The organism is Bacillus sp. AR4-2 (genome assembly GCF_008274865.1).
In the GTDB taxonomy this organism is placed as follows: domain Bacteria; phylum Bacillota; class Bacilli; order Bacillales; family Bacillaceae_G; genus Bacillus_A; species Bacillus_A cereus.
The window spans coordinates 3,264,518-3,725,890 of sequence record NZ_CP031062.1; the positions used below are offsets into that span (position 1 = coordinate 3,264,518).

A 461,373-nucleotide genomic window follows, 5' to 3' on the forward strand; every position below is an offset into this window, starting at 1 on the left:
TGTTAAATAGTTTTCTTTCTTTTTTGAATTTGCTACAATATATTTTATCCCGTATTATTGCAGCGAGATACATTTCGACAATTGAATACATAATTTAAAGAAGGTGACATGATTGGAACAGTCAGCACATGAAGTAGCAAATTGGCAATATTATTTTGCAATTGCCGTATTTTTAATCACGTACGGATTTATTATTTCTGAGAAATTGAATCGTGCTGTAATCGCACTATTCGGTGCTGCTATTATGATTATTTTTGGAGTTGTAGATTTACATACTGCTTTCACATCACATATTCAATGGGAAACGATTACCCTTTTAATTGGGATGATGATTCTCGTACATATTACGAGTCAATCAGGCGTCTTTGAATTTGTGGCCATTAAAGCGGCAAAAGCAGCTGGCGGAAAACCGATTCGCATTTTATTATTACTATCCCTATTAACTGCCGTCGGATCAGCATTTTTGGACAATGTAACGACTGTTTTATTAATCGTTCCTGTTACATTATCCATTACACGTATTTTAAAAGTAAATCCTGTACCTTATTTGATTTCAGAAGTGCTGTTTTCAAATATAGGCGGAACAGCAACATTAATCGGTGATCCACCTAATATTATGATTGGATCAGCAAACAAGCATTTAGACTTTAACGCCTTTTTAATTAACTTAGCTCCAATCGTAATTATTATTTCTATCGTGACACTTGGCATTATTTACTTCATGTATCGTAACAAACTAAAAACAACACCTGAACAAATCGAAAAACTAATGGCATTAAACGAAAAAGATTACATTAAAGATCAAAGCCTCCTTTTAAAATCTATTTCGATTTTAGGACTCACTATTTTAGGCTTCGTACTTCATTCGATTATTCATGTAGACGCTGCCGTTATAGCGATGACAGGCGCTACACTTCTTATGTTAATCGGCGTGAAAGAACATGATATTGAAGATGTATTTGCCCACGTTGAATGGGTAACCATTTTCTTCTTCGCCGGACTATTCGTTCTCGTTGGCGGGTTAATTGATATCGGACTTATCTCTTCACTTGCAAAAGAAGTAATCGACGTAACAAACGGTGACATCGGATTCGCAGCTATACTTATTTTATGGGTATCTGGCATCGCATCTGCGACAATCGACAACATCCCTTTTGTCGCTACGATGATTCCTCTTATTCAAGACTTAGCTACAGGACTCGGACTATCTGTCGATTCTCCGCAAATCGAAGTACTATGGTGGGCGTTATCTCTTGGAGCTTGCTTAGGAGGAAATGGAACGCTAATCGGAGCATCTGCAAACGTAGTCGTTGCTGGTATTGCAAAACGTGAAGGACATGGCTTCTCTTATATGGACTTCTTAAAAATTGGTTTACCATTAACTATTGTTGCACTCTTGTTATCACATGCTTATATATATTTACGTTATTTAATGTAAAAGTTGTATTGCATGACATTATATCGTCAAATACAAAAGGTTTGCAGCATCGTGCTGCAAACCTTTTTTCATCACCAAAATATACCGATAATTGCTAAACCACCTAAAATCATACCACCAATTTGTCCGATAATTGTTGGTGATAATTGAACACCTTTTCTCACTTCAACAACTGGTCTTTCGTGCCTTAGTTGCTGCACTTCACTTTGAAGTTGGTGCACACTTCCGTGTAACTCTTTAATAAGTTCTTTTAATTCGGCGACCTCTTCATTTACTGGTTTTTCCTTTTCTAAATTCATTTTGCATGACTCCTTATAAATTCAATCAGCACACTGTAAATTTTCGCCAATTACCATTATATCTCCTGCATACTACATATATAATTTCGAATGTACTTTCTAAACTTGCCGCTCTATCCATTCATCCCGCAATATCCCCATAATGATACGGTCAAAACACTTCCCATCTCTTTGAACCGCTTCTCTCATACAGCCTTCCATTTCAAAACCCATCTTTTTATACAATGCAATGGCAGGTTTATTATACGAAATAACATCGAGACCGATGCGGTGTAAATTCAATTCATAGAAAGCATACTTTAGAATAAGATGTATTGCTTCTTTCCCATATCCTTTTCCTCTATCATTCGCATCTCCTATACCAATGGCTAATAAACCTGTTCTGTTATTCCACTCTATACCATGAATCGCCACAAAACCAATTAAGCGATCTTCTTGAACTGTCCTTACCATGAAAGAAACACTATTCGATCTCCGTCCTTTTAATAACCCATCACTTGCTATTTCATTTAAAGATTGCGGGAATGCTACATCTGTATCAACATTTCTTAAATACTCACTATCTTCTTGCCACATAGCCATTACTTCAGCATCTGTTTCTCTCATAGCTGATAATTTAATCGTTTTATTTCGAAAAAGATTCATTGTCATTTCAAACTCCCCCTTTTAAATAACAGGGATACTTATTTTAGCCTATTTATCCCCTTGTTCCATAAACTGTTTCATAAACGGGATACTTACAATAAGCACTGACATTGGCACATCTCCTCCATATTGAATTAACTTCATTGTATAATTTTTTATTTATTCTAACAATAATAGAAAGGCCCTTCAAATTTAGAGGGCCTTTCCTAATAACAAAACTATATTATTTCGTAAACATTTTCTCCGCTTCATCCATTGCCATTTTGTTTCCTAAAGCAGAATAGTCAAGCCATGGTTGATCATTGATAATGTATACATGCTTGCCTTTAACTGCTTTTAAGTCTTTCCAAATTGGCGTTTCTTGAAGTTGTTTAAATGCTGCTTTTGCTTTATCATCTCTATTTACAACAACGAAAATCGCATCTGCATCAAAGTCAGGTAATACTTCTTGTGAAATGACTTCGAAAGGGCGGTTTCCATCAATTTTCTCTACACCATTTGCAGGCTGTAACTCTAAGTCTTGGAATAAAATTGGTCCCATCGGTCTTTTCGTACTAAATACACGCAATTCTTTTGCAGTAACGCGAATTGCCATTACTTTTTCGTTATTACCTAGCTCTTTATCTATTAAACCTTTTACTCGTTTTGATTGCTCTTCGTAATCTAGAATATATTTATCTGCTTCTTTCTCACGGTTTACAAGTTTACCAACTTGTTTTAAATGCTCTCTCCACGTACCTTCATCTAAATTGAAAGAATGTGTTTTTGCAATTTTTTCGTATTTCGCTACATCTTTACCAGCATATTTTTCATCAACATAAATGTCAGTTGGCTTTAATTGAAGTAACGCTTCCATATTCGGATCTGTTACAACACCAAGCTTCTTCGTATCTTTCAACTTCTCTTTAGCGTGCGGTAAGAAATCTTTTAAATCTCCACCAATAACAGAACCTACTGGTGTAATTCCTAATGCAAGTAAATCATTTGTTAAATGAATAGACATTGAAGCAATTTTTGGATCATTACTTTTTTCCGTTTTTTTCGTTGCCTCTTCATTAGCTTTCGTTTGACCACATGCTGCTAATACTAAAATACACATCATGCTAAATAAAATAGTAAGTTTCTTTTTCATATGTTCTCCTCTTTGAAGTATTTATTTTGTTTTTGTAAGTAAATAAAGAAAATACGGTGCTCCTAAAGCTGCCACTACTACACCAGCCGGAATAGAGTTTGGCTCAAATATAGAACGACCTATCGTATCTGCTAGCACTAAAATAATCATTCCGATAATGCCAGCTAAAGGAAGAAAGTGTTGATATGTAGTACCTACTAACTTCCTTGCGATATGCGGAGCAACTAAACCGATAAAACCAATTCCTCCTGCCATCGATACACTTGTGCAAGATAATCCAACCGCTGTAGCTAAAAGTAATAACCGTTCTTTTTGAACAGAAACACCAAGTCCTGCTGCTACACTATCACCTAGTGACAATGCATTTAACGTTTTAGATTTTAGCCACGCATAAGGGGTTAGTATGAAAATCCAAGGTAATAATGCAAAGACATGAATCCAATCCCTTCCCCACACGTTACCAACTAGCCATCTAGAAGCGAATGTATACGTCTCATCATTTAACTTGAGAGAGAAAAATAACGAAATTGCACTAAAGCCAGCTGAAACTGCAATACCAACGAGAATAAGTCTAATGGGAAGTAAACCTTTTGACCGATCACTCGCAAGTAAAATAATAAGAAATGCAGCTAATACTCCTCCGCCAAATGTAAATAACGGTATTAAAATGGATGCACTCTCATTAATAGAATGAAAGAGAGTAACAAATACGATAAGACCGAAAGATGCACCTGAATGCAACCCTAAAATCCCAGGATCTGCAAGTGTATTACGTGATAACCCTTGCAAAATCGCACCGGAAATACCAAGACCAATACCGGCTAACATCGTGATTATTATTCTTGGCATACGATAATCATATAGCACGGTTGCACTCTCAAAATCACCATAACCCAAAAGTGTTTCAATTACTCTAAGTGGTGCTATACTCAGTGTCCCTGTATTTAAACTAATTAAAATTACAGCGATACTTATACATCCGAAGATTGTAGTTACAGTAATAGCTCTCTTTTTATCCGTGTTAAAAAGATCTTTCACTTATAACTCCCTCCCAACTTTACGTGCTATATAGAGGAAGAACGGAACTCCAACAAGAGCTACCATAATCCCTATCGCAAGTTCCTTAGGAGGATTTACTGTTCTTGCCCCTAAATCAGCTACAACTAATAACATAGCTCCTAATAATGCTGCCATAGGAATAATGAGTCTATAATTAACACCAACTAATTTTCTAGCAATGTGTGGGATAACTAGTCCCACAAATCCAATAGAACCAACAGCTGAAACAGAAACACCTGCCAGAATAACTACTATAATCATCCCTAGTATTCTCGTTCGGTTCGTTTTCACTCCTAAATTTGTAGCAACATCATCCCCCATTGATATGAGTGAAATAGATTTCCCTAACACTATTGCAAAAATAATCGTTATAAGAATAATAGGGACTAAAAATTTCAAGTGTTCCCACTTAACCCCTGCAACACCACCAGCATACCAAAACGCTAAATCTTGGCTTAAATCATAATAAATCGCAACACCTGAACTTAATGAATGTAAAAGCGCTGCCATAACAGCTCCAGCAATCGTTAACCTCATTGGTGTTAACCCACCTGATGTTGCTGATCCAATAACAAAAATAAGTACTGTACTTAAGACTGCTCCAATAAAGGAAACAATCATTAAATAGGAATACGGCATATGCGGAAAAAAAGCAAAACTAAGTGCTACTACAAACATCGCACCTGCATTTATTCCGAGTACACCTGCATCAGCTAAAGGGTTTCGTGTTACACCTTGCATAACAGCACCAGCAACCGCAAAAGCTGCCCCTACAACTGCTGCTCCAATTACTCTCGGGAGCCTTAATTCATAAATAATTTGGTGCTGTGTTAATTTCGGATCGTAATTCAAAACCGCTGCCCACACCGTTTGTAAATGAATATCCTTTGCACCAAATGAAATGGCTAAAAATATAGATCCAATTAAACATAAAATTGTTAAGCTCATGAAACATATGAACTTAATATGTATCCAGCGGTTACTACCAGCATGTACAGTAGACTTATGTAACATGTTTCATTTCATCCTTTATATTCAGTTGTTTTTTATAATTATTTTTTATTTGTAATTATTATTGATAATAATTATCATTTTCATTTAGATATTATATCCCCACTTTTTTTAAATAGCAAACTATTTTTTCACTTCGCTAAATATTAAAATACTCATTACAATTCCCTTCCAAGACTTACAAATACACGCAAAATAGACTACTGAATTATTTTTTAAATTGTAGTATACTTATTAATTATTTTGATTTTTCTAATAAAAACCCCAAAGGTGACACAATGTTCTATATAAAACAACTACTACACTTCACTTACGAGCAAGCATTATCTTGCTTATTCCCAGTCGTTATTTTCTTAACACTAGCCCTTTCAAAAATCGTTTCTATTCCAGGGTTATATCGCTATGATTTCATACTCATCGCATGTCTTCTTATGCAGTGGATTATGTACAAGACTGGACTTGAGACGAAAGACGAATTAAAAGTAATTACTGTCTTTCACCTCATCGGCCTTTTACTAGAAATATATAAAGTTCATTTCGGTTCATGGAGTTATCCTGAAGAGGCGTATTCAAAGATTTTTGGAGTTCCGCTTTACAGCGGCTTTATGTACGCAAGTGTCGCAAGTTACATATGTCAAGCGTGGAGAAGGTTGCATTTACAAATGCATTATTGGCCGAAAGCTATTTTTACCGTGCCATTAGGAGCAATGATTTACTTCAATTTTTTTACGCATCATTTTCTATACGATTTTAGATGGTTCTTAACTTTACTTCTATTCATCGTTTTCTTTCAGACATTTGTGGAATTTTCATTACGAGGCGTTACATATAAAATACCACTCGTTCTCTCCTTTTTCCTTATCGGATTTTTCATTTGGATTGCAGAGAACATCGCAACATTTTTCGGTGCATGGCAATATCCAAATCAACGGGAAGCATGGAACCTCGTTCACTTAAGCAAAATTAGCTCATGGTTTTTATTAGTTGTTATTAGCATTATGATTGTCACGCAGCTCAAACATTTGAAGGAATCAAAAAGATAATGCTGATTATGTAAAATCAATTAGCCCATCACTCATTAGAGAGTGATGGGCTTTTTTTAGTAATATTTTTTAAACCGACCTTATCAAAGGAGTTATAATTTACAAGAGCATAAGCAGTTGCACATTATGAACCACTACTAGCAGAAGATGTTGCTGCAGATGAAGCAGCAATCGTTGCCATCATGGCTGCCTGTTGTGCTTGTATGAGGACTTCTATCATTGTTTGTAAACCTGTGTTGGTAGCTTTACTTTCCTCACCTTTCTGACTTACGAACAGTTGAATAGCAATAAGAATATTTGTATCTGTATGCCAACGGAACAATTTATCCCCCTGCAATTTTTCAATAAATGCTCGAATAGAATGAATCTCTTTTTCTCCGTCCTCGAGTAACGCTAGTAGCCCAATAGCTGGGTAATGCATCTGTTTTACTTTTACCTTTTCTTGCTTTAACAAATTCCATATGTTTGTGCATTTTGCAACTAATAGTTCTTCCCTGACCTCCTTCTTTAGTGAAAGAATATGACTCAAAAATTGAAGATCATTCCCTTTACGCAAACCAGCTGTCGCTAGTTTCTGATAAAGACGTTCCACTCGGTCCATAAGTGTTTCTACATGCTCTGATTGTCCTGCTAATAAAACTGCGAGCGGATAATCATTTGTACTTGTAAGAAAGAGATGATTCTTTTTCATGCGTTTATATACTTGCATCGAACGCTGAATGTGCGCGCCATGCTGTTCATCTTCTTCTGTCAAAAGCACAGCTGCTGCGAGATAAGTAAATATACTCCGGCTAAAGCCACCAGTGACCAATTGTTCATATAAATCTAAAAACGTCCGAAAAGCTTTCTTGTAATCTGTAAAGTGAATATCTAATGTTGCGGCCACTACAAAACGATGATAAGACTTTAAGTATGAAAACATCCCTACCTGATTCTTAATATAACTACTAATTTCTAAAAAACGTCCGAGATTAAACAATTTATCACTACCTGCATACATAGCAGCAATCATCATTCCTGTTCGAGAATCACTCGTTTTCCATTTTAGTTCTCCCTTTAACTGTACATATGTATGTTTATATTGCTCCAACTTTTGCTCTAATGTAATCATAGTATTCACTCCTATTTCTAGTTCTTCTCTATCATTATACGTATATTCCATATTTAGGAATACTATAATTAATAATCACAACATAAAAAATTATAAAATTCTCTAATCCTTCAAGAAGTTATACAAAAAAGGTAGATAATAATTTATCTACCTTTTTTGTATATATTATTTAACATTACAACTGTATTGCTTGTTATATGCAATTAAGACTAAAGAGCTTTAATAATACGTTCCATCGCCTTCATTTGCCCAATATGATCAGCTTCATGATAAAGCATCATACCGTAAAGCTCCCCTACTGTTTCCAATCCTAGGAATGGCTCTGGCAGTTTATTTTCAAATGCTTCTGCTGGAATTTCGTTAATACGTTTTGCTTGTTCTTTTAATTGAGCCGTTAACACTTCTAACGATGGTCCTTCTGTCGTCCATTTAGATGGTCTTGATCCATATCCAAACATACCTGGATATTCAGTTGGCAATTGTTTAAATTCTCTTCCGAACATGAAAGTCTCTGCTGCTGTTAACACGTGTCCAATATGCCAACGAATTGTATTGTTAAAACCCTCTGGCTGCGTATCCACAGTTTTATCATCTAACGTTTCCATAAATTTAAGTAACGCCCCGCGCGTTATTTCAAATTGTTTTAAACCCACTAGTCTATTCATTTTATCGTTCCCCTTCTTGATGTACAATTTATTATGAACTAAGAATGTTCAACTTATTAAAGTTTCACCTTGTTTAATCTATCAGAAACAAATAAGAAATACATCTAATATGCTTATTAAAAATAATAAAAAGGTTCACTCCTCGTAAATATAGAATTACTTACTATGTTAATAAAAGAGGAGTGTACTTGCATGTTACATATTTTAAAACAACAATATAATCTTATTAGTGCTACAAGAGAAACTCTATTTTCGTTTTTGGAAGAAATCCCAGTAGAGAAATTACATAGCACAGTTTCTAATTTCGGAAGCGGTAGCATTATAAAGACTCATATTCATGTAGCCGATTGCTATCGATACTGGCTTGGATCATTCGCATTCAAGCAAAAAAGAGCAGATTTTTCATTTGCTAGCGATTACGAAATTGAGCATGCAGATGTGGAAAAAGTTCGCGCTAGATTTAAGTTAGTAGATGAGACTGTACAACGTTTTTTAGATGAATACAATGACCGTTGGCTCGAAAATATAGCAAATGAAGTGAAATGGCAAAAAGAACCTTGGAGCACAACTCCGCTATGGCTTTTAACTCATACGGAGACGCATGAATTTCACCATAAAGGACAAATTGTATCTATGGCTCGTCACCTTGGATATACTCCTCCTGATACAGACCTTAGTTAATACATTCGTGTTCATTTAAAAGCGGAATGAGCAGCAAGAATAATAGTATGATCAAAAAACTCGTTGATACATTTTGTTGTGTATAAAACTTTTATTATTTGTTTTAGGTATACCATACCATTATAAAATTCATGTAACATCGAATTAAGATTCATATTTTTTATGTAACTCATTGAAGAAAGTTTAAGTATTTATACATTCAATTACTAACTAAAGGAGAAAATTATAATGAGATTAGAGAGCGAAAGAATTTATTTAAGGCCTCTTTGTCAGCTAGATGCTCCTATTATATTAGAAAGTACAATGGATGATGAAATAAGATATATGACTGGAACTAAGTCCACTTTTTCATTGGAGCAAATTACAAAACATATAGATCATATAAATAATGATTCAAGTCGCTATGATTTCGCTATTTGTTTACAAAGTACTGACGAGATGATTGGAGAGTTGTCGATTTTAGATATCGATGAGGAGAACAAAAGAGCAGGATTCAGAATATCAATGATTTCAATAGCATTAACAGGACAAGGCTATGGAACTGAAGCTATTAAAATAGTTTTAAGTTTTACTTTTGAACAACTATCATTAAATCGTTTAGAGTTAGAAGTATTTAGCCATAATTTACGCGGAATTAAAGCTTATGAAAAAGTTGGTTTTGTAAAAGAAGGAACCTTACGTCAATCTTTATTTTATAACGATACATACTCAGATGAAATTATTATGGCCATACTTAAAAGCGATTATATAGACAGACCTTTGTAAATGGATGTACTTAATCTATTAAACAATTTTAAAGAACCTTACCACAATAAAATGCAGTAAGGCTCTTTCTTTTTTTATATCAAATAACAGCTCTTAAAACATGTATAATCGTATCAATACCAAATAGTCTCCGCATAATTATATGCATCACTATTCGGAATGGCATGTTTCCCTTGTGCTTGTGCCTTTCTTGGATCTAAATCATATACCATTGGCGTATAGCATGATGTTTGCCCTTTATTTACAACACCATTTCCTCCAGCACTTCCGCAAGTGTATGCCTTTCCATCTGTTTTTCTAACAATCCTTGCATCAGCTTCATTATTATAAATTGCCAGGCGAGTTACAGTAACTTTCGCCCATGCTGTCTTACATGTCGTGCTAAATTTTAATTCTACATAAGAATTTGAATCAATCCACTTCTTTTCTTTCGTTACTGCGGATTGATCACAGCTATTATAATAAGGACTTTTCCTATCATATGAATGGTCTTCTGCGTATGCTTTATCATTGTTGGTCGTACTAAACACACTAGTTACGATGAGCAATGCCAGACAAAGACATGCGCTTACCTTTTTAAAAAGCTTCATAGAATTCCACTCCTTTATTAATAACGTCCAGTTTTCCCGTAGCCGTTATTAATCGTCACCGCTTCGGCATCAGCTGTATAACCAAAATCAGCAGTTAAATCAAACACCATTCCTGTATACGTACTCGTTTGTCCTGTTTTTATTGCTCCATTGCCACTATTAGAGTCTACTGATTTTTGGAATACACCATTTTTATATTTATTAATAACAGCGTAAGCATATACCCCTCCAGAAACAGAAGGAGCTGGTTGATCTAAAACAAGCTTAGACCATGCTGCATGACATTTATTACTGTAACGTAAATACACTGTTCCTACTTTTTTACTACCTTCATAAACTGCTGTAGACTTTGCATTAAATCCATCTGCATCACACGTCGTACTTCCCCCGTATACTTTCGTTGTTGCTGGATTTTTCCCGTCATAATAACTGCTTAAATCAGTAGCTGCAAATGTACTTCCTTGGAAACTAAATAATACACCTATACTTGCCGCACTTAACACGCATACTTTCATTAACTTTTTAAACATTTTAAATTCCCCCTCAAAATGATTATATATACTAAAGACAACCTATACTGCTATGTAAGCCCTCCTTTCACGCTTCCTAGATGCATCTTACAGAAACGAATAAATGTTGTAAATTCCCTTATGATTATTGGAATATACGAAGAATTTTACTTATCCTTGTAAGAAAAAAGTTGAGAAATACACATTTTATAGCATCCTTTATTTAAAACATAAAAGAACCGATACTTGTTATATTCAAGCATCGGTTCTTTATACAAAATTGCCATTGTTTCTTTTATATAAAATAAATATTTCTCCACTTAATCCGTTGTAAAAAACTCCCTCGTTACATCAATAAATTGTCGCAGTGGCACTGTCATCCATTTGTCTTTATGCCAAGCGATTTGCGTATAAATCGGAGAGATTGTATTTTCTAAATGTAACTCTTTTATCGTCCCCTCTCGTATATCTTTTTCTACTACTATTGCTGGTAAAACGGCTATGCCTAAATCTGCAATAACACATTGTTTAATTGCTTCAACACTAACAAACTCAATTTTATTTGCTGGATATACATCTTCCCAGCGAAATAGCTCTTCAAATAAAGTCCGATACGAGCAGCCTAATTCTGTTAGTAACAGTGTTTCACTCTCTAAATCTTTTATAGAAACTGAAGGTTGTTCAAGTAAACGATGCGTAGGAGCAGCTACTACTTTTAATTCTTCTTTCATAAGTGGTTCCACATGTAAAACATCTTCTGTTTTACATTCGTCCAAAATAAATGCAAGATCTACTTTCCCCTCCATCAATTGTTCCTTCGCATCTTTATTGGAGTGTGCTGGTTTAAATATAAGTTTTATTTTTGGGAATTGTATTTTAAACCTCTTTAATATAGAAGGCAGTCTGTATGTACATTGACTTTCTTGTGCACCAATTATTAACGTACCTGCTATTTCTTCATCATCTTTCACAGCCATTTTCGCTTCGTTACTGAGTGCAATCATCTTGTCGGCATATAGTTGAAACTTCCTACCTGCTTCAGTTAAGAAAAGACGTTTCCCTAATCTCTCAAATAGTGGTGTACCGAGCTCAGCCTCTAATGTTTTAATTTGTGCTGTAACGCTCGATTGGGCAAAGTTTAATTTCTTCGCAGTTTGTGTAAAGTTCAAAGTATGTGCCGCTACTTTAAATGTAATTAACTGTTTTATTTCCATTTATCATCCCTCTTTTCAATCGATATTTCCGATTGATTCCATCGAAATAATCCTCTTTGTCTATTGATATTTGTATTGTATGATAAAGAACATCTATAAACAATATAAATGGAGGTATTCCATATGAAAGCACTTTGTTTCGAAACATTCGGAGACGCTAATGTTCTACACTATAAAGAAATACACGATCCAATCATAAGTCCAAATGAAATTCTTGTCCGCACGAAAGCAATCGGATTAAACTTCGCTGATATTTATAGACGCCGCGGCGATTATCATCTTGCTGGCAATCCGCCTTATGTATTAGGTTATGAAGGAGCTGGAATTGTTGAAAAAGTAGGAGCTGACGTTACTACTATCAACCTAGGAGACCGTATTGCATTTGCGGACGTCCCATTTGCAAATGCAGAACTAGTTGCCGTTCCATCTGAAAAAGTAATCCCACTACCAGATTCTATTTCTTTTGAAACAGCCGCTTCTGTCTTATTACAAGGATTAACTGCACATTATTTAACGCACGATAGCTATCAACTAAAACAAGGTGATATAGCTTTAGTACACGCTGCAGCTGGTGGCGTCGGTCAACTTCTTATTCAAATGATTAAACTACAGGGCGGAACAGTAATTGGTCTTACATCATCAAAAGAAAAAGCAAAGATAGCTACATTAGCTGGTGCCGATCACGTATTTTTATATAACGAAGAATGGCATACGAAAGTACTTGAAATGACTAATGGAACTGGAGTAAATGTTGTGTATGAATCAGTAGGTTCTACATTAGGGGAAAGTTTTAACGCTACTAAAATTGGCGGTACTGTCGTATTTTACGGAATGGCTGGTGGTAATCCTGCGCCAGTTGATCCGCGTATGCTTATGGATACTTCAAAAACTTTAACTGGTGGAGACCTTTGGAACGTGCTTACTACTTTTGAAGAACGTAAGCAGCGCTCTACTCAATTATTCGATTGGATCACTAGTGGAAAAGTAAACATCGCGAGTCCTACTACATTCGCCTTACAAGATGGTGCTCTTGCACATAAATTATTAGAGAGCAGAAAAAGTACTGGGAAGATTTTATTGATTCCATAATCGTTCCAATAAGAAAAGGAAGCTAGATTTCTCTACCTTCCTTTTCTTATATCTATTGGAGATTTAATTATATTTCAACACTTTCTTTCCCTTTTGCAACGTAACTCATATCTCCAACAGACTCGACTGTGTATGTTCCATCTTGATATACAATTTTCGTCACACTAGCATTTTCCACTCCAAGTTTTGTTTTGCTACTGTCTAACATTTCTATTAAGGTAGTAATCAAAAGCCCATGAACGACAACTAAAACGTTACCGCCACCATTTCCAGCAGCTTCTTCACTAATTTTATCTATCTCTGTTTTTATACGAGTAGAAAATAAGTCCCAATCTTCCGCCTGTTTCGTAGGATCTGCTACTCTAATAAGATTAATCACTTCTTGAATAGAAAACTTCATAAGTTCTTCTGGTGATGCAACGCCTGCAGCTTTTCCAACCACATCCCACATATTCTCAAGTTTTTCACCTTCAAAAATACCGAAATTTAATTCTCGCAAATCTTTTCTTTGCTCAAGTTTTAATTTTGATTGCTCACTATATTTTAATACTAAATTAGCAGTTTCAATTGCGCGGCCGCTATCACTACTATATGCATTCATAAAATGAATATCTTTTAATCCTGTCCCTAAATTTGTGGCAACTTCAACACCTTTTTCTACTAATGGAGAATCAGCCCAACCTTGCGCGCGATGATTCGTATTTAATATTGTTTTACCGTGTCTTGTAACATATAACGTAACTGCATTCTCATTGCTATCTGTTTCTCGCTTATTCATTTCATTCTCTCCCTTTACGTTTCTATATCAATTTTACCACCTCAATTATTCATTGAGCAAAATATACGTCAGTAGATCCGCTTAATAAAAAAAGCTATCTTTCTGTATATCCATACAAAAAGATAGCACCTTTTATGATTACATTTCTTAACCGGTACTCCTACTCAGCAAAAGCACTCGAATATTGTACAATTCCTTCTACACCTCGAAGGGCATTTTCTGTTAATTCCATTATCATAAATACCTCTTCAGGCACTTCAAACGGTGCATTTACATTCCACTCACTTGCTTTCTTAAAACCAAATTTCGGGTAGTACTCTGGATGTCCTAATACTACAACTGATCCGTATCCAAGTTCTTTCGCTTTTTCTAAAGCAGCCGTGATCAGTTTTCCGCCAATGCCTTTCTTCTGATGGCCCCTAGCAACTGAAACTGGTGCAAGCGCTAACGATTCTACAGAAGTTCCATCTTGTTCTATTGTAATTTTCGATAACATAATGTGACCAACTATATCTTCATCTACCGCAACAATTGATAACTCCGGAACAAACGCGTCACATTCTCTAATACGTTTTACAAGTTCATGTTCTGTTTTATCACTAAATTCTTCCTTTAAAAATGCTTCTTTTACGACTTCTTCTGTTTTTCTATAATCATTTTTTTGTTCTTGTCTAATCGTTACCATTTTAACTTATCCTCTATTCTTTCTTATTTCTTTTTGAATTTTACGCAGTGCTTTTTTCGATCCGCGCTCAATATCGTGTTGCATTTTTCTTTCTTTATAATCAACAAATAGTGTATTTAAATCATATCCTTCTGGATATAACTCCTTCGCTGCTACTTCTAAAGTAATACGTTTTACATTTACTTCAACGAATTCACCGTTATAATATACAACAACGTTATAAAAATTATCTTTTTCCTTATAGATGATACCAAAATCATCATGATCCAATAAATTAACACGATCGCCGATTTTGTACTCATAATGAGATTCTCTTTTTTCTTGTACGAATTTCGGTTTTCTAATTTTACTTTCATTCACTTTTTCTAAAGCGTACTCTTTATTTCCCATGTACTCTTTCGCCCTTTTCAGTACATGTTCTTTTACGTTCATTTTATTCGCAATCCAAAGTGCATTACTTTCTCCTGATTTTCCGATAACTAATTTATAAAGCGGCTCTAACGTTTCACTATTAAACTGCATCGCTGCATTCATAAAGTCATCATGCATTTCTGAGAATCGTTTAATTTCTCCGTAATGCGTACTCGCAACGGTAATACATCCCGCAAAGTACAACTCTTCTAAAATAGAAATTGCAAGTGCTGCACCTTCATTTGGTTCTGTACCGCTCCCTATTTCATCAAATAAAAGTAACGTATTATTATTTGACATCCTCATAATCTCAGAAAGATTTTTCATATGAGACGAAAATGTACTTAGTGCATTTTCAATACTTTGATTATCACCAATATCTACGAATACATTTTCGAAAATAGCGATTTCTGTACCTTTATCTCCTGCAATATGAAGACCTGACATTGTAGCTAATGTTAACAATCCAATTGTTTTTAACACAATTGTCTTTCCGCCCGCATTCGGCCCTGTAATAATTAAACTACGATACTCTTGACCAATTTTAAAATGTAACGGTACAACTTGCCCTGTTAAAAGCGGATGCTTACAATTCACTAAATGAATGTAGCCATGATCGTTTAACTTCGGTTCTATTCCGTCAATCGATTTACTAAACTTCGCTTTCGCAAATACCATATCATACTGACTAATTAGCTCCATGTTAATCTTTATACTATAAATGTTTTCTAACACCATTCCTGATAAAGTCGCTAAAATCTGATACTCTTCAACCGCTTCTTCTGCTTTCAAACCTGCTAATTCTGCATTCAATTTCGTAACCGTATGCGGTTCTATAAATACAGTAGAACCTTTTGCCGAGGCTTCAATAATACTTCCAGCAACTTGATTTTTATAGGAAGATTTAATTGGAATCGTATAACGGTCATCCTTTTTACTAATAAAGAATTCCTGAATGAATTTCTTATTTGCACTACTATTTAAAAACTTCGTTAAACGTTCTTTTATTTTCCCATCTACAGAATCGATATTATTTCGAATTCGTTTTAACTCTTTACTTGCAGCTGCATCAATACTATTTCCTTTAACTGAAAAGTTAATTTCCTCTTCAATACTTTTATATTCAGTCATTGAATTTGCATAAGAAGCTAATACTGGTGCAAAAAATTCTTTATCTAACATAAACTTTTTAATCTTTCTACATCCACGTAAAAAGTCTGAAACACTCACTAATTCTTCTGGATCTAAAATCATACCTTTTTCTAATTTTTGAATTGTACTAGCAATATTAGAAATGCCGAAGAAAGGAACATGCCCTTCTGCATCTAATATAGCTCGTGCTTCTGTCGTTTCATTCAACCGATTTCTCACTACTTTTATACTCGTACTCGGCTCTAATTTGTTTAATAATTCCTTACCTAATCCACTTACACAATAAGATTTCACTATATCCTTTAATTCGTTATATTGTAACTTTTCAAAAGTCATCGTATTCATTTTGTTTCTCCTCACTATGATTGATTTTTATCATAAATGAAGATACCTACTCATTAGATTCCAATGAGTCATATATAAAATTCCATAATTATACAATAAAAACATATACAAAAAAGCTGCGGGGATACCGCAGCTTTTACATTTACAAGGCATGTGTAATAACGTATGAGGAAATAAGCCATAAAAAATAGATGGCAGTCCCTTATTACACGCTTTATAAAGTATTGTAGGTATCTTCATAGGTTTTGAAATAAATGCATGACAAAATTAGGGGTATGATGTACATAAAAATCCCCTGGTCTTATCCGATTTATTTCATTAAATTTTTCCTATTTAATACCTACCGCACTCACAAAAAGCACCTCTCATTAATTTATATTATAGTCATTGAAATCTAATTTATTGAAATCATCATACTATATGTTACGTGAGAAGTAAAGGTGTCATACTTTTATAACTATACAGAATGTAAAAAGGAAGAGGAAAACTTATATTTCAGTCTACCTCTTCTTTTTCATCACCAAATTATTGTTGAACATATATGGAAACTGATCCTCCACTTACTTGGAACTGCCCCCATCCGTCCTTATTAATTGTTACAGTATTTGTTTGATTACCCGTAATATCGTACCATACTTCCCCTGCGTTATTCTTTCCAACATCCATCCACTTCGCCCCTCCTGGTCCATCAGAGATTAATGTTGCTAAACCAGAATTAGCATGTACACTATCACCTTCTCTTGTCCAGCCAATCACATCTGGATGATCAAAATAATCACGTTGCGTACCATATGCAAAGTTTTTTCGTGCCGTCAAAATCGGATCAATTTTGTCCTTTAACGCTGGAATTTCATAGTTACTATTTCCTTTTGTACCATAGTAATCACCATAGAAAACAGAAGGATACCCCTCTGCACGCGTTAAAATAAATGCATATGCCAGCGGTTTGAACCAAGGGCTCACTACAGATTCCAATGACTGACCAGGCTGTGAATCATGATTTTCAACTAGAGTAACCGCAAGTGTAGGATGATTCGCAACTACCGTTCCTTTTAAAATATTTCTCATATCATAATTTCCATTTCCTGTTGAAGCATAATGAAAATTATAATGAAGTGGTGCATCGAACACAGATTGATTATAATTAACCTTTGCTAAATAATTATTTAAAGTCTGGATATCATTTTGCCAATATTCAGCTACTGTAAACATTTCTTTCCCTGTTTGCTGTCTAACGTGATTTACCCAATCGCGCAAATATTCATGATCAATATGTTTAACAGCATCTAAACGAAAACCATCTAAATTTAATTCATTCGCATACCACGTTCCCCATTTTTTCATTTCATTCGCAACATCTGGATGATCAAAATCAAGATCCGCATACATCAAATAATCATAATTCCCATTCTCGCTAGACACTTCCCAGTCCCATGCTTTACCTATGCCCCTAAATTTATAAATTCGGTTTAATTTCCTTCCTTCATCCCAATCCGTTCCGTCAAAATGATACCATTTCCATTTGAAATTAGAATAAGAATCTCCACGCCCTGGAAAGTTAAATCCCGTCCACGCACTAATTTCATAATCACCTGATACTTCATTATTTCGATTGCTCGGGTCTACCTCAACTGCTGTGACAGTTTCTGTATAATCAGCCCCACCTTTATGATTCATAACTACATCACCGTATACATCGATGTTTTTCTTATGTAAAGCGTCAATTGCAGATTTCAATTGTGCTTTCGTCCCATATTTCGTCCGCACTGTGCCCTTTTGATTGAATTCCCCCAGATCATATAAATCATATGCTCCATATCCTACGTCATTTTGCATAGTTCCTTTATATGCAGGTGGTATCCAAACAGATGTAATTCCTTTTTCCGCTAAATTTTCAGCATCAGTACGCAAACGATTCCAATGATTCCCATCATTCGGAGCATACCACTCAAAATACTGCATTAACGTTCCATTGTTAACTGTGTCTGCATATGCCTTACTCCCCTCATATATACTAGGTAAAAACATAACAACTGACAATCCGACTATTGTTATTCTTTTAAACATCTGTACACCATCTCCTTCCAAGAAAGCGTTTGCATAGTTTATCAGAATTATTATAATATTCGTCCCACCGCTAGTAAAGTAGCAATCTCTCACTCTCCCATATTATTTTTAATCTAATTTCAAATATTCAACGTAGTTTTCATTTCACATCCTATTCAAGATTGTTTACAATTTACCTATAAAAGCATAACGGAGGGATTTCGATGACAGACTTTCAAAAACAATTTTTCGCACGATTACATATAGAAGAAAAAGACACAGTTTCATTTGAAGATTTATCTAACATTATGTACGCAATGGCACAAACTGTTCCTTTTGAAAACTTAAATATTCTCGAAAAGAATTTTAAAGAAATATCAAAAGAAAATTTGAAAGAGAAAATTTTAGTAAATAACCGTGGCGGTCTTTGTTATGAACTCAATCCTACTATGTATTACTTCCTGAAAGATTCTGGATTCGATGTTCACCTCGTTTCAGGAACAGTTTATAACGCTGCAAACTCCATATGGGCTGTTGATTCTGGCCATATCGCAACCGTTTTAACACATCATAATGAACTTTATTTAATTGAAGTAGGATTCGGATCATACTTACCTCTTGCCCCTGTCCCTTTCTCAGGTGAAGTCATTCACTCTGCTACAGGAGATTATCGTATTCGTAAAGAAATGACCGAAAAGGGAAACTACATTTTAGAGATGCGGAAAAACAATGAGTTCTTGGATCAATCTTCTGCTGATGATTGGACGTTAGGCTATGCATTTTATATAGAAGAAGTGGATGAAGAAAAAACAAATACAGCACAAAAAATTATCGTTGAACATGAAGGATCACCCTTTAATAAAGTACCTCTTATTGTAAAACTAACTGAAGATGGGCATGCCTCTTTAACGAAAGATAGCCTTACAGTAGCGAAAAATGGTAAAAAAACGAAAGAAACCGTTACAGACATGCAATATACAAACCTTTTACATTCAAAATTCGGAATTACACTATAAGTAAGTAAGCCTTGTTATTTTAGCAAGGCTTTTCAATTTTCAGCAGGGATTTTTTGCAATTTGTTGTATTTCATAGTTATATAGAAATATAACTACATGTTTAGAAAGGAAATGATTATGACAGAACTTAAAGATCGATTACAAGTAGCTGATATAGAAAAATGGGATTTAACAGACATTTACCATACAATTGAAGATTGGGAAAGTGATTTTCATAAAATTGAAGTATTAACGAAGGAATTACACGAATTTAATGGCAATATTCACGATGGCAATAGTTTATTAGCTTATTTAACGAAGAGTGAAGAAATTTCTAGCATAATATCTTTAATGTTCGCTTATGCACGATTACAATCTGACCTTGATACACGCGATACTGACGCGCAATCTCTTGTCGATAAAGTATCACAATTACACGTGAAAGTAAGTGCAGCGAAATCTTTCTTTTCCCCCTTCTTACTTAGCATAGACGAAAACACATTACATTCTTACATAGAAGAAACAGAAGGCTTACAATATTATAAAGAAGACTTATTTGAATTATATCGTTATAAAAAACACGTATTGAATCAGGACCAAGAAGCAATTTTATCACAAATGGGTGAAGCTCTTTCTTCTCCACAGCACACATTTGGTATGTTAAATAATGCAGATATATTATTTGGTGAAGTGACGACTGACGATGGAGAAAAAGTGAACTTAACACGCGGAATGTATGCAAAGTTAATAGAAGATACGAATCGTGAAAAGCGTAAAGAAGCTTATAAAGCATATTACAAACCATATGTTCAGTTAAAGAATTCCATCGCATCTACTTTATCCGCTGCTATTAAAAATAATGTTACTGTTTCGAAATTAAGAAACTATCCATCAGCGCTAGAGAAATCATTATTTGGCGATATGGTTCCGAAAGAAGTATACGAAAACCTAATTGATACAACGAAAAAAAACATTCAAACATTACATACATACAATGAAATTCGAAAAGAAAAATTAAACGTAGATGAACTAAGACAATACGACTTAGGCGTCGATTTAGTAGCAGGTGCAAAACAAGACATCCCATATAGTGAAGCATTTGACATTATGATTGCATCACTAGCTCCTTTAGGAGAAGAATATATTGAGACATTAAAAAGTTTTAAAGATAAAAGATATATAGACGTAAGAGAAACACCAGGAAAACGTTCTGGTGCTTATAACTTTGGTGTATACGGCGTTCATCCTTTCATTCTTTTAAATCATCACGATGATTTAAACAGCCTGTTCACTCTTACTCATGAATGCGGTCACGGTATGCATACGCACTATTCACATGGATACCAACCAAGAATTTCTGCACATTATTCTATCTTTGTCGCAGAAGTCGCTTCTACAGTAAATGAAGTGTTATTAATTCACTATTTATTAAAAGAAGCAAAAGATACGGACGTGCGTAACCATTTAATTAACCATTTTATTGAGAAATTTAAAGGTACTTTCTTTACACAAATTATGTTTGCAGAATTTGAAAAAATCACACATGAAATGGCTGAACAAGGTAAACCATTAAATGCACAAGTCTTCAGTGAAATTTATGAAAAGCTATTTAAAGAATATAACGGTGATTCACTTGTATTTGATGAAGAAGTAAAATACGGATGGGCTAGAATCCCTCATTTCTATCGCCCGTTTTACGTATACAAATATGCAACTGGATTCGCATCTGCCATTCAAATCGCTGATAAACTATTAAGTGATGATCCGAATGCTCAGAAAAATTATATTGAATTCCTGAAAGGTGGAAGTTCTGACTATCCACTAAACCTATTGAAAAAAGCTGGTGTTGATTTAACTACGCCAGAACCGATTGAAAGTGCATTGAAACAATTCACTCAACTTGTTGAGGAGTTTTCAACATTATAAAAAGCATGCAGAGTATATGCTCTGCATGCTTTTTATTTGAATTACTCTATTCTATATGCTGCTGCGTCACACAATGAATCATACCACCGTATGCATACAATTCGTTAACATATATACCGACAATTCTTCTCCCTGGAAATTGACCTTCAATGATTTGAAGCCCTAATTTATCATGTTCATCACCGTATATAGGTACCAATACAACTTCATTACCAATGTAAAAATTTAAGTACGATCCTTTACAATCTGCTTCTTTTGCCAATTTTCTTGTTACTGGTACTGGAATGAGCTGAAATGGCTTGCCATCTATATTTCTTGCTTGTCGCAATTCTTGATAATGCTTTTCGTACGCCTCCAAAAGATATGACTCTCCTTCACCGAAAGGATCATATTCATACAATATCGTATTTTTATTTACAAACCGTGCCGCGCCATCAATATGATAATCTGTATCTTCATCATAATTATCCTCTCCGCGTATACCAGTTATCCATATAAAATTCGTTACTCCTAAATATTTCGTTAACTCCATTTCAATTTCTTTCTGACTTAGTGTAGGATTTCGATTTTCATTTATAATAGACGTTTCCGCCGCCATTAAGGTCCCGTTTCCGTTTATCTCAATTCCCCCGCCCTCTAAACAGACACTAGATTCAACTTTTGGAATGCGATACATTTCACTTATTTTATTCGGAATATTAGCGTCGTTTTCGTACGGATATTTATCTCCCCAACCATTAAATATCCAGTGCGTTAGATAGCGGTTCCCTTCTTTATCTTTTACAAAGATTGGTCCGTTATCTCTTATCCAAATATCATCAGTTTCTTGAATTAAGAAATCAATTTTATTCATATTCACGTTAGCTTCCATTAACTTCGATTGGACATGTATTTTTTCTTCTTCATCACATACAACAATATGGACATTTTCTCCATAGTGAAGCTCCTTTGCCATCGATATCCAAATATCATCTAACTTAGCTCTGTAACCTTCACCCCTATGTGTTTTATCATGTGGCCATTGGAGCCATGTACCTTCATGTTTCTCCCATTCCGCAGGCATATAATACAAACTATTTTCTATATTTCTCATACGTGTTCACCCCTTATATGAATGTATGTCCAGTCTATACTTTGACATCGTGTTAAGGTCAACAGGAATATATTCATTTACTTGTAGCAACTTTATAAGGTGACTCTTTATTTCTCCTTGTGATGCACTACTTCTCCTTGTAAAACCGTCACTAAAACTTTCGCATTCGGAATCTTATCGGCACTCATTTTAGTAATATCTTCATTTAGTAATACCATATCAGCTGATTTGCCTACTTCAATCGAACCTGTAATGTTATCAAGACCTAGCGCTTTAGCTGGCTTAATTGTATAGGCATCAATAGCTGCGTATACATCAGACAAGCCCTTTTCATCAATGCTTAATGCATTTGAAATCGTCACAAGTGGATTCAGTTCGTTTACATCCCAATCACTACTAAGTGATACATTCGCACCGGTTTTCCAAATTCGCCCTAACGGCATAATTCGTTTCATTTGCTGATTTGTAAAATACGTACTTGCCCAGCTTTGTTTTGGATCTTCCGCAAAATCATGACCTACTTGAAAATCAGCGCTAATACCTAACTTAGCAAAACGATCTATATCACTATCTTCTACCATTTCCACATGCGTAAGTGTATAAGGCTGGTTTGCACCTTCTTTTTTCGCTGCTTCAATCGCATTTAAACTCTCTCTTACCCCAGCATCTCCAATTGTATGAATAAGTGCACCGTAACCAATTTTATTTAATTCGGTTAACCACCATTTCATTTTTTCTTCTGGAATATAATTCAACCCATACGGAGTTCCTGTAAACCATTCAAATTTATATTTTTCTAGTGTTTTAGCAGTGCTATTAATACTAATTCCATCACTATACATTTTCACTTGATTAATAAGCATACGGGATGACACATCATCACGCTTAATTTTTTTGAAATACTCCATTTGTTCTGCTTCGTTTAAATTTGGATATACCCATGGTCGAAGTACTACGCGTGACGTTAGCTTTTTTTCGTCATTTACTTTATTCCAAACGTCTAACCAGCCTCGCTTCCAATAAAGACGTCCATCACCAACTGTAGTAATACCATTCTTTGCAACCTCATCTAAACCGTCTAATAAACCTTCATAATTTTTTTCAAACAGATTTGGTTGAGAATTCCATGCTTTTTCCATCACGATATCTCCTGCTGTATCATAAAGAATACCAAACGGTTCTCCTGTCTCGGAATCCCGAATAATCCTTCCACCTTGTGGATCTTTTGTATCTTTATTTATTCCAGCTAACTCGAGTGCCTTTGAATTAACCCATACAGAATGGGAGGTTCTTTCCATAATTAATACTGGATTATTAGGAAATAACTCATCAAGAACTTGTAATGGGGTTTGTTGCTCTGATTTTTCGTCCATATCTTTTAACAACGCTTCCAAACTGAACCCCGTTCCACTTATCCATTCGCCATCTTTCACACCTTTTTTACAAGCCTTTAAATACGAGCGTTGTTTTTGCAGAGAAGCATCTGGTGAGACACTACAATTTCCTGCTGCTGGTGATTTTGCTTCAAATATATGATTATGATTGTCCACAAAACCAGGAAGGATAAAACGTCCTTGTAAATCCACCACTTTCGTATCTTCATTTATAAATTCCTCTACATCCTTGTTTGAACCAACAAATATAATTTTCCCCTCTTTAACGGCTACAGCCTCTACGATGTCTTGCTTTTCATTTGAAGTATAGATTGTACCATTTTTAAACACTACATTTTTAGGTAGCTGATTAGGTAGAACAGCGCTACCACTCTCACCTTCTCCTACTCCAGAAGTACATGCGGAAATCCATACCATACTTAGAATCAGACAAATAATCATGATTATTCTTCTCATATTCTCTCTCCTTTTTATTATGATAAATTGCTTTCATACATAGAATAAGGATTGACATAATGTTAATGTCAATCCTTATTCTCATTCTATTTTCGTAACTAAAAAACAAATTTGTGTCACATACTCTTCTGCTAAACAATCACATTCAGGTCCCTTTATATAAACCTCATATGGCGAATTAATTATCACATACCCATTTCTTTCAATCCATTCTTCTAACGCTATATAAGCGTAACCTATATAGTCGTAACTTCCATAATGCATAGTAGTAACGATATGATGTGGACTTAGTTGTTTCATTTCATACTCTTGTGCTACGTCTTCATCATTCCCCTGCATAACCGGGATTCTTAATTCAATATCACTGTTACTTGGAATATATTCTTCATCATAAAAGACTGCAGATGGTGAACCGACTATTTGAAAATTATTTTTTTGTACCTCTTCATATAAGTCATAAAAATAATCATCCATATCATCTATATCTATTTTTACTCTTTGAGTAATTATCGTTACTTCATTCCTCATTCCCATTAATATATCGTAATTTCTATGACGAGCAATATTTAGACTACTATTCACCTTTACCATTTCATTCATTTCTGAAATAACCTGTAAATTTTGCTTCACTTCCTGAGACAACTCGATAATTTGTGATTGTATATGTTGAACAAACGAATCTTGATCCGATGACTGCAAAACAATTTTAATTTTTGGAAGAGGAAATTTATACTCCCTTAGCTTTTTTATTTTCAACGCTACTTCCAGCTGCTCTTGTTCATAATACCTATACCCATTAACCGGATTCACATATGCCGGTTTTAATATCTCCTCTTTGTCATAATGTCTTAACATCCGCGTACTCATTTTACAAATCCGAGAAAATTCAGCGATGGTATACATATTAATACTCCTTGAATATATTTTCTTTTCATTACTTATTTCTTAAAACCAATCAAAAATCTTCTTCATTGAAAAATTCCCATTCTGATTTTTCAATCTTCTCATTTTTGAAGGTAACAAATGACTTGGACAATACCATGTTAAACAATTCATTGCGCCTCCCATTGTTGATATTTCTCCTACATGAATTTGAATAACTTGTTTCTCCGTATACTGTTGAATATAACGTAAAACTTCCTCATCTTTAGCTAGTCCAAACTTAGGAACATAAAGAGCATCACATGATTCTAACATATTTATATACAACCCTTTTGCCGATGCTATCTCTTGATCATATTGTCCTTTCTCTGTATATGATGAGGGAACAACTATAAATTCAGCTTCTGGCATTTGTTCTTGAATAATCTCTTGAACACTATATCTAAATTCATGATCCCCTAAAAAATCACTAATAAACATTGTATGTTCATCAATAAATTTAACCATTCCGTCTGCGTGTGCTAGTACATCCCCTTCTTCAGCAGGAATAATAATAACTCGGCTCACATCTAAATCCCATTCTAACTGCTCAATAATTTCCTCTTCTGTCCAATCATCGTTATCATCAAATATGCGTTCTGTTAATATTACAGTATCTTTTTTATTCCAAATAAGATTACCGCCATCTAATATTAATGGGGATTTTTCATATTCAAAGTCATTCTTTTTCAACCATTTATTAAATTGTTGATCTAAATATCGCCCTTGATCATCTGGTAAATAATTTGGTCGATATTTAAATTTAACTAGATGATTTGTGACAACCGGTGCAACATCTCTTAGCCAAATATCATCATACTCAAAACAGCTCGTATGAAAGTCTTGTTCTTCAGCAGATAAAGATATAAGTTGATCCGCAATTGATTTCTTTTCATTTAAACATTCATTAAAGTAAATCAAGTCTTCATAAAATGGTTGATAATATTCATTTGATTCGTCTGGTATTGCAGTAAAAATAATTCCATTATGTTTTTGTTCCATATTATTTACCTCGCTTTTTAATAGTAGTTACATAATTGATTTCACAAAGCCAACTAATCCTCAATTCATGTCTTTTTCATTCCAACTCATGCAACATGTACATTTCATGAATGGATTATAGCATGGAGGAATATTATATATTTATATAAAAAATATAAAGCTGACGTTAAGCCTTAAATTGACTCTTGACAAGTTTTTAAATAACCTATTTTAAAACAACAATAAATGATTAAATGATTTTTTTATCAAGATTCAAACCCATTACTTCTAATAGATCATTTTGATTATATAGATTCACCAAATGCGCTTCTACTCCTATACAAATTCCTTCTAGCGGAAGATCATTTGGATCCTGACCAAAGGGATCTTCAATTTCAACCCCTATTGCTTCAATACCTATGAATGCAAAACTTATAAACGTAGTCGCAAGTACTGTAAACCATCCGAGACTATCAACAAGACCAATCGGTAAAGTTGCACAAAATATAATCAATAAAATTTTTATATGAGCAAAATATGCAAAAGGAATAGGTGTTGTTTTGATACGATCACATCCACCCACAGATGTAAGTAACGTATTCAAATCTGTTTCCATACTAATTATCGCATTTGGATGAATTTGCCCCGTTTTCAAACCTTTTGATAGTATAGTTTTCAACATAAAAACTATACTAATCGGTAAATGATTGGACTCAACCAAAAATGCTTTTTCCTTCTCAGAACAGACAGCAAGCAATGATTTCACTTCAGATAAATCTTTTTCCTCTCTCAAGTGTCCTTTCGCTAACTTTGGAAATGCAATTAATAGATGTAAAAATTTTATTTTTTCCTGCTCCATACTCTTCCCTTTATAATCCCAATGACACAAAAAACTAATTGCTAAATTTCTAGTACAAGCACCAATCGTGCCAAACAGCTTTCTACCTTCCCAGTACCGATCATAGGCAGTATTCGTACGAAACACTAATAGTAATCCTAAAGCTCCTCCGACGATTACCCAAGGAGTCTGATTTATATTTATTTCTGTATAGTAATAATTAATCACAGCTACTATCGTTGAAATACACGTATATAATACGATTTGTGGGAAAATATCTCTTATAATTGTCCCTTTTAATGTAAATATTTGATGTAAACTATTTTGATTATTGTAATGAATCATATTTACAAAAACCTCTTTCTCTATTAACCTTTTATTCTTTTAAATCATGAAAGTATACAATTAAATAATAGAATCATAAACCCTATCATTATGAGGCTGGTTAAGATTATTCCTTTCAATACCGTTACTCCTTTTTTGCAAAAAGATAAAATATCTTATTTAATTCAACAACAAATGTCACTATTCTAAATCCCGACGCATCATTTTAGAATTCGCAATGAACAATGCACTAATTAATACAAAGATTGCACAGGCATATAACAATAAATCTAACGGACTATCGTGATCTATAATGATGAGACGCACAATAGCTGTTATACCTATATATATAAAATATCGTAATGGAAAATGAAAATTCATTTGAAAATACTTTATAATCATTACGATGAATTCAAAGTACAGAAAGAATACGACGATACTATCAATTAAATGATAACTCGATTCATTACCATCCAATTTCAGTTCTTGTATAAACTGAATGACTTCTTTCATAAGAAACACACTTAGAATAAACCCTAAGCAAATTAAAGCTACATTTAAAATGTACTGTAAAACGATAGGGAAATACGAAAACACTATTTTAAAATTTTTTAACACAAACATTTTTCTCCTTTACCATATAAAACGAAAAGTGAATATACACTATAATTCTTTTATCATTATATTAAAATTTTATTATTATAAATAATAAGGAACGACAAAATAGGTAATAAGATTCCACCTATTTTGTCTATATAGCAGAACAACGAAATTACAATCAATTACTTCAATGCAATGGGTTGTTGTTGTGTCACACAATGAATCATACCGCCGTTTTTATACAACTCTCTCACATCAATACCGACTACTTTACGATCTGGGTATAACTTCTGAATCGTATCGTTTGCAATTTTATCATTCGGATCATTATAATTAGGCACTAATACAACTGTATTTCCGATATAATAATTGATATACGACCCCTTATAATCGAGAGTTTTTCCATTTTCTAAAGCAACCTTTTCTTTACTAAGCGGCAAGTATTCATACTTATATTTCTGTCCTGAAGCATTTTTTGCATCTAACAATGTATCCATATCTTTATTAGATAAACCCCATTCGGCTAGGTCATCTTCTTTCATCGTTACAATGGTAGATTTATTATGGAATTTAGCAAATCCATCAATATGAAAGTCCGTAATATCTAAATTAGGTACTCCGTCTAACCAAATAAAGTTTGATACCCCAAGGTCACTTATATATTTTTCAATTTCCTTTTCTGATAAATCAGGATTTCTATTTTTATTCGTTACTGCACTTCGAGTTAATAAAGCAGTCCCATTGCTGTCTAATTCAATTGCGCCGCCTTCAAGGACAAATTTCCCCCAATCAACTCTTTCAATTCCTGATTGTTTACTAACATTCTTACGTATTTGAGCATCATTTTTATAAGGTGTTTTCTTCCCCCAACCATTAAATGCTGGATCTAATATTTTGAGATTTTTATTGCTGTCATAAACAAAAATTGGTCCACTGTCCCTTGCCCATACATCATCAGTAGGCGCGATAAAGAAATCAATCTTCTCCATATTTAACCCTTCATCTGTTAAAAGGTTATTGATTCTTTCTTTTTCTTCCTGGTCATATGCAACAATGTGGACTTTCTCACCCTCAGTTAAAGCACTTGCCATCTTAACCCAAATAGGTTCAACTTCCTTCTTATACTCTTCACCATATGTGTATTCATGTGGCCATTGCAGCCATGTACCTTCATGTTTATCTTTTTCATCTGGCATCGTATATTTCCCAGCATTTTTCTGTACCTCTACTTTTTCCCCTTCTTTCCCTTTAACATTTTCATTGTTACCCTCAAAAGAGCATCCACTAATAATTGTTGTAGATAATGTAGCTATTAAACAAAACTTTATTGCTTTTTTCATTTTTTCAACCTCCTGTTCTTGTCTCCAATAATATAAAGCTTCACATAGTGTGAAGCTCAAGCTTTTTTATCAATGTAAAAATTACCAATTGTTCTTTGCATTACTTAGCATTTAACTACCTATTTAGATTTATTCATATGTCAATCACCTTTCTTACCTATTTATCCCGCTATTTATGGGCAGTAAGACCCTCACCTCAAAATTCAGCGGAAGCAAAAAAGTTAGGTGGGGGCCCTGCTGTCCGTAAAAGCCTGATTGATGAGGGCTTCTACTCAGTGGGGATGAACAAAGCCCCTCCACTGAATAAAGTTTCACTTTATTCAGTAAGTAAAACTTTACAAAATAAAAAAATCGGTATTGATAATTACATATCCATACCGATTTTTTATAATTATTTTCCTTCTATTAAATCATTCGCCATTTTCCTAAATTCTTGATTAAATGCGTCATTCATACCATTTTGGACGTTAGAAAATAATATGACAAACGTTCGTTTATCCCAGTTAAAATTATTAAAAGTGTTCCAGCCAGCTAATACACCGTGGTTATGATAATAATCTGGGTAAATATAGAAACTAAATCCATATTTTCTTGCAGGTGATGCAGAAAACATATCTGATACACTTTGTTTAGAAAGTAGTTTACCATCCATAATAGCTTCATCTAACTTTTTCATATCTTCAACAGTCGTATACATTTCACCACAACCATACAGCCAGTTCATTTTTAAGCGCGGCGTGGCTATTAACTTATTATCTTTTTTCGTATACCCTTCTGCTAAGAAAATATCTTCTGGAAGTGTTGCGCCCATTCCAGATTCATTCATTTCAACGGGAGTCAAAATATTTTCTTTCACATATTCAGCAAGTGGTTTATTCGATATTTTTTCTACAATATATGCAAGCACCATATAATTATAATCTGTATATTTCCATCCTGTCCCTGCTGGAAATTGTAACGTTTGTGCCCCAATCCACGTTACTAATTTTAACCGTGATGCTGCGTCAACACTACCTTGTCCCTGTTCTGGTAATCCAGACGTATGTGTTAACAAGTTTCGTAACGTAATGTTTTTATCTGCCGGAAACGATGGGATATATTTATTTACATTGTCTTCAATGTTCAACTTCCCTTTTTCTTTTAGTTGCATAATAGATATTGCAACAACTGTTTTCGTAATAGAACCAATGCGATATTTCGTTCTTGGCGTTGTTAATACTTGATCTTTCACATTCGCATAACCGTAGCCTTTTCGTAAAATTACATGACCTTTACTTGCTACAAGAACACTCCCATTAAATCCTTTATCTTTTAAGTACTGATCTAGTTTTCCAGCTGTAATTTCATAACGCTTTTTCTCATTCGCATCAATTTCCTGCTTAACATCTTTTTGCTTACTATTTACATTAGAAAATGCCTTTGCATCATATTTTTTCCCTTTATTTGCATGTATTAGTGTAACAATACTTCCACAAAAAACTGCAAAAATAAAGAAAACGATTAACCATTTCTTTAACATACTAGGAACCCTCTTTTATCTAGTTTCACTTAACGTACATCCATTCTATTTTATATCTTTTAATTATCAAGTATATTATAATATTATTTAATATTCACTCTGTTAAAACTAGATTCCTTTTTCTCATTTTCAATTTTGACTACTCTCTATTGTATTTCTTTCTTGCAAAATTTCCAACATACAATCGGATGCATTACACTATAATTTCAAATTCTTTTGTAACATTTGTTACATACTAAAAAGAATGGAGATGTAATATGAAAAACACCGATAAACGCAATCGTTTAGATGATAAGATGTTTCATTATCGGATAACAAAAAATAACATGGTATTAATTGAATATTACGGAAAACAGATTATGGTATTAAAAGGAAATGATGCTGAAAAATTTTTAAATAAAATAAATCATGCAAATAACGATAAAGAAAAACAGCTAATTATGGCTAAAATTACAGGTAATTTCAAAAGAGGTAATGAACGAAATTGAAAACGAATCTCATTTACATTTTGATTATACAACAAATAAAAAAAGAAATGTCGCTCATTCAACATTTCTTTAGACTTTCTTCATAAAAAATTTACATTGCCAACATTCCTTCATTTTCTATAATTCCTATATAAGCTAACCGCTGAAATAGTTAGTAATACAACTATGCATAACCACGCATACGTATATCCCTTCTTATCTACAATATAACCAAATAAAGCAGGCGCAGCCATAATGGCAATTTGATTTAATGTAAGTGCAAAACTCACTGTCATCCCTACCGATTCTTCACTTGCTGATTCCGCAACTTCAGTTATAAAAAGACTAAACCATCCAATTGAAAAGAATCCTAACAACGCACTTACACCATACAATACATTCGTTATTGTATGTATGCTCATTACTAATATTAGAATGAAGAAAATAGAAATACAAACAGTTATAAATAAGAGGGTACGCCTATTCCCCTTATAAAATAAATCACTAGTAGCTGCTAATATAACCCTACCAACCATTCCAGAAAAGAACATAACGGAAAATACTTTTCCAGCTAAAATTGGCGTGATTGATTGTTCCAATACTAAAAATTTTATAAAGTGCGCAACTAACACCATTTGCAATGAAATCATACAAATGCCAGTTATATAAATTGCATACAACTCTTTTTTACACATCACTTCTTTTAACTGCATCCAAAAAGAAAGTTTACTACGTTCTTGTTTAACTTTCTCTTGAATATATGGTTCCTTATAAAATATAAAAAATAAAAACCCTCCAATTATACAAATACATGCAATACTATTTACCGCATAGGCCATATTATATTTTATTGTAAGAAACGGGATCAATACTCCCGCTAATGTACCACCAATCGGTATACCGGCTTGTCTAATCCCCATCGCTAACCCGCGATTTTCTTTTGAGAACCACTTCATTATCACCTTACTTCCTCCTGGCTGCGAAACACTATAAAACGTTCCTACTAATAAAAGTACAAAGAGTAACCCATTAAATCCATTGACCATATTAGTCAGTAAAAACGAACCTCCTAGTAAAAATGAACCTATCGAAATTAACAACTTTTCATTGTATTGATCAAGTAGCCGCCCGACAAAAAGCATACAAAATAGCGGTCCTATATTTACAACACTTACTAACAATCCAATCTCCGTATTCGTAAGTGCATATTCTTCTTTCCAAAATAAAGCAAACGCTCCAACACCATACGTTATAAGTGTCGCTGTTGTTTGAGCAACCGTCGCAAAAATTAACATAACCCACTTATAAGTACTATTCACCCTTTCTTCCATTAACACAATAATCCCTCCATCCCCTTCCATTGTATGAAAGTTCTGATATCATATAAAATAAAGATTTATCATGTAATTCATCAAAAAAAATGATACCTTTTCTGGAGGGATGATACTTGGATATAAAAGATTTAACTGTATTTTACGAAGTTGCGAAAGAAAAAAACATATCTCACGCAGCTAAAAATTTAAACTATGTACAGTCTGGCGTAACAATGCGTATGAAACAACTAGAAAACGAATTAGGTGTGCCTTTATTTTACCGAAACGGAAAAGGTGTAACTTTAACTTCTAACGGTGAGATTTTATTAACATACGCCAAACAAATTATCTACTTAATGGATCAATCTGTTAAAGCAGTTCAAAGTAATGGGATCGAACCAAGAGGCACTTTAAAAATTGGATGTACAGAATCTACAACCGCTGTAAGACTTCCATCTATATTAACGGCCTATTATGAGAAATACTCAAAAGTCGAATTGATTTTAGAATCAAATACGACGGAACAATTGATTAGGCTTGTACTAGAACGAAAACTGGACGGAGCGTTTATAGCTGGCTCTACTCAGCATGCTGAACTTCATACAAATATATTTCGTGAAGAAGAATTAGTTCTCATTAGCAAAAAGCCTTTATCTTCCTTTAAAGACATAGGAGACATGAATTTACTTGCATTTAGTCATGGGTGCTATTATAGAAATTTATTAGAAGATTGGCTTCAAGAAGAAGGAATTTCACCTAAGCGAGTATTAGAGTTTGGAACAATTGAAGCGATTCTCGCATGTGTAAAATCAGGTATGGGCATAGCAATTATGATGAAGTCTATTTTAAGTGGTCATAAACATGACATATCATTCAATCCTTTACCAAATAGCTTCAAAAAAGTTCCTACTACTTTTATTACTAGAAAAGATATATATCACTCTGCTGCATTACAAAAATTTATGGAGATGACTCACAATGCGTGAAAAGAAAATACGTGGTATGAACCGAAAAACAAACACTATGATAAAGCGAATTGAGGAACATACAAAAACGTTCCCTTCTACTTTCTATAACGATGAATATTGGAATATGCTATTGCCAGTTTCGCAAGCTTTTATTGACTCTCGTAAAACACCTAGAAAAGTAAAACGGTTATGTATTCAAACCTTATTAAATCAAGCAAATCATTTAATAAATATGAAACCGAGCGATACACATACATATCGAGTTGTTGTTTTGATTTCTATAAATAATTTGTGGGATTCGCAAATCATTATATTTAAAAATGAGGACTACTTTCATAATTTCTTTAATAGAGATAGTGAATTTCAAAAATGGATTCTTCTTTCAAATGAAATTGATTTTTGGGAGACATGGGAAATGTCAGTTTGTCATTCCTTCAAAACGCTTCACTTTCAAGAAATTATTTATGATGCAGATGAATGCTATAAAAAAGAGATTCTGTTTATCGGAGAGTTAGATTAAAAAGGGTATACCTAAAACACTGGTATACCCTGTTCCACTTATTTTTCCTTCAATACACTATGTAATCGATCCGGATAATTTGTAAACATTCCTGTAGCACCCCATTTGATTAACAGTCTCATATCTGGTTTCTCATTAATTGTATAAGGGTGAATTAACAGTCCATTTTTCCTAGCCATTTTCATATAGGACTCATCAATAATTAGTTCCCCGTTATCATTACGTAAGTTTGGTCCAATACCCGCTGCATACTTTTTAATTTCTTGAAAATCATCATTTGTTACACTTTTCGGTTCATGTGTAATGCCAGACCATTCAACAATTTCATTGTTTTCATTTGGATAATACCAAAGCAATTGAACTAACGGAATATTTTCATTCATACTATGAATCTTTTTCAAACTATCTTTACTAAATGATTGAATCATAACACGACTAGAAGACATGTTTTGGCCTACTAAATTATATTTTTGTAACAACGCCAACAATTTCTCTTCCATTCCTGGATACACATCTGGTGATTTTGTTTCAATATAATACTTCATACTTCTTCCATACTTTTGGAAGATTTCTTCAAGAGTTGGAACCTTTTGCCCAACATACTCTTGCTTAGCCTTTTCTGGATACGCTTTATTAAACCATGATCCAGCATCTAAACTCTTTATTTCGCTTAACGTTTTATCGCGTACTTCGCCTGTTCCATTTGTAGTGCGATCAACTGCTGTATCATGCATTGCAATTAATTGGCCATCCTTTGTTAATTGAATATCTAATTCTAAATAATCCGCTTTCATTTTTTTCACTAAATCATAAGAAGCAAAAGTGTGCTCAGGTGCATGCCCACTTGCTCCGCGATGTGCAATATTTAAAAACTTATTCGTATTCCATTCATGCTTTCCTTCTGCTTTCGCATGAACAGCTCCCCCAGCAAAGATACTTCCAGTCATAAAGAAAATAACTAAAACGCTAATAATCTTTCTCATTCTTCTAACCCTTCCTACGTTGCAAATTTCAACAAGCTAATGAGATTTACACGAAACAGAAGACACACTTTCATTATTTTTATAAACCTATATTAAAATTCCAATCTTACAAATGTTTTCTATATTATTAATATAGAAAACTAGTATTATCCTATTTAATTTCTATAACCCTCCTTTTCACATGTAACTCCCTATTTTGTACGGTTCATTCAATAAAAAAAGCCATAAATTATTTAGGCTACACTCCTGTGTCCCTAAATAAATTTATGGCTTTTCTCAAATATCTCCGGCCTCTATTAACTTGTCGAATTTAATCATATCAAACCTATTGAAATTTGTGAATATTTTTTTCAGTAGAGTGAAGCACATAAAACAATATTTCTGTAGTTACTTAAAAATCACATAATAAATTTCTCATTACCTCTTCCAATACTATATCTGGATTTACTACCGTTTTTTCCGAACGCCATCCGATAAAGCCATCTGGTCTAATTAATACAGCACCTCCATTCTCTATACCATATAATTTGCTAAAAATATCTTCTGGAACAACAAAGTCTCCACTTAAGCCAACACGATACCCTTTTATATGTATTCCTAATTTAGCTGAAACAGCATGTGCTGCCTCAGCCCAAGAACTATTTTCTACTCCTGTAAGTAATACAAAACTGTTACCGAATAAGTCTAATGTAGAAACTTTCTTCCCTTCATACGTTCCCCATAAATGTGGCGCTCGCGTTCCAGGTCTTCCGTTCAACTCTATGCTATCCATTCTATGCGGAGTGACTGAATCATCTATAATTGCCTCTGAACAATACTGATATCCAACTGTAACAGCTAAACCATCCATATTATTCAAACTGCCTTCCTCTCTATTCGCAGCACGAAACAGTAAACTACTTGCATAAGCTGTCGTTAATTTTGCAACAGAGTGTCTCTCCTCATGATATGTTTCTAACAGTTTTGGTTTTGCCTTCCCTTTTATAACAGCTGCTAATTTCCAAGCTAAGTTATGCGCATCTTGTATTCCTGTATTTGAACCAAATCCTCCTGTTGGCGGCATAATATGTGCTGAATCTCCAACTAAAAAGGTTCGATTCCCTTGAAATTTCACCGCTGTACTTTCGGCCGCTTCCCACGGTAAAACACTTAATATTTTTGATTCAACATTTGTACTTCCAATTGCTATTTGAATAATTTGTTTACAACGTTCTATAGTGAAGTCCTCTAGCCCCTCTCCTTTTAATGGATCGTAGGCTACATGATAAATCCATTTTTTTACGTTATCAACCGGGATAAGTGCACCAAGAACCTCCGGATGAAGTACCATCGAAAAACCGAATGCGTCTCCTTGTATAAACTCTCTTAAATCAGCTTCAAAATAAATATTCATATAATAGCCACCAATGGTTCCACGACCCTCAGTTTTAATCCCTAACTGCTCACGTATTTTACTTTTCGCTCCATCCGCTGCAATTACATAGTCACAATGTATGACACTTTCTTTTTCTGTTTCACGATTTCGAATCTTTGCTTTTACCCCGTTTTCACTTTGTTCAAATGAAACTAATTCATGATAAAAAGATAGTTGCCCGCCTAGCGTTTTTGCCTCTTGTAACATCATCTCTTCTAAAATAATTTGATAACATGCAGTTTGTTTTGATGGACTAATCTTTTCTATTTTTTGAAGTAACTCTTCATCGTTTCTGTATTGCGTCGCTCTCATTTGTTCCAAGTCTTCTTTATTCGCTTCAGCTATTGTATGAACCGCTATTCTTCCTCGGCAGTTCTCTAATGCTTTACCTGCCAATTTAATTCTTTGTTCCAAGCCTAATTCTCGAAATAACTCCATTGTACGTAAAGTAAGACCACCTGCTTTCGGATGAATGGCAGTAGACGGATGCCTTTCAATAAGTAAGTACTCAATGTTATGTTTTGCAAGAAATAACGCAGACGCTAACCCAGATAATCCCCCTCCAACAATTAAAACTGGTACATAATTCGATTTCATATATTTACCCTCCACATCATTGTTCTGAGCTCAGTGACATAAATATAATCAAAAAAAACATTAAAATATAGACTTATATTTCATTTTGAATTATCATATAGATAGATTACGCCCCAAAATTCCTTTTACCTTTTCATACATCTATAATCCACCTGAATTGTGTCTGTATGAAAGTGTAAAACAAAAGAACTTACTTTACGTTGAACCATGTTCTATCGTAAAAATCAAAAATAATATAAACATTATAAGCGGTCGTAACCTTATGGATTATACAAGGTTACGACCGCTTATTTTATTGTTACATCATTTTTTGTTTTTAAAACTTCATCTATTGTGTTATGTAATCCTTCCAATCCCTTTTCTATCTCCCTATAATTTTCAACAATAAAAAATTCATTCGTCTTGATTTTCTTTCCCAATATTGCACCTCATGCAACAATCATGTAGCATTACCGTATCGAAGTAATGGTTCATCATCTTAAACCTTTCGACTAATTACCTGGAGGCAAAGTGATTGAAATGAATAAACAAGAACAATTAAATATTATAAAAAAAGATTTTATTGATTCTCAAAAAGTATTATTGGCAATTGGTGATGAAACACGTCAAGCTATTTTATTAGTGCTAATGGAAACGGAATGTCAAACAGGATTACGTGTAGGAGAAATTACGAAGCAAACACACCTTTCCCGTCCAGCAGTATCACATCACCTTAAGATTTTACGAGAAGCTGGCATTATTTTAATGAGAAAAGAAGGTACAAAGAATTTTTATTATATTGATATACGTACAAAATTAGGTTTATTAAAAAATCTTGTATTAGATATTGAGAAACTATTGCAAAACTTTTATTAAAACTTGGAGGTATAAGAAATGAAAGCAATGATAATTGATAGATATGGAAAAATCCCAATGCGTATGGCAGAGGTACCTACTCCTGAAATTAATGAGTATGAAGTGCTCGCAGAAATTCATGCAGCTAGTATTAACCCAATTGATTTTAAAATACGTGATGGAAAAGTTAAAATGTTACTGAAATATGAAATGCCTCTAATCCTTGGGAATGACTTTTCCGGTGTCATCACGAAGGTTGGATCAAAAGTGACTCGTTTTAAAGTCGGTGATGAAATATATGCTCGTCCAAGAAAAAATAAGATTGGTACTTTCGCGGAGTATATAGCCATTCATGAAGATGATATTGCTTTAAAACCAAAAAATCTAAGTTTTGAGGAAGCGGCTTCGATTCCACTCGTTGGCTTAACTTCCTATCAAGCTTTACATGACATCATGCAATTACAAAAAGGACAAAAGATTTTAATTCACGCTGGATCCGGTGGTGTTGGTACTTTCGCTATTCAGTTAGCAAAAATAATGGGTGCTACTGTTACAACGACTGCTAGTGAAGCTGGTGCAAATTTAGTAACGTCTCTTGGCGCAGATGAAATTATTAATTACAAAACAGAAAAATTTGAAGATATACTAAAAAATTATGATGCGGTATTTGATACAATCGGCGGTGCAACACTTGAAAAATCATTCAATATTATAAAAAGCGGAGGAAACATTGTTTCCGTTTCAGGTATGCCGAATGCTCGCTTCGGTAAAGAATTTGGTTCAGGATTCTTTAAAACTCTCTTATTTTCATTAGCCAGCAAAAAACTTACTGCACTTGAAAAAAAGCATAATGCTCAATATTCATTTTTATTTATGAAGCCAAGCGGGGATCAATTACGTACTATTGCAAACTATATTGAAGCCGGAAAAATTAAACCGGTAATCGATCGAGTTTTCCCTTTTGAAGATGCGCAAAAAGCAATGGAATATTCAGAGTCTGGAAGAGCAAAAGGGAAAATAATTGTAAAAATTAAATAATAATAAAACCTCCATTTTCTTAAAATGGAGGTTTTAAATTTGCTGTTAAATAGACATAGTGCAATGAAGTCCTTACAATAGATTGCAAGGGGAAATATTATATTATACTTTTAGTTAACTTTACAAAGAATACATACGTACAAATACATAACTTAAAATACAAAAAGGAGGAGATACAATGACTAAAAATAATGAAACAGGTTGGAATTTAGATAATAGTTATACGACTTTACCACAATCATTTTATACAGAAATCCCCCCTACTCCCGTAAGTTCACCGGAGTTAGTTAAACTAAACCATTCATTAGCGATATCTCTTGGCTTGACCCCTGAAGAACTGAAAAAGGAAGCTGAAATTGCTATTTTCGCTGGTAATGCACTCCCAGAAGGAGCTCATCCATTAGCTCAAGCATATGCTGGTCATCAATTCGGACATTTTAATATGTTAGGCGACGGTCGTGCTCTTTTAATTGGCGAACAAATTACTCCTTCCGGTGAGCGTTTCGATATTCAACTGAAAGGTTCTGGCCCTACTCCCTATTCACGCCGAGGAGATGGCCGTGCTGCACTCGGTCCGATGCTACGTGAATATATTATTAGCGAAGCAATGTATGCACTCGATATTCCAACTACCCGCAGTTTAGCAGTTGTCACAACCGGTGAACCAACCTATCGTGAAACAAAGTTACCTGGAGCAATTTTAACTAGAGTAGCTAGTAGCCATATTCGCGTCGGTACATTTCAATATGCTGCAGCTCGTGGTTCAATAGAGGACCTGAAATCACTAGCTGACTATACGATAAAAAGGCATTACCCAGAAATTGAATCTCATGAAAACCGATATACTGCATTACTACAAGAAGTCATTAAAAGACAAGCCAGTCTTATCGCAAAATGGCAACTTGTTGGATTTATTCACGGCGTAATGAACACTGACAATATAACGATCAGTGGCGAAACAATTGATTACGGTCCTTGTGCATTTATGGACAATTACGACCAAGGAACTGTATTTAGCTCTATTGACACACAAGGTCGTTATGCATATGGAAATCAACCATATATGGCCGCATGGGATCTAGCACGACTAGCTGAATCTTTAATACCAATTCTGCACGAAGATGAAGAAGAAGCATTAAAAATCGCTCAAGACGAAATTTCGAAATTTAGCGTACAGTATGAAAAACAGTGGTTCCTTGGAATGAAAAAGAAATTAGGACTATTTAGCAACGAAGAACAAGATCACTCATTTATTGAGCAACTTTTAAAAATGATGGAGAAATATAAAGCGGATTACACAAATACATTCCGTTCATTAACTCTTGATGCTATCGAAAATACAGCTCTATTTGAAAGTCCTGAATTTAAAGAATGGTACAAACTGTGGCAATCTCGATTAGACAGACAAGAACAATCGAAAGAAAACGCCTACGAGATGATGAAAAATAATAACCCATCAATCATCCCGAGGAACCACCGTGTAGAAGAAGCATTAGAAGCAGCTGTTACAAATGACGACTATAGCGTAATGGAGAAACTTCTTGAAGCTTTATCAAACCCTTATGCGTATTCTACAGATCAAGAAGAATACTGCGCTCCGCCTGCACCGACGAATCGCCCTTATCGTACTTTTTGTGGCACTTGATTAAAAATTTGTTTTTATTTTAACCCAAAAATTTATTAAGTTAACTATTAATCACAAACTTAAAAGTTGCTTTCAATATTGAAAGCAACACATTTAGTATCCAACCTTAAACAAGTCACAAATTATAATTTGTGACTTGTTTAATTACCCACGTTCAATAGAAGATTTGTTTTGCAGGCATCGTTGTATCTTCAGAGACAGCATATGGATTTTCATTAGGTTTTATAATTATAAACGTTCCACCATATCCACTTTGAGCTAATTTATTACAAAGACCTTCTACCATAAAACCCCATAACTCCAGCTGCTATTCCCATTATAGATAATCCAAGTTTTTTCTTTATTTCAATGCTTCTTTTTCAAGTATTCTCTTTTTTATTTCATAACTCATAAAAAAATACTTTTCTGCTTTTTCTATATTACCTACTTTATGAAACTCTAATGCCAGACTTTCAGTATATTCGTGAATATACTCCGATAAATTTTTTCTTTCAAAGTAAGAAAAACCTTCGAGAATAATTTTTTCTATTTTTTCTACCTCTAAATGCTGACAAAATCCCTTTAGAATTAAAAAGTGATATCTATATTCATCATTTTTTAATTCCTCACAAACCTTCAATCCACTTTCAATTAATTCCTTCGCTTTTTCTATTTCACCTAATTTATAATATTCTCTTGCCTCTAAAAAGATTGCCTTATAATGAGTAGGCATTTTTTTAGAAACCTCAGATAAGTGTCTAATTGCTAAAACTGAAAGATTTTGACTCGCATACAATAAACCTAAATTATGTCTGATTCTTAATACTAACATTTCAGCATCATTTTTTTGTAAAATGTTTATTGCTGACGCAATATATTCCTCACCTTTATCATGCTGCTTTAATTCCGAAAAAGATAATCCTAATATATTTTCGCACAGCGCTATGTTCACTTCATACCCTGCTTGTTTAACAAAGATATCTCTTGCTTTTGAAGCGTATTCAATAGCTGAATATGCGTAATGCAAGTGGTATTTTAATATAGCAACTCTATAATTAAACTCTGCATATTCAATTTCATCTGAAATATGCTCTAATAACCCTTCAGCTTTTTCAAAATAGTTGCTAGCTTCACTATAATTAGTAAGAATTGTATAATGAATGGCTTTGAATAAATAATAATAATAATTAGAATATTCATCATTTGGTTTAGGCAATGCATCTATTTTATCAAAAGCTTTTTTCAAATTACCTAAACCATCTATTAACACTTTATATCGAAATTCTAACAGATAATAGTGAAATGAAACCTTTACATCTGATTCGATAATATAAAGCTTTTTATCGATCTCCCCTTTTAATTTTTTTGCTTCACTTATACGTTGAGCTCTAATATCTCGATACCAATCATTCAGCATCTTAGTAATTAATTCATTGCCAGTGATTTGTATATTCATCAAATCCACTCTCCTTCTTTTAATTATCATAAAAATAACATAATTCGATTTTTTATATCTATCTATATATATATTTCTCAACAATTGAACGAAATTCATTCACTGAATTTCGTTCAATATTTTAATAAATCCGCTGTAAATATGAATACTTTTTCTTATAACCTCTGAATATGAGTATCCTTAAAACCCGTCTCATATTTCAATCCATATCCAAACATTCGATCCATTCCAATATGTGCTGTCCATATTAAGCCAATCATTATAACGGTATCTATCTTAAAATAGACACCTATTAGAACAATTAATATGGATATGATATATGTGTGACATACATTATATATTTTCGCACCAACGTGATTATTAATCCCATATGCTAACATTGATAGATCCGGCGCTAAAAGGAATACAAAAAATATAATCCAACTAAACTCATATATCGAATACATATAAATCGTGGCTAAAAATACAACCATTCCTTCAAAATGTACAATACGTTTTTGCATTATTTATCATTCCTATTTTTCTATATTTATTAATACATTTTCATCGCTAAAAGTATTCTTTTCATTTTTTGCATTTTTTGACCAGATGGTTGCTAATATTGGCCCTGCAATGTTATGCCATACTGCCGCTAATACACTTGGGAGTGCAGCAGCCGGTCCAAAATGCAAAATACATTCCAGCTACATTACTTATCGCTTCTAGTACTTTCATCCACTCAGCCCCTATCTTTTAATTGAAACACCTTATTCGGATTCAAAATATTTTGCGGATCAAGAGCTTTCTTTATTTTCTCCATTACAAATAATGCTGCCCCATGCTCTTCTTCTTGATACTTTCGTTTTCCGATTCCAACGCCATGTTCTCCTGTACACGTTCCTCCTCGTTTAAGAGCATACTGAACGATACTTTCATTTATTTCGTCTGCCTTCTTCACTTCCTCTTTATCATTTGTATCAATCATTAAGAGTACATGGAAATTCCCATCCCCAACATGACCGAGAATACCGCCAATAAGCCCTACTTTATCTAATACCTCTTTTGCATGTTGAATCGCTCCAGCTAATTCCGAAATTGGCACACATACGTCTGTACTCATTAGCTTTTTACCAGGATAACTATGCACGTAAGAGTACGCTAAGTTATGTCTTGCATCCCACAGTTTATTTCTCGCTGCTGTTTCCATCTCAAATGCAATTTCTATACATTTATGATCAAGAACGATTTCTTTCGTAAATTCAATATCTTGCTTTAACCCTGCTTCATTACCGTGAAACTCTAAAAACAGTGTCGGTTCTTCTCTGTAACTTGTTTCATTGTAATGATTTACTTGTTTCATAGATAATTCATCAACGAGTTCAATTCTCGCGATTGGAATACCTGCCTGTAATATGTTAATTACAGCTTCTACTGCATCATTTATAGTTGGAAACGATGCCCTCGCAGCCATAACATGTTCTGGTATACCGTATACTTTTAAAGTTAACTCCGTGAAACATCCAAGTGTTCCTTCTGAGCCTACGAAAATACCATTTAAATGATAACCTGATGATGACTTCGCCGCTAAATTCCCGGTATGTATTACTTCTCCATCAGCAAGAACGACTTCTAAATCTCGGACTTGATCACGCATTACCCCATACTTTACCGCTGTCGTTCCGCTCGCATTTGTAGCAGCCATTCCTCCTAACGTTGCATCAGCTCCTGGGTCTACACTAAAAAATAATCCATACTTTTTCAATTCTTTATTAAGCTGAGAGCGCGTCACCCCTGGCTGTACTCTCACAAGAAAATCCTTTTCTCTTATTTCAAGTATTTTGTTCATAAGAGAAAAGTCCATTGTAATTCCTTTTTCGTAAGGAATTACATGTCCCTCTAAACTGGACCCTACTCCAAATGGAACGACAGCTGTTCCGTGCTGACTCGCTATTTTCATTATCGCGCTAACTTCTTCGGTCGTTTTTGGAAAAACAACTACATCAGGTAAACTACTAACATGGTAAGATTCATCTTTACTATGTAACTCTCGTACTGTCATATTTATTACTACTCGATCTTCAGGAAGTATGCCTTTTAATTCATTTACTACATGTTCAATTGTTATTTCCATAATCAACTCTCCTTTTTAAATTTAAAACAAGTATACCATCTTTATGCAAAATAATTAGAAAAATGAGATTTTTAAACCTAAACATACAAAAAAGAACCTGCAGCACACGCTACAAGTTCTTTTCCACTACATTTTAAACGATTTCTTTATTAACAACATAAACCAAATTAAAGTAACTGCCATCAACGAATGAGAAAATCCTACAATATAAGTTAACCCTTTAAAGTCAGCTCCATTTAACTGAAGAAGCCCTCTCGCTGCTAGCGAACCTAACATTAATGTTAATGCAATGTTATGTAAAACAAACCACTTATTAAACCCTTGCACTTCATGAAACGCGAATACTTTTGCTAATCCTAAAGCAATTAAAAAGAAGAAAAAGCCAAGTACAAGTGTATGTGTATGCAAAAGATTTAACAAAGTAGATCCTAAAATCCCTTTATACTTACCATACTCCCTAGCGAAAATCCCTGATAATAAACCGATAATCAAATACGTAAACGATGCATTATATAATTTCTTCATTATGTACCTCCTTGAGTAGAATGTGTAGTGTGTCATATTTAGTAATAATGATAGTTATATAGTAAAAACTCCTAGTCACCTAGGAGTCATTGTATAAGCATCTCACTCTTTACAATCAATCCTAATTATAAAATATCTCTCTATACAAAACAAACGAACTTTATGTGAACAAACAAAGCTCCTTTAAAATATGTTGCACTTTTGTTTTACACAATCCATACTAATTGTTATAACTTTTTAAAGGTGGTGTAATAATTGATAGTTCTTGAAACCGAACGTCTTAACCTTCGTTGGTTTGATATAAAAGACGCTCCTTTTATTCTTGAGTTAGTAAACGATCCTGCATGGATTCAGTTTATCGGTGACAAAGGAGTTAGAAACTTAGAAGATGCAAAAAATTATATTGTAAACGGTCCCATCGATATGTATAACAAACTCGGATTTGGCCTTTACTTAGTAGAACGAAAAGAAGATCTCACTCCACTTGGTATGTGTGGCCTTATTAAAAGAGATTCATTAGAAGATGTTGATATCGGATTTGCCTTTTTAGAGACATTCCGTTCACAAGGATACGGCTACGAGTCAGCTTCTGCGATAATCGAATACGGTGTACAAAAGCTCAGCATGAAACGAATTGTAGCAATTACTTCTATAGATAACATCGCCTCAGGAAAGCTTTTAGAAAAAGTAGGATTACGATTTGAGAAAATCATTTCAGATTCAGGAGAAGATTTAAAATTATTTGGGTATAACGCATAGTAAAGAAGGTCGCCGTGAATGGTGACCTTCTTTACTATTTTACTGATCTCGTCATAATACTTTTATTTCCATTATAGTTTTGCAGTAATTCTTGTGATTACTACTATGCCTTTCATATCACATTTTTTGGAAATTCATAGAAATAAAACTTTCACATTTAAATAAATTATATTAATATATCAAATAAAGAAAGTGAGAATAAATGGAACAACCGCTATTTTTATTAGTTCTTCAATTCATTGCATTCATATTAATCATTTGTATCGTATATGGAATGTTGTACAATACCGTATTAAATTTAAATATGCCTAAATGGACTGCACATATAGTAGCTACGGTCTTTTCCCTTGGTATTACCTATCAAGCTTTTATAAATTTTATTTGAAAAACTTTTGTAGCAATTACTTCTATTGTTGATGCAGTAAAGCTTTTAGAAAAAGCAGGATTGCAATTTGAGAGGGTTATTTCAAGATCAGAAAACGTAACCATTTTTTATAAAGTCTTTCCAGCGCAAAATAGTGAAGAAGTTAGTTCCGCTGAAAGTGTGTTTGCATAAAAAGAAATGAATTTAATTGATGCTACAAAAATTTTATTTTAATTCTGGTTCTATTGTTTGGAATCGTTCTAGGGTACCATTTGTGTGGACTTTAAAAATTTTCATTTGCGCACCAAAATGTTGCGTTAAGTAAAATGTATCACCAGTTATTAAATTTCCAATCTTCCAATCAGGTTGATATGTACTTTCCATGGAACTTTCTAAATCCCCAATCATTATTAAATTGATATATAATGAAGATGAACTACTCAACATTTTCGTTAAAGATAGTCTATCAACCTCTAACTACCTAATGAACTCAAGTAAACACATCTTCAGTCATTTTAAGAGGTACAAAAGGCACCCTTTCGGGTGATTTTTGTATAAAAATTCTATTTTTTTATATTCGATACCAACCACGAACCTTTTTAAAATAATAGTATCATTATGTCTCCTTTTTAGAGATTATTTTTAATTACCTTGAATTTTTTGCACCAGAACCGGAAAATCCCTGACTACTCGAAATATCAACTATCAGGTGCTAATATTCAATAACGCGTACTGAAAATGATTAAACATTTTTATAAACCAGTGGAACATTTAAGAAATCAATTTTTCTCTTATCGAAATTTAATTAGCTTACAGTAATACAGTGGTCATATATTTTTAAGAATAACGGAAGAATATATAGAAATTGCTACAGAAATGTGAAGTTTAATTAATTTAGGAGGAACAAACTTGTTTAATCAGCTTGTAAAAGTTATACCGAATTTATTTACGATTGGAAATTTATTGTGCGGTGTTTTCTCAATCACCTTGAATATGAGTGAATATTTAGGAGCAGCCTCCATTCTCATTTTCTTTTCAGCTGTTTTAGATTTTCTTGATGGAAGAATTGCAAGAAAATTAAAAGTGAACAGTGAGTTTGGCGTAGAATTGGATTCCTTAGCTGATATTGTTAGTTTCGGCGTCGCTCCTGCGCTTTTATTTCATACGATAGCAACACCTTCTATTTTAACTTCTTTGGCATTTATCCTATTCCCAACAATGGGTGCTTTAAGATTAGCTAAATTTAGTATTAAACCAACTATTGGATATTTTAAGGGATTACCTATTCCAGCTGCAGGATTATCATTGGCTGGTATGGCATTGTTTTCATATAGTAATGCATGGATTACTTTAATCCTCGCCCTCTTAATGGTAAGTCCCATTAGGTTTAAAAAATTTTAATGAAGGTCACGCCCAACGCCATTAAGGAGCATTTTAAATGGATTTAACGCGTCAATAAGTATAAAAAAGCGGGACAATAATATTAAATTAGGTGCCCTTCGAAAAATTAAAACCTTGTATTTATGGCTATTGGGTTAATCCATCGATATGTTATTCTGAAACGTCAGTCCACTTTTAACAGGAGCTCCCTTTATCAAGAGAGCTCCTGTTCTTATTTCTTCTTCTTTTCTGTCGGTTGGCTTTGTTTAGCAAAATTAGATGAATCATCAAAATTTGGTTGCTTTTTACCAGCATTATTACTTCTACCTTTTCCCATATGTAATGCACCTCCCCTCCCCCTTACTATTCCCAATAAAAAAATTCTCTTGCATCCAAGAGAATTTTAAATTAGGTTCTTATTGATAATACCTAAGTACTTCCAACACTGCCATTCCATAAAAGATGGATCCAATGTTAAATTATTTAATGCTAAAACAAATATTACATTTTCATATTTAACTGGATAATCAATTAATAATCCTAATGTATTTCCTGAATCTGCGACAATTATGATTCCCTTTTCTAACACGTCATCTATAACTTCTTTTAATTATTCTTACCTAGCATATAATATTTTCCTACACATTGAGATTGCATGTTGTATAAGGAAGCCCTTCTTCTTTCCATGCAAGAAATCCTCCCTTTAAATTCACTACTTCCTTTATACCAGCTCTTTGTAAAATACTAGCTGCTATAGCGGAACGTAATCCGGTTCGACATTGCAAAACTATTGGAAAATCTTTCGGTATATAATCTAGTTGTTCAAATAGATTACCTAAAGTGATATGTATTGCATCATGAAGGTGTCCTTCCTCCCACTCTTTTTTACTACGCACATCGATAACCTTAACGCTTCCACCTTTTATATGCGGATATAATTCAATCGATGTTTTTTCTTTGTAACTTTCAAATCTATCAAGTCTTTGTATTACTTTTAAGGGTGCAAAAGCAATAATATTATCTAACCCAATAGATTCAAATTCTCTAATAACTGCCTCTACTTTAACCTTTTCCTCATCTAGAATTATTAAAGTTTCTTTTTTATAATCTAATAACCATCCACACCAAGTTGTGAAAGAATTGTTATAAGGTATGTTAATTGACTTCTCGATATGACCTGCAGCAAAACTCTCTACATCCCTTATATCAACTATTTGATAAACGCTCTTCAAAATTTCTTGAAGTTCTTCTACTGTATTAATAGCAGTACTTTTTCTCTTCTTACGAATTGGCGGACCATACTTATTTAAATTCTTCATTAATGAAAAATACTTTGGAGGCTCTGGCTGTCCCGTCAATAAAGTCGATATAAAATCACTTTCTTCATTACACCGAAATGCCCAATTGAACATCTTTTCATAACCTAATGTAGAAGTTGGAATTGCTCCTAATGCTTTTCCACATGCGCTTCCCGCACCATGTGATGGCCATATTTGCAAATAATCAGGAAGTATTTTTATTTTTTGTATAGAATCAAATAATTGTTTCGCTCCTATTTTTGCAGTATCTTTAATACCGACTGCAGTTTCTAATAAATCCGGTCTTCCTATATCTCCTACAAATATAAAATCACCTGTGAATATTCCTATCGGTTTATCATTCGTATAATTATTTTGACTTGTATCAGTTACTAAAAAAGAAATACTTTCAGGCGTATGCCCTGGGGTGTGAATTACATTAAATTTTATATGACCTACTTTAAACTCTGTGCCCTCTCTAACCAATTTGTATCGACCTTCGTTAAGATATTGATATTTCCAATCACAATCTCCTTCATCAGATACATATAAATTTGCATGGTAAAGATTAGAAAGTTCTCTAGACCCAGAAAGAAAATCAGCATGAATATGAGTCTCAGCCGCAGCAATTACTTCCATCCCCTCTTTCTTAGCAAATTCTATATATTGTTCTATATAGCGACTAGGATCAATAACGATTGCTACGCCTTCTTTCTGACAACCGACTAAATAGGAAGCATGTGCTAATTTTTCATCATAAAAATATTTTAAAAGCATAGCTATTCCCTCCAATTAGTTATTTCAAATTAATTTTCAATTTTTGTAACCACTTTTTATCTTCTCCTATAGAATCCCTTTCAACATTAAATTCCAATACATATATGGCAACATATATCTTTTAAGTAAAAACATACTATACCGTTCTTTCGCTTGATTAAATGGAAACGTTTCTTGAGGCTCATGTTCATAGTTAAATTCAGCAAGTATAAGACTTTTATATCCTGTAACAATCGGACATGATGTATATCCATCATATTTAGCCTGTAAATCTCTTCCGCTAAGTACGTCCATAATATTTTGTTTTAAGACGGGTATTTGTTTTCGAATTGCTGCTCCAGTTTTAGAGGTAGGTAAATTGGTACAATCTCCAAGTCCAAAAATATTTTTATATTGCACATGCTGCAAAGTATAAGGGCTTATATCTACCCACCCCTGATGATCACTTATCTCACTCTCTTTAATAAAATTAGGTGGCCCCATTGGCGGAACAACATGTATCATACTATATGGTACGGTTTCTCTTTTTAGTGTTTGCGTATCTTCAAAAATTGCCTCTCTCTTTTCGGCGATAATTTCCACTAGATTTTTATTATAATTCGTTATAATTTGCTTTCTTTCTAGTACTTGTTCTAAAGTATTTGCATATCGTGGAACCTGAAATATGTTATTGTTTGCAGAATAAAATATTACTTTACTTCTGTTTCTTACACCACTATTACAAAAATACTCCTCTGCTAAGTACATAATTTTTTGTGGAGCACCACCGCATTTAATAGGAGTATTAGGGTGGGTAAAAAGCGCATTTCCTCCTTTAAATTTTTCGATTTCTCTCCAAGTAGAATCAACATATGTATAAGAATAATTGCTACATACCCCATTAGTGCCAATAGACTCTTTTAAGCCTTTAATACTGTCCCAATTTATTTGGATACCAGCTGCTACAATAAGAATTTCATACTCAAGTAGCAGTCCGTCATCTAAAAGTATCTTATTTTCAGATGGAAATAACTCAACAACACTTTTAGGGATCCACGTTGCCCCTTTTGGAATAAGCGATTCCTGATTACGCATCGTACTTTCCTTTGAAACAATTCCTCCCCCCACTAAACTCCATAGTGGCTGAAAGTAATGTTTTTTTGATGGATCAATAATTGCTATACTTTCTTTCAATAGGGGTACATTTCGTAATAAATGTGCAGTAGAAGATAGTCCTGCTGTCCCAGCACCAATTACAATAATTTTATAACTATCTCTGGTCTTCATTATCCTCTTCCTATCTAAAATTGATTTTTAAATTAACTAATTAGTAGCCATTTTTTCATCGTAGTAACATGATTATAAGTTAAAAACATCATAGTTTTATCTGATTTAAATGAAAATTTTGTTAATTTTACCATCAACATTACTATATGCGTAAATCCCCTATGTTACTTCCATATTTTAGTTTTAATATTAAAACTAAATATTATTATATAAAATAAAAATAATTCATTAAAATACTTTTCATGAATCCGGATAAGTAATGTTTAAAAAACAACATCTAACATCTTAGATGTTAAAATAAACAAATTCACATACTTCACAAATATGAAAAGTATTAAATATCGCTTAAGTTTCGTTACCTTTTTCTGTATATATTGATAAAAAATTGTGAAATTTTATCGCATTATGCAAGACATTTAATATTAAATATATTACTTTTACTATGAACTAAATGGTTTATAGGGCTTTTCTAAATAAACAAGGTGCTAAATTAATTCTTAAGAAGCCATTATCATTGCATTTATCTAAAAATTTAAAAAAATACACGCAGATGGATATCATCTTAAATACATATATAATTACCTTTAATTTTTTGACACGATTTCACATAATTCTTAAACTGATTTTTTTGCGTGCATTATGAAAAAAAATGCACCGTGTCAGTCTTTAAAAGATTATATATCATAACTTTAAGAGAGGCAGGAAAACTATGAAGATGAAAAGAAAAATCTACTGGTTAAATGCTAGCCAATAGATTTTTCTTTTTTATCTAAGGATTCTTTTAAAAGAACAACAATTTTACTACAGTAATCAAGAACAGGTTTCTAAATTAAGTTACTGGAGAATATATAACTCTGGCGCAATATCCCTACCAGCTTTCATTCCAATAATAACTCCATGATATAACGTCAAAGATGAAATCCCTCAACTTAGGTATTTGACTTTTTAAATTTATACAAATGTCTTAGCTCTATGTACTGTGATATATAGGTCCACATCAATATGTTATTGCATCATATACTGAACAGATAATTTAAATTACTTTTATAAAGGATGATGAGGATGAACCTAGAAGATATACAAAAATCCTATGGCGTAATTGTAAGTTTAGGAGGATTGTGTCAAGTCACCAACCAAATCAAAAGACACAATTTAAGAACATTTTCTGGACCTTTAGATTGGTTTTATTATCCATCACTTTCAGATGTAAACAGATTACTTCAAAATCGATTTAAAAAATTCATGAAGTTGGAAAATATGGTTATAGAAGGTTCAGAAAGTTACGGTCTTATTGAATCAGAATTTGATAATCAAATTAAATGGGCAGAACGAATTACCTACTGTATAAAGGACACTTATTATAATTGTTTTTCAATGCATGATTTTCCTATTAATTCCGAAAAGGATTTGAAATCAACCTATCCTTCTTTTAAAGCTAAATTAGACACTAGAATTAATCGATTCCTTGAAAAAATAAATAGTAGTGAATCCATTTTATTCATTAGAATTTGGGGAAATCGAGATGAAGCGGTTGAATTACAAAACGTATTATCTAAAATTACAAATAAGGATTTTAATATTCTTATTGTTAATTTCAAGGAGGGTATATCTAATATTGTTGAACAAAATTGGGGAATATCGAGGGTTTGTTCAATTGAACTCCCACGTTATCAGGATAGATGGGAAGGTGATGATTCCGATTGGGATGTTATTTTAAACAAAATAACATTAACTTAATAATTTTCTTCTTACTTTTAACATGATTTGGCCCGTAAAATCAAATAGGTGTAGAAAAATAAAATTCCTGTCTAATTGATACACACTTAATTAACAAAACGTTCATATAATAATTCGTAAGTCCTTCTTTATTGAATAAATAGTTCTTTACAAAATTAGTTCCATCACTAGAGCACCTTTATGCGGTGCTCTTTTTTGAATTTATAAAATGTAAAAATAGTTGTTCCATTTTCCTTTAAATGGCTAATTCCCTTTGTTATTCTTCTATTGATTTCTGTATAATCATTTATGCGATCAGCATATTCTGCTTATGTAGTGCATTCACGACTACTTACTTCCATACTTTATCTTATATTTTGTCTTCTTGGATATTTCATTATAAGCTTCTTCAATTCCCTTGATTTCCTTCCCCTTCTTTTATCTTAAGAACAAGCAATTTCTTTCATTAATATTAAATAAACTAAAGCATAGATTTTAAAAGAACCTAATTTACATATAATTAATGATAAACTACAGTGTATATTCTCCACGTTTAATCAGCATCTGAATTATAAATCTAACATATTTTTTTTAGTTGATTGTCATTATGGTACAACCGTGTATACATTTACCAAACAAACTACATAGTTTAAATTAGTAAAATATATAGAGAGGAAGGAAATAAATCTATGAAAGTCATAATTTTGTGTGGCGGAAAAGGGCTTCGGATGCAAGGAATTTTAGAGGACATTCCCAAACCATTAGTTCGAGTTCAAGGAAAGCCTCTCCTCTTGCATATAATGAATTGGTATAGAAAATATGGACATTCTGATTTCATTTTACCCTTAGGATATAAAGGTGAGAAAATTAAGGAATATTTTATGGACTTTAGCTGGAAAGAGAATGACTTTAGTTTGAATTTTAAAACCAGTCAATATACGCTACTTCAGAAATTAGAAAATTGGAATATACACTTTATAGATACAGGAATTGATACAATGACCGGGGCAAGACTAAAAAAACTTGAATCCTTTGTACAGGGTGAAACCTTTTTATTAACTTATGGTGACGGATTAGCCAATATAGATATTGATCAACTAATAGCATTCCATAAAGAAAAAGGAAAAATTGCTACATTAACTGGAATTAAAAAAAATAGTCAATACGGCCTATTGGCGGTCGAAGATGGAATTGCTATTGATTTTAAAGAAAAACCATTACTTGATGAAGTAATTAATGGCGGTTTTTTTGTATTTAACAAAGAAATATTCAATTATTTAAGTAATAATGATGATTGTGTTCTAGAAGAAGATCCTCTTCGAAATTTAATAAAAGACAATGAGCTCGCCGTCTATGAACACAATGACTTTTGGGCTAGTGTCGATACACCTAAAGATTTAAAAACTGTAAATGAAAGTTGGAATCCAAATAAATTTTAGTGGAGAGGACTGAATAAGCATTGAACTCTAATGATAAAAAAATAAGTTTACCTCGATTGTACATCCCCTCTAATGAGAAAATAGTTAACCCACTTTCAACAGGAATTAAAGCTTCAAATCTCTCCAAAAAAAATACTCAAAAAAGAATTAATCCCCAATTCTATAATCAACAACATGATCTAAATAATCATTTCTGCGTCATTGTAGGTAGTGAGTATGTCTTGAAAATTATTGCTTTACAGCAATCATTAATGCAGTACTCAGAAAAATTCACATTGTGGATTTGTTGTATAGATCCTTTTGCATATTCACTATTAAAAGAAATGAGTTTAACTAATGTAAACCTTTTACAAGTTGAAGAATTAGAAGATCGTGAACTAAAAGCAATTAAGAGAAAAAGAAAAGTAAATGAATATTGTTGGACTTTAAAATCTGTCTTGATAGAATATTTATTGGTCAATTATGATTTACCATCTATTCTATATTGTGATGGTGATTTATGCTTTTTCTCTGACCCTAATATTATTTTTGAGGAATGGGGTGACCATTCTATCTTCCTAACCCCCCAAAGAGATCGTGATTGGGTAGAAAAAATGTACGGAAAATATCAGGCTGGTCTAATTGGATTTAAGAATGATCTCTATGGACTAAAAAGTGTAAGATGGTGGAAAAATAAATGTATAGATTGGTGCAGTGCCGAGGCTGAAGAGGGGAAATTTGGAGACCAAAAGTATTTAGATTATATCCCTATATATTTTCCAAAAGTAAAAATTTCAAATAACTTAGGTATAAATGCTGCGCCTTGGAACTGTATATATAATAACGATTATAAAATTGACAAGACTAAAAATGATATATTTATTGAAAACGACAAACTAGTTGTTTACCATTTTGCATGTATTACTATCTTTACTGAAAATGATTTTGATCTTTGGTCTTTGGGAGAAATTTCAATACCCAATAATATATTAAACCATATTTACACTCCGTATTTAGAGAGAATTCAATTTGTTTTAAAGCAATTAAAGGATAAATTCAATAAAGATACTAAACAATTTTTAAGTAAAAAAGATATAAATAAAGCTCAAACTTTATATAAAGATTCACAATTAAGAAGAAAAATGAATCAATCCAATCATTTTATGAACTTTTCCATGATTATAAGTAAAGAACGATTAATTCAAGGATTGACCTCTTATTATTCCTTAGAAAATTTCAACGCTAAATTTACTGTATGGATCTGTTGTATGGATGATCTAACTTATCAAATATTAGAGAAATTAAAATTAAAGCACGCCATACTAATTCCGGTAAAAGAAATTGAAAATCATGAACTCCTCAGTATAAAAAATGATAGAAGTTTACAAGAGTATTGTTGGACATTAAAAGCGCCCCTATGTCTACATGTCCTTAGTCTTTATCCGGAAGTTGATCACATTATATATTGTGATGCTGATATGTATTTCTTTACAGCACCTAATATCATTCTTGATGAGTGGTGGAAATACTCTGTATTCCTTTGCCCTCAAAGAAGCTCTACTGAAATTGAAAGCATACACGGTATATACCAAGCTGGTTTAGTAGGCTTCAAAAACGATCAAAATAGTAAAGAAATTTTAACATGGTGGAAAGATAAATGCCTAGAATATTGTAATAATCATTATGATGTTGAAATGGATAGATGGGGTGATCAAAAATATTTAAATCACATTCCTAACATCTTTTCTAATATAAAAATCATGACTCATAGAGGTATTGATGCAGCACCTTGGAATGTCATTTTAAATAGCAGTTCTATATCCAAAACAGATAATAAAGTTTTTATTGATCAAGATGAATTAATAGCTTTTCATTTTGGAAGTATGCAAATTATTAATCCAAATGAGTTCGATTTATGGAAACACGAAACTTTAGAATTACCTCCAGCAGTTTTAGATTATATATACATTCCTTATATTGAACAATTGAATAAGACATGTCATACCCTTCATAATACCTTTCAAAAACCTTCCTCCTCTTTATTTGCTGATCAAATTGATACAACAACAATAAAAAATTATTTTAAATACCCCTCCCCTCATCACAATTAAGACTGATACTTTCCTTATTTAAAAATAAATCTATTTATTTCAGCAACTAAAAATACATCTTAATAAAGGATAGATTATCACTATGATTGCTTCATTTAAAAATAAAACTTTCCTTATTACTGGTGGATACGGTTTTATTGGTTCTCACTTGGCACGAAGACTTTTAAATTTACAAGCAAAAATTGTTCTTTTCATAAGAACACCATCAAACTCTTGGAGACTAAAGGATATTCTAAAATATATTGAAACCTATGAAATAGATATACGAGATAAAAAACAAGTACAAGATGCAATAAAGAAAATTAATCCCGATTATATCTTTCACCTGGCAGCCTATGGTGTAAATTCTGCCCATACAGATTACATCCATGCTATAGAAACAAATGTTATAGGGACTTGTAACATTATTCAAGCAGCAAAATTGGTGAATTGTAAAAAAATCATCAATTTTGGGAGTAGTTCTGAATACGGTAACAAGATGGAACCTATTCATGAAAATATGTTACTAACTCCTGTGGATATCTATGGAAGTACCAAAGCTGCTGCTACTATACTCGCCCATCAAATTGCTAGCGAAAACAATATTAATCTTATAACATTAAGACCTTTTGGCATATTCGGAGAAGGCGAAGAGCCGCATAAAATTTTTAGCTATATAATCTTGCGAGTATTACAAAACAAAGATGTAAATTTAACTTTATGTAATCAATTAAGAGATTATTGTTATATAGAAAATGTAATAGATGCCTGTATCCTAGCAGTAGAAAATACTACTGTACAAAATGAAATTTTTAATATTGGGAGCGGCACTATTCACCCCTTGAAACATTATGTAGAATTATTATTCAAACATTTGAAAACCAATTCCAGACCAAATTACGGTGCAATTTCCTCTAGAACAAATGAAAGATGGGTTCCTGAAGCGGATGTGCAAAAAATAAAAAACTCTCTTTCCTGGGAACCTAGAATTAATATTGAAGAAGGAATTATAAAAACTGTTAATTGGTATAAAAATAATAAACATTTATACCTAACCCCCTAAAAATAGGGTACTAAAGGAGGTGGACTAATTGTTAAACCAAAACTTTAATAATGCTTTTTACGGAAAAACAATTTTAATTACTGGACATACTGGTTTTAAAGGTTCTTGGTTATCCCTATGGTTGAATGAATTAGGTGCTACTGTAATCGGATATTCATTAGATCCTAAAAATAAGAATGATAACTTTAACATTACTAACCTTCAAAATAATATAATTGATATTCGTGGAGACATTAGAGATTTTAATAAATTAAATAAGGTTTTTACAGATTATAAACCTGAAATTGTATTCCATTTAGCTGCCCAACCTCTAGTTAAGTATTCATATGAATATCCTAGAGAAACATACGAGGTAAACGTTGTAGGAACTATGAATGTACTAGAGGCAATTCGATTACATGAATCAGCTAAAATAGGAATCATGGTGACAAGTGACAAGTGCTATGAAAATAAAGAATGGCCTTGGGGTTATCGTGAAATTGACCCTATGGGCGGCCATGACATATATAGCTCAAGCAAAGGATGCTGCGAACTTTTAATTTCTTCCTATCGAAATTCTTACTTTTCAGAAGAAAACTTTTCTCAACACAAGAAAATAATTGCAAGCGTTCGAGCTGGTAATGTAATTGGTGGTGGTGATTGGTCAATAGATAGAATTATTCCTGATTGTATACGAGCATTAGAATCAAACAAAAACATTATTATTAGAAACCCTACTGCTATTAGACCCTGGCAACATGTACTAGAACCCTTAAGCGGGTATTTACTCCTTACAGAAAAAATTATAAATAATGGTATCCTTTATTCAGGAGCATGGAACTTCGGGCCATCCCTAAGCAATATTGTTTCAGTAGAAAAATTAGTGACCAGTTTACTAGATATTTGGGGCTGCGGGGATTGGACAGCAGAAAATATAGATCCAATAAATTTTCATGAAGCAAATTTACTAAACCTTGACATTAGCAAAGCAAAATTCAATCTTAATTGGCAGCCAAAATGGTCCCTACAACAGACTTTAGAAAATACAATAGAATGGTATAAACATTATAATTCTTACACCAGTTCTGAGATGAGAAATCTATGTATTAGCCAAATCAAACAATATTGCATGCTTTGAACTACTCCCACTTACCCATACTTGCTGTGAGTTCCTTATGGAGGGAGTCTTCTTGGTTAAAATAATAAAAGATACATTAATTTTTATAGTCTAAATTATAAACCTACTATACCTAAAATTATGTGATTGTCCATTAACAAAAATTTTATTTCTTCGGTTATTTCAAATCAACTATTGACATTATATTGAAGAATAAAGGAATCACGTATTTTTCTAGTGATTCCCTTGTTCTGAGAAAATAATGTCTTGCTTTAACGACAATACAGTATATGTGATTATTAATTTATTTGTTCTAGTTATGAAAAAATCTATTCCTGTCAAAAGAGCTTTCTTCAAAGAAAAACTTCCTTTTTTTCTACTTATCCTACTCGAAAAGTAAATAATGTTATTTTTCAGATAATTTCATCTACTATTTATAGAATTACACTGAGCTTTAACAAGTTTATGCTTATATATTGATTCTCTTATTTATTATCACCAATGTTGATGAATTTATGCATAGCTTATTCTATACACAAATAGCTTTTTGAATTATCTTTTCAGAATAAATAAAGGAGACTTTCTCTTTTATGCACTTTCCCCTTACCAGTCTTAAATTTCCCTTTAATCAACAATAAGAACAAATCTTCAATATAGTACATCTTCTTTGAACTACCCCCACTTTCACTTCGTTTAGAAGTGAGGGATTCCTAAGTAAAGAGTTCTATCGAACTCTAATTGATTAGGCTAACCCCGCAGTCCTTGCGGTTAGAAGCCTTATCGCTTCACTCTTTAGATTGATACTTGCGTTAATATCCCTATCATGGTGTGTACGACAAGAAGGACAGTCCCATTCACGTAGGTTTAGATTTTTAACGTCTTTATTTTGATATCCACAACAAGAACATAATTGGCTAGAAGCAAATGTTTTCGATACGACAATGACTTGTTTGCCATACCATTTTGCTTTGTATTCTAACATTGATCGAAATTGCAACCAAGATACCTCACTAATTGCTTTTGCTAACTTATGATTCTTTAACATATTCGATACTTGCAAATCCTCTATACCGATAACATCGTGGTTTTTGATGATTTCAGTTGAAATTTTGTCCAAGTAATCTTTTCTAGTATTTGATATGTATTCATGAATTCTAGCTACCTTTACTCGTTGTTTATTCCAGCGAGAAGATCCTTTCATTCTTCTAGAAAGAACACGCTGTGCTTTCGCCAACTTATCTTCTAATGATCGGAAAAATTTCGGATTTTCATAGTGTGTTCCATCTGACAAAATAGCGAAATCTTTTAGTCCTACATCTATTCCAATGTAAGAATGTGTTTTTGGAAGTTCTTGTACTTCTGTTTCAACTAATAGTGACACAAAATATCTACCAGAAGGGTTCTGTCTAACTGTAGCATTTACAATACGCCCCTCTACTTCGCGACTTTTGGCAAATCGAACAAGGCCTAGTTTCGGCAACTTTATTTTGTTCCCTACAACGGCAATGTTTTCATTTGTTTGTTTTGTGGTATAAGATTGTACGTTGTTCTTCTTAGATTTAAAGCGCGGTGCGCTGTTTTGTTTTTTGAAAAAGCGCGTATAAGCATCCGCAAGGTTGCGAACAGACGACTGAATCGCAATACTATCCACTTCTTTTAGCCAAACAAGCTCTTTCTTCATGGCAGGTAGTTTGGCAGAGCATATACCATAGGTCAAGCCTTTTCCTGTCTCTTTGTATGCGTGATCCCATAAGGATAAAAAATGATTGAATACAAAGCGAGAACACCCAATCGTTTTGTTGATTAGAATTGCTTGTGCTTGATTTGGATAGATACGAAACTTATAGGCTTTATTAATCATTATTTGATTCACCTCCATTTCGGTATATGACTATTATACACCAAACGTACATTCGATAGATAGTAGAGTAATACTTTCTATATGTCGAACAATTAAGATGGCTTCCTGCCATCTCTTGTTCGAGGCCAATTCATCTCCCACCTACTCACTGGACTGTGGCCCTTCACGCCCCTTGAGGAAGGAGTCTTCTTGGCTAAAATGATAAAATAAAATAAAACAAAACCATACGTAAGATAATTTTACTATTACAAATAATGACATAGTCTGTTTCACCTTTTACATTATCTAAAAAAGAACTTGTAGGAATTCTTACAAGTTCTTTTTTGTTTTCTTTATTGTCTTCTTATTTACATACGCAAGATTTATATATTTTATCGGATACATACTATATGTATCCGATAAAATAATTTAAAAATTAATATGTAATTGATCCGTTTTAAGAAAAGGAAATTTCATAAATCTTCAATCACAGTTTCTAAGTCCACCTGATAGAACGTATAAAGACTCATATCATCTTTTGATAATTTTTTGGATGTTTTATTCTAAGTATATTCGACACAAATTGATTGTTTTTTATGAATTTTCTTGAAAAATATTGTAATATCACTCCATTTTTTCTTCTATTTTGTTATGATGTTTATAATTAAATTGGATTAGGATTTTTTTAGAAAATGGGGGCGTATATTATGAGTGTTTCAGTAAAGGGAAATGAGCAATTAACCTCTCTATTGAACGACTGGTATCGAGCTATGCTATCTCAACAAGTTATAAAAGCTACTAATCTAAAAAAGAAAATTGATGAAAAAATTAATAAGTTAAGCATTGAGCCGGATCAAGAACATCAGGATCAAAATTTGTTACTATACTATTCACTACTCGAATTTCGTTACAAGGTCTTAACAGATAGCCTTGGTATTCAACAAAATAGTTTTGATACTATTAGCGATTATGATATGCCTACAGATCAATTTCTACAATTCTATTATCATTTTTTCAAATCCATTCATTCCACTTTTATATCTAATTATACTGAGGCAGAGGAACATTATAAACTAGCAGAAAAAATATTGGTAGCTATACCAGATGAAATTGAACATGCTGAATTTTACTATAGAATTGCTACTTTCTATCACCATACCTATAACAATCTCGCTTCTATCGAGTACGCAAATAAATCGAGAGCAATCTTTTCAAAGTACGAAGGTTATGAAGTAAAAACAGCCTTTTGTAATAGTTTGCTAGGTGGTTGCTGCATCTATTTAAAACAGTACGAACAAGCAGAAGAATATCTACATTGCGCAATTGATTTACTACAAAAAAATAGGGAAGAAGATTCCTTGTTATACGTAAAAAATACTATGGGGTGGCTGTATTCTGATCAAAGTATGTCTACTTTAGCTATTCGTCACCTTTCAGAAGTAACAGAGAAAATCCCTACACACTTCAAGGCCATCTTCCTACAAGCTAAGGAACATTATAAGTTAGGAGAACAATCAACGGCCAGCCAACTCATTGATAAGGGACTACAGATTTGTAGAGAAATTCATAACGAAGAATACACACACCACTTCTCTATTTTAAAAAAATTAAACGAAAATATTCCATTGGAAGAATTAGAAAAAATCATTCAAGAAGGAATCTTATACTTTGAGGAAGAAGAATTATGGGAATATGTTGTCGAATACGCCGAATTATTTGCCACAAAATGCAGACAATTAGAGAACCACCAAAAAGTAAGTGACTATTTCCATATTTGTTATCAAGCAAGACAAAAATCAATCGCAAAAGGAGTGTTAAAATAATGAAAAAAATTAGCTTATTATTATCAGGCATTGCTTTTATTGGGGTATTAACGGTGGGAATTTTTCAGTTTTCTAAAACAGATCAGCTTGCTACTCATGGGCATTATCCTGCTCCTTCATATAGTGTTGGCGATTATGGTGGTGCACCACCACAAATTTAATGTAAATGTATTTAAAAACCCTCCAAATGGAGGGTTTTTAAATGGCTTATCTGCCTGTTCAATACGCATAGAGAGTACATATTATACTTATTTACTATGTTATAAGATTTTTCATTTCCACTCTGTAACAAGATTCTAGCATTCTCTCCTAGAATCTCAACTTAAATCTTAAATCCACCAATTAACTCTTGAAGTTCTTCCGCCATCTGTGCTAATTGTATTGCTGAAGAATTTATCTCTTCCATAGAAGCATGTTGTTCCTCAGATGAACCAGCTATCGTTTGCATACTTGAAGAATTTTCTTTTACAGCCATAGCTATTTGATCAATCGATGTATCAACTTTCATTGCATCAGTTGTCATTTTATTTGATAGTTCTACCATACCATGCACTTTTGATACAATATCATTTGCAGATTTTGAAATCTCATAAAAACTTTGTTTTGTATCATTCGCAACCTTAATTCCCGACTGTACTTCTACGCCTACTTCATTCATAGCTTTTACAGTCTCATGTACGTCTGCTTGTATTTCCTTAATTAAACTTCCAATTTCCATTGAAGATTCGGATGATTGCTCCGCCAACTTTCTAACTTCATCAGCAACAATTGCAAACCCTCTCCCCTGTTCCCCAGCTCTAGCTGCTTCAATCGCTGCATTTAATGCTAATAAATTTGTTTGTTCCGCAATATTTTGAATCGCTTCTAATATACTGCCAATTTGCTGTGATTTCTTATCTAATAATTTTATGACATTATCGGATTGAGAAACAGAGTGATGGATAGACTGCATTTGTGTTACAGTTTGTTCTACTAATTGTTCACCTTCATTGGCTTTTTGTTTAGTGTATATGGATGAAGCCGATACTTCAGAAGCATTCTCAGCTACGTATTGAATATTTCGTGTTACCTCACCAATTAATTCAGCTCCAGACTCAACTTCATTATTTTGAACCTCTGCACTGTTCGAGATTTCTTCCATCTCTTTTGTAATTTGTTCTGTCGCAACACTTGCTTGCTCTACACTAGCAGTTAGTTCCTCAGAAGACGCAGCTACATGTCCTGCAGATGTGTTAATTTGAGAAATAATATTACGTAACGACTCTGCCATTGTATTGAAACTACCACCTAATTGACCAAGTTCATCCTTTGAACGAATATCTATTTTCTCGGTTAAATCTCCTTGACTAATTCTTTGAGCTGAAATGACTAATTGTCTTAGTGGAGTAATTATAGATTTGAGTATGAATAAAATTACAATTCCACCTAACAATAATGAAGCACCTATTATAGTGAGCGTTTTATAAAAAATAGGATTGGTAGCTTCTTCAATTTCTTTCGTAGGCATTACGCCAGCTATTTTCCAACCTGTTTTTTTATTTGTCTTAAAGCTTATGTTTCGATCTTCACCATTGAGGCTATAAGTAATTACTCCATCTTCTGTCTTGTACAATTCATCCACTAAAGTTTTATCTAATTTCTCTCCAGGTTTTAGTGATGGATGAACAACTATAGTTTTATCTTGACTAACTATAGATACAAATCCTTGCTTCCCAATTTTTATCATTTTGGATGTTTTTACGATATCTTTAATATTCAAATCTACGCCAATGACACCACTTTTATCTGCATTCTGCTTTGCAATTGCAATTACCATATTTCCTGTAGACTTTGATTTATATGGAGATGAAACAATAATCTCTCCATCTGCTTTTACTGCATCCTTATACCAACTGCTTTCTAGCGGATTAAACCCTTCTGGTATTTTTCCAACAGGTGCATGAATAAATTGATTGTTACTGGATGCCGTATAAATCGTTTCTATCTCTGGATGTAACTGTATATATTGATCAAATTTATTCTGTACATTTTGCGATTGTTCAGGATTATAATCCCCTTGTGTGAGTACCTTTGCAAAATGAGTGATATCTGTATGCTTATTTTCTAATTCATCATCAACAATCTTATCTAAAATACTTATATTATCTTTTGCTGATTGTAGAATTGTTTCATTAAGATCTGTTTTTGATTTATTATAAGATGATACTCCTACGATAAGGCTTGGTATAATTAATATTGCTATAAATGCCATAGACAACTTCGTTTTAAGCTTTATTTGCCCCAATCTTTCTTTTATATTAAACACTAGCTACTTCTCCTTTTCATTTTTACTACTTATATAGTTTATTTAAATTTTTCTCCTTTACTTTTCCACATTCATTTATGGTACCATTCGAAATGAAACCACAATTACATCCTATTATCCATACTTTATAATTTAGAGATTTAATTTTCACAGACAGAGTTTTATCTGTCCTCCTTTCGAATATGTTATTTTTCTAGATTCAGCAATTATTAGACTACGAATTATTCCAAATAAACTTGATGCAACATATACTTCATTTAAAAAATAATTATTGGATTTGTTTGGATAAAAATCTAGTTTAGCGCTAATCCAATCGGATGAAATTCTTACCATAATACATTCACTAAACATAAATAAGTAAATTTATTTCTTTTAATACTTATATTTAACTGCCTTTTAACCATTCTAACTGTATTATTTCATCGTTTTATCTATTTATTACAACCACTTTTGTTTTATTGAATCACTAAACTATAAATTCTAAATAGGAGAATAAAATAAATTAGAGAATTACATTGTAACACATATATATAAGTTGTTAATATTAAAATTTAAAACTTTACTATTTTTCATATGCAATATTACATGCGAAAAGCCATAATTTTTTTGTTATACTATGCATGTGGATTTTTCATCCAAAATCCACCCAAACGCATATTTATGTATATGCCACCCTAATTGATGAAAGTGAGAAGAGTGTTTATCATTTTTCTCACTTTTTTATTTAGGCTCTGTTAATATTGATTATTGATAAAAAGTATTAAATAAGGGAAGACACCTTAGAGTTGGTGCTTCCCTTATTTGTTGATTATTCAAATCTAAAATAGGTATTTTCTAAACCTATTCTTTGCTTTAATGTTCTGCCCAAAGCATAATTATTTGGTAATTCTTTTTCAATGACACAAATAATATAACCTGCTTTTCCTGTTGTTAAATTAGTTAGTTGTAAGTAGTTAGTGTTGTCGTAGATATAAGAAATAATATATTCATAGAAATTATTTTCTTTATCTTCTCTATTCATACCAACATTGTACAACCTAACTCTTGCTCCTACCCAAATTTCCTCATCATCATCAACATTACTTAAAGGCATCCATTTCGAGTTATCCAATATTTCACCCTTTTCTTAATTCATTCGTTTATACACGAATGTTGCTAGACACAAACTATCATAAGCATCCGTCATTTCATTGATTAGACGACCACCAACAGAGAAAAAAGACTCAACATAGCTTTTTACCCATTGAAACACTTGCTCTTTTAGTTATTTTTACATTTTGAATCTACGAAAATGAATTCCCTTATAAAAACTCTAACAGAGAATGTTCCCTCCAAATTTCACCTAGGGAATTATTTGTTTTCCAAAAAACCTGCCAACATCTTTATCAACTCATTTTAGAATATTTAAACAATAATTCCATATACATTACCTGCATAAATTATTCATTTTCTTTTATATAAGACCTACCTTTTTACTTTTGGTAGATTATTAGACATTGGATTATTATACATAAACCCGAAAAACATGCGGTATTTTGTAGAATTTTGTCTATCAATATGTATGTACACCCTTTTGTAGTGGATATAGACTGTGAGGTGTAAGGAGATACCTTACAAAATAATAAAAAGGAGATTATAGAATGAGTAGATTAACAAAATTCTCAAAGTTAGTATTTGCAACTTTAATCGCGGGAAGTAGTCTAAGCACCTTTGTTTCGTCACACAGTGTACAAGCTGACACCTTAGATCCTAATTACCAAGACAATGTAAAATTCATACCACCTTCTAGTGCTAGGCCAAAATTGGAACAAAAAAACACTATTGTTCCAGAAGCAAAAGTTGTTAAAAACCATTATGTAAAGTACTCTAAAGCACATTTCCAAACTAAAGAAAGTATACCAAAAGAGATTTATTATTCTTCAGAAGGCTTTAAGGGCTATATACAGGCAAGTACCGTTTGGGATATGGGAGATCATTTCGCAACACTATATTCCGGAACCGTTATTCGATGTTAGACTTTTAATCCATTCTCCCCTAATGCTTAAAATGATTAATAACTCACTGCCAATACTTTAATATCTATTGTTCATAAAATAAACCACAAAATCTTTCGATTTCATGGTTTATCAAATATAAAGATAATGCTAAACGAATACTCTAACATTACCTTCCCCAAAGTTAATTATAGAGTATTTTCAAAAAAAAGACACTCTTGTAGTGTCTTTTTTATAGTATTTTAAAAAGAATTCCACCTACTAACACCTTTTTGTTGCGCCTATTCGTTTATTTCAATATGATACTTTTCCATCTCGTATATGCAATAGACAATGATAGCTAAACTCCAACTGACACTATAATAATTATGTGTGTAGAAGTCATAGCCCGCTTTAATACCTTTCTCTATTACAACTAATGTAAATCCTAAAGCCACCCATCTGTTAATTTTCATCTTTATAAACGTTAAAGAGATAATTATTAAAAATAAAATATTTGTAAGATGATTTATCATTAGCTCATATTTTTGAATGGATACTGCCATTATACAAGCAACGATATTAGTCGCAATGCCAAAGGCAATCACCGCTCCCCAAACCCTGTCCGAAAGTCCCACTCCTGAGTCAGTCCCTTCCTAAACAAATATCCCTTTCTTTAATTCGTTCCTACACCCTATTCAAGATATGCTAAATTATCCTTGTCTGATGAATATCTATTTATCTTTTCATATAGAGCAAACAAAATTTCTACTCATAATTTTTTCTTTATTAGACAAACTATGTCTAAGCCGTTTGAACTAGCGGCTTCACTCTTCTGGTAATGGGATAGCACAATTTATTGAATTGACTAACTCATTCAACCCACTGGCACCGGCAGGCAACAAAATAGTTGTCTGCCATTTTCATGTATACTTTTTCTAATTTCATTTCAAACCAAGTGTGTGCTGTACTGATTTCAAAAGGACAGAATTTCATTTTTTAAAATGTAAAAAAGATAAGGTCCTGTCTACTTTTGGTATAGGACTTTTTCTTTTCACACATACTATTTTTGAACCTGTTTACCAATACGTGTCCTAATGGTGTCTTGAATTCCTCCTAAAAAGGGTTGCAGATACGACTGCATGCCCTTTTATTTACGTTGCTTCTCTATATTGAATAAAATAATTAAAAACTAAAAATGTAATATTACATATTTTTTCTGTTCAGATTATGTTAGGATTTACTTCGTAGTCGAATTATAGTTTCGTATCTAATTCAGCAATATGTGAACTGTTTACTTAAAGAAAAGACACCCAAAAGGTGTCTTTTCTTTTAATCTAAAAAACATTTTTCTTTTCAGTAAGATCCAATTATCCCTCTAACCTAAACCTCATAATTAAAGGCAATTTAATCATGGTACTCAAGAGTTTTCATCCATTTCAATATACCTATAGCTTAATTTAAAATCACATTTCCAGCACTATATTTGCTTTCCTACAGATTTTCTGTCTTGTTCTTAATTCTGTCAAAATCCTCATGTAGCTATACAAAGAATATATGCTACTATGATATTAAGAAACTATGCGTTCCCTTAACCCTGTATCCGGCCCTGTATTTATTACAGGGTCTTTGTTTATTTTATTTACTTTTATTGGCTTATAAGGGTTAATACACAACCAATTTCAATTAAAATTGTTTAAATGTTAGTTAGAATTTGAAATAATATATCTATTAACTTTTTTAACAAATGTAATCTAATATTAAATTTCTAAATCTATACTGTACTATACACCAGTTAACACTATATAAATAGTATTAACTATCTTAATTGAATATTAGTAATAGTAAGTATAAATATTATCAATTTACTACATCTTACATTTATGTAAAAATAAATACATGTTAAGCTTTTTCAAAATCTTTCCCTAATAAAGATTTGAAGTAGCATTTCATGATTCTCCTTACTGTTAATATGCCTTGAAAAAGAACCCTATAGGGTTCTTTTTCTTCTCATTATAACCTCAGTAAGTCCATGCAAAAAGGACTGCTAATTATTAGAACATTGCTTCATTTTCAAAGAAACAAAAAAAGGAATCCTTTACGGATTCCTTTTTGCAATGCACTCTTTTTCAAATGGTACATTTTGTACCTACTTTTAGTATAACTTATAATCCCTATAAGATAAATAAGATTAAATTGAATTTACTTCATTTATTTTCATAAAAGTATATAAATCTATAAATTAATACTACTAGGTTCACTTCCAAAAGGTTTGTATTTTTTCAATAAAAAGAATACATTATACTTCTTTATAATTTTACACTTTAGGTTTATCTGTTAATGCAGTAACAATCCTGTCCACTAAGTCTTCTGGCATCCATTCATGATTTGTATCATTCGTTTCATTTGGCCCTAAAGAATCAATAAACTTTTTAAACTTTGGAAATAAAACAATAGAAGTGATCCAATGTATCGTATGATTTATGGAGAAGAAATGAAAAACTCCTTGCTTTTCACCCTCCTGTAATATTTCTTTTAACTGTTCAAAATTACCTATGAAATACGGTTTAATCTTTTCTAATCGTGCACTTTCCTTAATAATCTCCTCATATGCCAATGATCCAATTTCAGGGTTCTCTTTTATATGTGTAGTAAAAACCGTTAAATAGTCTCTAAGGGCATTGATAGGATTAAATTGATTCTTCTCAAGAAAATTGGGTAGCTCATTAGCAAGACCATATTTCTTAAACACCTCATAATATAGGTTTTCTTTCCCGTTAAAATAGTAAGAGGCCATAGCAACATTCACTTTCGCTTCTTTTGCAATTTCTTGTATGCTCGTACCTTCGTAGCCACGCTCTCCAAATTTTTTCTTAGCAGCCTTTAAAATATTTTCCATCGTCTGCTCTCGAGATTTCCCCATTTCACACACCTCAAATAGTATATATTTCACTTCAAAAGCCCAATAAGGACTTTGAATAGAGTATCTTTTTAATGAAATTTAATTATATATTTAAAGTGGTAACTTAACAACCGATGAAGTTCTGATTACTTTAAACAATATCCCCTTGCGTAATATCAATAGCTTTCAAATACTTTACGCTCTTTTCTAATCGAGTGAAAGTCTGGACAAAAAACATCTAATATTATCTTAACTTCGTGTGCAAACAAAAAAATAATAAGGACCAAAGTTTATCTATTTTATAGATAAACTTTGGTCCTTTCATTACATTATACAGATTTAAAATAAACTCGTATATTGATGAGATAATTATCCATCAATCGGCCATCATTTACTGACTAGATCTGTTTAATCTCGATATAAGGTCCTTTAATGTTTAATTTGTTAATATCATTAGAGATATTGCCTACAGTTGATTTTTCATTAAAAGTATAGACCTTTTCACCATTTACAAAGATACCCCAATCTTTATCTTCGTAACTGATACCATAACCAGCATTGCTAGATGTAGCTTTAAGTTGATTTCCATTCATTGAAAGAGATAATTTCCCTTTTCCTTTGTTAAGTTTATCATTCACGCTGTTGATACTATTCATTTGTTCTTCAAGGGCTTTTTGGTTATCAAGAGTAACTTGATGGTTTTTCCAGTCTAATTTATAGTGGTTCGTAAAGAATTCATTATATGTATCTTTATTATTTGTTCCCCACCATTTTGAACTTACCCATTCGATATTGTACTGATCTGAAATTCTACGATTTGTTATTTTTAAATCTGATGTAGTTTCTGTTTTATCAGCAGTAATAACCGCTACTACGTTTGGAGAAAAACCATATCCTGTTAAAGCTGGTACTGTATCTTTTGAAACAAAATTATTCGTTCCTTCATTATAACTACGTGATTTCATAAATAGTTGATTACCATAGAAAGTATTGAATGAATCACGATTATAAATTCCCCACTCTGGGAAGTTAAATGATTGGAATCCTACTTTCCAATTTAATTTTTTATCTGTGTGAGTCTCTAATACCGTTTTATAATCTACTTGATCATAAGATACACTTTCTTTCCAAGCAAAGCTACCTGTGATACTTGCATCGGCATTTGGCCCTTTATCATTTACTCCTACTTTAACACTTCCACCAAGTGTATACCCTACCTCCGAAGTGACCTTTGCTGAAGTCATTGTATTAACTGGGGCAGCTTTATGGAATTGAGCACTATCACCACTTGTTATTTCTGCTTCAGTATGATAGGCTGATGGCCATTTTAAACCTGCGTTATAGTATCCGCTATTAATTGTATATTTAGCATCTATATTACTACCATCAGTGGTAACAATTGCAATCTTTTTATCTGCGTAAGGATCCTCAATAAAAGAAACCTTTATTGAATTTTTGATATTTTGCTTCATGTCATAAGTAGTTTTAAAACTATTATAGACCTTCCCACCATTTTGAAGATTTTCTACAGTTCCTTTAGAATCTGCAAATGCAGATGTTGCTTGTAAACCAAATGATCCAGACATAATAACGGACGCTACCGCAACGCATTTAGCTATTTCTTTTGCTTTTTTCATACAGACAGCCACTCCTTCTTAAACATTTAAAAGATATAAATATATTATTTCTAGTTCACAAAAATAGAGATATATTCATAGCCATACAATATAGAAATTCATTAACTTTTATGACACTAACTAAAAACACATATTTCACTAATCTTCCTCTCACTATTATTGATAACTATTATCAACATTATTAAAACATAAAATAACGATTTAAACAACAATTTTAAATGCAAATTTAAAATTGTTGTTTAAAAAATTTTAAAAAAATTATAGAATTCTTCATTTCGAGAATTACTATATTTTCAATTACTTATTACAGCCTATATTCAGATACATTATTTCCTTTCCATTCATAATAATCTAAAATTCCTTCATAAATGGCTTCTGCTGCAATTTGTCTGCCATTTTCCGTAGATAATTTACTGTAATCAATACCATTATCTATAAATGCCAGTTCCGTCAACACAGCTGGCATGTCATTTTCCCTTATAACATGAAGGTCTCCATGTTTAACTCCTCTGTCTCGTGTTTGAAGTGCCTCTACTAAACGTGTTTGAATTTTTTCCGCTAAAACACGACTTTCTTCCACATGAGGATTTGTTTTTTCAGATTTAGAAGATTTATAGTAATATGTTTCTGTCCCTTTTGCATTACCATTAAAAGCATTTGCATGTACGCTTATAAAGATATCACCCCGATTTTTCTTAGCAAATTTAACACGTTCCTGTAAAGAACTTTTTTGATCATGTCCTGGTCTATTATCAGATTGACGAGTTAATAAAACTGTAAATGGTGTATGCTTTTCAAGTAATTGTTGTAGACGTAAAGAAGTGTCTAGTACAATCTTACTTTCAGGTAATCCCTTTGTGGATTTCCCAGGATCTTCGCCACCATGTCCAGGATCAATAATAATTGTTTTGCTTTCTAATGGGTTTTTTTGACGATGTTGCATCATATCTGTTTTTGCAGTAAGTTGAGCAGCTTCAGCACGTGTTATAAATCTATTTGGTTGCCAACCGTTCTCAGTACCATTGGAAATTTTCAAACCGATTAAAATATTGGCATATTTTTCTCCCCAATGCCCTTTTAAATCTTCAAATTTAACCTGCTCATTATGATTTGGTGTGCTTTGTAGTTTATATGCATTTACTAGCATCGTAGCCATAGCAGCGCGAGTTACTTTTCCGGATGGATTGAAGATTCCATTACCCTCACCTTTAACAATACCAGCTTTTTCAGCAGCAGCAATATACGGAGTCGCCCAGTGGTTTTGTGAATCTGTAAATGATGGTTTTTCATTAGAGTCAATTTGTAGACCTAAAACTTTTGTCATAATTTTTGTAGCCGAAGCTCTGTCTAATGAGTCATTTGAACCGAAAGTTCCGTCTGGATAGCCATTCAATACCTGTTTATCAACTAAATAATTAACGGATTTGTCCGCCCATGCAGGAACATCTGGGAACTTATGAGTATTTGCAAATGTATTAGATGAGTAGGATAATAGACTTCCAGCAAGAATTCCTGTAGCAATTAATTTGTATTTCAAAATGTAACACCTCTATCAAGTTATTACAATTTGGTAAATATATCATTTATAATTAATCTTTAAATAATACGACCTTGAATAAAGAATAGATTAAATTGTTCGCATTACTATATAGCAGATAACGAATTTAAAATAGAACTATTACTCCAAAATAATCCTCGGACACACACTTATAGATAGAGATTATTAAATATACTCACCAACATTGCGTAACCAGTATAGTTACTTATACATACGAGTGTCAATTAAAATAACCTTACACTTTTGTAAGATAACCACCTTAATAGTAAACCAAGTAATTATTAAATAATATAAACAGTTACTTGATATAATAAAATAGCAGTCTTAAATTTTGAGCAAAGACTAATTATTTTGATAGGAGAATAACTTATAACAACCACATTTTTAACAATGCTTTTGAATCCCACTTTACTCTATAATTCTCTGTTATATCCCAACGTGAATGCTCCTATAATATAGTCAATTGCTGCAATGAATACTACAACTTATAATATTGTATTCCCCCAAAAAACATCTCTAGAAGTCACCGAAAGTGGCCTTTATTAATACACCCACACAATCCATCTTTTCACTCCCTTAGGACATCCTCAAATTTTACAAGGAACGAAAAAAGAAGAGGGATACCTTCCCTCCTCACCAATGAAATTAAAAAACACCTTAATTTATATCCCCTACCTTTTACAATCTCACTTCTATTGCTAGCCAGTTTAATTCTTCAATTCTATTTTCATAGATTCATATATTCTTCTAAGGTCTGCTTTTGTTTATATAGTTCTTAACAGAAAGAATGTATATCCTTCTATTTGTTTGACATCATTAAGATGCTCACAAATAAAAATAAATTCTATTCCTATATATAGATAAACAATCTAAAAATTTATATAATAAGATTAGAAGTGTAGCATATTATTATTGAAGGGTCTTGGTATAATGCTAGGCATTAATGTAAAAAAAACAAATGAAGAATTAATTATTTCATGGCAATTGGCGGAGATTACAATTCCATTACGTGATGTGATTGAGGTTACCGAAGATGCTACCTATGCTGGTGTTGAAGAAGTAGATGTAATACGTATTGGAACATCTTATGGGACAACAGACCGTATTTTAATTAAAACAGTAAAACAAAATTATGTATTGTTTACTACAAATAAAGTTGCTATTTTAAATGCCATTCACGCTTAAATATAGGAGTCTTCTTGGCTAAAATGATAAAAATAAGCACATCTTGTTATAAAAACAGATGTGCTTATTTTTTAATTTCTATGCATTTTTACGTTTTAAGAAAATCACTCCACCAACAATTAACAGTAATGCTCCTGCAGCCATAGAGAACCAACTTGTAAGATTAGTACCTGTTTGCGGTAACCATCCAATTTTAGATTGAATTTCTTTCTTAGGTTGTGGTTGTTCTTTTACTTGCTCGTTAGGTTGCTCTGGTGTTGGCGTATTTTTATCTGAATTTGGCTGTTCTGGTTTAGGTTGTTCCGGCTTTACCTCTTTAAATTTCACTGTTTGTCCCTTATCTTCAATTTCAGCGTGAATAGCTACTAATATATTATCTTGATACAGTTCTTCAAATACTACTACTTCTTTACCTTGTAATGCAGAAGCATTAAATGTGAAATCTAGTGTGATAGAACCATTCTTCTCTTTAGCAATAAACTTAGATTCTACTGTTACTTCTTTACCCTCAACTAATAATGGCTTGTTTGTTGCTTTATCCATCAGTTTACCTTTTACAACATACTCTTTACCCGCGATTAAGTCTTTGTATTCCACTTTATCTTGGATTGTTACAGATTTAGAAGCGTCTAACTCTTTAGAACCATCAGCTTTGTTTGTTGCTGTCGTTTTTACTGATGGCTTAACGAACTTAACTGTTTGACCTTTATCATTGATATCAGCATGTGTCGTAACAACTTTTCCGTCTTTCAGTAACTCTTCGAATACTACTACTTCTTTTTCTTCTAAACCAGTTGCATCAAAAGTGAAATCTAGTGTAATAGAACCATTTGCTTCTTTTGGTGTAAACTTCGTTTCAGCAGTTACTTCTTTACCATTTACAACTAATGGTTTATTAGTCTCTTTATTCATTAATTTACCTTTTAAAGTGTACTCTTTACCTACTTGTAGGTCTTTGTATTCCACTTTATCTTGGATTGTTACAGACTTAGACGTGTGCATTTCTTTTGTACCATCTGTTTTATCAGTAGCTGTTGTTTTTATTGAAGGAATCTTTTCATCTTTGACAATGTGTTTAATGATTTGACCATTCTCTTTAATTTCAAAAGAGAACGTTTCTTCATTTAATACATAACCTTTTGGTGCAACAGTTTCTTTATATGTGTATTTTCCAAATGGTAACTTTTCAAATTTAGCGATTCCTTTATCGTCTGTTTTTCCTTTTACTACTTCTTTTCCTGCTTCGTTATAAATCGTAAATTCTGCATTTGGAAGCTTGTTATTTCCATCAGCTACATCTACCTTTGTAATTTCTAGATCACCTTTGATAAGATGATTAACTGCCAATAGCTCAATAATCTTTCCATGTTCCTTTATTTCGAACATAATTGGTTCTTTAACAAGAACGTAACCATTTGGAGAAGCCTTTTCTACAAATGAATATTTACCATACGCTAAATCTTTGACGTTAATCTCACCATTTTTATCTGTCTTATATTCCCCAACTACTTTTCCACTTTCATCTTTCAATTCAAATACTGCACCTTCTAATTTTTTACTAATATCTTCATTATCTACTTTTAGTAATTTTACACTACCTTTCACTTCGGTATTTTCCACTGTAAAAGTAAGTGTTTTATTGTGCTCTTTAATTTCAAAAGGATACTTTGTTTTATTTCCAATATATCCATTAGGTGTTTTTGTCTCTAAGAAATAATATTTACCATACGTAAGACCTTCAACGTTTGCAATTCCATTTTCTTTTGTTACTACTTTTTTCACTTCTTTTCCATCTTCAGTGAAGACTGTGAATTCAACATTTGGTAAAATCTTTCCTGAATCACTAAGCTTTTTAATTTCGATGCTACCTTTTACTTTGTTATTTACTATTTGGACAGCTCCTGTTTCTCCTGTCTTAACTTCAATAGTTTGTGGTTTATCATCTGAAACATAGCCTGTTGGTGCTTTAATTTCTTTTAATGTGTAAGTACCAATTGGTAAGTTGTTTAATTCTGCCATACCATCAGCACCAGTCGTGATTTTTCCGACTGATTCATTATTTGCATTAAAGACCTCAAATACTGCACCAGCTAAAACTTCTTCATTTTCTCCAACCTTTTTAATTTTTAAAGAACCAGCTGCTTCCCAATTTACTGCAAGATCACTACTAAGCTTTTCTTCATTTCTCTCTAATAGTACTGTAGCATTCTGAACAGTATCCGTACCACGGTAAGCAATTGCTTGAACTTTAGTTAAATTAGCAGCAACACTTAAATTAAATTCACCCGTTTTTGTATTCTTAGGAATTTGGATACGAAATTTTTCTCCAACTGAAAGCTGATCTTTCACTTCTCCACTTTCACTAACAATTCTAACTCCATTAGGTGCATTTTTCGCTACTACCTTATAAGAACCACTCTTAGCATTTGTTTGTACTGAATATAGATTTGTTTCGAAGAATTCACCCTTTAATTCTGCTTTTTGCTTTTCAGCAGGAATCACATTCATAAAAACATCTTGAGTCTCTTCACTATTATTAGCATTACTAATAATAGCCTTAGCTGCTTTTTCAACATTTTTATTCTCATGTTTTAATTCATTTACATCGAGTTGACCTAATGCATTCCAAACCGCAAGTTGCGTTGCATAATGCGCTTCATTTTTATTAGCTACTCCCAGCTGTTCAGCACTTTTTTGCGGGAAACCATTTAATAAGACTCTATATACTACATTATCTGTTTTCCCCATTTCAGGAAGATCTTCACCATTTGGTGATTTTAATCCAAGGGTTAAGCAATAAGCAATTTGACCACTTGAATTTTTAATCATTTCAGTGCGAATGTACTTACCTAGACTATTACTATAACTCCAGTCCATTGAATATTTCTCATGCGTCATAACCTCTGCACTAGCCCTAGATAAAAATACATTAAGGAATAATGCCAGTACTGATAATAATGTAAAAACTCTTATAATGACTCTCTTACCCAATTTTGTAACCTCCCTAGAATAAATTAATCCGAGTATATATCGCAATATCTAAAACATTCACGATCGACCCAATTATCATTATAAAACAATAAATTACAAATATTAAATAATTTTAATAAAATAGTCAAAAAATTTACACATTTTATTATTTATCAAGTTTTTTAACGAATTTACTATATACAAATTCTAAAACACGCCTACAATTTAAAAGACAAATATGTATGTTAAATATATAAATAGCAATTCCTTTACTCCAGTTATTAAGCTTTCCCCTATTTAAAATAGCCTTTTCATTTTCTTGTTAACCTGAGTAATTTATATACCTCTTTTAATCTATTACACTCCTCCATTTAAATATACAGGTGAGTTCTCGTTCAAAGAATAAAGTGAAACTTTAATCTGCCCGATTCCCACCTAACTTCTTTGCTTTCATTGAATTTTTGGGCGGGAGTCTTACTCCCCAAAAATAGTGGGATATATTATGCAATATTGCATTTGATAATCATTTTCACTGTAACTATAATGATTACAGGGTTACTATTAATCCAATATTCTATATGGAGGTTTTATTATGTTTAAAAAAATTATTGTATCTTCTATGGCGCTTACTATGTTCGGTGGAGCTGCAACTATGCTAGAGGCACCTACTGCTCAAGCAGCTTCTTATAACTCAACGTCATCCTCTTACTTTGATGTCACTCCTGAAGAGGCCGTGGCTTTCTATCAATCTCAAGACTATAAAAAATTAAAAGTATTTTTGGATGACTTTGAAGCTAGAAACCCTTATACTCCAGGTGGAGGCTACGCTCAAGGGAGTGTACGTATGCAAAAATTCAACGATGCTCTTAGAGATGCCAAATTAACAAATGTCTACCAAGAATTTATTAGAATCTCATACTACAATCATTATCCAGAACCAAAATAATAACAACGGATTAAATGTTTATTATTTCTATAACTTAGCCTAATTTTAAATGTATAACCTAAAAATAATTACTAAAACCACTCATATAAGGGTGGTTTTTCTATTTCCCCATATAATTTAGCGGAATGTTACATCATCTTTATTTTAATATGTTTTATAGTAGACATTCTCTAGTTGACACAATCTAGTAGGTTAGCAATGGGAATATCAAAATATATTTATAATTATTTTCTGTTTAATAGCAAAAAACGAACACCCTCTCACAATTAGATAAGGTGCTCGTTTTCATTTTTATCGGTAATTCTCAATTCATTTTAGCTTCTTTCCAATAAGCAAAGATTAAATTAATTTAAAAACAAAGCGTTTTAAATTTAATTCATAGATCTTACTGAAACTTGGAATTGCCCCTTAGAACCATCATCATTTGAAACGTAAATTTTATATGTTCCATTCGGTAATGGAGATACAGCATTCCGTACATTTGTAACATTAATTTGTTGTTCTCCAGGTTTTATATAACCACCAACAATTAGCTCTGTATTTGGACCTTTTACACTATATCCCATTGTATTTTGACCATTATTTTTCATAGAGAAGCTTAAGTCAGCACTCCCATCATATACGAAAGAAGTTACAGCCTCGCCACTATAATCCATTGTTTGGGTTAATAATAAGTCTGCAGAAACATGTTCAACTACATGAATTGGATCGTTCGTTTTGTGTACTTCTTCAGCATAAGTATTATTCCCTAACACACCAAGTGTTAATGCTGAAACTACTCCACAACTAAGCACTAGTTTATTTAACTTCATTTTAAGTTCCCCCTTGATGTTTGTATTCTATTACCATCATACATCCTTTTTTAAGTGCGTTTTTATGTAATAATTCATATCTATAAACCTATATATTTTAACTTTCCGCCTTAATAGTTATTGAGAAAGCCACATAGATAAAGCTACAATATTACACTTCATAAAAAACATGTAAATTTTAAAATCTTTTTCTAACAAAGTTTTCTACGATTAAGTACCAAAATACTCAAATAAATAGCATTTCTATTTCAGATAAAATGTACTAATAAAATTTTTCTAAAATTTCACTTTGTAATTTGATATATTCCATGTTAATATAACGAAGGCTACAAAACAGGAGTCACCACGCATATCATTTTCACAGAATATTCATACTTAAAAAACCTTATTTTATCAGTAACTCAATCCCAATTTTACCTATACAAAAGTTAGTTTATAATTTCATATATACATAAATTTAAATAGATTTTTTATCTATTATTTTTTCTATTTTCCTTATCAATTTTAATACGAGTAATATAACAGCACTTTTCAAGTACCCTTCCTTTTTTAGATAAAAAGTCTACTAATACTAAACATCTATGTCCAACTCATACATAATTCTACTTACAAACTATCGGAGATGCAAAACTATGGGAATTTCTACTCTTTTATTAAATACCTTTATTATAATAATTTGTATCCTTAGCTATCACGTATTTTGGCTAGAGTTTAAAGAAAAAATAACATGTAATAATATGTTATTTTCTATCCTTTCCTCCATTGCTATTATTTTTTGTATGACTTTTCCTTTTCATTTACATGTGGGATTTATTTATGATTTACGTTTTATTCCTATAATATTAGTTTTTCTATATGGAAATACAAAAAACATTGTTTTTATAGGGATTTTATATCTTTCTTACCGGTTTTACTTAGGCGGAAATGGCGTTCTTCCATCATTTATTATCTTTACTATCATTTCTGTTATAACAATGCTCTTTCGTTACTTATTACCTATGTATTTTAAAGAAAAAAAGATATTATTAAGCTTACTTCTTATTTTAGTATGTACAGCTTCCCTTTCTATTTGCGGTATTGTAACTCAAATAAATACAGGAGGTAAAATAGACTCTACTCTCATAGAATTTTTATTAAATTATATAATCATTAATATTTTCACAGTATTATTATCAGTTTATTTTATAGAGGAAATGATTGAGAAATATAAAATGAAAGAAAAACTGCAACGGGCTGAAAAATTTTATATAGCTAGCGAACTAGCAGCGTCAATTGCACACGAAATCCACAATCCACTAACCACGGTACATGGATTCACTCAATTATTAAATGAAAAACATGCCTCTAAGCTATCTCAGGATCAATACTTAGAAATCATGTTAATTGAAATGCAGCAAATACAATCTACTATTAATAACTATTTATCTTTAACCAAACCACAGAATACCCTAAAAGAAAAAATAGATATTAATCACATTTTAAATCAGGTGAAAGATACTATTTCACCACTCGCTTTATCATACAAAGTTGAAATCAAACAAAATAGTACAGATTCCTTTTATATAAATGGGGACCCCGAAAAATTCAAACTCTGTCTAAACAACATCATCCAAAACGGAATTGAGGCTATGAAAAATGGTGGATTATTACAAATAAATATACAAAAAGTAAAAGGAAATATCATAATTGATATTATTGATTCAGGAATTGGGATGTCATCTCAACAAATAAAACGAATTGCTTTGCCATTCTATTCAACAACAGAAAAAGGAACTGGGCTTGGTACTATGATTGCTTATAGTATTATTAGAGAATTAAACGGAGATATAGAAATAGAGAGTGAATTAGGTAAAGGGACACGCTTTTCTATTAGTATCCCTTGCTAATGTGATAACAATTTTCTGTTTAGTTAATTACATAAATGAATTTTAAGAATCCCGCTAGCTAGCTTATTTATTAATTATCTTAAATTCATATGCGTTAATTAAATATAATAAGGATCAGAGCTTATCTATTGTTACAGATACACTCTGATCCTTTAGTTTAACTACATTAAACGCACTTAATATTTATAACTTTTCTTACATCGTGATGAAATACTAGTTCATCGATTTTATCTCATTTACTGATTAGATTTGTTTAATGTAAATATAATATCTCGCGACACTTAATTTGTTATTATCACTAGTGATATTTCCTGCAGTTGTTTTTTCATTAAAGTACAGACCTTTTTCCATTCATTGAAAAAGACAACTCCCCTTTTACTACTTTACTTCCACCGTATAATTCCCTGTCCCCCCGCCATACTGATACACATGTAAATAATACTTCCCTGGATACGTGTAGTAGCTACCTACTAATTTATTCCCTTGTTGCTGAGCATACGTAACATAATTATTTAAATCTGCTTCAGAATAAAGTACCCAGTTCATTCCAATATTATTTTCATTCGTTACGTTAATTTGAAGGTTTTTAGCAGTTTCCACATTAATTTCAAAGAAATCACTTGTATCGCCATTTCCTAAACTAGCACGTAAGACTTGATTTAACTGCAGTTTGTTTGCTGTTTGGAATGAGTTATTCGGTTCTTTTTCTACACTGTTATCTTCTTTCTTTTGAACAGCTACAGTCGCTGTAGCAGTATTAGTTGCTCCTTTATCGTCTGTTACTGTTAATTTAGCCGTATACGTTCCTTCTTTTGTATATACGTGAGTTGGATTTTGCTCATTACTTACTGCTCCATCACCAAACTCCCATTTATATGAAATAATTTTCCCATCTTCATCTTTTGATCCGTTGCTTGTAAATGAAATTGCTTCATTTACATTTCCACTATACGGACCGTTTATAACCGCAACTGGTGCTTTATTCTCTGCCCCTTCTTCCGTATTAATACCATGGAACACAACATCATATTCAAATTGTCCTGGTGCATTCACGCGATAATTTACGAAGTATGCTGTTACTGTTTTATAGCCTGTCCATTCCTTTGCACTTAAACGTTTTAACGTATCATTAACGTTTTGTGTAATTGTTTTCCAATCTTCATATTCTCCTTTTGCTGCAGTTCCTGTATATGTTCCTTGTAGTGTGAATGTATTAAAGAACTGTGATTTATTTTTCTTCACTGATACATTTTTCAATTTTGCTTCCGCTGTTATTTCTGCTGCAATATCTGAAACTGGCTTCGATGCATGATTCGCTAAATAATCGTCTGATACTAATGGCACATTATATTTCTCACGATTATCAACTAACATTTGCATATAGTCTTGATATTCTTTATTTAAATTCGCATCTTTACTTAATGTAGAGCGATATGCATCATATGCTGTTACATCATTTTTCCTAATAAGATCATGTATTTTATCAAACATATCATATCTCTTATTGTACATATACGATTGTAAAGCAAAGGAATAATTATAGAAATCCCACGTTCCATACTTTGCATTTAACGTTCGCTCTGCCGTATAACGCTCTGCTGGGTTTGAAGATAACCCTCCTATAATACTCTTTCTCGGTACAACATTATCCGTTCTCGTTGCCCCTGCAAAAAATTCAGCATTTCCTTCTTCAAACCAAGATAATCTTTCATTTTCATATATTTTTCCTTGTCCCCATAACCCTGGTACTTCATATCTACCTTGTAAATAATGCGTGAACTCGTGCCGGAATAATTCTTCTAAACTATAAATACTTTCTTCTGGCGTACGCTCATAAGTAAAGAACGTACCTGTTCCTTCTATATAAAGACCACCGTTATTCGTTTCATATCCGTACAATTGACGATTAAATTGATATTCCGCTGGGCTATTATAAATAACCATCGTTAATACATCATCAGGATTTCCTTTTTCTAAAGGTTGATCACTTTCAACCGTACGATGGAATTGTGCCTTCACTTCTTTTGCCGCCCAATATAAACGTTTTACTTTTTCTTCTGTCACTTTATCTCCAGCTTTTAAAACAATTGTCCCATCATCAAACGTATACGTTTTTGGCAAATATTTTTTCTTTCCATCTTCTCTTATTTGATCTAAATTCACCACTTTACCATTTGCATCTTTCCCGCCATAATTCGTTGCAATTTGCTCAGCAGCTACGAAATATTGCTCCCCTAAATATGGATATATTTTCATCGCATCTGTTACAACTTGTAACCCTTTCGTTCCTGTACTATGGAACGTACCGAGTCTACCTGTATAATAAATGCCATTATTAATAAGCCAACCGGTTTTTGCTGTAATCGTTCCCATTAATGCAAAACGACTTAATTCATTAATATAACTATCTATTTTCTGATACCATACTGTATCTTTCGGTGCTTTCCTCGTATCGTACAAATACGATTGAATATCATAATCAACACCTTGCATAATATCGTAAATAGCATTTCCAGCTGAAAGATTATCTACTAATGTAGAAAAATTATCATTATATTGTTTAAAAATCTTTGCAGCTGATGTTATCGTTTCCACATCACTCGAAGCGTTTCCTATTAACTTTCCGTATGATGATACCACTCTATTTTGCTCTAATGTACCCAGCTTGAAATTTGAATTGTTAGCTATCGCTTTTAATGCAGGTAAGCATTTATCATGATAACTCCGTTCATTTAATTTACTAAGTTCCGAATTATAAAATCCTAAATAAAATCCTGAACGTAATACCTCCACTAATGTCTCAATCCCTTTTGAATCATCCTTCGTATAGGCTTGTCCTTGCTGCTTCAATTTATCAATAATCGCCTGCATCCTACTATCATTTTGATAGAATGCTAGACTGTCTGTATTAAACTGAAATAGCCCCGTAATTTGCTCCCAATCAATTGTTACAAGTAAATCTACTAACTGCTGATTGCTTAATTGATTTAATTCAGCAATTGTATAAGTTTTCGCTACAGCTAATTGCTTACTTTCTTTTTTCACCTCAGGTGGTCTTTGTGATAAATCGGCAAATTGTAGCCTTTTCTCAAAAGACTTGCTTTCGAGCACTTTCGATGAATGAGCTAATTCTTGTACTGGTAGTTGTACACCGACTGGCTCCATTTTGAGCACATTTCGATAAGAAACTTGCTCTCCCTTAGTATCTTCTGCCAAACTTCCCCCTTGAAAACTCCCTAACATTAAACTAGCAAAACTTACCCCTACTAACATTTTCTTTGAATAGCCTTTCATGCTCTCCCCTACCTTACATTTTTAGTGTCCCGCTCCATTATTTTACTATTTTTACTTTTTGTCCTGTATTGAGAAAAAATAAGGTAACGTTCACACATGTATCCATTCCATGTAAAATTAACGCTTGACTTTCCGTGCATTTTATATCAAAAAAAGATAGATAATAGCAAAATTTCTGCTACATCTATCCTCGTTTTCAACACTATGATTTTAACTTTATAAACGTAACTTCCGGTAATGTTTGCATATGCTGAATAAACTCATTCTTTTCTTCTGACGATATATTTTTCAGTTGCATTCCTACCTTATAAACAGTTTCTGTACCTTGCTGTGAAGCTTCCACCTCATATGAGAGTATTGGGATGCCTTTCACTTGTAGTGTTTCTAATATTTGTTGTATCGCTTCATGTTTATTTACAAACATTTGCACTGTTATATTTTGTGGAAATAAAAATTGCACCTTAAAAATACGACTTACAATTTCTAAACCAATTAAAACGAGAATCGTCGCTCCAATGCCTACTACATACATTCCCGCTCCAATTGCTAATCCTATACCGGCAGTAGCCCATAAACCAGCCGCGGTCGTTAATCCTTTCACCGCCTGCTTTTGAATAATAATTGTGCCTGCACCTAAAAAACCAACTCCACTAACGACTTGTGCTGCAATACGACTTGGGTCTAGAGACATATGCTCTTCAAACACAATATCTGAAAAGGCATATTTCGAAACAACCATTATTAACGCACTTCCTACCGCTACGAGGAAATGAGTCTTTAATCCAGCTTCTTTCGATCGAATTTCTCTTTCAATACCAATCATTGCTCCTAACAAGCCAGCAACACCGATTCGTATAATAAAATCAAAATCTACACTCACGGGCACTTCCCCCTTTCATTCATTATAGATAGATAAAACAAAAAATATCACAAACATCCATTTATCAACATGAAGGAATACCACTAAAATACACTTAATACTCCGGCCGTTTTATGTTAATATTTAAAATATTAACATAAAATAAATAACTTCTAATTTTAAACCTTCACTAATTTTCTAAAAAATAAAAGGTGAATTACATGAAATTAGGTTGAGAAACTTCGGAAAACGCTTTCATTTTGTATCATAATTTTTTATAAATACTACATAAACAAAGGAGCTTACTAACAATGAACGTCTCGTTACTTACACCTACTACTGATTTACAAGAAGAATACTTAGATTTCTATAACGAATGGAAAGATAGCGGTGAAACAATGATCCCGTGGGTTATCTCAAAAAATCCTGCTAACTTCCCAGCTATGGTTCAAGAACTTCTCGATGCGCATAACGGAATAAATACCCCTGAAACTTGGGTACCAGATTCTACATATTGGCTCGTTACAAATAATAATAGAATTGTCGGAGCTGTTAATATACGTCATAGTTTAACTGAACATCTATTTAACGCTGGCGGTCATATCGGTTATGGCATTCGCCCTTCTGAAAGAAGAAAAGGTTATGCTACGAAATTACTAGCATTATCATTAGAAAAAACGAAGGAATTAGACATCACGAAAGTACTTGTCGTTTGCGACGCAGTGAATACCGCTTCTGAAAAAACGATTTTACATAACGGCGGGCTTCGTGATCATGATTTCACTGAGGAAGATGGGAATGTAGTAAGAAGATATTGGATTGAGCTATGAATGATCACAAATAAGCGAGAAAGTGATTATACACTTTCTCGCTTATTTTACACTGCTTCTATTTCAAATTGTACTGTAATACCGCTTGGATCTACCACCACAAACCCATTTGTAGTTTCATTTATTTCATGTTGTTTTTCTATTAATCTTTCTTTCACTTCATCTAACGCCTCTTTATACGGTAGTACAATCGTATACACCTTTAGCCCAGTTGCATGTACTGGTGGGTGTGGATTGTTTACTCCGTTCCACGTATTTGCACCAATATGGTGATGATATCCCCCTGCTGAAATAAATAAGCAATCCTCTTCACGCTGTTGTACTTCAAAACCTACTGTTTCCACATAAAATTCATGTGATTTCTCTACATCAGCTATTCGTAAATGTACGTGCCCAACGACAGTATTAGCAGGCAAACCATCAAACTCATAATCAACAAGTGTTGCCAATTCTTTTAAATCAAGTGGTGTACTTCCTCCTGGCCCTTCTCCCCATTGATCACGCGGACGGTCTGCATAAATTTCAATACCATTCCCCTCTAAATCTTGCAAATAAAAAGCTTCGCTATATGTATGATCACTTGCACTATTAAACCTTGAAATTGGTAAAATTTCATTTGAATATGTATAACGCCCTTCTTGCTCATCCGGGCTGTCAATTACATTTTTATTACGAAGAACCCCAAATAGCGCAGAAGCAAAAGCTTCACGAGTCGGAACTAAAAAGGCTACATGATATATACCAGTCGTACGCGGTTCTTGCAGTACCCCGTCCTCTAACCTTTCAAGAACAAGTAACGCGTTCTTTCCACCTTTTCCAGATAAATATGCTTTATTCCCCTCTTGCTTAATTACCTCTAATCCTACAACATTCTCATAAAAAGCAATTTGACGCTCTAAATCTTTCACTTTAAATTCAACATGGCCAATACGTGTTTTCGGATGAATTTTTACCATGAATAACTTCATCTCCTTATCCCTATATTTTCCCATTACATATAACCGTTACTATGAAGGATACAACTAAAATCATCCTATGTAAATAAGAAAAGTCAGAATTCACATGCATTTTTATTTTCATAATAAAAATGCCACCTTTTCTAACTTTTAGAAAAGGTGGCATTTTAACTCTTATCTCATTTTATGTACTTCAGCAACTAGCTTTCCACCCTGAATGCCCATATAAAGCTTCACAGGTGCATCATTCGTATTTTCAAATACTAAATCTAAATATGGATATGCAATTGTAGCATCTCTTCCTTGTGGAACATAACCTACCGTTTTAGAATGTGTAGTTCTCTCCACCATTTTCAGGCCAGCTTGATCTGCTGCATTGTATAAAGTTGAAGATGTTTGACAAACACCACCGCCATATCCATCTACTAATTTACCATCAACTATTTCTTTCCCTAATTGATATCCTTTATCTGGTGTTGTATCACCGATTAATGAATTAAAAGAGAAACGGTCTCCTTTTGCTAACACAACTCCATTTATGCTCGCTGCTGACAAACGAATATTCTCAATACGGCCACCTGTTGAACCACCTAAGTTCGTTTCATATCTACCAATTACCGTACCATTTCCTTGCGCATCACTTAATGTTGCGACTGGTTTTTTCTCCACGATCGGCAACTGATACGTAGCATCCCACATACCAACATTTAACAATTTATCTACTAATTCTTTTTCCATTAATTCATAAGAAGGTTTTCCTTCTTGCCAACTTCCATCAGGTGCTATACGTGAAGGAACCATTTTTTTGTCGACGCTTTTTCCAACCTCACCAACAACCTTTGTTACAGACTTTTTAAATTTCGCTTCATCTTCAAAATAGCCTAAACTAGATAAATCTAATTTTTTCACTTCAGTACCAGTTCGACCATCAACTAAACTAATAGTATCCTGCACTTCTGCTTTAGCCTCTACAGTATGCCCACCAATATCACTTACCAATGCAACATCACTTACTTTTGCACCACAGCCACTCATTATAGCTACACATAACACCCCAACCAATATACCCTTTACTTTACGGAACAATATACTCTCTCCCTTTCCCCAACATCACTATTATGTATTTATTTCATTTTTATGTATGTTTTGTTACAATCATTTTACAATATGTTTATAAAATGTTACAAGTTATTTTTCACTCTATATAAATTACTCTTTTCTTTTATAAATGTCTATACATATTTACATAAAAGTTTGAGTTTGATAGAATTGTAACTTTTATGTAAACTCTCTCTTTTATCCAGTATATACCATTAAGCAAAAGAAATACAAATCAAAAACCCTCAAGCTATTTTTTATAAAGTGAAACTGTAATCAGCGGGGGTTTTACGGGCATCCCGACCTTCTTTGTTTCTGCTGAATTTTGACATGAGGGTCTTATTGCCCAGCAAATAGCGGGATAAAGAGAAATCCCGTCAACATAAATAGGTATTTGCCGTGCCACCACTCCGCTTTTGCACATACATTATGGTGAATTCAACCTATTTTAAAGAAATGGAGGATGTTATTATGTATCCCTACAATCCATATGATCCATATAATCAATATGCGTACCAACAACCACAGTATGACTTACAAACACAATATCAATCTTATATAGATCAAGCAGAGCACACGAATCCATATGACCAAAATAGACAATTCCAACTTCCAATCTCTTTTCCTGGCACTGGAAATCGTCAATTAGAAAGACGCGTAAATGAGCTTGAACAAAGAGTTCGTCAACTAGAAAATACAGTTGAGCGCCATACACGTAGACTAAACCGCTTAAACCAACGTTTACGCACAGTAGAAAACAGACTAAACATTCCATTCGCAGCATTAGAAGACGGATTTTAATCGAGAAAATAAAGATTATATAAAGGAAGGGGCTTCCCCTTCCTTATATAAATTGACGAAAGTTTTTTCCATCTCTATACTGATAAGAGTTAATGAAATGAAACAAGGTGATAAATATGGATTTTGAAATAAATTATCTTTCCTTTTATGTTGTACAAGTAGAAGGAAAAGGTGAAGCAGTTGATAAACGCTACAAACATTTTCAAACTTTAGACGCTGAAGAATATGAAGATAGTTCCTTAAAAGAATTTTTGAATGGTGAGTTATTAAAAATATCGAAGCGAAAAGTAGAACGTCATGCAAAAACAGAACAAGCCCCAACAAAAATTGGTCGCTTTATTGTAGAAGAAGGGCACGAACTTGATTCAAACCCTCATTACAACCTTTTTAATCGTATTCGCTTTGCAGAAACAAAAGAAAACTTTAAAGATATGAGCGAACCTCTCGTTTATACATATCTTGACACAAGCGCTGTACGTGGTGGTGTATTTTTAATTGCTCAGGCAAAACTACGCAAATACTTTGATGATCCATTCGTATTCGTAATGAAATGCGACTTTGAACCAAAGGTTGCTTCTATTTCTGATGAATCAACACTGATTCGTAACGTTGAAATGGCCATCACAACAAAGAATATGAAATCTATCCAATATCCGTACATGCCTGAAGAAGGTATGGTTGAAGTAGGCGAACTAAAAATACACCAAGCATCACATGCCCGCTACTTTGAAGACTTCTTAAAATTCGTCGAATACGAACGCTCTATGCCTGAAATTATGAAAACACAAGTAATGGACATGGTATACGACCAAATTGAAGATGTATTTGAAGAAGGTACGGAAGAACGCGAACAATTCGACCAAGCGATGGAAGTATGGGCTGCCAGTCCGAAACGCGAAATTATGGAACAATTTTCAACCGAAGAAGTAATGGAAGCAACTGCTCAAATCGTCGAGCATGCTCCTGAAGTCGAATTAAAACTAAAAGCAGATCATATCTCTGTGAAGGCCCTGCTTGCTGATTTCGGGGATCAAATACATATTGCGAAGGTAAATGATCGATATGTACTTATGATTGAAGCAGACACACTTACATTTGAAAAAGGCTTCTCTCCTATTGAGTTTCTGAAGCCAGATGAGCTGCAAGATGTGATTGAGCGGATTGAGAATAAGCAGCAGTATTCGTTTGATCCGAGCGGTATTGAATAAAGTGAAACTTTAATCAGTGGGGTTTTGTTCATCCCCCACTAATTATTAACCCTCACCAATCGGGCTTTTACGGGATAAATACTTCCATATAACTGTTGTTACTGGGCGCTTTTAATAAGCGCTCTTTTGTTTATATTAAAAACCGATTCTACTAAGAATCGATTTTTCTGCTTTATAATAAAACATGTTTATTTTCAAATTTTTTTGATGCACGATGACATTTGTTGCAGAATCAAATACATCCCTTCCTTGTTATACAAGCTTATTTCCATTAGAAATATCTACTTCAATATTTCTAGTTGACCAAGTCCTTCTATAAGTTGTTAAGATGCAAATTTCACTTTACTACCTCAAATTTATTGTACTCGTAAAAAGATAATTGAAAACGATATTCCGGATGTTCTCTCACCCAATCGTAGGCTTCTTCTAAAATTTCCATTTTGTTTTGCAAGTCATTAAGTTCACTACATTCGTCCCTTTTCTGTTTGCACAGAGGGCAGAATCCATTCACTATTTCCGCACTCGTCGCCCTAATAGTTTTACTTTCTAAATCAACTACTAGACGAAGAATAACAGAATGCTCTTCTTTTGTAGTCACCTTCATTTCAGCAATCCGATCCTCATTCCAAAAGACACCGTTTAATTCCATCTTTACTGTGACATCTTTAATATCCAAGTCTACCACTATCACACCTCCCTTGTACAAAACTCAATCTTACTCTTCTATTTTAAACTTTAATACACCACAACTTAAAGAGATATTAAGTTTTTTCCAATTCTTCTTTACTATGAAAGAAAGTGTAGTTAATGCTAATTGTGTGGTAAATATTATCCCAAAAACTAAAACAGTTAAAATGTTAAAGATTGTTTCCATTAAACTACACTCTTTTCTTTATATATATTTTTATTTTATTAATACGGTTTAAAACGCTTATTACGTCTTAACAATCCCAAAACAATTATAATGCACAATCACAACAACAAATTGATGCCTATTTAATATCAATACGCTGTTATTACATGTATGTAGTTAGAGGTGGAGGAGAAATTCATTTAACCTCTGTATTCTCCTCCATCTCAGCCAAATACCTAATCTGCCGTTCCGCTTTTCTCACTGCTGTACGAAAATGTTTTTTCAGGAGTTCTACTGTATTTTCACTTATATAATATCTTTCCGTTATACTTTCCCACGTGTCACCACTTTCAAATGTACTCCATTCAAAAGGGCGTTCTGTATTTTTCTTTAGTTCTTTAAACACCCATTTTCGCATCTTTTTTTTCGCTTTTTCTGTTAGTTTTCCGTTTTTTACAAGTTCAAGTTCACCATGTCTTTTGTATCGCTTATTAATATCTCTCTCGCTATATACTTTAAGAAGTATATTTGCTGTATTTTCAGCATCTGCTAAAGCACGGTGCTGTTTTCCTTCCCACGTTAAAGCGAGCTGTTCTACCGCAAATTGTAAACTTGGCGTATGTTCAAACAATTCCTCATATGCTTGGAAAACAAATTTTTGCAAATCAATTCTATTTTCTTTTTCTATACTTGGGCATTCAACACCATATAATGTACAATCATGAGATAGAAAGCGATAATCTTCTTTTCCCCATGAAACAAATATAGAACCTTCGCCGATGAACTGAATAAATTTCTCTATAATTTGAGGGAATTTTTCTACACCCATTAAATCTTTTTTCGTAATACCGGTTAATTTTGTTGTATGACGAGTTAATCGTGCACTTGGTTTTACTAACTCCGAAAATTCTTCAATTATCTTCATTGTACCTATTTCTATTTTTACAGCTCCGATATCAACTATTTCTGATGGATCTTCTGATTTATACGGTCTGAAATTCCTTTCAATATCAAACACAATGAAATGTGTAGCGTTTTTCAATTTATTTACCTCTTTCTAAATTCCTTTTCACACAAACACTTTATTTTCAGTATTTATTTATTCATGTACTTTATACAAAAATACTCCGAATAAATGAATGAAAATTCAGTCTTGTTATGATATGTAAGTAGGAGGACATCTATAAAAATGCAAAAAAAAAGAAGGGCGAGCCCTTCTTTTTTCAAAAATTACTTCTTGTTTACGTTAGTAGCTTGAGGTCCACGGTTACCTTGTTCTACTTCGAAAGTAACTTCTTGACCTTCTTCTAAAGTTTTGAAGCCTTCGCCTTGGATAGCTGAGAAATGAACGAATACGTCTTCTCCGCCTTCAACTTCGATGAAACCGAAACCTTTTTCTGAGTTAAACCATTTTACTTTACCGTTTTGCATGAAAAAAATCCTCCTACAATGTACCTATATGTACATATTCATTTTCAACCACCTTACAATAATAAGCCAGATATTAAAAAACTGCAACCCCTGAGGAGATTTAACATTGCTATCCTCCTCGGAAGTTACAGCTCATTTAAATCTCTATATTATTAAAAGTAAAATGGTTTAAATATACTATATCATATCAATATAATAAAAGTAAAGTTTTTTTCTTAAATTATTTTTTGTTCCCACTGCATTGCTTTTAATTCACCTGATCCGGCTACTACATAACCATCTTTTTGATTAACAATGCGCCATCCGTGCCCTTTAACTGAATCACATACTGTAACAATACCTTCTTCAAGAAGCACACGGCACACACTACTAATCCCCGCCTTATTTTGCGTTGAAGTTGTATATAAAACATGTTGATCTACACTTAAGTCTAAATAACTACTTGCTTTCTGCTCACTTTGACATGTATGCCAATATATTTTTTCACTTGCAATACTTTCATCTATTTTACAATAAGAAATATTCCCGCTAACTCCCTTGCACGATCCACTTGCCGCTACTAAATAAGAATTGTGTAAAGTCAACGCGGAGATCATTTGATTCATCGCAATTTTAATCCTCTTTAATTTACGTGTCTTCAAATCAAAGAGCCAAACACCACCATATTTAGCATGTATTTTCGTACCAATAAATAAGTAATGTTTATATAAAAATAATGATCGAATAGACGGTGCCGCACTGCCATACTCAAGAAACGGATGAATAGTTTCCCATGTCAAACCGAAATTATGAGAAAGATACAGCGTTTTTTCTCCATGAGCAACAACAGTTCCTTGTACAGTGCTACATACATTCCAACTCGTTGCTTTTGTTGGAAAACGCTGAATTGTCCAGTTCTCTCCACCATTCATACTGCGAATAAAAATCCCTTCGTCACCTACACCATAAACTACATTATCTTCGCTATGTAAATCCCTAATTCGTTTTTGAAAACCATTTAAAATTCGTTTCCATTCTCCGTCTTGTTCAACAAATAAGCCATTATATGTAGTAGCTAACAACAGTTTTCCATCTCTTAACTTTGTAATAGCAGTTGCACTTAACATTGTCTCCACGTTGACACTCCCATTCTTAGAACTTCTCAGCAAATGCAATTGCAAAATTACTGCATTTTTCAACATCCTCTTCATCTTCTGGAGCTAATTCAATTTTCAGCCCTTCTTGTACAAGCTCTGCACCGCGTTCCACAAGACGTTCTTCAAATATCGTTACCGCTTCACAAAACAGTTCATACGCCGTATCACCCGATCCGAATACCGCTACCTTTTTCCCAGCTAAATCTATATTTTCTAAGTCATCATGAAAATCTTCCGCTTCAAATGGTAATTCACCATCGCCCCACGTATAAGATCCTAAAATGATTCCATCATAAGCTAATAATTCTTCAGCATCCATGCCTTCCATTTCTTGCAATACTACTTCATGATCAAAAGCATCTAAACTAACTTTAATTAAATCAGCAATACTCTCTGTATTTCCTGACATACTTGCATAAGCTATTAAAATTTTTGCCACTTTGGCATCCCCCTCTAACGATAAATGATTCTCATTCTCATTATATTAATAATGAGAATCAATTTCAATTGATTTTTTCTACTTTTATTTACATTTCACATTACTTATTTCAAATAAAGTGAGGGTATTCATCTCCCACCTAACTTCTTTGTTTCCGCTGAATTTTGAGGCGGGGGGGCTTACTGCCCAGCAAATAGCAGGATAAAGTGAAAGTTTAATGAGTCCTCACCAATCAGGCTTTTTCAGACAGCCCACAAAGAGCGGAATAAATAAAAAAGCACAGATGACTATACAATCATCTGTGCTTTTTTATTATTTTTTAAAAATACCAAAAGGCTTTCCTACTGGTAAAACAACTTTTCCGAAGTGTGTATTTAACACTGCTGCTGCTGAACCGTAGAAAGATAATAACGAAATAAGAAGTTCAGAATATGCTGCTAAATTATGCATTGCATGCGGCATAACACCTAAAGTACTTAATGAAAGACCGATAAATAAGAAATCAATAAGGACGAAAATCATAAATAATACTTTATGTGTTTCCATTGCACCAATTGTCATAAAGATTGTGAAAATCAAATATCCGATAAAGGCTACACCAAGCTGTTTTGAATCTGCAGCTTGTGCTAATTTTTCGCCAAATACTCCAAGTTGAATTAACCAAGTCATTCCAACACCTAGCCAAAATAGACCGTACGCACCGAATGCTGTTGTACCGAATGTATTGTTATGCTTTGCATCATGAATGCAAGCAAAGATTTGTGCAAATCCTCCTAAAAAGATTGCCCACGGTAATACAAGTGAAACGCCATCTGTTAAGCCTAACTTTTGAGATGATGCTACAAGTGTTACCATCGCTAATCCAAATAGACCAATTCCAGATGGATCCGCTGTTGTCATTTTCACATGATGTGTAGTAGTTTGATTGCTCATATAAACCTCCTGATTATAAACATACTCGAATACAATACTTAAATCAGAAGACTATGTCAATGGTTTTTTTTGTATGTTGTCAGACGTTATATTTTATAATGATTAAATATATTTCTGACCACTTCATAAGGTTTTATATTCACTTTTTCCAACTCGTTTATCGGTAGCCATAACGGAATATAATTTCCCCTACCTTCCAGCTGAAATTCCTCAGCTGTTCCGCTTCCGAACACTCCGCCTGTAATATAGGCAGCATAATAATATTCATTTCCTTTATATTTTACCTTTGCAATAAGGTGCTCCACTTGTATATGTACCCCTAATTCTTCGTATACCTCTCTTTTCGTTGCCTCTTCAGGCGTTTCACCTTCCTCAATCCCTCCGCCAGGAAAAACATAATATGTTTCCTCTTCTCGAATACGTTTTATAAGAGCGATTTTTCCTTCCTGTACAATGATAGCGGCTCCGCGATTTCTTATCATTTTATTACCTCAATACGAATCGCAACTGTTCCCCACTCTTTTTCTTGTTCTTTCGTATATATTTTGTATGTACTTTCTAACATTTCCTCTAAACTATCATTTTCACAATCCAATAATTTTTTATCAATTTGTTCATACATAGATTTAAAGCTCTCGTATCGCTTTATTTCCGTTACTTTTACCGTCATCATTTCTGTTGTCGTAAGATTCGTAAATACGATTTCATCGTCTTTGTTTATTAGTTGACGTTTTTTATCGTATAGGCGTACTTCATATACTTTTTTCCCTGATTGAATTGACTGAAACGGTTTATTATATAAACCCATTTCGTATCGCATACATCCCACTCCCTTTTGTTCATTTCACCTATTAATACAGTTCACATTACTACATCCTGCATATAATATTCCATACGTATCGCTTAATTGAGAAAGGAGGCTGAAGAAGCATGTTATATTTAAATCAAAAACCTGAATATAATAAATATGATATTGGTGATTATACTTATAGTAAAGTAGGGCCAACCATTTTTTCTTGGAACGATGAAACAAAATTAAAAATAGGTAAGTTTTGTTCATTAGCAGAAGAAGTCGTTTTCATACTTGGCGGTGAACATCGCGCAGACTGGATAACAACTTATCCATTTAATGCACTTTTTGATGAAGGAGCACATATTACTGGTCACCCTTCTTCAAAAGGTGATATCGTAGTTGGCAATGATGTATGGATTGGTTATCAATCCTGCATTTTATCTGGTGTTACAATTAGTAACGGTGCCATTATTGGTGCAAAAAGTGTTGTTACAAAAGACGTCCCTCCATATGCAATTGTGGCTGGTAATCCAGCAAAATTTATTCGATATCGTTTCCCGCAAGAAACAATTGACAAACTAGAGAATCTTGCATGGTGGGACTGGGACATTTCTGTTATAAAAGGAGCTATTCCATTACTACTTTCCGACAAAATCGACGAATTTTTCACCTCGCCCGAAAAAGAATCTACATGATTAATGAAGAAAGAGCATCCTTCTCTTACAGGATGCTCTTTCTTCATTTATTTTTTCTTTATTTACAAATGATCACACGGAGAACATTGAAAAGGAATTTTCCCTAAGCAATTAAGATTCGTTTCGCAAATTTGTTCAATTGTTGGAACAAATGGAATGACAACTATGTTACTTTCTACTATTTGTGTAACAGGTGGCAACACTGTGCCTACTTGATGTTCAAAACGAATACTCGCTTGATTTATATAATTTCCTGAACCATTTGGCGCGCTCTGTACTGCTACTTGGAACGAAACTGTCCTTGCTTCACCAGGATTTAAACTTCCTATAATAAATCCTGATACTGGGTTTACATTTGGCACTGGCGTATTATCAACCGTTACAGTTCCAAGAACAAATTGAACACTACTATCTAACATATCTTGAAAACGAATATTTTGTATTGCTGTATCCCCCGTATTTGTAATAACTGTCGTAAACGTAATAACATCTCCAATTGTTGCTGCCTGTAAATTTGCCGTTTTTACGACTGTCGTTGAGACATTTTGAGGAATAAACGGGATAACAACTGTATTACTATCACCTTCAACTACTAATGGCGGCTCATTCGGATTTACAGTTGCAAGCCCATTCGCTGTAGCAGTATTTGTAACTAAATTATTTATTTGCCCTCCTATTATTACAACTTGGAAATTAATAATTGCTGCATCATTTGGCTGAAAATCACCTAACGGAATACCAGTATTCGGGTTAGCGAATGGAAAAGATACATCATTTACCGTTACCGTGCCATTTATAAATAGCGTATTCGGATCAATGATATCTGTTAACACAATGTTGGTCACAGGAACTGTACTATCATTTATAACAGCGATTCCGTAAGTGACAACATCCCCTATCATTGCTACTTCAAAGTTTGCTCCTTTTGCAACAAATAAGATTGCAGTATTTACCGTCACTATAACGGTATTGCTCGTATCCATCACTGTAACTGGCGGCTCCCCTGGTACTAAAATATATTCTGCTAACGCCCCAGCAACGTTCACTACTGTACCACCATCTGGAAAACTTGTAATCGTAGCTTCATATGTTACAATCGCCGTCTCACCGACTGGAATGTCTACAATCGTAAATCCAACCTGCGGATTTACTCCCGGACGAGCTACTCCATTTACAGTTACACTATTTGGTACAAAAACAGCTTCCTGAGATAGGACATCGATAAATTGAATATTCATCGCATCAGCAGTACCAGTATTTAATATTCGAACCGTATACTTTACTGTTTCTCCTACTCCAACAATTGAATGATCTACTTCTTTTTGCATATCTAAACTGCCTCTATTTACTGGTGTGACTGTCGTATTACTTGAATTCGTAATTGTAAACGGAGGTTCTCCTGGAATTAATTCAAAATCACCCGTTACTCTTGCTGTATTCATAATGCTACTAGAAGGCGGAACTGCGATTACATTTACTTCAAATGTAATTAATACGCTATCCCCTACTGCAAGATTAGGCAATACAAAGCCTACAAATGGATCTAAACCTACTTGCGGAATCCCATTTATTTGTACACTTCCAGGAACGAATTCTAAACTAGGTGATGGAACATCGCTAAACTGAACGTTCGTCGCTGTTACCGTTCCCGTATTTGTAACTTGCACACTATACGTTAACGTATCTCCTAATCGTGTCGCTTCTTTATTTACAGATTTTATAACGCTGAATCGTCCTCTATTCACTCTAGTTATCGTCGTATTACTCGGCTCTGTTATTACAACCGGTGGCTCTCCTGGCACTAAAGTAAAGCTTCCTGTTATATTTGCAACGTTCGTAATTGTTCCTGATGACGGGATGTTTGTAACTGTCGCTTGAAACGTCACTATAACTGTTTCACCAACTGGGATATCTCCAACTCCAAATCCAGTAATCGGATTTAAGTTTGGTTGCGGAGCTCCATTTATCGTTACACTATTTGGTACAAATGACGCACCTGTTGAAATCGTATCAATAAACTGAACATTGTTAGCTGTTACTGTTCCTGTATTCGTTATTTGCACTGTATACGTCAATACATCTCCAACTAGAGTAGCGGCTCTATTTACTTGTTTAATAACATTAAAGCGTCCTCTATTTACAGTTGTGAGTGTTGTATTACTTGGCTGATTTACTATAACTGGTGGTTCTCCTGGTACTAAAATAAAGCTTCCGGTAACATTTGCCGTATTGGCAATTGTTCCGTTTGACGGAACGCTAACAACTGTTACTTGGAATGTGACTTCTACACTTTCACCTGGAATTATATCCGGAAGTGAGAAGTCAGTGTTAGGGTCTAATCCAGGCTGTAACGCACCGTTTATCGTTACACTATTCGGTACGAATGTTATAGAGGATGGTAATACATCACTATATTGAACATTCGTCGCTATCACTGTTCCCGTATTTTGAACTACTGTTGTATATGTGATTGTATCGCCTACTGCAACAACCGGCTGACTTACTGATTTTAAAACATTCAAACCAGATTCATTTATTTCTGTTAATGTCGTGTTACTTGTCGTCGTTTCCGTAATAGGCGGCTCTGTTTCACTTACAGCAAACGTAGCTGTAACATCTACAAAGTTAACAATCGTTCCACCTTCTGGTATGCTCGTAACCACTTCCTGATATGTGACGAGTACAAAATCATCTACAGGTATATCTGGAACTGTAAAACCAATGAAAGGATCTAATCCTGGTGCTGGTACCCCGTTTATACTCACGCTTCCTGGTACGAATGCTACACCGGCGGAAGTAGTATCGATAAATTGAACATTCGTCGCTGGCACTGTTCCGAAATTAAAAATCAATACATCATACGTTAATATTTCTCCTACAGTCGCTACTTCCTTATCTACTATTTTCACTGGAAAAATAAACGCTATATTAATTGTCGTAACGACTAAATTCGTTAATATCGTTTCCGTAATCGGTGGTTCCTGCGGATTTGGTTGTGAAGTAAATGTAACGTCTGCATCATTTAATATGACTTCATTATCTGGAATTTCTGTAATCGTCACTTGGAATGTGACCTCAATACTTCCACCAGCGATTAATAATGGCGTAACTGTAAATCCTATTTCTGGATTTAAACCAAGTTGCTGCACTCCACCTATCGTTACACTATTGTCAACAAACGTCGTTCCTTCTGGTATGACATCTTGGAAGAACACATCTGTAACAGGGATAATTCCTACGTTTGAAATGAGCACGGTATACGTTAATACATCCCCAACAGCCCCAGTTGCAACATCAACTGTTTTTGTTGCTGTTACTTCACCAGGAGGAGGTAACGGTATTGTAACTACCGTTGTATTACTTGAATTCGTTGTTGTTACAGGTGGTTGTAAAGGATTTAATAAGAAAGTGGCTGTAGCAGATGCTGTATTTAATACTGCTCCACGTGTAGACGGTGCAACTACCGTAACTTGGAACGTTACTGTCAATGCTGTTCCAGCTGCAATATTAGGAAGCGGGAAACCAACATTTGGGTCAAATCCAGGTTGTGGCGTTCCATTTATCGTTACACTATTTGCTACAAATGTTGTTTCTGGAGAAACTGGATCAAGGAAAGAGACATTCGTTGCTGTTACTGTACCGTTATTTCGAATGACAACAGAATACGTGTAAGTTTCTCCAAGTGCTGCTTGTTGTACAGATGAAGATTTTTGTATATTTAACTGTGCTGTGTTTACTTGCGTCACTACAAAATTACTATTTGTAACAGTCGTTATTGGAGGGTTTGCTGGATTTATAAGAAAACTTGCAGTAACGTTCGATTGGTTTCTTATATTTCCACCGCTCGGAACACCCGTCACTGTAACTTGAAACGTAATGGTAGCCGTTTGCCCGACCGGAATATTTGGTACCGGGAATCCTGCCATAGGATCCGCGCCTTGCTGTACGACTCCATTTATCGTCACACTATTTGCTACAAAGGCAGTACCAGACGGAATTGGATCTTGAAAAACAATATTCGTTGCAGGAACAGTTCCTGTATTTTGAATAAGAATCGTATACGTTAACGTATCTCCTACACCGGCTTGTGGTGTATTTACACTCTTCATTACATTAAGTGATCCTACATTCACTCGCGTCACAACAATATTACTAATCGTTACAATTGTAATTGGTGGCTGGAGAGGACTTACTTGGAAATCAGCAGTGACATTCGCATTATTCGGAAGAACTCTATTTGGTGGTACACTCGTGATTGTCACTTGAAAAGTGACCGTCACCATACCTCCTACTGGAATATTAGCAAGTGGAAATCCAGTTGTCGGGTTTAAACCTGGTTGAGGTGTCCCGTTTATCGTTACACTATTCGCTACAAAAGTGGTTCCAGCTGGAATCGGATCAAGGAATGATACATTTGTCGCTACTACCGTTCCACTATTTTGTATAGCAACTGTATATGTTAGTGTATCTCCTACACCTGCTTCAGTAGCGCTTACACTCTTCATTACATTTAACCCTGAGGAATTCACAACTGTCATAACAGTATTACTTGGAACCGTCACAGTAATTGGTGGCTCTGTTGGATTTACAAGAAAATCTCCAGTTACATTCGCGTTATTTACAACATTATTCCCTGGTGGAATTTCATCAATTAATACCTCAAATGAAATAATTACACTCGCGCCAGTAGGTAAATCATTTAATGGGAATCCTAGTCCTGGATCTGCCCCCTCTTGTAAAACACCATCAACCAATACACTATTTTCAATAAATAATGTCCCTTGTGGAATTGAATCTTGGAAAAATACATTTGCAGCTGGTACACTACCTGCATTTATAACTTCGATTGTATATACTAAAACATCTCCTACCGTTGCAACATCCGTATTGACTGCTTTCACAACTTCAAAGTTTCCTGATTGTACTGTCGTATTCACAACATTACTCGGTACATTGATTGTTACTGGTGGTTCATTCGGATTCACTTGAAAGCTTGCTGTTACATTTGCTTGATTTAAAATATCTTCATTTTCTGGATTCTGTACAATTACTACGTCAAATGTGACTACAACCGTTTGAGCCGCAGGAATATTCGGAAGAGAGAATCCTGTATTCGGATTTAGTCCACTTTGCTGTACTCCATTAATTGTTACAGAATTTGCAACAAATGAAACAGCAGAAGAAATAGGGTCTTGGAAAAATACATTTGTTAACGGAACGTTCCCTGTATTTTGGACGGCAATTGTGTACGTTAAAGTATCCCCTACCGCCGCTTGCGTTGTATTTACTTCTTTTATTACATTTAAACCGCCTGTATTAACTTGTGTCACAACTGTATTCGTTTGTCTATTAATTGTTATCGGTGGCTGATTCGGAATAACGACGAAATTAGCAGATACATTTCCGCGATTCGCAATCGTACCTCCCGATGGTGTAGATGTTACTCGTACTTGAAATGTAACAGTCCTACTTCCGCCAGGAGATATATTAGCTACTGTAAACCCAGTCGCTGGATTTACCCCAGGTTGTGAAACCCCATCCACAGTCACACTATTTACGATAAATGTCGTTCCAATTGGGATCGGATCTTGAAAAATAACGTTCGTTGCAAGTACATTTCCTGTATTTTGAATTGTTACCGTGTACGTAAGAACGTCGTTAACCGTTGCAAAAGCTTTATCCACTGTTTTTCTCGTTGCTATATCAGCTATATTAATTGTCGTAACTGCAGTATTACTTGTCGCTTGCCCTGAAACTGGTTGTTGACCAGGCACTGGAGTAAAGGTAAATGTTACACTCGCACGGTTTGGAATTGGATTGACAAGAGGGTTCGATGTTACTCGAACTTGAAAGCGCACTACAGTCGTTTGCGATGCATTAATACTTCCAAGATTAATACTACTTGCTGGATTCGCTCCTGGACGCGCTACTCCATTTACCGTAACGCTATTTGCGACAAATGTTGTTCCAGCAGGGATACTATCAACAAAAATAACATTGTTCGCAGTGACGTTTCCATTATTTGTGACATTAACTGTGTACGTTAATACATCATTAAGCGTTGCCGTCTGTAAATCTACAGATTTCTGCATACTTATAGTTGCTTGATTCACTGTCGTTTGTACTGTGTTTGAAGAAGACGTACTTGTAATAGGAGGACTACCAACGAAGGGACGGAATTGATATGACACCATTGCACGATTTAAAATAGGATTGGGATTCGGGAATGATGTTATTCGAACTTGAAATGTAACAATTCTTTGCGTGTTATTTGGGATTGTGCCTAAATTAATTCCATTAGCAGGGTTTGCATTCGGCTGTGTTACTCCCCCTACCGTAACACTACCTGCAACAAACGTCGTTCCGCTCGGAATACTATCACGTAATACAACGTTTTCTGCACTTCCTGTTCCTGTATTTGGGACCGTAATTGTATAAGTGAGAGTATCCCCTACCCCCGCGACTGTTCTATTAACTGATTTAACAGGATTAATAATTGGACCTGTTGCATCAATTTGAACACCAAAACCAGCTGCAGCGTATCCATCTCCATTTGTAACAAATCGAACCGTTGCTGATGTTTGACTGTTTACTAAAGATGAGGAGGCATCTACATTCGTAATATCCCACCCCTGTCTTCGGACGGCCAAAGCTACCCCTAACGGCTGATTCAAATCTCCAAACGTGCCGCTCGTATCTAAATTTCCACTGTCATTACAAATTTGTGACTGAAAGAAATTATTCGCAGGATTTCTCGGTCCGAATAATGCAACTGTAGCATTTGCATTCGGCCCAAAGCGAAGTTGATCTCCAACAATGTTAGAATCACCTTCTTGAGCAGTTACGAGCACTCTTCCTGTAACAGCTCCTGTTGCCGGCGTAGCAAAACCTGAAATTGTAGCATCAACTGGCGGGGATGAAGCATCGATAATTTCTTGACCTGCATATACTGACAAATTTCGAAGTGGTAAACTTGCATTTTGATACACAACCTCAAGCGTCCATCCAGCTGAACGACTGATTGTTGGGTCGGCTGAAGTTCTTGCAGCTGGCACAGCACCCGTTGTATATGTGCCTGCCCCACCTGCACTAACAAGATTCGTTACATTGGCAGAGCGAGCATAATAAAACTGATTTCCTACTGAACCTTGCTGCGCGGTAGCAGGATCTGGCGTAACAGAAAACGTCCCTGCTGGCGTTGTAAATGTAATGTTATCATTTAAAAATGGTAACACATCTTCCGTATCAGTCCGGAAAGTACCAGCCCAAACTAATTCTGCATATAATACACTGCTTCCCGCTGGAAGATTTAAAATTGCACTTGAAGAATTCAATTGCCATTCATCTGTTGTCCCTGCTGGGAACCCTGGTACTTGCAATGCTGTATTTACTGTCGTAAACACAGCAAGTGTACCAAAAATATTACCTGGTGCAGGTGATGTAGGGCTAAGTCCCAGCGTATTCCCAGTAAACGTGACGGCACCAGGTACTGTTGTCGTAAACCTATTTATAAAAGGCACACAATCATCTCATTTCAATTATAGTAAAAAGTGCTCTATACTATAAAATGTAGACAAACTATACAATGTACGTTGTCCAACAAAATTCCGCACATATGAGAGGGGTTTATAAAACTATGCGCTACGTTATCATAACAGGAACTTCACAAGGTTTAGGTGAGGCAATCGCTACGCAATTATTAGAAAAAAATACAACTGTCATCTCTATTTCTAGAAGAGAAAATAAAGAGCTTACGAAACTTGCAGAGCAATATAACAGCAATTGCATTTTTCATTCCCTAGATCTTCAAGATGTACATAACTTAGAAACTAACTTTAAAGAGATCATTTCATCTATTAAAAAAGACAATGTATCCTCTATTCATTTAATTAATAATGCGGGTACAGTTGCACCTATGAAGCCAATCGAAAAAGCTGAAAGCGAACAATTCATTACGAACGTTCACATTAATTTACTTGCACCTATGATTCTTACATCTACATTTATGAAACATACGAAAGACTGGAAAGTAGATAAACGCGTTATTAACATTTCATCTGGTGCAGGAAAAAATCCTTACTTTGGCTGGGGCGCTTATTGTACAACGAAAGCTGGTGTAAATATGTTTACACAGTGCGTAGCAACTGAAGAAGCAGAAAAAGAATATCCAGTAAAAATCGTCGCTTTTGCACCTGGCGTTGTTGATACTAATATGCAATCACAAATTCGTGAAACAAATAAAGAAGATTTCATAAACTTGGACCGCTTCATTGCATTAAAAGAAGAAGGAAAACTATTATCACCTGAATATGTTGCGAAAGCTATTCGTAACTTACTAGAAACTGAGGACTTCCCTCAAGGCGAGATTATTAGAATTGATGAATAACAAAAAGGTGTGCTAAAATAGCACACCTTTTTGTTTTACTTCTCTAAAAATATAAGCACAGACTCCGCAATTTTCTCATAACCAATTTCTTGATAAATTTTATTCGATATCGGATTCGCTAAATCAGTATATAACGTAGTCGTCTTATACCCTTCATCTAACATACGTTGACTAAGTGCTGCTACACACTTAGATGCGTATCCCTTTTTCCTTGCTTCTTTCGGCGTATATACAAAATTAACTGTTATATTATTTTTAGTTGGTCTCGTTTTTGCAGCTACAGAAACGAGTTTCCCATCCACTTCCAAACCAAACAGTCGATTTGTAGTTATTAATGTATACGCAGTTTGTTTTGCTTCTTCTTTCGTAGTAGGAAGCTTTACGTCTTCACAAAATTGATATATCCACTGTTCTATTAATGGTAATTCATCATTATTTACCGCTCGAAAAAGTCCATTCGCATTACACTTCTTCTTTACTCTGTTCAACTCATACACACCTTGCTCCATTGCAACATGCGTTTTTTTATTTTCTAATACTGCAATCTCTTCCGCTAATTTCTGTACAATTTTCTTATTACCGATCAATCCAGGAATATCCGGATATACTTTCGTTAATTCTTTTGCAAGTTCCTCAATAGTTACTCCCGCAATTTCAGAAGTTGCAACAATGATTTGTTTCTTCTCTTCTGTTTGCAGAAATACAACCGCAATTTCTTCTCCTTGTTTCGCTATCCCCATAAATGTTGGTTGTTGGACCATTTGTAATACACCTAATATGAGATTGTTTTCCTGCTCATTCTTTTCTAGAAATGGTGTAACATCTTCTTTAAAATGAAAAATCTCTTCATATACATGTAATTGAATCATCGACAATCTCTTCTCTCTATTTATATTTTAATTAAGTATTGGCGATTAATTCATTAAATCCCTCTTTTACGATTCAATAATATTCAAAGCTAATGTATTCAAAGCATTTTCAGCTTGTAAAATTCTCTGTTTTTCCTTTTCAAATACATCTTCTTCTTTTCGAAATGACTCTTGTCGATTTTTAATCATACGATTCATTTCTTTTTTACTCGGTCCACCGTATACATTTCTTTTTTGAATAAAAGCTTCTGGCGATATAATTTCTTTCCACTCTTTTTCTAATAAATTTATTTTAAAATGTTCTTGCAAGTACATATTTACCTCTTTGAAGTGTAATTCATGTAGTTCTTTTTTCTGCTCCAATAACATATTTGCAATAGCACTTGCTGCATGATGAGCATGCCGAAATGGAATTTCATAGTTTTTTGTTAAAACATCGGCGAAATCCGTTATCGTTATTGCATGTTTATAGGAACGACTTTTTAACGTTTCTTCTTCTACTTTCATCGTTCGGATCACTGCATTCATCATACAAAAAACACGAATTGCCTTTTCAATCCCTTTATATAAATATGGCTGCAAGTCATCTTCCGTATCGACAATATCACCAAATGGTGTATTATGAATCATTTGAAATACTGTAAATGCTTCTCCTAAAGCACTACTCGTAATTGCACGAGCGTGTTCAATTGAAACCGGATTTCGTTTTTGCGGCATAATACTACTGATTTGTACATAAGGCTTTGCAACAGTAATACCTTCATATTCTTTCGTTGCTAACAACAAAAAGTCATGAATCCATCTACTCGTATTCGTCATCATTACCATAAGTAGCGAGCTAACTTCTAATAAATAATCCGCTCCAGCAACAGCATCATATGAGTTCTCAATTACATTTGTAAATCCAAGTAGATGAGCAACTCGTTCTCGTTTAATCGGGAAACTTGTTGTAGAGAGTGCAGCTGCCCCCATTGGAGACTGATTTAAAAGCTGGTACGTTTTTTTCATTCGTTCTAAATCTCTTTGCATCGTATCATAAATTGCTAACGTATAATGACCAAATGTTGTTGGCTGTGCTGGTTGTGTATGTGTATAAGCTGGCATGATCGTTTCCTTATGATCAACGGCAAGTTGCAGTACACTTTCTTGCAATAACAAATGATGTTCTATTAATCGTAATACATATCGCCTTAAACTCATGCGATACATCGTTACGCCCATATCATTTCTACTTCTACCAATATGCATATTACTTACAAAATCGCATTTCGCTTCTTGAGAAATTAAATGTTCGACTAAAAAAAAGAGATCTTCATGCTGCTCTGTATAGAGCAATTGCTCTTCTGGAATTCCCTCTACCTTTTTTAATGCGTGTAATATAACTTTAGCTTCTTCCTTTTTCATTAAATTTTCTTCCGTCAGCATCGTAATATGTGCTTTATGCACTTGAAACATATCTTTCAATAAGTAATTTCTTTGAAAATGAAATACATGTTGTAATACACAATCCACATATGTTTTCCCAGGGAAATCAGCGCCTTCACTCTTTATAAACTCTTCTTTACTTTGTTTCATCACCTTTTCCCCTCTCACCTAAGTATTACTACCCATCATACCCAGAGATAGAAAAAAAGTGCTTGTACATAAAAATAAACTCGGTGCTCTCTGCACCGAGTTTATTTAATAAAAGTCGCATCATACTTATCACTTTGCAACACTTGGAAATGTAAGTTTGCTAAATGTTTCCGTATTTCTGCACTATCGTCTTCATTTAAATTATTCGCCAAAAACACAATCTCCGTACAGTTTCCACGTTTATCCATAGCGTAAACTGCTTTTGTAACCGTCCATGGTGTGTAACCATTCTTTTGCCCCGCATGTCTGAATGTTTTACGGTATTTCTTGGCACTCATGTCTGTTTCAACGATATTTGCCCACACTTTTTCTTCAGCCTCTGTCAAGCCACCTTTATGGTTTGCCTTTTGAAGTAATACCATATAATCATTTGCAGAAGCTGCTGGTAATCTATCTGACCAAATTTTGTCGTAACGTTCCTCTAAATAAAGCGGAATTTCCTTCTGTAGTAATGGTCCCTTCTTCTTTAAGCGTTCATGAATAATCATCGCATATTCACGATATTGCTCTTGAGACATTTCTTTTAACTTTTTCTCTATTTTATATTTTGGAACATGTAATTCTTTATGCAAATATCCCGGGATATACAAAGATGAAACGATTGGAAATAGTGGTTGATGTGCAGGAAGTGATAAACTTTGTAAATTTCGATTGATGTTATCTAATCCTAACAATTCCATTAAGTATTCAGCATTTGCATTCGAACTAAACTTAACCATTCCTTTTGCCACTTCTTCTAAAGAAACCGCTCCTTCAGTTATCTTGCCCGTCTTCTCCAAATACTTTTGCCATCTATCTTGTGCACCACCATCTGTATTCGGCACATAATAACGATTCACATCATTAATCGACACGAAACTAGAAGAATCAATTTTCCCTTCAGTAACTTGTTTCGTATATTCAAGCGCCACAATTAATTTCATCGTACTAGCAACTGGCAATACAACATTTGGGTTTACAGAATAAACAACTTTATCATTTCTCTTTACTAGAAGCGCACTATTTTTTTCATCTTTATGTTCTTCAATAAAAGATGCAATATACTGTGCATCATCATTATTTGAACTCCACACTTTTTTCACTAAAAAGTTACCCGATATTAGCAAAACAAAAATACCCACAATTACTGCGCATACTATAGTTTTTTTCAAGTAAAATTCCTCTCCTATTGTGTAACTCTTCTCTATTTATCATTTAAAAACAAAATAATGGAGATGGTCATTTAAATAACCATCTCCATTATTTTAACTTGTATGCTCCTATTATGTCTACGTCATAAATTTCACAAAATCCTCAAGAAACTTTTTATAATGTAACGACCAACCAATTCGCACCCAATTTTTTAATGCTTTTGCATCAGGTTGAGGCCGAAAATCAGCAATACTCTCTCCTTTTGCAATTCCAACTGTATCTACATCGACACGACGATATACATAATCTAAAATGGATGGATTTGCCGCAACCATCATTGTAACGACGTCATGTACTGGACTACCTGTTATTTTCGGGTTTAACTTTTTATATGCTTTATAATAATACGTAAATATCGGCTCGATTAACTTATTAAAACTCGTTTTAGAGTGTTTCGTAATATATTTTACCATTTCCGGTGTAATAATTGCTTCAGATGTAACGTTAAGTGGCACTAATGTCACATTTTTGGCATTTTGCATAACTAATTGTGACGCAATGGGATCACCATGAAAATTCGCCTCTGCGACTGGTGTTACATTGCCAGGCATTAAGAAAGCACCGCCCATTATATAATATTCTTTCACATACTTCATCATCGGCTTTTCTAAAATAAATGCTGTCGCTAATGTTGTTGATCTACCAGCATCGACTATTATTAATTCTCCTTTATATTTTTCAAGAAGATCAAAAAATGTACAAAAAGGCTTTATATTTGGTGAAAAAGTTTTTGGAGGTTTAATTGGCCCTAAACCGTCTGTCCCATGAATTTCTGGATAATACGTCGTAATATCTCCGGATAAAGGAATTTTCGCACCATTAATAACAGGTATATCTTCCCGTCCTGCCATTTGCAATAAATATGCGGCATTACTTGTCGCCTTTTCTTGTGTTACATTTCCATATCCCGTTACTACACCAACAATATCAATATCAGGATGCAACAATCCATACATAATTGCTAAAGAGTCATCAATTCCTGGGTCTCCTAAAAATAACACTTTTTTCATCGACCTCAACTCCATCCCCTCAGTTGTTATTAATTTATGAATAACCGTGGATATACAGAATAAAAAAAGAACAAATTCATAAGAAAAAACGCAGTCTTATAAGGACTACGTTCTTCAGCTAACCTATACTGTTTTTTTTACAGCACTCATACTTCCAATAACATAAGCGATAAACGCAAAACAAATCGGGAAGACAACTGTATGTATACCGAATGGATTTGGATAGAAAAGATGAATACACATATATGAGCCTACCCCAACTAAAATAGACGCAAGCGCTCCTGTAGCATTTCCTTTCCTCCAATATAACCCTAATACGATTGGCCAAATGAATGCTGCTTCTAATCCACCGAAAGAAAATAAATTTAGCCATATTAAAAAATCTGGTGGTTTAATCGCCGCTGCATAAACGAGTAGTCCTACAATACCAGTAATCCATAAACTTCCTTTTTTTATCGTACTGTCTGCTGCATCTTTATTTATGTAATTTACGTATATATCTTTAATAATTGACGAGCTTACAAGTAATAATAAAGAGTTTACTGTAGACATAATCGCTGCCATCGGTGCAGCTAAGAAAACTCCAGCTAACCAAGGAGGTAACACTTCCATCGCAAGTAGCGGCATTACTTTATCTGGTACCGTTATACCTGGAAGTACTACTCTTGCAAATACACCAGTTAAATGCATACCGATCATAATTGTGCCAACGACAACGGTTCCAATTATTAAAGCTTGATGCATCGCTTTTGAATTTTTATAAGACATGGCACGCACGCTAATTTGCGGTAAGCCGACAACGCCAATTCCAATTAAAATCCAAAATGATGTAACATATGATTTCGTTAAACTGCCATCTGCTCCGAATGGTGTAATTAACTTTGGATTAATTTGAACAAGTTCCTGCATAATCTTTTCAATTCCACCACCAGCAATGACAGTAGCAATTAAAATGATTGTCGTTCCAACTAACATAATGATTCCTAATAATGTATCTGATAGAGCAACTGCACGAAATCCACCAATTAATACGTACACAAGTACAGAAAAAGTAAATAAAAATAGTGCTGTTGTATACGATAGACCCGTTAGTGACTCGATTAATCGTCCCCCGCCGACCCACTGGGCTACTGTCGCTGAAAATAAAAAGATAATAATACATAACGCAGAAAGTATAACAACTGCTTTATTATTGTATCTCCCTTTTAAATAATCGATAAGAGTAATTGCTTCCATCTTCCTAGCGATAATTGCAAACTTTTTACCGATAACCGTTAAAACGATATAGCCTGTTACAACTTGAATCGCAGATAACAGTACCCATCCAAGCCCCATATTGTAAGCAATACCAGGGCCACCAATAAAGCTACTTGCACTACCGTACGTAGCAATCATTGTCATCGCTAATAATAAACCGCCTAGCTCACGCCCACCAAGAAAATATTCTTGTAAAAATTTATTATGAGCAGTTGCTTGCACACGTTTTGAAGCATATACACCAATTAAAAATACAACGATAAACGAAATTATCATTGGAATGATTACATACCAATTCATCTATTATTCCTCACTTTTTTCTTCCTCATCGAGTGAAATATCTTGAAATACAAAACGAACAACTAAACTAAGTAAAATAACCATAACGATAAATCCAACGATACAGCTATAAAAAAACCATGCGGGAAAACCTAATACATATGTATATTCATTCGGATTTTTACTACCAAGCCCATAAGCAAATCCGTACCATATTATAAAATTAATAATAGCAAGTCCAAGACCAATTAACGCTTCTCTATGGGCTATTCGAAAGCGTGGATCATCATGATAATCTTTCATTTTTCCCCCTCCTCTCACGATGTATTATTGTACCATTGTTCTTCTAGTTTTTCCTACTAGAAAGCAAAAACAAGCAGGATTTTTTATAATCATATAGAAGCTTCTCTTACATTACATATTTTTTACAATTGTAACACAAATGAAATTTGAATTTTCAGTATTTATTAATTATGATTTTAATTAGAGGCTTTCCATCTAGTTTCCACATCCTTGATTTCGGAATAAACGCCGTCTCGTACTGCGTTTACATTATATTTTCAAGGGGGTTATACAATGAGTCAACTAGCTGTAAATCTTCATGAAAAGGTAGAAAAGTTTCTTCAAGGTACAAAAAAGTTATATGTGAATGGATCTTTCATTGAAAGCGCTTCCGGAAAAACATTTAAAACACCTAACCCAGCAACTGGTGAAACACTTGCCGTCGTTTCTGAAGCTGGTCGCGAAGATATTCATAAAGCTGTAGTCGCAGCTCGTATGGCTTTTGACGAAGGTCCTTGGTCTCGTATGAGCACTGCTGAGCGAAGCCGTCTCATGTACAAGTTAGCTGATTTAATGGATGAACATAAAGAAGAGCTTGCACAGCTCGAAACATTAGATAACGGAAAGCCAATCCGTGAAACAATGGCAGCAGACATACCACTTGCAATTGAGCATATGCGCTATTACGCTGGTTGGGCTACGAAAATCGTTGGTCAAACAATTCCTGTTTCTGGTGATTACTTTAACTATACACGCCATGAAGCTGTTGGTGTCGTTGGTCAAATTATCCCTTGGAACTTCCCGCTTCTTATGGCAATGTGGAAAATGGGAGCAGCGCTTGCTACAGGATGTACAATCGTTTTAAAACCTGCAGAACAAACTCCACTATCTGCTCTATACTTAGCTGAATTAATTGAAGAAGCTGGATTCCCGAAAGGTGTTATTAATATCGTACCTGGATTCGGTGAATCGGCTGGACAAGCTCTCGTTAATCATCCACTCGTTGACAAAATTGCATTTACCGGTTCTACTCCTGTCGGTAAACAAATTATGCGACAAGCATCCGAAACATTAAAACGCGTTACACTTGAATTAGGCGGTAAATCACCAAATATCATATTGCCAGATGCTGATTTATCTCGCGCGATTCCTGGTGCACTTTCTGGTGTTATGTTTAACCAAGGACAAGTATGCTCTGCTGGATCACGCTTATTTGTTCCGAAGAAAATGTATGATAATGTCATGGCTGATCTCGTCCTCTATTCTAAAAAACTAAATCAAGGTGTCGGTCTTAACCCTGAAACAACAATTGGCCCTCTCGTTTCCGAAGAACAACAAAAACGTGTAATGGGCTACATTGAAAAAGGGATTGAAGAAGGCGCTGAAGTACTTTGCGGAGGAAGTAATCCATTCGATCAAGGCTACTTCGTTTCTCCTACAGTATTCGCTGACGTAAATGATGAAATGACGATCGCAAAAGAAGAAATTTTCGGTCCAGTTATTTCTGCAATACCGTTTAACGATATTGACGAAGTAATTGAACGTGCAAATAAATCACAATTCGGCTTAGCGGCTGGTGTGTGGACAGAAAATGTTAAAACAGCACACTATGTTGCAAGTAAAGTACGTGCAGGTACAGTATGGGTAAACTGTTATAACGTCTTTGATGCAGCATCTCCATTTGGAGGATTTAAACAATCTGGTCTTGGTCGTGAAATGGGATCTTACGCATTAAATAACTATACAGAAGTAAAGAGCGTTTGGCTTAACTTAAATTAATGAGAAAGAACCTGACCTACCTGGTCAGGTTCTTTTCATTATGTATTCCTTTAAACTTGCAGTCCTCCGCTCACATTTAATACTTCACCTGTAATATAAGATGCGTATTCTGATGCTAAAAAGGCTGCTGCGTTCGCAATATCTTCTGGCGTTCCAATTCTACCAACTGGAATAGCGCCAACCATCTTTTCTTTCACTTTATCTGGTATCGTTTTGGTCATATCTGTATCCATAAACCCCGGACAAATCGCATTACAAGTAATACCGAAACTTCCAACTTCTTTCGCTGCTGTTTTCGTTAATCCTACAACTCCTGCCTTTGTAGCCGCATAATTTGCTTGACCTATGTTTCCTTCTCTACTAATTGAAGATATATTAATAATGCGTCCATACCCTTGTTGTCTCATGTAAAGAAGCGCGGGTTGCATACAATAAAAAACTCCAGTTAAATTCACTTGTAATACTTGTTCCCAGGCAGACTTCTCCATTTTATGTAACATTGCGTCTCTTGTAATTCCAGCATTATTCACCAAAATATGTAACGTACCAAATTTTTGAACCGCATATTCAATTAACGACTTTGCTTCATTTTGATTACTCACATCACATCGATATGAGCACACTTCATATCCTTCATCTGATAACTCGTGTGTCGTTTTTTGTAGATTCTCTTCATTTACATCGCTAATTAATACTTTCGCCCCTAGTTTTGCATAAACCCTTGCAATCTCTTTTCCAATTCCCTGTGCAGCTCCTGTTACAACAGCTGTTTTCCCATTTAAAAACTCCATTCCTATCCCCCATTTCTATTACTTATACTGTATATTTCGGCTCCTTGCTTTCCAATTCCTCTTTGTATAAAAAAGTCTATTTGTGTCAAACTAACTTTGCAACGTCGCATAAACGCAAGGAGATTGTGTCGAATGAACAAAAAGAATTTCAAACAAAGCAAAGCAACGGATGGCATTGATGTTGAGTTCTCTCGCGAACTCGCTGACCACAATGACTTAGAAGCAAACGCACGTGCAAATGCCGCTGATGCACGTCAAAAGCGCCAATCAACCGAAAAATAAGGTACATCACAACCTTATTCTTTTCAAAAGGGACCTACTACCCAACAAAATAAACCGAGAGACATCTCTCGGTTTATTTTCTATATTTTTTTGCATAATGAGCCAAAGTAAGCAACGGATATATATGAGCATAACTATGATAACGAATATAAAACCCACCTGGTAAACCTGTTCCAGTAGGATATTTTTCATTTATATAAGAGTTGGAGAGCAAATATGAAATACCTTTTCGAATAACTGGCGTTTCTTTATCATAGTAAGAAATGAGGGCATCTAACGCCCATGCTGTTTGGGATGGTGTACTAAATGGCAAAGTAACAAATCTTTTTTCCACACTACTTTGGCAAGATTCTCCCCAGCCACCATCTTCATGCTGTATATGTTCAAGCCATAAAGCTGCTCGTTTCACTGATGGATCGCTAGATGGTATTCCTAGTGACCGTAAACCAGTCAACACTGCCCACGTACCATATATATAACAAATTCCCCATTTCCCATACCACGATCCATTTTCCTCTTGTACATTCATTAACCAATTTATCGCACTTTGTTTTTGTTTCTCGGGCAATTCATTTTGCGTATACGTTCCGAAAAATTCTAATACTCTTCCTGTAATATCTGGTGTAGAAGGATCTGTAATCATATCACTTGCATTTTCGATTGGTAAATTTGCTAATATACGGCTCGTTACCCCTTTTTCAAAAGCCCCCCAACCACCATCATTATTTTGCAATCCTTTAACCCAATTAACCGCTCGCTTCCAAGCAGTGTCTACATTTTCGTTCCCTCTACTTCGCGCCAATGCTCTTAACGCAGCAGTTGTATCATCAATATCTGGAATCGTCGTATTCACATCCGAAAAGCCCCAACCACCTGGGAAGAGATCCGGTGCATGTACACTCCAATCTACTTTCTTTGTTTGCTGTTTTCTTAGTAAATACGCTGATGCATTTTGAATCACTTTACTTGCTTTCGGAACTTGAGCTTCTTGCAAAGCATAACTGAGTAAAGCTGTATCCCATATAGTTGACGGAGAGTTTTGCAAATGGCTCCCTCTCTCCATCTTCCATATATAAGATGTGATTCCCATTATAGCCTTCTGAATAATTGGTGAGTGAATAGAATGTCCTAATGCAAGTAAAGCATAAATCATATAAAACGAGGCAGTTGCGTAACTATATAATGTTCCATTTTCATCAATACGCTCTTTCATAAAACGTTCTACTTCCTCATATCCTTTATGATGCAAAGAAAGTGGATACGTTATAATTTTCTTCACGTCACTTACTAACGTTTGAAAAACTGGAGACCGATCCTCCCGAAACCATTCTCCGCCCCCGCCTGCAATATGATTTAAATTTGGCAATAACTTTTTCCCTACTCGAAATCTTTTATTTAAACACAACATCATCGGAATTAAATGAATACGTGCTGAGCTACTCAGTTCAAAAATACTGAGAGGGGAATCATTCTGCAGAAACATAATTGGTGTTGGCAAATGAAAGAGAGAAGGATATTCATATTCTCCATGAATCGCTAATAAAAACTTCGTCATAAAATGAGCACGCGCTACCCCACCGCGCTCATTTATAAACATTTCCGCTCGCTTCATATTCGCATCTTCTTTTGTATATTTTTCCGATGCAAGTAAGGCAGCATAAGATTGAATTGTAGCAGATAAATTACCACCCATTTCATCTTCATACAATTTCCATGTTCCTTCATTTGTTTGAAGTGATGCTAATCTTTTTACAAACGGTTCTATCTCTTTATCTCTACCTAATAATTTTAATAAAAAAATCATATGACAATCTGTTAGTGGCGCTCCTTCAAAACAAAACTGCCACGTACCATCTTGCCGTTGCATTGTTTGAAGTGCAGTTGTTCTTCTCGCTATTTCTTCATGCACTTTTTCATATAATAACAAGTTACTCACCCACCCTTTCGAAATCCGTATAACGATATTCAAAAAGGTAGCTGAATATGTATAAAAACAAAGAAAAGCAGAACATATAAAATGTTCCGCTCATAAACAATATCCTACTCCGACAATAATCCCTAATAAAGCACCAACTACTACTTCATACGGTGTATGCCCAACAAGTTCATTTAACTTCTTATATTCTGTTTGTCTACCGTGAAAAAACTCATTCAATATTTTTGCTTGTTTACTTACTGCAAGCCTTACTCCTGAAGCATCATACATAACAATAATGGCAAAAATAGTAGCAACCGCAAACATCGAGCTTTCCACACCTTCTACTACCCCAACTCCTGTAGCAAGTGCTGTAACAGTTGAAGCATGAGAACTCGGCATCCCACCTGAAGCGAAAAACTTTGCAAAATCAAATTCACCCGTTTTGACTAATTTAAAGACTACTTTCGTTAATTGTGCTAAAAACCATGAAATTACAGCGGCCATAAGCGGATCATTATGTAAAATTGTTTCCACGTTCTCAGCTCCCTACTAGCTATGATGGAAATCCTATATAGTATCAGTATAAAGAAAAATGCGTAGAAAATACTACGCATTATGATACTTTTGCTGATTTATTTTTTATAAATTTCGGTTGTTTCTGCACTAAAAACTTTGTCTTCGCTACCGAGAATACAAATAAAGCAACCCATATACAGAAAAATGCAATCATATGTGTAGATGTGAAATGTTCACCAAATACAAATACACCTAAAATTAAGCTAATTGTTGGCGCAATATATTGTAAAAATCCCACCATATAAAGCGGAATAAGTTGTGCTCCTTTTGCAAAATAAAATAGTGGTAATGCCGTTACAATACCTGCTCCTATTAAAAGTAACGTTGATAACATTGAAATAGATCCAAATGAGCCGAAACCATGTGCTCCTGTCATAACAAGATAAATGATTGCAAACGGCGTCACTAACATCGTTTCCATCGTAAGTCCAATTGTGGCATCATAGTTTAACAGTTTTTTTGTTAATCCGTATAATCCAAATGAAAAGGCAAGTGAAAGAGAAACCCACGGAATAGATCCGAAACGTACTGTTAAAATGACAACCCCTACTCCTGCTAAACCAACTGCAACATATTGCCAAAAGTTTAACTTTTCCTTTAAAACGACTGTACCAAGTAAAATACTAATAAGCGGATTAATATAATAGCCAAGACTCGCTTCAATAACATGATTATGATTAACGGCCCATATGTAAACAAACCAGTTTCCGCTAATCAAGACTGAAGCTATTGTTAATGACATTAATAATTTAGGTCGTTTAAAAAGATTCACAAATTCCCCAATAAACTGGCGAAACCTCTTCGTAACACCTAATACAAGTAACATAAAAACAAATGCCCAAACGATGCGGTGTGCTAATATTTCATCTGCTGGAACTTCCTCAACCCATTTCCAATAAATCGGTAGAATTCCCCACATCGTATAAGCACCAGCCGCATATAGTATCCCTTTTTTTTGCTCTGCTGATTGACTCCCCATCTTCCTTTTTCTCCTCTTCTCATTTTTTCTCCATTATACGGTCTCACATGCTCACTTTACCAATAATCAATCTGCATTTCTTTCGACATTTCTCATACAACGAATAATAAACATACCGTTATTACAACGAGTAACGGTATGCCGAAAACAAATTTCTTTTTATGAGTTTTATGATGAAACATATACATACCGATCCAAGCTCCAACTGCTCCTCCAGCTGCCGCCGATAAAAACAACGTACTTTCTGGCGTTCTCCACTGTTTCTTCTTTGCTTTTCGTTTATCAAGCCCCATAAGGCTAAAAGCTATAACGTTAATAATAAGAAAATAAATCCATTTCATCGCTTTCTCTCCTTATGAAAAATTCGATTAATAGTAACACGAAAAAACGACGGAAACAACTGAAGAACTCTTTTTATCCAACTAGTTTCATTCCTTTTTCTTAATTAGTTACCTTCATATTTACATAACCAACTAAAATCGCAGTTAAAGCATCTAATATAGAAAAATGTTATGAGTAGAATCTTATATTTCATTACATTCATCCACTACCATATCATCAAAAAAATTGCTCTCAATCACTTTCTCATCAAAACGAAGAACTACAATTAGCCCTACATATAAAGAAACAAAATTTAGAAACCATTCCCCATTCTCATCTTTCTTAGCTAAGCATTTAAATATCTCTTGAAATTGCACCCGCTCGTCTGCAGCAACAATGTGACGTACACCAAAATATTTCAATACAAGATTCAGCTTCAGCTGTACGGATAATGATAAAATATATTTTAATAGCTTCGTATACTCTGCACTATCTTTTTGACTATACAACTTCACAAGCTTTGGATGTAAATTCGAAAGCGATAATTCCTCGTCAGTCACTCTAGTTACTTCTATCGTTTCAATCATCTTTTTCATATCCATCACATTCACCCCTTCTGAAAAAATTCTAAAGCCAAAGAGTACTTAATTCAAAATGTACAACAATTGTGCGTTTCTCGTCTCTCGTTCTTCCTCACTGACTAAATCATACTTTTTTAGGAGGTGAAAAACATCATTTAATAATTTCTGTGAATGAATACCTTGCAAAAAACTCTTTAACTCTTTAAAGATCCCTTCAGGTAAAAAATTCTTTTGACTTTCAAGCTTATTCATCACATCTTCAATAGAATGATCAATGTTACATACCATACTAAACTTCCCCCTCTATCCTCTATAAATAATATCCTCAGCTAACGATGTAAACACTTCTCCAACAAGAGAATCTTCATCATATACAGATGAACCATTATTTTCTTCACGTTTCGCAAAAGGTATTTTGGCAATTACTTCTGTTTGCAATTGTTTTGCAAGCATTTCGCCGCCGCCTTTTCCGAAGAGATAATTTTTCGATCCATCTTGTTCTTCATAATAAGCCATATTTTCCACAATACCTAAAATCTCATGCTTCGTATGTTTTGCCATTACACCAACTCTTGAAGCAACGAATGAAGCTATATTGTGCGGAGTTGTAACAATTATTTCTTTCGCTTGCGGAATCATCGCTGCAACATCAATCGCAACATCTCCTGTACCTGGTGGTAAATCAAGTAATAAATAATCTAATTCTCCCCAGTGCGTATTCGCAAGGAAATTTTGAATCCATTTATTTAGCATCGGTCCGCGCCACATCACTGGGTTATTTCCTTCTGTAAAGAATCCCATCGACATGATTTTAACACCGTGACTAATGACTGGAATTGCCGTTTGATCAATCATCGTTGGTTTCTTATTCGTTTCCATCATAGCCGGAATACTAAAACCATATATATCTGCATCTAATATCCCCACTTTTTTGCCCATACGAGCTAGTGCAGTTGCAAGATTAATTGTCACCGTTGATTTTCCAACTCCGCCTTTTCCGCTCGTTACAGTAATAAAACGTACTCCTGAATCCGGGCGAAGCATGCTCGGCATACCAGTTTCTGTTCTAGTATTTCGCTTTAACTTCTCTGTTAAAGCTGCACGTTCTTCTTGTGTCATAGAACCAAATGTTACCTCCACTTTAGAGGCACCAATTGCGTGAAGCGATTCTTCAATATCTTGTTGAATTTTTGCTTTTAACGGACAACCTTGGATTGTTAGTACTACTTCAAGTTTAACCTCTGTTCCGTTCATTTGTATATTTCTAACCATATTTAATTCTACAACACTTTTGTGTAACTCTGGATCCTCTACATGTTTTAATGCATTCATTATTTGTTCTTGAGTAAGCATAGAACTCATCCCTTCTCTTATTCTAATTTATATACAACATTTTCTTGGCACTTCATCTGGTGAAAAAGCTTATTATCCCCCGCTAACGGGTGGGATTAATGCGACTATATCTCCGGCTTTTATCATCTCTTCATTTATTACAAACTCTTCATTAACAGCCACCATCACTTTATCCAGCGATTGTAAACAATAGCTGGCTTTGAGCCATTCTTTTAATTGCTGCACTGTCATTTCTTGCTTTTCTGAAATTACTAATCGATCCGATCCAACTTCCTCACGCAAATTTGCAAACAGTAAAATTGTAATCATTTTCTCATTCTTCCTTCTTTGGTTTTCCTTCTGGATAAGGTGTGTTTTCAAGTTGATCTCCAACCCACATCGTTCCATCTTCCCAAAATTCTTTTTTCCAAATTGGAACGATTCGTTTTATACGTTCAATCGCGTACTCATTCGCTTCATAAGCTACTTTACGATGCGGTGATGAAACTGCAATGACTACCGCAATATCCATTATTTCTAGCCGCCCTACACGGTGCGTAATTGCTACTTTTGCATCCAGCCATCTTTCACTAATTTCTTCACCAATTCTCATAAGTTGTTTTACTGCCATCGGTTTATATGCTTCATACTCTAAATGTAGCGTTCGTTTTCCTTTTGTTAATTCTCTCACCGTACCAATAAATGTTGTAATCGCACCTGCTTCCCTTCTTGCGACTTTATTCGTTACTTCTTCAACTAAAATCGGTTTATCTACAATCTCAAATAGCACTTGTCCCATTAAAACCACCTCTCACTTTATGAAATGTCCAAGGCCATTCACTACCTTCGTTATCTTCTAATAAAAGAACATCGACAAACATATCTTTTTTATATCCTCTTGTCCCGCCCGGCAATACGATAAACGCGTTGGATTCTGCCAATGAAGAAACTGAGCTAGATTTATCAAACCCTGATGGATAAGCGATTAATTTCCCCTCATCATATTGCAATTTTGCTCGTACAAATCTTGTAAATGGATTCGGTTTTAGAAAATCTTCTCCTAATAACGCTTTTTCTCTTTTTAAATGTACTTTTTCACTAAACATATACGTCCGAATACACGGTCTTACGAATAATTCAAACCCTACGTAACAAGCTGATGGATTCCCTGATAAACCAAATAATAACTTGCCATTTAATTGTGCTACAGTCGTAACACTTCCTGGTCGCATTGCAACTTTATTAAAAAGAACAGATGCACCTAACTTTTCGTAAATAGCTGGTAAATAATCATAATCTCCTACTGATACACCGCCCGTTGTAATTAACATATCTACTTGGCCAAGCGCTTCTTTCACAGCTGTAAAACACGTATTAAAATCATCACTAAACTTCCCAAAATATTTTACTCTTCCGCCCGCTCTTCGAATTTGAGACAATATCATGTACGTATTACTGTTTTGGATTTTCCCTGGCTGTAATGAATCATTGACATCCAGTAATTCACTCCCAGTCGCTAACAGTCCAATTACAGGCTTTCTCGCAACTGGTACTTCACTATAACCGAATGTAGCAAGAAGAGCTGAAATACCTGGATTAATGTACGATCCCTTCTTTGCAAGAACTGTTCCTTTACGAGCATCTTCACCTTGAAAAGAAATATTGTCGCCCGTTTTGAATGATCGCTTCACTTCCATATAATTGTTGCCATTCTTCTCATATTGACGAGTCAGCTCTAACATAACAACCGCATCACACCCATTCGGAATTTGTGCTCCTGTCATAATTCGAACTGCTTGAAATGGACCTACTTTCTCATGGAATAGCGATCCTGCACCAATTTCACCCACTACTTCAAATACAATTGGCGTTTCATAACTTGCTAAATTAGTATCTTCTGCTCGAATAGCAAATCCGTCATACGGCGAACGATTAAATGACGGTACATCATGGTCAGCTACTAAATCCTCTGCTAATATACGTCCATAAGCTAATTCAATTGGTAATAGCTCCTTTAAGCCCTTATCAGCAAATCCCATCACTTTACGAACAGCTTCTTCAACCGTAATTGGCACTCTTCTTTCCATTGTTGACACCCTCTCTATTAACCGAATACGCGATAATATAGTTGTTTCGCTTTCGAAATATCATTTGTACCATGAATAAAAACACGACCATCCCGAAAAAAAACGATGCGGTAATCATCGAATTGGCAAGATAGTAAATACGGATTCCGATCTACTTTTCCCAGTTTTTTTAATACTTTTTCTATATCATCAAAATTGTATTTCCTATTGTCTACTGTTCTAATTTGAACTGTATTTCTTCCGCATAAAACAGCTGCTTTCGTTTGATTTTCGTATGATAAATAAGGATAAGTTCGATTCAAACCGCATGAGAGACAAGCGTCTGTTTTTATTTTCCCTAATTTTATAAAATGATTTTGATTACTCCATATATCAAACATGAAAAATGTTTTTCTAATTGCTGAGAAATCTTCCACTAAAATTTTGAGCGCTTCTGCCACTTGATATGCTGCGACGATTTGAACAGTCGGGCTAATAATCCCAGCAGTATCACACGTCACACCTGTAACAGGGATATTTTTCAGCATACAATGTAAACACGGTGTCTCTTGCGGAATAATTATATAACTCATACCATATGATCCAACGCAAGAACCATATACCCACGGAATATTATGTTTTTGTGATAAATCATTTATTACAAATCGAATATCAAAATTATCTGTTGCATCAATGATTATATCTACATTTTTTAATAGACCTTCCATATTTTCTGAAGTTGCATCCATTACGAAAGCATGTATTTGTACTTCCGAATTAATTTGTTCTAGCCGATTTTTTGCAGCAATTGCTTTCGGCATTTTCTCTCTCGCATCTTGTTCAGAGTACAATTGTTGCCTTTGTAAATTACTCCATTCAACGTAGTCACGATCAATAATCGTCAACTTGCCAACACCTGCACGTACGAAACTTTCGGCACTTGCACTTCCTAATGCGCCTGCCCCTACAATTAACACATGTTTATTTCGAATTTTTTCTTGTCCTTTACTCCCAATTGGTTTGAACAACTGTTGTCGTGAATACCGATCAGCCATTACATACCCTTCCTCTCAAGAACTCTATTTCATATTAGAATGTTGTTTCTGATAACAAGCAAAGTAAGCAAAACCAACAAACCCAGCTCCTCCAATTACATTTCCGATAAAAACAGGAACAAAATTTTTAGCCAGATCCATCCACGTTAGATGACCAGCAAAAATAACAGCGGAAATGACAAACATATTTGCTACTACTTGCTGAAATCCAATCACTACAAATGCCATAATTGGAATCCAAATTCCGATGATTTTCCCGACAAAATCACTCGTCCCGTAAGCGAGCCAAAGAGCAAGACAAACGAGCCAATTACAACCAATTGCTAAAATCAAAGTTCTCCCAAATGATTCATGTAACTTCCCTTCCGCTATCGCTACCGTTTTATTTAAATACTCTCCCTCTGTTAATCCGCCAAGATGTCCAAAGCAATACGCAACGAAAATTGCCCCAATAAAGTTCATGAGAGTAATCCAAACCCAGTTATTCAGTACACTTATCAATGTAATTTTCTTTGCATAAAGCGCCATAGACAGTGACATCATATTTCCCGTAATTAATTCTCCTCCTGCTAATACTACGAGCATGAGTCCAACAGGAAATACTGCTCCTCCTAAAACATTCACTAGACTTCCCCAGCGCTCAGGTAAATTCCCTAAAACTCGAATGTTAAGTAAAAAACCTATCGCAATAAACGCTCCTCCTAAAAAACCGAGAATAAGCATCGCTGGCAATGTCTGTCTTACTTTTTGAACACCGGCCTCAATGACAAGCTCAGCAATTTGTTCCGGCTTATGAAATGCCATTACCCATTCCTCCATTTTCTCTAAATAAAAAAGCAGCTTCAAAAAACCTTCTCAAAATAAAGGTTTTTGAATGCTGCTTAATTTCTCTGCACATCTTTTACAGAGATATCAATCATCACTTTTACTATAAAATAGAAAATCCACAACTCTTGTAAATTTTCCATTTTTCACTATGACGCTAGCTTTATATATTAACCACCGATATGTGACATTTCAATTTTAGGTATTGTTTTCTTATTTGTATGATTTAAGCGTTCATCTGAATAACGATCTTCCCTATTATTCCATATATCGCGTACTACATCTGTAATGTCCTCATCTGTATGTTCAGAACGAAGCAATTCTCTTAAATCACTTCCTTTAGAAGCAAATAAGCAAGTATATAATTTTCCTTCTGCAGAAATACGAGCTCTCGTACATGATGAGCAAAAAGAATCTGTTACTGATGAAATAATACCTATTTCCTCATCGCTTCCTATATAACGATACCTAGTAGCCACTTCACCAGAATAATTTGCTTCTATCCGTTCTAACGGCATAACTTGATGAATCGTATCTACTATTTCTTGTTTAGAGACGACCTCTTTTAAATCCCAACCATTATAATTTCCAACATCCATATACTCAATAAAACGAAGAATATGCTTATTTTCCTTAAAATATTGCGCCATCTGCAAAATGTCCTGTTCGTTTTTTCCCTTTTGAACGACCATGTTTATTTTAATTTTCATTCCAACTTCAGCTGCAGCCTGTATTCCTTCCAGAACCCTTTGCACTTTGCTCCTATTACCATTTAAATAGAAAAACCGCTCTTCTTCTAAGGAATCTAAGCTAACTGTTACACGTGATAGTCCCGCCTTATATAAATCAGGAGCAAACTTTTTAAGTAACGATCCATTGGTTGTTAAACCGATATCTTCTACACCATCAATTTTATTAAGACGCTCAATAAGCTTTGGAAGCCCTCTTCGAAGTAACGGTTCTCCGCCTGTAATCCGTAATTTTCTCACACCTAAAGAAACGAAAATACGTGTTATCCTTTCAATTTCATCAAAAGATAAAATTTTATCATTAGACAAAAACGAGTAATCAGGACCAAATATTTCTTCTGGCATACAATATCGGCAGCGAAAATTACAGCGATCAGTAACTGAAATACGTAAATCCTTTAACGGACGTTGCAACTTGTCTAATGTAACTGATTTCATCTTCATTGCCTCACTTTTATTTTATATTTAAAACACGTTCTGGATGGGTATATACATTTAAGGAGTGATTACGAATAAATCCTATTGTCGTAATACCTAAATCTTCCGCTAGTTGCAAAGCTAACTCAGTTGGAGCTGATTTTGATAGTATAATTTCACAACCGATTTTTGCAACTTTCAATAATATTTCCGAAGAAATACGACCACTAAAAACAATGATTTTATCTTTTATAGAAATATCGTTTCTTAAACAATAACCGTAAATTTTGTCTAGTGCATTATGCCTACCAATATCCATTCGGCTTAAAATAATACCATTCACATCACATAAAGCTGCATTATGAACCCCACCAGTACGATGAAACGTATCCGCAGATTGCTGCATTTCTTTCATTAACCGAAAACAATCATCGGCAGCAACCTGTACATGGACACCCTTCATTTTTTTTGCACTTAGTGCATCATTTGCAAAAACAAACCCTTGCCTACTCATACCACAACAAGACGTAATATAGCGTTTATTTTGCATTTGTTCATAATACGGATTTACTTTTGTCGTTGTTACATGCACAAATCCTTCTTTCTCCTGCACCCATACACTATCAATATCTTCATACTTCCGAATGATTCCTTCAGACGCTAAGAAGCCTATTACCATATCTTCTATATATTCTGGAGTACTAACCATTGTAACAAACTCCTGTCCGTTCATTTTAATGGTGACAGGAAACTCTGTTACAATGCTGTCCTCTATATGTTTAAATGCTCCTTGTTCATAACGAAAGATTTCTCTTTCTACCTGTATCGGTTTCACGATCAGTATCCTTCTCTCACGTTATATTTTTATCAAAAACAAATACAGAAACTGCAATATCTTCTTCTACTTTCATATCTGAAAACAAATTCACTAATTTCGCTCCAACAAGTTCCTCCAAATGTTCACGGGAATTCGCAGCATACACTTCTTGAATCATTTTCGTTCTAGCCATATGAACCATTTCCGCACCGTCCATCGTACTTGAAATAAATTTTTCAGTAGGTGTTAAGTTTCCATAAAGAGTCGCTATAGCCATATTTTCCGCAAAAACAGTATGAATTCGTTCTGGTCCTTTTCCGAAAAGTTCCTTTCGAAGTTTTCGTATCATATCATTAAATTCATGTACTTTTTTTGACATACAATTATACCTCCCAAAAGCCTTATTTTACTCTATTATATATTTTACCAAAATGAGCCTTCCGCCCAAACTATTTCCTACAAATATTTGGGCGGAAAAGTTCACTTCATGAAGTTTATTCGTCTTTTAACCCTTTCCCCATACCTTTTAAGAAATGAAGCCCAAACCCGATAGCACGGTTAATATCTGGGTCTTTCAATACTTTCATAAGATCGAATACCCCTACTTTTTTATTACTTTCTAGATGTTCATTACCTTCTTCTAGCCCGACTAATAAACTACCTATAAGCTTTTTCGTAAGTTCTGGGTCAAGTTCAGTTAACGCACCTGCAACGCCCATCATATTATTAATTAAATTTGTAACAGGCTCACGAGTTACTTGACCTAGAACAATTTTCGCAATTGGTTCTTTCGCTTTTAGTATTGAATTTGCAGCTTCTAGCATTCCAATGTCATTTAATTCCCCTACTATATTAAACATCTGATTTAGAGCTTCTTCATTATTAGTTAGAAGCTCTTTTAAATCATCTAACTTTTGCTGTTTTATTTCTTCCTCAGTTAATTCTTGTTTTTGAATCATTTTTATAGGTGCAGCCATAGTTTTCTCCTCCTACTTATCCGTTAAATGCACATACCCTGGACGTGCCCACTTACGATGTACCTCAATTCCAGCTTGAGGGTGACGTTTTTTATTGCGTGGGTTCGCTTTTGGCATCGGATTTTCGCCATCAACTTCTAATACTTCCATACGTACTTTTGTTTGTTTATACGCAGGTGTATTCGTACGTACATCCACAGCAGGACCTGTTAAGAAATTAATTGCCGTTTCGTTATCTGTAGAGTTCATCGGTAAATATAACTCATTCGCTTTTACACGATCTGTAACGAGTGCACGTAATTTTAATGCTCCAAAAGGAGAGACAAGACGAACTAACGAACCTGTTTTTACGCCACGTTCTTTTGCAAGGTCTGGAGAGATTTCAACGAAAACACCAGGTACTTTCGTTTGAATACCTGTTGATTTATTTGTCATATTCCCTTCATGGAAATGCTCAAGCATACGACCGTTGTTAATGTGAAGGTCAAACTCAGCTGGAAATTCAGCTGGACGTACCCAGTCAGCAATCGCAAAACGAGCTTTTTTATCTGGGAAGTTAAATCCGTCTTGGAACAGAAGTGGTGTATTCGTTCCATCAAAACTTCCCCAATGGAAACTGTTCCATCCTTCAAGCACTTCATAGTTCGCTTGCGAGAACAATGGTGATAAACTTGCCATCTCAGCAAAGATTTCACTTGGGTGGCTATAATTCCAGTTTGCACCTAGTTTATTCGCAACTTCCTGGACGATCCACCAGTCTGGTTTCGCATCTCCTAGCGTAGGAAGAACTTGATATAATCTTTGGACACGGCGCTCTGTATTTGTGAAAGTACCTTCTTTCTCAAGAGATGGCGCTGCTGGTAATACAACATCTGCATATTGAGCAGTTTTAGAAAGGAAAACATCTTGCACAACGAAGAAATCAAGGCTCGATAACACTTCATGTACATGATTTGCATTAGAATCTACAAGAGCCATATCTTCTCCTACAAGATACATTGCTTTCATTTTTCCTTCGTCAATTGCGTGAAGCATTTCGATATTATTAAGACCTGGTTCACTATCAATTTTCACTCCGTAAGCAGTTTCAAATTTTGCACGTTCCATTTCGTTAGTAACGTGCTGATATCCTGGAAGCCATCCTGGTAAAGTCCCCATATCACAAGCACCTTGTACGTTATTGTGGCCTCGAAGTGGGTATGCACCTGCTCCTGGACGACGATAGTTCCCTGTTGCAAGAAGTAAGTTTGAAATTGCAGCGGAAGTATCAGAACCACCTGTATTTTGCGTTACCCCCATACCCCAAAGGATACATGTACCATCTGCATCATGAATCATTTCAGCCATTTGAATAAGTGTTTCTTTTGAAATGCCTGTTACTTCTTCTGCATATTCAAGTGTATATTCCTCTAGGCTTTCTTTGAAATCTTCAAAGAAGTTTACATTCTCATTAATGAATTCCTGATCATGCCAACCTTGATCGATCATATATTTCGTAACAGCCATTAACCAAACTTGATCTGTTCCTTGTTTTGGACTAATAAAGACATCTGATCGCTCTGCCATTTCGGTTTTACGAAGATCAGCTACAATTAACTTTTGTCCGTGTAATTTATGTGCACGTTTAATACGTGTAGCTAGAACAGGATGACCTTCTGTCGGATTACATCCTACAATAATAACAAGACCAGATTGCGCAATATCTTTAATCGTTCCGGCATCACCGCCCATACCAATTGTACGGAACAAACCATCCGTTGCTGGTGATTGGCAATAACGTGAGCAGTTATCAATATTATTCGTTCCAAATACTTGTCGAGCTAATTTTTGAATTACATAATTGTCTTCATTTGTAATTTTAGAGGAAGAAATGAATCCGATAGAACCTTTACCGTACTCTTCTTTAATAGCGCCTAATTTATTTGCAACTACATTCAGTGCTTCTTCCCATGTAGATTCAACAAACGTTCCATTTTTACGAATTAAAGGTTTTGTTATTCGTTCTTTAGAATTTACGAAATCCCAACCAAATTTCCCTTTTACACAAGTGGAAATTGCGTTAACTGGTGCATCTGAAGATGGCTGTACTTTAAGAATTTTACGCCCCTTCGTCCACACTTCAAACGAACAACCTACACCACAAAATGTACATACTGTTTTCGTTTTCTTCGTACGAGTATCACGCATGGCCGCTTCCACTTCTGATACCGCAAAAATACCGCTATATCCAGGCTCAACTTCTTTAATTAAATCTACCATCGGTTCAAGAATATCTGGTTTTAATCCCGTCATAAATCCAGCTTCACCGAGCATCGTTTTCTCCATTAAAGCGTTACAAGGACAAATCGTTACACATTGACCACAGCTAACGCATGAAGAATCATTAATATTTACTCCTTCATCCCAAATAACTCGTGGGCGTTCCGCTTCCCAGTCTATCGATAACGTTTCATTTACTTGTAAGTTTTGACACACCTCAACGCATTGACCGCATGCAATACATTGATTAGGATCATAGCGATAAAACGGATGCGTCATATCAACTTCACTTACATCTACTTTCGGTTCATACGGATATTTTTGATGTTCAATTTCCATTAATTCTGCTGTATTATGCAGTTTACAGTTCCCATTGTTGTTGTCACATACTGTACAGTATAATAAATGATTTTCTAGTAACCGATCCATCGCCTCTGTTTGTGCTTCTTTTGCGCGAACAGAAGCACGTTCAATGTTCATACCTTCCGTTGCTATCGTCGAACAAGAACGCATTAACTTTCCGTCAACTTCTACAATACAAGTGTCACATGTTTGAATAGGATCTACTTCTGGCACGTAACAAATTTGCGGATGTTCAATCCCGTTCTCATTAATAACACCCAATATCGTTGAACCGGGCTCCGCTGTATACTTTTTTCCGTCAATTGTAATATGAACCATGTTGTTATTCATGGTCTTTCCCCCTTTTTGAGAATAAAAAAAACTCCACCACGAAAATATACGCACCACATTTCGGCACGTTATTATCATGGTGGAGTAGTTTATTAGCACATCTTGCTAAAATACCAATCCATTTATTCATAAATAAAACGATAGAGTCATAACAGGTCATATCACGATTCCATCTTTAACACTATAATTATAGCGTTAAAGTTAAAAATATACAATATAAAATTTAAACTACGCATATGTCAGCTTGTAACTATCCATAATAACCCATATAAAGTGAAACTTTAATCAGTGGGGGGTTTTCTTCATCCCCCACTGATTATCAGCCCTCACCAATCGGGCTTTTATGGGCAGCCCGACCCCTACCTAACTTCTTCTGAATTTTGAGGGGGTCTTACTGCCCATTAAAGCGGGATAAAACATAACAAGGAGTAAGCGAACAAATGGGGTCTTTTAATAAATGGATTCGTGGTGAAAAATCTCTTTCTACCCAAGAGCAAGCTGATTACGCATTAAATAAATCTATCTCTTCTTCCCTTTCCCTTAATTTAAAGCACTTGTCCAAACTGTTTAGCGGTATTCCAGAATTAATAACACGCACTTTTCCATTAAAAAACGGACAGGAAGCTGCACTCATATATATGGAAGGACTTGTAGACAAAACTGTTATTAACGTAAACATTCTTCGTCCTCTCTTATTTAAAGAGTGGAATGAAGACGATTTTTGGAAAGCCTCTGTTTCTATCGGAAATATTAAAAAAGTTCAACAGTGGACAGACATTGAACAATCTCTTTTACACGGCAAAAGTATTTTATTTATAAACGGACAACTATCCGCTTTAGAGCTCGATACGCAAGCGGCACCAAAAAGGAGTATTGAAGAACCTACAACAGAGAGCTCCATAAAAAGCTCACACGAAGGATTTAATGAAGTAGCGAGCGACAGCCTTGCACTTATTCGTCGATATATTCCAAATCGCGAATTGAAAGTGAAGGAATTCACTGTTGGTGAACGAGCTACTTCAAAGGTTTTTTTGCTTTATCTAGCAGATGTTGCGAACGAAAATGTCGTAAAAGAAATGGCATCCCGTATCGAGTCAGTAAAAGTTGATGCGATTCTTACTACTGGTGAATTAGAGGGGTTTGTTGAAGATAATTCCTTTACTCTCTTTCCGCAATTATCAATAACTGAACGTCCTGACACAACAGCACATCATATTCTAGATGGGCGAATTGCCGTTATTGTAGATCGCTCACCAGGCGTATTAATAGGACCTATGACCTTTTCATCCTTTTTTCAGACGATAGATGATTACAGCTTCAGACCTATAATTCCATCTTTTATACGAATCCTTCGTTTCACTGGACTATTTATTGCAATATTTGCTCCTGCTCTTTATATTGCTATGATTTCCTTTCATTATGAAGTAATTCCACTTAAATTATTGTTAACAATTGGAGAATCTCGAGCCAAAATTCCTTTTCCGCCTATATTAGAAGCACTTTTGATGGAATTAGTACTTGAAATGCTACGCGAAGCTGCAGTTCGACTTCCCGGTCCCGTCGGACAAACAATTGGCGTCGTAGGAGGGATTGTCATTGGACAAGCTGCAGTTCAAGCAGGAATCGTAAGTAATGTTATGGTTATCGTCGTATCTATTACCGCAGTCGCTTCTTTTATCATTCCCAATCTGGAAATGTCAGCAGGAGTTCGGATTCTTCGCTTTCCAATGATGATAATCGCTTCTTTATTCGGAGTCATTGGAATTATGGTTGGAATGTCAGTTATCATCATCCATATTCTTTCTATAGAATCACTTGGTGTTCCTTACGGTAGTCCTTTTTCTCCATCATTTGCTACGGATTTAAAAGACGTTCTTGTGCGTTTGCCATGGAAACTAATGAAGAAACGACCACTATCCCTTAACTTAAAACAAGAAAATCGACAACCGGATATAGAAGAAAAGGAGGAAGATAAGTGACAAAGCGTGTAAAGCGGGAGATTAGTTTATTTCAATACATTTTAACGATTAGTGGTGTTCAAGTAGGATTCGGTGTACTTACACTGCCACGTGAAGTGGCCCAAGGGGCGAATACAGATGGCTGGATGTCTATTATTATAGGATGCGCTATCACTACTTTGGTCAGTCTATGTATTGTAAAAATCATGGAGAAGCATCCTGGTTACCATTTACTTGATGTGCTAACTCGTTATCTTGGAAAATGGTTAGGAAGAGTAGGAATGATTTTTTGGATTTTATATGCTGTTCTTGCAGCGGTTTCTTTAATTTTTTCCCTCTTATACGTTATTCACATTTGGATTTTGCCTAGATCTCCAATGTTTTTAATCATGATGCTATTATCTATTCCAATGGTAATGCTCGCATGTAAAGGTGTTCTTATTATTAGCCGCTATGCTGTTTTTACTGTCTTATTTACACTCTGGATGCCATTACTATTATTTATCCCACTTAAAGATGGGCATTGGATCTATCTTCTTCCTCTCCTTAAAGAGGGATGGATACCAGTTTTCAACACAGTAAAATCAACTATTATTGCCTTTCTCGGATTTGAGTTTGCATTCGTCCTTTATCCTTACCTCAGTAATAAATCATCTGCAAAAAAAGGGATTGTTATTGCAAATATGATTACTTTATTCGTTTACCTGCAAGTGACGTTCGTTTCTTTCCTTTATTTTAGCCCAGATGGTATAACTAAGTTTTTATGGCCTACCCTTTCTCTCGTTACACCATTTCACTTTTCTTTTCTGGAACGATTTGAAATTATCTTTTTGTCATTTTATCTCTTTATCATTTTTGATTCTTGCATTCCTTATATTTTTACTGCTTCAGATGGAATCAATCAATTACTTAACAAAAAAGGGAGTTCATTACCTATTTGGTTTTTATTATTCGGTTGTACTTTCATTCTGTTCTTTTATATCCCTTCCTCTTATCAAATAAGTGCGTTGCGAGAATTTTGGGGAACTGCAAGTTATTTTATCGTTTTTCTATTCCCAGTCGTATTTCTCTTATACATGACACTTTATCAGCATTGGAAAAGGAGAAGAGTTTAAATGAGGCGCTTTATTCATTTCACTATACTTTACTTTCTCATAACCTTTTTAACAGGCTGTGGAGATCGACTCGACTTAGAAAAACAATCGATTTCATTAATTTACGGCTTTGACGCAAAAGCAAAAGGAAAATTAATTGTGTACCACGTAAATCCTGTTTTTAATGAAGACGTAGAAAAAAAGTACGAAACACATGAAGCGAAAGTACGTACACCTCGAGAAGCAAAAGCAACGTTTAATAGTTCAAGTGGCGGTTTAGTATCTACAGAAAAGTTACAGCTCATTTTATTTAGCACAAATTTTTTAAAACAAGAAGGGGCTATGCCTTACCTTGATGTTTGGTATCGTGATCCTAAAAACACTGGAAACATGCGCATGGTTGCAGTAGACGGTCCAATTTCTTCAGTTATATATAATAACTTTAAAGATAAGCCTGCCCTTCCCGAGTATTTAACAGATTTAATTAACACGAACAAACTGTACAATCGGACCGTTTTTACGACATTCCATGAATTTCACAGGCAAACGTTTAATAAAGGTATAACACCTGCTATTTCAGAAATAAAAAAAGGTAAAAAGGATGTTATCGTTACTGGTTCCGCGCTATTAACTTCTCGCGGAATTTATAAAATGTCATTAAATCGTTATGAAAGCGCCCTTCTTCTTTTGTTACAAAAGAAAGCGAATACACCGGTTTCGCTTACATTGAAAATCCCTTCTACTTCAGTTGAAAGTAATAGTGATTTAAAAGATACCGATGGCCGCGATTTCGTAACAATAAATGTTCTTAGCATGAATCGTGATATCCATACAGATTATAGCGATAACCACTTCAAATTTCATGTTAAAATGGATTTGAAAATTGCTGTCTCTGAACTTACATTCAATATGGATATAGACAAAGATAGAAAGAAATTAACTTCTCTTATTACAAAACAACTAAACAAAGATTTGAACGATTTAATCCACAACATTCAAAAACAGCAACTTGATCCATTCGGATTTGGTGATTATGCGAGAGCGTTTCAATATAAAGAATGGAAACAAGTCGAAGATGATTGGCCGAGTGCCTTTTCAAAAGCTAATGTGAAAGTGGCACCAACTATTAAAATTTTAGAAAATGGGATTATTAAATAGAAAAAACACGCTACTTGTTCTTATATGAATAAGTAGCGTGTTTTCATTTCCATTACAAGTATTATTTCAATGGACTATACTTTATTTCTATTTCTAACATTACTATGTTTTTTAGCATATACAAAATATATGAAAACCCCTATTATAATCCATGCCACAAAACTAATTAAAGTAAGCTTAGAAAGGTTCAAAGCTAAATATATACAACTTACTATCGAAACGATAGGTAAAAAAGGTACTAGAGGAGCACGGAATGGCCTCTTCATATTAGGATGTGTCTTTCTTAATACAATGACAGCTATAGATACAAACACAAATGCTGTTATCGTTCCCATATTCACTAAATTAGCTAATAAATTCAAATCCACTAATCCCGCTAATAAAGCTGCTAGTATACCTGTAACCCATGTATTAAAAAATGGAGTTTGTAAACGTTTATGGACACTTGAAAGTCTTTTTGGTAACAATCCATCTCGACTCATCGAGTAAGATACACGAACAAATGCAAACATAGCTACTAACAGAACTGTTGTTAGCCCTGCTATCGCTCCCACCGATAACAACCCAGCAATTCTATCTTCTCCTACAGTGCGCAACGCATATGCAACCGGATCAGCAACATTTAATTCCGTAAACGGAACCATTCCAGTTAACACGAATGAAACACCTACATATAGAACCGTACAAATGAACAAGGAAACAAGTAGCCCAATTGGCACGTTACGTTGTGGACGCTTCACTTCTTCTGCGGCTGTTGCAACTGCATCAAATCCTAAAAAAGCAAAAAATACAGTAGCAGCGCCTCCTACCACACCGTGAAAACCAAACGGTAGAAATGGTTGCCAATTCTCTGGTCTTACATATTGTGTCCCTACAACAATAAATCCTACAATAACAGCCAGTTTAATAATAACCATTATATTATTTATTCGTGCACTTTCTTTTGCACCACGGCTTAATAAAAATGTAACAACTAAAATAATAAGAACTGCTGGTAAATCAATGATTCCACCCTTCCCCATTCCTGGTGCCGAAGCAAAAATCGTAGGAATGTGAATATTAAAACCTAGTAGCAATGACTGAAAATATGCTGACCAGCCTGCTGCAACCGCAGAAGTCGCTAATAAATACTCCAGCATAACACACCAGCCAACTATAAATGCAAAAATCTCACCTAGTGTCATATATGTATATGAATATACACTTCCCGAAACTGGAACTGTAGATGCAAATTCAGCATAACAGAAAGCTACACATGCACATATAATTGCCGCCAATACAAAAGATAATACAATCGCCGGACCAGCATGTTTCGCTGCTACAATACCAGTTAATACGAAAATACCTGTACCAATAATTGCTCCAATCCCTAAAAGAGTTAGATCAATCGCTCCTAAAGTTTGATTCAATACTTTTTTCTTTTCTTCATCCATTGCTTTCTTTATGAAAAGACTCATTCTTTGAAACCTCTTTTTCAAGTTTATCTCTTACTTGTTACATTCTTTATTACTGTTCTATTTTAAAAATAAAAATATACATAGTTCACTTCCCCTATAGACTTAGTAACCCACCTCAAAAAAAAAAACAGAAAAATCAATCTCCTTATGACATATTGAATTTTCAAAATATTAATGGTACAAAAAAAACATTAAGAATGCTGATTGAATTTATCATACAATTAATTATATTGTCAATAATAAATCAATCAAAAATAATCGGTTGATTATGTATCAAATGTTATTTTTATACATAATTATTTTCTCAAAAACATTGTTGTTTTCCACCTTAATATTCATACACATTTTATTACATTGATTTTCATACAATTTTCATTGCATACAATGCAATGAAAATCATAATAACCTCAAATGAATTATTATTTAAAAATAATAATTCATTTGAGGTTATTTTACCATTTTAATACTAACAAAAAAGTGCAGATTTTCATCTGCACTTTTTTTATTCTTCCGCTTCAGCTTCTGCACTACTATTTTCAAGATGCTCCTTCTGAGCTTCCTCTTGCAGCTCCGCTGAAATCATCCCATAATAAAGTTCCGGATATAACCCAAATATTTGATATACACTTCCTAAAAACGGCATCAGAATCCCTCTTTTCTAAAGTTGTATTGCCACTTTTAAGGATTCCCTTTTCTTTCATTATACATTCGTTTTTGACGTTTCTTCTTCATCTTGAACACCTAATAAATTTTGCCATTTTTTATACGGAGCGCTATTTGGATCTACATATCCTTTTGCATGCGAGCGATCCCACAATTGTTTAATAAACATTTCTTTCTCTTTCTTTGCCACCATATCGGCACCTGTACCGTAATAGTTCTGGAAATACAACTCGATTTCATCAAGGAATAGTCTTAATAATTCATCTGATGTTTCTTCTAACGTCGGATCATACTTCGCTTCACGGTCATACATTAAAATCATATCTAAAAGATTGTGGACATGTTCTTTTCTAAGCCATCTTACATCTTGGGCTCCTAATACGAACGGATGTGTATATAAATGTCCACCTTGTATCATCGCCTTTTCTTGCTCTTCTTCAAATCGTGACAAGATGTTTTCATAAATAAACGGATTATGAAGCAACGCTCTGTGTAATTTATAACTTTCGCTTGAAATATTTTTCCCCATCGACTGAATTAAAAAGCTACGTCCTACACCGTTATATTGATACACAAACTGTCCATCAACAGCAACTAAACTAATCCAGCGATACATATATGCGTATAGTAATGCACGATTACATTTATCATAATCTAATTTTGTTTGAGTCGCGTTTAAATCTGGCATAAAGGCTGGTAAGTGCCAATACTTATCTAAATGCGGCGTTAAACTAGATTTTTTACTATTTAATTTGTTTACACGGCGATAATATGATTGGAAATAGTCACCTTTATCATTCATAAATCCATTTGAAATATGTCCTGATGATAATTTAGGAAAGTCTTGCAGCGATAAGCCGTAATGCGCTCGATAACAGATCACTTCAAATGGCGAAAAGGCTTCATGTACTGTATCTTTTTCTTTAAACATTTCTTGAATTAATTCCTCTTGCAACTCTTTCTTTAAAGAAGGATGTATACCCCAATATTGTAATTCCCTATGATGAGCAACTTTCGGAACGAATGGACTCGCTAAATGGAACAGGTCTTCAATTTTTTCACGAACGTATTCATCGCGATCACGTTTCTTATAATCTGCTTCTTTTCGCAACGCTTCAATAATATTCAGTTCTAATTTATCACGATAGCGTACTTGCAGTTCGTCATAACAATAGCTCAGTATATGTTCTCGGTAGAAATCCTCTACCTTTTTCGACTGAATCTCTTCTGTTTTCGCATCACGACAATATTCCCCGTACAAACTCATATAAATTTCCGCTGATATATCTTTCGGTAGTACACCTAAATTTAAATGTTGCTGCATATCTTGCCATATCTTTTCTTGCAGCTGTTCCTCAGCTAATACATATACATTCGTCGGGTTTGTTTTCCCTTCAAATTCCTTACTGCGCTTTTGGATTTCAAACAATAAATTTTCACGTGTTTCATGTAAATTATCAAAAAATCTTTCCCAATATTGAATCATTTTATTAACTGCTTGATATAGCGATTGATATACAAGTTCTAATAGCATTTCTTTTCGATATTCATTTAATTTGTGTACATATTGCGTTACGATGTCTTCAAATTCTCTTTTGAATAAACGTTGCTGATTATTAATCATTTTTCCGAACCAGCCTTGTTGTTGAGCAATTTCTACTCGGCGTACAGCCGTTACCGTTCCATCAATATTACCCACATTAAATTTTTTATCGTAATTTTGAATTACATTACGCTTTTGTTCATTATTTTCATGTAGTCGATTCATTTTTTCTACTAACTGCTTTCGAATTTCATATAACATAAAACGTGCTGCTACTGGGTGAACAGGATCTGTTTTCTTTAAAAACCATGTATTTAATTGATAGGACTGCCCTTCAGAACCACTTGGTGAAAAGCGGTCTGATTCAATCATGTCATATAAAAGTGTCGTTACATGTTCATGTACCCGGCTCGGAATCGCATACGCATATAAACGAACCGCATGATCCACTCTTGCCACTTCACCCTTCATTTGTTCCATCATTTTCAGTTTCGTAGCTGAAATTTTACACTCATGTTGCAGACGATTTAATTCCTCATCTTTTTGCACCGTTCGTTGTACATAACTTTCTACAGCTTCTAAAAAAAGTTTTGATTTCGCAACTCCGAGCTTACCACCCTCTGCTCCTTCACGTGTTTCATTGTACATTTGTCTATAGAAAATATGAGCTTGCTCTGGACGGGTAGCAAGATGCTCCAAGTCCTCTAAATAACTTTTACCTCTCTCCGGCTTTTCACGTTGCATCCCACGTTTTACATCTTGATCGTATCTTTGCTTCTTCTCTTGAAACAGTTGATCTAAATGAAGCCACGATTCATCTAAACCTTGCACAGCCCATTTTAAAGCACAATATTTTAACACATGTTCATATGGATAAATGAGTTTTGCCGTTCCTGCCCCGCAATATCGTCCTTTTCCGCTTGATTCTGCTAATTGCTGAATTTGATTGTCTTCCTGTGCAAAATGACTTGTGGACATCGGGCTAAATAACTGTAAATAAATTGTATTTGCCATCTGTTCCATATAGTCTGATAAATTGTGTAAATGGTGTCCATGTAGGTTTTCGTAATCGTATAAGAAACAATAATTGTACGGTAAATGATGTTGTTTAATTGTATGATTCGTTCTTCCGTCTTCATCTACTTGATCAGGGCGATACTCTAATTCAATTGTTACACCGCCGCGTTTTGATAATTCTCCAGTAGACCCGAGCGTAATAGCATGTAATTCTTTTAACGATGCATAGCCATTTGCTTGCACCGTTTCAAATTCTTTCGCGCTAACCGTTCTCGTCTTTACTAAAACATCCGGCATTAAAAACGCACCGCGTATTAAAATGTTATGATGCTGCAATTTCTTCCGAAGCATTTCACGTAAATATAAAGCAATTTGCAAAAACATCCCTGAACCTGTTCCGCCTGCTAGTGATGTTACTATAATGACACGCACACCATATTCCGTTTGATCACTTGTAACCGGAAAAATCTTCTCGATTTCTTGCCAAAAAGACGTCAATTTATCTTCTTTCATCGCAGCACGTAACGCTAAACGTGAAATGACGCGTAACTGTCCTGCTCCTTCTGTTAATGGTTTATCAAGTATAGTCGGATCCATCGGAAACCACTCTGGGATCGTTGGATCTCCCGCAATATACTCCCTAGGCGTTTTACTAGAACTTGTTTGTGTCTTAAACTTTCGAATATGATCGAATTTACTTAATGTATTCACATCTGTATCAAATACGTGCATTGCTACCTTTTTCCGGCGCTCTTCAGGCAGTTTTTCATATATTTGATGCGTCACAGTACTACCGATTCCACCTAAACCAATTAATATTGTTGGAACTTGTAATGTCATGTGAACCACCTTCCTATTCTTGCTTGTTTGAAAAAAGGGAAAGAGGATCAATACTCCATCCCCTTCTTATCCCTACCTACTATTCACATTCGTACTTGTAAATCTCTTTACCATATCCCCTATCAATTAGTAAAAGTTCATTTGGATATAGTGTCTTATGTTCCATTCCTACTTCATCCTCTGCTATAAACATTCCATCAATAATCATTCCAACTACTTGTGATTCTTTCGCTACAAAGACAGATTTCGAACCTTTCTTCGCTATAAACGTAACGGATTGCACGGTTTTTCTTTCTGCTCTAAATGGGATACCAAAATAATGGTTCCACCATTTATTTCGAAGTAATTCTGGTTCAGATTGATATAGCCAATCTTTCGCTACCTCTTGATCCCATTCATAATACAGTAGTGCTTTCCGGTGAAATCTTGGCCGAACAATCCATCCTAAAACAATGATTCCTACTGCTAGCAGTAATAAAGTGATAGGAATGACAAACTTAAAAATAAGCGCATATTTTTCATAAAACGGAGCATCTTGAATATGGAATGTTATGTTTTTCTTTACTTCTTGTAACTTTGAATCCTGCATTACGATGGTAGCTTCTACGGTGCCGGTATCTGTAAAATTAAATGTGTCGGAGTAATAGGGACGAGGATAAACATAGATTTGATTTCCATGTTGCTTTATTTCATAATTGATTGATTGTTTAGATGTGACACCAGTAGATTTTAATAGTTTTTTTACAGCTTCTTCTGTCATTAACTTACCATCTAACTGTGGTTGTAAAACAAATGGTTTACTATTCTCTAAATTTGTCACTTTTTCTTCATAATCTTTTGTAACAGTTTGAAGTGATAATTTCGGTTTCTCAGCTGTTTCAATTTTAAATTCTTTCGTCTGTCTATAAAACCCCTTTATATTCATATGAACTTTCCCGCGTACTAACCCTTTACCAAGCTTCGTTTCGTAATAAAACACATGCCTTTTATCGTTCCACTTCATTGCATATTGTTTTCCATCTATTTCTACTTCTGCCTGAAAGTAAGAAGACTGAACTGGCAACTCCGTAGGCTTTGCTTCAATAACAGCAGTAACACCTTCGTACATGTTCTCTACATTTTTTTGACTACTATCATCTTTGTCATAAGTAGAAACCGTATAATTAAGCGCTGGTTCAACTAATACTTGTAGTCCTTCTTTCTCAATGTCCTGATCCACTTCTATCGTATAAGTTCCTGGTTTAATAACTTCCTCATTTTCCGTACTTATATGAACTATATTTCCGAACAATTTTGCTTCTCCTGGTGCATGTATGGAAAAAGAAGATTGTAATTGTAATGGTTTAGAAATTTGTGTGACCTGATAATCGGGCAGAGAAGGCGATTGTCGTACAAGCGTCATACGCTTTAACGGAAATGGTGTTGTAATCTCTACTCTTTTCCCCACTACTTTCGTTTTTACAATCGATTCAACAGAGGAGAATGGATCACGATTTGCAACTAATGCTGCCACTTGATTTACACTTTTTACAATGCCATCTTCTCCGCTTGACGGCATCGTAACACCATTTATCTCTTTCTTCCATATTTCCTTGAACGTATTTAGTTGTTCTTTTTCTTGTTGTCCTAAATCTTCTTCCATCGTAATTAAGACTGGATGTAACGATATCTTTTTTGTATCCATTTCTTTCTTAAACTGGGCTAATTTCTGCAAAATTTGTTCTTTTCCGCCAACCTTATCTTTCTCTAAATCATTAAATGCCCCGTCAGTTAATACAATAAGCCAAAATTCACGTTTTCCATCTATATCTGCTTCCTTTTTTATAGATTGCATCGCCGTTTCTACCGCGCTAAATGGAGTATTTAAATACGTTTTCCACGCTCCAATTCCCTCAATTTCTGTTTGCCTTTTATCCTTCGTTAACGAAATGTTTAATGGATCATTCGGCTTACTCATTGGAACGTAAGAAAATTTATCTTTTTCATCCAATAGCGCAACTAAACTTTGCAAAGCATAATTGGCATATTTCCAGCGATCGTTATTTCTCATGCTGCCCGAATCGTCATATACAAGTGAAACGACCCTTTCCTTTGCCTCCTCTCCTTTTGCAAAAGCTGATAAAGGTAAACATATAAATAGAAACAACATGAACGTGGCACAAATTCGGATTTTCATGATGAGGCTTCGCCACCTTTGTAGACAAATTCCTATGTTTAAATTTATGAGAGGAAACAAGATATATGACTTGTATTTTAGGACAACTAACCCACCATAACCTTATTATGTAAACAGATCATACACTTGGTAATATTCCTTCTAGCATTCTCTATCCAATTATATAAGTAAAAAAGCCTGTTTAAGCTCCACGCTTAAAACAGACTTTTCCTACTTTTTATTTTAAAAACACATAACAAAAAGTTTGATTTTTGACTTAACACATCACTTCTATTGTAAATCCACCAGGTGCTTCAATATAAAACGTATACGCATGGGCATGCTTAGGAGGCTCGACCAAAAATCCATCTTCCTTCAATCTTCGATTTATCTTGTCTACTTGTTCTTCACTTTCTTGTGGAAATCCTACATGAAATGTTTTTGGATACTGAACTTCTTTCCCTTTCATTAACGTTAGTATAAATCCATCATTATCACGCATAACTGCAAAGGCATTCCCCCTTGTTCCACTACAAGTTAAGCCAAAATACTTTTCTAAAAACTCTCTTGCAGCTACTACATCTGCAACTGTTAAATTAAGATGTTTAATTCCCAACTCATCACCTTCTTTCTTAATTTTCTAACATTTTATCATACAATTAAAAAACACGCCTTTCACAGCGTGTTTCATTGCTTTACATACACTTCAACAATCGGATTCTCTTTATGATCCGCATGCAAGCGTATATTCTCTTCACCTGTATTATAAATACTAGCTAATAACATTATCGTTAACACATTAGGTGTCTTCGCATCACTTCCGTATTTTCTCTCAAGCGCTTCCTTATATTCAAAATCTAAATCCCCCTGCACATATGTATACACTTCAAAACCATCTTCTAAATTGCAAACTACTGTATCAATAATATCTGTCCCTACTTGCTTCTTCATTTCCTCTCGTAACGCTTCAATAAAATCTTCCCATGGTACTTCGTATGTCTGAAACTGATCTGTAGATTTCATGCCTTTTCCTCCTTATATATCCTCTTCTTATATTTCCCCTTTCCTATAACAATTATGATAGATAGGGCATTCGTACAAGCCGCACTTGTCCCCCTTACATATCGTATTACTGTAATGCGGAAGGAGGAAAGAATATGCATAGACAAAAATGTTATCATACATGCCAACGTTATTTCGGAAAAGTTGTTCGGATTGAAGACCGTGATGGCCGTATACATTTAGGTAAAATAATCGATGTGACACAAAACTCTGTATGGATCGAACCGGTGCAACAGCGCTCATCTTTTGATTCAGGGTTCGGATACTACGACGCTTATGCAAACGGTGGTTGTGACCTTTGTGGAGGCCTTAGCAGGTGTGATAGTTGTGGATTCGGATGCGGTGGTGGATTCAGCAGCTGCGGATGTGGTGGTCGTGGTTGTAGTAGTTGTGGTTGCGGCGGCTGGGGAGGCGGCGGTTGTGGCTGGGGTGTTGAACTCGGATTTGGTTTCATCTTCGGAATTACATTAGCTGCATTATTTTTCATTTAACATAGTAAAGAGTTGGCTACCTTTAGCCAACTCTTTTTCTTTATTTTTCACATATAAAAATACGATGCCCTAAAATGTGCTGGTACATAAGCCGTACATTTTCATGCTGTGCCCACGCCTCATATAACTCATTCGGAATATGTGAGGATACATTCCATTCTGGCTCTTCTACAGAGCCAGAGATTGTTTCTGCAATCGTGCCACCACCCGCAATTGTAATTCTTTTAAAATTTGCTTTCTGAAATAATTGTACCCACTCATTCTCAGTTAACAGTTCTTTCATACCATATAATTGGGCGATTTTTTCTTCCTCACCCTTATCAATGTGCCTATCAATAATCATTTCAATGACAACAAGCTTACCGTCCTGCTGTAATACACGATAACACTCCGAGATAACCCTTTCTTTGTCTGTAAAAGCGATGATTGATTCTCCAAGTACGAACTCAAATGAGTTATTCAAACACGGTAAATTCTCTACATTTCCTTCAATTAATTGTATATCTAACCCTTCAAACAACCATCTATCTTTTGCCTTTTGAATCATAATTTCATTCTTTTCAACCGCTGTTACTTTATAACCAAATTCCCTTGTCATATATGCCGCTGTTTTCCCCGTACCGCAACCTATCTCAAGGACATTCGCTCCATATTTAAAAGGCAGTTGTGCTAACAATTGTTTTGTTAACGTAAAACCACCAGGATGAGCACTTCCTATTCCGTAATAAGCTAGGAAATCGATGTATGTGTTTCGTTTCATGGGATTCTCCCTTTTTTATTTTATATATTCGAGGACGGAAGAAAAGTGCATAGAAAAAGGGGGCGTATTGTACGCCCCTCATCTTACTTATCCTCTGTAATATATGCCCATTTATAGCTGTGGTCTCCACCAACTGGATGGTGAACAATACCTTTTACTTTCTGTCTTTGAACGATAGCATCACCACGTTGATATAATGGTGCAATTACAGCATCATCAAGTAACATTTTCTCAGCTTTTAGTAAGCTATCCCAACGTTCTTTCGTTTTCGTTAATAGCTCGCCTTTACCTTTTTCTACAATTTCATCATATTTTGGATTTGAATATCCAGTTTGGTTATGAGGACCATTTGTAACGAACATATCAATGAATGTCATTGGATCTAAGTAATCAGGGCCCCAACCAGCGTAAGATAAATCATAATCTAAATCTGATTCTAATTTTAACTTTTGTTTAAACGGTTGATTTTTCAAGTTCACTGTTAACCCTGGTAAGTTTTTCTCAAGTTCTCCTTTTAAGAACTCCCCTACTTTTTTCGCATTATCGCTATCGTAGTTTAATAGCTCAATCGTTACTTGCTCTTTTCCAAGTTCTTTTTTCGCTTTTTCCCAATGCTCTTTTGCTTTTTTCACATCTGTTTTTAAAATATCTCCGTTATCTTTACGGAAGTCTTTTCCATCTGGACTCTTCGCAAATTCTTTTGGTACTAAGTAATCTGCCGGTGTAGATCCGTCATTTAAAATAACGTTCGTTAAGCCTTTTTTATCATATGCCTTTGCAATCGCTAAACGTAAATCTTTGTTTTTTAATACTGTATCTTGCCCACCACGTTTTTGGTTTAAACGTAAGAAGAACGTTGATGGTGTTTTTTGTGTATAGAAGTCTGGATTTGATTTATATTTGTCAACCATTTCAGATGTAAGTCCCGCACGATCGATTTGTCCACTTTCATATAAGTTTACACGTGTACCGCTATCTTTTACTACGTTAAAGTTGATTTCATCTAACTTAACTGTTTTATTATCCCAATATTGTGCATTTTTCTTTAATTTCCATCCTTCTTCATGTTTCCAGTCTGTTAATGTAAATGGTCCGTTGTATAACGTTGTATCTGCTTCTAAACCAAATTTTTCACCTTTTTCTTTTACGAATTTTTCATTTAACGGATAGAATGTTCCGAATGAAGTTAATTCTACAAAGTAAGGAACTGGATTTTCTAATTCTACCTCTAATGTGTAATCATCTACAGCTTTTACACCTAACGTATCAAGTGGTGCTTTCCCATCATTAATTGCTTTTGCGTTCTTTAAATCAAACATAATGTATGCATATTCCGCTGCTGTATTTTTATCTACCGCACGTTTCCAAGCAAACACGAAATCCTTCGCTGTTACAGGGTCTCCATTTGACCATTTTGCATTTTTATTTAATGTAAATGTATACTTTTTACCATCATCACTCTTTTTATATGATTCAGCAACCCCTGGAGCTGCCTTATTATCTTTATCAAGTCGATATAAACCTTCCATTACGTTGTTTAAAGCTAGAAACGATACTTGGTCTGTCGCTTTAGCAGAGTCCATAGATGGAATCTCTTGAGACTCTGTTAAATTAAGCACTTGCTTCGCCGCTAACTTTCCGCCTTCTTTTTCACCACTTTTCGGTGTTGTGCTTGCCTTCTCTTTATCTCCTGATCCAGAGCAAGCTGTTAATGCCATACTCATTACTAAAACTGGTGCTACGACCGCTGTCAATTTTTTCATCTTTTTTCTCTTCATTTTTTTGTACCCTCCCCAATTATATGTACGATATTAACATTTAGAAATTCTCTACTAACTTTCGTTATCAGAAAATTCTTATTAATTAATATTCTACTGTTTTTTTAGATTTTGTAAAGTATTTTTGTAAATTTCTAAATATTTATTTTTTTATTATAGTAACTTGCTGTTTTAACTACTATATGAATTATCCCCCGTCTACTATATGTAAACATCCCTTCCCTTATTCCAATCTATTACTACGTTCTATATTTTTCTTATTAGCATGAGGTCTCTTACTATCATTCATCTGTCTTACTACTTACTGACCTCTCTATTTTCCTCCGATAGAACCTTCCTAATTACCTACCCGATTCTCAATAGGCTAACGAGATTTATTCCCTTATGCATACTAAAAAGCATTTCAAAAGCAGCTCAGCCACTTTTGAAATGCTTTCACTTTATTTTTTTCCGCCATCCTCAGTTACATACGCCCACTTAAAGCTATATTCTGGACTGATGTTATGTTTCACAATTCCTTTTACATTCGGTTTCATTACGTACGATCTTCCTGTTTGATATAAAGGAACTAACCCTGCATCTTCTTCAAGGAATAACTTTTCAGCTTTCCCTAACGTTTCCCAGCGTTTTTTCGCATCACTCATTAATTCATTACCTGCTTTTCCTACCATTTCATCGTATTTTAGATTTGAATAACTCATTTGGTTGTACGGGCTCTTCGATTCAAACATATCAATAAATGTCATTGGATCCGCATAGTCTGGACTCCAACCTGCATAAGAAATTTCATAATCTTGCGCAGTTTCTAATTTTAATTTTTGTTTGAACGGCTGAATTTTTGTATTAATCGTTACACCTTTTAAATTTTTCTCAATTTGATCTTTTACATAGTCAGCAATCTTTTTCGCAGTTCCATCATCATAACTTAGCAATTCAATTGTAACTTGATCTTTTCCAAGTTCTTTTTTCGCTTCTTCCCACGCTGCTGCTCCTTTTTTCGGATTATATTTCAGACCATTTTTAAATGTATCTTGATAATCTTTACCATCTGGCCCTGTTGCAAGTCCTTTTGGAACCAATTGATCTGTTGCTTTTGATCCATTATTTAAAATTACATTTGCCAATCCTTTTTTATCAACTGATAATGCAATTGCTTCACGAAGTTTTTTGCTCTTTAAAGGCGTGTCTTGTCCGTTACGTTTTTGATTTAAACGTAAGAAGAATGTACTTGATTCCGCATACTCACCATATTCTTCTTTGTTCGATTTATATTTATCTACAAACTCTCCTGATAGTAATGTAAAATCAATTGATCCTGTATCATATAAGTTTACTTTCGTTGCAACCTCTTTTACTACACTATAGTTAATTTCTTCTAATTTCACAGTCTTTTTATCCCAGTACTTATCATTTTTCTTCAGCTGCCAACCTTGTTCATGTTTCCATGAAGACATAACGAATGGACCGTTATACACAGTTGTATCTGCTTCTAAACCGTACTTATCACCTTTTTCTTTTACGAATTTTTCATTTAATGGATAGTATGATGGGAATGCTAATAAATTTAAGAAATACGGTACCGGTTTTTCTAATTCTACTTCCAGCGTGTAATCATCTACCGCCTTCGCTCCTAATTCAGTTACAGGTTTTTCTCCTTTATTAATCGCTTCCGCATTTTTAATATAGTAAGCAATAAATGCATATTCTGCCGCAGTATCCTTATCAAGTAAGCGCTGCCATGCGAAAACGAAATCTTTCGCTGTTACAGGATCACCATTTGACCATTTTGCATCTTTTCGCAGTTTAAACGTATACTTTTTACCATCTTCACTTTTCGTACTAGACTCTGCCGCAGCAGGAATTGGCTTGTTATCTTTATCAAGGCGATATAGGCCTTCCATCGTGTTCCCTAAAATTTGCGCACCTAATGTATCAGTAGATTTAGAAGTATCCATCGTCGGAATTTCTTGGTTTTCCGTACGATTTAATACTTGTTTCGCTGCATATTTAATATCAGATTTTTTTTCTTCCCCACTATTTGATGTAGTAGTCGTTTTCTTTTCCCCACCTGACCCAGAACATGCTGTCAATGCAACACTCATCGCTAAAACTGGTACTACAACTGCCGTTAACTTTTTCATCTTTTTTCTCTTCATTTTTGTACCCTCCCTAATTATATGTACATTACCAACCCTTGAGAGACCCCTTACTAAAGATTCGTTTTTCAGAAAATTACAACTAATGTTATTCTACTCTTTTTTTCGCATTTGTAAATAGTTTAATTTTAAATATTCTGACTTTTTATTCTAGTAGGATTTATCCCCCATCTACTATATGTACATACTATACACCTTATTCTCCTCTATTTAACCATACTAAAAATTAGTATTTTAAGCTCACAAAAAAAGCATTTCAAAGTAGCTAAGCTACTTTGAAATGCTTTTTTAACTCTATTATTTTTCAGTTACATATGCCCATTTAAAGCTAAATTCTGGACTGATATTATGTTTTACTACTCCCTTTACATTTGGTTGTAAAACATAAGAATCTCCACGTTGATATAAAGGTACAATCGCTACATCTTCTTCAAGTAATGTTTTTTCAGCTTTTCCTAACTCTTCCCAACGTTTTTTCGCATCGCTCATTAATTCCGTTCCAGCTTTTTTCACCATGCCATCATATTTAGGGTCAGAGAAGCTCATTTGGTTATGAGAATGTCCAGTCTCAAACATATCTAAGAACGTCATTGGATCTGCATAATCCGGATTCCATCCGCCATACGAAATATCATATTGTTGTTCAGTTTCTAATTTTAGTTTTTGCTTAAATGGTTGAAGTTTAATATTAACTGTTACACCTTTTAGGTTTTTCTCAATCTGATCTTTAATATATTCGCCAACTTTTTTCGCATTACCAGTATCGTAGTTTAAGAATTCAATCGTAACTTGATCTTTTCCAAGTTCTTTTTTCGCTTCTTCCCAAGCTGCAGCAGCTTTTTTAGGATTTGGTTTCAAACCGTTTTTAAATGTTTCTTGGAAATCTTTACCGTCCGGTCCAGTTGCTAACCCTTTTGGTACTAAGAAGTCAGCTTCTTTTGATCCATCATTTAAAATTACATTTGCTAAATTCTTTTTATCAATTGATAGCGCAATTGCTTCACGTAATTTTTTGCTCTTTAATGGCGTGTCTTGTCCATCACGTTTTTGGTTCATACGAATGAAATACGTACTCACTTGTGAATATGTGCCAAATTCATCTTTCTTGCTTCTATATTTATCAACGAACTCTCCATTTAATAAAGCAAAGTCAACTTGACCGCTATCATATAGATTGACTAAAGTCGCAGCCTCTTTAACAACACTAAAGTTAACTTCTTCCAGTTTCACAGTCTTTTTATCCCAATATTGATCATTTTTCTTTAATTGCCATCCTTGTTCATGCTTCCAATCTTTAAGAACGAACGGTCCGTTATAGACAGTTGTATCAGACTCTAAACCGAACTTCTCGCCCTTTTCTTTTACGAACTTTTCATTTAATGGATAATATGATGGGAATGCTACTAAGTTTAAGAAGTACGGTACTGCTTGCTCTAACTCAACTTCAAGCGTAAGATCATCTACTGCTTTTACTCCTAATTCAGTTACAGGTTTTTCTCCTTTATTTACTACTTCTGCATTTTTAATCGGGAATGCGATAAATGCATACTCAGCAGCTGTTTTTGGATCTAATAGACGTTGCCAAGCGTATACGAAATCTTTCGCAGTTACTGGATCTCCATTTGACCATTTTGCATCTTTGCGTAGTTTGAACGTATATTTTTTACCATCTTCACTTTTCGTGCTAGATTCTGCTGCTGCTGGAATCGGCTTATTATCTTTATCAAGACGATATAACCCTTCCATCGTATTACCTAGCATTTGTGAAGATACTGTATCAGTTGATTTTGAAGAGTCCATCGTCGGAATCTCTTGTGTTACTGTTCGATTTAACACTTGTTTTGCTGCTAATTTTTCCCCTGATTTACTATCTCCACTAGAGCTAGAATTTGTGCTTGTCTTCTTATCTCCACCTGATGTAGAACATGCTGTTAACGCCATGCTCATTGCTAAAACCGGTGCTACAACTGCTGTTAGTTTTTTCATTTGTTTCTTTTTCATTTTGTACCCTCCCTAATTCTTAACGATAGCTATTAAAGAATTTTCTGATAATTCTGTTTTTCTCTATATATTTATCAGACGATTCTTACTAATTCTTATTCTACTAATTTTTTAATTTTTGTAAAGTATTATTATTGAAAATTTTTAAAAAATTATTTTTTTACAGTAATATTCATAAAAATTCCATATTTTGTTCAAACCTTATTTCGCATTCATACACATTCGTTGTTTTAATCACTTTCATCTCATTTACCACTTGAATACTTGTTAATTATTGCTAATAAATAATGCATATATCTAAAAACATCTTTTCTACAAAAATAAAAAAGTCAGCAAAGCTGACTTTTTACCCGACCATTTTCTCTCTTTTCATTTCCTCTACTACTCTCGTATACTTCTCATCATCAAATTCATTTTCACTTTTCGCAACAACTACAGTTGCAATACCGTTACCAATTAAATTAACGATAGCACGTGCTTCTGACATGAAACGATCTACACCAAGTAATAACGCTAAACCTTCTAATGGGATAACATTCATTGCAGATAGAGTAGATGCTAGTACAATGAATCCCCCGCCGGTTACTGCTGCTGCTCCTTTAGATGTAACTAACAAAATAGCTATTATAGTTAATTGTTGACCTAGTGAAAGATCGACGTGAAAAACTTGCGCTAAAAATATAGTTGCCATTGATAAATAAATCGTTGTTCCATCTAAGTTAAAAGAGTAACCTGTTGGAATGACTAAACCTACTACCGGCTTCGAACACCCGAAGTCTTCCATCTTTGTCATCATCCGCGGCAGTACTGATTCTGACGATGATGTCCCGAGAACAATAAGTAATTCTTCTTTAATATGCGCTAAATATTTCCACAAACTAAATTTGTACAGTTTACAAATAAAATTTAAAACAATAAAAACAAATAATGCCATTGTCGCATATACACAAATCATTAATTTACCAAGTGGTATGAGCGTGCTTAAACCATACTTCCCAATTGTAAATGCCATCCCACCGAATGCTCCAACCGGTGCTAATTTCATTACAATTGATAAAATGTTAAAAAATACTTTCGATAATCTTTCAAAAAAGTCAATAACCGGTTGTCCATTTTTCCCTAACATCGTTAACCCTGCGCCGAATAAAATGGAGAAGAACAGAACTTGTAAAATATCACCTTTGGCAAATGCTTCAAACATGTTAGACGGCACGATATGTAAAAAGAAATCCATCCATTTCATTTCTTGTCCGCTTTGAACATATTGTGAAACATCTCCGCCCTTTAGTTTTGAGGGATCTAATCCATCTCCTGGACGTACAACATTCGCTACGATGATACCAATAATTAAAGCCGCTGTTGTAACAATTTCAAAATATAATAGTGCCTTCCCACCAACACGGCCTACCTTTTTCATACTTCCCATACTTGCAATACCTAGCACAATTGTTAAAAAGATAATCGGTGCAATAACCATTTTAATCATATTGATGAATGTTTCACCAATTGGCTTCATTTGTTGTCCAACACTCGGCCAAATTGCCCCTACTGCAATACCACAAATAATAGCCACAATAACTTGGAATGTTAAATTCTTTACGATTCTCATTTTTGATACTCCCCTGTATTTTCATTTCTCCCATACTATTTCAATAATTGCTAATGATATATTCTATGTAATAGCCCCCCTGTTATTTAACTTAAACTATAATTTATGTTACACTATTATCTTAAACTTGAAAATAGCATATAACATTTAAGGATAAAAGACATACTATTTAACATAATAAAAAAGCAGACATTACATCTGCTTTAATTCTCCTCAATCTGTTTTTCACTTAATCCTAGATGTGTTCTAAGAGTATTACTCAAACTCTGTAGATCTTTTTTATTAGGATTATAATAATATACACGTTGCCCGTTTGGGCCATTAGGTAAGTATAAATCATCACCAGCTAATTGTATTTTTTCAACTGAACCGTTTAAACCGTATTTATAAAAAGATAAAATATCATCCATTACTAAATTTGTTTTAAAATCACCATCAACCGCCTCAACTATTTTTTCTAGCTTCGTAACCGATCCTACACTTTTTAATTTACTTAAAATCGCTTCAATAACCAGTTGTTGGCGCTGTCCTCTCATTGCATCACTATCAATATGGCGCGTTCTTGCTAGTGCAAGTGCTTCTTCCCCATTTAATTTTTGTAATCCTTTTTTCAAATGAATCGCATCAGGTTCATCTTTACTATTTTGCTCCGTAAATTCAACTGGGACATCCACTTCAATACCATCTAACCCATCAACAATTTTAGTAAAGGAACCAAAATTAAATTTCACAAAGTAATCAACAGGCACCTGTAACAATTTCTCTACCGCTTCCACAGAAGCTTGCGGTCCTCCATCTTTACCATTTTTAACGAAACCACTTCCATATGCATGGGTTATTTTATCTTTTTTCTTTTCAACTGGAACATATGTATATGTATCACGCGGTATGCTCGTTAATTTCACTGTTTTATCGTCTTTATTAAAAGTCGCTAACAATAATGCATCTGTATGAAATGCACCATTATATTCCTTTTGTCGTTCTTGATTTTCATCAATTCCCATAATTAAAAGTGAAACATGATTTGCAATTGGCTTTACAGATTTCTCACGTAAATTGGATTTTTCACCTCGTGCTAAATTCAAATTAGATTTTTGTACAAGACTAGAAGTTTTCATATATACATAGGCTCCATAGCCAATTCCACCAAATAGTAATACCGCCAGTAGTAAACTTATTATCTTTTTCTTTTTATATTTTTGCTTATTTTTCTCTTCTCTTAAAAATGAATGATTCCCCATTTACTCTCCTCCTGTTTCTATTCATCCAATATGTTTTTCATTTTTTCATATTTAGCGCTATCCTTTTGAAACATACTTTCTTTCAATCCCTTATCTATTTGTATCCATTCAGTCGTAACTGAATATTGAATCAAGCCTTCTTGAAAACTAAGAAATTTCAACATAATCCCTGTATTTTTCTCCACAACCATTTCGAATTTCCCTCTTAAATCTTCAGAGGTGCTAACAGGCATCTCTATGTTTATAACTCCTTCAATTTTGTAGCAATCTAATCCAAGATATTTCGTTTCTTTATAATTCCAATCTTTATATCGAATTAATAAATCTGCGAATTCTGATTGAATACTATATTTAGCTAGCCCTACATATTCATCATCATATCTCTTTTTCTCATCTGATTTTCTCACTAACCTTTCCGTAGGATTTAATTTTAATAGTTCATTGTTTCTTTCTTTCGGGTTCCATTTTGTCTCTTTATAGGTATACTTCTCATCATCAAACTCTTTTTTCTTGCCCTCGTTATATATAATTGTTCGTTTTTTGGCTAGTTTATCTTCTTTCGAAGAGATACCTCTTTGTTTCTCCGTATCAATCGCATACTTATATGTTGTAGCAATTCTTGATGAGCTAGAATATTCCTCAAATTGTCCTGAAATATTTTTAAAATAATCAATAGAATCTAGCATTTTTTGATGAATCTTTTCTTTATCTGGATAATGTACATTCGATTTTATTTCTTCTTCATTTTCATAATCAGAAAACGCTTTTTTCTTTACATATTCAAATACTCCACCATTTTGCGCAAAACTTTGTATAGAAAACTCAGACATAGATACCACTGAAAGTATACAAACCGCTGCACTAATTATCATCATATGAATTTTGTAACTCTTCTTTTTTACCTTAAGATTATGTAGCGTGCCATTAATCTTTTCATTTAACTCTGGAGGTACTATAACATTTTCATCTTTTATTCTCTTTTTTAATTTCTCATCAAATAATTTTTCATTATCCATCCTTTACACCCCCTATTCCATCTTTAATCGTTTTTGTAGTTGTTCCCTCGCACGTGATAATCTTGATTTCACTGTTCCTTTCGGTATTTCTAACAGCTTTGCTACACTCTCTTGATTCATGTCTTCATAGTAATAAAGCACCGTAACAGCTCTTAATTCTTCATGTAACGATTGAATCGCATTACACAAATCTATATCTTCATACTGATCACACGCACTCATAATATAATCATTCTCTTCTGTCACAATTACATTTTTATACGCTCTAATAATATTGTTACACTCATTTATTAGTATTCGAATTAACCAGGTTTGAAAAAATTCTTCTTTTTTTAATTTTTTTATATTTTCATAGGCTTTTAAAATTGTTGTCTGTATCGCATCCTCTATATTTGTCTCATCACGTAACATCGCCTTTGCTATTCGATACATCTTCGCTTTTTCTGTATGTATAAGCGCTATAAAGGCTTCATGATCACCTTTTTTCGCTAAAGAAACATCCGTTTCTTCTTTTACAATCATTTTATATAAAGGGATTACTTTCACAATTGCTCCTCCTGTTTCATCCTCACTTCATCACTTCCAATTTAACTTTACATATATTAGACGTATGAACCTAGAAAAAGGTTCACTTTTTTGAATATTTTTGTAACTAAAAAGATAAATATCCTTTATAAGGATGCAATAAACATACTAGTTTAAATTTACAAATAAAAAAAGCCCACTTTCTCAGTGGACTTTCTACTCTATAACGGTAAATCCCTCTTCCTAAATACTACAATCGCTACGATAAAAATACAAAGCGCTACAGTAGTTAAACCTATACTTACCGGCCATATATTATATGATCCTTCAGCAATTTCTTTCGGACGAAACAGCGTGAATAATGATAGGTTTTTCATCCATTCTAACTTATCACTTAACTTCCCTACCATATCCAATACGAAAAATAAGATAGTTAAACTCGCTGAATAACTTAGTGCTTTTCTTTCGTCATTACATATACAAGAAAAGAAAAATGAATACGCACTAATGACTAAAAATATGAGCCCTCCGACTACATTTATCTTCAAAAATAATTCTTTATTTAAGTTATTATCTTGTAAAAACCATTCTGCACCTACTAACCCAGCTACATACGTAACAGATACAATAATTAGAAGTCCCAATATGAGAACAGCAGCTTGTGTAATCGCAATTTGCACTCTAGATACAGGTGTTGCTAGCAAGTATGCCATTGCGCCTTTATCTACATGACGAGCAATTAAATGTGTCGCAACTGTTACGCAAAAAATTGTTAAAATGATAATAAATAATAGACTATAGTATTCGCCCGCTAGAAAATCCATTACGTTTTGAATCGGACTTTCCATACCAACGATTTTTTTCACGCTATCAGGCATGGCAGCTATTAATTCATTTAGCCCTTTCGCTGATACCATTGACGGGAATATCCAAATTAATAACCACAGATATAAAGCTGCACCAGACGCATAACTCAAAATATTTTTTTGTGTTTCTTTCAAACTAGCTAAAAATAATTGCTTATTCATGCGTTACCCCTTCTTTCTTATCGTAATAATGCATAAATAAATGTTCTAAATCCATCGCTCTCGTTTGAAGTGCCGTTACATTATAGTTTGAAAGTGTTTGTAAAACAGTTTGATAGTTTCCTTGTACAATGATAGATGCCTCTCTGCCTTTTACCGCTTCAAATTGCAAATTACACTTTGTAAGGGACTCAATCTCTTCTTGTGATGATACTGTTACATCTATCACCTGTCTTCTCATACTTTGTAAATCGTGAATATTTTCAACCGTTACGAGTCGACCATCTTTAATAATAGCTACTCTATCACAAGTTCTCTCAATTTCAGTAAAAATATGTGATGACATTAGGATTGTTTTTCCTCTTTGCTTTTCCTCTAATATTAAATCTATAAATACTTGCTGCATAAGTGGATCAAGTCCAGATGTTGGTTCATCTAAAATTAACACCTCTGGATCGTGCATAAATGCAGCGACTATCCCTACTTTTTGCTTCATTCCTTTAGACATTTTGCGAATCGGTGTTTTCACATCAAATTGCAGACGCTCTATCAGTTCATCTCGTCTTTTCGTATCCTTTAATCCTCGCATTCCTTGCATTAATTTTAAAAACTCTAATCCGTTCATTCCTTCAATAAAAGAAATTTCACCCGGTAAGTAACCAACTTCCCTTTGAATTTTCGCCGCTTCATTCCAACAATCTAATCCAAAAATTGTCGCTTTACCAGTTGTCGGTTTTATAAATCCCATTAAATTACGAATCGTCGTTGATTTCCCGGCACCATTCGGTCCTAAATAACCAAATACTTCTCCCTCTTTTACATCAAATGTAATATGAAACAAACCTTTTCCGTTCGAAAACTGTTTTGTGACATCTTGAACTGAAATCATAATTCCACCTCATTTTTTGAAATATTTAATGTGTGATATTTCAAAATTATTGTACTCCTCATCTTCCATATTCGCAACAACTTTTTGAAATATTTATTAGTCCATATTTCAAAATTATTGTTTTCCATTATTTTTTCTTGTATATTTTAAGTGAGGTGATTGCATTGAACGGCTTTGAAAGAGTAAAAGAAAAGAAAAAGCGTGCCATTAAAGAAGCAGCATTCGTATTATTTTCAGAACGTGGATTTAATGAAGTGAAAATAGAACATATCGCAAAAGAAGCAAACGTTTCTCAAGTTACAATTTATAATCATTTCGGAAGTAAAGATGCGTTATTTAGGGAGCTTATACAAGAATTTATCATATCTGAATTTCAATATTATAAAGAGCTTGCAGAAGAAAAATTACCTTTTCATGATATGATGCAAAAAATGATTGTAAGAAAAATGAATACTGGCGGATTATTTCAACCTGATATGTTACTACAAATGATGCAAAGAGACGAAGAACTCCGTAAGTTTATTTATAGTTATCAAAATGAAAAAATCCTACCCTGGTATTTAGAAATATTAGAACGAGCTCAGCGCAAAAACGAAATTAATCCACACCTTACTAAAGAAATGATGTTACTTTACATTCAAATGTTTACAAAATTAGGTGATGAATTTGGAGCACAACTTCTTGAAGGAGATCGGGAAAAACATATAAAAGATATCGTTACGATGTTCTTCTATGGTCTTTCTGTTCCACAAAAATAAAAAGACACGAATTTCGTGTCTTTTTTATTTTATAGAAATGACTCTACCCTTTTCACTACTTTCAATCGCTAATTGAATCAGTTTAATAACATCTAAACCTTCTTTTGCTGTTACAGGTAGTTCCTCACCATTTAATATACTATCTCGTACACCTTTATAATAATTGTCATAACAACCGACTTCTGTTGGAATACGCTCTAAGCTTTCTTCTGTTTCTAAAGTAGCAAAATTCTCTTCATCGTCTACTCCATAACCGTTATCACCTGGCTTCATTCCATTTTTTAATTGCTCTTCCTGCGAATCCATACCGTACTTCACGATAGAACCTTTCTCTCCATGCACTATAAAATGCGGTCCAGCTTTTTTCACATAACTGCTACTACGTAAAATGACACGTTTAACTCCGTAATGAAGTACTATGTGGAAATAATCATCCACCTCTGCACCTGGTCGTTGTTTTATTACATCCGCACTTATCGCATCTGGTTTCCCGAATATTGATAACGCTTGGTCAATTAAATGCGATCCTAAATCGTATAATATACCGGATCCTGGTAGATTTTTTTCTCTCCATCGATCACGTACATGTGGACGGAAACGATCAAAATTCGATTCATATGCGTATACATTCCCTACTCTGTTTTCTCCTAACAATTTCTTAATTGTTAAGAAATCATTATCAAAACGACGATTATGATATACGCTTAACATTACATTATGCTGCTCTGCTAATGAAATAAGCTCTTCTCCTTCTTCAATTGAGACAACAAATGGTTTTTCTACAACAACATGCTTACCTTTTAAAATTGCTTCTTTTACATATGGAAAATGAGTTGTATTAGGTGATGTAATAACAACTAAGTCAACATCAGCTCGCTTCACCAATTCATCAATTGTACTAACAACATTAGCGTTTGGTAATGTTTCTTTTACTACCTCTTCTTTTGAGGATAATACAGCACGAATATCATATTCTTCTATTGTTTGTAATAGTGGGATATGAAATGTCGTACTAGAAAAACCATATCCTACAATCCCTACACCTATTTTTTTCATGTTGCCCCTCCATTTGTCCCGCTTTAACGGGCAGTAAGATTCCTAACTCAAAATTCAGTGAAAGCTAAGGCATTAGGTGAGGAATCAACTGCTTGTTAAAGCCCGATTGGTTCAACTAATAATCAGTGAGGATGAAGAAACTCCCCATTGATTAAAGTTTCACTTTATGAGAACGATTTCATTCAGTTATTATAACAAGATTATTATTATTTACATAATAAATTGCCTAGAAAAAAGCATCTTGCTACTATTCATAGCAAGATGCCCTCTTTATTCTGGTCTTTTCTTCGTCCACGTTTCTACTACTTCACCAGTATCATTAACATCTAGCACAAGGCTACCATTACTATACCGGTCTTTATTTCGATACGCTTTCGGATCAATCTCTTCTACAATGTTTTTCTCTGTCTTCATGTAAACTAATTCATCGTCCCGAACAATTTCAATACCGACAATGCGGTACGGATTACGTTTTAATTCTTTGAAAATAACAAGACCGCGTTTCGCCCTCGTTGACTTTTCAATTTCTGATGCTTTTAGACGTTTTACAGCACCGCGCTGTGTTACGAGAATAAGTTGATCTTTGTCACCATTTAACGGTTTACCAGAAGCGACATAGTCATCTTCTTTTAAATTAATTGCTTTAACACCAGCAGCTCTTACACCGACTGGACTTACTTCATCTTCATGGAAAATAAGTGCATATGCACCGTGTGTAGCAAGAACAATATCACTCGTTCCATCTGTCGCAAATATATCGACAACTTCATCATCTTTTTTCAAGTTTACAGCAACGAATGCCCTTGAATAACGCTGAACTTTATATTGATTTAATTCTGTTTTCTTTATCATACCATTTCGTGTTACAAATACGATAAATCGTTTTTCTTCCTCAAAGTTCGGTACAACCGTTGCCCAAATGATTGTTTCATCCCGGTCGAGTGAAACGATATTAGCAACGTGCTGACCTAAATCTTTCCAACGAATATCTGGCATTTCGTATACTGGCAGATATATATAGTTTCCTTTATTCGTAAATAAGAGGACTGTCTCTGTCGTATTCGTATCGAATCGTTCAAGTAAGATGTCACCCTCTTTCATACCGAAGTCTTTGCCGTTTGAGGCATTATGTGAGCGCCATCCAGTACGTTTCACATATCCTTCTTTCGTTACAGTAACGATGACATCTTCTTGTGGGATCATCACTTCTACATCGATTTTAATTTCCTCGATTTGATCTTCAATAATCGCGCGTCGATCATCACTATATGTTTTCTTAACTCTCTTTAAATCTGTTTTAATTACTTGAAGTAATCTTTTTTCACTTTGTAAAATTGCCTGTAGCTCAATAATTTTCTTATTAAGCTCATCTGCTTCTTCTTGTAACGCCGTAATGTCTGTATTCGTTAAGCGATATAATTGCAAGGAAACAATTGCTTCTGCCTGTGCTTCTGTAAAGCCAAATTTTGCACTTAAATTATCTTTCGCGTTACGTTTATCTTTTGAAGCTCGAATTGTCTCAATTACTTGGTCTAAAATCGATAATGCTTTCTTTAAACCTTCTACAATATGTTGACGATTTTCTGCTTTTCTTAATTCATATTGCGAACGTCTCGTAATAACCTCTTTTTGATGTCCAATATAAGCATCTAAAATTTTCGGTAATGTCATAAGTGTTGGACGACGATTATTGATCGCTACCATATTAAAGTTATATGGAATTTGCAAATCTGTATTTTTATATAAATAATTTAAAATACCTTCGGAGTTTGCTTCTTTCTTTAATTCAACAACAATTCGTAAACCAGTACGATCTGTCTCATCACGCACTTCAGCAATACCATCTAACTTTTTATCTAGACGTAATTCATCCATTTTCTTTACAAGGTTTGCCTTATTCACTTCGTAAGGAATTTCAGTGATTACAATTTGTTGTTTCCCACCGCGCACTGTTTCAACTTCTGCTTTTCCGCGAATAATAATTTTACCTTTACCTGTTTCATACGCCTTTTTAATACCATCAATCCCCTGAATAATACCGCCTGTTGGGAAATCTGGTCCTTTCATAACTGTTAATAAATCGTCAACAGTACTATTTGGCTTATCGATACGCATCATTGTAGCATCAATAACTTCTCCAAGATGATGCGGAGGAATTTCTGTTGCATAACCAGCGGAAATCCCTGTAGATCCGTTCACTAATAAATTCGGGAACGCTGCTGGTAATACAACTGGTTCTTCACTCGTATCATCAAAGTTTGACACGAATTCAACTGTTTCTTTATCAAGATCACGTAATAATTCAGATGCGATTGGTGATAAACGAGCTTCCGTATAACGCATCGCTGCCGCTGGGTCCCCATCAACACTACCGTTATTACCATGCATTTCAACTAAAACATTACGTACTTTCCAAGTTTGGCTTAAGCGTACCATTGCTTCATATACAGAGGAATCTCCATGTGGATGATAATTACCGATAACATTACCTACTGTTTTAGCTGATTTACGAAACGCTTTATCATGTACATTACCTTCTACATACATAGAATATAAAATACGTCTTTGTACTGGCTTTAAGCCATCACGTGCATCTGGAAGTGCACGATCTTGAATAATATATTTACTATAACGTGCAAAGCGATCACCTAACACGTCTTCAAGCGGGAGGTCATGAAACTTCTCTGCTTGCATGTTATTCCACCTCCGTCTCCATAATCATTTCATTTTCTAAAATATTTCCTTCTTCTTGCATACCAAACTGTACATTACGTTCAATCCATTTACGGCGCGGTTCTACTTTATCGCCCATTAATGTTGTAACGCGACGCTCTGCTCTTGCTGCATCATCAATTTTCACGCGAATTAATGTACGCGTTTCAGGATTCATTGTTGTTTCCCATAATTGATCCGCATTCATTTCACCAAGTCCTTTATAACGTTGTAACATATAGCCTTTTCCAACTTTTTTCGTTACACCGTCTAATTCCTCATCTGACCAAGCGTATTCAATTACCTCACTCTTACCTTTTCCTTTACTTACTTTGTATAAAGGAGGAAGTGCGATAAATACTTTACCAGCTTCGATAAGTGGCTTCATATATCTGTAGAAGAACGTTAATAACAATACTTGAATATGAGCCCCATCCGTATCGGCATCGGTCATAATTACAACTTTATCGTAGTTAATATCTTCAACATCAAATTCATTTCCTACACCGCCGCCAATCGCATAAATGATTGTATTAATCTCTTCATTTTTAAAGATATCAGCAAGCTTTGCTTTTTCTGTATTAATTACTTTACCACGTAACGGTAATACGGCCTGGAAACGTCGGTCTCGTCCTTGTTTCGCAGAACCACCGGCAGAGTCACCCTCTACTAGGTACAGTTCATTTTTTTGCGGGTTACGTGATTGTGCAGGTGTTAATTTCCCGCTTAACGTACCTTCTGATTTTTTCTTTTTCTTACCACTACGCGCTTCTTCTCTTGCTTTACGGGCTGCTTCACGGGCTTGTGCTGCTTTAATTGCTTTTCTCACAAGAAGTGTAGCTACATCAGGGTTTTCTTCTAAAAAGTATGCTAAATGCTCAGATACAATGGCATCAATTGAAGAACGCGCTTCACTTGTACCTAGTTTCCCCTTCGTTTGCCCTTCAAACTGAAGCACTTCTTCTGGTACACGTACCGAAACGATAGCCGCTACACCTTCACGAATATCTGTACCTTCTAAGTTTTTATCTTTTTCTTTTAATAGTGCTACTTTACGAGCATACTCGTTAAACACACGCGTCATCGCTGTTTTAAATCCAGCTTCGTGTGTTCCACCATCTTTTGTACGTACGTTATTTACAAACGAAAGAATATTTTCTGAGTAACCATCATTAAACTGGAATGCTAGTTCTGCTTCAATCCCGTTTTGTTCACCAGTGAAATATACAACCGGGTGAATTGAATCTTTTTCTTCGTTTAAATATGAAACGAAAGCTTCGATTCCTGTTTCATAATGAAATATATCTTCTAAATCATTACGTTCGTCTTTTATCGAGATTTTCATTCCTTTTAATAAGAATGCAGATTCACGTAATCTCTCACATAATGTTTCATAATTGTAATTTGTCGTGCTGAAAATCGTTGTATCTGGTTTGAAATGCATCGTAGTACCAGACTCTTTCGTCTTCCCGATTTTCTCAAGCGTCGTTACAGGAACACCGCCATTTTCAAAGCGTTGTTCGTAAATATTTCCGTCACGCTTAATCGTTACGACTAACCATTCTGATAAGGCATTTACAACCGATGCCCCAACACCGTGCAAACCACCACTCGTTTTGTAACCACCTTGACCAAACTTACCACCTGCATGAAGTACAGTTAAAATAACTTCAGGTGTAGGTTTCCCAAGTTTATGCATTCCCGTAGGCATTCCTCGCCCTTTATCTATAACGCTAATACTATTATCTTTATGTATTACGACTGAAATTTCGTCGCCAAATCCCGCTAACGCTTCGTCAACGGAGTTATCTACTATTTCATATACTAAATGATGCAATCCACGGCTATCCGTACTCCCGATATACATACCCGGGCGTTTTCGAACGGCTTCAAGTCCTTCTAACACTTGAATCGCATCTTCATTATATTGGAACTGATGCTTCGCCAAACTCCTTGCCCCTTTCCTAATTCAAAATCAGAACATATGTTTCTATTATAGAATAACGCCTCGACTATAGTTTTGGCAAGTTATCTTATCTCTTTTATATACCATCTTCAATAGAAAAATCCTTGTTTTCTCACAAGGATTCCTCTAGGCTACTATTTCAGAAAAATAATCGTTTGTCAACGAGAAATGGATATGTATTCCAAGATTACACATTCCAAACCTTTATTATGATCCAAATGATCAAGATCCAAAATGGGATTACAAATAACAATCCCCAAAAACAGCCTTTAAAAAATCTCATGATGAACACCTCGTTCATCGGCCCTACTTATCTATAATGAGGGCTGAATCAATCTTTCTACCTTTAAATCTATACTATTTTGTCATCGCATGTTCTACTTTAATACAACGATCCATTATTACAGTATAGTCTTTTTCTTTTAAAAGTTTATATGTATCCTCATCTTGTACTCCTAATTGTGCCCAAAAAACATCTGCATCAATCTCTACAAATTCTTTTGCAACATCCATTAAAAACTCTGAGCGACGAAATACATTTACAATGTCAACGTGTTCCTTAATATCCTTTAGTGAAGAAACTGCCTTTTCTCCGAGCACCTCATCTACTGTTGGATTAACTGGAATAATGCGGTATCCAGCATCTTGCATTGCTTTTGAAACCATATACGATGTACGTTCTGGCTTATCTGATAATCCAACAACCGCAATTGTTTTGCTTTTCTTTAACACTTCACCAATTTCCGTACGAGTTGGGTTTTCAATTGTCATAATTAATCCCTCCTATTCCTTTAGTATAGCCGATAAAGAAAGTCTCTTTCAATATGAAAGAGACTTTCTTTTATTTCGATTATTGATTCTTTGTAGCTGAATTATCTGCTAAAGTAGCCGATTTCGTCATTTTTTGACCGTTACGGTAGAATGTAACTTCTACTTTCTCGCCTACTTTTTTCTTTTCATATAAATATTTACGGAATTGAAGAGCATTCTCTACTTTTTGATTATCTAATGCTACTACAATATCATATTGCTCTAAACCAGCTTTTTCAGCTGGTGATATTGGGTAAATTTTACCTAATACAACGCCGTTTGTTACTTCTTTCGGTACTTTCAATTGATTGACTGCATAAGCTTGCACATCTTCTAGTGAAACAACACCTACTCCAAGAGCTGGACGTTTTACTACTCCATCTTTTTCAAGAGATTCAATAACTGGTTTTGCGATGTTAATTGGAATAGCAAATCCAATTCCTTCAACTTCTTGTTGTGCAATTTTACTTGAATTAATCCCAATTATTTCACCATTTTGGTTAAATAATGCACCACCACTATTACCTGGATTAATCGCTGCATCCGTTTGAATAACTTGTGCTTGCCAATCTGGTCGTTTATCCCCATCAATATCAACCGGAATTTCGCGTTCTTTACTACTGATTATACCTTCCGTTACACTTCCATCAAATCCAAGTGGATTACCGATTGCAATGGCTTTTTCACCCGCACGAAGTTTACTTGAATCACCTAAAGTGGCAACTTTATTTACATTAGATCCATCAATTTCAACAACCGCTAAGTCTAACCAAGGGTCCTTACCAACTAATTTCGCATCAACTTGCTTTCCGTCGCTCAGCTTCACAGCAAGTTTATTTGCTCCATCTACTACGTGGTTGTTTGTTACAATATATGCTTTATTTCCTGCTTTTTTATAAATAACACCTGATCCTGAACCGGCTTGTTGTTCTTGACCTGTCGGTTGCATTGCAAATGGATCAACACTTTGTTGCATATTAATAACACCTACAACAACATCTTTCGCCCCTTCAATCATACCAGGTAAATCAGTTTCATTTTTCGCTTTATTTACAACAGGAACTACAGTACCTTCTACTTTTGAATCCGAACTAAATGATGATACTGGCGCTCCATTATTTTGAGCCCATGGCATATATGGTGCTGCAAAACTAATCGAAACCGCTCCGACTACAGCTCCCACTAAACCTGTGAAGAAATAGCCTTTTTTACTACCTGATTTTCTCACTTCTCTCGTTTCACTATGCTCTTCATTTAAATTTGGTCCGTCGTAATATCCCATGTTTTATTTCCCCTCTCTGGTGAATTCGTATTTTCAGTATAGTCACGTTTTGTGTCCTTCTTGTGAACTCATCGTGAAATCCAATTAAAAAAATACACTTATCTAACATTGTAGACAAAAAAAGTATTTTTTGTACATTTTACCTTCAAAAGAGAGTATAAAATTACCATTTCCCTAGGCTAAATTACACAAATCGTTCTAGATTATTCTTCAAATTTATAACCAACTCGAATAACAGTACCGATATGCTTCGCTTTATCTCCTAGCTTATTTCGAAGTTTTTTAATATGGGTATCAACCGTTCGGTCATCACCGTAATAGTCATATCCCCATAACTGGTCTAATAAATGTTGACGTGATAACACAATTCCTTTGTTCTCCATTAAATACACAAGAAGTTCAAATTCTTTATGTGTCAATATAATTTCTTCTCCATCTACTAAAACAGTTCTAGATAGACGATTCACTTCTATTCCAGCTAAAGACATAGCATTTTCTTCCGCTACTCCTACCGCACCATCCGCACGTTTCAATAACGTCTTTGCGCGAGCTACTAATACTTTCGGGCTAAATGGTTTCGTTACATACTCGTCTGCACCTAATTCGAAACCTAGCAATGTATCATCCTCATCCGAACGTGCTGTCAACATAATAATTGGTACTGCTGATTCTTTTCTAATTCTTCTACAAACAGACCATCCATCTATTTCCGGTAACATAATATCTAACATAATTAAATCAATTTCATGCTCTGCAAATAACTCTAACGCTTTTTTTCCATCTTCTGCTTCGATTACTTCAAAGCCTTCATTACGAAAATAATCACTAACAATTTCACGTAATCTTCTTTCATCTTCAACAAGCAATACTGTTTTATTCATATAATCTATCCCGCCTTTTTACTCTTTCAATCGAATAATACGTTGATTGGAGCTTCCGCGAAATGGAAGTGTTAAATCTTTTTCCTCAATTTCAAACCTTCCATCGACTAAAACATCCCCATAATGTAACAACTCTATCATATCATTATTTTGAGAACTCTGTATCTCTTCTAACGTATAACCTGTATACATCCATAGGTTTTTTTTCAAATCTTTCACGATTTTTGCTACCATTTTCACTTCAGCAGCTTGAAAAAATGGATCTCCACCTGAAAATGTTACATCAGTTAATGGATTACTTGCAATCTCTTTCACAATTTCTTCTACTGTCATTTCCGTTCCGTTGCAAATATTCCACGATTTCGGATTGTGGCAACCAACGCAACGATGCGGACAGCCCGCAAAAAACACGACTGTCCGCAATCCTTCTCCATCTACTACACTATCATGAATAATATTCATCACTTTCATTTATGTTTCACCCGATCTATCTCTTCACTACGTTTCGCACTATTCCACTTTGACATATCTCCTACAAGATAGCCTGTTATACGGCGAATTCTTTCTATATTAGCCTCATCTTCATTCCCGCAACTTGGACATTCATTCCCAATAACCCCGTGATAACTACAGCACTTACAACGGTCAACAGGATGATTAATTGAACCGTATCCAACGCCATGTTCTGCCATGGCTTGTACAATTTGTTTTAATGCCTTTTTGTTATGCATTGCTGCTCCGTCTAGTTCAATATAAGTAATATGTCCCCCGTTACATAGAGCATGAAACGGGCCTTCTAAACGGATTTTATTTATCGCTTGAATGTTATAATAAACTGGAATATGGAATGAATTCGTATAGTAATTATGGTTCGTTATACCGCTAATCACGCCAAATTCTTTTCTATCTTTTTTCACAAACTTCCCTGATAATCCTTCTGCTGGAGTTGCAATTACTGAGAAATTCAGTTGATGTTCTTCTGTCGCTTTATCCATTCTATCTCTCATAAAGGAAATAATTTCATACCCAAGTTTCCATGATTCTTCATCTTCCCCATGATGCTTTCCTGTTAAAGCTACTAAACATTCCGCAAGACCGATAAAACCAATACTTAACGTCCCTTGTTTTAAAATCGAGGCTACGGAGTCTTCAGGCTGCAACGTTTCTCCACCACGCCATACACCTTGTGAATATAAAAACTGAAAATCTCTTGCTCGCTTCGTACATTGATACGCAAATCTTTCTAATAACTGCTTAATTCCTAAATCTAAATAATAGTTTAGCGCTTCAAAAAACGCTTCTTTTGAACCACTAATTAACGCTAATTTCACTAAATTAATAGACGTAAATGATAAATTCCCTCTACCAATCGCTGTTTCTTCTCCATGTATATTAGACATAACACGGGTACGACATCCCATGTAACATACTTCACTTTCTGGTCTTCCATCATAATGTACTGCATTAAACGGAGCATCTAAAAATGAAAAGTTAGGGAACAATCGTTCAGCCGTTGTCTCTAATGCTAATTCAAATAAATCGTAGTTCGGATCACTTTCTTCAAAATTCACACCTTTTTTCATCTTGAAAATTTGAATCGGAAAAATCGGTGTCTCCCCTTTACCAAGTCCAGCTTGTGTCGCTTTTAAAAGTTGTTTAATTAACATTCTTCCTTCTTTTGATGTATCTGTTCCATAATTAATAGAAATAAACGGTACTTGTCCTCCGCCCCTACTATGCATACTATTCGAATTATGAACGAAAGCCTCACACGCTTGATACGTATCATTTTCCGTTTCTTCCCATGCAAATTCTTCTATTTGTTCTTTCGTAAGCGGATATGATTGTAATCGTTTTTTATGTCTCTCAATTGTTTTTCGTACATAAGGTGCTAAATCAATATCAAAGAGTGCAAACGATTGACCACCATGCTGCATATTTTGATTCGCTTGAAAAATAATAGACGAAAGAGCCAATGCACTTTTAATGTCTTGCGGTTGTCTCATATGTCCATGTCCAGTATGAAAACCATTAGCAAGCATTTGCGCTAACGGAATTTGTGAACAAGTCGTCGTTCCTGTTGCATAAAAATCTAAATCATGTGGATATAATATATTTTCATTTATGGCTTTTTTCACTTGATCTGACAATAAATTCTCAACAGCATAATATTTTGCACTCTCAGATGCGAATGTTCCCATTACGCCCATTGGAGAGCGGCCGTCTACATTTGCATTTTCTTGCATCAAATCTTGTTCATTGCCGTGGACTATTGTCTCAAACACTTTCATTAATTCTTCTTCTCCACGTGTATTATTTTGTAACATTTATAACCCTCCACCAATATGTTGTTATCTTTTGATTAAAATGTTACTACATATAGTCTTACTGTTTCTGTGAGAAATGTAACATTACTGTGAAATTTTTTTCACGAAATAATGAATTTTTCATTTACAAAAAAGAAATGTGCTCTTTACAAATGTATGGTACAATATACGGGAAAAACTCTTTTTACCCTTTATCAACACATTTGAATAAAGGAGACTGAACTTATGGTTACTACATATCTTTTATTTATCGTTGCCTACTTACTTGGCTCGATTCCATTTGCACTAGTTGTTGGAAAAATCGGCTACGGAATCGATATTCGTGAGCACGGGAGCGGTAATCTAGGCGGAACAAACACATTCCGCACATTAGGGAAAAAAGCAGGTTTTACCGTTACAATTGCTGACATTTTAAAAGGGACATTAGCAACAAGTCTACCAATGATTTTCGGGTTAGATATTCATCCACTATGGTTCGGGTTAGCGGCTGTTCTTGGACATGTCTATCCAATCTTCGCGAAATTCCGCGGTGGTAAAGCAGTTGCAACTTCTGCTGGGGTGCTATTATGCTATTCACCAGTTGTTTTTGCAATATTGGCTGTTGTATTTTTCACCCTTTTATTTACAACAAGATACGTATCACTTTCTTCTATGGTAACAGCAGTTGTTGCTGTTATTGCATCCATTGTTAGCGGGGATAAAATCTTCATTATTGCGATGTGTTTATTAGCAGGTATGGTTATTTATAAACACCGTGCAAATATCGGACGAATTATAAATAAAACTGAACCAAAAGCAAACTTTTCAAAAAAGCAAAAATAAGATCGTAACCCACATAACGCAAAAAGAAAACGTGAAGCATATTAATAGCGTCTTTTTGCGTTATTTTTTATACTAAAGAAAAAGCAACATAATTTGGAGGAACTATACATGAATCTTTCCGTAACAAAAGAAGCAGCACAATGGTATAAAACTGAATTAAACTTACAATCAAATGAAACACTACGCTTTTTCGTACAATACGGTGGTTGCAGTACTGTGCAAAAAGGACTTTCTTTAGGTATTCGTAAAGATGATCCTGCACATCCTGCTGTTCAAATTCAAGAAGAAGGTATTAATTTCTTTATTGAAGGCGATGATGAATGGTTCTTCGATGGACATAATTTATCTGTTACACTTAACGAAGGTGACGACTTCCCACAATTTAATTATGAAAAATAAAAAAACGTGGCTTCTGCCACGCTTTTTTATTTTTTCTTAATTTCCTCATATTTCGCATACCACTCAGGATATAACTTTTTAAATGATACAGGGCGGAACCCTTCTTTTTTCGCACAAATATTCGTTGTGCTTGCAGTAATACACAGTTCACCATCACCATTATATATTTCATAACCATATACAACGCGAAGTGGGCTCACAGTATCTACCCATGTTTTTACGATTGCTTTTTCTCCGTAACGCATCGCTTTACGGTATGAAATTTGTAAATCTAACACAGGAGAAATAATTCCTTCTTTCTCCATTTCAACATATGAAAAACCTAAATCTTGTATAAGTTTCGTGCGACCTAACTCAAGCCACACTAAGTAGTTTGAATGGTAAACAACACCCATTTGATCTGTTTCCGCATAACGGATTTCAACTTCATGTTCTGCTACAAACATATGTATTCGCCTTCTTTCACTTCTGCTACCTTGCATACATTTAATCATAATACAGTGACATCAAAAATAAAATAAAAATAGTGAATCTTTTCCCGAAAGGAGCCAGCATATGATTCAAATTGTAACGGTTCGTAGTGGTGATAGCGTATATAGCTTGGCATCAAAATATGGATCAACACCTGACGAAATAGTAAAAGACAATGGATTAAATCCAGCTGAAACGCTCGTTGTTGGTCAGGCACTTATCGTTAATACGAAAGGGAATAATTATTATGTACAGCCTGGTGACAGCCTATATCGAATTTCTCAAACATATAATGTCCCCCTCGCTAGTTTAGCTAAAGTTAATAATTTATCTTTAAAATCTATTCTCCATGTCGGACAACAATTATATGTACCAAAAGGCACAAAACGAGCTGTAGAATCCATCGCTTATTTACAACCTTCAACTATACCGATTAAAGAGAGTTTAGTTAATGCGACACGCGCCATCAATCCATTTTTAACATACTTAGCCTATTTTAGTTTTGAGGCAAAAAGAGATGGCACATTAAAAGAACCTACTGAAACAGCTAAAATTGCTAATATTGCAACGCAAGGTAAAACAATCCCTATGCTCGTTATTACAAATATTGAAAATGGTAATTTCAGTGCCGATCTAACATCAGTTATTTTACGCGACGCAACGATTCAAAACAAATTTATTACTAACATTTTGCAAACAGCTCAAAAATATGGCATGCGAGACATTCATTTCGATTTCGAGAGTGTAGCACCTGAAGACCGCGAGGCGTATAATCGCTTTTTACGAAATGTAAAAACACGCTTACCTAGCGGGTACACATTGAGCACAACTCTCGTACCGAAAACAAGTTCAAATCAAAAGGGAAAATTTTTCGAAGCTCACGATTATAAAGCGCAAGGGCAAATTGTTGATTTCGTCGTCATTATGACATATGACTGGGGATGGCAAGGCGGTCCACCGATGGCGATTTCTCCTATCGGTCCAGTGAAAGAAGTACTTCAATATGCAAAATCTCAAATGCCTCCACAAAAAATTATGATGGGGCAAAATTTATACGGGTTTGATTGGAAGCTTCCATTTAAACAAGGAAATCCACCCGCAAAAGCAATTAGCTCTGTCGCAGCTGTTGCACTAGCTCGTAAATATAATGTCCCTATTCGTTATGATTTCACAGCCCAAGCTCCTCATTTTAATTATTTTGATGAAAACGGCGTGCAACACGAAGTTTGGTTTGAAGATTCACGGTCTGTTCAAAGTAAATTCAATTTAATGAAAGAACAAGGTATAGGTGGTATTAGTTACTGGAAAATCGGTTTACCATTCCCACAAAATTGGCGTTTACTCGTTGAAAATTTTACGATTACGAAAAAGGGCTGACAAAAGTCAGCCCTTTTTGTACATTTTGTTAAGATTCATCTTTGATTTCACTTTTTAATGAGTCAATACTTTCTAAACGTCTTTGATTTTTTGCTTCAATAGCAGCACGATCTTTTTCATTAGAAAGTTCCGCTGTTTCTTTTGCTTCATTAAAGTTATCAACTGTATTTTGCACCATTTCTTGTAACTTTTCAGCGTTGTCACTTCGATTATCTGGATTTGGCATGTACTTCCCTCCTAATATTGTATATACACACCATCTTAAATTACCTATCTTTCCTCAAATTTATACATAAAAAAGGAGAATGTAATATTCTCCTTTTCTTTAACCATTATCAACAATCGGTTGTTTACCTGTTTGATCTTGCATTTGCTTTCCTTTATTTCCACCAGCTTTTTTCGATTGTGTTCCAATATGATTTGGTGCAAAGTCTTTTGAATTTTTTTTCGGATTACCCATTACTATCGCCTCCTTAACACTAGTATCGTACTAGTGTTAAGAATTATTCAGCTTGCTTAAAAAGTTTCATTTCATAACGTTTTTCAATGCGCTCTTCAATGCGATCAATTGCATCACGATCGCTTAATAATTGTTGTTTATTTTCATTTACAAGTTCTTCAAACGATTTACGGCGACTTCTTCTCATGTTGTTCACCCTCTCTCCTTCGCTTTCTTATTACATAGTATGAGCAAACAAAAAACTCTTTAATCAGATTTGCAAGAAAATTTTATGTTTTAGTACTCCTAAAAAAACTCCGTGTACAATATATTGCACACGGAGTTTTTTATACCATAATATTTAAATACTCTTTCAACTTTTCATCTGCATTCATTTCATTTTCTTTATAATCATGAAGCGCCTGTAATACAAAATCATACTGCTCTAAAATATAACTTTCTAATTTCATAACATCCTCTAAGCTATTAAGCATAATTCTCGTATTACCAACTTCACTTTTTAACGCCGGTTCACATTTTAAACTTGTACATATTTCTTTCACATCTTCTTCTAATATCTCTGTTAATACATATTTCTTTCGCCCTTTTACCTTTAATCTCATAACTGGATAAAAAGCTTTTATATCTAAATAACTTCCTACGTTCATACAACGTAGCCATTCTACATTACGTTTATTACATGCAAGTATTTCTTTCACCGCTTCATATACCGCAGTTTCATCAAGCATAGCCTTATTTACTTTTCGTTTCCCTTCTTCTTCAATAGCTGCACACTTTTGATAAACAGCAGCACACGTAATGCAATCGTCAAATGCATTATGAGAGCTTAAACGAATTCCAAGCATTCGTTTTAACGTTTCAAGTTTATGATTAGGCGCATGCTTCATGTATTTCTTCGCTAAAAATACAGTATCAATTACTTTATTTTTAGGTTCAGGCAACCCAAGCATATTTACATTACTTTTCAAAAAGCGCATATCAAAAGAAGCATTATGAGCCACAATAACATTTGTATGTAAAAATGCTAAAAATAAAGGTAACACTTCTTCAATCGTCGGTGCATCTGAAACACGATAATTGGTAATACCTGTTAAACTCGTTATTCGGTCCGGAATTGGCCGCTCTGGATTCACGTATGAAACAAATTGATCTACCAGTTCATGATTACGATATTTCACCGCTGCAACTTGAATAATTTTATCATTATAAGGGTTAAATCCTGTTGTTTCAAAATCAATTACAACATAATCTAACGGTAAGGATACATTCCCCACTCCATACACTCCTTTATCTCTAAACGTTTATATTTCTTACATCATATCATGAAGTTATTACTACTTGAAAAAGAAAAGGCAGAAATGGGAACTCTCCACCTCTACCTTTTTACCATTATTTTAATTTAGCAACCCTTTTCTCCATCTCTTTTTGCGTCATCGGCCCAATAAACTTATCTTGAATGACACCTTTTGTATCTATAAAATACGAAGTTGGAATCGTAATTACTTTATACGCTGTTGTCACATCAATGTTCTTGTCCAATAAAACAGGAAAAGTAATTCCTTTTTCTTTAATAAAATTGCTTACCTTTTCTTCCCCCCCACCTTTTTCTGAAGGCGTATAATTGATTGCTAAAATTTCTACGTTTTCTTTATGTTCTTTATAGAAAGCCTCCATATCAGGCATTTCTTGCTGACATGGTCCACACCACGTAGCCCAAAAGTTTAAAATTACTTTCTTTCCTTTTAAATCCGATAACTTTACATTTGTCCCATCTAACTTAGTTAATTCAAAGTCTGGTGCGCTCTTCCCTATCTCAATACCATTCCTTGCGATAATCTCTTTCATCGCAGCTTCACTTTTTTCTTGCTTCACTTTTACCGCCTGCTCTTTATTACCAAACTGTTCATAAGCTGCATATCCCGCTAAACAAAGTAACACTACAATAATCGTAAGCTTCCGCCACATTTTATATCACCCTAACGTATTATCTTCTTTTAACACATTCATCAAAATACTATATACCTTATTTTAGCTTATACGGACAAGCTTGGAAATATTCAGAGTCGAAATAATTAGAATATTCTCATTTGAAGTGTAATCTTTTCCTTTTTATCATATAATTAGAAAAACAGATGAAGTGTTGTTTATCTTCTTATGGGCCCATTCACCTTTTTACTTTCGTAGTTATATAAACTTCAACAAAAGGGGGATTTTTTATGAATTCATTCGAAAAAATAACATTATATATTCTTAGTTTTCTTTTATACCCAATCGGTATTATTACATGGATCATTTCACTCTTTAGTAACGATCTTGAAAAAAAGAAAGTAGGGCGTATTTGTCTTTACATCTCTCTAGTCTCATTCGTCCTTTTCTTAATCCTTGGAATTGCAACTTTCCTTATGACTGCTACTTTTAACGTAGATCTAAATCATTCAGAATCTATCCAATATCAAATAAATGATGTTGAATAAAGATAAGGGCACTGCTCTTATCTTTATTCACATCTCTTTCAAAATGAATGACTATTTATTAATTTTTCAGGACTTCCACATGCAACAATACTTCCTTCTCTCATTATGACAACACGATCCGCTAGTATCACTTTCTCTACATCATGTGTTGCCACAATTCTCGTTACATCTATTCCCAGTCCTTCAATCATATTCCAAACAGTTTCTTGATTACTCGGATCTAACCCCGCAGTCGGTTCATCTAAAATAATAAGATTCGGATTTGAACCAATTGCTCGTAATAATGCAAGACGTTTTCTTTCGCCTCCTGAAAACTCTTCACCGCTTTTATGTAGCACAGTTTGACTCCCTTCAGGTAACCCTCTAATAATCGGCGTTACATTTATAAGTTCACTATTTTTTTCTAACTGATTTTCTAAACACTCTTCCCCGAAATACATATTCTCTGTTACCGTCGTTCGGAAAAAACGTGGTTCTTGCCAAACTGTAGTCATACGAGCTTCATTACCATAATAAGCAATGCTACCGTTAGATGGTTTATACAAGCCCGTTATTAACTTTAAAAGCGTTGTTTTTCCTGCACCGCTTTCTCCCACAATAATAACGAGTTCACCAGGACGAATTTGCAAATCAATATTACGAATTCTGCATTTCTCTTCGTCATTCTCCTGAAATGAAACATTTGTTATCCTGATACCCATCGCTCTTTCTACATTGTTATCTGCTGCTCGTTTATTTAAAAAGCAAAAAGTTCTATTTGCCGAAGCGACTGCAACTTGTGTCATTATTAATAAATCGCCCACATAACGGACAGGGAAAAAGAGCATCTCAATTGTCGCTAACACTGCAATGAGTGAACCAACTTCTATTTCTCCCCTCATTATTTTTTGTGCACCTATAATGAGAACAAGGATATATGCTCCTGTTTCAATCACCGTTCCAACTACTCCAATACAATGTTGCATCATCGTCTTCTTTACTTCCGATTTATACGATTGTGCCGTTACTCTTTTAAATAAGCGAATTGCCCATTTTTCTTTTTGTAAACTCCGTAAATCTTGTATCCCCTTTACAAACTGTGACACCATCTCTACAACACTTGAGTGATTTTTTTGAGCAACGCTTGCAATATCTCTTACCTTTTCTCCCATCAGTATTGGAACAATTGTACTTAAAAATAAAAACGGAGTTACCCACAATATAAACTGTATATCTATATGTTGTAGTGCTATGAAAGCTCCAATAAATTGGGCAATAGCGTGTATATATTCTATTAATATAGAGCCATATAATCTGACCCAGTTCGGAATATCAGACACGACCAAAGTTTCTAACTCTCCTTGCTTAATCTTCTCACTCTCTTCAAACGGTAATGAGAAATAGTGACGCAATAATTCTATACGTTTCGTTTGTAATATACGTTGACTCGCTTTTGAACTTATATAATCAAATAAAAGATTGTTCGCCCACATTAAAAAGCGACTACCCGCAAATAAAGCTATATATAAATACGCACCTTTTAGCTCTCTTTGAATAAGATTGTCTACAATTAATCCCATGAAAATTGGGCGTGATAAATTTAAAATGGCAGCAATTATCCCACTACATACAGCTACTATTACTAATATTTTCTCTTGTCGTAACGGCAACAATATTCTTTTATACTCTGTCATGACGTTTCCTCCATTTTTATAGTAAAAAGAAAGGGATGAAACCAAATGGTTTCATCCCTTTCCATAAAATAAGGAAGCTAACTATTGTTAGCTTCCTTATTGTTCATTTCAATTATTTAGTTCGACACTTTTGATTCTTCAATTTTCTCACGAAGAACCATTTGCAGAATACCACCGTGACGGTAGTAATCAATTTCAACTTCACTATCGAAACGAGCTACTACTTCAAATTGTTTTTCGTTGCCATCTAAATCAGTTGCAACTACTTTTACAAGATCACGTGGTCTAACTGATTTGTCGATTTGAATTTCAAATGACTCGTTACCAACAAGACCTAACGTTTCAGCACTTTCGCCATCTTTAAATTGAAGTGGTAATACACCCATTAACACTAAGTTACTGCGGTGAATACGTTCGAAGCTTTCTGCGATTACTGCTTTAATACCTAATAAGTTAGTACCTTTCGCAGCCCAGTCACGAGAACTTCCCATACCATAATCTTTACCAGCAACAACTAGAAGACCTGTGCCATCTTCTTTATATTTCATAGCAGCATCATAGATTGATGTTACTTCACCAGTCGGCCAGTATGTTGTATATCCGCCTTCTGTTCCTGGTGCAATTTGGTTTTTAATACGGATGTTCGCGAATGTACCACGCATCATAACTTCATGGTTACCACGACGAGAACCGTAAGAGTTAAAGTCAACTGGTTGTACGCCGTTTTCTAATAAGTAGCGTCCAGCTGGTGTGTGCTTACCGATTGAACCTGCTGGTGAAATGTGGTCTGTCGTTACAGAGTCACCAAATTTACCAACTACACGTAAGCCTGATAACGTTTCAACTTCACCTGGTTCTTTAGATAAACCTTCAAAGAATGGTGGGTTTTGAATGTATGTTGAATCATTATCCCAAGTATATAAAGCTTCGTTTGAAGTTTGGATTTCATTCCAACGCTCATTGCTGTTAAATACTTGTGCATATTCTTTCTTGAACAGTTCAGATGTAACAACGCTTTGAACTACATCTTCAATTTCTTTAGCTGATGGCCAAATATCGTTGAAGTAAACAGCATTGCCATTTGCATCTTTACCGATTTCATCATTTTTCAGGTCAATATCAACAGTACCTGCAAGTGCATATGCCACAACAAGTGGTGGTGATGCTAAGTAGTTTGCTTTTACAAGTGGATGAATACGACCTTCAAAGTTACGGTTACCAGATAAAACAGATGTTACTAGTAAGTCGTTTGCTGCGATTGCTTCTTCTAATTCTGGCGCTAATGGACCAGAGTTACCGATACAAGTCGTACAGCCGTAACCAACTGTTTGGAAACCTAATTGATCTAAATATGTTGTTAAACCAGACTTATCTAAGTACTCTGTAACAACTTTAGATCCTGGTGCTAATGATGTTTTTACATACTCAGGTACTACAAGTCCTTTTTCAATTGCTTTCTTCGCAACTAGACCTGCTCCAATTAATACGTATGGGTTTGATGTATTTGTACAGCTTGTAATTGCTGCGATTGCAATTGCACCTGTTTTCATCGTTACTTCTTTATCTTCTAATGTAACCTTCACTTCTTTATCGAACTCTTGCTCATTAAATCCAAGTCCTTGTGTTCCAACTGGTGCTACAACAGCTTTATGGAACGCATCTTTCATATCTGAAAGTGGAATTAAATCTTGTGGGCGTTTCGGTCCAGAAAGGTTAGATTCAATTGTATTTAAATCAATTTCAACAAGATCAGTATAGATTGGATCTTTACTGTCTGCTGTATAGAATAAACCGTTCGCTTTACAGTATTCTTCAACAACGCGAATTTGTTCTTCATCTCTACCTGTTAAACGTAAGTATTCTAATGAAATATCATCGATTGGGAAGAATCCACAAGTTGCGCCGTATTCTGGTGCCATATTTGAAATTGTTGCACGGTCAGCTAAAGGCATGCTCTTTAGTCCATTACCGAAGAACTCAACAAATTTACCAACTACACCTTTTTGACGTAATACTTGTGTTACTTTTAATGCAACGTCTGTCGCTGTAGTACCACTTGGAAGTGTACCAGTTAATTTCACACCGATTACTTCAGGTACTGGGAAGTATGAAGGCTGTCCAAGCATTCCTGCTTCTGCTTCAATACCACCAACGCCCCATCCAAGAACGCCGATACCGTTAATCATTGTTGTATGTGAGTCTGTTCCAACTAATGAATCTGGGTATGCAACTAAGTCACCTTCAGCATTTTTCACAGCATGAACAACTGGTGCTAAATATTCAAGGTTTACTTGGTGTACAATACCTGTAGCTGGTGGAACCGCACGGTAGTTATCAAATGATTTCTGTGCCCAGCTTAAAAATTTATAACGTTCTTCATTACGTTTAAACTCTAAGTCCATGTTGAATGCAAGCGCGTCTGCCGTACCCGCTCTATCAACCTGTACAGAGTGGTCAATTACAAGGTCTACAGTAATTTCAGGATTAATTTTGTCAGGATCTCCGCCCATGTCTGCCATTGCTTTACGAAGCGAAGCCAAATCAACAACAGCTGGAACACCAGTGAAATCTTGTAAAATTACACGAGATGGTTTAAATGGAACATCGATATCTTGAACATCTTTCGTTCCCCATTTCGCTAAATTTGTAACATGCTCTTCTGTGATTACACGTCCGTCTACTTGACGAAGTACTGATTCAAGTAAAACTTTCACGGAATATGGTAATTGAGATACGTTGCCAACCCCTGCATTTTCAAGCGCTTTCAAATCATAATAATGATACGTTTTTCCATCTACTTCAAAAGTTGCACGTGATTGAAATGGATTATGTTTGACCATTATGTTTCCCCCCTGTTAAACGTGACTAAGTTGTCTGAATATAAAATGTAGACAAACTTTTCAATACCTTACGATAATATCTTATTACAACTTTCTAAATAAGTAAATAATAAGAAACTTATAGATTATCATAAGTTTTCTTTATGTTTCTAAATTTGAATAGCTTTCATGCTCCTTATGAATACTATTACCATAAAGTAAAGTGCTCTATCCGCGGTTTACTTACAGTTCGTACATACTATGAACTGCTCATCATTCAACATACAAAAAATGTTATAGAGGTGAAATAAAATGGGTAAAAGAAAAGCAAATCATACTATTTCAGGAATGAATGCTGCATCTGCACAAGGACAAGGAACTGGTTACAATGAAGAATTTGCAAACGAGCCTTTAACTCCAGCAGAGCGACAAAATAATAAGAAACGTAAAAAGAACCAGTAAAGAAAAATCCCAAAAGGTCTATTTTCCTTTTGGGATTTTTTCTAATGTTTATAACGTAGTAATTCCGAAACCGTTACAAATCGATAACCCTGCTTTTTCAGTTCAGGTAAAATTTTTGCTAGTGCCGCTACCGTTTGACTACGATCATTTCCTCCATCATGTAACAATACAATATCGCCACTTTTAGCATTTTTCACTACATGATTTACAATGGATTCAACCCCTGGATTTGCCCAATCACGTGGATCTTGATGCCACGACCATAGAACAGTTTGATAACCAGCTTCTTTCGCTGTTTTAAATACAGCGTCGTTAATATATCCGCCAGGAGGACGGAATAACAAAGGTTCTTTCACCCATTTTTCAAAAAATTTCTTTCCATCTAAAATATCATTTTCTAATTTTTCATCTGATGAATTACTCGCATACAAATGATTCATCGTATGATTTCCAATTTCATGTCCCTCTTTTAACACTTGTTTCACTAAATATGGATTGCGCTGAACTCGAAATCCAATCATAAAAAATGTCGCTTCAGCCTTATATTGACGTAATAAATCTAAAACTTGTGGTGTATACGTTGGATCTGGTCCATCATCAAATGTAATTGCAATAATTTTTTCATTATTAGGTACTTCCCATGTTACATAACCAGTTGGTTCTAACTCTTTTCTGAGCAACATTTTCGCTTCCACTTTTTCCACTTGAAATATATGTACTGTACATAGCAAAGAAAAAACTAATAGAAAAATTTTCTGTTTTAGCATAACGTTTACTAAAGCAGCAAGGTTGTCGAATAAACAACAACCTCATTTACTTTTCTAATTGATCTACATTTCGCATTATATTTTGGAGATTATTTTCATATTGCTCAAGTTGTGGACGTTGTGTTTCTGAAGCTACCTCTAGTGCATTTTGAATTTGTTCATATGCTTCCTGAACCTCTTGGCGTAATTCTTTTAAATCATGACCGTAGTTTGGATCATTTTTCACAATGTTGTTAAATGCATTTTCTGCTTGTGTAACGCCTTGCTGCGCTGCTTGAAACGCTTGTTGTTTATCTTTATGATATGGCATTATATAATCCCCTTTCTGTAATAGTTAGTCCCAATTATCTTTACCTTTTTTTCTAAAAACATTCTCGTATAAATTTGCAAACTTCTCTCATTCTAAAGAGGAAGAGGAGGTGTCACATACAATGGGAAAAAACAATCGTGAAGCGAAAGAAAAAAAAGGACAACCTGAACCATTAAGCGGATCTCATAAAGTAAAAAACCGTAACCATTCACGCCAAAAACATCATGCGCATCATGATATGTAAAACAAAAAATGCACACTAGCTATCTTTTCCACATACAATGTTTATATTTTTCCATTTATTCTTCACCCCTAATTCATTCATGCATAACATAGTATGAATTGAGATTTTACGGAGGGTGTCTTACATGGGCAAGAAAAAGAAGGATTGTCTTTTTCATGTTGATGGTTTCGAAGAATGGATGGATCAATTTTGTTCTGACTCTTGTAGTAACTTTAGTTTCCCAAATCAAATTCATATTGACCTTTGCGAAACGGAACAAGAATACATTTTGGAAACAGATGTACCAAATGTAACTGAACAAAATGTAGTCATTAAAAAGATGAAGACAGGCCTAACCATTTGCATACTTCATAATAATATTTCTTTACAGCGGATCATTCCTTTACCCGATAATATTATTTATAAGAAGATGCTAGCCTGCTTAGAAAATGGATATTTAGCCATTCATATTTCCAAAAATGAAGTTGCTGATAAGCATGAAAAGAAAGTTCTTTTTTCAAATTAAGAGTTAATATAATACACACTAAGCCCCAGTTGGTTACTGGGGCTTATGTTATTTCGCATGCATTTCTATATTAGAATTTCTATCATATCTTTTTTTCGATAAACCTTTTGTAACTAAAAGCACAGGAAATGCCACAGTTGAAAATATAGCTAGTGCTGAAAATACTGCAAACCCATTTTGGTACCCGTAGTAATCGAGAAGTACTCCTCCAAACCACGGACCTATTACTGCTCCAATTCCCGAAAAACCCATCGCACCGAAGTATGTTCCTTTTAGATGCGCAACAGCAATATCATCAATAAATACATCCGTCATCGAAAACATTAAGACTTCTCCAATTGTAAAAATAATTGTACAAACGGCAGCACCTAGCATAGATTCTACTATTCCAAAGCCAAATAATCCCCCGCTCACAAATAAAGTCCCAACCATAATTGATGTTAACGGTGTATACTTTTTGCACATTTGAATAACAGGGTATTGGATAATCACTACAACAATTGCATTTAAAGCGAGCATATATGAGAATAGCTTCACCCCATCCTCAAATATATGTGCATTTGCAAAATATTGAGATACTGTCGTCGTTAAATGTGAAAAACCGCAATTACTCAAAATAATACCGACTAAAGCAACTAAAAATACTATATCTTTTCGCAATATACGCATTGCATTTAACATTGTAACAGGTTTTTCTGTACTCACTTTCTTTTTTTCCATTGGATACTTCTTAAATTGGAACGCTAATATAGCTGTATATAGAATATATACCCCAGCTGCTACTAAAAAAGGAATTGTTGATTTTGCACTTCCAATCTGTAATCCAACAATTGGTCCAATAGCAACTCCAACATTTATTGCACCGTATCGTAAGTTATAGACGAGTAACCGATACTCAGGCTTTGTTAAATCTGATAATAATGCTCTTGATGTTGGCTCAAAAAACGACCTACATAATCCATTTAAAGCGTTTAATAAAAAGAAACTTAAAACATGATCCGCAAGTGAAAAACCTATAAACACAAAAATCCAAACGATCATGGACCAGAGCATAATTGTTTTCCGGCCAAATCGATCTGATAAATTCCCTCCGATAAAACTAGCAAAAACACCAACAAGTGCACTCGTTCCGATAATAGCACCAGTCATTCCAGCTGATACACCTTTAACAGTCGTTAAATAAATCGCTAAAAAAGGGATACTCATTGAAGTTGCAAACCTAGCAAACAATGTCCCTAAAATAATACTCATTCCAAGCGGATGAATATGCTGTAGCTTCCCCTTCATCGTTAAACCTACTCTCTCTATTTTCACAAAAAAAAGAAAGCAAAGGATCTGCTTTCTTTTCCTTTTTCTATACTTGAGCTGTTGATACCCGAGTTGTTCTCGTTATGTCCATATCAATTCCATATGTGAACTGTAATTCTTTACACACATCTTTAATTAAGATTGCGACATTATACTTTTCATTAAATTGTAAAACTATGTTTTCTACTTCTTCATATGTATACTTATATTCCCCTGTAATGACACTTTTTAGATCAAAGCATTCGTTAATACAAAGTTGTACAAGTAGCTGGTCATATTTCTCTATTACATCTTCTTTCTTCCAAAGTAACTCTTTTACATATAACCGATCAAACTTCACACTTTCTCGATTACAATCCGTTAAAATCCGGGTCATTTCATTTAATTCTCGATATAATTCAGAAATATTTCTGCTTAAACTAAGCAGTTTATCTACGCCGTTTTCATATAACATATTCATTCCACCCCCGCATTTTCTTTTTCTTATTATAGCAAGAAAATTCTAAAAATAGTTTCTTTCTTCTGAAATATTAGGAAACTAATTTCAATTGCTTTACAATGAAACTAGTTAATGCGGGAGGAGAAAGAAAATTGGAGCACAAATTATATTACACTGACGCTTATAAGCAAGACTTTACTACTAAAATTATAAAGCAAGATTATGATAAAGACGGTAACTTATACGTTGTTTTGAATGAAACAGCATTTTATCCGACAGGTGGCGGACAACCATATGATACTGGTACATTAAATGATATCAATGTAATCAATGTAGAAGAGATAAACGGAGAAATTCGTCACTACATTGCAGAACAATTACATACAGAAGACGTAGAAGGTAAAATCAATTGGGATCGCCGTTTTGATCATATGCAACAACATGCAGCTCAGCACATTTTATCTGCTGCTTTTTGGGACCATTTTAACATGCCTACAATTGGATTCCATCTTGGTAAAGAAACAGTAACAATTGATTTAGAAACAGAAAATCTTCATGCAGAAACGGTTGAAAAAGCAATACAAATTGCAAACAAAATTGTTTTTGAAAACCATCCAATCCGCATCCAGTGGATGAACTTAGAAGAAGCGAAAAGGTTGCCCCTTCGTAAAGAACCGACTATGACAGAAAATATACGCGTTGTTATGATCGAAAACTTTGACTACAACGGCTGTGGTGGAACGCATCCGAAACGAACTGGTGAAGTTGGTCCTATTCAAGTACTAGGATGGGAGCGCAATAAAGGTGGTATACGCTTAACGTTTATCGCTGGTTGGCGTACACTTAAATTAATGGGACAACAGCAACAAATTATGAAAAATGTTTCTAAACAATTAAACAGTAGCGAAACTGATATTCCAGCAAAAGTGGCGCAACTGCTTACTTCTCAAAAAGAAAACGAAAAAGCAATACAAACAATGAATGAAAAATTATTATTTGCAGAGGCAAATGAACTACTTCTACAACCTATAAAAATTCATGCCGGCATACTTATTTCTAAAGTATTTACAAATCGTTCTATGCAAGAAATCGCAAAGCTTTCCGCTATTATTACAGAACAACGAGAGCATGCAATTACGTATTTCGTCATCGAAAATGATGACAAACTACAATGTATTCTCGCTTGCGGAAAATCAGTATCGCTCGATATGAATGCTCTTTTAAAAGATGCTCTTCCTACAATCGAAGGAAAAGGTGGCGGAAATAAAAAGAGTGCCCGCGGTGGCGGGAAAGCAATTATGAGTGGAGATGAATTTTTAAATCAGCTTGTTTCTTCTTTACAGTCAGCAGTTTAAAACATGTTATGAAGGATAGCGAAAGGCTATCCTTCCCCTATATTTACAGACCTATATTTTGTTTCAAACCTTGATAACTCCCTGCATTTACAAAACCTTCACTTATAAGATTGATAAAAGTTTCCGAAAAACCATAATGACTTAAATCTTTAATCGGCACCATTTGCACATCATGAATTGGATTATGATCAAACTCGTTAGAAGGTAGCATAATTTCACCTTCAATCCTTTTAAGCAAAAACGTTATATGTAATAAAGACGGGCGAGCATCTGGTTTATCACAAACATAGAGTAGCTTCTGAATGTTAACTTCTAACCCTGTCTCTTCTCTCATTTCTCGAATCATTGCTTCCTCTAACGTTTCGCTATTCTCCACTCTTCCTCCAGGTAAAGACCAATTCCTATTAGCAACTTTTTGCTTTACTAGCAATAATTTTTCACCTTCAATTAAAATTCCCGTAACACGAACTTGCATTACATTTTCCATATGTAATCTCCTCTTCCCATTATATTTACAAATTAACCCTTCCATAAAAAGAACATACGTTTTATAATTAAAGAAAATTATGGAAGAAAGTAGTTGTTACATTCATGCGTCCACCTTTAACAAAGTCTATATCAATTGAAGATTTCCAAAACTATTATTGGTTAAAAGCAGAACTCCAAACATTTTGTCGTGAGAATGGGTTGCCAGCTAGTGGCTCTAAGATCGAAATAACCGAGCGTATCTCACATTATTTAACTACTGGTAAAATATTAAAAAACAGCTCTGTTCAAAAGGTGAGTAAAGCTTCCCTATCCTATAAAGACCTTTCTCTTCAAACGATTATTACTAACAATCACCGCTGTAGCGAAGAGGTTCGTGCTTTTTTCAAAGAAAAAATCGGAGCAAACTTCCGCTTTACAGTAGCTCTTCAAAAGTTTTTTAAAGACAATGTTGGAAAAACATATGAAGACGCGGTAGCTTTTTGGCATGAAGAAAACAAACGAAAAAAAGACCCTGCATACAAAACAACTATCGGTGCACAATTTGAATACAATCGCTTTACTCGTGACTTTTTCGAAGATCCAAATAATAAAGGGAAAGCAAAAGCTGATGCGATTGCTGCTTGGAACGAAATGAAAGCGAAACCTGGTAGTAATGTTTATGTTCCTCAAAAAGTAGAAAACTAGTTACCTCGCTAGTCTTCTACTTTCTCAAATAATAGCGCAATCCCTATCCCGCCTCCAATTCCTAATGTAGCAATTCCATATTTCATAGACTCTCTTTGTGCCTGATAAAACAAACGTGTTACAAGCATAGCACCAGATGCGCCGTACGGATGACCGAGCGCAATTGCTCCACCATTTACATTTACTTTTTCGTACGGAATTTGTAACTCTTTTGCGCAAGCAACAACTTTTGAGGCGAATGCTTCATTTATTTCAAAATAATCGATGTCCTCTACTTTTACATTCATTTCGTTTAATAATTTGTTCACCGCAAATATCGGACCAGTCCCTGGAAGATTAGGATCCACTCCCACTACAGCACTACGAACGAAACGAAGGACAGGTTTATACCCTAACTTTCGGGCTTGTCCCTCTTCCATTACAAGAACAGCACATGCCCCATCATTTACACCACATGAATTACCTGCCGTCACTGTTCCATTTTGTAAAAATGCGGGCTTTGTTCTTTTAATGATTCGTTCATAATTCATTTCTGGCTTTATAGATTCATCTAATAATCCATTAAAAGAAAATATTTCATCATGTATATATCCTTTTTCTAACGCTTGCAGTGTCCGCTTATAACTAAGACAAGCATACTCGTCTTGCATTTCTCTCGTTATATTATAACGCTCCGCAACATATTCAGCCGCTACTCCCATGTCAGGATCACCAATTGTTTCAGGTGAAAATCGTGCTCTTTTTTGAAAAGGTGACGTACTTGTACTCTCTACTCCCCCGGCGATATAACACTTACCTGCCCCGCCTTGAATGAGATGACACGCAGTTCGAATTGCTTCTAAACCAGCACCACATTGCCGATCAATCGTTACACCAGGAATATGATAGCCAAGTCCCGCCTCTAAAGCAGATAGTCTCGCAACATTCCCTCCTGGCCCAACAACATTACCTAATATGACATCATCTATTTCCCTCTCAATCCCTTTACTTAAAAACGTAAGAAGCGGCGTTGTTAATTGCTGAACTTCATACTCTTTTAACATCCCATTCTTCTTACCAATAGGTGTTCTTTTCGCCTCTACAATAACTGCTCTATTCATATATTTTCTCCCGGTTTTCAATCATACTTTTTGCTTCCATACGAGCGATTTTCCCACTATTTGTATAAGGTATTCCATCTACAAAATGCCATTCTTTCGGTATTTTAAACGAGGATAATCGTTGTAAGCAAAAACTCTTTAATTGTTGTTTTGTAGCACTTCCTTTTACGATCGCGACCGGCTTTTCACCCCAGTAACTATCTTTCACACCAATTACAACTATTTCATCAACAGCTGGGTGTTCATGTAATACACTTTCTATTTCTTCTGGATAAATATTGATTCCTCCAAATAAAATCATATTCTTCTCTCTACCAACAATATATATGAAGCCTTCTTCATCTTCATAGCCTATATCTCGCACTGTCATCCAGCCTTCTGCATTCAACTCCCGTGTTAAAACCCCATCTATTATGTATCCCATAAAAAACTGATCACTTTTCACATAAACAGTTCCTATTTCACCTTTTTGTACTTCTTCGCCTACTTCATTACATATTCGAACTTGCACATTATGACAAGGTTTTCCTACTGAATTTGGCCTTCTTTCGCTTTCTGCATCGACTAGTGCTGTTACAAAACTTAACTCTGATGCACCATAAAATTCATATCTTTTCGCATAAGGAAATATATTCTTTATTTTTTCTTTCGCTTCAGCTTCCCATTTCGCTCCTGATGAAATAATTTTCATTTTATTTTCTATTAATCTATTTTCTTTATATAAAGATTCAAGCATTGTCGGAACTGTATACATAACCGATATATTTTCAGTTTCTAACTTATCTAATACTTGATTCGGAATGAACTTTCTCATAATGTGCACTGTTTGTCCTACATATAATGCACTTATTGCCCCGTATAAGAAAAGAGAATGAACGAGCGTCCCAGCTATTAAAATTGAATCCTCCCTTTTCATATGAAAGTCATGTACATTACAATCAAAACTATGAACCCACGATTGCTGTGCACGTAAAAATGCTTTTGCTGTTCCTGTTGATCCTGATGTAAATCCCATATAAAAAGGAGCATGTTGTACACTTTCTACAGTGGAATATGTAGGAAGATATTTCTCTATCATTCTTTTCCACTCATCAATTTCAATTACTCTTCCTTCTTCATCCAATAGATCATTCACCTTATATCGTTCTGTCACAATCATATCCGGATTACTAATTTCAATTCTTTCTCTGAGCTCATCTTGTTTCCACTTTATATCTAACGGAACACAAACCCACCCGGCCATAGCGGCACCAGAAAATAGTTGTAAAAACTCTATACGATTTTCTAATAGGATTGCTATCGTTTTATTCTTCGATTTTTTTTCATTTAACCAGCTTGCTACTTTACAAACTGATTCAAACCATTCTTTATATGTTAAAACTCTATCATTTTCCTTTATCGCTATTTTATTTGGTTGTAAAGAGGCATGCTTTTTATATTCTTTTGTAATCCCCATATGAGACGTCCTTTCTTTACAATAATAATAAAAAGAAACACGCAATTAACGTGTTTCTTCCCTTTATCATCCCGCATTTGTATATTTTCCATTCTTTAAAGCGGGCGTAATAATATGTTTCAATGAACGATGTAATTTTGTTACGAGAACTGCCGCAATAATTGCTTTTATACAATCCCCTGGTAAAAACACAGCACTCACTTTCATTATCTCCCATACAGAAACATCCATTAAGAACGCTTGTACAGTAATACCAAATACATAAACTACGAAAATACCACCAATTATATTAATACATAATACTTTTATAATAGAAACTTCACGTAAACGCTCAATTAAATAACCAATAACAAACGCCCCAATGATGTAACCAAGTAAATATCCTGCACTTGGTCCAACAAATACACCAAGGCCACCACGTCCACCAGCAAGCAATGGTGCTCCAACTCCTACAATAAGTAAGAAAATAAGCTGACTTAACGCACCTAGACGTGATCCTAACAACCCACCCGCAAGCATAACACCGAGTGATTGCAATGTAATTGGAACTGGTGTAATAGAAAGAGCAATCGGAGGTATTAACCCTAACACTCCCATAATAGAACTAAATAAAGCGACGAAAACTAAATTTTTTGTATTCATATTTGCTTCTCCTATTTGTAAACTTAAAATTGTTTTTAGATAACATATCACAAAAATTATATTATCTTTCCACCCCTCTTTTGTCAACCGTTAATGTATTAGAGTTTACAAACAGAAGTTCACTTATTTCTCTCTATGCAAATGCTCCAGTTCTTTCCGAAGCGCCTGTTTTAAAAACTTCCCAACAGATGTTTTCGGTATTTCTTCCATAAAGACAATATCGTCTGGCAACCACCACTTCGCAAACTGTGGTTTTAAAAACTCATATATTTCTTCTTTTGTAACCGTACTATTTTTCTTTTGAACAACGCAGGCAATTGGTCGCTCTTGCCACTGAGGGTGAGGAACTGCAACGACAGCCGCTTCAAATATAGCATCATGTGCCATTAAAGCATTTTCAAGATCGACCGAAGAAATCCATTCTCCCCCGCTTTTAATAACATCCTTCGTACGGTCAACAATTTTCACGCAACCTTCCTCATCCACTGTGACAACATCACCAGTATATAACCATCCATCGCGAAAACCTTCGACAGTACGATCATCGTTATAATAGCTTTCAGCGATCCAAGGTGCTCGTAAACATAATTCTCCCATCTCAGTACCATCCCACTTCACGTCACCATTTGTACCGACTACTTTCATCTCGACACCAGGTACAAGATATCCTTGTTTAGAGCGAATTTCTAGTTGCTCTTCATACGATACTTCCGTTTCATAACTTTTTAAACGCGCAAGTGTTACGAGTGGACTCGTTTCAGTCATACCATATGCATGTATGAACGGAACATTATGTTTCTGTTCAAATGCTTTAATAACACTTTTCGGCGCAGCTGCACCTCCGCATAGTATTCTCGTCATACTAGATAAATCGTAACTATTATTTTCTAACTCTTGTAATACGCCGAGCCAAATTGTCGGCACACCCGCAGCTAACGTCACTTTTTCTGATTGAATCATCTCTAATAAAATTTTCGGAGTAAACATCGGTCCTGGAAGAACTTGTTTTGACCCAAACCAAGTAGCAGCGAAAGGAAGTCCCCAAGCGTTCACATGGAACATCGGTACAATCGCCATTGCAGCATCACTTTCCGATAAAGCAGCTGTATCCGCTAAACCGAGTGCCATACAGTGTAATACAGTACTACGATGCGTATATACAACACCTTTCGGATTTCCTGTAGTCGCTGACGTATAACACATACCAGCTGGTGTATTTTCATCAATATCTTTTACAAATTGAAAATTTGGATCGCCTTCTTCTAATAGCTTTTCATAATGATATACAGGCTTCAGCGTAGTGTTTGGGAGTTCATCTTTATCAGTCATAATAATGTAAGCTTGTACAGTTGATAATTGTGATTGAATATTTTCAACAAGCGGTACGAGATCTTCATCTATAAGTAGAATTCGGTCTTCTGCGTGCTGAATAATATATGAAATATGTTGAGGAGATAAACGAATGTTAATTGTGTGCAAAACAGAAGCAATACCTGGAATAGCAAAATACACTTCCACATGCCGATGATGGTTCCACGCTAATGTTCCTACACGTTCACCTTCTTTAATTCCAAGCTTTTTCAACGCACTGGAGAGTCTTCTCGTCCTTTCCCCTAACTGCTTATACGTTAACGTTGTAACTGTATCATGCGTCCGTGAAACAATTTCTTTCTTCGAAAACAGTTTCTCTGCTCTTTCCATCATAGAACTAATTGTTAGCGGTACATTCATCATCATATTGGTTATATCCCCCTTTAAAGCGTTTTCATTTTTTCGTTTATTATAACAGACTTCCGCAAATGATTACGACATTTTTCTGTATTTTCTGAATTATTTCTTTGGAAATAATTCAGAACGATAAACTATCTATCTTTTTTCTTACTTTCTTTTTCAGTTTAAAAATAAAACGATTACTGTATTCCTTATTTTCTACTAAAATTCGATATATCTCCCATACTCCTAACACACGAACAAAAAGATAAACTCCGATTTGTTGTTATCAAAATAAAAAAACTCCTTGATTCATTTAAAGGAGTTTTCAATGTAAGATATTTCATTGATTCATATATCCTTCTCTAGATATACAATATCTTTTTGTATCGCGATTCTTACCTTTAATAAACATATCCTTCTGAATTGTATATTTGTACTCCATATTCAAACGTTTCATTAATTTTTCAGATGCTTCATTTTCTGAATCACATCCCGCTTCAATACTATTAAGATGCAACTCATGAAAACCATAGTAGAAAAAAGCTAATGCAGCCTCCGTGGCTAATCCTCTTCCCCAATATTTTCGAGATAAGGCGTATGCAATTTCTGCTGTATGTGTGACCAAATCATATTTTATAAATCCACACGTGCCTATAAGTTTTTTCTCCTCTTTTAATACAATTCCAAGAGGTGCTACTTGCCCTTCATTATATTGCCCCACAATTTCTTCTACATAGTTATATGTGTCACATAACGATTGATGAGCATCCCATACAGTAAAAGTTATCATCTCTTTATCTGTAGCATACTCATATATATGTAAACTATCACTCATATTCATTTTCCTTAACATAAGTCGTTTCGTATACAACGTTGGATATGACCATTTCTCAATGATCATAACGGCTTCTGCTTAAACTTTTCATAATGTCGTACTTTTAATAGAAGGATATTCCCGCAATCTGTACAAATATAAGCATCCACCGGTGAAGATGTGAACATCGTTTCCTTTTTCCGTATTTGTGCATATCCGACAAACTCACCTTCTCCTATGTTTTGAGAACCACAATTAGAGCATGTCTGCACGGTTTTTCGTTTCATGAGAGCACCACCTTTAATCTGTTTCCACTCCCTTCGACAGCTCACTTCCATTTCCCTTCCAAAAAACCTCTTATTCTCTCACATTTCAACAGGAATCTCAAAACAAAAATCGTATATGTACTATGAAATATATTTATTAACGGAGGAATTTTATGACTACTGTTATGACACTCGATATAGCAACAGAAATTGAAAATGCAGAAATTGATATGCTCTCTTCTAGATTAGAGAGACTACAAACAATAAGCGGAAACCCAATGCAAGTGCAAATGAAAAATTTCGGTAGTGCCACTGCCTTTTCATCAAAAATAATTGCCGGTCCTGCTTTTAATACGGTAAAAGGTATTACAAATGCAGATGCGATTGATGCAATCATTTCTTATTATGAATCACTACAAATCCCTTGTCGTTTTGAAATTACCCCAGCACAAGGTACAACTGAATTATTTCAATACTTATCTCAAAAAGGGTTTTATCAATCTAGCTTCCATACTGCTTTGTATAGTATACCGAGAGAGGGTTCATCACTTCCTCCTTCTAATATTACAATACGAAAACTAAAAGAAAATGAGTTTGATATTTTTGCAGACATATATATACGTGGATTTAATATGCCATCCTTTACAAAAGATAGCGTGCGCCAAAATAATGAAATTCTTTACAATGAACCAGGATGGCATTTTTTCATAGCTGAAGTTCAAAATATCCCTGCTGGTATTGGTGTCCTGTATATAAATAAGGGTGTCGCATCATTAGCTGCTTCTGCTACTTTACCAGAATTTCAGCGTAAAGGCTGTCACACTGCATTAATTCAAAAACGAATTAAGACAGCTATTGAATCCAATTGTACTTTAATAGTTGGACAAGCAAGGTTCGGTAGCGGCAGTCAAAATAACATGGAACGTGCCCACATGAAAATTGCTTATACAAAATCAATATGGACCGCAAAAGACATATAATTTACTTTATTTCTCCTTCCGTTACATTTTTAAACATTTTATGACAAATCCTTTTCTATCCTATTAATCATTTGAATATTCAAACTATATTTGTTACGCTATTACTAGATACATCATTCAACTTGCAATATGAAAAGAGAATTCTAATCAAACTACAAGGAGGAGAAATGTATGACTAAACATGATCATGGTTTAAAAGAAAAAGTAGAAGGTGCCATTGATAAGGTAAAAGGTGAAGTAAAAGAAGTTGTTGGGAAAGTAACTGACAATAAGAAATTACAAGCTGAAGGAAAATGGGATAAGGTGAAAGGCACTGCTAAAGATACAGTTGGTAATGTAAAAGAAAAAGTACATGAATATAAGGAACATAAATAATAAAAAACACGTTAGATGAATTTTCATCTAACGTGTTTTTTATTTTACTTTATATACATAATGAACCAAATAACATACGATATATTTTTATTTCTCTATACTCTTTGTAAGCGGTTCTTTAAAGGCATTTCTATTCCATACAGCAAAAACAATAAGAGAAATAATAAAGAATACAACAAGACATATACCCAGATAATCAAAATTAACTACCTGTATGAGATTCCAAAACGGTCCCTGTAAATTATAGCTTTCAATAAGCAAAGATAATAGTTGATATCCCCCTATTAAAAAAGCCGTTATAACAGATATTGAGGTAATGAATACATTATATGAATTTCTTATTCGACTATTTTCCATTGCCCACTTATAATTCGTATTCATGAATGTACTATCTAATGTATCCATCAATGACATTCCTGCAGCAAACAAAACGGGAAAAGCAAATATACTTACAAGTGGAATAGATTGACTTGTTGCGGTTACTGTAGAAAGAGCAATTAACCCAATTTCACTTGCTGTATCAAAACCAAGACCAAATAAAAAACCGATCATATACAATTGCTTTTGACTATCAATAAACGTAAATAAACGCTGCGTGAAACGGTATATAAATCCTAAGTTTTCTGGCTGTTTTTCCTCTTGGCTTCGTAACACTTTAATAAGGTAAAACAGATTGGTAAGGCCGATAATAATAAGGAATGTACTAGAAACGATTGTACCGATAATACCGCCTATAGTTGAAAAACTCTCCATTCCATGTTTTGCCGTTTTTCCAATTAAAGCAATCAATACAATCATCACAAATACTACCGTAGAGTGTCCTAATGAGAAGTAAAATCCCACCCCCTGTGAGTTTTTACCTTTTTCAATTAATTTCCGAACAGTATTATCAATTGCGACAATATGATCACTATCAAACGCATGACGCAACCCTAAAGAATATGCAATAATAGCCATTCCGATTATGCTATTACCTTTATACAGTTCCGGTAATAATAAGAGAATTCCAAGCACATGAAGAAATATAATAATAACAAAAAAGTTAGTTGCCTTTTTCAGTTCACTTTTCCACATAGTTACTAACCCTTTCTACTTTAAATTGAATACTTTTGAAAAAGAAAAGTGCCATAATAAAAACTACAATCGTTATAATAGTCGCTAAAATAATTACAAAATTATTTAATACGTCTGTATGATTTGTAAGTGTTAACAGAGCTGGTACCGTTGCAGTAATCCAAGATTCAACAAAGCAAACAATACCTACATAAATATGAATCTTCTTTTTCAATCCATCTTGTAGGAAAAATAAAAACCAAAGGAATGCCCAAAAGAACCAAATTATTGTACTTTGTAGACTTCCACTCTCATGTAATTGATTCACTATTCCCATAACCGTTGCAATGATAGCAACCCAAAGAGAATAGTAACCTACACCTGCAGAATCAAGTTTTAATATATTCGTAAGACCAACATATAAATAAGTAAAACCAAATAAAAAAATAGTTCCATTAGATAGGATAGCCCACTCATCAGATTGACTTCCTGTAAATAATAAATATAATGGTGTCAAAGTTTGTAATGCCCCTACAAATAAATTAAAGTATCCTACACTTTTGCTATCAATGAGTTTAAAAGCTGCTAGTGAATTCATAAATAGAACTGCACCGACAAACAATAATCCCACATTAGTCATAGTATCCCCTTCTCTTACTTAATATTTTCGATAGGATGTTAATTCTTCATGTAGACAATTCTCTCTAACAAAACGATGGCACTGAAAAAATATAGACTCCATATCCTCTGTATTATGACTAAGTATGCGTATGACAAAGCCTTTACATGGTGTAGAAGATATTCCAATTTTCATATTGTTAGTGTTAGAAAGTGATGTTTTCAATGCTGCAATTAAATCATTTGTAATGTTCTCATTAATAACTATGAAAGTACCATAATGGGAATATTGATTTAATATTCCCATTTGATCTAACGACTCTTTGAAAGGGTTTAGCAATAGATGATCGTATACTACAAGTTTATTTTTCATATATATTTTTGTTAACGAATCAAAATATTGGTATGTGAACTTCTCCATATTTGGCGACCAACCAGGCGTAACTGAATCGCATAAAATCAATGTAGAATTATTTTGCATATATATATTTGTTTTTTGCTTATATGCTGCATCCTTGTACATAATTAACGGGTCTGGCAGATATTCCATAACAGCATTCTCACCAATATAAAAATTCAATTCTTGCAAAGCATAACTATTTGGAGTCTTGTAAACTTTCGTTGCTGATTGGCTTGTTATATATGTTTTCGTATCTTTACCAACATTTATATTTATAGAATAGAAATCTCCTTTTAAATAGCCTCCACCAGAATTCATAATATAGTAATATGCTCTACCATACTCATCCAAATATATTGGCTGCGTTACTTTTAAGGCATCTTTATGATAAACCTTAATAGGTACGGTTTTATGTCTCTTTTCCATCATATCAATGTTTAAGACACCTGTAGGGGATTTCATTTTTTCAGTCCTTCTAACATAATGTTCTGTCTCATCCAATTTATTAATTCTTGTAAACCTTCCTCATCCTTCAAATTTGTAAAAAAGTATGGTTTATTATGTCGGTAATTTTTCGTATCCTGCTCCATAACTCCAAGATTAGCTCCTACATAAGGTGCCAAATCCGTTTTATTAATTACAAATACATCAGATTTGATCATTCCTTGTCCACCTTTACGCGGAATCTTTTCTCCCTGTGCCACATCAATAATATAAATTGAAAAATCCACTAGCTCCGGACTAAATGTGGCAGCTAAATTATCACCCCCACTTTCAATAAAAATAATATCTAAATTATTATGTCTAATCATGAGTTCTTCAATTGCTTCAAAATTCATAGAAGCGTCCTCTCGAATTGCTGTATGCGGGCACCCCCCTGTCTCTACACCAATAATTCTATCTTCTGGTAAAACACCTGTTTTCAATAAAATCTTTGCATCTTCTTTCGTATAAATATCGTTTGTAATTGCTGCAATTTCATAATCTGTATTTAGATGTTTTGTTAACTTTTCAACTAACATGGTTTTCCCAGCACCTACCGGACCACCGATACCAATTTTAATAGGCTTTATCATTTTATTCTTCCTCCCTATGACATGAAGACCCTTACATTTACATCTTCATGTTGCATTTGATTTATTTCGAATTCAGGATCATTCAATCCAAAATCCTCTAATGAAAGTATTTGAATTCTATCAATAGATTCGCAGATCAATTCATGGCATTCTTGTAATAGTTTTTGACCATCTGTTTGTCCAAGAGGAATGGCTCTCACACCGTTTTGAATTATACTTCCAACACTTGAGTATAAGAAAACTAAGAGCGTTTCTTCTATTGTCATTTTCAATTCCGCCCCTAATATTCCGTATACGATACTCGGATGACCTTGTAATTTATTACCCATAATATTTTCTTTATATATATTTAAATTTACAAACGAGAACAATTCACACAATAATTTAGAAGTACTTTTACTAATCATTCTATTTGCTTTTCTACATTCAAAAGGCAATGTTTGTGCTGTTATTAAATCATCTAAAAATGTAATTTGTTCTCCCTCATTATTCTTAATGGCTTCGTAAGTATATTTGCAAATTAAGCCGTCCGTGTATGTTAATTGGACTTTTACATATCGATTAACCCATTTGAAAAACCCGTCTTTATTTGTAACTTGTCCCTCTTGAATAAATGTTTCTAATCCAAAAGAGTGACTAAAACTTCCTGTCGGGAAGTTCGAATCACCAATTTGGAGTAGGTTAAGTAGGTTAAATATGTTTGTGCGAAGCATGCTTGAACGGTTTTGGTAATACTCTATTTTCTTTTTGATAAGGAACACCTTCCTTTTTAAGTAAATCTTCTACTAAGTAGTCGTTCGCCAAAATCATGCACCCTTCATCGAATTGTGCTGGTAAATGTCTATTCCCTAAGTTATGAGCAATAATTCCCATTTCTTTTATTGATGTTGGAGTAATTACAATTACCTCTTCTGGTAATACTTCAATATACACAATTCGATTTTCATCTTCATATAAAATATCACCGTTCTTTAATGTTTCTCCACTATCTAAAGACACCCCAATTTCAAAACCAGATTCTGAATATAATTTCTGAACTCTCTTCAGTAAAAGCTCACTAGAAATTAATATCTTATCAAGATGCTTTTTTGTGTTTGAGAAATCATTCATATTGCATACGTTGTTATTAATTTTTTCAATAATCATTTTATCTCCCCCGTTATATCAAAATAAAAAATATCTTTGAGCCATAGGTAGTATATCTACTGCTTCACACGTGATTACTTGTCCATCAACTTTAACTTCATATGTCTGCGGATCTACTTCAATTTCTGGTGTTGCATTATTTAGCTTCATATCTTGCTTCGAAATCTCTCTCGTATTTTTAACAGGTAATACAACTTTATTTAAACCTAATTTTTCTTTAATATTATTCTCATAAGCTACTTTCGATACAAATGTAATCGAACTTGACTGTACTGCTTTTCCATATGCACCAAACATCTTTTTTTCATAATATGGTTGTGGGGTAGGAATTGAAGCATTCTCGTCTCCCATTAATGCCATCACTACCATTCCGTTTTTCAAAACCATATCTGGCTTAACACCGAAAAATTGTGGATCCCATATTACAAGGTCTGCATACTTTCCTATTTCAATAGAGCCCACGTATTCTGAAATCCCATGTGTAATAGCTGGATTAATTGTATACTTAGCTATATAACGTTGAATTCTATTATTATCGTTATATTCTTTATCTCCCTCTAAACTACCAATCTGCTTTTTCATTTTATCGGCGGTTTGCCAATTGCGAATAATAACCTCTCCAACCCTTCCCATCGCCTGTGAGTCAGAGCTAATCATGCTGAAAACCCCTAAATCTTGCAAAATATCCTCTGCCGCGATTGTTTCTTTTCGAATCCTTGAATCTGCAAACATTACATCTTCTGGAATATTAGCTTTTAAATGATGACATACCATGAGCATATCTAAATGTTCATCCAGCGTATTCACTGTATATGGCAAGGTCGGGTTCGTTGATGATGGTAAAATATTATTCAGCGCAGCAATCTTTATAATATCTGGTGCATGCCCACCTCCAGCTCCTTCAGTGTGGTACGTATGAATAACACGATTATCAATAGCTTTTATCGTTTCTTCCACAAAACCACATTCGTTTAACGTATCCGTATGAATAGCGACTTGAATATCATATTTATCAGCAATCTGTAACGAGTGATTAATTGCTGACGAAGTTGCTCCCCAATCTTCATGGATTTTCAATCCGATAGCCCCTGCAAATATTTGTTCTTCCAGGGCAGGTAAACTTGAACTATTTCCTTTCCCTAAAAATCCAAGATTTATAGGAAAAGCTTCTGCTGCTTCTAGCATTTTTCTTAAATTCCAAGATCCAGGTGTTATTGTAGTTGCCTTAGTCCCTTCTGCCGGTCCTGTTCCCCCACCAATTAAAGTTGTTATACCTGAAGCCAATGCCGTATCAATTTGTTGTGGGGATATGAAATGCACATGTGTATCAATACCTCCAGCTGTAACGATTTTCCGCTCACCAGAAATTACTTCCGTTGATGTTCCAATGATGATATCAATATTATCCATAACTGAAGGATTACCACTCTTACCAATCGCTGAAATCTTCCCATCTTTTATACCAATATCCGCTTTATATACTCCCGTATAATCAATAATAATTGCATTCGTAATAACAACATCCACAACCCCCTGTTCTCTTGTAAGTTGTGAATTTTGTCCCATACCATCCCTAATTGATTTTCCTCCACCAAAGACAGCTTCATCACCATATACAGTGGCATTTCGATCAACATGTGCGAATAATTGTGTATCCGCTAAACGAATAGAATCTCCTGTAGTTGGACCATATAAATCAGCATATTGTTTACGTGACATCTTAAAACTCATGCTATCTCCCTCTTTTTGTGTAAGATTGAATATCGCCATCCACTTTATTTTTAAATCCATATACTTCTTGTTCCCCTGAATATGGAACTAGTTCAATCGTTTTTTCATCTCCAGGCTCAAATCTTACCGCTGTACCTGCTGGAATATTTAAATGTTGTCCAATTGCTACACTGCGATTGAATTTTAACGCCTCATTCACTTCATAAAAGTGGTAATGAGATCCAATTTGAATGGGTCTATCTCCCTGATTTATCACTTTGACTTTCATTGCTTTTTTATTTCCATTACATACTATGTCTTCTTTCGCAAGGATATATTGCCCTGGAATCATAACATTCACTTCCTTTAATGAATTGGTTGATGAATAGTTACTAATTTTGTTCCATCAGGAAAAGTTGCCTCAACTTGAATATCTGATATCATGTCTGCAATACCATCCATAACATCTTCAGCACTTAAAATGTTTTTTCCAAGTTCCATTAATTCCGCTACATTTTTACCATCTCTTGCTCCTTCCAAAATTTCATACGTAATAATAGCAATACTTTCTGGATAGTTTAACTTAAGCCCCCTCTCCTTTCGTCGATAAGCTAAATCAGCCGCAACAACTACTAGCAGTTTATCAATTTCTCTTGGCGTTAATCTCATTACAATCTTCCTTTCTGAAGTATTTTAAAACTAAGAATATTCTAAAAATAAAAGGTGTATTTTCAATGTCTTTTCCGTGTTTTCCCTATGTTTTTTTGCTATCAATCAAATAAAAAAAGAGCCGATGGGCTCTTTTTTTATTTTCCTTCATTCTTCTCTAACACGTATAAATCTTCTTCGATATTCGTTAATTTCTCACTTACAAGCTTTCTTGCATCTCCAATTGCTTGATTGTATGCAAATGGTCCAACTAATTTAACCATTTCTTCTATTAAACGCTCTGCTTGGAAACGTCCAATTTCATCTAAATCTTCTTCAACGAAAAATTGCTGAATTTGCGCTACAAGTTCTTCTTTTTTATCATTTGGTATTTTTATATTCATCATCGTTGTTACTCCTCTATATTTAAGATAATATCTTCCTTAACTCTACCATAGAAAAACGATTACCAGGACAGCTTTTTGTAACTCCTTCTAACTCCCTATGACCTAGTATATTTTCTTTCTTTATAGCAAATTGCTTCATAAACAGTTTACATAAAGAATATAATGCATTCACTTGTGCAGGAGTTGGATCGTATTTATCGAAATTTCCCGTCATACATATTCCAATTGTATGGCGGTTATGGTCTTTCGCGTGCGCTCCAATATGTAAACCTCGTCCTTCCACTACAGTTCCATCCTTTTCGATAAAATAGTTGTAACCAATTCCGCTCCACCCCCTTACAGTTTGATGAAATTCATGCGTTTTATACACGTCCCATCCATCTTCAGCTGTATGGTGAATAATCAGTTTGTTTACTTTTTCTAAAGGAACTAATTCATCTTGAAATGTTAGATTGACACGTTTAATTTCCATTTGAACTGCCTCCTCTTAAAAATCAATCATAATAATCGTTTTATCATCTGGCCTTATTCTCTTTTCCGCTTCTAGCTCTTCAATAATTGCTATATATTCGTTTATACTATTCTTTCTTATATATGCAACAGTTTGTTCTAATGACCAATCTGGGTGAAATAACCCGTCTGAACAAATAAAAATCCCACTCACTTCATCTGTATGTAATTCACCATGTTGTAAATAATGTATCGCTTCTTTCATTCCATTTGCAACTGAATAACCATTTGGCATATTTGCAAGATAACGATTGTATTTTAACTGTTCTCGAACATCTTGAAAAACATATTCTTCTGGTACAGATAACCCTTTTTTACGATCTTCTTCCCTCTTCTTTTTTGCTCTTTTACTAATTCCTTCAACTGTGTCTTTCGTTAATACTTGCATCGTTCCATTTTGAAAAGTTGCGACAATCATACAGTCCCCAAGCTGCGCATATTCAATTTTCTCACCAACTATTTGGACTGCCGCGATACATGTGCACCACAAATGCTCTTTTTTTCTCGTGTCTACTTCATATTCTAACATTTTGCTTTGCAATGCTTCATTTGCTTTGGCAACTGCAAATTGTAAACTATGATTCTCTCGTAATGCAGTAAAATAACTTGCAAATAAATGCGAAGCGATGTATGCTCCATTATGTCCCTTTTCATCACGAAACGGGACAAGTGGTGTTGCACCGTCACATACACCATAAATCTTTTTTTCTTTATTACAAAAATAAGAATCCTCACATTCTTGCTTCAACGGGCTTTTCTGTTGATATGTTTTTATCTTCACAACTGTATCCCCTTTCAAATGATAAAATACTCAAATTCTTTTGATTAATCTAATTTACCGAAATAAACTGTTTTTACCCAAAACTTTCAATATCATATATAATCTTGAAATAATATGAATTTTTCAGTGAAGGACGGGAAAGAAATGGTCAGATTCCTTGGTGTTATTATCGGTTCTATTATTATTGCAGTTGCCTTTAATCTTTTCCTTATCCCCCACAAAATTTTAAGTAGTGGAATTGGCGGAATTGCTATTATTTTAGGGATTGTAACCCCTGTAAACACAGGCATTATTAACTTTGTATTAAACTTACCTATCCTTATTTTAGGGTACATAGGTCTTGGAAAAAAAGTAATTTTTAACACAGTTGTCTCTGTAGTTGTATTATCTGTTGCATTATACTACGTTCCAGTAAAAGTCGTAGCAACAGATCCATTGTTATCTTCTATCTTCGGGGGTGTCATCGCCGGAGCTGGTATTGGTCTTGTTTTTAACTGTAATGGATCCACTGGTGGATTTGATATTATCGGTATGCTTTTATCCCGCAAGCGAGACATTAAACTTGGCGGATTCCTTATTATTTTAAATGCAGTCGTTGTAATAATCGCAGGATTCTTCTTCACTTGGGATGTTGCACTTACAAGCTTACTTTCAATTTATGTAACTGGTAAAGTAATTGATGCTGTTCATACAAAACATCGTAAAGTTACACTTATGATTGTAACAAATGAAGCAGAAAAAATGAAAAAACAACTTCTTTCAACTGTTGTACGTGGAATAACGTTACTTGATGGCGAAGGTGCTTATTCAAGCGAGAAAAAGCGTGTACTTATGACCGTCGTTTCTCGTGAAGAATTAGCAAGTATGAAACTAACAATTTCTGAAATCGACCCGAATGCTTTCGTTAATATTACAGAAACTGTAGAAGTGTTAGGACTTTTCAGAAGAAGTTAAAGACTAGGTGGGAATCCACCTAGTCTTTATTTTGCATAAATTCAATTCGGTTTCCAAATGGATCTGACACGTAAAATCGAATTACATCTGGCCGTGCATAATCATCAATCACTTTAACACCTTGCTCTATAAGTGTTTGCTTAAATTCATTAATTTCATTCACATAAAAAGCTGGATGAGCCTTTTTAGCTGGTATAAAGTTCCGCTCGACACCAATATGGATTTCTTGATTTCCGCATTTAAACCAACATCCACCTCGTTTTTTCAACTCTTCTGGCTTTGGAATTTCTTCCATACCAATCGTATTCCCATAAAAATCACGCGCCTCTTCTTCACACCCTACAGGTGCAGCTACTTGCACGTGATCAATCCCTTGAATATAATTTTTCATTTTCTCTCCCCCTCCTCTACCCTAATGTTATACGGAAAACAGCCGTCTGTAACTTACAAAAGGTTTATAAAACAATATAAGCTCCCCTTATTACCATCCTGCATTCACCTTGCAAAAAATAAAAAAACAAAATTTATTCTATAACTTCCATTTTTTATAGAAATACACATTACATCTATATTATAGTTATGAATAGACAAATCTTTTTAGATGCTATTTGTACGGAGGAACTATTATGAGTCGTAAAAAATATTCACCAACTCAAAAAAAACGTCATCCGAACATTTCTAGACGTTTGCGAAACCATATACAAGATCGTTCATTAACAGAAATGTACGCATCTCTGTTCGAACACAATCCTGATAGTATTATTTCATTAAATTTAGAAGGAGTTATTCTACATATAAATCCTTCTGCCGAAAGAATATTAGGTTACACTTCTTTAGAATTAGAACAGAAAAATATTACCTCTATTTTAGAAGCCCATATTTCTGAGCAAGTATTACAAAATATAAAGAATACTGAAGCGGATAATCAACAAGAGTATATCTTATCTATTTATCATAAAAATGGATTCTTATTAGATGTTGTGACAAAACTAGTTCCTATTTTTGTTCAAAATCGTCTTACTGGCGTATATGCTATTATGAAGCCGCTTGAAAAATCAGAAAGAATTGAGAATATGCTAAAAGAAAGTGAGAAGAGATTACGTACATTAGTAAACTCCATGCCTGCGTTTGTTATATTTAAAGATCATGAAGGGCGCTGGCTTGAGGCAAATGACTACGCACTTTCTTGCTTCAATTTCCATCATGTACCTTACCACGGGAAAAAAGATAGCGAACTCATTCAATATAATGAAGCATACCGAGAAGCTTTTTTACATTGTGAAGAAATCGATGAACTAGCATGGCAACAAAGACAAATTCTTCATGGCGAGGAATTTATTATACATAGAGATGATTTCGATCTAATCTTAAGTATATCAAAAGTCCCGCTTTATCATCCTGACGGTTCTCGCAAAGGTCTTATCGTGATGGGGAGAGATGTTACTGAGCTAAAAGAAACTGAAAAGTTACTACGAAAATCAGAGAAGCTCGCAGTAGTCGGACAACTGACAGCTGGAATTGCCCATGAAATTCGAAATCCACTCACTTCTCTAAAAGGTTTTCTAACGTTGCTCCTCCCTGAAATAAATGAGGAGCAAAAATGGTATATCGATGTTATGTTAAGTGAGATTTCACAAATGGAATCCATCACGAGTCAATTTATGGCGATGTCTAAGCCACAAGTATTATCTATCCAAACTTGTAACATACAAACTTTAATTGAAGAGGTAGTTACATTTATTTTACCGACTGCAATTATGCATAGCGTTCATATCATCATGGATCATTTTGATTACGTATATGATATTCAATGTGACGGTAACCAATTAAAACAAGTTTTTATAAACATATTAAAAAATGCGATAGAAGCAATGCCAAATGGCGGAAATATTTTCATCCAAACAAAACCATTAGAGAATAATTTCATCTTAATACGAATTATCGATGAAGGTTGTGGCATTCCAGAAGATCGTATCTCCCGTCTAGGCGAACCTTTTTATAGTTTAAAAGAAAAAGGCACAGGACTAGGATTAATGATGTGTTACAAAATAATTGAAGAACATCATGGTAAATTACACATTTCAAGCGAATTAAATAAAGGTACAATTGTTGATATTGAGCTACCACTTTCTTCATCTCACCTTGCAATTCAGTCTTAAATAAAAAAGAAGCATCTGCTAATCGTTAGCAGATGCTTCTTTTTTAAAATGCTTTGTCATACCACTCTTTTGCTTTTTCTACTTCACCCATCGTTAATTGATGCCCTCGATTTTCCCAATGCATTGTTACATTCGCATTTGCATTTTCTAATAGTACCTTCAATTCCTCTGACTCTGCTGATGAACAAATTGGGTCATTTGTCCCAGCAGCAATAAATACAGATTTCCCTGCTAAATTTGCTAATTGCATTCCTCTTCTTGGTACCATTGGGTGATGAAGCACAGCACCTTTCAATGCATTTTCGTAATGGAATAATAAGCTTGCTGCGATATTTGCCCCATTCGAATAACCGATAGCTACAATGTTATTTCTATCGAATTTATATTCTTTAGCCGCTTCATCTAAAAATTCATTTAATTCCTTCGTACGGAAAATTAAATCCTCTTCATCAAAAATGCCCTCTGCTAATCGGCGGAAGAAACGCGGCATCCCATTCTCTAACACATTTCCCCTAACGCTTAATACCGACGCTTCCGGATCAACTATTTCTGCAAGTGGTAGTAAATCTAATTCATTACCACCTGTGCCATGAAGTAATAACAACACTGGTTTTGACGTATCTTTTCCTTTTTGAAAAACATGTTTCATCATAATCCTTTTCCCCCTTCAATCACTTTAATCTAAATTTCTCACTTCAAATGGTAAAAGCGTTTGTTCAATCTGTTTTCTATGTTGTTCATATTGTTCCGGTAACTTTAATTCTTCACCCATCGTCTCTAACGATTCATCATGAGCGAAACCAGGAGGATCTGTTGCAATTTCAAATAAGATTTCACCATGTTCTCTAAAATAAATCGCGTTAAAATAATTTCGATCTTGTACAGGAGTTACGTGATATCCAAAACGCGACACATGCTCTTTCCAGTCTAGCTGATCAGCATCGTCACTCGCTCTCCAGGCAATATGATGAACTGTGCCAACACCCATTTGGCCACGACCGATTGTTGATAATTTCAAATCAATAATATTTCCAATGTCAGCAGAAGAACGGAATCGAACAAATTCACCCTCTTCTCCGATTTTCTCAAGACCCATAATATGTTCTAACAATTCAGCTGTTTTTTGAGGCTGTGCAGATAAAAGAACAGCACCTCCAAACCCTTTAATTGCTACTTCTGGTGTAACTTCTCCAAAACTCCAATTATTTAATTCGCCTGCTTCTCTTTCAACTAATTCTATATGCAAACCATGCGGATCATCAAATTCTAAATACTGCTCTCCAAAACGAGTCATTTTCGTATACGAAACATCGAATTTTTCTAATCTATTTTCCCAAAACTCCATTGCACCTTTTGGTACAACGTAAGACGTAATTCCTACTTGACCGTCCCCAATAATACCTTGACGAGCACCTGCCCATGGGAAAAACGTAATAATTGTTCCAGGTTTTCCTCCTTCATTTCCAAAATAAAGATGGTACGTACCTGGATCATCAAAATTCACTGTTTGTTTCACTAAACGTAACCCTAATACACCAGCATAAAAGTCTACATTTTCTTGTGGATGCCCTACAATCGCTGTAATGTGATGGATTCCCATTGTTTTCTTTTCCATTTCTTCCACTCCTTTTTTATTTCATTATAAAAATTCTTTTACATTTAAATTCATTATTCATTTTGTCCATGCTGCAAAGTAAAATCCGTTATAATAATTTTATCTCGAATTCGAGATATTAATTACAAAAATACATATTGGTGTCTAACCTATCAAATTATCTTGAACTCAAGATAATTCACAAAAAATATTCGTTCGATTTATAACCATAATAATTTTTCATTATGCATGTTATTTATCTCGAACTCGAGATTTATTATAAGTTACTTATTTTTTATTGTCAATAAGTCCTTACTTTCATTTTACATGTAAAAAGAGTAAACGCTATTCATCGTTTACTCTTTTTGCAAATCATTTCTTTTCTTCTTCCAGTACTGCTTCCATCTCATTAAATTCACGATGAACTGCCTTAACGGGTTCTTTCGTTAATAAACTTACAACGATAACAGTTAATAAACTACAGAAAAATCCAGGTACCATTTCATACATAATTGCTTTTAAACTTGGAATTTGTACCCATGCTATAACAACTACTGCACCAACAATCATACCTGCAAGAACGCCCCATTTATTCGTCCTTTTCCAATATAAACTTAATAAAATGGCTGGTCCGAACGCTGAACCAAATCCAGCCCAAGCATAACCTACAAGTGTTAAAATTGTATCACTTGGATGATACGCTAAAACAACTGCGATCATAGCTACTACTAATACTGACAATCTACCGATAAATACAAGTTCTTTGTCACTTGCATTACGACGGAAAAATGTTTTATAGAAGTCTTCCGTTACTGCACTTGAAATAACAAGTAATTGTGAGGAAATACTACTCATAATCGAAGCCAAAATAGCTGATAATAAAAATCCTGTAATGTACGGATGGAATAAAATATTGGAGAATGTTACAAAGACCATTTCTGGATCTTGCAATGTTGCATTATTTTTAGCATAATAAGCGATACCAATTAGACCAGTAAGCATTGCACCTATAATTGAAATTGTCATCCAACCGATACCGATTCTACGAGAAGTCTTTAAATCTTTAATAGAGGTGATTGCCATAAAACGGACAATAATATGCGGTTGACCAAAATACCCAAGTCCCCATGCTAAAAATGAAATAATGCCAAGTATTGTGGTCCCTTTAAACATATCTAAATGCGATGCATCGACTTGTTTAATCGTATTAAATGTTTCTGTTACACCACCGACATCCGTAAAAGCAACAATTGGCACTAGTACAAGCGCAATAAACATAATACAACCTTGCACAAAGTCCGTCCAACTTACGGCTAGAAAGCCACCAAATAGTGTATACGCAACAACGACACCTACTGTTACAAATAAACCAATTTTATAATCAAGGTTAAAAGAATTTTCAAACAAACGTCCACCTGAAACTAAACCAGCCGATGCATAAAATGTGAAAAATACTAAAATGACGATAGCGGAGACAAAACGAAGTATTTTCGTACGATCTTTAAACCGATTCTCTAAAAAGTCTGGAATCGTAATTGAATCATTTGCCACTTCTGTATACGTTCGTAAACGCGGGGCAATGATTAAATAGTTTGCATACGCACCTATTAATAAACCTATCGCAATCCATACACTTGATAATCCTGTTGCATACATCGCACCAGGTAATCCCATTAGCATCCAACCACTCATGTCAGAAGCACCAGCTGATAAAGCTGTAACTGCTGGGCCGAGTCCCCTCCCGCCTAACATATAATCTGATAAATCGGATGTCTTCTTATAAGACCAATATCCGATATACAACATACCTGCCATATAAATAGCAAGCGAAACCATAATTTCAATCTTCACCAAATCTCTCCCTTAGTCCATAAGCCATTCAAAATTTCGAAAAATGACTTTTTCTATTTTCTTGTTTTCGCTTATGGTTCCCTACCTTAACAAACATTTTTTGTTCTTTCAAGTGAACGAGCACTTTTCATTACATGTGAAAACCTTTATAAACGCCTTTATCCCAGTGGATTACAATGATTTTTCAAGAGATTAAAGTAATAATATTCTGAAAATTAAAGGGTGTTTTTTCACACCTTATTTTCATTCCTTTACCCGATAAATTTTAAAAACTAAAAGCCATACAAATGTATGACTTTTAGCTTATTGACGTCTCAAATTTTGCTTTCTCTACATATACTTTACGAAATTTCATATAGCATCCAATACGCCAAGGTACTATATAACAAACCGCAAGAGTGTAGAAAAGAATGCCGATTGACTTTGGATCTAGACCTTGTAAATGTCTTCTAAAATAAGCACGTAAAAGAACGATAACTAAAAATGTAGCAATAAAAGCGATACTTTTTTTTGCATAAATTTGACCATCTTCTCTGACTTCATACCCACTTAAAATAATAAGTGGAATTGACAATAACAGTCCGATCCCAGCAGCTATACCAATTTGCCAACCAGCAAGTTGTATCGGTGCTGCGTATAAAGAAAAACCTGGTAATAAGAAGAATAATGGCAATAGTAGTCGTCTTCCTTTATTATTAATTGGTCGATTCATAGAGCGCATGCGTCTAAATATAACGAGCCCTATGACGAGTAAAAAAATTGTAATACTGTACGAACCTTGCTGCAAGTGAATCTCTCCCTAAAAATAGTCATTTTTAAAAATACTTCCCTATTATACTCCTAATTTTTCCAAAAATATGATTATTCCTTAAAAAAATCTTACATATCAAATATACTTTTAGGTTTGATTTACTATAGGAAACAATTCCGAAAGAGGAACTACTCTCCCCACCTCGTCTTTAAAAACAATATGCTCTCTAGTTAAATGGCGCGGGCTCTTCACTCCCGCCGCTGCCGCTAATGAAAATAAACTATATCTCATACTAATAATATAATTCATGACTCGCCACTTCTTCTCATACGGATCTAACGCTTTTTGATAATGCGGATTCGTCGTGGCTACACCAGATGGACATTGGCCAGAATTACATTGAAGGGCCATAATACAGCCGCTTGCCATCATAAATCCGCGGGCTGAACTTACAGCATCCGCCCCAATCGCTAAAGCAATCGCCACTTTATCTGGTGTGATTAATTTACCCGATGCAAATACTTTAAACTTGTTACGAACACCATAATGGTTTGCTGTATCAATAAATGTAAGTAATGCTGGAATAAGCGGCAGTCCCATATAATCTGCCATCGATTTATACGTTGCCCCTGACCCGCCTTCTGAACCGTCGATTGTAATAAAATCTGGGTAAATGTTTAGTTCTTTCATTGTTTTTATTAAATCTTCCAAAGGCTCCTGCTGACCAATTACAATTTTCATTCCAACTGGTTTACCGCTGTTTTCTTGCAACTGTTGAATAAAACAAAGTGTATCCGCTGCATTCTTTAAAAATGAAAATCGATTCGGTGAATTAATCGTCTCTCCCTTTCGGACGTTGCGAACAGAAGCAATTTTCTCATTTACTTTTTGCCCCTCTAAATGACCACCACGTATTTTAGCACCTTGCCCAAATTTCAATTCGAATGCTCTAATATTACTTTCTTTCGCTTTCTCCATGAATTTTCCCATTGAAAAATTACCGTCTTCATCACGGTATCCAAATAACCCTGGACCAATTTGCGCAACGATATTCGCTCCTGTATGTAAATGTTCTGGAATAACGCCACCTTCACCCGTATTAATCCACGATCCGCCTGCCATTTTTGCTCCAAAACCACTCGCTAAAATATAATTTTCTCCAATCGCACCGTAAGAAGTCGCAGATGCACCAAACATGCCATGTAGCTTCCACGGATATTTACGGTTCTCACCGACTATAATTGCATCATCTTCTTCGTACAGCCAAAGATTCGTTGTATCCGCTGTCAATTTTTCTCTTCTTGAAAATAACCCTTCTTTATGAATCACGTACTTTTTACCTTCCCGCTCTTGCGTGAGATTCACACTTAATTCCTCAGTTAATATCGGAAATAATGTATTAGCAATATAATATCCAGAAGCTTCAAAATCTCGTTTTGATCCAAAACCAAGTATTTCAGAGCGATATTTCGCTAAAAACATAACACTTTGAAAATCATAACGTGAGAAAGGCTTTCCATCCGTATCATGATCAAACCAATATTGTCGAAATTCAGGCCCTATCTTTTCCAGTAAGTAGCGCATTCTTCCTAAGTACGGATGTAATTTTAAAATAGAATGGTGTGTTCGTTTTTTTATAAAAAATGTAATGATAAAAAAGACGATTAAAAGCAACATTAAAAATAGTAATATACTAATAATAACGAGTAGCGTTTCACTCATCCCGCTTCCCCCTATGAAATTCCATAATAAAAGGAGAACACTAGATGTGCTCTCCTTTTATCTTTATTCATACTAACGTAGCAAGATGCTCTTTCGCGTCATATTCAACTAAACTTTCAGCGTGTTTAATTCGATGAACAAAGTCTGGATTAGCAATTAACGGTCTTCCGAATGCCGCTACATCAATCGTTCCTTCTTGCAACGCTTCTTCGGCCTCTTTCGGATTTAAATTACCAACCCCAACAATCGTACCATCCCAATATTTTCTTACTAGTTGATGAAAATTCTTTCCGTCAGCAATCTCTTGGGTATAATTCATCGTTGAAGGATGGATCATCGTTAACCCAACCTCTTTAAACATATTTATGAACGTTTCAATTGCAAACTCAGGGTTTTCCCACATATAAGTAGGATTATCACCTTTGAAAGCAGAGAAACGAAGAAGTGTTTTATTAGCTCCAACAGCTTCTATTACAGCCGCCGTTACTTCTTTCATAAACGTTAACCTTTGTTTTAAATCACCGCCATATTTATCTGTTCGCTTATTCGCAAACTCATACGTAAATTGATCGATTAAATATCCGTGTGCACCGTGAATTTCTACTCCATCAAATCCAGCTTCGATCGCATTTTTCGCAGCTTGTGCGTATTGCCCGATCACTTCTTGTATTTCTTCTAACGTCATTGCTTCTGGCGTATCAAACGGTTTACGAAAGCGTGGAACATTTCCCTCTGCAGCGATAGCCGACGGTGCTTGTGGCATTTGACCACCAATTATTTCATGATGACTCATACGCCCAACATGCCATATTTGAGCAATAATCGTCCCGCCTTCTTTATGTACCGCCTCTGTAACAGGTTTCCAAGAATCGATTTGCTCTTGTGTATAAATACCTGGTACTCCTGGGTTTCCTTTTGCTCTCGGACTAATGACAATTCCTTCTGTAATAATTAGTCCAATTCCATCCGCAGCACGTTTTCTGTAGTACTCCACTACATCCGCACCAACTACTCCAGTCTCATTATCTGCAAAGCATCTTGTCATCGGTGCCATCGCTATACGATTACGAAGAGACCAAGCTCCAACTTGAATTGGATCAAACAACTTTGTTTCTTCAACGTTTTCAAAAAATCCCCCAGCATTTACTTTTGTTCCTTCATAAATACTCGCTGCTTTATTACTTGAACTTGTCATTTTTCTTCCCCCTAAAAAATCTTACTATAATCGCATCATACTTACTTTTAGATAGTAACGTCAATTTTTACGACTTTACAATAAAAAATTCGAATATCCAAAAAATAAAATGCTATAAATAATATTAAAAAGGTTTCCTTAGGAGGAAACCTTTTTTGTTGACCATATATGGCTGTCAATTCGTTTATCTCTTTAATAAAAAAAACACCTTATCAATAGAAGTAAAAATGGTTCAGTATTCTTCTAAAAATAATAACTTATATACCTAAAACAATGAAAGCCCTACCTCTCTTTCATCCTTACGGCTCCTCGTCCGTGCCAGTGTGAATCAGGATTGCAAAAATCAAGTAACTATTTTATCAAAGTATTCAATTAAACTTCGAACATTCATAAATGAAATTAAAAAATAAAAATGGATTTGATTGTAGTAATAACAATAGAGGTAATGCTCTAAAAGTGGTTTGAAAGAGTTGAATGTCTTTGAAATGATAAATTTTCTATAATTATGTTCCCAAAAAATTCAAGATCTTTTTTGGGATATAATACATTATTTGTAATGAACCTTAACAAAAGCTTTTTATCTGATTTTCTGTGATACCTTCAATTAATCCCAGTTCACTAATCAAAAATTCATATGCGTTATCTAACATCTTCTTTTCGCTTGCATTAAGTGCTTTTTCTTTCTGTATACGCATTAAATCACGCACAACTTCAGCACCTTCTTGCATTTTACCCGTCTTTATTTTATCAGTGTTCAATTTATACCTTTGTTTCCATGTAAGTAATCTATCTGATTCCCCATGTTGAAAAATATCCATTATGTGTGCTAATGCGGTTATATCCGTAACTGGACGTATATTCGAATTCAATATTCTCCCTGCTGGAATCATTAGTTCCATATTACTAGCCGACATTTTTATAACATAATACTGTTGTTTTTCTCCTGAGATTTCCTTCTCTTCTATGGCTTTAATTATACCTGCTCCCTGCATTGGATAAACAATGTTATCGCCAATTTGAAACAAATAATCCACCTCCATATATGGTAACCTTCTCAAGCTTAACATACTTTTAGTTTTTTAGCAAAATTTTTATTTTATCATAAAATTATTTTACACGTCAATACTTCAGAAGCAAGAAATTAAATTTACACAATACACTATAAAAATCGCAATTCCATTAACGGTTCCACACACATTCATTCTCTTTTAATACAAAAACACATCACTACATTTAAGTAGTGATGTGTTTTTGTTAAGGCATAAATAAAGATCTACTTTTCCGTCTATATACTAACTTGCTTACTAACCGTTTCCCTCGCTAAAAGAAAACTCATAATCACTTGCGCTGCTACTCTACTCGTCATATCTCTGAAATCAAGAGTTGGATCAATCTCTACTATATCCATCCCTTGAACGAGCGGTTCTTTACCAAGGAATTCAATCGCATCTAGTAAAGTCGTACTATCCATTCCACCAGGCCCAATTGCTGGACAACCTGGCGCAAACGCTTGGTCTAGCACATCCATATCAAGAGAAATATAAATAGAAGTCACACCTTGATTTCTTAATAATTCAATACTTTCCGTGATAATATCTTTTATTTCTCGCTCTCGTACGTCTTTCATTGTATACACTGTTACACCATGCTCTATTGCATATTCATGGTACGCACGTGCATTAGAAAAATTACGAATTCCAATTTGAACAAGTTGTTTCCCTGTAATGACATCATTTTCTAGTAAACTACGGAATGGTGTACCATTTGACGGGCCTCCATCATCTAAATTACGTAAATCATGATGAGCATCAAATTGAATAATTCCGACCTTTCCTTTACTGTTTGCAAAACCTGTTATACTCGGAAAACTAATCGAGTGGTCACCCCCAAGAACGATTGGTATCATGTTCGGGTTTACTTTCGTTACATGACCAACTGTTTCCGCAATTCGTTTATGACTTTCTTTTATATCCGTCACATGCATCGTAATATCGCCGCAATCATATAAGACACTTTCTTTCATATCGTGTTTTTCTGTAATTGCATATGTGCTATATGCATCTAACATCGCACGAATTGTCTTTGGAGCAAAACTTGCTCCTGAATGACTAATAGATGGTTTAGAAAGGGGTGCTCCAATTAAGGCAGCACCGAATATTTCTACGCCTTCCTCCCAATCTTTAATCATCTCACTCCATTTTGTCACTTCACGATCAATAAACTTTGCATTTTTCTTTAAATAGTGGCCGTGCTCCACGATTGTTCACCTCTTGTATATGCAATATTACCATTCTTCCATACTGTATTCACATGACTTACGCCGTAATGATACGGTACGTAAGCATAATTGTAAGCATCCCATAAAACTAAATCTGCCTTACGACCAACTCTAATTTTCCCAGCTACATCACCACGGTTAATAGCATATGATGAGTTAACCGTTACGGCATTCCAAACTTCTTCTGGTGTCATTTTCAGTTTTAGCATCGCAATGCTCATAATAAGCTGAATATTTTCAGTTGGACAGCTACCTGGGTTAAAGTCTGTAGCTAACGCAACTGCAACACCTTCATCAATCATTTTACGACCACGAGCAAAGCTTTCTTTATTTAAATAGAAAGTTGTTCCTGGTAATAATGTTGCTACTGTATTCGAGTTTGCAAGCATTTCAATCCCTTTATCAGAAGCTCCAACTAAATGGTCCGCTGATGCTGCACCGATTTCTGCCGCTGCTTCCGCACCACCAAGAGGGTCGATTTCATCTGCATGAATTTTCACATCAAAGCCAAGCTCTTTCGCTTTTAATAAAAATTCTTTTGATTCTTCCACAGAGAACACACCTGTTTCACAGAAAATATCAACGAACTCCGCTAATTGTTTCTCTTTCATTTCTGGTAATAAATCTAACATCCATTGTAAAAACTCTTTCGATCTACCTTTATATTCTTTCGGAACTGCATGAGCACCTAAAAATGTGGAAACTAAATCGACTGGATGCTCTTTTTGTAATTGTGCTGTTGCCTCTAATTGTTTCCATTCCGTCTCATCATCTAATCCATAACCACTCTTCGCTTCTACAGTAGTAACTCCGAAAGATAGCATACGGTCTAAATGGAATTTCGCTTTTTGAACAAGTTCTTCTTTCGACGCCTGTTTCGTTGCATTTACAGTTGCAAGTATGCCTCCGCCTTGTTCTAAAATTTCTAAGTACGGAACTCCTTGTAGTTTTAGTGCGATTTCATTTTCACGAGATCCACCAAATACAAGGTGAGTATGCGGGTCAACAAGACCAGGAGAAACCATTTTCCCGCCGCAATCAATAACTTCTCTCGCTTGTAATCCTTTCGCTTCTTCCGCTGTTCCAACGAAAGTAATTACACCATTTTCAATTCCAACCGCACCGTTTTCGATAACAGGAAGCGTGTTCATCGCTTCCCGTCTTAACAAGCCATCTTCTTGATCCATTGTTAGTAATTGACCGATATTTATTAGTAAAGTGTCCAGCATGTTTTCTCCTCCTTATTTCATCATCGGAATGTTAACGCCTTTTTCTTTCGCAGTTTCCACAGCTAAGTCATACCCTGCATCCACGTGACGAACAACACCCATACCAGGATCAGAAGTTAATACGCGCTCAATTCGTTTTGCTGCTGCTTCTGTTCCATCTGCAACGATAACCATTCCCGCATGAAGTGAATAACCCATACCAACGCCACCACCGTGGTGAACAGATACCCAGCTCGCACCGTTTACACTATTAATTAATGCATTTAAAATTGGCCAGTCAGCTACTGCATCACTACCGTCTTTCATCGCTTCTGTTTCACGGTTTGGAGATGCTACTGATCCGCAATCTAAATGGTCACGACCAATAACAATCGGTGCTGATAATTCACCATTTGCAACCATTTCATTAATGATGCGACCAAATTTCGCACGCTCACCGTAACCTAACCAACAAATACGTGATGGAAGTCCTTGGAACTCAACTTGTTGACGTGCCATACGAATCCAGTTACATAAATGTTCATTATCAGCGAACTCACGTAAAATTACTTCGTCTGTTTTATAAATATCTTCTGGATCACCAGAAAGTGCTACCCAGCGGAATGGCCCTTTTCCTTCACAGAATAATGGACGAATAAATGCTGGAACGAATCCTGGGAAATCGAAAGCATTTTTCAAACCTTCATCGAAAGCAACTTGGCGAATGTTATTTCCATAATCAAATGTAATTGCACCTTTTTCTTGCATCGCAAGCATCGCTTCCACATGTTTTGTCATACTTTCTTTTGATAATTGTACGTAACGTTCTGGATCTTTTTCACGAAGTTTCGCTGCTTCTTCTAATGTGTAACCTACTGGAATATAACCGTTTAATGGATCATGAGCAGATGTTTGATCTGTAACTAAATCTGGCGTAATATCACGCTTCACTAGTTCTGGTAAAATCTCTGCCGCATTTCCTAGCAAGCCAATTGAAATTGGTTCTTTCTTCTCTTTATACTCGTTCGCAACAGTTAATGCTTCTTCTAATGATTCTGTATACATGTCACAATATCTCTTTTCAATACGACGATCGATGCTGCGCTTATCAACATCAATAGCAATGACAACACCGCCGTTCATCGTTACAGCAAGAGGTTGTGCACCACCCATACCACCTAAACCAGCAGTAAGTGTTAATGTACCTTTTAATGAACCGTCGAAATGTTGACGAGCTGCTTCACCAAATGTTTCATATGTTCCTTGTAGAATCCCTTGTGTTCCAATGTAAATCCAGCTACCAGCTGTCATTTGTCCGTACATCATAAGACCTTTTTTCTCTAGTTCTCGGAAGTGATCCCAGTTTGCCCATTTTGGTACTAAGTTTGAGTTCGCTAACAGAACGCGAGGTGCATCTTCATGTGATTTAAAAATGGCAACTGGTTTTCCTGATTGAACAAGTAACGTTTCATCGCTTTCTAACGTTTTTAATGAATCTACAATCGCCTGATAGCTTTCCCAGTTACGAGCTGCACGGCCAATTCCGCCATACACAACTAATTCTTCTGGTTTTTCAGCAACTTCCGGATCTAAATTGTTCATTAACATACGAAGTGCAGCTTCTTGCACCCACCCTTTCGTTTGTAACTCTGTACCTCTTGGCGCGCGAATTGTTTGTTTTACTTTTTCCATTTCAATCTCTCCCTTTTCTCGTTTTATAGTGCTGCGTTTACATCCAATCTTTCTTTTATTGAATAATTCGTTTTTAACCAATGTGCAATATTTTCAATATCCGTTGAGAAGATGCGATCATTTGTAATAGATGGTACTTGCTGACGCCCTTGATGGTAGAAGCTCTTCGTCACTGTACTCATGTTTTCAATCCCGCGATATTCTGCCGCTTGCATCGCACAAATCATTTCAATTGAAAGAACACGTCTTACATTTTGAATAATTTGATGTGCATGACGTGAAGCGATTGTTCCCATACTTACGTGATCTTCTTGGTTAGCTGATGACGGGATTGAATCAACACTCGCCGGATGTGCTAACGTTTTATTTTCAGAAACTAGTGACGCTGCAGCATATTGCATAATCATTGCACCAGACTGAAGTCCTGGTTCTGGACTTAAAAATGGCGGTAAATCGTTTAACTGCGGATTTACTAAACGCTCAATACGACGCTCTGAAATGTTTGCAAGTTCTGCCATTCCTACTTTTAAGAAGTCCATCGCAAATGCAATTGGTTGACCGTGGAAATTACCACCTGAAATTACTTTTTCCCCGCCATCAAAGATTAGCGGATTATCTGTCGCCGCATTCATTTCAATTTCTAATTTTTCTTTCACATAATTTAATACTTGCCAAGAAGCACCGTGTACTTGCGGGATACAACGAAGTGAATAGGCATCCTGTACACGTAGTTCTCCTTGTTTTGTTGTTAACTTACTATCATGAAGAATGTCACGAATTCTGCTTGCTACATCCACTTGCTCTTTATAACCACGTGCTTTATGAACATTTTCATCAAATGCATCAATAATGCCTTGTAACCCTTCAATTGTCATCGAAGCAATTAGTTCAGCTTGATACGCCGTTGCTTCTGCTTCTATATAAGAAAGAACTCCTTGTGCTGTCATCGCCTGCGTACCATTAATTAACGCAAGACCTTCTTTCGCTTCAAGTTCAATTGGCTCAAGCCCTTCTTCTGTAAGAGCAACCATTGCATGAACGCGTTTCCCTTTATAGAACACTTCACCTTCGCCTAATAATACGAGCGCAAGATGAGATAAAGGCGCTAAATCTCCACTTGCACCAAGTGAACCTTGTTGCGGAACGACTGGATGAATTTTACGATTTACAAACTCAAGAAGCATATTTACAACAAGCGGCCTTACGCCTGATACTCCTTTAAGCATCGTGTTCGCTCGTAAAATTAACATTCCGCGCGATACTTCTTCCGGGAATGGATCACCTATCCCACATGCATGTGACTGAATTAAATTATGTTGAAGTGCCTTTACATCATCTTTTTGGATAAGCACATCACTAAACTTTCCAAATCCAGTTGTAATACCGTAAACGACTTTTCCGTCCTCTACAATTTTCTCAACTACTTCGCGGCACTCCGCTACCTTTTGCATACTAGTTGGACAAGCTGTTACACCTTCTCCTTCCAGTAATAACCTCTTCATTTCTTCAACTGTCAATGTATGTCCTGTTAACGTAATCATCATTTTTCCTCCTTAAAAAGGCAAAAGGGGACCTTATCTTTTTAAGACAGACTTCTGTCCTAAAAAAGTAAGGCCCCCTTCTAACTAATAGACTATGGGCAAATCATATGTGATTAATTCCTAAACCAATCGCCTCATGCTCAGATCCTTTTACAGGTGCACCAATCGTTCCATATAATGCAACAGCAACCCATTCGCCTTCTTTTTTCCCGTCGTATGGTGTACCGCGCACAATCGCAAAACGAAGTCCTACTGTACGAAGAACGTCTGCTAACTGAATTTGACCTCTCGTCACTCCGTACAAAGCTTCCATAATTGCATGATAAAGTGCATGTGTTTCTCTGTAAACGTCTGTTTCAATAACTTGGTTGCTTTTAGCCGCTGTTTCCATTGCTGCGACAACCTTTTGCGAATTCATCGAACCCACTTTCCCCGTACAATACTTCCAACCTTTTGGAATGGATAATACAGGACTTTCATTCTCATCCGCAAGTGCCAACAGCATGGCCATACGACCAATTCGATGTGTTCCTTGAAGAAGCATGTGACTCTCTCATTTCTTTTGAATTATTTGAATATTACTTAATTTAAGAATATATGAAAACGGTTAAATCGTCAATAGTTTAAAATCATATTCAAACATTTTTTTCATCCCCCTAATTTTGTGTACACAAATGATTTACACAAAATTTCCAGACGTGCTATAGTCTCACTAACAGATGCAAAGGGGCGAAATTTCAGTGACAAAACGAAAAGATATTCATTTTCGAATTGAAGAGAAATTACTTGAAAGGTTTGAATCAGCACTCCATTACGAAGGTTTAAAGAAAACAGATGTATTAACACATGCAATCCAACAATTTTGCACAAAGGTGGAATGTGACAAAATGAATGATGTAAAACGTCAATATAACGTTAGCAACCATTTACAAACACGCATCGACACACATACACATTACGAAGAAAAACACGTAGATTTAGATAAGATCGTCATTGAACATTTACACCTTCAAGGGGATGAAAACATATTAGAGGTTGGGTGCGCTAGTGGAAAATTCCTTTCCCTTTTACAAACAAATGGTCATAAAGGCCCATTAACCGGGTTTGATCAATCCGAAGCTATGCTTGCTGAAGCTGCTAAAATAAATAACTTAATAGAATGGAAACGAGGGGACGCTAGTAAACTTCCTTTCGAAACAAATTGTTATGACCTAATAATTGCAAGACATATGTTATACCATGTGAAAGATGTTGAAAAAACAATTCAAGGCTTTTATAAAGTCATTCGTTCTGGCGGAACACTTTTAGCTACAACAAATTCTAAAGTTTCATTACCTCGTATAGTTGAAATGTGTAACAACATGCTTGACGCATTTGATCTACCGAAAACATCACCAGCAGTCTCTCCATTTTGTTTAGAAAATGGTAAAGAGATAGTAGCATCTGCTTTTCAAACGGTTGAAGAAACAGTTATTCATAATGCGCTCGTTTTTGATCATGCTACCCCAATAGTAAACTATATTTCCAGCATGTTTCCATCGTTAAATATACCCGATAATATGTATCTTCAAGCCGAGATGAAAGAATGGCTAACAGAAGAAATCAACAAGGAATTATCTCTCCATAACGGTATATGGCGCGATCCAAAAACGTTAGTAATTTATCGGTGTAAAAAAGAAAAAAGCTAGCATTTGCTAGCTTTTACACGTTTTCTCGTAAAAGTTTCTCCATTACTACATTACCTTTACCACAATAAAAATCTGTATTATGTTTGTCTGCCACTCCAAAATAAGAGGCAATTGCTATTCCAAATGGTACAAATGCATGCCCTTGTGCTGTAATAATATTTGAGTGTTGCACAACTTCTTCATACACGAAATTTTCTACTGGAAAACAATCGAATTTTTGATAATCTATAGTCGCAGTATAAGAAATCTCTTTAAATAACCCTGCTTTTGCTAGCGCATACGGTCCAGCACAAATTGCCGCCACTAATTTTTCTTGTTCATGAAATTGACGAATGATTGAAAAAAGAGGTTTTGCATCTTCCAACTGTACTTCTTCTCCACCTGGAATAAGTATCCCCTCATACTCATCTACACGTACTTCACTTACTTCTATATGTGGCTGCACTTGCAACCCAGTTTCACTTATAACCAATTCATTCGTTAAGCCCGCTGTAATGATTTCATATTTATTTTTCAGCAATGCCGTCGCTACTGTTATTTCAAACTCTGCAAATGTTGAGTATACAAATAAAAGTATTTTTTTCATAGCCCTCTCTCCTTTAACCAGTCCATAAAATATACCTCTAAATCGTCCACTGTTAATCTATTCGTGTCCACATAAGTTACAGGAAATTGTTTATACCAGTCTTTTTCAGTTTCTACTAATTTAAATTGCTCCTCAAACGTACTTCTGTTTCTTGTTCTATCATTATTTTTTCTATCATATACATTCTTTTTCGTAACATCTAAGTAAAAAATCACATCCGAACGGCATTCTCTTAATTTATATAATTCATCTTTCAATTCAGTTTCTATATCCCACTCTTCTCCTATAATCGTTGGATAAAAGAGTGTAAAAAACTCAATGTCTTCTGGTCCGCGATCAAAAATTACGACTGAATCTTTCACATTTTGAAACTCCTTTATTTTTGCTTCCATAAACATTTTTTGATTCATAATAAACCCTACTTTTGAATTCATATCTAAATTCAATTTTTTTCGCTTCTCTACAATTGGATATGGATTTTCATATATAACTCGAAACCCTCTCTTTTCTAACCTTTTTGCTAATGTTGTTTTTCCGCTAGCCATCGGCCCTTGCAGTGAAATTACGTATGTCACACCTCTCATTCCCTTACACTTTAGTACACCTATAATATACAGAATCTTGAAAACTCTCAACATTATATATATCATCTTGTTTCTTATTCTTATCTAACTTATAATGAAAAATAGAGATTATGACGGACGCATCAATAATGTAAGCTTGGAAATCCAAGCTTACATTATTTTTTGCTTTCCCTTTTCTAATAAAAAGAGTATACTAGATTAGAACGTATGTTCTTAATAATTACATACAGTAAGGAGATAGAACAATGGTATACGACACAAAAGCAATTTCTTGGAATGAATCTTTAAAACAACTTCAACGCCGCTATACAAACAAACAAGTTGACCGAAAAGAATTTGAGGATATTGAACTGATGGAATTCTTCCGCGATAACGACTACATTTCTTTACCTACACACATAAGCGGCCTATCAAAAACACGTTTTACTTCTTACTCTATTTTCACAACTGAAGATAAAGATCGTAAAGTTGGCACATTAATCATTGAATATGTAGAAGATGATAATAATAATTTACATGTGGAACAACTATACTTTGTTTAAATGATAACGCTTGGTCAAAATGACCAAGCGTTCTTGCTTTCTATGAATCTCACTGTATATAATATGAATAAAAGAAAACCGCTATCATTAAGGGGGGATATGCTTGCTCGAAGGATGGTTCAGTTGGTTCATTGTATTATGGACGGTTATTTTATTAGGGCTTATGTCTATCGGTGGATACTTTATGTTCAGAAAATTTTTAAAACGTTTACCAAAAGAAGACGGCATGTCCATTTTGGATTGGGAAGAACACTACATAAATAAAACGAGACATTTATGGGCTGACGAACAAAAACAATTGTTAGAAGAGCTTGTAAGTCCTGTTCCAGAACTATTTCGCGATGTTGCAAAATCAAAGATTGCTGGAAAAATCGGGGAACTTGCATTACAAGAAAATGCCTCTCAAATTACACAAGACTTACTTATTAAAGGATATATCATTGCCACACCAAAGCGTGATCATAAATTTTTAATTAAAAAACTACAAGAAAAAAAGATTGATTATTCTAACTATCGATCTTTACTCGCAAAGTAACTTCATATTATTTTCGATAAAAAAGACAGCGCCTTTGACGCTGTCTTTTTATTTGGTACATATACAGTTTTTAAGTTAGCTTCATATCTTTTTCATTATAAAAACCATCTTCTTTTTCCATTTCCTTCTGTAATTTCGTAAAGGAACGATACATTGCAATTCTCCATGACACAATCATCGCGAACGCAAGTAAAAAGAACATGCCACTAAGTTGTCCTAAATCAAGAGATTGGCTTAAGTATGTTTTAAATACAATCCGCACTACAAGTAATCCAATTAATATAAAAACAAAGGCTTTTGAACGCTTCAAATAAATCTCTTGTCCTCTAATTTCAAATTTAGATGTTTTAATAAGAAAAATAGAGAAAAACAAACCGACGCCAATTGCTTCTAACATTTCCGCTGGAGTTAATCGAAATTCAGGAAAAACATACATCAATGCTCCCGTGCTCATAAAAAATGGCGGAAGTATAATTTTTTTCAATGTTGCAGGTTTCTTAGCTGCTTTTAAACGAATAAACATCGCACCGACAGCCATACAAACAGCAACGATACTTGATAAAAGAACTATGTTCATATTTTCTCATCCTTTTTTGTGGCTATATGCAAAATATACTTTCATTATATGCTTTTCCGTTAGTATTTCCAACATTTTCGCAGAATAATACTAAAAACCGGTAAAACCACCAAATAAACTTGAGAAATATACGATAATTTTCGTCATCCAGTTAAAGTATAGGAAGACCCCCATAACAATCATAATATATCCTCCGACTTTCATGAAGGCCATACTATTTCTTTTAATCCAAGACATTTTCGTAATAAAGAATGACAGTACGAAAAACGGGATAGCAAATCCAAGTATGTAAGCAATCATGTAAATCATTGCTGATTCTGGGTTTGTTGCTGCTAATCCAATTACAGACACTAGAATTGGTCCGGTACATGGCGTCCACCCTGCTGCAAAGGCTAATCCAATTAGTACTGATCCAAAATAGCCACTTGGACGATTTTTAAATGTAAATTTACGGTCTTGCATTAAAAATTTCGGCTTAAACACCCCAACAATAATTAAGCCGAACACGATGATAAATATACCACCTAACTGTCTGATTAAATCTTTATAGTCAGTAAAGATTCCTCCAATAAAACTTGTACCAAATCCAATTGCAATAAATATAATTGAAAATCCAAGTAAGAAAAACGCTGTATGTATCATACTTCTTTTGCGAAGCATTGCATTTTCTTCTTTCAATTCAGAAACCGACATACCTGTTATGTACGATAAAAATGCCGGATAAAGCGGTAAGCAACATGGGGAAATAAATGATAAGAACCCGGCGCCAAACGCTAAAAAAATACTAATATCTTGCATCATTCCACTCCTCTCCCTAAATATTGTAACAAAAACACATAAAAATACTATGAACAATTCGTGAAATCACTTTTACAACGTGGCAATAAGAAAAACCGTACTTCCTCACAGTTTCTAATAAAACGTTTTCATTTCCTTCTATTATATAGAAAAAACTCAAATGGATTATGAAACTCCTTTAATTGTCACTACCATAACAAAGGTAACATAGTTTCTCAAATAATTAGCACGTTACTAGTACGTCTATATACATATTGGTTTAAAAAATATTTTTTTCAAATGCTAGCTCTATACAATGCAAAGTTGATTTTATAATACTTCTACTATTAATAATTTCAAGATTATGCATAAATATCATACTTTTATTATTATTCTATAAAATGTCATACTTTTCTTTCATTTGACCCTTTATTTCTAATTTTGTATACTTCCCTCTAGTTATATATTTTCGATACGGAACAACTTCATATAGATGGGAGGAATTTTTCATGCTTCGTTATTCTCTTTTAGTTTTATTAGGAGCGTGTAGTTATGGAATTTTAGCTATTTTTGTTAAGCTTGCATATGCAGAAGGATTTTCACTTGGAGAGGTAATTGGCAGCCAATATTTGTTCGGTTGGATTATTTTGCTTGCTATTACACTTCTATTTTCTAGACATCGCGTTCCTTTAAAGCAAGCATTACTTTTATTCGTTGCAGGAACATCTGCAAGTTTTACCGGGATTTTTTATTATGCTTCATTAAAAACTGTACCAGCTTCTATTGCAATTATTCTTTTATTCCAATTCGTTTGGGTCGGAATTATCATTGAAGCAGTCGCAACAAAAACATTACCTTCAAGAGAAAAAGTTATTTCTGTTATTTTCTTACTTGTAGGGACATTTTTATCAAGTGGTTTACTTGAACAATCAGTAGGTGCTTTCGATACGACTGGGGTCATTTTAGGTTTATTATCTGCTGTTACATTCGCAACATACATTTTCGTAAGCGGAAAAGTTGCTGTTGAAGTACCTTCATTACCGCGCGGTGTTCTCTTAATGACTGGTGCTTTAACTTTAGTCATGATTGTATTCCCACCAACATTTATTTTTAATGGTGCCATTTCTCAAGGTCTTTGGAAATACGGTTTAGGATTAGGAACATTTAGTATCGTTATTCCATCTATTGCCTTTACAATCGGGATTCCAAAAATCGGTTCTGGCTTAGCGACTATTCTTGGTGCAGCGGAACTACCAGTTACAACAATTATGTCAGTATTCGTTTTAAAAGAGGCTGTACTATCTTCACAATGGTTCGGTGTATCACTTATATTAATTGGGATTGCAATCCCGCAAATTGCATACGCAATGCGTGGACGTTATCGTAAACATCATACGCATAAAAAAGTCGCAGCATAAAGTGAAACTTTAATTAGTTGAACCAATCGGGCTTTTATGGGATAAACGAGAGAGGATTTTCATTTGAGAATCCTCTCTTTTATTGTTGTATACTTATGATAAATATTTTGCTGAAGAAAGAAGGCATACTACATGGTATCTATTTCAAATCAACTAAAAGAAAAACTTATTTCCATCCGTCGACATTTACATGAGTATCCAGAACTATCATATGAAGAGTTCGAAACAACAAAAGCAATAAAAAATTGGTTAGAAGAAAAAAACATTACTATCATTGATTCCAATTTAGAAACAGGAATTATCGCTGAAGTGTCTGGTAATAAAAACGGACCAATTGTAGCAGTTCGTGCTGATATTGATGCCCTTCCTATTCAAGAAGAAACACATTTGTCCTATGCATCTAGAGTACGAGGGAAAATGCATGCTTGTGGACACGATTTTCATACAGCTGCCATTTTAGGTACTGCTTTCTTATTAAAAGAAAGAGAATCTTCCCTAAATGGAACGGTTCGCTTCATATTCCAACCAGCTGAAGAAAGTAGTAATGGCGCTTGCAAAGTTATTGATGCTGGACATTTACGTAATGTGCAAGCGATTTTCGGCATGCATAATAAACCTGATTTACCAGTAGGTACAATTGGCATTAAAGATGGTCCACTGATGGCTGGAGTTGATCGATTTGAAATTGAAATTCACGGAGTTGGTACACACGCGGCTGTACCAGATGCTGGCGTAGATCCTATTGTCGCATCCTCTCAAATTGTGATGGCACTGCAAACAATTGTAAGCCGAAATATAAGTTCATCTCATAATGCGGTTGTTAGTGTTACAAATATTCACGCAGGAAATACGTGGAACGTGATTCCTGAAAAAGCTACGTTAGAAGGAACGATTCGCACGTTCCAAGCTGAAACACGTGAAAAGATTCCAGCACTCATGGAGCGTATTATTAAAGGTGTATCTGATGCATTAGGTGTAAAAACGAAATTCCGTTTTTATTCAGGCCCTCCTGCTGTTCACAACGATAAAGCTCTTACAGACTTATCTATTCAAGTTGCCACAAAGATGAATCTTAATATCATCTCGCCTAGTCTATCAATGGCTGGAGAAGATTTCTCATTTTACCAACAGGAAATACCAGGTTCATTCGTCTTTATGGGAACGAGCGGTACACATGAATGGCATCATCCTGCTTTTACAATTAATGAAGAGGCACTGCCTATAAGTGCAGAATACTTTGCTTTACTAGCCGAAAGAGCACTTAAACAATTCTCATAAAAAAAGCCGTTCAAAGTGCATCTCAGCACCCTGAACGGCTTTTCTTATTAAGTTAAATCACGTTTTAAAAACACAGTATATGAAATACATAAAAATACGAACAAATAAAGTAGCAACATACATGATGCAAACGGGAATGTTACTCCATCAATAAAACTTCCGTTCTTTGAAATACTATATAAATCTGTGTTTGCTGGCAATAAATATTTCGCCCAGTTATATCTAGTGGCTGCTAATAACGCAATATTGCCTGATAAAGCAAGGAATAGTGAAATACCAATTGCACCTCCACTAGATCTCGTTAACACAGAAATCATAAATGCAAACGATGCGTACACAACCGTTGGTAACCACGATAAAACATAATATTTACTTGCTTCTACAAAAATGTTTTGTTTTATTATATTTCCATCTTGGAAAATAAACTCACTCCATGCAGGCTGTTGGAATTTATAAATAACAAGTCCACATAAAGCGGAGAAGATCATATTAAATATAAATAATAAAGCTGCAAATATAACGATTGCTAAAAATTTTGCTGTTAAAATTTTAAAGCGACTCGCTGGTCGTATCGTTAAAAATTTATATGTTCCCCAGCTATATTCATTCGCAAAAATTGTACTTGCATACACGAGGATAAATGGGAGCAAAATTGGAAATACGATAAAACCTGTATCTCTCATGAAAGAAAGTGGAGAACTGCTTGCCGGTGCTGTATCCGTATCTAAATGCTTCATCTTAAGCTGGTATTCTTTTACAAGCTCATCCCCTGATTTTTCTGCTAAAATAGCTTCTTTTTTCATGCCAAGCTTTTTCTCAATTTCTACAGTTCGTTCTGTATAATCTACTTTCCATCCTTTTGTTTCCGGTTCAAAATACTTTACCGTAACCCATCCTAATCCGATTATTAATACTGCAATAACTGCAAATGGAATAATCGTTCGCTTCCGCTTAAATATTTTATACAGTTCGTTATATACTAAATTAAACAATATCTTTTCCCCCTGTTAATTCTAAAAATTGCTCTTCTAACGTTTTTCTTTCTTCATATACACGATACACTTGAATATTTTTCTCAAGCAATGTACGAATAACATTTGGGATTTCTTCATCTTTTACATTAATAAGTAATTCATTATCTTTTACTAAAACATCATGCCCTAATATTTCTGCTGCTTTATTCGCATCATCTACACGTATACGGATCGTCTCCATCTCTTCGCTTTGGCTATGCTGAATATTTTGCGTAGCCACATATTCCCCGTGCTGAATAATGATAACTCTGTCACACATTAATTCAACTTCTGAAAGTAAGTGACTTGATACAAGTACAGCTTTTCCTTGTTCATGTGCAATTTTTTTTATGTACATTCTCATTTCATGTATTCCACTAGGGTCTAATCCATTTGTCGGTTCATCTAGTATCAACACGTCTGGATCGTGAATAAGTGCCTGAGCGATTCCTAAACGTTGTCTCATGCCGAGTGAATACGCTTTTACTTTGCGATCAATTACTTGTCCCATCCCTAACAATTTCACTACTTCATCGATACGTTCTTCGGTCACATTACCATTCATTCGTCCGAAATATGTTAAATTTTCATAGCCGCTCAAAAAAGGATAAAATTCAGGTGTCTCAATTACCGCTCCAATTTTCGCAGCTGTTTTTTCGAATTGCTGTTTCACAGATTGACCATCAATCCATACTTCACCTTCTGTCATACGGATCATACCAACCATCATTCTCATTAAAGTCGTTTTTCCAGCACCGTTTGGTCCGAGTAAACCGACAACCTCGCCTTTTTTCACTTCAAAACTAATATTTTGTACAAGTGTCTTTGATCCGATTCGCTTCGTTAACCGATCGACTTTTACAATTGATTGTTCATTTGTCATTCTATACAACCTTTCCTTCCCATTCTTTGTCAGGTCTTTTCACTGTAACATGATTATTTTTATGTGTAAAATGGAAAAAGGCATGATTTCTCATGCCTTTTTCTTGAAATGCAACGAATTTTTATCTTGTAAACTTTGAACAAATCGAAAACATTGCACCATCGATAATAGAAGGATAACAATCATAATTATACTCACTACTACTATTGCATATATTGTAATCGGTGCACTATTTATCCCTTGTATTCCTGCTATTCTTATAAAGATAATCGTAAATAATTTTAAAAATAACATCCCATTAACTAATCCAAAAACAAACGCTGCTCCATAAATGAATAATTGCTCCTGACATAATAAACATAGTACATCATTTCTCTTCCTATTCTCTGCTACATAAGATTTAACTTCTTCTTTCTTCACTTGCAAAAGAGAATAAGTCATTTTATATGTAATAAACGTACATATGAAAATGACTACGATAAACAACGTGTAAAAACACATTTGAAATAAAAGCGTAGTCCCTAATTCCCCAGCAACTACTTCATTAAATTGTAACGATATCATAAAAAACAAAATCATAGTACTCATAGCAATCCACATAAATTGCTTCATCCTTTTGGTAGCAAATGTTCTAATATTTTTTCTCGCTAACCGACATAAAGACATAAAATTCTTCCCCTACCTTATTACATACGCATTCTATACTACTAGTGTATAAAAATATGACATTTTAAACATCGCACTACAATCGGAATTTCTTCTAAGTCTTTAGTCCTAGAAAACGAAATGATAAAAAATCACATTTAGAATATAATTGTAAAAAGGAGGAGATTGCATGCGTATAAAATTACTATCAATCTTGTGTTTATTATTACTCCCAAGTTGTAGCCAAATAAAAAACAATGAAGTTGCCATTGTTGAGCCATACAAATTAACAAAAGAGCAAGCTTCTATTTTACAAATGACTCCTTTTCAAGAAGGAAATAGCATGTTTTATAACGTTACGCTTAAAAATGATAAAGATGAAATAAATGCTACAATTGATTATTATAACAATGGTAAAAAAACAAAAGAAATTGCTAATATAGCTACCTCACATTTTTCAAAAAAGAAAGTAAAGCTTTCTTTTTTACCACCACATTTCCAATTCAATAAAGATATACAAGAAAAAAGGCAGTGGTATATGAATATTGAAGGTGGTTCAACGCTTGTTCATGAAGAAGCACCACCAAGCGTAAATAGCTCCGCAACTACTACAATCCAATCTATAAAAAATTTAAAATACAATCAAAAAACAATTTTAGCTGCTGTAATCCAAACAAGTAAAGAAACTGTAAGCGTCCCTACAATTGACGAAGACAAAGGTATTGATTTACTCTTAAAAGAAAATGAACACGTTTATCTATTTAGTATCGAGCTAAAAAAAGAACAATAAAGCGGAAATGCAACTTAAGTTGCATTTCCGCTTTATTGTTTAACAAGGTGTACTTTTATAAATCTGAATTAACTCCATTTTCTGTTACTACTATTACTCATCTTCTACTTCTATTCTTTTCTTCTCTCTTGCAATTTTTAAAAACTCTAGTAGCTCTGGATTACTATTCATTTTTTTGTAAGCCACTGACATTTCTGCCACAAAATTAGAATCATATAATTCTTTATATACAACTTCTGTTTTATATAACTTATTTGCCGATACGGGTATTACTGTAATTCCAATCCCTGCTGCTACAAGCCCCATAACTGTTTGATACTCTGTTGCTTCTTGTACAATACGTGGACTAAATCCTACTTCTCTGCAAAGAGATAAAATTGTATCATACAAAGCTGGCCATACTGGTCTCGTAATAAATACAAACGGCTCATCTCGTAAATCTTCTATATGTATTTCATCTTTCTCTGCAAGTGGATGTGCCTTTGGTAAACATAAGGTGCAAGATAACCTTTGAATTGGCTCTAATTCTAATAATTGTGTTGGAATTGGTGGACGTAAAAAGCCAATATCAATACGGTTATCATGAAGTGCATGAACTTGATCTGGTGTTGACAATTCATGTAATGCAACAGACACTCTCGGAAATTTCTTTCTATATTCCCTAACAATTGATGGTAAAATATCATATATCGCCGCACCTACAAAACCAATTGAAAGTGATCCTACTTCTCCCCTTTGCGCACTTTGTGCAACTTCTACTGCTTTTTCAATTTGTTCAAACGCTTTTTTTACTTCTTTTAAAAACATTTCTCCTGCTTCTGTTAGTTCAACCTTTCTTTTCGTTCTTGAAAATAATGTAACTCCCATTTCTTTTTCTAATTGCTGTATTTGTTGACTAAGTGGTGGTTGTGTCATTTGTAAACGAGCAGCTGCCCGTCCAAAGTGTAACTCTTCTGCCACAACAACAAAATATTGCAAATGCCGTAATTCCATTTTTGGACACCCTTTTCACTTTCGATTAATATGTCTAATATATTAATAACATATAATTTATATATTAGACAAATATTTTGAATGAACGTATAGTAGAAATTGTTAATTCTTTTTTACAATTTTTATGTAAAAAAAGAAAGAGGTGGTTACTGTATGAAATGGTGGAAGTTAAGCGGACAAATTTTATTACTATTTTGTTTCGCTTGGACAGGTGAATGGATTGCAAAACAGGCACACCTCCCAGTTCCAGGAAGTATAATCGGTATTTTTTTATTATTAATTTCATTAAAATTTAACCTAGTTAAAAAAGAATGGATACAGGACGGAGCAGATTTTTTATTAAAAGAACTTATTTTATTTTTCATCCCTTCTGCAGTCGCTGTCATACGTTACAGAGATACACTAACACAATATGGAATCGATCTCATTTTAATTATTATGATTAGCACTCTTTGCGTTACCTTAGTTACAGGACTTTTAACAGAATTGCTACTAAAGCGGAAAGGATCAACGCAATGATCGGATTTCTTTGTTTACTATTAACACTATTCACATATTGGATATCAAAAAAAATGTATCAACGTTGGAATTGGAGTCTACTTTCTCCTCTTCTCGTCTGTCCCATTATTTTAATTGCTTTATTGCTCGGATTAGATACACCTTATGAAACATATGAATCTGGTGGTCACTGGTTAACTGAATTATTAAAGCCCGCAACAGTTGCTTTTGCATGGCCAATCTATAAATATTTTGATTTATTAAAGAAACATGGAATGGCTATCTTACTTAATGTCATTGTCGGTTCGTTTTTATCAGTCATTACTTCAGCACTACTAGCAAATTATTTTCAAATTGATTCATCACTAGAACATAGTTTAGCGCCACATATCGTAACAACACCAATCGCAATGGCTATTTCAGAAATGATTGGTGGCATGTCACAATTAACTGCTGTATTTGTCGTTTTAACTGCCTTAACAGGAGCATTGCTCGGTCCTTCTCTCATACGTATTTGCCGTATTAAAACAGCAATCGCAAAAGGTATTATGTTAGGAACGAGCGCAAATGGAACCGGTACATCAAAAGCATTCGAAATCGGTCCTGTGGAAGGAACAATCGCAAGTTTATCCATGCTTTTAACAGCAGGCGCTAGTTTAGTTATCGTTCCGCTTTTCTTGTCTTGGATACATTAAAGAAGCAAGTATTTACATACTTGCTTCTTTATCTATATATTGGCACAGCAATTCATAATCCTCTGGAAAAGCTAAACACAATTGTTCAACTTCATGTATCCCTTTCCAAGCAATTTCATGTATTAACTCATCAGGATCTTGGATTTTCATATTACCGCCTATTTGTTTAACAAAATAATAATGGACATACACTGGAACACCGTATGTAATACCCTCTTTTTCATATATTTTATTTACAACTTCCACATTGTAACCTGTTTCTTCCCAAACTTCCCTAATACAACATTCTTCTAGTGTCTCTCCCTTTTCAAGTCCTCCACTTGGGACAGACCACCTTTTTTCTTCTCCCTCTTTGCCCTGCAATACCATTAAAACTTCATTTTTTTCATTTACACATACCGCTGCACTACCTATCCATCTCTCCATAAACATCCCTCCCCTACTAAAATTCGCCTTCTTTATTATTTTCCCCTTGAAAAAAAAGGAAAATAATAAAACAATGACGAAAAGTTACATCAACTTCATAGACAATCCCTTCTTAGAAATTAAAACTGGAAGGATGAAAATATGATTTCTAATTATGTTGTGGAATGTGTCTTTTGTGAAGAAAATCGAAAACCTCGCCAAGCTATTGTCACAGTTCCCGCCACTACTCAGCTACTAGCCCTTGAAAAAGTGCGCGCGGAATGCAAACGTCGCTTCGGAAAAACTGTATTATTGCAAACAGAAATTAAAGAAGAAATAATTTTCGAACAAAAAGAAAGCTGACCATAAATTGGTCAGCTTTCATATCCGATCATATTTTCACATGAAGATTAGGGGCATCCTCTTTAAGGATCGGGATTTTCCCATTATGTACGTTCCATAATGGTCATCGAACAATATATTTCTATGCAATTAACTATTGAATAGAATAGGGCAAAACTTGTTCGCATTTTTAGAAAAGGGATAGGGATATAATTCAAGTAGTACTTCGAATACTCGAACTTTACACTCATAATATTAAAACAAATCCTTTTATATGGGAAATATGAATTACCTATATAATTCATTCGTAAAATATATTAATAGTTTGCTATATTAATTTTATCCCGCTATTTGTAAGCAGTAACCCCCTACTTATTATAATTTCACCTTATTCCATCAATAGCATACATCCAGCTAAAACCGGTGTCATAATCATCGAAAACCTCAAAAGCATTCGCGGTGCATAATTTGTAAACTTCGCGCCAATATATGCCCCTAACATGGTCCCAATTAATACTTGCAATAACAATATATAATCTAAATATCCTTCCGAACTATATCCTAGCCCGCCTCCAATTGCAATCGGTAATATAACAAGCATCGTTGTCCCTACAGATTGCTGAATCGTTAGTCTCAATAAAACCATTAATCCAAGCTGAATAAACGGTGCAGAACCAATCCCAAATGAACCAGCCATCATTCCAGTAACTAATCCAAGGCATATACATTTCAACAAGTAGTTCATGGAAAACTCTTTATGCTTATATAAAGATAACTGTTCTTTGTTTTGGAACATAATTAATTTAATAAACATAAAAATTGCCGATAAAAATAACATCCCAGCTGTAAACCAATGAAGAAGATGTGCTGGTATAAGTGAACCAAATTTAGAACCAATATAAGAGCCAATTGCGCCAAATCCTCCAACAATCCCGCCTATAATAAATGCAACATTGCCTTCACGGTAATGACTGACAACACCTGATAATGTCGTAAATGCCATTGCAGTTAAAGATGTTGCAAGAGCAACATGAATAGGAATATGAAATACTAAAGTGAGTATCGCGATAATAAACCCAGCTCCTCCAGCTCCAACAAATCCTAATAAAATACCCATTACTAACATTGTTATAATAATTGCCACAGACTTTCCCTCCAGTAACACAATTATCCATCATATTTATCCTTACATACAAATAAAAAGCATCCTAGACGGATGCTTTTTATTTCAAAAATATGTACTTAATCTTGATTAATCAAAATAACCGCTGGACCAGCGACCACTACTCCAGCTACTTCTATTTTTTCAAATTCTTTTACTGTAATAGATATAACTCCTTCTCTTTCCATCAATTCTTTACTCAGGACATCAGTCGGGATTGCTTTCACCGTCTTACCTCCTTTTCATTTATACAATATGATAAAGTAAAACTTTAATGAGTGGGGTTTTTGTCCGTACTTATTAATTATTACCCCTCACCAATCGGACTAATAATCACCCAATGCATCTATATATATGCATCACCTCCGCTTTCATTCCTTATTCCACTCAAAAACCTTCTCCCCCTTCCGTGACATATTGAAAAATAAAAAAGAAGCTATAACATATAGCTTCCCTCTACGTTTCTTTAATCTTTATGCACCGTATATTCCATGACTTTTCCATCTCTATCAAATTGGAAAACAAGCTGTTCGCTATCTATTGGAATAAAGCCACGTTCAGTCCCAAGATAATACAAAGTGGTAACTCCTTCTTCCCCACTTCTCGTTTCCATTGGAGCTCCTAACAATTGTGTAATTTCTTCATTTGATTTCCCTATTAATTTATATTTTTGTAATAGATCATCTACCATATATACCCGCTTATCTGCATGATTTAACCATCTATTTTGATTAAACTTTGATGTATATTCATTTACACTTAGTTGTACAGTGCACACTATTAATGGTATGAGTGCTACTATTAAAACCCCCAACATTTGCTTCTTTTCTTCATTACGATTTTTAGAAACATATAAAATAGCCCTTTGAATCATGACTAATAAAACAAATGGTATGAATACTACAAAAATGCTCCTTACACTTAAGGGTATATGGACCATATCAATGACGAATATAAATAGAATGTACATTACTATATACAAACAAAAAGAGACATACAAAATGCCACGTAGCATAGCGTTCAGAAAGATCTCCCCTTTTAACTCACTATATAATTCATCCGGCTAATCATTTCTCGAATCTGTTCTAATTCTTGCACTGTATATACTACTTTCCCTGCTAAGATTTCATTTCTGAAGAACATTACAATTTGCTCCTGATTTTTTAATCTAGGTGTTTCCTCACTAGAAAGGTCTACTATTTCTTTTCCATTTTTATTATAAAAATATACAACTGGTTTTACTTTTTCTTTTATACTATTAGCCTGCATTTCTTTCAAACCACTGTATAAAATTTGAGATAGTTTCTTCGCCCTATATACTGGATTCCCTTCATTTTTCACTTGTATAGTTGACGAATCTTTACCTACTATATATTCAAATGTCTCTTCTTTTTCAACTTCTTGTTGATACTTACCCATTTCATCAATCATAAATGAATATATACCAGCATTTTCTTTCGTTAAACCATGAATTAATTTCTCTTCCCATTCTTTCGTCTCAAGTAGATAAATACCAGTTTTGCACAAGATGAGATGATGGATTCGATTATCGTTTATTTCACTATTATTTTTAATAAAAACATTCGGCATGATTTGAATTTCAGCATCTAATATGATGCCTTGCTCTATGAATCCTCGCTTCATATAATGCAATGTTTCGTACGTATTCATTTCAGCACCGTTTTTAGTATATTCTCGTAGATTTGCAATTAATTTTTGAAACATATGTATTTCGTTATTATGTTTATTTTGCATTTCACTACGTTCTTTACTATGCTGCACAGCTAATTGATTTTTCATCATACGCATATTTTCAATTTCTCTATTTGCACTTACTTGTAAATCATTGTATTTTTTCTGTTCCATATTTTTTAAATTATTTTGTTGTTCTTTATGCTCTATCACCGTAGCTGCAATTTCATTTTTATACGTTTCAATCGCTTGTTTCTTTTCAAATTCTACTTGCTGACTCTCTGATTCTAACTGTTTATTTTTATAAAACAGCACAAATACTACAGCTAATAATATTAAAACCGCACCTATTAGCACATAATTCATATTTTTACCCCTTTATTTCATTTTCGATTATTTTTTATAAATATATCTATTATAGTATACTATGGTTTCGATATAGACTTTGTAAAAGTTGTATATTTTTAATAAAAGGCACCTCTGACGGGGCACCTTTTATTTTCACTCTATTGTACACCATACTGAATATAACTTGGATCGTAGTATATCCATTGATTTGTCCCTAAGCAAAGCCATCCATCTTGCTTACTCCATACTCGATACGATTCACCATGATGTAACTGTCTTATAACATTTCCATTTAATGATGGAGCATCACGCAAATTTACATTATCACCAGTAATAGTCGCCACATAATGTTTATACTGAATATAACTCGGATCATTATATACCCACTGATTTGTCCCTAAACAAAGCCATCCATCTTGTTCTCCCCAAACTTCATATGTTTCGCCACGATTCAATTGGCGAATTACACTAGACTGCAAAGATGGTCCACTTCTCAAATTCACATTATCTCCATTAATTATAGCAACCCCGTACACTGGAGTTGCATTATTAGGCGGGGAAACATTACCTCCACCACTTGCTCCATTCCCTTTTAAAGCTTCTAATGAAACTGCAGCTGATACATCACAATTTCCTACGCCTGAAATTTGTCCAGAATCTGTGTACTGCCACGCTGTCCACGCTGTCCATCCACCAGCATCAGCAGGCGGTGTACTCGAGTATTTAGCAATCCAAAGCGGTATATCACTTAATCCGCTAATTCCGAACTCATTAATATACCAAACTCCTGTATATAACATTACATCTTTTCCAGTAGCCTGTTTCACATAATTTATGAAGCTTCTTGCCCAATTCGATATAGCGTTACCAGTTAAATTACTGTTACTCGGATCTGTTGGTGATTCTAAATCCAGAACTGGCATTAAGTCTGTCTGGTTATTTTGTAATATACTCACAAAATATTTTGCCTCTGAAATTGCATCATTTTGTTCTGGGCGTGCAAAATGGTATGCACCAATTAATACATTCGCATTTCGTGCTGCTTGTACATTCTTAGTAAAAGTAGGATCAATGTAGTTTACACCTTCTGTCGCTTTTGCATACGCTGCTGGAATTCCAGATGCCTTCACTGCATTCCAATCAATATTCCCTTCCCAATGAGACACATCAATAAACGTAACATTTGAACTTGATCTGTTTTGCATATAAAATCTCCTATCATTTTTTTACTTCGTATACATACAATATGTACAAGTTTCATAAGAGGACACGACATTTATGCTATAGAAACAAAGAGTAAACATATTTTGTATACAAAATAAAAAAGACCTTGTATTACAAGGCCTTTTGCAAACTCACTTTATTTTGTAGCAAATACATATTATAATACAAACCTTGCTCACTTAATAATTCTTGATGTGTCCCTCTCTCTACTATCTCTCCATCATGCATCACAAAAATTTGATCCGCATCTTGAATTGTAGATAACCTATGCGCAATGGCTATCGTCGTTCTACCTTTTCGCATTTGTTGCAACGCTGTTTGAATAGCCTCTTCTGTTTCTGTATCGATATTAGCTGTTGCTTCATCTAATACTAATACTTTCGGATTCGTTGCTATCGTTCTAGCAAAAGCAATTAATTGTCGTTGACCGCTTGAAAATGCTGCACCTCTTTCTACTACTTCTGTTTCATACTGTTTTGGTAACTTTTCAATAAACGTATTCGCTTGCACAAATCGAGCAGCTTCTTTTACTTCTTCATCCGTAATTTCTTCATTATACATACGAATATTTTGCTTTACATTTCCAGCAAATAAAAATGCATCTTGCAATACGAGTCCTATTTTCTTTCTAATTTCTCGTTCTTCAAATTTTTCTAAATCTACACCGTCTATTACAATATTTCCTGACTTAATATTATAAAATCGCATTAACAAATTCATAATCGTACTTTTTCCGCTACCAGTATGCCCAACAAAAGCAACCGTTTGCCCTTGTTTCACGTGAAATGATACATTTTTTAAAACGTCACGCTTTCCATCATATGAAAAAGTAACATTTTTAAATTCAATATCTCCATCCACGATTTGAGGATTCTCATTGCCTTTTTGAACCGGTGCTAAATCTTTCTCGTCCATTAAATGAAATACACGTGATGACGAAACAAGTGCCTGTTGGAAGAAGGACAATTTCATCATCATCTCATTTACAGGTTGGAAGAAACGATGTATATAGTTAACAAAAGCATATAAAACTCCTACTTCAACAGGGCTCTTTAAAGCATCAATCCCAAATAAACCTAGTACTAACGCAATAGCTACAATATGTACTAAATCCGTAGCTGGTCGTAAAAGTAATGCGTCTAACTTCAAAGTACGTCGCCCTGCACTATAATGTTTATTATTCACTTCTTCAAACTCTTTTCTCATACGTTTTTCTTGTCTGAACACTTGAACAATATTCATTCCTTGTATGGACTCGTTCAACTTTGCATTTAACACGCTTAGTTGATTACGTACTTCTAAATAAAAAGCTGCACTTTTCCGGCGATATAATACCATAATCGCAAACATTATCGGAATTAATACGAGAGAAAATAGCGCTAATTTTACATCTAATAAAAACATCGCTACTAAAATACCTACTAAAAAGACTACATTTTTTACAAATGTTGATAATACACTGACATAAAAATCTTTAATCGCTTCCGTATCATTTGTTATACGCGATACAAGTGTACCAATCGGCGTACGATCAAAGAAACTTAATGACAGCTTTTGAACATGTTCATATACTTCAACTCGCATATCTTGAACAATCTTAAAAGCAATGTTCTGAAAGTACAATAGATTTAAATACGTAAATAGTACTTTTAATAAATGAGCAACTATGTAAATTACAAATAAAGTAACGAGCGCTGATCGTTCAAAATCCCGCGGTACTAGATGTTCATCGAGGAATTGTTTAATTAAAAAAGGACCCATCATTTCCGTTACTGTCGCACCAACTAAAAAGATAAATGCTAAAGATAGTAACCCTTTATATGGCTTCATATAGGAAAGCAATCTACTTAAATCACTTCGCTTCTTCTCTACCATCATACGCCTCCTTTCTCGACTAAAGCTTCTAATTGCTGGCTTTCATACATTTCCTTATACCAGCCGTTTTCCTTCATTAATTCCTCATGTGTACCTCTTTGTACAATTCTACCTTCATCAACAACAAGAATAAGATTGGCATGCTGAATTGCACTTAATCGGTGTGCAGTAATAATCGTCGTTTTCCCTGCTCTCTCCCTCTTTAAGGCACTTAAAATCGTCTCTTCTGTTTTTGCATCTACCGCTGATAAACAATCATCCAAAATTAAAATTTCAGCATTTGTTAATAAAGCACGAGCAATAGAGATTCGCTGTTTTTGACCACCAGATAACGAAACACCTCTTTCCCCTACTACTGTTTCATATCCTTCTGAAAATTGGAGGATGTCATTATGAATACAAGCAATCTCTGCAGCTTGGGTAATTTCATTATATGTAGCATCCGCCTTTCCAAAGGCAATATTCTCACCAACACTTGCTGAAAATAAAAAATGATCTTGCGGCACGTATGAAATGGCAGAACGGACACCATGAAGTGTCATATCTCGAATATCTCGCTCCCCAATTTTTAATTCACCATTAAAATGATCATACTCACGGATTAAACATTTTAATAAAGTCGTTTTCCCTGCGCCTGTACGTCCTACAACTCCTAGCGTTTCACCCTTCTTCAAATCAAAGTGAATATCGTTTAAATGTAACAATTCATTTTTCTTATACGAAAATGAATCAACGGCAAACGAAACATTACCGCTCGCTATTGTATGTACAGCATTTTCGCTATTTACTACATCTGATTTTTGTGAAAGAATTTTTTCTACACGGTCATATGAAGCACGCCCACGCTCCATAATATTGAATAACCATCCAAACGCTAACATTGGCCAAACGAGGGTACCTAAATATGTCGTAAATGTAACGAGATCACCTACTGTTAATTCACCTCTTACAACTAATACCGATCCGTAACATACTGCGATTAAAAAAGAAAATCCAACGATAAGAGAGATTGTCGGATCAAATAACGAATCAATACGTGCAACTAACACATTTTTATGTACAACATCTTCTGATTTTCTTCGAAACGCCTGTAAATCTTCTTTCTCTTGTCCAAGCGAGCGAATCACTTTCATTCCACTCATACTCTCTTGCACTTTATCATTGATTTCCGAAAACGATTGCTGTGCTTTATGAAACCTTTTATGTAATAAAGTTCCATAATAATTTGTCGAAATAGCTACAATCGGCATTGGAATTAAACTTAATAATGTTAACTTCCAACTAATTGTAAAACCCATCGCTACGAGTACACATCCTCCGACAGCTAATGAGTCAACAAGCGTCAAAACACCTGCTCCAGCAGTTTGCTGGATCGCTTGAATATCATTGGTCGCATGTGCCATTAAATCACCTGTTCGATTTGACTGATAGAAAGATGGACTCATCTTTGTAAAATGTTCATACAAATTTTTTCGTAATTGGCGAGCTAATTTTAATGAAGACCCGAAAATCATAATACGCCATATGTAACGTAATATGTACATCGTAATACCTACAATTACTAATAGTACAACCCATTTTAGTAACTTATCGGTCGTCAATGTTCCATCATTAATTTCATCTACAACGATTCCAATTACTTTTGGTGCTACAAGTTCTAAAAGTGCAACGCCAAACAATAAAATAATTCCAGTTATGTACGCTCGTTTTTCTTGTTTAAAAAACCACGCTAAATTCATAAACACTTTCATTTTTTTCCTCCTCCCTTAAAATGAGCGATGTTTTCAGTTTACCAAAAATACAGAATTTTTAAAAGTTTTAAAAACTATAACTAACAAAAAGAAAGACACTCTTAGCGAGTGTCTTTTAGCGCTTATTTCATTTGTTGCTTGTTCATTGCGCTCATCATTTGATTGATTTTCTTTTGGGAAGGTTTTTGTCCCATTTGCATCATCATCATTTTTAACATTTGTTCGTTAATTGGTGGATTTTTTTGTAAGTAATTCATCATGTATTTGCGGGCAATGAAAAATCCTAACGCCACGCCTGCTACTAGTGCTACTACGCCCACTAGAATACCTAACCAAATTGGCATATATTTTCCTCCTTCATGTTGTCTACCTTACAGTGTACTAAAACCTTTTCAATAAGACAAGATACAATTCGACATTTTTTACACATATGTTCGTACTTGTTTTAGAGGATTCAGCCATCCGTACTTTGTATTTTCATAATCCATAGCTAAAAATGTTAATTCACACTTTCTTAACACCTCAAAGAACGTCGTTTCCATAGAGACATTTCCAGAGGTATTCATACGAATATAGTGCGGTTTCACCATTATTTCGCCGTACTCCGCTCCCGTATAAAGTGTATGTGTATGATGTGTTCTATCATATTTACCAAGAACGCGCAAAGCTTGTTCTAATTTATGATGAATTTTCATTACTTGCAATGGCATCGTTATATACATCATTTGCTTATATAACACTTTTTTCTCCGAAAGGGACCCAGATTCTGAAAATCGAGCAAATAAATCAAAAAACAAATATTCACGACCAAAATAAGCTTTCGCAATATCCTCTTGAATTAAATACAATTCATACGTTTTCATTTTTCCACTCCCAATCTGGACAACCTTTTCTCTTCATTATATATAAGAAAATTTGCAATGATTGTCTGACTGCGGAGAGATAAAAAACTTTTTCTGTCGAAAAAACTCATTTACATAGAAAAACCTCTCCATGCCGGAGAGATTTTTCTGAAATCATTAAAGCATTTCTTTTACTTTACGAACAACGTTCTCTACAGTAAATCCATACTCTTCCATAATCTTCTCACCAGGAGCAGAAGCACCGAATGTATCGATACCTAACACATCTCCTTCAAGACCTACGTAACGGTGCCATCCGAATGTAGCACCCATTTCGATTGCGAAACGTTTTGTTACTGCTTTTGGTAATACAGATTCTTTGTACTCTGCAGTTTGAGCTTCGAAGCGATCCATAGATGGCATGCTGACAACAGCTGCGTCAACGCCGTCTACTGCTAATGCTTTTTGAGCTTCAACAGCTAGGCTTACTTCAGATCCAGTTGCAAGTAAGATTACATCAGCCGTTTCTTTCTTGCTTGCAGAAACTACATATGCACCTTTTGCTACTTTTTCATACGTATCATCTTTTGCACCTTCTAATGTTGGAAGGTCTTGACGAGTTAATACTAAAGCAGTTGGTTTGTTTGTAGATTCTAAAGCTAGTCTCCAAGCTGCAACAGATTCGTTACCATCAGCAGGACGAATAACAGAAACGTTTGGCATTGCACGAAGCGCTGCTAATTGCTCGATTGGTTCATGTGTTGGACCATCTTCACCAACAGCGATACTGTCATGTGTGAATACATACGTTACTGGCAATTGCATTAATGCTGCAAGGCGAATTGCTGGACGTAAGTAATCAGAGAATACGAAGAACGTACCACCGTAAGTTTTTAAACCACCATGTAGTGCAATACCGTTCATTGCTGCACCCATTGCGAACTCACGTACACCGTACCAAATGTTTTTACCGCTGTAATCATCTCTTGTAAAGTCTTTTTCGTTATTCATGTATGTTTTGTTAGAACCAGCAAGGTCAGCAGATCCACCGAAGAATGATGGTACAGACTCTGCAATTGCATTAATTACAGCACCAGAAGAATTACGAGTTGCTGCTTTTGATCCTAATTCATAAGTCGGTAAGTTTTGCTCCCAACCTTCTGGAAGTTGACCGTTCATTGCTGCTTGGAATTCGTTTGCTAATTCTGGGTATGCTTGTGCATATTCACCTAGCATCGTGTTCCACTCAGCTTGCGCAGTTTCACCAACATCTTGTACTGTTTTACGGAAGTTGTCATATACTTCTTCTGCTACGTGGAAGTCTTGCTCAGCAGTCCAAGCATATGCTTCTTTCGTTAATTTTGTTTCTTCTACACCAAGTGGAGAACCATGTGAAGCTGATTTTCCTGATTTGTTTGGAGAACCGAAACCAATTGTCGTTCTTACTTCAATTAGCGTTGGGCGTTTTTCGTCAGCTTTCGCTTCTTCAATTGCTTTCGCGATTGCTTCAATATCGTTTCCATCCTCAACACGGATTACTTGCCATCCGTATGCTTTGTAACGATCTTCTACACTTTCAGAGAATGAACGATTTAAATCGCCATCTAATGAAATATCGTTTGAATCGTAAAGCACAACAAGACGACCTAATTGTAAATGAGCAGCTAATGAAGATGCTTCAGCAGAAACGCCCTCCATTAAATCTCCATCACCACAAATAGCGTATGTATAATGATCTACTACATTATACGCATCACGGTTATATTTAGCAGCTAAATGTCTTTCAGCCATTGCCATACCTACAGCAGTTGCAATACCTTGTCCAAGTGGACCAGTCGTTGCATCTACACCAGCTGTATGACCGTACTCAGGATGTCCTGGAGTTTTGCTTCCCCATTGACGGAAGTTCTTTAAGTCATCCATTGTTACATCATAACCAGATAGGTGAAGTAGACTGTATAATAACATTGAACCATGACCTGCAGATAATACGAAACGATCACGGTTAAACCACGTTGGGTTATTTGGATTGTGTTTCATAAATTGAGTCCATAATGTATAAGCCATTGGTGCTGCACCCATTGGCATTCCTGGGTGACCAGAGTTTGCTTTTTCAATCGCATCGATGGATAATGTGCGAATCGTGTTGATAGAAAGTTGTTCGATTGAATGTGACATGCTATTCTTCCCTTCGCTTATATTAGTAAACGTTTTATACATTTATATGATAGCTTCCCACGCAAGATTATACAACATGTATCGACAAATATGTTGATATTTTTTTGATTTTTTATAAAAAAATCAATGTTTCCGGGAATGTATGGGCATTCAATATGACATACTTTTTCATTATTTTTATTTTAAAAAGAAAGGGAATTATCTGTATATTTATACAAATTCCTTCTATACTTACTTTTTTAAATAAGTTTTTAAAAACATAAAAAAGCATCTAACTTCGATGCTTTTCAAATAAGTTAAACAATCCGTTTCCGAATCGAGCTTGAAATCAAATCAATTATAATTACCATTAAAATAATACCTAATAAAATAATACCAACACGAGACCAATTCCGTGAACTCAGCGCAAAAATTAAAGGTGTACCAATCCCTCCTGCTCCAATAACCCCTAAAATTGCAGCGGATCGTACATTAATTTCAAATCTGTATAACGTATACGCTAGAAAATCTGGTAACACTTGCGGTAACACCGCATACCAAAGTATTTGAAAACGATTTGCTCCTGTTGCTAGTAACGCTTCCGTCGGTCCTTTATCTATGTTTTCAATTCCTTCTGAATATAGTTTTCCTAACATTCCAATAGAATGCAATCCTAAGGCTAATACTCCTGCAAAAGAGCCTGGACCAACAGCTTTTATAAATAAAAGAGCCATAACTAATTCAGGAAACGTACGAACAAAACTAAGTACAATTTTCCCAGATCCTGAAGTTAATTTTCCACTACTCATATTCGTTGCCGCCCAAAAGGCAAACGGAACAGATAAAAATGCAGAAATAAATGTACCTAATATCGCAATTGCCAACGTATCAATTAATCCATGTAATAAATCTTCACCATCTGGCAAAGATACATACGACCAGTCTGGACTCAATATCCCTGTCATAATTGCTTTTGTAATTTCTCCCGCCGTTTCCTTTATTCCCTCTAGCGGTACTCCTGAAAAAGCCCATATATAAACAAATGTAAGTGCTATAAAAATAAACGAGCGATACACACTCGGTTTCTTCGGTTTTGGTACGATTATCGTCGTTTTACTCATTATAATTTCTCCCGCAACAATGTACTTACATAATCAATTACCAATACAACAACAAGAGTATAGATGATAATAGATGCAGTTTGTTGATATTGTAAAAATCCAAGTGTACGATCATAATATAGTCCAATACCACCTGCTCCTACTAAACCTAGGACAGCCGCTGCCCGTACATTCACCTCAAATGTATATAGTACATAGGAAACAAAGTGTGCTTTTACTTGTGGAATGACTCCATAAACAATCCATTGCACCTTATTAGCCCCTACAGCTGTCATCGCTTCTAGTGGGCCAGGGTCAATTGATTCAATTGATTCATACAACAATTTCGCCACGAGCCCAATTGAGAAAAAAGTAAGAGCTAAAATACCCGGAAGTGGTCCTATTCCAAAAATAGCTACGAAAATTGCCGCTAATAATAAATCTGGTATCGTTCGAATAAAATTTAAAATCAATCGAGCTGGACTGTATAAAAATGTACTAGTAAACACATTACTTGCCGCAAACAGTGCAAGTGGAATAGCTAAAATCGCTCCTAAAGTCGTCCCAATAATCGCCATACGTATTGTATCTAACATTGCTGTTGTAATAACTTGAAAATAACTCCAATCTGGCGGCACCATTTCTTTTAACAAATCCATTATATTAGGAAAACCAACTACTAGCTTTGAAAATGATGCGTCGACCTGTATACTACTTCCCCACAACAGTAAAATGAATAGAATAAACGTTAACATATGTTTTAACTTACTCGGCGGCTTCGGTATCGACTTCGAATATATCGTCACATCATTCATTTAGCTGCCACCTCTAACAATTCACTTTTCTGTGCTACGTCACCATAAATTTCAGCAAACTTTTCATCCGTTGCTGCTTCTACTAAACCATCAAAAACAATTTCGCCTGCATGTAATCCAATAATACGCGTCGCATATTGCCTAGCTAAAGCAATAGAATGTAAGTTTACAATTGTTGTAATTCCAAAATCTTCATTAATTTTCTTTAAATCATCTAATACTTGCTTTGTTGTTAGCGGATCTAACGACGCAACAGGTTCATCTGCCAATATGATTTTTGCTTCTTGCGCCAATGCTCTAGCTATCGATACACGTTGTTGTTGTCCTCCTGATAATTCATCAGCACGTGCATATGCTTTTTCTAAAATATTCACTCTTTTTAACGCTTGAAATGCGAGCTCCACATCCTCTTTCGGAAACAAACCTAACGTTGTACGCAATGTCGAATGATATCCAACACGGCCAGCTAATACATTCTTCAATACTGTTGATCGCTTTACAAGGTTAAAACTTTGAAAGATCATACCAATATCCCGGCGCATACGTCGTAAATCTTTTCCTTTTGCAGCAGTAATAGACTCACATTCAATCATGATTTCGCCTTCTGTAATCTCATGAAGACGATTTACCGATTTTAGAAGTGTAGACTTTCCAGCTCCGGACAGCCCTACCATTACAACAAACTCACCTTTTTGAATTTTCAAGTTTATATTATTCAATCCTTTTGTACCATTTGGATACACTTTGGAGACATTTCGAAATTCTATCACACATCTTACCTACCTTCTATGTATTCAAAACGGCAAACTAACTGAAAACATTCCCTTTCAGCTAGCTGCCATTTCCATATGTATTATTGCGTTTTTACTTTCTTCCCATATTCACGAACGATGTCAAATTTACTATCATCAGATTTAACATATCCTTCATGTGAATATACTTCTTTAATGATTTTGTGACCTTCCTCATTTTTTCCAATTTCAATGAAAGCATCCTGTAATTTCTTGCTCCACTCTTCATCTAAATCAGAACGTACCGAAATCGTATCGTTTGGAATTTTCTCCGTAAATTTCACTATTTTCGTTTGCTCGAATATATTCGGATAATCTTTTTTTACAATATTACGAGCATCTTGGAATACAACAGCTGCATCTACGTCACCATTTAAAAGAGCAATAAGCGACTGATCGTGACCTTTTAATGTAACAGGTTTCACATCTTTTAACGGATCAATTCCCTCTTTTAATAGAACAGCTGCAGGCCATACATACCCTGCTGATGATGTTACATCTTGATAACCAATCTTTTTACCTTTTAAATCTTTTACACTATTTATATTAGAGTCTTTTTTAACAACAAACTCAGATTTATAATAATCTACTAAATCTTTTGTAGGAGCTCCTGTTTCATCCTCTACTCCAAAACGTTGTGCTTGTAAAATTACATTTGCAGCCTTCTTTTCATGTGCTAATACGTACGCTGTTGGCGGTAAAAATCCTACATCTACTTGTTTAGATGCCATCGCTTCTACAATTGTATTGTAGTTCGTTGAAATACTAACTTTTACTGGAATATTTAACTTATCACTTAATAGCTTCTCAAGCGGTTTTGCCTTCGCCTCTAACGTATCTGCATTTTGAGAAGGAACAAATTGAACATTTAAAGTCTTCGGTACATACCCTTTTTTCGTATCTTCATTTTTACTTGCACTTGATTCCTTCGTTCCACAGCCACTTAATAATCCCGCTGCTAGTACAACTGTTGTGCTCATTGCAAAAACTTTTTTCAACATATTAATGCCTCCATTTTTCATTGTTATAAAATAACCTTTCATAAACATGAAGAAATATATCACATATTTTTACAAATAATTGATTATTTACAGAATCTTTACACATTCTATACACTCACATTAAAATTCTCTTCACATATTTGATATGATGAATTGGAAGATAACAATAGAAAAGGTGAGTCATATTGGAACAAAATCAAACTGTAACTTTAAACATCTTATTAACAAGCGATATACATGGCACTGTTTATCCTATTCACTACCAAGATAACTCCCCAGCAGAACTTGGTTTAGCTAAAATTTCTACTCTTATAAAAAAAGAACGTTCCCAAAATACAAACGTTCTTTTAATTGATAATGGCGACTTTATTCAAGGAACACCATTTACTTATCATTATGTTACATACGAAAAAAACAAAAAAAACCCAATGTCCTTATTAGCGAATTACTTACAGTATGACGCTGCAATTATCGGCAATCATGAGTTTAATTACGGGATGGATATATTAAATAATGCTGTGACTACTGCGAACTTCCCGTACCTATCAGCAAACATTTTAGATAAAAACATAAAGAAGCCTTATTTCGGAAAACCTTATATAATCAAACAGATTGAATCCAATATAAAAATTGCTATTTTAGGGGTGACAACGCACTACATTACCAATTGGGAACAACCCCATCACATTAAAGACTTACAATTTGAAGATGCATTAGAAACAACGAAAAAGTGGGTTTCTTACATTCGCAAACATGAGAAACCAGATTTACTAGTCGTAGCGTATCACGGGGGAGTTGAACGAGATTTACAAACCGGGGTACCGACTGAAGTTTTAACAGGAGAAAACCAAGGATATGCAATGTGCCATGAAATTGAAGACATAGATATTTTATTAACAGGCCACCAGCACCGGGAAATTGCTCACACAATGGCTAACGGTGTAACAATTTTACAGACCGGATGTAATGGAAACTCAGTTGGAAAAGTAAAAATAACATTCGAAAAAACAAAACATAAATGGGTTAAAAAAGAGAGTTCTTCTGAATTATTATCTGTACAAGGAGTTGAGGCTGACCAAGATGTACTTTCATTGGTAGCCGATTACGAAGAGAAAACACAAAAGTGGCTTGATCAACCTATTGGAATCATTCAGGGGGATATGCAAATTTCAGATGCTATGCAAACTCGTTTGCATGATCATCCTTTTATCGAATTCATAAATAAAATACAGATGGATATAGCTAATGTATCAATTTCTTGTACAAGTTTGTTCCATAATACATCTCCAGGTTTCCCGGAACATGTAACAATGCGTGACATCGTTTCTAATTATATTTATCCGAACACATTAAAAGTAATTAGACTAACTGGAGCGGACATAAAAAATGCTCTTGAACTCTCTGCTTCTTATTTCACATTAAAAACAGATGGATCCATCACCGTAAGTCCTACCTACATAGAACCAAAGCCACAACATTATAATTATGATATGTGGGAAGGGATTTCATACGTATTAAACATTTCAAAACCAATTGGTGAAAGAGTAGAATCTTTACAGCATAACAGTGCTCCTCTTAATATGAATGAAGAATATGACGTTGTAATGAATAATTATCGTGCAAGTGGCGGGGGAAATTTCTTTATGTTTCAAAACAAACCGGTAGTAAAAGATATCCCCACAGATATGTCTGAACTTATCGCTAATTATATATTGGAACATAAAACGATAGAAGCAACAGTTAATAACAACTGGAAAGTTATTAAATAACGATTTTTACATATAAAAAAGATGGGCTTCGCCCATCTTTTAATTTAATCTTGCATTATCTTGCTTTTTTAAAGCTTTTAATTTCGTCGGTGTAACATCTGTACCTTCTTCGTTAACAACTTTAATACCTTTAAGTTCGTTTAACATATTTTGACGAAATCCTTTTAAATATTGTTCACGTAGCGATTGACGCTCACGTTGCTCTTCTTCAGTTAAACCTTCAGCTTTTGCTTTTTTCGCTAAGAAGTTAATGCGTTCAACGAGTTCGTGATTAATCATCTCGAATCCCCCTTCTAATCAAAACTGATTATTATCATACAATAGTTACTCTTCTTTATCAAGCAATTGCTTCGTATACTCTACATATCTACGATGTACAGTCGCCTTTGAAACATTATGACCAAATCCACGTAATGTTGCTGCAATTTCTTCAAACGTGAGTTCACTTTTTCGCAAACGTACAATTTCCTCAATTGGCACTTCTTTTTTCTCTCTTCCTACACTTAAATGACGATTTTTTAAATTTTTTTCTGGACGATAACCTTTTTCTACTGCACGTTGCATACCTCGTTTAATTTTCAAATTATGAATCTTTCTTTGATATTCTTCAACAATACCAATAATATCTAATACCATTGAATCAGAATCCGACAATTGTAATTCACCATTATGTGTATGCGTATATACTTTTATGCCTTCTTTATGTAAACAATGCATTAACGCGATCTTCGCATTTCCTCTACCAAGACGCGTTTCATCTTGTATAAGTAACACATCAATTTGTTCGTCTCGAATTGTATCCAACACCTCTAATATACCGTCACGTTCAATTGTATATCCACTAGCCTGCTCTTCAATCACCTTAGTAACATTCATTTGATAGCGCTCAGCTAAATGCAATAATTCATCTTTTTGACGTAATAATGATGTTTCTTGCGCTTCTTTCGTTGTACTCACACGTGCATAAATAATTGCATTCATTTTGAACCCCTCTTTCTCCCTATTATTTCCCTATAGTGTAACATAAATCCGCCATTTGTTCGAACTTATGTTTGTAGAATGTTTTTTCACATGTTATACTTATTAATAAGAAAAATGAAAGAAAACGAGGTGTTAGAAAACATGGAAAAGTTAACGAAACGCCAGCAAGACATTCTCGACTTTATTAAGCTAAAAGTACAAGAAAAAGGATATCCACCTTCCGTACGTGAAATTGGTCAAGCAGTCGGCCTCGCTTCTAGTTCTACAGTGCACGGACATTTATCACGATTAGAAGAAAAAGGATACATTCGACGCGATCCAACAAAACCACGTGCCATTGAAATTTTAGGTGAAGACCGAATGGATACGGAAACACAATCTGTTATTCAAGTTCCAATTGTCGGAAAAGTCACTGCTGGTTTACCAATTACAGCGGTCGAAAGCGTAGAAGAACATTTCCCACTTCCAGCTAGTATTGTTGCTGGAGCAGACCAAGTGTTCATGTTACGTATTTCTGGAGATAGTATGATTGAAGCTGGTATTTTCGATGGAGATTTAGTTGTTGTTCGCCAACAGCAGTCTGCATATAATGGTGAAATTGTAGTCGCTTTAACAGAGGATAACGAAGCAACAGTTAAACGTTTCTATAAAGAAAAAGACCATTTCCGTCTACAACCAGAAAACTCTTCATTAGAACCTATCATTTTAAAACAAGTGTCAGTTATCGGGAAAGTAATTGGCGTATATCGTGATTTACATTAAAAATAACAAAAAGAAGATAATTACCTTATTTATATACGGTAATTATCTTCTTTTTGTATTTTGATAGATTTCCATGCATTCTATTTCTTATTAACGAGTTTCAATCGTCACATCTCCCGCAGCCGTTTTACCGCTAATCTTTTTACTACCATTTCCAATTGTTACATTTTTATTTTCTTCATTAAAAATCGTTACATCTCCCGCAGCACTTTGCCCAGTAATTACCGCATCTTGTGGTTTTTCCGATAAAGTAATATCTATATCTCCCGCAGTTGAACTTGCTTCTAGATTATATTTAGAATCATGATCTTGAATATTTATTTCCCCACTTGTTGTTTTTGCGGTCACTTTCCCTAATACCTTCTTAAAGTTCACCTCACCAGCTTTTGTCGATCCCTCCACATTCTTAGCCGTTACTTGTTTCAACTCTACTTCTCCAGCAAGTGTTCTAACACTTACGCTATCACTTTTCACATCACTCATTTCGATTTGTCCAGCAGATGAATTTACTTTTACATCTTGGTAAGAGCGTTCGGGCACAAGTAGAGTCAATTTAGACGTTTGAAACCTAAAATCGTAAAAAGAAAAATCAAATGAAGCACCTTTTTCTCTTTCCCCAATAATTTTTAATGTGTCACCATTTTCTGCGATACGAATCTCTTGTTTACGTACATCTCCCGATTGCTTTACATAAAAAGAAGAGTCAGGAGATTTTTGAACAATAATATCCCCGGCATCTAACTTAACTTCTATATTTTTTAATGTTTCGTTTTTAATTACATTTTCTTTATCGCCTTTTTCAGCAGTTTGTACTGCTTTTTCATATGTTTGGGAAATTCCTATTACTCCAATAATGATACAAGCGATAGCGATTAAAAATAGTTTTTTCATCATTTACTCTCCTTTTATCATTTTGAAGTTCCATATTACATATCGTACACACAATCTCTTAAACCACTTTGTACTATAAAAAGCGATAATACATAACAATAAACCTACTCCAACAAACGTTATACTAACGAAAAGATCCAACCATATAAAAGTACCCATAAATACTTTTCCAATAACGAAAAATGGTGTTACTACACTAGCAATACCACCGATCCAAAAAGAAAATATAAAAGCAATAATTGCGACTAACGGGCCTAACACAATAATAAAATTAAACAAACTAAGTCCAATGGCTGCCATAACAGCTCTTGTCACATTTGAAGTCGATGGATTTTTTTTCATTTCATCGAAGCGATACATCGCAAGTAATTCTTTCGCGATTACTTTCGGAGAACCAAGGCCCTGTATTATTTCCGATTCAGTTTTCCCCTCTTCTAGTCCAAACTGAAAGTGCTCTTCATAATCCAATAAAATATCTTGCCTCTCTTCCTCTGGTAACTTTCTAAGATAACTTGATAATTCTTTAAGAAACCCTTCTTTACTCATCCCATTCCACCCCTTCAATAATTTCTTGTACCCCTTTCGCAAAATCACGCCATTCTGTTACTAACAAATGAAATTGCGTCTCCCCTTGCTCTGTTAATTGATAATATTTACGAGGTGGCCCTTCCGTAGATTCCTTTAAATACGTTTGAAAATACCCTTCTTTCGTCAAACGACGTAATAAAGGGTATACTGATCCTTCCGATATTAAAAATTTATTAGAAATTTGCTGAACAAGTTCATAACCGTAACTATCTTTACGTTTTACAAGTGCTAATACACAAAGTTCAAGCACACCTTTTTTAAATTGAACGTTCAAGTGCCATCCTCCTTTCCTATCTTAGTACCGTTCAATACACGGTACCTGTTTTATCCATAATATACCACTTAGTATTGTTTATTGCAAGGTACTAAACTATATTTATTCCCTAAATTTAGAAAATGAACTAACAAAATTCTGAATAAAACTATGTTATAACTAAGCAGCATTCAAAGTTTCATTTCATTTACATTAATATTAGACTTCATTCACTCTTTCCTCTTGAAAAATCCACCACAACCTTATTCACTATAGCTAATGAGAAAAAGCCTCAATACTTATCGGTATTAGGGCTTTTTCTCATTAGCTATATATGAATCGAATTCCTATTTGAGAACCTGCATATGCGACAAATACTTTAATACCATATTTTATTTCTCATCATCGTTCCCCAAGATTTTTCGCTTAACATCTGATAAATCCTTCGACAACGAACTAAATGCTTTTGCTTGTTCTTCAATGACCTGTTGATTTTTTTCAATAACTTTTTGATATTGTTCTTCGCGCTGTTCATTCTTTTTTTGCGTAGTAAACAGCATCCATACAAATAAAGCTGCGAATGCTCCTTGTTGAATCATTGAATTGAAGATTTGTTCTTCCATCGTTCTCATCTCCTTTTCAAAAATTAAAGAGAATCATACGAGTGATCCTACTCTCATATCCTTATCTCACATTAAAATGTTCTTCTTTTACCCATGTGTTTTGCCCAATATCGATATAACCATCTTTTCTTGCAAAAATCCCATATGGATAAGATCCATCCACATTTCCTTTATAATTTCCATTTGGACCATCATATGTGTTAATGCCATAACCTGCTGGATATTTTGAGTAAGCATGGAACCACTCTACTTCAAAGTGTTCTTCTTTCGCCCACGCTTCCCAACCTAGACATAACATATTTTCATTCCCACCATACCAAGCAGCATCTATAATTAAATATGGCATTTTTGTATTAATGACATGACCTGTGAACCAAGCATCTTTTCCAGGACCACTATATAAATTGATGCCCCATCCTTCTGGGTATTTAGACGTTGCAATTCCCAGCCCTTTTGGTTGTAGTGGTTTATTGTTATCTTCATTAAATGCTTTGTTTATCTTCTCAATGAATTGATCCACTCTTCCTTCATCGAGCATTCGATGTGGGCAATGCTTTCCACTCCACGATTTATGTGTACGTACATTACTAATCGGTATATTGAATTGTTTCATTAACTGAGCAATAACAATTGCTGCATTATCCTCCGCCTTGTAATATCTATCCCCACCGCTTAGAGAATAGCAAATTTCCACTCCGATAGATTTACGATTACCATTTCCGTTACCATCACCTGCATGCCAAGCATTACGATCAAACAGAATACCTTGTACTGCTTCTTTGTCATCTACTGCAACATGAAACGACACTGAATTATTATTCCCAATCATATACGATATCTCATTTTCTGCTGATGCATCATTGTACGTATTGTGTACTGTGATGAATTCTGGTGTCATTGTATTGGGACACTTTATACCATATTTACTTGGATCCACTAATTTTTTTCTAATTTCCATTACTGATTATCTCCTTTTTTATTTTTTATCATTTAAAATTCCACTGAATTATTAAGTACATCTAGAAACTAAATCCTCAGACAGGCCATATTCTATATAATGGGTTATGGTCCTCACATTCAAAAAAAGAAAAAGAGCAACTTTTTACATCAGTTGCTCTTTCAAAAATCGCACTCTATATTCCGCCCAGCATTTTACAGATATTACTCTCATCTCAAGAGGTATGATAACAAGTTTTTTCATCCTACTTAATACATGCTGATTTAAAGATATTATCTTACATTAAAATGCTCTTCTTTTACCCATGTGTTTTGTCCAATATCAATGTAACCATCTTTTCTCGCAAAAACACCATATGGATAAGATCCATCCACATTTCCTTTATAATTTCCATTTGGACCATCATATGTGTTAATACCATAACCTGCTGGATATTTTGAGTAAGCATGGAACCACTGCACTTCAAAGTGTTCTTCTTTTGCCCAGGCTTCCCAACCTAGACATAACATATTTTCATTCCCGCCATACCAAGCAGCATCTATAATTAAATATGGCATTTTTGTATTAATGACATGACCTGTAAACCAAGCATCTTTTCCAGGACCACTATATAAATTGATGCCCCATCCTTCTGGGTATTTAGACGTTGCAATTCCCAGCCCTTTTGGTTGTAGCGGTTTATCAGAAGGTTCAGTTGTACCACCACCGTCTCCTTTTCCTAAGTAGTCTAATGGATTCACAGCATTACTCTTATTGATGTTCCAAGACCCTTTATGCAATTCAAAATGCAAGTGTTGACCACTAGAATCCCCTGTGTTCCCCATAACCCCAATAGTTTGTCCTTGTGTAACATAATCACCTTCTTTTACTGTTCGAGAACCGCTACGCATATGGGCATATACTGTTTCCCATGTAACCCCATCAATAGTGTGCACAATCATAATACATTCACCATAACTGGATGAAATATAAGAACGACTAACTCGTCCGCTAGCTGCTGCATAAATTGGATGATAGCCCGATTCAGCAAGATCTATCCCATGATGATCTGGTCTGCTCCCCCGAAATCCACTTGTTACTCTCGTTGTATCTGTTGGATAAATAAATTTTGCCATAATAATCTTCCTTTCTATTCATACGTAATATAAAAAGGCACTTAAAAAAGCACCCTTTTATATTTTTTCTATATATTAAAATTTATAATTTAAAATCAAATAATAAAAAACTTTGTTATTACCTTACATTAAAATGTTCTTCTTTTACCCATGTGTTTTGTCCAATATCAATGTAACCATCTTTTCTCGCAAAAACACCATATGGATAAGATCCATCCACATTTCCTTTATAATTTCCATTTGGACCATCATATGTGTTAATACCATAACCTGCTGGATATTTTGAGTAAGCATGGAACCACTGCACTTCAAAGTGTTCTTCTTTTGCCCAGGCTTCCCAACCTAGACATAACATATTTTCATTCCCGCCATACCAAGCAGCATCTATAATTAAATATGGCATTTTTGTATTAATGACATGACCTGTAAACCAAGCATCTTTTCCAGGACCACTATATAAATTGATGCCCCATCCTTCTGGGTATTTAGACGTTGCAATTCCCAGTCCTTTTGGTTGTAACGGCTTATTGTCACCGCCACCAGTTCCTCCATCAAAATCTACATATTGTTTAACAATTTCAGAGTAGAAGAAATTCCCCCCGTTTTTATATCGATAACCACCATTGTAGGCAACAGCGATAGGGTTACTATATTTCACCATAGCACCGGTCGTATTTCCAAGTGATGGCGCAACAACCGTTTTAGAATACAGATCTGCCACCGGTAATGAATGCTGTTTATTGTTAGAAGCTAACCAGCGAAGGTAAGCTCGTCCAAAATTATACGATTGAACAATGGCACTTAAATCTGTAATGCCATTTTTCTTCGCATCATCAAAAGCACCCTTTAAATGCTTCACTCCGTAATAAATTGAATCTTTCGGGTTTTTAATTGTATTCATTGCCCATCCTTGTGATTCACTAGACTGCATAATATCAGGTGTCGTTTCAGAATTCCCTCCACTTTCCACCATAATAATTCCAAGCACGTAAGGAACTAACTCAGGTACACCTTGTGCAGAACATTCGCTTTCTACCATTGATTGCCAACGTAATACCTGTTGTGGCAAATTCTTTGTTTTGACTGAAGCAGCTAATAAACTCATCATTAAACATCTCCTTATTTTTCTATTATTTTCGCCTGTAAAACTACTACTTTACTAAATATAACTAGAAGCTAAAGACCTATTAATCCATCAAATCACTTCATATTACTCACCTTCTTTCACAACAAAAAGAGCAACCATAAAAATAGTTGCTCTTTCGTCGAAATCTTATATTACTACTATAAATCACTTTTTCAATACTTTCTGTACACTACATGTATCCTACAAAAAGGTAACACTAAAATCCATCTAAAAACTTGACAATCTTCCTTATTTCAGCATGTTTTCGGCGTATATAGCCTGTACTATAATGTAATTCAAACGCAATTTGCTCTAAAGTCATTCCATCAACATATTTCATTTTAAGTATTTGATGATCCAGTCCTGTAAACTTATTAATCAAAAGCTTTAAATCATACTCTTCATTCATTTTATGAGCTAATTCATATTCAATTGCTTCAATCCGCCCTTCTACCTTAGCCCCTTCCGATTCAGCGGTTAATCTTACATTTTGCAAATCACCGCTAATCCAACGCTTCAATTCGGCTTTTGATTTATCTAAGTTGTATTCTAAATAAGCAATTTCTTCTTCTAACTTCTTATAATCTTTGAGCCATTCGAACACTTACTGATTCACCCACTTCCGTTCTTTTTACAAAGTCTCTTAATACTAATTTAATAGCATGAATATGCTTATTAGCCTTTTCAATCTTTATTACTTGTAAATCATCTAGCATTTTTTCTTATGACCTATATTTATTTAACACTTCTTGTAATCTCTCACGCTCTTCATCAGTAGACTGCACGGTTTTTCTTTCCTCTTCTAGATTTGTTGATTCATCATCTTTATATAACCAATCGGGTACAATCTCTTTTCTATTTGAATACTTCCTACCTGTCCCGTTATATTTCTTTTTCTTGCTCATTTCGAAACGTCTATCTAGTATGGCCACATCAACTAATGTTTTAACTTCTTGCTCCTTCCAATTCCTCAATATAGCCTTAATGTAGTTCCATCTTGGCGCATTCTCATCAACGGCTTTATTAATTGCATGCTGAATTAACTCCCCACTAAACAAATTACAAAAACTCCCCAACTCTGCAATTGCAATTTCACTTAACGGAATGCCCATCCCCTTAATAAAGTTACAACTTACTTTAACCCTCTCATTGATGAATACACGAGATTCTAATTTATCCATATCATCATTATTATTTCGTTTATTAGTATTTAGTTTATTAGTATTTAGTCTATTAGTATTTAGTAGTTTCTGATTTTCCTCATATGGCTTTACCACATCTTGGTTTTCCATTTGTGGCATGTTCCTTTGTGGCGTTTCGTAAATTTCCGTATCCCACCTTGTAATTTTTTTCGTATTCCCATCACGAACAGGATAACGTTTTACATAACCTAATTCTTTTAATTCCTTAAAACCTGTACGGAGCGAATCTTCTCCATCCTTAGCATGTCGAGCTAATTCGCTAATATGAAAAGTCCAATCGTCTGGTAATGTAAGCGCATAGGCTAAGATTCCTTTCGCTTTCCATGACAACCTTTCATCTTTTAAACCAGTATTATTTATAACGGAATAATTACTATCTTTTTTCACTCGAATAATCCCCATACTAGCCACCTCATCAATTCTCAAAAACGGTATTCAATGTTATACTTATCTAGAGATATTTTTTCTTATAGAATCCGCTGCAACGGATTCTTTTCTTATGCATTCATTCAAAACAATCATGCTATCCATATCTATTTTCTTCTAAACCTCTCTTATTCCTCAAGTTCAACATCCACTTGGATTTCGATATTCATTGGAATTTCTTGTGTTATACGAATCACATTTTGACTCATTCCTTTTTGAATAAGCTTTCTAACCTGCTCTTTTGCATCTTCTTTTGTTTTAAATTCACTGACAGTTGGTAACCCTGCTAAACTGCTAGTAATTACTAAAATCTTTCTTTGCATGTTCTTTCCTCCTACTGAATGTCTGCCATATTTATTTGTGAGTTTTTAACTGTAATTTCTTCATTTAAAACAGTTGGAATTGAATATTCTTCATTAATCATTTGTATTGCTCTATCCAAATGATAACGTTTAATAGCTTTATAACTATTCACACCAAATTCCCGATGTAACTGACTATAAATATCTCTATATAACTTCCTTCTAAGACCGATATCCTGATAAGAATTTGAATTTTTACCTCCCAATAACATAACACCTAACCTTTTTACAGCCCTTGTTATCTCTTCACACTCGATAGCATAAAGCGGCGTATTTTCTCGCAAACCCTTCACCTCAGACTTTATCTCTTGTATCTCCTGAGTATGTCCTTCTAACGCAGCAAATGTTAACTTTAAAACCCCCATTGGATCCTTTGGCACATTTTGTTGATTTTGTATATATTGCTTCATTCGTTTGAACTCTTTCATAAATTTGATTTTCATTCCAACCGCTTCTCTACTGGTATATCCCATAACAAGTAACTTGAATGCTTCTTCTGTTAAATCATATTTAGGGATTCGCCTATTCTTTGAATTAAAATAAGTGGACTCGTGAAAATTTTCTCCTCCAAACTCTTCACCTACATATACAATTTGTTTTCGAACTTCCTTCAAAACGTCGAAGTGATTTTTTTTGAATATCTTCGCAATTATCAAACTATCCGTTACTACTTTGCCATTAACTTCAAATACTAATGAACTATGTACTGATGAGTCAATTAATTGCCCCATCCTCATCTCCTCCTCACTACTAATTTTGGACTATCTTTATTGCATTGAGATAATTTCGCACTACGCATAATTCTTTACTTTCTTTTTACAAATTAACTAGTTATCGGAATTTAAATTAAATACTTTGATATGAACCCTCTTATTAAATCATCATTCAATAATTCGATTATAGGGTTACATTTTAAGTAAATTTCCTCCGATTTCAATTCGCTTCATTTTCTTCAAATTCAAAAAGATATTCCAAACTATGTTCTGGAAAAAAAGTTTTCTTAATTTCAAAAGCTTCATCATAATAAAAACGAAATTTACCATTTATTTTGTCGCTCACTGTTGCGTGGCGAAGTTTCAGATGCGAAGAAATTTGTGTAATCATAATTCTTTTTCTCGCCATCTCTGCACGCAAATTCGGATACATTGACTCACCACCTGTTTTTTGTACGATATTGCGTTCATTTCCATTTAAATATAAACTCAGTTTCGTATTTAGTCAACAAAAAAACGTATTTAAATACTCAATTTCGTATATTTTTCTATTTACTAACAATTTTAGTTAGGTTATGATATATACAGAAATACGCAATATCGTATACATTTTAATAAGAAAGATGGTGAAAGTAATGAAAAAAGCAGAGGTTGTAACACGCTTAATAAAAGAAGCTGGCTATAGCAAAAGAGCCTTCGCCGAAAAAATAGGTCTCCCCCCCACAACACTGCAATCCATGTTATCAAGAGGGATTGGTAAAGCGTCTGTTGATAATGTCATAAAAGTTTGTAAGGGATTAGGAATTACTACTGATGATTTAGAAAGACTCGCAACTCAAGAGGACAATACTGTTAAAGAAGAAGTTTCTATTTATGAAACCATCCAAAACGATCAATCAAACATTCTTCATATTCCTATCATTGGTTCTGTAGCAGCTGGTACACCAATATTCGCTGAAGAAAATATCGAAGGCTATTTACCCATGCTGAGTACATTTTTAAACAAACGTAAAAAGTATTTTTATCTTACTGTAAAAGGCACTAGCATGAATCTCGAATTCCCTGATGGTTCTTATGTTTTAGTAGAGGAAACTCCTTATGTTGAAAACGGACAAATTGCTGTTGTAAAAGTCAATGGTTATGATGCTACCGTGAAAAAGATTTCAAAATCCGGAAGCATCATTACTTTAATACCATTGAGTAATGACCCTATCCACGAACCAAAAACTTACGACCTTTCAGCTGAAGATGTAAAAATAATTGGTCGCGTTGTACAGGCAGTAAAGAATTATTAAGTTATAGCACAAGTGATTTAAAAAAGATAAAATCAATTCTTTTGAAAAGATTTTCTTAGTAACATGATTTAAAATAACCAAAAACAATCCATTATCTAGTAGTTAATATATCCAATAACTTCACTAAAAAAGCCCTGATACCGTAGTATCAAGGCTTTTTTAGTTCATAAATTATATAAAACTTACGTTTATCTGATAATGTTTTTCTATGATATCACTACTTGTTATTAATTATTGGCTTTTATGTGGCTATTTTTCATTTTGCAACCACATAAAATTGTAATAATAGGGAATTAAAAAACCCTTGATACGAGTTGTATCAAGGGTTCAAGCCTCTTAGTATAGAGACATATATTGATCGCGTTCCCATTGGTGAACTTGTGTTCTAAAGATATCCCACTCAATCTCTTTCGCTTCGATGAAGTGCTCAAGTAAGTGTTCTCCTAGTGCACCGCATACTACTTCATTAGATTGTAATGTAACTAATGCTTGCGCTAATGTTGCTGGTAAGTCAACGATACCTGCTTCTTCGCGCTCTTCTTTTGTCATTACATAGATGTTACGATCTACTGCTGCTGGTGGAGTTAATTTGTTTTTAATTCCATCAAGACCTGCAGCTAATAATGTAGCCATTACTAAATATGGGTTTGCAGCTGGGTCAACACTACGCACTTCTACGCGTGTACTAATACCACGAGATGCAGGGATACGTACTAACGGACTACGGTTTTGTGCAGACCATGCTACGTAACAAGGCGCTTCATATCCAGGTACTAGACGTTTATATGAGTTTACAGTTGGGTTTGCTATCGCTGTAAATGCTGGTGCATGTTTTAAAATACCTGCGATGAAGTGACGAGCATCATCACTTAATTGTAAGTCACCGTTTGCATCAAAGAATACGTTCTCACCATTTTTAAATAATGATAAGTTACAGTGCATACCTGAACCGTTCACACCGTATAGTGGTTTTGGCATAAACGTTGCGTGTAAACCATGTTTACGAGCAATTGTTTTTACAACAAGTTTGAATGTTTGAATGTCATCACATGAGCGAATTGCATTTGCATATTTAAAGTCAATTTCGTGCTGTCCTGGAGCAACCTCATGGTGAGATGCTTCAATTTCAAATCCCATTTCTTCAAGTTCAAGAACGATATCACGACGACAGTTTTCCCCTAGATCCATCGGCGCAAGGTCGAAGTATCCACCGTTATCGTTTAGTTCTAATGTTGGATTTCCTTTTTCATCAACCTTAAATAGGAAGAATTCTGGCTCTGGTCCAAGATTGAAGTCTGAAAATCCTAAAGCTTCCATTTCTTTTAACACACGTTTTAAGTTGTTACGTGGGTCTCCATCAAATGGAGTGCCATCTGCATTGTAAATATCACAGATTAGTCGAGCTACTTTACCTTTTTCAGCTGTCCAAGGGAAAATTACCCAAGTGTCTAAATCAGGATATAAATACATATCAGACTCTTCAATACGTACGAAACCTTCAATCGAAGATCCATCAAACATCATTTTGTTATCAAGAGCTTTCGTTAATTGTCTCACTGGAATCTCTACGTTTTTAATTACCCCTAAAAGGTCCGTAAATTGTAAACGGATATACTTTACATTCTCTTCTTTCGCCAAACGGAAAATATCTTCTTTTGTGTATCTAGACATTATAAATTCCTCCTTAGTCCCTCTAATCGCCTTCAGAATCAGTTATCTTTAGTGAAAAAATCTTGAAATGTCACCTTGTCGCAATGAAGTTCGATTGAATCTACCTGTATGTTGTAGTTCATCTCGAAGTATTTTGCGAAGCTCAGTTTTTGAAATTTCTTTCGTTTCTTCTTTTACTTTCACTGCTTCTGTTTGATTTTCTTTCATTAGTAACACTTGTTTAATACCAGCCATATTCAGGCCTTGATCTAACAAATCTTTAATTTCTAACAACTTATCTACATCGTTAAATGAAAATAATCTACGATTCCCCTTTGTACGGGTTGGAGAAACAAGATTATGCTCTTCATAGTAGCGAATTTGACGTGCAGACAATTGTGTTAAATCCATAACAATACCAATAGGAAACAGCGGGGCAGAACGTCTATCTTCTTTCATTTTTCAGTTCCTCCTTCGCCTTAACTGCTTCTCATTTTATACCATGTTATGTTTAGTGTCAATAGATGTTAGCTTTTCTTACATGATTTTTTATAATTTTTTTCTAATCGCATAAATCATTACTTTTATACGAAAAAAGCTGCCAAAATCGACAGCTTCCCATTAAGAAATTATTAATAAATTCTTTTCAATCAATTCGTCAATCGCAGAACAAATCGCAATTTTAACATGCGAATACGTTAAGCCACCTTGCACATACGCAACATACGGTGGTCTAATTGGACCATCAGCAGACAATTCAATACTTGCACCTTGAATAAACGTTCCCGCCGCCATGATTACATCATCTTCATAACCTGGCATATAGTTTGCATACGGAGTAAAATGCGAATTAATTGGAGATGCATATTGAATCGCTTGGCAGAAGGCAATCATACGGTCTTTATCATCAAATTGAACCGATTGAATTAAGTCTGTTCTTGGCGCATTCCACGCTGGTGACGTGTTCATTCCTAACTTTTCTAAAAACGCAGCTGTAAAAATTGCACCTTTCAGCGCTTGTCCTGCAACATGTGGCGCTAAGAAGAACCCTTGATACATTTCTTGCAGACTGTATAAAGACGCTCCAGCTTCCGCACCAATTCCCGGAGACGTTAAACGATATGCACACGCTTCAACATACTGTTCTTTCCCGACAATATAACCACCAGTTTTAACAATTCCGCCGCCCGGGTTTTTAATAAGCGAACCCGCCATTAAATCTGCACCAACATGACATGGCTCTTGCTCTTCAATAAACTCGCCATAACAGTTATCTACAAACACAACAACATCAGGTTTAATTTCTTTAACAAACGCGATCATCTCTTTAATTTGAGAAATAGTAAACGATGGACGAGTAGCATAACCTTTCGAACGCTGAATACCGATCATTTTCGTATTATTATGAATCGCCGCTGCAACAGCCTCAAAATCAACAAGCCCAGCACTAGTTAGCGGAACTGCATTGTAACCGATATTATATTCTTTAAATGAACCTACACCTTTCCCACGTACACCAACAATTTCCTCTAACGTATCATACGGTTTCCCAGTGATATACAATAACTCATCTCCCGGGCGTAAAATACCAAATAACGCTGTAGAGATAGCGTGAGTACCTGAAATAATTTGCGGACGAACAAGTCCAGCTTCCGCCCCAAATACATCAGCATACACTTTTTCTAACGTATCACGGCCAATATCATCATAACCATAACCTGTTGTCGGGATAAAATGCGAGTCACTAATTTTATGTTTCCGAAAACTTTCTAATACACGAAACTGATTGCTTTCAATCACTTCATCCGCACGTTTATGTACTTCTGTAATCTGACTCTCTACTTCTTTTACAATTGGAGCAATTTTTTCTCCATTTTTCAAACGATCAAACATTTTTATTTTCTCCTTCTTCCACTAAAAATCTCTTTAATTGCACATTAAGCGATGAATGAGTAAAAATATACCCTGCACAATCATATACAAATTTATCTTCTAGAAACTCCATCTTTGCTAATAGAGTTTCCGTCTTTAAAAGCGTTAACAACTTACCTTCACTCGAAGGGATTTCCACTCGATAACAATCCATTTCTTTCTTCATCTTCGTTTCTATCGCTTCTTTTATACGCAATAAATCACTTTCTTCAAAAGCACTAGTCATTAAGAAATCACTTTTCGGAAACGGAATAAAGTTTTGATGTAATTCATCTTTTTTATTATATAACGTAATAATAGGAATATGGTTAATTTCAAGTTCTGATAATAATCGTTTTACTGTTTTTTCATGCCCTATGTAGTTAGGATCCGCGGAATCAACTACCTGTAAAATGACATCTGCTTCCCCCGCTTCTTCCAGTGTCGAACGAAAAGCAGCGATTAATGAAGTGGGTAAATCTTGTATAAAACCAACAGTATCAGTTAGTAATACTGTATAACCAGAAGGTAACGGCATCTTCCTCGTCGTTGGGTCTAATGTTGCAAACAGAAGGTTTTCTTCAAACGTATCAGCTTCCGTTAATCTATTAAACAGTGTCGATTTCCCTGCATTTGTATACCCTATTAACGAAACTTGAAATACTTTATTATCTTTTCTTCTCTCACGATATCTTTTTCGATGTTCCACAACAACTGCAAGTTGTTTCTTTATTTCATCAATACGGGATCGAATATGACGACGATCCGTCTCTAATTTCGTCTCACCTGGTCCTCTCGTTCCAATACCACCACCAAGACGCGATAAGGACAATCCTTGCCCCATAAGACGCGGCATTGTATATTGCAACTGAGCTAATTCTACTTGAAGCTTACCTTCCCTCGACTTCGCACGTTGCGCAAAAATATCCAGTATTAGTTGCGTTCGATCAATTACTCTCGCATTTAATACTGAGGATAAATTCCGAATTTGACTCGGCGTTAATTCATTATTAAATACAATAACATCCGGCTCTAATTCTTCAGTTAACATTGTAAGCTCTTCTAATTTCCCTTTACCTATGTAAGTTGCCGGATGAAACTTTGGTCGTTTTTGCGTTGTTGACACTAACAATTCTGCTCGTGCAGTCTTCGCTAGTGATGCAAGCTCTTTCATGGAATGCATAAATTTTTCATCATCATCTTGTGGCAATTGACAGCCTACTAATATGACTTTTTCTTTTTCTTCCATCAAATATGTTCACTCATCCTTTTCGAAATTTAAACCTTCTAATATAATAGCAGAGGAAGCACATTTCATCTAGTTAGCGGGGGAGAAAATTCATGGCATGGGAGATTTTTAGCATCATAGGCACAATCGCTTTCGCACTAAGCGGAGCCATTGTTGCAATGGAAGAGGATTATGATATTTTCGGGGTGTATATTTTAGGAATGGCAACCGCATTTGGGGGAGGTGCCCTTCGTAATTTATTAATCGGTTATCCGATTGTCGCGTTTTGGCAACAAGACATGTTATTCCAAATCGCACTTTTATCAATGACTATTATTTTTCTTTTTCCAAATAAGTTAATTAGACATTGGAAAAAGTGGGAAAATATCACTGACGCTATCGGCTTATCAGCATTTGCTGTACAAGGAGCATTATATGCCCAAAAATTAAATTTACCAATTAGCGCCACAATTGTAGCAGCTGTTTTAACTGGTATTGGCGGCGGTATCATTCGCGATCTTTTAGCCCGCAGGAAACCTCTCGTTCTTCGAGCTGAAGTATATGCCTTTTGGACAATTTTAGCAGGTTTTTTAATTGGCGCTCAAATTATTGTTAGCGATTGGGCTCTTTACATTTTATTCATTTTAATTGTTTGCTTCCGCATGGTTTCTATTCATTACAAATGGCATTTACCACACAGACGTATCGAAACGAAAGAACGTTCAATCCATAAATAGCAATCTAACCTCTTTACATATCGTAAAGAGGTTTTTCTTTTCTAACGATTTTTTCTTTATATAATGTTTATACTAATTTTTAAAGTGAGGTGAATACAAATGACAAACCACGTTAATAAAGGAGCTCAAAAAAGCTCAGTAAATCAATTTGGACACGATCCTAATTCAGCACACGAAAAGAGCGCTAAAATGGAACACTTCCATAAAGTACACCAAGAAAAAGAAAAAAAAGAGTAAACGAACTTATACACAAAAATCGACGCACAGTTTATGTACTGTGCGTCTCCTCTTCGAGCATCAAATCCATACTCGATATTCCAATTAAATCATTTTTATCATAGGCATCTTCTTGCAACAACCGCATCGCCTGTGTACGAATTGATTTTTCAACAATATTCCGTACATACCGCCCATTACTAAACGATGTAATTTGCGACGAATACTTTACAGCATGTAAATGATCCCTAAATTTCCATTCAGCCTCTTTCGATAACTGATATTCACGATCTTCATACATTCTTTTCCCAATTTCCAACAACTGATTTACCGAGTAATCCGCAAATTCAATAATAAATGGAAAACGAGATTGCAGCCCTGGATTTAATGAAAGAAAGTGATTCATCTCTCTTGAATATCCAGCTAAAATCAATACAAAACCATGTTGTTTATCTTCCATATGTTTTACAAGCGTATCAATTGCTTCTTTTCCAAAGTCCTTCTCTCCTCCTCGAGCTAAAGAATACGCCTCATCAATAAACAAAATACCTCCCATTGCTTTTTTTATTAAGTCTCTTGTTTTTTGAGCTGTATGGCCGATGTACTCTCCTACAAGATCAGCACGTTCAGCTTCAACCAAGTGGCCTTTCGATAGAATATTCATCTCAAACAGCAATTTCCCTATCATTCTAGCAACAGTTGTCTTCCCTGTACCTGGATTCCCTTTAAACAGCATATGAAGTACTTGCTTCTCTGACTTCAATCCCTTCTCTTGTCTTTTTTTATTCACATAAATCCAAGCATATATTTCTTTTATTATCTTTTTTATATCATCCATCCCAACAAGCTTCCCCATCTCTTCTTCAATTCTCTGCAGCATTTCATGTTTAATTGCAGTTTCATTTGAAATTACCGTTTTATTTTCTGCGGCTGGCAAAGAAATTTTCTTTCGATGGTTTAACACAATATTAATTTGATTGTTGTTTTTCTTTCGCATCGATTGTTCCATACAATCACCTCATTTTATCCACTCACCAAATATTATTATTCCTGTCCCCCTTGTAAATGCCTATTTTCAGAAAAGTTTGCTATAATATAAGAAATAATTAAGGTGGTGGGACTATGGAGACAACGGAATTCCATGATACAATACAAGCCTTTTCTATTTTTTTATTGAATAAAGGCCGAAAACCCTCAACTATTAAACGTTATGTTTATGATGTTGAAGACTTCGGACATTGGTTAGAAAAAAACAAAAAGCTCCCTTCCAGTAATATATGGGCTACACTTTGTACAAAAGACTACGAAGATTACTTTTCCGATTTAAAAACGAATCGACATTACTCAGAAAAAACGATGCATCGTGTATTTATTGTACTAAATAGAATGCATCATTTTCTAAACATTCCTAATCCATTGAAAAATATGGAGATATCTATTCAACCAGACCGTACACTTCGTAACGAAGATTTCATTTCACCTGATGAAGAAAAAAGGTTAAAGTATATAGTCACTTCATTAGAAGGACTTTCAGAAAAACAACTTCCTGTGCGCCCCTTATTAATGGATCGCAATATTGCTATTTTAAATCTATTGATTGACTACGGTTTATCCTTACAGGAACTTACAGCATTAACAATGCATCACGTTCACTTTGAAACTAACACATTATCAATCCCAGCAACCGCAGGTGTAGAAAGAACAATTACATTAGCAAAAGAAGACAAAAAACAACTATATAATTATTACAAAAGCATCCCGGAACCAGTTCGTCCTAAATACCATAGTGATGATCCATTATTTGTCGCATTCGATTTTAACCGTGGAACATACAGGTGGGTATATGAAAATGATGCACCAAAGGCATTAACGGAAATTGCTATACAAAAAATGATTCGCCTCGAAGTGGCTAGAGCCAATTTACGTAAAGGAATTTCAGGACAACATTTTCGTAACACCTATATTTTAAACTTAATAAAAAAAGAAACTCCTGAATCAGAAATTATAAAACTCGCTGGATTCAAATCAAAAATTTCATTAAAGCGATATTATCAATACGCAGAAAATAGAAAAAACGCCTTATTGTAAGGCGTTTTTTCTATTTTTTCTTTAAACAAACGATTTTACTATGACCATTTAACTAATTTCTGCATCTACTATGATGAGTTTCGTTCACATTTTCGTGAGAAAGGAGAGATTTAATGTCTCGTTATAACGACAATCAAAACAAATTCTCCAAACCATGCTTTCCAAGTAGCGCCGGACGAATCCCAAATACTCCATCAATCCCAATTACTAAAGCTCAACTTAGAACATTTCGTGCGATTATTATTGATTTAACAAAAATAATCCCAACACTTTTCGCAAATCCATCTCCCCAAAATATTGAAGATCTAATCGATACATTGAACCTACTGAGTAAATTTATTTGTTCACTAGACGCTACTTCCTCCCTGAAAGCACAAGGGTTAGCTATCATTAAAAACTTAATAACTATATTAAGAAATCCAACCTTTGTAGCAAGCGCTGTATTTATTGAGCTTCAAAATCTCATTAACTATTTACTATACATTACAAAATTATTCCGAATTGACCCTTGCACACTTCAAGAGCTCCTTAAATTAATAGCAGCATTACAAACTGCTCTAGTTAATTCCGCTTCGTTTATTCATGGACCTACCGGACCTACTGGACCAGCAGGCGCTACTGGTGCTACCGGTGCCACTGGACCTCGAGGTAACACGGGCGCTACCGGCGCTACTGGACCTCAAGGTAACACGGGTGCTACTGGTGCTACCGGTGCCACTGGACCTCGAGGTAACACGGGCGCTACCGGCGCTACTGGACCTCAAGGTAACACAGGTGCTACTGGTGCTACCGGCGCCACTGGGCCTCGAGGTAACACGGGCGCTACCGGCGCTACTGGACCTCAAGGTAACACGGGTGCTACTGGTGCTACCGGCGCCACTGGGCCTCGAGGTAACACGGGCGCTACTGGTGCTACCGGACCTCAAGGTAACACGGGTGCTACTGGTGCTACCGGCGCCACTGGGCCTCGAGGTAACACGGGCGCTACCGGCGCTACTGGACCTCAGGGTAACACGGGTGCTACCGGTGCCACTGGGCCTCGAGGTAACACAGGTGCTACTGGTGCTACCGGACCTCAAGGTAACACGGGTGCTACCGGTGCCACTGGGCCTCGAGGTAACACAGGTGCTACTGGTGCTACCGGACCTCAAGGTAACACGGGTGCTACCGGTGCCACTGGGCCTCGAGGTAACACGGGCGCTACCGGCGCTACTGGACCTCAAGGTGTTCAAGGTAACACGGGCGCTACTGGTGCTACTGGACCTCAAGGTAACACGGGTGCTACCGGTGCCACTGGCGCTACTGGTATAGGAGTTACCGGACCTACCGGACCTTCTGGCGGGCCTCAGGGACCTACTGGACCTCAGGGACCTCAAGGTAACACGGGTGCTACTGGCGCTACTGGACCTCAAGGTGCTCAAGGACCTGCTGGTGCTACCGGTGCCACTGGACCTCAAGGTGTTCAAGGTAACACGGGTGCTACCGGTGCCACTGGACCTCAAGGTGTTCAAGGTAACACGGGTGCTACCGGTGCTACTGGACCTCAAGGCGTTCAAGGTAACACGGGTGCTACTGGACCTCAAGGTGCTCAAGGTAACACGGGTGCTACCGGTGCTACTGGACCTCAAGGTGCTCAAGGTAACACGGGTGCTACCGGCGCTACTGGACCTCAAGGTGTTCAAGGTAACACGGGTGCTACTGGACCTCAAGGTGTTCAAGGTAACACGGGTGCTACTGGACCTCAGGGTGTTCAAGGCAACACGGGTGCTACTGGACCTCAAGGTGCTCAAGGTAACACGGGCGCTACTGGACCTCAGGGTGTTCAAGGTAACACGGGTGCTACCGGCGCTACTGGACCTCAAGGCGTTCAAGGTAACACGGGTGCTACCGGCGCTACTGGACCTCAAGGCGTTCAAGGTAACACGGGTGCTACCGGTGCCACTGGGCCTCGAGGTAACACGGGCGCTACCGGCGCTACTGGACCTCAGGGTGTTCAAGGTAACACGGGCGCTACCGGACCTCAAGGCATTCAAGGACCAACGGGTGCTACCGGCGCTACTGGCATAGGAGTTACTGGACCTACTGGACCTTCTGGTGGACCTACCGGACCTACTGGGCCAACTGGACCTAGCTTCCCTATAGCAACAATTGTTGTAACAAACAATATTCAGCAAACAGTACTGCAATTTAATAACTTTATTTTTAGTACTGCAATTAACGTAAACAATATTATCTTCAACGGCACAGATACAGTTACTGTTATTAACGGTGGTATTTATGTAATTAGCGTATCCATTTCTACAACTGCGCCAGGATGCGCTCCACTCGGAGTAGGCATTTCAATTAATGGAGCAGTCGCAACTGATAATTTCTCTTCAAATTTAATAGGCGACTCACTTTCATTTACTACAATCGAAACATTAGCAGCTGGTGCAAGAATTTCTGTCCAATCTACTCTTAATGAGATTACAATCCCTGCGACAGGAAATACTAATATCCGCCTTACTGTATTTAGAATCGCTTAAATTTCATCATATATTGTTTATGACAAATAAAAAAAGAGCGAGGAAACTCGCTCTTTTTTGTTATGTACAATAATTCATTACTATTCTAATTCAATTGAAACATTTTTTTGTGGTACAAATGTAGAAATTGCATGTTTATAAATAAGCTGCTGCTTACCTTCTGTTTCCAGCAGGACTGTAAAATTATCAAATCCTTTAATTAATCCACGAAGCTGGAAACCATTTAATAAGTACAGCGTAACAAACGTATTTTCTTTACGGAGTTGATTTAAAAACTGATCTTGAATATTGATTGATTGCTTCATGTCGAATCCTCCTCTTTTTCTCTACTTACTATTATTCGACTTTACTTGTAACTTTCCTTCTATGTATCGTAAAATTTCTGACGTTTTTTCACCGTCTGTAACATCAAACCACGTGACATCCATTTTATTACGGAACCACGTTAATTGACGTTTTGCATAACGACGCGAATTCGTCTTTAATTGTGACACCGCATCTTCTAAAGAGGCTCGATTCTCAAAATAATCATAGATTTCTTTATATCCAATCGCTTGAATAGATTGACAATCTCGTATCCCTCTATTATACAGCCCTTCTACTTCCTCTAATAGGCCTTGTTCCATCATCAAATCCACTCGTAAGTTAATGCGATCGTATAGCATTTCTCGATCCATTGTCAAGCCAATTAATGAAACATCATAGAGTAACTCTTTTTCTTGTTTCTCAATTTGGTCACTCATTTTTTCACCCGTCATGTGGAAAATTTCTAACGCCCGAATGACACGTCGTGCATTATTTGCATGAATACGCTCCGCACTTTCTGGATCTACTTCTTGCAATTTTTTATGTATATATTCCACACCGCGTTCTAAAGCTAACTTTTCCATTTGCTCTCGGTATATCACATCACCAGCATCATCTGTAAACTGATAATCGAATAAAACAGATTGTATATAAAGACCGGTCCCACCAACTATAATTGGTAATTTACCACGTTCTGTAATTTCTCGAATATGCTTGCGAACACGTTCTTGAAATTCCGCGACAGAAAATGAATCTTCCGGATTTTTTATATCGATCATATAATGTGGAATTCCGTCCATCTCTGCTTTTGTTACCTTTGCAGTTCCAATATCCATCGTTCGATAGATCTGCATGGAATCACCACTAATAATTTCACCGTTCAACGCTTTGGCAAGATCGATACTTAACTTCGTCTTTCCAACAGCAGTTGGTCCAATGATGACAGCAACTTTTTCACGTTGCACTTCTCCCATATCATTCAACTCTCTTTATGTAATATACTCCATCTATTGATTATACCCAATCTTACCAATTTTAACGGCATGATTGCAAGTTCTTTCATTTCGGTACATGAAATTACACAGAAAAAAGAACATAGTTTGTCCAATTCTGCATATACATGATAAAAATAGTTTCGAGAGGATGAGTTAACTATGAAACAATCCACCATCAATTTTTCATCTTTGACAAAAGACCTCATTTTAGCCACTTCTACAAAAGAACAAAATTGTTCACAAGAGGAATTATACTTCGCCCTAAATTGTTTACTACGGGCTTTTCATTCTACTCTCCATGAAACAACATTACATCCAGAAAATAAAAATACAGAATATATACAAACGCAATTTTGCAGTGCATATAAAATTATCACAGGTAAAACTATTTATCCATTTCAATAATCCATAAAAAGCGGCTGCTTACATAGTTTCAAGCAACCGCTTTTTATATTAATATCGATAACCTATTGTATAACTTTCACTTTTACAGATTTGCGCCCCCAGCTATTAGCACTACCATCTGAACCGACTAATACATCAATACGATTTCCTTTAATCGCACCACCGGTGTCTCCAGCAATCGCTTCTCCATATCCTTCTACCCATACTTTTGATCCAAGCGGAATTACTTTCGGATCAACAGCAATTACTTTCATATTTGGATTTGCTGTTAAATCATGCCCCATTGCAGTTAATACACGACCACCATACGAACCATTCTCACTCGGATCTGCTGTATATGCCGTCGCTTCTACTGTAATTTCACGACCACCAGTAGGCGCACTTGTTTCAGTAGATTTTGCAACTGGTTTTGCAGCCGGTTTTTCTTTTACCACAGGTTTACTTGATTCTACATTCTTAATAGAATCGTTACTCTTAACAGACTCTTTATTCTTAACTACTGTATTATTTTTAACTGGCGTATTTGTTCTAGCTGGCGCTTCTTCTTGAGCTACAACCTCTTTCTTTTCGATTACAGGTGCTGTTCCTGTTAAAAATGGCACGTGAACATATCCAACTTTTCCATTGTAGTCGAATTGTAACCATTCATTTTGAACTTGATTCGTCGTTTCAATCACATCATTTTTATTAAGTTTACCTAAAATTTCAGAATCAGTATTCGCTCCAGCACGAACATTTAATACGCCCGCCGTTACATAATATGTGCTCTTTGTAAAATCGGCACTTACAAACGCTTCCTTACCGTTCAACTTAATTTTTGTCCATCCATTTTCTGTATTTATAACATCTAGTGTATTCCCACTGAACACTTTACCTACAAGCTTTGACTCTACATTTGGGTTTTCTCTAACATTTAATACGTCTGTTGTTACAATTGTTTCCGCTTTAGCAGAACCCGCAAAAATCCCAAGACCAAAAACTGCTGCTGTTGCTATACCTAATAATTTTTTCATGAATAGCCTCCATTTGCTTTGTTTTCGTATTTTCATTATAGCAACAGATTTTTAGAATTTTTAGAAATCACACAATTACAAAGCATTCGTAATATATGATTAACGAGTTGTAACATAAATTTCCATATTAATAAAATGTATTCCTCATACAATCTCCAGTGGTTTTCATATATTTTTCATATACGAGCACAAGAACTTTTTTCCAGAAAAAATTACAGTGTTACTTTTTTGTTACAAAAAAGTAACAATTCGTTACATATTTCACCAAAAACATCAATATTCAATTGTTAACCTATTTTTTTGTAATAAAAAGAGAGCAGCTACTAAAAACTGCTCTCTTTTTATTTGTTATTGAACTTTCTTTTTCCAAACACCTAGCATAACAGCCGAAACAATTGTTCCAATTAATATAGAGAAAATATATAGTAACGGTTTATTTACTAACGCTATTACAAATAATCCACCATGCGGTGCCGGTAATGTAATTTGGAATAACATAGATAACGCACCTGCAATACTTGAACCAACAACACAACTTACGATTACTCGAACCGGATCTGCAGCAGCAAACGGAATCGCACCTTCTGTAATGAACGATGCTCCCATAATATAATTGGTTAAACCAGATTTACGTTCCGCTTCTGTAAACTTTGATTTAAAGAATGTAGTTGCGAATGCAATCGCAAGTGGCGGTACCATCCCACCAGCCATAACTGCTGAGTGCACTCCAAAATTCTGTGCTTCTATTGCAGCAATACCAAACGTAAATGCCGCTTTATTAATTGGCCCCCCCATATCAATTGCCATCATACCACCTAAAATAAGACCTAGTAATATAGCATTCGTACCGTTTAAACCATTTAACCACCCTGTCAACATTTCATTTAATGCTACTACAGGCGGAATTACTACTTTTTGCATTACAACTCCTGTAATCAATAATCCAAAGACTGGATATAACAATACAGGTTTAATTCCTTCTAATTGTACTGGTAGTCCTGAAAATAATCTTTTCAACCCTAAAACAACATATCCAGCTAAGAAACCAGCAATTAACCCACCTAAAAATCCAGCATTCGCATTCGCCGCTAAAAATCCACCTACAACACCAGGCATAAAACCAGGACGATCAGCAATAGAACTTGCAATAAATCCAGCTAAAATTGGTACAAGGAATAAAAACGCACCTGTTTTTCCTCCACCAATTGACATGAACAATTCAGCTAAAGGACCTTCCGCCTTTATACCACCAAACGAAAACGCTAGCGCTATTAAAATCCCGCCACCAACAACGAATGGAAGCATATTACTTACACCGCTCATTAAATGCTTATAAATTCCTAATCCTTTTTCTCCCTCAATACTTTCTGATTTCCCGTCCTCTTTTACACCTTTAAAGATTGGTGCATCTTGTTTGACAGCTCGCTTAAGCAGATTTTCCGTTTTTCGAATCCCATCAGCAACTGGCACTTGAATGACATGTTTACCAGCAAAACGATTCATTTCTACTTGTTTATCCGCCGCAACAATAATAGCTGTTGCACGTTCAATATCCTCTTTCGTTAAACCGTTTTTAATACCTGTTGATCCGTTTGTTTCAACTTTAATCGCTATTCCTAACTCTGTCGCTTTTGCTTTTAAGCTATCCGCTGCCATATATGTGTGAGCGATTCCAGTTGGACAAGCTGTAACAGCAAGTACGTACGGTTCATTTCCTTCTGGTTTTGCGACTTCAATCTCTTCTTCTTTTTCATTCTCTTTTTCATCAAATAGTTGAAGAAGCTCACTTTCATCCTTTGCTTCTAATAGTTGCTTGCGAAATCCTTCATCCATTAATAATGTCGATAAACGAGACAACGTTTCTAAATGAGTATTATTCGCTCCTTCACTTGCAGCAATCATAAAGAATAAGTGTGCTGGCTGTCCGTCAAGCGACTCATAATTGATACCGCTTACACTTCTACCAAAACAAATCGATGGTTGTTTAACAGCCTTTGTCTTCGCATGAGGTATTGCAATACCTTCCCCTATTCCAGTCGTACTTTGGGACTCCCGCTTTAAAATAGCTTCTTTAAATTCCGTTTTACTATTTAAACGATTTGCCCCGTTTAATTTCTCAACTAATTCATCTATGACAGCTTCTTTATTTGAAGCTGTCAAATCCATAATGACTGTATCCCTTTTTAATAGTTCTGTAATTTTCATATGTTGCTTCCCCCTATCGCTTAGCTACAATTACTTGCGACAATAATTCTTCTACTTTTTCCTTCTTACATAAATCAGCTGAAAATGCTGTTGCACTCCCTGTTGCAACGCCGTATTGAAATGCCTTTTCAATATCTTTTGTCTGTTCATATTTGCCTACAAACCCTGCAACAAGAGAATCCCCGGCCCCAACTGAATTAATTACAACACCTTTTGGAACAGTCGCTTCATATATACCTTCTGCCGTAAATAATAAAGCTCCCTCTCCAGCCATCGATACGATAACGTATTTTACACCTTGTTCAATTAATTTTCTTCCATAAGGTAAAACGTCCTCTACTGTTGAAAGCTCCACTCCAAACAACTCACCAAGTTCATGGTGGTTTGGCTTAATTAAAAATGGCTTATTTTTAATTACATGTTGCAGTGCACTTCCACTTGCATCTACTACTACACGAATACCTTTTTCAGCTCCAAACGCAGCAATTGATTCGTAAAAGGTACTTGGAATAGAAACCGGTACACTCCCAGCAAGTACAACACAATCTCCAGGTTGCATACTCTCAATTTTTTTCATTAACTGTTCGAACTGCTCTTTTGTTACAATAGGACCTTGGCCATTTAATTCTGTTTCTTCTTCCCCTTTTATTTTCACATTAATGCGAGTATCTTCATCTACTTGGACGAAGTTTGTTGTTACACCTTCCGTCTGTAATACCTCTTTAATAAATTGACCAGTAAATCCACCAGTAAATCCAAGTGCTATATTTTTAACACCTAAACGCTGAAGAACACGAGAAACATTAATTCCTTTTCCTCCAGGAAACTTCATATCTTTTTCCGCTCGATTTATTGTTCCTAAATCAAAAGAAGAAACTTGCACTACATAATCAATAGATGGGTTTAAAGTAACTGTATAGATCATTGTTTATCAGCCTCAATTACATTGGTTTGTCTTTTATATTTTTCTAAATCAATTTCTAAATGGTTTGTAATAATATTTGCATCTTCAACATTTGCAATTTTCGCAAATGCAACTTCTGAAAACTTACTTTCATCAATTAAGAAATATCCTTCGTTTGCTAATGTTAATGCCATTTGTTTTAAGAGCGCTTCTTCTGGATCTGGCGTTGTAAAGCCAAGCTGTTCATGTACACCATTTGCACCTAAAAAACATTTATCAAAACGATACTTCTGCATACTTTCCTGTGCCATAGCACCGATTAAAGCTTTCGTCCTACTCTTCATCATTCCGCCTAGTAAATACGCACGAATATTATTTTCAACTAAAGCTTCAATATGCATAAGTCCATTCGTAACGACAGTAACATCTTTATTTATTAAAAATGGAATCATTTCAAATGTTGTACTTCCTGCATCTAAATAAATACAATCACCTTGTTCAATAACGCTAGCCGCATACTTAGCAATTTGTTGTTTTATTTGAATGTTTTTGGATGATTTTTCAACCATCGTTGGTTCTTGCCCTTTTCCTGTTAAAACAGCGGCACCACCATGAACTCTTTTTAATAACCTTTGCTTTTCCAATTGCGCTAAATCACGGCGAATTGTCGATTCAGAGCTTTCTGTTCTTTCAACTAATTGCTGTAATTTTACAACTTTCTGTTCTTTTACAAGTTGCAATATCATTTGATGACGTTCAGGAGTTAACATTTTATTCACCTCTTCTTTGATTACAGTATAATGAAAACGGTCACAAAAATCAACCGTAAACAATCAAAAATAATCAAAAACATCCAAAAACGTTTATAAACAGCAAAAAGAAACCTATTCGATCAAACAATCAAATAGGTTTCTTTTCTAAATTCACTTATAAAGAAGCTTTATATATACTTAAAACATCATCTTTATTTAATTTTTTAAAGTTACCAAATTCACCATACGCCATCGCTTTATCCGCCATTAAATCAATTTCATTTTCTCCAATAGCGTAATCAGATAATGTTACTGGCGCCTCAATTGAAGTCCAAAATTGACGTAACGCCTGAATTCCTTCTAACGCAATTTCTCGATCAGTCTTTCCATCTGTTTCTACATTGAATACTCGAATAGCAAACTGTTTAAAACGACTTACATTTTCCTCTACAACATGCTTCATCCAGTTCGGGAATAAAATCGCAAGGCCACCCCCGTGTGGTATATCATGAACAGCAGAAACTGCATGCTCAATATTATGAGTCGCCCAATCTCCTTTTACTCCCATTGCTAAAATGCCGTTTAACGCCATAGTACCACAATATAAAATAGTTTCTCTATGCTCATAATTTTCTAAATCACTTAAAAGCTTAGGAGCTGTCTCAATTACTGTTTTTAAAACAGCTTCACAATAACGATCTTGTAGTTCTGTATTCGTTCCATGATGGAAATATTGTTCTAATACGTGCGACATAATATCTACCATACCGTAAATTGTTTGATCTTTCGGTACAGAAGTAGTATGAACTGGATCTAAAATCGAAAACTGCGGGAAAGTAACCGGGCTACCCCATCCATACTTTTCATTCGTTTCCCAGTTTGTAATTACCGAGCCTGCATTCATTTCAGATCCTGTTGCTGCAAGAGTAAGTACAGTACCAAATGGTAATGCCTCATTAGCAAATGTTTTTTTCGTTACAATATCCCATACATCTCCATCGTACTTACTACCAGCTGCAATTGCCTTCGTACAGTCGATTACACTTCCTCCACCAACTGCTAAAATAAATTCAACACCATTCTCTTTACAAATTTGAATCCCTTTCTTTACAGTTGATACACGTGGATTCGGTTCAACACCTGTTAATTCAAATACTTCTGCATTAATATCCTTTAAAATAGAAATTACATTATCATAAATACCGTTTCTTTTAATGCTGCCTCCCCCGTATACGAGAAGAACTTTTTTACCGAACTGTGGAATTTCAGTTTTTAGCTGTTCTAATTGACCTTTACCGAAAATAAGTTTCGTTGGATTACGAAATACAAAATTTTGCATATTTCTTTACCATCCCTTCTATATGAAAAGCAACTATACTTTTGTATACCATATTTTTTTCATTTCACAAAAATATTTGCTTAATAAAAAAATCCCAGCCTACAGGCTGAGATTTTTTTATTGGTAATAAGGTGAGATCATTAAGTAAACAATAACACCAGATAAACTTACATATAACCAAATCGGCATCGTCCAACGTACAATTTTACGGTGACGTGTTAATTGATTTGTAAAACCAAATACAAGCGCAAACAATGCAAGTGGTACGATAATTGCTGCTAGGATAATATGTGTAATTAAAATGATGAAATACACATATTTAATGAATCCTTCTCCGCCAAAATGTGTTGCCGGCGCTAAGTAATGATACGATAAATACGACACACAAAATAGTAAAGTTGTCGTAAATGCTGCAAGGATAAAACCACGATGCATTTTCACATTCTTTTTAATAATAGAGAATAACGCTGCTAATAAAAATACGAACGTAAAGCTATTAAAAATCGCGTTTAACATTGGTAAAATCGTTACATCAAAATGTACTTCTCCTTCATAGCCAACAGGTCCAAAGAACAAAAATAAAATAATCGCATTTACAATTACAGAAAGCGTTATCACAATAGGAGCATAGCTTTTCTGATTTGTTGATTGATCCACCAAAATGGTCACTCCCTCTTCCTTCAAGTATGTATACATAACCTCACTATTTTAACATATTATTCACAGTGTAAATGTGACAATAGTTTGACACAGCAAGACCAGACAAAGAAAAAAATCCTTCTTAATAAAACTTCTTAAGAAGGATTTTATCGCTTTATTATTCAAATAGCAATGCGATTAGTTTTTGTTAAAAAATGTATCGCTATATGCTTGAAAAATTTCAGACACTTGATATCCCATTAATGAAATTGCTGTTAATGAAAAGAAACCAATCATAAGAAATCGAAACCACATATAAATCTCCTCCTTGTATTTAGCTTAAAAAACATTCGCTATATTACAAGTTGAGTGGCACTCTTCATCGTCACTTTCCTTTTTCCTTACAATTGCTGTAATAAATCGAATCATAAAGAAAACTACAAAAGGAAATTGTTCGTAATTCACATTGGCATAGTTTAGCAACGGCTCGCGCTGCACATCGAACGGAGATGAGAAGGAATAGAACATACCTTGCTCTTCCATATATACAATTACAATTTTCATGCAAAATACGATTCCTAGAAACGAAACAATATCTTGCCATTCTGTCGTATATAACAGGTTATACAGCTCTAATACATACTCTTCCATCATCATCCCCCCTTCCTTTTTTACCATTTTGCTCGCCTTCGTATAAAAAGTCAAGAAAAAAGTTTATATTCACTATGACAATAGTAATTACTTGTTTCTATGATTATATATGATTCTTTTATAGCAATGATTGGGTGTAACTCTCTTCGAAAATAAGAAAATTAGAATCGAACAGATTCCTCATTCTTACTTTTAGGATGCAAAACTGTGATATTTTTATTTCTATTAAAAATAAAATAAGAAAGTATTATAAGAACAGTAACAAACATTGTTAAAAATGCTTGTGAACGTAAAGTATCAATTGCGAACATCGCAACTAAAACTGCTATAATAGCAGCAATTGTAACATACGTTACATACGGAAAAAGCCACATTTTCACTTTCAAATTTTGTTGTTCTACTTTCCCCATTTTTTTACGCATCTTTAAATGCGAAACTGCAATAACGAGATAAACTAGTAACGCAATCCCGCCAGATGCATTCACTAAAAACAAAAAGACTTTATCTGGAGAAATGTAACTAAACACAACTCCAATATAAGCGAAGAAAGTTCCAAATAAAACCGCTCGAACGGGAACACCACTACTGTTCAATTTTAAAAATGACTTTGGAGCATCTCCTCTTTCTGCCATTGAAAAAAGCATTCTTGAATTTGTATATAAGCCTGAATTTAAGCAAGAAAGTACAGCTGTTAAAACGATAAAATTCATAATTTGTGCTGCCGCTGGTATTCCTATATGTTCAAGTACAGCTACAAATGGACTTTTTAATATGTTTGCTGAATTCCATGGCAGTAGCGTGACAACTACCGCTATAGACCCAATAAAAAATACAAGAATACGCCAAATCACACTGTTTGTTGCTGTTTTTACTGCTTTTACAGGTTCTGCAGATTCACCTGCGGCTACTGCTACAATCTCTGATCCCATAAATGAAAATATAACAACAGTAATTCCAAGCAGGACCGAACTTATACCGTTTGGCATAAATCCACCTTGTCCAATTAAATTCGAAGTGCCGGGTGCTTCTGTTCCTGGAACAAATCCTAAAATAACAGCAAGACCTAGACAAAGGAACAAAACAATACTTATTACTTTAATAAAAGAAAACCAATATTCAAACTCTCCAAATGATTTCACCGAAAAAACGTTCGTCAGCGTTAATAAAATTGTTAATATTAAACTTAATAACCAAAGCGGTATTTGTGGAATCCAATATTGGATAATACCAGCACCTGCTGTGGCTTCTATTGCAATAACAATTACCCAAAAAAACCAGTATAACCAGCCTATTGTATAACCCGCCCAAGGACCAATCGCTTCTCTTGCATACGTTGCAAATGAACCACTTGTCGGATTAACAGCTGCCATTTCTCCTAGCATTCTCATGACGAAAATGACTAGAAGTCCTGCTAATGCATATGAAACGATAGAACCTGGTCCTGCCGAATGTACAACTGCACCACTTCCAACAAACAAACCAGCCCCTATTACACCGCCAATTGAAATCATTGTAATGTGGCGTATTTTGAGGTCTTTCTTTAGATTTTTATCCAAATCTTGTACATCCCCTTCCAAACTAAATTTTAAAATTTATGTAAGAGTACTGTGCGAAAGATTTTGTCCTATACTTTAAAATATATCAAAATATTCTGAATTCAACAATTAAAATTCAACCTCCTTCAAAAATTATTACATTAGGTTTAATACTTTCCCATACACAATTGTTGAGAAAATTATAGTCCCTTTACAAAAGAAAGAATTTTCAGATATTATTAAATAAACAAGATTATACATCTAGACAACTTTTTGTATAGGAGTGTTGATATGTTAAACAAGTTCAAATTTTTTTGTTGTATTTTAGTAATGTTCTTACTTCTACCGTTATCCCCTTTCCAAGCACAAGCAGCAAACAATTTAGGTTCAAAATTACTCGTTGGATACTGGCATAATTTTGATAACGGTACTGGCATTATTAAATTAAAAGACGTTTCACCAAAATGGGATGTAATCAATGTATCTTTTGGTGAAACTGGTGGTGATCGTTCCACTGTTGAATTTTCTCCTGTGTATGGTACAGATGCAGAATTCAAATCAGATATTTCTTATTTAAAAAGTAAAGGAAAGAAAGTAGTTCTTTCAATAGGTGGACAAAATGGGGTCGTTTTACTTCCTGACAATGCCGCTAAGGATCGTTTTATTAATTCCATACAATCTCTGATCGATAAATACGGTTTTGACGGAATAGATATTGACCTGGAATCAGGTATTTACTTAAACGGAAATGACACTAACTTCAAAAACCCAACTACCCCTCAAATCGTAAATCTTATTTCAGCTATTCGAACAATCTCAGATCATTATGGTCCAGATTTTCTATTAAGCATGGCCCCTGAAACAGCTTATGTTCAAGGCGGATATAGCGCATATGGAAGCATATGGGGTGCATATTTACCAATTATTTACGGAGTGAAAGATAAACTAACATACATTCACGTTCAACACTACAACGCTGGTAGCGGGATTGGAATGGACGGTAATAACTACAATCAAGGTACTGCAGACTACGAGGTCGCTATGGCAGATATGCTCTTACATGGTTTTCCTGTAGGTGGTAATGCAAATAACATTTTCCCAGCTCTTCGTTCAGATCAAGTCATGATTGGGCTTCCAGCAGTACCAGCGGCAGCTCCAAGTGGTGGATACATTTCGCCAACTGAAATGAAAAAAGCTTTAAATTATATCATTAAAGGAGTTCCATTCGGAGGAAAGTATAAACTTTCTAACCAGAGTGGCTATCCTGCATTCCGCGGCCTAATGTCTTGGTCTATTAATTGGGATGCAAAAAACAACTTTGAATTCTCTAGTAACTATAGAACATATTTTGATGGTCTTTCCTTGTAAAAATAACAAAGTAAAACTATAATTAGCCCTCATCAATCGGACATTTATGGGCAGTCAATGCAGGATAAAAACAACAATAGGTCCCTTTATAGGTCCTATTGTTGTTTTTTACTTATGAAAATTACTTTGTCACATCTAAAGTTTTAAGAAACTCTTTTCCATCGACCAACATCGCACGTTCCTTGGAATCATATTGTTAAATATTCTAGTTACTATTTTGCTTCAACACAAAAATTGAAAGTTCAGGTACACTACAAAATCTAACAGGCATCCTAGTAGTCCCAATGCCACGATTTACATATAAATATAACGGCTTACTCTTCCCCTCTACTTCATACATACCTTCAACGTAGTGCTCAGCTAGTTTGGTAGTAATTAACGGACCTACAAAAGGAATTTGGACTTGTCCTCCGTGACTATGTCCTGACAGTTGAAGATCAACTGGGTAACGATTTATTTTGGTTACAACATCCGGCTCATGTACTAATAACATGTTGAAATCATTTTGTTTCAAGTTTTTTAAAGTTGAATCTATTTGCGGCTTCCCTAATAGAAAATCATCCAAACCTGATATTATAATATATTTGCCGTTTTCCACTTTAATTTTCTGCACTTCATTTACTAATACAGAAAAACCAGATTCTTCCATATATTTTTTGTAAAATAAACTACCGCCCCCGCCCCTATCATGATTCCCAAACACAGCATATTTCCCTAAGGGAGCGTAAATTTTCTGCAAAATAACCTTCGCTTCTTCTCTTTCCGCACTATAAGACCCAAATTTATCTATTAAATCTCCGGTAAAAACTACTATATCTGGATGTAATTCATTCATCTTCTCCACTAAATGTTCAAGTTGTTTCAGTGTAAACTCTGGTCCTAAATGTACATCTGAAAACTGCAATATTTTTTTATTATTAAACTCTTTAGGAATTGTAGAAGCTTCTATTTCATTCCACGTAACTGTTACTAGTTTTCGTTCTATTTCTGTCGCATAATAATACAAACTTACTGGTATCATTAATATACTTATAAAACTAATAATAAATATCTTTACGATTGATTTTTTTCGTTCTTTTTTTACATGATTCGTATTCATGTTTTCACCTCTAGAAACACTTTAAATCCTTATTGTTACATTCATGTGACAACATGAACAATGTTATCAATATGTAATTCCCTCTCTATTCACTTTGACAATTTTATACAGAAGTCATAACATATTTTTATAATACATAGATTTTCGAAATTTTTTCTATTCATTCCATCATTTTATTACGGAGGGGTTATTCATGTCTGTATTTACACCAGAAGAAATTACGGAACTTGCTGCGAATTCCGGAAGGAAAAAAGCTCATTTATCATTACTCCCTATGCTAATTCTCGGTTTTTTTGGCGGTGCTTTTATCGCATTAGGGTATTTACTCGATATTCATGTTATTGGGACAATGCCAAAATATTGGGGATCATTTTCTAGTTTTCTAGGCGCTGCTGTATTCCCTGTTGGTCTTATTCTCGTTATTCTTGCAGGCGGTGAACTAGTAACTGGTAACATGATGACAGTTTCTATGGCCTGGCTCCAAAAGAAAATTACTTTATTTTATTTCATACGAAATTTAGTTATTGTTACATTTAGCAATTTCATAGGAGCTGTATTTGTAGCCTATTTTTTCGGTCATATCGTTGGCTTAACTGAAGGAGCTTTTTTAGCGAAAACTATTTCTATCGCTCAAGTGAAACTACAAGATACACCATTGCAAGCATTTATTTCTGCAATCGGATGTAATTGGCTCGTTTGTTTAGCTGTTTGGCTCAGTATGGGAAGTAAAGAATTTATCGGAAAGATTATCGGTATTTGGTTCCCAGTTATGACTTTTGTTGCGATTGGATTTCAACACGTTGTAGCAAATATGTTTGTCATCCCAGCCGCAATTTTTGCCGGTCATTTCATTTGGGCTGAATATTTTCCAAACTTTATTTTTGTTTTCTTTGGAAATTTAGTAGGAGGTATGTTATTTGTAGCACTACCTTACTTCATATCTTATAATAAGAAACTATCTTCTTATCAAGAGAAGACTGAAATGAAGAACAAATCTCTGTCGGCTTAAATAGAATGTCTATAAAGAACCCTAAAAATATTACAAATTTCATTTTTTTTGCGAATATATGTACGTACACTTGTTCTCGAATGTTTTATACGTTATAATAACAACTTAAATAGCATTATTTACATATGAGGTGAAAAACATGAACAAAACAGAATTAATTAAAAACGTAGCACAAAATGCTGAGATTTCTCAAAAAGAAGCTACTGTAGTTGTACAAACTGTAGTAGAATCAATCACTAACACTTTAGCTGCTGGTGAAAAAGTACAACTTATCGGATTCGGTACATTCGAAGTTCGCGAAAGAGCTGCTCGTACAGGCCGTAACCCACAAACTGGTGAAGAAATGCAAATCGCAGCTTCTAAAGTACCTGCTTTCAAAGCTGGTAAAGAACTAAAAGAAGCTGTAAAATAATGAAAAATATCCTTCTCATTTATGAGAAGGATATTTTTTCATAACATAATTAATAAAAATCTGACCATTATGCTGTTTCTTTTGTTCTTTTATGCAAATAAAATCTTTACTTTCAAAAAAAGGTTTTGCGGTAATGCTCGCCTCTGTATATATCTCCCTATGTCCCAAGTTCACTGCTTCTTTTTCTAACTTCTGTAGTATGTATGAAGCGACTCTTTTCCCTTGATAATCTTTATGCGTAAATAAACGATCTACGTAACGATCATCGTTATAATCCCCAAACCCCACAATCATACCTTTATGATCGGCTACATAGCTAATATTCTTTTCTAAAGACTGTAACCAATTTTCTCTATCTAGTCGCTCCGGTGCCCACGCCTGTAGCTGTAACTCATTATAATCTTTTGCATTAACCGTATGAACTGTTTCATAAAACAATTGTAATACTTGATCTAAATCTTTTTTCTGGAATGTTCTAATTATAATATCTTTTAACATATATAAGTCTCCTTACCAAACTACCTCTTAACTTTTCTACTACATACGATTCTATATTTCTGCTTTATTATATCGTTTTAATTTCTATACGAACAAAAAAACAATACTTATTCAAGTATTGTTTTTTAATTCTATTCAATTACTTAATGTAGCTTTTTAAGATTTTAATTTAACTCTTTGTAATCGTAATGCATTTAATACAACGGATACAGAACTAAATGCCATCGCTGCTCCAGCAACCCAAGGGGCTAAGAAACCTAATGCCGCAATTGGAATTCCTAACGCGTTATAAGCTAATGCCCAGAATAAATTTTGTTTAATATTTCTTATCGTCATTTTACTCATAAATATCGCATCAGCAATACTATTTAAGTCACCACGGATTAACGTTATATCCGCTGCTTCCATCGCTACATCCGTTCCCGTTCCAATTGCCATACCAATGTTCGCTGTAGCAAGAGCAGGAGCATCATTTATCCCGTCTCCAACCATCGCTACTTTCTTACCATTTGCTTGCAGTTTTTTCACTTCTTCTGCTTTTCCTTCTGGCAATACTTCTGCAATTACGTGATCAATACCAACTTGCTTTGCAATTGCCTGAGCAGTTTGTGTATTATCTCCTGTAATCATCACAACGTCTAGACCCATTTTTTTCAGTCTTGCGATAGCTGCTTTTGAAGTATCTTTCACAGTATCTGCAACGGCAACTATACCAGCATATTCTTTATCGATTGCAATAAGCATTGCTGTTTTTCCTTCTCGTTCTAGCGCTTCCATTGATTTAGAAACTTCTTCAATATCAATATTGAATTTCTTCATTAATCGACGTGTACCAATTAATAAGTGTTTTCCTTCTACAACTGATTGGATACCAAATCCCGGAATCGCTTCAAACGTTTCTGAACTTGGGATATCAATTTTCTTTTCTTTAATTCCTTCTACAATCGCTTCTGCAAGCGGATGTTCAGAATTTCTTTCTGCTGCCCCTACTAATCTAAGCAGTTCATTTTCATTGAATCCATCTGCTACAATTACATCTGTTAATACCGGCTTCCCATTTGTCACTGTACCCGTTTTATCTAAAATAACCGTATCTAATCGGTGCGTTGCTTCTAAATGCTCTCCACCTTTAAATAAAATACCATACTCAGCCGATCTTCCTGATCCTGCCATAATAGATGTAGGCGTTGCAAGACCTAATGCACATGGACAAGCAATAACAAGTACTGCTATCATTTTCTCAAGTGCTCCGCCAAAATCACCAGGTGTAACAAATATCATCCATACTGCAAATGTGATAATCGCAATCACAACTACAACCGGTACGAAAATACCTGAAATTTGATCTGCTACCCTTTGAATAGGAGCTTTTGAACCTTGTGCCTCTTCTACTACTTTAATAATTTGAGCTAATGCAGTATCTCTTCCTACCTTAGTTGCTTTCACTTTTAAAAATCCATTTTTATTTATTGTCGAACCTATTACTACATCCCCAATTGACTTATCAACAGGAATACTTTCACCCGTTAACATCGATTCATCAATTGCTGACTTTCCTTCTACAATCTCACCATCTACTGGTATTTTTTCACCAGGCTTTACATAGACGATATCACCAGCTACTACTTCTTCAATCAAAATTTTTATTTCTGTTCCATCTCGCACAACTGTAGCTGTCTTCGCTTGTAAACCCATCAATTTTTTAATTGCTTCTGATGAGCGCCCTTTTGCTTTCGCTTCAAATAATTTACCTAAAATAATTAATGTAATAAGTACCGCACTCGTTTCAAAATATAAATCTGTCATATGTTTCGAAGAACCAATAGATTGAATACTTAAATATACACTATAGAAATACGCGGCCGACGTTCCAAGCGCCACGAGAACATCCATATTCGCACTTTTATTACGTAACGCTTTATAAGCTCCAACATAAAACTGTCCACCAATGATAAATTGAACAGGAGTTGCAAGTGCTAGTTGCACCCAAGGGTTCATTAACATATCTGGTAAATAAATAAACGACGTAAATGAGAAATGACTAACCATTGCCCACAATAATGGGAAAGATAAAATAAACGAAATAATAAACTTCTTCTTTTGTCTTTCAATTTCTTGTAATCGATGATCAGTTGATGCATCTTGATCATCTGGTTTCACTTCTAATTTATATCCTAGCTTCGTAATCGTACTCTTCATTTCATTTACATTAACTTCATCAGGATTAAAGTCTACTGTAGCTGATTCTAAAGCAAAATTTACTGTCGCTTTGTTCACACCATCTAACTTATTTAAACGCTTTTCAACTCTATTTGCACATGCTGCACATGTCATTCCTGAAACAGTAAATTCAGCTTTATCACTTACAATTCCATATCCTAACGATTCAACTTTTTCTTTAAACTGTTGCGGATTTGTTTTAGTTGGATCGTACATTATTTTTGTTTTTTCAAGTGCAAAATTTACATTTGCCTCATGAACACCTTCTACTTTTTTTAGACCTTTTTCAATTCTATTTGCACATGCCGCACATGTCATTCCCGATATTTGAAGATTGGCCTCTTTTTTTTCATTCATGTCTCTCACCTCTATATACCCTTATGAGGTATAATGATTAGCAAAATAAATCGTACTTCATTTAAAGTACGATTTATTTCCATATCTAAAAATAATTATTGAACATCGTATCCTTGGTCTTCAATTACAGCAACGATATCTTTTAATGTTACGGCAGACGAGTCGATAGTAACTTCAACAGTTCCTTCTGCTAATTGAACCTTCACTTGTTCAACACCGTTTAGCTCTTTCACACTGCTTTCGATAGCATTTACACAATGTCCACAAGACATACCTTCAACCTGTAATGTTAACTGTTCCATTTAAAATCCTCCTCTTGTTTATTCATTGTTTGTTAATCACAATTACATCTTACCATACCCCCCTAAGGTAATCAATGGTTTTATATCATGATTTTTCAATTATTTTCTAAAAGTTTATTTTACACACACTTTTTCATATCAATACGCCGAGATCTTATTATGAAGGTAAACAAAAAAACAAGCCAGTGACATACTAGCTTGTTTTTACGCTTTTGAAAAACGTTCAAATACAGTCATTAATTCTTCAATTGCTTCGTCACCATTGCCATCTTTAATAGCACCTGAAACACAATGACTTGTATGGTTTTTTAATACACCCATTCCTACTTTTTTCATCGCTGCATTAATCGCTGAAATTTGCACTAAAATATCCACGCAATAACGATCATTTTCAATCATATTTTGAATACCGCGGACCTGTCCTTCAATTCTCTTTAATCTATTTATAATCTGTTCTTTTTCTTTTTCTGATCTATGTGTTACTGCTTCATGCTCTTTATGATCCATATTATCACCTTCTTAAAGTTTCTCTTCATTCAATAAAACAATTGTTTTTTATGAGTATACCAATTATAGCATTAAATATCTACGCATGATACCCCATAAGAGTATATTTACACTTTATGATTATTCTTAACAACTCCTTAGCTTCTTAATCTCAATTTTCAGTATACCCTTTCCTTTTTGTCACAAAATCATTATATCTCTCATCAAAATTCAATAAAGTGAAACAAGAATAAGCGGGGATTAACCGCCCCCGCTTATTCTTCGTCTATAATTTTTTAATTTTAATTTTCAGATATTTAACCCTAGAATTTTTCTTTCCATATATAATTATTGCTGATCACATACTTTTGTATCATTCACTACTGAAGTTCCTTCAACGGTTACCGTATGAAAACAATCATTCACTCGAACTGTCACAACATTATCTTGCCGATTAATGATATGATATTCATTAAAATTTTTATTCAGAGCACTGCGAATTTGTTCTCCTTCATAAATTGGGATGCCATGCGATAAAACCCAAATAAGTCCAGCGATAGCAAGAATTGTTTTCATACGATCTACCTCCTTGGGAATATAGTGAACTTTTAATCCATGCTTTTTCAACTCTACGAATCATGATTGAAATAAACCAAGCCTTTTTGGAAATAAGTTCATTTCGTCTATTTTATGTTTATGCTAATTGTGACCGATTTGTGACAACTTTTTGTCTCTTTAGACGAAAAGTTGAAACAAAACTTTCGAAAAGGACAATTCTACATATTAAAAAAGGTTATGGAATGTTTTATCCATAACCTTTTTTCCTATACGTAACTAATAAACCTCAATCCTTTACTTAAAGACGTCGGCACAACAGATGCATGATTCTCCTCTTCAGCTTCATAAAACTTAAATTTAAGTTTATCGTGGTTTACTTGGAGAAGGCGCTCTGATAATTCATTTGCACCTACAACCATATGCTCTCGTTCTAGTGACCCAACTGTAAGGAACACTCCTGTTTCAAACTTAGCATTGTTTAATTCATGTATAAGGTTCTCTTCTTTTTCAAGTACGGATTTATTATTCCACCATATAGATGGACTACTAATAAAATAATTTTGAAAAGCATTTAAGTTTGTAAATAGTATATAAAGAGCAAATAGTCCACCTAAAGAATGTCCAAATAACGTTTGCTTACTTTTATCAATCTCAAAATTCTTTTCAATTTGTGGTTTCAGTTCTTCTTCAATAAAAGTATAGAAATTATGTGCTCCTCCTGTTTTAGGCCACGGTTTACCGTCTGGTTTTAAAGGGGCATCTTTTGAAATTACGCTAGGCGTAAAATCATAGCACCTTTCTTCCCCTGAAAATGCGCCTTCAATTGGATAACCCACTCCTACTATAATAGCTGGTGAAACACCGGTTTTTTCCGCTCTTACTGATTGTATTTTAACTGCTTCATGAAATGTTTGAAAAAAGGCATTGCCATCTAATACGTAAATGACAGGATATCCTGAATCCGGTGCTGGTTGCCTCGGCTTTGAAATATGAATTTGATATTCCTTACCTTCTAATTTTGAATACATTTTCCACTGCTCTGTATTAGATGTTATAATCTGCTGTTTTTCAACTGTAGTATTCACCCTATTCCCCCTCTTTTTTAACTTGTTACATATATTTCGATTTTTTCTTCTTCAGATACAACGCTATCATATCCGAAACAAACAGGAGCCCCGTTATACGGATCAATCATGACACGTGCATCAATATGAAATACTTCTTTTAACACTTCATTTGTAATGATTTCTTCCGGGCTACCAGTTGTAACAATTTCTCCTTCCTTCATTGCAATAATTTCATCTGAAAATCTTGCTGCATGGTTAATATCATGTAATACCATAACAACCGTACAATTATGTTCTTTATTTAACTTCTCCACAATTTGTAATACATCTAATTGATGAGACATATCAAGGTATGTAGTTGGCTCATCTAATAGCAACACTTCTGTCTCTTGTGCTAATGCCATCGCTAGCCATACCTTTTGTCTTTGACCACCTGATAAATTTGCAATTTGTCTCGTTCGAAATTCAGAAGTTTTCGTTATATTTAATGCCCAATCAATCATTTCTTTATCTTTTGTGGTTAACTTATTTACGTTATTTCGATGTGGATAGCGTCCATAAGAAATTAATTCTTCCACTTTAAGTTCACCTGGTGCAATTGGAGTTTGCGGGAGTAAAGCTAACTGCTTCGCAATTTCTTTCGTTGAAATTGTATGTAAATCTTGCCCTTGCAAGTATACTTTTCCGCTTTTTTGTTTTAAAATTCTTCCCATTGTTTTTAACAATGTCGATTTACCGCAACCGTTTGGCCCTATAATTGTCGTTACTTTTCCTTCTTGTATTTCCACATTTAAATCGCGAAACACTGTAAGCTTTTCATAACTTGTTTCTAAATTTTTTGCACTTAAAATACTCACTTTTATTCCTCCTCTTACGCTTTCGCCTTATAAAGTAAATATAAGAAATACGGTACACCGACAATAGAAATAACGATTCCAACTGGTAACTCTACAGGTGTGAAAACTGTTTTTGCAATAAAGTCTGAGGCAATTACAAGAAACATTCCGATTACGCCGCACGTAGGAATTATATACTTATGTTGAATACCGACAAGTCTTTTCGCTATATGCGGTGCCATTAAGCCAATAAAACCGATACTCCCTGAAACAGCAACACATGCACTCACAAGCCCGATACTGCTTAATAATAAAATCGATTTCTCTCTTTCTACTGAAACACCTAAACTTGTAATACTCGTTTCTTCCAATTGGAATAAATCTAATAAATAAGCTTTCTTTTGTATAAGTGGAATTAAGATAATAAGCCATGGTAACATAGCCACAATATACTTCCAGTTCGCACTATATATGCTTCCAGACACCCACACTGCAGCCATCTCGAAATCAGTTGACTTCATTTTGAGTGATAAGTACATAGAAAAAGCTCCAAATCCCGATCCAATTGCAATCCCTGTTAATAAAAGTCGCTGCGAATCTAATTTACCGTTTTTCCAAGAAAACAGATAAATGATGATAGCTGCACCTAATCCGCCTACTAAACCAAACATTGGCATCATCATAATAGAAACCCAGTCTGTGCTTTTTAATTGTCCTTGAAAGAAAAACATAAAAATGACAATCGCTGTTCCCGCTCCGGCATTTACGCCTAAAATACCTGGGTCCGCCAATCCATTTCTCGTAATCCCTTGAATAACAGCACCTGCAACACCAAGGCCTAATCCTACTAATCCAGCAATTACGATACGCGGAAGACGAAACTCAAAAATAACTAAATCATGTTCTGGTACTGGATCAATTCTAAACAGTGTTTTAAATACATCTGTAATCGTAATGTCGAACGTACCATTTGTTAAACTAATATAAATAGCACATAGTATTAAAAATATAATAATCCCCATCGTCATTCCGAAACGTTGACTTGAACTTTTAAGCATGTCTCTCTCCTCCTCTAGTACGGATTAAATAAAGGAAGAAAGGAATTCCAATTAAAGAGGTAACGACTCCAATAGGTGTTTCAAATGGATAGTTTACAAATCTACTCAAAACGTCACATAACGCTAAGAAAACGCCACCAATAACACCTGCACATGGCAAAATCCACTTATAATCTACCCCAATTATAAAGCGCGTAATGTGCGGAATAATTAAACCTACAAAACCAACTTTCCCCACTAAAGCAACTGCTGTTCCTGTTAAAAAAATTACCGATAAAATTGCCATCGCTTTAACTAGTTTTGTACGCTGTCCTAAATTAATAGAAACCTCTTCGCCTAATGAAAGAATGGTAATTGATTTTGATATTAACAATGCTAAAATTATTCCAATTATCCCAAACGGTATCGTGATTTTAATGATATTAGGATCTACTTGATCTAACTTTGCATTAAACCAAAAACTAACATTTTGAGAAATTTGGAAATAGGAAGCCATGGCAGCCGATACACTGCTTAAAAATGTTCCAATAACTGTTCCAATAATCGCTAACCTTACTGGTGATAAGCCATTTTGAAGGAGCGAACCAAAACCAAACACGATACCGGCTCCTAGTGCAGAACCAATCATTGAACATACAACCATACCAATTGATGACATTCCCGGAAGAAAAATCATACAAAGTGTAATAACAAAGGCAGCGCCATCCGTCACACCCATAATAGAAGGGGATGCAAGATAGTTTCTTGTCATCCCCTGCATAAGTGCTCCTGATATGGCTAGAAATGCTCCGACTAAAAGAGCTGCAACTACCCTTGGTAAACGTGAAGTAATAATAATATTATGATTTACATCGCTTGAATCAAAATGAAATAATGCGTTCCACACTGTTTCAGCGTCAATACTTTTTGCCCCATACAAAATCGAAAGTATAACTGTAAATAAGATGAGTATGGGTGCTATACATAATATAGTTACTGGTACTGCATTTGTTTTCTGCATATCATTCAACGCACCTTACTTATTGTATTATTTAGATAAATTTTTCACTGCTTCTTTTAAGAATGCTGTTTTACTCCAAGCTGTACCACCTTGTGCCATTGGATCTACAACATTTACAAATACTTTCTTTTCCTTCGCAGCATTCATACTTTGCCAAATTGGATTACTTTCAATTTCTTCTAACACTTTCGGGTTTTTATTTTCACTTGCCTCATATTGTAAGAAAATATAATCTGGGTTAAGTTCAGCAAGTTTTTCAAATGAAATTTTCTCTTGTGCTTTTACAGTTTTCAATTGTTCTGGAGCAGTTAGTCCAAGATCTTTATAAATTACAGGATTGAAGTATACTCCTTCTGGATATAGGAATAATTCGTTTGCTCTTAGTCTTATGACAAGTACTTTTTTATCTTTTAACTTACCTCCTAGTTTTGCTTTTGCTTTTTCAGCGTCCGAATTGTAATCCTTAATAATTTTTTCGGCTTTATCTTTTTTACCAGTTAATTCTCCCATTAACTTTAAGTTATCTTCCCAATTTGTTGAAACGTGTGATACCGGGAATGTAGGAGCTACTTTCGTAAACTTTTCAGCTGTTTCTGCTGGGAATTTCGTACTCGATGTAATAACATCTGGTTTTAATTGTAGTAATGTTTCGAAATTGGGTTGCATTTTCTCACCAACAGATTTAGCACCTTCTAACTCTTTTTCAAGATATTTTGGTAATTTACCACCTACAGTAATGGCACCAACTGGTTTAATTCCAAGTACTGCCGCATCTTCCATTGACTCTAAACTAGCTGTCGCAATTTTATCTACTTTTGCTGGCACTGTATACTCTTTACCTAAATATGTGATTTTTCGTTTTTCATCTTTTTTCGTTTCCGTAGCTTTTGTCTGTTGTTTTTGCTCGCCTGAAGTTTTATCCGCACTATTACATGCTGCTAAACCTACACTTAAAACTGTAACCATCCCTAAAGTAAATAATTTCTTGTTCATCTTTATATGTCTCCTCTCAAATTTTCAAACTATATTCTCAATAAAATTTAACTATATGAACCTTGTCCCATATATATATTTCATTAGATTAATAATTTTATCCAGAACTCATTCCCGTTCACTTCCCCTAGACTATAATTCTTTTACGCCTCCATCACTTGATAATCATTTTCAATGATAATGATTATCGTTACTAAGTATATATTTAATATGAAATTATTTCAAGAATGATTTGAAAAATTTTAACAAACTGAATTAAAAAAGAAGTATCTCCCTGATATTAGGGAGATACTTCTTTTTTTAGAAATTTATATGCAATTCAACTGGACAATGGTCTGATCCCATCACTTCACTATTAATTTTCGCTTCTGTTATTTGGTCTTTCATTCGTTCCGAAACAACAAAATAATCTAAACGCCATCCAATATTTTCACCTTTGTAATCTTGCTCTTACATTTATGAATACATACATACGCACTTTATTCAGGTTATACTAATTTCAGAGGTGATGTTCTATGCACAATGAAGGAGTTACATTAACAAATGAGTATTGGCAAGCAATTATTCATAATGATTCTTCCTATGATAGCAAATTCTTTTATGCTGTGAAATCAACTGGAATCTTTTGCAGACCATCATGCAAATCAAGAATACCGAATAGAAACAATGTACGAATTTTTCATCATGCAGAGCAAGCATTAAGTGAAAACTTTCGCCCGTGCAAACGTTGTAAGCCAAATGGAATCACTTTACCTAATGAAGAGTGGGTAAAACAAATTAAAGACTATATCGAAAAGCATTATGACAAATCTTTAACTCTCGACATGCTTGCGGAAATGTGTCACGGTAGCCCTTTTCATTTACAACGTACTTTCAAAAGAATCATAGGGCTAACTCCTATAGAATATATACAACAATTCAGGATTCTTAAAGCAACCGAATACCTTTTACACACAAATCAATCTATTAAAGAAATTAGTACTGCTGTCGGGATAGAAAACCCAGAATATTTCGCAACTTTATTTAAAAAGAAAACCGGATTTACTCCTACTGAATATCGAAAAAAGAACGAGATGAAAGAGGGATACGATAATGAATTCCTACAAAAATAATTATATATATTGGACGCTACTTACACATAAAAATTGGCAATTTCATATTGCTGCAACTGAAAATGGACTATGTTTCATTGGATCACAAGACGAAAACTTTGAAGAATTAAATATATGGGCTAGAAAAAAACTGCCCCAACATATATTGATCCATAGTCCAGATTACTTGCAAATATATACGAAAGAAGTTATCGAGTATTTAGAAAACAAGCGAGAAACTTTTACATTCCCTATCGATGCTTATGGAACTAATTTTCAATTATCTGTTTGGAATACGGTACGTGAAATTCCTTATGGAAAGACATATTCTTATACAGAAATTGCTGAAAGAATTCAAAAACCTAAAGCTGTGCGCGCCGTTGCTTCTGCTATTGCTGCTAATCCTCTTCTTATCACCATTCCTTGTCACCGCGTTATTGGGAAGAATGGGAAACTAACCGGATTTAGGGGTGGATTAGAAATGAAGAAAAAATTGCTTACATTAGAAAAGTTGCAGGTGGAATTCATATGACAGCAGAATATAATAGCGTATTATCTATAGCAGTTCCAAAAGAATTTTGTTTCCAAGAAAATTTACGTTATCTATCACGTTCTAACAATGAATGTATGTTCCATATTGAAGATAACAAAATTTATAAAGTTATCCCTGTTCAAGATGTAAATCCTTTAGTTGAAATTAGTGTGAATACAGATGGCAATATTCAAATACATTGTTTAGAAGAATCATATACATCTGAAAAATCGATACGTGAAGCTGTAGCTAACTATGTAAAAGAATGGTTTGATTTAACTACTGATTTAGCTCCCTTTTATACATTAGCTAAACATGATTTACTCCTTCAAGGACCAATTGAACAATATTACGGCCTTCGTACTTTAGGTATTCCAGACTTATTTGAGGCACTTTCCTGGGGAATTATCGGTCAACAAATTAACTTAACATATGCTTATACGCTAAAAAGAAGATTAGTTGAGCAATTTGGAAGTTATGTAGAATGGGACGGTAGAAAGCATTGGATATTCCCATCACCTGAAACAATTGCAAATCTACATGTAGAAGATCTCCAACAATTAAAAATGACGACTAGAAAATGTGAATATTTAATCGGTATTGCGAAGCTTATTACAGAGAGAAAACTATTAAAAGAGGATTTACTGCAAACACAAGATGTAAAGGTTGCTGAGAAACAATTAACCGCTATCCATGGTATAGGACCATGGACTGCCAACTATGTTTTAATGCGTTGTTTAAGATTTCCTTCAGCTTTTCCAATTGATGATGTTGGTCTGCATAATGCAATTAAATTTATAACAGGTTCCGAAAATAAACCGACTAAAAATGAAATAAAAGATTTCGCGGCAAACTGGGCTAATTGGGAGTCTTATGCGACTTTTTATTTGTGGCGAGTACTATATTAAAAGAACCAAGTAGCACATTCGTACTACTTGGTTCTTTTTTAAGCTTGCTCCTCAAAACGTCTTGCAATTTCCACAATAACTTGAACAGCTTTTTCCATAGTATCTACCGAAACATACTCAAATTTACCGTGATAGTTTTCACCACCAGTGAAAATATTCGGCGTCGGTAATCCCATATATGATAATTGTGATCCATCTGTGCCTCCGCGAATCGGATGAATATTTGGTTCAATGTCTAAACTTTTCATTGCTTCATATGCAATATCAACAATTTCTCTTACCGGTTCAATTTTTTCAAGCATGTTATAGTATTGATCATTCATTTCTAAAACGACTGCATCTTCGCCATATTTTTCTTGCATAGTCTTCACAATATTTTTAACGTTATTTTTACGTGCCTCAAAATTTTCACGATCAAAGTCTCGAATAATATAATACGCTTTACTTTGCTCAACATCACCATTTAAAGAAAGTAAATGATAGAATCCCTCATAGCCTTCTGTATATTCTGGCGCCTCTTCTACTGGTAAATACCCGTTAAACTCCATAGCCAGTTTAGTAGCATTGCGCATTTTATTTTTCGCTGTTCCAGGATGTGTATTCGTTCCGTTAAACGTTAACTTAGCACCTGCAGCATTAAAACTTTCATACTCTAAACCACCTAATGGACCTCCATCCATCGTATAAGCGAATGATGCACCAAACGCTTCTACATCAAAATGCGCTGGCCCACGACCAATTTCTTCATCCGGTGTAAATGCTACTCTTATTTTCCCGTGCTTAATTTGCGGATTATGTATTAAATGGTTCATTGCAACCATAATTTCTGTAAGACCAGCTTTATCATCTGCTCCTAGAAGTGTTGTACCATCAGTTGTAATAATGGTATGTCCTTTATATGATGGTAATTCCGGGAACTGCTCTGGTGTTAACACAACATTTAGCTCTTCATTTAACGTAATTGCATTACCATCAAAATTTTCATGAATTTGTGGTTTGACGTTTTTCCCTGTAAAGTCTGTTGCCGTATCTAAATGGGCTAAAAATCCGATTACAGGAACATCCTTGTCCGTATTAGCTGGAAGTGTTGCCATTACATAGCCATTATCATCCATCGTTACTTCTGTTAAACCAATTTCTTTTAGCTCTTCCACTAATAACTTACCAAACTCAATTTGTCCTGGTGTTGTTGGTACTGTATGACTTTCTTCATTTGATTGCGTATCAATTTTTACATATCTCGTAAATCTTTCAATAAGTTCTTGTTTCAAGTTCATTCACTCCCTTTTATGTTCCTCCCTCCATTATAATCCTTAAAACGAAATATTTTAACTTTTTTGACTGTGAAGATGTATATTTCATTTACATTGTTAACACTTTTAAACGAATGATAAAAAGACATAATATTTGTACATTAAAACTGTAACAGGTAACATACATAATTATAAAATATGGGAGGTTGTAAAGATGAGGCTAACTCTCTTTCGCTATTTTCTTTTTTTCTTAGGATTAATTTTCTTTGGCCTTGGAAACGCTCTTGCAGTCAAAGTTAAATTTCTCGGCTTGCACCCTTGGGAAGTTTTAAATATGGCTCTCTACCAAAAGTTTGGATGGACCATCGGTACGTGGAGTGTCATGTGTGGGTTATGTCTCGTTCTAATATCTTTACTAGTAGATCGAAAATATATAAATGTGGGGACATTTTTGAATGCACTACTTATCGGTCCCATTATGGACTTTTTCTTACAATCAAACATGCTTCCAGACGCTAGTAATTATTTATGGATAAACTTACTCATTTTATTTTCTGGTATTGCCATTACAGGTATCGGGGGAGGTATGTACGTTGCGGCTGGGATTGGCGCTGGACCCCGTGATGGATTCATGCTTACTATTTCAGACAAAACAGGACTTTCTATTAGCCGTGCTAGAATCATAGTAGAATGTATTGTACTAGTTATTGGATTTATGCTAGGAGGTCCTGTTTTCATCGTAACTTTTCTGTACACCTTTATTCAAAGTCCAATCTTTCAGCAATCATTTAAGATGTTTCAAACACTTTTACATACTTTACATGGCAAAAAGAAAATTAGCGAACATATTTAAAGTACAGCTTAATACAAATAAATCCACCCTATTTACGACTCTCATCGCAAATAGGGTGTTGCTGTTTTTATCTCGCAATTTAAGAATATATACTACTCATTTACAATAAAAGTATATACATCATCATAAATACAGCCATTTACTTTAATCACATACTTCCCAGGTTTATTAAAACTAATTGTGTATTTATTTAACTGAATTGCTTCTTTATCTCCAGAAAGAATATCAATGCTTCTGCCACTTAATACATACAATTCATTTAGATTCATCGTTACATCAATTGTATTGAAATTTTCTACTTTCACTTGCTGTGCTTCCGCAACGCTTACACTTGGTTCTAAAAACAGTAGTCCACTTAATCCAATCGTACCTGCTAAAGCAACTCCCGCAAACTTTTTAATCTGTTTCATTACAATGACCTCCTTATAGATTTTACGTAAAGGCAATGTCCTCCCTTACACCACAAAGCCTATATGTAATGAAATGAAAAGTAAACGGGGACTGTAAGACAAAATTCTACATCTTTTTCTCCTATTGAATATAAATCCAACGTTTGGAATTTTGACACATTTAAAATTGTTTCCCTAAACCAATTTCTCCATAATTTATTCAAAGACTGAATAATTACTTATTTATTTAACATTCTAACAATAGTTGATAAAGATGCTTTCTATTCAAAAAAAGACTTTGCTATAAAAGTAACTTTTACAACAAAATCCATGCAACTAATTTTATTCAGCTTTCCATAATCTCTCTACATTCATTAATTGTTCTTCTTTAAATTCCATCTTATATATATCCGGTTTTGACGTATTCATTAAAAATTCAAAACCATATTGTTTATCAAAATAGTTCATCATTAATGTCATGACAAGCCCATGTGTACCAATTACAATTTTGCATCCTCGAAAATCCATTAAGATTTCTTTTAATACTTTCACTACTCTTCTCTGGCAATCTGCATATGACTCTCCTTCCGTTCGTGCAAAGTCCGGATTAGAGAACATCTTCTGTACAAGTGGATACACCTCTTTGTCTGATATAACCTGATCCTCACTTGAAAACATACACTCTTTAAGATTTTCATATACTACTATTTCTTTTTCATGGAAATTAGCTGACTCCTCTATCGTTAGCATAGCCCGATTATAAGGACTGGAAATAAAAGTATCAATCCTCTCCGCTTTTAATATGTCAGTTACTCTACGGGCATCCATATGTCCCCTCTCAGTTAATCCACGCATTCTTTCATTTCCTTCTAGTTTTGGTGATTCACCATGTCTAACCATATAAATATATGTGCTCATAATTTCTCCTTAAAATTTTTTATAAAGTGAAACTTTAATCAGCCCTCACTAATCGGGCTGCCCGGCAAATAGCGAGATAAGTTAATAAATCACGTTCATTTATCCCATTTCAACACTTAGGGGTAATACTAAAATACTTTATAAACTGTGCTGATTTGTTCGTCTAATCCATTCTCCTACTAAACTCTCAAATAATTCAGGCTGCTCAATTTGCAAATTATGCCCTGCCATATCTAACACTGCTAATGTTGCCCTTGGATATTCTTCAATAATTTCTATAATATTTTGATAACCTACTGATATATCTTGTCTTCCAGTCAGTAAAAGAACGGGATTTTCATATTTTTCATGCTGAAAATCCATAGTAAGAGAGTAATTCTTTTGCAACCTTTCAATAAATTCATAATTAGCAACATCTAACCCAGGCTTAATTTCTTCTTTAAATCGCTTATATGTATATTCATTTGCTATTACAGCTAACTCACAAAATTCCTCTCTTTCTGTGGAAGTGAGCGTATTTAAAAATTCCTCATCTTGTACAATTACCTGTTTATATGGAAGAATCCTTTTTTCTGGCTCCGCTACAACAACAGGACATACTAATAGTAATCCGCTAACTCTCTCAAACATCTTTGCAAGTATACCTTTGGCTAAATAGCCTCCATATGATTCTCCTACCAATAAAAATTTTTCAGTAGAAATGATTTCCTCAATAAATGTGATAAGCACTTCTACTATACGATCTGAACTATTTATCCAATTTGGAGCATTCGATTTTCCCATTCCAGGTAAATCAATATATATTCGCTTATAACCTTCATATTTCTGAAATACTGATTCCATACATTTCATCATTAACCTATGGTCAGGGGCGCAGCCATGTATGATAATGACCGGTTTACCCTCTCCCACAATTTCATAGTATATTTCTGCATCTTTAATTCGATATATCATAAAAAAGCCTCCCTATTTAGTGGCAATACTATTCCACTCTGTAAGAATACACGTTCTTATTTTATATCTTTTCTCAACATTTTCACAAATATTAATTTTCAGATTAAAAATAAAAAGCTCACCAAAAAAAGATACTCATCATTTTATATGCAATTTTGCATCTCCACTTACAAATCACTAAAAAAACTTTACAATTCAAAGGATGACTAAATATACAATTTCTATTTAAAGTCTTGATACAGTCTGTACTATCAACCGCAATATTTTTCCAACCTTAAGAATACTTACACTCTTTAACACTTTCCTTATAAACATGATTTTTATAAGGAAATCTGATACAATTCTTAAATAATATTATTATGTATAGATATAACGAACATAGTGCATAATTAAAGAAGGTGATTTCATTGAAATTAAATAAAAATTTACAATTATGTATATTAATCGGAACATTAATATGCTATTCAATCTATTTTATGTTTTTCTATCTATTCCCTACTCATTTTTCAAATTCAGATGTACGCTTCGCTTCACTTGTCGTTGAAGCCATTACATTTGTATCACTGATTTACTCTATATATTCTAAAAAAGTCAGTTCAAATCCGTTTTGGATATGTATTACAATAGCAATTGGTAGTTTTTTATTAGGGAAAATAGTATATACATATCAAGATAGCTTCTTCGAAATTCCAATACATCGTTTTACGGTTTCTGATGTATTTTACATGTTTTTTCTATTTTTCTGTCTTATCGCTTTCTGCTATAAAATCTTAAAGGAATGCAATAAATGGGAAAAAGCGTTCTTTATTTGTGATATATGCATAGTGCTTACTTCCATATTTACATTAGAATGGTATTTATTTAATCAACCAAATTTAAATATATTCGCTCTTTCACTAGGAGATGTTTTCCTTTCATTTTTATACCCAATTGCAGATTTATTATTTCTACTGCTAGGTGTTAGTCTCATTTTCCGTCCAACAATTTTTAATTCCAAACGGAAAATTTATATCTTTATTTTTGTATTAATAAGTTCTGCAACTTTTAACTATATTTATTTTTACTTAAATAACCACTTATCAACTGAAACGATAATATTATTACGTCTTTTATATAGAATACCTATATTACTTATTGCAATAGCTGGCTCTATTTCAGAAGATCATAATAGCCATAAAAATTATTTCCTTGTAAACCCTATAATAGGAAAAAAAGCTTTAGTTGTATTTCCCTATCTTGCTGTTGCAATACTAATCGGGTTTACATTAAAAGAACAAACATCATCTTCAACTCTCATTACAGGAAATTGTATTACTTTTATTTTCGTACTCATTCGTCATTCTATCGTACGTATGCAAAACAATTCCTTAACAAAACGTTTGCAGGCATTTAATGCCCAACTAGAAGAAAAAGTTACTTTACGGACGTCTGATTTAGTTCATAAATCAGAGGCTCTTTCTCAAAAACAGCAAAAGTTTAAATCATTATATGAATATCATCCTGACCCTATCTTCACCATTGATTTAAATGGAATATTCTTAAATGTAAATAAGGCTGGGAGTGTACTACTTGGGGCACCAACGGATGAGTTACTAGGTGAAACTTGTTTTTCGATCATTTTAGATGAAGATAAGCATAAGCTAGCATTGGCATTAGAAAAAGTGAAACAACAAGAATCGGCATTCTTACAACTTAGTTCTCAATATAAAGATGGCTTTACTTATTTTTTATACGTTACAATCATTCCTATTATAATAGACGGACAAATTTCAGGAAGCTATATTATGGTGAAAGATATTACTGCACTAAAAAAACAGCAAGAAGAAATAAAATATTTAGCATTCCATGACACTGTAACGAAAATTGGTAACCGTGCCTTTTTCCATAAGAAATTAAAGAGAGTTATAAAAAATGCTGAAATAACAGAAAGCGAGTTTGCATTATTATATTTAGATTTAGATCGCTTTAAAGCAATTAACGATACACTTGGACATTCATCAGGAGATTACATATTAGAAGAAGTAGCAAAGCGATTCCAATCATGTCTTCCATCACATACTCATCTTTCAAGAATCGGTGGCGATGAATTTACAATCATAATTGAAAACTATACTGACGAAGATTACTTATTCCAATTATGTAACCAATTATTTAAATGCATGAAAAAGTCATTTATCATACATGAGCATAAATTAACTTTATCACTGAGTATCGGCATCGCTATTTATCCACATTCCGGAATCGATACCGCTACACTTCTGAAAAACGCTAATGTTGCAATGTATGATGCAAAAGCAAAAGAACTTAACTCTGTATCTATTTATGACGATGTAATCGCTAAAAAAATTGAAAGACGATTGCGATTAGAAAAAGATTTACCAAACGCACTACAAAATGAAGAATTGTTCCTTTTGTATCAACCTCAAGTTGATAGTGAATCTAATAAAATTATCGGTGCAGAAGCTTTAATTAGGTGGAATCATCCTGAATTAGGTATTATTTCTCCATACGAGTTTATTCCGATTGCAGAAGAAACACTACAAATTATTTCAATAGGTAAATGGACATTAGAGCAGGCTTGTAAACAAATGAAACGTTGGCACGCACTCGGATATTCACATTTAAAAATAGGTGTAAATTTATCTGCTAAGGAATTTGAACAAGAGGATTTTGTAAAATCTATTTCTTCTACTTTAACAAATACAGGTTTACCAGCAAGCTCTCTTGATCTTGAATTAACAGAGCGAATTGCAATGATGGATGAGCGAGAAACATTGATAAAACTGCGTACACTAAAAAGTTTAGGGATTCACATTTCTATCGACGATTTTGGTACAGGTTATTCTTCGCTAGCCTACTTACCTTTGTATCCAATTGATACGTTAAAAATCCCGAGAGAATTTATTACAATGTCTGAAACATGTGATGATGGAATGGAAATTATTAAAACGATCATCACATTAGCAAATACATTAGGAATGTCTGTCATTGCTGAAGGTGTAGAAACGAAAGAGCACGTAAATTTCCTTCAAAAAAATAAATGTCAGTTTATTCAAGGTTATTATTACAGTAAACCTATCCATATTCATGCATTTACTGAGCTATTAGAAAACGGCATTCACCCATAGTACATAACTAATTAGAACAAATATAGCAAAAAGGAAAGAAGATACCTTCTTTCCTTTTGTTTTTCTATTTACATTTCTATTACTTCACCACTTCATTTATTATATCTATTATTTGATGAATTCCCTCATCATTTGTTTTCTTATATCCATTCATGTTTTGAATATATTTCTCCTTATTTGTATACAACTTATTTACTGCATGTATAAATGTATTCGTACTTACTCTGTCTTGGAGTATAACTTCCGCATATCCTTGCCGTGAAAAATATTCAGCATTTAAAACTTGATCTCCCCTACTGGAACTGTTAGTTAACGGGATAAGCAACATCGGTTTCTTCAAAAATAACAATTCAGAAATAGCAGTAGAACCCGCTCTAGAAACTACAACACTTGCCATATTTAGTATATGCGGCAACTCGTCGCCTATATATTCAAATTGCATATATCCCTCCATGCCAATAGATGGGTCTACCTTCCCTTTACCACATATATGAATAATATTAAAGTTTAATAGTATTGTATCTACACATTCCCTTACCATATCATTTATCCACTTAGCACCCTGACTCCCACCCATAATTAATAATACTGGTTTATCTTGCTGAAATTCACAATATCTTCTTCCTCGTAATACGTTACCCTTCTCAATTTCTTCCCTTACAATTGGTCCTACATAAACCTTCTTCTCATTACTTACATTTTCTCCTGTCTGAGGAAATGTTGTGCATAGCTTTGTAGCAAAAGGTAATGCTATTTTATTGGCAAGCCCTAATGTGCTATCTGGTTCACGTATAATTATAGGCACACGATTTAACCATGCTCCTATAGCTACAGGAACTGAAACAAATCCTCCTGCTGAAAAGATAACGTCAGGCTTTGTTTTCTTAATTAAATTATAACTTTGTAAACAACCGCGTATAATTTTAAAAGGATCTTTAAAATTCTCCCAATCCCAATATCTCCTAAGCTTTCCCGTTGAAACACTATTGTATTTAACATTTTGCACTAATGATTTTTCAATTCCATTTTTGGATCCAATATACTCGACTCTCCAGCCTTTCTCTATAAATTTAGGAATTAATACAATATTAATCATAACGTGTCCGGCTGTACCGCCCCCAGTAAAAAGAATCGTTTTGCTCATAACTTATACCCACCTTTATTATTAAAAATCTAGCTTTCTCTTTACCTTTTAAATGTAAATAAACTTATTATTTTTTATATAAATCTTTAACTCCACCTCTATATCTTGTAAAAGATCGTTAATGAGTTCATAAAAATCATTTCCATACTCACTACACTCGTATTGAGCAAAGATTTGAATCACATACCTAGTTTCCGTCTCTAATGCTGACTTTATTTGATTAACCCTTTTTTCTTCTACATACGCTTGATATTTATGTATTGCCTCATACAGACGCAATACATGCGCTTCTTCATCTCTCCAATCCAACGTATCAACAATTGAAAGAAATAGCGTATTTTGATTATCTATTATTTCATAATCATTCATATATTTCTTACACCCTTTTTTGTTTTTCATTGCATGCAGATGTCACTACACTTCGCATACTCAAGTACATCTTTTAATGATTGATGAAATTCAATTTCTGGGATCCAACCTAACCTTTTTATTTCCTCTATTGCTAAACTCTCATTTGAGTCGCTCCCACTTTTCCCTGTTTCCTCTATAAAAAAATTTAGCTGTGTTAATTCTTTATATTGTTCTAGTACATTTAATAAAGATTGTTTTACTCCTGATCCGATATTATATTGTTTTCCATTTATTCCATCTCGTAATAACACATGATACGCTTTAATCGCATCACGTACATCTAGAAAATCTCTACTATCTTTCAAACTGTTTACTTCAATAATGGCTTTACTTCTACCTGATTCTATATCTATCATTTTCTTTGCGAGAATCGAACAAATGCCATTCGATTCCCCTGGACCAATTAAGTTTGAGGGCTTTGCAATGATAATATTTGAATCCATTAATCCTCCCCAAGCCTCTGCGATAATGACTTGCATCGTTTTACTTAAACTATATGGATTTGAAATTTTTATTTCGTTCATACTATCTGCTTGCAAAGCAGATCCTATAACTAATGTTCTACAATGCGAGGCTTCTTGCTTAATTGCTTCTAATAAATATAACGTTCCTATTACATTAATCTCTATATACTCAAGAGCAGCTGTCCAAGATTCTATAACCGAATTCCTTCCTGCTAAATGCAATACGTAGTCTGGCTTTATTTGTTTCATTACCTTCATTACTTCGCTCTTATTAGTTAAATTACACGTAATACCATTTCTAATTTTTTCTCTATGTGCACGATTTTGAAACATAGGAATTACATGAAAGCCCTGCTCTAAAAAATAGTGGCAAGCATGGCGTCCTGTGAAACCATTTGCACCAGTTATTAAAAGGCTCGCATTTTTTTTCATCGCAAAAACCCTCCTTTTAATAGCATTTGTTTCACCTCATGTTTTGCAAGCAAGTCTTGTTGAGAACTAAAACTCTTCACATCCACTAGCGGATAGCTAGAATAATATTCTTGAAGTCCTTCGATAGGAATCGTCGGTAGTACCACAAAATAATTTTGATCAAAACTTATACTTGTTTTACTCTCTACCTCAGATAGAAGCATTTCACTTAATTTTTCACCCGGTCTTATCCCTACCTCTTTCACCTTAATATTTTCTTTTTTTGAATCTTCAATTAATATTTCTGCTAAATCTGTTATTTTACATGCCGGCATTTTCATAACAAAGATTTCCCCGCCTCTACCTTGATATACTGCTTTAAATAACAATCCAACAGCATCTTCAACTGTTAAGAAAAATCTAGTCATATTCGCATCGGTAATCCCTACTGGTGAAGATCTTTTAATTTGTTGTTTAAAAAGTGGTACTACACTTCCACTCGTTCCTAAAACATTTCCACCACGAACACAAATGAATTTTGTTTTCTTCGTTTGTATATTCGCATGAACCATTAATTTTTCACCAATTGCTTTTGTCATCCCATACGTATTTGATGGATCGGCTGCTTTATCCGTTGAAACATATATAACTTTTTCAACTTGCATCTGTATAGAGGCTTCAATTACATTTTGCGTACCATGTATATTGGTTTTTATAGCTTCATAAGGATAATACTCACATACTGGAACATGTTTTAAAGCTGCAAGATGGAACACATAATGTACACCTTGGCAAGCATAGACTAGTTGATCTTTATCACGAATATCTCCAATAATAAATTTTAACCTATCATCATTTATATACTTTTGCTGCATTTCAAACTGAACCGTTTCATTTCTTGAAAAAATTCTAATTTCTTTCGGTGATTTTTCTAATAATTGTTTTATAAGTTCATGCCCCCACGAACCTGTCCCACCAGTAATTAAAATTATTTTATTTAACATTCTTTTTCCTCCTACGAAACATCTCAATTTAAATAATATTTATTGAATTATTTTCAATTGATTCAAATCATAATCGTCGTTTGTTACATTTAATTGACAAAATAAAAAAACAGAAACTATTAAACATAGTTTCTGTTTTTCATTTCACCTCACAACAGTAAGATTTTTTATACTGTTTGCATGATAAATAAATTCCTTGTAAAAAAACACCGCTCATTTATTTCTTATACTCGTAATAAAATAAATAGAATGATTCATAGCCAATAATCATGTTTAAATTTATGAAAAAGGGAGGTAACGGAATGGACCGAAGCAATTCAAATCATACATATAACGGACCTTCCAAAGCACTGCCTCTCTCCCTATTCGACGTAAAAAATGAATTAAAACAAAAAAGCAAGCTTATTCCTTCTGACACCATGTATAAATTAACGAAAGAAGAACAACTCATCATCAACAAAATAAAAATACAAACAGAACAGCTAAATAAAAATAATGTTACAAGAACACGCGCATACTACCAATTTTACATTCAATATCCAGAAATACATTGGGCACTGCTTGGACATATGGTATCACGTAACGGCGGTTGGAATATGACTGATTTAAAGGGGGATTTATATACGAGAATTTTATCAGAGAAAGATCAATTCATATTTTTTTCTTTTTTAGAAAGAGGGAATTGGCTTATTTTCCAAGATGTATACCCTCAATTTTTACTTTACGAACAAAGTGTAAAGAGATCACAAAAGTTATTTCACCTTCTTTCTCACCTAAATGTTTCTACATTTATGGAAACGATGTGGAACCATTTTTGGAAAACAGGTAACAAAAAAACTTTAGCGATTGCAACTATTATTAATGAACAAAACTACTTAGAAAAAAGAGTGATTCAAAATGTACAATTTAAAAAGACTGTACTAAATAGTATTGGATTTAAACTCTTTGATTTCTTTCAGTTTAATCATATTCTTTTCCCATTCTACGAAAATGATAAGAAACAAAAAGTATTACTATTTGGTGATACAATGAAACATTTCACTTCCTTACATGAACGGATATTAATCGGAAAAAGATTGTACTCATTATTATTTCGAGATACACATGTTTTATCTCAAATAATAAGCTGGGCTCAACACCATCCACATACAGGATCAAGGAAAGATTACTGGCCCCATTTATTTTCAAGTGTAAATGAATCTTTTTCCCGTGAGTTTTATAAGCGCCGAATAAAGAAATGCCAGTTACGAAATGGCGCTTATCGCATATACAGCCCTGCACTCATCTATGCATGGCGAGATATGAAGCATGAAGAAGTTGACAGTGAAGATTGGTTTACCGATTGGCAAGTTGTAAATTACTTAGTTGATAAGGAGGAAAATATAAATGGACAAATTACAGAAGACTACTGCAAAACACTCGAAAAAATTGAACTCGCCATTCTCGCAAAGAAAAATGTCCTCCTCCGAGAAGAAGAATGAGTTTCTAGCATTAGTAGTTACAATCTTTCTCTCTTCTATTATCGGAACTTGCTTAGATGCCTTTTTTGTTCATAAACAAATATATTCCTTTCCGGCTAGGCCCTTCTCATCCACATTTTCGGTTAATATAGCTTTTACATTGTTCGTACTGCCGATTTTAACAGTTATCTTTATACACATTTCAAAAAAATTATCTAAAGTTTCTAGAATTTTATTTATTATTTCAATCGGTATTTGTGCTAGCCTTTTTGAACAGGTTGCTGAAAGTTTAGGTTTATTTGTACATAGTGCGAATTGGAACCATACATATTCTTTATTTGGTTATATGATTTTTCATTCTTTTATTTGGAACGTATATAATTGGATAAAAAAATAAAGAGACCATTATAGGTCCCTTCTTAAGCATACTCTTCCGTTATTGCTAATGGTGCCAATGTTTGAAGGCTTTTAGAGCGTAAACGATAGGCAACGACTTTCTTCTTATATTGCTTAATGACATCAACATGTTCCTCATAGCTATATAGAGAAAATCTAATCTCTTTATTCCCTTTCTTCGTATCAATGACTATTGGTGTCCCTTCTCCGTGCGGCGGGAAATAATGTTTATCTAAAAACAAAGCCTCATTAAATTCATGAATAACTTGTAGTTTCATTTCTCCCTCTATATTTTTTCCATCTATCGATATAGAAGTATTTTCCGCCTCAAGCTTTTGATGCAATTCAAATCTACTAATAATTGATTCTACAACAGAAGTGGGCATACTAGAAACTAGCACTTTAAGAGCGCCAAAAATAAATAATGTAACTATAAACCATGTTGTCATTTTCATCATCTCCATTACATTTTAAAATATAAATTTCGTTCCATACGGTATGAATATACTAATGAGTATTCCAGTTACAATCATCGTCACCGAACCGATTGTCGCCTCTTTCTCGCCTTCCTTCACGAGACGGCTCACACCGATAATATGTGATGCACAGCCCATTCCAACTCCTTTTCCAATCGTACTTGTTATACTGAAAAACTTAAGTACTGTTGGTCCGATCATAGCGCCTGTTATTCCTGCAACAACTACAAAACTAGAAGTCATAGATGGAATACCACCAATTTGATCCGCTAATGATAGGGCAATAGGCATCGTTGCTAACTGTGGTAAAGTAGTTAATATAAGTTCCTTATCTATATTTAAAATTCCGCCAATCACTACATTCATACTCGTTACAGCCACTATACCTATCACTACTCCAATAAGTATCGATAAAAAATTTTTCATAAGTATCTTTCGCTCTTTAAATAGAGGTATGGCTAATGCTACAATTGCAGGGCTCAATAAGCTTGAAAGAATGTCTCCTCCATTTTCCCTATACTCATGATGAGAAATACCAAAAATGAAAAATAAACAAATCATAATTGCCGTAACTGTTAACACCGGTAACGTAAATGCAAACGTAAATTTTTCATATAGCTTTGTCGCCAAGAAATAAATTGCTACAGTAATAATAATTAAGACCATTTGAATCGTGCACCTTGTCGATTTTATTTTTTTGTTGTTATTAATAATTGACTTATATACCCTGAAACAATCAAAGTTACTATAGTACTTGCAACTACTAAAAGGAATATAATACTCCCCTTACTGAAAAGAAAAGACCCGTATTCCATCAGCCCTGTTGTCGAAGGGATTAAAAATAACGGTAAAAATACGATTAACTTTTCCGCACCTAACTCAAACCATTTTAACGGTAAAATGCGAGTGGAAAGGAGCAGGAACAGCATTAACATCCCTATTAAACTTCCTGGCATTGATAGATGGAATACTCCTTGAATCCACGTACCCACTAGGCTAAATACATATAGCACGCCTACTTGAAGTAAAAGCGTCACGTACTTCATTTCTTTCCCTCATTTCACTATCACACATCCATATTATGAAATCTCATGTAGCGTGTCGGCAAACCGTTTAATTCCAAGTTGAATTTGTTCTATATTCGCTCTACCAAACGTAAATCGTATATATTCATTTTTCGAACCTAAAACACTGCCCGGAACAAATGCGACACCATTCCGTATAGATTCACCTAATAAGTGATATTCATCAAACTTTCCTTTCACTTTACACCATACATGTATTCCACCCTCTGGCACGAAACATTCAACTCGGTCTCCCAATGTTCCTTCAAGCTCTGCAATTAATTCATCTCTTCTTTGCTTCAATTGTCCACGAAGTATCGCAATATGTGTATGAAAATCCTTTGATTCTAAAAATTGATTTGCTACCCACTGCGTAAATACACTATGGCCAAAATCAACTTGTTGCTTTGCATCTGCTAAACGCTCAATTACACGTGTAGGACCAATTATCCATCCAATACGTAATCCTGATGCAACAATTTTTGATAATGAACTTATATAAAGAACATTTCCATTTTGGTCCATTGATTTTAATGTCGGGTTCACTTCTCCATTAAAAGAAATTAAACTATACGGATCATCTTCTACAATTGGTATACCGAACTCAGAAGACAGTTCTAAAATTTTTTTACGTCTCGCTAATGAAAGCACAGTACCTGTTGGATTTTGATAATCTGGATTCAAAAATACCATACGAATGCGATGCTTTTTGTGCAAATCTATTAAGTCATCTGGATTCATTCCATGCTCATCAACAGGTAAATGAAATATGTTTAAACCGGCCGATTTAAACATTGGAAGCGAAAAACAATATGACGGATCTTCAATCGCAATCGCATCGCCAGGTTTTAATAAACATTGAACGATAAGATTAAGCGCCTGTTGTGCTCCTGACGTAATAAGAATAGAGCTTGAATCTGCTTCAATTTGTTTATATTGCTGAACATGTGCTGCAATTGTTTTTCTCAACATCTCATTTCCAAGTGGATGGTCATAGCCGAGGTTTTCCATAAATGTTTTCTCCGACAAAATTGTTCGAAATCTATCACTTGGAATTAATTCTGGTGACAGTTCACCACTTGCTAAATTAATTAAATCATCTTTTTGTGTTTCCGTTCGAATTTGTTGAACGAGTGGTACGTTAGGTAAGAACGATCCATCCTCCACGTACCTACCCCAGTTCGGTATTCGTTTATGTGAGACACCCCATATATCTGTATTGACCCGTGTTCCGCTTCCCTTTTGTCGTTCTACTACTCCAAGTGATTTTAATTCTTCATACGCAGCTACTATTGTACTCCGGTTCACCTGTAATTTCTTTGCTAACATACGCTCAGAAGGTAACTTACTATCAGAAGGAAATTCGCCTGAAGAAATGCCTCTTTCAATATAATCCGCAATTTGTTTATATACAGGTGTCTTATCTGCACGATTTGGTTTCCATTCCATATAGTTGCCCCCTCTCAAAACTAACTATATTTTACTCACTAATAACAGTATTGACTGTAATAATAGTATTAATTAATTACATGATTTAAAAATCTTTCTACTGTCATATTAAAGATACTTGGCTTTTCTAAATAAGGTAAGTGTCCACTATTTTTAAACTCAATAAAAGTTGTATTTTTCAAACGGCTTTCAAACTCTCTTACATATTTCTCGGGGACAAAATCATCATTTTCCCCTCTTATAATTAAAGCGGAACATGTAATATTCGAAAGAAATGGTCTTTGATCATAATCTACTAATTCAGCAAATAATCTTTGAATATGCACCGGATTAATAAACTGTAAAGATTGATAAAATCCCCTGACAATTACTTCATTATTCGCTACTCCCATCGCCTTCAACAATGTATCCGCCCATTTTTTCCCGTTATCATGTAAGCTAAGCAAATCATATATTTCAAGCCGCTTCTTTCGATCCTCAGGCTCCAAATAGGGAAATGCATTTACAATAATTAAGCTAGAAACACATTCTGGATATTGGATAGCAAAATCAACACCTACTCTAGCCCCTTTTGAAAGTCCACAAATGACTACTTTTTGTAACTTTAAATAATTGCATAACTCATACAAAACATTTACATATTCTTTAAAGTTAATTTCTAGCCCTCCAGATTTTCCACGTCCTGGTAAATCAAGTGAGATCACTGTCCATTTTCCCTTAAAATATTGCCTTTGATATAACCAATTATTTGCGTTTCCTCCAAGCCCATGTAAAAACAATATGACTGGACCTGATCCTTCTATATTATAAAAAACCTTTCGATTCTTATATACAAAATACATATTCATCACCTTCAGCTGTAGCATCACTTATTTTTATCTTTGAATGAATATATCCAAAACGGTTCTCTTTCTAACCACTCGACTGTTTCCGGTACACCATCTTCATACTCTCTTTTTAGTTCTGTTACTTTAGTCGTAAACTGTGATGCATGTGCTTGCAATGCTTCTAGCTTTTTTGGAACATATTCTTTCACTTCATTTTTAAAATGTGGCGGACCTATTTCCACTTCATGATTATTTGAAAAAGCTACCGCATAAAACGTTGGTCTTTTATTTTCCTGAATAGTAGCTAAAGCCGCAGCCACCGCTTCTCCTGTTGCATCATGATCTGGATGAACTGCATATCCCGGATAAAAAGAAATGACCAATGAAGGATTCAATTCTTCTACACATTTTTGTATTACACGTCTTAACTCTCCAGGAATTTCAAATTCAAGGGTCTTATCACGATATCCCATCATACGTAAATCTTTAATACCTAAAATATTTGTAGCCCTCTTTAGTTCTTTCTCTCTTATAGCATATAATGATTCACGTGTTGCAAAAGGAGGATTTCCCATCGCTCTCCCCATTTCACCTAACGTTAAGCAAACATAAGTTAGAGGAACATTCCGCTGGACATAAGCTAAAATTGTACCCGCCACGCAATATGACTCATCATCTGGATGCGGAAAAACAATTAAAACGTGACGTTCATTTTTTATCAAAATCATCTTCCTCCATCATACACAATATTAACCTTTTTCTTTAAAAACTATTAAATCACTACTGCATACCACGTTACTCCAACAAGTAGTACGAAAAGAAGGATAATATAAATAGTTGATAAGTTTTTCACATTTCTCTTTGTAGACTTTCCGTAATTCTCCTCCACGTTTCTTGCAACTAGTACAGTCCCAAATAGCGATACAATTACAATAATAACGACTAGTGAAATTGCAAAACTCATTGTCTTTTCACCTCTCTAAGACCCATCTATTTTAATTAAAGAACTTACATAAAAACCTTCCTCTTTAAAACGTTGATAACATACTACCTTTCTTCTCTTATCATAATAGATGTTTGTAAAAAGCGGACCAACCACTTTCGTGTTTTTTTACTCATCCACTTTAAAAATAAAAAGAAGCGATATATTTTATCGCTTCTCACTCTCATCATCTTTATTCTTTTATTAATGACTTATTCGCTCTTATAACTTCTTGATACAATAATGGTGACCACTTTTCATTTATGTAGTCTTGAATTACCCAGCCTACTCTCGCAGGATTCTTTTGTTTTATATGGTTTGCAATTTCAGGATTTATATAAGAGGCATAGTAATATGGACTATTCCATGCTGTACCACCAGAAGACAAGCTTGTAAAATTTATATATAGATGATTTAAATCCTCACTATTGTTCATCGTTTCATTCATTGTATCTTTAATAGATTTTACTTTCTCATCATAACTCACTTTATATTTATCTTGTACTGTTACATTTACATTTTGATTTACAGTTGTGGTAAACGTCTCATTATCCGGCCAATAAAAATTATTATATCCTCCAGATTCATTACTACCACTATATCTTTTTAGTAGTACAATTTTCCCACGAGCATCTCCAAGTTTTATATTTCCTTCTGTTTTTAAAAAGATAGGATCAACAAAATAATTTTTTTCAAACGTACTACTAAATGAATCTTCTGCCCCTTTCATATCCTCATACTCTTTTTTTAAGGACATAATAATCGTTTCACTCGGATTATCTCTTAAAAATTGTTTCGCTTCGTTTATGAATTCATGCAGTGTTACATAAAGATATAATGGCCCATGATGAAGAACTATCGTATTATCATCTGTTAAACGTCCTCTTATATCAAAAATGCGAGCTCCATGGTCCATTTGATAGCGAAAATCATATTCTTGCGTCATTCCCCATACTTGCTTAATCGGATTTTGCAACTTGAACGTCCCACTATCGTGTGTTCCTGGAATTGAAATTCGTGCTAACGGGATATTATCAGGTATAGGTTGCATCCATTTCGACCAATTTTCAAGCTCATTAACAGAGCTAGCTGCAACTACTTGCTTATCATGTAAAGCAAATACAAATGTGATAAATATTGTACTACATATGAATAATTTCAAAATTAACTTCTTATTGCTCATTATTATCCCTCTCTTTTTCTGTTTTTATATCAAACTTATTGAATATAATATAAGCTAGTTCAGAAAAAATAAATAATATTTCATCAATATGAAATATTGCATAGAAGTAAAGTTAAAAAATCATTCACATATACTAAATTAGAAAAATTTAAAGGAACTTCATCTGAAGTTCCTTTTACTTATTTTATGTTCAATACGTATGAACCATCTTTATTCTCATATTTATAGACGTATAAATAATATTTACCTGGCTTTGCATTATAAGTTCCTTTAACTACATTGCCTTCATTTTCACCATATGCTACATAGTTATTTAAATCTGATTCATGATGAAGTACCCATGTCATTCCGATATTTTGTTCATTTAGTAAAGAAATATTAATATTTTCCGGCGAGTCAATTTGGAAAGTAAATACATCTACTCTATCACTATTATGTAGCGTTCCTTTCACCGGTGTATGAAAGTTAACTTTATTTGCCTGTCTAGGCTCATTATTTGGTTCATTTTCTGTTACTTGTAATTCATTCCCACCGTTTGGTTTTCTTTGTTCATAGCCTAAGTTTACTAGTATAGACTTCAAATCTGGTAAAACACCAATTTTATCTGCATATGGATCTTTAGATTTTGTTCCTGTGCTCTGGTTGCTTAATATTGCTCTTAGTTCACTAGGTCTATATGGTTGTCCTAAATTTTCTTTAGCAATGCTTTGTACTAAAGTCGCTGCCCCAGCAATAATTGGCGAAGCACTAGATGTTCCGCTAAAGCTTGAAGTATAAAGATTTACAGCACTTCTACTTTGTTCAGCTGTAGTTGTATCTACATTTTCTCCCCATCCGTACACATCAATACGGCTTCCATAATTCGAAAACCACATACGTTCATGAGGGAAAGATGAAGAGCCAGCGCCTACCATAATTGCACCCGAATCTTTAAAATCTTTACTATTACGATTTAAGACTTGCTTACCTTTTCTATCTTTGAACTGGTCTAAATCATTCCACCCATTTGCTCCAGCCTCTATAATTACAATCCCTTTATCTGTACCAGCACGAATTGCATCAAAGATATCTGGTTGTACTTCAACAGGTAAATATTTATCACCATATCCATCGAAAGATGCTTGCGCCTCTAACAATAAAACATCCCCAGCTTCTAACTGATTTACAGCGCTTAATATTGCATCAGCCGTATTATACTGTCCGTTATCTCTTATTTGAGAGATAACCTTTGCTTTCGCTTTTGGCGCAATCCCAATATTCCCGACTTCATTGTCCTCAGAGGATACAATTCCTAGTACAGACGTCCCATGACCGACATGCTGATCTATATTTCTTCCAGACATTAATTCAATATTTTGATGTAATAAATCCTCATGATTTAATAGCCATCCGTATTCCATATCAACAAAAGTGATACCATTTCCATTACCGCCTTGAATTTCCCAGGCGAAAGGCGCATTAATACCGTATGGGGCCGCTTCAAGATAACCTTGCTTTTTAAATCTAGGATTGTTACTAGGATTAAGAGCTACACTTGATGATTGCACTTCAGGTGGCATTATTTTCTCTTTTCTCTTCATATATGCATCTTCTATTAAAGAAGATGCCTTTAACTTATCTACTATTTCTTCTTCATACCCACTATTTTGATTTTGAAGAATATAGTAGTTTAATAAACTTGTAGATACATGATTAGGTGCTTTCACTTCAAGGTTTTGTATTTGTTCCGGGCTTACAGATGTGAATAAACGAGTAAATGTTACATCTGGATATTCTGTCAAAAGATCTTTTATTACTTTATCATTCGTTTGAGATTGTATTTGTTTTTCAATACCATCTTCATATGGCAAATCCAAATCCGCTTTAAATTTTACAATGATTTGCTTATCTGTTTCTTGTTCTATCCCTGATTTAATCTGCTGTTCTATAGAATCAGCATGTACACTATTGATAGTACCTCCTGTTCCTAAAAGTGCTGTAATGATTACAGTTGACGCACACATTTTTTGAAATATTTTCATTCCATTAATCCTCCTATTAATAATTAATTATTATATTAATCTATAATGATTTTATTTCTATAACGTATTCCCTTTCTACTAAATAGATTATAGTAATCAGAAATATGAACTTCAATGTATTTTCATATGCAATATTTCATATTCGGACTCTACACTACACGAATATGAAACTTATAGTGATTATTTATTTTATATGTGCTAATATACTTACATTAATATATTACGCATATATACATTTCAAACTACATTACTTAATAGTTTCACCTTAATTTTTTCTTAGGAGGATTTACAATGAAATTACTAAAACTAAAACATATAATCCCTTTATCTGCAGCTGCAATTACATTCGTATGTAGTCAAAGCACAGCTGAAGCTTCTACCATTCATACAGTAAAAAAGAACGATACACTTTGGGGCATTAGTAAACAATACGGAGTTTCAATACAATCCATTAAACAGGCTAATAATAAAGGAAACGATCAAACCTTTATTGGCGAACAGTTACATATTCCAGGGTCCGTGAAATCAAATGAAATCACTGTTCCTCAAAACGCCAAGCCAGCGAACATTTCTGGACAAATTATTTATCAAGTACAACCGGGAGATTCATTAGAAACGATAGCAAGGCGTTACAATGTCACTGTCCAATCTATAAAACAAATGAACAATACAGTCGGAAACAAGCTTTATACAGGACAACATTTAAAAATCAACTCAAGCATTTCACAAAAAGAAAAAGACTTAATGGCACGCTTAGTCACTGCTGAAGCAGGTGGCGAATCGTATAAAGGAAAAGTAGCAGTAGCGAAAGTTATACTAAATCGTGTAAATGCAAAAGGTTTTCCAAATACAATAACAGGCGTTATTTATGAACCTATTAAATACGGATATGCATTTACTCCTGTTACAGATGGAAGAATTAATCAGCCTGCAAGCGCAGAAGCAAAAATGGCTGTAGAAGAGGCTATCTCCACAAATGGAGTACATTCTGACTGGCTTTATTTCTACAATCCAAAAACATCAACAGACAAGTGGATTACGACACGTCAAACAGTAGCAGTAATTGGTAACCATGTGTTTGCTAAATAAGATTTAAAATCATTAACAGACCTCTTCACTTAAAAGGTCTGTTTTTTTCTATGTAAGATGTTATTAATCATATGACATAGTTATTTTTCAAACTATTTTTTCTTTCAAATAAAAATTTTTGTATTTACTCCACCACTCGTAGAAATTAATAAAGCATCAAGTTCAAAAACTCCCACTTTATTAATAAAAGCTATTTCTTAACTTCATAAAATTGTTATACACTAGAAAAATAAAAAACAAACTATTCGTTAGCAGGTGGAAGAATATGTATGATGTTACGATTATTGGCGCTGGAGTAAGTAGCATTTTTATGGCTTATTCACTAGCTAAAAGTAACAAAAAAGTTTTAATTCTTGATAAAGGTAAAGCGCTAGAAGATCGCCATTGTCCTTTAGACGAAGGAAAAGTGTGTAATTGTACTACATGTGATAAATATTTCGGGTTTGGTGGTTTAGGCAAATCTGAAGGGAAATTTAATTATACAAACGGATTTGGCGGAGAACTTGAGAAAAAAGTCGGTAAAGAGGGTTTTATACAACTCATGGCTGAAGTAGATGAAATTCTATGTCAGTTTGGTGGAAGTTCGGTTTCAAAATATTCTACTGAAAATTCAAGTCTCACTAAGAGAGCTGAAGCGTGTGGTTTACAAATGCTAACAACAGAAGTAAGACATCTTGGTACTACACTTTCCAGTAACATTTTTCAGCAGCTCTATGAATTTTTACTGACGAAAATAAAGATCCAATTTCATATAGATGTACAACATATTCTGAAACAGGAAGATCATTTTACAATAGAGACAAATCAAGGAACAGTTCAAACTAAGCAACTAGTATTAGCAACTGGGCGCTCTGGAGCCGATTGGTTAAAAGAAATGTGCAGTTCCCTAAATATTTCTCAGGAGCAAACACGTGTAGATTTAGGAATTAGAGTAGAAATGAAAGAACATCAATTACGCTCTATATTAAAAGATACTTTTGAAACAAAACTTTCTTATCAAGGTGAGCATTTCATAGCAACTACTTACTGTATGAATCCAAAAGGACGCATCATTCGAAAGTACGAAGAAGGTTTAGTTATGCCTGACGGTCAAAATTTTCGAGAGCAAGGAACTGGCACTTCTAACTTAAATTTCACTTTATTTATTCCTCGCTATTTTCCAACTCTCAAAGAAGCAAATGTATACGCAAGTTCAATTATTCAAGGCATTAACCAAGGACGAGATCGGATTGTTATACAGCGCTTAGAGGACTTACTAAAGAAACAACCTACGGTGGAAAACAGCATGGAACATAATCGTATACAACCTACACTACAGGGAGATTATGGAGATTTGAATCAAGAAATTCCTCAATTATATATTGAAGGGCTAAAAGAATTTTTATTACGTTTAGAACAATTTATACAAGAGCCTATCGATCAACATACTTTACTATATGGAATTGATGGAAAGTTCTATGCTCCTACGATAAAAATTAATAATCATTTTGAAACTAGTGTACATGGGCTATTTTTAATTGGAGATTGTTCAGGCGTTACGCATTCATTATCTCAAGCAGCTGCAAGTGGTCTGTATGTTGGAAAGTACTTATCTGACATTTAATTTTTATCATTAAGATGTCAATCAAATATTTTCAATTTCAAAACACTTTACTTATATAGTAAAAGTATATTAATAAGTCCCCTACCCTTCACGGCTAATGATTAACAGACAAAAGATTTTGATTTTACAAAATACATATGTAATATAACTGTATATTTAAAACGATTGACATTCAATTCTAATAAATTGAATGTCAACCGTTTTAAAAGTCTCTATCCATTTTCACTTTTATTTGTTCGATATTTTGTAACATCATCATAGTGTTTAATATGGTAGGATGTCTATAAGTCAATTTCACTACAACTATGACTTGTTCTGCCCGTTTCTCAAAAAGAGTTATATTTATGCTACTACGCTTTAAAAAACCCCATTATATATATGAATACTTCAAATTATTCCCTTTAGAAAACAAAATCTAAATGGTTCATCACACTCTAATAGTTATAAAAACATAATATATAACTTTAGTTAAATAAATTATATAAAGAAGGTGTAAAAATGAAGAACAAAATAAATTTACAAATACAAAATATAAGTTTTGTTATAATAATGGGTTTAGCAGTATGGTTAAAAACATATCTTATTACGCGATTCAGTTTTGATTTAAAAATCGAGTCTTCGACGCAAGAGCTCCTTTTGTTTATTAGCCCTCTAGCCGCATCATTAGCATTTGTTGGATTAGCATTATTTGCAACTGGTGAAAAGCGAAATTATATAGCGCTCTGTATTAATTTCTTATTAACAATCGTGCTTGTTGGAAATGTAATGTTCTATGATTTTTATAATGATTTCGTTACATTACCAGTACTTGGACAAACCTCAAACTTTGGCCAATTAGGCGGCAGTATTATAGAAATATTAAACTACAAAATTATACTCGCATTCGTAGACATTGTTTTCTTCTTTATTTTATTAAAAAAGAAATCATTGGTCTTTAAAACAGAACGTGTAACTCATTCTACGCGCTTGTTATACTTTCTTTTAACGATTGGTGTATTCTTTGCGAATCTACATCTTGCAGAAAAAGAGCGCCCTGAATTATTAACAAGATCATTCGACCGAGTCATGCTTGTCAAAAATTTAGGCTTATATACTCACCAAGTATATGACTTAACACTGCAAGTAAAAGCTGGGTCACAAAAAGCACTTGCTGATAGTAGTAAATTACAAGAAACTGAAAACTACGTAAAAGCAAATCAAAGCGAGCCAAACCCTAATATGTTTGGTGCAGCGAAAGGAAAAAACGTAATTGTCGTCACTCTTGAATCCTTGCAGACCTTCTTAATAGGCGCATCAGTGAACGGGCAAGAAGTTACACCATTCCTAAATGAATTCATAAATGAAAGTTATTACTTTGATAACTTTTTCCATCAAACTGGTCAAGGGAAAACATCTGATTCTGAATTTCTAATCGATACGTCGTTGTATCCATTAAATCGAGGAGCTGTATTCTTTACACACGGTAACAATGATTATACTGCAACTCCAGAAATTTTACGTCAGCAAGGTTATTTCACTTCTGTATTTCATGCGAATAACGCAACATTTTGGAATCGTAATATTATGTACTCCACTCTTGGTTATGACCGTTACTATAATGAACTTGATTACAAAATCACGCCAGAAACAAATTTAAATTGGGGATTAAAAGATATCGAATACTTTGATCAATCAGTAGATATATTAAAAACTGTTAATCAACCATTCTATGCTCGTTTCCTTACTTTAACAAACCATTATCCATTTACGTATGATGAAGATACAAAATTCATTGAACCATACAACTCTGGTAATGGCGTATTTGATCGTTACATCGTAACAGCACGTTACTTAGACGAATCCATTAAAAAATTTATTGAACGTCTAAAGGCCGAGGGGCTTTACGATAATTCTATTATTGTGTTATACGGTGATCATTATGGCATTTCCGAAAAACATAATCGTGCAATGGCACAGTTTTTAGAAAAAGATCAAATAACAGAATTTGATACTTTAAATTTACAACGTACACCTTTATATATTCATATTCCTGGACAAACAGAAGGTCAAACTATTTCAAAGCCTACGGGACAAATCGATATGAAACCTACTATTCTAAATTTATTAGGTGTTGATTCTACGAATGATATCCGTTTTGGCCATGATATGTTTTCAGATGAATATACTGGCTTTGTTGTTTTACGTGATGGTAGCTTCGTTACAGATAAGTATGCATACAAAAACAACACTTTCTACGACCGTATAACAGGTGAAATTGTAGATTTACCAAAAAAAGAAGCTCAAGCCCTCATTAAACGTGCACAAAATGAATTACGAATGTCTGACAAAATTATTGAAGGCGATTTATTACGTTTCTCAGAAAGTAATAAAATTAAAACTGGCGAAGTACAAACTAAAATTAAAGAAACAGAAAAATAATCTATATGAAAAAGGAGCAACTTATTACAGTTGCTCCTTTTTACTTTCTTATAACACATCAGATTTTTTATTCTACGCTTGTTTCTAAAACTACATCCGCAAAAGTATTATCATCACCTATATTTAAAATCACTTCACATTGACGCAATCTCAATTCAAAGAGCATGATAGAATCGTGATAGATTTCAGGATTTGATTTCATCTTATGTAATATCTCTTGTTTTTCTTGTATTTCTAAATGCGTGTTTTCTACAGCTTGCTTTAAGGAGTTAAATGGATTCCTAAAGAATATATTAATATCTCGCTCTTGTGTGTTTTCAAACAGCTCAAATTGCAAGAAAAATTTCTTCATAATAGAAGCCGTTACTTCAGTATAATCTTCATTTTCTACATACTGTTTGTATTTGTTATATAGCATAGATTTATTTTTAGGAAGAACTCCAAATAATTTACCAGCACTTTTCAGTAAAAATTGTGCTGGCGTAAATCGACGTAAAATATTTACTTCATCCATTTGTATTCTAGTCGTCATCCTGTCAGTATCTCTGCGCCAGTCATCAAGTACTTTAAAGTCACATTCTAACTGTATTCTATTTTCTCCAAATAGTGAATTAAGCCCTTCACTAAGTTCTTCTAAATATGTTTGACTTTGAAGAAGCTCATTATTAGAAGTTGCAATCCAATTTTGCATAGAAAGAGCCAGATTAGGTAACACAGTTTGTTCTAAATATTTATGCACTCTTTCATTCATTGCTTTATTTAGTTCCGTATCCATGTGCCCGAAATCACTTTCTTCACTAATTAAATTAGAACAGCTCTTTAATATCTTCGGAATATTTTCAGTAAGATCATTTGTAATTTCAGTCTTCATTGAATGATACGATTGTGTAATGAAATGAATTTTTTCCCTCTCAAATGTAGTAAGGTTATTAATGCTACCGTTTAGTTTCACTAGCATATCTTCATTCCAATTAATAGCATCCACCAGATTATTTTCTTTCTCAACACGTTTATCCAAAAGATATGTAATTGTTTTTCGAATGAAAAATAATAACTTTTCAGTACGTTCTGCATCGATATTTTTATGATTAAAGTTAAAATGAATAAACTCAGTTAAATCATTTAATTGTTGACTACTTGTATATAACGAGGAATAAGGGAAAATTCTCGCATACGGGAAATATGTGTTTATTCTCGTTGCCGTATCATGTAATACCCTTTTCACTTCTGCTTCACTGTAAATGTTATCGATTTTATTTAATAAGAAATGAATTTGTAAATTTGGCGTATGCTCTTGAATACTTAATAGAATGTCACGTTCTTTATCAGTAAAAGGTGAATCCGCATTCAATACGAACAGTAATTCGTCTACAGAATTTAAATATTCGAATATCTCATCTCTAGTGTCGTTATTCCTATTAAAGCCAGGTGTCACTACAAATGTAAGTTTATTTTCATTTAAAAATCTACATGGTAATTTAAATTCAACACACGCTCTATCTCTATATGTTTGATAGTGCTGAGACATCATATTATGGTAATCAGAGACATCTTCCGTTGTTGTAATTGCTGAGTCTGTTATAGCGTTTATTTCTATATGAGCATCATTTTTTAAAACTACTACATTTGAAATTGATTTTTCTAATATATTTTCTCCTAATATAGAGTTAATAAATGTAGTTTTTCCGTTCCCTGAAGTTCCCGTTACTAAAATACGATTTGTTCTTAAATCTGCGAGTTCGTCAACTAACCATTTAAATCGGTGACCTATTTCTATATTCTGCTTTTGTGCCCACTGTGTAATAGATTCAAAAAGGTGTAAGCTGTACTCTAAGCCATTTACATGATTAATAGAATGTAACAGTAAGTTTTCCGCATGTTCTATATTTGCTGAATCTATTTTGGAAGGGAAAATCTCATCCCATGCCAATACAGCTGCAGATGGAAATACAGCATAAGATGGATTGACTACCTTTAACCAATTTGCTAACAGATTTGGAATGATATCGTTTAATTGTCTAAGCGTATATTGACCTTGAATTAATGCAAAGTACGTTTCTTCGTAAAGAGCAGAAACTTTGTTCCATATATCGGACGAATGTATTTCAATATGTAAGAAAAATTTATTTATTGTGTTAAGCCACAATAAGTAATTTTTTTCATTTTTATAACTGTTCCAGAGTGATGAAACCATTTGCGTAAATTGTACTTGATCTACATTATTTAATGTAGCTAATGCATCATAAAAATAGTCTGGTGAAATATGTTTAGTAAACCCTTTATCGATATATCCTTTTAACACCTCAAACCAAGGATACGATTCTATGCGAATTAACTCATTCACAGCAAGCTCTACTGCACTATCAAAATCTTGCTGTTCCTCATAAAAGGAACGGGCAATTTTTGTGACATTCGGATAATCAGGATTTAAAGAAACTGCTTCTTTAATAACACCGAAAGCTGAGTCAAAATTATTTTGCTCAATGTAAAGAGAAAGTAATTGTAGTCTAATTTCGGTCATCAATATTTTATTATCAGTAGTAATAGAAGTATAAATATTTTCAGCAAATGATAACTGATTCAGTTCGAAATAAGCATCCGCAATATTTTTTTGTGCCCATGGTGCTAATTCATTACTAACCTTCTCCCATTTAAAAATAGCTGCTTCAAAATCTTGATGACGATAATAAAATTCACCTTGTGCAAAACGAATATAAGACCCATCAGAAATCTCATTTTTTTCTTCGTTTACATAAGCTTGTCCAAGTACGTCAAGAGTTGGTTTTGTTTCATTCTCCATTAGGAATGTTTCATAATACATCTTTTTTATTAATTGTTTTTCTAATCTCATCTTTTCCCCCACTATATCTTGAAAATACATTTTTAAGATATGTCAATACTTTTTGTATGTATGCTTTTTATCTTAACAAAGAATATCTTTTGGAAAATTTCATTTTCCTTTCATTTTTCAAGTTAGATTGAATTTTTATGAGAAAAGTTTCAGTTTTTTTTCAATTCCCTTTCAGTTATGAAACAGCATTAAATGTTCCTAATAACCTAATAACACTATAATATTCCACATTATATTATCAGGAAAACCCCATATAAACCATATTATAAAAACAATCTATATTGAATTTATATACATAATTCACTGTGCTGTCAAACAAAAAAACAACAATAGGAGCCAACAGCTATTCATACCATTTCTTTCTCAAATTGTTTTCCTTTAAAATGTTTCAGTAGTTATGTAATTAAATTCCATTAACCTATATAAATAACTAGTCCAAAAAATATCTATATGCATATCATGTTATAGTAAAGAATTTAGGAGATCCTAAAAGGAGGCATTTTCATGTTTGAAGATAAATCTAAAATAAATTACCCATATGAATTTACTGAAACTACAACAGTTCCTCTAAAGAACCCCATTGATAAAAAATTCAAGAACGGCACAGGTACACATAACTTCCCAATTAAGAAGCACTATAAAGAGCAAGTTCTATACACTGAAAAAATTAATAATAATAAAAATAAGTAATTGTATAGACCTTTATAACAATTAGCCAAATAAGAAGCAACATTTGGCCATGCATAGTTATTTAGTTAGTAATGATACAATTCATGCACATTTTAAAAAGTGCTGTATACAGCGCTTTTTTATACATAGATAAATTTAAGCTAACGCAACCAAGAAATAAACTGCAAAATTACTCCACCTTATTCTCGTTTAACTATTAAATCTACATATGAAAAGGGAGCAACAGTAAATGTTGCTCCCTTTTGAAATATAATTTATTCACTCTACATAACCCTCTTAAACATCTTCTCCAACTCATAAGTAGAATGATGCACAAGAATCGGTCTTCCGTGTGGGCATGTGTATGGGTTTGTTGTTGTACGTAATTCTTCCAGTAAGGCAAATATTTGATCGTTCGTTAAATATTGATTCGCTTTAATGGATGCTTTACAGCTCATCATGATGGCTGCTTCTTCACGTAACTTTTTAATATCCACTTTTTTTAGTTTAACAACTTGCTCCATCATTTCATCGATAATTTCTGTTTCTTGTCCTTTCGGGAACCATGTTGGATGCGAGCGGACGATAAAAGATTGATGGCCGAATTGTTCTAAAAATAGCCCGACTTTTTTTAGTTCTTCTAACTGTTCTTCGACACGTAAAAATTCAGTAAGAGATAGATCAATACGGTACGGTACAAGTAACTCTTGTACTTCTTGCGCTACCCTTCCTACTTTATCACGGAAGTATTCATAATTAATACGTTCCTGCGCGGCATGCTGGTCAATCATATATAAGCCTTTATCATTTTGAGCGAAAATATATGTTCCATGCATTTGTCCAATTGGATAAAGTGGTGGTAAGTCATTCCCGTTCATTTCAATCTCTTTTATTTCCCGAACTTCTTCTTCTAATTCCTCTAGTTCAAAATCCTCTTCATTACTGTCCCACGATTTCTCTTCTTGAATTGGTTCTTCGATTATCGGTTTAGTGGATGGTTGCCAACTTTGTTCTTCTCTTATGAGCGACTGTGGTGGTTGCCATTCTTGTTTCGGCGGTTGCCACAGTTGTGGTGGCTGTTTCACAGCCTGCGGTTCTTCTTGTTTTGCATCCATGCCAGTTGGTAAAACAATGTCCGGAATAGATGGTTCTTTCGGCTTCGCATGCTCAAACTGGAACTGTTCTTGCACACTTTCGTCTTTTTCTTTTTTCTTCGTTGTTACGCCTGCATCTGGAATGAGCTGTATTTTTTTAAATGCAGCTTGCAATGTTTCTTCGATCAGCTTTAGCAATTCTTGTTCTTTACTAAAACGAACCTCTAACTTCGCTGGATGTACGTTAACGTCAACTAGCATTGGATCCATTTCAATCGATAAGAAGCCAATTGGATACCGGCCGACTGGCAGTAATGTATGGTATCCTTGCTGAATTGCTTTCATTAGTACAAAGTTTCGAACGTAACGACCATTTACGATCGTTGACATATAATTACGAGATGCTCTCGTTACTTCTGGTAATGTTACATAACCTTTAATTGTAAAGTCTAAAGATTCAGCTTCAATTGGAACAAGCTTCTTCGCAACTTGAATACTGTAAATCGATGCAAGTACTTGTCTTACATCACCGTTACCTGATGTATGAAGCAATTTCTTTTCATTATGAAACAGTTTTAACGATACTTCTGGATGTGACATTGCAATACGATACACGATATCTGTAATATTCCCGAGCTCCGTATGAATGGTTTTCATATATTTAAGACGCGCTGGTGTATTAAAGAATAAGTTTTGTACTGTAATATCTGTTCCTTTTCGGCTCGCAGTCTTCTCTTGCTTTATAATGTCTCCACCTTTAATTATGAGGTGTGTACCAGGCGCATCACCTGTGCTAGTAATTAATTCTAATTCACTAACAGAGGCAATACTCGGCAATGCCTCACCGCGGAAACCGAGTGTTCTTATGCGAAACAGATCGTTTTCATCTTTAATTTTACTCGTCGCATGGCGTTCAAAAGCGACGATACAGTCTTCTTCTGCAATACCATCACCGTTATCAATGATACGAATTTTCGATAACCCAGCTTCTTCTAAGTGGATTTCAATAGATGTACTATTCGCATCGATAGAATTTTCCACAAGTTCTTTTACGACTGAAGCAGGGCGCTCTACTACTTCCCCTGCCGCAATTAAGTTAGAGAGTTGGTCATCGAGTTTGCGAATTTTCCCCATCTACTTACTCATCCTTTCTTTAACTTTTTCTGTAAGCGATACAATTCGTTCATCGCTTCTAAAGGTGTCATATCAAGTAAATCGATTTTTTTAATTTGCGCCAATACTGCTGTTTCTTTTTGATCTAGCAGAGGTTTGTCTTGTTTCTTCGAAGACTGTTCTCCTCCAAAGAAAGATAGTTGCGATTCTTCTTCAGTCTCTACTTTCGTTTCCTGTATTTCTGCTATTTCCTCTTTTACAACTACAGGTTCTGGAGCAGCTTCTTGTACTTTCACTTCTACTCGTTTTGGAATAATAATTTCTTCCTGTCCTTCTAGCTGTGCTAACACTTCTTTCGCGCGGGCGATTAAGCTATCTGGAAGCTCTGCAAGTTGCGCAACGTGAATTCCGTAACTTTTATCTGCTGCCCCGTCTTGAATTTTATGAAGGAATACTACTTTTCCATTCTCTTCAATTGCTGAAACGTGTACATTTTTCAGTTGATCTAAACTCTCTTCTAACACCGTTAATTCGTGATAATGCGTAGAGAATAACGTTTTTGCACCAATTTGGTCATGAATATGTTCAATAATTGCTTGTGCAAGTGCCATACCATCATAGGTAGATGTACCGCGTCCAATTTCATCGAATAAAATTAAACTTCTTTCTGATGCGTTTGCAATTGCATTTTTCGCTTCTAACATTTCGACCATAAATGTACTTTGACCTGATATTAAATCATCCGCTGCACCAATTCTCGTAAAGATTTGATCAAATACAGGTAATACTGCTTCTGTTGCTGGTACGAAACAACCGATTTGCGACATAACCGTTACAAGTGCTAATTGTCTCATATACGTACTTTTACCAGACATGTTCGGCCCTGTAATTAAAAAGACATCCATATTCTCTGGCATAATACAATCATTCGGTACATACAATTTCCCGTTCAATACTTTTTCAACGACAGGATGACGACCATCTTTAATAAAGATTTCGCGCTTCGTTGTCAGTACAGGTTTTACAAACTGTTCTTCTTCACTAACTGTCGCAAAACTTTGCAGTACGTCTAATTCACTAATTACTTTCGCTAAATGTTGTAATTTCGGAATAAATACTTTTACTTCTTCACGAAGTGCTGTAAATAAATCGTATTCTAGCTGTACGATTTTTTCTTCAGCTTCCAAGATTAACGTTTCTTTTTCTTTCAGTTCATCTGTAATGAAACGTTCAGCATTAGCAAGCGTCTGTTTACGTTCATAGCGACCTTCTGGAAGTGCTGCAAGATTCGCTTTCGTTACTTCAATGTAGTAACCGAAAATACGGTTGTATCCGATTTTTAACGATTTAATTCCAGTAATATCACGTTCTCTTTTTTCAAGCTCAGCAATCCACGTTTTCCCGTTTTTACTCACGTAACGATATTGATCAAGCTTGTCATTATAACCATCTTTAATAATATCTCCATCTTTAATTGAAAGCGGTGGGTTTTCTTGAATACTTCTTCCTAGTAATTCTGTTAAGCTTTCACATGGATCTGCACCTTGAATTAATCTCGATGCATAAGCGTTATCTAACAAACTAATTGCTTCTAAAATAGCTGGCACTTGAAGTAATGAACGTCTTAATTGTAATAAGTCTCTTGCATTTACGTTACCAAATGCAACTTTTCCTGCTAAGCGTTCTAAATCATATACTTCTTTTAACTTTTCTTTTAAATCTTCACGTAAGAAGTAATCATTTACAAACGTTTCAACCATTTCTAAACGCTCTTCAATTCTTTCTTTCTGTATAAGTGGACGTTCCATCCACTGTTTTAACATACGACCACCCATAGCTGTTTTCGTCTTGTCCAATAACCATAATAGTGATCCTGTTTTTTCTTTCGTCCGAAGTGTTTCTGTCAGTTCTAAATTTCGCTTTGAATGTACATCAATTTTCATAAATTGATTCGTATAATAAATTTCTACTGGTTGCAAATGATCTAAAGAACGTTTTTGCGTTCTTATTACATAGTTAAATAAACGTCCAACTGCTTTAATTAATTTTGCTTGTGAAACATTTTTCACAAGATGTTCTAATCCTTCCGGAATTGCCGTTGCATCTTCATACGAAATCGTCATTTTCAATGTTTCAGTTAACTTGTTTAGTTCATCTTTAGAAAATGAAGAATCAACAACAATTTCTTTCGAACCAGTTGCATACACTTCTAATAAAATATCTTCTACTGAACCAGTCAGTAACGTTACTGTATTTTGTCCAGTCGTTAAGTCGTTACAAGCTAATGCATATGATCCATCTTCAAAATGTGTTAATGCGGCTAAGAAGTTGTTTTCTTTCTCATCAATTGTACGCCCTTCCATCATCGTTCCTGGCGTAATTAATTGTACTACTTCACGACGTACTACACCTTTAGCTGTTTTCGGATCTTCTACTTGCTCACAAACAGCTACTTTATATCCTTTTTCAACAAGTTGTTCAATATAGTTTTTAGCCGCATGATATGGTACACCGCACATTGGTATACGTTCACTACTACCGCCATCTCGGCTCGTTAATGTAATTTCAAGTTCATGGGCTGCTTTAACAGCATCCTCAAAGAACATTTCATAAAAATCGCCTAAGCGAAAAAATAAAAAGGCATCTTGATAATCTGCCTTAACCTTTAAATATTGCTGTATCATAGGCGTATATTGAGTCATACTTTTCCTCCATAATTCTTACATGATAATCTATTTTCATATATGTCGCATTTCACGGACACTCTTATCTCCTATTTCAGGAGTCTTTCTTCATTATAACATATTTCATAAAGAATCATGTTCATTCAGCGCCACTTATGTAAAGTAAAAAGCTAGGAAGAACTTCTCCCTAGCTTTCTATTACTCTTCTTCTGCATCAACGATAAAGTTCGGATCTAATTCTTCAAATTCATCATCAGCAATTTGGAAATCATCATCTGATTCTACGCAGCCTTCAGGATTTACACTTACACAAATTTTCGTTTCTCCAACTACTTCTGTTACAAATTCACGTTCTACAGTTACAACAATTTTATTACCATTTGGTGATACAAGTGCTTCTAAACAATTTGGCGGCTGAATAACACGAGCAATAATTTCTAAATCGTCACCAGAAAAGTTTTTATCACGATAACCAATACTTACTTCGTCCGTGTAGTTCACACGTTCTGTTACAACTTCAGTCTTTGTATTTCCATCAAATGAATACCAAGTGTTCACATCATAGAAACCTTCAATTTCCACATGTTTTCCATTCTTTCTTGCTTCGTACGAGTGGTTAATTACCCAGCACCCTAAAATACTTGTTGGCTCATTATTCGATTCACATGTATGCGTTGACTTTGTATACTTACGTCCTTTTCCAACCACTGCTTTTGTAATAATCTCTCTAAATTCGGACATTCGTAACCCTCCTCAATCACTATTCACTTAATCATATGCGTGACAATAGCGGAATGTGTCATTCTTTTTTTGAGAAGACCTTACGTTTAATCCACAAAAAAAGAGATGTCAATATGACATCTCTTTAACAACCACAATTTCCTTTTTTACTTTCTACCGCTGCGCCAGTTTCACCCTTTAGTACATCACCACCAGTTGAAATTAATATTTCATCTGTTACGTTGTTAGAAATTGTACTAGCAACTAACTGTAATAAGTCATTTACGTATGTTTGTGAAGATTTAAATTGTTGTACGACTGGAATACTGTCTAACTTATCTTGCAATGCATCAATTTCAGCTTCTACCTTTTTTAAAGCTTCCCATTTCCCGTAATGTTGCAAGTTTACTGCTTGTTTTTGCAGTGCTTTAATTTCATCGATTGCGCGCTTTACATTTTCATTTTTATGAATTTGCGCCTCTGCTTTCTTAAAAAAATCAACTTCTTCTGTTTCAGAAATCATTTTTGCTAATTCTTTCGCTTGTTCAACAATGTCATCTTTCGAATATACTTTCATCTATTATTTCACCTCAATCGGCTCTTCAACTAATTCCCCGTTAAGAGACCAAGTTTTTGCTTCCGTTATTTTTACTTTCACAAGCTGACCAATTAAAGATTTTGAAGCGACGAAGTTTACAAGTTTATTCGTACGAGTATAACCTGCAAGTACTTCCGGATTATTTTTACTTTCCCCATCAACTAACACTTCTACAATTTGACCTTTGTAACGACTATTCTTTTCAATTGCCAACGTATTTACTAGTGTATTTAAGCGTTGAAGACGTTCTTTCTTTACTTCCATCGGTACATTATCTTTCATTTTTGCAGCTGGTGTACCTTCGCGAGGAGAGTAAATGAATGTAAAGGCAGTATCAAACCCTACTTCACGATATAACGACATCGTTTCTTCAAATTGCTCATCTGTTTCATTTGGAAAACCAACGATAATATCTGTTGTTAATACTGCATCTGGAATTGCTTCTTTAATTTTTCTTACAAGTTCTAAATAATGCTCACGCGAATATTTACGTGCCATAATTTTCAACATATCCGTACTTCCAGATTGAACTGGTAAATGGATATGTTCTACTAGGTTGCCACCTTTTCCAAGCACTTCAATTAAGTGATCATCGAAATCACGTGGATGGCTCGTTGTAAAACGAATACGGGCAATATCAACTTTACGAAGTTCGTCCATTAAATCGCCAAGACCGTATTCTATATCTTCAAAGTCTTTACCATATGCATTTACGTTTTGACCAAGTAAAGTAATTTCTTTATAACCATTTGCAGCTAAATGACGAATCTCTTGGATAATATCTTCTGGACGTCTACTTCGCTCTTTTCCGCGTGTATACGGTACAATACAATACGTACAGAATTTATCACAGCCATACATAATATTTACCCAAGCTTTAATATCACCACGACGTACTTTCGGAAGGTTTTCAATTACGTCACCTTCTTTTGACCATACTTCAACTACCGTCTCTTTCGAGAACATCGCATCTTTTAGAATGTACGGTAATCTATGAATATTATGCGTTCCAAATACCATATCTACATGCTGATTTTTTTGCATAATTTTATTTACAACAGATTCCTCTTGAGACATACAACCACATACACCAATTAAAAGGTCTGGATTTCTTCGTTTGAGTGACTTTAAATGGCCTAGCTCACCAAACACCTTATTTTCAGCATTTTCACGAATTGCACAAGTGTTTAATAAAACTACATCTGCATCCTCAGTTGAAAAAGTTGGTTCATATCCAAGTGCGGTGAAAATACCTGCCATTACTTCCGTATCATGCTCATTCATTTGACAACCATATGTACGAATATAGAACTTTCTTCCTGTACCAAAATTGCGAAACTCTTCAGGTAAGCCAAAATCCCGTTCAATTTTAACTTCTTCTTTCCCACGCTTTTTCGCATCCTTTAAGGAAGGTGGTTGATATACATTTTCAAAGTATTTACTATAATCTTTCTCTTCTTTTTTCGTAGAGGAATTTGCTTGTTGACTTGCTAATCGTTGTTGCTCGTTCATCGGTAATCTCCTTTCACCCTTAACTATACATACTCTATAGTCCATTTTAATGCGCCTAGACTCACCTCAAAAATGGTTAGATAGCTTGAGAGATAACTTGTCCTTTGAAACTTGAGTAATCAATCTAATCATTCATAAGAATGAAGTCTTCCCCACGCAAATAGACATTCCCTTTTTATCATTTCTTGTTGTCCTACCAAAAAGCATATTGCTTTATCCCTATAAACATTACCATAGTATGATGTATTTCGCCAATTTTAACAATAAAGAGGCCCTTTATTATCTTACATTTCATAAGCAATGAACTTGCCATTTTTATACAACGATTTATATATTATTTTATCATTCTGAATTTTCTAAGTAAATAAGGCTACCCTATATTTTTGTACATAAAAAAAGGTTACCAAATCGGCAACCTCCTCTTCTTACATTACATAAATTCAGCAACAAGCTCATCAAACATTTTCTGATCCATATTTAAATCAGATTTCACTAAAGGCTCTTCACTATAGCCTTTAACAAGTTCTTGATATGATGGTTGCTTAGTATTTTGATAAATTAACCCTGTTACTAAACCGTTATTTTCCATTAAAGTTTGCATAGCCATCATGCGATTAGATGGATCATATCCCTCTACTGTGCTTAGTTTCGTTAAATTCTCTTTAAACCAATCGTAAGTATTTACTTTATTGTAAGTAACACATGGGCTAAATACGTTAATTAATGAAAATCCTTTATGGTTAATACCAGCTTCAATAATTTGTGTTAATTCTTTTAAATCACTCGAAAAGCTTTGCGCCACAAATGTCGCACCAGCTGTTAAGGCCATTTCCATTACATTTAGTGATGGTTCAATTGAACCTTGTGGTGTGCTTTTCGTTTTAAATCCAGCTTCACTACGTGGTGAAGTTTGCCCTTTTGTTAATCCGTAAATTTGGTTATCCATTACGATGTACGTAATGTCGATATTACGACGAATAGAATGGATTGTATGACCCATACCAATCGCAAACCCATCACCGTCACCACCTGAAGCGATAACTGTTAAATCACGATTTGCCATTTTCACACCTTGCGCAATTGGAAGGGCACGACCATGAATACTATGCACACCATATGAATTAATATAACCTGAAATACGGCCTGAACAGCCGATACCAGAAATAACAGCAAGTTCATCTGGATTTAGGCCAACGTTAGCTGCCGCACGTTGAATTGCAGCTTGCACTGAGAAGTCTCCGCAACCTGGGCACCAGTTTGGCTTTACACTGTTACGAAAGTCCTTAAATGTTGCCATTTAATACAACCCCTTTTTTGCATTCGTTGTAAATCTCTTTCGGCAAGAATGGGTTTCCATCATATTTTAAAAGACTAGAAATTTTCTCACCATTACCAAGATTCATTTTCATAATGTTAGCAAGCTGACCTGTTGCATTGTTTTCTACTACTACAACACGCTTCGCCTTTTTCACAAGTGGATCGATTTCAGCTGTTGGGAACGGGTGAATTAAACGCACATGAGCATGGTTTACTTTCATACCCTCTTGTTCTAAACGCGTCATTGCCTCTTCGATCGCACCACGAGTTGAGTTAAATCCAACAAGCAATACGTCTGCTTCTTCATGCTTAACATTTTTATAAACAGGGGTATTAAACTTCAAGTTCTCCATTTTACGGAAACGTTTGTCCATTTGATCTTTACGGTTTATTGCTGATTCGGATGGTTTTCCAGTTTCATCATGTTCTACACCTGTAACATGGTGAACACCATTTTTCATACCAGGTAAAACACGTGGTGAAACGCCGTCTTCTGTTACTTCATAACGCTTGAAGTATGCTTTATTTTCACGTTCTGGTAATTCTACTTCTAAATCAAGCTTACCACGACGAATTTCCACTTTATCTAATTTAAGTGGTTCTACTGTTTGTTTTCCTAAAGAAAGCTGTAAATCTGTTAAGAAAATAACAGGAACTTGATATTCTTCAGATAAGTTAAATGCTTCTACAATGTCATAGAAAGCTTCTTCAACTGTACTTGGCGCCATTACGATTTTTGGAATTTCACCATGCGTACCGTAAATCATCGCCATTAAGTCAGACTGTTCTTGCTTAGTTGGTAATCCTGTACTTGGGCCGCCACGTTGTGTATCAACAATTACTAATGGAGTTTCTGTAATACCTGCTAAACCGATTGCTTCCATCATTAATGAAAGACCTGGACCAGCAGATGCCGTTAATGTACGAACACCAGCATAGTTTGCACCGATTGCCATTGTACAAGCTGCGATTTCATCCTCAGTTTGGATTACTGTTCCGCCGACTTTCGGTAATTTTTTAATTAAGTATTCCATAATTTCTGATGCAGGTGTGATTGGGTATGCTGACATAAAACGAGCACCACCAGCTACCGCACCAAATGCGATTGCATCGTTTCCAATCATAAACATGCGTTTTTTACCATCAGCTTTTTCAAGCTGCATCATGTTTACTTTCTCACCTAGTAATTCTTTCATATATTGAGAGCCGCGTTTAATTGCGTCCATATTCTTTTGAACGACTTGCTCTCCTTTACGACCAAAGATTTCTTCAACAACATCTAAATAAGCTGTTTCATCTAATCCTAATACTGCACTTGATGCTCCAACAGCAACCATGTTTTTCATTAATGATGTGCCTAATTCTGAAGCAATATCTGTAAACGGTATCACATATAGATTTACATCTGTATTGTCAGGTATTGTTGGATTAAATTTCGCATCCGCAACTACAATTCCACCTGGACGTAGTTCGTGGAAATTAAAATCAATTGTTTCTTGGTCAAAAGCAATTAAAATATCTAAATCATCTGAGATCGCTCGTACTTCTGTTGTACTTACACGAATTTTATTATTTGTATGGCCGCCTTTTATACGTGATGAGAAGTGGCGGTAACCGTATAGGTAATATCCTAATCGGTTTAATGCAATACAGAAGATTTCTCCTGTACTTTCAATTCCTTCACCTTGTTGGCCTCCAACTTTCCATGAAAGTTGACTAATCATCTCCTACACCCCTTTTGGCTGCATTCATTGTAGTGTATTTTTTTACAGTAATAGTTTAGCATTTTTTATGCAAATAAACTACAACGGACGCAAATTATGCCTCTTCTGATTTCCCTGAATCTTTAGTATAAAGCTATTTTGTTTTTCATTCTAGTATTAGGTCTTAAAAAAAGCAATAAAATCAAATGAATTAATTTTAATTTTTCTGAATTTTAAACCAAAACTTAAAAACTCATATGTTCTACAAAATTATCATATAAAAATCGTTCTACAGTAGATGCAGCATAGTGTTTACAAAGCTCATTCATTACATTTTCATAATCTCGATAAACTGATACATTTACAACTGTTTCTAAAATCCCATCAAAATCTGAACCAAATCCTATATTGTACTCTCCACCTAATGAACAAATATATTCGATATGTCTTACTATATCTGTTATATTTGCTTCATTTTCATTCGTTAGAAACTGCGGTACAAAAGTGACACCGATCATGCCATTTTTCTTTATAAGAGCTTTAAGTTGTTCATCGTTTAAATTACGTGGGTGCTCGCAAAGTTTCATACAATTTGAGTGGGAAGCAATAGGATTTTTTGCAATCTCTATAACATCCCAAAAACTTCTTTCATTCAGATGAGACACATCAGTCCATACATGTAGCGCATTCAGTTCTTGTACAACCTGTTTACCAAAATTCGTTAAACCCGCCCCACGTGTCTCTAGCGCACCATCAGCTAAGAGATTGGCATAATTCCATGTTAGTCCAAAAGAACGTACTCCCAGGCGATACAACAACCGTAATTTCATTGCTTCTTTTCCAATTGCTTCGCATCCTTCTAGTGTTAATATCGCTCCAACCTCGTCCTGTTTTAACATGTTAATATCATCTTTTGTCTGAATAAACTTTACACCTGGTAGGGATAAAATTTCATTATAAAAAATATCTACCATTTGTAATGCTGCTTCAAATCGGTTTTCATATGCCACTGTTTCTGGTACATATATAGCAAAACATTGTATACTTCCTTTTCTTCTCTTTAACTGTTCAAATGTAATATGTAATTGTGAATCATCGTTAAAATTCCTTTTCCCTTGTGCACTCCATAACTGAAGAAGCACGTCACAATGAGCATCAAAAATTTTCATTTTCATTCCTCCATTATAAAAACAACCTGTTTGCATACTGCAAACAGGTTGTTTAAAACTTAACGAGGTTCTACAATTAATTTTATTGCTGTACGCTCTTCGCCATCAATCATAATATCTGTAAACGCTGGGATACAAATCAGGTCCAAACCACTAGGCGCTACAAATCCTCTTGCAATTGCTACTGCCTTTACCGCTTGGTTCAATGCACCTGCACCAATAGCTTGAATTTCTGCTGTTCCGCGTTCGCGAATAACACCTGCAAGTGCACCAGCTACAGAATTAGGGACCGACGTTGCTTTAACTTTTAATATTTCCATTCCGCGTTTCCTCCTCGTTTCTTTAAAAAGTATTAGCAATTATTTCACTTTAACTTATATTCACGAGGAATGGCGCGTATTCCTGCTAAATTTTCGTAATTTTTCTAAAAAATTAAAATATAATAACTTATCTAAAATTTAACGAGAATTTACTCAAAAAATGGTTGATCGTCATTAATTAAAATACGTTCAATTTTCTTTGCTTTTCCTGTATTTGGATCCACATCAATTAACACTGCACTTAATTGCGTTCTACCATTTGTTACTTCAAATCGTACTGGTAAGTTTGTTAAAAACTTCTTCAATACTGCTTCTCTGTCCATACCTAATATTCCGTCATATGGCCCTGTCATCCCAACATCTGTAATGTATGCTGTTCCGCTTGGTAAAATACGGTTATCTGCTGTAGGGACATGCGTATGCGTACCTACTACTGCTGTAGCACGCCCATCTACATACCAACCTAGCGCTTGTTTTTCACTTGTAGTCTCTGCATGGAAATCAACAAAGATAATATTCGTACGTTTTTTCGCAATATTAATTAATTCATCCACTTTACGGAATGGACAATCAATCGGAGGAAGGAAAGTACGTCCTTGTAAGTTAATAACTGCAACTTCTGTTCCATTACAGTTCACAAAGATAAGTCCTTTTCCTGGAGTTCCTTCTGGGAAGTTAGCTGGTCTTGCAAGATATTTTGCATCATCGATGAATTCAAATACTTCACGATTATCCCAAGCGTGGTTTCCAAGTGTAACTGCTTGCGCCCCACATTCTAAAAAGTTTCGATATATTTTTTCTGTAATCCCACGGCCACCTGCTGCGTTTTCTCCATTAATGATTGTTACTGTAGGTGTATATTTTTTCTTTAATGCCGGTACGTATTGTTGAATCATACCTCTACCAGGAGATCCTACTACATCCCCAACAAATAATATTCTCATATGTCTTACCCTTTCTATGTACTGCATTTTTTATTGCTATAGCATCAAGTAAATTCCTTATAATATGTTTATTATAAGTTTGTTTCACTTTTATACTATATAACTAACTGTCTTTATTTTATCCAATTCCAACACAAAAAAATAAAGTGGTGTTTCACCACTTTATTTTGCGTATTCCACTGCACGTGTTTCACGAATAACAGTTACTTTAATATGTCCTGGGTAATCCAGTTCATTTTCAATACGTTTTCGGATATCACGAGCTAAGCGATGAGCTTCTAAGTCATCGATTGTATCTGGTTTTACCAAAATACGAACTTCACGTCCTGCTTGAATTGCAAATGACTTTTCAACGCCTTCATAAGACTCTGAAATCTCTTCTAACTTTTCAAGACGACGAATATAGTTTTCAAGTGTTTCACTACGAGCTCCCGGTCTTGCAGCTGATAAAGCATCTGCTGCTGCAACTAAAACTGCAATGATAGAAGTTGGTTCTGTGTCACCATGGTGAGATGCGATACTGTTTATAACTACAGGATGCTCTTTATATTTCGTTGCAAGTTCAACACCAATTTCAACGTGGCTTCCTTCTACTTCATGGTCAATCGCTTTTCCGATATCATGTAATAGACCTGCACGTCTTGCTAGTTTTTCATCCTCGCCAAGCTCTGCCGCCATAAGTCCAGTTAAATATGCAACTTCCATAGAGTGTTTTAAGACGTTTTGACCATAACTTGTACGGTATTTTAAACGACCTAAAATTTTAATTAAATCTGGATGTAATCCGTGAACACCCACTTCAAACGTTGTTTGCTCTCCGACTTCGCGAATATACTCGTCCACTTCACGTCTTGATTTTTCGACCATCTCTTCAATACGCGCTGGGTGAATACGTCCGTCCTGTACTAGTTTATCAAGAGCGATACGAGCTGTTTCACGACGAATTGGGTCGAATCCAGAAAGGATTACCGCCTCTGGTGTATCATCGATAATTAAGTCAATACCCGTTAACGTTTCTAACGTACGAATATTACGACCTTCACGCCCGATAATACGTCCCTTCATTTCGTCATTTGGAAGATTTACAACCGAAACGGTTGTTTCAGCAACATGATCAGCTGCACATCTTTGCATTGCAAGAGATAAAATCTCTTTTGCTTTCTTATCCGCTTCTTCTTTCGCGCGAACTTCACTTTCTTTTACCATAACAGCGATTTCATGAGAAACTTCACTTTCTACTTTACCAAGAATAATTGCTTTCGCTTGTTCGCGTGTCAGATTGGAAATGCGCTCTAATTCTGTTTGTTGCTTTTGAACTAACTCTCCCACTTTGCTTTCCAACTCTTCAATCTGTTGTTGTCTCGCTACAAGAGATTCCTCTTTCTTCTCTAACTGTTGCTCGCGTTTATCGAGCGTTTCGTCTTTACGATCAAGGTTCTCTTCTTTTTGCATTAAACGATTTTCTTGTTTTTGTAATTCGCTTCTACGGTCACGAATTTCTAATTCAGCTTCTGTACGAAGTGTATGAATTTCATCCTTTGCTTCTAAAAGCGCTTCTTTCTTAAGTGCTTCAGCATCACGATTCGCTTCGTCTAAAATACGTCTCGCTTCATTAGCCGCACCATTAATCTTCGCTTCAGCAATAGACTTTCGAACAAAAAAGCCAACAACTGCACCGACTGTTGCAAGCAAAATGGAGATGAGTATCCAAACTGTACTCGTCATGATTTCACCTCCCCTTGCTATGAATGAAAAAAGACTGTCGGCATGTACATTGAATTACAACATACAGCAAAGACCGTCGTCCCGCTTTTTTAAGGGACTTTCTTCATTTCACAATTAAAATGTCATATTATTATTTCGGTAAGATTTAAACCTTACTCCGAATATTACTTCTCTTCTTGAGAAGAGTATATTGTATATAAGAAAAAATATACATTCTCATTGTATCTATCGTAATTTTCATTGTCAAGCGTTGTCTACTTTTACTTTCTTTGCCTTCAGCCTTGAATGTGACCTAAATTTTAAAAGTAAGGAGCCTACTATACTGGAAAACCTTAGTAATTCCCATTTCTTTTACTTAAAATATTTAAATATCCCTCTTTACACAACGCATTTGAAGTAAAAAAATATTTTTTATCTATAATATTATGCTCCTTAATAGTAGATAAAAAAATAAAAGACACGAGGCCGTGTCTTTTATTTTTTTAATCAAGAAGAGTTGAATCTTCTGCGCCCTCAGCACCAGAATCTTCACTAATTCCGTGATGCTCACGAATAAAGAAGGCAATTTCTTCTCTTAAATCTGTATTTTCTTTTAAGAACTGCTTCGAATTTTCACGACCTTGTCCTAGGCGTTCTTCATTATAAGAATACCAAGCACCGCTCTTTTGAACGATATCAAGCTCAGAAGCCATATCCAAGATTTCACCTTCTCTTGAAATACCTTCTCCGTACATAATATCAACTTCAGCAACACGGAATGGTGGTGCTACTTTATTTTTCACTACTTTTACTTTTGTTTTATTACCAACGATGTCGTTACCTTGCTTTAATTGCTCCGCACGACGCACTTCAAGACGGACAGTTGAATAGAATTTCAACGCACGACCACCTGGAGTTGTTTCTGGGTTTCCGAACATAACCCCAACTTTTTCACGAATTTGGTTAATAAAGATTGCAATTGTTTTTGATTTGTTGATTGCTCCTGAAAGCTTACGAAGTGCTTGTGACATTAAACGTGCTTGTAAACCTACGTGTGAGTCACCCATGTCGCCTTCAATCTCTGCTTTCGGTACAAGAGCTGCTACAGAGTCAATTACGATAATGTCAACCGCACCACTTCGTACAAGTGCTTCCGCGATTTCTAATCCTTGCTCCCCTGTATCAGGCTGTGATAATAGTAATTCATCTATGTTAACGCCTAATTTTTGTGCATATACAGGATCCATTGCGTGCTCCGCATCGATGAATGCTGCTTGTCCACCTTGACGTTGTACTTCTGCAATTGCATGTAATGAAACTGTCGTTTTACCTGAACTTTCAGGTCCGTAAATTTCGATAATACGGCCACGTGGATATCCGCCTACCCCTAGTGCCACATCAAGTGCTAAAGAACCACTAGAAACTGTAGAAACTCTACGCTCCGCTTGTTCTCCTAATTTCATAATTGAACCTTTACCGAATTGCTTCTCTATTTGTTTTAACGCCATATCTAACGCTGCTTGACGATCACTCATTCAAAATTCCTCCTTAACTGAATTGCTAATCTTATTATACCTATTTTCAATTCAATTTGCCAACAAAAATCGAACATTTATTCGATTTTTTTATTTTCTATCAAATAATATCTAAATTTAACCGTAAAAAAACTAGAAGAAACTTATATCTCTTCTAGCTTTTTATATAAATGATAAAATCCATATTTTGCTGTTCGTTCTCTAATTTGTTGACGACTTCCGCTTAAATTAAGAGGAAAGACTACAGTTGGTTCATCCTTAATAGAAAGCCCAACAAATACTGTTCCTGGTTCTTTCTGTTCTGAAGCATCTGGCCCTGCTACACCAGTGAAACTAATTCCGATATCCGCTTTTAGTACATCCTTAACATTTTCAGCAAGATAACGAGCACATTCTTTACTAACTGCACCATCAGTATGCAACACTTCTTCAGGCACACGTAAAACATGTTGCTTCACATCATTATGATAACAAATGACACCGCCTTTAAACACAGAAGAAACACCAGCGTTTTCAGTTACTTGATTTCCAAAAAGACCACCTGTTAAACTTTCTGCACACGCTAAAGTTAACCCTTTTCTCTTCAATAACTCGATTGCCTTATAATGCAAAAATTCTTGGTCATATCCGTAGAAAAATTCTCCTACTCTTTCTAAAATCAAATCTTCCACATATTGAATTAGTTTCTCCGCTTCGCTAACATTTTGATGCTTAGCGGTTAAACGTAATGTCACTTCTCCATCATTTGCTAATGGGGCAATTGTTGGGTTTGTTTGTCCATCAATTAAATCTTGAACTTTCACCTCTAATTGGGACTCCCCAATACCGAAGAAACGAAGCACACGAGAATAAATGTTTTCTCCTGTTGTAAAATTACGTAAAAAAGGCTCTACGTAACTTACATACATTGGTTTCATCTCTTTTGGCGGCCCTGGTAATAAAATATAAACTTTTCCGTTCTTATTTACCCCCATACCCGGCGCCATACCGTGGTCATTTGCAAATACTGTTGCTCCATTTAAAACGAGCGCTTGCTTTTTATTATTCTCCGTAAATTCACGGCCTGTACGCTTAAAGTAATTACTTATTAAGGCTAATGCCTTTTCATCATACACAAGCTCTTCATCTAAACTAGTAGCTATCGTTTCTTTCGTTAAATCATCTTTTGTCGGTCCTAATCCACCTGTGAAAATAAGTATATCAGCACGTTCTTCCGCAGCTTCAATCGCCTTTTGCAATCGCTTATTATTATCACCAACAACAGTATGATAGTACACGTTAATTCCGATTGAAGCTAACTTTTCAGATAAAAACTGGGCATTTGTATTTGCAATTTGTCCAAGTAATAATTCAGTTCCAACCGCAATAATCTCAGCATTCATCCCAATTCCCCCATAAACTTCTATTTTGAGTTTACAAAAGCAGCTCTATTTTTCCAGAAATAATCCCATCCTGAAATAACAGTAAAGATTAATGCAATCCATATGAAGATATCCGCAACTGGAATATGGATTAAATTTAAAGGTACATCGTGTAATAAATATGCTGCAATCGCAATAATTTGTGTCCATGTCTTAATTTTTCCTAGCTGGTTTGCTGCAACTACTTCCCCTGTTCCAGCAAGTACAAGACGTAAACCAGTTACCGCAAACTCACGACTGATAATTACAATAACAATCCAAGCCGGTACATATTGCATCTCTACCAATGTAATAAGTGCTGCCGAAACAAGTAATTTATCAGCTAACGGGTCAAGAAACTTCCCTAAATTCGTTACAAGATTATATTTTCTTGCGTAATGTCCATCAATCCAATCTGTAGCTGAAGCAATGATAAAGATAAGTGCCCCCACTAAATGTTGAATCGGTAAATCAACATCACCAATTTTGTATGAACCCCAATCAAAGGGTGCTAACATAATTACCATAAAAATTGGAATTAAGAAGATTCTAGATATTGTAATTTTATTTGGTAAATTCACAGCTATTCCTCCATCATATCAAAAACATTTGTTCATCGAAAAAAAGTCATCGAAGCGATGACTGTTATTGTGCAGGTTGCTCTATCCCTTGGTTTTTTATCACCAATCTTTGGTGAAGTTCTTTTTCTGGATCCAATGGATAAGCGACCACTTGGCCATTCAGTTTAACTTCAACATTCGTTGCATTTCCAATATTAAGTCGCACTTCTTTTAATGTTGATACATCACGTTTTTCTATTTGGCCCTCTTGTACTGTAGCGTTTAGAATCACATTCCCAGCTTCATCTTTAACATCTACATAACTCGCACCTTTACCCGATAATTCCAGTTCTAATGTTTTATTATTATGAATTTCCAAAGTAGATACCTTTCCAGTTGTTCCAACTACTTTCACTTCTTGCTGTCCAGTTGGTTGTGCTGGTTGCTCCTCTTTCTTTGGTTCTTCTTTCTTTGGTTCCTCTTTTTTTGGTTCCTCTTTTTTTGGCTCTTCCGCTTTCACTTCATCTTTCTTCGTATCTAACGGAGAATCTTTCGCTTTTTGAACTTCAATTTTCTCACTTTGAGCGCTCGGAACTTTTTCATCATCTTTTCCAGTTAACGCTTGAAACACAAACCAGATTACCACTCCAACTGCGATTACTAACAGCGCAACTAAGATTTTCGGCATGTGATCTGCAATTGGCCATGATGAAGATTTTTGCATTGTTTCTTGTGTTTTTTGTCCCGTTGATACTTGTGGAACTTCACGCTTTTCAGATTGTGGTATCGTACTCTGATGTTCTACGAGCAGTTCCTCTCCATTTAATCCAACCGCATCTGCGTATTGTTTAATGAATGCACGTGCATAAAAAGCTCCTGGCAATACATCATAATTGCCTTCTTCAATTGCCACTAAATGGCGTTTTTGAATTTTTGTAATCTCATGCAGCTGATCAATAGACAAGCCTTTCGCTTCTCTTGCTTCTTTCAGCTTTTGTCCCAATTCCGTCACTACTAACACCTCAATATTTCTTTAAAAGTCAAACATAGAGAAATTATTTTGCGTACCTTGCTCAATTTCATCTACTAAATTATATTGAATTTCTTCATCATAATCGTTACGCAACTCGATAATATAATCAAAATCATCCAATGTGTATTCTGACTGACTCACAAATACATCAGGATGTTCCACAACTTTCGTTGCAGGCAATCTCATAATTTCACGAACGAGCTGCCAATGTCTTTCGTTAGCACGCTTCGTTGACACAATTCCATCTAGGATGAAAATATTGTCATCGCTATACTCATCTTCAATTAATTGACTACGAACAGTTTGCTTAATAAGAGTAGATGATACAAATAACCACCTTTTATTTGCACAAACACTTGCAGCAACAATGGATTCTGTTTTTCCGACACGAGGCATTCCGCGTATCCCAATTAGTTTATGGCCTTCTTTTTTCATAATTTCTGCCATAAAGTCTACAAGTAAGCCTAATTCATCACGCACAAATCGAAATGTTTTCTTATCATCTGCATCTCGTTGTATGTACCTACCATGCCTAACCGCTAGCTTATCTCTTAGCTTGGGCGGACGATATTTCGTTACCGTTATGTTATCCATCGTATTTAAAATTGATTCAAGTCTAGAGATTTGCTCTTGATTATCACACATAAGAAGTAACCCACGTCGTGCATTATCTACACCATTAATTGTGACAATATTAATGCCGAGCATACCGATTAACGAAGAAACGTCACCAAGCAAGCCAGGTCGGTTTTTATGTATTTCATATTCAAAATACCATTCAATCATCCAAGATCACTCCCCTTGCTTACTTTACACCTACGTACTATATTATATGATTTCACCTTAATAGGGAAGCTAAATGTATAATCTACCCTGTGTAATTATTATACAAAAAAAGTAGAGAGGAGAATCTCCTCTCTACTTTTACTTATGTTGTACGAACTTAACCATTAAATTTGCAATTGTATGTTGCTCCTGTTCATCAGCAACTTTCCAAAGCTCAGCTAATAATTTCTCTTGGTCATTGCGTCCTTCTACTTCATTAGCAAGATAGTCGCCAACACGAAACGCCATATCTGATACCGCACCGCCATCTAAACCTTTGTCTTGCGCTTGCTCTAAACGTTCTCCTAAAAAGCTCTTCCACTGATCAAAATTATCTAATACTGACATAATTAAGCACCTCACTATTGAGTAATAAAATCATCCTTAATTTGTGCAACTATTCATTTTTTATGTAAGAATTTTTTAGCAGTGCCAACCGCCATTCACTCCGATAATTTGTCCAGTTATGTAAGACGCTCCTGGTGATACGAGGAATGAAACTGTTTTCGCTACTTCTTCTGGTAATCCTATTCTACCTAATGGTATATCTTCAGCAATTCCCATTTTATCTTCTTCAGAAAAAACACTTAACATTTCCGTTTCAATTGCTCCTGGTGCTACTGCATTCACACGTAATCCACTTAAAGAAACTTCTTTCGCTAAAGCTTTCACATATGAATTTTGTGCCCCTTTTACCATTGAATAAAGCACTTCACAAGAAGCCCCTATTTGTCCCCATATAGATGAAACAATTACAATATTACCACTTCTTCTCCCGATCATAGGCGGAAGTGCCATAGAAAGTAATTTATATACGTTCTTCACTTGAAGTTCTACCATATAATCCAATTCATCGTTTGTTACATCTGTTACTAGTCCAAAAATACTCTTCCCAGCTGCGTATACAATAACATCAATAGGATGTTCAATTTGTCCCCACAATTGCTCTGCTCCATCACTAGAAGCTAAATTCGCTTGAACAGGGATAACTTCTCCCCATGCCTTCTGCAATTCCAATACCTTTTCTTCATTGTTATTGTAATGAACATAAACTGTATATCCATCTTGAATTAATTGTTTCGAAATAGCACAGCCAATTCCTCCGCTCCCTCCAGTTACTAACGCATACTTTTTCATAAAGTCCCTCTCTTATCTCTACAAGTTCAATTTTCACATAACTAAATAATACCCTCATCTTACAATTTTTCAATGATAAGATGAGGGTATCTTTTTAATTTTATTTTTTCGGTAACACCTGACAAATACTCATTTTGTCTTCTGATAACAATAATTTCGCTACTTCTTGTAAGTCTTGAACGGTTAGTCCTTCTAATACAGTCAATGCGTCAAACAGGCTAGATTCATTAAACGCGTATCGTGTAAATTGATTTGCAATATATTCTGGTGAATTCAACGAGCGTAAAAAACCACCAATTTTCTTTTTCTTCACTCGTTCTAATGCCGCCGCATCTAATTGATCATAATCTGTTTTTAATAAAATATCTTTTAAACGATTTGCCAATTCATCAGGTTGTTTCGTATCACCGCCAACCATTGCAAAACCGAAGTTATTTTCTTCTGTATAGTCATACGAGAATGAATCATCAATAAGCCCTTCATTATATAAAGTTTCGTAATGAACAGAACTTTTTCCAAATAAATAATCTAAGAGTAACGTAAGCGCAATTTCTTGTTTTAAAAGCGCTTGCCCCTTTTCCTTTAAATTAGTCGCTTTAATACCAACTAAACATTTCGGTGTTTGCACAGGCATTGAAATAATTTTTTTCTTTTCATTTACCTCATTTGGTTCTTTTTCAAATGAACGCACAATTTCTGGCTGGTTTTTATAATCTTTTTTCGCTTGATTTTCACGTACTAAATCCATTGTTTTCTCTGGATCAATTGCACCCACAACAAATAATAACATATTGCTCGGATGATAAAATGTTTCATAACATTCATACAATAAATCTTTCGTAATTTTACTAATAGATTCGATTGTCCCTGCAATATCAATTTTAATTGGGTGTTTTACAAACAAGCTATCAATTAACCCGAAGTACAAACGCCAATCTGGGTTATCTTGATACATTTGAATTTCTTGCCCAATTATCCCCTTCTCTTTTTCAACCGTTTTTTCAGAGAAATAAGGCTCTTGCACGAAGTTTAGCAATGTATTTAAATTTTGTTCTACGTTTGAAGTACATGAAAAAAGGTAAGCTGTTCGTGTAAAGGATGTAAAAGCATTTGCCGATGCTCCTTGTTTACTAAACAATTGGAAAGCATCGTGATCTTCTTTTTCAAATAATTTATGCTCAAGAAAATGTGCAATTCCATCAGGCACACGAATCATTTCTTCTTTCCCTAATGGTACAAATGTATTATCTACAGAACCATATTTCGTCGTAAACGTCGCAAATGTTTTATTAAATCCTTGTTTCGGTAAAACATATACATCTAATCCATTAGGAAGTTTTTCATAATAGAGTGTTTCTTTTAATTGCTCATAAACAATTTTCTCCATTTACTCTCCCTCCGTTCCTTGTAAAAAGTAAATTGTATCTAGTTCAATATTTTTAGCAACTTTTACAATTTCTTCTTTCGTCACACTTTCTATACCTGTAAGCCATTCTTCAACTGGACGTGTACGATCTGAAATAATACCATGATATAGCATTTCTACAAAGCCACGTGGTGTATCAATTGCCTCTAATATTTGATTTTGGATGACACTTTTTGTTTGATGTATTTCTTCTTCAGAAAACTCTCCGTTTTGCATCGCAAGCATTTGTTCTTTAATAATCTCAACTGCTTTTTCATAATTTTTCGCTTCGATTCCTGACATAACAAATAATAAACCTTTATGACTTTCAAAGCGCGATGCTGCATAGTACGCTAAACTATTTTTTTCACGCACATTTACGAATAACTTCGAATGAGAAAAGCCACCAAACAATCCATTGAACAATTGCAATGCAAAATAATCTTCATCTTTATATGTGACAAATGTACGATAACCGATGTGTAATTTACTTTGTTTTAATTCTTGTTTTTCAACAACTTCTTTTTCTTCATTGTTTCGTCTATGAAGGAGTACATTTCTTTCTCTCACTGGACGAGTTGAAATAGAAAAATACTTACTTACAAGATCAACGGCGTTTTCTGAAATATCACCAATAATATATAGATCCATTTCATCTTCCGCTAACACCTTTTGATAATACTGATACAAACTTTCATTTGTAATAGACATAACACTCTCTTTTTTTCCATTTGCACTTAAACGATACGGTTCTACTTTGCACATTTCTTCAATTAAACGCTCGTTTGCATAACGCATTTTATCATCATAAGTAGCTTCAATTCTCTGTAACAGTGCTCTTTTTTCACTTTCTACGATAGAAGATAGGAAACCGTTCCCCTCCGTTGCTGGATGTAACACAATATCTGACAACATAGAAAGCGCTTTTTCAAATAACGGTGGTGCATCATGTAAATAAACTTCATTTGCAATGTCTACATAAATGGAGATAATATGGTCTTCCCCTTTTTTACTTACATCTACCGCTAAAGAAGATCCGTATAATTCTTCTAAATATTGACGAAGACGAATTACAGAAGGTAATTTTTCTGTCGCACTTTGCAATACGTATGGCAATAGGGCACGCTCTGTCACCGTCTCCTCATTTAAAGGCGCTTTAAAACGAAATACAAAGGTATTCGTTTTATATTTATCAGTCGGAATAATATGTACGCGCAAACCACCTAACTCATGTAGTTGTTGTTCCATTAGTTTCATTTATAGCCCTCCTTTACGTATATAGGAATATTCCTCTTCAATATACAGTTTTTAGAAATAAAAAATCAACTTTTCTCCCTTATTATGCTTACATATGATTCTTTCTAAAAACTTTAATATGTAAGGAACATAGTAAAATTCCGTATTAAATATATTCTATGTAAAAAAGCCCACACTAATGTGCGAGCTTTTTTATACTTATAAAATACTTATCGTTTTCCTTTTTCATAAGGAGTTCCTAATGCTTTAGGAGCTTCAGAACGACCTACAAAACCGACAAGCGCTAATATTGTGAATACATATGGTAATATCGTTAATAAAACACTTGGAATTTGGTCTAATACAGGGATTGTTCCGCCCGTTACACTTAAAGATTGCGCAAAACCAAAGAATAGAGCTGCACCTAGTGCGCCTAGTGGATTCCACTTTCCAAAAATCATAGCAGCTAAAGCTAAGAAACCTTGTCCTGTAATAGTTGCCCCTGAGAAGTTATTAGAAATTGACATTGCAAAAATCGCTCCACCAATTCCAGCAAACACTCCTGAAATACAGACTCCAATATAGCGCATTTTATATACGTTAATCCCCATCGTATCCGCTGCCATTGGGTGTTCACCAACAGCACGTAGACGAAGACCGAACGGTGTTTTATAAATAACATACCAAACAACGAATGCTAAAATAATGGCAATATATGACGTTATTGGTACGTTCGAGAAAAATATTTTCCCTAAAACCGGAATATCCGAAAGGCCTGGAATATCAATCTTTTCAATACGATACTGAATAAAGTCAGTCTGCCCTTTATCAAAAATCTTCTTAATTGCAAATACTGTTAAACCAAGAGATAAGAAGTTAATGGCTACACCACTTACAACTTGATCTGCTCGGAATGTAATAGAAGCTACCGCATGAAGTAATGCAAATAATCCACTACCAATTGCCGCAAATAGTAACGCAATCCACGGAGTCATCGTTCCCCAAGTATCACCCATTAATAAGTTTGTAACGACTCCAATAAATGCACCAAATAGCATTAGTCCTTCTAATCCGATATTTACAACACCCGATCGTTCACTAAATACACCACCTAGTGCCGTGAAAATGATAGGTGCCGATGTATATAACGTACCCGTCACAAGAATGGCTAATATATCTAAAAAGCTCATTTATTTCCCCTCCTTGCTCATGCGTGTAAGCGCCCATCTTAACACATAACTACATGCAACAAAGAAGATGATACATGCAATAATTACATTAATAAGCTCTGACGGTACATCTGCCTCAAAGTTCATTTGAGGGGAAGCACTTTTCAAACCACCAAATAATAAAGCTGAAAGGATTATACCAAACGGATTATTCCCTCCAAGTAATGCTACGGCAATCCCATCAAATCCTACTCCTGTAAACGAAGACATCGCTGTCATACTCTGGAATGTCCCTAATCCTTCCATCGCTCCACCAATCCCCGCAAATGCACCAGCAATTGTCATGGAGAATACTACATTACGAGAAACTTTCATACCTGCATATTGAGAAGCATGCTGATTAAATCCTACTGACTTTAATTCGTAACCTAAAGTTGTTCGATCTAATAAGAACCACATTAAAATAGCGATTAAAATTGCTACAATAATTCCCCAGTGTAGACGTGAACCATCAGTAATAGAAGCAAGCCAGTCTGAAGATAGTGACGCACTCTCTTTAATATCATACGTTTTGTCATTACCCGCATGTAAGAAACGCTTAATGATGTCATACGTTACATACAACGCGATATAGTTCATCATAATAGTTACAATAACTTCATTCACTTGAAACTTCCCTTTTAAATATCCCGGAATGAAGCCCCAAATTCCGCCCACCAATGCTGCAAATAAAATAGATAATGGAATATGAAGGAAAGCTGGTAGTGAGACTGCATAACCGAACCAAACCGCTGCAAGCCAACCAACTAACAATTGACCCTCTACCCCGATATTAAATAAACCTGTACGAAATGCAAACGCCACCGATAAGCCAGCAAGAATAAGCGGTATCATTGTACGAAGCGTTTCACCAATCGCACTTGCGCTGCCGAACATTCCTGTCCAAAGTGCACTATAACCAACAATTGGATCATAGCCACTAACTAGCATTACAATCGCTCCTACAAGTAAGCCGAAAATAACGGATAGTACTGGGACTAAAATATTTATCGTTCGTTCTGTTAAAAGCTTTTTAGCCATTTGTACCCACCTGCTCCTTCTTTGTTCCTCCAGCCATTAACAATCCAAGCTGTTGTTCATTCGTTTCTTTCGCATCAACTATTGCTACAATTTCCCCTTCATAAATAACAGCAATTCGATCGCTAACATTTAAGATTTCATCTAACTCTAATGATAAAAGTAATACACCTTTTCCTTTATCCCTTTGCTCTATTAATCTCTTATGAATAAATTCAATTGCTCCTACATCTAAACCACGTGTTGGCTGTGCCGCAATTAATAAATCTGGATTTCGGTCTACTTCACGTGCAATAATTGCTTTTTGTTGATTCCCCCCAGATAGAGCGCGTGCTAACGTTTGCTCACTAGGTGTACGCACATCAAACTGTTCAATAAGAGCCTTTGCTTTTTCTGTAATTTTGCTGAAATTTAAAATCCCTTTCTTTGAAAATGGATTTTTATAATACGTTTGCAGAACTATATTATCTCTAACAGAAAAATCAAGAACGAGTCCGTGTTTATGACGATCTTCTGGAATATGACCAATTCCTTCTTCTGTTATTCTTCTAACAGGCCAATTTGTTATTTCTTTTCCTTTAATTGCAATAGAACCTGACTCAACTTTTCGTAAACCAGTAATTGCTTCTATTAATTCACTTTGTCCGTTTCCATCAATCCCTGCAATCCCAACAATTTCCCCCGCACGAACAGTTAAGTCAAGGCCTTTTACAGCAGGTAGTTGACGTGCATCGTGAACAACAAGGTTTGCAATTGAAAGTACCTCTTCTTTTGGCTTCGCGTCTATTTTTTCTGTTTTAAAATTCACTTGACGTCCGACCATTAATTCTGCAAGTTTATTTTCATCCGTATTTGCAACGTCAACCGTTCCAATCCCTTTTCCTTTACGAATAATCGTACAACGATCGCAAACTTCCATAATTTCTTTCAACTTATGTGTAATAAGAACAATAGATTTTCCTTCTTGCACAAGCTTTTTCATAATTTGAATTAGCTCATGAATTTCTTGCGGTGTTAACACAGCTGTTGGTTCATCAAATATTAAAATTTCTGCACCGCGGTAAAGAGTTTTCAAAATCTCAACACGCTGCTGCATACCAACTGAAATATCCTGTATTTTCGCATATGGATCTACAGATAAACCGTATTGTTCAGACAGTTTTTGAATTTCTTTAGCAGCTTCCTCAACAGCAATTTTCCCTTTTTTCTTCGGTTCATTTCCGAGAATAATATTCTCTGTAACTGTAAAATTATGAACAAGCATAAAGTGTTGATGGACCATTCCAATACCAAGGTCATTTGCTATATTCGGATTTGTGATTTTTACAGGTTTACCTTTAATTTTAATTTCACCCTGCTCTGGTTGGTACAAACCAAATAGTACATTCATTAATGTGGATTTCCCTGCACCATTTTCTCCAAGTAAAGCATGTATCTCACCCTGCTTTACTTGCAGCGTAATATCATCATTCGCTACAATGCCTGGGAATACTTTCGTAATGTTATTCATCTCAATTACGTATTCCATTGTGTTCCTCCTTTTAACAGGGAACATTCCCTATTACACTATTAACTTATTAAGCAATTCGGAAGTTTTATACATACAAAGGTTAGTTCTATGAACTAACCTTTGCTATTTCTCTATTTATTTTTTTAGAGAAGCTTCGTATTCTTTATACTCTTTATCTGTAGCTGGCACTTTAATTTCACCGGCTGTAATTTTCTTTTCAAGCTCTTCTACTTTTGTTAAAATTTCAGGGTTAACTTTTTTCACGTTATCAGTTGTTTTTGAAATACCAATACCGTCATCTTTTAAGCCAAACTCTTCAATTTTTCCACCTTTTAAATTCCCATCTTTTGCTTCTTTAGCTACTTTTTCTACTGCTACATCAACACGTTTAATCATTGAAGTTAATGTTACATTTTCAGGCATACCTTCTTGATGTTGGTCACGGTCAACACCGATTACCCAAACATTTTCACCTTTTTTCTTACGGTTTTTCGCTTCTGTGAACACACCGTTACCTGTACCACCAGCAGCATGATAAATTACGTCTACGCCTTGACCATACATTGCTGAAGCAAGAACTGTACCTTTTTCAGGCTTATCGAATGCTTCTGCATATTCAGATACGATTTCAATGTTTGGATTTACTGCCTTTGCACCAGCTTTAAATCCATTTTCAAATTTACTAATTAAATCACTTTTCATTCCACCAACAAATCCTACTTTATTCGATTTTGTTGACATAGCTGCTACCGCACCTACAAGGAATGATCCTTCATGATCTTTAAACGTAATGCTCGTTACGTTCGGTGCATCTACAACAGTATCTACGATTGCAAATTGTTGTTTTGAAGATTCTTTTGCTACTTCTTTAATTGCACCTTCTAATTTATAACCAATTCCGAATGTTAAATCATATTTATCTTTTGAGAATTTTTTTAAATTCGGAATATAATCAGCTTCTTTTTCAGACTGAAGGTAACGATAATTTGTCTTTTCTTTTAAACCATTATCTTTACCAAACTTTTGTAACCCTTCCCAAGAAGATTGGTTAAATGACTTATCATCAACGCCCCCAACATCCGTTACAAGACCAACCTTGAAATCTTTATTGTCTTTCGTGTCTTTCTTGTCACTGCTCGCCTTATCCGAGTTACCACATGCACCTAAAACTGTACTTGCTGCTAAAGTTAATGATAATAAAAGGCCTGCTTTTTTCTTCATACTAGAAACCCCTCCAAAAATGATATATATTTATTTATTCTTACGCTGCTGTTCCTTACTTCTTGCTGTCACCTCCCTAAAAAGGAATTTACCTACATACGCTTTCTTAATACGTGGAAGCTAAATTTATCAGCTCTAAAGTAATTGATAGAATATAAGATTGGCTCATCATTTTGATCATAGTGCATTTGTTTTAATACAAGCAGTGCTGTTTCAGGCTCACATTCTAAAATTGGTGAGATTTTAGGGTGATAGCCAATTGGCTCAATGTGAGCAACCGCATATGTTATGCGCTTATGCGTGTTATTATGTATCACCGTTAATAATGATTCCTCATTGTAACCCGATAAGTCTGGCAATATTTCTTTTGCAAGTTTATCGATACAATACACAACAGGTTCCCCATCTGCTGTACGCACGCGTTCAATCATCACTGCATTAAAACCATCTTCACTATTAAACTTCTCTTTTTCCTCTTCTGTTAAAGTTGTAGTAGATGATGATAAAAAGATTGTTCCTGGTGTTTTCCCCACACTAGAAATCATATCTGTAATACTAGAAAGTTGTTCTATTCCAGAAGAAAATAATGGCTTTGCATTTACAAATGTCCCTACACCATGTCTACGAATGACAACATTTTCTTCTTCTAAAATACGCAACGCTTCCCTTAAAGTCGCTCTACTTACGCCAAGTTCTTTCGCTAAATCAAACTCTGATGGTAACTTTTGTCGTTCTTTATAAGCGCCATCTTTAATTTTTTCTTTGATGTGATCAATCACCCGTAGATATAGGTGACGACTATCAGATTTTACTGACATAAGACTCCCCCGCATTTCAATTATTCGACCTCTGATGTAAGACTTCTTTTCTCTTTTTTCAACTTACAACATAGTACAAATGACTAAACACCAAAATAAGTGTAATTGTCGAATAAATAATAATAATTTTTTAAAATAAAATTTTCACTCTTTATTGCATAAAAAAAACTTTGCACCATAAACATTCCTCATTTCGAGAAAAAGTTCGGCACAAAGATCCTTTACATCCTTTGTTACACACTTTTCCCCTCATAGTCTAGCAATTCATGGTTGCCAGGTAGAAACTTATGGACCTTATCTCCAAGATTATATGAGGCAGTGATTCTTTTCGAAGTAATCTTACCACTTGCTCTCATACGTGTCAACAAAATCTAACATTTTTCTGCATTAAATATCGAACATTTACATAAAACATACTAAAAGTATTCGTATTCTAAAGGGCACCCCTAAATGTAAGCCCTTTCTTTATCGCTGAGTATAGTATATAACAAAAACACTATATAAAAAAGCCTAATTGTAAAAACAATTAGGCTTTTTTTAAGAACTTTTTTCTTGTACATCATTAATGAGTACTTCCCTCGGTTTACTCCCTTCATACGGACCTACTACACCATTCATTTCCATTGCATCAATTAGGCGAGCAGCTCGCGTATAACCTACTCTAAACCTACGTTGTAACATAGAAACAGATGCTGTTTGCATTTCCACTACAAGTTGAACCGCTTCATCATATAATTCATCTTCTACTTCCTGCTTCGTATCAGGAACATCTTGTGGAATCATATCTTCTTGATATTGTGCTTTTTGCTGTCCAATAACATATTCTACAACTCTCTCAACTTCATCATCTGATAGAAATGCGCCTTGTACACGTACAGGTTTCGATGCACCAATTGGTATAAACAGCATGTCTCCACGACCTAGTAGCTTCTCTGCACCACCACCGTCAAGAATTGTACGAGAATCTGTTTGAGAAGATACAGCGAATGCAATACGTGATGGAATATTTGCTTTAATAACACCCGTAATAACGTCAACTGACGGACGTTGCGTTGCAATAATTAAATGAATACCAGCAGCACGAGCCATTTGCGCTAGACGCATAATCGCATCCTCTACATCAGACGAAGCAACCATCATTAAATCTGCTAACTCGTCCACAATTACTACAATATAAGGTAATTCGGGTTGTTTCGCTTCTGATTGACTATTATGCTCTTTTATATAATCGTTGTATCCTTCAATGTTACGTGTACCACTATGAGCAAACAATTCATAACGACGTTCCATTTCACTCACAACTTTTTTCAATGCTTGCGATGCTTTTTTCGGATCAGTTACAACTGGCGTTAACAAATGAGGCACACCGTTATATACATTTAGCTCTACCATTTTCGGGTCAATCATCATTAATTTTACTTCATGTGGTTTTGCACGCATTAAAATACTAACAATAATACCGTTAATACATACACTTTTCCCGCTACCTGTCGCACCAGCTACGAGTAAATGAGGCATTTTATTTAGACGGGCTAATACAGCTTCACCTGTAATATCTCGGCCAAGACCAATTAACAACTTCTCTTCCGGATGATTATTAGCCTTAGAGTCAAGAACTTCCCTCAGCGTTACCATCGAAACCTCTGAGTTTGGAACTTCGATCCCTACAGCTGATTTCCCGGGAATTGGCGCTTCAATACGAATGTCCTTTGCAGCTAAAGCAAGGGCTAAATCATCACTTAAACTGACAATTTTGCTTACCTTTACCCCCATATCAGGATACACTTCATATTTTGTAACTGCAGGACCTCTATGCACTTTTGTTACTTTCGCTTTCACTCCAAAACTTTGAAATGTACGTTCTAATTTACGAGCATTCTCATAAATTTCCGCATTTTCATTTGTAACTTGCTTATTCTTTGGAAATTTTAATATATCAAGTGAAGGAAGCTTGTAATCTTTATTTTCTACATTTGAAAATTGCATAGGAGGTGCTTGCGCTTCACTCTCTAACGATTCAACAATTTTTTCTCCACGCTTTTTCTTTGGTTCTTCAATTGGCGGAGTCTCTTCAATAAACGGTGAAGTGATCAACTCTTCTTGCTCTACTTCGATTCGTTTATCCTCTTCTTCATTTACAGGATAATTCTCAGTGAAATTCGAAATAATCGGAGGATCAATTGAGATTTCTTCCATCGGCTCAATAATTTCTTCTTGTTCTGCAGCACGTTTGCTTCTTGTGCTTCTTGTTGTTTTTTTCTTTTCTGTTTGTTCAGCCGTTCTTTTGGCTCTCCAATCTTTATAATCCCCTTGCATCACTTGAAACTGACTTCTAAGAATTCTACCAACTGGAGCTAACACTTCTCCAATATGCTTATTTGTTATACAAAGTATACCGAGAATAACTAGAATAATACCAATGATATAAGCTCCTACTTCGTCAAATAAGAAGTAACATGTTGCGAACATAAGCGCACCAAACATACCACCACCTAAATGAACGCTATCTGGCCCCTTTTTCATTTCAAGAAAGAAGTTATCTTTCGTACTCACAATAACAGAAGTATTTTGCACTGCTCCATCTTTTGTAAGAAGGTTAAATAATGTAATATGACTAAACATTAATATCGCCAATACAATTAAATAAAATCCAATTAATCGTTTATTTAAAAGGTTCGGCCATCCGCGTTTTATAACAAAGGAAACCGATAAAGCTATTACACCTAACACACCAATTATGTACCACTCACCAAAGAAGAAGCGAAAAAATAACACAAACGATTTCCCTACAACGCCTAGCTGTAAAATCGTAATGATTGAAAGTGCAAAAAGAGTTAAACCGACAATTTCATAATACAAAGTTGGCTTTATCGTACGTCTTGCCTTTGCCTTCGTCCCTCTTTGCTTTTGTTTTGCCATTTCTTCACCTCGTGTTCTACATATAAGTAAAGCTCCCTTCAAAATGCTCTATTTATATGTCTGTTTTCTCTATTTTTCAGGTCTTTATATCTTCTATTTTTACACTTCTTGTAAAATGCTAAATAAACAGAAGAAAGCAGCCTACTCATGGCTGCTCAACCGTCTTGTTTTTTATATTATACCATAGCTTCTAAACAAAATCCTTCTTTTTGCTAAAAGGTTATTTTCTGACCGGGCTCAAACTCTAAATAGTGAAGTGGGTCCGTACTTAGCACACGTACAATAGAATAACATCCATGTTCCTCTTCAGAAACCATTAATTCCACACCATTTATATTTACAACTTTTTGACTTTCACATTGTGAATAATCGACCGGATACACAAGTTGCTCTGGCATAATTGTATATAAAATCATTGTAGCATTGTCCCTTCTGTACTATCTTCCGCACGAACATCTATTAATTCGTTTAATTTTCGAATCGCATTTCCAATACCGCCGACATCATCTATAAGACCGTACTTTACTGCATCTCCACCAATTACATTCGTCCCAATATCTCGCGTTAAATTTCCTTTTGCAAACATAAGCTCTTTAAAACGATCTTCTGTTACTTTCGAGTGCTTCGTCACAAAACGAATGACTCTTTCTTGCATCTTATCCAAATACTCAAATGTTTGTGGCACACCTATGACAAGACCTGTTAAACGAATTGGATGAATTGTCATCGTCGCAGTTTCCGCAATAAACGAATAGTCAGTAGAAACAGCAATCGGTACACCGATGGAATGTCCCCCACCTAAAACTAGAGATACTGTTGGTTTTGAAAGTGAAGCTACCATTTCAGAAATTGCTAGCCCAGCTTCAACGTCACCTCCAACTGTATTTAATATTAAAAGCAAACCTTCAATTTTCGGATTTTGTTCAATCGCAACAATTTGCGGAATGATATGCTCATATTTTGTTGTTTTATTTTGCGGTGGTAATTGAACATGACCTTCCACTTGTCCGATAATCGTTAAACAATGAATACGTGATTCATTCATCTGTGGTACATTTGTCTGTCCAAGCTGTTGAATTTTTTCAACTATTGAAGCCTCTTTTCCAGCTTCTTTTGGCTCAGCTTCTTTTTCTTCATTTGTATATCGATCACGTTCTGTCATTTCGCATCCCCTTTCACTCGTATATAACTATTATTTCTTAAGTTATAAATTTCATTCGATAGGGTTAAAAAGAAAAAAGATCACCCATAAGGGTGATCTTTTTATACTTCCATAATAATCGGTAAAATCATAGGTTTTCTCTTTGTCTCTTCGTACAAGAACTGTCCTAATAATTCACGAATATTTTGTTTTAACATTGACCATTCAATTGAATATTCTTTAATTGACTGCTCAACAATCATACGTACAATCTCTGTAGATCGTTCAATTAACGCTTCTGATTCACGAACATATACGAAACCACGTGAAATGATTTCTGGACCAGAGATAATTTTCTTTTCATCTTTACCAAGTGTTACAACAACTACTAGTATTCCATCTTGAGATAACATCTTTCTATCTCGAAGAACGATATTACCAACGTCACCTACACCTAATCCATCAATTAAAACATTACCAGCTTGTACTTTACCGACTAAGTTCGCTTCATCGTCACCAAAAGCAATTACATCGCCTTTTTCTACGATAAAGATATTTTCTCTTGTAATACCTACATCTTCAGCTAAATATGCATGTGCTTTTTGCATACGGAACTCACCATGTACGGGTACAAAGTACTTTGGTTTCATTAAATTTAACATTAACTTTAATTCTTCTTGGCTACCGTGACCTGACACGTGAACTTTTCGTTCGCCGTAATAAACAACTTCAGCTCCAGCTCTAAATAACAAATCAATAATTTTTGATACAGATATTTCATTACCCGGAATTGGCGAAGCAGCAATGATAACAGTATCACCTTTACGAATTGAAATTTGTTTATGTGCTTGTTTTGCCATTCTAGATAGAGCAGCCATAGGTTCACCTTGACTACCTGTCGTTAAAATAGCTACCTTTTTCTCTGGGAAGTTGTCTACTTCTTGTAATGAAATAACCATACCTTCTGGAACATCTAAATAACCAAGACGTCTTGCAATGTCTACTACTTTCACCATACTACGTCCTACTACCGCTACTTTTCGCCCTGTTTCAGCAGCTGCATCAAATACTTGTTGAATACGATGTACATTCGATGCAAATGAAGCAACGATAATACGACCTTCTGCACCGTAGAACACTTTAGAGATTTCTACACCAACTTCTTTTTCTGAACCTGTATAGCCTGGGCGCTCTGCGTTTGTACTATCAGATAATAAGCAAAGTACGCCTTCATTTCCGATTTGCGCCATTTTCCCAAGGTCTGCTCCACTATTTCCAATTGGAGTTTGATCGAATTTAAAGTCTCCCGTATATACGACTGCACCTTTTGATGTATGGAAACAAACGCCAACAGAATCCGGAATACTATGTGTCGTTCCGAAGAATGACACCGTTGTAGTGTTAAATTCTACTGTTGAATTTGAATCGATTGTTTTTAGGTCTACACGGCCTAACATGCCCGCTTCACCAAGTTTTTCTTGTATAAGTCCTACTGTTAATTTCGTTGCATAGACTGGAATAGATAATTTACGAAGTACATACACAATTCCACCAATATGATCTTCATGACCGTGAGTAATAAATAAACCTTTTACTCGCTCTTGATTTTCCACTAAATATGTAATATCAGGAATAACGATATCAATTCCAAACATTTCATCTCCCGGGAACATTAACCCTGCATCTACGATAAAGATTTCAGAATCAATTTCAACACAGTACATGTTTTTCCCGATTTCACCTACTCCACCAAGAGCAAATACTTTAACAGACTCATTCTCTTTTCTCTTCATGTTGTTGCCTGGTTTAAAAATCTTGCAAACACTGATTTCACTAAAATTGCAGAGACACCAGGGGAAACTCTACAACCACCATATTTTCACCGTCCAAGACGAATGTCCTTACCGTTATGCGATATCATGTCCTTGTTTATTTTTTAAACCAGGTTTCACCTCTCTTTCATTATATAAATCAAATATCTTATTCGATATGATATGAAAATTTAATTAAATTATAATTTTTCCCAATTTTGCTAAGCATACCCGTACTAAGCTACTTAGCCATATTATACCTGATACAAGAAATAGAACACAAGTTAAATCGTGCGAAAGAAAGAGTAAAAGAACGGAATGACAACAAAAGTATCGAACGTATTTCCTTTATATTTACTCCGATTTTATACTCCATATTATTTTTAAGAACTAGCCATACATACGCTAAATTCATTTCATAATAGGAAGTTTCAAGATTTATTTTTCTAGAATCCAACAAAAACACTTACAAAATGGAGTTTTTTTATGAATTACGTCACATTTGAGGGGATTTCTCTAAAAACAGACACCGTAGTTTATTACGTTTATGCCATAATATCTATCATTTTTTGACTCAGTTAAAGGGGTACGATTATTTTCTTATACACATAATGAAGAAGCGATTAATATTCTTATAAGAACACATATAAGTGAGAAAAAGAGGAAAAGATTTGCATATAATAAAAAATGACCTAGTTCTACACTAGGTCATTTTTTATTAACGAGGGATAGATTGCATTACAGATTGTAACGTTACTCTTTCTTCTTCTGTTAATGGAAGAAGTGGTAAACGTACAGAACCTACATCTAATCCAACCATTTGTAACGCTGTTTTTACTGGAGTTGGACTTGGCGCCATAAATAATGAATCAGTTACTCTTACAAGTAATTGATGTAATTTTTGTGCCTTCTTAAATTCTCCTGCTTGAAATGCTGTAATCATTTCTTGCATTTCGTTTCCGATAACATGAGAGGCTACCGAAACGATACCTTTCGCTCCAACTGCCATAGCTGGTAACGTTAAACCGTCATCACCGCTGTATACCGCAAAGTCGTCCGCTGTTTTTTCAATGATTTCTGTCATTGTTAACACATCGCCGCCGGCATCTTTAATAGCAACAATGTTTTCTATTTCTGATAAACGAACAACTGTATCAACGGAGATTTGTACAATAGATCGTCCTGGAACGTTATATAGCATAACCGGAAGCGGCGTGCTTTCAGCAATTGCTTTAAAATGCTGATACATTCCTTCTTGACTCGGTTTGTTATAATACGGTGCTACTAGCATTACTGCATCCACACCAACTTCTGTTGCCTTTTTAGTTAAGTCAATAGAAGCATGCGTATTATTGCTACCTGTTCCAGCGATTACGGGCACTCTTTTATCGACAACAGATACGACATGGCGATATAACGCTACTTTCTCTTCTGAAGTTAATGTAGGAGATTCTCCTGTCGTTCCTCCTACCACGATTGCTGTTGTACCGTTATCAATTAAATAATTTACCAATTTCGTTGTCTTTGCAAAATCGATATTCCCGTTTATATCAAACGGTGTTACCATCGCGGTTGCAATTGTCCCAAAATCTATCATGGTCTCACTCCTTATTGTTCCAGTTGCTTTTCTTTTGAAAGCTCAAACGCACTATGTAATGCATTTACAGCCTCCACTAAATCAGTTTCTTTTACAAGAACCCAAATTGTTGTATGACTATCTGCCGATTGCAGGATTTGAATACCTTTTTCCGCTAAAGCTGTAACGATTTTCGCAGTAACCCCTGGGTATCCTGCCATTCCAGCCCCAACGATAGATACTTTCGCACAATGTTCTGTCACAATTGGCTCATATCCAAGGTTCTGTAATAATTTAACTGCATGACTTGATACATTATCACTCACCGTATATGCTACGCCAGTAGGTGAAATATTAATTAAATCAACACTTATTCCTTCGTTCGCCATCTCTTTAAACACATGTTGTTGCAAATCATATGCCGTTTCTTTTGCAAGCACTTTAATTTGCGTTACGTTTGATACGTGGGCAATGCCTGTAACAGGACGTTCTTCTACATCACGACCTCTTGTAGCACCGTCATATGCTGAAATAAGCGTACCTTCACTATCAGAATACGTAGAACGTACACGAAGTGGCACTTTTGCATGCATCGCAATTTCAACTGCACGTGGATGAACGACTTTCGCACCTTGATAAGCCATGTTACAAATTTCGTTATACGTTACAGTTTGAAGATGACGTGCATCTTTTACAATACGAGGATCCGCAGTCATAACACCTTCTACATCAGTGAATATATCGATGTATTCAGCATGAAGTGCAACACCTAATGCTGAAGCTGAAGTATCACTACCTCCGCGTCCAAGTGTTGTCGTATCACCTTTTTTCGTTTGTCCCTGGAATCCTGTAACGACGATTACATCTACATTTTCTAACTCTTCATGTATACGATCGCAATTCATTTCAATAATCTTTGCATTCGTAAAGTCATCATTCGTTACAAAACCAGCTTGTGCACCATTTAATGCTGCTGCTTTTATACCGTTCTCATTCAACATATTAGAGAAAACAATTGCAGAGATTAACTCTCCACACGATAATAATAAATCTTGCTCACGCTTAGAAATAGTAGATTCCTCTTGATTTACAAGACTTAATAACGTATCCGTTGCATATGGTTCACCTTTACGGCCCATAGCAGATACGACAGTAACTACTTTATAACCAGCAGCTAATGATTTTTTTATATGATGAAGCGCATGCTTACGTCCATTGTCATCACGTACTGATGTGCCACCAAATTTTTGAACAATTATTTTCATATTTTGCACCTTCTCTTAGCCGTTTACACTAATTGTAATTTTACTAAGCGCTCTGCAATTTGAACAGAATTCCATGCAGCGCCTTTTAATAAGTTATCAGATACGACCCAAAGATGGAATCCTTTATCGTTATTTAAATCTTTACGGATTCTTCCAACGAATACTTCGTTTTTACCTACTGCAGTAGCTGGCATTGGATATAACTGCTCTTCTGGATTATCTTGTAGAACAATACCTTCCGCATTTGCAAGTAAGCTCTTTAATTCTGCTACTGTTACGCCTTCTTTTTCTACTTCGATGTAAACAGACTCAGAGTGTCCTGATACAACTGGTAAACGTACACATGTTGCCGCTACTTCTAATTCAGGCATATGCATAATTTTTTTCGTTTCGTTAATCATTTTCATTTCTTCAAACGTAAATCCATTATCTTGGAATTTATCAATCTGTGGAATCGCATTAAAAGCAATTGGGAAATGCTTCTTATCACCTGATACAGGAAGAACATTTGCCTTAACTTCTTCGCCATTTAAGATTGCTTGTGATTGTTCATGCAGTTCTTCAATAGCTGCCGCACCAGCACCTGATACAGCTTGATATGTGGAAACGATTACTCGTTTTAAACCATATTGCTGACGAACTGGCTCAAGAGCTACTACCATTTGAATTGTAGAACAGTTTGGATTTGCAATAATACCATTATGTTCTTTTAAGTCGTTTTCATTTACTTCAGGTACAACAAGTGGCACGTTTTCTGTCATACGGAATGCACTTGTATTATCAACAACAATCGCACCGCGTTTTGCTGCTTCTGGCGCTAATTGTTTCGATACAGATCCACCAGCACTAAATAGTGCAATATCTACTCCTTCAAAGCTTTCAGGAGTTGCCTCTTGAACTGTAAATTCTTCGCCTTTAAATACAAGTTTCTTACCTGCAGATCGTTTAGATGAAAGTAACGTTAATTTCCCGATTGGAAATTCTCGTTTCTCTAAAGTATTTAACATTTGTTCACCAACTGCGCCGGTTGCTCCAACTACAGCGACATGAAAAGTTTTTTGCTTTTCCATCACTATGCCCCTTTCTAGATACCAATCCTTCTATAACTTAGAATCAGAAGGAGTATACAATACCCCTTCTAATCTTAATAACGTTAATTTTATCATATTCTACAGTAAGAATGATGGTTTCATCAAAAATTGTCCGTTTTTTTTCGTTTTTTAATTCATATATCTGAATTTTTCTACGACCACCGGTTGCAATTGCTTTCCTTGCAGCGCTTCTAATACTGTATCTTCCAGTAACTCCATACGAGCTACCATTGAGTTCGGTTTTTTCTCTGGCGCATCTTGACCGAACGGAACGAAGTAGATGTTTTTTGTTGCCATTAGGCGCATGAGATTTACCCCATTTAACCCTAAAGCATCATTCGTCGAAACCGCCAATACGACAGGCTTGCCATTTCTTAGCGTCGCTTTTGCTGCCATTAGTACTGGAGAATCTGTCATTGCATTTGCAAATTTACTCATAGAATTTCCTGTTAAAGGAGCGATTACCATGCAGTCTAATGGAATTTTAGGTCCAAGTGGCTCTGCTCCAACAATTGAATTAATTGCTTTAAAACCTGTTATTTCTTCAATCTTCTTAATCCACTCTGCTCCTTCTCCAAATCTAGTATTTGTTGATTGAACAGTGTATGAAACAACAGGACGTACTTCTGCTCCTTCAGCAATTAATTTTTCTAAGTGCGGCATAACTTCCTCATACGTACAATGTGAACCTGTAAATCCGAAACCAATTCGTTTCCCCTTCAAACTCATTTCTTTTCCTCCTCCTTTGCGATTGCATCTGCTGCTAATAACTGAGAAAGAACATTTGCTAAGATTTGCCCAGCCGTTTTTGGGGCAACAATACCTGGTAATCCAGGTGCTAGCAATGCTTTGACTCCTCTTTTTTCCGCATATCTAAAGTCGGTACCGCCTGGTTTAGAAGCTAAATCAATCACTAACGTATGAGCTGGCATTTTTGCAATAACATTCGCTGTTACAACGAGGTGCGGAATCGTATTAATTACAATATCAATATTTCCTACTTCTTTCTCTATGTCTTGCATATGAAAAGGAGAAAACATCATTTCTGTAATACGTGCAATATGTTCAGATCGTCTTGCTCCAACTTTGACATGGGCTCCTAATGATTGAAATGCTCTCGCAACACTCATTCCTGTTCTACCAAATCCTAGAACCATTACATTGGACCCATGAATTGTATAGTCGGTATGTTGAATTACCATCATTAATGTACCTTCTACCGTTGGAATAGAATTGTATATTGCTACATCATCACGATCAAATAATTTAACAAGTTTTCGGTTCGTAGTAGATACGAGATTTTCCAAGTAAGGTGTACCAATACCTGAATATATAGTAAAGTGTTCTGGTGTATTTTCAATTTGTTCTTTCGTTATTGAAACTTTTTCATTTGAAAAAATAGTATCTACTTCTCCTTTGGCATTTGTACCGGCAACCGGCAAAATAATTGCGTCTACAGAAGTGAAATCTAAATTTTGTATACTTTCTTTTGCTGCCCCTGTGAAACCATGATCTAACTGATCAAAACCTATCAAAGAAAGTTTCGCATCCAATTCAACTAGCTTACGAATTACTTCTAGCTGCCTTGCATCTCCTCCTATGACAGCAATATGCATCTCAGTCAACATTCCCTAATTCACCTTCTTTTTCTGTCATTTATAAGAAAAGTGCCTACTTTTTCTTTTTCCTCCACATCATATGTAATGTACGAGTTTATGGTGATTGAAAATCCAAATGCACATATGATTTATCAGGTTTCTATGTAGATACAAAAAAAGATGACCAAAATGGCCATCCTTCACTCCGAATTTGAACGATCTATACTATCACAAAGAAGCATATCGTGTCCGACTTTCTTTATTTGACTCCATGCCACCCTTACTTCTTGTGGTTCCTTTTTAAAACCTCCCCACTTCCCTACAGGTATTATAAGTGTTTGTATTTGCCCGTCTTTCTCATTAATCTCTAAATCCATATAACCTAAGACTCCCATTTTTTCCGCTTTTTCTATATCTACAACCTCTTTACCACTTAATTCACTTAATCGCATACACACTCCACTCCCCTAATGAATTTTTCATTTGCATTGTCTATAATTAGTACCTATTCTATATGTATAAAAAAAATAACCTTCTCTCATTTAAAAAGAGAGAAGGTTATTTTTTATACATCGTAAAAATTGATTATAGTTTTATTCCTTTTGGAAGTTTTCCGTCTGGACTAATAAGTGCCGCAGAGAACTCGTCAGTAAACATATTGCGAATTAATCCGTCCACATTTTCTTTTGTTACAGTGTTTACACTTTCAATAATCTCATCAAGTGAACGATGTTTACGAAGAAGCAATTCATTTTTACCGTTACGGCTCATACGGCTATTTGTACTTTCTAAACTTAACATTAAGTTTCCTTTTAATTGCTCTTTACTATTCATAAGCTCTTTTTCTGTAATACCTGTATTTTTCAATGTCTCTAATGTTTCTTGCATTGTTTCATACAATATATCTAATTGTTGGCTACCTGTTCCACCGTAAAGTGTTAACATGCCTGTATCTTCATAAGAAGAGTGGTAAGAAAATACTGAGTAAGCTAATCCACGTTGCTCACGTACTTCTTGGAATAAACGGCTACTCATGCTACCGCCTAAAACATTATTTAATACAATTAAGTTATAAATATCTTCGTGTCCCATTTGTAAGCCTTTATATCCTAGACATAAATGAGCTTGTTCCGTTTCTTTTTTACGGGCTACCTTATTGAAATGGAAAATTGGGCTATGTACTTGTTCACGGTTTGTTGTTCCTTCATAACTACCGAAATATTGCTCCACTGTTTGTAAAAATGCTTCATCAATATTTCCTGCGATTGATACAACTACATTTTCAGGTGTATAATGATCTTTTATATATTGACGTAACGTATCACCTGTAAACGTATTAAGCGTTTCTTCTGTTCCTAAAATAGGATATCCAAGTGGATGCGTTTCATATGTTGCTTTCGTTAACATATCATGCACAATATCATCTGGAGCATCTTCGTACATTTTAATTTCTTCACATACGACATTCTTCTCTTTTTTCAGTTCTTCCTCATCAAATGTTGAATTAAAGAACATATCTGCTAAAACATCTAAAGCATATTTAGCATGCTCATCTAATACTTTTGCATAGTAACATGTATATTCTTTTGAAGTAAATGCATTCACTTGACCACCAATGCTATCAAATGATTCTGCAATCTCTCGTGCACTACGTGTTTCTGTCCCTTTAAAGAACATATGCTCTAAAAAGTGAGAAATCCCATTATTTTTTTCATTTTCATTTCTTGATCCCGCATGGATCCAAATACCAATTGCAACCGATCTTACAGTTGGTATATTCTCCATAACTATTCTTACACCATTTTTACAAGTATATTTTTTAATCAAAAACTTTCCTCCTACTGCCAGTTTCTCTAAATAAAACGCTATTATTTAATGATAACAAGTTTAAGGATGAATGTCATGCAAATGTATTTAATCCACACGTTTTTCATCCAGTAATTCAGTTATATTCCCCACTTTATATCCTTGTTCCTTCAATTTTGTAATCATTATATCTAAAGCCTCTGCTGTAGACGAAGTAGGATGCATTAATATGATAGCACCTGGATGTATTTTTCTCATTACTCTCTGCAATAGTACATCCGGCTCAGGTCGCTTCCAATCAATCGTATCTACAGTCCACATAATCGTTCCCATTTGAAAATCATCTGCAATCTTTACGACTTCATCTCGAAAACTTCCACTCGGCGGGGCAAACCATCTTACTTTTTGATTCGTTACTACTTCTATCATTCGATTTGTTTTTTGTAACTGCTCTCGTATTTCATCAGACGATAACGTTTTCATATTTGGATGTGTGTATGAGTGATTTCCAACTTCTTGTTTTGCATCGACAATCATTTTTGCAAATCGCAAATTTTCTTTCACCCAACGTCCTTCTAAAAAGAAAGTGGCCTTCACATCATGCTTTTTCAATATCTCTAATATGCGAGGCAAATACTCATTTCCCCATGCCACATTTATTGTTAATCCTACCATCTTTTTATTTGGATGCCCTCTATAAATTGGAGCTGGTGATAAATCTTCTAAATGAACACTCGGTGAGACTTCTTTGAATTCAAGATATTTTTGATCAAATTCCTTTAGCTTCTTCATATTATTATACGATGCTTCAATATCCACTTGTCTTCCATTATATCCAGGTGTTGCCTTCCATATTTTATCAATCATCGCATTTTGAGGTGCAATCTCATACTGTTTTGCATGCTTTTGAATTTCTTCATGCAAGTTATCTTGCGCAAAAACAGAATAAGAGCCTAAACTGACATATAAAGAAAATATACATATGTATGCCAATATACGAACTTTCATATAAACCCTCCCAAATTAACTATATAAAAACATTTTCTTCTTATCTTTGTTAATTTGAGCGTTATAATGAAAACTATACCTATACCGACATAAAAATATATTGAACATCATGTTTTTTACATAACAAAAAAAGCCAGTTAAACTGGCTTTTACTTATTGCTGCTCTTGTTTGTTTTCTTCTTTAGCAGCTTCTTTTTCTTGCTCTTCTTTTAGCAATACTTTTCTAGATAGATTTACGCGACCTTGCTTGTCAATCTCGATAACTTTAACCGTAATTACGTCACCGATTTTTACAACGTCTTCTACTTTACCTACACGCTCAAGTGCAAGTTCAGAAATGTGAACTAATCCATCTTTACCGCTGAATAATTCAACGAAAGCACCGAATTTCTCAACACGTTTCACTTTTCCTTCGTAGATTTCACCTACTTGTACTTCGCGAACGATATCTTCGATAATTTTCTTAGCTTTGTCGTTCATTTCTTGGTTTATTGAAGAAATGAATACTGTGCCATCTTGCTCGATGTCAATTTTAACGCCAGTTTCTTCAATAATTTTATTGATTTGTTTACCGCTCGGTCCGATAACGTCACGGATTTTATCTGGATTAATTGTCATTGTAATAATCTTTGGAGCGTACGCTGATAATTCAGTGCGTGGCTCTGGAATAACAGATAACATATGATTTAGAATGTGCACACGACCAACTTTCGCTTGTTGTAATGCCTCTTCTAAAATTTCACGAGATAGACCATCGATTTTAATGTCCATTTGTAGTGCAGTTACACCTTGTGCTGTACCTGCTACTTTAAAGTCCATATCACCTAAATGATCTTCCATACCTTGAATATCAGATAAAATTGTGTAATGCTCACCAGTTTTAACTAGACCCATTGCAATACCTGCAACTGGAGCTTTAAGTGGAACACCAGCATCCATCATTGCTAAAGTACTACCACAAATACTTGCTTGTGAAGTAGAACCATTTGATTCTAAAACTTCAGATACAAGACGTACTGTGTATGGGAAATCTTTTTCAGATGGAATTACAGGCTCAAGTGCGCGTTCTCCTAGTGCACCGTGACCGATTTCACGACGACCTGGTCCACGCATTGGTCTTGTTTCACCAACACTAAATGATGGGAAATTGTAATGGTGCATAAAACGTTTTGATTCTTCTACGCCAAGACCATCTAAAATTTGCACATCGCCTAATGCACCTAATGTACAAATACTTAATGCTTGTGTTTGTCCACGAGTGAACAAACCAGAACCGTGTGTACGAGATAAAATACCAACCTCTGATGCTAATGGACGGATTTCGTCACCTTTACGGCCATCTGGACGGATTTTTTCAACTGTAATAAGACGACGTACTTCTTCTTTTACAATTTTATATAAAATCTCATTTACTTGTCCTAATGTATCAGCGTCAGCTTCCTGCGCTTCGTAATGCTCAATAACACGCTTTTTCACTTCGTTAATTGCATCTTCACGTGCATGTTTCTCATGTACTTGAATTGCTGAATGCATATCTTCTTCAGCCATTTCACGTACAGCTTGGTTAAGATCAGCGTCAACTTCATAAAGTTTCACTTCTGATTTCTCTTTACCTACAGCTTGTACAATCTCTTCTTGGAATGCAATTAGACGTTTAATTTCGTCATGACCAAACATAATTGCTTCTAACATTGTTTCTTCAGGTACTTGATCTGCTCCTGCTTCAACCATGTTAATCGCATCTTTCGTACCAGCTACAACTAAGTGGATATCACTTTGTTCTTGCTGTTCTACTGTTGGGTTAATAACGAATTCGCCATTAATACGGCCAACTGTCGCACCAGCGATTGGACCTTCAAATGGAATATCTGAAATCGATAACGCTAATGAAGAACCAAGCATAGCTGCCATTTCAGAAGAACAATCTTGATCAACACTCATTACAATGCTGACAACTTGTACTTCGTTACGGAAGCCATCTGCGAATAGCGGACGAATTGGACGGTCGATTAAACGACTTGCCAAAATTGCTTTTTCACTTGGACGACCTTCACGCTTAATAAAACCGCCAGGAATTTTTCCGACTGCATATAAACGCTCTTCATAGTTTACTGTAAGTGGGAAGAAATCTACATTTTTTGCTTCTTTTGATGCAGTTGCTGTAGATAGAACCGCTGTATCGCCATATCTTACTAATACTGCTCCGTTCGCTTGTTTTGCAAGCTGACCAGTTTCAACTGTTAGCTGGCGACCAGCTAAATCTATCGAGAAGACTTGCTTTTCTTGACTCATTTAAGTACCCCTCTCAATTTAAAGTATTCAATTCTTCTATGTAAATGGATAGTATATCACAATATTCTACCTCTAGTATTGCCTAAAATTAAGTAAGCTATAAAGCGTAGAAGATATATTTTTACCTAACAAAAAAGCGGGAATATTCCCGCTTCTTTGACTATCGACGTAAGCCAAGCTTTGTGATTAATTCACGGTAACGTGTGATATCGCTATTACGAAGGTAAGTTAGTAAGTTACGACGTTTACCAACCATCTTTAATAGACCACGACGTGAATGATGATCTTTCTTGTGAGTACGTAAGTGCTCGTTTAGAGTGTTAATTTGCTCCGTTAGGACAGCAATTTGAACCTCTGGAGAACCAGTATCAGTCTCATGAGTTCTAAATTGTGCAATGATTTCATTTTTACGTTCTTGTGTTAAAGCCATCCTATTTCACCTCCTATTAATTAAACCCCCAATTACCTAGCAAGCGTCGGTGAGTCGCAATGCCAAGCAATGGTTGTCATAAAGTACATAACATAGAATACTACTTTTCATTTGAAAAAGCAAGTATATTCTTTTCGCTCATAAAATATTCTTGTGCTGTTTTCTTATCTTTTGCGATTTGTTCAACTAACTCATCAATACCGTTGAATTTCTTTTCTGCTCTTATACGCATATGCCACTCTACTGTAACATTTTGATCGTATATATCTTTGTTAAATTCAAATAAGTGCACTTCAATTGATAATTGACGCTCATCTTCTTTAAAAGTCGGTTTATATCCAATATTACATACACCATCGTACCATTCATCGTGAACTTTTAATCTCACTGCATAAACACCTACAGGTGGCAATAAATACTCATCACTTAAACCTACATTAGCTGTTGGAAAACCAATTTGACGCCCACGTTTGTCGCCGTGTATAACTGTTCCCGCTACAGTATAGGCTCTACCTAAAATAGATGGAATTTGCTCCATTTCGCCATTTCGAATTAACTTTCGTAATGCTGTAGAACTTACTTTCTCTTCTTGAAATTCAACTTTTTCAATCACAGTCTGTGTAAACTCCCCTCTTGCATGAAATGGTAAAGTCTCCATCTTTCCTTTTCCTAAACGTCCATATGAATAATCAAACCCTGCTACTACATGCTTTACATTTAAACCAATAATATAATCATCTACAAATTGTTGCGGTAATAACCCTGCAAATGATTCATCAAATTTAATCACATATAATATATCGATTCCTAAGCTTTCGACTATTTTTTCTTTATCGCGCATTGGTGTAATATACTCCACATGCGCATCCTTTTTCCCTAAAACAACAGATGGATGAGGATGAAATGTCATAACTGCACTTTTATATCCTCGTTCGTCCGCTATTTTTTTCGCAGTTCGAATTACACATTGATGTCCTAAATGAATGCCATCAAAAAATCCTAATGCCATTACAGTAGGTGGTAATTCTAATTTATTTTGTTCATGTGGATGAGTTAAATGAATAAGTTTCACGCTTGAATTCACCTTTTTCTGTAATAATCCTTCCAATAATTCATTATAGCTTTAGTTCTTGATTATTCACAAGTACTTTCATCGGCTTTAACATGCCAGGATGTTTCGGATGATGTTCATAAATTGCTAAGCAACGATCATTTTTATCAAACACTGTAATAAATGGTGCTGTTATTTCTAATTCATTCTTTAAGAACATACCATTCTTTATTTTCTCTGCTTGCTTTTCATCTACAACCATTTTTGGAAACTTACTTAATGCTTCATCAATTGAAATGAAGATAGACTCTACTGTTCCATTTTGCACGTTTTCTTCAATTTCTTCAAATGATATGCAATCTTCTAATAAAAATTCACCAGATGCCGTTCTTACAAGGTGAGACATATGTGATGGGAAACCAAGTTTCTCCCCGATCATTACAGCTAATGTTCTTACATATGTTCCTTTACTACACGTTACACGGAAACGGAATGAAATATTTTCACCTTCAAAAACTTCACGATCATCAAGTAATACGAATTCATGAATTGTAATTGTACGAACTGGACGTTCCACCTCTTGTCCTGCTCTTGCATATTCATATAATTTTTTCCCGTTTACTTTTACAGCCGAGAACATTGGTGGCATTTGTTCAATCGTGCCTGTTAATTCCGCAAGGGCTTTCTCTACTTCCATACGAGTAATAGTACGATCTACATTTTTCGTTTCAACAACCTCACCAGAAGCGTCTTCAGTTGTCGTCGAAAACCCTAATGTTACTTCACCTTCATATGTTTTCGTTTCACTTGTTAAAAATTGTGCAATTTTCGTTGCTCGTCCCACACAAATAGGTAATACTCCTGTTACATCTGGATCTAATGTTCCCGTATGACCAATTCTCTTTTCTCGCAATATCTTTCTTAATTTAAATACACAATCATGTGATGTCATGCCTTTTGGCTTATGTAATAATACTACACCTTCCATATATGTTCACCTCATCATAATTCTTTCGTATTAAATATCCAAAACTTATTTTGCATTGAAAAAATGGATAGACAAATGTCTATCCATTATTCTTCACGTTTACCGTCTTTATTAATTTCATGTAAAAGTGTATCAATTCGATGACCATATCCGATAGACTCATCAAACTCAAAGGTAATTTCCGGTGTTTTACGAAGACGAATACGTTGGCCAATTTCTGAACGAATAAAGCCTTTTGCCTTCGCTAAACCTTTTAAAGTATTTTCTTTCTGTTCTTCGTCACCTAAAACAGAAATATATACTTTAGCAATTTGTAAATCACCACTCACTTGTACATCTGTTACTGTAACAAATCCAATACGTGGGTCTTTAATTTTACGACTGATAATATCGCCTAATTCTTTTTTCATTTGCTCGCCCACACGGTTCGCACGTAATTTCATAACTCTTCACCTCATTCAATACCATTCCAAATGTGTTATTGTACGTTCAATTTCAGGAAATGAATCGATGTACTCAAGTACACGATTCATTTCTTTTTCACAGATAACACGATTTGAGGATACGGAAACAATTGCAATTTCTGTACGTTGCCATACATCTTGATGCCCAACTTCAGAAACAGCTACATTATAGCGCTGTTTCACACGAGTTAACACACGTTGTAAAATTGCACGTTTCTCTTTTAAAGAATGCACATCGTAAATCATACACTCGAATGAGAGTGAAGCGATAATCATCGCTTCACTTCTTCCATAATGTACGCTTCAATGATGTCCCCTTCTTTAAGATCATTATATCTCTCAATTGTAATACCACACTCATAGTTTTGTGCAACTTCTTTTACGTCGTCTTTGAAACGTTTTAACGTATCAAGTTGTCCTTCAAAAATTACTACGCCGTCACGGATAATACGTACGCCACTATCACGCGTAATTTTACCGTCTGTTACGTAACAACCTGCGATTGTTCCAACTTTTGTTACTTTAAACGTTTGACGAACTTCTGCTTGACCGATTACTTTTTCTTCGAATTCTGGATCAAGCATACCTTGCATCGCTGCTTCAATCTCTTCGATTACTTTATAAATAATACGGTGTAAACGAATATCAACGTTCTCTAATTCAGCTGTACGCTTCGCGTTCACATCTGGACGTACGTTAAATCCAATTACAATTGCATTAGATGCAGAAGCTAAAATGATATCAGATTCTGTAATCGCACCTACACCAGTGTGAATGATTTTAACTTTTACACCTTCAACATCAATTTTACGAAGTGATGCTGCCATCGCTTCAACAGAACCTTGTACGTCTGCTTTTACGATTAAGTTAATTTCTTTTACATCGCCCTCTTGGATTTGTTGGAATAAATCTTCAAGGCTTAATTTAGATTTCTCACCACGTTGTGCAACTAAAGCTTCTTGTGCACGTGATTCACCAATTTGACGAGCTTTCTTCTCATCAGCGAATGCCATGAAACGATCTCCAGCCTGTGGTACTTCGTTTAAACCAGTAATTTCAACAGGAGTTGATGGACCAGCAACTTTTACACGACGACCAATATCACTTACCATTGCACGAACACGTCCGAATGAAGTTCCAACAACGATTGGATCTCCAACTCGAAGCGTACCGTTTTGAACAAGTAATGTCGCGATAGTTCCTTTACCTTTATCAAGCTGTGCTTCGATTACTGTACCAGTTGCATAGCGGTTTGGATTTGCTTTATATTCTTCTACTTCACTTACAAGAAGGATCATTTCTAGTAAGTTGTCAATGCCTTCGCCTTGAATTGCAGAAATTGGTACGAAAATAGTATCTCCGCCCCAAGCTTCTGGAACTAATTCATATTCTGTTAGTTCTTGCATTACGCGATCAGGGTTTGCAGCTGGTTTATCCATTTTATTCACAGCAACAATAATTGGTACTCCTGCTGCCTTCGCATGGTTAATTGCTTCAACCGTTTGTGGCATAACACCGTCATCCGCTGCAACAACAAGGATTGTAATATCCGTTACTTGTGCACCACGAGCACGCATCGTTGTAAATGCTGCGTGACCAGGTGTATCTAAGAATGTAATCTTCTTATCGTTTACTTCAACTTGATATGCACCGATATGCTGAGTAATTCCACCCGCTTCGCCTGCAGTTACTTTTGAGTTACGAATAGAATCCAGTAATGTTGTTTTACCGTGGTCAACGTGTCCCATGATTGTAACTACAGCTGGACGTTCTTTTAAGTTCTCTTCATCATCTTGCTCATCAATGAATGTTTCAAACTCAGTCTCGCTCACAATTACTTCTTCTTCTACTTCAATACCGTAGTCGTTAGCAATTAACTCAATTGTATCTTTATCCAAGTCTTGGTTAATTGTTGCCATAATTCCAAGCATGAAGAGCTTCTTAATAATTTCAGATGGCTCTTTGCTTAATTTTTTAGCAAGATCTCCTACTGTAAGGCTTCCAGAGAAAGTAATTTTATCTGGTGTTTCTACAATTTGAGTTTGTTGTCTACCAGCAAAGTTCTCTTGACGTTTGTCTTCGTTCCCTTTGCCTTTTTTCTTTTTCTTATTGCTGTTCTTTTTACTGCGAACAACTTTTTCTTCTACTTCAAACTCATCTGCAACAGAAGGTTTTTCAGTTTGATATTCATTATCTAATTTATTTACTACTTCATCGTCTAACATTGTCATATGATTCGAAACCTCGATATTCATTTCTTTTAGTTTTGTCATAAGATCTTTACTTGAGATATTATGTTTTTTTGCATATTCATGCACTCGAATTTTACTCATACCTTCACCCCCGGTAATTTGTATCGAGCATGCTACGCAGCTTTTTCGCAAAGCCTTCATCTAACACAGCTACAACGACTCGCTCATCTCTCCCAATCGCATGCCCTAATTGTTGTCGATTTTCGACCTTTCTCATTGGTACGTTGTAGTACGTAGTTTTATCTGTGATGCGTTTTGTAGTATTTACTGACGCATCTTCAGATAGCAATACAAGTTTTGCTTTGCCACTTCGTACTTCTTTTAAAACGAGTTCTTCACCCGAAATAATTTTCCGAGCCCGGTTTGCTAGTCCTAAAAACGATTTCCAATCGGACACTTATTTCGACTCCTTCTCAACAAGCTCAAGAAGCTCTTCATATAAAGAACCGTCGATTTTCGCTTTTAGATGATGTTCCAAAACATTTTTCTTTTGAGCTTGAAGAATGCTCTCCTTGTCCTTCGACAAGTAAGCACCTCGTCCTGATTTTTTCCCAGTTAAATCAATGGACACTTCTCCCTCTTTGGAACGAACAATGCGAACGAGCTCTCGTTTTGATTTCATTTCTTGCGTTGCAACACATTTTCGTAACGGAACTTTTCGATTGCTCATACTCATCACCTCTATTCGATTTCGTCTTCCACTGAATCGAATCCAAATGCGATTACGCTATCTTCTTCTGTTACAATACCAAGTTGTTTCGCATCAGACTCACTCTTAATGTCAATTTTCCAGCCTGTTAATTTAGCTGCAAGACGTGCATTTTGTCCACGCTTACCGATAGCTAATGATAGCTGGTGGTCTGGAACAACTACTGTTGTCGCTTTTTCTTCTTCATCTACAAGTACTTTAACAACTTGTGATGGGCTTAATGCATTTGCAACATATTCAACTGGATCATTTGACCAGCGAACGATGTCAATTTTTTCACCTTTTAATTCGTCTACAATGCGTTGTACACGTTGCCCTTTTGGTCCTACACAAGAACCAACTGGATCAACATCAGTGTTCTCTGCATATACAGAGATCTTAGAGCGATCGCCAGCTTCACGTGCTACAGAACGAATTTCTACAGTTCCATCATAGATTTCAGGAACTTCCATTTCGAATAAACGTTTTAAAAGACCAGGATGTGTACGTGATACGTAAATTTGTGGTCCTTTTGTCGTTTTTTCTACTTTCGTAATGAATACGCGAATACGATCATGTGGTTTGTATTGCTCATTAGGCATTTGCTCACTTACAGGTAATAAAGCTTCTACTTTTCCTAAGCTTACATAGATGAAACGAGCATCTTGACGTTGTACAATACCTACCATAATATCTTCTTCACGGTCACTAAACTCAGAGTAAATAACACCGCGCTCTGCTTCACGCACTCGTTGTGTTACAACTTGTTTTGCAGTTTGTGCTGCAATACGACCAAAGTCTTTTGGTGTTACTTCAATTTCTAGTACGTCACCATCTTGATAGTTTGGATTAATTTGTCTTGCTTCCTCTACAGAAATTTCAAGACGTGGATCAAACACATTGTCTACTACGTCTTTACGTGCTAAAACTTGAATTGTTCCCACTTCTGGGTTAAAGCTCACACGAACGTTTTGTGCTTGATTAAAATTGCGCTTATAAGCAGAGATTAAAGCTGCTTCAATCGCATCAATAATAATGTCTTTGCTAATGCCTTTTTCAGATTCTAATACGAGCAAAGCATCTAATAACTCAGTGCTCATGAAGATCCCCCTTCTAACTAAAACGTAACAGCAAGTCGCGCATTTGCGACTTTATCCATCGAAATTTGGATTTCTTTTTTACGTGTTTTAATTGTTAATAATAATGTTATTGTTGTACCATCGTAAGAAAGCAGCTTTCCTTCAAACATCTTTTCACCATCAATCGGCTCATATGTTTTAATTGCCACTTGTTTTCCTACCGCTTGCTGGAAGTCTTTTTCTTTCTTTAATGGGCGTTCCGCTCCAGGAGATGATACATCCAAAAAGTAAAGATGAGGAATTGGGTCCTCTTTATCTAAAGCTTCGCTTAAACGTTCACTTACCGCACCGCATTCTTCAATGTCGACTCCCTTTTCAGAATCGATGAATACGCGTAAGAACCAGTCTTGTCCTTCTTTCACATACTCTACATCTACAAGTTCAAGATTTAACTCTTCAACGATCGGCTGCGCAAATGCTTCTACAACTTCTGTGACTTTCTTATCCATAAACAGCCTCCTTCCTGCCGTCATGTACCATTTAAAAGAAGAAGACCCCGCCAATTTAAAAACGGTCTATCTTATTCTTTCTCGTTAGCTAACAAAAGCCCCTGCTGTTCAGCAGGGATTATCTGTCTTAGTATTACCAAATTTAAGAAGTAAAACTTGTAACAAAATATGTATATACGACAGAAATCTTTTACCTATCTACGTAGATAAAACATAGACAGTAACACGAAAGAGTGGGTTTCCCCACTCTTTTCTTTACACAATATACATGACATGGTTATCTCGGTTAATAGTATATCATAGGAAATGTTGATTTGCAAAGACTTTTCCTACCTACTAGAACAGTGATAACTGGTTTTGATCCGGTAAGTCTCCTAAACAACCTTGGCTATCTAAATACTCAATAATTGTTTTCGAAACCTTACTTCGCTGTTGCAAGTCTTCTTTTGATAAGAAGTCTCCATTTTTACGTGCTTCTACAATACTTAAAGCTGCGTTTGTGCCAAGACCAGGTACTGCATTAAATGGAGGGATTAATGTATCTCCATCAATAATAAATTCTGTTGCATGTGAGCGGTATAAATCCACCTTTTGGAATGAGTATCCACGCTCACACATTTCAAGTGTCATTTCTAGTACCGTTAATAAACTCTTCTCTTTCGGCGCAGCATCGAGTCCCTTTTGAGCAATTTCATCAATTCTTGCACGTATAGATGCTGAACCTTTCGCCATTGCCTCTACATCAAAATCATCTGCACGAACTGTAAAATATGCGGCATAGAATAACAGTGCAAAATGTACTTTAAAGTATGCGATACGTACAGCCATAAGTACGTAAGCAGCCGCATGGGCTTTAGGGAACATGTATTTAATCTTCTTACATGAATCAATATACCAACCTGGTACATTATTATTTTTCATGTCTTCTTCCCATTCTTCCGGTACACCTTTACCTTTACGAACCGACTCCATGATTTTGAAGGCTAATGATGGATCTAGACCTTGATAGATTAAATATACCATGATGTCATCACGACAACCGATAACTTCGCTCAGCGTACATGTACCGTTATAAATTAACTCGTTTGCATTACCAAGCCATACGTCAGTACCATGTGATAGTCCAGAAATTTGGACTAACTCTGAGAATGTCGTCGGTTTTGTCTCTTCTAACATCTGTCTTACGAATTTTGTACCAAACTCTGGTATACCAAGTGTACCTGTTTTACAGTTAATTTGTTCTTCCGTTACCCCTAACGATTCTGGACCAGAGAAAATTTTCATTACTTCTGGATCATCCGTTGGGATTGTTTTCGGATCAATACCACTTAAATCTTGTAACATACGAATAACGGTCGGATCATCGTGTCCTAGTATATCAAGTTTCAATAAATTATCATGAATCGAGTGGAAATCAAAATGCGTTGTTCTCCATTCAGCACCAATTGAATCAGCTGGATACTGTATTGGTGAGAAATCAAAGATATCCATGTAATCTGGCACAACGATAATACCGCCTGGATGCTGTCCTGTTGTACGTTTTACACCGGTACACCCTGCTACTAAGCGATCAATCTCTGCATTTCGAATCGTTAAGTTATGATCATTTGCATAACCTTTTACATATCCGTAAGCAGTTTTTTCCGCAACTGTACCAATCGTTCCTGCACGATATACATAGTCTTCACCGAACAGTACTTTCGTATAGTTATGGGCACGTGGTTGGTATTCCCCGGAGAAGTTCAAATCGATATCGGGTACCTTATCTCCTTTAAATCCAAGGAACGTTTCGAACGGAATGTCATGTCCATCTTTTACATATGGAATATTACAAGCAGGGCATTCTTTATCTGGTAAGTCAAAACCAGAACCTACAGAACCATCATTAAAGAATTCTGATTGCTTACACTTCGGACATACATAGTGTGGTGGTAATGGGTTTACTTCTGTAATTTCCATCATCGTTGCAACAAATGATGACCCTACCGATCCACGCGAACCTACTAGATATCCGTCTACTAACGATTTTTTCACAAGCTTATGTGAAATTAAATAAATTACGGCGAATCCATGCCCAATAATACTTTTTAATTCTTTTTCTAAACGTGCTTCTACAATTTCCGGTAGCTCTTCACCATAAATGCTACGCGCCATTTTATAACTCATATCACGCGTTTCATCATCAGCACCTTCAATTTTCGGTGTGTATAGATCGTCTTTTACTGGATGCACATCACCAATTAATGACGCAATCTTTTGTGTATTCGTTACAACAACTTCTTTCGCTTTGTCTTCACCTAAGAATGAAAAACATTCTAACATTTCATCAGTTGTACGGAAATGTACTGGCGGTAATGAATGTCGATTTAACGGATTGGCTCCGCCCTGCGAACTGACTAAAATTTTACGATACATTGCATCCTCAGGGTCTAAATAATGCACGTTTCCTGTAGCAACAACTGGTTTATCTAACGTCTCACCTAGTTTTACTAAGTTAGAAATAATTGTTTTTAATTGACCTTCGTCTCGAACAAGTTCACGTTCTACTAAATGACGCAACACCTCTGGAGGCATTACTTCAATGTAATCATAGAACTGGGCAATTTCTTCTACCTCTTCAGGTGCCTTTTGCATCATTGCCTCGAACACTTCACCTTTATCACAAGCCGTTCCTACTAAAATTCCTTCACGGTATTTTTTTAATAGTGACCTCGGCACACGTGGTACACGGTAAAAGTAATTAAGGTGAGAATATGAAACAAGTTTATATAAATTTTTCAATCCAACATCTGATGTGGCAAGTAACGTCATATGACTTGGACGGCCACGCTTATACGCATCCCCTTGTCCCATGCTATCATTTAATTGATCGTGATATTCAAATCCCTTTTCAATTACGTCTTTCAACATTTTCACAAGTAAATATCCCGTCGCTTCTGTATCATAAATCGCACGGTGATGTTGTGTTAATTCAATATCAAGTTTTTTACACATCGTATTTAATCGATGATTTTTCATTTCTGGGAATAAGAATCGTGCAAGTTCTAACGTATCAATAACGGGGTTATTCGTTTTTTCTAGTCCAGCCTTTTTAAAACCTACGTTAATAAAGCCCATATCAAAGCTCGCGTTATGAGCAACAAGTGTATGGTCGCCCATCCATTCCTCAAACTTTTTAAACACTTCGTCCACTTCAGGTGCATCAGTTAACATATCATCTGTAATACCTGTCAATTCAATAATCGTCGCTGATAATGGTTGATGTGGATTTGCGAAAGATTCAAAGCGATCAATAATTTCGCCACCCTTTACTTTTACGGCAGCCAACTCAATGACTGTATCGTATACAGCTGATAAACCTGTCGTCTCAACGTCGAAAACAACATACGTTTCCTCTGCAAGTAAACGATGCGCTTCGTTATACGCTATCGGTACACCATCATTAACTAGATTTGCTTCTACACCATATATAACTTTAACTCCAGCCTTCTTCCCCGCAGAATACGCCTCTGGGAAGGACTGAGCCACGGCATGGTCTGTAACCGCAATAGCCTCATGTCCCCATTTACCAGCTTGAGCAACAAGCTTAGAAACTGGAGTGACAGCGTCCATTTGACTCATCGGAGTATGGAGATGCAGCTCTACTCGTTTTTCGCCTTCTGGTGCTTTATCTTTACGAGACGGTCCTGTTATTTCATTAATATCATTTGCAATCATTACTAAATCTCGAACGAATGTATCGTTTTGAACAGAACCACGCGCTTTCACCCACATTCCTTTTTTCAAGGATTGCAGCATTGGAATATCTTCTTTGTCACGCGAGAACATTTTGATCATAATAGAATCCGTATAATCCGTTATTTTTAAAGTTAATAACGTACGTCCACTACGAAGCTCTTTTGTTTCTACATGGAAGACATATCCTTGAACCGTTTTTCTTCTTTCTTCATCTTGAATTTCTCGCATCGGTGTAATCTCTTCATCTGGCTTAATAAGATACCCGAGTGTAATCGGTCCTTCATACACAACGCTGCTTTCTTCAGCTTGCTTCTTCGCCATTTCTTCCATAGCTTGTATAACACGCTCGCGGTCTTCTTGCTGCGTTTGTTCACGAAACTTTTGCATTTCTTCTGTATTTTGCTGTATATGTGTGTCTAACTGAAAACGCGGGAATCCAAAAACTTCGTATTGATCCCCTACTGGTTTCGCAACGTTTTTCTTTAAAGCAGTAGACTCCAGCTCGTTATTCACATTTATTAGCAACTTCACTCCATTCACCTGCGGAAGCTGCTTCTTTAAGTATGCGAACATAGGTGAAAATGTAATTCGTTCCGTACAAAGCGGCCAATACGCCCTCACTTCTTCTTCTGTAAATTGTTTATTCTCTGTTTCTAATGCAAATGTTGTTCTTGCAATATGAGAAAATGATTGCTTAAGCTTTGTTTCTAGCAATTCATATAATTCTGTAGGCAAAATACGTGGCACCTGTAAATCAAAATGCCAACTTTTATTCGCTTTATCAATAACGAGCCTTTCAATACCACCGCCTTGTAAATATTGATTTATAAGGTCGTCTGGTATTTGCAACTGCTGGAGCAAAATTTGAAATCGCTCTTGTTGTTCATTTGTTAAAGACATAAGCACTCTCCTTCCATTTGCTATTATAAATTGAAACGTACCACAAAGAAAGATTTCTCACCTCTTCTTTTACAAAATACGTTTACAAAGAAAGAGAAGGTACCCCATTACGAGGTACCTCTTCTTATTTTAAAATATTTGCAATATATGTTTGAAGTTCTTCTACGTTTACTTCTTCAGACTCACCTGTAGCACGTACTTTCACTTCTACAATACCTTCGTCTGCTTTTTTACCAACTGTAACACGAACTGGAAGACCGAATAAATCTGCATCTGCAAATTTAACACCTGCACGTTCTGCACGATCGTCTAATAACACTTCATAGCCTTGTTCTTGTAATGAGTTGTAGATATTTTCACCCATTTCACGTTGTGCATCCGATTTCATATTTACTGGAATTACATGCACATGGAACGGTGCTACAGCTTTTGGCCAAACTAAGCCGTTCTCATCGTTAAACTGCTCTGCAATTGCTGCCACTGTACGAGATACACCGATACCGTAACAACCCATAATAAGTGGTTGTGTTTTTCCGTTTTCATCTAGGAATGTTGCGTTCATTGCTTCACTATAACGAGTTCCTAATTTGAATACATGACCAACTTCAATTCCGCGTGCAAAAAGAATTGTTCCGTTTCCATCTGGAGATTGGTCTCCTTCTTGGATGAAGCGTAAATCTGTATATTGACTTACTTTAAAGTCACGTTCTGGATTTACATTTACATAATGGAATCCTTCTTCATTCGCTCCTGAACATCCGTTAACAATTGATGCTACAGCATGATCAGCAATAATTTCGATATCACCTGTTACATTAATCGGTCCTAATGAACCAACTTCACAATTTAATAATGCTTTTACTTCTTCATGAGAAGCAAGCTCAACAACTGAAGCGCCGTATACATTTTTCACTTTCACATCGTTTACTTCGTGATCACCACGAACAAGTACCACTACTAATTTCTCATCTACTTTAAACACCATAGACTTAATGCACTTGTCAGCTGCAATGTTTAAGAATGCAGATACTTCTTCAATTGCTTTTTGGTCTGGTGTTGCTACTTTTTCAAGTGCTTTTTCTGCTTCGTCACTCTTCGTATACGTAGCTACAACAGGAGCCATTTCGATGTTTGCTGCATAATCAGATGTGTCAGAGTATGCAATTGTATCTTCACCAACATCAGATAATACCATAAATTCATGTGTATCTTTTCCGCCCATTGCTCCAGAATCAGCAATAACTGCACGGAAATTCAAGCCACAGCGAGCAAAAATGTTAGAGTATGCTTTATATAAACGATCGTATACTTCATCTAAGCTCTCTTGTGTAGCATGGAAAGAGTATGCATCTTTCATTAGAAACTCTCTTCCACGTAATAAGCCGAAACGAGGTCTTTGCTCATCACGGAATTTTGTTTGAATTTGGTATAATGTTAACGGTAATTTTTTATATGATTTCACTTCATCACGCACAAGATCCGTAATTACTTCCTCATGTGTCGCTCCTAATGCGAATTCACGAGCATTACGATCTTTCATACGCATTAATTCAGATCCGTAAGAATACCAACGACCTGATTCTTGCCACAATTCCGCAGCTTGCATAGCTGGCATTAATAATTCTACAGCTCCTGCGCGCTCCATTTCTTCTCGAACGATACGTTCTACTTTGTGTAATACTTTTAATCCAAATGGTAGAAAGCTATAAATACCAGAAGCATTTTGACGCATAAAACCTGCACGAAGTAATAGCTGATGACTCTTAATTTCAGCATCAGCTGGAACTTCACGTAATGTAGGACTGAATACCATACTTTGTTTCATTTATTTGCACCTCTTCATTTTACTCTTACACGCAGTAAAACCCCTCACCTCGAGTTAGGTGAGGGATTTTATTCTACGAGCTCTATTTCATTATAAGTTTCACTTTATTTTACAAGAAAAACTTACGAATGTCATTCCAAGTTACAACTAACATAAGTAACATTAATAATGCAAAACCAATAAAGTGAACCATTCCTTCTTTTTGGCGATCAATTGGTTTCCCTCGTAACGCTTCAATTAAGAAGAAGAATAAACGGCCACCATCTAAAGCAGGAACTGGTAATAAATTAAATAAACCAAGATTAATGCTTAGAACTGCAGCTAAACTTAGTACACGCGTAAACCCATAATCTACAACTTGATCTGTTAGATTATAAATTCCTACTGGACCTGATAACTCATTAATAGAAAATTGACCAGTTACTAATTTAACAAGAGATTCAAAAATTAGTTTCGTCCATTGGTACGTTTGTTCAAATCCTGATTTAATAGAACCCATTACTGTTTTCTCTACAGGAGAATACACACCGATTCTACCAACTTCGTCTTTTCCTTCTTTATCGAGTGTTGGCGTTACTTTCACATTAAACTGTTCATTATCACGCTTTACTTGTAACGTAATTTCTTTATTTGGGTTTTCACGTACAATAGTAACAACATCTTTCCATGTACTTGTGTTTTTCCCATCAATAGCTTGAATTGTATCATTCTCTTTCAATCCAGCTTGCTGTGCTGCACTGTTATCCATCACTTTTCCGACCGTTGGTTTGTCAATAGGAACCCCTTGTACAAATCCAAGAATCACAAAAATAACAAATGCTAAAATGAAGTTCATTGCAGGACCCGCAAAGATTGTTAAAGCGCGTTGCCCTAGTTTTTTCGAGCCAAATTGTCTATTATACGGAGCAATTTGAATTTCTTCCCCCGCAGTAATAATACGAGCCTTTTCATTCACTCGGAATGTTTGAAGCTCTTCCTCGTACTCTTCATAGCCCGAAATTGTTAAATTATGCTCCAAATCAGCTTGTTCGACTTCAATAACACGAACATTTGGATACTTTTCATATCCATCAAAAACTAATTTCACAACTTCGTCTTTTTCATTTAATACAAGGCCAACCTTTTTCCCAGGCTTTAACTCAACTGTGTCCGCATCCTCGCCGGCCATTCTTACATAGCCACCAAGGGGCAGTAATCGAATCGTATACACCGTTTCATTCTTTTCAAATGAGAATATTTTCGGACCAAAACCAATCGCAAACTCGCGGCATAAAATACCTGCTCTTTTTGCGAAATATAGATGCCCTAGCTCATGGAAAAATACGAGTGCACCGAAAATTAATATAAAGGCAATCGCTGTATTCAATTCCATAACCACCTTTGCTAAATTTGTTCCATCACAAACCGTCTTGTGGCCGCATCAATTTCCAAAATTTCCTCTAAGCTCGGTCGTGCAATGACATTGTGATGGTTCATTGCTTTTTCAATGAGGTCTTCCACTGTTAAGAAACCAATTCTCTTTTGTAAAAAGGCTTCAACAGCTACTTCATTCGCTGCGTTCATTACAGCTGGCATACTTCCACCTGCTTTTCCAGCTTCATACGCAAAACGTAAACAACGGAATCGTTCTTGGTCCATTTTCTCAAAATGCAACGTCCCTATTTCCCATAAGTTTAACTGTTTTGTGTCTGAAAGAGGCAATCTATCAGGATATGTAAGTGCGTATTGAATTGGTACTCGCATATCAGGTGAACCAAGCTGCGCCATTACACTACGATCTTCAAATTCAACCATAGAATGGATAATACTTTCTTTATGTAAAACAACATCGATTTGCTCATAAGGGATACCAAAAAGCCAATGTGCTTCAATTACTTCTAGTCCCTTATTCATCATTGTAGCAGAATCAATTGTAATTTTCGAACCCATTGACCAGTTTGGATGTCGAAGCGCATCTTCTACGGTCACATGATGCAATTCATCCCTCGTTTTATCACGGAAACTTCCACCAGAAGCCGTTATAATAAGACGAGAAATTCTTTTTTCATTTTCACCATTCAAGCACTGAAAAATAGCCGAATGTTCACTATCTACTGGAAGTAACGAAACATTATGTTTTCGTGCTGCTTCCATTACAAGATGTCCTGCAGTTACTAACGTTTCTTTATTTGCAATTCCAATTGTTTTTTTCGCCTCAATTGCACGAAGTGTTGGTAACAACCCTACGCTACCTACAACAGCATTTACTACAATCTCCGCATCTGGATGTAATGCTACTTCTAAAAGTCCTTCACTACCATATACAATTTTTGTATTACCAGAAACAGATTGTAATTTTAAAACATCTTCCTCTCTTTGCACAGAGACGATTTGCGGAGAAAATTCTTGAATTACCTTTACTGCGTAGTCAATATTTTTCCCTACAGAAAAAGCAACGAGACGGAATTGGTCTGGGTGCGAGCGTAATACATCTAAAGTTTGTGTACCAATTGATCCGCTTGCACCTAATAAACTAATGTTTTTCATGACTCCAACCCCTCGTTCATTTATTAATTGTATTGTAATAAGAAGTAGAGAATTGGTAAAACGAATAACCAACTATCTGTTCGGTCTAATATACCACCATGCCCAGGTAAAATTGTACCTGAATCTTTTACGCCATAATGACGTTTAAAAGCAGATTGTACTAAATCACCAATTTGTCCAAAAATAGAAATGATAATTGTCAGCACAATTAAAATTACTACATTCGATTCGACTGGGAAGAACACGTTGTAAACAAGTGCCACAATAATTCCACAAACGATGCCGCCTAATGAACCTTCAATCGTTTTATTTGGACTAATTTCTGGCCACAATTTTCTCTTGCCCAATGCTTTTCCTACGAAATATGCGCCTGAATCAGTAGCCCATATAACAAATAATGCGCAAAATACATATTTAATTCCTAATATTCTCGTTTCATTTAAATATAAGAATCCCATTGCCACATATGTCGTTGCCATCAGTAAAAATGAAGCATTATCAAAAGTAAATGTATTCTTAGAAAGGACTGTATATGATAAAAGTAATAAAACAATCACAAATGTGATTTCCAATTTACCTAATCCAATCCATGTAAACAGTTTTGATGCACTACTTGGAATTAAAAGAATCCACAATAATACTGCAGCTAAAACTGTCGGTACTGAAATAAGCGTAAGCTTATTCATACGAATTAATTCATATAAACCTATAGAAGCAAGTGCATACACTAAAACCGTAAAAGGCACGCCACCGTATATTACGATGGGAATGAATAGCGCGGCAGCAACCACTCCAGTAATAATTCTCTGTTTCACTACCAAACCCTCTCTTTCTACACGCCTCCGAATCTGCGCCCTCTATGTTGAAAGTCAGTAATCGCATTTAGCAAATGTTCTTCTTTGAAGTCTGGCCAATACACGTCTGTAAACCAAAACTCCGAATATGCAATTTGCCATAACATGAAATTACTAATACGTAGCTCTCCGCTTGTTCGGATTAACAACTCTGGATCAGGTAAAGAACTCGTCATTAAGTAGGAGGAAAGCATTTCTTCACTTACCTCTTCAGAACGAATTTTTCCTTCCTCATTATCTTTCATCATATGTTGCACAGCAGAAACGATTTCATCTCGACTTCCATAGTTTAACGCGAAATTAAGAATTAATCCCGTATTCTCTTTCGTATCTTCCATGGCTTTCTCCATCGCTCTGCGTGTATGCGTAGGAAGACGATCTTTTTGCCCTATTACTCGGACTTGTACGTTTTCTTCAATCAATTCTGGTAAAAATGTACCTAGAAATTCTTCTGGAAGCTTCATTAAATAATCAACTTCCTTTTTCGGTCTTTTCCAGTTCTCAGTTGAAAAAGCATAGAGAGTTAACACTTTCACATTAAGTTTACTTGCAAATTTTGTAATTTTCTTTACAACTTGCATACCTTCATGATGTCCCGCAATACGAGGCATTGCTCTCCTCTTTGCCCATCTTCCATTCCCATCCATAATGATGGCAATATGTTCTGGGATATATCCTTTTTTCACTTCTTCAACGAGATGATCAAACGATGTGTCCTTTTTACCTTTAAAAAAAGGAAAGTTTTTAAACATCATTCATACCCTCCAGCAAGCAGACGTATGCCTAAAAGTGTAAAAAGACCCCCTTAAGAAGAGGGTCATATTTGCGAAGTTATCGCTATTACACTTCCATGATTTCTTTTTCTTTGTTTTTTGCGATTTCGTCAACTTTTGCAATATATTTATCTGTTTCTTTTTGGATATCTTCAGTATATCCTCTTAAATCATCTTCTGTAATCTCGCCAGCTTTTTCAAGCTTCTTAAGATCATCATTTCCGTCACGACGTACGTTACGAACAGCAACTTTTGCTTCTTCAGCATATTTTTTCACAACTTTTACAAGATCACGACGACGCTCTTCTGTTAGTGCAGGAAATGCAATACGAATTACAGTTCCATCATTAGAAGGGTTTAAGCCTAAATCTGCTTTTAAAATTGCTTTTTCAATATCACCGATAGAAGTTTTATCATAAGGTTGAATTACTAGTAAACGTGCTTCTGGAACTGTAATGTTCGCTAATTGCACAACTGGTGTTGGTGCACCGTAGTAATCAACTTGTACCTTATCTAATACAGACGCGTTTGCACGGCCAGCACGAACTGTTGCTAATTCACGAGAATAAGCAGCAACTGCTTTTTCCATTTTTTCATTTGAAGACTTCAATACTTGTTGTCCCATATTTATTTCCCCCTTACCACTGTTCCGATATTTTCGCCTAAAACGGCACGTTTAATATTACCTTTTTCCATAACTGAGAATACAATTAATGGAATATCATTATCCATACATAGAGAAGAAGCTGTAGAATCCATTACACCTAAACCTTCTTTTAATACATCTAAGTAAGTAAGCGTTTCGTATTTTGTAGCTGTTGGATCAATAGATGGATCCGCATTATATACACCATCTACATTGTTTTTCGCCATTAAAATTACATCTGCTTCAATTTCTGCCGCACGTAATGCTGCTGTTGTATCTGTAGAGAAGTATGGGTTACCTGTACCTGCTGCAAAGATAACAACACGTTTTTTCTCTAAGTGACGAACTGCTTTACGACGAATGTAAGGTTCTGCAACTTGACGCATCTCAATTGAAGTTTGTACACGAGTTTGAATTCCGATATTCTCCAAGCTATCTTGAAGAGCTAATGAATTCATAACTGTCGCTAACATGCCCATGTAATCTGCCCCTGCACGATCCATGCCCATTTCACTTCCAATTTTTCCACGCCAAATGTTACCGCCACCAACAACAACAGCAACCTCTACATCAAGTTCTGCAATTTCTTTTACTTGTTCCGCAACTGACTTAATAACAGTTGGGTTAATTCCAAATCCTTGCTCTCCAGCTAAAGCTTCTCCACTTAGCTTTAAAACGACACGATTATATTTCGGTTTACTCATAATGAACCTCCAATTGCTTACATCTTTATTTTAAAAAAGGGAACACAATGTGTTCCCTAATCTGTATTAGTTACTACCTTTTACTTGGTTCATTACTTCTTCAGCAAAGTTGTCTTCGCGTTTTTCGATACCTTCACCAACAGCGTAGCGAACGAATCCTTTTAATGTTCCGCCTTTAGACTCAACGAATTGACGAACTTTCATATCAGGGTTTTTAACGAATGCTTGGTCAAGTAAGCAAATCTCTTCGAAGAATTTGCCTAGACGGCCTTCAACCATTTTCGCAACGATTTTCTCAGGCTTGCCTTCGTTTAATGCTTGTTGTGTTAATACTTGACGCTCATGCTCAACTTCTTCAGCTGTTACAGCATCGCGGTCGATGTATTTAGGGTTAACTGCAGCGATGTGCATTGCAACATCTTTAGCAGCAGCTTCATCAGTAGAACCTTCAAGAACTGTTAATACACCAATGCGTCCACCCATGTGTAGGTAAGCGCCGAATGCATCTGCATCAGTTTTTGATACGATTTCGAAACGACGAAGTGTAAGTTTTTCACCAATTTTAGCGATTGCTTCGTTGATGTGCTCTTCAACTTTTTTACCGTTTTCCATTGTTTGAGCCATAGCTTCTTCAACGTTAGCTGGTTTGTTAGTTAATAAGTGAGCAGCTAATTCTTTAATTAGTGTTTGGAAACCTTCGTTTTTCGCAACGAAATCAGTTTCAGAGTTTAATTCTAAGATTAAAGCGTCGTTACCGTTTGTTTCGATGAAAGTTAAACCTTCAGCAGCAATGCGGTCTGCTTTTTTAGCAGCTTTCGCAATACCTTTTTCACGTAAGAAGTCAATTGCCTTCTCCATGTCGCCGTTAGTTTCTGTTAAAGCTTTTTTGCAGTCCATCATACCTGCGCCAGTTTTTTCACGTAATTCTTTTACCATTTGAGCAGTGATTGCCATACTTTTCATCCTCCTAAAATATGTATTTATACCTTTTATAAAGGTGTTTATACCTTAAAAAAGGTGATAAAAGGCCGAACCCCTTATCACCTTTCCAACTTTGTTACGCAGTAACAGTTTCTTCACCTTGTTTTGCTTCAAGGATCGCGTCTGCCATTTTAGATGTAAGAAGTTTTACAGCACGAATTGCATCATCGTTTGCTGGGATAACGTGATCGATTTCGTCTGGATCACAGTTTGTATCAACGATACCGATGATTGGAATGTGTAATTTGCGTGCTTCAGCAACTGCAATACGCTCTTTACGAGGGTCTACTACGAATAATGCACTTGGAAGACCTTTCATATCTTTAATACCGCCTAAGAATTTCTCAAGACGCTCTAACTCTTTTTTAAGTTGAACAACTTCTTTCTTAGGAAGTACTTCGAAAGTACCATCTTCTTGCATTCTTTCGATGTCTTTAAGACGCTTGATACGCTTTTGGATTGTTTGGAAGTTTGTTAAAGTTCCACCTAACCAACGTTGGTTAACGAAGTACATACCAGCACGAGTTGCTTCTTCTTTAATAGCTTCTTGTGCTTGTTTTTTAGTACCTACGAATAAGATGTCTCCGCCTTCAGCAGCGATGTCGCGCATCGTTCTGTAAGCTTCCTCAACTTTTTTCACAGTTTTTTGTAAGTCGATGATGTAGATACCGTTACGCTCTGTGAAAATGTAACGCTTCATTTTTGGGTTCCAACGACGAGTTTGATGTCCGAAATGAACACCAGCTTCAAGCAATTGCTTCATAGAAATTACTGACATAATATAGTTCCTCCTAAATGGTTTTTGATATCCTCCGTTTACTTCATCTCTAAGCGAAACTACAAACGTAGCACCAACACTTAAATCAGTAAACGTGTGTACTTTGTACTGACACCACTGCTTACTATATCATACTGAAATATTACAATCAAGTCGAAAATGCGAACAATGTAAAACTTTCTTTGTTCATACTCGAATTCTAGTATTACCAACCTTCTTTTCTTTTAAGCAAAAAAGTAAATACAATTAATAGTTTTCCCAGAAAAAACGCTTATGACACTTTTCACAAGCATCTTCTATCCATTGCACAAAAAAACTCTCCTCAATTGAGGAGAGTTTTTTATAAATTAGTTTGTTTTTAATTTAGCAAGTTCTTGTAGAAACTTGTCGTTTAGCACTTTAATGTATGTTCCTTTCATACCTAAAGAGCGAGACTCAATAACACCAGCACTTTCTAATTTACGTAGTGCATTTACGATTACAGAGCGAGTAATTCCTACGCGATCAGCAATTTTACTTGCAACAAGTAAACCTTCTGTTCCATTTAATTCTTCGAAGATATGCTCAATTGCTTCTAACTCACTGTAAGATAATGAGCTGATTGCCATTTGAACAACAGCTTTACTACGCGCTTCCTCTTCGATTTCTTCTGCTTTTTCACGTAAGATTTCCATACCTACAACAGTTGAGCTGTACTCAGCAAGGATTAAATCATCATCTAAGAACTCTTGACCAAGACGAGCTAATACTAATGTACCTAGACGCTCACCGCCACCAACGATTGGTACGATTGTAGTTAAACCTTGACCGAATAATTCTCTGTTTTCTACTGGGAATGCTGTGTAAGCACTGTTCACATCTAAGTTTGAAGATGTTTCTGTAATGTTGAATAAGCTTTGTGTATATTCTTCTGGGAATTGACGTTCTGCAAGCATTTGCTTCATGCGTTCGTTTTCGATTTGTTGGTGAATTGCATAACCTAGTAATTTACCACGACGGCTAACTACGAATACGTTTGCTTCGATTACTTCACACATTGTGTCAGACATTTCTCTAAAGTTTACAGGCTTCCCTGCTGCGCTCTGTAATAACGCATTTAATTTTCTCGTTTTTGCTAATAATTCCATTTCAAAAGTTCCTCCTACATGTTACTCACATATTTTTTCATCACTTGGAAACTAGGGCGAGTCACCTGATGACACTATTACAAAATAAACTGGCTCACATCTTTATTTTTAGCAATTGTTGCTAATTTCTCCTCAACGTATTGAGGTGTTATCGTTATTTTCTCTAACGTAATTTCAGATGCTTCAAACGATAAATCTTCAAGGAGCTTCTCCATAATCGTATGAAGTCTTCTTGCTCCAATATTATCTGTATCCTGATTAACTTGATAAGCAATCTCAGCAATCTTACGAATAGCTTCGTCTGAAAATTCAATTTCTATACCTTCAGTCGCTAATAATGCCATATATTGTTTAATTAACGCATTGTCAGGCTCGATTAATATTTTAACAAAATCGTCTGTCGATAATTTTGTTAATTCTACTCGAATCGGAAATCTCCCTTGCAATTCCGGAATTAAATCCGACGGTTTAGACATATGGAACGCTCCAGCTGCAACGAATAAAATATAATCCGTTTTTACTGATCCGTATTTTGTCGCAACATTCGACCCTTCTACAATTGGCAGAATGTCACGTTGCACACCTTCACGTGATACATCTACGCTATTCGACTGCTTACCAGCAATTTTGTCAATTTCATCGATAAAAATAATCCCGAGCTGTTCAGCACGATAAACAGCCTCTTGTGTAACTTCATCCATATCAATTAAGCGCTGTGCCTCTTCATTTGTCAAGAGTTTTCTTGCTTCTTTTACAGAAAGTTTACGTTTTTTCGTTTTTTTCGGCATAAAACTTCCTAGCGCATCTTGGAAATTCATTCCCATTTGTTCCATGCCAGTTCCTTGTAACATATCAAACATGGAAGACTGTTGTTCAGTCACTTCAATCGATACAATTTCTTCTTCAAGAAGCCCTGCAGCAAGCTTTCTCTCTACATCTTGACGTTTCTTTTCGATTTCAACATCTTCTTGTGTATCAGACGTTTGATTCGAATTTTGAGCGCCTCCAAAAAGCATCTCTAATGGATTTTTGAATCCAGATTGCTTCTCCGGACTCGGCACTAAAATTTCAACAAGACGTTGATTCGCTTGCTCTTCTGCTTTATCTTGAACTTTCACTACCATTTCTTCTTTTACGATACGAACCGATGTTTCCACCAAGTCACGTACCATCGACTCTACATCTCTACCCACATATCCAACTTCTGTGAATTTTGTAGCCTCAACCTTAATAAAAGGTGCTCCAACGAGTTTCGCCATTCGTCGTGCTACCTCTGTTTTCCCAACACCTGTCGGTCCAATCATTAAAATATTTTTAGGTGCAATTTCGTCACGTAAATTTTCAGCTAATTTACTGCGGCGATATCGATTTCTCAACGCTACAGCAACCGCTTTCTTTGCGTCTTTTTGACCGATGATGTATTGATCTAATTTTTCCACAATTTGGCGCGGAGTAAAATGTAAATGCATATAAAATGCCTCCCTTACGATTCTACAATTCTTCAACAATTATGTTGTGATTCGTATAAACACAAATATCGCCAGCAATCTCTAAACTCGCTTTCGCAATTTGCTTCGCTGTTAAGTGTTCACTTGCATATTGCTTTAAAGCACGACCTGCAGAAAGTGCATAATTCCCACCAGATCCAATTGCTAAAATACCATCATCCGGTTCAATCACTTCTCCTGTACCTGAAACAAGGAGCATAGTTGTTTTATCCATGACAATGAGCATCGCTTCTAGCTGACGTAACATTTTATCGCCACGCCATTGTTTTGCCATTTCAACAGCAGCACGCTGCAAGTTGCCATTATACTCTTCTAATTTCCCTTCAAACATTTCAAAAAGAGTAAATGCGTCAGCAACTGATCCTGCGAAACCAGCTAAAACTTTACCTTGGAAAAGTTTACGAACTTTACGAGCTGTATGTTTCATTACAACAGCATTTCCCATTGTCACTTGGCCATCTCCAGCCATTGCACATTCTCCATTATGATGAACTGCAAATATCGTTGTAGCGTGGAAATTTCCCATAGAAAAAACTCCTTTATTTGTTTTTATAGCTTTTAAAGCAATTTATGCCCGCGGGTGATGCTTCATGTAAACAGAACGCAATCTTTCTTTAGAGACATGCGTATAAATTTGTGTCGTCGACAAATTTTCATGGCCTAATAGCTCCTGTACAGTACGTAAATCCGCCCCTTCATCTAGCATATGTGTAGCAAATGTATGCCTTAACATATGGGGACTTATCCGCATTGTCAGCGAAGCCTTTTTAATGAGTTCATTTAAAACATAACGAACCCCACGACTTGTTAGCGGTGTACCTTTCGCATTTAAAAATACCATATGAGAATCTTCGTCAGTCTTATTAACTAACTGTTTTCTCCCATTCTCTATATAAGTAATTAAAGAATCTTGCGCATAGCTTCCGAACGGAATATACCTTTGTTTTTTTCCTTTTCCCATTACTAAAATTGTTCCCACCGCAAAGTCAATATCGGTAAGTTGTAAATTGACACATTCACTCACACGGATCCCAGTCGCATACATCAACTCTAATAAAGCTTGATTCCTTTGGCCTAATGGCGTTTCCGTGTCAGAAACTTCAAATAATTCCTCTAACTCTTCAGCATATAAAAACTTTGGGATTGACAATTCTTTTTTGGGGAGTGACGCAAGTGCAAACGGATTATCCTTTCGATAACCTTCACGCATCAAAAAACGATATAAACTTCGTAAGCTTGATACTTTTCTTGCGACAGATTTACGGGCTAACTTTTCATCGTGCAACGTCGTTAAGTACAAACGAACATCCGCGTATGTAACGTCTAAAAAAGAGGATATGCCTTCTCGTTCCATAAATTGCACAAAATGTTCTAAATCATTTTGATAACTTGCAATTGTATATTTTGAATAATTTCTTTCAATTTGTAAATATCCAACGAATAATTGTAACAATTTCTTCACATTCACACAACTCACCTCAATAAAGGCTACTAAATCGTATCACAACTTAGTAGCCTTTGCAAGAAATTTAACTAAATATTTACAAAATTTCGAATCGTTTCTAAAGCGCGTGCTGCGTACGCTTCATTTCGTTCTGCTTTCTTTTTAATCTTCTTCTCTAACGGTGCAAATAGACCGAAGTTCGCATTCATCGGCTGGAAGTTTTTAGCGTTCGTTGCCGTAATGTAATTTGCCATGCTACCCATCGCAGTTACTGGCGGTAATACAACTGGCTCTTCACCTTGCACAAGACGCGCAGCATTAATTCCTGCTAATAATCCTGATGCTGCTGATTCAACATATCCCTCTACTCCAGTCATTTGACCAGCGAAGAATAAATCATCACGTTGTTTATATTGATATGTTGGACGAAGCAAATTAGGTGAATTAATAAACGTATTACGATGCATTACACCATAACGTACAATCTCTGCATTTTCCAATCCCGGAATTAACTGTAGCACTTCTTTTTGCGGTCCCCACTTTAAATGAGTTTGGAAACCTACGATATTGTATAAAGTTCCCGCTGCATCATCTTGACGTAACTGAACAACAGCATATGGCGTTTTCCCTGTTTTTGGATCTTCCAATCCAACAGGTTTCATAGGTCCAAATACTAACGTCTGTCTCCCTCTACTTGCCATAACTTCTACTGGCATACAACCTTCAAAGAAAATTTCTTTTTCAAACTCTTTTAAAGGCACTGTCTCAGCAGCAATTAGAGCCTCATAAAAACGATCAAACTCTTCTTCTGTCATTGGGCAATTTAAATATGCAGCTTCACCTTTGTCATAACGCGATTTTAAATATACTTTATTCATGTCAATACTGTCTTTTTCTACGATTGGGGCTGCAGCATCATAGAAGTAGAAATAATCTTCTCCTGTTAATTCTTTCAATTTTGCAGAAAGATCAGGAGATGTTAATGGACCTGTAGCAATAATTGTCGGTCCCTCTGGAATATCTGTAATTTCTTCATTCATTACAGTTACATTTGGATGGTTCTTTACGTATTCTGTTACTTTAGCTGCGAACTCATGACGATCTACAGCTAAAGCACCTCCAGCTGGTACAGAGCACTCATCCGCCGCACGAATAATTACAGAATCCATTAAGCGCATTTCCTCTTTAATAACTCCAACTGCATTTGTTAAAGTGTTTGCACGAAGTGAGTTACTACATACTAATTCAGCGAATTTATCTGTGTGATGAGCTGGCGTTTGCCTTACCGGTCTCATTTCATATAATCTAACTTGGACACCACGTTTTGCAATTTGGTAAGCCGCTTCACTTCCTGCAAGACCTGCGCCAATGACGTTTACTACTTGTGTTGTCATTTATATCACCTTTCCTTTTCTTCCCGAAAAAAATGTGAGCAGTTACGCTCACATTTGTTGTTCTTCTTCATAATCGCACGAAATACATTGTACTTGCACGCCTTTTTTCAACTTTTTCTCTACAAGCATGCCTTCGCACTTCGGACACTTACGACCAATTGGCTTATCCCAAGATACAAAGTCGCATTCCGGATACGTACCGCACCCATAGAAAAGACGTTTCTTTTTATTACTACGGCGTTCAATAATTTGACCCTTATCACACTTTGGACAAGTAACACCGATTTCTTTCACAATCGGCTTTGTATTACGACAATCTGGGAAATTCGAGCAAGCCATAAATTTCCCGTATTTACCCATTTTAAAGACCATTGGGTGATTACATAATTCACAATCTTCCCCAGCTGGTTCATCTTTAATTTCCACTTCACGCATTTCTTTTTCCGCTTTTTCTAAACGCGGTTCAAAACCTACGTAGAAATCATCAACAATTTTTACCCAATTCGCATTTCCTTCTTCTACTTCATCAAGGCTTTGCTCCATATTGGCAGTAAATTCAATGTTAATAATTTCTGGGAAAAACTCTAAAATAAGTTCAATTACTATTTCACCAAGTTCAGTCGGAACGAAGCGTTTATTATCCAAACCTACATACCCACGCTTTTGAATTGTTTCAAGTGTAGGTACATATGTTGACGGTCTTCCAATTCCAAGTTCTTCAAGTGTTCTTACTAGACGAGCCTCTGTATAGCGCGGAGGAGGTTGTGTAAAATGTTGCTTTGGTTCTAAATCCTTTGAAAATACAGTTTCCCCTACTTCTAAAGGTGGCAACATCTTATCCTTTTCTTCAGCACCATCATCTTTTGACTCTACATACACTTTCATAAATCCTGGGAACTTTACAACCGATCCACTTGCACGGAACTGAACATTGTTATTAATGAGTCTCGCTGTCACAGTATCCATTATAGCAGACGCCATTTGACTTGCAACAAATCGCTCCCAAATCAATTTATATAATCGAAGTTGATCACGACCTAAGAAACTTTTTAGTTCCTCTGGCTTTCTCATTACTGAAGTAGGACGAATTGCCTCATGCGCATCTTGTGCATTTGACTTTTTCGTTTCTTTCTTCTTTTCTGTTCCTATGTATTCCGTACCATACGCTTCAGTGATGTAAGTACGAGCCTCTGTTTGAGCTGTTTCTGAGATACGTGTTGAATCAGTTCTCATATACGTAATAAGACCTACAGTTCCTTGTTTTCCAAGATCTATCCCTTCATACAATTGCTGTGCAAGCATCATTGTTTTCTTTGCTCGCATGTTTAACTTACGTGCTGCTTCTTGTTGCAAGGAAGATGTTGTAAACGGTAATGCAGGATTACGTTTTCGCTCTTTGCGCGTTACATTTTCAACTGAAAACGCATTGTCTTTCATCTGTTCAATTATTTCATTCACTTGCGTTTCATTTGTTAATTGAACTTTTTCACCATCTACACCGTAAAAGCTTGCTTCAAATGTGTCTTTTCCTTTTACAAATTCTGTTTTAATTGTCCAGAATTCTTCAGGTTCAAAGTTTTGAATTTCCCTTTCACGCTCGATGATTAAACGAACTGCTACAGATTGTACACGTCCTGCACTTAATCCTTTTTTTACTTTCTTCCATAATAAAGGACTAATATTGTAACCAACAAGACGATCAAGTATACGTCTTGCTTGTTGTGCATCCACTAAATCCATATTAATTGCACGAGGATGTTTAAATGATTCTTTGATTGCATCTTTCGTAATCTCATTAAACACAACCCGACAATCTGATTCAACGTCCACATTTAACGTATTCGCTAAATGCCAAGCAATTGCTTCCCCTTCACGGTCTGGATCGGCCGCGAGATAGACTTTCTTTGCTTTTTTCGCCGCTGATTTTAAATCTTTTAAGACGGGACCTTTACCACGAATGGTAATATACTTCGGGGTGAAGTTGTTCTTTACTTCTATCCCCATTTGACTTTTTGGCAAATCGCGAACATGTCCCATAGACGCGACAACTTTGTATTTTTTCCCTAAATATTTCTCAATGGTCTTCGCCTTAGAAGGCGACTCCACGATTACGAGGTAATCTGACATGCTAGTGCCTCCTTAAGAGGTGGATTCAAGTCTTCATTAATCTTATTGATTTCTCTTGTTTTTGTCAATCAAGAATGAATATACCATACAGTGCCAATCTACCATTTGTCAATAATTGTTTAATAAAAACATAAAAATATAAGGTTAATTTAAAATCTCTTCCAAGATATCTTCTGCATTTCTTACTAGTTTTGCTCCTTGCTGAATAAGATGATTCGTTCCCGATGCCCCCTCTATAAATATAGGTCCAGGAAGCGCAAACACCTCTCTATTTTGCTCTAACGCAAGGTCTGCAGTAATAAGTGTTCCACTTCTCGATTTCGCTTCTACAACTAAAACACCTTTACTTATACCACTAATAATCCGGTTCCTTTTTGGAAAATACCACTTTTTCGGTGCATAGTGCGGCGGATACTCTGTCAATAACAATATATATTCCTTCCACATTTCATATAAATGTCTATTTTCTTTCGGATACATAAAAGACAATCCATGCCCTAATATCGCAATAGTCGGGCGATGATGCCTTACTGTAATCTCATGAGACATTGTATCTATCCCTTTTGCAAACCCACTGACAATAAGCCACTCTCTTTCTAATAAAGGGTGTAAAATAAACTTCAAACTCTCATGACCATATAATGATGGTTCTCTCGTTCCAACAACTGCTAATTTATTTACTTTATTCAGGAAATCTTTCTCTCCTTTTCCATATAAAACGAAGGGAGGGTCTTGTATTTCACGTAATAATTGCGGATAATCTTCATCCCATATCGTTATATAAAAAATACGATTTCTCTCTAAATAAGATATATATTGCGGAAGATTTGAACTTTGAAGAAATTTTACTAGTTCTGAAGATTTTTTCGAGGATATTCCAGTGTAGTGTTCCATTTGTTTTTCGTTAAATTTATATATGTTCTTTAATTCTGGATCGACATATAGTAGCCTCTCCATCGCCTTCCAATAATCTGCTAGCAAGTAATGAAGATGTAATAATCTCTCTCTTTTCATCTTGATTCTCCTTACCCATAATTTTTATTATGTAAACAGAAAAAAGTGTAAAAAGACACCCTCAAGTAAGAAGGTGTCTTTCAACAGATTAATAGTTTTTACAAGTCTCAAATAAACCTTTTTCTTTTAAAACAGAGATTAGCGTTTCTCCCATAACTGCTGGAGTTTCAGCTACTTTAATGCCACAAGCTTCCATTGTTTTAATCTTTTCAGCAGCAGTTCCTTTACCGCCAGAAATGATTGCACCAGCATGGCCCATACGTTTGCCAGCAGGCGCTGTTTGACCACCAATGAAGCCTACAACAGGTTTTGTCATATTAGCTTTTACCCATTCAGCTGCCTCTTCTTCTGCTGTACCGCCGATTTCACCAATCATAATTACAGCATGTGTTTCTTCATCTTCATTAAATGCTTTTAACGCATCAATAAAGTCTGTACCGTTAACAGGGTCTCCGCCGATACCTACAGCAGTAGATTGGCCAATACCTTCTTGTGTTAACTGATGTACAGCTTCATAAGTTAATGTACCAGAGCGAGATACGATACCAACATGACCTTTTTTATGAATATATCCTGGCATAATACCAATCTTACATTCATCTGGTGTGATTACACCTGGGCAGTTTGGTCCAAGTAAACGTGTATGTTTACCCGCCATATATCTCTTTACGTTTACCATATCTAATACAGGAATCCCTTCAGTAATACATACTACTAAATCAATTTCTGCATCAACAGCTTCCATAATTGCATCTGCCGCAAAAGCGGGTGGAACGTATACAACTGAAGCGTTTGCGCCTGTTGCTTTCACTGCATCTTCTACTGTATCAAATACTGGTACACCTTCAATATCAGTGCCGCCCTTACCTGGTGTTACACCACCGACAATTTTCGTACCGTATTCAATCATTTGTTTTGTATGGAATAAACCTTGAGAACCTGTAATACCTTGAACAATAACTTTTGTATCTTTATTAACTAATACGCTCATTTTTCTCCCCCGCTTTCTATTAGCCCACTAGTGAAACAATTTTTTGTGCACCGTCTGCCATAGATTCTGCTGCAACAATATTTAAGCCAGACTCATTTAAAATTTTCTTACCTAGTTCTACGTTTGTGCCTTCAAGACGTACAACTAAAGGTAACTCAAGACCTACTTGTTTCGTTGCTTCAATAACACCTTCTGCAATAACATCACACTTCATAATGCCACCAAAAATGTTAACGAAGATACCTTTTACATTTTTGTCAGAAAGGATAATTTTGAATGCTTCTGTAACTTTTTCTGCAGTTGCACCGCCACCAACATCTAAGAAGTTAGCTGGGTCACCGTGGTAATGTTTAATGATATCCATTGTAGCCATCGCTAAACCTGCACCATTAACCATACAACCGATATTTCCATCTAAAGGAATGTAGTTTAAGTCGTATTTTGAAGCTTCAATTTCTTTTGAATCCTCTTCATCAAGATCACGAAGCTCTAAAATGTCTTTATGGCGATATAACGCATTAGAATCAAAGTTTAATTTTGCATCTAATGCCATAACTTTACCTTCGCCTGTTGTAACAAGTGGGTTAATCTCAGCGATAGAGCAATCTTTTTCGATAAACGCACGATATAAGCCCATCATAAACTTCACAGCTTGTCCTACAAGCTCTTTTGGAATATTGATGTTAAATGCAATTCGGCGCGCTTGGAAACCTTGCAAGCCTACTGCTGGATCAATATATTCTTTAAAGATTTTTTCAGGTGTTTTTTCTGCTACTTCTTCAATTTCTGTTCCGCCTTCTTCAGACGCCATTAAAACAACTTGAGAAGTTGCACGATCTAAAACTAGACCTACATAATATTCTTTTTTAATATCGCAACCTTCTTCGATAAGTAAGCGTTTTACTTCCTTACCTTCAGGACCTGTTTGATGTGTCACAAGTGTAGTTCCTAAAATGCTTTCTGCATATGTACGAACTTCATCTAAATTTTTTGCAACTTTTACTCCGCCAGCTTTGCCGCGTCCACCAGCGTGAATTTGTGCTTTCACTACACATACATCTGTTCCTAGTTCTTTCGCTGCTTCTACAGCTTCTTCTACTGTAAATGCAACCTTCCCGTTCGGAACGCTAACCCCATAGCTTCTAAGGACTGCCTTACCTTGGTACTCATGGATATTCATGGTCCCATCCTCCCCTGTTTTCCTGTTTTACTCGAAAAGTTTTTTAATGTTTAAAAAACATTACATTGCCATTGTATAAGATGATTGGCACGCTGTCTACAATAAAGTGTCAGAAAACTGAAATCGCTTTATTCTTTTTCGAAAATAGTAATGTTTATATGCCAAAATAAAAAAATAAGCTGTATATTTACAGCTTATTTTTGAATCATATCTTTAATTGGTGCGAATGACTTGCGGTGTTCATCTAGTACTCCATGCACTTCAATTGCCTCTAAATGTTGCTTTGTGCCATATCCCATATGTTGCTCAAATCCATATTCAGGATACTTCTCTCCCAGTTCTTTCATCATACGATCTCTCGTTACTTTTGCTATAATGGATGCTGCTGAAATCGAAACACTTTTCGCATCACCTTTAATAATTGATGTTTGCGGAATTGGTGTAGGAAGCTTCATCGCATCAATTAATAAATGTTGGGGTGTACAAGATAAATTTGCAACTGCATCTAACATCGCTTGTTTCGTTGCTTGGTAAATATTAATATCATCAATAACTTGCGGTGATACAATTCCTACTCCAATTGCAATTGCTTGTACTTTTATTTCATCATAAAAACGCTCACGTTTCGCTTCACTCAACTTTTTCGAGTCATTTAACCCTGGAATATAAAAATCCTCAGGAAGAACGACAGCTGCCGTCACAACAGGCCCAGCCAATGGCCCACGCCCTACTTCATCAATACCCGCGATATATGTGACCCCTTTTTCACGCAAAGCATTTTCATACTTGGACATTTCAAAAAACTTCTCTTTTTCTTTCTGTTCTAACTCTTTTTGTTTATACCACTTCAAAACGAGCTTTTGAACACCTTTTCGATCATCTTTCATTAACAGTTGAAAGCGATCATCTTCTTCATTCATAATTTCTTTCAATACATTTTCCGCTTCTTTTATCGTCATAGTTTGCATTTATACAAGCTCCTTTTTAAACATATCCAAAAAGAAAAGACGCACAAACGCACGTCTTATACTTCTTCTATTTTTTCCACATCTTCCACTTGCTCTCCAAACTCTTCCGGTGTTTCAAACGTCATTTTTCCAAGTTTGCCACCACGAAGCTCACGAAGCACAAGCTCAGATGTCTTATCATAATCAATCATTCCGCCGCCCATTAAGCAGCCTCTATTTTTTCCAATTGCATCGAATAATTCCACAATATCTTCTGGAATCTCATTTAAATTATAGCGTTCTTTCAAGCGTTCTGGATAATGTTTCTCCATAAAACGTAATGCGTAAACAGCTACATCTTGTAAATTTAAAATTGAATCTTTAATTGCACCCGTTGTCGCTAAACGAAGACCCACTAATTGATCTTCAAATTTAGGCCACAGAATACCTGGTGTATCTAACAATTCCATTTCCTTCCCAACTTTAATCCATTGTTGAGCTGTTGTCACACCTGGACGATCTCCTGTTTTAGCAATATTTTTCTTTGCCAATTTATTAATCAATGTAGATTTACCAACATTTGGTATACCTACAATTAATGCACGAATCGCTCTCGGTCTAATACCTTTCGCAACCATTTTATCAAATTTTTCTTTAACAAGCACTTTACAAGCTGCTGCAATTTCCTTCATACCTTGTCCAGCTTGCGCGTTAATCGAAATTGCCATATGGCCTTTTTCTTTAAAATATGCGATCCATTGTTTTGTTAAACGATCATCCGCCATATCCGCTTTATTTAAAACAACAAGCCTTGGCTTATGTGTAATGATTTCATCAATCATTGGGTTTCGAGATGATAATGGTAATCGAGCATCTACAAGTTCAATTACAACATCAATTAATTTTAATTTCTCCGTTACTTGGCGTCTAGCCTTCGCCATATGCCCTGGAAACCATTGAATTACCATGTTGCCACCTTCTTTTTCATTTATTTCACAATACGTGCGTCTTCTAACGGCCAATATAACATATTAGCTTTACCAATTACTTGATCCATTGAAATCGTACCGATTGAACGGCTATCTTTACTAAAACGACGATTATCACCTAAAACAAATAATTGATCTTTTGGAACGGTTTTCTTGCCTGTCATTTCTTCAAGATTAAAATCATATGTAAGCGGTCCATCAGCAATTTGCTTTTTCTGCTTGTCTAAATACGGCTCCTCATAAGCCTTTCCGTTAACATACAGTTTATCATTACGATACTCTATTTCATCGCCTGGCAGGCCTATAATGCGCTTAATGTAATCTTTATCTTCTGTTGCTCGAAATACGATAATATCAAAGCGTTTTGGATCTCCAATGTGATAACCAATTTTATTCACAATCATTCGATCACGATCATGTAAAGTAGGTGCCATCGATACCCCGTCTACGAGAATTGGCGCAAAGAAAAACTGTCTAATAACACCAGCTAATACAACAGCAATCAAAATTGCTTTAATCCATTCCCAAAGTGAACTCTTCTCTTTTTTCATGCATTTCCCCTCCACGGTTATGTAAACTGCTCGTATTATACCAAAATTTCATATAGATTGGAAAAAGGGAGCTTGTGCATTTACAAGCTCCCATACATGTCTTATCGAATTTCTTTAATACGTGCTTTTTTACCGCGAAGGTTACGTAAGTAGTATAACTTAGCACGACGTACTTTACCACGGCGAAGTACTTCGATTTTCGCGATTCTTGGCGTGTGAACTGGGAATGTACGCTCAACACCTACACCGTAAGAAATCTTACGAACTGTGAATGTTTCACTGATTCCGCCACCACGACGTTTAATTACAACACCTTCGAAAAGCTGAATTCTTTCACGAGTTCCCTCAACAACTTTTACGTGTACACGTAAAGTGTCACCAGGACGGAATGAAGGAAGGTCAGTTTTTAATTGGCCTTTTGTAATTTCTGCGATTAATTGTTGCATATTAAATTCTCTCCTTTAAACAGATGCTCTTATAAAGTCTTAATAAATTACAGCGGAACATCGTTAATACGGCTACTGATTTCAGTAGCACAAATGTTATAATAGCATATTACTAGGCCTGTTGCAATAGCAAATATATGAAGTTATTACTGCTCTCGCTTTATTTCCTCAAGCCATTTTTTCTCTTGTTTAGATAACTCTCTCTCATCTAACAAATCAGGTCTACGCGTATACGTTCGACGCAAAGATTCCTTATGTCGCCATTCATCAATGTTTTTATGATTCCCTGACATTAATACATCCGGTACCTTCATACCACGAAAATCAGCTGGACGTGTATAATGAGGATGCTCTAATAAACCTGTACTAAACGAATCCTCTACTTGTGAAGCATGATTTCCTAGCACACCTGGCAAGAGACGTACAACACTATCAGTAATAACCATAGAGGCTAATTCTCCGCCCGTTAATACATAGTCACCAATAGAAATCTCATCCGTTACGAGATGCTCACGAATTCGTTCGTCATACCCTTCATAATGCCCACATACGAAGATCAAATGTTCTTCCCCTGCAAGCTCTTCCGCTTTCTTCTGCGTAAATCTTTCGCCCTGCGGACACATTAAGACAACTCTAGGCTTACGCTCTGTCTCTTTCGTCAAATCTTCTACAGCATCAAAAATAGGCTGAGGAGTAAGGACCATACCAGCTCCTCCGCCGTAAGGATAATCGTCTACGCTATTATGCTTACTTGTTGTATAATCACGAAAGTTAACAACACGAAGGTTTACCGCTTCTTTTTCTTGCGCCTTCTTTAATATAGAAGATCCAAATACACCGGTAAACATGTCTGGGAACAACGTTAAAATATCAATTTTCATTATAGCAGCCCTTCCATTACATGAATGGTTACTAATTTATTTTCAATATTAACTTGAAGTACAACGTCATCGATATAAGGAATTAAGAGATCTTGACCCTTCGGGCGTTTAATTACCCAAACATCATTTGCACCAGGAGATAGAATCTCTTTGATTGTCCCTAGCGCTTCTCCTTCTTCCGTTACAACACTGCAACCAATAATTTCATGATAGTAGTATTCACCTTCAGCAAGTTCACCTAACTGCTCTTCTGGTACTTTTATTAAAGAACCTTTAAACTTCTCTACTTCATCTACATTGTTATATCCTTCAAATGTTAATAAATCGAATGTCTTATGTTGGCGATGAGAAGTTACCTTCACCGGAAGGTAGTCTGTGCCTTTCTCATTCGATATGTATAACGTGTTTCCTACTTTATATCGCTCTTCTGGAAAATCAGTACGAGAAATAACACGGATTTCCCCTCTTACGCCATGAGTATTTACAATCTTCCCTACGTTAAACCATTTTGTCATAAATAGTATGTCACCCCTGGTTTCTATATAAATTAAGCATCTCCATTTCACAGATGGAACATGCACTCTCTATTTAAATGTTAAAAAAGGGAGAGGAATAACTCCTCGCCCTTTTTTACGTTTATTGAATTTCCAGTGTTACTTTTTCATCATTATGATGTCCCACTGAATACAAGAGCATTCGAATCGCTTTCGCAACTCTCCCTTGCTTTCCAATGACTTTTCCAACATCCTCAGGATGTACAGTTAATCGATACTTTATCTCTCCGTTGCAAAGTTCCTGTGTAACTTTTACATCTTCAGGATAATCGACAAGAGGCTTGACAATCGTCTCGACTAACTTCTTCATAGTCATTGCCTCAATTACTTACCTTGTTTAGATAAGTGGAATTTCTCCATGATACCTTGGTTAGAGAATAAGTTACGAACTGTATCAGATGGTTTAGCACCATTTCCTAACCATTTTAATGCTGCTTCTTCGTTGATCTTAACTTCAGCTGGTTGAGCAACTGGATTGTAAGTTCCGATTTCCTCAATGAAACGTCCGTCACGAGGAGAACGAGAATCTGCAACAACTACACGATAGAAAGGAGTTTTTTTAGCTCCCATACGTTTTAAACGAATTTTAACTGCCATTTATAAAGCACCTCCGAATTTATTTCACACAGATAATTATATTAGCAAAAAGACTATTGCTTTGTAAAGTATTTTTTCTTAACAGAGCCATCTTTTTTTCCTTACATGAATGGAAACTTCAATCCACCTAGTCCTTTTTTCTTACCTTTTTGCATTCCCGTCATCGTCTTCATCATTTTTTTCATGTCATCGAATTGTTTAATTAGACGATTGATTTCTTGTACAGTTGTACCGCTACCTTTGGCAATGCGCTTTTTGCGACTAGCATTGATTATTTCCGGTTGTTCTCGTTCTAATTTAGTCATAGAACGAATAATTGCCTCAATATGCCCAATTTGTTTTTCATCAACTTGTGCATTTTTCAGCCCTTTAATTTTATTTGCACCAGGAAGCATTCCTAACAATTCATCAAGCGGCCCAAGTTGACGCACTTGTCCAAGTTGTTCTAGGAAATCGTCAAGCGTAAACGAAAGCGTACGCATTTTTTGCTCAAGTTCTTTCGCTTTCTCTTCATCAACTGTAGCTTGCGCTTTTTCAATCAATGTTAAGACATCGCCCATCCCTAAAATACGGGATGCCATACGCTCTGGATGGAACGCTTCAATTGCATCTAGTTTTTCACCCATACCAGCAAATTTAATCGGCGTGTTTGTTACAGCCTTAATAGATAATGCAGCACCACCGCGCGTATCACCATCTAACTTCGTTAATACAACACCTGTTAAACCTAACTGTTCATGGAAACTTTGTGCAACATTTACCGCGTCTTGTCCCGTCATCGCATCGACAACAAGGAAAATTTCATCCGGTTTCGCAACTTCTTTAACTTTCGCTAATTCATCCATTAGTTCTTCATCAATATGCAGGCGACCCGCTGTATCGATTAAAACATAATCGTGATGATCTTCTTTTGCTTTTGCAATCGCTTGTTTCGCAATTTCAACAGGACTTACTTGATCTCCTAAAGAGAATACAGGCATGTCCAATTGCTTCCCTAATGTTTCAAGCTGTTTAATCGCTGCTGGACGGTAAATATCCGCTGCAACAAGCATCGGTTTACGGTTATGCTTTTTACGAAGCAAATTCGCAAGCTTACCTGTCGTCGTTGTTTTACCCGCACCTTGCAGACCAACCATCATAATAACAGTCGGTGGCTTATTAGCAACAGCAATTTTGCTTTGCTCTCCGCCCATAAGTTCTGTAAGTTCTTCCTGTACAACTTTAATTACTTGTTGTCCAGGTGTCAAACTTTTCATTACATCTTGTCCGACAGCACGTTCAGACACACGCTTCACAAAATCTTTTACTACTTTAAAGTTAACATCTGCTTCTAAAAGAGCTAGACGAACTTCTCTCATCATTTCTTTCACATCGGCTTCAGAAACTTTTCCTTTGCCGCGGATTTTTTGCATTGTCTGTTGAAGTCGGTCGGCTAATCCTTCAAATGCCATATTGCCGCCCTCCTAATCTAATTTTTCGATAGCTTCAACAACTTGTTTCATTTCTTCATTCACATGCTCTTCTTCGCTGATTAGCTGTTTTAGCTTTGCAACAAGTCGCTGTCGCTCTTGAAACTTTTGAAGTAATACTAATTTTTCTTCATATTCTTCAAGCATCGCTTCAGTCCGTTTAATGTTATCATACACGGCTTGGCGACTTACATCAAATTCTTCCGCAATTTCACCAAGAGATAAATCATCTAGATAATAAAGCGACATATAACTTCTTTGTTTTTGCGTTAACAACGATTGATAAAAATCAAATAAATAGTTCATTCTCGTTGTTTTTTCGAGCATGTTGGATCATCCTTTGTTAAGTGATTTCCCTTTACATGAATTAGTTTACATGTAGTCCAAAAGAGTGTCAAGTTTTTTTCTTAACATCATATATTTTTTATAGAAAAAGAAGCGGAAATACCGCTCCTTTCACTTATACTTCTTCTGTTTCTACTAAGTTCGCAAATAAACCATACACATATTGTTCTGGATCAAACTGTTGCAAGTCATCCATTTGCTCTCCTAATCCAACAAACTTCACTGGTACATCCATTTCGTTACGAATCGCTAATACAATACCACCTTTAGCAGTTCCATCTAACTTCGTTAAAACAATACCAGTTACATTCGTTGCTTCACGGAATGTTTTCGCTTGGCTTAAACCGTTTTGTCCTGTTGTTGCATCAATAACAAGTAATACTTCATGAGGAGCACCTGGTACTTCACGCTCAATTACACGCTTCACCTTCTCTAATTCTTTCATTAAATTTACTTTATTTTGCAAGCGTCCTGCTGTGTCACATAGTAATACATCTACCTTACGTGCTTTCGCAGCTTGTACAGCGTCATACATAACCGCCGCTGGATCAGATCCAGATCCTTGTTTAATCACTTCTACACCAACGCGATCGCCCCATACTTCTAATTGTTCAATCGCTCCAGCACGGAATGTGTCTCCTGCCGCTAATAGGACTGACTTACCTTCTGATTTAAACTTATGCGCCAGTTTACCAATTGTCGTCGTTTTTCCTACACCATTAACACCAACAAATAAAACAACCGTTAATTGGTCCTCTTGCATATTAATTTCGTTACTAAAATCGCTGTCGCCTTTGTAAATTCCTACTAGTTTTTCTGAAATAACAGCTTGTACTTCTTTTGGATCTTGAATGTTACGACGTTGTACTTCTTCTTTCAATTGGTCAATTAATTCCATTACCGTCGCAACGCCAACGTCTGCACCGATTAAGATTTCTTCTAACTCTTCGAAAAAATCTTCGTCCACTTTACGGTAACGATACACTAAATCATTCACTTTATCCGCAAATGAATTTCTCGTTTTTTCTAATCCTTGTTTAAATTTCTCTGTAACTGTATCCGTTTGTTTTGAAATTTTTTCTTTTAGTTTTTTAAAAAAACTCATACTTTCCCATCCTTCCTATTCACTTGCAACAAGTTCTTCTCCGGCGTCTAAACGAACCGAAACAAGTTTAGATACCCCTGATTCTTGCATTGTTACACCGTACAACACATCAGACTCTTCCATTGTACCTTTTCTATGTGTAATTACAATAAACTGCGTCTCATTACTGAATTTCTTTAAATACTGTGCAAAACGAGCTACATTCGCCTCATCAAGGGCTGCCTCTACCTCATCTAGTACACAGAATGGTACTGGGCGTACTTTTAAAATACCAAATAAAAGCGCAATTGCTGTTAAAGCACGCTCTCCACCTGAAAGTAAACCTAAGTTCTGCAGTTTCTTCCCTGGCGGTTGTGCTACAATATCAATACCCGTATTTAGTAAATCCTCTGGATTAGTCATTACTAAATCCGCTCTACCGCCTCCAAATAATTCAGAGAATACCGATTGAAACTCCATTCTAATGCCTTCAAACGTAGTAGAAAAGCGTTTTTTCATTTCTTCATCCATTTCGGTAATAAGCTGGTGCAATGTCGCTTTCGCTTCTTCTAGGTCGTCTCTCTGCTCTAGTAAGAATGTATGACGCTCCGCTACACGTTCATATTCATCAATTGCCCCTAGGTTCACTGTACCTAACTCTTCTATAGATAATTTGATTAATTTTACTTTCTTACGCGCATCTTCTGCAGGCATTGTCATTGTATATTTTAGTTTTGCCGCTTCAAATGAAATCGTATATGTTTCACGTAAATGTTGTAATCTATTTTCCAACTCTACATCAAGTCGATTTATTCTCACTTCTTGATCTTTCAACATTTCAAGAATATATTTATGTTTACCTGTCGTTTCTTTCAAATTGCGCTCTAAATGTTCTACCCTCTCTTGCAACGATACACGTTGTTCACGACGAGAGCGAATTAATTCTGAAGTTTGATTACGATCATATGCTTTCTTCTCAATCATATTCGTAATTTGCTCTTCACCACTTGAATTAGATGTCATTTCTTGTTTTAAGAACGCTAAATCCTCTTTCGTTTTTACAAGTGTCGCATCCGTTTCTTCTTTTTCCTTCGTCAATCGTTCAACTTTTTCTTTTTGATTAAATAAGCGTTGTTGCTTTTCAGCTACCAGAACTTTTAACTCCGTCATTTCTTTTTGAACTTTTTCTTTCGAAGAATGTTGCTCACTTTTTTGTTTTGTTAAAGCTACAATTTTACTATCTAACTTAGTGATATCAGCTTGAAGATTCGTTAAAATCCCTTCTAACTCCTCTTTACGCCCTTGCATTTTTACTCGATCTTGTAAAAACCCTTCAATCTCTAAATCATAAATAGACAATCGATCATTAATACGATGTTCTTCTAATTCTAGACGATTAATCTCTTCTCTTAATTTCTGCTCATCTACACGATCTACTTCTACAGTTTGCCTTAGTTCGCGTATTTTCACTTCTTTTTCTTGAATCTCTTGTTTTACTGCTTTAACAAAGTTTTCTAACTTCATTGTTTTTTCTTCCATATCAGTTAACTTGCGAGTCCACTCTTCCAGTTCACGTTGGCGTCCTAATAAAGAAGATTTCGCTTGCTTTACCGCCCCACCAGTCATAGAACCGCCAGGATTCACTACATCACCTTCGATTGTTACAATGCGATAACGGTATTGCAGTTGTTTCGCCAACTCATTTGCTCCGCGTAAATCTTTCGCAACAATAACCGTACCTAATAAATTTGAAACTACATTTTCATATTTATTGTTGTACTGCACAAGTTCTGCCGCCACACCTACAAACGATGGGTGTTGATTTGCAATGCGTAATTGCTCAAATGATAAAGACCTGCTTTTAATAACAGCTTGCGGTAAAAACGTTGCACGTCCATGTTTATTTTGCTTTAAAAATGCTATCGCATTACGAGCATGCTCCTCTGTTTGTACAACAATGTGCTGCATCGCTGCACCTAGAGCAATTTCCATTGCAACTTCGTATTCTTTCGGTACCGTTAACAGTTCCGCAACAGCACCCTCGATACCTTGCAACCTATTTTCTCTAGCTTTCAATACTTCACGTACACCTTGATAGAATCCAGAATAATCTTCTTGCATCTCTTCAAGCATTTCTTTTCGAGAACGTGCCTGTTGCACAAATTGATATGCTTGATACAGTTTTGTTTCATTTTCACTATACTGCGTCTTACATTTCCCAAGCGCCGCCTCTGTCTTCTGTATGTTTGAGAGAATGCCAGCTACTTTTTCTTTCGCTTGTTCGTAACTTTCTACAAGTTTCGTCTTTTTCGCTGTAATTTCCATACGCATTTCTACATATTTCGCATTCTCTTCATCTAGACGCTCGTTTTTAGACGTTTGCTGTTTAGATTGTTCTTCAATCATAGATAATTCATTACGATGACTAGCTTGTTGATTTAAAAGCTCAATATAGTCACCTTTTAAATTCTCAATCTGTTCCTCTAAATTGTCAGCAAAAGTAGCAAGCAGTTGCTCATTATCATGCAATTTTTGCTCCAACTCTTTTACTTCATTCACAAATTGCATTAAAGCTTCTGTACTTGACTCAATCTCACCATCGTAACTTTTAGCTTTCTCTGTTAATTCAACAATTAACTGCTCAAGTTGCGCACAATGCGTCGTAGCATTTTGCTTTCTCTCTTTTAACAACTCACGCTGCCCTTCAAGTTTTTCTAGCTCTTTACTAGAAAGAAGAAGTACTTCTTGCAACGAGTCTACAGACTCATCTACCGCTTGTAATTGTCCTCGTAATTCCTCAAGCTCTTCTTCACTTTTTTGTAAATTCGTTGACATTTTAGCTTCTTCGTTTTTATTATGCCCAAACTGATTTCGAAGCGCTTCCCATTTCTCGTGCAATTCTTCAATTTCATGGACAATAAGCGCGGCTTCTACTTTCTCTAATTCTTCTTTATTCTCAAGATAATCTTTCGCAATAGAAGCTTGTCTTTCTAAAGGTTCTACTTGACTACTTAATTCATGAATTATATCTTGTACACGATTTAAGTTTTCTTGTGTTTCTGCTAATTTCCCTTCAGCTTTCTTTTTGCGAAGTTTGTATTTTAGTACGCCTGCCGCTTCTTCAAATACACCTCGACGCTCTTCTGACTTACTACTTAAAATCTCTTCCACTTTCCCCTGGCTAATAATTGAAAAAGCTTCTCTTCCCATACCAGAGTCCATAAATAAATCGATAATATCTTTCAATCTACATGATTGTTTATTAATATAAAAATCACTATCACCTGAACGAGATACACGACGTGTTACACACACCTCATTGTATTCAATTGGTAAACGTTGATCTTCATTATTTAAAGTTATTGTTACTTCAGCAACATTAACCGCTCTCCTCGTATCACTGCCTGCAAAAATAATATCCTCCATCTTTGCACCACGTAATGATTTTGCAGATTGTTCACCAAGTACCCAGCGAATTGCATCAGTAATATTACTTTTCCCGCTTCCATTAGGTCCTACTACAGAAGTTACACCTGGGACAAAATCAACAGATACACGCTCAGCAAAAGACTTAAACCCTGCTATTTCTAATCTTTTTAAAAACACGAAAGGCCTTCCTCCTATTCTCCGTCGTTATAAATGTTCTCTATACAAAAACAAGTATTATACGGATTTACCTTCTTTTTCATTATAAACAAAAAGAAAGTTTCATTCTATGCACAAGGAATCCCCCTCATTCAAAGGGGGATTCCTTATAGTTGTTCTTTTAATTTTTTCAATGCTTCTGCAGCAGCTTGTTGCTCTGCTTCTTTTTTCGACTTACCACTACCAAGACCTAAAGCTACGTTATTTAACGTAACACGTGACACAAATTCTCGATTGTGAGCTGGTCCTTTTTCTTGCAAAATTTGATACTCAACATTGCCACTGCCATCACGCTGAATCAATTCTTGCAACTGACTCTTATAATCCATCACATGAGAAAAAGCACCCTCATTAATTTTCGGATATACAATTTCTTTTAAGAATTCCCAAACTGTTTCTAGCCCTTGATCAAGATAAAGGGCACCAATAAACGCTTCAAAGACATCCGCTAATAAAGCTGGTCGTTCACGTCCACCTGTCATTTCTTCACCTTTTCCTAATAAAACAAGGCTACCAAATGACAATTCGTTCGCAAAACGAACAAGAGATGGCTCACATACAATAGCTGCACGTAGTTTTGTTAACTCTCCTTCGCTCATTGTCGGATATTTTTGAAACAGATACTGCGATACAGTCAGTTCCAATACTGCATCTCCAAGAAATTCAAGACGCTCATTATCTTCATGCGGTTTTTTTCGATGCTCATTCACATACGATGAATGCGTAAATGCTTGAATCAATAATTTTTCATCTGTAAACGTAATACCTATCTTTTCTTGAAACACTTTAAATGCTTCACGATATTTTGTTTCGTATTTTTTTTCTCTATATTTTCGGTACGGCATAGGTCCCTCCAGATATAAGCCAGAAAGCCCCGCTAAAAAACGGGACTTCACTTAAGCATTATAGATGACTCTCTATGTAAGTCACAGCATCGCCAACAGTAGCAATCTTTTCAGCATCTTCATCAGAAATTTCCATTTCGAATTCATCTTCTAATTGCATTACAAGTTCTACTACATCTAGGGAGTCTGCTCCTAAATCTTCCTTGAAGCTTGCAGCTGGTACTACCTCAGTCTCTTCTACTCCTAAACGATCAACGATGATTTTTGTTACGCGCTCTAAAACATCTGCCATTCCATTCACCTCCCCTCAAATATTATATTAAATATTGACCAAAAAAACTAGGTGAAATCGATTCTTTTATTACATTACCATACCGCCATCAACATTTAACGTTTGACCTGTAACATATTTGCTTTGATCAGAAGCAAAAAACGTTACAGCATTCGCGATATCTTTCGCTTCACCAAATTGAGCAGCTGGAATAACTTTTAACATTTCGGCTTTAATATTCTCATCTAGTACATCCGTCATATCAGTCGCAATAAAGCCCGGCGCAATTGCATTCACTGTAATATTTCGACTTGCTAACTCTTTTGCAGATGTTTTTGTTAATCCAATAACACCCGCTTTAGCAGCAACATAGTTAGCTTGTCCTGGGTTTCCTATAACACCAACAACCGAAGCGATGTTTATAATTCTACCGTGACGTTGACGCATCATATAACGAGATACTGCTTTTGTACATAAGAATACACCTTTTAAGTTTGTATTAATAACTGTATCCCATTCTTCTTCTTTCATACGCATTAATAAATTATCTTTCGTTACACCAGCATTATTTACAAGAATATCAACTTGTCCAAATGTATCTACTGTTTGTTTCACCATATTTGTAACATCATCAGCATTTGCAACATCTGCTCTTACCGCAATTGCATCAGAACCTAATTTTTTAATTTCATCTACTACTTCATTTGCTTTTTGTTCATTACCAGCATAATTTACTACTACATTTGCCCCTTGTTTCGCTAAATCAATCGCAATCGCGCGACCAATTCCACGTGAAGCGCCAGTTACTAATGCTACCTTCCCTTTTAACATCAGTTTTCTCCTCTCAAATTTGAAATGGTATCTTTTAATGTCTCTTCATCGTATATCGCATATGCTTTTACTGATGAATCAATTGACTTCATAAGTCCAGCAAGTACTTTTCCAGGTCCAATTTCAATAAATGTATCTACTCCCTGGTTCACCATATATTCAATAGACGGGTACCATAATACAGGCGAATAAAGCTGTTCGATTAACTTTTCTTGAATGTCTGCACCACGTGTAATAACTTCCGCCGTAACATTTGCAATAACAGGAATATTCGTGTCATGAATTGTAATTTCATTTAAAACACTTTGGAACTTCTCAGCTGCCGGCTTCATAAGTGAAGAATGGAATGGCCCACTTACTTTTAGTGGAATCGCTCTCTTTGCACCATTTTCTTTCGCTCTTTGAGAAGCAACCTCTACGCCTTGCTTCGTTCCAGAAATCACAATTTGCTTCGTACTATTCATATTAGCGATTTGCACTGCATATCCTTCACTTGTTACTTCTTCTGTAACTTGTTTCAGCATATGTGGGTCAGCACCTAATATAGCTGCCATTGCGCCTTCCCCGCCCGGAACAGCTTCTTCCATATATTCGCCACGTTTCCTTACAGCATATACAGCATCTTCAAAAGTTAATGCACCAGCTGCTACAAGAGCACTATATTCACCTAAACTATGACCAGCGACAAAGTCAGGTGTAATGTCATACTCTTTCAAAGCTGTCAAAATAGCAAAACTCGTTGTTAATAATGCAGGCTGCGCATTTGTTGTTAATGTAAGCTTTTCCTGCGGTCCTTCAAAAATCACTTCTGAAAGTGAATCTTCCAACACCTCATCTGCTTTTGCAAACACTTTTGCAACCTCTTTATTATTCTCTGCTAATTGTTTACCCATTCCAACTGCCTGTGAACCTTGGCCCGGAAAAAGAAATGCTATTTTTCCCATTTCAAATCCTCCTCTTATTGGAGTGACTCTTTCTCCATTACGCTTGAAATCGTAGGAATTACTTCTTTCGCTACCATTTCTCTCGTTTGACGAATCGCACTAAATATCGACTGGTCATTAGAAGAACCATGAGCCTTAATGACAGGTGCTTTCAATCCAAATAATGCAGCTCCTCCATACTCCGAATAATCCATTTTATCTTTTAATACCATAAGTTTTGGCTTTAATACCGCCGCTGCTAATTTGCTCGTAAATGAACTCATTAACTGTTCTTTCAACATAGAGAATAGCGCAAGTGCTGTTCCCTCTAATGATTTCAACGCTACATTCCCTGTAAAACCATCACATACAACAACATCTGCTACACCTTGCAATAAATCTCTTGATTCAACGTTCCCAACGAAATTAATTGGCGCATCTTTAAGCATTGCAAATACTTGCTTTGAAAGCTCGTTTCCTTTTCCATCCTCTGTTCCAACGTTTAATAGTCCAACGCGAGGATTTTCAATTCCTCTTACCTTCTCAGCATAAACAGATCCCATTACTGCATATTGATATAAATGAATTGGTTTTGCATCAACATTTGCTCCAACATCTAACATAACAAAACCTTTTCCATCTACAGTTGGCATTGTAGGCGATAAAGCTGGTCGCTCAATTCCTTCCATACGACCGACTACAAATAATCCAGCTGCCATTAAAGCTCCCGTACTACCTGCGGATATACAAGCGTCTGCTTCTCCATCCTTTACTTGTTGTGCCGCAAGCACCATTGAAGCTTGTTTTTTTCGACGAACCGCTCTTACTGGTTCCTCCGTTGATTCTATTTTTTCGTCTGTATGAAGAATAGTAATTCGTTCATCACTCGTTAAGTATTGACGAATTTCCTCTTCTTTCCCTACTAACGTAATATGTAAATCAGAATATTCCTTAATAGCTTTCATTGCCCCTAATACTACAGCCTTTGGAGCGTGATCTCCGCCCATTGCATCTATTGCGATTTTCATAAGTTGTTACCTTCCTCACTATAATTACTAGATCGATACATTTCAAAAGTGCCTGTAAAAACAAGTTCTTCTCCAACGAAGCTACGCACTTTGACAACCGTCCGTCCCTTATCATTCTCTACATCTTCAACGCGCGCTTTTGCAACAACACGCTCTCCTAATTTTACAGGGCGAATGTATCGAATGGTAGACTTTGCAGTTAAAGCTAATTCTTCATCAATAACCGCAACAGCTAGTGAGTTTGCTTGCGCAAACAGATGATGCCCACGAGCAATTTGATTTCTTTTAAATACATGTTCTATCTTTACTTCAAAGATAGAGATTGCATGTCTATCTAATTCAATATCAATAATTTCTCCAACAACCTCTTCTAACGGTAAAGATTTCACATCTTCTTCATGTTGCTTTGTAGCTACATGTTTAATTCTCTCTCTTAATTCAGGAATAGACAATTCCATACGATCAAGTCGTACTGTTTGTATACTCACTTGAAATTTTTCCGCTAAATCTTCATCCGTAATAAAAGGATTTGATTCGATTGTTTGTTGTAATAACTCTTGTCTTTCTTTTTTACTTCTTCTTTTTTTCATACCGCACCATCCATTTTTATGACTAGGTACTAACAGTAGTATATAATCATTAAAAGTAGAATGCAACAAAAACTTTTGTTGACTCCCTTTAATCGAGCTTCTCTCCTTGGAAAACACCTGTCCCATCAAGATACGTACGCAAGGCAGCATACTGATCATTATGCCAAAACGCTTCTGAATCTACTAGTATCGCCGCATCTTGCCTTGCTGTTTCTAACGCTCGATAATCATGTACCATGTCAGCAACCTTAAATTCTGGTAAGCCACTTTGCTTACTCCCAAAGAAATCTCCAGGACCTCGTAATTCTAAATCTTTTTCTGACAATACAAATCCATCATTTGTTTCAGTCATTATGCGCATTCTTTCTTTCCCTGTTTCTGATTTAGGGTCTGCTATTAATAAACAATATGATTGTTCACTACCACGGCCGACACGCCCTCTAAGCTGATGAAGCTGCGATAAACCGAAACGTTCTGCATCATAAATAACCATTACAGTCGCATTCGGTACGTTCACACCTACTTCAACAACTGTTGTCGATACAAGAATTTGTACTTTATTTTCACTAAACTGTCCCATTATCTCTTCTTTTTCCTGAGACGATAATCTCCCATGCATCAATCCAACTTGGCATTTCCCTTGGTAATGATGCGTCAGCATACTATGTAAGTCGATAGCATTTTGCACATCAAGTTTCTCAGATTCTTCAATTAAAGGACAAATAACGTATGCCTGTCTTCCTTTTTTTATCTCCTTTTCAACGAAACCGAGAACGCGATCTAACATATCATGTTTTGCCCAGTATGTTTCAATCACCTTTCTACCTGCTGGCATCTCATCGATTATCGAAACATCCATCTCTCCAAATGCAGTAATTGCAAGCGTACGCGGAATTGGTGTCGCTGTCATAAATAATACATCTGGACTTTCACCTTTCTCCCGTAAAACTCGGCGCTGCGCTACACCAAATCGATGCTGTTCATCTGTAATAACGAGACCCAACCTATGAAATATAACTTCATCTTGAATTAAGGCATGCGTTCCAACAAGAATATCTATTTCTCCTTGTTCTAACTTCGCTAAAATTTCTCGACGTCTCGCCCCTTTAACAGAACTTGTTAACAGTTCCACCTTCATACCAAAATGCGAAAACGTTTCAGCAAGCGACTGATAATGTTGCTCAGCTAAAATTTCTGTAGGAACCATTAAAGCACCTTGATAATGGGCTAATTTCGATGCATAAAGGCCAATCGCAGCAACAACTGTTTTCCCAGAACCAACGTCACCTTGCAATAGTCGGTTCATCCGATAAGGAGATGTCATATCTTTCAAAATTTCATCTACAACTCGGCGCTGCGCACCCGTTAATGGAAACGGCAGTGCATCGATAAATTCTTGTAATTCTACTGACGGAATCTCTTTCTTCGTCCCTTTTGAATTTTCCCTCTCCATTTTCCGGAGCGTTTGCATTTTCAGCTGAAATAAGAAAAATTCTTCATATACAAAACGGCGACGCGCTTGCTTCAAATCTTCCTGTCCTACCGGAAAATGCAATGCCCTGAGCGCTTCATATCTTGGTAATAATTTATATCGCCCTAACAAACCATCCGGTAACACTTCGACTATAGAATCTCCATATTCCTTTAACGCTTGAGCAATAAAACGACGCATCTGTTTTACTGTAAGTTTCCCCTTTACTGAATAAACAGGTTCCACTTCTTGTTGACGTACAACCGGTCCAAAATGAAGTTCTGATACAGCAATTGTTTGACGATGTTGATCCCATTTACCAGTAATCGTTATCGTTTCATCTAACTTTAATTTTTGCTTATAGTAAGGCCTATTAAAACATACCGCCGTAATTAAATAACGACCGACGAGAACACGAACTGTTAAACGCGATTTCTTCTTACCATAATATTGCAGCAAAGGAGCACTATGAACCTTCCCTTCAACCGTTACACGTTCATCATGCTTTACTTCAGCAAGATCTTTCATCGCATAATCTTCATAACGGTACGGAAAATGTTCTAATAGATGAGAAACTGTATAAATACCCATCTCATGTAGTAACTCAGATGTTTCTCCTCCGATCCCCTTTACATCCGTAACAGGAACTTGTACAACATCATTCAAGATTCTCACACCCCGTCACATTATTTTCTTTATTGCATTTTGTTTGAGTACCAATTAGCATCTGTAATCGCTCTCTTTCACCTTATATATTCTATCATAGGCATTCTAAGAGAAACTACTCAAATCCCTTATATAAAACAAGTAAAAAAGAGCCTCACTATTAGCAGCAAGGCTCTTTTCTCTCTTCAATATGCTAGCCTTTTGAATAAAAACTAGTAATAAACTTCATATTACTACTTCTTATTCATTAGCAAGTAAGTAATCCATTTATTTTCAAAACGAATCTTATCTTATTCTACAGAGAAGATGAAAGAATACACTGGTTGGTTTCCAGCATGTACTTCTACTTCTGCATCTTCAAATTTCTCTTCTACAAATTCAACTAACTCCGCTACTTCTTCGTCAGTTGCATCTTCCCCTTGTAGAATCGTTACGATTTCAGAATCTTCATCAATAAGCGCTTCTAGTAATTGCTTCGCAGCTCCTACTTTTTCAGCATTTGTAGATACAATTTTCCCATCTGCAATACACATGAAATCATCTTTTTGAATTGCTACACCATCAATTTCCGTATCACGTACAGCATACGTAATTTGACCTGTTTTCACATGAGATAAAGCTTCTTGCATGTTTTCTTCATTCTCTTCTAACGTTCCAACTGGGTTAAATGCTAACATTGCTGCCATACCTTGAGGAACTGTTTTCGAACGAACAACAATAACTTCTTGATCTACAACTGATGCCGCTTGTTCTGCTGCCATTACAATATTTCCGTTATTCGGTAAAATAATGATTTTTTCAGCATTTGCTTCTTCAATTGCCTTCACGATATCCTCCGTACTTGGATTCATCGTTTGACCACCTTCGATAACTTTCGTTGCGCCGATGCTCTCAAATAAAGTTTTAATACCAGAACCCATAGCTACAGTTACGATACCATATGGTTGTTTTTCCTTCGATTGAGCTGGTTGCTCAGGAACCATAGTAGGTTCATCTAACAAAGCAGTATGCTGTTCACGCATATTTTCTACTTTAATCTTAATTAAACTACCGTATTTTTGCCCGTAGTTCATAGCGTCTCCAGGATGTTCTGCATGGATATGAACCTTTACAATTTCATCATCAGACACAACTAGTAGAGAATCACCATATACACTAATATCTTCACGGAATTTTTGTTCAGAGAAATTATGCTCTTTCACCTTTTCAGCCTCTAATTTCACCATGAACTCCGTACAATATCCATACTTAATATCTTCTGTACTCAATTGGCTTTGTACACTACGGTGATGTTCTGCGCGTACCATTTCATTCATAGATGGTTGCGTCGGTGCATCAGAAGAAATCGTTTCTCCTTTTAAGTCAGCTAAAAATCCTTCGTATACCACTACAAGACCTTTACCACCGCTATCTACAACGCCAACTTGTTTTAATACAGGTAATAAATCTGGCGTACGATTTAACGATGCGTTTGCTTCTTTCACAACGTCTTCCATAAACAAAACAAAGTCGCGCTGTTTTTTCGCAACTGTTACTGCATATTTACCCGTTTCTCTTGCAACCGTTAAAATCGTTCCTTCAATCGGTTTCATAACCGCTTTATAAGCCGCCTCTACTCCAGCTTCTAGTGCTGCAGCAAAATCAACTGTTGTTAATTCTTCTTTTTGTTCAATGGATTTAGAGAAACCACGGAACAACTGAGATAAAATAACTCCAGAGTTACCACGAGCTCCCATTAATAATCCTTTGGCTAAACTTACGCCGACTTTACCAGCATGCTGTGAAGGATTTGCTTTCACTTCACGCGCACCTGAAGTCATAGATAAGTTCATGTTTGTACCGGTATCGCCATCTGGAACTGGAAATACGTTTAATGCATCAACAAGCTGAACATTATTTGTTAAATTATTCGCTCCTTGCATGATCATTTGTGATAAACGTTTTCCATCAATTTTTTGAATTGACACAGATTTTCCTCCTTAATGCACATTACAAGTTTATTACTTTAACTCCTTGTACGTAGATGTTTACAGAATCTACTGCTAGTCCTACAGTTTGATCTAATGTATATTTCACTTTCGTCTGCACATTATGTGCCACTTCTGAAATTTTCGTACCATAGCTCACAATAATATACATATCAATATGTACTTCATCTTCATCTTTACGAACAATAACACCTCTAGTGAAGTTTTCTTTTCGTAAAATGTCTGTTAATCCATCTTTTAACTGATTTTTTGATGCCATACCTACGATACCGTAGCAATCTACCGCGGCACCTCCAGCAATTGTTGCAATTACATCTGTACTAATATCAATTTGACCGTACTTCGTTTTAATTTCAATTGACATCTCGTTTCCCCCTTCATAAATGGTGAAAGTGAGCTAGACTACTTTAGTTACTATCATATAATCTTTTTAAAGAAAATTCCATCGTTCTTTCTTTTCACTCTCATATTTTATGTTTTAAATTACACTTTTTTATGATGAGCAAAATAGTCCATTGTTATTATACAACATGTACCACTATAATATGTCAAGCAATTTTTATGGATTTCAACTTTTCTTCATTGACATATAGTGTCAAGTAAATTTTCTTGATTTCTTTTTTCTACGGTGTTGCATTCTCTTTTTAGTTGTGTTAAATTATAGTAGTGTTTTTAGCATCGCATAAAAGACTAACATTGAAAAATTACGTATGGTAAGGTATCAAGGGAGGGAAATATAAATGGCTCGTGTTTGTGCTATTACTGGAAGAAAAGCTCGTTCTGGTAACTCTCGTTCTCACGCAATGAACGCTACAAAACGTAAGTGGGGCGCTAACCTTCAAAAAGTTCGCGTACGCATCGACGGAAAAGTTCAACGTGTTTACGTTTCTGCTAGAGCATTAAAATCTGGCAAAATCGAACGTGTTTAATAATAAAAAAAAGAGCCGATAGGCTCTTTTTTTACTATAACAATGGAAAAAGCACCGGTGATAGGTGCTTTTTTTAATCTTTTTTGAAGGTATTTAACATTGCACGAACAATTCCACCAAGAAATTTAGGTAACTTAATTGTATAAAATCTCATGGTTTCCCTCCTAATCCCCATTACTCCACTTGGTCACTATATGATGTAAGGAGCAAAATTGTTTCTTCAATCAGTGCTTCTTATCAACATTAATATGCCAGAAGTAAATGAAAAAGTACCTTTTTCCTTAACGAGTTCGTTACTAATACAAAGTGTTGATCCCCACTCTATTGTTTTATTAGTAAGCGGGTACTTAAAACCAAACAATGTAATCCCTTCCACTATTTCAGTAACTGGTACAAAAGATACATAAGGAAATTTTTTATTTTCTTCAATTATATGTGTACCCACTTTTTTAACTGTTATTTCATTTTTATTGTCCACAATACACATTTCTATCTCTACTTCTAACCCTTTTAAAAGCATCTGTATATTTGCCAAACCGTGATCAAGCCTGCCACCGGTAGCACCAAAAATACGAATTAGTACCGGTTTCTGTCCTAATGCCCAGTTAATTGCAATTTCTAAATCCGTTTGATCTTTTTCTCGCGGAACAATATGTAATTCGTTCGTTTGCTGTCCCATCCATACTAATTCTTCTTCAGTAACTGAATCGTAATCTCCAAACGCAACAGCCGGTGTAATCCCTTTCTTTAATAGACGGTATACTCCCCTATCAACCGCTGCCCACACTACTTCCTCATTCTCATATTGAGCAAAATCTGCGCAATATTCCGAAGGTCCTCCTGCCAAAATATGAATAATCATTTTTTCTTCCCCTTCCATTGTAAAAAGGCAATCTGCCATTCGGTAGATTGCCTTTTTACATATTTTTACCCTATCCTATAAATACCTTACTAGGATAAAAGTTCATCACTACCCACGAATTACGCGAATTGCTTCACCGCGGTCTTTTTGATTGTATACTGCTGACCCAGCTACAAGTACATTTGCTCCTGCTTCCACACAAAGCCTTGCTGTTTCAGCATTTACACCACCATCAACTTCAATTTCTACTTCTAGATTGCGCTCTTTCACCATTTCTGCAACTTGTTTAATTTTCGGTAATACAGAATGGATAAACTTCTGTCCACCAAATCCAGGGTTTACTGTCATAAGTAATACCATATCTATATCTTCTAATACATGCTCAATCACTGAAACTGGCGTATGTGGATTTAATACAACGCCCGCTTTAATACCATGAGATTTAATTAACTGAATTGTACGATGTAGATGTGGACACGCCTCTACGTGAACAGTAATAATATCCGCTCCCGCTTGTGCGAAAGTCGGGATATAGTTGTCAGGATTTTCAATCATTAAATGTACATCTAATGGTAATGATGTAATTGGACGGATAGCTTCTACAATTAATGGTCCAATCGTAATATTTGGTACGAAATGTCCATCCATTACGTCAACGTGAATGTAATCCGCTCCGCCCTTTTCTACATCTTTAATCTCTTCCCCTAATTTTGAAAAATCTGCTGATAAAATCGATGGTGCAATTTTAATCATAACTAATACCTCGGCTTTCTCTCTCTAATTTCTTCTACGAATTGTTTATAGTTCTTATAGCGATATTCTGTAATCTTCCCTTCTTCAACCGCAGCTTTCACAGCACATTTCGGTTCAGAAAGATGTGTACACCCTCTAAATTTACAGTATTGGCTCGCTTCTTTCAACTCTGGAAAACAATATGTAAGATCTTCTACTTCTATATCAATGAAATCTAGTGAACTAAAACCCGGTGTATCTGCTACTAGTCCACTCCCAATTGCAATTAATTCTACGTGTCTTGTTGTATGCTTCCCGCGTCCTAAATGGGAGGAAATATCATTTGTTTTCAGCTCTAATTCTGGACGTAGCACATTAAGCATTGAGGATTTCCCAACACCAGATTGACCCGCAACGACAGAAACACAATTTTCTAAGTATGGTTTTAATATATCAATACTTTCTGACGTATTAATAGAAGTAAATAAAACATCATAACCCATCTCACGATAATCATTCGCATATGCTTCAACAGTTGCTTTCATCTTTTCATCTACTAAATCCATCTTGCTAATACAAATAATTGGCTTAATGTTATGATATTCAATCAGCACTAAAAATCGATCTAACAGTCCAGGATTAAAATCTGGTTCTACTGCAGAGAACACAAGGATCGCTTGATCGACATTAGCAATAGGAGGTCTAACAAGTTCATTTTTTCGATCAAACACTTCAAGCACATAACCTTCAGTTGGATTATCTGCCTGAAAAACAACTTGGTCTCCTACAAGTGGTGTAATTTTATTTTTTCTAAATACACCTCGCCCACGACATTGCGTAACCCCTTCTTCATGCTGCACGTAATAAAACCCACTTAAAGCTTTTATAATTTTTCCTTCTGGCATAGAATTCTCCTTTTTTGTATAAGGTGATGCTGAATTTAAAAATGAATGGATTTAAATTTTCCAAATAACGATTTCAAAACCTACCATATATACTTTCGCTAATATACATTAAATTTCCCATTAAATGCAAAAAAATATTTACAGCTGCATCACTTTACTAGCTTTTTGAATCATATATTTTTGCCTGCTATACCGTCCACTTTGTAGACAGCATAACAGGCAATAATAATAAGTAGACTTTCACTATTATTGAGTTGGATATGGTACTTCTTTATCAATAATCGTTACTCCATCTCGTACAATTTTATAGTGTCCCTTTGAACCTTCTTGAATTACAAATTCTAAAGAAATAGTCGCTGATTCAGTAATTGTTCTCGTTTCAACCGGTCTATCCATTTTTTGCTGCATGTCTTCTTTATAAATTTCTATTGTTTGCGGCTTTTTTTCACCTGTTACAGCAGGCTCATATGGGATAGAGATATTGTCCAATTTTACCGTTTTAGTCACTTTAGGCTTTTGACCATCAGAGATAATAATAGTTACTTTATCTCCCTCTTTTAATGGTGTACCTGGTTTTGGAAATTGCGAAATTACAAGTCCTTTTTCGACTGTATCTGAATACTCTCGTTTTATATCTGACGTTAGTTTTCTCTCATTCAAATAACCAGTTACACTATTTTCAGTCCACCCCGAAAAGTCACCTGGTCTAATTTGATAAGGACCTTTACTTACCCAGATTTTCAGTTCTTGCTCCGCTTCTATAACCATTTGATCAGGCGTCGGAATTTGCTCTACAATTTCACCTTTCGGCTTATCATTTTCAATATAATTTACTGTAACTTGTTTATATTTTTCTTCTAACTCAGCTTTTACACTCTCAAAGTTTTGCCCTGTGAAATTCGCCATCTTACTTTTCTTTTTTCCACCTGATTGATAGATAGTAATTTTAGCGTTTTCTTTTACGACTCTTCCTGCTACAGGGTCCGTTTTTATTACATCCCCAACTTCAACATCATCTGTATATACAATATTAGGCTCGGTCACCTCAAAGCCCTTTTCTACTAATGTATTTACAGCTGTCGTGTATTTCATACCAGCCACATCAGGAACTTTCACATCTTTCGGAATAAATAATCCTGGAATAACCGTAAGCGCTAATGTTATTCCTATTGCTAAAAATAAAAATGTTGAAATTAAAACTTTAAGCCACTTGTTACTCCGTTTTTTCTTCTTATCTAACTCAGCTGCTTCTGCTCTTATCGGTTCTTCCACCTTACTCCCTTTTAAAACAATCGTTTCATCACTTACATTTTCAAATAATTGTTCTTGTTGAATAATCGGAATCGCTTTCGTCGCTTCCATATCTTCTGGTATGTAAAACGGTTGCTCATTTATCCTCTCTGGATATAGCGCAGTTTCAATATCTCGCTTCATCGCATTGGCAGATTGATATCGATGGAACGGATCTTTTGCAGTTGCTTTTAATATAATATTTTCAACACTTTGCGGAATATTTTCATTCCATCTTTTTGGTGATGGGATTTCACTTTGTAAATGTTTTAAAGCTATAGCAACAGCAGATTCGCCAGAAAACGGTTGTCTTCCTGTTAACAATTCAAACATAACTATCCCAAGAGAATAGATATCTGATTGTTTATTTGCTATCCCGCCACGTGCCTGTTCTGGTGATAAATAATGGACTGAACCGAGCACTGAATTTGTATGTGTAATTGTTGTTGCACTTGTAGCTGTCGCAATTCCAAAATCTGTTACTTTTATTATTCCATCAGCTCGAATTAAAATATTGTGCGGCTTTATATCACGATGCACAATTTCAAAATGATGGGCGTGTGCCATAGCGGATGTTAACTGCTCCATAATATCAAGAGCTTCTCCTATAGGTAACATCCCTCGCTCAATTATGTATTGCTTCAATGTTTGCCCTGGTACATATTCCATGACAAGATAGTATATACCATCTTCTTCTCCGACATCATACATATTCACAATATTTGGATGCGACAACGTTGTAACAGACTGCGCTTCTCGATGGAAACGTTTAATAAACTCTTCGTTATTTGAGTAGTCGAGTCTTAATATTTTTACCGCTACATCCCGGCCAAGTATATCATCATGAGCTAAATATACATTGGCCATTCCGCCACCACCAATCATTTTCAGCAGCTTATAACGGTCATTTAAGCGTTTTCCAATCAGCACGTTGCACTTCACCTACTTTCGTTTGTCGAACCCGCATAATCAATAAGAACAAGTGTGATATTATCTTCTCCACCGCGATCATTTGCCAATTGAATGAGACACTGCCCTTTACCTTCAAGCTGTTCATTTAACTGTAAAATTTGTCGCATATCATCAATAGAAACTTTGTTTGATAACCCATCAGAGCAAAGAAGTAATTGATCATCTTCCTCAATCACCAACGTTTTAACATCTAACCCAACTTTTTCTTCTGTTCCTAATGCTCTTAATAACACATTCTTTTTCGGATGATACTCTGCGTCTTCCTTCGAAATTTCACCATGTTTCACAAGCTCATTTACAAGTGAATGATCTTCCGTTACTAGCGTCATTTCTCCTTCTGATACCATATAGCAACGACTATCTCCTATATGCCCTATTGTCACAAAGCTTGGTGTACAAACAGCTATTATAAGCGTTGTTCCCATACCATTACATTCTGCATTTTGCTGAGCATATTCATATATACGCTCATTAATAATCCCAACACTAGTATGTAACCATTGTTCTACTTTTTTCGGCTCATTCATATTATGTGTTTGCTTCCAATAATCATGGAATAATTGAATGGCCATCGAGCTAGCTACATCACCAGCTCGATGACCTCCCATTCCATCTGCTACTACCGCTAATACATTTCCATCTAAATTGTGAAAAACTCCTGCACTATCTTCATTATGTTGACGAACTTTTCCTTTATCCGATAGAAATACGGCTTTCATCTCGTCACCTCGTCTCTTCTTTGCGCTCCTTCGCACGCAACTGACCGCAGGCTGCATCAATATCATGACCTTGTTCACGGCGAATCGTTACATTCACTCCACGATCTTTTAACGTTTTCTCGAACAAGAAAATTTGTTCACGTGGCGTACGTACATAATCACGTTCAGGTACGTAGTTTACCGGAATCAAGTTCACATGACATTTTACACCTTTTAAGAGCGCAGCAAGCTCTTCAGCATGCTCTACTTGGTCATTTTCTCCTCCAAATAATCCATATTCAAAAGTAATACGACGCCCTGTTCTATTTACATAGTATTTAATAGCTTCCATTAAATCTGGTAATTTATAAGCACGGTTAATCGGCATTAATTTTGAACGTAATTCTGAGTTTGGAGCATGCAATGAAATCGCAAAATTAATTTGTAGATCTTCTTCAGCAAACTTATAAATTTTCGGGATAATTCCACTCGTCGAAACAGTCATATGTCTCGCACCAATATGAAGTCCTTTTTCATGGTTAATGATGCGTAAGAATCCCATTAAATTATCATAGTTATCAAATGGTTCTCCAATCCCCATAACAACAAGAGAACTTACACGTTCTTCTGTTTCATCAAGCGCACGCTGAACTTCTACTACTTGCGCTACGATTTCTCCAGCTTCTAGGTTTCGCTTTAATCCACCAAGTGTCGAAGCACAGAACGTACACCCAATACGACAACCAACTTGCGTTGTTACACAAATGGAATTTCCATATTCGTGTCGCATTAATACCGTTTCAATAGAATATCCGTCATATAATTGGAATAAGAATTTAATTGTTCCATCCGAAGACGTTTGTTTTACTAACGTTTTTAAAGTAGTAATATCAAAGGAATTCGACAATTTATCACGCAATCCTTTAGAAAGGTTTGACATATCCTCATAATTTTTTACACGTTTTTTATATAACCAATCAAAAATTTGTCCAGCACGGAACTTCGGTTCTCCTTGTTCCTTTAACCAATCTTGCATTTCATGAAGTTGTAAAGAGTAAATTGATGGTTTCTTCATTTCTAAATTTTTCTTTTGTTTTCTTACAGTCGTTTCCATGATGCTACACCTTCTTCCTTAAACAAGCAATATAAAAGCCATCCGTCGCAAAATAATGCGGTAAAATTTGCACTTGACCTTCATCAATATACGGAGTTAATTTTTCTGGCATACGCTCTTTAAGCGTAGTATCCCATTCAAATTCAGGATGTTCTTGTAAAAATTTCTCTATTACTTGTTCATTTTCTATTTTCTCAATTGTGCACGTACTATAAACAAGACGACCGCCTTGTTTTAATAATGGTGCTATTTTTTCTAGTATTGCAATTTGAATCGTCGATAATCTTTCACTATCGCCTTTATCTTTTCCTAACTTAATATCAGGTTTACGTCTAATTACACCAAATCCAGAACACGGTGCATCTACCAATATTTTATCAAACGTTTCATTTGCAAAGTGCTCTTGCACTTTTCTAGCATCTAGCGCTTTAGTTTCGACATTTTCTAGACCAAGTCGCTCTGCTTGCTGTTTAATTAAACGTACTTTGTGTGCATGTAAATCAAGGGACATGACCTTACCAGTTCCCTTTAATCGTTCCGCGATATGCGTTGTTTTTCCGCCTGGAGCAGCACAACTATCAAGAACTGCATCTCCCGTATTCGGTTCTAAAGCGCGTGCTACAAGCATAGAACTTTCATCTTGAATAGAAAGAAATCCTTTTTTAAACGCTTCTGTATGCGCTACATTTCCTCTTTCAATCTGAATAGCATCATCTGATAAGTCACCACGTTTTGCTTCTATACCTTCACTTGCCAACAACTCAATCGCTTCTTCTACAGTTACCTTATCAACATTCACACGCGCTGTTGGTACAGGGGGTAACATGTTTACTTCGCACATTTTTTCTGCAGTTTCTAAACCGTATTCTGAAGTCCACTCTTGGACAAGCCAAACTGGATGACTTGTTGTAATTGCAAGACGTTCTACTGGATCCTTGATTTCATCTACAGAAGGTACACCTTCTCTCTGAATCGAACGTAATACACCGTTCACCATACCAGCAATTCCTTTATGCCCGCGACGCTTTGCAATCTCAACCGCTTCATGAATAGCCGCTCTTTCTGGCACTCGGTCTAAATAAATCATTTGATATAAAGATAAGCGAAGCAATACTCTTACCCACGCCTCAACCTTCTTTTTTAAAAAAGGCTGTAAATAATAATCTAATGTGTCACGACGTTGAATCGTTCCATATACAATTTCAGTTAATAAACCAATATCTTTTCTATCAATTGCACTTTTTTCAATTAGATTATTTAAAAGTAAGTTGCTATATGCACCACTTTTTTCCACTTGAATTAAACCATCAAGAGCTAATTCACGAACATTTTGTCTCATGCATTTTCTCCTAACTTCGTTCCAATTTCAGGTTTTGTTCCACGTAAAAATTGTGAACAACTCATACGCTTTTTACCAGAAGGTTGCAATTCAGTAATTTTAACACCTGTTTCATTACTCGTTGCTACAACAAAACCATCTTCTTCGATTGCAACAATCGTACCTGCTTCAGCCGGTTCAGTTATAGGCACTTTTTCCCCCCACCATACTTTAACAACTTGTCCTGCTAAAGTCGTATAAGCAACTGGCCATGGATTCAATCCGCGAATGTGATTGTATACTTCTTCACCTGTTTTTGTCCAATCAATTTTCTCTTGCTCACGTTTTATATTGTACGCAAACGTTACTTCTTCTTCGTTTTGTTTAATCGGTTCTAACTTACCTTGAATTAATAAAGGCACTGTTTTAGATAGAAGGTGTGCTCCTGCTTCACTTAATTTATCAAATAATGAGCCTGTCGTTTCACGCTCTTCAATTTCAACTTCCACTTGCGTTAAGATATCACCAGCATCCAATTTTTCTACCATATACATAATTGTAATACCTGTTTTTTCTTTACCTTCCATAATTGCATAATGAATTGGTGCACCACCACGAAGTTCAGGAAGTAAAGAAGCGTGAACATTAATACACCCATACTTTGGTGCTTCTAAAATTTCATTTGGTACAATCTGCCCAAATGCAGCTGTTACAATTAAATCTGGCTCTAATGCCAATACTTTTTCATATTCATCTTTTTCACGAATTTTTAACGGCTGTAACACAGGGATACCATGTTTTTCCGCTTCAACTTTAACAGGTGTAGGTGTTAATACTTTTTTTCTACCTACTGGACGATCAGGTTGCGTCACAACACCTACTACCTCATAGCCATCTTCAATAAGACGACGAAGCACCGGCACTGAAAAGTCCGGTGTTCCCATAAACACTACTTTTATCATTTAAAAACCGCTCCTTTTAACACCTATTCTAGTTCGTTTTCTTCATAATATCTTGTCACTTTCGATGTAAATAAAACACCGTGTAAATGATCAATTTCATGTTGAATTGCACGCGCTAAAAATCCTTCCGCTTCTAATAAGAATACTTTCCCACGGCGATTTTGCGCTCTTACTTTAATATAATGGGCACGTTCTACTTCACCATAAAGTCCCGGGAAGCTTAAACAGCCTTCGGGACCTACTTGTTCACCACGTTTTTCTAATATTGATGGATTGATTAACTCGATTTTCCCAGTATCATCATCTACATCAACAACCGCTACTTGCAAGCTTACACCTACTTGAGGCGCAGCTAAACCGACTCCGTCCGCAATTAACATTGTTTCATGCATATCTTTCAACAATTTCACTAACTTTTTATCAAAGTTAATTACTCTTTCGCATGGTGTTTCTAACACTTCATTTGGATGCTTTATTATTTCTAAAACTGCCATATTTCCCTCCGCTACATTAACATTGTTGGATTAAAATCAATTGAGATTTGTAGCTCTTTTTGCATTTCTGCTTGATAATGTTCATTTACCATTTTGAGCACGTTCTTTAAGTTTGGTTCCCGTTTGTATTTTATCATGCATTGATAACGATATCTATCTTTTATCCTTGGAATCGCTGAAGCAACTGGTCCTAGCACCATTGTTTGCTGTGAGCAATGCGTTCGTAAATACGAGGCAATTTTTTCCGTCACTTGTACCGCTTTTAATAATTCTGGATGAGATACAGTTACGAGTACAACATAGTAATATGGGGGATATTGTCTTGTTCGTCTCATTTGCATTTCTTGGTCAAAAAACACATCATATTGTTGGTTCTTCGCTAACTCTATACTGTAATGTTCTGGCGTATACGTTTGAATCACAACTTCCCCTGGCAATTCATGTCTACCCGCTCGTCCACTTACTTGCGTCAGTAACTGATATGTCTTTTCACTCGCCCGAAAATCAGGTAAGTGAAGCATCGTATCTGCAGTTAAAACCCCAACGAGCGTTACTTTCGGAAAATCTAATCCTTTAGCAATCATTTGTGTTCCAAGTAATATATCTGCTTTTTCTTCCCCAAACGCCTTTAATAATTTTTCATGCATTCCTTTTCGACTTGTCGTATCTACATCCATTCGAATGACTCGTGCCTCTGGAAATAGTTTTGTAATTTCTTCTTCTACCTTTTGTGTACCTGTACCAAAGAAACGAATGTATGTACTTTGACAAGCTGGACACTCAGTTGGCATATTCTCTTCGTAACTACAATAATGACATTTTAAACGATGATTCATTTTATGATATGTCAATGAAATATCACAATGCGGACATTGGACAACATACCCACAATCACGGCACATAACAAATGTAGAATGACCTCTTCTATTTAAAAAGAGTACCATTTGTTCTTTCTTTTCTAATCGATCTGCTATTTTTTCATGCAGCGCCTTAGAAAACATTGATCGATTCCCGTCACGAAGTTCTTCTCGCATGTCAACAATCTCTACCGTTGGTAAAGCTTGTTCATTCATACGTTTTTCCATTGTTAATAGTTCATAAACACCTTTTTTCGCCCTTGCAAACGATTCAAGTGTTGGTGTCGCACTACCAAGAACGATAGGACATTTATGATATTGTCCTCTCCAGACAGCTACATCTCTTGCATGATACCTCGGATTATCTTCTTGTTTGTAACTTGATTCATGCTCTTCATCAATAATAATAATCCCTAAATTCTCAAAAGGCGCAAAAACAGCTGAACGCGCACCAACTACAACTTTCACTTCTTTTCTTAAAATCTTACGCCACTCGTCATACTTTTCTCCAACAGACAACGCACTATGAAGAACTGCAACTTGCGAGCCAAACCTACCTTTAAAACGATCCACCATTTGGGGCGTTAGTGCAATTTCAGGAACAAGAACGATAGCTTCTTTTCCTTTCTTGAGCACTGCTGCTATAGATTGTAAATATACTTCTGTCTTTCCACTTCCTGTAACACCATATAGTAAAAATGGATTATAAGTTTCATTTGTAATTGATGATAAAATCGGTGTAATAACTTGTTTTTGTTCCTCCGTAAGTGGAAATGGTTTTGTTTGTTCAAAATCATCATCGTCATACGGATTTCGGTATACTTCCACATACTTTTCTGAAATGAATCCCTTTTTAACAAGTGCTTTTATTGGAGCATCTGTTATTTGTAACTCTTCTGTAATTACTTTCAACGGTGTACTTTTATAATTTTCCACAAAATAATAAAGTACATCTTGTTGTTTTTTACTTTTCAGTTCAAATGCCGCTAATTCCAATTTATCTTCTGGCAACTCCGGCTGAACCACTCTTTGCTTCTTCTTTTGTACTTTATCTTTCACTTGATAAACGACTTCAACCGTACCATTTTTAATTTCTTGTTGAATAGTTCGGTATAAATGTGGCTGTTGCTCGATTACTTCAAAATCAATTGCTTCTTTATCCTGAAATAAATATAGTATTTCAGGTGCTATTTCTTCCTGTTTACAAAGTTGTAGACGTTTTTTATACGTTGCTTTTATCGCAGTTGGAAGCATCACTTGAAAAGCTGAAATCATGTAGCATAACGTTTCACTTGTAAGCCAATATCCAAGCTTTAATAATTCATCATTTAAAACCGGTGTTACATCTAATATTTCATGGATTGTCTTTAACTTCTTACTTTCTACATCCACCGAATCTTTAATCCCAATAATAAAACCTTGCAATTTTCTTGGCCCAAACGGAACTACTACACGCATTCCTGTCTGTACAATATCTTCCCATTTTTTAGGAATAATATAATCAAATGGTCGATCTGTCTGACGGGCAGGTACATCAACAATTACACTTGCAAATTTCATAAACGATCATCTTCTAACATCATTTCAATTTGCTTCAATATTTCACGAGCTACCTCTTTTTTCATTAAAAGTGGCAACTCAATAACTTTTCCATCTTTTCTATACATTGTTACAATATTCGTATCCGTGCCAAATCCAGCTCCTTGCGCTTTTACATCATTCGCGACAATCATATCTGCATTTTTCTCACGTAGTTTTTTCGTTGCATATTCCTCTACATTTGTCGTTTCAGCAGCAAAACCGATAAGTAACTGTTTATCCTTTTTCTGACCTAATGTTTTTAAAATATCCACCGTTCTTTCAAGTTCAATGACAGCATCACCATTTTGCTTTTTCATTTTATTCTCATGCACATATTTCGGACGATAATCTGCAACTGCTGCTGTTTTAATGACAACGTCTACGTTTTGATAATGTTGAAGAACTGCTTCTAACATATCTTGTGCAGATTCCACTTGCACTGTCGTTACATGTAACGGTGGATTTAATGCTGTCGGTCCTGAAACGAGTATAACATCAGCGCCTAAATTCGCTGCCACTTCCGCAATCGCATACCCCATTTTCCCAGAAGAAAAATTCGTCATAAAACGAACTGGATCAACCTTTTCACGTGTTGGGCCAGCAGTTATTAATATTCTTTTTCCCTGCAATGGTTTGTGTTCTGAGAAAGCTTCCTCTAACCGTGCAATAATTGCTTCAGGTTCTTCTAGTCGTCCCTTCGCTACATATCCACATGCTAAAAAGCCTTCCCCAGGCTCAATAAATGTATATCCTAGCGTTTTCAATGTCATCATATTTTTTTGAACTATTTTATTTTCATACATATGCACATTCATAGCAGGCGCAATCCATACCGGAGCTGTAGTAGCTAACAAAGTAGTTGTAATCATATCATCTGCAATACCACCAGCTAACTTTCCAATACAATTGGCAGTAGCAGGTGCGACAAGTACAACATCCGCCCAATCTGCTAAATCAATATGAGCAATAACAGCTGAGTCTTTCTCATCGAATGTATCCGTATATACATCATGGCGAGAAAGCGCTTGGAATGTAAGAGGCGTAACAAACTTCATTGCCGACTCACTCATCATTACTTTGACAATCGCGCCAGATTGTGTCAATTTACTCGTTAACGCAGCTGCTTTAAAAACCGCAATGCCTCCTGTTACACATAGAAGTATCTTTTTCCCTTTTAGCATATGACTCGTCCTCTTTCTTTTTCAAACTTATAATACTGAAATAGAATTCTCAGCTCGTCAGTACCAATATTTCATTCCTTTCGTAAAAAAATAACAACCTACTTGTAAATAGGTTGTTACCGTTACATAGAAAATTATAAAGTCTATGTTTTATTTTGTCGAAGGCAAAGGCTTATTCAGCTACTTTATCTTCACTTGGTACGTAGCTTAATGCTTCTGCATCGATTTCTTCTAATGCTTTACCTACACATTTATGAGAAACAGGTTGCTCTACAACACAGTTATTAGCAAGTTGCATTTCACGTGCGCGTTTTGCAGCCACTGTTACTAATGTGTACTTAGAATCGATTTTTTGTAGTAATGAGTCAATTGATGGATTTAACATAATTATAGACCCTCCGTCATTTCTTTATAATATTTTGCTACCCTTTCGCGGCGGCAATGTTCGCCAACCACAATTGCTTTAATTCTATCACAAGCTAATTCAACTTGATCGTTTTCTACTACATAGTCGTAAGCGTCCATCATCTCGATTTCTTCTTTCGCTACAGTTAAACGATTTTCAATAACATCTTCAGTCTCTGTACCACGTCCGACAATACGGCTCTTTAGTTCAGATAAACTTGGAGGTGCTAAGAAAATAAATACACCTTCTGGGAAAGCTTTCTTAACTTGAATTGCTCCTTGCACTTCAATTTCTAAGAATACATCTTTTCCTTCTTGTAATGTTTTTTCAACATAGTCAATTGGTGTTCCGTAATAATTACCTACGAACTCAGCCCACTCAAGTAATCTTTCATTACGAATCATTTCCTCAAATTCTTCTCTTTCTTTAAAGAAATAATCCACACCATCTACTTCACCTTCACGCGGCTTACGTGTCGTTACTGAAATAGAGTACTGAAAACGTGTATCCTCATGGCTAAACAGCTCTTTACGAACCGTTCCTTTTCCAACCCCAGAAGGCCCTGAAAGAACGATGAGCAATCCTCTTCTACTTCTCATAAATATGTAAAACCTACCCTTCCTCACTTAAATCTTCTTTATTATTCAAACGATGTGCAATCGTCTCTGGTTGAATTGGACTTAATACAACATGCCCATCATCCATAACAATAACCGCCCTTGTTTTTCTCCCATACGTAGCATCAAGCAAAGCATTATGTTCGCGTGCTTCTTGTACTGTTCGTTTAATAGGAGCTGACTCCGGACTTACAATAGCAATAATTCGATGAGCAGATACAATATTTCCGTATCCAATATTTAAAAACCGCATGGCCATAGTTTGCGCCTCCTAGTAAGTCTATCCGATTTCTCCACCACGTATAACTTTATATATTTTTTGAAAGCTACTCAATATTTTGTACTTGTTCACGAATTTTTTCAAGGTTATTTTTCATTTCTACAACATATTTTGAAATTGTTAAGTCATTTGCCTTAGAACCAATCGTATTAATTTCTCTATGCATCTCTTGCACGATGAAATCCATTTTCCTTCCAACAGGCTCTTCAATCTGCAATGTTTCACGAAATTGCTCTAAATGACTTTGCAAACGAACTAACTCTTCATGAATATCACAACGCTCTGCAAAGATTGCGACTTCTGTTAGCAATCTTTGTTCATCTAACTCTTGATTATGTAATTCTTTTAAGCGATTTTCTAATCGTTCACGATATTTTTGTGTAACAATTGGTGCATGTGGAATAATTGCATTTACACAATTGCTAATCTCTTGTAAACGATACGCTATATCTTTATGTAATCGTTCTCCTTCGTCATCTCTCATCGTTTTCAACATATGAGCAGCTTGACGAACAGCCTCATATAAACTGTTCTCAAAATGTTCATTTACATTTTCTATTTCTTCAATTGCTGTTACTTCTGGCATTGCCATTAATTGCTCGAGTGTAATAGAATCTTGTAATTGAAACTTTCCTTTTATATCTTCCATCATCGATTGGTACTGCTCAAGAAGTGACCAATTCACACTTAATTTTCTTTCAACAAGTCCTTCACCTGCTATACTAATAGACACTTCAATGCGTCCACGTCGAACTTGCTGTGCAATTATTTTACGAATTTTGTCCTCAAATACCATCATTTGCTTAGGAAGTCGAATACTCATCTCTAAAAAACGGTGGTTCACCGATTTCATTTCTACTGTAATTTGAAAAGTATCACTTTCTACTTTCGATCTTCCAAACCCTGTCATACTAGAAATCATTTTTATCACATCCAAGCCATAAAATAACTCAATGAAAAAGGTAATAGAGACAAGGCTCTACTACCTTCTGTAAATTATATCACATTTTCATAACATTGACTATTTCAAGTTTAATCCCTTCTTATATAACATTGGCTTTTTCTTTTTCGCCTTTTTCCCTGTTAATAAAGAACCTACTAGTAAGAAAGTCGGAATTGATGACAAACCTCCAATTAATAACCAATCTCTTGCTTGTATCGGCATTGTGCTAAAAATCGGTTGTAACGGTGGATAATATATCACCACTAGCATGAGTAGTAATGAAATGATAACCGCCCCTACTAAATACACGTTCCCAAATGGATTACGATGAAAGACAGAATGCTCACTACGACAATCAAATACATGAATAAGCTGAGCAAGTACCAACGTCGCGAACGCTACAGTTTGTGCATATTTCAGTTCATTTGGATGTTGGTTATACGCAATAATAAACGCTACTAACGTCACTGCCCCAATTAAAAAACCTCGACTTATTATTTTCCACGCAAGCCCTCTAGCGAATACCCCTTCTTTCGGGTGGCGCGGCGTTCTCTTCATCACATCTCCTTCAGCCTTATCCAAACCTAATGCCATCGCTGGTAAACCATCAGTAACTAAGTTCACCCATAAAATTTGAATAGGAACCATCGGCAGGGGTAATGCAAGTAACATCGCAAATAACATAACTAAAATTTCTCCAACATTTGATGCTAATAAATATCGGATGAACTTACGTATGTTCTCGTATATATTTCTTCCTTCTTTAATCGCTGACTTAATTGTAGCAAAATTATCGTCTAGTAAAACAAGTGAAGAGGCTTCTTTTGCAACATCTGTCCCTGTAATCCCCATCGCTATCCCAATATCCGCTGTTTTTATAGCTGGAGCATCGTTCACTCCATCACCTGTCATCGCTACTATATGCCCTTGATTTTGCAGTGCCTTAACAATTTTTAATTTATGTTCAGGTGATACACGAGCGAATACATACGTATCTTCTACAACATTTTCTAATTCCTCCACATCCATATTCGCGAGTTCTACTCCTTCAACAACGCGTCCATCTGGTGGCAAAACTCCTAATTGTTCAGCAATCGCCATTGCTGTCACTTTATGATCACCTGTAATCATTACTGTTCGAATACCAGCTTCTTTACACTCTTTTACCGCCTGCGCCACTTCTGGTCTTGGTGGGTCAATCATACCTTGTATCCCAACTAACATAAAATCTTTTTCAACGTCTCTTTCATGTTCAATAGAATCCGTTATTTTTAAAGGTTTAAACGCAACTGCAATTGTTCGAAGCGCTTGACTACCTAAGCTATGAATAGCCGCCTGTACTTCTTTTCTATATAGCTCACTTAACGGCTGTTGCTTATCCCCCCATAAAATCGTTTGACTCATTTGTAAAAGAACATCCGGTGCTCCCTTCGTAACAATAAACTTTTTCCCCTCTCGATCTCGTACAATAACACTCATCATTTTTCGAGTTGAATCAAATGGAAATTCACGAATAACTTCAAATTTCCCTTTCAATGCCTCACGTGTTATCCCAGCTTTCATTGCTGCAGCTACAAGCGCTCCCTCTGTTGGATCTCCATCTAATACGTACGCCTTTTTCTTTTGCATAATATTTGCATTGTTACATAGTGAACCAAATGTAAGTAGCTGATAAAGTGATTTTGTCTTAGCTGGATTCACTTCTTTTTCACCTTTCATAAAAGAGCCATTAGGTTCATATCCTTGCCCTGTCACTTTCCACAATTCTCCGCCTGACCACATATGTGTTACCATCATTTTGTTTTGCGTCATTGTTCCCGTTTTATCAGAGCATATAACAGAAGCGCAGCCTAACGTTTCTACGGCCGGTAACTTCCTTACAATTGCTCTCTTTTTTATCATACGCTGTACACCAAGTGATAAAGCTACTGTAACAATTGCTGGCAATCCTTCTGGAATAGCCGCAACAGCTAGCGATACCCCAGCTAAAAACATATGATATACTTCATTCCCTTGATACACACCAGCCAATACAACGAGCGCTGTCAAAATAAGAGCTACAATAATTAATATTTTTCCGAGCTGTTCTAACCTTCTTTGCAGTGGCGTTTCCATTTGCTCTGCATTTTGCAACATATTTGCAATTTGCCCCATCGCTGTATTCATACCAGTTGCTACAACGACTCCTGTACCAGATCCTCGCGTAATCATTGTCCCCATAAAAGCCATATTTTTTTGATCACCAATTGCAACATCTTGCCCTTGCAATGCTTCTACCTTCTTTTGTACAGGTACGGACTCCCCTGTCAAAGCAGACTCTTCAATATATAAACTTGATGCCTCAACAAGACGCACATCAGCCCCAATACGATCACCACTGGAAAACTTAATAATATCACCTAAAACAAGTGCTTTAGATGGTGCTTTTACCCACTTTCCATTCCGCATTACAGTAACTTGCGGGGCGGCTAGTTCCTTTAAAGCTTCCAATGATTTTTCAGCTTTTCTTTCTTGAAAAAAGCCGAGAATACCATTGATAATAACAATGGCAACAATAGCAATAGAATCAATGTATTCACCTAAAAACGCAGAAACAATTGTTGCTCCAAACAAAACGAGTACCATGAAATCTTTAAACTGTGCTAAAAATACCATTAGTGCAGAAGGCCTTTTTGCTTCTTCTAATTCATTAGTACCAAATTTCTTTACTCGCCCTTCTGCTTCTTTCTCTGTAAGTCCAACCTTTACATTCGTATTCGTTCTTTCTTCCACTTCATGTGCTCGCATTCCATACCAGTTCATCCTGCTATCGACCTCCTGATTCCAGACATACTCTATTGAAAGCTTATTCAGCCTCGTCCAAAAAAATGCTATAATTAACATTTAGTTAGAAAGGAGTGTTCATTTATGGCATTCGATGGATTATTTACAAGAGCGATTACACATGAAATTGAAAATTCTCTTTACACAGGAAGAATTTCCAAAATATATCAACCTTCAAAATACGAGATTTTATTACATATTCGAGCGAATGGAAAGAACCAAAAACTAATTCTTTCATCTCATCCTACATATGCGCGTATGCACTTAACGAATCAAAACTACGATTCGCCAGCAATACCGCCGATGTTCTGTATGCTTCTTCGCAAACATTTAGAAGGTGGATTTATTGAAAAAATTGAACAAATCGACTTAGAACGCATTATTCAAATTACAGTTCGCAGTCGTAATGAGATCGGAGACGAATCATTAAAAACATTAGTGATTGAAATAATGGGACGACATAGTAACATTATCTTATTAGATACGAAAACAAACGTGATTTTAGATAGCTTAAAACACGTTTCATTAGCCGTAAACCGTCACCGAACTGTATATGCTGGTGCTGAGTACGTCGCGCCACCAGCCCAACATAAAATCAATCCTCTGCAAATTGAAACCGCAGATGATTTTATTAGACCGCTAGACTTTCTATCTGGAAATATGGATAAACAACTCGTCGGTGCTTTCATGGGAATATCCCCATTATTTGCAAAAGAAGTAGTAAAGAAAGCCGGTATGGTAAACGAGAAAGCATTATCAGAAGCATTTTTCTCTGTACAAACACCATTACTATCTCATGCATATACACCTACAATGATTACTGCAAATGGAAAAGAATTCTTTTATCTTTTCCCTCTTACACACTTGCAAGGAGAAGAAAAAACATTCTCATCAGTGAGCGAATTGTTAGATCGTTTCTTCTTTGGCAAAGCAGAACGTGATCGTGTAAAACAACAAGCTCATGATTTAGAACGCTTTATGCAAAACGAAAAAAATAAAAACGAGAAAAAACTCATTAAACTCGAAAAAACACTGCAAGATGCTGGAAAAGCAGATAAATATCAACTATTTGGAGAGCTACTTACAGCCAATATGTACGCTTTAAAAAGGGGCGATAAAGATATTGAGGTCGTTAATTATTACGATGAGAATGGTGGAACTGTAAAAATCACATTAGATCCTTTAAAAACACCATCTGAAAATGCACAACGCTATTTCCAAAAGTATCAAAAAGCAAAAAATTCAGTTGTTGTTGTAGAAGAACAAATTGAAAAAACAAATGAAGAAATTCTTTATTTTGATAGCTTACTTCAACAAATGGAAGCTGCTTCTTCAAAAGACATTGAAGAAATTCGTGAGGAATTAGCTGAAGAAGGTTATGTGCGCAATCGCAAAACGAAAAACGCAAAGAAAAAGCCTACTAAACCAGTATTAGATAAATATGTAGCAAGTGATGGCACAGAGATTTTCGTTGGTAAAAACAATAAACAAAATGATTATTTAACAACGAAGTTTGCCCGCCGTGATGAAATTTGGTTACATACGAAAGATATACCTGGCTCTCACGTTGTCATTCGTTCTTTAGAGCCTGCTGAAGAAACTTTACTAGAAGCTGCCAAAATTGCTGCCTATTACAGTAAAGCGAAAGAGTCTAGCTCTGTACCTGTTGATTTCACCAAAATACGCCATGTCAAAAAACCGAGTGGTGCAAAACTTGGTTTTGTTACGTACGACAATCAGCAAACCGTATATGTAACACCAGATGCTGATATTGTAATGAAATTAAAAGCATAAATAAAAAAATGCGTTGCTTGTATGCAGCGCATTTTTTATATGTTTTCAATTTCATTGCTATATCCATTCAATATTGTCAAAAAAATTGACAGTATCATTTCACATTTGTATAAATTTTTTTACAGCATGTAAATAAAGTACAAGTGTAACTCCAATCATTTTTCTCCATCCCCCTGCTATTCATTGAAGCAATCTAGATTTTATGAACAAACCGTCTCCCACAAATTACGGGCTATTTTTTTATCTCCCCTAAAATATATGTTGTCCCTACTATCCTTTCTTCAAATATACATTTTGGCACGCTATTTGCTTTATTCAATACTATGAATAGGAGGAATTAACATGACTTTAAAAATTAATAAAATCCAAAATCAACTACAAAACTATGAAATTGACGGGTTACTTATTACAAAAAAAGAAAATCGCCAATATGCAACAGGCTTTACAGGTAGCGCTGGCGTCGTCTTAATCTCTGCCGATCAAGCTGTTTTTATCACTGATTTCCGCTATGTAGATCAAGCGAAATCACAAATAAAAGATGCTGAAATTATTATGCATAAAGGAAATTTAGAAAAAGAAATTGCACATCAAGTATCGAAATTAAACATTCAAAAACTTGGAATTGAAGAAAACAACATGACATTGCAACAATATAAAAACTTGCAAAAATACGTACAGGCGGAAATGATTCAAGTGTGCGAAATTATCGAAAATATTCGTATCATTAAAGACACGCCTGAAATAGAAACAATGAAAATTGCAGCTAATATCGCGGACGAAGCATTTCACCACATTCTTACGTTTCTAAAACCAGGAATAAGTGAAAATGCTGTACGAGATGAATTAGAATTTTTCATGCGAAAAAAAGGTGCTGCATCTTCATCATTTCAAATTATTGTAGCTTCTGGTGTTCGTTCTTCTCTTCCACATGGAGTTGCATCAAATAAAATAATTGAACGAGGCGACATCGTTACATTAGATTTCGGTGCACTTTATGACGGATATTGTTCTGATATAACACGTACTGTAGTAATAGGGGAACCATCGGAAGAATTCAAAAAAATATACAATGTTGTACGAGAAGCGTTAAAACGTGGGACTGAAGCGATTAAGCCTGGAGAAACCGCGAAAAGTATCGATGATGTAACAAGAAACTACATTACAGATTGTGGATATGGTCAATATTTTGGTCATTCTACTGGTCATGGTCTTGGCTTAGAAATACATGAACCTCTTCGCTTATCCCAAGAAAGTAAAGCTACATTAAAAGAAGGTATGGTTGTTACAGTTGAACCAGGTATTTACATACCAAACTGGGGCGGTTGTAGAATTGAAGACGATATCGTCATTACAAAAGACGGATATGAAGTTATTACAAAATCAAATAGAGAACTAATTGTAATCCCTTGTTAAAATCATGGCCTTTTTAAAAGGAGTTTTTCTCTACACATAGAATTCCTTCTCTGGAGTATTCGTTTAAAGAGGGGGAATTTAAATTGAATTTTGTAATTGATAAAATAGAGGGTTTACAAGTAGAATTTTCAAATCTTGTTTCCATGATGAATTACGCTCGCTATACAACAATGCAAGCAGTGGAAGGTTTAACAATTGAAGAACTTGATTATTTATATGATAAGGACGCAAATTCAATTGGTATGTTATTGTACCATATGGCTGCTATTGAATTTTACTACCAAATTCATACCTTTGAAGACCGTGAACCGACGGAAGCTGAATTAGAACATTGGTTACCTGCTATTGAGTTAGGGAACCTTGGACGCGAGAAAATAAAAGGAAAATCTATAAAATTTTACATCAATACATTACAAGAAGTACGTTCCAAAACGATTGCAACATTTCAATCATTACCTGATGAATGGCTGTTTAAAACAACAGACTTTTGGTATGACAAACCAGCTAACAACTACTTTAAATGGTTTCACGTTTTTGAAGATGAAATCAATCATCGCGGACAAATTCGTTTAATTAAAAAAATGCAAAAAGCCCATTCAGTAAAATGAGAAAATGCCACCGAATAAGGTGGCATTTTCTTTTATTCATTAACGAATAACTTTTCGTTTAATTTTTTAGTGACTATCGCTACCAACATTAAAATGCAAATTAAATATAGTAATTTCGCAATAAACAACCATCCTTGAAACATTACAATTCCATCTATTATTTCATTTCCTTTTAATAACAAAAATGGGATCATACTAATTATAATGATAAACTCGATACTGAAAAGCATTTTCTTTTTTCGACTATATGCTTTCCATTCATTCCAGCGATACATAGGAGCAAAAATCAATACGCCAATACATAATATAACTGGTACCCATCCACTGTTAAGAAATTGCCCTGAAATAACTGATAATAGTAAACAAACGAGCACACCATAATATCCTATTCTCTCTCTTATTCGTACTCCCCCATTCTACTTCTCCTCAAATTCCATTTTTAGGATCAATTGTATTGTAACATCCATTTATCGTCCTTACCATTACAGTACATGAAATTTTACTTTTTTCTTTTTCCTATACTCACATACTTTCACTGCTTTCATACAATAAACTACACGAATGCCTAAAGGATGTGAATGTTATGGGAGTTGAATTAACGCTATTACACGCTCTCTACATTATTTGTTTACTCACTATTATTACCTTTTTTATTCTCCGGAAAGATACGACGATTATTTGTATCGTTTTTATCTTTTTATTAGCATTAACTGCAACAAGTTCTATCCCTCTTGCCATTAGCGGGATTTTTCAAAGTTTCATTTACGCCATTACTGAGCTATTACCAACTATATTAATCATCTCCATTATCGTATCAATGAGCAATTTACTCGTTCATACTGGCATAAATGATACGATGATTTCACCATTTACAAAAATGATTCGTACACCTACACTCGCCTACTGGATTATCGGCCTTTTAATGATGACCATTTCTTTCTTCTTTTGGCCTTCTCCAGCTGTCGCCTTAATGGGAGCTATTTTATTGCCGGTTGCTGTACGTGTCGGTCTTCCTCCAATTGGGGTTGCAATTGCTATGAACTTATTCGGACACGGCATCGCCTTATCTGGCGACTTCGTTATTCAAGGTGCACCGAAATTAACTGCAGACGCGGCTGGTCTCCCTGTTTCCAGCGTCGTATCTGCAAGTGTTCCACTTGTTATCGTTATGGGCATTGTGACAACTTCCGTCGCTTTTTTCTTCTTACGAAAAGAGTTTCATACAGGCTTATCTATACAAGAATCTATTCCATTAACTGCGTCTTCTAAAACGCTCACTTCATTATCTCCTCGCACAAAGAAATGGCTCGCTATATGTATCCCTACCGTATATATCATTGATATCCTTTGCATGATTCAATTTAAACTACAAGGAAGCGACGCAACTGCACTTATCGGCGGAACGACTGTTATTATGATTATCATCATTTCACTCATCGCCTACAAAGGTAATGGACTAAATAAAACAACCGATTATTTTATAGAAGGGCTCCAATTTGGATTTAAAATCTTTGGTCCAGTTATTCCAATTGCTGCACTCTTTTATTTAGGAGATAGCGGCTTTGTGAAAATTATCGGAGACTATTTACCGAAAGGTTCACATGGAATCATTAACGACTTAGGGATTGCCTTATCTCAAACGGTCCCTTTAAACCAATACGTATCGGCGGGAACATTAACTATCGTTGGTGTCATAACAGGCTTAGATGGATCTGGTTTTTCCGGTATATCGCTTGCTGGTTCCATTGCAAACCTTTTCGGAACAGCTTTAGGTCATGGAACAGCTACATTAACAGCACTCGGACAAATTGCGGCTATATGGACCGGGGGCGGGACGTTAATTCCTTGGGCGCTTATTCCTGCTGCTGCAATTTGCAAGGTAGATCCATTTGAACTGGCACGCCGAAACTTTTTACCGGTTGTTATCGGTTTAATTGTCACCACTATCTTTGCGATGTTTATTTTATAACGTAAGCAAGTGTTCTCTTGCTTACGTTTTTTCTTGTAAAATTCATCATGAATTACTGGTTTTCAACAGGGATTCGTTATCCCTTAGCGAAATTATATTAGGAGAGTAATTTTTTCAAAACGTTTACGAGAAACAGATTACTGCAATTAGAAAAGGGGACATAACTATGAATGAATTGATTTTCGTCTTATTAATTTGTCCGTTACTTATCTTTATCGTTTCTGTTATTGGAACGCGCAAGTCGAAAACGTATTACGTAATGCCGATTGTAACGTTTGCTAGTTTTTTAATAATAGGTGTTATCGCCTTTACTCCAAAATTTTTCTTTTGGGTCGGCATGTATAGCATTTTCTCATTTATTGTTTCTTATGTGACTCTATTGTTTGTAAGAGGATATAAGCTTGCAGAAAGCACTAAGTAGTTAAGGAGATTGTAATATGATTTTCTTTGATATTGATGGAACTTTACTTGAATTTTTAACAATGATATAAAAAAACGACCGCGTTCCCCCGCAGTCGTTTTTTTCGTGTTACGCTGTGATCCAAGCTTCGTTAGCTGGATTTTTACGCCACTCTTGTAATTTTTTCGTTTCAGCTTGTCCAATCATACCTTTTTCTGCTGCTACTTCAGTTAATGCACTGTAATCGCTTAAAGAGTATGATACTACGTTAGCTGCTTCTAGTTTTTCTTTTCCTGCTTCAAGCTCGTATGTGAAGATTGATACGATTCCTAATACTTCACATCCAGCTTCGCGAAGTGCTTCTACACATGTAATTGCACTACCGCCAGTTGAAATTAAGTCTTCTACTACTACGACTTTTTGACCTTTTTCAGCTTTTCCTTCGATTTGGTTCCCTTTACCGTGACCTTTTGCTTTACTACGTACGTAGCACATTGGTAAATCCATACGATCGCTTACCCATGCAGCGTGCGCAATACCAGCAGTTGCTGTTCCTGCAATAATTTCTACAGTTGGGAAGTGCTCTTTAATTAACTCTTCTAATCCAGCTGCAATCGCTTGACGTACTTTTGGATAAGATAAAGTTAAACGGTTATCACAATAAATTGGTGATTTCATACCTGAAGACCAAGTAAATGGATCATTCGGTTGTAAAAATACTGCTCCAATTTCTAATAAATGCGATGCGATTTCTTTTTTCATACTGTTACACCTTCCCACTGTTGTTTTACTGTTTTATACGCTTCAAGCGGATTTTCTGCTTTTGTAATACTACGTCCAACTACGATGTAGCTTGAGCCAAGTTCCCTCGCACGTTTCGGTGTTGCTACGCGCACTTGGTCATTTACATCATCGCTTGCAAGACGAATCCCCGGTGTTACTGTTACAAATTCATTTCCGCATACTTCACGTAATTTTGGAACTTCAAGTGTTGAACAAACAACGCCATCAAGTCCACTTTCTTTCGTTAATTTTGCATAATGAGCAACCGCTTCTTCTAACGTTTTCTCAATGCCGATCTCTTTTTTCATCATAGCTTCCGAAGTGCTTGTTAGTTGTGTAACTGCAATACAAATCGGTCTCTCTTTTCCTTCTTGCTTACCTTCCTCTAATCCCTCAATCGCAGCTTTCATCATGCTGCTTCCCCCAGCAGCATGAACATTTACCATATCAACATCTAGACTAGCTAGGCTACGCATAGCGCTTTTTACTGTATTCGGAATATCATGAAGTTTTAAATCTAAGAAGATCTTATGTCCCTTTTCTTTTAAGTACGTAATAATCGCAGAGCCTTCTTTGTAAAATAACTCCATACCTACTTTGACAAATAACTCTTCCCCTTCAAAGTGGTGTAAGAATTGTTCTACTTCTTGTTTCCCTGGAAAATCTAGTGCAACGATTAACGACTGTGACATGTTTGCTTCCAGCTCCTTCCTTGACATTCCGAAATGTGATCAAATCCTAATTCATCTAATAATGCTGGTAACTCTTCAATAATTGTCGGACATACGAACGGATCGATAAAGTTCGCTGTACCTACTGCAACTGCGCTTGCGCCAGCATAGAAGAATTCAATTACATCTTCAGCTGTTTCAATACCACCCATTCCGATAATTGGAATGTTAACCGCTTGGCTTACTTCATGTACCATGCGAATTGCTACTGGCTTAATCGCAGGACCTGATAATCCGCCTGTACGGTTTGCTAAAATTGGTTTAGCTGTTTTTAAATCTAGACGCATACCAAGCAATGTATTAATCATCGTTAAACCATCTGCACCTGCATTTTCAATCGCTTTTGCAATTTCTACTATGTTTGCCACGTTCGGTGACAATTTCACGTATACAGGTACTTCAGAAACCTCTTTTACTCGCTTCGTTAAATCAGCAGCAATTTCAGGATTTGTACCAAAGGCGATACCACCTGTTTTTACATTCGGACAAGAAATGTTTAATTCTAGTGCATGGACATTAGGCGCTTTAGAAATTTCCTTCGCAACCGCTACGTAATCCTCAGCTTGTGAGCCTGCAACGTTTGCAATAATTGGAAGGTCAAATTGTTCTAACCATGGTAATTCCGAATTCATTACTTTGTCTAATCCCGGGTTTTGAAGTCCGATTGCATTTAGCATGCCGCCTGGTGTTTCAGCAACACGAGGCGTTGGATTTCCATAACGTGGTTGTTCTGTCGTCGCTTTAATCATGATTGATCCTAGTACACTTAAATCGTAAAACTGTGCATATTCACGACCAAACCCAAAGCATCCAGATGCCGGTATAATTGGATTTTTTAATGATAATCCTGGTAATTCAACTTGCAATCTGTTCATAGTACAACCTCCCCGATTGGAAATACTGGTCCGTCGCTACACACCTTCTTGTAAGAATGTCCACTTGGATCTTCTTGTAAGTGGCATACACATGCGAAACAAGCTCCAATACCACAGCCCATACGTTCTTCTAATGAAATATAGGCTTTTTTCTCTTTGTAACGTCCTTCTAATGCACGAAGCATCGCTAGCGGACCACATGAATAAAGAATATCAAAGTCAATTCCGTAATTATCAATTACATCTGTGACAAATCCTTTTGTACCGTGTGTACCGTCTACTGTCGCAACGTACGTATCACCAAGTTCTGCAAATTTTTCTTCATAGAAAACTACATCTTTCGTTTGAAAGCCTAAGATGTGAATAACACGTACACCTTTTGCAACGAGGCGCTGTGATAATTCATAAAGTGGTGGTACACCAATTCCCCCACCTACTAGTAAAGCTGTTTGACCAGCTTCTGCTTCTTCTACAGGAAAACCGTGTCCTAATGGTCCTAGTACATCTACCATTTCACCTTGTTTTCTAGTTGCTAATGTTTTTGTCCCTTGTCCTTCGGCACGATATAGCATTGTAAATTCGTTCTTCTCTTGATCTACATTACAAATACTAATTGGGCGGCGCAGAAGGGGCGCAATGCCCTCTGCTACCTTAATGTGTACAAACTGCCCTGGTTCGTTCATTTGCTGTACTAACGTTCCTTGAAGCACTAATTCGTAAATATTTTTTGCGATTTCTTTTTGGTTAACGACGATCATATTTTGCTTTTGCATCATGCATGTACCACCTCGTGACGCTTTGTTTGCGTAATTTCTTTCATTGAATGAGCTGAGAATGTCATAGATTCTAATACTCGTAAGATTGCTCTTGTTGTATCAAGTGATGTTAAGCAAGCCACACCATTTTCTACTGATTCACGGCGAATGCGGAAACCATCACGCGCTGGTTGTTTACCTTTTGTTAATGTGTTAATTACAAACTGTGCTTTTCCTTGACGGATAATATCTAGTAAGTTGTAGTCTTCAGAATCAATTTTGTTCACAACTTGTACTGGGATATTTTGCTCTTCTAATGATTGTGCTGTTCCAGCTGTTGCTAATAAGTTATAGCCGATTTCGTGGAAACGTTTTGCAATTTCCATCGCCTCTTCTTTATCTTTATCCGCTACAGTAATGATTACTGAGCCGTGCGTTGGGATGTTAATTCCAGAAGCAACTAATCCTTTATACAATGCTTTTTCAAGCGTTAAGTCTTTACCCATTACTTCCCCTGTTGATTTCATTTCAGGTCCTAATGTTGTATCAACTGAGCGTAGTTTCGCGAATGAGAATACCGGAGCTTTTACATATACTTCTTTCTCTTCTGGGTGATAGCCAGTTCCGTATCCTTGCTCTACTAGGTCTTGCCCTAAAATAACTTTCGTTGCAACATTCGCCATCGGTACGCCTGTAATTTTACTTAAGAACGGTACTGTACGGCTTGCACGTGGATTTACTTCAATTACGTACACTTGATCTTTGAATACTACAAACTGGATATTTAGTAATCCAACAATGTTTAATCCTTTTCCAAGTGCAATTGTATGTTCAATGATTTGTTCTTTTAGTTTTTCAGATAAACTTTGTGGTGGATATACTCCAATTGAGTCACCAGAGTGAACTCCAGCGCGTTCAATATGTTCCATAATACCTGGAATGAATACATTCTCACCATCGGAAATTGCATCTACTTCAATTTCTTTACCAACCATGTAACGGTCGATTAATACTGGGTGATCTGCATGAACTTTAACTGCATTTTTCATGTAGTGCAGTAGTTCTTCTTGGCGATATACGATTTCCATCGCACGTCCACCTAGTACGTAAGATGGTCTTACTAATACTGGGTAACCAATTTCTTCTGCGATTGCTACCGCTTGTTCTACAGTCGTTGCTGTTTTACCAACTGGTTGCGGGATGCCAAGTTTTGTTAAAGCAGCTTCGAATTTATCACGATCTTCTGCACGGTCTAAGTCTTCAAGTGATGTTCCTAAAATTTTCACACCGTGTTCTTCTAGTTTCGCTGCTAAGTTAATTGCCGTTTGTCCACCGAACTGAACGATAACACCTTCTGGTTTTTCTAAATCGATAATATGCATTACATCTTCAATCGTTAATGGTTCAAAGTATAATTTGTCAGAAATACTGAAGTCTGTTGAAACTGTTTCTGGGTTGTTGTTAATGATAATTGCTTCATATCCAGCTTCTTTAATTGCCCATACTGAGTGAACTGTTGCGTAATCAAACTCAACACCTTGACCAATACGGATCGGACCAGATCCTAGAACTACTACACTCTTACGATCTGTTACAATCGATTCATTTTCGTCCGCATATGTGCTGTAGTAATATGGCGTTGCAGATTCAAACTCTGCCGCACAAGTATCTACCATTTTGAATACTGGCATCATATTATTTTCTTTACGCATATCGTAAATTTCGCGCTCCGTTTTGTTCCAAGCTGCTGCAATGTAGTGATCGCTGAAGCCCCTTTCTTTTGCAGTTTGTAGTACTTCCATATTTCCTACATTCGCTTTTACTTCACGTTCCATATTTACGATGTTTTCAACTTTTTGTAAGAAGAAGAAGTCCATTTCACACCATTCATTGATTTCTTCTTTCGTTACACCTTGGCGAATTGCTTCTGCTACAATAAACAGTCGTTCATCATCCGCTTTAATGATACGTTTTTTCATCGTTTCTTTATCAAGTTCTTTTAAGTGGTCTAATTCTAAGTGATAAATGCCAAGCTCTAAAGAACGAACTGCTTTTAGTAATGATTCTTCTAAGTTACGTCCGATTGACATAACTTCACCAGTTGCTTTCATTTGTGTTCCAAGCGTTCTGTTCGCTGATTCAAACTTATCAAACGGCCAACGTGGAATTTTTGAAACAACATAGTCTAACGCTGGCTCGAAGCAAGCGTAAGTTTTTTGTGTTACTGGGTTTACGATTTCATCTAACGTTAAGCCGACTGCAATTTTTGCTGCTAATTTCGCAATTGGATATCCAGTTGCTTTAGATGCTAGTGCAGATGAACGACTTACACGTGGATTTACTTCGATTACATAGTATTGGAAGCTATATGGATCTAGTGCAAGCTGAACGTTACATCCACCTTCAATTCCTAGTGCACGAATAATTCGTAATGACGTGTTACGTAACATTTGGTATTCACGGTCGCTTAGCGTTTGGCTCGGTGCTACAACGATTGAATCACCTGTATGAACACCAACTGGATCGATGTTTTCCATGTTACACACTACAATTGCGTTATCATTTGAATCACGCATTACTTCGTATTCAATTTCTTTACAGCCAGCAATACTTTTCTCCAATAAACATTGTGTTACTGGGCTATGTTTTAAACCACTTGTTACGATTTCAATTAGCTCTTCTTCGTTATGACAAATTCCGCCGCCCGTTCCTCCTAATGTGAACGCTGGTCGAACGATTACTGGGTAACCAATTTCGTTTACAAATCCATATGCTTCATCAAGGTTATGAATAATTTCACTTGGTGGTGTTGGTTCATTTAAATCTTGCATTAATGTACGGAATAAATCACGATCTTCCGCTTGCTCGATTGCTGATAATTTTGTTCCTAAAATTTCAACTCCGCACTCGTCAAGTACGCCTGATTTTGCAAGTTCAACAGCCATGTTTAAACCTGTTTGACCACCTAATGTTGGTAGGATTGCATCAGGACGTTCTTTACGAATAATACGGCTTACGAATTCTAATGTTAATGGCTCGATGTATACTTTATCTGCTGTTGCAGTATCCGTCATAATTGTTGCTGGGTTAGAGTTAACAAGGATTACTTTGTAACCTTCCTCTTTAAGAGATTGACAAGCTTGTGTACCAGAGTAGTCAAACTCCGCTGCTTGCCCAATTACAATTGGTCCTGATCCGATTACTAAAATTGTGTTAATGTCTAGGCGTTTTGGCATAACTCTTCCCCTTCTTTCTTGAAGTTTTCAATCATTGTTAAGAAATCTTCGAATAAATCATTTGCATCTTCTGGTCCCGCTGAAGCTTCTGGATGGTATTGTACTGTAAATGCCGGGAACTTCTTATGACGAAGACCTTCTACCGTTCCATCGTTTAAAGCAACATGTGTAATTTCAAGATCTGTATTTTCAACTGATTCTTCTTCTACTGCGTATCCGTGGTTTTGAGATGTAATTGCTACTTTTCCAGTTGCAAGATTTTTTACTGGATGGTTTAAACCACGGTGACCAAATTTCAACTTACTTGTATTTGCACCTGATGCTAGAGCGAACAATTGATGTCCTAGGCAAATTCCGAATAAAGGAACTTTACCGATAATGTCTTTTAACATTTCAATTGCTTCTGGTACATCTTTCGGATCTCCAGGTCCATTACTTAACATAATTCCATCTGGGCTAAGGCGTAAAATTTCTTCCGCTGTTGTGTTGTAAGGAACTACAATTACATCACAGTCACGCTTATTTAATTCTCGTAAAATACCATGTTTCATACCGAAGTCTACTAGTACAACTCGGTGACCACGACCTGGGCTTGGGTATGGATCTTTCGTTGATACGCGTTTTACATGATCTGTAAATACTGTCGCTTTTAATTGGCTTACAATGTACTCTACATCTGCATCCATGTTACAAAGGCGTCCACGTAATGTACCGTATTGACGAATTTTTCTCGTTAATTTTCTCGTATCAATCCCTGCTAATCCTGGGATATTTCTTTCTTTCAAGTAATCATTTAACGAAATTTCATTACGGAAGTTTGATGGGTGATCACAAATTTCGTTTACGATTAAACCATTTACAGATGGGTGAATGGATTCAAAATCGTCACGGTTAATGCCGTAGTTTCCGATTAATGGGTACGTGAATGTTACGATTTGACCGCAATATGATGGATCAGATAATGTTTCTTGATATCCAGTCATTCCTGTTGTAAATACAACCTCACCTGACTTTTCGATTTCGCCTCCGAAACCTGTTCCAATTAATACTGTTCCATCTTCTAAGATAAGTTGTCTTTTCATACTAATGCACTCTCCTTTTGCCATGCGATCTTACCACCAACGATTGTCATTACCGGCCATCCTTGGCATTTCCAACCTGCGAATGGTGTATTTTTTCCTTTTGATAAGAATGTTGTTGGGTCAATCTCTTCTTCTTGTTCTAAATCAATGATTGTAATATCAGCTGCTCTACCTTCTTTTAGGCGACCTGCTTCTAAGCCGAATGTATCAGCTGGCTTTTCTGTTAAGAATTGAATTAACTGTTCTAGCGTAATAACTCCCTTTTTCACAAGGTTTGTGTATAGAAGCGGGAATGCTGTTTCAAAACCAGTAATTCCAAACGGTGCTCTTTCAATTCCTTGTGCTTTCTCTTCCGCTGTATGCGGTGCATGGTCAGTTGCGATCATATCGATCGTTCCATCTAATAAACCTTCAATTAATGCTGCATGGTCTTCTTTTCCACGAAGCGGTGGGTTCATTTTAAAGTTAGGATCAGCTGATGGGATATCATCTTCACATAACACTAGGTGATGCGGTGTTACTTCTGCTGTTACTTTAATTCCAGCGCGTTTCGCATCACGGATTACACGTACAGAACCTTTCGTACTTACATGACATACGTGATAGTGGCAATCTGCTGCTTCAGCAAGCAGTATATCCCTTGCAATATGTACAGATTCACATACTGATGGGATACCGTTTAATCCGTGTTTCTCAGAAAACTTCCCTTCATGTACACAACCTTTATTAATAAGCGTATTCTCTTCACAGTGCGCAACTACTGCCATATCTAATTTTGCTGCACGTTTCATAGCCGCTAACATCATGCTCGCATCTTGTACGCCTACGCCGTCATCTGTGAAAGCAAATGCTCCAAGTTCTTTTAATGTTTCGAAATCTGTCATTTCAGAACCAGCTTGACGTACTGTAATTGCTCCGTATGGTAGTACGTTAACATGAGCTTTTTCTTCAATACGTTTTTGCAAGTCTTCCATATGTTCTCTGCAATCTGGTACCGGGCGTGTATTTGGCATTGCGCAAATTGTAGTGAATCCACCTTTTGCCGCTGCTAGTGTACCTGTTTCAATTGTTTCTTTATGTTCACCACCTGGTTCACGAAGATGTACGTGTACATCTACTAATCCAGGTGCGATTAACTTTCCGTTCACATCGATTACTTCAGCATTATCTGCCGTAATATTTTCTGCTACCTTAGCGATTTTACCGTCTTGTACGAGAAGATCCGTTGCTACGATTTTTCCTTCTTCATTCATATAACGACCATTTTTAAACAAATAATTCATGTTTCATTCCTCCTAATACATTTGGTAAGGCGCGTTTTAGTACAGCCATTCTTACGTAAACTCCATTTTCCATTTGTTTAAATATACGTGAACGCTCACACTCAACAAGTTCACTTGCAATTTCAACATCACGGTTTACAGGAGCTGGATGCATAATAATGCTTCCTTCTTTCATACGCTTTTCTCTTTCTACTGTTAATCCGTGTTTCTCATGATATTCTTTCATAATGTCTGTTTCATAATGATCATGACGCTCATGTTGTACACGGAGTAACATCATTACATCAACTTCTGGAACAAGTTCATCTAATGGTTTGTATGTTCCAAATGTGTTGTCTTCATCTTGCCACTCTTCTGGACTTGCAAAGTAAATTGTTGCACCAAGCTTCGTTAATGCTTCTGCATTAGAACGTGCTACTCGGCTATGACGAACATCTCCTACTATTGCAATCTTCAAACCTTCAAATCTTCCAAACTCTTGTTTAATTGTAAGAAGGTCCAGTAGGCACTGTGTTGGGTGGTTTCCGCATCCATCTCCAGCATTTAAGATTGGAATATTCACCTGATCTTTTAGTTCATCGAAGTAGCGATCTTGCTCGTGGCGGATGACCACTGCTTTTGTTCCGATTGATTCTAGTGTTCTTATCGTATCGTATAGAGTTTCTCCTTTTTGTACGCTAGATGCATCAGCTGAAAAGTTTAAAACATCAAGTCCTAATCTCTTCTCAGCAACTTCAAAGCTAAATCTCGTTCTCGTACTATTCTCAAAGAACAAGTTCGCAACAAAAGTTTGCTCTGTCGTTTTGCTCTCTTTTCCATTCGCAAAATCTTCTGCATCTTTTAGGATTTCTGAAATTTCTACTTCCGATAATTCACTCATCGTTAACAAATGGCTCATCGTCATCCCTCATCTTTCTGATTTTTATGTTACCACTTTTGAATTTTTATAACAACTTTTGCATAAAAATACCCTAATCGTGTGAGACTAGGGTGCAAGAAAGAAGCCACCCTTTCCGGTCTCACAGGACTGAATTAAAAGGTTATTATTATGAAGCAATCTGCTTAGATTGTTTTATTTGTTTCGTTTCCGGTAGTAGTAGATTTAACAGTACACCTACAATTGCTGCTAGTGCCATTCCTTCTACTTGGAATGATTCTCCTACATGAAGTACCGCTCCACCAATACCGATTACTAATATTACTGATGCAATCATTAAGTTTCGTTTGTCACTTAAATCTGTTTTATCATCTACCATCATGCGTAATCCGCTTGATGCGATTACACCGAATAGTAAGATTGATACACCACCCATAACTGGTGTTGGGATCGAATGAATCAGTGCAGAAATCTTACCGATAAATCCGAACATGATTGCGAATACTGCTGAACCGATGAATAAGTATACACTGTATGCTCTCGTAATTGCTAGCACACCGATGTTTTCACCATACGTTGTATTCGGTGGCCCACCGATTAGTGACGCGATTAATGTTGCTACTCCGTCACCGAAGATTGAACGGTGTAAACCTGGTTTTTCAATTAAATCTCTTTTAATAACATTTCCAAGAACAATTTGATGTCCGATATGTTCTGATATTGTTACTAGTGCAACTGGTACCATCAAGAGTACAATCTTCCATGAAAACTCTGGTGTGTATGTTACAAATGGTACTGTGAAATCTGGTACAACAAACCATTTTGCCTCAGCTACCGGCTTTAAGTCTACTAGCCCTTGGAAGTAAGCGAAGATATATCCGCCGATAATGCCAAGTAACACTGGTATGATACTGAAAAATCCTCTTCCAAATATCGAGCATATAATTGTAATTGCTAATGTTACTAACGCTACTGAAAAGTGTGTAAAGCTATATTTGCCATCCGCACCGTTCATCGCCATGTTAACTGCTGTATGTGCTAAAGCTAGACCGATTACCATTACTACTGGACCAACTACGATTGGTGGTAGTAATTTCATAATCCACTCTGATCCTGATTTCTTAATTCCGAGTGAGATTAAGATGTACACAAGTCCTGCTAGCAAACCACCAAGCATTGCCGCTCCCGGTCCACCTGCCGTTTTCGCTGTTATAATCGGTGCGATAAAGGCGAATGATGATCCTAGATAAGCAGGTACTTGACCTTTCGTTATAAGAAGAAACGCTAACGTTCCTAATCCACTTGATATTAATGCTACTGATGGATTCAATCCTGTTAAAAACGGAACAAGCACTGTTGATCCAAACATCGCGAACAAATGTTGTATACTTAAAAATAACCATTTTCCCGGTTTCGGTACTTCATTAACGTCTAACACTGGCTTTTGTTCCATTGTTACATCCTCCTTCAGTTTAAATCTTTGCAATAAAAAAACTCTTTGTGCCTGTGCACAAAGAGTCCTACACTTTCGTATGCCAAATTTGACATATGAAAGCCAAGACCCTTTGGCAGCCTCACAGGACTACATTTAAAAGGGCTTTACTTATCGTATATGCTTACTCGATCTTGTTGATCTGTCTCTTGCAAATCAACTTCGATACGCTCTTCACTTGATGTTGGAATATTCTTCCCTACATAATCAGCGCGAATTGGTAATTCGCGATGACCTCTATCAACAAGAACCGCCAATTGGATTTGAGATGGTCTACCTAAATCCATAAGAGCATCCATTGCTGCTCGAACTGTTCTTCCTGTATATAATACGTCATCCACAAGGATAACTTTTTTCTTCGTAATATCTACAGGGATATCAGAACCTTTTACAAGTGGTTCTTTATTTTTCGATTGTAGTGTTAAATCATCACGATATAACGTAATGTCTAACTCTCCAACTTCCATTTCTTTTCCTTCAATTTGACCAATTCGTTCTGCCAAACGTTGTGCAATAAAAATTCCACGAGTTTTAATTCCGACAAGAACACAATTATCGACACCTTTATTTCGTTCCACGATTTCATGACTAATTCGTGTTAAAGCGCGGCGAATCATTTGGTCATCTAAAACGACAGCTTTCTCTTGCATGCTCTACACCTCCAAGCTTTTTTCTTGCGTGAGAGTAATGGTATAAAAAAAGTCCTCTCAGCGTGTGCGAGAGGACTTTTGAAAAAAGGGTACAACATACCCTAAGTATTTCAAACCGTTACCTTCTCAACCTCACGGGGCTGTGTTAAAGGATCATTATTTAACTGTTGTCAGTATCTCAGTTTTCTTATGATTTGTCAATACTATTTTCGTAAAATATTTAATGCGTCTTCAAACACTTCTGGAATCGGTGCCTCAAACTGAATATATTCACCAGTACGAGGATGATCAAAGCCTAAAATACCCGCATGAAGTGCTTGTCCATTCATATCTAACGTTTTCTTCGGACCATACTTCGGATCTCCTGCAAGTGGATAGCCAATATATTTCATATGAACACGAATTTGGTGCGTACGTCCCGTTTCTAAGCGACATTCTACAAGTGTAAAGTCTTTAAAGCGTTCTAACACTTGGAAATGCGTAACAGCGTTCTTACCATTTTCATCAACTGTCATACTTTGACGCTCTTTCTTATCACGAGCAATCGGAGCATCAATCGTTCCCTTATCATGCGGAATCACACCGTGTACAATCGCTTTGTAACGTCTCGTTACTGTTTTTGCTACAAGCTGATTTACAAGCGATTCATGTGCCATATCATTTTTAGCAACCATTAATAGTCCAGATGTATCTTTATCGATACGATGCACGATACCTGGACGCATTACACCGTTAATGCCTGATAAGTCTGTACAATGGTGCATAAGGCCATTTACAAGTGTACCACTTGTATGCCCTGGTGCTGGATGTACAACCATACCACGTGGCTTATTTACAACAAGCACATCTGCATCTTCATAATAAATTTCTAAATTTAAATCCTCTGGTTGAATATCTAACTCTTCTGGTTCAGGAATTGTTACTGTAATTTCATCTTCTTCTTTTACTTTATAATTCCCTTTTACCGCTTTCCCGTTTACTGTCACAACTTCATCTTTAATCCATTGCTGCACTTGCGTACGTGACCATTCGTTATTTATCCCTGTAACGAATTTATCAATTCGCTCGTTTTTTTGCTCTGCTGCAACTGTTACTTGTACTACTTCACTCATTCAATTACTCCTTCGCT

438 protein-coding genes, 2 pseudogenes and 1 riboswitch (1 of these 441 running past the window's edge) are annotated in these 461,373 nt (G+C 35.3%); of the genes and pseudogenes, 89 read left to right on the forward strand and 351 right to left on the reverse strand.

Annotated features, from left to right (window positions below):
• Positions 1-112: 112 nt before the first annotated feature.
• Complete coding sequence (locus DN399_RS16855; RefSeq protein ID WP_149149838.1) at positions 113-1,438, forward strand: ArsB/NhaD family transporter; 1,326 nt, start codon at positions 113-115, stop codon at positions 1,436-1,438.
• Positions 1,439-1,509: 71 nt separating this feature from the next.
• On the opposite strand, the gene DN399_RS16860 is transcribed toward DN399_RS16855, so the two are convergent.
• From DN399_RS16860 to DN399_RS16880, 5 genes are all read right to left on the reverse strand, one after another.
• Positions 1,510-1,737, reverse strand: a complete 228-nt coding sequence (locus DN399_RS16860; RefSeq protein WP_001047311.1) for a coiled-coil domain-containing protein — start codon at positions 1,735-1,737, stop codon at positions 1,510-1,512.
• A gap of 99 nt (positions 1,738-1,836) precedes the next feature.
• Entirely contained in the window at positions 1,837-2,388 is a 552-nt protein-coding gene (locus DN399_RS16865; protein ID WP_000178508.1) for a GNAT family N-acetyltransferase, read from the reverse strand.
• Positions 2,389-2,605: 217 nt separating this feature from the next.
• On the reverse strand, positions 2,606-3,514 hold the full coding sequence (locus DN399_RS16870; protein ID WP_149149839.1) for an iron-hydroxamate ABC transporter substrate-binding protein: 909 nt from the start codon (positions 3,512-3,514) through the stop codon (positions 2,606-2,608).
• A 21-nt stretch (positions 3,515-3,535) separates the two neighbouring features.
• Complete coding sequence (locus DN399_RS16875; RefSeq protein ID WP_049107846.1) at positions 3,536-4,552, reverse strand: FecCD family ABC transporter permease; 1,017 nt, start codon at positions 4,550-4,552, stop codon at positions 3,536-3,538.
• The gene (locus tag DN399_RS16880) at positions 4,553-5,587 is read right to left on the reverse strand and encodes a FecCD family ABC transporter permease (RefSeq protein ID WP_000902738.1); all 1,035 of its coding nucleotides are present in this window, start codon (positions 5,585-5,587) and stop codon (positions 4,553-4,555) included.
• Positions 5,588-5,862: 275 nt separating this feature from the next.
• Between DN399_RS16880 and DN399_RS16885 the strand changes: the two genes are divergently transcribed.
• Positions 5,863-6,627 carry a DUF817 domain-containing protein gene (locus DN399_RS16885; RefSeq protein WP_000499387.1) on the forward strand — a complete coding sequence of 255 codons (765 nt, stop codon included), beginning with the start codon at positions 5,863-5,865 and terminating at the stop codon, positions 6,625-6,627.
• Positions 6,628-6,751: 124 nt separating this feature from the next.
• On the opposite strand, the gene DN399_RS16890 is transcribed toward DN399_RS16885, so the two are convergent.
• A complete protein-coding gene (locus tag DN399_RS16890) occupies positions 6,752-7,789 on the reverse strand; it encodes a DUF4003 domain-containing protein (RefSeq protein ID WP_149149840.1) in 1,038 nt (345 codons plus the stop codon).
• Positions 7,790-7,947: 158 nt separating this feature from the next.
• Positions 7,948-8,403, reverse strand: coding sequence for a DinB family protein (locus tag DN399_RS16895; RefSeq protein ID WP_001081123.1), 456 nt, complete (start codon positions 8,401-8,403; stop codon positions 7,948-7,950).
• Positions 8,404-8,595: 192 nt separating this feature from the next.
• On the opposite strand from DN399_RS16895, the gene DN399_RS16900 reads away from it, so the two are divergent.
• Both DN399_RS16900 and DN399_RS16905 read left to right on the forward strand, forming a co-directional pair.
• Positions 8,596-9,084 carry a DinB family protein gene (locus tag DN399_RS16900; RefSeq protein WP_006925360.1) on the forward strand — a complete coding sequence of 163 codons (489 nt, stop codon included), beginning with the start codon at positions 8,596-8,598 and terminating at the stop codon, positions 9,082-9,084.
• 228 nt (positions 9,085-9,312) lie between these two features.
• Positions 9,313-9,849: a GNAT family N-acetyltransferase gene (locus DN399_RS16905; RefSeq protein ID WP_149149841.1), complete on the forward strand. Its 537-nt coding sequence runs from the start codon at positions 9,313-9,315 to the stop codon at positions 9,847-9,849.
• Between the two features lie 113 nt (positions 9,850-9,962).
• Here DN399_RS16905 and DN399_RS16910 read toward each other — a convergent pair whose 3' ends face one another.
• The 3 genes from DN399_RS16910 to DN399_RS16920 all read right to left on the reverse strand — a co-directional run bounded on the left by DN399_RS16910 (position 9,963) and on the right by DN399_RS16920 (position 12,162).
• Positions 9,963-10,439 (reverse strand): DUF2690 domain-containing protein, encoded by a 477-nt coding sequence (locus DN399_RS16910; RefSeq protein WP_149149842.1) that lies wholly within the window; start codon positions 10,437-10,439, stop codon positions 9,963-9,965.
• 17 nt (positions 10,440-10,456) lie between these two features.
• Positions 10,457-10,969 carry a DUF2690 domain-containing protein gene (locus DN399_RS16915; protein ID WP_044307094.1) on the reverse strand — a complete coding sequence of 171 codons (513 nt, stop codon included), beginning with the start codon at positions 10,967-10,969 and terminating at the stop codon, positions 10,457-10,459.
• A gap of 299 nt (positions 10,970-11,268) precedes the next feature.
• Positions 11,269-12,162 (reverse strand): LysR family transcriptional regulator, encoded by an 894-nt coding sequence (locus DN399_RS16920; RefSeq protein ID WP_149149843.1) that lies wholly within the window; start codon positions 12,160-12,162, stop codon positions 11,269-11,271.
• A gap of 123 nt (positions 12,163-12,285) precedes the next feature.
• Here DN399_RS16920 and DN399_RS16925 point away from each other — a divergent pair, with 123 nt between their 5' ends.
• Complete coding sequence (locus DN399_RS16925) at positions 12,286-13,251, forward strand: quinone oxidoreductase family protein (protein WP_149149844.1); 966 nt, start codon at positions 12,286-12,288, stop codon at positions 13,249-13,251.
• Between the two features lie 67 nt (positions 13,252-13,318).
• On the opposite strand, the gene DN399_RS16930 is transcribed toward DN399_RS16925, so the two are convergent.
• The 4 genes from DN399_RS16930 to amyS form a co-directional block, all read right to left on the reverse strand.
• Complete coding sequence (locus DN399_RS16930; RefSeq protein ID WP_025708871.1) at positions 13,319-14,029, reverse strand: histidine phosphatase family protein; 711 nt, start codon at positions 14,027-14,029, stop codon at positions 13,319-13,321.
• A 160-nt stretch (positions 14,030-14,189) separates the two neighbouring features.
• Positions 14,190-14,714 (reverse strand): GNAT family N-acetyltransferase, encoded by a 525-nt coding sequence (locus DN399_RS16935; protein ID WP_016123108.1) that lies wholly within the window; start codon positions 14,712-14,714, stop codon positions 14,190-14,192.
• Positions 14,715-14,720: 6 nt separating this feature from the next.
• Positions 14,721-16,622 carry an endonuclease MutS2 gene (locus DN399_RS16940; protein WP_149149845.1) on the reverse strand — a complete coding sequence of 634 codons (1,902 nt, stop codon included), beginning with the start codon at positions 16,620-16,622 and terminating at the stop codon, positions 14,721-14,723.
• A gap of 525 nt (positions 16,623-17,147) precedes the next feature.
• Entirely contained in the window at positions 17,148-18,689 is a 1,542-nt protein-coding gene (gene amyS, locus DN399_RS16945; protein ID WP_149149846.1) for an alpha-amylase, read from the reverse strand.
• Between the two features lie 203 nt (positions 18,690-18,892).
• On the opposite strand from amyS, the gene DN399_RS16950 reads away from it, so the two are divergent.
• Both DN399_RS16950 and pepF read left to right on the forward strand, forming a co-directional pair.
• On the forward strand, positions 18,893-19,684 hold the full coding sequence (locus DN399_RS16950; protein WP_016123111.1) for an arylamine N-acetyltransferase family protein: 792 nt from the start codon (positions 18,893-18,895) through the stop codon (positions 19,682-19,684).
• Between the two features lie 117 nt (positions 19,685-19,801).
• Positions 19,802-21,589: an oligoendopeptidase F gene (gene pepF, locus DN399_RS16955; protein WP_149149847.1), complete on the forward strand. Its 1,788-nt coding sequence runs from the start codon at positions 19,802-19,804 to the stop codon at positions 21,587-21,589.
• 46 nt (positions 21,590-21,635) lie between these two features.
• Here pepF and DN399_RS16960 read toward each other — a convergent pair whose 3' ends face one another.
• From DN399_RS16960 to DN399_RS17000, 8 genes are all read right to left on the reverse strand, one after another.
• Positions 21,636-22,682 carry an agmatine deiminase family protein gene (locus tag DN399_RS16960; protein WP_149149848.1) on the reverse strand — a complete coding sequence of 349 codons (1,047 nt, stop codon included), beginning with the start codon at positions 22,680-22,682 and terminating at the stop codon, positions 21,636-21,638.
• A 107-nt stretch (positions 22,683-22,789) separates the two neighbouring features.
• On the reverse strand, positions 22,790-24,532 hold the full coding sequence (locus DN399_RS16965; protein ID WP_139849040.1) for an amidohydrolase: 1,743 nt from the start codon (positions 24,530-24,532) through the stop codon (positions 22,790-22,792).
• An 81-nt stretch (positions 24,533-24,613) separates the two neighbouring features.
• Positions 24,614-25,435 (reverse strand): MerR family transcriptional regulator, encoded by an 822-nt coding sequence (locus tag DN399_RS16970; RefSeq protein WP_016123114.1) that lies wholly within the window; start codon positions 25,433-25,435, stop codon positions 24,614-24,616.
• Between the two features lie 42 nt (positions 25,436-25,477).
• Positions 25,478-26,455: an agmatine deiminase family protein gene (locus DN399_RS16975; RefSeq protein ID WP_016123115.1), complete on the reverse strand. Its 978-nt coding sequence runs from the start codon at positions 26,453-26,455 to the stop codon at positions 25,478-25,480.
• Positions 26,456-26,684: 229 nt separating this feature from the next.
• Complete coding sequence (locus DN399_RS16980) at positions 26,685-27,617, reverse strand: bestrophin family protein (protein ID WP_149149849.1); 933 nt, start codon at positions 27,615-27,617, stop codon at positions 26,685-26,687.
• A gap of 180 nt (positions 27,618-27,797) precedes the next feature.
• Positions 27,798-28,214, reverse strand: coding sequence for a phosphate-starvation-inducible protein PsiE (gene psiE / locus DN399_RS16985; RefSeq protein WP_000916566.1), 417 nt, complete (start codon positions 28,212-28,214; stop codon positions 27,798-27,800).
• Between the two features lie 164 nt (positions 28,215-28,378).
• On the reverse strand, positions 28,379-29,536 hold the full coding sequence (locus tag DN399_RS16990) for an agmatine deiminase family protein (protein ID WP_000709181.1): 1,158 nt from the start codon (positions 29,534-29,536) through the stop codon (positions 28,379-28,381).
• Between the two features lie 391 nt (positions 29,537-29,927).
• A complete protein-coding gene (locus DN399_RS17000) occupies positions 29,928-31,055 on the reverse strand; it encodes a serine hydrolase domain-containing protein (protein ID WP_149149851.1) in 1,128 nt (375 codons plus the stop codon).
• Between the two features lie 257 nt (positions 31,056-31,312).
• Here DN399_RS17000 and DN399_RS17005 point away from each other — a divergent pair, with 257 nt between their 5' ends.
• Positions 31,313-31,543 (forward strand): hypothetical protein, encoded by a 231-nt coding sequence (locus DN399_RS17005; RefSeq protein ID WP_000798794.1) that lies wholly within the window; start codon positions 31,313-31,315, stop codon positions 31,541-31,543.
• A 110-nt stretch (positions 31,544-31,653) separates the two neighbouring features.
• Here the strand turns inward: DN399_RS17005 and DN399_RS17010 are convergent, their stop codons facing one another.
• Positions 31,654-32,883: an MFS transporter gene (locus tag DN399_RS17010; RefSeq protein ID WP_149149852.1), complete on the reverse strand. Its 1,230-nt coding sequence runs from the start codon at positions 32,881-32,883 to the stop codon at positions 31,654-31,656.
• An 86-nt stretch (positions 32,884-32,969) separates the two neighbouring features.
• On the opposite strand from DN399_RS17010, the gene DN399_RS17015 reads away from it, so the two are divergent.
• Together DN399_RS17015 and DN399_RS17020 are read left to right on the forward strand one after the other, a co-directional pair.
• Positions 32,970-33,821, forward strand: coding sequence for a LysR family transcriptional regulator (locus DN399_RS17015; protein ID WP_000351691.1), 852 nt, complete (start codon positions 32,970-32,972; stop codon positions 33,819-33,821).
• Entirely contained in the window at positions 33,814-34,323 is a 510-nt protein-coding gene (locus DN399_RS17020; protein ID WP_086412749.1) for a DUF3916 domain-containing protein, read from the forward strand. The genes DN399_RS17015 and DN399_RS17020 overlap by 8 nt, the downstream gene beginning before the upstream one ends.
• A gap of 38 nt (positions 34,324-34,361) precedes the next feature.
• On the opposite strand, the gene DN399_RS17025 is transcribed toward DN399_RS17020, so the two are convergent.
• From DN399_RS17025 to DN399_RS28450, 3 genes are all read right to left on the reverse strand, one after another.
• On the reverse strand, positions 34,362-35,306 hold the full coding sequence (locus tag DN399_RS17025; protein ID WP_001226340.1) for a glycerophosphodiester phosphodiesterase: 945 nt from the start codon (positions 35,304-35,306) through the stop codon (positions 34,362-34,364).
• A 391-nt stretch (positions 35,307-35,697) separates the two neighbouring features.
• Entirely contained in the window at positions 35,698-37,317 is a 1,620-nt protein-coding gene (locus tag DN399_RS17030; RefSeq protein WP_086388739.1) for an FAD-dependent oxidoreductase, read from the reverse strand.
• A gap of 287 nt (positions 37,318-37,604) precedes the next feature.
• Positions 37,605-37,736: a hypothetical protein gene (locus tag DN399_RS28450; protein WP_255478083.1), complete on the reverse strand. Its 132-nt coding sequence runs from the start codon at positions 37,734-37,736 to the stop codon at positions 37,605-37,607.
• 91 nt (positions 37,737-37,827) lie between these two features.
• Here DN399_RS28450 and DN399_RS17035 point away from each other — a divergent pair, with 91 nt between their 5' ends.
• From DN399_RS17035 to DN399_RS17045, 3 genes are all read left to right on the forward strand, one after another.
• Positions 37,828-38,172, forward strand: coding sequence for an ArsR/SmtB family transcription factor (locus tag DN399_RS17035; RefSeq protein ID WP_000571870.1), 345 nt, complete (start codon positions 37,828-37,830; stop codon positions 38,170-38,172).
• 18 nt (positions 38,173-38,190) lie between these two features.
• Positions 38,191-39,189, forward strand: a complete 999-nt coding sequence (locus DN399_RS17040; RefSeq protein ID WP_149149853.1) for an NADP-dependent oxidoreductase — start codon at positions 38,191-38,193, stop codon at positions 39,187-39,189.
• 178 nt (positions 39,190-39,367) lie between these two features.
• The gene (locus DN399_RS17045; RefSeq protein WP_006926295.1) at positions 39,368-40,834 is read left to right on the forward strand and encodes a protein adenylyltransferase SelO; all 1,467 of its coding nucleotides are present in this window, start codon (positions 39,368-39,370) and stop codon (positions 40,832-40,834) included.
• A 154-nt stretch (positions 40,835-40,988) separates the two neighbouring features.
• Here DN399_RS17045 and DN399_RS28455 read toward each other — a convergent pair whose 3' ends face one another.
• From DN399_RS28455 to DN399_RS17070, 6 genes are all read right to left on the reverse strand, one after another.
• Entirely contained in the window at positions 40,989-41,120 is a 132-nt protein-coding gene (locus tag DN399_RS28455; RefSeq protein WP_000229167.1) for a hypothetical protein, read from the reverse strand.
• Between the two features lie 54 nt (positions 41,121-41,174).
• Positions 41,175-42,269 (reverse strand): response regulator aspartate phosphatase, encoded by a 1,095-nt coding sequence (locus DN399_RS17050; protein WP_001025508.1) that lies wholly within the window; start codon positions 42,267-42,269, stop codon positions 41,175-41,177.
• A gap of 155 nt (positions 42,270-42,424) precedes the next feature.
• On the reverse strand, positions 42,425-42,772 hold the full coding sequence (locus DN399_RS17055; protein WP_001172064.1) for a DUF4260 domain-containing protein: 348 nt from the start codon (positions 42,770-42,772) through the stop codon (positions 42,425-42,427).
• Positions 42,773-42,784: 12 nt separating this feature from the next.
• The gene (locus tag DN399_RS17060; RefSeq protein WP_000545391.1) at positions 42,785-42,940 is read right to left on the reverse strand and encodes a transporter; all 156 of its coding nucleotides are present in this window, start codon (positions 42,938-42,940) and stop codon (positions 42,785-42,787) included.
• Between the two features lie 47 nt (positions 42,941-42,987).
• The gene (locus tag DN399_RS17065) at positions 42,988-44,379 is read right to left on the reverse strand and encodes an FAD-binding oxidoreductase (RefSeq protein WP_000406580.1); all 1,392 of its coding nucleotides are present in this window, start codon (positions 44,377-44,379) and stop codon (positions 42,988-42,990) included.
• A 126-nt stretch (positions 44,380-44,505) separates the two neighbouring features.
• Positions 44,506-44,904 (reverse strand): DUF2871 family protein, encoded by a 399-nt coding sequence (locus DN399_RS17070; RefSeq protein WP_000737896.1) that lies wholly within the window; start codon positions 44,902-44,904, stop codon positions 44,506-44,508.
• A gap of 255 nt (positions 44,905-45,159) precedes the next feature.
• On the opposite strand from DN399_RS17070, the gene DN399_RS17075 reads away from it, so the two are divergent.
• Both DN399_RS17075 and DN399_RS17080 read left to right on the forward strand, forming a co-directional pair.
• Positions 45,160-45,663 (forward strand): GNAT family N-acetyltransferase, encoded by a 504-nt coding sequence (locus tag DN399_RS17075; protein WP_088351088.1) that lies wholly within the window; start codon positions 45,160-45,162, stop codon positions 45,661-45,663.
• A 202-nt stretch (positions 45,664-45,865) separates the two neighbouring features.
• Positions 45,866-46,048: a hypothetical protein gene (locus DN399_RS17080; protein WP_000437513.1), complete on the forward strand. Its 183-nt coding sequence runs from the start codon at positions 45,866-45,868 to the stop codon at positions 46,046-46,048.
• 204 nt (positions 46,049-46,252) lie between these two features.
• Here DN399_RS17080 and DN399_RS17085 read toward each other — a convergent pair whose 3' ends face one another.
• Entirely contained in the window at positions 46,253-46,435 is a 183-nt protein-coding gene (locus tag DN399_RS17085; RefSeq protein ID WP_002000399.1) for a DUF5065 family protein, read from the reverse strand.
• A 501-nt stretch (positions 46,436-46,936) separates the two neighbouring features.
• Here DN399_RS17085 and pssA point away from each other — a divergent pair.
• Positions 46,937-47,428, forward strand: coding sequence for a CDP-diacylglycerol--serine O-phosphatidyltransferase (gene pssA / locus DN399_RS17090; RefSeq protein ID WP_000483080.1), 492 nt, complete (start codon positions 46,937-46,939; stop codon positions 47,426-47,428).
• A 617-nt stretch (positions 47,429-48,045) separates the two neighbouring features.
• Here the strand turns inward: pssA and DN399_RS17100 are convergent.
• Together DN399_RS17100 and DN399_RS17105 are read right to left on the reverse strand one after the other, a co-directional pair.
• The gene (locus DN399_RS17100) at positions 48,046-49,482 is read right to left on the reverse strand and encodes an MBL fold metallo-hydrolase (protein WP_000925322.1); all 1,437 of its coding nucleotides are present in this window, start codon (positions 49,480-49,482) and stop codon (positions 48,046-48,048) included.
• Positions 49,483-49,548: 66 nt separating this feature from the next.
• Positions 49,549-50,748 (reverse strand): FAD/NAD(P)-binding oxidoreductase, encoded by a 1,200-nt coding sequence (locus DN399_RS17105; protein ID WP_000857313.1) that lies wholly within the window; start codon positions 50,746-50,748, stop codon positions 49,549-49,551.
• Between the two features lie 1,062 nt (positions 50,749-51,810).
• Here DN399_RS17105 and DN399_RS17110 point away from each other — a divergent pair.
• The 5 genes from DN399_RS17110 to rfbG all read left to right on the forward strand — a co-directional run bounded on the left by DN399_RS17110 (position 51,811) and on the right by rfbG (position 58,152).
• Positions 51,811-52,485, forward strand: a complete 675-nt coding sequence (locus tag DN399_RS17110; RefSeq protein ID WP_001047153.1) for a papain-like cysteine peptidase — start codon at positions 51,811-51,813, stop codon at positions 52,483-52,485.
• A 668-nt stretch (positions 52,486-53,153) separates the two neighbouring features.
• A complete protein-coding gene (locus tag DN399_RS17115; protein ID WP_000864434.1) occupies positions 53,154-53,903 on the forward strand; it encodes a sugar phosphate nucleotidyltransferase in 750 nt (249 codons plus the stop codon).
• A gap of 20 nt (positions 53,904-53,923) precedes the next feature.
• Positions 53,924-55,993 (forward strand): hypothetical protein, encoded by a 2,070-nt coding sequence (locus DN399_RS17120; RefSeq protein WP_006922731.1) that lies wholly within the window; start codon positions 53,924-53,926, stop codon positions 55,991-55,993.
• 82 nt (positions 55,994-56,075) lie between these two features.
• Positions 56,076-57,035: an NAD-dependent epimerase/dehydratase family protein gene (locus DN399_RS17125; RefSeq protein ID WP_000561952.1), complete on the forward strand. Its 960-nt coding sequence runs from the start codon at positions 56,076-56,078 to the stop codon at positions 57,033-57,035.
• Between the two features lie 28 nt (positions 57,036-57,063).
• On the forward strand, positions 57,064-58,152 hold the full coding sequence (gene rfbG, locus DN399_RS17130; protein ID WP_000934345.1) for a CDP-glucose 4,6-dehydratase: 1,089 nt from the start codon (positions 57,064-57,066) through the stop codon (positions 58,150-58,152).
• Positions 58,153-58,873: 721 nt separating this feature from the next.
• Here the strand turns inward: rfbG and tnpB are convergent.
• Complete coding sequence (gene tnpB / locus DN399_RS17135; protein WP_006922732.1) at positions 58,874-59,992, reverse strand: IS200/IS605 family element RNA-guided endonuclease TnpB; 1,119 nt, start codon at positions 59,990-59,992, stop codon at positions 58,874-58,876.
• Between the two features lie 686 nt (positions 59,993-60,678).
• Here tnpB and DN399_RS17140 point away from each other — a divergent pair.
• A complete protein-coding gene (locus DN399_RS17140; protein WP_000116953.1) occupies positions 60,679-61,794 on the forward strand; it encodes a Rap family tetratricopeptide repeat protein in 1,116 nt (371 codons plus the stop codon).
• Positions 61,794-61,955: a hypothetical protein gene (locus DN399_RS28140; RefSeq protein WP_000724107.1), complete on the forward strand. Its 162-nt coding sequence runs from the start codon at positions 61,794-61,796 to the stop codon at positions 61,953-61,955. The genes DN399_RS17140 and DN399_RS28140 overlap by 1 nt, the downstream gene beginning before the upstream one ends.
• 161 nt (positions 61,956-62,116) lie before the next feature.
• Here the strand turns inward: DN399_RS28140 and DN399_RS17145 are convergent, their stop codons facing one another.
• Together DN399_RS17145 and DN399_RS17155 are read right to left on the reverse strand one after the other, a co-directional pair.
• A complete protein-coding gene (locus DN399_RS17145) occupies positions 62,117-64,099 on the reverse strand; it encodes a methyl-accepting chemotaxis protein (protein WP_000481869.1) in 1,983 nt (660 codons plus the stop codon).
• An 808-nt stretch (positions 64,100-64,907) separates the two neighbouring features.
• Entirely contained in the window at positions 64,908-65,192 is a 285-nt protein-coding gene (locus DN399_RS17155; protein WP_002024558.1) for a hypothetical protein, read from the reverse strand.
• Between the two features lie 547 nt (positions 65,193-65,739).
• Here DN399_RS17155 and DN399_RS17160 point away from each other — a divergent pair.
• Entirely contained in the window at positions 65,740-66,114 is a 375-nt protein-coding gene (locus DN399_RS17160) for a hypothetical protein (protein ID WP_000088960.1), read from the forward strand.
• Positions 66,115-66,374: 260 nt separating this feature from the next.
• Here the strand turns inward: DN399_RS17160 and DN399_RS17165 are convergent, their stop codons facing one another.
• The 4 genes from DN399_RS17165 to DN399_RS17180 form a co-directional block, all read right to left on the reverse strand.
• Complete coding sequence (locus tag DN399_RS17165; protein WP_136363562.1) at positions 66,375-66,710, reverse strand: hypothetical protein; 336 nt, start codon at positions 66,708-66,710, stop codon at positions 66,375-66,377.
• 1,679 nt (positions 66,711-68,389) lie between these two features.
• Positions 68,390-68,995 (reverse strand): hemolysin II regulator HlyIIR, encoded by a 606-nt coding sequence (hlyIIR, locus tag DN399_RS17170; RefSeq protein WP_006928663.1) that lies wholly within the window; start codon positions 68,993-68,995, stop codon positions 68,390-68,392.
• A gap of 377 nt (positions 68,996-69,372) precedes the next feature.
• Entirely contained in the window at positions 69,373-70,611 is a 1,239-nt protein-coding gene (hlyII, locus tag DN399_RS17175) for a hemolysin II HlyII (protein WP_016123131.1), read from the reverse strand.
• A 304-nt stretch (positions 70,612-70,915) separates the two neighbouring features.
• On the reverse strand, positions 70,916-72,148 hold the full coding sequence (locus DN399_RS17180) for an N-acetylmuramoyl-L-alanine amidase (RefSeq protein WP_149149854.1): 1,233 nt from the start codon (positions 72,146-72,148) through the stop codon (positions 70,916-70,918).
• A 951-nt stretch (positions 72,149-73,099) separates the two neighbouring features.
• Here DN399_RS17180 and DN399_RS17185 point away from each other — a divergent pair.
• Positions 73,100-73,354 carry a SunI/YnzG family protein gene (locus DN399_RS17185; RefSeq protein ID WP_000900696.1) on the forward strand — a complete coding sequence of 85 codons (255 nt, stop codon included), beginning with the start codon at positions 73,100-73,102 and terminating at the stop codon, positions 73,352-73,354.
• 78 nt (positions 73,355-73,432) lie between these two features.
• Here the strand turns inward: DN399_RS17185 and DN399_RS17190 are convergent, their stop codons facing one another.
• Positions 73,433-76,345, reverse strand: a complete 2,913-nt coding sequence (locus DN399_RS17190; RefSeq protein ID WP_149149855.1) for a VaFE repeat-containing surface-anchored protein — start codon at positions 76,343-76,345, stop codon at positions 73,433-73,435.
• A gap of 571 nt (positions 76,346-76,916) precedes the next feature.
• On the opposite strand from DN399_RS17190, the gene DN399_RS17195 reads away from it, so the two are divergent.
• Positions 76,917-77,270, forward strand: a complete 354-nt coding sequence (locus DN399_RS17195; RefSeq protein WP_000473483.1) for a hypothetical protein — start codon at positions 76,917-76,919, stop codon at positions 77,268-77,270.
• Between the two features lie 371 nt (positions 77,271-77,641).
• Here DN399_RS17195 and DN399_RS17200 read toward each other — a convergent pair whose 3' ends face one another.
• A complete protein-coding gene (locus DN399_RS17200; protein WP_000773520.1) occupies positions 77,642-78,082 on the reverse strand; it encodes a hypothetical protein in 441 nt (146 codons plus the stop codon).
• Positions 78,083-78,714: 632 nt separating this feature from the next.
• Here DN399_RS17200 and DN399_RS17205 point away from each other — a divergent pair.
• Positions 78,715-79,968: a sensor histidine kinase gene (locus DN399_RS17205; protein WP_000513016.1), complete on the forward strand. Its 1,254-nt coding sequence runs from the start codon at positions 78,715-78,717 to the stop codon at positions 79,966-79,968.
• A gap of 378 nt (positions 79,969-80,346) precedes the next feature.
• Here DN399_RS17205 and colA read toward each other — a convergent pair whose 3' ends face one another.
• Positions 80,347-83,262, reverse strand: coding sequence for a collagenase ColA (gene colA, locus DN399_RS17210; RefSeq protein ID WP_149149856.1), 2,916 nt, complete (start codon positions 83,260-83,262; stop codon positions 80,347-80,349).
• 202 nt (positions 83,263-83,464) lie between these two features.
• A complete protein-coding gene (locus tag DN399_RS17215) occupies positions 83,465-84,142 on the reverse strand; it encodes an MgtC/SapB family protein (protein ID WP_000109719.1) in 678 nt (225 codons plus the stop codon).
• A 290-nt stretch (positions 84,143-84,432) separates the two neighbouring features.
• Between DN399_RS17215 and DN399_RS17220 the strand changes: the two genes are divergently transcribed.
• Complete coding sequence (locus DN399_RS17220; RefSeq protein ID WP_149149857.1) at positions 84,433-84,951, forward strand: GNAT family N-acetyltransferase; 519 nt, start codon at positions 84,433-84,435, stop codon at positions 84,949-84,951.
• 47 nt (positions 84,952-84,998) lie between these two features.
• On the opposite strand, the gene DN399_RS17225 is transcribed toward DN399_RS17220, so the two are convergent.
• Both DN399_RS17225 and DN399_RS17230 read right to left on the reverse strand, forming a co-directional pair.
• The gene (locus DN399_RS17225) at positions 84,999-85,943 is read right to left on the reverse strand and encodes a VOC family protein (protein ID WP_002024552.1); all 945 of its coding nucleotides are present in this window, start codon (positions 85,941-85,943) and stop codon (positions 84,999-85,001) included.
• Positions 85,944-86,081: 138 nt separating this feature from the next.
• Positions 86,082-86,993 carry a VanW family protein gene (locus DN399_RS17230; protein WP_000488973.1) on the reverse strand — a complete coding sequence of 304 codons (912 nt, stop codon included), beginning with the start codon at positions 86,991-86,993 and terminating at the stop codon, positions 86,082-86,084.
• 483 nt (positions 86,994-87,476) lie between these two features.
• Between DN399_RS17230 and DN399_RS17235 the strand changes: the two genes are divergently transcribed.
• Positions 87,477-87,806 (forward strand): hypothetical protein, encoded by a 330-nt coding sequence (locus tag DN399_RS17235; RefSeq protein ID WP_000283715.1) that lies wholly within the window; start codon positions 87,477-87,479, stop codon positions 87,804-87,806.
• Between the two features lie 116 nt (positions 87,807-87,922).
• Positions 87,923-89,014, forward strand: a complete 1,092-nt coding sequence (locus DN399_RS17240; RefSeq protein WP_000345046.1) for a DUF3900 domain-containing protein — start codon at positions 87,923-87,925, stop codon at positions 89,012-89,014.
• Positions 89,015-89,351: 337 nt separating this feature from the next.
• On the opposite strand, the gene DN399_RS17245 is transcribed toward DN399_RS17240, so the two are convergent.
• From DN399_RS17245 to DN399_RS17280, 8 genes are all read right to left on the reverse strand, one after another.
• A complete protein-coding gene (locus DN399_RS17245) occupies positions 89,352-89,699 on the reverse strand; it encodes a hypothetical protein (RefSeq protein ID WP_000227983.1) in 348 nt (115 codons plus the stop codon).
• A 364-nt stretch (positions 89,700-90,063) separates the two neighbouring features.
• A complete protein-coding gene (locus DN399_RS17250; RefSeq protein ID WP_000786417.1) occupies positions 90,064-90,909 on the reverse strand; it encodes an exonuclease in 846 nt (281 codons plus the stop codon).
• Between the two features lie 188 nt (positions 90,910-91,097).
• Entirely contained in the window at positions 91,098-91,298 is a 201-nt protein-coding gene (cspB, locus tag DN399_RS17255) for a cold shock-like protein CspB (RefSeq protein WP_001179150.1), read from the reverse strand.
• A gap of 215 nt (positions 91,299-91,513) precedes the next feature.
• Positions 91,514-92,413 (reverse strand): WD40/YVTN/BNR-like repeat-containing protein, encoded by a 900-nt coding sequence (locus tag DN399_RS17260; RefSeq protein WP_006922620.1) that lies wholly within the window; start codon positions 92,411-92,413, stop codon positions 91,514-91,516.
• A gap of 16 nt (positions 92,414-92,429) precedes the next feature.
• On the reverse strand, positions 92,430-92,873 hold the full coding sequence (locus DN399_RS17265; protein ID WP_001062752.1) for a flavodoxin: 444 nt from the start codon (positions 92,871-92,873) through the stop codon (positions 92,430-92,432).
• Between the two features lie 312 nt (positions 92,874-93,185).
• Positions 93,186-93,806, reverse strand: a complete 621-nt coding sequence (locus tag DN399_RS17270; RefSeq protein WP_000070938.1) for an acetate uptake transporter — start codon at positions 93,804-93,806, stop codon at positions 93,186-93,188.
• Between the two features lie 86 nt (positions 93,807-93,892).
• A complete protein-coding gene (locus tag DN399_RS17275) occupies positions 93,893-94,288 on the reverse strand; it encodes an NUDIX hydrolase (protein ID WP_000620831.1) in 396 nt (131 codons plus the stop codon).
• Positions 94,285-94,626, reverse strand: coding sequence for an ASCH domain-containing protein (locus tag DN399_RS17280; protein WP_001268359.1), 342 nt, complete (start codon positions 94,624-94,626; stop codon positions 94,285-94,287). The genes DN399_RS17275 and DN399_RS17280 overlap by 4 nt, the downstream gene beginning before the upstream one ends.
• Positions 94,627-94,736: 110 nt before the next feature.
• Here DN399_RS17280 and DN399_RS17285 point away from each other — a divergent pair, with 110 nt between their 5' ends.
• Positions 94,737-95,294, forward strand: coding sequence for a CatB-related O-acetyltransferase (locus tag DN399_RS17285; RefSeq protein ID WP_016123208.1), 558 nt, complete (start codon positions 94,737-94,739; stop codon positions 95,292-95,294).
• A gap of 62 nt (positions 95,295-95,356) precedes the next feature.
• On the opposite strand, the gene DN399_RS17290 is transcribed toward DN399_RS17285, so the two are convergent.
• On the reverse strand, positions 95,357-102,814 hold the full coding sequence (locus DN399_RS17290) for a DUF11 domain-containing protein (RefSeq protein ID WP_149149858.1): 7,458 nt from the start codon (positions 102,812-102,814) through the stop codon (positions 95,357-95,359).
• Between the two features lie 116 nt (positions 102,815-102,930).
• Here DN399_RS17290 and DN399_RS17295 point away from each other — a divergent pair, with 116 nt between their 5' ends.
• Entirely contained in the window at positions 102,931-103,680 is a 750-nt protein-coding gene (locus DN399_RS17295) for a (S)-benzoin forming benzil reductase (RefSeq protein ID WP_001271056.1), read from the forward strand.
• A gap of 35 nt (positions 103,681-103,715) precedes the next feature.
• On the opposite strand, the gene DN399_RS17300 is transcribed toward DN399_RS17295, so the two are convergent.
• From DN399_RS17300 to DN399_RS17325, 6 genes are all read right to left on the reverse strand, one after another.
• Entirely contained in the window at positions 103,716-104,549 is an 834-nt protein-coding gene (locus DN399_RS17300) for a GNAT family N-acetyltransferase (protein ID WP_000615382.1), read from the reverse strand.
• Between the two features lie 66 nt (positions 104,550-104,615).
• Positions 104,616-106,124 (reverse strand): argininosuccinate lyase, encoded by a 1,509-nt coding sequence (gene argH, locus DN399_RS17305; protein ID WP_016123210.1) that lies wholly within the window; start codon positions 106,122-106,124, stop codon positions 104,616-104,618.
• Positions 106,125-106,225: 101 nt separating this feature from the next.
• Positions 106,226-107,335: a serine hydrolase gene (locus tag DN399_RS17310; protein WP_000751366.1), complete on the reverse strand. Its 1,110-nt coding sequence runs from the start codon at positions 107,333-107,335 to the stop codon at positions 106,226-106,228.
• Positions 107,336-107,452: 117 nt separating this feature from the next.
• Positions 107,453-108,385 carry a nucleoside hydrolase gene (locus tag DN399_RS17315; RefSeq protein WP_000756457.1) on the reverse strand — a complete coding sequence of 311 codons (933 nt, stop codon included), beginning with the start codon at positions 108,383-108,385 and terminating at the stop codon, positions 107,453-107,455.
• Between the two features lie 123 nt (positions 108,386-108,508).
• Complete coding sequence (gene panF, locus DN399_RS17320) at positions 108,509-109,942, reverse strand: sodium/pantothenate symporter (RefSeq protein ID WP_001104812.1); 1,434 nt, start codon at positions 109,940-109,942, stop codon at positions 108,509-108,511.
• A 3-nt stretch (positions 109,943-109,945) separates the two neighbouring features.
• Complete coding sequence (locus tag DN399_RS17325) at positions 109,946-110,224, reverse strand: YhdT family protein (RefSeq protein WP_000656239.1); 279 nt, start codon at positions 110,222-110,224, stop codon at positions 109,946-109,948.
• Positions 110,225-110,497: 273 nt separating this feature from the next.
• On the opposite strand from DN399_RS17325, the gene dhaS reads away from it, so the two are divergent.
• Positions 110,498-111,982 (forward strand): aldehyde dehydrogenase DhaS, encoded by a 1,485-nt coding sequence (gene dhaS / locus DN399_RS17330; RefSeq protein WP_000080274.1) that lies wholly within the window; start codon positions 110,498-110,500, stop codon positions 111,980-111,982.
• Between the two features lie 50 nt (positions 111,983-112,032).
• Here the strand turns inward: dhaS and fabG (DN399_RS17335) are convergent, their stop codons facing one another.
• Positions 112,033-112,773 carry a 3-oxoacyl-ACP reductase FabG gene (fabG, locus tag DN399_RS17335; RefSeq protein WP_025708953.1) on the reverse strand — a complete coding sequence of 247 codons (741 nt, stop codon included), beginning with the start codon at positions 112,771-112,773 and terminating at the stop codon, positions 112,033-112,035.
• Between the two features lie 132 nt (positions 112,774-112,905).
• Here fabG (DN399_RS17335) and DN399_RS17340 point away from each other — a divergent pair, with 132 nt between their 5' ends.
• Positions 112,906-113,055, forward strand: a complete 150-nt coding sequence (locus DN399_RS17340) for a YfhD family protein (protein ID WP_001035815.1) — start codon at positions 112,906-112,908, stop codon at positions 113,053-113,055.
• Positions 113,056-113,128: 73 nt separating this feature from the next.
• On the opposite strand, the gene DN399_RS17345 is transcribed toward DN399_RS17340, so the two are convergent.
• From DN399_RS17345 to fdhF, 17 genes are all read right to left on the reverse strand, one after another.
• On the reverse strand, positions 113,129-114,982 hold the full coding sequence (locus DN399_RS17345) for a terpene cyclase/mutase family protein (RefSeq protein ID WP_049106831.1): 1,854 nt from the start codon (positions 114,980-114,982) through the stop codon (positions 113,129-113,131).
• Positions 114,983-115,081: 99 nt separating this feature from the next.
• On the reverse strand, positions 115,082-115,507 hold the full coding sequence (locus DN399_RS17350; protein ID WP_000447822.1) for a divergent PAP2 family protein: 426 nt from the start codon (positions 115,505-115,507) through the stop codon (positions 115,082-115,084).
• Positions 115,508-115,586: 79 nt separating this feature from the next.
• On the reverse strand, positions 115,587-116,528 hold the full coding sequence (rarD, locus tag DN399_RS17355; protein ID WP_000535541.1) for an EamA family transporter RarD: 942 nt from the start codon (positions 116,526-116,528) through the stop codon (positions 115,587-115,589).
• 92 nt (positions 116,529-116,620) lie between these two features.
• Positions 116,621-116,869, reverse strand: coding sequence for a DUF1294 domain-containing protein (locus tag DN399_RS17360; protein WP_000871349.1), 249 nt, complete (start codon positions 116,867-116,869; stop codon positions 116,621-116,623).
• 183 nt (positions 116,870-117,052) lie between these two features.
• Positions 117,053-117,451: a hypothetical protein gene (locus DN399_RS17365; RefSeq protein WP_149149859.1), complete on the reverse strand. Its 399-nt coding sequence runs from the start codon at positions 117,449-117,451 to the stop codon at positions 117,053-117,055.
• Positions 117,452-117,493: 42 nt separating this feature from the next.
• Complete coding sequence (locus DN399_RS17370) at positions 117,494-117,718, reverse strand: hypothetical protein (protein WP_000227056.1); 225 nt, start codon at positions 117,716-117,718, stop codon at positions 117,494-117,496.
• 15 nt (positions 117,719-117,733) lie between these two features.
• The gene (locus DN399_RS17375) at positions 117,734-118,783 is read right to left on the reverse strand and encodes a P-loop NTPase (protein ID WP_016123211.1); all 1,050 of its coding nucleotides are present in this window, start codon (positions 118,781-118,783) and stop codon (positions 117,734-117,736) included.
• A 72-nt stretch (positions 118,784-118,855) separates the two neighbouring features.
• Positions 118,856-119,092 (reverse strand): molybdopterin converting factor subunit 1, encoded by a 237-nt coding sequence (gene moaD / locus DN399_RS17380; RefSeq protein WP_000628499.1) that lies wholly within the window; start codon positions 119,090-119,092, stop codon positions 118,856-118,858.
• Positions 119,093-119,096: 4 nt separating this feature from the next.
• Positions 119,097-119,561: a molybdopterin synthase catalytic subunit MoaE gene (moaE, locus tag DN399_RS17385; protein WP_000531881.1), complete on the reverse strand. Its 465-nt coding sequence runs from the start codon at positions 119,559-119,561 to the stop codon at positions 119,097-119,099.
• Positions 119,542-120,849 carry a molybdopterin molybdotransferase MoeA gene (locus DN399_RS17390; RefSeq protein WP_149149860.1) on the reverse strand — a complete coding sequence of 436 codons (1,308 nt, stop codon included), beginning with the start codon at positions 120,847-120,849 and terminating at the stop codon, positions 119,542-119,544. The genes moaE and DN399_RS17390 overlap by 20 nt, the downstream gene beginning before the upstream one ends.
• Positions 120,850-120,866: 17 nt before the next feature.
• Positions 120,867-121,883, reverse strand: coding sequence for a molybdopterin-synthase adenylyltransferase MoeB (locus tag DN399_RS17395; protein ID WP_149149861.1), 1,017 nt, complete (start codon positions 121,881-121,883; stop codon positions 120,867-120,869).
• A gap of 24 nt (positions 121,884-121,907) precedes the next feature.
• A complete protein-coding gene (locus DN399_RS17400; RefSeq protein WP_000863998.1) occupies positions 121,908-122,687 on the reverse strand; it encodes a formate channel in 780 nt (259 codons plus the stop codon).
• A 191-nt stretch (positions 122,688-122,878) separates the two neighbouring features.
• Complete coding sequence (gene moaA, locus DN399_RS17405) at positions 122,879-123,895, reverse strand: GTP 3',8-cyclase MoaA (RefSeq protein ID WP_016123214.1); 1,017 nt, start codon at positions 123,893-123,895, stop codon at positions 122,879-122,881.
• A gap of 16 nt (positions 123,896-123,911) precedes the next feature.
• Positions 123,912-124,709: a formate dehydrogenase accessory sulfurtransferase FdhD gene (gene fdhD / locus DN399_RS17410; protein WP_000802688.1), complete on the reverse strand. Its 798-nt coding sequence runs from the start codon at positions 124,707-124,709 to the stop codon at positions 123,912-123,914.
• 16 nt (positions 124,710-124,725) lie between these two features.
• Entirely contained in the window at positions 124,726-125,070 is a 345-nt protein-coding gene (locus tag DN399_RS17415; protein WP_000039582.1) for a Na-translocating system protein MpsC family protein, read from the reverse strand.
• Between the two features lie 115 nt (positions 125,071-125,185).
• Positions 125,186-125,668 carry a helical membrane plugin domain-containing protein gene (locus tag DN399_RS17420; protein ID WP_149149862.1) on the reverse strand — a complete coding sequence of 161 codons (483 nt, stop codon included), beginning with the start codon at positions 125,666-125,668 and terminating at the stop codon, positions 125,186-125,188.
• 12 nt (positions 125,669-125,680) lie between these two features.
• Entirely contained in the window at positions 125,681-128,620 is a 2,940-nt protein-coding gene (fdhF, locus tag DN399_RS17425; RefSeq protein WP_016123216.1) for a formate dehydrogenase subunit alpha, read from the reverse strand.
• Between the two features lie 440 nt (positions 128,621-129,060).
• Here fdhF and DN399_RS17430 point away from each other — a divergent pair, with 440 nt between their 5' ends.
• Genes DN399_RS17430 through gerSC form a run of 3 tightly spaced genes read left to right on the forward strand, consistent with a single transcriptional unit; the run spans position 129,061 to position 132,830 of the window.
• Positions 129,061-130,599 (forward strand): spore germination protein, encoded by a 1,539-nt coding sequence (locus DN399_RS17430; protein ID WP_149149863.1) that lies wholly within the window; start codon positions 129,061-129,063, stop codon positions 130,597-130,599.
• Positions 130,596-131,693, forward strand: a complete 1,098-nt coding sequence (locus DN399_RS17435) for an endospore germination permease (protein ID WP_000167066.1) — start codon at positions 130,596-130,598, stop codon at positions 131,691-131,693. The genes DN399_RS17430 and DN399_RS17435 overlap by 4 nt, the downstream gene beginning before the upstream one ends.
• Entirely contained in the window at positions 131,694-132,830 is a 1,137-nt protein-coding gene (gerSC, locus tag DN399_RS17440; protein WP_086385072.1) for a spore germination protein GerSC, read from the forward strand. It begins immediately after the preceding gene.
• Between the two features lie 74 nt (positions 132,831-132,904).
• On the opposite strand, the gene DN399_RS17445 is transcribed toward gerSC, so the two are convergent.
• The 6 genes from DN399_RS17445 to DN399_RS17470 all read right to left on the reverse strand — a co-directional run bounded on the left by DN399_RS17445 (position 132,905) and on the right by DN399_RS17470 (position 141,528).
• Entirely contained in the window at positions 132,905-134,287 is a 1,383-nt protein-coding gene (locus DN399_RS17445) for an APC family permease (RefSeq protein ID WP_000051652.1), read from the reverse strand.
• Between the two features lie 502 nt (positions 134,288-134,789).
• On the reverse strand, positions 134,790-134,930 hold the full coding sequence (locus DN399_RS17450) for a hypothetical protein (protein WP_001116192.1): 141 nt from the start codon (positions 134,928-134,930) through the stop codon (positions 134,790-134,792).
• Between the two features lie 57 nt (positions 134,931-134,987).
• Positions 134,988-138,350, reverse strand: a complete 3,363-nt coding sequence (locus DN399_RS17455) for a tubulin-like doman-containing protein (protein WP_000175124.1) — start codon at positions 138,348-138,350, stop codon at positions 134,988-134,990.
• A gap of 79 nt (positions 138,351-138,429) precedes the next feature.
• Entirely contained in the window at positions 138,430-140,526 is a 2,097-nt protein-coding gene (locus DN399_RS17460; protein WP_006928458.1) for a vWA domain-containing protein, read from the reverse strand.
• A 256-nt stretch (positions 140,527-140,782) separates the two neighbouring features.
• Positions 140,783-141,121 carry a VOC family protein gene (locus DN399_RS17465; protein WP_000511518.1) on the reverse strand — a complete coding sequence of 113 codons (339 nt, stop codon included), beginning with the start codon at positions 141,119-141,121 and terminating at the stop codon, positions 140,783-140,785.
• A gap of 71 nt (positions 141,122-141,192) precedes the next feature.
• The gene (locus DN399_RS17470) at positions 141,193-141,528 is read right to left on the reverse strand and encodes a hypothetical protein (protein WP_000842887.1); all 336 of its coding nucleotides are present in this window, start codon (positions 141,526-141,528) and stop codon (positions 141,193-141,195) included.
• A 134-nt stretch (positions 141,529-141,662) separates the two neighbouring features.
• On the opposite strand from DN399_RS17470, the gene DN399_RS17475 reads away from it, so the two are divergent.
• Positions 141,663-142,058, forward strand: coding sequence for a hypothetical protein (locus tag DN399_RS17475; RefSeq protein ID WP_000555006.1), 396 nt, complete (start codon positions 141,663-141,665; stop codon positions 142,056-142,058).
• A gap of 40 nt (positions 142,059-142,098) precedes the next feature.
• On the opposite strand, the gene DN399_RS17480 is transcribed toward DN399_RS17475, so the two are convergent.
• From DN399_RS17480 to DN399_RS17525, 10 genes are all read right to left on the reverse strand, one after another.
• Positions 142,099-142,818 carry a class I SAM-dependent methyltransferase gene (locus tag DN399_RS17480; protein WP_000828241.1) on the reverse strand — a complete coding sequence of 240 codons (720 nt, stop codon included), beginning with the start codon at positions 142,816-142,818 and terminating at the stop codon, positions 142,099-142,101.
• 83 nt (positions 142,819-142,901) lie between these two features.
• Positions 142,902-144,596, reverse strand: coding sequence for a peptide ABC transporter substrate-binding protein (locus DN399_RS17485; RefSeq protein WP_149149864.1), 1,695 nt, complete (start codon positions 144,594-144,596; stop codon positions 142,902-142,904).
• A gap of 440 nt (positions 144,597-145,036) precedes the next feature.
• The gene (locus tag DN399_RS17490) at positions 145,037-146,752 is read right to left on the reverse strand and encodes a peptide ABC transporter substrate-binding protein (RefSeq protein ID WP_149149865.1); all 1,716 of its coding nucleotides are present in this window, start codon (positions 146,750-146,752) and stop codon (positions 145,037-145,039) included.
• A 297-nt stretch (positions 146,753-147,049) separates the two neighbouring features.
• Entirely contained in the window at positions 147,050-148,753 is a 1,704-nt protein-coding gene (locus DN399_RS17495; protein WP_000730167.1) for a peptide ABC transporter substrate-binding protein, read from the reverse strand.
• Positions 148,754-149,099: 346 nt separating this feature from the next.
• Complete coding sequence (locus DN399_RS17500) at positions 149,100-150,362, reverse strand: dicarboxylate/amino acid:cation symporter (protein ID WP_001223628.1); 1,263 nt, start codon at positions 150,360-150,362, stop codon at positions 149,100-149,102.
• 203 nt (positions 150,363-150,565) lie between these two features.
• The gene (locus DN399_RS17505) at positions 150,566-151,603 is read right to left on the reverse strand and encodes an LCP family protein (protein ID WP_000526716.1); all 1,038 of its coding nucleotides are present in this window, start codon (positions 151,601-151,603) and stop codon (positions 150,566-150,568) included.
• A gap of 17 nt (positions 151,604-151,620) precedes the next feature.
• Positions 151,621-152,619, reverse strand: coding sequence for a hypothetical protein (locus DN399_RS17510; protein WP_000368242.1), 999 nt, complete (start codon positions 152,617-152,619; stop codon positions 151,621-151,623).
• Positions 152,620-152,631: 12 nt separating this feature from the next.
• Positions 152,632-153,165: a sigma-70 family RNA polymerase sigma factor gene (locus tag DN399_RS17515; protein ID WP_006917575.1), complete on the reverse strand. Its 534-nt coding sequence runs from the start codon at positions 153,163-153,165 to the stop codon at positions 152,632-152,634.
• Positions 153,166-153,365: 200 nt separating this feature from the next.
• Positions 153,366-154,172, reverse strand: coding sequence for a DUF2705 family protein (locus DN399_RS17520; RefSeq protein WP_001041419.1), 807 nt, complete (start codon positions 154,170-154,172; stop codon positions 153,366-153,368).
• Entirely contained in the window at positions 154,165-155,058 is an 894-nt protein-coding gene (locus DN399_RS17525) for an ABC transporter ATP-binding protein (protein WP_000626577.1), read from the reverse strand. The genes DN399_RS17520 and DN399_RS17525 overlap by 8 nt, the downstream gene beginning before the upstream one ends.
• A gap of 155 nt (positions 155,059-155,213) precedes the next feature.
• On the opposite strand from DN399_RS17525, the gene DN399_RS17530 reads away from it, so the two are divergent.
• Complete coding sequence (locus tag DN399_RS17530; protein WP_002024578.1) at positions 155,214-155,816, forward strand: TetR/AcrR family transcriptional regulator; 603 nt, start codon at positions 155,214-155,216, stop codon at positions 155,814-155,816.
• Positions 155,817-155,840: 24 nt separating this feature from the next.
• On the opposite strand, the gene DN399_RS17535 is transcribed toward DN399_RS17530, so the two are convergent.
• The 8 genes from DN399_RS17535 to DN399_RS17570 form a co-directional block, all read right to left on the reverse strand.
• The gene (locus DN399_RS17535) at positions 155,841-156,872 is read right to left on the reverse strand and encodes an oxidoreductase (protein WP_000719783.1); all 1,032 of its coding nucleotides are present in this window, start codon (positions 156,870-156,872) and stop codon (positions 155,841-155,843) included.
• 270 nt (positions 156,873-157,142) lie between these two features.
• Positions 157,143-159,566 (reverse strand): DNA topoisomerase IV subunit A, encoded by a 2,424-nt coding sequence (gene parC, locus DN399_RS17540; protein WP_001147470.1) that lies wholly within the window; start codon positions 159,564-159,566, stop codon positions 157,143-157,145.
• Position 159,567: 1 nt separating this feature from the next.
• Positions 159,568-161,532 carry a DNA topoisomerase IV subunit B gene (gene parE, locus DN399_RS17545; protein ID WP_001062199.1) on the reverse strand — a complete coding sequence of 655 codons (1,965 nt, stop codon included), beginning with the start codon at positions 161,530-161,532 and terminating at the stop codon, positions 159,568-159,570.
• Positions 161,533-161,907: 375 nt separating this feature from the next.
• Complete coding sequence (locus DN399_RS17550) at positions 161,908-162,321, reverse strand: CoA-binding protein (protein WP_000151390.1); 414 nt, start codon at positions 162,319-162,321, stop codon at positions 161,908-161,910.
• Positions 162,322-162,400: 79 nt separating this feature from the next.
• Positions 162,401-163,642, reverse strand: a complete 1,242-nt coding sequence (locus DN399_RS17555) for a S1C family serine protease (protein WP_000542646.1) — start codon at positions 163,640-163,642, stop codon at positions 162,401-162,403.
• 203 nt (positions 163,643-163,845) lie between these two features.
• Positions 163,846-164,523 carry a response regulator transcription factor gene (locus DN399_RS17560; RefSeq protein ID WP_001044679.1) on the reverse strand — a complete coding sequence of 226 codons (678 nt, stop codon included), beginning with the start codon at positions 164,521-164,523 and terminating at the stop codon, positions 163,846-163,848.
• 18 nt (positions 164,524-164,541) lie between these two features.
• Positions 164,542-164,994 carry an anaerobic ribonucleoside-triphosphate reductase activating protein gene (gene nrdG / locus DN399_RS17565; protein ID WP_000867081.1) on the reverse strand — a complete coding sequence of 151 codons (453 nt, stop codon included), beginning with the start codon at positions 164,992-164,994 and terminating at the stop codon, positions 164,542-164,544.
• Positions 164,991-166,850, reverse strand: coding sequence for an anaerobic ribonucleoside triphosphate reductase (locus DN399_RS17570; protein ID WP_000940063.1), 1,860 nt, complete (start codon positions 166,848-166,850; stop codon positions 164,991-164,993). The genes nrdG and DN399_RS17570 overlap by 4 nt, the downstream gene beginning before the upstream one ends.
• 225 nt (positions 166,851-167,075) lie before the next feature.
• Between DN399_RS17570 and plsY the strand changes: the two genes are divergently transcribed.
• Both plsY and DN399_RS17580 read left to right on the forward strand, forming a co-directional pair.
• Complete coding sequence (gene plsY, locus DN399_RS17575; RefSeq protein ID WP_000258974.1) at positions 167,076-167,672, forward strand: glycerol-3-phosphate 1-O-acyltransferase PlsY; 597 nt, start codon at positions 167,076-167,078, stop codon at positions 167,670-167,672.
• Positions 167,673-167,780: 108 nt separating this feature from the next.
• Positions 167,781-168,071, forward strand: coding sequence for a HesB/YadR/YfhF family protein (locus DN399_RS17580; protein WP_001054455.1), 291 nt, complete (start codon positions 167,781-167,783; stop codon positions 168,069-168,071).
• 26 nt (positions 168,072-168,097) lie between these two features.
• Here DN399_RS17580 and DN399_RS17585 read toward each other — a convergent pair whose 3' ends face one another.
• On the reverse strand, positions 168,098-168,517 hold the full coding sequence (locus tag DN399_RS17585; protein ID WP_000495812.1) for an acyl-CoA thioesterase: 420 nt from the start codon (positions 168,515-168,517) through the stop codon (positions 168,098-168,100).
• A 109-nt stretch (positions 168,518-168,626) separates the two neighbouring features.
• On the opposite strand from DN399_RS17585, the gene DN399_RS17590 reads away from it, so the two are divergent.
• Positions 168,627-169,919: a glycoside hydrolase family 18 protein gene (locus tag DN399_RS17590; RefSeq protein ID WP_000614858.1), complete on the forward strand. Its 1,293-nt coding sequence runs from the start codon at positions 168,627-168,629 to the stop codon at positions 169,917-169,919.
• A gap of 28 nt (positions 169,920-169,947) precedes the next feature.
• On the opposite strand, the gene tlp is transcribed toward DN399_RS17590, so the two are convergent.
• The 5 genes from tlp to DN399_RS17615 form a co-directional block, all read right to left on the reverse strand.
• Complete coding sequence (gene tlp / locus DN399_RS17595) at positions 169,948-170,145, reverse strand: small acid-soluble spore protein Tlp (RefSeq protein WP_001133511.1); 198 nt, start codon at positions 170,143-170,145, stop codon at positions 169,948-169,950.
• 99 nt (positions 170,146-170,244) lie between these two features.
• Complete coding sequence (gene sspN / locus DN399_RS17600) at positions 170,245-170,379, reverse strand: acid-soluble spore protein SspN (RefSeq protein ID WP_000527987.1); 135 nt, start codon at positions 170,377-170,379, stop codon at positions 170,245-170,247.
• A 43-nt stretch (positions 170,380-170,422) separates the two neighbouring features.
• Positions 170,423-170,566, reverse strand: a complete 144-nt coding sequence (locus DN399_RS17605; RefSeq protein ID WP_001254699.1) for an FbpB family small basic protein — start codon at positions 170,564-170,566, stop codon at positions 170,423-170,425.
• Between the two features lie 139 nt (positions 170,567-170,705).
• Entirely contained in the window at positions 170,706-171,653 is a 948-nt protein-coding gene (locus DN399_RS17610; RefSeq protein ID WP_000528755.1) for a 3'-5' exonuclease, read from the reverse strand.
• 115 nt (positions 171,654-171,768) lie between these two features.
• Entirely contained in the window at positions 171,769-172,344 is a 576-nt protein-coding gene (locus DN399_RS17615; protein WP_000269084.1) for a redoxin domain-containing protein, read from the reverse strand.
• Between the two features lie 251 nt (positions 172,345-172,595).
• Here DN399_RS17615 and DN399_RS17620 point away from each other — a divergent pair, with 251 nt between their 5' ends.
• Positions 172,596-172,853: a hypothetical protein gene (locus tag DN399_RS17620; RefSeq protein ID WP_001083876.1), complete on the forward strand. Its 258-nt coding sequence runs from the start codon at positions 172,596-172,598 to the stop codon at positions 172,851-172,853.
• A gap of 38 nt (positions 172,854-172,891) precedes the next feature.
• Here the strand turns inward: DN399_RS17620 and DN399_RS17625 are convergent, their stop codons facing one another.
• Entirely contained in the window at positions 172,892-174,526 is a 1,635-nt protein-coding gene (locus DN399_RS17625) for an ABC transporter ATP-binding protein (protein ID WP_149149866.1), read from the reverse strand.
• A gap of 116 nt (positions 174,527-174,642) precedes the next feature.
• Positions 174,643-177,366 carry an aconitate hydratase AcnA gene (acnA, locus tag DN399_RS17630; RefSeq protein ID WP_000238564.1) on the reverse strand — a complete coding sequence of 908 codons (2,724 nt, stop codon included), beginning with the start codon at positions 177,364-177,366 and terminating at the stop codon, positions 174,643-174,645.
• Positions 177,367-177,657: 291 nt separating this feature from the next.
• On the opposite strand from acnA, the gene sspO reads away from it, so the two are divergent.
• Positions 177,658-177,807, forward strand: coding sequence for a small acid-soluble spore protein SspO (gene sspO / locus DN399_RS17635; protein WP_000518057.1), 150 nt, complete (start codon positions 177,658-177,660; stop codon positions 177,805-177,807).
• A gap of 41 nt (positions 177,808-177,848) precedes the next feature.
• Here sspO and pdaB read toward each other — a convergent pair whose 3' ends face one another.
• Both pdaB and DN399_RS17645 read right to left on the reverse strand, forming a co-directional pair.
• Complete coding sequence (pdaB, locus tag DN399_RS17640) at positions 177,849-178,574, reverse strand: polysaccharide deacetylase family sporulation protein PdaB (RefSeq protein WP_149149867.1); 726 nt, start codon at positions 178,572-178,574, stop codon at positions 177,849-177,851.
• A gap of 46 nt (positions 178,575-178,620) precedes the next feature.
• Positions 178,621-178,884, reverse strand: coding sequence for a hypothetical protein (locus DN399_RS17645; protein ID WP_001146295.1), 264 nt, complete (start codon positions 178,882-178,884; stop codon positions 178,621-178,623).
• Positions 178,885-179,005: 121 nt separating this feature from the next.
• On the opposite strand from DN399_RS17645, the gene DN399_RS17650 reads away from it, so the two are divergent.
• On the forward strand, positions 179,006-179,128 hold the full coding sequence (locus DN399_RS17650) for a small acid-soluble spore protein P (protein ID WP_000517649.1): 123 nt from the start codon (positions 179,006-179,008) through the stop codon (positions 179,126-179,128).
• Positions 179,129-179,252: 124 nt separating this feature from the next.
• Positions 179,253-179,633, forward strand: coding sequence for an Hsp20/alpha crystallin family protein (locus tag DN399_RS17655; RefSeq protein WP_000516748.1), 381 nt, complete (start codon positions 179,253-179,255; stop codon positions 179,631-179,633).
• Between the two features lie 48 nt (positions 179,634-179,681).
• Here DN399_RS17655 and DN399_RS17660 read toward each other — a convergent pair whose 3' ends face one another.
• A complete protein-coding gene (locus tag DN399_RS17660) occupies positions 179,682-180,920 on the reverse strand; it encodes an MDR family MFS transporter (protein ID WP_000676812.1) in 1,239 nt (412 codons plus the stop codon).
• A gap of 67 nt (positions 180,921-180,987) precedes the next feature.
• Complete coding sequence (locus tag DN399_RS17665; protein ID WP_000965149.1) at positions 180,988-181,395, reverse strand: hypothetical protein; 408 nt, start codon at positions 181,393-181,395, stop codon at positions 180,988-180,990.
• A gap of 137 nt (positions 181,396-181,532) precedes the next feature.
• On the opposite strand from DN399_RS17665, the gene DN399_RS17670 reads away from it, so the two are divergent.
• The gene (locus DN399_RS17670; RefSeq protein ID WP_149149868.1) at positions 181,533-182,735 is read left to right on the forward strand and encodes an alanyl-tRNA editing protein; all 1,203 of its coding nucleotides are present in this window, start codon (positions 181,533-181,535) and stop codon (positions 182,733-182,735) included.
• A gap of 43 nt (positions 182,736-182,778) precedes the next feature.
• Here DN399_RS17670 and DN399_RS17675 read toward each other — a convergent pair whose 3' ends face one another.
• Positions 182,779-183,222 (reverse strand): NUDIX hydrolase, encoded by a 444-nt coding sequence (locus DN399_RS17675; protein WP_149149869.1) that lies wholly within the window; start codon positions 183,220-183,222, stop codon positions 182,779-182,781.
• Between the two features lie 104 nt (positions 183,223-183,326).
• Between DN399_RS17675 and DN399_RS17680 the strand changes: the two genes are divergently transcribed.
• Positions 183,327-183,908, forward strand: coding sequence for a DUF6434 domain-containing protein (locus DN399_RS17680; protein ID WP_001247730.1), 582 nt, complete (start codon positions 183,327-183,329; stop codon positions 183,906-183,908).
• A gap of 8 nt (positions 183,909-183,916) precedes the next feature.
• Here the strand turns inward: DN399_RS17680 and DN399_RS17685 are convergent, their stop codons facing one another.
• The 7 genes and pseudogenes from DN399_RS17685 to DN399_RS17715 form a co-directional block, all read right to left on the reverse strand.
• On the reverse strand, positions 183,917-185,008 hold the full coding sequence (locus tag DN399_RS17685; protein ID WP_001078005.1) for an acetyl-CoA C-acyltransferase: 1,092 nt from the start codon (positions 185,006-185,008) through the stop codon (positions 183,917-183,919).
• Positions 185,001-186,464 carry an acyl-CoA synthetase gene (locus tag DN399_RS17690; RefSeq protein WP_006927353.1) on the reverse strand — a complete coding sequence of 488 codons (1,464 nt, stop codon included), beginning with the start codon at positions 186,462-186,464 and terminating at the stop codon, positions 185,001-185,003. The genes DN399_RS17685 and DN399_RS17690 overlap by 8 nt, the downstream gene beginning before the upstream one ends.
• A 66-nt stretch (positions 186,465-186,530) precedes the next feature.
• Positions 186,531-187,106 carry a biotin transporter BioY gene (locus DN399_RS17695; protein WP_001093333.1) on the reverse strand — a complete coding sequence of 192 codons (576 nt, stop codon included), beginning with the start codon at positions 187,104-187,106 and terminating at the stop codon, positions 186,531-186,533.
• A gap of 123 nt (positions 187,107-187,229) precedes the next feature.
• Complete coding sequence (locus DN399_RS17700; RefSeq protein WP_149149870.1) at positions 187,230-188,843, reverse strand: long-chain fatty acid--CoA ligase; 1,614 nt, start codon at positions 188,841-188,843, stop codon at positions 187,230-187,232.
• 112 nt (positions 188,844-188,955) lie between these two features.
• Positions 188,956-189,096, reverse strand: a pseudogene (locus DN399_RS17705) (helix-turn-helix domain-containing protein); the annotation flags it as partial.
• 63 nt (positions 189,097-189,159) lie between these two features.
• Positions 189,160-189,720, reverse strand: coding sequence for a GNAT family N-acetyltransferase (locus DN399_RS17710; protein ID WP_000582837.1), 561 nt, complete (start codon positions 189,718-189,720; stop codon positions 189,160-189,162).
• On the reverse strand, positions 189,717-189,920 hold the full coding sequence (locus DN399_RS17715; RefSeq protein ID WP_149149871.1) for a hypothetical protein: 204 nt from the start codon (positions 189,918-189,920) through the stop codon (positions 189,717-189,719). The genes DN399_RS17710 and DN399_RS17715 overlap by 4 nt, the downstream gene beginning before the upstream one ends.
• 152 nt (positions 189,921-190,072) lie before the next feature.
• On the opposite strand from DN399_RS17715, the gene DN399_RS17720 reads away from it, so the two are divergent.
• Entirely contained in the window at positions 190,073-190,879 is an 807-nt protein-coding gene (locus DN399_RS17720; RefSeq protein WP_006927357.1) for a GNAT family N-acetyltransferase, read from the forward strand.
• Between the two features lie 171 nt (positions 190,880-191,050).
• A complete protein-coding gene (locus DN399_RS17725) occupies positions 191,051-191,254 on the forward strand; it encodes a CsbD family protein (RefSeq protein WP_000160408.1) in 204 nt (67 codons plus the stop codon).
• Between the two features lie 87 nt (positions 191,255-191,341).
• On the opposite strand, the gene DN399_RS17730 is transcribed toward DN399_RS17725, so the two are convergent.
• The 12 genes from DN399_RS17730 to DN399_RS17785 all read right to left on the reverse strand — a co-directional run bounded on the left by DN399_RS17730 (position 191,342) and on the right by DN399_RS17785 (position 199,621).
• Positions 191,342-192,328 (reverse strand): HoxN/HupN/NixA family nickel/cobalt transporter, encoded by a 987-nt coding sequence (locus tag DN399_RS17730; protein ID WP_049106785.1) that lies wholly within the window; start codon positions 192,326-192,328, stop codon positions 191,342-191,344.
• Entirely contained in the window at positions 192,315-192,947 is a 633-nt protein-coding gene (locus DN399_RS17735; RefSeq protein WP_049106784.1) for an AmiS/UreI family transporter, read from the reverse strand. Before DN399_RS17735 ends, DN399_RS17730 begins: the two co-directional genes overlap by 14 nt.
• An 18-nt stretch (positions 192,948-192,965) precedes the next feature.
• Positions 192,966-193,787: an urease accessory protein UreD gene (locus DN399_RS17740; RefSeq protein ID WP_049106783.1), complete on the reverse strand. Its 822-nt coding sequence runs from the start codon at positions 193,785-193,787 to the stop codon at positions 192,966-192,968.
• Positions 193,784-194,401: an urease accessory protein UreG gene (gene ureG / locus DN399_RS17745; RefSeq protein WP_000594926.1), complete on the reverse strand. Its 618-nt coding sequence runs from the start codon at positions 194,399-194,401 to the stop codon at positions 193,784-193,786. Before ureG ends, DN399_RS17740 begins: the two co-directional genes overlap by 4 nt.
• Before the next feature lie 14 nt (positions 194,402-194,415).
• On the reverse strand, positions 194,416-195,114 hold the full coding sequence (locus DN399_RS17750; RefSeq protein ID WP_049106781.1) for an urease accessory protein UreF: 699 nt from the start codon (positions 195,112-195,114) through the stop codon (positions 194,416-194,418).
• Positions 195,092-195,547 (reverse strand): urease accessory protein UreE, encoded by a 456-nt coding sequence (locus DN399_RS17755; RefSeq protein WP_000582806.1) that lies wholly within the window; start codon positions 195,545-195,547, stop codon positions 195,092-195,094. The genes DN399_RS17750 and DN399_RS17755 overlap by 23 nt, the downstream gene beginning before the upstream one ends.
• Before the next feature lie 18 nt (positions 195,548-195,565).
• The gene (gene ureC, locus DN399_RS17760; RefSeq protein ID WP_049106780.1) at positions 195,566-197,278 is read right to left on the reverse strand and encodes an urease subunit alpha; all 1,713 of its coding nucleotides are present in this window, start codon (positions 197,276-197,278) and stop codon (positions 195,566-195,568) included.
• Position 197,279: 1 nt separating this feature from the next.
• The gene (locus DN399_RS17765) at positions 197,280-197,609 is read right to left on the reverse strand and encodes an urease subunit beta (protein WP_000612160.1); all 330 of its coding nucleotides are present in this window, start codon (positions 197,607-197,609) and stop codon (positions 197,280-197,282) included.
• A gap of 14 nt (positions 197,610-197,623) precedes the next feature.
• Positions 197,624-197,926, reverse strand: coding sequence for an urease subunit gamma (locus DN399_RS17770; RefSeq protein ID WP_001241327.1), 303 nt, complete (start codon positions 197,924-197,926; stop codon positions 197,624-197,626).
• Positions 197,927-198,063: 137 nt separating this feature from the next.
• Entirely contained in the window at positions 198,064-198,312 is a 249-nt protein-coding gene (locus DN399_RS17775; protein WP_000981075.1) for a DUF2164 domain-containing protein, read from the reverse strand.
• Positions 198,313-198,331: 19 nt separating this feature from the next.
• On the reverse strand, positions 198,332-198,784 hold the full coding sequence (locus tag DN399_RS17780) for a peptidoglycan recognition protein family protein (protein WP_000403999.1): 453 nt from the start codon (positions 198,782-198,784) through the stop codon (positions 198,332-198,334).
• Between the two features lie 15 nt (positions 198,785-198,799).
• The gene (locus tag DN399_RS17785; RefSeq protein ID WP_002041632.1) at positions 198,800-199,621 is read right to left on the reverse strand and encodes a protein phosphatase 2C domain-containing protein; all 822 of its coding nucleotides are present in this window, start codon (positions 199,619-199,621) and stop codon (positions 198,800-198,802) included.
• A gap of 126 nt (positions 199,622-199,747) precedes the next feature.
• On the opposite strand from DN399_RS17785, the gene DN399_RS17790 reads away from it, so the two are divergent.
• On the forward strand, positions 199,748-200,557 hold the full coding sequence (locus tag DN399_RS17790) for a YitT family protein (RefSeq protein WP_000251344.1): 810 nt from the start codon (positions 199,748-199,750) through the stop codon (positions 200,555-200,557).
• A 19-nt stretch (positions 200,558-200,576) separates the two neighbouring features.
• Here DN399_RS17790 and DN399_RS17795 read toward each other — a convergent pair whose 3' ends face one another.
• Positions 200,577-200,948, reverse strand: a complete 372-nt coding sequence (locus DN399_RS17795) for a VOC family protein (protein ID WP_000800771.1) — start codon at positions 200,946-200,948, stop codon at positions 200,577-200,579.
• A 235-nt stretch (positions 200,949-201,183) separates the two neighbouring features.
• On the opposite strand from DN399_RS17795, the gene DN399_RS17805 reads away from it, so the two are divergent.
• Positions 201,184-202,716, forward strand: a complete 1,533-nt coding sequence (locus DN399_RS17805; protein ID WP_149149872.1) for a BA3702 family sensor histidine kinase — start codon at positions 201,184-201,186, stop codon at positions 202,714-202,716.
• Between the two features lie 43 nt (positions 202,717-202,759).
• Here DN399_RS17805 and DN399_RS17810 read toward each other — a convergent pair whose 3' ends face one another.
• The 12 genes from DN399_RS17810 to hutP all read right to left on the reverse strand — a co-directional run bounded on the left by DN399_RS17810 (position 202,760) and on the right by hutP (position 217,092).
• The gene (locus DN399_RS17810) at positions 202,760-203,368 is read right to left on the reverse strand and encodes an alpha/beta hydrolase (protein ID WP_000975488.1); all 609 of its coding nucleotides are present in this window, start codon (positions 203,366-203,368) and stop codon (positions 202,760-202,762) included.
• A gap of 24 nt (positions 203,369-203,392) precedes the next feature.
• Positions 203,393-204,331 carry a ring-cleaving dioxygenase gene (locus DN399_RS17815; RefSeq protein WP_113303970.1) on the reverse strand — a complete coding sequence of 313 codons (939 nt, stop codon included), beginning with the start codon at positions 204,329-204,331 and terminating at the stop codon, positions 203,393-203,395.
• Positions 204,332-204,682: 351 nt separating this feature from the next.
• Positions 204,683-206,161, reverse strand: a complete 1,479-nt coding sequence (putP, locus tag DN399_RS17820) for a sodium/proline symporter PutP (RefSeq protein ID WP_139849073.1) — start codon at positions 206,159-206,161, stop codon at positions 204,683-204,685.
• Positions 206,162-206,459: 298 nt separating this feature from the next.
• Positions 206,460-206,948, reverse strand: coding sequence for a cytochrome c biogenesis protein CcdC (locus tag DN399_RS17825; RefSeq protein ID WP_001183922.1), 489 nt, complete (start codon positions 206,946-206,948; stop codon positions 206,460-206,462).
• A gap of 111 nt (positions 206,949-207,059) precedes the next feature.
• Positions 207,060-208,634: an FMN-binding glutamate synthase family protein gene (locus DN399_RS17830; protein ID WP_006927376.1), complete on the reverse strand. Its 1,575-nt coding sequence runs from the start codon at positions 208,632-208,634 to the stop codon at positions 207,060-207,062.
• A gap of 67 nt (positions 208,635-208,701) precedes the next feature.
• On the reverse strand, positions 208,702-209,829 hold the full coding sequence (locus DN399_RS17835; RefSeq protein ID WP_149149873.1) for an alkene reductase: 1,128 nt from the start codon (positions 209,827-209,829) through the stop codon (positions 208,702-208,704).
• 563 nt (positions 209,830-210,392) lie between these two features.
• Positions 210,393-210,854, reverse strand: a complete 462-nt coding sequence (locus tag DN399_RS17840; RefSeq protein ID WP_170317877.1) for a CarD family transcriptional regulator — start codon at positions 210,852-210,854, stop codon at positions 210,393-210,395.
• 260 nt (positions 210,855-211,114) lie between these two features.
• Complete coding sequence (gene hutG, locus DN399_RS17845; RefSeq protein WP_000399850.1) at positions 211,115-212,086, reverse strand: formimidoylglutamase; 972 nt, start codon at positions 212,084-212,086, stop codon at positions 211,115-211,117.
• Entirely contained in the window at positions 212,065-213,336 is a 1,272-nt protein-coding gene (gene hutI, locus DN399_RS17850) for an imidazolonepropionase (RefSeq protein ID WP_000887539.1), read from the reverse strand. The genes hutG and hutI overlap by 22 nt, the downstream gene beginning before the upstream one ends.
• 12 nt (positions 213,337-213,348) lie before the next feature.
• A complete protein-coding gene (gene hutU, locus DN399_RS17855) occupies positions 213,349-215,007 on the reverse strand; it encodes a urocanate hydratase (RefSeq protein WP_000416711.1) in 1,659 nt (552 codons plus the stop codon).
• 23 nt (positions 215,008-215,030) lie between these two features.
• Positions 215,031-216,548 carry a histidine ammonia-lyase gene (hutH, locus tag DN399_RS17860; protein WP_000631874.1) on the reverse strand — a complete coding sequence of 506 codons (1,518 nt, stop codon included), beginning with the start codon at positions 216,546-216,548 and terminating at the stop codon, positions 215,031-215,033.
• Between the two features lie 103 nt (positions 216,549-216,651).
• A complete protein-coding gene (hutP, locus tag DN399_RS17865) occupies positions 216,652-217,092 on the reverse strand; it encodes a histidine utilization transcription antiterminator HutP (protein WP_000926516.1) in 441 nt (146 codons plus the stop codon).
• Positions 217,093-217,288: 196 nt separating this feature from the next.
• On the opposite strand from hutP, the gene DN399_RS17870 reads away from it, so the two are divergent.
• The gene (locus tag DN399_RS17870) at positions 217,289-218,236 is read left to right on the forward strand and encodes a class I SAM-dependent methyltransferase (RefSeq protein ID WP_000166760.1); all 948 of its coding nucleotides are present in this window, start codon (positions 217,289-217,291) and stop codon (positions 218,234-218,236) included.
• 13 nt (positions 218,237-218,249) lie between these two features.
• On the opposite strand, the gene DN399_RS17875 is transcribed toward DN399_RS17870, so the two are convergent.
• Entirely contained in the window at positions 218,250-218,822 is a 573-nt protein-coding gene (locus DN399_RS17875; protein ID WP_000722233.1) for a DJ-1/PfpI family protein, read from the reverse strand.
• Positions 218,819-219,406, reverse strand: a complete 588-nt coding sequence (locus DN399_RS17880) for an AAA family ATPase (protein ID WP_002024590.1) — start codon at positions 219,404-219,406, stop codon at positions 218,819-218,821. Before DN399_RS17880 ends, DN399_RS17875 begins: the two co-directional genes overlap by 4 nt.
• A gap of 245 nt (positions 219,407-219,651) precedes the next feature.
• On the opposite strand from DN399_RS17880, the gene DN399_RS17890 reads away from it, so the two are divergent.
• Positions 219,652-219,948 carry a hypothetical protein gene (locus DN399_RS17890; RefSeq protein WP_000262401.1) on the forward strand — a complete coding sequence of 99 codons (297 nt, stop codon included), beginning with the start codon at positions 219,652-219,654 and terminating at the stop codon, positions 219,946-219,948.
• A 103-nt stretch (positions 219,949-220,051) separates the two neighbouring features.
• Positions 220,052-220,483, forward strand: coding sequence for a DUF2621 domain-containing protein (locus DN399_RS17895; protein ID WP_000889377.1), 432 nt, complete (start codon positions 220,052-220,054; stop codon positions 220,481-220,483).
• 70 nt (positions 220,484-220,553) lie between these two features.
• Here the strand turns inward: DN399_RS17895 and DN399_RS17900 are convergent, their stop codons facing one another.
• The 3 genes from DN399_RS17900 to DN399_RS28660 all read right to left on the reverse strand — a co-directional run bounded on the left by DN399_RS17900 (position 220,554) and on the right by DN399_RS28660 (position 222,024).
• On the reverse strand, positions 220,554-221,060 hold the full coding sequence (locus DN399_RS17900; protein ID WP_001028439.1) for a CcdC family protein: 507 nt from the start codon (positions 221,058-221,060) through the stop codon (positions 220,554-220,556).
• A 90-nt stretch (positions 221,061-221,150) separates the two neighbouring features.
• The gene (ccdA, locus tag DN399_RS17905) at positions 221,151-221,858 is read right to left on the reverse strand and encodes a cytochrome c-type biogenesis protein CcdA (RefSeq protein WP_001152676.1); all 708 of its coding nucleotides are present in this window, start codon (positions 221,856-221,858) and stop codon (positions 221,151-221,153) included.
• 16 nt (positions 221,859-221,874) lie between these two features.
• The gene (locus DN399_RS28660) at positions 221,875-222,024 is read right to left on the reverse strand and encodes a peptidase T (RefSeq protein WP_071732505.1); all 150 of its coding nucleotides are present in this window, start codon (positions 222,022-222,024) and stop codon (positions 221,875-221,877) included.
• A gap of 322 nt (positions 222,025-222,346) precedes the next feature.
• Between DN399_RS28660 and DN399_RS17915 the strand changes: the two genes are divergently transcribed.
• Both DN399_RS17915 and DN399_RS17920 read left to right on the forward strand, forming a co-directional pair.
• A complete protein-coding gene (locus DN399_RS17915) occupies positions 222,347-223,255 on the forward strand; it encodes an EamA family transporter (RefSeq protein ID WP_000947046.1) in 909 nt (302 codons plus the stop codon).
• Between the two features lie 132 nt (positions 223,256-223,387).
• The gene (locus DN399_RS17920) at positions 223,388-224,533 is read left to right on the forward strand and encodes a M20 peptidase aminoacylase family protein (protein WP_006927411.1); all 1,146 of its coding nucleotides are present in this window, start codon (positions 223,388-223,390) and stop codon (positions 224,531-224,533) included.
• 47 nt (positions 224,534-224,580) lie between these two features.
• Here the strand turns inward: DN399_RS17920 and DN399_RS17925 are convergent, their stop codons facing one another.
• The 3 genes from DN399_RS17925 to DN399_RS17935 form a co-directional block, all read right to left on the reverse strand.
• On the reverse strand, positions 224,581-225,525 hold the full coding sequence (locus tag DN399_RS17925) for an ABC transporter permease (RefSeq protein WP_000482759.1): 945 nt from the start codon (positions 225,523-225,525) through the stop codon (positions 224,581-224,583).
• Entirely contained in the window at positions 225,518-226,429 is a 912-nt protein-coding gene (locus DN399_RS17930; RefSeq protein WP_000180622.1) for an ABC transporter ATP-binding protein, read from the reverse strand. The genes DN399_RS17925 and DN399_RS17930 overlap by 8 nt, the downstream gene beginning before the upstream one ends.
• Before the next feature lie 90 nt (positions 226,430-226,519).
• Complete coding sequence (locus DN399_RS17935; RefSeq protein WP_149149874.1) at positions 226,520-227,095, reverse strand: FtsX-like permease family protein; 576 nt, start codon at positions 227,093-227,095, stop codon at positions 226,520-226,522.
• 169 nt (positions 227,096-227,264) lie between these two features.
• On the opposite strand from DN399_RS17935, the gene DN399_RS17940 reads away from it, so the two are divergent.
• Positions 227,265-227,864 carry a histidine kinase gene (locus DN399_RS17940; RefSeq protein WP_086412324.1) on the forward strand — a complete coding sequence of 200 codons (600 nt, stop codon included), beginning with the start codon at positions 227,265-227,267 and terminating at the stop codon, positions 227,862-227,864.
• A 93-nt stretch (positions 227,865-227,957) separates the two neighbouring features.
• Here DN399_RS17940 and alsR read toward each other — a convergent pair whose 3' ends face one another.
• Positions 227,958-228,857, reverse strand: a complete 900-nt coding sequence (alsR, locus tag DN399_RS17945) for an acetoin biosynthesis transcriptional regulator AlsR (protein ID WP_000423234.1) — start codon at positions 228,855-228,857, stop codon at positions 227,958-227,960.
• Between the two features lie 153 nt (positions 228,858-229,010).
• Here alsR and DN399_RS17950 point away from each other — a divergent pair, with 153 nt between their 5' ends.
• Together DN399_RS17950 and DN399_RS17955 are read left to right on the forward strand one after the other, a co-directional pair.
• The gene (locus DN399_RS17950; protein WP_000872365.1) at positions 229,011-229,376 is read left to right on the forward strand and encodes a CidA/LrgA family holin-like protein; all 366 of its coding nucleotides are present in this window, start codon (positions 229,011-229,013) and stop codon (positions 229,374-229,376) included.
• Entirely contained in the window at positions 229,373-230,050 is a 678-nt protein-coding gene (locus DN399_RS17955; RefSeq protein WP_000578954.1) for an LrgB family protein, read from the forward strand. The genes DN399_RS17950 and DN399_RS17955 overlap by 4 nt, the downstream gene beginning before the upstream one ends.
• A gap of 12 nt (positions 230,051-230,062) precedes the next feature.
• Here the strand turns inward: DN399_RS17955 and DN399_RS17960 are convergent, their stop codons facing one another.
• The gene (locus DN399_RS17960; RefSeq protein WP_000442975.1) at positions 230,063-230,476 is read right to left on the reverse strand and encodes an NUDIX hydrolase; all 414 of its coding nucleotides are present in this window, start codon (positions 230,474-230,476) and stop codon (positions 230,063-230,065) included.
• A 141-nt stretch (positions 230,477-230,617) separates the two neighbouring features.
• On the opposite strand from DN399_RS17960, the gene DN399_RS17965 reads away from it, so the two are divergent.
• A complete protein-coding gene (locus DN399_RS17965) occupies positions 230,618-230,818 on the forward strand; it encodes a DUF3903 domain-containing protein (protein WP_000625226.1) in 201 nt (66 codons plus the stop codon).
• 367 nt (positions 230,819-231,185) lie between these two features.
• Here the strand turns inward: DN399_RS17965 and DN399_RS17970 are convergent, their stop codons facing one another.
• The 14 genes from DN399_RS17970 to DN399_RS18035 form a co-directional block, all read right to left on the reverse strand.
• Positions 231,186-231,941 carry a sulfite exporter TauE/SafE family protein gene (locus DN399_RS17970; RefSeq protein ID WP_086412326.1) on the reverse strand — a complete coding sequence of 252 codons (756 nt, stop codon included), beginning with the start codon at positions 231,939-231,941 and terminating at the stop codon, positions 231,186-231,188.
• 98 nt (positions 231,942-232,039) lie between these two features.
• The gene (locus tag DN399_RS17975; protein ID WP_000644411.1) at positions 232,040-232,186 is read right to left on the reverse strand and encodes a BC1881 family protein; all 147 of its coding nucleotides are present in this window, start codon (positions 232,184-232,186) and stop codon (positions 232,040-232,042) included.
• A gap of 239 nt (positions 232,187-232,425) precedes the next feature.
• Positions 232,426-232,974, reverse strand: coding sequence for a hypothetical protein (locus DN399_RS17980; protein WP_016123241.1), 549 nt, complete (start codon positions 232,972-232,974; stop codon positions 232,426-232,428).
• A gap of 23 nt (positions 232,975-232,997) precedes the next feature.
• On the reverse strand, positions 232,998-234,017 hold the full coding sequence (locus DN399_RS17985) for an NERD domain-containing protein (RefSeq protein WP_149149875.1): 1,020 nt from the start codon (positions 234,015-234,017) through the stop codon (positions 232,998-233,000).
• A gap of 140 nt (positions 234,018-234,157) precedes the next feature.
• Positions 234,158-235,204, reverse strand: coding sequence for a GH25 family lysozyme (locus tag DN399_RS17990; protein WP_078384606.1), 1,047 nt, complete (start codon positions 235,202-235,204; stop codon positions 234,158-234,160).
• Between the two features lie 130 nt (positions 235,205-235,334).
• On the reverse strand, positions 235,335-237,098 hold the full coding sequence (locus DN399_RS17995; RefSeq protein ID WP_000229520.1) for an ABC transporter ATP-binding protein: 1,764 nt from the start codon (positions 237,096-237,098) through the stop codon (positions 235,335-235,337).
• On the reverse strand, positions 237,098-238,849 hold the full coding sequence (locus tag DN399_RS18000; protein WP_149149876.1) for an ABC transporter ATP-binding protein: 1,752 nt from the start codon (positions 238,847-238,849) through the stop codon (positions 237,098-237,100). Before DN399_RS18000 ends, DN399_RS17995 begins: the two co-directional genes overlap by 1 nt.
• A 122-nt stretch (positions 238,850-238,971) precedes the next feature.
• Complete coding sequence (locus DN399_RS18005; protein WP_001123317.1) at positions 238,972-239,193, reverse strand: YneF family protein; 222 nt, start codon at positions 239,191-239,193, stop codon at positions 238,972-238,974.
• A gap of 78 nt (positions 239,194-239,271) precedes the next feature.
• Positions 239,272-239,712: a sporulation inhibitor of replication protein SirA gene (sirA, locus tag DN399_RS18010; RefSeq protein ID WP_000860645.1), complete on the reverse strand. Its 441-nt coding sequence runs from the start codon at positions 239,710-239,712 to the stop codon at positions 239,272-239,274.
• A 156-nt stretch (positions 239,713-239,868) separates the two neighbouring features.
• Entirely contained in the window at positions 239,869-241,869 is a 2,001-nt protein-coding gene (gene tkt, locus DN399_RS18015) for a transketolase (protein ID WP_000019766.1), read from the reverse strand.
• A gap of 296 nt (positions 241,870-242,165) precedes the next feature.
• On the reverse strand, positions 242,166-242,969 hold the full coding sequence (gene phnE / locus DN399_RS18020) for a phosphonate ABC transporter, permease protein PhnE (protein ID WP_149149877.1): 804 nt from the start codon (positions 242,967-242,969) through the stop codon (positions 242,166-242,168).
• Positions 242,969-243,763, reverse strand: coding sequence for a phosphonate ABC transporter, permease protein PhnE (phnE, locus tag DN399_RS18025; RefSeq protein ID WP_001000763.1), 795 nt, complete (start codon positions 243,761-243,763; stop codon positions 242,969-242,971). Before phnE (DN399_RS18025) ends, phnE (DN399_RS18020) begins: the two co-directional genes overlap by 1 nt.
• Entirely contained in the window at positions 243,760-244,533 is a 774-nt protein-coding gene (phnC, locus tag DN399_RS18030) for a phosphonate ABC transporter ATP-binding protein (RefSeq protein ID WP_000569244.1), read from the reverse strand. The genes phnE (DN399_RS18025) and phnC overlap by 4 nt, the downstream gene beginning before the upstream one ends.
• 83 nt (positions 244,534-244,616) lie before the next feature.
• On the reverse strand, positions 244,617-245,555 hold the full coding sequence (locus tag DN399_RS18035; RefSeq protein WP_000915065.1) for a phosphate/phosphite/phosphonate ABC transporter substrate-binding protein: 939 nt from the start codon (positions 245,553-245,555) through the stop codon (positions 244,617-244,619).
• A 185-nt stretch (positions 245,556-245,740) separates the two neighbouring features.
• On the opposite strand from DN399_RS18035, the gene DN399_RS18040 reads away from it, so the two are divergent.
• On the forward strand, positions 245,741-247,324 hold the full coding sequence (locus DN399_RS18040; RefSeq protein ID WP_006920043.1) for a bifunctional metallophosphatase/5'-nucleotidase: 1,584 nt from the start codon (positions 245,741-245,743) through the stop codon (positions 247,322-247,324).
• A 39-nt stretch (positions 247,325-247,363) separates the two neighbouring features.
• Here the strand turns inward: DN399_RS18040 and DN399_RS18045 are convergent, their stop codons facing one another.
• Entirely contained in the window at positions 247,364-247,603 is a 240-nt protein-coding gene (locus DN399_RS18045; protein WP_000607016.1) for a DUF896 domain-containing protein, read from the reverse strand.
• A gap of 45 nt (positions 247,604-247,648) precedes the next feature.
• Positions 247,649-248,305, reverse strand: coding sequence for a YneB family resolvase-like protein (locus DN399_RS18050; protein WP_000991469.1), 657 nt, complete (start codon positions 248,303-248,305; stop codon positions 247,649-247,651).
• Between the two features lie 141 nt (positions 248,306-248,446).
• Here DN399_RS18050 and lexA point away from each other — a divergent pair, with 141 nt between their 5' ends.
• Positions 248,447-249,067 (forward strand): transcriptional repressor LexA, encoded by a 621-nt coding sequence (gene lexA, locus DN399_RS18055; RefSeq protein ID WP_000413738.1) that lies wholly within the window; start codon positions 248,447-248,449, stop codon positions 249,065-249,067.
• Between the two features lie 90 nt (positions 249,068-249,157).
• On the opposite strand, the gene DN399_RS18060 is transcribed toward lexA, so the two are convergent.
• The 12 genes from DN399_RS18060 to DN399_RS18115 all read right to left on the reverse strand — a co-directional run bounded on the left by DN399_RS18060 (position 249,158) and on the right by DN399_RS18115 (position 257,757).
• Positions 249,158-249,961 (reverse strand): DUF4097 family beta strand repeat-containing protein, encoded by an 804-nt coding sequence (locus DN399_RS18060; protein ID WP_048536031.1) that lies wholly within the window; start codon positions 249,959-249,961, stop codon positions 249,158-249,160.
• The gene (locus DN399_RS18065) at positions 249,962-250,504 is read right to left on the reverse strand and encodes a DUF1700 domain-containing protein (protein ID WP_000031383.1); all 543 of its coding nucleotides are present in this window, start codon (positions 250,502-250,504) and stop codon (positions 249,962-249,964) included. It abuts the gene before it with no gap.
• Entirely contained in the window at positions 250,497-250,820 is a 324-nt protein-coding gene (locus tag DN399_RS18070; RefSeq protein WP_001102628.1) for a PadR family transcriptional regulator, read from the reverse strand. The genes DN399_RS18065 and DN399_RS18070 overlap by 8 nt, the downstream gene beginning before the upstream one ends.
• 371 nt (positions 250,821-251,191) lie before the next feature.
• Positions 251,192-251,422, reverse strand: a complete 231-nt coding sequence (locus DN399_RS18075; protein ID WP_000392444.1) for a BhlA/UviB family holin-like peptide — start codon at positions 251,420-251,422, stop codon at positions 251,192-251,194.
• A 61-nt stretch (positions 251,423-251,483) separates the two neighbouring features.
• Complete coding sequence (locus tag DN399_RS18080) at positions 251,484-252,380, reverse strand: peptidoglycan recognition protein family protein (protein ID WP_016123244.1); 897 nt, start codon at positions 252,378-252,380, stop codon at positions 251,484-251,486.
• A 272-nt stretch (positions 252,381-252,652) separates the two neighbouring features.
• A complete protein-coding gene (locus tag DN399_RS18085) occupies positions 252,653-253,495 on the reverse strand; it encodes a M23 family metallopeptidase (protein ID WP_006920050.1) in 843 nt (280 codons plus the stop codon).
• Positions 253,496-253,613: 118 nt separating this feature from the next.
• The gene (locus DN399_RS18090; protein ID WP_033692154.1) at positions 253,614-254,600 is read right to left on the reverse strand and encodes a lysozyme family protein; all 987 of its coding nucleotides are present in this window, start codon (positions 254,598-254,600) and stop codon (positions 253,614-253,616) included.
• A gap of 238 nt (positions 254,601-254,838) precedes the next feature.
• Complete coding sequence (locus DN399_RS18095; protein ID WP_000464425.1) at positions 254,839-255,225, reverse strand: DUF1492 domain-containing protein; 387 nt, start codon at positions 255,223-255,225, stop codon at positions 254,839-254,841.
• Positions 255,226-255,343: 118 nt separating this feature from the next.
• Positions 255,344-256,225 (reverse strand): DnaD domain protein, encoded by an 882-nt coding sequence (locus DN399_RS18100; RefSeq protein WP_149149878.1) that lies wholly within the window; start codon positions 256,223-256,225, stop codon positions 255,344-255,346.
• A gap of 152 nt (positions 256,226-256,377) precedes the next feature.
• Entirely contained in the window at positions 256,378-256,572 is a 195-nt protein-coding gene (locus DN399_RS18105) for a hypothetical protein (RefSeq protein WP_001189065.1), read from the reverse strand.
• An 11-nt stretch (positions 256,573-256,583) separates the two neighbouring features.
• Positions 256,584-257,342 carry an ORF6C domain-containing protein gene (locus DN399_RS18110; protein WP_086412708.1) on the reverse strand — a complete coding sequence of 253 codons (759 nt, stop codon included), beginning with the start codon at positions 257,340-257,342 and terminating at the stop codon, positions 256,584-256,586.
• A gap of 202 nt (positions 257,343-257,544) precedes the next feature.
• Positions 257,545-257,757: a hypothetical protein gene (locus tag DN399_RS18115; protein ID WP_000283431.1), complete on the reverse strand. Its 213-nt coding sequence runs from the start codon at positions 257,755-257,757 to the stop codon at positions 257,545-257,547.
• Between the two features lie 202 nt (positions 257,758-257,959).
• On the opposite strand from DN399_RS18115, the gene DN399_RS18120 reads away from it, so the two are divergent.
• On the forward strand, positions 257,960-258,619 hold the full coding sequence (locus tag DN399_RS18120; RefSeq protein ID WP_033692152.1) for a LexA family protein: 660 nt from the start codon (positions 257,960-257,962) through the stop codon (positions 258,617-258,619).
• A gap of 336 nt (positions 258,620-258,955) precedes the next feature.
• On the opposite strand, the gene glnA is transcribed toward DN399_RS18120, so the two are convergent.
• From glnA to hflX, 4 genes are all read right to left on the reverse strand, one after another.
• Positions 258,956-260,290: a type I glutamate--ammonia ligase gene (gene glnA, locus DN399_RS18125; protein WP_000092763.1), complete on the reverse strand. Its 1,335-nt coding sequence runs from the start codon at positions 260,288-260,290 to the stop codon at positions 258,956-258,958.
• Positions 260,291-260,338: 48 nt separating this feature from the next.
• Entirely contained in the window at positions 260,339-260,728 is a 390-nt protein-coding gene (gene glnR / locus DN399_RS18130; RefSeq protein WP_000656783.1) for a transcriptional repressor GlnR, read from the reverse strand.
• Between the two features lie 162 nt (positions 260,729-260,890).
• Positions 260,891-262,162, reverse strand: a complete 1,272-nt coding sequence (locus DN399_RS18135) for a methionine gamma-lyase family protein (RefSeq protein WP_000460304.1) — start codon at positions 262,160-262,162, stop codon at positions 260,891-260,893.
• Positions 262,155-263,429 (reverse strand): GTPase HflX, encoded by a 1,275-nt coding sequence (gene hflX, locus DN399_RS18140; protein ID WP_149150125.1) that lies wholly within the window; start codon positions 263,427-263,429, stop codon positions 262,155-262,157. The genes DN399_RS18135 and hflX overlap by 8 nt, the downstream gene beginning before the upstream one ends.
• Before the next feature lie 92 nt (positions 263,430-263,521).
• On the opposite strand from hflX, the gene DN399_RS18145 reads away from it, so the two are divergent.
• Together DN399_RS18145 and DN399_RS28145 are read left to right on the forward strand one after the other, a co-directional pair.
• A complete protein-coding gene (locus tag DN399_RS18145; protein WP_000312266.1) occupies positions 263,522-264,145 on the forward strand; it encodes a trimeric intracellular cation channel family protein in 624 nt (207 codons plus the stop codon).
• Between the two features lie 99 nt (positions 264,146-264,244).
• Positions 264,245-264,382 carry a hypothetical protein gene (locus DN399_RS28145; RefSeq protein WP_000181503.1) on the forward strand — a complete coding sequence of 46 codons (138 nt, stop codon included), beginning with the start codon at positions 264,245-264,247 and terminating at the stop codon, positions 264,380-264,382.
• 31 nt (positions 264,383-264,413) lie between these two features.
• On the opposite strand, the gene spoVK is transcribed toward DN399_RS28145, so the two are convergent.
• A complete protein-coding gene (gene spoVK / locus DN399_RS18150; protein ID WP_000438174.1) occupies positions 264,414-265,370 on the reverse strand; it encodes a stage V sporulation protein K in 957 nt (318 codons plus the stop codon).
• A gap of 113 nt (positions 265,371-265,483) precedes the next feature.
• On the opposite strand from spoVK, the gene DN399_RS18155 reads away from it, so the two are divergent.
• A complete protein-coding gene (locus DN399_RS18155; RefSeq protein ID WP_000450326.1) occupies positions 265,484-266,449 on the forward strand; it encodes a tyrosine-type recombinase/integrase in 966 nt (321 codons plus the stop codon).
• A 113-nt stretch (positions 266,450-266,562) separates the two neighbouring features.
• Entirely contained in the window at positions 266,563-268,974 is a 2,412-nt protein-coding gene (locus DN399_RS18160) for a Gly-Xaa-Xaa repeat protein (protein WP_149149879.1), read from the forward strand.
• 80 nt (positions 268,975-269,054) lie between these two features.
• Here the strand turns inward: DN399_RS18160 and hfq are convergent, their stop codons facing one another.
• Complete coding sequence (gene hfq / locus DN399_RS18165) at positions 269,055-269,279, reverse strand: RNA chaperone Hfq (RefSeq protein WP_000813896.1); 225 nt, start codon at positions 269,277-269,279, stop codon at positions 269,055-269,057.
• A gap of 21 nt (positions 269,280-269,300) precedes the next feature.
• Entirely contained in the window at positions 269,301-270,254 is a 954-nt protein-coding gene (gene miaA / locus DN399_RS18170; RefSeq protein WP_149149880.1) for a tRNA (adenosine(37)-N6)-dimethylallyltransferase MiaA, read from the reverse strand.
• A gap of 180 nt (positions 270,255-270,434) precedes the next feature.
• On the opposite strand from miaA, the gene DN399_RS18175 reads away from it, so the two are divergent.
• Positions 270,435-270,680, forward strand: coding sequence for a hypothetical protein (locus tag DN399_RS18175; protein ID WP_000814429.1), 246 nt, complete (start codon positions 270,435-270,437; stop codon positions 270,678-270,680).
• A 62-nt stretch (positions 270,681-270,742) separates the two neighbouring features.
• On the opposite strand, the gene entD is transcribed toward DN399_RS18175, so the two are convergent.
• From entD to gabP, 8 genes are all read right to left on the reverse strand, one after another.
• Positions 270,743-271,693, reverse strand: a complete 951-nt coding sequence (entD, locus tag DN399_RS18180) for a cell wall-binding protein EntD (RefSeq protein ID WP_000734610.1) — start codon at positions 271,691-271,693, stop codon at positions 270,743-270,745.
• Between the two features lie 348 nt (positions 271,694-272,041).
• The gene (locus DN399_RS18185) at positions 272,042-273,898 is read right to left on the reverse strand and encodes a PTS fructose transporter subunit IIABC (RefSeq protein WP_016123255.1); all 1,857 of its coding nucleotides are present in this window, start codon (positions 273,896-273,898) and stop codon (positions 272,042-272,044) included.
• A 13-nt stretch (positions 273,899-273,911) separates the two neighbouring features.
• Positions 273,912-274,823 (reverse strand): 1-phosphofructokinase, encoded by a 912-nt coding sequence (pfkB, locus tag DN399_RS18190; protein ID WP_048535082.1) that lies wholly within the window; start codon positions 274,821-274,823, stop codon positions 273,912-273,914.
• Positions 274,820-275,572, reverse strand: a complete 753-nt coding sequence (locus DN399_RS18195; RefSeq protein WP_048535084.1) for a DeoR/GlpR family DNA-binding transcription regulator — start codon at positions 275,570-275,572, stop codon at positions 274,820-274,822. The genes pfkB and DN399_RS18195 overlap by 4 nt, the downstream gene beginning before the upstream one ends.
• A 157-nt stretch (positions 275,573-275,729) precedes the next feature.
• A complete protein-coding gene (locus DN399_RS18200) occupies positions 275,730-276,893 on the reverse strand; it encodes an iron-containing alcohol dehydrogenase (protein WP_025708990.1) in 1,164 nt (387 codons plus the stop codon).
• A gap of 117 nt (positions 276,894-277,010) precedes the next feature.
• The gene (locus DN399_RS18205; RefSeq protein ID WP_000228315.1) at positions 277,011-277,553 is read right to left on the reverse strand and encodes a DUF420 domain-containing protein; all 543 of its coding nucleotides are present in this window, start codon (positions 277,551-277,553) and stop codon (positions 277,011-277,013) included.
• A gap of 318 nt (positions 277,554-277,871) precedes the next feature.
• Complete coding sequence (locus DN399_RS18210) at positions 277,872-278,210, reverse strand: hypothetical protein (protein ID WP_002026213.1); 339 nt, start codon at positions 278,208-278,210, stop codon at positions 277,872-277,874.
• A 134-nt stretch (positions 278,211-278,344) separates the two neighbouring features.
• The gene (gene gabP / locus DN399_RS18215) at positions 278,345-279,739 is read right to left on the reverse strand and encodes a GABA permease (RefSeq protein WP_000360111.1); all 1,395 of its coding nucleotides are present in this window, start codon (positions 279,737-279,739) and stop codon (positions 278,345-278,347) included.
• Between the two features lie 270 nt (positions 279,740-280,009).
• Here gabP and DN399_RS18225 point away from each other — a divergent pair, with 270 nt between their 5' ends.
• On the forward strand, positions 280,010-281,086 hold the full coding sequence (locus DN399_RS18225) for a chitinase (RefSeq protein ID WP_149149881.1): 1,077 nt from the start codon (positions 280,010-280,012) through the stop codon (positions 281,084-281,086).
• A gap of 205 nt (positions 281,087-281,291) precedes the next feature.
• Here DN399_RS18225 and DN399_RS18230 read toward each other — a convergent pair whose 3' ends face one another.
• Complete coding sequence (locus DN399_RS18230; RefSeq protein ID WP_048558687.1) at positions 281,292-282,185, reverse strand: metallophosphoesterase; 894 nt, start codon at positions 282,183-282,185, stop codon at positions 281,292-281,294.
• A gap of 193 nt (positions 282,186-282,378) precedes the next feature.
• On the opposite strand from DN399_RS18230, the gene DN399_RS18235 reads away from it, so the two are divergent.
• Together DN399_RS18235 and DN399_RS18240 are read left to right on the forward strand one after the other, a co-directional pair.
• Positions 282,379-283,194, forward strand: coding sequence for a formate/nitrite transporter family protein (locus DN399_RS18235; RefSeq protein WP_149149882.1), 816 nt, complete (start codon positions 282,379-282,381; stop codon positions 283,192-283,194).
• 139 nt (positions 283,195-283,333) lie between these two features.
• Positions 283,334-283,606, forward strand: coding sequence for an HU family DNA-binding protein (locus tag DN399_RS18240; RefSeq protein ID WP_001043904.1), 273 nt, complete (start codon positions 283,334-283,336; stop codon positions 283,604-283,606).
• Positions 283,607-283,621: 15 nt separating this feature from the next.
• Here the strand turns inward: DN399_RS18240 and DN399_RS18245 are convergent, their stop codons facing one another.
• The 11 genes and pseudogenes from DN399_RS18245 to DN399_RS18295 form a co-directional block, all read right to left on the reverse strand.
• Positions 283,622-284,104 (reverse strand): GNAT family N-acetyltransferase, encoded by a 483-nt coding sequence (locus DN399_RS18245; RefSeq protein ID WP_000910167.1) that lies wholly within the window; start codon positions 284,102-284,104, stop codon positions 283,622-283,624.
• A gap of 156 nt (positions 284,105-284,260) precedes the next feature.
• Positions 284,261-286,681, reverse strand: coding sequence for a heavy metal translocating P-type ATPase (locus DN399_RS18250; RefSeq protein ID WP_046392960.1), 2,421 nt, complete (start codon positions 286,679-286,681; stop codon positions 284,261-284,263).
• Positions 286,682-286,776: 95 nt separating this feature from the next.
• Positions 286,777-286,983 (reverse strand): copper chaperone CopZ, encoded by a 207-nt coding sequence (copZ, locus tag DN399_RS18255; RefSeq protein WP_000436973.1) that lies wholly within the window; start codon positions 286,981-286,983, stop codon positions 286,777-286,779.
• A gap of 204 nt (positions 286,984-287,187) precedes the next feature.
• Positions 287,188-287,490: a metal-sensing transcriptional repressor gene (locus tag DN399_RS18260; RefSeq protein ID WP_000349636.1), complete on the reverse strand. Its 303-nt coding sequence runs from the start codon at positions 287,488-287,490 to the stop codon at positions 287,188-287,190.
• Positions 287,491-287,817: 327 nt separating this feature from the next.
• Positions 287,818-288,045: a hypothetical protein gene (locus tag DN399_RS18265; protein WP_000849104.1), complete on the reverse strand. Its 228-nt coding sequence runs from the start codon at positions 288,043-288,045 to the stop codon at positions 287,818-287,820.
• Positions 288,046-288,293: 248 nt separating this feature from the next.
• The gene (locus tag DN399_RS18270; protein WP_149149883.1) at positions 288,294-289,112 is read right to left on the reverse strand and encodes an alpha/beta hydrolase; all 819 of its coding nucleotides are present in this window, start codon (positions 289,110-289,112) and stop codon (positions 288,294-288,296) included.
• Between the two features lie 17 nt (positions 289,113-289,129).
• Positions 289,130-289,951: an ABC transporter ATP-binding protein gene (locus DN399_RS18275; protein WP_000025772.1), complete on the reverse strand. Its 822-nt coding sequence runs from the start codon at positions 289,949-289,951 to the stop codon at positions 289,130-289,132.
• A gap of 14 nt (positions 289,952-289,965) precedes the next feature.
• Positions 289,966-290,988 carry a FecCD family ABC transporter permease gene (locus DN399_RS18280; RefSeq protein ID WP_000920450.1) on the reverse strand — a complete coding sequence of 341 codons (1,023 nt, stop codon included), beginning with the start codon at positions 290,986-290,988 and terminating at the stop codon, positions 289,966-289,968.
• Positions 290,981-291,988 carry a FecCD family ABC transporter permease gene (locus DN399_RS18285; RefSeq protein WP_001173058.1) on the reverse strand — a complete coding sequence of 336 codons (1,008 nt, stop codon included), beginning with the start codon at positions 291,986-291,988 and terminating at the stop codon, positions 290,981-290,983. Before DN399_RS18285 ends, DN399_RS18280 begins: the two co-directional genes overlap by 8 nt.
• 27 nt (positions 291,989-292,015) lie before the next feature.
• Positions 292,016-292,981: an iron-hydroxamate ABC transporter substrate-binding protein gene (locus tag DN399_RS18290; RefSeq protein WP_001035510.1), complete on the reverse strand. Its 966-nt coding sequence runs from the start codon at positions 292,979-292,981 to the stop codon at positions 292,016-292,018.
• A 300-nt stretch (positions 292,982-293,281) separates the two neighbouring features.
• A pseudogene (locus DN399_RS18295) lies at positions 293,282-293,419 on the reverse strand (exodeoxyribonuclease III); the annotation flags it as partial.
• Positions 293,420-293,496: 77 nt separating this feature from the next.
• Between DN399_RS18295 and DN399_RS18300 the strand changes: the two are divergent.
• From DN399_RS18300 to DN399_RS18310, 3 genes are read left to right on the forward strand one after another with little or no spacing between them, the layout of a single operon-like run.
• Positions 293,497-294,093: a bifunctional transcriptional activator/DNA repair enzyme AdaA gene (locus tag DN399_RS18300; RefSeq protein ID WP_006922223.1), complete on the forward strand. Its 597-nt coding sequence runs from the start codon at positions 293,497-293,499 to the stop codon at positions 294,091-294,093.
• Complete coding sequence (locus tag DN399_RS18305) at positions 294,074-294,604, forward strand: methylated-DNA--[protein]-cysteine S-methyltransferase (RefSeq protein ID WP_001089833.1); 531 nt, start codon at positions 294,074-294,076, stop codon at positions 294,602-294,604. Before DN399_RS18300 ends, DN399_RS18305 begins: the two co-directional genes overlap by 20 nt.
• Complete coding sequence (locus DN399_RS18310; protein WP_000123520.1) at positions 294,601-295,512, forward strand: DNA-3-methyladenine glycosylase 2; 912 nt, start codon at positions 294,601-294,603, stop codon at positions 295,510-295,512. Before DN399_RS18305 ends, DN399_RS18310 begins: the two co-directional genes overlap by 4 nt.
• Positions 295,513-295,550: 38 nt before the next feature.
• On the opposite strand, the gene pepT is transcribed toward DN399_RS18310, so the two are convergent.
• Positions 295,551-296,783 carry a peptidase T gene (gene pepT / locus DN399_RS18315; RefSeq protein ID WP_000807014.1) on the reverse strand — a complete coding sequence of 411 codons (1,233 nt, stop codon included), beginning with the start codon at positions 296,781-296,783 and terminating at the stop codon, positions 295,551-295,553.
• 196 nt (positions 296,784-296,979) lie between these two features.
• Here pepT and DN399_RS18320 point away from each other — a divergent pair, with 196 nt between their 5' ends.
• The gene (locus DN399_RS18320; RefSeq protein ID WP_149149884.1) at positions 296,980-297,618 is read left to right on the forward strand and encodes a YczE/YyaS/YitT family protein; all 639 of its coding nucleotides are present in this window, start codon (positions 296,980-296,982) and stop codon (positions 297,616-297,618) included.
• 92 nt (positions 297,619-297,710) lie between these two features.
• On the opposite strand, the gene DN399_RS18325 is transcribed toward DN399_RS18320, so the two are convergent.
• The 3 genes from DN399_RS18325 to DN399_RS18335 all read right to left on the reverse strand — a co-directional run bounded on the left by DN399_RS18325 (position 297,711) and on the right by DN399_RS18335 (position 299,879).
• Positions 297,711-298,028 carry a hypothetical protein gene (locus DN399_RS18325; protein ID WP_000809495.1) on the reverse strand — a complete coding sequence of 106 codons (318 nt, stop codon included), beginning with the start codon at positions 298,026-298,028 and terminating at the stop codon, positions 297,711-297,713.
• Positions 298,029-298,349: 321 nt separating this feature from the next.
• On the reverse strand, positions 298,350-298,925 hold the full coding sequence (locus DN399_RS18330; RefSeq protein WP_000109179.1) for a histidine phosphatase family protein: 576 nt from the start codon (positions 298,923-298,925) through the stop codon (positions 298,350-298,352).
• Between the two features lie 138 nt (positions 298,926-299,063).
• A complete protein-coding gene (locus tag DN399_RS18335) occupies positions 299,064-299,879 on the reverse strand; it encodes an alpha/beta fold hydrolase (protein ID WP_000640337.1) in 816 nt (271 codons plus the stop codon).
• A 407-nt stretch (positions 299,880-300,286) separates the two neighbouring features.
• Here DN399_RS18335 and DN399_RS18340 point away from each other — a divergent pair, with 407 nt between their 5' ends.
• Positions 300,287-303,007, forward strand: a complete 2,721-nt coding sequence (locus DN399_RS18340) for a putative bifunctional diguanylate cyclase/phosphodiesterase (protein WP_006922219.1) — start codon at positions 300,287-300,289, stop codon at positions 303,005-303,007.
• A 79-nt stretch (positions 303,008-303,086) separates the two neighbouring features.
• Here DN399_RS18340 and DN399_RS18345 read toward each other — a convergent pair whose 3' ends face one another.
• The 4 genes from DN399_RS18345 to DN399_RS18360 are packed head-to-tail and all read right to left on the reverse strand — an operon-like array spanning position 303,087 to position 306,441.
• Entirely contained in the window at positions 303,087-304,151 is a 1,065-nt protein-coding gene (locus DN399_RS18345) for an undecaprenyldiphospho-muramoylpentapeptide beta-N-acetylglucosaminyltransferase (protein WP_000047564.1), read from the reverse strand.
• A 48-nt stretch (positions 304,152-304,199) separates the two neighbouring features.
• Positions 304,200-304,550, reverse strand: coding sequence for a DUF6572 domain-containing protein (locus DN399_RS18350; protein WP_015055176.1), 351 nt, complete (start codon positions 304,548-304,550; stop codon positions 304,200-304,202).
• Positions 304,547-305,458 carry an SDR family oxidoreductase gene (locus DN399_RS18355; protein WP_000739075.1) on the reverse strand — a complete coding sequence of 304 codons (912 nt, stop codon included), beginning with the start codon at positions 305,456-305,458 and terminating at the stop codon, positions 304,547-304,549. The genes DN399_RS18350 and DN399_RS18355 overlap by 4 nt, the downstream gene beginning before the upstream one ends.
• Positions 305,455-306,441: a UDP-N-acetylglucosamine 4,6-dehydratase family protein gene (locus DN399_RS18360; RefSeq protein ID WP_025709010.1), complete on the reverse strand. Its 987-nt coding sequence runs from the start codon at positions 306,439-306,441 to the stop codon at positions 305,455-305,457. Before DN399_RS18360 ends, DN399_RS18355 begins: the two co-directional genes overlap by 4 nt.
• A gap of 302 nt (positions 306,442-306,743) precedes the next feature.
• On the opposite strand from DN399_RS18360, the gene DN399_RS18365 reads away from it, so the two are divergent.
• Both DN399_RS18365 and DN399_RS18370 read left to right on the forward strand, forming a co-directional pair.
• A complete protein-coding gene (locus DN399_RS18365) occupies positions 306,744-307,922 on the forward strand; it encodes a DUF2515 domain-containing protein (RefSeq protein WP_000376164.1) in 1,179 nt (392 codons plus the stop codon).
• Positions 307,897-308,298, forward strand: coding sequence for a CBO0543 family protein (locus DN399_RS18370; protein WP_033692454.1), 402 nt, complete (start codon positions 307,897-307,899; stop codon positions 308,296-308,298). The genes DN399_RS18365 and DN399_RS18370 overlap by 26 nt, the downstream gene beginning before the upstream one ends.
• A 22-nt stretch (positions 308,299-308,320) precedes the next feature.
• Here the strand turns inward: DN399_RS18370 and DN399_RS18375 are convergent, their stop codons facing one another.
• From DN399_RS18375 to DN399_RS18415, 9 genes are all read right to left on the reverse strand, one after another.
• Positions 308,321-308,746 (reverse strand): YfmQ family protein, encoded by a 426-nt coding sequence (locus DN399_RS18375; RefSeq protein ID WP_000214623.1) that lies wholly within the window; start codon positions 308,744-308,746, stop codon positions 308,321-308,323.
• A 21-nt stretch (positions 308,747-308,767) separates the two neighbouring features.
• Positions 308,768-309,439 (reverse strand): LrgB family protein, encoded by a 672-nt coding sequence (locus DN399_RS18380; protein WP_006922209.1) that lies wholly within the window; start codon positions 309,437-309,439, stop codon positions 308,768-308,770.
• Between the two features lie 23 nt (positions 309,440-309,462).
• Positions 309,463-309,819, reverse strand: a complete 357-nt coding sequence (locus DN399_RS18385) for a CidA/LrgA family holin-like protein (protein WP_149149885.1) — start codon at positions 309,817-309,819, stop codon at positions 309,463-309,465.
• Positions 309,820-309,852: 33 nt separating this feature from the next.
• Positions 309,853-311,286 carry a MocR-like pyridoxine biosynthesis transcription factor PdxR gene (gene pdxR / locus DN399_RS18390; protein WP_149149886.1) on the reverse strand — a complete coding sequence of 478 codons (1,434 nt, stop codon included), beginning with the start codon at positions 311,284-311,286 and terminating at the stop codon, positions 309,853-309,855.
• Between the two features lie 68 nt (positions 311,287-311,354).
• Positions 311,355-312,128, reverse strand: coding sequence for an alpha/beta fold hydrolase (locus tag DN399_RS18395; protein ID WP_149149887.1), 774 nt, complete (start codon positions 312,126-312,128; stop codon positions 311,355-311,357).
• 23 nt (positions 312,129-312,151) lie between these two features.
• Positions 312,152-312,832, reverse strand: a complete 681-nt coding sequence (bshB2, locus tag DN399_RS18400) for a bacillithiol biosynthesis deacetylase BshB2 (protein ID WP_042867561.1) — start codon at positions 312,830-312,832, stop codon at positions 312,152-312,154.
• A gap of 53 nt (positions 312,833-312,885) precedes the next feature.
• Positions 312,886-313,077 carry a hypothetical protein gene (locus tag DN399_RS18405; protein WP_000006467.1) on the reverse strand — a complete coding sequence of 64 codons (192 nt, stop codon included), beginning with the start codon at positions 313,075-313,077 and terminating at the stop codon, positions 312,886-312,888.
• Between the two features lie 211 nt (positions 313,078-313,288).
• Complete coding sequence (plcA, locus tag DN399_RS18410) at positions 313,289-314,278, reverse strand: phosphatidylinositol diacylglycerol-lyase (protein WP_000066288.1); 990 nt, start codon at positions 314,276-314,278, stop codon at positions 313,289-313,291.
• A 179-nt stretch (positions 314,279-314,457) separates the two neighbouring features.
• Positions 314,458-316,299, reverse strand: a complete 1,842-nt coding sequence (locus DN399_RS18415) for a S8 family peptidase (RefSeq protein ID WP_016123270.1) — start codon at positions 316,297-316,299, stop codon at positions 314,458-314,460.
• Between the two features lie 291 nt (positions 316,300-316,590).
• Here DN399_RS18415 and DN399_RS18420 point away from each other — a divergent pair, with 291 nt between their 5' ends.
• The 3 genes from DN399_RS18420 to DN399_RS18435 all read left to right on the forward strand — a co-directional run bounded on the left by DN399_RS18420 (position 316,591) and on the right by DN399_RS18435 (position 321,409).
• Positions 316,591-317,388 carry a cell wall hydrolase gene (locus DN399_RS18420; protein ID WP_000771175.1) on the forward strand — a complete coding sequence of 266 codons (798 nt, stop codon included), beginning with the start codon at positions 316,591-316,593 and terminating at the stop codon, positions 317,386-317,388.
• Positions 317,389-317,653: 265 nt separating this feature from the next.
• On the forward strand, positions 317,654-318,991 hold the full coding sequence (locus DN399_RS18425; protein ID WP_000272403.1) for an NAD(P)/FAD-dependent oxidoreductase: 1,338 nt from the start codon (positions 317,654-317,656) through the stop codon (positions 318,989-318,991).
• A gap of 498 nt (positions 318,992-319,489) precedes the next feature.
• On the forward strand, positions 319,490-321,409 hold the full coding sequence (locus tag DN399_RS18435; RefSeq protein ID WP_149149888.1) for an LTA synthase family protein: 1,920 nt from the start codon (positions 319,490-319,492) through the stop codon (positions 321,407-321,409).
• Between the two features lie 67 nt (positions 321,410-321,476).
• Here the strand turns inward: DN399_RS18435 and DN399_RS18440 are convergent, their stop codons facing one another.
• Positions 321,477-324,260 carry a dynamin family protein gene (locus DN399_RS18440; RefSeq protein ID WP_149149889.1) on the reverse strand — a complete coding sequence of 928 codons (2,784 nt, stop codon included), beginning with the start codon at positions 324,258-324,260 and terminating at the stop codon, positions 321,477-321,479.
• Between the two features lie 504 nt (positions 324,261-324,764).
• On the opposite strand from DN399_RS18440, the gene DN399_RS18445 reads away from it, so the two are divergent.
• A complete protein-coding gene (locus DN399_RS18445) occupies positions 324,765-324,950 on the forward strand; it encodes a hypothetical protein (protein ID WP_000461138.1) in 186 nt (61 codons plus the stop codon).
• Positions 324,951-325,213: 263 nt separating this feature from the next.
• On the opposite strand, the gene mutL is transcribed toward DN399_RS18445, so the two are convergent.
• The 88 genes from mutL to DN399_RS18890 all read right to left on the reverse strand — a co-directional run bounded on the left by mutL (position 325,214) and on the right by DN399_RS18890 (position 423,696).
• Positions 325,214-327,157 carry a DNA mismatch repair endonuclease MutL gene (gene mutL / locus DN399_RS18450; RefSeq protein ID WP_000516455.1) on the reverse strand — a complete coding sequence of 648 codons (1,944 nt, stop codon included), beginning with the start codon at positions 327,155-327,157 and terminating at the stop codon, positions 325,214-325,216.
• Between the two features lie 8 nt (positions 327,158-327,165).
• The gene (gene mutS / locus DN399_RS18455; RefSeq protein ID WP_000196026.1) at positions 327,166-329,838 is read right to left on the reverse strand and encodes a DNA mismatch repair protein MutS; all 2,673 of its coding nucleotides are present in this window, start codon (positions 329,836-329,838) and stop codon (positions 327,166-327,168) included.
• Between the two features lie 180 nt (positions 329,839-330,018).
• The gene (cotE, locus tag DN399_RS18460; RefSeq protein WP_001288799.1) at positions 330,019-330,561 is read right to left on the reverse strand and encodes an outer spore coat protein CotE; all 543 of its coding nucleotides are present in this window, start codon (positions 330,559-330,561) and stop codon (positions 330,019-330,021) included.
• Between the two features lie 124 nt (positions 330,562-330,685).
• Positions 330,686-331,117 carry a YlbF/YmcA family competence regulator gene (locus DN399_RS18465; RefSeq protein WP_000870461.1) on the reverse strand — a complete coding sequence of 144 codons (432 nt, stop codon included), beginning with the start codon at positions 331,115-331,117 and terminating at the stop codon, positions 330,686-330,688.
• A gap of 3 nt (positions 331,118-331,120) precedes the next feature.
• Positions 331,121-332,650 (reverse strand): tRNA (N6-isopentenyl adenosine(37)-C2)-methylthiotransferase MiaB, encoded by a 1,530-nt coding sequence (gene miaB / locus DN399_RS18470; protein ID WP_001005378.1) that lies wholly within the window; start codon positions 332,648-332,650, stop codon positions 331,121-331,123.
• A gap of 430 nt (positions 332,651-333,080) precedes the next feature.
• On the reverse strand, positions 333,081-333,947 hold the full coding sequence (locus tag DN399_RS18475; RefSeq protein WP_000190155.1) for a 2-oxoacid:ferredoxin oxidoreductase subunit beta: 867 nt from the start codon (positions 333,945-333,947) through the stop codon (positions 333,081-333,083).
• Complete coding sequence (locus tag DN399_RS18480) at positions 333,934-335,691, reverse strand: 2-oxoacid:acceptor oxidoreductase subunit alpha (protein ID WP_000625418.1); 1,758 nt, start codon at positions 335,689-335,691, stop codon at positions 333,934-333,936. Before DN399_RS18480 ends, DN399_RS18475 begins: the two co-directional genes overlap by 14 nt.
• Before the next feature lie 224 nt (positions 335,692-335,915).
• Complete coding sequence (locus DN399_RS18485) at positions 335,916-336,839, reverse strand: dipeptidase (RefSeq protein ID WP_000688045.1); 924 nt, start codon at positions 336,837-336,839, stop codon at positions 335,916-335,918.
• 59 nt (positions 336,840-336,898) lie between these two features.
• Positions 336,899-337,159, reverse strand: coding sequence for a stage V sporulation protein SpoVS (spoVS, locus tag DN399_RS18490; RefSeq protein WP_000404341.1), 261 nt, complete (start codon positions 337,157-337,159; stop codon positions 336,899-336,901).
• Between the two features lie 149 nt (positions 337,160-337,308).
• Positions 337,309-338,103 carry a TIGR00282 family metallophosphoesterase gene (locus tag DN399_RS18495; protein WP_001221095.1) on the reverse strand — a complete coding sequence of 265 codons (795 nt, stop codon included), beginning with the start codon at positions 338,101-338,103 and terminating at the stop codon, positions 337,309-337,311.
• A gap of 162 nt (positions 338,104-338,265) precedes the next feature.
• Positions 338,266-339,828, reverse strand: a complete 1,563-nt coding sequence (gene rny / locus DN399_RS18500) for a ribonuclease Y (RefSeq protein ID WP_000204911.1) — start codon at positions 339,826-339,828, stop codon at positions 338,266-338,268.
• Positions 339,829-340,310: 482 nt separating this feature from the next.
• Complete coding sequence (gene recA, locus DN399_RS18505) at positions 340,311-341,342, reverse strand: recombinase RecA (RefSeq protein ID WP_001283860.1); 1,032 nt, start codon at positions 341,340-341,342, stop codon at positions 340,311-340,313.
• 143 nt (positions 341,343-341,485) lie between these two features.
• Positions 341,486-342,724 (reverse strand): competence/damage-inducible protein CinA, encoded by a 1,239-nt coding sequence (gene cinA / locus DN399_RS18510; RefSeq protein WP_006928395.1) that lies wholly within the window; start codon positions 342,722-342,724, stop codon positions 341,486-341,488.
• 20 nt (positions 342,725-342,744) lie between these two features.
• Positions 342,745-343,323, reverse strand: coding sequence for a CDP-diacylglycerol--glycerol-3-phosphate 3-phosphatidyltransferase (pgsA, locus tag DN399_RS18515; protein ID WP_001052967.1), 579 nt, complete (start codon positions 343,321-343,323; stop codon positions 342,745-342,747).
• A gap of 64 nt (positions 343,324-343,387) precedes the next feature.
• Complete coding sequence (locus DN399_RS18520) at positions 343,388-344,314, reverse strand: helix-turn-helix domain-containing protein (protein WP_006928386.1); 927 nt, start codon at positions 344,312-344,314, stop codon at positions 343,388-343,390.
• Positions 344,315-344,335: 21 nt separating this feature from the next.
• Positions 344,336-345,121: a DUF3388 domain-containing protein gene (locus tag DN399_RS18525; protein WP_000574107.1), complete on the reverse strand. Its 786-nt coding sequence runs from the start codon at positions 345,119-345,121 to the stop codon at positions 344,336-344,338.
• A gap of 138 nt (positions 345,122-345,259) precedes the next feature.
• Complete coding sequence (locus DN399_RS18530; protein WP_000114450.1) at positions 345,260-345,508, reverse strand: DUF3243 domain-containing protein; 249 nt, start codon at positions 345,506-345,508, stop codon at positions 345,260-345,262.
• Between the two features lie 75 nt (positions 345,509-345,583).
• Positions 345,584-346,297: an elongation factor P 5-aminopentanone reductase gene (ymfI, locus tag DN399_RS18535; protein WP_149149890.1), complete on the reverse strand. Its 714-nt coding sequence runs from the start codon at positions 346,295-346,297 to the stop codon at positions 345,584-345,586.
• Between the two features lie 100 nt (positions 346,298-346,397).
• Positions 346,398-347,684 carry an EF-P 5-aminopentanol modification-associated protein YfmH gene (yfmH, locus tag DN399_RS18540; protein WP_016123272.1) on the reverse strand — a complete coding sequence of 429 codons (1,287 nt, stop codon included), beginning with the start codon at positions 347,682-347,684 and terminating at the stop codon, positions 346,398-346,400.
• Positions 347,685-348,959 (reverse strand): EF-P 5-aminopentanol modification-associated protein YfmF, encoded by a 1,275-nt coding sequence (yfmF, locus tag DN399_RS18545; RefSeq protein WP_000772418.1) that lies wholly within the window; start codon positions 348,957-348,959, stop codon positions 347,685-347,687.
• Between the two features lie 209 nt (positions 348,960-349,168).
• On the reverse strand, positions 349,169-350,128 hold the full coding sequence (locus DN399_RS18550) for an ABC transporter permease (RefSeq protein WP_000008857.1): 960 nt from the start codon (positions 350,126-350,128) through the stop codon (positions 349,169-349,171).
• Entirely contained in the window at positions 350,129-351,187 is a 1,059-nt protein-coding gene (locus tag DN399_RS18555; RefSeq protein ID WP_001085254.1) for an ABC transporter permease, read from the reverse strand.
• On the reverse strand, positions 351,180-352,712 hold the full coding sequence (locus DN399_RS18560; RefSeq protein ID WP_000456914.1) for an ABC transporter ATP-binding protein: 1,533 nt from the start codon (positions 352,710-352,712) through the stop codon (positions 351,180-351,182). The genes DN399_RS18555 and DN399_RS18560 overlap by 8 nt, the downstream gene beginning before the upstream one ends.
• A gap of 117 nt (positions 352,713-352,829) precedes the next feature.
• Complete coding sequence (locus DN399_RS18565) at positions 352,830-353,915, reverse strand: BMP family lipoprotein (RefSeq protein ID WP_000725771.1); 1,086 nt, start codon at positions 353,913-353,915, stop codon at positions 352,830-352,832.
• 92 nt (positions 353,916-354,007) lie between these two features.
• Positions 354,008-354,733 (reverse strand): GntR family transcriptional regulator, encoded by a 726-nt coding sequence (locus tag DN399_RS18570; RefSeq protein WP_000114182.1) that lies wholly within the window; start codon positions 354,731-354,733, stop codon positions 354,008-354,010.
• Between the two features lie 232 nt (positions 354,734-354,965).
• Positions 354,966-355,067: riboswitch (purine riboswitch) on the reverse strand.
• Between the two features lie 203 nt (positions 355,068-355,270).
• Positions 355,271-357,652 (reverse strand): DNA translocase FtsK, encoded by a 2,382-nt coding sequence (locus DN399_RS18580; protein WP_001118782.1) that lies wholly within the window; start codon positions 357,650-357,652, stop codon positions 355,271-355,273.
• 212 nt (positions 357,653-357,864) lie between these two features.
• Complete coding sequence (locus tag DN399_RS18585; protein ID WP_000605036.1) at positions 357,865-358,068, reverse strand: YlzJ-like family protein; 204 nt, start codon at positions 358,066-358,068, stop codon at positions 357,865-357,867.
• A complete protein-coding gene (gene tepA, locus DN399_RS18590) occupies positions 358,065-358,814 on the reverse strand; it encodes a translocation-enhancing protein TepA (protein ID WP_000139806.1) in 750 nt (249 codons plus the stop codon). The genes DN399_RS18585 and tepA overlap by 4 nt, the downstream gene beginning before the upstream one ends.
• A gap of 101 nt (positions 358,815-358,915) precedes the next feature.
• Entirely contained in the window at positions 358,916-360,586 is a 1,671-nt protein-coding gene (locus DN399_RS18595; RefSeq protein ID WP_000823096.1) for a ribonuclease J, read from the reverse strand.
• 736 nt (positions 360,587-361,322) lie between these two features.
• The gene (gene dapA, locus DN399_RS18600; protein WP_000564763.1) at positions 361,323-362,201 is read right to left on the reverse strand and encodes a 4-hydroxy-tetrahydrodipicolinate synthase; all 879 of its coding nucleotides are present in this window, start codon (positions 362,199-362,201) and stop codon (positions 361,323-361,325) included.
• A gap of 11 nt (positions 362,202-362,212) precedes the next feature.
• Positions 362,213-363,445 carry an aspartate kinase gene (dapG, locus tag DN399_RS18605; RefSeq protein ID WP_000692451.1) on the reverse strand — a complete coding sequence of 411 codons (1,233 nt, stop codon included), beginning with the start codon at positions 363,443-363,445 and terminating at the stop codon, positions 362,213-362,215.
• A 23-nt stretch (positions 363,446-363,468) separates the two neighbouring features.
• Positions 363,469-364,515, reverse strand: a complete 1,047-nt coding sequence (asd, locus tag DN399_RS18610) for an aspartate-semialdehyde dehydrogenase (protein WP_000414846.1) — start codon at positions 364,513-364,515, stop codon at positions 363,469-363,471.
• A 150-nt stretch (positions 364,516-364,665) separates the two neighbouring features.
• Positions 364,666-365,265 (reverse strand): dipicolinate synthase subunit B, encoded by a 600-nt coding sequence (dpaB, locus tag DN399_RS18615; RefSeq protein ID WP_000053596.1) that lies wholly within the window; start codon positions 365,263-365,265, stop codon positions 364,666-364,668.
• Complete coding sequence (gene dpaA, locus DN399_RS18620; protein ID WP_000954735.1) at positions 365,262-366,164, reverse strand: dipicolinic acid synthetase subunit A; 903 nt, start codon at positions 366,162-366,164, stop codon at positions 365,262-365,264. The genes dpaB and dpaA overlap by 4 nt, the downstream gene beginning before the upstream one ends.
• 170 nt (positions 366,165-366,334) lie before the next feature.
• Positions 366,335-366,586, reverse strand: a complete 252-nt coding sequence (locus tag DN399_RS18625; RefSeq protein ID WP_001239759.1) for a YlmC/YmxH family sporulation protein — start codon at positions 366,584-366,586, stop codon at positions 366,335-366,337.
• Positions 366,587-366,719: 133 nt separating this feature from the next.
• Positions 366,720-367,961, reverse strand: a complete 1,242-nt coding sequence (locus DN399_RS18630) for a M16 family metallopeptidase (RefSeq protein ID WP_149149891.1) — start codon at positions 367,959-367,961, stop codon at positions 366,720-366,722.
• An 87-nt stretch (positions 367,962-368,048) separates the two neighbouring features.
• Positions 368,049-368,948: a polysaccharide deacetylase family protein gene (locus DN399_RS18635; protein WP_000868224.1), complete on the reverse strand. Its 900-nt coding sequence runs from the start codon at positions 368,946-368,948 to the stop codon at positions 368,049-368,051.
• 153 nt (positions 368,949-369,101) lie between these two features.
• Positions 369,102-371,240, reverse strand: coding sequence for a polyribonucleotide nucleotidyltransferase (pnp, locus tag DN399_RS18640; protein WP_000076737.1), 2,139 nt, complete (start codon positions 371,238-371,240; stop codon positions 369,102-369,104).
• Between the two features lie 160 nt (positions 371,241-371,400).
• Entirely contained in the window at positions 371,401-371,670 is a 270-nt protein-coding gene (rpsO, locus tag DN399_RS18645; RefSeq protein ID WP_001229392.1) for a 30S ribosomal protein S15, read from the reverse strand.
• Positions 371,671-371,770: 100 nt separating this feature from the next.
• Positions 371,771-372,742, reverse strand: a complete 972-nt coding sequence (gene ribF / locus DN399_RS18650) for a bifunctional riboflavin kinase/FAD synthetase (RefSeq protein WP_000766706.1) — start codon at positions 372,740-372,742, stop codon at positions 371,771-371,773.
• 43 nt (positions 372,743-372,785) lie between these two features.
• Positions 372,786-373,709: a tRNA pseudouridine(55) synthase TruB gene (gene truB / locus DN399_RS18655; protein WP_000399350.1), complete on the reverse strand. Its 924-nt coding sequence runs from the start codon at positions 373,707-373,709 to the stop codon at positions 372,786-372,788.
• An 86-nt stretch (positions 373,710-373,795) separates the two neighbouring features.
• Positions 373,796-374,152, reverse strand: coding sequence for a 30S ribosome-binding factor RbfA (gene rbfA / locus DN399_RS18660; protein ID WP_000776437.1), 357 nt, complete (start codon positions 374,150-374,152; stop codon positions 373,796-373,798).
• 15 nt (positions 374,153-374,167) lie between these two features.
• A complete protein-coding gene (locus tag DN399_RS18665; RefSeq protein ID WP_000582363.1) occupies positions 374,168-374,449 on the reverse strand; it encodes a DUF503 domain-containing protein in 282 nt (93 codons plus the stop codon).
• Positions 374,446-376,506 (reverse strand): translation initiation factor IF-2, encoded by a 2,061-nt coding sequence (infB, locus tag DN399_RS18670; RefSeq protein ID WP_000036343.1) that lies wholly within the window; start codon positions 376,504-376,506, stop codon positions 374,446-374,448. The genes DN399_RS18665 and infB overlap by 4 nt, the downstream gene beginning before the upstream one ends.
• Before the next feature lie 4 nt (positions 376,507-376,510).
• Positions 376,511-376,822 carry a YlxQ family RNA-binding protein gene (locus DN399_RS18675; RefSeq protein ID WP_001286523.1) on the reverse strand — a complete coding sequence of 104 codons (312 nt, stop codon included), beginning with the start codon at positions 376,820-376,822 and terminating at the stop codon, positions 376,511-376,513.
• The gene (gene rnpM / locus DN399_RS18680; RefSeq protein WP_000071127.1) at positions 376,823-377,095 is read right to left on the reverse strand and encodes an RNase P modulator RnpM; all 273 of its coding nucleotides are present in this window, start codon (positions 377,093-377,095) and stop codon (positions 376,823-376,825) included. It lies immediately after the preceding gene.
• Positions 377,096-377,106: 11 nt separating this feature from the next.
• Complete coding sequence (gene nusA / locus DN399_RS18685) at positions 377,107-378,213, reverse strand: transcription termination factor NusA (RefSeq protein ID WP_000102604.1); 1,107 nt, start codon at positions 378,211-378,213, stop codon at positions 377,107-377,109.
• A gap of 17 nt (positions 378,214-378,230) precedes the next feature.
• The gene (gene rimP, locus DN399_RS18690; RefSeq protein WP_000359096.1) at positions 378,231-378,701 is read right to left on the reverse strand and encodes a ribosome maturation factor RimP; all 471 of its coding nucleotides are present in this window, start codon (positions 378,699-378,701) and stop codon (positions 378,231-378,233) included.
• A gap of 336 nt (positions 378,702-379,037) precedes the next feature.
• Positions 379,038-383,339, reverse strand: a complete 4,302-nt coding sequence (locus DN399_RS18695; RefSeq protein ID WP_000060005.1) for a PolC-type DNA polymerase III — start codon at positions 383,337-383,339, stop codon at positions 379,038-379,040.
• Between the two features lie 124 nt (positions 383,340-383,463).
• Positions 383,464-385,164 carry a proline--tRNA ligase gene (locus DN399_RS18700; RefSeq protein WP_000814300.1) on the reverse strand — a complete coding sequence of 567 codons (1,701 nt, stop codon included), beginning with the start codon at positions 385,162-385,164 and terminating at the stop codon, positions 383,464-383,466.
• A gap of 109 nt (positions 385,165-385,273) precedes the next feature.
• Positions 385,274-386,530 carry an RIP metalloprotease RseP gene (rseP, locus tag DN399_RS18705; protein WP_140159289.1) on the reverse strand — a complete coding sequence of 419 codons (1,257 nt, stop codon included), beginning with the start codon at positions 386,528-386,530 and terminating at the stop codon, positions 385,274-385,276.
• Positions 386,531-386,547: 17 nt separating this feature from the next.
• On the reverse strand, positions 386,548-387,690 hold the full coding sequence (gene dxr, locus DN399_RS18710) for a 1-deoxy-D-xylulose-5-phosphate reductoisomerase (RefSeq protein ID WP_000790373.1): 1,143 nt from the start codon (positions 387,688-387,690) through the stop codon (positions 386,548-386,550).
• A gap of 23 nt (positions 387,691-387,713) precedes the next feature.
• Positions 387,714-388,505 carry a phosphatidate cytidylyltransferase gene (gene cdsA / locus DN399_RS18715; RefSeq protein ID WP_000813594.1) on the reverse strand — a complete coding sequence of 264 codons (792 nt, stop codon included), beginning with the start codon at positions 388,503-388,505 and terminating at the stop codon, positions 387,714-387,716.
• A gap of 17 nt (positions 388,506-388,522) precedes the next feature.
• Entirely contained in the window at positions 388,523-389,299 is a 777-nt protein-coding gene (gene uppS / locus DN399_RS18720) for an undecaprenyl pyrophosphate synthase (protein ID WP_000971296.1), read from the reverse strand.
• An 85-nt stretch (positions 389,300-389,384) separates the two neighbouring features.
• Positions 389,385-389,942 carry a ribosome recycling factor gene (frr, locus tag DN399_RS18725; protein ID WP_000531501.1) on the reverse strand — a complete coding sequence of 186 codons (558 nt, stop codon included), beginning with the start codon at positions 389,940-389,942 and terminating at the stop codon, positions 389,385-389,387.
• Positions 389,943-389,944: 2 nt separating this feature from the next.
• A complete protein-coding gene (gene pyrH, locus DN399_RS18730) occupies positions 389,945-390,667 on the reverse strand; it encodes a UMP kinase (protein WP_000042668.1) in 723 nt (240 codons plus the stop codon).
• A gap of 66 nt (positions 390,668-390,733) precedes the next feature.
• Positions 390,734-391,621 (reverse strand): translation elongation factor Ts, encoded by an 888-nt coding sequence (tsf, locus tag DN399_RS18735; protein ID WP_001018578.1) that lies wholly within the window; start codon positions 391,619-391,621, stop codon positions 390,734-390,736.
• A 103-nt stretch (positions 391,622-391,724) separates the two neighbouring features.
• Positions 391,725-392,426: a 30S ribosomal protein S2 gene (gene rpsB / locus DN399_RS18740; RefSeq protein ID WP_000111485.1), complete on the reverse strand. Its 702-nt coding sequence runs from the start codon at positions 392,424-392,426 to the stop codon at positions 391,725-391,727.
• Positions 392,427-392,773: 347 nt separating this feature from the next.
• The gene (gene codY, locus DN399_RS18745; protein WP_000421290.1) at positions 392,774-393,553 is read right to left on the reverse strand and encodes a GTP-sensing pleiotropic transcriptional regulator CodY; all 780 of its coding nucleotides are present in this window, start codon (positions 393,551-393,553) and stop codon (positions 392,774-392,776) included.
• 77 nt (positions 393,554-393,630) lie between these two features.
• Positions 393,631-395,022: an ATP-dependent protease ATPase subunit HslU gene (gene hslU / locus DN399_RS18750; protein WP_000550078.1), complete on the reverse strand. Its 1,392-nt coding sequence runs from the start codon at positions 395,020-395,022 to the stop codon at positions 393,631-393,633.
• 22 nt (positions 395,023-395,044) lie between these two features.
• The gene (gene hslV / locus DN399_RS18755; protein WP_000526272.1) at positions 395,045-395,587 is read right to left on the reverse strand and encodes an ATP-dependent protease proteolytic subunit HslV; all 543 of its coding nucleotides are present in this window, start codon (positions 395,585-395,587) and stop codon (positions 395,045-395,047) included.
• Positions 395,588-395,629: 42 nt separating this feature from the next.
• Positions 395,630-396,529 carry a tyrosine recombinase XerC gene (gene xerC, locus DN399_RS18760; RefSeq protein WP_001101243.1) on the reverse strand — a complete coding sequence of 300 codons (900 nt, stop codon included), beginning with the start codon at positions 396,527-396,529 and terminating at the stop codon, positions 395,630-395,632.
• A gap of 65 nt (positions 396,530-396,594) precedes the next feature.
• Positions 396,595-397,899, reverse strand: coding sequence for an FADH(2)-oxidizing methylenetetrahydrofolate--tRNA-(uracil(54)-C(5))-methyltransferase TrmFO (gene trmFO / locus DN399_RS18765; RefSeq protein ID WP_000213002.1), 1,305 nt, complete (start codon positions 397,897-397,899; stop codon positions 396,595-396,597).
• A gap of 48 nt (positions 397,900-397,947) precedes the next feature.
• Complete coding sequence (topA, locus tag DN399_RS18770) at positions 397,948-400,026, reverse strand: type I DNA topoisomerase (RefSeq protein WP_001286963.1); 2,079 nt, start codon at positions 400,024-400,026, stop codon at positions 397,948-397,950.
• A 144-nt stretch (positions 400,027-400,170) separates the two neighbouring features.
• Positions 400,171-401,040, reverse strand: coding sequence for a DNA-processing protein DprA (dprA, locus tag DN399_RS18775; RefSeq protein ID WP_000818043.1), 870 nt, complete (start codon positions 401,038-401,040; stop codon positions 400,171-400,173).
• 88 nt (positions 401,041-401,128) lie between these two features.
• Positions 401,129-402,031 carry a succinate--CoA ligase subunit alpha gene (gene sucD, locus DN399_RS18780; RefSeq protein ID WP_000115178.1) on the reverse strand — a complete coding sequence of 301 codons (903 nt, stop codon included), beginning with the start codon at positions 402,029-402,031 and terminating at the stop codon, positions 401,129-401,131.
• Positions 402,032-402,050: 19 nt separating this feature from the next.
• Complete coding sequence (gene sucC / locus DN399_RS18785) at positions 402,051-403,211, reverse strand: ADP-forming succinate--CoA ligase subunit beta (protein WP_001020791.1); 1,161 nt, start codon at positions 403,209-403,211, stop codon at positions 402,051-402,053.
• Positions 403,212-403,405: 194 nt separating this feature from the next.
• Positions 403,406-404,179: a ribonuclease HII gene (locus DN399_RS18790; protein WP_001194265.1), complete on the reverse strand. Its 774-nt coding sequence runs from the start codon at positions 404,177-404,179 to the stop codon at positions 403,406-403,408.
• A gap of 56 nt (positions 404,180-404,235) precedes the next feature.
• Complete coding sequence (ylqF, locus tag DN399_RS18795; RefSeq protein ID WP_000236704.1) at positions 404,236-405,126, reverse strand: ribosome biogenesis GTPase YlqF; 891 nt, start codon at positions 405,124-405,126, stop codon at positions 404,236-404,238.
• Positions 405,127-405,146: 20 nt separating this feature from the next.
• Positions 405,147-405,698, reverse strand: coding sequence for a signal peptidase I (gene lepB / locus DN399_RS18800; protein WP_000711853.1), 552 nt, complete (start codon positions 405,696-405,698; stop codon positions 405,147-405,149).
• 101 nt (positions 405,699-405,799) lie between these two features.
• On the reverse strand, positions 405,800-406,144 hold the full coding sequence (rplS, locus tag DN399_RS18805) for a 50S ribosomal protein L19 (RefSeq protein WP_001186516.1): 345 nt from the start codon (positions 406,142-406,144) through the stop codon (positions 405,800-405,802).
• 146 nt (positions 406,145-406,290) lie between these two features.
• Positions 406,291-407,025, reverse strand: a complete 735-nt coding sequence (gene trmD, locus DN399_RS18810) for a tRNA (guanosine(37)-N1)-methyltransferase TrmD (RefSeq protein ID WP_000686903.1) — start codon at positions 407,023-407,025, stop codon at positions 406,291-406,293.
• On the reverse strand, positions 407,025-407,540 hold the full coding sequence (gene rimM / locus DN399_RS18815; RefSeq protein ID WP_000170278.1) for a ribosome maturation factor RimM: 516 nt from the start codon (positions 407,538-407,540) through the stop codon (positions 407,025-407,027). Before rimM ends, trmD begins: the two co-directional genes overlap by 1 nt.
• A gap of 121 nt (positions 407,541-407,661) precedes the next feature.
• Positions 407,662-407,889, reverse strand: a complete 228-nt coding sequence (locus tag DN399_RS18820) for a KH domain-containing protein (protein ID WP_000737401.1) — start codon at positions 407,887-407,889, stop codon at positions 407,662-407,664.
• Positions 407,890-407,903: 14 nt separating this feature from the next.
• Positions 407,904-408,176 (reverse strand): 30S ribosomal protein S16, encoded by a 273-nt coding sequence (gene rpsP, locus DN399_RS18825; protein WP_000268750.1) that lies wholly within the window; start codon positions 408,174-408,176, stop codon positions 407,904-407,906.
• Positions 408,177-408,277: 101 nt separating this feature from the next.
• Positions 408,278-409,627 carry a signal recognition particle protein gene (gene ffh, locus DN399_RS18830; protein WP_000863460.1) on the reverse strand — a complete coding sequence of 450 codons (1,350 nt, stop codon included), beginning with the start codon at positions 409,625-409,627 and terminating at the stop codon, positions 408,278-408,280.
• Between the two features lie 12 nt (positions 409,628-409,639).
• Positions 409,640-409,972: a putative DNA-binding protein gene (locus tag DN399_RS18835; protein WP_000891062.1), complete on the reverse strand. Its 333-nt coding sequence runs from the start codon at positions 409,970-409,972 to the stop codon at positions 409,640-409,642.
• A 133-nt stretch (positions 409,973-410,105) separates the two neighbouring features.
• Entirely contained in the window at positions 410,106-411,095 is a 990-nt protein-coding gene (ftsY, locus tag DN399_RS18840; protein ID WP_000007655.1) for a signal recognition particle-docking protein FtsY, read from the reverse strand.
• Between the two features lie 15 nt (positions 411,096-411,110).
• Positions 411,111-414,680 carry a chromosome segregation protein SMC gene (gene smc / locus DN399_RS18845; protein WP_000478974.1) on the reverse strand — a complete coding sequence of 1,190 codons (3,570 nt, stop codon included), beginning with the start codon at positions 414,678-414,680 and terminating at the stop codon, positions 411,111-411,113.
• A gap of 146 nt (positions 414,681-414,826) precedes the next feature.
• Positions 414,827-415,564, reverse strand: coding sequence for a ribonuclease III (gene rncS / locus DN399_RS18850; RefSeq protein WP_001146875.1), 738 nt, complete (start codon positions 415,562-415,564; stop codon positions 414,827-414,829).
• Between the two features lie 58 nt (positions 415,565-415,622).
• On the reverse strand, positions 415,623-415,856 hold the full coding sequence (gene acpP, locus DN399_RS18855; RefSeq protein WP_000786062.1) for an acyl carrier protein: 234 nt from the start codon (positions 415,854-415,856) through the stop codon (positions 415,623-415,625).
• A gap of 69 nt (positions 415,857-415,925) precedes the next feature.
• Positions 415,926-416,666, reverse strand: a complete 741-nt coding sequence (fabG, locus tag DN399_RS18860) for a 3-oxoacyl-[acyl-carrier-protein] reductase (protein WP_000911773.1) — start codon at positions 416,664-416,666, stop codon at positions 415,926-415,928.
• Positions 416,666-417,610, reverse strand: a complete 945-nt coding sequence (fabD, locus tag DN399_RS18865) for an ACP S-malonyltransferase (RefSeq protein WP_000515899.1) — start codon at positions 417,608-417,610, stop codon at positions 416,666-416,668. The genes fabG (DN399_RS18860) and fabD overlap by 1 nt, the downstream gene beginning before the upstream one ends.
• 14 nt (positions 417,611-417,624) lie before the next feature.
• Entirely contained in the window at positions 417,625-418,617 is a 993-nt protein-coding gene (gene plsX, locus DN399_RS18870; protein WP_000684100.1) for a phosphate acyltransferase PlsX, read from the reverse strand.
• The gene (gene fapR / locus DN399_RS18875) at positions 418,614-419,207 is read right to left on the reverse strand and encodes a transcription factor FapR (RefSeq protein WP_000747348.1); all 594 of its coding nucleotides are present in this window, start codon (positions 419,205-419,207) and stop codon (positions 418,614-418,616) included. The genes plsX and fapR overlap by 4 nt, the downstream gene beginning before the upstream one ends.
• A gap of 88 nt (positions 419,208-419,295) precedes the next feature.
• Positions 419,296-421,344 carry an ATP-dependent DNA helicase RecG gene (recG, locus tag DN399_RS18880; protein WP_006928337.1) on the reverse strand — a complete coding sequence of 683 codons (2,049 nt, stop codon included), beginning with the start codon at positions 421,342-421,344 and terminating at the stop codon, positions 419,296-419,298.
• 290 nt (positions 421,345-421,634) lie between these two features.
• Positions 421,635-423,311: a DAK2 domain-containing protein gene (locus tag DN399_RS18885; protein WP_000027129.1), complete on the reverse strand. Its 1,677-nt coding sequence runs from the start codon at positions 423,309-423,311 to the stop codon at positions 421,635-421,637.
• Between the two features lie 22 nt (positions 423,312-423,333).
• Positions 423,334-423,696 (reverse strand): Asp23/Gls24 family envelope stress response protein, encoded by a 363-nt coding sequence (locus tag DN399_RS18890; RefSeq protein WP_000021109.1) that lies wholly within the window; start codon positions 423,694-423,696, stop codon positions 423,334-423,336.
• Between the two features lie 376 nt (positions 423,697-424,072).
• On the opposite strand from DN399_RS18890, the gene rpmB reads away from it, so the two are divergent.
• Complete coding sequence (rpmB, locus tag DN399_RS18895) at positions 424,073-424,261, forward strand: 50S ribosomal protein L28 (RefSeq protein WP_000124776.1); 189 nt, start codon at positions 424,073-424,075, stop codon at positions 424,259-424,261.
• A 73-nt stretch (positions 424,262-424,334) separates the two neighbouring features.
• Here rpmB and spoVM read toward each other — a convergent pair whose 3' ends face one another.
• From spoVM to DN399_RS18980, 17 genes are all read right to left on the reverse strand, one after another.
• On the reverse strand, positions 424,335-424,415 hold the full coding sequence (gene spoVM, locus DN399_RS18900) for a stage V sporulation protein SpoVM (protein ID WP_001213599.1): 81 nt from the start codon (positions 424,413-424,415) through the stop codon (positions 424,335-424,337).
• A 66-nt stretch (positions 424,416-424,481) separates the two neighbouring features.
• The gene (locus tag DN399_RS18905) at positions 424,482-425,162 is read right to left on the reverse strand and encodes a thiamine diphosphokinase (RefSeq protein WP_033692901.1); all 681 of its coding nucleotides are present in this window, start codon (positions 425,160-425,162) and stop codon (positions 424,482-424,484) included.
• A gap of 69 nt (positions 425,163-425,231) precedes the next feature.
• Positions 425,232-425,876: a ribulose-phosphate 3-epimerase gene (gene rpe, locus DN399_RS18910; RefSeq protein ID WP_006928335.1), complete on the reverse strand. Its 645-nt coding sequence runs from the start codon at positions 425,874-425,876 to the stop codon at positions 425,232-425,234.
• A gap of 2 nt (positions 425,877-425,878) precedes the next feature.
• Positions 425,879-426,760, reverse strand: coding sequence for a ribosome small subunit-dependent GTPase A (rsgA, locus tag DN399_RS18915; RefSeq protein ID WP_001113932.1), 882 nt, complete (start codon positions 426,758-426,760; stop codon positions 425,879-425,881).
• 246 nt (positions 426,761-427,006) lie between these two features.
• Positions 427,007-428,980, reverse strand: coding sequence for a Stk1 family PASTA domain-containing Ser/Thr kinase (pknB, locus tag DN399_RS18920; RefSeq protein ID WP_000904747.1), 1,974 nt, complete (start codon positions 428,978-428,980; stop codon positions 427,007-427,009).
• Positions 428,981-428,988: 8 nt separating this feature from the next.
• Positions 428,989-429,741 carry a Stp1/IreP family PP2C-type Ser/Thr phosphatase gene (locus DN399_RS18925; protein WP_000648703.1) on the reverse strand — a complete coding sequence of 251 codons (753 nt, stop codon included), beginning with the start codon at positions 429,739-429,741 and terminating at the stop codon, positions 428,989-428,991.
• Positions 429,742-429,745: 4 nt separating this feature from the next.
• Complete coding sequence (gene rlmN / locus DN399_RS18930) at positions 429,746-430,834, reverse strand: dual-specificity RNA methyltransferase RlmN (protein ID WP_006928333.1); 1,089 nt, start codon at positions 430,832-430,834, stop codon at positions 429,746-429,748.
• A 4-nt stretch (positions 430,835-430,838) separates the two neighbouring features.
• A complete protein-coding gene (gene rsmB / locus DN399_RS18935; protein WP_001249666.1) occupies positions 430,839-432,173 on the reverse strand; it encodes a 16S rRNA (cytosine(967)-C(5))-methyltransferase RsmB in 1,335 nt (444 codons plus the stop codon).
• The gene (gene fmt / locus DN399_RS18940; RefSeq protein ID WP_000598804.1) at positions 432,170-433,114 is read right to left on the reverse strand and encodes a methionyl-tRNA formyltransferase; all 945 of its coding nucleotides are present in this window, start codon (positions 433,112-433,114) and stop codon (positions 432,170-432,172) included. Before fmt ends, rsmB begins: the two co-directional genes overlap by 4 nt.
• Positions 433,115-433,137: 23 nt before the next feature.
• Entirely contained in the window at positions 433,138-433,608 is a 471-nt protein-coding gene (def, locus tag DN399_RS18945) for a peptide deformylase (protein WP_006928326.1), read from the reverse strand.
• 11 nt (positions 433,609-433,619) lie between these two features.
• Positions 433,620-436,025, reverse strand: a complete 2,406-nt coding sequence (gene priA, locus DN399_RS18950; RefSeq protein ID WP_000666720.1) for a primosomal protein N' — start codon at positions 436,023-436,025, stop codon at positions 433,620-433,622.
• Entirely contained in the window at positions 436,022-437,227 is a 1,206-nt protein-coding gene (gene coaBC, locus DN399_RS18955; protein ID WP_000911750.1) for a bifunctional phosphopantothenoylcysteine decarboxylase/phosphopantothenate--cysteine ligase CoaBC, read from the reverse strand. The genes priA and coaBC overlap by 4 nt, the downstream gene beginning before the upstream one ends.
• A 172-nt stretch (positions 437,228-437,399) precedes the next feature.
• Positions 437,400-437,612: a DNA-directed RNA polymerase subunit omega gene (rpoZ, locus tag DN399_RS18960; protein ID WP_000933961.1), complete on the reverse strand. Its 213-nt coding sequence runs from the start codon at positions 437,610-437,612 to the stop codon at positions 437,400-437,402.
• Between the two features lie 2 nt (positions 437,613-437,614).
• Positions 437,615-438,232 (reverse strand): guanylate kinase, encoded by a 618-nt coding sequence (gene gmk / locus DN399_RS18965; RefSeq protein WP_001257742.1) that lies wholly within the window; start codon positions 438,230-438,232, stop codon positions 437,615-437,617.
• Positions 438,233-438,245: 13 nt separating this feature from the next.
• Entirely contained in the window at positions 438,246-438,509 is a 264-nt protein-coding gene (gene remA, locus DN399_RS18970) for an extracellular matrix/biofilm regulator RemA (protein WP_001251456.1), read from the reverse strand.
• A gap of 67 nt (positions 438,510-438,576) precedes the next feature.
• Entirely contained in the window at positions 438,577-439,452 is an 876-nt protein-coding gene (locus DN399_RS18975; protein WP_000625865.1) for a YicC/YloC family endoribonuclease, read from the reverse strand.
• A 99-nt stretch (positions 439,453-439,551) separates the two neighbouring features.
• Positions 439,552-442,275 carry a calcium-translocating P-type ATPase, SERCA-type gene (locus tag DN399_RS18980; protein WP_149149892.1) on the reverse strand — a complete coding sequence of 908 codons (2,724 nt, stop codon included), beginning with the start codon at positions 442,273-442,275 and terminating at the stop codon, positions 439,552-439,554.
• A 105-nt stretch (positions 442,276-442,380) separates the two neighbouring features.
• On the opposite strand from DN399_RS18980, the gene DN399_RS18985 reads away from it, so the two are divergent.
• From DN399_RS18985 to DN399_RS18995, 3 genes are all read left to right on the forward strand, one after another.
• Positions 442,381-444,090: an Rqc2 family fibronectin-binding protein gene (locus DN399_RS18985; RefSeq protein ID WP_149149893.1), complete on the forward strand. Its 1,710-nt coding sequence runs from the start codon at positions 442,381-442,383 to the stop codon at positions 444,088-444,090.
• Between the two features lie 342 nt (positions 444,091-444,432).
• Positions 444,433-445,503: a M24 family metallopeptidase gene (locus DN399_RS18990; protein WP_149149894.1), complete on the forward strand. Its 1,071-nt coding sequence runs from the start codon at positions 444,433-444,435 to the stop codon at positions 445,501-445,503.
• Positions 445,504-445,586: 83 nt separating this feature from the next.
• Positions 445,587-446,111 carry a DinB family protein gene (locus DN399_RS18995; RefSeq protein ID WP_001012051.1) on the forward strand — a complete coding sequence of 175 codons (525 nt, stop codon included), beginning with the start codon at positions 445,587-445,589 and terminating at the stop codon, positions 446,109-446,111.
• Positions 446,112-446,143: 32 nt separating this feature from the next.
• Here DN399_RS18995 and DN399_RS19000 read toward each other — a convergent pair whose 3' ends face one another.
• Complete coding sequence (locus DN399_RS19000; protein ID WP_049107494.1) at positions 446,144-446,512, reverse strand: YoqO family protein; 369 nt, start codon at positions 446,510-446,512, stop codon at positions 446,144-446,146.
• A 182-nt stretch (positions 446,513-446,694) separates the two neighbouring features.
• Here DN399_RS19000 and DN399_RS19005 point away from each other — a divergent pair, with 182 nt between their 5' ends.
• Both DN399_RS19005 and DN399_RS19010 read left to right on the forward strand, forming a co-directional pair.
• Entirely contained in the window at positions 446,695-448,080 is a 1,386-nt protein-coding gene (locus tag DN399_RS19005) for a hypothetical protein (RefSeq protein ID WP_006928318.1), read from the forward strand.
• A gap of 166 nt (positions 448,081-448,246) precedes the next feature.
• Positions 448,247-448,501: a YbeF family protein gene (locus DN399_RS19010; RefSeq protein ID WP_006928316.1), complete on the forward strand. Its 255-nt coding sequence runs from the start codon at positions 448,247-448,249 to the stop codon at positions 448,499-448,501.
• Between the two features lie 108 nt (positions 448,502-448,609).
• On the opposite strand, the gene pyrE is transcribed toward DN399_RS19010, so the two are convergent.
• The 12 genes from pyrE to lspA all read right to left on the reverse strand — a co-directional run.
• Positions 448,610-449,242, reverse strand: coding sequence for an orotate phosphoribosyltransferase (gene pyrE, locus DN399_RS19015; RefSeq protein WP_000711443.1), 633 nt, complete (start codon positions 449,240-449,242; stop codon positions 448,610-448,612).
• The gene (gene pyrF / locus DN399_RS19020) at positions 449,239-449,955 is read right to left on the reverse strand and encodes an orotidine-5'-phosphate decarboxylase (RefSeq protein ID WP_149149895.1); all 717 of its coding nucleotides are present in this window, start codon (positions 449,953-449,955) and stop codon (positions 449,239-449,241) included. The genes pyrE and pyrF overlap by 4 nt, the downstream gene beginning before the upstream one ends.
• Positions 449,940-450,869, reverse strand: coding sequence for a dihydroorotate oxidase B catalytic subunit (gene pyrD, locus DN399_RS19025; RefSeq protein ID WP_001081049.1), 930 nt, complete (start codon positions 450,867-450,869; stop codon positions 449,940-449,942). The genes pyrF and pyrD overlap by 16 nt, the downstream gene beginning before the upstream one ends.
• Entirely contained in the window at positions 450,866-451,645 is a 780-nt protein-coding gene (gene pyrK, locus DN399_RS19030) for a dihydroorotate oxidase B electron transfer subunit (RefSeq protein WP_000983359.1), read from the reverse strand. Before pyrK ends, pyrD begins: the two co-directional genes overlap by 4 nt.
• Complete coding sequence (gene carB, locus DN399_RS19035) at positions 451,642-454,860, reverse strand: carbamoyl-phosphate synthase large subunit (protein ID WP_149149896.1); 3,219 nt, start codon at positions 454,858-454,860, stop codon at positions 451,642-451,644. The genes pyrK and carB overlap by 4 nt, the downstream gene beginning before the upstream one ends.
• Positions 454,845-455,942 (reverse strand): carbamoyl phosphate synthase small subunit, encoded by a 1,098-nt coding sequence (locus DN399_RS19040; protein WP_000828680.1) that lies wholly within the window; start codon positions 455,940-455,942, stop codon positions 454,845-454,847. The genes carB and DN399_RS19040 overlap by 16 nt, the downstream gene beginning before the upstream one ends.
• Positions 455,939-457,225 (reverse strand): dihydroorotase, encoded by a 1,287-nt coding sequence (gene pyrC / locus DN399_RS19045; protein WP_001108367.1) that lies wholly within the window; start codon positions 457,223-457,225, stop codon positions 455,939-455,941. Before pyrC ends, DN399_RS19040 begins: the two co-directional genes overlap by 4 nt.
• Positions 457,209-458,123, reverse strand: coding sequence for an aspartate carbamoyltransferase (pyrB, locus tag DN399_RS19050; protein WP_000018861.1), 915 nt, complete (start codon positions 458,121-458,123; stop codon positions 457,209-457,211). Before pyrB ends, pyrC begins: the two co-directional genes overlap by 17 nt.
• A gap of 148 nt (positions 458,124-458,271) precedes the next feature.
• Positions 458,272-459,555: a uracil permease gene (uraA, locus tag DN399_RS19055; RefSeq protein ID WP_000435928.1), complete on the reverse strand. Its 1,284-nt coding sequence runs from the start codon at positions 459,553-459,555 to the stop codon at positions 458,272-458,274.
• 146 nt (positions 459,556-459,701) lie between these two features.
• Positions 459,702-460,244 carry a bifunctional pyrimidine operon transcriptional regulator/uracil phosphoribosyltransferase gene (gene pyrR / locus DN399_RS19060; protein ID WP_001156491.1) on the reverse strand — a complete coding sequence of 181 codons (543 nt, stop codon included), beginning with the start codon at positions 460,242-460,244 and terminating at the stop codon, positions 459,702-459,704.
• Between the two features lie 203 nt (positions 460,245-460,447).
• Positions 460,448-461,356 (reverse strand): RluA family pseudouridine synthase, encoded by a 909-nt coding sequence (locus DN399_RS19065; RefSeq protein ID WP_000005833.1) that lies wholly within the window; start codon positions 461,354-461,356, stop codon positions 460,448-460,450.
• Positions 461,357-461,360: 4 nt separating this feature from the next.
• Positions 461,361-461,373 carry the final stretch of a lipoprotein signal peptidase LspA gene (gene lspA, locus DN399_RS19070; RefSeq protein ID WP_000642180.1) on the reverse strand. Its footprint extends 446 nt past the window's final position, so 13 of the gene's 459 nt are visible here — the last part of the coding sequence; the start codon falls outside the window, past its right edge; the stop codon is at positions 461,361-461,363.

Bases quoted from the DNA above. Each gene is read 5' to 3' on its own strand.
- DN399_RS17875 (WP_000722233.1), bottom strand. From the start codon at position 218,822: ATGAAAAAAATACTTTTATTTGTATACTCAACATTTGCAGAGTTTGAA.
- DN399_RS17490 (WP_149149865.1), bottom strand. From the start codon at position 146,752: ATGAAGAGAAAAAAGATGAAAAAGTTAACGGCAGTTGTAGTACCAGTT.
- DN399_RS18325 (WP_000809495.1), bottom strand. From the start codon at position 298,028: ATGAAACAGATTAAAAAGTTTGCGGGAGTTGCTTTAGCAGGTACGATT.
- ylqF (WP_000236704.1), bottom strand. From the start codon at position 405,126: ATGGTAATTCAATGGTTTCCAGGGCATATGGCGAAGGCTAGACGCCAA.
- DN399_RS18695 (WP_000060005.1), bottom strand. From the start codon at position 383,339: ATGTCTTTAACAAATGAACAACAAGAGCGATTTCAAATTTTGCTCCAG.
- glnR (WP_000656783.1), bottom strand. From the start codon at position 260,728: ATGAAAGAAGATAGACGTTCTGCCCCGCTGTTTCCTATTGGTATTGTT.
- DN399_RS16935 (WP_016123108.1), bottom strand. From the start codon at position 14,714: ATGGTAACGATTAGACAAGAACAAAAAAATGATTATAGAAAAACAGAA.
- DN399_RS18365 (WP_000376164.1), top strand. From the start codon at position 306,744: ATGGACCGAAGCAATTCAAATCATACATATAACGGACCTTCCAAAGCA.
- phnE (WP_001000763.1), bottom strand. From the start codon at position 243,763: ATGAATGATGTGACGATATATTCGAAGTCGATACCGAAGCCGCCGAGT.
- DN399_RS17455 (WP_000175124.1), bottom strand. From the start codon at position 138,350: ATGACATTACAAGTTCCAACAATATTAATTGGTTTAGGTGGAATCGGT.
- DN399_RS18415 (WP_016123270.1), bottom strand. From the start codon at position 316,299: ATGAAAATATTTCAAAAAATGTGTGCGTCAACTGTAATCATTACAGCA.
- hfq (WP_000813896.1), bottom strand. From the start codon at position 269,279: ATGAAGCAATCAATCAATATTCAAGATCAGTTTTTAAATCAACTCCGT.
- DN399_RS18285 (WP_001173058.1), bottom strand. From the start codon at position 291,988: ATGCAGAAAACAAATGCAGTACCAGTAACTATATTATGTATAGCACCC.
- DN399_RS17795 (WP_000800771.1), bottom strand. From the start codon at position 200,948: ATGAAAAATTATATTCAAGGGATTGATCACGTGCAAGTAGCTGCACCT.
- DN399_RS17965 (WP_000625226.1), top strand. From the start codon at position 230,618: ATGATTTCTAATTATGTTGTGGAATGTGTCTTTTGTGAAGAAAATCGA.
- spoVS (WP_000404341.1), bottom strand. From the start codon at position 337,159: ATGGAAATATTAAAAGTTAAAGCAACGTCGGTCCCTAATTCTGTAGCT.
- DN399_RS18355 (WP_000739075.1), bottom strand. From the start codon at position 305,458: ATGAAAAAAAATGCGAGCCTTTTAATAACTGGTGCAAATGGTTTCACA.
- DN399_RS17660 (WP_000676812.1), bottom strand. From the start codon at position 180,920: ATGAAGGGGAAGCTACAGCATATTCATCCGCTTGGAATGAGTATTATT.
- DN399_RS17550 (WP_000151390.1), bottom strand. From the start codon at position 162,321: ATGACAATTGAAAACCCAACTCGTACGGAAATTGGTGAAGTGTTAAAG.
- DN399_RS17080 (WP_000437513.1), top strand. From the start codon at position 45,866: ATGGAACAACCGCTATTTTTATTAGTTCTTCAATTCATTGCATTCATA.
- rimM (WP_000170278.1), bottom strand. From the start codon at position 407,540: ATGACAAAATGGTTTAACGTAGGGAAGATTGTAAATACTCATGGCGTA.
- DN399_RS17200 (WP_000773520.1), bottom strand. From the start codon at position 78,082: ATGAAGTTAAATAAACTAGTGCTTAGTTGTGGAGTAGTTTCAGCATTA.
- DN399_RS19005 (WP_006928318.1), top strand. From the start codon at position 446,695: ATGGGAGTTGAATTAACGCTATTACACGCTCTCTACATTATTTGTTTA.
- DN399_RS18405 (WP_000006467.1), bottom strand. From the start codon at position 313,077: ATGAGTTTTGCAATTTCACTAGTCGTTATTATTGTAATTGTATCGCTA.
- DN399_RS18145 (WP_000312266.1), top strand. From the start codon at position 263,522: ATGGCATGGGAGATTTTTAGCATCATAGGCACAATCGCTTTCGCACTA.
- parC (WP_001147470.1), bottom strand. From the start codon at position 159,566: ATGCAAGCAGAGAAGTTTCATGACCTCCCGCTTGAAGACGTGTTAGGT.
- DN399_RS18370 (WP_033692454.1), top strand. From the start codon at position 307,897: ATGTCCTCCTCCGAGAAGAAGAATGAGTTTCTAGCATTAGTAGTTACA.
- DN399_RS17365 (WP_149149859.1), bottom strand. From the start codon at position 117,451: ATGGATATGAAAAAGATGATTGAAACGATAGAAGTAACTAGAGTGACT.
- DN399_RS18185 (WP_016123255.1), bottom strand. From the start codon at position 273,898: ATGAAAATTACAGAACTATTAAAAAGGGATACAGTCATTATGGATTTG.
- DN399_RS17505 (WP_000526716.1), bottom strand. From the start codon at position 151,603: ATGGGGAATCATTCATTTTTAAGAGAAGAGAAAAATAAGCAAAAATAT.
- DN399_RS18240 (WP_001043904.1), top strand. From the start codon at position 283,334: ATGAACAAAACAGAATTAATTAAAAACGTAGCACAAAATGCTGAGATT.
- DN399_RS17700 (WP_149149870.1), bottom strand. From the start codon at position 188,843: ATGATGATGAATGTACCGCTAACAATTAGTTCTATGATGGAAAGAGCA.
- DN399_RS16960 (WP_149149848.1), bottom strand. From the start codon at position 22,682: ATGAGAAATATAGAAAATAGTTTGTATTATATGCCTGCGGAATGGGAG.
- DN399_RS17730 (WP_049106785.1), bottom strand. From the start codon at position 192,328: ATGTGGAAAAGTGAACTGAAAAAGGCAACTAACTTTTTTGTTATTATT.
- DN399_RS18290 (WP_001035510.1), bottom strand. From the start codon at position 292,981: ATGAACAAGAAATTATTTACTTTAGGGATGGTTACAGTTTTAAGTGTA.
- rsgA (WP_001113932.1), bottom strand. From the start codon at position 426,760: ATGCCAGAAGGAAAAATTATAAAAGCTTTAAGTGGGTTTTATTACGTG.
- DN399_RS17115 (WP_000864434.1), top strand. From the start codon at position 53,154: ATGAAAGTCATAATTTTGTGTGGCGGAAAAGGGCTTCGGATGCAAGGA.
- nrdG (WP_000867081.1), bottom strand. From the start codon at position 164,994: ATGAAAGTGATGAATATTATTCATGATAGTGTAGTAGATGGAGAAGGA.
- DN399_RS17225 (WP_002024552.1), bottom strand. From the start codon at position 85,943: ATGGGAAAATATAGGGATAAGGAGATGAAGTTATTCATGGTAAAAATT.
- DN399_RS17510 (WP_000368242.1), bottom strand. From the start codon at position 152,619: ATGGATAATGAAAAATTATTTGATGAGAAATTAAAAAAGAGAATAAAA.
- plcA (WP_000066288.1), bottom strand. From the start codon at position 314,278: ATGAGCAATAAGAAGTTAATTTTGAAATTATTCATATGTAGTACAATA.
- DN399_RS17810 (WP_000975488.1), bottom strand. From the start codon at position 203,368: ATGATGAAACATGTTTTTCAAAAAGGAAAAGATACGTCAAAACCAGTG.
- DN399_RS18425 (WP_000272403.1), top strand. From the start codon at position 317,654: ATGTATGATGTTACGATTATTGGCGCTGGAGTAAGTAGCATTTTTATG.
- DN399_RS17000 (WP_149149851.1), bottom strand. From the start codon at position 31,055: ATGTTAAAGAAATGGTTAATCGTTTTCTTTATTTTTGCAGTTTTTTGT.
- sspN (WP_000527987.1), bottom strand. From the start codon at position 170,379: ATGGGTAATCCGAAAAAAAATTCAAAAGACTTTGCACCAAATCATATT.
- DN399_RS16940 (WP_149149845.1), bottom strand. From the start codon at position 16,622: ATGAATACGATGACTTTTGAAAAGTTACAATATAACGAATTAAAGGAT.
- DN399_RS17655 (WP_000516748.1), top strand. From the start codon at position 179,253: ATGGGCAAGAAAAAGAAGGATTGTCTTTTTCATGTTGATGGTTTCGAA.
- DN399_RS18065 (WP_000031383.1), bottom strand. From the start codon at position 250,504: ATGAGTAAAGAAGGGTTTCTTAAAGAATTATCAAGTTATCTTAGAAAG.
- trmFO (WP_000213002.1), bottom strand. From the start codon at position 397,899: ATGACAACACAAGTAGTAAACGTCATTGGCGCAGGTCTTGCAGGAAGT.
- DN399_RS17750 (WP_049106781.1), bottom strand. From the start codon at position 195,114: ATGCTTCGCACAAACATATTTAACCTACTTAACCTACTCCAAATTGGT.
- DN399_RS18005 (WP_001123317.1), bottom strand. From the start codon at position 239,193: ATGCCAATTTGGTTAGGTATTCTAGTGGGCGTAGTAGCACTAGTAGCA.
- DN399_RS17520 (WP_001041419.1), bottom strand. From the start codon at position 154,172: ATGAATAAGCAATTATTTTTAGCTAGTTTGAAAGAAACACAAAAAAAT.
- acpP (WP_000786062.1), bottom strand. From the start codon at position 415,856: ATGGCAGATGTTTTAGAGCGCGTAACAAAAATCATCGTTGATCGTTTA.
- DN399_RS18835 (WP_000891062.1), bottom strand. From the start codon at position 409,972: ATGCTCGAAAAAACAACGAGAATGAACTATTTATTTGATTTTTATCAA.
- DN399_RS17615 (WP_000269084.1), bottom strand. From the start codon at position 172,344: ATGTGGCGGAAGCTTACGATTATTGTAGTGTTACTTTGTTTAGCGGGA.
- miaB (WP_001005378.1), bottom strand. From the start codon at position 332,650: ATGAACGAGCAACAACGATTAGCAAGTCAACAAGCAAATTCCTCTACG.
- DN399_RS18310 (WP_000123520.1), top strand. From the start codon at position 294,601: ATGACAGCAGAATATAATAGCGTATTATCTATAGCAGTTCCAAAAGAA.
- DN399_RS17830 (WP_006927376.1), bottom strand. From the start codon at position 208,634: ATGAGTGAAACGCTACTCGTTATTATTAGTATATTACTATTTTTAATG.
- DN399_RS17185 (WP_000900696.1), top strand. From the start codon at position 73,100: ATGCTAGGCATTAATGTAAAAAAAACAAATGAAGAATTAATTATTTCA.
- DN399_RS17790 (WP_000251344.1), top strand. From the start codon at position 199,748: ATGGTCAGATTCCTTGGTGTTATTATCGGTTCTATTATTATTGCAGTT.
- recA (WP_001283860.1), bottom strand. From the start codon at position 341,342: ATGAGTGATCGTCAAGCAGCGTTAGATATGGCGTTAAAACAAATAGAG.
- fabG (WP_000911773.1), bottom strand. From the start codon at position 416,666: ATGTTAAAAGGGAAGGTAGCATTAGTAACTGGCGCTTCACGTGGAATT.
- hutU (WP_000416711.1), bottom strand. From the start codon at position 215,007: ATGGAAAAAGTAAAACAAACAATTCGCGCGCCAAGAGGTACAGAGTTA.
- pyrR (WP_001156491.1), bottom strand. From the start codon at position 460,244: ATGCAAGAGAAAGCTGTCGTTTTAGATGACCAAATGATTCGCCGCGCT.
- pnp (WP_000076737.1), bottom strand. From the start codon at position 371,240: ATGAGTCAAGAAAAGCAAGTCTTCTCGATAGATTTAGCTGGTCGCCAG.
- DN399_RS18700 (WP_000814300.1), bottom strand. From the start codon at position 385,164: ATGAAACAAAGTATGGTATTCAGTCCTACATTACGTGAAGTTCCAGCT.
- DN399_RS18225 (WP_149149881.1), top strand. From the start codon at position 280,010: ATGTTAAACAAGTTCAAATTTTTTTGTTGTATTTTAGTAATGTTCTTA.
- dapG (WP_000692451.1), bottom strand. From the start codon at position 363,445: ATGAAAATAATTGTTCAAAAATTTGGTGGCACATCAGTACGTGATGAC.
- DN399_RS16980 (WP_149149849.1), bottom strand. From the start codon at position 27,617: ATGATTCATTACAATAATCAAAATAGTTTACATCAAATATTTACATTA.
- rpmB (WP_000124776.1), top strand. From the start codon at position 424,073: ATGGCTCGTGTTTGTGCTATTACTGGAAGAAAAGCTCGTTCTGGTAAC.
- DN399_RS28140 (WP_000724107.1), top strand. From the start codon at position 61,794: ATGAAAAAAATTAGCTTATTATTATCAGGCATTGCTTTTATTGGGGTA.
- DN399_RS17010 (WP_149149852.1), bottom strand. From the start codon at position 32,883: ATGGAAGGGGATGGAGGGATTATTGTGTTAATGGAAGAAAGGGTGAAT.
- DN399_RS17620 (WP_001083876.1), top strand. From the start codon at position 172,596: ATGAATTCATTCGAAAAAATAACATTATATATTCTTAGTTTTCTTTTA.
- DN399_RS17880 (WP_002024590.1), bottom strand. From the start codon at position 219,406: ATGAGAGGTGTGACATACGTAATTTCACTGCAAGGGCCGATGGCTAGC.
- DN399_RS16925 (WP_149149844.1), top strand. From the start codon at position 12,286: ATGAAAGCACTTTGTTTCGAAACATTCGGAGACGCTAATGTTCTACAC.
- cotE (WP_001288799.1), bottom strand. From the start codon at position 330,561: ATGTCCGAATTTAGAGAGATTATTACAAAAGCAGTGGTTGGAAAAGGA.
- DN399_RS17930 (WP_000180622.1), bottom strand. From the start codon at position 226,429: ATGACAAATGAACAATCAATTGTAAAAGTCGATCGGTTAACGAAGCGA.
- DN399_RS18435 (WP_149149888.1), top strand. From the start codon at position 319,490: ATGAAGAACAAAATAAATTTACAAATACAAAATATAAGTTTTGTTATA.
- DN399_RS18445 (WP_000461138.1), top strand. From the start codon at position 324,765: ATGTTTGAAGATAAATCTAAAATAAATTACCCATATGAATTTACTGAA.
- fabG (WP_025708953.1), bottom strand. From the start codon at position 112,773: ATGGAGTTTTTAAATGGGAAAACAGCTGTTGTAACAGGAGCTGCACAG.
- gmk (WP_001257742.1), bottom strand. From the start codon at position 438,232: ATGAGAAGTAGAAGAGGATTGCTCATCGTTCTTTCAGGGCCTTCTGGG.
- sucC (WP_001020791.1), bottom strand. From the start codon at position 403,211: ATGAATATCCATGAGTACCAAGGTAAGGCAGTCCTTAGAAGCTATGGG.
- DN399_RS17590 (WP_000614858.1), top strand. From the start codon at position 168,627: ATGATTCAAATTGTAACGGTTCGTAGTGGTGATAGCGTATATAGCTTG.
- DN399_RS18525 (WP_000574107.1), bottom strand. From the start codon at position 345,121: ATGATTGAATGGTATTTTGAATATGAAATACATAAAAACCGACCTGGC.
- DN399_RS17055 (WP_001172064.1), bottom strand. From the start codon at position 42,772: ATGCAAAAACGTATTGTACATTTTGAAGGAATGGTTGTATTTTTAGCC.
- DN399_RS17560 (WP_001044679.1), bottom strand. From the start codon at position 164,523: ATGAATAAAACAGTATTGCTTGTTGAAGATGAAAGAAGATTACGTGAA.
- DN399_RS18280 (WP_000920450.1), bottom strand. From the start codon at position 290,988: ATGCTTAAAAGTTCAAGTCAACGTTTCGGAATGACGATGGGGATTATT.
- codY (WP_000421290.1), bottom strand. From the start codon at position 393,553: ATGGAATTATTAGCAAAAACGAGAAAATTAAATGCGTTATTACAGAGC.
- DN399_RS18580 (WP_001118782.1), bottom strand. From the start codon at position 357,652: ATGGCAAAACAAAAGCAAAGAGGGACGAAGGCAAAGGCAAGACGTACG.
- DN399_RS16990 (WP_000709181.1), bottom strand. From the start codon at position 29,536: ATGAAAAAAGCAATAAAGTTTTGTTTAATAGCTACATTATCTACAACA.
- ftsY (WP_000007655.1), bottom strand. From the start codon at position 411,095: ATGAGTTTTTTTAAAAAACTAAAAGAAAAAATTTCAAAACAAACGGAT.
- DN399_RS17340 (WP_001035815.1), top strand. From the start codon at position 112,906: ATGAACAAAAAGAATTTCAAACAAAGCAAAGCAACGGATGGCATTGAT.
- DN399_RS17280 (WP_001268359.1), bottom strand. From the start codon at position 94,626: ATGCGATACGAAATGGGTTTATATAATAAACCGTTTCAGTCAATTCAA.
- pyrK (WP_000983359.1), bottom strand. From the start codon at position 451,645: ATGATGCAAAAGCAAAATATGATCGTCGTTAACCAAAAAGAAATCGCA.
- DN399_RS18905 (WP_033692901.1), bottom strand. From the start codon at position 425,162: ATGGCAGATTGCCTTTTTACAATGGAAGGGGAAGAAAAAATGATTATT.
- trmD (WP_000686903.1), bottom strand. From the start codon at position 407,025: ATGAAAATTGATATTTTAACGTTGTTCCCAGACATGTTTACCGGTGTA.
- remA (WP_001251456.1), bottom strand. From the start codon at position 438,509: ATGGCCATGCGGTTTTTAAATATTGGATACGGAAATATTGTATCTGCT.
- yfmF (WP_000772418.1), bottom strand. From the start codon at position 348,959: ATGAAACTAATGGAACAACAACTACATGAGTTAGGTGGTTTGCGCGTA.
- lepB (WP_000711853.1), bottom strand. From the start codon at position 405,698: ATGAAAAAAGAGAAGAGTTCACTTTGGGAATGGATTAAAGCAATTTTG.
- DN399_RS16900 (WP_006925360.1), top strand. From the start codon at position 8,596: ATGTTACATATTTTAAAACAACAATATAATCTTATTAGTGCTACAAGA.
- rbfA (WP_000776437.1), bottom strand. From the start codon at position 374,152: ATGAAATTACGTGCGAACCGTGTGGGCGAGCAAATGAAAAAAGAATTA.
- DN399_RS17605 (WP_001254699.1), bottom strand. From the start codon at position 170,566: ATGAGAAGAAGTCGCCGTAAATCGTTTGAAGAACTTGTAAATGAAAAT.
- DN399_RS18330 (WP_000109179.1), bottom strand. From the start codon at position 298,925: ATGAGCACATATATTTATATGGTTAGACATGGTGAATCACCAAAACTA.
- hslU (WP_000550078.1), bottom strand. From the start codon at position 395,022: ATGCATTTACATTTTACTCCGCGCCAAATTGTGGAAAAATTAGATCAA.
- DN399_RS16930 (WP_025708871.1), bottom strand. From the start codon at position 14,029: ATGAATAAGCGAGAAACAGATAGCAATGAGAATGCAGTTACGTTATAT.
- DN399_RS18420 (WP_000771175.1), top strand. From the start codon at position 316,591: ATGAAATTACTAAAACTAAAACATATAATCCCTTTATCTGCAGCTGCA.
- DN399_RS17400 (WP_000863998.1), bottom strand. From the start codon at position 122,687: ATGGCATTTCATAAGCCGGAACAAATTGCTGAGCTTGTCATTGAGGCC.
- DN399_RS18585 (WP_000605036.1), bottom strand. From the start codon at position 358,068: ATGATTTTATATACAATTATGCCAGAGCAACTTGTGTATCCGGTCGAT.
- DN399_RS18265 (WP_000849104.1), bottom strand. From the start codon at position 288,045: ATGAAAACAATTCTTGCTATCGCTGGACTTATTTGGGTTTTATCGCAT.
- copZ (WP_000436973.1), bottom strand. From the start codon at position 286,983: ATGGAACAGTTAACATTACAGGTTGAAGGTATGTCTTGTGGACATTGT.
- uppS (WP_000971296.1), bottom strand. From the start codon at position 389,299: ATGATGTTTAAAAACTTTCCTTTTTTTAAAGGTAAAAAGGACACATCG.
- DN399_RS17070 (WP_000737896.1), bottom strand. From the start codon at position 44,904: ATGAAGAAATTATATAATGCATCGTTTACGTATTTGATTATCGGTTTA.
- DN399_RS17430 (WP_149149863.1), top strand. From the start codon at position 129,061: ATGGGGTCTTTTAATAAATGGATTCGTGGTGAAAAATCTCTTTCTACC.
- DN399_RS18075 (WP_000392444.1), bottom strand. From the start codon at position 251,422: ATGGAAGAACAAATCTTCAATTCAATGATTCAACAAGGAGCATTCGCA.
- DN399_RS17300 (WP_000615382.1), bottom strand. From the start codon at position 104,549: ATGATTCAATTACATGTATATGAAGAGATTTTTCATTTTAAAGAAGAT.
- DN399_RS16970 (WP_016123114.1), bottom strand. From the start codon at position 25,435: ATGTATACCATCGCTGAATTTTCTCGGATTTGTAAAATGAGTACGCGG.
- fapR (WP_000747348.1), bottom strand. From the start codon at position 419,207: ATGAAAAAAAGAAGAAGTAAAAAAGAAAGACAAGAGTTATTACAACAA.
- tsf (WP_001018578.1), bottom strand. From the start codon at position 391,621: ATGGCAATCACTGCTCAAATGGTAAAAGAATTACGTGAAAAAACTGGC.
- dpaB (WP_000053596.1), bottom strand. From the start codon at position 365,265: ATGAGTTTGAAGGGGAAACGAATTGGTTTCGGATTTACAGGTTCACAT.
- DN399_RS18320 (WP_149149884.1), top strand. From the start codon at position 296,980: ATGAGGCTAACTCTCTTTCGCTATTTTCTTTTTTTCTTAGGATTAATT.
- DN399_RS17680 (WP_001247730.1), top strand. From the start codon at position 183,327: ATGCGTCCACCTTTAACAAAGTCTATATCAATTGAAGATTTCCAAAAC.
- dapA (WP_000564763.1), bottom strand. From the start codon at position 362,201: ATGATAGATTTTGGGACAATTGCAACCGCGATGGTAACACCGTTTGAT.
- rsmB (WP_001249666.1), bottom strand. From the start codon at position 432,173: ATGAGACAAAATGTTCGTGAATTAGCTCTTGATGGTTTAATTCAAGTG.
- ccdA (WP_001152676.1), bottom strand. From the start codon at position 221,858: ATGCAAGATATTAGTATTTTTTTAGCGTTTGGCGCCGGGTTCTTATCA.
- rplS (WP_001186516.1), bottom strand. From the start codon at position 406,144: ATGCAACAATTAATCGCAGAAATTACAAAAGGCCAATTAAAAACTGAC.
- pyrB (WP_000018861.1), bottom strand. From the start codon at position 458,123: ATGAGCCATTTGTTAACGATGAGTGAATTATCGGAAGTAGAAATTTCA.
- DN399_RS19010 (WP_006928316.1), top strand. From the start codon at position 448,247: ATGAATGAATTGATTTTCGTCTTATTAATTTGTCCGTTACTTATCTTT.
- fabD (WP_000515899.1), bottom strand. From the start codon at position 417,610: ATGGGAAAAATAGCATTTCTTTTTCCGGGCCAAGGTTCACAGGCAGTT.
- DN399_RS18090 (WP_033692154.1), bottom strand. From the start codon at position 254,600: ATGAGTTTATTAGCTGCTTCAGTCAAAACAAAGAATTTGCCACAACAG.
- gerSC (WP_086385072.1), top strand. From the start codon at position 131,694: ATGAGGCGCTTTATTCATTTCACTATACTTTACTTTCTCATAACCTTT.
- DN399_RS17775 (WP_000981075.1), bottom strand. From the start codon at position 198,312: ATGATGAATATAAAAATACCAAATGATAAAAAAGAAGAACTTGTAGCG.
- DN399_RS17735 (WP_049106784.1), bottom strand. From the start codon at position 192,947: ATGACTAATGTGGGATTATTGTTTGTCGGTGCAGTTCTATTTATGAAT.
- DN399_RS17495 (WP_000730167.1), bottom strand. From the start codon at position 148,753: ATGAAAAAGAAACAAATGAAAAAACTAACAGCAGTTGTAGCACCGGTT.
- rlmN (WP_006928333.1), bottom strand. From the start codon at position 430,834: ATGGAAACGACTGTAAGAAAACAAAAGAAAAATTTAGAAATGAAGAAA.
- phnE (WP_149149877.1), bottom strand. From the start codon at position 242,969: ATGAGTAAAACGACGATAATCGTACCAAAACCGAAGAAACCGAGTGTG.
- pdxR (WP_149149886.1), bottom strand. From the start codon at position 311,286: ATGGAATGGAAACCAAATCGTGCAGATAAGACACCTGTATATAAACAA.
- DN399_RS18625 (WP_001239759.1), bottom strand. From the start codon at position 366,586: ATGCGATTAAGTGAATTAAGTGGTAAAGAGGTTGTAGATATAGAAAAA.
- DN399_RS17585 (WP_000495812.1), bottom strand. From the start codon at position 168,517: ATGTTTGTAGCAGAACATGAAGTTGAAATCCGTTATGCGGAAACAGAT.
- DN399_RS18080 (WP_016123244.1), bottom strand. From the start codon at position 252,380: ATGGAAATTAGAAAAAAATTAGTGGATCCAAGTAAATATGGTATAAAG.
- fmt (WP_000598804.1), bottom strand. From the start codon at position 433,114: ATGATAAAAGTAGTGTTTATGGGAACACCGGACTTTTCAGTGCCGGTG.
- DN399_RS17460 (WP_006928458.1), bottom strand. From the start codon at position 140,526: ATGAAAATCCGAATTTGTGCCACGTTCATGTTGTTTCTATTTATATGT.
- amyS (WP_149149846.1), bottom strand. From the start codon at position 18,689: ATGTTTAAAAGAATAACAATAGTCGGATTGTCAGTTGTTATGTTTTTA.
- DN399_RS17920 (WP_006927411.1), top strand. From the start codon at position 223,388: ATGGTATCTATTTCAAATCAACTAAAAGAAAAACTTATTTCCATCCGT.
- DN399_RS17625 (WP_149149866.1), bottom strand. From the start codon at position 174,526: ATGACAGAGTATAAAAGAATATTGTTGCCGTTACGACAAGAGAAAATA.
- DN399_RS18155 (WP_000450326.1), top strand. From the start codon at position 265,484: ATGGAGACAACGGAATTCCATGATACAATACAAGCCTTTTCTATTTTT.
- DN399_RS18195 (WP_048535084.1), bottom strand. From the start codon at position 275,572: ATGTTAACTCCTGAACGTCATCAAATGATATTGCAACTTGTAAAAGAA.
- truB (WP_000399350.1), bottom strand. From the start codon at position 373,709: ATGGAAGGTGTAGTATTATTACATAAGCCAAAAGGCATGACATCACAT.
- DN399_RS18350 (WP_015055176.1), bottom strand. From the start codon at position 304,550: ATGAAAAACAAAAAAGGGTGTAAGAAATATATGAATGATTATGAAATA.
- DN399_RS18300 (WP_006922223.1), top strand. From the start codon at position 293,497: ATGCACAATGAAGGAGTTACATTAACAAATGAGTATTGGCAAGCAATT.
- DN399_RS19065 (WP_000005833.1), bottom strand. From the start codon at position 461,356: ATGAGTGAAGTAGTACAAGTAACAGTTGCAGCAGAGCAAAAAAACGAG.
- DN399_RS17695 (WP_001093333.1), bottom strand. From the start codon at position 187,106: ATGAATACAAAAAATTTAGTTTTCGTCGCTTTATTTAGTTCTATTATG.
- DN399_RS18050 (WP_000991469.1), bottom strand. From the start codon at position 248,305: ATGAATGCAATTATTTATGCACGTGTGAGTACAACGAAAGAAGCGCAA.
- DN399_RS17720 (WP_006927357.1), top strand. From the start codon at position 190,073: ATGACTACTGTTATGACACTCGATATAGCAACAGAAATTGAAAATGCA.
- DN399_RS17835 (WP_149149873.1), bottom strand. From the start codon at position 209,829: ATGACAAGTTCAAGTAATAAAGCAGCGAGTATTTATGAAGGAACAAAA.
- yfmH (WP_016123272.1), bottom strand. From the start codon at position 347,684: ATGGAGAAAATTGTTTATGAGCAATTAAAAGAAACACTCTATTATGAA.
- DN399_RS18985 (WP_149149893.1), top strand. From the start codon at position 442,381: ATGGCATTCGATGGATTATTTACAAGAGCGATTACACATGAAATTGAA.
- DN399_RS17240 (WP_000345046.1), top strand. From the start codon at position 87,923: ATGGATTTTGAAATAAATTATCTTTCCTTTTATGTTGTACAAGTAGAA.
- cspB (WP_001179150.1), bottom strand. From the start codon at position 91,298: ATGCAAAACGGTAAAGTAAAATGGTTTAACTCAGAAAAAGGTTTCGGT.
- DN399_RS16965 (WP_139849040.1), bottom strand. From the start codon at position 24,532: ATGAGAAGAATAATCATGATTATTTGTCTGATTCTAAGTATGGTATGG.
- DN399_RS18975 (WP_000625865.1), bottom strand. From the start codon at position 439,452: ATGATTTCTAGTATGACAGGGTTTGGAAGATCGAAAGTAGAAAGTGAT.
- DN399_RS17030 (WP_086388739.1), bottom strand. From the start codon at position 37,317: ATGAAATCGAATTATGTACCAGTTTTAATTGTTGGAGGGGGATTATCT.
- DN399_RS28145 (WP_000181503.1), top strand. From the start codon at position 264,245: ATGACAAACCACGTTAATAAAGGAGCTCAAAAAAGCTCAGTAAATCAA.
- DN399_RS17710 (WP_000582837.1), bottom strand. From the start codon at position 189,720: ATGATCATTGAGAAATGGTCATATCCAACGTTGTATACGAAACGACTT.
- DN399_RS17915 (WP_000947046.1), top strand. From the start codon at position 222,347: ATGCTTCGTTATTCTCTTTTAGTTTTATTAGGAGCGTGTAGTTATGGA.
- mutL (WP_000516455.1), bottom strand. From the start codon at position 327,157: ATGGGGAAAATTCGCAAACTCGATGACCAACTCTCTAACTTAATTGCG.
- topA (WP_001286963.1), bottom strand. From the start codon at position 400,026: ATGTCAGATTACCTCGTAATCGTGGAGTCGCCTTCTAAGGCGAAGACC.
- coaBC (WP_000911750.1), bottom strand. From the start codon at position 437,227: ATGCTAAAAGGGAAAAAGATACTTCTATGTGTAACAGGAGGCATTGCG.
- DN399_RS17275 (WP_000620831.1), bottom strand. From the start codon at position 94,288: ATGATAAGAAATCGCGGAGCCGCTATCATTGTACAGGAAGGAAAAATC.
- DN399_RS18235 (WP_149149882.1), top strand. From the start codon at position 282,379: ATGTCTGTATTTACACCAGAAGAAATTACGGAACTTGCTGCGAATTCC.
- DN399_RS17220 (WP_149149857.1), top strand. From the start codon at position 84,433: ATGAACGTCTCGTTACTTACACCTACTACTGATTTACAAGAAGAATAC.
- uraA (WP_000435928.1), bottom strand. From the start codon at position 459,555: ATGGAACAAAAGCCAGTGTTAGACGTTAATGAAGTACCGAAACCGGGA.
- DN399_RS28455 (WP_000229167.1), bottom strand. From the start codon at position 41,120: ATGGTAGAAGGTCTTTGTAATAAATTAGCTCAAAGTGGATATGGTGGA.
- DN399_RS18890 (WP_000021109.1), bottom strand. From the start codon at position 423,696: ATGTCAATTGAAATTAAAACGAAGTACGGTCAAATTGATATTAGTACA.
- DN399_RS17325 (WP_000656239.1), bottom strand. From the start codon at position 110,224: ATGAAAGATTATCATGATGATCCACGCTTTCGAATAGCCCATAGAGAA.
- DN399_RS17155 (WP_002024558.1), bottom strand. From the start codon at position 65,192: ATGCCTTTAAGTAATGTTGATGATGATGAGGAAATTTGGGTAGGAGCA.
- DN399_RS18110 (WP_086412708.1), bottom strand. From the start codon at position 257,342: ATGGGGCAATTAATTGACTCATCAGTACATAGTTCATTAGTATTTGAA.
- DN399_RS17105 (WP_000857313.1), bottom strand. From the start codon at position 50,748: ATGAAGACCAGAGATAGTTATAAAATTATTGTAATTGGTGCTGGGACA.
- DN399_RS18200 (WP_025708990.1), bottom strand. From the start codon at position 276,893: ATGCAAAATTTTGTATTTCGTAATCCAACGAAACTTATTTTCGGTAAA.
- DN399_RS17390 (WP_149149860.1), bottom strand. From the start codon at position 120,849: ATGGAAAGAAGAGTGCCAATTACGGTTGAAGAAGCTGTTCGTAAAGTG.
- mutS (WP_000196026.1), bottom strand. From the start codon at position 329,838: ATGACTCAATATACGCCTATGATACAGCAATATTTAAAGGTTAAGGCA.
- sirA (WP_000860645.1), bottom strand. From the start codon at position 239,712: ATGAAAACGTATGAATTGTATTTAATTCAAGAGGATATTGCGAAAGCT.
- DN399_RS17445 (WP_000051652.1), bottom strand. From the start codon at position 134,287: ATGAGTCTTTTCATAAAGAAAGCAATGGATGAAGAAAAGAAAAAAGTA.
- rimP (WP_000359096.1), bottom strand. From the start codon at position 378,701: ATGGATAAGAAAGTCACAGAAGTTGTAGAAGCATTTGCGCAGCCGATC.
- priA (WP_000666720.1), bottom strand. From the start codon at position 436,025: ATGAAATTTGCAAGTGTAATTGTTGATGTACCTGCCCGTCAGACAGAT.
- DN399_RS18480 (WP_000625418.1), bottom strand. From the start codon at position 335,691: ATGATTAGTCAACTTTCATGGAAAGTTGGAGGCCAACAAGGTGAAGGA.
- moaD (WP_000628499.1), bottom strand. From the start codon at position 119,092: ATGATTACAATTTTACTGTTTGCAAATTTGCGTGAGGAAGTTGGATCG.
- DN399_RS18360 (WP_025709010.1), bottom strand. From the start codon at position 306,441: ATGTTAAATAAAATAATTTTAATTACTGGTGGGACAGGTTCGTGGGGG.
- DN399_RS18980 (WP_149149892.1), bottom strand. From the start codon at position 442,275: ATGAACTGGTATGGAATGCGAGCACATGAAGTGGAAGAAAGAACGAAT.
- DN399_RS17755 (WP_000582806.1), bottom strand. From the start codon at position 195,547: ATGATTATTGAAAAAATTAATAACAACGTATGCAATATGAATGATTTC.
- DN399_RS17645 (WP_001146295.1), bottom strand. From the start codon at position 178,884: ATGCCATATCATAAAGATAAACAACAAGCGTTTCAAGCAGCGCAGCAA.
- DN399_RS17195 (WP_000473483.1), top strand. From the start codon at position 76,917: ATGTTTAAAAAAATTATTGTATCTTCTATGGCGCTTACTATGTTCGGT.
- tepA (WP_000139806.1), bottom strand. From the start codon at position 358,814: ATGACAGAACGTGATCGATATACAAATGAAGAAAAAGAAGCTGAGCCA.
- DN399_RS17985 (WP_149149875.1), bottom strand. From the start codon at position 234,017: ATGAATTATGTGCTAATAGGTGCGGTTTTAATATTATTAGCTGTAGTA.
- hutH (WP_000631874.1), bottom strand. From the start codon at position 216,548: ATGATTACGTTAACAGGACATACATTGACAGTTGAAGAAATGAAGAGG.
- DN399_RS18990 (WP_149149894.1), top strand. From the start codon at position 444,433: ATGACTTTAAAAATTAATAAAATCCAAAATCAACTACAAAACTATGAA.
- DN399_RS18595 (WP_000823096.1), bottom strand. From the start codon at position 360,586: ATGAAGAGAAAAGAGAATGAGTCTGTTAAAGTATTTGCTCTTGGTGGA.
- spoVK (WP_000438174.1), bottom strand. From the start codon at position 265,370: ATGGAACAATCGATGCGAAAGAAAAACAACAATCAAATTAATATTGTG.
- nusA (WP_000102604.1), bottom strand. From the start codon at position 378,213: ATGAGCACTGAGTTATTAGATGCTTTGCTCGTATTAGAATCTGAAAAA.
- alsR (WP_000423234.1), bottom strand. From the start codon at position 228,857: ATGGAATTACGGCATTTGCAATATTTTGTTGTTGTGGCAGAAGAGTTA.
- DN399_RS17940 (WP_086412324.1), top strand. From the start codon at position 227,265: ATGCGTATAAAATTACTATCAATCTTGTGTTTATTATTACTCCCAAGT.
- DN399_RS17100 (WP_000925322.1), bottom strand. From the start codon at position 49,482: ATGCTTTTAAAATATTTTTATGATGAAAAATTAGCACATGCTTCCTAT.
- DN399_RS16880 (WP_000902738.1), bottom strand. From the start codon at position 5,587: ATGTTACATAAGTCTACTGTACATGCTGGTAGTAACCGCTGGATACAT.
- DN399_RS18045 (WP_000607016.1), bottom strand. From the start codon at position 247,603: ATGATTAATCACGAACTCGTTGAACGCATTAACTTCTTAGCGAAAAAA.
- rpsO (WP_001229392.1), bottom strand. From the start codon at position 371,670: ATGGCTTTAACACAAGAACGTAAAAATGAAATCATTGCACAATTTAGA.
- DN399_RS18335 (WP_000640337.1), bottom strand. From the start codon at position 299,879: ATGATATATCGAATTAAAGATGCAGAAATATACTATGAAATTGTGGGA.
- DN399_RS17270 (WP_000070938.1), bottom strand. From the start codon at position 93,806: ATGAGCAATCAAACTACTACACATCATGTGAAAATGACAACAGCGGAT.
- DN399_RS17685 (WP_001078005.1), bottom strand. From the start codon at position 185,008: ATGAATAGAGCAGTTATTGTAGAGGCGAAAAGAACACCTATTGGTAAG.
- fdhF (WP_016123216.1), bottom strand. From the start codon at position 128,620: ATGAATAACAACATGGTTCATATTACAATTGACGGAAAAAAGTATACA.
- DN399_RS18565 (WP_000725771.1), bottom strand. From the start codon at position 353,915: ATGAAGAAAAAAGCAGGCCTTTTATTATCATTAACTTTAGCAGCAAGT.
- DN399_RS18000 (WP_149149876.1), bottom strand. From the start codon at position 238,849: ATGAAAGTGTTTATGAATTTAGCGTGGTTTTTTAAACAAGAAAAACGA.
- DN399_RS17005 (WP_000798794.1), top strand. From the start codon at position 31,313: ATGAAAAACACCGATAAACGCAATCGTTTAGATGATAAGATGTTTCAT.
- DN399_RS18555 (WP_001085254.1), bottom strand. From the start codon at position 351,187: ATGGCTAAAAAGCTTTTAACAGAACGAACGATAAATATTTTAGTCCCA.
- DN399_RS18665 (WP_000582363.1), bottom strand. From the start codon at position 374,449: ATGATTATCGCTTCACTCTCATTCGAGTGTATGATTTACGATGTGCAT.
- ureC (WP_049106780.1), bottom strand. From the start codon at position 197,278: ATGAGTTTTAAGATGTCACGTAAACAATATGCTGATTTATATGGTCCA.
- DN399_RS18260 (WP_000349636.1), bottom strand. From the start codon at position 287,490: ATGGATCATAAAGAGCATGAAGCAGTAACACATAGATCAGAAAAAGAA.
- rnpM (WP_000071127.1), bottom strand. From the start codon at position 377,095: ATGAGCAATCGAAAAGTTCCGTTACGAAAATGTGTTGCAACGCAAGAA.
- DN399_RS17960 (WP_000442975.1), bottom strand. From the start codon at position 230,476: ATGGAGAGATGGATAGGTAGTGCAGCGGTATGTGTAAATGAAAAAAAT.
- plsX (WP_000684100.1), bottom strand. From the start codon at position 418,617: ATGAAAATCGCAATAGATGCAATGGGCGGAGATCACGCTCCAAAGGCT.
- DN399_RS17950 (WP_000872365.1), top strand. From the start codon at position 229,011: ATGAAATGGTGGAAGTTAAGCGGACAAATTTTATTACTATTTTGTTTC.
- DN399_RS17995 (WP_000229520.1), bottom strand. From the start codon at position 237,098: ATGGTAGAGAAGAAGCGAAGTGATTTAAGTAGATTGCTTTCCTATATG.
- DN399_RS18465 (WP_000870461.1), bottom strand. From the start codon at position 331,117: ATGAAAGTATATTCGAAAGATGACATTGTTGAACAAGCGAAAGAATTA.
- dhaS (WP_000080274.1), top strand. From the start codon at position 110,498: ATGAGTCAACTAGCTGTAAATCTTCATGAAAAGGTAGAAAAGTTTCTT.
- DN399_RS18175 (WP_000814429.1), top strand. From the start codon at position 270,435: ATGAAACAATCCACCATCAATTTTTCATCTTTGACAAAAGACCTCATT.
- DN399_RS17085 (WP_002000399.1), bottom strand. From the start codon at position 46,435: ATGATTGGGGATTTAGAAAGTTCCATGGAAAGTACATATCAACCTGAT.
- DN399_RS17935 (WP_149149874.1), bottom strand. From the start codon at position 227,095: ATGTCTTTATGTCGGTTAGCGAGAAAAAATATTAGAACATTTGCTACC.
- DN399_RS17715 (WP_149149871.1), bottom strand. From the start codon at position 189,920: ATGAAACGAAAAACCGTGCAGACATGCTCTAATTGTGGTTCTCAAAAC.
- pepF (WP_149149847.1), top strand. From the start codon at position 19,802: ATGACAGAACTTAAAGATCGATTACAAGTAGCTGATATAGAAAAATGG.
- rncS (WP_001146875.1), bottom strand. From the start codon at position 415,564: ATGCCGTACCGAAAATATAGAGAAAAAAAATACGAAACAAAATATCGT.
- DN399_RS18385 (WP_149149885.1), bottom strand. From the start codon at position 309,819: ATGAAGTACGTGACGCTTTTACTTCAAGTAGGCGTGCTATATGTATTT.
- DN399_RS17360 (WP_000871349.1), bottom strand. From the start codon at position 116,869: ATGAAATGGATTTATTTTCTTATTATTAACGTTATAGCTTTTAGCCTT.
- DN399_RS17045 (WP_006926295.1), top strand. From the start codon at position 39,368: ATGACTAAAAATAATGAAACAGGTTGGAATTTAGATAATAGTTATACG.
- DN399_RS18060 (WP_048536031.1), bottom strand. From the start codon at position 249,961: ATGATGAAAAAACTATTTTTAATCGCTATCGCTTGTATCATTATTGGA.
- infB (WP_000036343.1), bottom strand. From the start codon at position 376,506: ATGAGTAAAATTCGAGTGCATGAATATGCAAAAAAACATAATATCTCA.
- rpsP (WP_000268750.1), bottom strand. From the start codon at position 408,176: ATGGCAGTTAAAATTCGTTTAAAACGTATGGGAGCTAAAAAAACTCCT.
- DN399_RS16865 (WP_000178508.1), bottom strand. From the start codon at position 2,388: ATGACAATGAATCTTTTTCGAAATAAAACGATTAAATTATCAGCTATG.
- dpaA (WP_000954735.1), bottom strand. From the start codon at position 366,164: ATGTTGACTGAGATGCATATTGCTGTCATAGGAGGAGATGCAAGGCAG.
- DN399_RS18495 (WP_001221095.1), bottom strand. From the start codon at position 338,103: ATGAGAATATTATTTGTTGGGGATGTAGTAGGATCTCCTGGTAGAGGT.
- DN399_RS18100 (WP_149149878.1), bottom strand. From the start codon at position 256,225: ATGGGGATTATTCGAGTGAAAAAAGATAGTAATTATTCCGTTATAAAT.
- DN399_RS17890 (WP_000262401.1), top strand. From the start codon at position 219,652: ATGGTATACGACACAAAAGCAATTTCTTGGAATGAATCTTTAAAACAA.
- DN399_RS17955 (WP_000578954.1), top strand. From the start codon at position 229,373: ATGATCGGATTTCTTTGTTTACTATTAACACTATTCACATATTGGATA.
- argH (WP_016123210.1), bottom strand. From the start codon at position 106,124: ATGAAACAAAGTAAAGAAGAGTTTATAAAGAGTGAAGGCGCTGATTTC.
- DN399_RS16890 (WP_149149840.1), bottom strand. From the start codon at position 7,789: ATGGAATATACGTATAATGATAGAGAAGAACTAGAAATAGGAGTGAAT.
- DN399_RS17475 (WP_000555006.1), top strand. From the start codon at position 141,663: ATGCATAGACAAAAATGTTATCATACATGCCAACGTTATTTCGGAAAA.
- colA (WP_149149856.1), bottom strand. From the start codon at position 83,262: ATGAAAGGCTATTCAAAGAAAATGTTAGTAGGGGTAAGTTTTGCTAGT.
- DN399_RS16920 (WP_149149843.1), bottom strand. From the start codon at position 12,162: ATGGAAATAAAACAGTTAATTACATTTAAAGTAGCGGCACATACTTTG.
- DN399_RS18250 (WP_046392960.1), bottom strand. From the start codon at position 286,681: ATGAATGAAAAAAAAGAGGCCAATCTTCAAATATCGGGAATGACATGT.
- spoVM (WP_001213599.1), bottom strand. From the start codon at position 424,415: ATGAGATTTTATACAATTAAGTTACCTAAATTTCTTGGTGGAATTGTT.
- DN399_RS17500 (WP_001223628.1), bottom strand. From the start codon at position 150,362: ATGAGAATCGTAAAGAATTTAACATTCCAAGTTATTGTGGCTATTATT.
- DN399_RS16910 (WP_149149842.1), bottom strand. From the start codon at position 10,439: ATGAAGCTTTTTAAAAAGGTAAGCGCATGTCTTTGTCTGGCATTGCTC.
- DN399_RS17065 (WP_000406580.1), bottom strand. From the start codon at position 44,379: ATGGAAATAACAATTGAACATGTAGTAAATGAATTAAAAGGCATACTT.
- DN399_RS18560 (WP_000456914.1), bottom strand. From the start codon at position 352,712: ATGGAATACGTAATTGAGATGAATAACATTACGAAAGTATTCCCAGGC.
- DN399_RS18550 (WP_000008857.1), bottom strand. From the start codon at position 350,128: ATGAGCTTTTTAGATATATTAGCCATTCTTGTGACGGGTACGTTATAT.
- DN399_RS16915 (WP_044307094.1), bottom strand. From the start codon at position 10,969: ATGTTTAAAAAGTTAATGAAAGTATGCGTGTTAAGTGCGGCAAGTATA.
- DN399_RS17395 (WP_149149861.1), bottom strand. From the start codon at position 121,883: ATGGCTGATCGGTATTCACGACAACAGTTGTTCAAACCAATTGGGAGT.
- DN399_RS16975 (WP_016123115.1), bottom strand. From the start codon at position 26,455: ATGGAACAAAAACATAATGGAATTATTTTTACTGCAATACCAGACGAA.
- ureG (WP_000594926.1), bottom strand. From the start codon at position 194,401: ATGATAAAGCCTATTAAAATTGGTATCGGTGGTCCGGTAGGTGCTGGG.
- tlp (WP_001133511.1), bottom strand. From the start codon at position 170,145: ATGCCAAATCCAGATAATCGAAGTGACAACGCTGAAAAGTTACAAGAA.
- DN399_RS18925 (WP_000648703.1), bottom strand. From the start codon at position 429,741: ATGAAAGCCGTATTTCTATCGGATAAAGGAAAAGTTCGTCAACATAAT.
- DN399_RS17020 (WP_086412749.1), top strand. From the start codon at position 33,814: ATGCGTGAAAAGAAAATACGTGGTATGAACCGAAAAACAAACACTATG.
- DN399_RS18375 (WP_000214623.1), bottom strand. From the start codon at position 308,746: ATGACAACATGGTTTATAGTTACATTATTTATTTTTGGCGCTCTTAAA.
- DN399_RS18485 (WP_000688045.1), bottom strand. From the start codon at position 336,839: ATGAAAATTTTTGATGCTCATTGTGACGTGCTTCTTCAGTTATGGAGT.
- DN399_RS16860 (WP_001047311.1), bottom strand. From the start codon at position 1,737: ATGAATTTAGAAAAGGAAAAACCAGTAAATGAAGAGGTCGCCGAATTA.
- pyrE (WP_000711443.1), bottom strand. From the start codon at position 449,242: ATGAAAAAAGAAATCGCATCGCATTTATTAGAAATTGGAGCAGTATTT.
- DN399_RS18105 (WP_001189065.1), bottom strand. From the start codon at position 256,572: ATGCAAAGAAAGATTTTAGTAATTACTAGCAGTTTAGCAGGGTTACCA.
- DN399_RS18160 (WP_149149879.1), top strand. From the start codon at position 266,563: ATGTCTCGTTATAACGACAATCAAAACAAATTCTCCAAACCATGCTTT.
- DN399_RS17315 (WP_000756457.1), bottom strand. From the start codon at position 108,385: ATGAAAAAAGTGTTATTTTTAGGAGACCCAGGAATTGATGACTCTTTA.
- DN399_RS17025 (WP_001226340.1), bottom strand. From the start codon at position 35,306: ATGAGAAAGATTATTAGCGTTTTAGTTATTTTCTTTATGACTGGAAGT.
- DN399_RS17480 (WP_000828241.1), bottom strand. From the start codon at position 142,818: ATGAAACGAAACACATACATCGATTTCCTAGCTTATTACGGAATAGGA.
- moaE (WP_000531881.1), bottom strand. From the start codon at position 119,561: ATGGGACAAGTGCTATTTGAGATTGTAGATAAACCGATTTTAGTTGAA.
- tnpB (WP_006922732.1), bottom strand. From the start codon at position 59,992: ATGATTAATAAAGCCTATAAGTTTCGTATCTATCCAAATCAAGCACAA.
- DN399_RS17725 (WP_000160408.1), top strand. From the start codon at position 191,051: ATGACTAAACATGATCATGGTTTAAAAGAAAAAGTAGAAGGTGCCATT.
- pyrD (WP_001081049.1), bottom strand. From the start codon at position 450,869: ATGAACAGATTGCAAGTTGAATTACCAGGATTATCATTAAAAAATCCA.
- DN399_RS17420 (WP_149149862.1), bottom strand. From the start codon at position 125,668: ATGGCTGCACCTATAAAAATGATTCAAAAACAAGAATTAACTGAGGAA.
- rpsB (WP_000111485.1), bottom strand. From the start codon at position 392,426: ATGTCAGTAATTTCTATGAAGCAATTGCTTGAAGCTGGTGTTCATTTC.
- pyrF (WP_149149895.1), bottom strand. From the start codon at position 449,955: ATGTCACAGTCGTTAATCGTTGCACTAGATTTTCCAGGGAAACAAGAA.
- ymfI (WP_149149890.1), bottom strand. From the start codon at position 346,297: ATGAAAAAGTATGCGTTAGTAACTGGAGGGAGCGGAGGAATTGGCTGT.
- hlyII (WP_016123131.1), bottom strand. From the start codon at position 70,611: ATGAAAAAAGCAAAAGAAATAGCTAAATGCGTTGCGGTAGCGTCCGTT.
- hslV (WP_000526272.1), bottom strand. From the start codon at position 395,587: ATGGGAAATTTCCACGCTACAACGATATTTGCAGTTCATCATAATGGA.
- DN399_RS17040 (WP_149149853.1), top strand. From the start codon at position 38,191: ATGAAAGCAATGATAATTGATAGATATGGAAAAATCCCAATGCGTATG.
- cinA (WP_006928395.1), bottom strand. From the start codon at position 342,724: ATGAATGCTGAGATTATTGCGGTTGGAACTGAATTATTACTTGGACAA.
- def (WP_006928326.1), bottom strand. From the start codon at position 433,608: ATGGCAGTTTTAGAAATAATAAAGCATCCAAATGAAGTGTTAGAAACA.
- DN399_RS18475 (WP_000190155.1), bottom strand. From the start codon at position 333,947: ATGGCAACATTTAAGGACTTTCGTAACAGTGTAAAGCCAAACTGGTGC.
- DN399_RS17415 (WP_000039582.1), bottom strand. From the start codon at position 125,070: ATGTCAAAAAAAGTACATGAATTTAATGATATGATACGAAAACTTCGA.
- DN399_RS17765 (WP_000612160.1), bottom strand. From the start codon at position 197,609: ATGATTCCAGGGCAATATATCCTTGCGAAAGAAGACATAGTATGTAAT.
- DN399_RS17805 (WP_149149872.1), top strand. From the start codon at position 201,184: ATGAGTCGTAAAAAATATTCACCAACTCAAAAAAAACGTCATCCGAAC.
- DN399_RS18345 (WP_000047564.1), bottom strand. From the start codon at position 304,151: ATGAGCAAAACGATTCTTTTTACTGGGGGCGGTACAGCCGGACACGTT.
- DN399_RS17050 (WP_001025508.1), bottom strand. From the start codon at position 42,269: ATGAATATACAAATCACTGGCAATGAATTAATTACTAAGATGCTGAAT.
- DN399_RS18820 (WP_000737401.1), bottom strand. From the start codon at position 407,889: ATGAAGAAGTTAGTCGAGACGATTGTCAAGCCTCTTGTCGATTATCCT.
- pyrH (WP_000042668.1), bottom strand. From the start codon at position 390,667: ATGAGTAAACCGAAATATAATCGTGTCGTTTTAAAGCTAAGTGGAGAA.
- miaA (WP_149149880.1), bottom strand. From the start codon at position 270,254: ATGGGAGAAGTGCAACGTGAAAAAGTTGCTGTCATCATTGGACCAACT.
- DN399_RS17740 (WP_049106783.1), bottom strand. From the start codon at position 193,787: ATGAAATCCCCTACAGGTGTCTTAAACATTGATATGATGGAAAAGAGA.
- acnA (WP_000238564.1), bottom strand. From the start codon at position 177,366: ATGGTCAAACATAATCCATTTCAATCACGTGCAACTTTTGAAGTAGAT.
- tkt (WP_000019766.1), bottom strand. From the start codon at position 241,869: ATGTCACATTCAATCGAACAACTTTCTATCAACACGATTCGCACATTA.
- sucD (WP_000115178.1), bottom strand. From the start codon at position 402,031: ATGAGCGTATTAGTTAATAAAGATACAAAAGTTATTGTTCAAGGTATT.
- DN399_RS17470 (WP_000842887.1), bottom strand. From the start codon at position 141,528: ATGAAATCTACAGATCAGTTTCAGACATACGAAGTACCATGGGAAGAT.
- DN399_RS18210 (WP_002026213.1), bottom strand. From the start codon at position 278,210: ATGGTAAAAAAGGAAGGGGGGATGATGATGGAAGAGTATGTATTAGAG.
- DN399_RS17110 (WP_001047153.1), top strand. From the start codon at position 51,811: ATGAACCTAGAAGATATACAAAAATCCTATGGCGTAATTGTAAGTTTA.
- DN399_RS18530 (WP_000114450.1), bottom strand. From the start codon at position 345,508: ATGTCAGTATTAGATAATTTTGATCAGTGGAAGAGCTTTTTAGGAGAA.
- glnA (WP_000092763.1), bottom strand. From the start codon at position 260,290: ATGTCTAGATACACAAAAGAAGATATTTTCCGTTTGGCGAAAGAAGAG.
- DN399_RS17570 (WP_000940063.1), bottom strand. From the start codon at position 166,850: ATGTTACAAAATAATACACGTGGAGAAGAAGAATTAATGAAAGTGTTT.
- DN399_RS17370 (WP_000227056.1), bottom strand. From the start codon at position 117,718: ATGGTATGTAACATTGATCATTCTATTGAAGATGTGATGAATAAGCTT.
- panF (WP_001104812.1), bottom strand. From the start codon at position 109,942: ATGAATTGGTATGTAATCATTCCAATGATAATTTCGTTTATCGTTGTA.
- rpoZ (WP_000933961.1), bottom strand. From the start codon at position 437,612: ATGTTAAATCCATCAATTGACTCATTACTACAAAAAATCGATTCTAAG.
- frr (WP_000531501.1), bottom strand. From the start codon at position 389,942: ATGGGACAACAAGTATTGAAGTCTTCAAATGAAAAAATGGAAAAAGCA.
- pyrC (WP_001108367.1), bottom strand. From the start codon at position 457,225: ATGAATTATTTGTTTAAAAATGGTCGTTATATGAATGAAGAAGGAAAA.
- DN399_RS17665 (WP_000965149.1), bottom strand. From the start codon at position 181,395: ATGTTATATGAAAACGGCGTAGATAAACTGCTTAGTTTAAGCAGAAAT.
- DN399_RS18635 (WP_000868224.1), bottom strand. From the start codon at position 368,948: ATGAAAGTTCGTATATTGGCATACATATGTATATTTTCTTTATATGTC.
- pdaB (WP_149149867.1), bottom strand. From the start codon at position 178,574: ATGCTAAAACAGAAAATTTTTCTATTAGTTTTTTCTTTGCTATGTACA.
- DN399_RS18230 (WP_048558687.1), bottom strand. From the start codon at position 282,185: ATGAATACGAATCATGTAAAAAAAGAACGAAAAAAATCAATCGTAAAG.
- DN399_RS18085 (WP_006920050.1), bottom strand. From the start codon at position 253,495: ATGGCAAAATTTATTTATCCAACAGATACAACGAGAGTAACAAGTGGA.
- DN399_RS16950 (WP_016123111.1), top strand. From the start codon at position 18,893: ATGACAGACTTTCAAAAACAATTTTTCGCACGATTACATATAGAAGAA.
- DN399_RS17650 (WP_000517649.1), top strand. From the start codon at position 179,006: ATGGGAAAAAACAATCGTGAAGCGAAAGAAAAAAAAGGACAACCTGAA.
- DN399_RS17675 (WP_149149869.1), bottom strand. From the start codon at position 183,222: ATGGAAAATGTAATGCAAGTTCGTGTTACGGGAATTTTAATTGAAGGT.
- rpe (WP_006928335.1), bottom strand. From the start codon at position 425,876: ATGATTAAAATTGCACCATCGATTTTATCAGCAGATTTTTCAAAATTA.
- DN399_RS18440 (WP_149149889.1), bottom strand. From the start codon at position 324,260: ATGAGATTAGAAAAACAATTAATAAAAAAGATGTATTATGAAACATTC.
- DN399_RS17140 (WP_000116953.1), top strand. From the start codon at position 60,679: ATGAGTGTTTCAGTAAAGGGAAATGAGCAATTAACCTCTCTATTGAAC.
- dxr (WP_000790373.1), bottom strand. From the start codon at position 387,690: ATGAAAAACATTAGTTTATTAGGTGCAAGCGGATCAATTGGTACACAA.
- DN399_RS17525 (WP_000626577.1), bottom strand. From the start codon at position 155,058: ATGATTTCAGTTCAAGATGTCACAAAACAGTTTTCGAACGGAAAAGGT.
- dprA (WP_000818043.1), bottom strand. From the start codon at position 401,040: ATGAAAAGAGAGAGATTATTACATCTTCATTACTTGCTAGCAGATTAT.
- DN399_RS17535 (WP_000719783.1), bottom strand. From the start codon at position 156,872: ATGAAAAAAATAGGTGTAGGGATTGTAGGATATGGTTTTTCTAGTACG.
- DN399_RS16885 (WP_000499387.1), top strand. From the start codon at position 5,863: ATGTTCTATATAAAACAACTACTACACTTCACTTACGAGCAAGCATTA.
- DN399_RS17815 (WP_113303970.1), bottom strand. From the start codon at position 204,331: ATGGAAAAGAAAACAATGGGAATCCATCACATTACAGCGATTGTAGGG.
- DN399_RS17450 (WP_001116192.1), bottom strand. From the start codon at position 134,930: ATGCCGTTTTTAGGAAGTGTATATCAAATATTTGGGTTATATCCGGAA.
- DN399_RS18570 (WP_000114182.1), bottom strand. From the start codon at position 354,733: ATGTCAGTAAAATCTGATAGTCGTCACCTATATCTACGGGTGATTGAT.
- DN399_RS17780 (WP_000403999.1), bottom strand. From the start codon at position 198,784: ATGGAAATTAAACGTGTCAATCTAACATTTCAAGATGAATTAGTTCCT.
- DN399_RS17900 (WP_001028439.1), bottom strand. From the start codon at position 221,060: ATGAACATAGTTCTTTTATCAAGTATCGTTGCTGTTTGTATGGCTGTC.
- hutP (WP_000926516.1), bottom strand. From the start codon at position 217,092: ATGCTTCTTCAAGGAACACATCGAATTGGTCGTATGGCCATGCTGTTG.
- DN399_RS17770 (WP_001241327.1), bottom strand. From the start codon at position 197,926: ATGAGATTAACGCCAAGAGAAATTGATAAACTGCTAGTAGTTGTTGCG.
- ffh (WP_000863460.1), bottom strand. From the start codon at position 409,627: ATGGCATTTGAAGGATTAGCCGACCGACTTCAACAGACAATGCAAAAA.
- DN399_RS17690 (WP_006927353.1), bottom strand. From the start codon at position 186,464: ATGGGGATTACAAAAGAATATAAAAAGCATGCCTCTTTACAACCAAAT.
- hutI (WP_000887539.1), bottom strand. From the start codon at position 213,336: ATGCTGGACACTTTACTAATAAATATCGGTCAATTACTAACAATGGAT.
- DN399_RS18135 (WP_000460304.1), bottom strand. From the start codon at position 262,162: ATGTTTGATCGTTTGAAAAATGGAGAAAAAATTGCTCCAATTGTAAAA.
- pfkB (WP_048535082.1), bottom strand. From the start codon at position 274,823: ATGATCTATACAGTTACTTTAAACCCATCTATTGATTATGTAGTGCAA.
- plsY (WP_000258974.1), top strand. From the start codon at position 167,076: ATGGTTACTACATATCTTTTATTTATCGTTGCCTACTTACTTGGCTCG.
- DN399_RS18380 (WP_006922209.1), bottom strand. From the start codon at position 309,439: ATGGTCTTAATTATTATTACTGTAGCAATTTATTTCTTGGCGACAAAG.
- DN399_RS18115 (WP_000283431.1), bottom strand. From the start codon at position 257,757: ATGTATCCGAATTTGCGTGCAGAGATGGCGAGAAAAAGAATTATGATT.
- hflX (WP_149150125.1), bottom strand. From the start codon at position 263,429: ATGGAAGAAAAAGAAAAAGTCATATTAGTAGGCTGTCAATTGCCACAA.
- DN399_RS17160 (WP_000088960.1), top strand. From the start codon at position 65,740: ATGAGTAGATTAACAAAATTCTCAAAGTTAGTATTTGCAACTTTAATC.
- DN399_RS17580 (WP_001054455.1), top strand. From the start codon at position 167,781: ATGAATCTTTCCGTAACAAAAGAAGCAGCACAATGGTATAAAACTGAA.
- DN399_RS17375 (WP_016123211.1), bottom strand. From the start codon at position 118,783: ATGCTTACTCAAGAACAAATAATGAATGCATTAAAACATGTAGAGGAT.
- DN399_RS18245 (WP_000910167.1), bottom strand. From the start codon at position 284,104: ATGTTAAAAGATATTATAATTAGAACATTCCAGAAAAAAGATTTAGAT.
- DN399_RS16905 (WP_149149841.1), top strand. From the start codon at position 9,313: ATGAGATTAGAGAGCGAAAGAATTTATTTAAGGCCTCTTTGTCAGCTA.
- DN399_RS17235 (WP_000283715.1), top strand. From the start codon at position 87,477: ATGTATCCCTACAATCCATATGATCCATATAATCAATATGCGTACCAA.
- DN399_RS17485 (WP_149149864.1), bottom strand. From the start codon at position 144,596: ATGAAGAGAAAAAAGATGAAAAAATTGACAGCGGTCGTAGCACCAGTT.
- carB (WP_149149896.1), bottom strand. From the start codon at position 454,860: ATGCCAAAACGCCTAGACATTAACACAATTTTAGTAATCGGATCAGGA.
- moaA (WP_016123214.1), bottom strand. From the start codon at position 123,895: ATGAAATCAGTTACATTAGACAAGTTGCAACGTCCGTTAAAGGATTTA.
- DN399_RS18395 (WP_149149887.1), bottom strand. From the start codon at position 312,128: ATGTATTTTGTATATAAGAATCGAAAGGTTTTTTATAATATAGAAGGA.
- DN399_RS19040 (WP_000828680.1), bottom strand. From the start codon at position 455,942: ATGAAAAGACAACTTATCTTAGAAGATGGAACAGTATTAATTGGAACA.
- sspO (WP_000518057.1), top strand. From the start codon at position 177,658: ATGGGTAAAAGAAAAGCAAATCATACTATTTCAGGAATGAATGCTGCA.
- DN399_RS18035 (WP_000915065.1), bottom strand. From the start codon at position 245,555: ATGTTGAAAAAAGTTTTTGCAATGAGCACAACAGTTGTACTAGCAGCG.
- DN399_RS17980 (WP_016123241.1), bottom strand. From the start codon at position 232,974: ATGCTACGTGGCATTTTGTATGTCTCTTTTTGTTTGTATATAGTAATG.
- DN399_RS17990 (WP_078384606.1), bottom strand. From the start codon at position 235,204: ATGCAAAACAGATCAAGTTCAAATGTTACGTTTATTGATGTGTCTCAT.
- lexA (WP_000413738.1), top strand. From the start codon at position 248,447: ATGGAAAAGTTAACGAAACGCCAGCAAGACATTCTCGACTTTATTAAG.
- DN399_RS17295 (WP_001271056.1), top strand. From the start codon at position 102,931: ATGCGCTACGTTATCATAACAGGAACTTCACAAGGTTTAGGTGAGGCA.
- DN399_RS18120 (WP_033692152.1), top strand. From the start codon at position 257,960: ATGAAAAAAGCAGAGGTTGTAACACGCTTAATAAAAGAAGCTGGCTAT.
- hlyIIR (WP_006928663.1), bottom strand. From the start codon at position 68,995: ATGGGGAAATCTCGAGAGCAGACGATGGAAAATATTTTAAAGGCTGCT.
- DN399_RS17555 (WP_000542646.1), bottom strand. From the start codon at position 163,642: ATGGGATATTACGACGGACCAAATTTAAATGAAGAGCATAGTGAAACG.
- entD (WP_000734610.1), bottom strand. From the start codon at position 271,693: ATGAAAAAATTATTAGGTATAGCAACAGCAGCAGTTTTTGGTCTTGGG.
- DN399_RS16895 (WP_001081123.1), bottom strand. From the start codon at position 8,403: ATGAATAGACTAGTGGGTTTAAAACAATTTGAAATAACGCGCGGGGCG.
- DN399_RS18790 (WP_001194265.1), bottom strand. From the start codon at position 404,179: ATGCAAACTATGACGATAAAAGAAGCGGAAAATGTATTGAAAGAAATT.
- DN399_RS18305 (WP_001089833.1), top strand. From the start codon at position 294,074: ATGAATTCCTACAAAAATAATTATATATATTGGACGCTACTTACACAT.
- rny (WP_000204911.1), bottom strand. From the start codon at position 339,828: ATGACGAGTACAGTTTGGATACTCATCTCCATTTTGCTTGCAACAGTC.
- DN399_RS17285 (WP_016123208.1), top strand. From the start codon at position 94,737: ATGTTATATTTAAATCAAAAACCTGAATATAATAAATATGATATTGGT.
- rarD (WP_000535541.1), bottom strand. From the start codon at position 116,528: ATGGGGAGTCAATCAGCAGAGCAAAAAAAAGGGATACTATATGCGGCT.
- asd (WP_000414846.1), bottom strand. From the start codon at position 364,515: ATGGAAAAGCAAAAAACTTTTCATGTCGCTGTAGTTGGAGCAACCGGC.
- DN399_RS16870 (WP_149149839.1), bottom strand. From the start codon at position 3,514: ATGAAAAAGAAACTTACTATTTTATTTAGCATGATGTGTATTTTAGTA.
- DN399_RS17205 (WP_000513016.1), top strand. From the start codon at position 78,715: ATGGGAATTTCTACTCTTTTATTAAATACCTTTATTATAATAATTTGT.
- DN399_RS17125 (WP_000561952.1), top strand. From the start codon at position 56,076: ATGATTGCTTCATTTAAAAATAAAACTTTCCTTATTACTGGTGGATAC.